421 protein-coding genes, 2 tRNA genes, 6 pseudogenes and 1 riboswitch (2 of these 430 running past the window's edge) are annotated in these 456301 nt (G+C 59.2%); of the genes and pseudogenes, 230 read left to right on the forward strand and 199 right to left on the reverse strand.

The genetic code is table 11. The annotated features are described in order from the left end of the window. The 7 genes from RHM62_RS01660 to RHM62_RS01690 form a co-directional block, all read right to left on the reverse strand. On the reverse strand, positions 1 to 442 hold the beginning of the coding sequence (locus RHM62_RS01660; protein WP_322123856.1) for a branched-chain amino acid ABC transporter permease. 521 nt of this gene lie to the left of the window's left edge; only the first 442 of its 963 coding nucleotides appear in the window; it begins with the start codon at positions 440 to 442; its stop codon lies off the left edge, out of view. A gap of 81 nt (positions 443 to 523) precedes the next feature. Continuing rightward, a complete protein-coding gene (locus RHM62_RS01665; protein WP_322123857.1) occupies positions 524 to 1408 on the reverse strand; it encodes a branched-chain amino acid ABC transporter permease in 885 nt (294 codons plus the stop codon). Between the two features lie 125 nt (positions 1409 to 1533). Next, positions 1534 to 2763: an ABC transporter substrate-binding protein gene (locus tag RHM62_RS01670; RefSeq protein ID WP_322123858.1), complete on the reverse strand. Its 1230-nt coding sequence runs from the start codon at positions 2761 to 2763 to the stop codon at positions 1534 to 1536. 45 nt (positions 2764 to 2808) lie between these two features. After that, a complete protein-coding gene (locus tag RHM62_RS01675) occupies positions 2809 to 3519 on the reverse strand; it encodes an ABC transporter ATP-binding protein (protein WP_322123859.1) in 711 nt (236 codons plus the stop codon). Further along, positions 3519 to 4289, reverse strand: coding sequence for an ABC transporter ATP-binding protein (locus RHM62_RS01680; protein ID WP_322123860.1), 771 nt, complete (start codon positions 4287 to 4289; stop codon positions 3519 to 3521). Before RHM62_RS01680 ends, RHM62_RS01675 begins: the two co-directional genes overlap by 1 nt. A gap of 193 nt (positions 4290 to 4482) precedes the next feature. Continuing rightward, positions 4483 to 6114, reverse strand: coding sequence for a GMC family oxidoreductase (locus RHM62_RS01685; RefSeq protein WP_322123861.1), 1632 nt, complete (start codon positions 6112 to 6114; stop codon positions 4483 to 4485). A gap of 16 nt (positions 6115 to 6130) precedes the next feature. Next, entirely contained in the window at positions 6131 to 7648 is a 1518-nt protein-coding gene (locus RHM62_RS01690) for a CoA-acylating methylmalonate-semialdehyde dehydrogenase (protein WP_322123862.1), read from the reverse strand. A gap of 106 nt (positions 7649 to 7754) precedes the next feature. Between RHM62_RS01690 and RHM62_RS01695 the strand changes: the two genes are divergently transcribed. Continuing rightward, the gene (locus tag RHM62_RS01695; protein ID WP_322125289.1) at positions 7755 to 8630 is read left to right on the forward strand and encodes a LysR family transcriptional regulator; all 876 of its coding nucleotides are present in this window, start codon (positions 7755 to 7757) and stop codon (positions 8628 to 8630) included. Between the two features lie 1320 nt (positions 8631 to 9950). On the opposite strand, the gene putA is transcribed toward RHM62_RS01695, so the two are convergent. Further along, positions 9951 to 13631, reverse strand: a complete 3681-nt coding sequence (gene putA / locus RHM62_RS01700; protein ID WP_322123863.1) for a trifunctional transcriptional regulator/proline dehydrogenase/L-glutamate gamma-semialdehyde dehydrogenase — start codon at positions 13629 to 13631, stop codon at positions 9951 to 9953. 190 nt (positions 13632 to 13821) lie between these two features. Here putA and RHM62_RS01705 point away from each other — a divergent pair, with 190 nt between their 5' ends. Continuing rightward, complete coding sequence (locus tag RHM62_RS01705; protein WP_009666118.1) at positions 13822 to 14280, forward strand: Lrp/AsnC ligand binding domain-containing protein; 459 nt, start codon at positions 13822 to 13824, stop codon at positions 14278 to 14280. 6 nt (positions 14281 to 14286) lie between these two features. Here the strand turns inward: RHM62_RS01705 and RHM62_RS01710 are convergent, their stop codons facing one another. After that, positions 14287 to 15237: a LysR family transcriptional regulator gene (locus RHM62_RS01710; RefSeq protein WP_322123864.1), complete on the reverse strand. Its 951-nt coding sequence runs from the start codon at positions 15235 to 15237 to the stop codon at positions 14287 to 14289. A 158-nt stretch (positions 15238 to 15395) separates the two neighbouring features. Between RHM62_RS01710 and RHM62_RS01715 the strand changes: the two genes are divergently transcribed. Further along, the gene (locus RHM62_RS01715; RefSeq protein ID WP_322123865.1) at positions 15396 to 15713 is read left to right on the forward strand and encodes a hypothetical protein; all 318 of its coding nucleotides are present in this window, start codon (positions 15396 to 15398) and stop codon (positions 15711 to 15713) included. A gap of 381 nt (positions 15714 to 16094) precedes the next feature. Here the strand turns inward: RHM62_RS01715 and RHM62_RS01720 are convergent, their stop codons facing one another. Continuing rightward, positions 16095 to 17951 (reverse strand): phosphoenolpyruvate carboxykinase (GTP), encoded by a 1857-nt coding sequence (locus RHM62_RS01720; RefSeq protein WP_322123866.1) that lies wholly within the window; start codon positions 17949 to 17951, stop codon positions 16095 to 16097. A gap of 291 nt (positions 17952 to 18242) precedes the next feature. On the opposite strand from RHM62_RS01720, the gene RHM62_RS01725 reads away from it, so the two are divergent. Beyond that, on the forward strand, positions 18243 to 19223 hold the full coding sequence (locus RHM62_RS01725) for a D-2-hydroxyacid dehydrogenase family protein (protein ID WP_322123867.1): 981 nt from the start codon (positions 18243 to 18245) through the stop codon (positions 19221 to 19223). Between the two features lie 3 nt (positions 19224 to 19226). Here RHM62_RS01725 and RHM62_RS01730 read toward each other — a convergent pair whose 3' ends face one another. Next, positions 19227 to 19988, reverse strand: a complete 762-nt coding sequence (locus RHM62_RS01730; protein WP_322123868.1) for an L-asparaginase — start codon at positions 19986 to 19988, stop codon at positions 19227 to 19229. Between the two features lie 319 nt (positions 19989 to 20307). Between RHM62_RS01730 and RHM62_RS01735 the strand changes: the two genes are divergently transcribed. The 5 genes from RHM62_RS01735 to RHM62_RS01755 all read left to right on the forward strand — a co-directional run bounded on the left by RHM62_RS01735 (position 20308) and on the right by RHM62_RS01755 (position 23727). Beyond that, on the forward strand, positions 20308 to 20838 hold the full coding sequence (locus tag RHM62_RS01735; RefSeq protein ID WP_322123869.1) for an Rrf2 family transcriptional regulator: 531 nt from the start codon (positions 20308 to 20310) through the stop codon (positions 20836 to 20838). A gap of 187 nt (positions 20839 to 21025) precedes the next feature. After that, entirely contained in the window at positions 21026 to 21526 is a 501-nt protein-coding gene (locus RHM62_RS01740) for a hypothetical protein (protein WP_322123870.1), read from the forward strand. 23 nt (positions 21527 to 21549) lie between these two features. Further along, positions 21550 to 22035, forward strand: a complete 486-nt coding sequence (locus tag RHM62_RS01745) for an asparaginase domain-containing protein (protein ID WP_322123871.1) — start codon at positions 21550 to 21552, stop codon at positions 22033 to 22035. 114 nt (positions 22036 to 22149) lie between these two features. Next, entirely contained in the window at positions 22150 to 23106 is a 957-nt protein-coding gene (locus RHM62_RS01750) for a CAP domain-containing protein (RefSeq protein ID WP_322123872.1), read from the forward strand. Between the two features lie 111 nt (positions 23107 to 23217). After that, positions 23218 to 23727 carry a hypothetical protein gene (locus RHM62_RS01755; RefSeq protein WP_322123873.1) on the forward strand — a complete coding sequence of 170 codons (510 nt, stop codon included), beginning with the start codon at positions 23218 to 23220 and terminating at the stop codon, positions 23725 to 23727. 16 nt (positions 23728 to 23743) lie between these two features. Here the strand turns inward: RHM62_RS01755 and mnmE are convergent, their stop codons facing one another. The 5 genes from mnmE to rpmH all read right to left on the reverse strand — a co-directional run bounded on the left by mnmE (position 23744) and on the right by rpmH (position 27733). After that, entirely contained in the window at positions 23744 to 25132 is a 1389-nt protein-coding gene (mnmE, locus tag RHM62_RS01760) for a tRNA uridine-5-carboxymethylaminomethyl(34) synthesis GTPase MnmE (RefSeq protein ID WP_322123874.1), read from the reverse strand. Between the two features lie 105 nt (positions 25133 to 25237). After that, positions 25238 to 26896, reverse strand: a complete 1659-nt coding sequence (gene yidC, locus RHM62_RS01765) for a membrane protein insertase YidC (RefSeq protein WP_322123875.1) — start codon at positions 26894 to 26896, stop codon at positions 25238 to 25240. Positions 26897 to 26927: 31 nt separating this feature from the next. After that, on the reverse strand, positions 26928 to 27191 hold the full coding sequence (gene yidD / locus RHM62_RS01770) for a membrane protein insertion efficiency factor YidD (protein WP_322123876.1): 264 nt from the start codon (positions 27189 to 27191) through the stop codon (positions 26928 to 26930). Then, a complete protein-coding gene (gene rnpA, locus RHM62_RS01775; RefSeq protein WP_322123877.1) occupies positions 27188 to 27592 on the reverse strand; it encodes a ribonuclease P protein component in 405 nt (134 codons plus the stop codon). Before rnpA ends, yidD begins: the two co-directional genes overlap by 4 nt. Before the next feature lie 6 nt (positions 27593 to 27598). Next, the gene (gene rpmH, locus RHM62_RS01780) at positions 27599 to 27733 is read right to left on the reverse strand and encodes a 50S ribosomal protein L34 (protein WP_009664891.1); all 135 of its coding nucleotides are present in this window, start codon (positions 27731 to 27733) and stop codon (positions 27599 to 27601) included. Positions 27734 to 28150: 417 nt separating this feature from the next. Between rpmH and dnaA the strand changes: the two genes are divergently transcribed. The 3 genes from dnaA to gyrB all read left to right on the forward strand — a co-directional run bounded on the left by dnaA (position 28151) and on the right by gyrB (position 33472). Next, complete coding sequence (gene dnaA / locus RHM62_RS01785) at positions 28151 to 29545, forward strand: chromosomal replication initiator protein DnaA (RefSeq protein WP_322123878.1); 1395 nt, start codon at positions 28151 to 28153, stop codon at positions 29543 to 29545. 214 nt (positions 29546 to 29759) lie between these two features. Beyond that, positions 29760 to 30866, forward strand: coding sequence for a DNA polymerase III subunit beta (gene dnaN / locus RHM62_RS01790; protein ID WP_322123879.1), 1107 nt, complete (start codon positions 29760 to 29762; stop codon positions 30864 to 30866). A 107-nt stretch (positions 30867 to 30973) separates the two neighbouring features. Beyond that, entirely contained in the window at positions 30974 to 33472 is a 2499-nt protein-coding gene (gyrB, locus tag RHM62_RS01795) for a DNA topoisomerase (ATP-hydrolyzing) subunit B (RefSeq protein WP_322123880.1), read from the forward strand. 87 nt (positions 33473 to 33559) lie between these two features. Here the strand turns inward: gyrB and RHM62_RS01800 are convergent, their stop codons facing one another. Both RHM62_RS01800 and maiA read right to left on the reverse strand, forming a co-directional pair. Next, positions 33560 to 36103, reverse strand: a complete 2544-nt coding sequence (locus tag RHM62_RS01800; protein ID WP_322125290.1) for an excinuclease ABC subunit UvrA — start codon at positions 36101 to 36103, stop codon at positions 33560 to 33562. Between the two features lie 100 nt (positions 36104 to 36203). Then, positions 36204 to 36866 (reverse strand): maleylacetoacetate isomerase, encoded by a 663-nt coding sequence (gene maiA / locus RHM62_RS01805; protein WP_322123881.1) that lies wholly within the window; start codon positions 36864 to 36866, stop codon positions 36204 to 36206. Positions 36867 to 37059: 193 nt separating this feature from the next. On the opposite strand from maiA, the gene RHM62_RS01810 reads away from it, so the two are divergent. Beyond that, positions 37060 to 38505, forward strand: a complete 1446-nt coding sequence (locus RHM62_RS01810; RefSeq protein ID WP_322123882.1) for a GGDEF domain-containing protein — start codon at positions 37060 to 37062, stop codon at positions 38503 to 38505. A gap of 43 nt (positions 38506 to 38548) precedes the next feature. Here the strand turns inward: RHM62_RS01810 and RHM62_RS01815 are convergent, their stop codons facing one another. From RHM62_RS01815 to RHM62_RS01825, 3 genes are all read right to left on the reverse strand, one after another. Continuing rightward, entirely contained in the window at positions 38549 to 40045 is a 1497-nt protein-coding gene (locus RHM62_RS01815; protein ID WP_322123883.1) for a cryptochrome/deoxyribodipyrimidine photo-lyase family protein, read from the reverse strand. A 48-nt stretch (positions 40046 to 40093) separates the two neighbouring features. Then, on the reverse strand, positions 40094 to 40420 hold the full coding sequence (locus tag RHM62_RS01820; RefSeq protein ID WP_322123884.1) for an HNH endonuclease signature motif containing protein: 327 nt from the start codon (positions 40418 to 40420) through the stop codon (positions 40094 to 40096). A gap of 144 nt (positions 40421 to 40564) precedes the next feature. After that, positions 40565 to 40948, reverse strand: coding sequence for a dihydroneopterin aldolase (locus RHM62_RS01825; protein WP_322123885.1), 384 nt, complete (start codon positions 40946 to 40948; stop codon positions 40565 to 40567). A gap of 178 nt (positions 40949 to 41126) precedes the next feature. Between RHM62_RS01825 and RHM62_RS01830 the strand changes: the two genes are divergently transcribed. Beyond that, positions 41127 to 41579: a DUF4149 domain-containing protein gene (locus RHM62_RS01830; protein ID WP_322123886.1), complete on the forward strand. Its 453-nt coding sequence runs from the start codon at positions 41127 to 41129 to the stop codon at positions 41577 to 41579. Between the two features lie 98 nt (positions 41580 to 41677). Continuing rightward, positions 41678 to 43666: an ATP-dependent helicase gene (locus RHM62_RS01835; protein WP_322123887.1), complete on the forward strand. Its 1989-nt coding sequence runs from the start codon at positions 41678 to 41680 to the stop codon at positions 43664 to 43666. Between the two features lie 14 nt (positions 43667 to 43680). On the opposite strand, the gene RHM62_RS01840 is transcribed toward RHM62_RS01835, so the two are convergent. Then, a complete protein-coding gene (locus tag RHM62_RS01840; RefSeq protein WP_322123888.1) occupies positions 43681 to 44673 on the reverse strand; it encodes an LLM class flavin-dependent oxidoreductase in 993 nt (330 codons plus the stop codon). A 118-nt stretch (positions 44674 to 44791) separates the two neighbouring features. On the opposite strand from RHM62_RS01840, the gene RHM62_RS01845 reads away from it, so the two are divergent. Next, the gene (locus tag RHM62_RS01845) at positions 44792 to 45220 is read left to right on the forward strand and encodes a hypothetical protein (RefSeq protein WP_322123889.1); all 429 of its coding nucleotides are present in this window, start codon (positions 44792 to 44794) and stop codon (positions 45218 to 45220) included. A gap of 2 nt (positions 45221 to 45222) precedes the next feature. Then, a complete protein-coding gene (locus tag RHM62_RS01850) occupies positions 45223 to 45885 on the forward strand; it encodes a ribonuclease HI family protein (RefSeq protein WP_322123890.1) in 663 nt (220 codons plus the stop codon). A gap of 51 nt (positions 45886 to 45936) precedes the next feature. On the opposite strand, the gene RHM62_RS01855 is transcribed toward RHM62_RS01850, so the two are convergent. Continuing rightward, entirely contained in the window at positions 45937 to 46485 is a 549-nt protein-coding gene (locus RHM62_RS01855; protein WP_322123891.1) for a glycine zipper 2TM domain-containing protein, read from the reverse strand. 218 nt (positions 46486 to 46703) lie between these two features. Between RHM62_RS01855 and RHM62_RS01860 the strand changes: the two genes are divergently transcribed. Continuing rightward, positions 46704 to 47684, forward strand: a complete 981-nt coding sequence (locus RHM62_RS01860; RefSeq protein WP_322123892.1) for a hypothetical protein — start codon at positions 46704 to 46706, stop codon at positions 47682 to 47684. On the opposite strand, the gene RHM62_RS01865 is transcribed toward RHM62_RS01860, so the two are convergent. Further along, a complete protein-coding gene (locus RHM62_RS01865) occupies positions 47681 to 48700 on the reverse strand; it encodes a transporter (protein ID WP_322123893.1) in 1020 nt (339 codons plus the stop codon). The two genes, RHM62_RS01860 and RHM62_RS01865, sit on opposite strands and share 4 nt — an antisense overlap. A gap of 244 nt (positions 48701 to 48944) precedes the next feature. Between RHM62_RS01865 and RHM62_RS01870 the strand changes: the two genes are divergently transcribed. From RHM62_RS01870 to RHM62_RS19015, 4 genes and pseudogenes are all read left to right on the forward strand, one after another. Next, positions 48945 to 49874: a beta/gamma crystallin-related protein gene (locus tag RHM62_RS01870; RefSeq protein ID WP_322123894.1), complete on the forward strand. Its 930-nt coding sequence runs from the start codon at positions 48945 to 48947 to the stop codon at positions 49872 to 49874. A gap of 27 nt (positions 49875 to 49901) precedes the next feature. Further along, positions 49902 to 50792 (forward strand): hypothetical protein, encoded by an 891-nt coding sequence (locus RHM62_RS01875; protein WP_416172283.1) that lies wholly within the window; start codon positions 49902 to 49904, stop codon positions 50790 to 50792. A gap of 126 nt (positions 50793 to 50918) precedes the next feature. Beyond that, positions 50919 to 51683: pseudogene (locus RHM62_RS19010) on the forward strand (MCP four helix bundle domain-containing protein); the annotation flags it as partial. Between the two features lie 72 nt (positions 51684 to 51755). Continuing rightward, positions 51756 to 52517, forward strand: a complete 762-nt coding sequence (locus RHM62_RS19015; protein WP_416172309.1) for a methyl-accepting chemotaxis protein — start codon at positions 51756 to 51758, stop codon at positions 52515 to 52517. Positions 52518 to 52528: 11 nt separating this feature from the next. On the opposite strand, the gene RHM62_RS01885 is transcribed toward RHM62_RS19015, so the two are convergent. The 8 genes from RHM62_RS01885 to RHM62_RS01920 all read right to left on the reverse strand — a co-directional run bounded on the left by RHM62_RS01885 (position 52529) and on the right by RHM62_RS01920 (position 60562). Then, positions 52529 to 53377 carry a C13 family peptidase gene (locus tag RHM62_RS01885; protein WP_322123897.1) on the reverse strand — a complete coding sequence of 283 codons (849 nt, stop codon included), beginning with the start codon at positions 53375 to 53377 and terminating at the stop codon, positions 52529 to 52531. 119 nt (positions 53378 to 53496) lie between these two features. After that, complete coding sequence (locus tag RHM62_RS01890) at positions 53497 to 53727, reverse strand: DUF6139 family protein (protein ID WP_322123898.1); 231 nt, start codon at positions 53725 to 53727, stop codon at positions 53497 to 53499. A 67-nt stretch (positions 53728 to 53794) separates the two neighbouring features. Then, complete coding sequence (locus tag RHM62_RS01895; protein WP_322123899.1) at positions 53795 to 54922, reverse strand: acyltransferase; 1128 nt, start codon at positions 54920 to 54922, stop codon at positions 53795 to 53797. Positions 54923 to 54979: 57 nt separating this feature from the next. Continuing rightward, complete coding sequence (locus tag RHM62_RS01900; RefSeq protein WP_322125291.1) at positions 54980 to 55855, reverse strand: YihY/virulence factor BrkB family protein; 876 nt, start codon at positions 55853 to 55855, stop codon at positions 54980 to 54982. Positions 55856 to 56043: 188 nt separating this feature from the next. Beyond that, positions 56044 to 56394 carry a hypothetical protein gene (locus RHM62_RS01905; protein ID WP_322123900.1) on the reverse strand — a complete coding sequence of 117 codons (351 nt, stop codon included), beginning with the start codon at positions 56392 to 56394 and terminating at the stop codon, positions 56044 to 56046. Between the two features lie 178 nt (positions 56395 to 56572). Next, on the reverse strand, positions 56573 to 57214 hold the full coding sequence (locus RHM62_RS01910) for a response regulator transcription factor (RefSeq protein ID WP_322123901.1): 642 nt from the start codon (positions 57212 to 57214) through the stop codon (positions 56573 to 56575). After that, positions 57204 to 58784, reverse strand: a complete 1581-nt coding sequence (locus RHM62_RS01915) for a PAS domain S-box protein (RefSeq protein WP_322123902.1) — start codon at positions 58782 to 58784, stop codon at positions 57204 to 57206. The genes RHM62_RS01910 and RHM62_RS01915 overlap by 11 nt, the downstream gene beginning before the upstream one ends. Before the next feature lie 200 nt (positions 58785 to 58984). Then, positions 58985 to 60562, reverse strand: a complete 1578-nt coding sequence (locus tag RHM62_RS01920; protein ID WP_322123903.1) for a methyl-accepting chemotaxis protein — start codon at positions 60560 to 60562, stop codon at positions 58985 to 58987. 154 nt (positions 60563 to 60716) lie between these two features. Between RHM62_RS01920 and RHM62_RS01925 the strand changes: the two genes are divergently transcribed. Then, positions 60717 to 61556 carry a thioesterase family protein gene (locus RHM62_RS01925; RefSeq protein ID WP_322123904.1) on the forward strand — a complete coding sequence of 280 codons (840 nt, stop codon included), beginning with the start codon at positions 60717 to 60719 and terminating at the stop codon, positions 61554 to 61556. A gap of 57 nt (positions 61557 to 61613) precedes the next feature. On the opposite strand, the gene RHM62_RS01930 is transcribed toward RHM62_RS01925, so the two are convergent. Then, positions 61614 to 62864, reverse strand: coding sequence for an Hsp70 family protein (locus RHM62_RS01930; RefSeq protein WP_322123905.1), 1251 nt, complete (start codon positions 62862 to 62864; stop codon positions 61614 to 61616). Between the two features lie 70 nt (positions 62865 to 62934). Then, complete coding sequence (locus RHM62_RS01935) at positions 62935 to 65115, reverse strand: ATP-binding protein (protein ID WP_322123906.1); 2181 nt, start codon at positions 65113 to 65115, stop codon at positions 62935 to 62937. Positions 65116 to 65256: 141 nt separating this feature from the next. On the opposite strand from RHM62_RS01935, the gene RHM62_RS01940 reads away from it, so the two are divergent. Next, the gene (locus RHM62_RS01940) at positions 65257 to 65841 is read left to right on the forward strand and encodes a DNA-3-methyladenine glycosylase I (RefSeq protein WP_322123907.1); all 585 of its coding nucleotides are present in this window, start codon (positions 65257 to 65259) and stop codon (positions 65839 to 65841) included. Further along, positions 65834 to 67498 (forward strand): FAD-dependent 5-carboxymethylaminomethyl-2-thiouridine(34) oxidoreductase MnmC, encoded by a 1665-nt coding sequence (gene mnmC, locus RHM62_RS01945; RefSeq protein WP_322123908.1) that lies wholly within the window; start codon positions 65834 to 65836, stop codon positions 67496 to 67498. Before RHM62_RS01940 ends, mnmC begins: the two co-directional genes overlap by 8 nt. A 74-nt stretch (positions 67499 to 67572) precedes the next feature. Here the strand turns inward: mnmC and phaP are convergent, their stop codons facing one another. Then, positions 67573 to 68133: a TIGR01841 family phasin gene (gene phaP, locus RHM62_RS01950; RefSeq protein WP_322123909.1), complete on the reverse strand. Its 561-nt coding sequence runs from the start codon at positions 68131 to 68133 to the stop codon at positions 67573 to 67575. 315 nt (positions 68134 to 68448) lie between these two features. On the opposite strand from phaP, the gene RHM62_RS01955 reads away from it, so the two are divergent. The 3 genes from RHM62_RS01955 (at position 68449) to RHM62_RS01965 (ending at position 72582) form a co-directional block, all read left to right on the forward strand. Next, a complete protein-coding gene (locus RHM62_RS01955) occupies positions 68449 to 70107 on the forward strand; it encodes a long-chain fatty acid--CoA ligase (protein WP_322123910.1) in 1659 nt (552 codons plus the stop codon). A 129-nt stretch (positions 70108 to 70236) separates the two neighbouring features. Beyond that, positions 70237 to 71742, forward strand: a complete 1506-nt coding sequence (locus RHM62_RS01960) for a B12-binding domain-containing radical SAM protein (RefSeq protein ID WP_322123911.1) — start codon at positions 70237 to 70239, stop codon at positions 71740 to 71742. A gap of 75 nt (positions 71743 to 71817) precedes the next feature. Further along, a complete protein-coding gene (locus RHM62_RS01965; RefSeq protein WP_322123912.1) occupies positions 71818 to 72582 on the forward strand; it encodes a class II glutamine amidotransferase in 765 nt (254 codons plus the stop codon). Between the two features lie 24 nt (positions 72583 to 72606). Here RHM62_RS01965 and metH read toward each other — a convergent pair whose 3' ends face one another. From metH to def, 3 genes are all read right to left on the reverse strand, one after another. Then, positions 72607 to 76365, reverse strand: coding sequence for a methionine synthase (gene metH, locus RHM62_RS01970; RefSeq protein ID WP_322123913.1), 3759 nt, complete (start codon positions 76363 to 76365; stop codon positions 72607 to 72609). 368 nt (positions 76366 to 76733) lie between these two features. Next, positions 76734 to 77705: a methionyl-tRNA formyltransferase gene (fmt, locus tag RHM62_RS01975; RefSeq protein ID WP_322123914.1), complete on the reverse strand. Its 972-nt coding sequence runs from the start codon at positions 77703 to 77705 to the stop codon at positions 76734 to 76736. A 31-nt stretch (positions 77706 to 77736) separates the two neighbouring features. Next, positions 77737 to 78270, reverse strand: a complete 534-nt coding sequence (def, locus tag RHM62_RS01980) for a peptide deformylase (RefSeq protein WP_322123915.1) — start codon at positions 78268 to 78270, stop codon at positions 77737 to 77739. Between the two features lie 172 nt (positions 78271 to 78442). Here def and RHM62_RS01985 point away from each other — a divergent pair, with 172 nt between their 5' ends. The 5 genes from RHM62_RS01985 (at position 78443) to RHM62_RS02005 (ending at position 84534) form a co-directional block, all read left to right on the forward strand. After that, the gene (locus RHM62_RS01985) at positions 78443 to 79516 is read left to right on the forward strand and encodes a LysM peptidoglycan-binding domain-containing protein (protein WP_322123916.1); all 1074 of its coding nucleotides are present in this window, start codon (positions 78443 to 78445) and stop codon (positions 79514 to 79516) included. 102 nt (positions 79517 to 79618) lie between these two features. Then, positions 79619 to 80638, forward strand: a complete 1020-nt coding sequence (gene dprA / locus RHM62_RS01990; RefSeq protein ID WP_322123917.1) for a DNA-processing protein DprA — start codon at positions 79619 to 79621, stop codon at positions 80636 to 80638. Between the two features lie 120 nt (positions 80639 to 80758). After that, positions 80759 to 81235, forward strand: coding sequence for a DUF494 family protein (locus tag RHM62_RS01995; RefSeq protein WP_009667727.1), 477 nt, complete (start codon positions 80759 to 80761; stop codon positions 81233 to 81235). A 207-nt stretch (positions 81236 to 81442) separates the two neighbouring features. Beyond that, positions 81443 to 84097 carry a DNA topoisomerase III gene (locus RHM62_RS02000; protein ID WP_322123918.1) on the forward strand — a complete coding sequence of 885 codons (2655 nt, stop codon included), beginning with the start codon at positions 81443 to 81445 and terminating at the stop codon, positions 84095 to 84097. A 92-nt stretch (positions 84098 to 84189) separates the two neighbouring features. Further along, positions 84190 to 84534: a DUF4870 domain-containing protein gene (locus RHM62_RS02005; protein ID WP_322123919.1), complete on the forward strand. Its 345-nt coding sequence runs from the start codon at positions 84190 to 84192 to the stop codon at positions 84532 to 84534. Between the two features lie 171 nt (positions 84535 to 84705). On the opposite strand, the gene RHM62_RS02010 is transcribed toward RHM62_RS02005, so the two are convergent. From RHM62_RS02010 to RHM62_RS02020, 3 genes are read right to left on the reverse strand one after another with little or no spacing between them, the layout of a single operon-like run. Then, positions 84706 to 87786, reverse strand: a complete 3081-nt coding sequence (locus RHM62_RS02010) for an efflux RND transporter permease subunit (RefSeq protein WP_322123920.1) — start codon at positions 87784 to 87786, stop codon at positions 84706 to 84708. Positions 87787 to 87824: 38 nt separating this feature from the next. Continuing rightward, on the reverse strand, positions 87825 to 88913 hold the full coding sequence (locus RHM62_RS02015; RefSeq protein WP_322123921.1) for an efflux RND transporter periplasmic adaptor subunit: 1089 nt from the start codon (positions 88911 to 88913) through the stop codon (positions 87825 to 87827). After that, positions 88910 to 90334 carry an efflux transporter outer membrane subunit gene (locus tag RHM62_RS02020; RefSeq protein ID WP_322123922.1) on the reverse strand — a complete coding sequence of 475 codons (1425 nt, stop codon included), beginning with the start codon at positions 90332 to 90334 and terminating at the stop codon, positions 88910 to 88912. Before RHM62_RS02020 ends, RHM62_RS02015 begins: the two co-directional genes overlap by 4 nt. Positions 90335 to 90487: 153 nt before the next feature. Between RHM62_RS02020 and RHM62_RS02025 the strand changes: the two genes are divergently transcribed. From RHM62_RS02025 to RHM62_RS02035, 3 genes are all read left to right on the forward strand, one after another. Next, the gene (locus RHM62_RS02025) at positions 90488 to 91441 is read left to right on the forward strand and encodes a DUF808 domain-containing protein (RefSeq protein ID WP_322123923.1); all 954 of its coding nucleotides are present in this window, start codon (positions 90488 to 90490) and stop codon (positions 91439 to 91441) included. A 113-nt stretch (positions 91442 to 91554) separates the two neighbouring features. Continuing rightward, positions 91555 to 93243: a methyl-accepting chemotaxis protein gene (locus tag RHM62_RS02030; RefSeq protein ID WP_322123924.1), complete on the forward strand. Its 1689-nt coding sequence runs from the start codon at positions 91555 to 91557 to the stop codon at positions 93241 to 93243. 250 nt (positions 93244 to 93493) lie between these two features. Beyond that, complete coding sequence (locus RHM62_RS02035) at positions 93494 to 93718, forward strand: hypothetical protein (RefSeq protein ID WP_322123925.1); 225 nt, start codon at positions 93494 to 93496, stop codon at positions 93716 to 93718. On the opposite strand, the gene RHM62_RS02040 is transcribed toward RHM62_RS02035, so the two are convergent. After that, positions 93719 to 94222 (reverse strand): methylated-DNA--[protein]-cysteine S-methyltransferase, encoded by a 504-nt coding sequence (locus tag RHM62_RS02040; RefSeq protein ID WP_322123926.1) that lies wholly within the window; start codon positions 94220 to 94222, stop codon positions 93719 to 93721. Positions 94223 to 94249: 27 nt separating this feature from the next. Then, a complete protein-coding gene (locus RHM62_RS02045) occupies positions 94250 to 95734 on the reverse strand; it encodes an AlkA N-terminal domain-containing protein (protein ID WP_322123927.1) in 1485 nt (494 codons plus the stop codon). A gap of 95 nt (positions 95735 to 95829) precedes the next feature. Between RHM62_RS02045 and RHM62_RS02050 the strand changes: the two genes are divergently transcribed. Beyond that, complete coding sequence (locus tag RHM62_RS02050; RefSeq protein ID WP_322123928.1) at positions 95830 to 96576, forward strand: MipA/OmpV family protein; 747 nt, start codon at positions 95830 to 95832, stop codon at positions 96574 to 96576. Here RHM62_RS02050 and RHM62_RS02055 read toward each other — a convergent pair. The 12 genes from RHM62_RS02055 to RHM62_RS02110 all read right to left on the reverse strand — a co-directional run bounded on the left by RHM62_RS02055 (position 96569) and on the right by RHM62_RS02110 (position 107540). Further along, positions 96569 to 97801 (reverse strand): beta-ketoacyl-[acyl-carrier-protein] synthase family protein, encoded by a 1233-nt coding sequence (locus RHM62_RS02055; RefSeq protein WP_322123929.1) that lies wholly within the window; start codon positions 97799 to 97801, stop codon positions 96569 to 96571. The genes RHM62_RS02050 and RHM62_RS02055 overlap by 8 nt on opposite strands. 7 nt (positions 97802 to 97808) lie before the next feature. Beyond that, the gene (locus RHM62_RS02060) at positions 97809 to 98078 is read right to left on the reverse strand and encodes a phosphopantetheine-binding protein (RefSeq protein WP_322123930.1); all 270 of its coding nucleotides are present in this window, start codon (positions 98076 to 98078) and stop codon (positions 97809 to 97811) included. After that, positions 98065 to 98919, reverse strand: coding sequence for an alpha/beta hydrolase (locus RHM62_RS02065; protein WP_322123931.1), 855 nt, complete (start codon positions 98917 to 98919; stop codon positions 98065 to 98067). The genes RHM62_RS02060 and RHM62_RS02065 overlap by 14 nt, the downstream gene beginning before the upstream one ends. Before the next feature lie 74 nt (positions 98920 to 98993). Then, entirely contained in the window at positions 98994 to 100646 is a 1653-nt protein-coding gene (locus tag RHM62_RS02070) for a SulP family inorganic anion transporter (RefSeq protein ID WP_322123932.1), read from the reverse strand. 18 nt (positions 100647 to 100664) lie between these two features. Beyond that, positions 100665 to 101825, reverse strand: a complete 1161-nt coding sequence (locus RHM62_RS02075; protein WP_322123933.1) for a D-alanyl-D-alanine carboxypeptidase family protein — start codon at positions 101823 to 101825, stop codon at positions 100665 to 100667. 100 nt (positions 101826 to 101925) lie between these two features. Next, a complete protein-coding gene (locus RHM62_RS02080; RefSeq protein WP_322123934.1) occupies positions 101926 to 102558 on the reverse strand; it encodes an alpha/beta hydrolase in 633 nt (210 codons plus the stop codon). Positions 102559 to 102572: 14 nt separating this feature from the next. After that, positions 102573 to 102890, reverse strand: a complete 318-nt coding sequence (locus tag RHM62_RS02085; RefSeq protein ID WP_009666012.1) for a (2Fe-2S) ferredoxin domain-containing protein — start codon at positions 102888 to 102890, stop codon at positions 102573 to 102575. 56 nt (positions 102891 to 102946) lie between these two features. Continuing rightward, the gene (locus RHM62_RS02090; protein ID WP_322123935.1) at positions 102947 to 104080 is read right to left on the reverse strand and encodes a VanZ family protein; all 1134 of its coding nucleotides are present in this window, start codon (positions 104078 to 104080) and stop codon (positions 102947 to 102949) included. Continuing rightward, a complete protein-coding gene (locus tag RHM62_RS02095; protein WP_322123936.1) occupies positions 104080 to 104667 on the reverse strand; it encodes an ABC-type transport auxiliary lipoprotein family protein in 588 nt (195 codons plus the stop codon). Before RHM62_RS02095 ends, RHM62_RS02090 begins: the two co-directional genes overlap by 1 nt. Before the next feature lie 40 nt (positions 104668 to 104707). Then, the gene (locus tag RHM62_RS02100) at positions 104708 to 105643 is read right to left on the reverse strand and encodes an MlaD family protein (protein WP_322123937.1); all 936 of its coding nucleotides are present in this window, start codon (positions 105641 to 105643) and stop codon (positions 104708 to 104710) included. Continuing rightward, positions 105643 to 106422: an ABC transporter ATP-binding protein gene (locus RHM62_RS02105; protein WP_322123938.1), complete on the reverse strand. Its 780-nt coding sequence runs from the start codon at positions 106420 to 106422 to the stop codon at positions 105643 to 105645. The genes RHM62_RS02100 and RHM62_RS02105 overlap by 1 nt, the downstream gene beginning before the upstream one ends. Beyond that, positions 106422 to 107540, reverse strand: a complete 1119-nt coding sequence (locus tag RHM62_RS02110; protein WP_322123939.1) for an ABC transporter permease — start codon at positions 107538 to 107540, stop codon at positions 106422 to 106424. Before RHM62_RS02110 ends, RHM62_RS02105 begins: the two co-directional genes overlap by 1 nt. A 57-nt stretch (positions 107541 to 107597) precedes the next feature. On the opposite strand from RHM62_RS02110, the gene RHM62_RS02115 reads away from it, so the two are divergent. Genes RHM62_RS02115 through RHM62_RS02125 form a run of 3 tightly spaced genes read left to right on the forward strand, consistent with a single transcriptional unit; the run spans position 107598 to position 109788 of the window. Then, positions 107598 to 108392 carry a biotin--[acetyl-CoA-carboxylase] ligase gene (locus tag RHM62_RS02115; protein ID WP_322123940.1) on the forward strand — a complete coding sequence of 265 codons (795 nt, stop codon included), beginning with the start codon at positions 107598 to 107600 and terminating at the stop codon, positions 108390 to 108392. A 2-nt stretch (positions 108393 to 108394) separates the two neighbouring features. Then, positions 108395 to 109135, forward strand: coding sequence for a type III pantothenate kinase (locus tag RHM62_RS02120; protein WP_322123941.1), 741 nt, complete (start codon positions 108395 to 108397; stop codon positions 109133 to 109135). Further along, positions 109129 to 109788 (forward strand): SPOR domain-containing protein, encoded by a 660-nt coding sequence (locus tag RHM62_RS02125; protein ID WP_322123942.1) that lies wholly within the window; start codon positions 109129 to 109131, stop codon positions 109786 to 109788. Before RHM62_RS02120 ends, RHM62_RS02125 begins: the two co-directional genes overlap by 7 nt. Here the strand turns inward: RHM62_RS02125 and RHM62_RS02130 are convergent, their stop codons facing one another. Beyond that, positions 109789 to 111984: a TonB-dependent receptor gene (locus RHM62_RS02130; RefSeq protein WP_322123943.1), complete on the reverse strand. Its 2196-nt coding sequence runs from the start codon at positions 111982 to 111984 to the stop codon at positions 109789 to 109791. Positions 111985 to 112114: 130 nt separating this feature from the next. On the opposite strand from RHM62_RS02130, the gene RHM62_RS02135 reads away from it, so the two are divergent. Beyond that, positions 112115 to 113263 carry a PepSY domain-containing protein gene (locus RHM62_RS02135; protein ID WP_322123944.1) on the forward strand — a complete coding sequence of 383 codons (1149 nt, stop codon included), beginning with the start codon at positions 112115 to 112117 and terminating at the stop codon, positions 113261 to 113263. Further along, entirely contained in the window at positions 113260 to 113427 is a 168-nt protein-coding gene (locus RHM62_RS02140; RefSeq protein WP_322123945.1) for a hypothetical protein, read from the forward strand. The genes RHM62_RS02135 and RHM62_RS02140 overlap by 4 nt, the downstream gene beginning before the upstream one ends. A 6-nt stretch (positions 113428 to 113433) precedes the next feature. Here RHM62_RS02140 and RHM62_RS02145 read toward each other — a convergent pair whose 3' ends face one another. The 3 genes from RHM62_RS02145 to RHM62_RS02155 are packed head-to-tail and all read right to left on the reverse strand — an operon-like array spanning position 113434 to position 114437. Then, complete coding sequence (locus RHM62_RS02145) at positions 113434 to 113622, reverse strand: cysteine-rich CWC family protein (RefSeq protein ID WP_322123946.1); 189 nt, start codon at positions 113620 to 113622, stop codon at positions 113434 to 113436. Then, complete coding sequence (locus RHM62_RS02150; protein ID WP_322123947.1) at positions 113619 to 113849, reverse strand: zf-HC2 domain-containing protein; 231 nt, start codon at positions 113847 to 113849, stop codon at positions 113619 to 113621. Before RHM62_RS02150 ends, RHM62_RS02145 begins: the two co-directional genes overlap by 4 nt. A gap of 9 nt (positions 113850 to 113858) precedes the next feature. Continuing rightward, positions 113859 to 114437, reverse strand: coding sequence for a sigma-70 family RNA polymerase sigma factor (locus RHM62_RS02155; protein WP_322123948.1), 579 nt, complete (start codon positions 114435 to 114437; stop codon positions 113859 to 113861). A 144-nt stretch (positions 114438 to 114581) separates the two neighbouring features. On the opposite strand from RHM62_RS02155, the gene argB reads away from it, so the two are divergent. Further along, a complete protein-coding gene (argB, locus tag RHM62_RS02160) occupies positions 114582 to 115484 on the forward strand; it encodes an acetylglutamate kinase (RefSeq protein WP_009666875.1) in 903 nt (300 codons plus the stop codon). Between the two features lie 43 nt (positions 115485 to 115527). On the opposite strand, the gene RHM62_RS02165 is transcribed toward argB, so the two are convergent. Further along, positions 115528 to 116232, reverse strand: a complete 705-nt coding sequence (locus RHM62_RS02165) for a DUF1045 domain-containing protein (RefSeq protein WP_322123949.1) — start codon at positions 116230 to 116232, stop codon at positions 115528 to 115530. A 97-nt stretch (positions 116233 to 116329) separates the two neighbouring features. On the opposite strand from RHM62_RS02165, the gene RHM62_RS02170 reads away from it, so the two are divergent. The 23 genes from RHM62_RS02170 (at position 116330) to RHM62_RS02280 (ending at position 143563) form a co-directional block, all read left to right on the forward strand. Further along, a complete protein-coding gene (locus RHM62_RS02170; protein WP_322123950.1) occupies positions 116330 to 117463 on the forward strand; it encodes an alpha-D-ribose 1-methylphosphonate 5-triphosphate diphosphatase in 1134 nt (377 codons plus the stop codon). A 288-nt stretch (positions 117464 to 117751) separates the two neighbouring features. Next, a complete protein-coding gene (locus RHM62_RS02175; protein WP_322123951.1) occupies positions 117752 to 118705 on the forward strand; it encodes a nitronate monooxygenase family protein in 954 nt (317 codons plus the stop codon). Between the two features lie 138 nt (positions 118706 to 118843). Next, complete coding sequence (locus RHM62_RS02180; RefSeq protein WP_322123952.1) at positions 118844 to 119515, forward strand: CAAX prenyl protease-related protein; 672 nt, start codon at positions 118844 to 118846, stop codon at positions 119513 to 119515. A 25-nt stretch (positions 119516 to 119540) separates the two neighbouring features. Further along, the gene (epsL, locus tag RHM62_RS02185) at positions 119541 to 120869 is read left to right on the forward strand and encodes an XrtB/PEP-CTERM-associated polysaccharide biosynthesis outer membrane protein EpsL (RefSeq protein ID WP_322123953.1); all 1329 of its coding nucleotides are present in this window, start codon (positions 119541 to 119543) and stop codon (positions 120867 to 120869) included. A gap of 13 nt (positions 120870 to 120882) precedes the next feature. Further along, entirely contained in the window at positions 120883 to 122265 is a 1383-nt protein-coding gene (locus tag RHM62_RS02190) for an undecaprenyl-phosphate glucose phosphotransferase (RefSeq protein WP_322123954.1), read from the forward strand. A 428-nt stretch (positions 122266 to 122693) separates the two neighbouring features. Next, positions 122694 to 123065, forward strand: a complete 372-nt coding sequence (locus tag RHM62_RS02195) for a hypothetical protein (RefSeq protein WP_322123955.1) — start codon at positions 122694 to 122696, stop codon at positions 123063 to 123065. Between the two features lie 163 nt (positions 123066 to 123228). Beyond that, entirely contained in the window at positions 123229 to 124188 is a 960-nt protein-coding gene (locus RHM62_RS02200; protein ID WP_322123956.1) for an EpsD family peptidyl-prolyl cis-trans isomerase, read from the forward strand. A 51-nt stretch (positions 124189 to 124239) separates the two neighbouring features. Then, positions 124240 to 125028: a polysaccharide export protein EpsE gene (gene epsE / locus RHM62_RS02205; protein ID WP_322123957.1), complete on the forward strand. Its 789-nt coding sequence runs from the start codon at positions 124240 to 124242 to the stop codon at positions 125026 to 125028. An 88-nt stretch (positions 125029 to 125116) separates the two neighbouring features. Continuing rightward, the gene (gene epsF, locus RHM62_RS02210; RefSeq protein ID WP_322123958.1) at positions 125117 to 126538 is read left to right on the forward strand and encodes a chain length determinant protein EpsF; all 1422 of its coding nucleotides are present in this window, start codon (positions 125117 to 125119) and stop codon (positions 126536 to 126538) included. A 64-nt stretch (positions 126539 to 126602) separates the two neighbouring features. Continuing rightward, positions 126603 to 127505: a chain length determinant protein tyrosine kinase EpsG gene (gene epsG / locus RHM62_RS02215; RefSeq protein WP_322123959.1), complete on the forward strand. Its 903-nt coding sequence runs from the start codon at positions 126603 to 126605 to the stop codon at positions 127503 to 127505. Between the two features lie 4 nt (positions 127506 to 127509). Continuing rightward, positions 127510 to 129144, forward strand: coding sequence for an exosortase B (gene xrtB / locus RHM62_RS02220; protein WP_322123960.1), 1635 nt, complete (start codon positions 127510 to 127512; stop codon positions 129142 to 129144). A 180-nt stretch (positions 129145 to 129324) separates the two neighbouring features. Continuing rightward, positions 129325 to 130791: a lipopolysaccharide biosynthesis protein gene (locus RHM62_RS02225; RefSeq protein WP_322123961.1), complete on the forward strand. Its 1467-nt coding sequence runs from the start codon at positions 129325 to 129327 to the stop codon at positions 130789 to 130791. A gap of 141 nt (positions 130792 to 130932) precedes the next feature. After that, the gene (locus RHM62_RS02230; RefSeq protein WP_322123962.1) at positions 130933 to 131883 is read left to right on the forward strand and encodes a glycosyltransferase family 2 protein; all 951 of its coding nucleotides are present in this window, start codon (positions 130933 to 130935) and stop codon (positions 131881 to 131883) included. A 71-nt stretch (positions 131884 to 131954) separates the two neighbouring features. Further along, the gene (locus tag RHM62_RS02235) at positions 131955 to 132842 is read left to right on the forward strand and encodes a polysaccharide pyruvyl transferase family protein (protein ID WP_322123963.1); all 888 of its coding nucleotides are present in this window, start codon (positions 131955 to 131957) and stop codon (positions 132840 to 132842) included. A 70-nt stretch (positions 132843 to 132912) separates the two neighbouring features. Then, positions 132913 to 133989, forward strand: coding sequence for a glycosyltransferase family A protein (locus RHM62_RS02240; protein WP_322123964.1), 1077 nt, complete (start codon positions 132913 to 132915; stop codon positions 133987 to 133989). A gap of 108 nt (positions 133990 to 134097) precedes the next feature. Continuing rightward, positions 134098 to 135471: an O-antigen ligase family protein gene (locus tag RHM62_RS02245; protein WP_322123965.1), complete on the forward strand. Its 1374-nt coding sequence runs from the start codon at positions 134098 to 134100 to the stop codon at positions 135469 to 135471. Between the two features lie 77 nt (positions 135472 to 135548). Further along, complete coding sequence (locus RHM62_RS02250) at positions 135549 to 136571, forward strand: acyltransferase (protein ID WP_322123966.1); 1023 nt, start codon at positions 135549 to 135551, stop codon at positions 136569 to 136571. Positions 136572 to 136631: 60 nt separating this feature from the next. Beyond that, entirely contained in the window at positions 136632 to 137855 is a 1224-nt protein-coding gene (locus tag RHM62_RS02255) for a glycosyltransferase (RefSeq protein WP_322123967.1), read from the forward strand. A gap of 46 nt (positions 137856 to 137901) precedes the next feature. Further along, positions 137902 to 139416, forward strand: a complete 1515-nt coding sequence (locus RHM62_RS02260; protein WP_322123968.1) for an Atrophin-1 multi-domain protein — start codon at positions 137902 to 137904, stop codon at positions 139414 to 139416. Positions 139417 to 139467: 51 nt separating this feature from the next. Beyond that, positions 139468 to 140001: a serine acetyltransferase gene (locus RHM62_RS02265; protein WP_322123969.1), complete on the forward strand. Its 534-nt coding sequence runs from the start codon at positions 139468 to 139470 to the stop codon at positions 139999 to 140001. Between the two features lie 27 nt (positions 140002 to 140028). Next, the gene (locus RHM62_RS02270; RefSeq protein ID WP_322123970.1) at positions 140029 to 141219 is read left to right on the forward strand and encodes a glycosyltransferase family 2 protein; all 1191 of its coding nucleotides are present in this window, start codon (positions 140029 to 140031) and stop codon (positions 141217 to 141219) included. An 81-nt stretch (positions 141220 to 141300) separates the two neighbouring features. Next, positions 141301 to 142026, forward strand: a complete 726-nt coding sequence (locus RHM62_RS02275; protein ID WP_322123971.1) for a WecB/TagA/CpsF family glycosyltransferase — start codon at positions 141301 to 141303, stop codon at positions 142024 to 142026. Between the two features lie 391 nt (positions 142027 to 142417). Beyond that, on the forward strand, positions 142418 to 143563 hold the full coding sequence (locus RHM62_RS02280; RefSeq protein WP_322123972.1) for an NDP-sugar synthase: 1146 nt from the start codon (positions 142418 to 142420) through the stop codon (positions 143561 to 143563). Positions 143564 to 144042: 479 nt separating this feature from the next. Here the strand turns inward: RHM62_RS02280 and RHM62_RS02285 are convergent, their stop codons facing one another. Continuing rightward, positions 144043 to 144429, reverse strand: coding sequence for a hypothetical protein (locus RHM62_RS02285; RefSeq protein WP_322123973.1), 387 nt, complete (start codon positions 144427 to 144429; stop codon positions 144043 to 144045). Positions 144430 to 145787: 1358 nt separating this feature from the next. Here RHM62_RS02285 and RHM62_RS02290 point away from each other — a divergent pair. From RHM62_RS02290 to RHM62_RS02305, 4 genes are all read left to right on the forward strand, one after another. Then, entirely contained in the window at positions 145788 to 146672 is an 885-nt protein-coding gene (locus RHM62_RS02290; RefSeq protein ID WP_322123974.1) for a beta-1,6-N-acetylglucosaminyltransferase, read from the forward strand. Positions 146673 to 146730: 58 nt separating this feature from the next. After that, complete coding sequence (locus RHM62_RS02295; protein ID WP_322123975.1) at positions 146731 to 147762, forward strand: acyltransferase; 1032 nt, start codon at positions 146731 to 146733, stop codon at positions 147760 to 147762. Between the two features lie 623 nt (positions 147763 to 148385). After that, a complete protein-coding gene (locus RHM62_RS02300) occupies positions 148386 to 148613 on the forward strand; it encodes a hypothetical protein (protein ID WP_322123976.1) in 228 nt (75 codons plus the stop codon). 295 nt (positions 148614 to 148908) lie between these two features. Then, positions 148909 to 149136 carry a hypothetical protein gene (locus tag RHM62_RS02305; RefSeq protein ID WP_322123977.1) on the forward strand — a complete coding sequence of 76 codons (228 nt, stop codon included), beginning with the start codon at positions 148909 to 148911 and terminating at the stop codon, positions 149134 to 149136. 245 nt (positions 149137 to 149381) lie between these two features. Here the strand turns inward: RHM62_RS02305 and RHM62_RS02310 are convergent, their stop codons facing one another. Beyond that, positions 149382 to 150668 (reverse strand): hypothetical protein, encoded by a 1287-nt coding sequence (locus tag RHM62_RS02310; protein ID WP_322123978.1) that lies wholly within the window; start codon positions 150666 to 150668, stop codon positions 149382 to 149384. 217 nt (positions 150669 to 150885) lie between these two features. After that, positions 150886 to 151238 (reverse strand): annotated as a pseudogene (locus RHM62_RS02315) (IS4 family transposase). Positions 151239 to 151280: 42 nt separating this feature from the next. Here RHM62_RS02315 and RHM62_RS02320 point away from each other — a divergent pair. After that, positions 151281 to 151451 (forward strand): annotated as a pseudogene (locus RHM62_RS02320) (IS5/IS1182 family transposase); the annotation flags it as partial. Positions 151452 to 151530: 79 nt separating this feature from the next. On the opposite strand, the gene RHM62_RS02325 reads toward RHM62_RS02320, so the two are convergent. Then, the gene (locus tag RHM62_RS02325) at positions 151531 to 151788 is read right to left on the reverse strand and encodes a hypothetical protein (RefSeq protein ID WP_322125454.1); all 258 of its coding nucleotides are present in this window, start codon (positions 151786 to 151788) and stop codon (positions 151531 to 151533) included. On the opposite strand from RHM62_RS02325, the gene RHM62_RS02330 reads away from it, so the two are divergent. From RHM62_RS02330 to RHM62_RS02350, 5 genes are all read left to right on the forward strand, one after another. Beyond that, a complete protein-coding gene (locus tag RHM62_RS02330; RefSeq protein WP_322125292.1) occupies positions 151672 to 152610 on the forward strand; it encodes a TIGR03790 family protein in 939 nt (312 codons plus the stop codon). The genes RHM62_RS02325 and RHM62_RS02330 overlap by 117 nt on opposite strands. Before the next feature lie 170 nt (positions 152611 to 152780). Continuing rightward, positions 152781 to 153386: a type IV toxin-antitoxin system AbiEi family antitoxin domain-containing protein gene (locus RHM62_RS02335; RefSeq protein WP_322125293.1), complete on the forward strand. Its 606-nt coding sequence runs from the start codon at positions 152781 to 152783 to the stop codon at positions 153384 to 153386. Then, positions 153383 to 154267, forward strand: a complete 885-nt coding sequence (locus RHM62_RS02340) for a nucleotidyl transferase AbiEii/AbiGii toxin family protein (RefSeq protein WP_322123980.1) — start codon at positions 153383 to 153385, stop codon at positions 154265 to 154267. The genes RHM62_RS02335 and RHM62_RS02340 overlap by 4 nt, the downstream gene beginning before the upstream one ends. A 237-nt stretch (positions 154268 to 154504) precedes the next feature. After that, positions 154505 to 154825: a helix-turn-helix transcriptional regulator gene (locus RHM62_RS02345; protein ID WP_322123981.1), complete on the forward strand. Its 321-nt coding sequence runs from the start codon at positions 154505 to 154507 to the stop codon at positions 154823 to 154825. Then, positions 154822 to 156072 carry a type II toxin-antitoxin system HipA family toxin gene (locus RHM62_RS02350; RefSeq protein WP_322123982.1) on the forward strand — a complete coding sequence of 417 codons (1251 nt, stop codon included), beginning with the start codon at positions 154822 to 154824 and terminating at the stop codon, positions 156070 to 156072. The genes RHM62_RS02345 and RHM62_RS02350 overlap by 4 nt, the downstream gene beginning before the upstream one ends. Positions 156073 to 156184: 112 nt before the next feature. Here the strand turns inward: RHM62_RS02350 and RHM62_RS02355 are convergent, their stop codons facing one another. Beyond that, positions 156185 to 157525 (reverse strand): Fic family protein, encoded by a 1341-nt coding sequence (locus tag RHM62_RS02355; RefSeq protein WP_322123983.1) that lies wholly within the window; start codon positions 157523 to 157525, stop codon positions 156185 to 156187. A 79-nt stretch (positions 157526 to 157604) separates the two neighbouring features. Continuing rightward, a complete protein-coding gene (locus RHM62_RS02360) occupies positions 157605 to 159020 on the reverse strand; it encodes a mannose-1-phosphate guanylyltransferase/mannose-6-phosphate isomerase (RefSeq protein WP_322123984.1) in 1416 nt (471 codons plus the stop codon). Positions 159021 to 159471: 451 nt separating this feature from the next. Here RHM62_RS02360 and RHM62_RS02365 point away from each other — a divergent pair, with 451 nt between their 5' ends. After that, entirely contained in the window at positions 159472 to 160494 is a 1023-nt protein-coding gene (locus RHM62_RS02365) for a glycoside hydrolase family 5 protein (protein WP_322123985.1), read from the forward strand. 80 nt (positions 160495 to 160574) lie between these two features. On the opposite strand, the gene RHM62_RS02370 is transcribed toward RHM62_RS02365, so the two are convergent. From RHM62_RS02370 to RHM62_RS02400, 7 genes are all read right to left on the reverse strand, one after another. After that, the gene (locus tag RHM62_RS02370) at positions 160575 to 161822 is read right to left on the reverse strand and encodes a phenylacetate--CoA ligase family protein (protein WP_322123986.1); all 1248 of its coding nucleotides are present in this window, start codon (positions 161820 to 161822) and stop codon (positions 160575 to 160577) included. Between the two features lie 133 nt (positions 161823 to 161955). Then, complete coding sequence (locus tag RHM62_RS02375) at positions 161956 to 162759, reverse strand: ABC transporter ATP-binding protein (RefSeq protein WP_322123987.1); 804 nt, start codon at positions 162757 to 162759, stop codon at positions 161956 to 161958. A gap of 73 nt (positions 162760 to 162832) precedes the next feature. Continuing rightward, positions 162833 to 164155, reverse strand: coding sequence for an ABC transporter substrate-binding protein (locus tag RHM62_RS02380; RefSeq protein ID WP_322123988.1), 1323 nt, complete (start codon positions 164153 to 164155; stop codon positions 162833 to 162835). A 66-nt stretch (positions 164156 to 164221) separates the two neighbouring features. After that, the gene (locus RHM62_RS02385) at positions 164222 to 165298 is read right to left on the reverse strand and encodes a branched-chain amino acid ABC transporter permease (RefSeq protein ID WP_322123989.1); all 1077 of its coding nucleotides are present in this window, start codon (positions 165296 to 165298) and stop codon (positions 164222 to 164224) included. 24 nt (positions 165299 to 165322) lie between these two features. Further along, positions 165323 to 166237, reverse strand: coding sequence for a branched-chain amino acid ABC transporter permease (locus tag RHM62_RS02390; RefSeq protein WP_322123990.1), 915 nt, complete (start codon positions 166235 to 166237; stop codon positions 165323 to 165325). Positions 166238 to 166246: 9 nt separating this feature from the next. After that, on the reverse strand, positions 166247 to 167035 hold the full coding sequence (locus RHM62_RS02395) for an ABC transporter ATP-binding protein (RefSeq protein ID WP_416172284.1): 789 nt from the start codon (positions 167033 to 167035) through the stop codon (positions 166247 to 166249). A gap of 10 nt (positions 167036 to 167045) precedes the next feature. Beyond that, the gene (locus RHM62_RS02400) at positions 167046 to 169019 is read right to left on the reverse strand and encodes an AMP-dependent synthetase/ligase (protein ID WP_322123992.1); all 1974 of its coding nucleotides are present in this window, start codon (positions 169017 to 169019) and stop codon (positions 167046 to 167048) included. A gap of 299 nt (positions 169020 to 169318) precedes the next feature. Here RHM62_RS02400 and RHM62_RS02405 point away from each other — a divergent pair, with 299 nt between their 5' ends. From RHM62_RS02405 to RHM62_RS02420, 4 genes are all read left to right on the forward strand, one after another. Next, entirely contained in the window at positions 169319 to 170005 is a 687-nt protein-coding gene (locus RHM62_RS02405) for a Crp/Fnr family transcriptional regulator (RefSeq protein ID WP_322123993.1), read from the forward strand. 115 nt (positions 170006 to 170120) lie between these two features. Beyond that, a complete protein-coding gene (locus tag RHM62_RS02410; RefSeq protein ID WP_322123994.1) occupies positions 170121 to 170462 on the forward strand; it encodes a DUF805 domain-containing protein in 342 nt (113 codons plus the stop codon). A gap of 21 nt (positions 170463 to 170483) precedes the next feature. Beyond that, positions 170484 to 171110 (forward strand): GGDEF domain-containing protein, encoded by a 627-nt coding sequence (locus tag RHM62_RS02415; RefSeq protein WP_322123995.1) that lies wholly within the window; start codon positions 170484 to 170486, stop codon positions 171108 to 171110. Beyond that, on the forward strand, positions 171103 to 171309 hold the full coding sequence (locus tag RHM62_RS02420) for a VF530 family protein (RefSeq protein WP_322123996.1): 207 nt from the start codon (positions 171103 to 171105) through the stop codon (positions 171307 to 171309). The genes RHM62_RS02415 and RHM62_RS02420 overlap by 8 nt, the downstream gene beginning before the upstream one ends. A 79-nt stretch (positions 171310 to 171388) precedes the next feature. Here RHM62_RS02420 and RHM62_RS02425 read toward each other — a convergent pair whose 3' ends face one another. Then, positions 171389 to 172303, reverse strand: coding sequence for a LysR family transcriptional regulator (locus RHM62_RS02425; protein ID WP_322123997.1), 915 nt, complete (start codon positions 172301 to 172303; stop codon positions 171389 to 171391). Between the two features lie 397 nt (positions 172304 to 172700). Between RHM62_RS02425 and RHM62_RS02430 the strand changes: the two genes are divergently transcribed. The 5 genes from RHM62_RS02430 (at position 172701) to RHM62_RS02450 (ending at position 177364) form a co-directional block, all read left to right on the forward strand. Next, on the forward strand, positions 172701 to 173327 hold the full coding sequence (locus RHM62_RS02430) for a hypothetical protein (RefSeq protein ID WP_322123998.1): 627 nt from the start codon (positions 172701 to 172703) through the stop codon (positions 173325 to 173327). 96 nt (positions 173328 to 173423) lie between these two features. Continuing rightward, positions 173424 to 174236, forward strand: a complete 813-nt coding sequence (locus RHM62_RS02435; protein ID WP_322123999.1) for a hypothetical protein — start codon at positions 173424 to 173426, stop codon at positions 174234 to 174236. A gap of 125 nt (positions 174237 to 174361) precedes the next feature. Continuing rightward, positions 174362 to 175084, forward strand: coding sequence for a C39 family peptidase (locus tag RHM62_RS02440; protein ID WP_322124000.1), 723 nt, complete (start codon positions 174362 to 174364; stop codon positions 175082 to 175084). A gap of 16 nt (positions 175085 to 175100) precedes the next feature. Beyond that, a complete protein-coding gene (locus RHM62_RS02445; RefSeq protein ID WP_322124001.1) occupies positions 175101 to 175889 on the forward strand; it encodes a hypothetical protein in 789 nt (262 codons plus the stop codon). Positions 175890 to 176020: 131 nt separating this feature from the next. After that, complete coding sequence (locus RHM62_RS02450) at positions 176021 to 177364, forward strand: transporter (protein ID WP_322124002.1); 1344 nt, start codon at positions 176021 to 176023, stop codon at positions 177362 to 177364. Between the two features lie 62 nt (positions 177365 to 177426). On the opposite strand, the gene RHM62_RS02455 is transcribed toward RHM62_RS02450, so the two are convergent. The 11 genes from RHM62_RS02455 to RHM62_RS02505 form a co-directional block, all read right to left on the reverse strand. After that, on the reverse strand, positions 177427 to 178836 hold the full coding sequence (locus RHM62_RS02455; RefSeq protein ID WP_322124003.1) for a sigma-54 dependent transcriptional regulator: 1410 nt from the start codon (positions 178834 to 178836) through the stop codon (positions 177427 to 177429). A gap of 254 nt (positions 178837 to 179090) precedes the next feature. Further along, positions 179091 to 179546: a hypothetical protein gene (locus RHM62_RS02460; protein ID WP_322124004.1), complete on the reverse strand. Its 456-nt coding sequence runs from the start codon at positions 179544 to 179546 to the stop codon at positions 179091 to 179093. Between the two features lie 93 nt (positions 179547 to 179639). Then, the gene (gene trmB / locus RHM62_RS02465; protein ID WP_322124005.1) at positions 179640 to 180230 is read right to left on the reverse strand and encodes an SAM-dependent methyltransferase; all 591 of its coding nucleotides are present in this window, start codon (positions 180228 to 180230) and stop codon (positions 179640 to 179642) included. 145 nt (positions 180231 to 180375) lie between these two features. Next, entirely contained in the window at positions 180376 to 180633 is a 258-nt protein-coding gene (locus RHM62_RS02470) for a DUF3567 domain-containing protein (RefSeq protein ID WP_322125294.1), read from the reverse strand. A 60-nt stretch (positions 180634 to 180693) separates the two neighbouring features. Then, entirely contained in the window at positions 180694 to 181080 is a 387-nt protein-coding gene (locus RHM62_RS02475; RefSeq protein WP_322124006.1) for a GTPase, read from the reverse strand. Then, positions 181077 to 181799, reverse strand: coding sequence for a response regulator (locus RHM62_RS02480; RefSeq protein WP_322124007.1), 723 nt, complete (start codon positions 181797 to 181799; stop codon positions 181077 to 181079). Before RHM62_RS02480 ends, RHM62_RS02475 begins: the two co-directional genes overlap by 4 nt. 16 nt (positions 181800 to 181815) lie before the next feature. After that, entirely contained in the window at positions 181816 to 184167 is a 2352-nt protein-coding gene (locus RHM62_RS02485) for a sensor histidine kinase (protein ID WP_322124008.1), read from the reverse strand. A gap of 2 nt (positions 184168 to 184169) precedes the next feature. Further along, on the reverse strand, positions 184170 to 184700 hold the full coding sequence (locus tag RHM62_RS02490; protein ID WP_322125295.1) for a DUF4390 domain-containing protein: 531 nt from the start codon (positions 184698 to 184700) through the stop codon (positions 184170 to 184172). 68 nt (positions 184701 to 184768) lie between these two features. After that, positions 184769 to 186082 carry a 16S rRNA (cytosine(967)-C(5))-methyltransferase RsmB gene (gene rsmB, locus RHM62_RS02495; protein ID WP_322124009.1) on the reverse strand — a complete coding sequence of 438 codons (1314 nt, stop codon included), beginning with the start codon at positions 186080 to 186082 and terminating at the stop codon, positions 184769 to 184771. 3 nt (positions 186083 to 186085) lie between these two features. After that, positions 186086 to 186724 carry a LysE family translocator gene (locus RHM62_RS02500; RefSeq protein ID WP_322124010.1) on the reverse strand — a complete coding sequence of 213 codons (639 nt, stop codon included), beginning with the start codon at positions 186722 to 186724 and terminating at the stop codon, positions 186086 to 186088. Between the two features lie 372 nt (positions 186725 to 187096). Then, on the reverse strand, positions 187097 to 187657 hold the full coding sequence (locus RHM62_RS02505; RefSeq protein WP_322124011.1) for an ATP-dependent Clp protease proteolytic subunit: 561 nt from the start codon (positions 187655 to 187657) through the stop codon (positions 187097 to 187099). Between the two features lie 144 nt (positions 187658 to 187801). Between RHM62_RS02505 and RHM62_RS02510 the strand changes: the two genes are divergently transcribed. Further along, positions 187802 to 188284 carry a GNAT family N-acetyltransferase gene (locus RHM62_RS02510; protein ID WP_322124012.1) on the forward strand — a complete coding sequence of 161 codons (483 nt, stop codon included), beginning with the start codon at positions 187802 to 187804 and terminating at the stop codon, positions 188282 to 188284. Positions 188285 to 188369: 85 nt separating this feature from the next. On the opposite strand, the gene RHM62_RS02515 is transcribed toward RHM62_RS02510, so the two are convergent. From RHM62_RS02515 to RHM62_RS02530, 4 genes are all read right to left on the reverse strand, one after another. Next, entirely contained in the window at positions 188370 to 188714 is a 345-nt protein-coding gene (locus RHM62_RS02515; protein ID WP_322124013.1) for a DUF1840 domain-containing protein, read from the reverse strand. Positions 188715 to 188834: 120 nt separating this feature from the next. Continuing rightward, positions 188835 to 189362, reverse strand: a complete 528-nt coding sequence (locus tag RHM62_RS02520) for a hypothetical protein (protein ID WP_322124014.1) — start codon at positions 189360 to 189362, stop codon at positions 188835 to 188837. Positions 189363 to 189452: 90 nt separating this feature from the next. Next, positions 189453 to 190976, reverse strand: coding sequence for a YifB family Mg chelatase-like AAA ATPase (locus RHM62_RS02525; RefSeq protein WP_322124015.1), 1524 nt, complete (start codon positions 190974 to 190976; stop codon positions 189453 to 189455). A gap of 153 nt (positions 190977 to 191129) precedes the next feature. After that, the gene (locus RHM62_RS02530) at positions 191130 to 191375 is read right to left on the reverse strand and encodes an accessory factor UbiK family protein (protein ID WP_322124016.1); all 246 of its coding nucleotides are present in this window, start codon (positions 191373 to 191375) and stop codon (positions 191130 to 191132) included. A 233-nt stretch (positions 191376 to 191608) separates the two neighbouring features. Between RHM62_RS02530 and RHM62_RS02535 the strand changes: the two genes are divergently transcribed. The 11 genes from RHM62_RS02535 to RHM62_RS02585 all read left to right on the forward strand — a co-directional run bounded on the left by RHM62_RS02535 (position 191609) and on the right by RHM62_RS02585 (position 202668). Next, complete coding sequence (locus RHM62_RS02535; RefSeq protein ID WP_322124017.1) at positions 191609 to 192340, forward strand: TorF family putative porin; 732 nt, start codon at positions 191609 to 191611, stop codon at positions 192338 to 192340. Positions 192341 to 192352: 12 nt separating this feature from the next. Further along, positions 192353 to 192691 carry a P-II family nitrogen regulator gene (locus tag RHM62_RS02540; RefSeq protein ID WP_009667189.1) on the forward strand — a complete coding sequence of 113 codons (339 nt, stop codon included), beginning with the start codon at positions 192353 to 192355 and terminating at the stop codon, positions 192689 to 192691. A gap of 10 nt (positions 192692 to 192701) precedes the next feature. Continuing rightward, a complete protein-coding gene (locus tag RHM62_RS02545) occupies positions 192702 to 194249 on the forward strand; it encodes an ammonium transporter (protein ID WP_322124018.1) in 1548 nt (515 codons plus the stop codon). 222 nt (positions 194250 to 194471) lie between these two features. Continuing rightward, entirely contained in the window at positions 194472 to 195770 is a 1299-nt protein-coding gene (gene gshA / locus RHM62_RS02550; RefSeq protein ID WP_322124019.1) for a glutamate--cysteine ligase, read from the forward strand. Next, positions 195770 to 196714 (forward strand): glutathione synthase, encoded by a 945-nt coding sequence (gene gshB, locus RHM62_RS02555; RefSeq protein WP_322124020.1) that lies wholly within the window; start codon positions 195770 to 195772, stop codon positions 196712 to 196714. Before gshA ends, gshB begins: the two co-directional genes overlap by 1 nt. Positions 196715 to 196760: 46 nt before the next feature. Further along, the gene (locus RHM62_RS02560) at positions 196761 to 197168 is read left to right on the forward strand and encodes a PTS fructose transporter subunit IIA (protein ID WP_322124021.1); all 408 of its coding nucleotides are present in this window, start codon (positions 196761 to 196763) and stop codon (positions 197166 to 197168) included. 60 nt (positions 197169 to 197228) lie between these two features. Next, on the forward strand, positions 197229 to 197498 hold the full coding sequence (locus RHM62_RS02565) for an HPr family phosphocarrier protein (protein WP_322124022.1): 270 nt from the start codon (positions 197229 to 197231) through the stop codon (positions 197496 to 197498). Positions 197499 to 197523: 25 nt separating this feature from the next. Beyond that, entirely contained in the window at positions 197524 to 199275 is a 1752-nt protein-coding gene (ptsP, locus tag RHM62_RS02570) for a phosphoenolpyruvate--protein phosphotransferase (RefSeq protein WP_322124023.1), read from the forward strand. Positions 199276 to 199670: 395 nt separating this feature from the next. Then, entirely contained in the window at positions 199671 to 200822 is a 1152-nt protein-coding gene (metX, locus tag RHM62_RS02575; RefSeq protein WP_322124024.1) for a homoserine O-succinyltransferase MetX, read from the forward strand. Continuing rightward, on the forward strand, positions 200819 to 201430 hold the full coding sequence (gene metW / locus RHM62_RS02580; RefSeq protein WP_322124025.1) for a methionine biosynthesis protein MetW: 612 nt from the start codon (positions 200819 to 200821) through the stop codon (positions 201428 to 201430). Before metX ends, metW begins: the two co-directional genes overlap by 4 nt. Beyond that, the gene (locus tag RHM62_RS02585; protein WP_322124026.1) at positions 201430 to 202668 is read left to right on the forward strand and encodes an AmpG family muropeptide MFS transporter; all 1239 of its coding nucleotides are present in this window, start codon (positions 201430 to 201432) and stop codon (positions 202666 to 202668) included. The genes metW and RHM62_RS02585 overlap by 1 nt, the downstream gene beginning before the upstream one ends. Here RHM62_RS02585 and RHM62_RS02590 read toward each other — a convergent pair. Further along, positions 202613 to 204286 carry a GMC family oxidoreductase gene (locus RHM62_RS02590; RefSeq protein ID WP_322124027.1) on the reverse strand — a complete coding sequence of 558 codons (1674 nt, stop codon included), beginning with the start codon at positions 204284 to 204286 and terminating at the stop codon, positions 202613 to 202615. The genes RHM62_RS02585 and RHM62_RS02590 overlap by 56 nt on opposite strands. Further along, positions 204283 to 205452 carry an alkane 1-monooxygenase gene (locus RHM62_RS02595; protein ID WP_322124028.1) on the reverse strand — a complete coding sequence of 390 codons (1170 nt, stop codon included), beginning with the start codon at positions 205450 to 205452 and terminating at the stop codon, positions 204283 to 204285. Before RHM62_RS02595 ends, RHM62_RS02590 begins: the two co-directional genes overlap by 4 nt. Before the next feature lie 123 nt (positions 205453 to 205575). On the opposite strand from RHM62_RS02595, the gene RHM62_RS02600 reads away from it, so the two are divergent. Next, positions 205576 to 206664: an AraC family transcriptional regulator gene (locus RHM62_RS02600; protein ID WP_322125296.1), complete on the forward strand. Its 1089-nt coding sequence runs from the start codon at positions 205576 to 205578 to the stop codon at positions 206662 to 206664. Positions 206665 to 206689: 25 nt separating this feature from the next. On the opposite strand, the gene RHM62_RS02605 is transcribed toward RHM62_RS02600, so the two are convergent. Both RHM62_RS02605 and RHM62_RS02610 read right to left on the reverse strand, forming a co-directional pair. Next, entirely contained in the window at positions 206690 to 207460 is a 771-nt protein-coding gene (locus RHM62_RS02605; RefSeq protein WP_322124029.1) for an exodeoxyribonuclease III, read from the reverse strand. 40 nt (positions 207461 to 207500) lie between these two features. Then, the gene (locus tag RHM62_RS02610; protein ID WP_322124030.1) at positions 207501 to 210941 is read right to left on the reverse strand and encodes a response regulator; all 3441 of its coding nucleotides are present in this window, start codon (positions 210939 to 210941) and stop codon (positions 207501 to 207503) included. A 349-nt stretch (positions 210942 to 211290) separates the two neighbouring features. On the opposite strand from RHM62_RS02610, the gene pyrE reads away from it, so the two are divergent. Together pyrE and RHM62_RS02620 are read left to right on the forward strand one after the other, a co-directional pair. Beyond that, positions 211291 to 211956 (forward strand): orotate phosphoribosyltransferase, encoded by a 666-nt coding sequence (gene pyrE / locus RHM62_RS02615; RefSeq protein ID WP_009666894.1) that lies wholly within the window; start codon positions 211291 to 211293, stop codon positions 211954 to 211956. 22 nt (positions 211957 to 211978) lie between these two features. Further along, complete coding sequence (locus tag RHM62_RS02620; RefSeq protein ID WP_322124031.1) at positions 211979 to 212599, forward strand: DUF4124 domain-containing protein; 621 nt, start codon at positions 211979 to 211981, stop codon at positions 212597 to 212599. 16 nt (positions 212600 to 212615) lie between these two features. Here RHM62_RS02620 and gatB read toward each other — a convergent pair whose 3' ends face one another. From gatB to gatC, 4 genes are read right to left on the reverse strand one after another with little or no spacing between them, the layout of a single operon-like run. Then, entirely contained in the window at positions 212616 to 214076 is a 1461-nt protein-coding gene (gatB, locus tag RHM62_RS02625) for an Asp-tRNA(Asn)/Glu-tRNA(Gln) amidotransferase subunit GatB (protein ID WP_322124032.1), read from the reverse strand. A gap of 26 nt (positions 214077 to 214102) precedes the next feature. Next, complete coding sequence (locus RHM62_RS02630) at positions 214103 to 214597, reverse strand: hypothetical protein (protein ID WP_322124033.1); 495 nt, start codon at positions 214595 to 214597, stop codon at positions 214103 to 214105. An 8-nt stretch (positions 214598 to 214605) separates the two neighbouring features. Beyond that, positions 214606 to 216063, reverse strand: coding sequence for an Asp-tRNA(Asn)/Glu-tRNA(Gln) amidotransferase subunit GatA (gene gatA / locus RHM62_RS02635; RefSeq protein ID WP_322124034.1), 1458 nt, complete (start codon positions 216061 to 216063; stop codon positions 214606 to 214608). Positions 216064 to 216072: 9 nt separating this feature from the next. After that, positions 216073 to 216387 carry an Asp-tRNA(Asn)/Glu-tRNA(Gln) amidotransferase subunit GatC gene (gene gatC / locus RHM62_RS02640; protein WP_322124035.1) on the reverse strand — a complete coding sequence of 105 codons (315 nt, stop codon included), beginning with the start codon at positions 216385 to 216387 and terminating at the stop codon, positions 216073 to 216075. Between the two features lie 263 nt (positions 216388 to 216650). Between gatC and RHM62_RS02645 the strand changes: the two genes are divergently transcribed. The 14 genes from RHM62_RS02645 to kdpE all read left to right on the forward strand — a co-directional run bounded on the left by RHM62_RS02645 (position 216651) and on the right by kdpE (position 237176). After that, on the forward strand, positions 216651 to 217694 hold the full coding sequence (locus RHM62_RS02645) for a rod shape-determining protein (protein ID WP_322124036.1): 1044 nt from the start codon (positions 216651 to 216653) through the stop codon (positions 217692 to 217694). Between the two features lie 87 nt (positions 217695 to 217781). Continuing rightward, positions 217782 to 218756, forward strand: coding sequence for a rod shape-determining protein MreC (mreC, locus tag RHM62_RS02650; RefSeq protein ID WP_322124037.1), 975 nt, complete (start codon positions 217782 to 217784; stop codon positions 218754 to 218756). Continuing rightward, positions 218753 to 219265: a rod shape-determining protein MreD gene (gene mreD, locus RHM62_RS02655; protein WP_322124038.1), complete on the forward strand. Its 513-nt coding sequence runs from the start codon at positions 218753 to 218755 to the stop codon at positions 219263 to 219265. Before mreC ends, mreD begins: the two co-directional genes overlap by 4 nt. Before the next feature lie 56 nt (positions 219266 to 219321). Beyond that, entirely contained in the window at positions 219322 to 221268 is a 1947-nt protein-coding gene (gene mrdA / locus RHM62_RS02660) for a penicillin-binding protein 2 (protein WP_322124039.1), read from the forward strand. Then, the gene (gene rodA, locus RHM62_RS02665; RefSeq protein ID WP_322124040.1) at positions 221261 to 222367 is read left to right on the forward strand and encodes a rod shape-determining protein RodA; all 1107 of its coding nucleotides are present in this window, start codon (positions 221261 to 221263) and stop codon (positions 222365 to 222367) included. The genes mrdA and rodA overlap by 8 nt, the downstream gene beginning before the upstream one ends. 9 nt (positions 222368 to 222376) lie before the next feature. Beyond that, positions 222377 to 223540, forward strand: a complete 1164-nt coding sequence (locus tag RHM62_RS02670; protein ID WP_322124041.1) for a septal ring lytic transglycosylase RlpA family protein — start codon at positions 222377 to 222379, stop codon at positions 223538 to 223540. 298 nt (positions 223541 to 223838) lie between these two features. Then, positions 223839 to 228362: an RHS repeat-associated core domain-containing protein gene (locus tag RHM62_RS02675; RefSeq protein ID WP_322124042.1), complete on the forward strand. Its 4524-nt coding sequence runs from the start codon at positions 223839 to 223841 to the stop codon at positions 228360 to 228362. Further along, positions 228359 to 228733: a hypothetical protein gene (locus RHM62_RS02680; RefSeq protein ID WP_322124043.1), complete on the forward strand. Its 375-nt coding sequence runs from the start codon at positions 228359 to 228361 to the stop codon at positions 228731 to 228733. The genes RHM62_RS02675 and RHM62_RS02680 overlap by 4 nt, the downstream gene beginning before the upstream one ends. Positions 228734 to 229206: 473 nt before the next feature. Then, positions 229207 to 229296 carry a potassium-transporting ATPase subunit F gene (locus tag RHM62_RS02685; RefSeq protein WP_139079512.1) on the forward strand — a complete coding sequence of 30 codons (90 nt, stop codon included), beginning with the start codon at positions 229207 to 229209 and terminating at the stop codon, positions 229294 to 229296. After that, positions 229297 to 231087, forward strand: a complete 1791-nt coding sequence (gene kdpA / locus RHM62_RS02690; RefSeq protein ID WP_322124044.1) for a potassium-transporting ATPase subunit KdpA — start codon at positions 229297 to 229299, stop codon at positions 231085 to 231087. A gap of 40 nt (positions 231088 to 231127) precedes the next feature. Continuing rightward, the gene (kdpB, locus tag RHM62_RS02695) at positions 231128 to 233194 is read left to right on the forward strand and encodes a potassium-transporting ATPase subunit KdpB (RefSeq protein WP_322124045.1); all 2067 of its coding nucleotides are present in this window, start codon (positions 231128 to 231130) and stop codon (positions 233192 to 233194) included. Positions 233195 to 233202: 8 nt separating this feature from the next. Further along, positions 233203 to 233775 (forward strand): potassium-transporting ATPase subunit KdpC, encoded by a 573-nt coding sequence (gene kdpC / locus RHM62_RS02700; RefSeq protein WP_322124046.1) that lies wholly within the window; start codon positions 233203 to 233205, stop codon positions 233773 to 233775. Positions 233776 to 233784: 9 nt separating this feature from the next. Next, entirely contained in the window at positions 233785 to 236490 is a 2706-nt protein-coding gene (gene kdpD, locus RHM62_RS02705) for a two-component system sensor histidine kinase KdpD (protein WP_322124047.1), read from the forward strand. Then, positions 236487 to 237176 carry a two-component system response regulator KdpE gene (gene kdpE / locus RHM62_RS02710; protein ID WP_009665704.1) on the forward strand — a complete coding sequence of 230 codons (690 nt, stop codon included), beginning with the start codon at positions 236487 to 236489 and terminating at the stop codon, positions 237174 to 237176. The genes kdpD and kdpE overlap by 4 nt, the downstream gene beginning before the upstream one ends. A 214-nt stretch (positions 237177 to 237390) precedes the next feature. Here kdpE and RHM62_RS02715 read toward each other — a convergent pair whose 3' ends face one another. From RHM62_RS02715 to rsmI, 3 genes are all read right to left on the reverse strand, one after another. Then, on the reverse strand, positions 237391 to 238407 hold the full coding sequence (locus RHM62_RS02715; protein WP_322124048.1) for a catalase family peroxidase: 1017 nt from the start codon (positions 238405 to 238407) through the stop codon (positions 237391 to 237393). A gap of 387 nt (positions 238408 to 238794) precedes the next feature. Further along, a complete protein-coding gene (locus tag RHM62_RS02720; RefSeq protein ID WP_322124049.1) occupies positions 238795 to 241674 on the reverse strand; it encodes an insulinase family protein in 2880 nt (959 codons plus the stop codon). Positions 241675 to 241833: 159 nt separating this feature from the next. Further along, positions 241834 to 242724: a 16S rRNA (cytidine(1402)-2'-O)-methyltransferase gene (gene rsmI / locus RHM62_RS02725; RefSeq protein ID WP_322124050.1), complete on the reverse strand. Its 891-nt coding sequence runs from the start codon at positions 242722 to 242724 to the stop codon at positions 241834 to 241836. A gap of 44 nt (positions 242725 to 242768) precedes the next feature. On the opposite strand from rsmI, the gene RHM62_RS02730 reads away from it, so the two are divergent. The 6 genes from RHM62_RS02730 to RHM62_RS02755 all read left to right on the forward strand — a co-directional run bounded on the left by RHM62_RS02730 (position 242769) and on the right by RHM62_RS02755 (position 246492). Then, entirely contained in the window at positions 242769 to 243947 is a 1179-nt protein-coding gene (locus RHM62_RS02730; RefSeq protein WP_322124051.1) for a penicillin-binding protein activator, read from the forward strand. Position 243948: 1 nt separating this feature from the next. Continuing rightward, positions 243949 to 244314 (forward strand): YraN family protein, encoded by a 366-nt coding sequence (locus tag RHM62_RS02735; RefSeq protein ID WP_322124052.1) that lies wholly within the window; start codon positions 243949 to 243951, stop codon positions 244312 to 244314. Positions 244315 to 244379: 65 nt separating this feature from the next. Then, positions 244380 to 244976: a phosphoheptose isomerase gene (locus RHM62_RS02740; protein ID WP_009665849.1), complete on the forward strand. Its 597-nt coding sequence runs from the start codon at positions 244380 to 244382 to the stop codon at positions 244974 to 244976. Next, complete coding sequence (locus tag RHM62_RS02745; protein WP_322124053.1) at positions 244969 to 245625, forward strand: BON domain-containing protein; 657 nt, start codon at positions 244969 to 244971, stop codon at positions 245623 to 245625. Before RHM62_RS02740 ends, RHM62_RS02745 begins: the two co-directional genes overlap by 8 nt. A gap of 80 nt (positions 245626 to 245705) precedes the next feature. Beyond that, a complete protein-coding gene (locus tag RHM62_RS02750) occupies positions 245706 to 246035 on the forward strand; it encodes a LemA family protein (protein ID WP_322124054.1) in 330 nt (109 codons plus the stop codon). Between the two features lie 22 nt (positions 246036 to 246057). Continuing rightward, positions 246058 to 246492 carry a DsrE family protein gene (locus tag RHM62_RS02755; protein ID WP_322124055.1) on the forward strand — a complete coding sequence of 145 codons (435 nt, stop codon included), beginning with the start codon at positions 246058 to 246060 and terminating at the stop codon, positions 246490 to 246492. 2 nt (positions 246493 to 246494) lie between these two features. On the opposite strand, the gene RHM62_RS02760 is transcribed toward RHM62_RS02755, so the two are convergent. The 3 genes from RHM62_RS02760 to RHM62_RS02770 are packed head-to-tail and all read right to left on the reverse strand — an operon-like array spanning position 246495 to position 252095. Next, positions 246495 to 247916, reverse strand: a complete 1422-nt coding sequence (locus tag RHM62_RS02760) for an efflux transporter outer membrane subunit (protein ID WP_322124056.1) — start codon at positions 247914 to 247916, stop codon at positions 246495 to 246497. After that, positions 247913 to 251008 carry a CusA/CzcA family heavy metal efflux RND transporter gene (locus RHM62_RS02765; protein ID WP_322124057.1) on the reverse strand — a complete coding sequence of 1032 codons (3096 nt, stop codon included), beginning with the start codon at positions 251006 to 251008 and terminating at the stop codon, positions 247913 to 247915. The genes RHM62_RS02760 and RHM62_RS02765 overlap by 4 nt, the downstream gene beginning before the upstream one ends. Then, positions 251001 to 252095 (reverse strand): efflux RND transporter periplasmic adaptor subunit, encoded by a 1095-nt coding sequence (locus tag RHM62_RS02770; RefSeq protein ID WP_322124058.1) that lies wholly within the window; start codon positions 252093 to 252095, stop codon positions 251001 to 251003. The genes RHM62_RS02765 and RHM62_RS02770 overlap by 8 nt, the downstream gene beginning before the upstream one ends. A gap of 242 nt (positions 252096 to 252337) precedes the next feature. Here RHM62_RS02770 and RHM62_RS02775 point away from each other — a divergent pair, with 242 nt between their 5' ends. The 3 genes from RHM62_RS02775 to RHM62_RS02785 are packed head-to-tail and all read left to right on the forward strand — an operon-like array spanning position 252338 to position 253786. Then, positions 252338 to 252865 carry a TlpA disulfide reductase family protein gene (locus RHM62_RS02775; RefSeq protein ID WP_322124059.1) on the forward strand — a complete coding sequence of 176 codons (528 nt, stop codon included), beginning with the start codon at positions 252338 to 252340 and terminating at the stop codon, positions 252863 to 252865. A gap of 40 nt (positions 252866 to 252905) precedes the next feature. Continuing rightward, complete coding sequence (locus tag RHM62_RS02780; RefSeq protein ID WP_322124060.1) at positions 252906 to 253226, forward strand: hypothetical protein; 321 nt, start codon at positions 252906 to 252908, stop codon at positions 253224 to 253226. After that, positions 253223 to 253786, forward strand: a complete 564-nt coding sequence (locus RHM62_RS02785) for a DUF6036 family nucleotidyltransferase (protein ID WP_322124061.1) — start codon at positions 253223 to 253225, stop codon at positions 253784 to 253786. The genes RHM62_RS02780 and RHM62_RS02785 overlap by 4 nt, the downstream gene beginning before the upstream one ends. 6 nt (positions 253787 to 253792) lie before the next feature. On the opposite strand, the gene lipA is transcribed toward RHM62_RS02785, so the two are convergent. From lipA to RHM62_RS02840, 11 genes are all read right to left on the reverse strand, one after another. Further along, positions 253793 to 254785, reverse strand: a complete 993-nt coding sequence (lipA, locus tag RHM62_RS02790; protein ID WP_322124062.1) for a lipoyl synthase — start codon at positions 254783 to 254785, stop codon at positions 253793 to 253795. Between the two features lie 17 nt (positions 254786 to 254802). Further along, the gene (gene lipB / locus RHM62_RS02795) at positions 254803 to 255474 is read right to left on the reverse strand and encodes a lipoyl(octanoyl) transferase LipB (RefSeq protein ID WP_322124063.1); all 672 of its coding nucleotides are present in this window, start codon (positions 255472 to 255474) and stop codon (positions 254803 to 254805) included. A gap of 84 nt (positions 255475 to 255558) precedes the next feature. Continuing rightward, complete coding sequence (locus tag RHM62_RS02800) at positions 255559 to 255912, reverse strand: hypothetical protein (RefSeq protein ID WP_322124064.1); 354 nt, start codon at positions 255910 to 255912, stop codon at positions 255559 to 255561. Positions 255913 to 255948: 36 nt separating this feature from the next. Beyond that, positions 255949 to 256158, reverse strand: a complete 210-nt coding sequence (locus tag RHM62_RS02805; protein WP_322124065.1) for a hypothetical protein — start codon at positions 256156 to 256158, stop codon at positions 255949 to 255951. Positions 256159 to 256176: 18 nt separating this feature from the next. Then, the gene (locus RHM62_RS02810) at positions 256177 to 256386 is read right to left on the reverse strand and encodes a hypothetical protein (protein WP_322124066.1); all 210 of its coding nucleotides are present in this window, start codon (positions 256384 to 256386) and stop codon (positions 256177 to 256179) included. 181 nt (positions 256387 to 256567) lie between these two features. Beyond that, complete coding sequence (locus RHM62_RS02815; protein ID WP_322124067.1) at positions 256568 to 257107, reverse strand: hypothetical protein; 540 nt, start codon at positions 257105 to 257107, stop codon at positions 256568 to 256570. 253 nt (positions 257108 to 257360) lie between these two features. After that, the gene (locus tag RHM62_RS02820) at positions 257361 to 258056 is read right to left on the reverse strand and encodes a sensor histidine kinase (protein WP_322124068.1); all 696 of its coding nucleotides are present in this window, start codon (positions 258054 to 258056) and stop codon (positions 257361 to 257363) included. 12 nt (positions 258057 to 258068) lie between these two features. Further along, the gene (locus tag RHM62_RS02825; protein ID WP_322124069.1) at positions 258069 to 259604 is read right to left on the reverse strand and encodes an ATP-binding protein; all 1536 of its coding nucleotides are present in this window, start codon (positions 259602 to 259604) and stop codon (positions 258069 to 258071) included. A 49-nt stretch (positions 259605 to 259653) separates the two neighbouring features. Continuing rightward, positions 259654 to 259788 (reverse strand): hypothetical protein, encoded by a 135-nt coding sequence (locus RHM62_RS02830; RefSeq protein ID WP_322124070.1) that lies wholly within the window; start codon positions 259786 to 259788, stop codon positions 259654 to 259656. 97 nt (positions 259789 to 259885) lie between these two features. After that, on the reverse strand, positions 259886 to 260164 hold the full coding sequence (locus RHM62_RS02835; RefSeq protein ID WP_322124071.1) for a DUF493 family protein: 279 nt from the start codon (positions 260162 to 260164) through the stop codon (positions 259886 to 259888). A gap of 32 nt (positions 260165 to 260196) precedes the next feature. Then, entirely contained in the window at positions 260197 to 261042 is an 846-nt protein-coding gene (locus RHM62_RS02840) for a D-amino acid aminotransferase (protein ID WP_322124072.1), read from the reverse strand. Positions 261043 to 261231: 189 nt separating this feature from the next. On the opposite strand from RHM62_RS02840, the gene RHM62_RS02845 reads away from it, so the two are divergent. From RHM62_RS02845 to RHM62_RS02870, 6 genes are all read left to right on the forward strand, one after another. After that, positions 261232 to 262407 carry a substrate-binding domain-containing protein gene (locus RHM62_RS02845; protein WP_322124073.1) on the forward strand — a complete coding sequence of 392 codons (1176 nt, stop codon included), beginning with the start codon at positions 261232 to 261234 and terminating at the stop codon, positions 262405 to 262407. 9 nt (positions 262408 to 262416) lie between these two features. Continuing rightward, a complete protein-coding gene (locus RHM62_RS02850; RefSeq protein ID WP_322124074.1) occupies positions 262417 to 263181 on the forward strand; it encodes an ABC transporter ATP-binding protein in 765 nt (254 codons plus the stop codon). Then, positions 263178 to 263921: an ABC transporter ATP-binding protein gene (locus RHM62_RS02855; protein ID WP_322124075.1), complete on the forward strand. Its 744-nt coding sequence runs from the start codon at positions 263178 to 263180 to the stop codon at positions 263919 to 263921. The genes RHM62_RS02850 and RHM62_RS02855 overlap by 4 nt, the downstream gene beginning before the upstream one ends. Next, positions 263918 to 264898, forward strand: coding sequence for a branched-chain amino acid ABC transporter permease (locus RHM62_RS02860; protein ID WP_322124076.1), 981 nt, complete (start codon positions 263918 to 263920; stop codon positions 264896 to 264898). The genes RHM62_RS02855 and RHM62_RS02860 overlap by 4 nt, the downstream gene beginning before the upstream one ends. Then, the gene (locus RHM62_RS02865) at positions 264895 to 265974 is read left to right on the forward strand and encodes a branched-chain amino acid ABC transporter permease (RefSeq protein ID WP_322124077.1); all 1080 of its coding nucleotides are present in this window, start codon (positions 264895 to 264897) and stop codon (positions 265972 to 265974) included. Before RHM62_RS02860 ends, RHM62_RS02865 begins: the two co-directional genes overlap by 4 nt. A gap of 127 nt (positions 265975 to 266101) precedes the next feature. After that, positions 266102 to 266338 carry an addiction module protein gene (locus RHM62_RS02870; RefSeq protein ID WP_322124078.1) on the forward strand — a complete coding sequence of 79 codons (237 nt, stop codon included), beginning with the start codon at positions 266102 to 266104 and terminating at the stop codon, positions 266336 to 266338. A gap of 718 nt (positions 266339 to 267056) precedes the next feature. Here RHM62_RS02870 and RHM62_RS02875 read toward each other — a convergent pair. From RHM62_RS02875 to RHM62_RS02890, 4 genes are all read right to left on the reverse strand, one after another. Then, a complete protein-coding gene (locus tag RHM62_RS02875) occupies positions 267057 to 267272 on the reverse strand; it encodes an antitoxin (protein ID WP_322124079.1) in 216 nt (71 codons plus the stop codon). A gap of 143 nt (positions 267273 to 267415) precedes the next feature. Beyond that, positions 267416 to 268303 carry an MBL fold metallo-hydrolase gene (locus RHM62_RS02880; protein WP_322125297.1) on the reverse strand — a complete coding sequence of 296 codons (888 nt, stop codon included), beginning with the start codon at positions 268301 to 268303 and terminating at the stop codon, positions 267416 to 267418. Between the two features lie 112 nt (positions 268304 to 268415). Then, the gene (locus tag RHM62_RS02885) at positions 268416 to 268637 is read right to left on the reverse strand and encodes a DUF1289 domain-containing protein (protein WP_322124080.1); all 222 of its coding nucleotides are present in this window, start codon (positions 268635 to 268637) and stop codon (positions 268416 to 268418) included. A 181-nt stretch (positions 268638 to 268818) separates the two neighbouring features. Continuing rightward, positions 268819 to 269163, reverse strand: coding sequence for a DUF2007 domain-containing protein (locus tag RHM62_RS02890; RefSeq protein WP_322124081.1), 345 nt, complete (start codon positions 269161 to 269163; stop codon positions 268819 to 268821). An 82-nt stretch (positions 269164 to 269245) separates the two neighbouring features. On the opposite strand from RHM62_RS02890, the gene RHM62_RS02895 reads away from it, so the two are divergent. The 6 genes from RHM62_RS02895 (at position 269246) to RHM62_RS02920 (ending at position 274022) form a co-directional block, all read left to right on the forward strand. After that, positions 269246 to 269440 (forward strand): hypothetical protein, encoded by a 195-nt coding sequence (locus RHM62_RS02895; RefSeq protein ID WP_322124082.1) that lies wholly within the window; start codon positions 269246 to 269248, stop codon positions 269438 to 269440. A gap of 108 nt (positions 269441 to 269548) precedes the next feature. Further along, positions 269549 to 270070: a TlpA disulfide reductase family protein gene (locus RHM62_RS02900; RefSeq protein ID WP_322124083.1), complete on the forward strand. Its 522-nt coding sequence runs from the start codon at positions 269549 to 269551 to the stop codon at positions 270068 to 270070. Then, positions 270067 to 270324: a DUF4266 domain-containing protein gene (locus RHM62_RS02905; protein ID WP_322124084.1), complete on the forward strand. Its 258-nt coding sequence runs from the start codon at positions 270067 to 270069 to the stop codon at positions 270322 to 270324. Before RHM62_RS02900 ends, RHM62_RS02905 begins: the two co-directional genes overlap by 4 nt. A gap of 14 nt (positions 270325 to 270338) precedes the next feature. Continuing rightward, the gene (locus tag RHM62_RS02910) at positions 270339 to 271523 is read left to right on the forward strand and encodes a DUF3570 domain-containing protein (protein WP_322124085.1); all 1185 of its coding nucleotides are present in this window, start codon (positions 270339 to 270341) and stop codon (positions 271521 to 271523) included. Between the two features lie 60 nt (positions 271524 to 271583). Beyond that, positions 271584 to 272492 carry an FAD:protein FMN transferase gene (locus RHM62_RS02915; protein WP_322124086.1) on the forward strand — a complete coding sequence of 303 codons (909 nt, stop codon included), beginning with the start codon at positions 271584 to 271586 and terminating at the stop codon, positions 272490 to 272492. Between the two features lie 216 nt (positions 272493 to 272708). Then, positions 272709 to 274022 (forward strand): cytochrome c, encoded by a 1314-nt coding sequence (locus RHM62_RS02920; RefSeq protein WP_322124087.1) that lies wholly within the window; start codon positions 272709 to 272711, stop codon positions 274020 to 274022. A 106-nt stretch (positions 274023 to 274128) separates the two neighbouring features. On the opposite strand, the gene RHM62_RS02925 is transcribed toward RHM62_RS02920, so the two are convergent. After that, on the reverse strand, positions 274129 to 275037 hold the full coding sequence (locus RHM62_RS02925; RefSeq protein WP_322124088.1) for a TraB/GumN family protein: 909 nt from the start codon (positions 275035 to 275037) through the stop codon (positions 274129 to 274131). A 21-nt stretch (positions 275038 to 275058) separates the two neighbouring features. Here RHM62_RS02925 and RHM62_RS02930 point away from each other — a divergent pair, with 21 nt between their 5' ends. Together RHM62_RS02930 and RHM62_RS02935 are read left to right on the forward strand one after the other, a co-directional pair. After that, positions 275059 to 275784: an HAD-IA family hydrolase gene (locus RHM62_RS02930; protein ID WP_322124089.1), complete on the forward strand. Its 726-nt coding sequence runs from the start codon at positions 275059 to 275061 to the stop codon at positions 275782 to 275784. Then, entirely contained in the window at positions 275774 to 277606 is a 1833-nt protein-coding gene (locus tag RHM62_RS02935) for a chorismate-binding protein (protein WP_322124090.1), read from the forward strand. The genes RHM62_RS02930 and RHM62_RS02935 overlap by 11 nt, the downstream gene beginning before the upstream one ends. Before the next feature lie 23 nt (positions 277607 to 277629). Here the strand turns inward: RHM62_RS02935 and RHM62_RS02940 are convergent, their stop codons facing one another. From RHM62_RS02940 to RHM62_RS02955, 4 genes are all read right to left on the reverse strand, one after another. Next, entirely contained in the window at positions 277630 to 278514 is an 885-nt protein-coding gene (locus RHM62_RS02940; protein WP_322124091.1) for a DMT family transporter, read from the reverse strand. A 136-nt stretch (positions 278515 to 278650) separates the two neighbouring features. Next, positions 278651 to 279052 (reverse strand): hypothetical protein, encoded by a 402-nt coding sequence (locus RHM62_RS02945; RefSeq protein WP_322124092.1) that lies wholly within the window; start codon positions 279050 to 279052, stop codon positions 278651 to 278653. A 218-nt stretch (positions 279053 to 279270) separates the two neighbouring features. After that, a complete protein-coding gene (locus tag RHM62_RS02950; RefSeq protein WP_322124093.1) occupies positions 279271 to 280182 on the reverse strand; it encodes a DMT family transporter in 912 nt (303 codons plus the stop codon). Then, on the reverse strand, positions 280179 to 281360 hold the full coding sequence (locus RHM62_RS02955) for a YbfB/YjiJ family MFS transporter (RefSeq protein ID WP_322124094.1): 1182 nt from the start codon (positions 281358 to 281360) through the stop codon (positions 280179 to 280181). Before RHM62_RS02955 ends, RHM62_RS02950 begins: the two co-directional genes overlap by 4 nt. A gap of 192 nt (positions 281361 to 281552) precedes the next feature. On the opposite strand from RHM62_RS02955, the gene RHM62_RS02960 reads away from it, so the two are divergent. The 7 genes from RHM62_RS02960 (at position 281553) to RHM62_RS02990 (ending at position 288502) form a co-directional block, all read left to right on the forward strand. Next, positions 281553 to 282095, forward strand: coding sequence for a DUF3455 domain-containing protein (locus RHM62_RS02960; RefSeq protein ID WP_322124095.1), 543 nt, complete (start codon positions 281553 to 281555; stop codon positions 282093 to 282095). Positions 282096 to 282241: 146 nt separating this feature from the next. Further along, the gene (locus RHM62_RS02965) at positions 282242 to 282802 is read left to right on the forward strand and encodes a sigma-70 family RNA polymerase sigma factor (protein ID WP_322124096.1); all 561 of its coding nucleotides are present in this window, start codon (positions 282242 to 282244) and stop codon (positions 282800 to 282802) included. Further along, entirely contained in the window at positions 282799 to 283488 is a 690-nt protein-coding gene (locus RHM62_RS02970) for an anti-sigma factor domain-containing protein (RefSeq protein ID WP_322124097.1), read from the forward strand. The genes RHM62_RS02965 and RHM62_RS02970 overlap by 4 nt, the downstream gene beginning before the upstream one ends. 153 nt (positions 283489 to 283641) lie before the next feature. Continuing rightward, positions 283642 to 284757 carry an ABC transporter substrate-binding protein gene (locus tag RHM62_RS02975; RefSeq protein ID WP_322125298.1) on the forward strand — a complete coding sequence of 372 codons (1116 nt, stop codon included), beginning with the start codon at positions 283642 to 283644 and terminating at the stop codon, positions 284755 to 284757. A 201-nt stretch (positions 284758 to 284958) separates the two neighbouring features. After that, positions 284959 to 285984 carry a branched-chain amino acid ABC transporter permease gene (locus tag RHM62_RS02980; protein ID WP_322124098.1) on the forward strand — a complete coding sequence of 342 codons (1026 nt, stop codon included), beginning with the start codon at positions 284959 to 284961 and terminating at the stop codon, positions 285982 to 285984. After that, entirely contained in the window at positions 285981 to 287744 is a 1764-nt protein-coding gene (locus RHM62_RS02985) for a branched-chain amino acid ABC transporter ATP-binding protein/permease (RefSeq protein ID WP_322124099.1), read from the forward strand. Before RHM62_RS02980 ends, RHM62_RS02985 begins: the two co-directional genes overlap by 4 nt. Beyond that, complete coding sequence (locus tag RHM62_RS02990; protein WP_322124100.1) at positions 287744 to 288502, forward strand: ABC transporter ATP-binding protein; 759 nt, start codon at positions 287744 to 287746, stop codon at positions 288500 to 288502. The genes RHM62_RS02985 and RHM62_RS02990 overlap by 1 nt, the downstream gene beginning before the upstream one ends. 13 nt (positions 288503 to 288515) lie before the next feature. On the opposite strand, the gene RHM62_RS02995 is transcribed toward RHM62_RS02990, so the two are convergent. From RHM62_RS02995 to gpmA, 8 genes are all read right to left on the reverse strand, one after another. Then, positions 288516 to 289781, reverse strand: a complete 1266-nt coding sequence (locus RHM62_RS02995) for a HAMP domain-containing sensor histidine kinase (RefSeq protein WP_322124101.1) — start codon at positions 289779 to 289781, stop codon at positions 288516 to 288518. Further along, on the reverse strand, positions 289774 to 290478 hold the full coding sequence (locus tag RHM62_RS03000) for a response regulator transcription factor (RefSeq protein ID WP_322124102.1): 705 nt from the start codon (positions 290476 to 290478) through the stop codon (positions 289774 to 289776). The genes RHM62_RS02995 and RHM62_RS03000 overlap by 8 nt, the downstream gene beginning before the upstream one ends. A gap of 27 nt (positions 290479 to 290505) precedes the next feature. Beyond that, a complete protein-coding gene (locus tag RHM62_RS03005; protein ID WP_322124103.1) occupies positions 290506 to 291060 on the reverse strand; it encodes a Spy/CpxP family protein refolding chaperone in 555 nt (184 codons plus the stop codon). 127 nt (positions 291061 to 291187) lie between these two features. After that, complete coding sequence (locus RHM62_RS03010; protein WP_322124104.1) at positions 291188 to 293911, reverse strand: pitrilysin family protein; 2724 nt, start codon at positions 293909 to 293911, stop codon at positions 291188 to 291190. A gap of 42 nt (positions 293912 to 293953) precedes the next feature. Further along, entirely contained in the window at positions 293954 to 294703 is a 750-nt protein-coding gene (locus RHM62_RS03015) for a molybdopterin-synthase adenylyltransferase MoeB (RefSeq protein WP_322124105.1), read from the reverse strand. Positions 294704 to 294769: 66 nt separating this feature from the next. Further along, the gene (locus tag RHM62_RS03020; RefSeq protein ID WP_322124106.1) at positions 294770 to 296263 is read right to left on the reverse strand and encodes a S41 family peptidase; all 1494 of its coding nucleotides are present in this window, start codon (positions 296261 to 296263) and stop codon (positions 294770 to 294772) included. 3 nt (positions 296264 to 296266) lie between these two features. Continuing rightward, entirely contained in the window at positions 296267 to 297613 is a 1347-nt protein-coding gene (locus RHM62_RS03025; RefSeq protein WP_322125299.1) for a murein hydrolase activator EnvC family protein, read from the reverse strand. Positions 297614 to 297654: 41 nt separating this feature from the next. Continuing rightward, entirely contained in the window at positions 297655 to 298401 is a 747-nt protein-coding gene (gpmA, locus tag RHM62_RS03030; RefSeq protein ID WP_322124107.1) for a 2,3-diphosphoglycerate-dependent phosphoglycerate mutase, read from the reverse strand. A gap of 107 nt (positions 298402 to 298508) precedes the next feature. On the opposite strand from gpmA, the gene RHM62_RS03035 reads away from it, so the two are divergent. The 18 genes from RHM62_RS03035 to RHM62_RS03120 all read left to right on the forward strand — a co-directional run bounded on the left by RHM62_RS03035 (position 298509) and on the right by RHM62_RS03120 (position 313444). Further along, the gene (locus RHM62_RS03035; RefSeq protein ID WP_322124108.1) at positions 298509 to 298910 is read left to right on the forward strand and encodes a rhodanese-like domain-containing protein; all 402 of its coding nucleotides are present in this window, start codon (positions 298509 to 298511) and stop codon (positions 298908 to 298910) included. A 14-nt stretch (positions 298911 to 298924) separates the two neighbouring features. Further along, positions 298925 to 299188 (forward strand): glutaredoxin 3, encoded by a 264-nt coding sequence (gene grxC, locus RHM62_RS03040; RefSeq protein ID WP_322124109.1) that lies wholly within the window; start codon positions 298925 to 298927, stop codon positions 299186 to 299188. 56 nt (positions 299189 to 299244) lie between these two features. Continuing rightward, the gene (secB, locus tag RHM62_RS03045) at positions 299245 to 299733 is read left to right on the forward strand and encodes a protein-export chaperone SecB (protein WP_009664367.1); all 489 of its coding nucleotides are present in this window, start codon (positions 299245 to 299247) and stop codon (positions 299731 to 299733) included. A 58-nt stretch (positions 299734 to 299791) separates the two neighbouring features. Next, entirely contained in the window at positions 299792 to 300241 is a 450-nt protein-coding gene (locus tag RHM62_RS03050) for an SH3 domain-containing protein (RefSeq protein ID WP_322124110.1), read from the forward strand. An 18-nt stretch (positions 300242 to 300259) separates the two neighbouring features. Beyond that, on the forward strand, positions 300260 to 301258 hold the full coding sequence (locus RHM62_RS03055) for an NAD(P)H-dependent glycerol-3-phosphate dehydrogenase (RefSeq protein ID WP_322124111.1): 999 nt from the start codon (positions 300260 to 300262) through the stop codon (positions 301256 to 301258). Between the two features lie 135 nt (positions 301259 to 301393). After that, entirely contained in the window at positions 301394 to 301969 is a 576-nt protein-coding gene (locus tag RHM62_RS03060; protein WP_322124112.1) for a PEP-CTERM sorting domain-containing protein, read from the forward strand. A gap of 266 nt (positions 301970 to 302235) precedes the next feature. Continuing rightward, positions 302236 to 302700 (forward strand): type II secretion system major pseudopilin GspG, encoded by a 465-nt coding sequence (gspG, locus tag RHM62_RS03065; RefSeq protein WP_322124113.1) that lies wholly within the window; start codon positions 302236 to 302238, stop codon positions 302698 to 302700. A 9-nt stretch (positions 302701 to 302709) separates the two neighbouring features. Continuing rightward, a complete protein-coding gene (locus RHM62_RS03070) occupies positions 302710 to 303195 on the forward strand; it encodes a GspH/FimT family pseudopilin (RefSeq protein WP_322124114.1) in 486 nt (161 codons plus the stop codon). Positions 303196 to 303201: 6 nt separating this feature from the next. Further along, positions 303202 to 303582 (forward strand): type II secretion system minor pseudopilin GspI, encoded by a 381-nt coding sequence (gene gspI, locus RHM62_RS03075; RefSeq protein WP_322124115.1) that lies wholly within the window; start codon positions 303202 to 303204, stop codon positions 303580 to 303582. Continuing rightward, positions 303575 to 304234 carry a PulJ/GspJ family protein gene (locus RHM62_RS03080; RefSeq protein ID WP_322124116.1) on the forward strand — a complete coding sequence of 220 codons (660 nt, stop codon included), beginning with the start codon at positions 303575 to 303577 and terminating at the stop codon, positions 304232 to 304234. The genes gspI and RHM62_RS03080 overlap by 8 nt, the downstream gene beginning before the upstream one ends. Next, on the forward strand, positions 304231 to 305244 hold the full coding sequence (gene gspK, locus RHM62_RS03085) for a type II secretion system minor pseudopilin GspK (RefSeq protein WP_322124117.1): 1014 nt from the start codon (positions 304231 to 304233) through the stop codon (positions 305242 to 305244). The genes RHM62_RS03080 and gspK overlap by 4 nt, the downstream gene beginning before the upstream one ends. 17 nt (positions 305245 to 305261) lie before the next feature. Further along, complete coding sequence (gene gspL, locus RHM62_RS03090; RefSeq protein ID WP_322124118.1) at positions 305262 to 306512, forward strand: type II secretion system protein GspL; 1251 nt, start codon at positions 305262 to 305264, stop codon at positions 306510 to 306512. Then, positions 306509 to 307054 (forward strand): type II secretion system protein GspM, encoded by a 546-nt coding sequence (gene gspM / locus RHM62_RS03095; RefSeq protein WP_322124119.1) that lies wholly within the window; start codon positions 306509 to 306511, stop codon positions 307052 to 307054. Before gspL ends, gspM begins: the two co-directional genes overlap by 4 nt. A 52-nt stretch (positions 307055 to 307106) precedes the next feature. Further along, complete coding sequence (locus tag RHM62_RS03100; protein ID WP_322124120.1) at positions 307107 to 307841, forward strand: type II secretion system protein N; 735 nt, start codon at positions 307107 to 307109, stop codon at positions 307839 to 307841. Between the two features lie 14 nt (positions 307842 to 307855). Next, positions 307856 to 310036 (forward strand): type II secretion system secretin GspD, encoded by a 2181-nt coding sequence (gene gspD, locus RHM62_RS03105; RefSeq protein ID WP_322124121.1) that lies wholly within the window; start codon positions 307856 to 307858, stop codon positions 310034 to 310036. Positions 310037 to 310056: 20 nt separating this feature from the next. Beyond that, the gene (gene gspE, locus RHM62_RS03110) at positions 310057 to 311481 is read left to right on the forward strand and encodes a type II secretion system ATPase GspE (protein WP_323581567.1); all 1425 of its coding nucleotides are present in this window, start codon (positions 310057 to 310059) and stop codon (positions 311479 to 311481) included. 3 nt (positions 311482 to 311484) lie between these two features. Continuing rightward, positions 311485 to 312705: a type II secretion system inner membrane protein GspF gene (gspF, locus tag RHM62_RS03115; RefSeq protein WP_322124122.1), complete on the forward strand. Its 1221-nt coding sequence runs from the start codon at positions 311485 to 311487 to the stop codon at positions 312703 to 312705. A 55-nt stretch (positions 312706 to 312760) separates the two neighbouring features. Further along, positions 312761 to 313444, forward strand: a complete 684-nt coding sequence (locus RHM62_RS03120) for a hypothetical protein (protein WP_322124123.1) — start codon at positions 312761 to 312763, stop codon at positions 313442 to 313444. Positions 313445 to 313462: 18 nt separating this feature from the next. On the opposite strand, the gene hslU is transcribed toward RHM62_RS03120, so the two are convergent. The 7 genes from hslU to RHM62_RS03155 all read right to left on the reverse strand — a co-directional run bounded on the left by hslU (position 313463) and on the right by RHM62_RS03155 (position 320636). Then, on the reverse strand, positions 313463 to 314803 hold the full coding sequence (gene hslU, locus RHM62_RS03125; protein ID WP_322125300.1) for an ATP-dependent protease ATPase subunit HslU: 1341 nt from the start codon (positions 314801 to 314803) through the stop codon (positions 313463 to 313465). A gap of 17 nt (positions 314804 to 314820) precedes the next feature. Further along, on the reverse strand, positions 314821 to 315357 hold the full coding sequence (gene hslV / locus RHM62_RS03130; protein WP_322124124.1) for an ATP-dependent protease subunit HslV: 537 nt from the start codon (positions 315355 to 315357) through the stop codon (positions 314821 to 314823). A gap of 114 nt (positions 315358 to 315471) precedes the next feature. Beyond that, on the reverse strand, positions 315472 to 316515 hold the full coding sequence (locus RHM62_RS03135) for an STAS domain-containing protein (RefSeq protein WP_322124125.1): 1044 nt from the start codon (positions 316513 to 316515) through the stop codon (positions 315472 to 315474). Between the two features lie 564 nt (positions 316516 to 317079). Further along, complete coding sequence (dksA, locus tag RHM62_RS03140) at positions 317080 to 317484, reverse strand: RNA polymerase-binding protein DksA (protein WP_322125301.1); 405 nt, start codon at positions 317482 to 317484, stop codon at positions 317080 to 317082. Positions 317485 to 317825: 341 nt separating this feature from the next. Continuing rightward, entirely contained in the window at positions 317826 to 318851 is a 1026-nt protein-coding gene (locus tag RHM62_RS03145; protein ID WP_322124126.1) for a GTP-binding protein, read from the reverse strand. A gap of 144 nt (positions 318852 to 318995) precedes the next feature. Continuing rightward, on the reverse strand, positions 318996 to 319952 hold the full coding sequence (locus RHM62_RS03150) for a tyrosine recombinase XerC (protein WP_322124127.1): 957 nt from the start codon (positions 319950 to 319952) through the stop codon (positions 318996 to 318998). 15 nt (positions 319953 to 319967) lie between these two features. Then, entirely contained in the window at positions 319968 to 320636 is a 669-nt protein-coding gene (locus RHM62_RS03155; protein WP_322124128.1) for a DUF484 family protein, read from the reverse strand. 382 nt (positions 320637 to 321018) lie between these two features. On the opposite strand from RHM62_RS03155, the gene RHM62_RS03160 reads away from it, so the two are divergent. Beyond that, the gene (locus RHM62_RS03160) at positions 321019 to 322587 is read left to right on the forward strand and encodes a hypothetical protein (RefSeq protein ID WP_322124129.1); all 1569 of its coding nucleotides are present in this window, start codon (positions 321019 to 321021) and stop codon (positions 322585 to 322587) included. A gap of 3 nt (positions 322588 to 322590) precedes the next feature. On the opposite strand, the gene dapF is transcribed toward RHM62_RS03160, so the two are convergent. The 3 genes from dapF to RHM62_RS03175 are packed head-to-tail and all read right to left on the reverse strand — an operon-like array spanning position 322591 to position 325215. Further along, on the reverse strand, positions 322591 to 323448 hold the full coding sequence (gene dapF, locus RHM62_RS03165; protein WP_322124130.1) for a diaminopimelate epimerase: 858 nt from the start codon (positions 323446 to 323448) through the stop codon (positions 322591 to 322593). Positions 323449 to 323455: 7 nt separating this feature from the next. Continuing rightward, positions 323456 to 324364: a lipid A biosynthesis acyltransferase gene (locus RHM62_RS03170; RefSeq protein ID WP_322124131.1), complete on the reverse strand. Its 909-nt coding sequence runs from the start codon at positions 324362 to 324364 to the stop codon at positions 323456 to 323458. Continuing rightward, the gene (locus tag RHM62_RS03175; RefSeq protein ID WP_322125302.1) at positions 324361 to 325215 is read right to left on the reverse strand and encodes a lysophospholipid acyltransferase family protein; all 855 of its coding nucleotides are present in this window, start codon (positions 325213 to 325215) and stop codon (positions 324361 to 324363) included. Before RHM62_RS03175 ends, RHM62_RS03170 begins: the two co-directional genes overlap by 4 nt. A gap of 180 nt (positions 325216 to 325395) precedes the next feature. Here RHM62_RS03175 and metK point away from each other — a divergent pair, with 180 nt between their 5' ends. From metK to RHM62_RS03210, 7 genes and pseudogenes are all read left to right on the forward strand, one after another. After that, on the forward strand, positions 325396 to 326559 hold the full coding sequence (gene metK / locus RHM62_RS03180; protein WP_322124132.1) for a methionine adenosyltransferase: 1164 nt from the start codon (positions 325396 to 325398) through the stop codon (positions 326557 to 326559). A gap of 76 nt (positions 326560 to 326635) precedes the next feature. Then, positions 326636 to 327202, forward strand: a pseudogene (locus tag RHM62_RS03185) (M14 family zinc carboxypeptidase); the annotation flags it as partial. A 365-nt stretch (positions 327203 to 327567) separates the two neighbouring features. Further along, a riboswitch (S-adenosyl-L-homocysteine riboswitch) is annotated at positions 327568 to 327654 on the forward strand. A gap of 26 nt (positions 327655 to 327680) precedes the next feature. After that, entirely contained in the window at positions 327681 to 329120 is a 1440-nt protein-coding gene (gene ahcY / locus RHM62_RS03190; protein WP_322124133.1) for an adenosylhomocysteinase, read from the forward strand. Between the two features lie 86 nt (positions 329121 to 329206). After that, positions 329207 to 329551: a phage holin family protein gene (locus tag RHM62_RS03195; RefSeq protein ID WP_322124134.1), complete on the forward strand. Its 345-nt coding sequence runs from the start codon at positions 329207 to 329209 to the stop codon at positions 329549 to 329551. Then, entirely contained in the window at positions 329548 to 330399 is an 852-nt protein-coding gene (metF, locus tag RHM62_RS03200) for a methylenetetrahydrofolate reductase [NAD(P)H] (protein WP_322124135.1), read from the forward strand. The genes RHM62_RS03195 and metF overlap by 4 nt, the downstream gene beginning before the upstream one ends. Positions 330400 to 330564: 165 nt before the next feature. After that, positions 330565 to 331368, forward strand: coding sequence for an alpha/beta hydrolase (locus RHM62_RS03205; protein ID WP_322124136.1), 804 nt, complete (start codon positions 330565 to 330567; stop codon positions 331366 to 331368). Continuing rightward, the gene (locus RHM62_RS03210) at positions 331369 to 333789 is read left to right on the forward strand and encodes a bifunctional diguanylate cyclase/phosphodiesterase (protein WP_322124137.1); all 2421 of its coding nucleotides are present in this window, start codon (positions 331369 to 331371) and stop codon (positions 333787 to 333789) included. On the opposite strand, the gene RHM62_RS03215 is transcribed toward RHM62_RS03210, so the two are convergent. Next, entirely contained in the window at positions 333786 to 334397 is a 612-nt protein-coding gene (locus RHM62_RS03215; RefSeq protein ID WP_322124138.1) for a 5-formyltetrahydrofolate cyclo-ligase, read from the reverse strand. The two genes, RHM62_RS03210 and RHM62_RS03215, sit on opposite strands and share 4 nt — an antisense overlap. A 34-nt stretch (positions 334398 to 334431) precedes the next feature. Here RHM62_RS03215 and RHM62_RS03220 point away from each other — a divergent pair, with 34 nt between their 5' ends. The 5 genes from RHM62_RS03220 to RHM62_RS03240 all read left to right on the forward strand — a co-directional run bounded on the left by RHM62_RS03220 (position 334432) and on the right by RHM62_RS03240 (position 340088). Continuing rightward, positions 334432 to 336384: a lytic transglycosylase domain-containing protein gene (locus tag RHM62_RS03220; RefSeq protein WP_322124139.1), complete on the forward strand. Its 1953-nt coding sequence runs from the start codon at positions 334432 to 334434 to the stop codon at positions 336382 to 336384. 43 nt (positions 336385 to 336427) lie between these two features. Beyond that, a complete protein-coding gene (locus RHM62_RS03225) occupies positions 336428 to 337399 on the forward strand; it encodes a complex I NDUFA9 subunit family protein (RefSeq protein ID WP_416172310.1) in 972 nt (323 codons plus the stop codon). A gap of 30 nt (positions 337400 to 337429) precedes the next feature. Further along, on the forward strand, positions 337430 to 338155 hold the full coding sequence (locus tag RHM62_RS03230; protein ID WP_322124141.1) for a glutathione S-transferase family protein: 726 nt from the start codon (positions 337430 to 337432) through the stop codon (positions 338153 to 338155). Further along, complete coding sequence (locus RHM62_RS03235; protein WP_322124142.1) at positions 338156 to 339322, forward strand: multifunctional CCA addition/repair protein; 1167 nt, start codon at positions 338156 to 338158, stop codon at positions 339320 to 339322. An 85-nt stretch (positions 339323 to 339407) separates the two neighbouring features. After that, complete coding sequence (locus tag RHM62_RS03240) at positions 339408 to 340088, forward strand: GNAT family N-acetyltransferase (protein ID WP_322124143.1); 681 nt, start codon at positions 339408 to 339410, stop codon at positions 340086 to 340088. Between the two features lie 18 nt (positions 340089 to 340106). Here RHM62_RS03240 and RHM62_RS03245 read toward each other — a convergent pair whose 3' ends face one another. After that, a complete protein-coding gene (locus RHM62_RS03245; protein WP_322124144.1) occupies positions 340107 to 340610 on the reverse strand; it encodes an Lrp/AsnC family transcriptional regulator in 504 nt (167 codons plus the stop codon). A 127-nt stretch (positions 340611 to 340737) separates the two neighbouring features. On the opposite strand from RHM62_RS03245, the gene hppD reads away from it, so the two are divergent. The 3 genes from hppD to RHM62_RS03260 all read left to right on the forward strand — a co-directional run bounded on the left by hppD (position 340738) and on the right by RHM62_RS03260 (position 346464). Next, on the forward strand, positions 340738 to 341844 hold the full coding sequence (hppD, locus tag RHM62_RS03250; RefSeq protein WP_322124145.1) for a 4-hydroxyphenylpyruvate dioxygenase: 1107 nt from the start codon (positions 340738 to 340740) through the stop codon (positions 341842 to 341844). 1 nt (position 341845) lies between these two features. After that, positions 341846 to 342730 (forward strand): phenylalanine 4-monooxygenase, encoded by an 885-nt coding sequence (gene phhA / locus RHM62_RS03255; protein ID WP_322124146.1) that lies wholly within the window; start codon positions 341846 to 341848, stop codon positions 342728 to 342730. Positions 342731 to 342843: 113 nt separating this feature from the next. Continuing rightward, positions 342844 to 346464: an indolepyruvate ferredoxin oxidoreductase family protein gene (locus RHM62_RS03260; RefSeq protein ID WP_322124147.1), complete on the forward strand. Its 3621-nt coding sequence runs from the start codon at positions 342844 to 342846 to the stop codon at positions 346462 to 346464. 150 nt (positions 346465 to 346614) lie between these two features. Here RHM62_RS03260 and queC read toward each other — a convergent pair whose 3' ends face one another. The 3 genes from queC to RHM62_RS03275 form a co-directional block, all read right to left on the reverse strand. Further along, entirely contained in the window at positions 346615 to 347328 is a 714-nt protein-coding gene (gene queC / locus RHM62_RS03265) for a 7-cyano-7-deazaguanine synthase QueC (RefSeq protein ID WP_322124148.1), read from the reverse strand. Positions 347329 to 347444: 116 nt separating this feature from the next. After that, complete coding sequence (locus RHM62_RS03270) at positions 347445 to 348209, reverse strand: DUF3108 domain-containing protein (protein ID WP_322124149.1); 765 nt, start codon at positions 348207 to 348209, stop codon at positions 347445 to 347447. 24 nt (positions 348210 to 348233) lie between these two features. Further along, on the reverse strand, positions 348234 to 349319 hold the full coding sequence (locus tag RHM62_RS03275; protein WP_322124150.1) for a DUF3108 domain-containing protein: 1086 nt from the start codon (positions 349317 to 349319) through the stop codon (positions 348234 to 348236). A gap of 100 nt (positions 349320 to 349419) precedes the next feature. Here RHM62_RS03275 and RHM62_RS03280 point away from each other — a divergent pair, with 100 nt between their 5' ends. Further along, positions 349420 to 350679: a branched-chain amino acid ABC transporter substrate-binding protein gene (locus tag RHM62_RS03280; RefSeq protein ID WP_322124151.1), complete on the forward strand. Its 1260-nt coding sequence runs from the start codon at positions 349420 to 349422 to the stop codon at positions 350677 to 350679. A 58-nt stretch (positions 350680 to 350737) separates the two neighbouring features. Next, positions 350738 to 351334, forward strand: coding sequence for a PhaM family polyhydroxyalkanoate granule multifunctional regulatory protein (locus tag RHM62_RS03285; RefSeq protein WP_322124152.1), 597 nt, complete (start codon positions 350738 to 350740; stop codon positions 351332 to 351334). A gap of 7 nt (positions 351335 to 351341) precedes the next feature. Here RHM62_RS03285 and RHM62_RS03290 read toward each other — a convergent pair whose 3' ends face one another. Then, a complete protein-coding gene (locus tag RHM62_RS03290; RefSeq protein WP_416172311.1) occupies positions 351342 to 352577 on the reverse strand; it encodes an MFS transporter in 1236 nt (411 codons plus the stop codon). Between the two features lie 345 nt (positions 352578 to 352922). Here RHM62_RS03290 and RHM62_RS03295 point away from each other — a divergent pair, with 345 nt between their 5' ends. Further along, entirely contained in the window at positions 352923 to 354905 is a 1983-nt protein-coding gene (locus tag RHM62_RS03295; protein WP_322124154.1) for a methyl-accepting chemotaxis protein, read from the forward strand. Here RHM62_RS03295 and RHM62_RS03300 read toward each other — a convergent pair. From RHM62_RS03300 to RHM62_RS03340, 9 genes are all read right to left on the reverse strand, one after another. Further along, a complete protein-coding gene (locus RHM62_RS03300; RefSeq protein ID WP_322124155.1) occupies positions 354883 to 355314 on the reverse strand; it encodes a nuclear transport factor 2 family protein in 432 nt (143 codons plus the stop codon). The two genes, RHM62_RS03295 and RHM62_RS03300, sit on opposite strands and share 23 nt — an antisense overlap. Then, positions 355311 to 356078, reverse strand: coding sequence for an SDR family NAD(P)-dependent oxidoreductase (locus tag RHM62_RS03305; RefSeq protein ID WP_322125303.1), 768 nt, complete (start codon positions 356076 to 356078; stop codon positions 355311 to 355313). The genes RHM62_RS03300 and RHM62_RS03305 overlap by 4 nt, the downstream gene beginning before the upstream one ends. Further along, positions 356078 to 356611, reverse strand: coding sequence for a DUF3833 domain-containing protein (locus tag RHM62_RS03310; protein WP_322124156.1), 534 nt, complete (start codon positions 356609 to 356611; stop codon positions 356078 to 356080). Before RHM62_RS03310 ends, RHM62_RS03305 begins: the two co-directional genes overlap by 1 nt. Before the next feature lie 24 nt (positions 356612 to 356635). Then, entirely contained in the window at positions 356636 to 357877 is a 1242-nt protein-coding gene (locus RHM62_RS03315) for an MFS transporter (RefSeq protein WP_322124157.1), read from the reverse strand. Continuing rightward, complete coding sequence (locus tag RHM62_RS03320) at positions 357877 to 358419, reverse strand: chalcone isomerase family protein (protein ID WP_322124158.1); 543 nt, start codon at positions 358417 to 358419, stop codon at positions 357877 to 357879. The genes RHM62_RS03315 and RHM62_RS03320 overlap by 1 nt, the downstream gene beginning before the upstream one ends. Continuing rightward, positions 358416 to 359642 (reverse strand): cyclopropane-fatty-acyl-phospholipid synthase family protein, encoded by a 1227-nt coding sequence (locus tag RHM62_RS03325; RefSeq protein ID WP_322124159.1) that lies wholly within the window; start codon positions 359640 to 359642, stop codon positions 358416 to 358418. Before RHM62_RS03325 ends, RHM62_RS03320 begins: the two co-directional genes overlap by 4 nt. Beyond that, positions 359639 to 360406 (reverse strand): DUF1365 domain-containing protein, encoded by a 768-nt coding sequence (locus RHM62_RS03330; RefSeq protein WP_322124160.1) that lies wholly within the window; start codon positions 360404 to 360406, stop codon positions 359639 to 359641. Before RHM62_RS03330 ends, RHM62_RS03325 begins: the two co-directional genes overlap by 4 nt. Position 360407: 1 nt before the next feature. Then, a complete protein-coding gene (locus RHM62_RS03335; RefSeq protein ID WP_322124161.1) occupies positions 360408 to 361703 on the reverse strand; it encodes an NAD(P)/FAD-dependent oxidoreductase in 1296 nt (431 codons plus the stop codon). Between the two features lie 91 nt (positions 361704 to 361794). Beyond that, positions 361795 to 362337 carry a glutathione peroxidase gene (locus RHM62_RS03340; RefSeq protein ID WP_322125304.1) on the reverse strand — a complete coding sequence of 181 codons (543 nt, stop codon included), beginning with the start codon at positions 362335 to 362337 and terminating at the stop codon, positions 361795 to 361797. 192 nt (positions 362338 to 362529) lie between these two features. Between RHM62_RS03340 and RHM62_RS03345 the strand changes: the two genes are divergently transcribed. From RHM62_RS03345 to rfaE2, 3 genes are all read left to right on the forward strand, one after another. After that, entirely contained in the window at positions 362530 to 364068 is a 1539-nt protein-coding gene (locus RHM62_RS03345) for a cryptochrome/photolyase family protein (RefSeq protein ID WP_322124162.1), read from the forward strand. A gap of 121 nt (positions 364069 to 364189) precedes the next feature. Next, positions 364190 to 365041: a ferritin-like domain-containing protein gene (locus RHM62_RS03350; RefSeq protein WP_322124163.1), complete on the forward strand. Its 852-nt coding sequence runs from the start codon at positions 364190 to 364192 to the stop codon at positions 365039 to 365041. 83 nt (positions 365042 to 365124) lie between these two features. Continuing rightward, on the forward strand, positions 365125 to 365613 hold the full coding sequence (rfaE2, locus tag RHM62_RS03355; protein WP_322124164.1) for a D-glycero-beta-D-manno-heptose 1-phosphate adenylyltransferase: 489 nt from the start codon (positions 365125 to 365127) through the stop codon (positions 365611 to 365613). A 5-nt stretch (positions 365614 to 365618) separates the two neighbouring features. On the opposite strand, the gene RHM62_RS03360 is transcribed toward rfaE2, so the two are convergent. The 4 genes and pseudogenes from RHM62_RS03360 to RHM62_RS19020 form a co-directional block, all read right to left on the reverse strand. Then, the gene (locus RHM62_RS03360) at positions 365619 to 366062 is read right to left on the reverse strand and encodes a copper chaperone PCu(A)C (protein WP_322124165.1); all 444 of its coding nucleotides are present in this window, start codon (positions 366060 to 366062) and stop codon (positions 365619 to 365621) included. Between the two features lie 29 nt (positions 366063 to 366091). After that, the gene (gene trmL, locus RHM62_RS03365) at positions 366092 to 366562 is read right to left on the reverse strand and encodes a tRNA (uridine(34)/cytosine(34)/5-carboxymethylaminomethyluridine(34)-2'-O)-methyltransferase TrmL (protein ID WP_322124166.1); all 471 of its coding nucleotides are present in this window, start codon (positions 366560 to 366562) and stop codon (positions 366092 to 366094) included. Between the two features lie 20 nt (positions 366563 to 366582). After that, positions 366583 to 367125 (reverse strand): ComF family protein, encoded by a 543-nt coding sequence (locus tag RHM62_RS03370; protein WP_416172312.1) that lies wholly within the window; start codon positions 367123 to 367125, stop codon positions 366583 to 366585. Positions 367126 to 367128: 3 nt separating this feature from the next. After that, positions 367129 to 367320 (reverse strand): annotated as a pseudogene (locus tag RHM62_RS19020) (double zinc ribbon domain-containing protein); the annotation flags it as partial. 67 nt (positions 367321 to 367387) lie between these two features. Between RHM62_RS19020 and RHM62_RS03375 the strand changes: the two are divergent. The 8 genes from RHM62_RS03375 (at position 367388) to RHM62_RS03410 (ending at position 373712) form a co-directional block, all read left to right on the forward strand. Continuing rightward, the gene (locus RHM62_RS03375) at positions 367388 to 368320 is read left to right on the forward strand and encodes a methyltransferase domain-containing protein (protein ID WP_322124168.1); all 933 of its coding nucleotides are present in this window, start codon (positions 367388 to 367390) and stop codon (positions 368318 to 368320) included. Between the two features lie 195 nt (positions 368321 to 368515). Beyond that, positions 368516 to 368965: a DUF2244 domain-containing protein gene (locus RHM62_RS03380; RefSeq protein ID WP_322124169.1), complete on the forward strand. Its 450-nt coding sequence runs from the start codon at positions 368516 to 368518 to the stop codon at positions 368963 to 368965. 87 nt (positions 368966 to 369052) lie between these two features. Further along, positions 369053 to 370225 (forward strand): cytochrome c oxidase subunit II, encoded by a 1173-nt coding sequence (gene coxB / locus RHM62_RS03385; protein WP_322124170.1) that lies wholly within the window; start codon positions 369053 to 369055, stop codon positions 370223 to 370225. Positions 370226 to 370244: 19 nt separating this feature from the next. After that, positions 370245 to 371852, forward strand: coding sequence for a cytochrome c oxidase subunit I (gene ctaD / locus RHM62_RS03390; RefSeq protein WP_322124171.1), 1608 nt, complete (start codon positions 370245 to 370247; stop codon positions 371850 to 371852). A gap of 38 nt (positions 371853 to 371890) precedes the next feature. Continuing rightward, positions 371891 to 371998 carry a cytochrome oxidase small assembly protein gene (locus tag RHM62_RS03395; protein WP_322124172.1) on the forward strand — a complete coding sequence of 36 codons (108 nt, stop codon included), beginning with the start codon at positions 371891 to 371893 and terminating at the stop codon, positions 371996 to 371998. A 1-nt stretch (position 371999) separates the two neighbouring features. After that, positions 372000 to 372590 carry a cytochrome c oxidase assembly protein gene (locus RHM62_RS03400; RefSeq protein WP_322124173.1) on the forward strand — a complete coding sequence of 197 codons (591 nt, stop codon included), beginning with the start codon at positions 372000 to 372002 and terminating at the stop codon, positions 372588 to 372590. A gap of 16 nt (positions 372591 to 372606) precedes the next feature. Continuing rightward, complete coding sequence (locus tag RHM62_RS03405) at positions 372607 to 372831, forward strand: DUF2970 domain-containing protein (protein ID WP_322125305.1); 225 nt, start codon at positions 372607 to 372609, stop codon at positions 372829 to 372831. A 20-nt stretch (positions 372832 to 372851) separates the two neighbouring features. Beyond that, positions 372852 to 373712 carry a cytochrome c oxidase subunit 3 gene (locus RHM62_RS03410; RefSeq protein ID WP_322124174.1) on the forward strand — a complete coding sequence of 287 codons (861 nt, stop codon included), beginning with the start codon at positions 372852 to 372854 and terminating at the stop codon, positions 373710 to 373712. 80 nt (positions 373713 to 373792) lie between these two features. On the opposite strand, the gene RHM62_RS03415 is transcribed toward RHM62_RS03410, so the two are convergent. After that, entirely contained in the window at positions 373793 to 373993 is a 201-nt protein-coding gene (locus RHM62_RS03415; protein ID WP_040722453.1) for a twin transmembrane helix small protein, read from the reverse strand. 8 nt (positions 373994 to 374001) lie between these two features. Between RHM62_RS03415 and RHM62_RS03420 the strand changes: the two genes are divergently transcribed. From RHM62_RS03420 to RHM62_RS03440, 5 genes are read left to right on the forward strand one after another with little or no spacing between them, the layout of a single operon-like run. After that, the gene (locus tag RHM62_RS03420; protein WP_322124175.1) at positions 374002 to 374808 is read left to right on the forward strand and encodes an SURF1 family protein; all 807 of its coding nucleotides are present in this window, start codon (positions 374002 to 374004) and stop codon (positions 374806 to 374808) included. Continuing rightward, positions 374795 to 375421, forward strand: a complete 627-nt coding sequence (locus RHM62_RS03425; protein ID WP_322124176.1) for a cytochrome C oxidase subunit I — start codon at positions 374795 to 374797, stop codon at positions 375419 to 375421. Before RHM62_RS03420 ends, RHM62_RS03425 begins: the two co-directional genes overlap by 14 nt. Positions 375422 to 375427: 6 nt before the next feature. After that, complete coding sequence (locus RHM62_RS03430) at positions 375428 to 376540, forward strand: COX15/CtaA family protein (protein ID WP_322124177.1); 1113 nt, start codon at positions 375428 to 375430, stop codon at positions 376538 to 376540. Between the two features lie 23 nt (positions 376541 to 376563). Beyond that, positions 376564 to 377451, forward strand: a complete 888-nt coding sequence (gene cyoE, locus RHM62_RS03435; RefSeq protein ID WP_322124178.1) for a heme o synthase — start codon at positions 376564 to 376566, stop codon at positions 377449 to 377451. A 5-nt stretch (positions 377452 to 377456) separates the two neighbouring features. Further along, complete coding sequence (locus tag RHM62_RS03440) at positions 377457 to 378080, forward strand: SCO family protein (protein ID WP_322124179.1); 624 nt, start codon at positions 377457 to 377459, stop codon at positions 378078 to 378080. A 46-nt stretch (positions 378081 to 378126) separates the two neighbouring features. On the opposite strand, the gene rpoH is transcribed toward RHM62_RS03440, so the two are convergent. The 4 genes from rpoH to ftsY form a co-directional block, all read right to left on the reverse strand. Beyond that, the gene (rpoH, locus tag RHM62_RS03445; protein WP_322124180.1) at positions 378127 to 379023 is read right to left on the reverse strand and encodes an RNA polymerase sigma factor RpoH; all 897 of its coding nucleotides are present in this window, start codon (positions 379021 to 379023) and stop codon (positions 378127 to 378129) included. Between the two features lie 221 nt (positions 379024 to 379244). Then, entirely contained in the window at positions 379245 to 380177 is a 933-nt protein-coding gene (locus RHM62_RS03450) for an ABC transporter permease (protein ID WP_322124181.1), read from the reverse strand. Further along, positions 380174 to 380848, reverse strand: a complete 675-nt coding sequence (locus RHM62_RS03455) for a cell division ATP-binding protein FtsE (RefSeq protein WP_322124182.1) — start codon at positions 380846 to 380848, stop codon at positions 380174 to 380176. Before RHM62_RS03455 ends, RHM62_RS03450 begins: the two co-directional genes overlap by 4 nt. 18 nt (positions 380849 to 380866) lie before the next feature. Then, positions 380867 to 381931, reverse strand: coding sequence for a signal recognition particle-docking protein FtsY (gene ftsY / locus RHM62_RS03460; protein WP_322125306.1), 1065 nt, complete (start codon positions 381929 to 381931; stop codon positions 380867 to 380869). A 202-nt stretch (positions 381932 to 382133) separates the two neighbouring features. On the opposite strand from ftsY, the gene rsmD reads away from it, so the two are divergent. Genes rsmD through RHM62_RS03475 form a run of 3 tightly spaced genes read left to right on the forward strand, consistent with a single transcriptional unit; the run spans position 382134 to position 383592 of the window. Further along, complete coding sequence (gene rsmD, locus RHM62_RS03465) at positions 382134 to 382796, forward strand: 16S rRNA (guanine(966)-N(2))-methyltransferase RsmD (protein ID WP_322124183.1); 663 nt, start codon at positions 382134 to 382136, stop codon at positions 382794 to 382796. 37 nt (positions 382797 to 382833) lie between these two features. After that, on the forward strand, positions 382834 to 383322 hold the full coding sequence (coaD, locus tag RHM62_RS03470; RefSeq protein WP_322124184.1) for a pantetheine-phosphate adenylyltransferase: 489 nt from the start codon (positions 382834 to 382836) through the stop codon (positions 383320 to 383322). 9 nt (positions 383323 to 383331) lie between these two features. Next, entirely contained in the window at positions 383332 to 383592 is a 261-nt protein-coding gene (locus RHM62_RS03475) for a YfhL family 4Fe-4S dicluster ferredoxin (RefSeq protein ID WP_322124185.1), read from the forward strand. Between the two features lie 9 nt (positions 383593 to 383601). On the opposite strand, the gene RHM62_RS03480 is transcribed toward RHM62_RS03475, so the two are convergent. Next, on the reverse strand, positions 383602 to 384696 hold the full coding sequence (locus tag RHM62_RS03480; RefSeq protein ID WP_322124186.1) for a sensor domain-containing diguanylate cyclase: 1095 nt from the start codon (positions 384694 to 384696) through the stop codon (positions 383602 to 383604). A 452-nt stretch (positions 384697 to 385148) separates the two neighbouring features. Here RHM62_RS03480 and RHM62_RS03485 point away from each other — a divergent pair, with 452 nt between their 5' ends. Then, a complete protein-coding gene (locus RHM62_RS03485; protein WP_322124187.1) occupies positions 385149 to 386051 on the forward strand; it encodes an HDOD domain-containing protein in 903 nt (300 codons plus the stop codon). Between the two features lie 50 nt (positions 386052 to 386101). Here the strand turns inward: RHM62_RS03485 and ychF are convergent, their stop codons facing one another. The 8 genes from ychF to RHM62_RS03525 all read right to left on the reverse strand — a co-directional run bounded on the left by ychF (position 386102) and on the right by RHM62_RS03525 (position 393297). Then, positions 386102 to 387193 (reverse strand): redox-regulated ATPase YchF, encoded by a 1092-nt coding sequence (gene ychF, locus RHM62_RS03490; RefSeq protein WP_322124188.1) that lies wholly within the window; start codon positions 387191 to 387193, stop codon positions 386102 to 386104. A gap of 126 nt (positions 387194 to 387319) precedes the next feature. After that, complete coding sequence (gene pth, locus RHM62_RS03495) at positions 387320 to 387910, reverse strand: aminoacyl-tRNA hydrolase (RefSeq protein WP_322124189.1); 591 nt, start codon at positions 387908 to 387910, stop codon at positions 387320 to 387322. A 110-nt stretch (positions 387911 to 388020) separates the two neighbouring features. Then, positions 388021 to 388659 carry a 50S ribosomal protein L25/general stress protein Ctc gene (locus RHM62_RS03500; protein WP_322124190.1) on the reverse strand — a complete coding sequence of 213 codons (639 nt, stop codon included), beginning with the start codon at positions 388657 to 388659 and terminating at the stop codon, positions 388021 to 388023. A gap of 165 nt (positions 388660 to 388824) precedes the next feature. After that, entirely contained in the window at positions 388825 to 389775 is a 951-nt protein-coding gene (locus RHM62_RS03505) for a ribose-phosphate pyrophosphokinase (RefSeq protein ID WP_322124191.1), read from the reverse strand. Between the two features lie 115 nt (positions 389776 to 389890). After that, positions 389891 to 389967 (reverse strand) — tRNA-Gln (locus RHM62_RS03510). Positions 389968 to 390044: 77 nt separating this feature from the next. Beyond that, positions 390045 to 390902: a 4-(cytidine 5'-diphospho)-2-C-methyl-D-erythritol kinase gene (gene ispE, locus RHM62_RS03515; protein WP_322124192.1), complete on the reverse strand. Its 858-nt coding sequence runs from the start codon at positions 390900 to 390902 to the stop codon at positions 390045 to 390047. Continuing rightward, entirely contained in the window at positions 390902 to 391447 is a 546-nt protein-coding gene (gene lolB, locus RHM62_RS03520) for a lipoprotein insertase outer membrane protein LolB (protein WP_322124193.1), read from the reverse strand. Before lolB ends, ispE begins: the two co-directional genes overlap by 1 nt. Before the next feature lie 59 nt (positions 391448 to 391506). Beyond that, complete coding sequence (locus tag RHM62_RS03525; RefSeq protein ID WP_322124194.1) at positions 391507 to 393297, reverse strand: tetratricopeptide repeat protein; 1791 nt, start codon at positions 393295 to 393297, stop codon at positions 391507 to 391509. Positions 393298 to 393429: 132 nt separating this feature from the next. Here RHM62_RS03525 and mutM point away from each other — a divergent pair, with 132 nt between their 5' ends. The 3 genes from mutM to mutY all read left to right on the forward strand — a co-directional run bounded on the left by mutM (position 393430) and on the right by mutY (position 397417). Then, entirely contained in the window at positions 393430 to 394251 is an 822-nt protein-coding gene (gene mutM, locus RHM62_RS03530) for a bifunctional DNA-formamidopyrimidine glycosylase/DNA-(apurinic or apyrimidinic site) lyase (protein WP_322124195.1), read from the forward strand. Between the two features lie 73 nt (positions 394252 to 394324). Continuing rightward, positions 394325 to 396262 carry a dynamin family protein gene (locus RHM62_RS03535; RefSeq protein WP_322124196.1) on the forward strand — a complete coding sequence of 646 codons (1938 nt, stop codon included), beginning with the start codon at positions 394325 to 394327 and terminating at the stop codon, positions 396260 to 396262. Next, entirely contained in the window at positions 396263 to 397417 is a 1155-nt protein-coding gene (gene mutY / locus RHM62_RS03540) for an A/G-specific adenine glycosylase (protein ID WP_322124197.1), read from the forward strand. Between the two features lie 151 nt (positions 397418 to 397568). Here the strand turns inward: mutY and RHM62_RS03545 are convergent, their stop codons facing one another. From RHM62_RS03545 to rapZ, 4 genes and pseudogenes are all read right to left on the reverse strand, one after another. Then, positions 397569 to 398528, reverse strand: a complete 960-nt coding sequence (locus RHM62_RS03545) for a TerC family protein (RefSeq protein WP_322124198.1) — start codon at positions 398526 to 398528, stop codon at positions 397569 to 397571. 223 nt (positions 398529 to 398751) lie between these two features. Continuing rightward, entirely contained in the window at positions 398752 to 399840 is a 1089-nt protein-coding gene (locus tag RHM62_RS03550) for a GGDEF domain-containing protein (RefSeq protein ID WP_322124199.1), read from the reverse strand. A 139-nt stretch (positions 399841 to 399979) separates the two neighbouring features. Then, positions 399980 to 400657 carry an LON peptidase substrate-binding domain-containing protein gene (locus RHM62_RS03555; protein ID WP_322125307.1) on the reverse strand — a complete coding sequence of 226 codons (678 nt, stop codon included), beginning with the start codon at positions 400655 to 400657 and terminating at the stop codon, positions 399980 to 399982. Next, positions 400620 to 401482: pseudogene (rapZ, locus tag RHM62_RS03560) on the reverse strand (RNase adapter RapZ). The gene RHM62_RS03555 and the pseudogene rapZ overlap by 38 nt, the downstream one beginning before the upstream one ends. A gap of 101 nt (positions 401483 to 401583) precedes the next feature. Here rapZ and dusB point away from each other — a divergent pair. From dusB to ruvB, 6 genes are all read left to right on the forward strand, one after another. Further along, entirely contained in the window at positions 401584 to 402630 is a 1047-nt protein-coding gene (gene dusB, locus RHM62_RS03565; protein WP_416172285.1) for a tRNA dihydrouridine synthase DusB, read from the forward strand. A 67-nt stretch (positions 402631 to 402697) separates the two neighbouring features. Then, positions 402698 to 402931 (forward strand): helix-turn-helix domain-containing protein, encoded by a 234-nt coding sequence (locus tag RHM62_RS03570; RefSeq protein ID WP_009665109.1) that lies wholly within the window; start codon positions 402698 to 402700, stop codon positions 402929 to 402931. A 101-nt stretch (positions 402932 to 403032) separates the two neighbouring features. Then, positions 403033 to 404598 (forward strand): bifunctional phosphoribosylaminoimidazolecarboxamide formyltransferase/IMP cyclohydrolase, encoded by a 1566-nt coding sequence (gene purH / locus RHM62_RS03575; RefSeq protein ID WP_322124200.1) that lies wholly within the window; start codon positions 403033 to 403035, stop codon positions 404596 to 404598. A 22-nt stretch (positions 404599 to 404620) separates the two neighbouring features. Beyond that, complete coding sequence (gene ruvC / locus RHM62_RS03580; RefSeq protein WP_322124201.1) at positions 404621 to 405160, forward strand: crossover junction endodeoxyribonuclease RuvC; 540 nt, start codon at positions 404621 to 404623, stop codon at positions 405158 to 405160. A 69-nt stretch (positions 405161 to 405229) separates the two neighbouring features. Continuing rightward, complete coding sequence (ruvA, locus tag RHM62_RS03585) at positions 405230 to 405808, forward strand: Holliday junction branch migration protein RuvA (RefSeq protein ID WP_322124202.1); 579 nt, start codon at positions 405230 to 405232, stop codon at positions 405806 to 405808. A 6-nt stretch (positions 405809 to 405814) separates the two neighbouring features. Continuing rightward, positions 405815 to 406870 (forward strand): Holliday junction branch migration DNA helicase RuvB, encoded by a 1056-nt coding sequence (gene ruvB, locus RHM62_RS03590; protein WP_322124203.1) that lies wholly within the window; start codon positions 405815 to 405817, stop codon positions 406868 to 406870. A gap of 4 nt (positions 406871 to 406874) precedes the next feature. Here ruvB and RHM62_RS03595 read toward each other — a convergent pair whose 3' ends face one another. From RHM62_RS03595 to RHM62_RS03605, 3 genes are read right to left on the reverse strand one after another with little or no spacing between them, the layout of a single operon-like run. Then, on the reverse strand, positions 406875 to 407693 hold the full coding sequence (locus RHM62_RS03595) for an alpha/beta fold hydrolase (protein WP_322124204.1): 819 nt from the start codon (positions 407691 to 407693) through the stop codon (positions 406875 to 406877). Between the two features lie 34 nt (positions 407694 to 407727). Beyond that, positions 407728 to 409257, reverse strand: a complete 1530-nt coding sequence (locus tag RHM62_RS03600; RefSeq protein WP_322124205.1) for an aldehyde dehydrogenase — start codon at positions 409255 to 409257, stop codon at positions 407728 to 407730. A 21-nt stretch (positions 409258 to 409278) separates the two neighbouring features. Then, the gene (locus RHM62_RS03605) at positions 409279 to 409959 is read right to left on the reverse strand and encodes a GntR family transcriptional regulator (RefSeq protein ID WP_322124206.1); all 681 of its coding nucleotides are present in this window, start codon (positions 409957 to 409959) and stop codon (positions 409279 to 409281) included. A 247-nt stretch (positions 409960 to 410206) separates the two neighbouring features. On the opposite strand from RHM62_RS03605, the gene RHM62_RS03610 reads away from it, so the two are divergent. From RHM62_RS03610 to RHM62_RS03640, 7 genes are all read left to right on the forward strand, one after another. Further along, positions 410207 to 411454, forward strand: a complete 1248-nt coding sequence (locus RHM62_RS03610; protein ID WP_322124207.1) for an ABC transporter substrate-binding protein — start codon at positions 410207 to 410209, stop codon at positions 411452 to 411454. Between the two features lie 2 nt (positions 411455 to 411456). Beyond that, positions 411457 to 412317, forward strand: a complete 861-nt coding sequence (locus RHM62_RS03615; RefSeq protein ID WP_322124208.1) for a branched-chain amino acid ABC transporter permease — start codon at positions 411457 to 411459, stop codon at positions 412315 to 412317. Next, positions 412314 to 413270, forward strand: coding sequence for a branched-chain amino acid ABC transporter permease (locus RHM62_RS03620; RefSeq protein WP_322124209.1), 957 nt, complete (start codon positions 412314 to 412316; stop codon positions 413268 to 413270). The genes RHM62_RS03615 and RHM62_RS03620 overlap by 4 nt, the downstream gene beginning before the upstream one ends. Next, positions 413267 to 414007, forward strand: coding sequence for an ABC transporter ATP-binding protein (locus RHM62_RS03625; RefSeq protein WP_322124210.1), 741 nt, complete (start codon positions 413267 to 413269; stop codon positions 414005 to 414007). Before RHM62_RS03620 ends, RHM62_RS03625 begins: the two co-directional genes overlap by 4 nt. After that, complete coding sequence (locus RHM62_RS03630; protein ID WP_322124211.1) at positions 413997 to 414713, forward strand: ABC transporter ATP-binding protein; 717 nt, start codon at positions 413997 to 413999, stop codon at positions 414711 to 414713. The genes RHM62_RS03625 and RHM62_RS03630 overlap by 11 nt, the downstream gene beginning before the upstream one ends. Positions 414714 to 414735: 22 nt before the next feature. Next, the gene (locus RHM62_RS03635; RefSeq protein WP_322124212.1) at positions 414736 to 415545 is read left to right on the forward strand and encodes an alpha/beta fold hydrolase; all 810 of its coding nucleotides are present in this window, start codon (positions 414736 to 414738) and stop codon (positions 415543 to 415545) included. A gap of 76 nt (positions 415546 to 415621) precedes the next feature. Then, complete coding sequence (locus RHM62_RS03640) at positions 415622 to 416464, forward strand: 4-oxalocrotonate decarboxylase (protein ID WP_322124213.1); 843 nt, start codon at positions 415622 to 415624, stop codon at positions 416462 to 416464. A gap of 10 nt (positions 416465 to 416474) precedes the next feature. On the opposite strand, the gene trmB (RHM62_RS03645) is transcribed toward RHM62_RS03640, so the two are convergent. Continuing rightward, positions 416475 to 417176 (reverse strand): tRNA (guanosine(46)-N7)-methyltransferase TrmB, encoded by a 702-nt coding sequence (trmB, locus tag RHM62_RS03645; RefSeq protein ID WP_322124214.1) that lies wholly within the window; start codon positions 417174 to 417176, stop codon positions 416475 to 416477. 78 nt (positions 417177 to 417254) lie between these two features. Beyond that, positions 417255 to 417328, reverse strand: a tRNA-Gly gene (locus tag RHM62_RS03650). A 205-nt stretch (positions 417329 to 417533) separates the two neighbouring features. Between RHM62_RS03650 and RHM62_RS03655 the strand changes: the two genes are divergently transcribed. From RHM62_RS03655 to RHM62_RS03675, 5 genes are all read left to right on the forward strand, one after another. Further along, on the forward strand, positions 417534 to 418583 hold the full coding sequence (locus RHM62_RS03655) for a DUF1566 domain-containing protein (protein ID WP_322124215.1): 1050 nt from the start codon (positions 417534 to 417536) through the stop codon (positions 418581 to 418583). A 319-nt stretch (positions 418584 to 418902) separates the two neighbouring features. Then, the gene (locus RHM62_RS03660) at positions 418903 to 420114 is read left to right on the forward strand and encodes a PHB depolymerase family esterase (RefSeq protein WP_322124216.1); all 1212 of its coding nucleotides are present in this window, start codon (positions 418903 to 418905) and stop codon (positions 420112 to 420114) included. Positions 420115 to 420351: 237 nt separating this feature from the next. Next, a complete protein-coding gene (locus tag RHM62_RS03665; protein WP_322124217.1) occupies positions 420352 to 421422 on the forward strand; it encodes a Stealth CR1 domain-containing protein in 1071 nt (356 codons plus the stop codon). Positions 421423 to 421509: 87 nt separating this feature from the next. Further along, positions 421510 to 423114, forward strand: a complete 1605-nt coding sequence (locus tag RHM62_RS03670; protein ID WP_322124218.1) for an AAA family ATPase — start codon at positions 421510 to 421512, stop codon at positions 423112 to 423114. Between the two features lie 4 nt (positions 423115 to 423118). After that, positions 423119 to 423760 carry a general secretion pathway protein GspB gene (locus tag RHM62_RS03675; protein ID WP_322124219.1) on the forward strand — a complete coding sequence of 214 codons (642 nt, stop codon included), beginning with the start codon at positions 423119 to 423121 and terminating at the stop codon, positions 423758 to 423760. A gap of 108 nt (positions 423761 to 423868) precedes the next feature. On the opposite strand, the gene RHM62_RS03680 is transcribed toward RHM62_RS03675, so the two are convergent. Continuing rightward, a complete protein-coding gene (locus tag RHM62_RS03680) occupies positions 423869 to 425506 on the reverse strand; it encodes an ankyrin repeat domain-containing protein (protein ID WP_322124220.1) in 1638 nt (545 codons plus the stop codon). 345 nt (positions 425507 to 425851) lie between these two features. Between RHM62_RS03680 and RHM62_RS03685 the strand changes: the two genes are divergently transcribed. Further along, positions 425852 to 426913 carry an ankyrin repeat domain-containing protein gene (locus RHM62_RS03685; RefSeq protein ID WP_322124221.1) on the forward strand — a complete coding sequence of 354 codons (1062 nt, stop codon included), beginning with the start codon at positions 425852 to 425854 and terminating at the stop codon, positions 426911 to 426913. Between the two features lie 45 nt (positions 426914 to 426958). On the opposite strand, the gene RHM62_RS03690 is transcribed toward RHM62_RS03685, so the two are convergent. Then, positions 426959 to 429484 carry a TonB-dependent receptor gene (locus tag RHM62_RS03690; RefSeq protein ID WP_322124222.1) on the reverse strand — a complete coding sequence of 842 codons (2526 nt, stop codon included), beginning with the start codon at positions 429482 to 429484 and terminating at the stop codon, positions 426959 to 426961. 271 nt (positions 429485 to 429755) lie between these two features. Here RHM62_RS03690 and RHM62_RS03695 point away from each other — a divergent pair, with 271 nt between their 5' ends. Beyond that, positions 429756 to 429923 (forward strand): hypothetical protein, encoded by a 168-nt coding sequence (locus RHM62_RS03695; RefSeq protein WP_322124223.1) that lies wholly within the window; start codon positions 429756 to 429758, stop codon positions 429921 to 429923. A gap of 131 nt (positions 429924 to 430054) precedes the next feature. Continuing rightward, entirely contained in the window at positions 430055 to 432604 is a 2550-nt protein-coding gene (locus tag RHM62_RS03700; protein WP_322124224.1) for an ankyrin repeat domain-containing protein, read from the forward strand. A gap of 58 nt (positions 432605 to 432662) precedes the next feature. Here the strand turns inward: RHM62_RS03700 and RHM62_RS03705 are convergent, their stop codons facing one another. Together RHM62_RS03705 and RHM62_RS03710 are read right to left on the reverse strand one after the other, a co-directional pair. Then, a complete protein-coding gene (locus tag RHM62_RS03705) occupies positions 432663 to 434975 on the reverse strand; it encodes a TonB-dependent receptor (protein WP_322124225.1) in 2313 nt (770 codons plus the stop codon). Between the two features lie 75 nt (positions 434976 to 435050). Beyond that, a complete protein-coding gene (locus tag RHM62_RS03710; RefSeq protein ID WP_322124226.1) occupies positions 435051 to 435446 on the reverse strand; it encodes a DUF2946 domain-containing protein in 396 nt (131 codons plus the stop codon). A gap of 157 nt (positions 435447 to 435603) precedes the next feature. Here RHM62_RS03710 and RHM62_RS03715 point away from each other — a divergent pair, with 157 nt between their 5' ends. Continuing rightward, a complete protein-coding gene (locus RHM62_RS03715; protein WP_322124227.1) occupies positions 435604 to 437685 on the forward strand; it encodes a TonB-dependent receptor in 2082 nt (693 codons plus the stop codon). A 188-nt stretch (positions 437686 to 437873) separates the two neighbouring features. Here RHM62_RS03715 and nikR read toward each other — a convergent pair whose 3' ends face one another. The 10 genes from nikR to RHM62_RS03765 form a co-directional block, all read right to left on the reverse strand. Continuing rightward, positions 437874 to 438323 carry a nickel-responsive transcriptional regulator NikR gene (gene nikR, locus RHM62_RS03720; RefSeq protein ID WP_322124228.1) on the reverse strand — a complete coding sequence of 150 codons (450 nt, stop codon included), beginning with the start codon at positions 438321 to 438323 and terminating at the stop codon, positions 437874 to 437876. A gap of 20 nt (positions 438324 to 438343) precedes the next feature. Next, positions 438344 to 438745, reverse strand: a complete 402-nt coding sequence (locus RHM62_RS03725; protein ID WP_322124229.1) for a DUF2721 domain-containing protein — start codon at positions 438743 to 438745, stop codon at positions 438344 to 438346. Beyond that, complete coding sequence (locus tag RHM62_RS03730) at positions 438742 to 439962, reverse strand: THUMP domain-containing class I SAM-dependent RNA methyltransferase (RefSeq protein WP_416172286.1); 1221 nt, start codon at positions 439960 to 439962, stop codon at positions 438742 to 438744. Before RHM62_RS03730 ends, RHM62_RS03725 begins: the two co-directional genes overlap by 4 nt. 63 nt (positions 439963 to 440025) lie before the next feature. Further along, the gene (locus tag RHM62_RS03735; RefSeq protein ID WP_322124230.1) at positions 440026 to 440628 is read right to left on the reverse strand and encodes a 2-hydroxychromene-2-carboxylate isomerase; all 603 of its coding nucleotides are present in this window, start codon (positions 440626 to 440628) and stop codon (positions 440026 to 440028) included. A gap of 13 nt (positions 440629 to 440641) precedes the next feature. Beyond that, complete coding sequence (locus RHM62_RS03740; RefSeq protein ID WP_322124231.1) at positions 440642 to 441064, reverse strand: CopD family protein; 423 nt, start codon at positions 441062 to 441064, stop codon at positions 440642 to 440644. Between the two features lie 36 nt (positions 441065 to 441100). Further along, positions 441101 to 442399, reverse strand: coding sequence for a glutamate-5-semialdehyde dehydrogenase (locus RHM62_RS03745; protein ID WP_322124232.1), 1299 nt, complete (start codon positions 442397 to 442399; stop codon positions 441101 to 441103). Positions 442400 to 442432: 33 nt separating this feature from the next. Beyond that, positions 442433 to 443452, reverse strand: a complete 1020-nt coding sequence (gene holA / locus RHM62_RS03750) for a DNA polymerase III subunit delta (RefSeq protein WP_322124233.1) — start codon at positions 443450 to 443452, stop codon at positions 442433 to 442435. An 8-nt stretch (positions 443453 to 443460) separates the two neighbouring features. Further along, positions 443461 to 443967 carry an LPS assembly lipoprotein LptE gene (lptE, locus tag RHM62_RS03755; RefSeq protein WP_322124234.1) on the reverse strand — a complete coding sequence of 169 codons (507 nt, stop codon included), beginning with the start codon at positions 443965 to 443967 and terminating at the stop codon, positions 443461 to 443463. Between the two features lie 20 nt (positions 443968 to 443987). After that, positions 443988 to 446639, reverse strand: coding sequence for a leucine--tRNA ligase (gene leuS / locus RHM62_RS03760; protein ID WP_322124235.1), 2652 nt, complete (start codon positions 446637 to 446639; stop codon positions 443988 to 443990). A gap of 36 nt (positions 446640 to 446675) precedes the next feature. Beyond that, on the reverse strand, positions 446676 to 450194 hold the full coding sequence (locus RHM62_RS03765) for a hypothetical protein (RefSeq protein ID WP_322124236.1): 3519 nt from the start codon (positions 450192 to 450194) through the stop codon (positions 446676 to 446678). Between the two features lie 179 nt (positions 450195 to 450373). On the opposite strand from RHM62_RS03765, the gene RHM62_RS03770 reads away from it, so the two are divergent. Further along, a complete protein-coding gene (locus tag RHM62_RS03770; protein WP_322124237.1) occupies positions 450374 to 451345 on the forward strand; it encodes a fatty acid desaturase family protein in 972 nt (323 codons plus the stop codon). Continuing rightward, positions 451335 to 452069 (forward strand): hypothetical protein, encoded by a 735-nt coding sequence (locus RHM62_RS03775; RefSeq protein WP_322124238.1) that lies wholly within the window; start codon positions 451335 to 451337, stop codon positions 452067 to 452069. Before RHM62_RS03770 ends, RHM62_RS03775 begins: the two co-directional genes overlap by 11 nt. 9 nt (positions 452070 to 452078) lie before the next feature. Here RHM62_RS03775 and RHM62_RS03780 read toward each other — a convergent pair whose 3' ends face one another. Next, positions 452079 to 453020, reverse strand: a complete 942-nt coding sequence (locus RHM62_RS03780) for a LysR family transcriptional regulator (RefSeq protein ID WP_322124239.1) — start codon at positions 453018 to 453020, stop codon at positions 452079 to 452081. A 132-nt stretch (positions 453021 to 453152) separates the two neighbouring features. Between RHM62_RS03780 and RHM62_RS03785 the strand changes: the two genes are divergently transcribed. Beyond that, the gene (locus tag RHM62_RS03785) at positions 453153 to 454352 is read left to right on the forward strand and encodes a urate hydroxylase PuuD (RefSeq protein ID WP_322124240.1); all 1200 of its coding nucleotides are present in this window, start codon (positions 453153 to 453155) and stop codon (positions 454350 to 454352) included. Positions 454353 to 454714: 362 nt separating this feature from the next. Here the strand turns inward: RHM62_RS03785 and RHM62_RS03790 are convergent, their stop codons facing one another. Continuing rightward, positions 454715 to 456301: the 3' portion of a hypothetical protein gene (locus RHM62_RS03790; protein ID WP_322124241.1), read on the reverse strand. The gene runs 543 nt beyond the window's last position; the window shows 1587 of its 2130 coding nt (coding positions 544-2130); its start codon lies off the right edge, out of view — the gene reads right to left on this strand; the stop codon is at positions 454715 to 454717.

Genomic DNA, 456301 nt, shown 5'->3' on the forward strand with positions numbered 1-456301 from the left:
TACTAAGATCAATAAAACCGAGCAACTTACCCCTCGGAACACCCTGCAATCCATCTTCGCCGCCAGTAAATTTAGCCTGAAGAAAGACGAAATACAGCATCTGGGCAAGCGCAAGCGTGATCATCGTAAAATAAATGCCCTGCCGACGTATCGCAAAACTTCCCATGAACAAACCAATCAAGGCCCCCGCCAACGTGCCCAGCAATATCCCAATTTCAGGCGGCAAACCCAGCGTTGCCATTGCATAACCGGCGACATAGCCAGCCCCGCCAAAAAAAGCAGCGTGACCAAATGAGAGCAACCCGGTGAAGCCGATCAGCAGGTTGAATGCACAAGCAAATAACACGAAACACAATACCTTCATCAAAAACACCGGATAAAGCCAAAACGGTGCTGCCAGCAAGGCAGCCAATACGATGGCGTAACCAATTTTCTTATTCATGCTTTAAAACTCCAATGCGGCAAGACCGGAGTCTTGACCGGATGATTCAGTAGTGGCGTTGAATGAGTCATCACAAATCGCCTATTTTTCTTTACCGAACAAGCCGGCAGGACGAATCATCAAAACGATCGCCATGATCACAAACACCACGGTGGCCGATGCTTCCGGATAAAACACGCGCGTCATCCCTTCGATAACACCCAGCGCCAACCCCGTCAGAATGGAGCCGAGTATTGATCCCATGCCACCGATCACCACCACCGCAAACACCACAATGATCAGATTCGATCCCATTAGCGGCGATACTTGAATCACCGGTGCCGCCAATACTCCTGCGAACGCGGCCAGCGCAACACCAAAACCGTAGGTCAGAGTCACCATTAGCGGAACATTGATACCAAAAGCTTCAACCAGTTTTGGATTTTCGGTGCCGGCACGCAAATTAGCTCCAAGCCGGGTTTTTTCGATCACGAACCAGGTTGCAAAGCAGACTACCAATGAAGCCACCACAATCCAGGCCCGGTAATTCGGCAGGATCATGAATCCCAGATCCGTCGCACCTGAAAGAGCCTCCGGTGTTGGATAGGATTGACCCGACACACCATAAATCGAACGCAGTACACCCTCTACAACGAGGGTGATGCCGAACGTCAGGAGCAGTCCGTATAAGTGGTCCAGCTTATACAACCAGCGCAGCATCGTTTTTTCAATCACGATTCCAAATAATCCGACCACCAACGGACCCACGATTAACATCGTCCAGTAGTTAAGACCGAAATACGTAAGTCCAATCCATGCAGAGAAGGCACCCAGCATATACAAGGCCCCATGCGCAAAATTGATCACATTCAGCAGACCAAAAATAACCGCCAATCCAAGCGACAACATGGCATAAAACGAACCATTGACGAGGCCAAGCAATAACTGGCTCATCATGGCTTGCAGGGGTACGCCGAAAATTTCCATGGCAAATTCAGTGAAAAGTCATCCGGGCATCCCCGGATGGAACTGCAAAAAAAAGGCGCGCGCAGAAAGATCAGGCGGCGCGCCGGGGCAGCGGACTTGATGACTTGTTGCTTATGCCAGCAAGATTATTTCCAGCTAGCGCACTTTGTTTCCGCTTTTGTCGTGAAGGCTTGATCTCCAGGAATCGTCTGTATGACCTTGTAATAATCCCACGGATACTTTGACTCGGTAGGCGATTTCACCTGCATCAGGTACATGTCATGGATCATGCTGCCGTCATCACGGATCATGCCGTTCTTGGCATACATGTCGTTGATCTTGGTTTTGCGCATCTGAGCCATCACCTTGTCGGTATCATCACTGCCTGTTGCCTTGACCGCATTTAGATAGGTCAGCGTTGCTGAATAATCGGCAGCTTGCAAGCTGGATGGCATCTTCTTCATTTTTTCGAAATAACGACGTGACCATTTGCGCGATTCATCGTTTTGATCCCAATACCAGCTATCCGTCAGATACATGCCCTGGGTCAGTTTTGGTGTCAGTGAATGTACGTCATTAATGAACATCAGCAGACCAGCCAGTTTCATGGTCTTGTTGACGCCGAATTCATTGGCGGCCTTAATCGCATTGACAGTGTCGCCGCCCGCATTGGCTAAGCCCAGGATTTGTGCCTTGGAAGCTTGCGCCTGCAACAGGAACGACGAAAAGTCAGAGGCGGACAAAGGATGACGAACCGAACCGGAAACGGTACCGCCGTTAGCTTTGACGACACTGGTAGTGTCATTTTCAAGTGATGCACCGAACGCATAGTCTGCTGTCAGGAAAAACCAGCTTTTCCCGCCCTGTTTGACCACGGCAGCCCCGGTACCCTTGGCAAGCGCCACGGTGTCATACGCGTAATGCAGCGTGTACGGTGTGCACTCTTCGTTCGTTAAACGTGCGGTACCCGCACCGATCGAAATGAAAGGCTTTTTCTTTTCAAGAGCTACTTTCGACATTGCCAGGTTGGTACCCGAGTTGGTGCCGCCGATCAGCATATCAACACCTTGCTGGTCGAACCACTCACGTGCCTTACTCGCAGCAATGTCAGCCTTGTTCTGGTGGTCAGCCGTGATCAGTTCGATTTTTTTGCCATTGAGCGTCCCACCGAAATCGGCGATTGCCATCTTGATGGCTTCCACTCCGCCCTGCCCGTCGATGTCCGAATAGAGGCCGGAGATGTCAGTAATAAAACCGATTTTCACGGTATCACCCGAAATCTGAGCCGATGCGCTACTTGCAAATACCAGCGCAAATGCCGCACTGATGGCAAGTGTCATTGTCTTTGGTGCAATTGATTTTAGTTTGGTATTCATGTCTCTCTCCAGGGATAGATAAGGCTTGCAGAACTATTTTCTCGTTTACACACCCAATAGCTCGTTGAGCACAGGCATCTTGGCCTCGAGCTCGGATGACGCTATTGTTTCAACGATTTGTCCATGCTCCACTACATAAAACCGATCCGCCAACGGTGCAGCAAACCGGAAATTCTGTTCGACCATGATGATGGTGTAGCCATTGGCCCGCAGTGTTGTGATCATGCGTGCCAGCGCTTGCACGATGACCGGTGCAAGGCCTTCCGAAATCTCATCAAGTAGCAACAACCGGGCGCCAGTACGCAAAATACGCGCGACAGCCAGCATTTGTTGCTCCCCGCCAGACAAGCGCGTGCCCTGACTAAAGCGACGTTCTTTCAGGTTCGGAAACATGTCGTAAATCTCTGCCACCGACATGCCCTTATCGGTACTGGATACAACCGGCGGCAACATCAAATTTTCTTCTGCTGTCAGCGATGAAAAAATCCCACGTTCCTCGGGACAGTAACCAACACCCAGATGCGCAATTTTGTGTGTTGGAAGATCGATGGATTCAACACCATTGATTTTGATCGACCCTTTGCGGGTCCCGGTCAATCCCATGATGGCTCGCAACGTTGTGCTGCGACCCGCACCATTACGACCGAGGAGCGTTACTACCTCGCCTTTTTCGACCGTGAAATTGACGTCATGCAAAATATGAGATTCACCATACCAGGCCTGCAGCCCGGAGATTTCAAGAGCATTGACCGACATCAGTGATTTCCTTCCAGCGCGCTGGTGGAGGTACCCATATAGGCTTCCATCACCTGCGGGTTATTTGATACTTCCTGATAAGTCCCTTCAGCCAACATCGCGCCCCGTTGCAACACCGAAATCCGGTCGCAAATACCAGAGACCACATTCATGTTGTGTTCAACCATCAAGATAGTCCTGCCAGCTGAGACTTTTTTGATCAGTGCAGTCACACGATCGACGTCTTCATGACCCATACCCTGGGTCGGCTCATCGAGCAGCATCATCTCAGGATCCATTGCCAGCGTGGTCGCGATTTCAAGTGCCCGCTTGCGGCCATATGGCAAATCAACGGTAATCGTATCGGCAAACTCCGCCAGATCAACTTCGGCCAGCAGAGCCATTGCACGATCGTTTAGCAAAGCCAAACTACGCTCGCTTTTCCAGAAATGAAAAGACGTTCCCAGCGTACGCTGCAAGCCGATACGGACGTTTTCCATCACCGAGAGATGCGGGAAAACTGCTGAAATCTGGAATGACCGAATGATGCCTTGCCGGGCGATTTGTGCCGGTTTTGATGCAGTGATGTCTTTGCCGTTAAAGAGAATGTGGCCCGATGTTGGCACCAAAAATTTCGTCAGCAAATTGAAGCACGTCGTCTTGCCTGCACCGTTAGGTCCGATCAGCGCATGAATGTGTCCGCGCTGAACGCGCAGGTTCACGGCGTCGACAGCGGTGAATCCCTTGAACTCTTTGGTCAAGTTTTTTGTTTCTAGGATGACTTCGGTCATCGTGTCTCCTGGTTGCTTGTTTTTTGTGCAGCCGCAAATTTTGATCGATAGTACAAGCGACAACGGGATCAAACAATACCGTACAACTACCACGCCAAATTGACTCGGTACGACACTGTTCTCCCACCCCGAATTCCACCGAGATCATAGCTTGTTCGCTATGCATACAACGCCAGAAAATCCCTTCTAGGTGTTATCCCTTATGCGCAGCGAGGATCAACATTGCAGCTCTTTCGGCAATCATCACCGTCGGAGAATTGGTGTTTCCAGACGTAATCGTCGGCATGATCGACGCATCGACGACCCGCAAACCAACTACCCCACGCACCCGTAACTGGCTATCCACCACTGCCAGCGGATCTAATGCGGAACCCATTTTGCATGTGCCAACCGGATGGAAAATAGTAGTACCAATATCGCCGGCAGCACGAATCAAGGCTTCTTCGGAAAGCAACTCCGGCCCTGGCTTGAGCTCGGTTGCTGCGTATTTTTTCAGAGATGGCGCGTTGATGATAGACCGCGTCAGGCGCTGCGCATCGGCAGCCACATGCCGGTCTTCGGCCGTGTGTAAATAATTCGGCGTGATTTTTGGTGCTTGTGTCGCTTCTGCAGAAGCAATCCGTACATGACCACGCGAAGTCGGCCGCAAGTTGCAAACACTTGCAGTAATAGCTGGAAACGCGTGTAAAGGCTCACCAAATTTTTCAAGCGAAAGGGGCTGCACGTGATACTGCAGGTTCGGCCTCGACAGGGACGGATCCGAACGTGCAAAGGCCCCTAGTTGCGACGGTGCCATCGACATCGGCCCCTTCTGAGTCAACACGTATTCAAGACCGATTTTCATTTTGCCGAACCAGCTATTGGCCATCGTGTTCAAGGTCTTGGTATTAACCACTTTGAACACCATCCGGATCTGCAAATGATCCTGCAGATTTTCACCAACACCAGGCAGATCGATGATTGGCGCAATGCCGTTTTCATGCAGCAGCGAAGACGGACCGATACCGGACAATTGCAGGATTTGCGGCGAACCGATTGCGCCGGCAGAGAGCACCGTTTCGCGAACGGATTCTGCTGTCCATGACTGATTGCCACCCGTGAACTCGACACCTGTACACCGGACTCCATCAGGCCCATGTTCCAGTTTCAGGCGTTGTACCTGGCAGCCGGTCATGATGTCGAGGTTGCCGCGATTACCTGCTGTTTTCAAGAACGCCTTCGCGGTGCTGACGCGTACACCGCGCCGCTGATTCACATCGAAATACGCTGATCCGTTGTTGTCGCCACGATTGAAATCATCGGTTTTCGGAATACCCACTTCGGCTGCCGCATCGCGAAACGCATCGAGTATTTCCCACGACAAGCGCTGTTTTTCAACCCGCCATTCGCCACCGGCACCGTGAAACTCGGTGACGCCGTCGTAATGGTCCTCACTCTTCTTGAAAAGTGGCAGCACATTCTCCCAACGCCATGCATCGTCACCACAAGAATTGGCCCAGCCATCGTAATCCTGCGACTGACCACGCATGTAAATCATGCCGTTGATAGAAGAAGAACCACCCAACACTTTACCGCGTGGATAACCAAGACTACGGCCATTCAAACCTGCCTCAGCCTCGGTTTTGTAAAGCCAATCGGTGCGGGGATTGTTGATGCAATACAGGTAGCCGACCGGGATGTGTATCCAGAGATAATCATCTTTGCCACCCGCCTCGAGCAGTAATACCCGTACCGTCTTGTCTTCCGATAACCGCTTCGCCAACACGCAACCGGCAGAGCCGGCCCCGATGATGATGTAATCGTACTTGCCTACTGATTGCGCCATGACCGATACCGCCCTTCTATTTCGCTACTGGCATCGTAAATTCGGCACCCTTGTCAATTGTCTCCGGCCAGCGCTGCATGATGGATTTGTAACGCGTATAAAAGCGGACGCCTTCTTCGCCGTAGGCATGCGTATCGCCAAACAACGAACGCTTCCAACCTCCAAAAGAATGCCAGGCCATTGGTACTGGAATGGGCACATTAATACCCACCATACCCACCTCGATCCGGCGCGAAAACTCGCGTGCCGTATTACCATCGGAAGTGAACAAGGCCACGCCATTACCAAATTCATGGCCATTGATCAACTCAACCGCGGCCGCAAAATCGGGTACGCGCACGATGCACAATACTGGGCCGAAGATCTCTTCGTTGTGAATCTTCATGCCTGGCTTGACATGGTCGAACAAAGTTCCACCAAGGAAAAAACCGTTTTCATGACCAGGCACTGTGAGGCCACGACCATCTACCAAAAGAGTCGCACCTTCATCGATACCGTCCTGGATGTAGCCTTCAATTTTTTCCTTGTGCACACCGGTGACAACCGGGCCCATTTCAGCGGCATCTTCCATTCCGTTCATGACCTTCAAGGATTTGACGCGAGGAATCAGCGCTTCAACCAACTTATCGGCTACCGCACCAACCGCAACGGCAACTGAAATCGCCATGCATCGTTCCCCAGCTGAGCCATAAGCCGCACCAATCAACGCATCTACTGCCAATTCCAGATTCGCATCCGGCATCACGACCAGGTGATTTTTAGCGCCACCGAGTGCCTGCACACGCAACGGATAAGTACCTTTGCGTTTCGCTCCCTCGGTATAAATGTATTCAGCAATCGGGGTTGATCCAACAAACGACACGGCTTTCACGTCGGGATGCTGCAACAGCGCATCAACCGCTACCTTGTCGCCTTGCACTACGTTAAAAACACCTTTTGGCAAACCGGCTTGCTGAAACAAATCAGCCAATAACATCGAGGCGGAGGGATCGCGTTCGGACGGCTTCAAGATAAATGTGTTGCCGGTCGCTATTGCCATCGGCGCCATCCACAAAGGCACCATCACTGGAAAATTGAACGGCGTTATCCCGACCGTGACGCCCAGCGGTTGACGCATTTGCCAGTTATCGATGCCACCGCCAATATTGTCTGAAAACTGTGTCTTGAGCAGTTGCGGCGCACCGCAGGCAAACTCGACAACCTCCAGACCGCGCGTCACTTCTCCCTTGGCGTCAGAAAAAACCTTCCCGTGCTCCCGCGTAATCGCAGCTGCCAGCGCATCGTGATTCTGTTCCATCAACTCCTTAAAGCGCATCAGGATGCGGGCTCGCTTCAAAGGTGCTGTTGCCGCCCATGCCGGCGCAGCCGCACTTGCCGCTGCAACCGCTTGATTGACTTCATCAACATTGGCCAGAACTACCTGTGCAGCAACCGCTCCGGTTGCCGGATTAAATACATCCTGGCGTCGTTCGCTAGTGGACTCGACGATGCTGCCATTGATGAAATGCTGGATAACAGGGACGGACGTGGTCATAACAAATCCTAGGGTTATTTAATGTGAACGCAAGGATATAGCCCGACGCAGGCAAAATCCAATGAGTTATCATCGTTTTCTCATAAGCATTCCTTATGGAGAACAGATGGATTTCACGCAATTACGCGCGTTTGTCACGATTGCACAAGAGGGCAATCTGACGCGTGCAGCGCAACATTTACACCTGACCCAACCCGCTGTCAGCCTGCAACTCAAGGCCCTGCAAAAAACACTTGGCGTCACCTTGTTCACTCGCTCGCCTGGTGGCATGCAGCTCACAGTAGATGGTGAAAAATTACTTCCGTTCGCAGAGCGTGTGTTGACCGGTATTGCTGAATTCCATCAGGGCGTGCGAGCGTTGCAATCCAGTATTTCAGGTCCGCTCGCCATAGGCACCATTCTTGATCCTGAATTTACACGGCTCGGTGCTTTCCTGAAAAAGCTAGTTGAAAACCATCCCCAACTGTCAACACAATTACGCCAGGGAATGTCGGGCAATGTGCTCCAACAAGTCAGGACAGGCATTCTCGATGCAGGGTATTACCTTGGCATCCCGCCCAAAGAATTTCATTCTCAAATACTCACTTCGTTCACCTACAACGTTGTTGCACCGCAAGGTTGGAAGGCACGTGTTGCCGGTAAAGATTGGGATGCACTGGCTACATTGCCGTGGATCTGGGCACCGCCAGAATCGGCACATCATCGCCTGCTGATCAAAAAATTCGCTGAATATAAAGTGCTACCAGAGCAAGTCGCCCTCGTAGATCAGGAATCCTCAATGCTTGATCTGGTCAAATCCGGCGTTGGCCTGTCTCTGGTGCGTGAGTCGATTGCATTGCATGAGGCGCATGTACACGACCTCGTGATAGCAGACACCGTCAGTTTATCTACTGAACTTACTTTTATTGCACTTCAGAGCCGTAAAACCGAGCCGGCAATTGCATCTGCTTTCGATCTGCTGGCAAATCTTTGGCGCAAATAATAGGTAGCGTCGCTGTCGACAGGCAATGCTCCTTAGTTGTTGTGGATAAACCTATGGATAAGCTGTGCAGCAAGTGTGAACAAGCGTAGACCTTATTCTGAAGCCGAAAGTTATCCAGAACTTGTCCTCCTACAAAAAGGCACTTGTGGAACAACTTATCTTTTTTCCAAGGTCTTGATCTTAAACTGGTTTACCGGCTTATCCACAGAAATGATGCTGCGTTAACTACTACTACTAAACAGATATATAGATCTATTAAAAGAACTCTTGAAAAGGGAAAAAAATTTTCAAAACTGCGCATCCGTAAAGAACTTCTTTTTGTGGATTTACAGGTAAGGGTCTGTCCATTGCATGGACAAGCACTGCATCAGCAGTGCCTAGGAGCTGTTTAACAAACGTACTGCTGGGGAGGGAGCAAAAGTGTGATTTAAAAGTAGCCTTGTGCCCATACAGTCGAAACAGACGCAAGTTGGACCTTGGTTGATAAACATCTTACTTTCAGTGATTTCAACGACTGAAACCCAGGTTGTAGACAGGTCTCTGGATAACCGGTGGATCAAGTGTGGATAACCAAGTCAAAAGCCCTTTTTCGTAAAGTTATCCAGAACTTGTTATGGATGAAAAAAGAGTTTTTCATCCCTGTTATCTTTTCTGTAAACACTTGATATGAAAGAGAAATACTTGCTTATCCACAGAAACACAGCCTTGTTAACTACTACTACTAAACAGATATATAAACCTTTAACTTAAAACAAAAAACCGTATTTTTGCAATTCGAAAAGAAGTATTTCTTAAAAAATGAGAGTAAAGCAACGCATCGTCCGAAAAATCATGCTCAGGACGACGCAGAGGTTCGCTACGCCACTTAGAAAGGCCATTGCACATGGGGGGCAGCAAAAACAGTTGGCGCTACGTCTGCGGCCTTCTGAAGACAATTTCAGCCGAGATAACTAAAGAAATTCCAAGTTATTTGTTAGCTATTTATCAGCACACTATTTTCAGCTGCCATCCGCAGTAAAAGATTCACCTTCGTACCCACTGAAACGGCTCCTGTATGAAATATCAGAATAATACAGTTGGTTGTTTTTAAAGAAAAATTTAACTAACTATTACTACTGATTTCCATCTGGAAAATTCGTGTTCGACTTGGGCCGTTTCATGCAGTGGCGCAATCCAGGGAATTTTGAAAAGTACGGACGGTGTGCAAAGAGCGGAGCGGCTGGCGCTCCGGATTGCATAAGCAGTTGTTACTGACCGGGGAGGATCAATCGATATGCATACCGTCCGAATAACGCCCCGAACGGTATTTTTATTTGAAAATTAAACTTCCAGCGTCATGAGACTGGCATTGCCACCAGCCGCCGTTGTGTTAGAACACATCGCACGTTCCGAAACCAGGCGCCACAACGGAACAGGCACTAGCCCTGACGTTTCGATCAACGAGACAAGTGCGCCATTCCTCTCTGCCAGAGCTACGCACATGTCTGCAACGAGCAAGGTTTCGATCAATGCAATCTGCAATGGCTGATCTTCATCAGTAACGTCCTTTATGGTTTTTATCCGCTGACGTACTTCCACTGGCAAGCCTGCTGGCAATCGTGCCGCCGTAGTTGCCAACATGACCGGCTTGTTTCCTGTCGCCAGGACCGCAGCCAGTTGATTAAGCAGAGCACCGACAGTGGTTGCTGCACAAAGTACCTCACCGCGAGCAGCAAATGACAGGGTATTGCGCTCGCCTGTCGGCCCAGGCAATACAAGCGTGCTACCAAGAAGGGTGCTTCGCAGGTAGTGCTCGCCTAATCCGGAAATAGTCTCATGCCCATGCGCGCTGGCCCATGCTAGTAACGCACGGAGTACAGGGGCATCCACTACGCCCGGATCGGTAACGATACCAGGAGCAGTAAGCTTGCTTTCGGATGAACGTTGCAAACGTTGCAGGTAAAGCGGACCACCTGCTTTCGGACCTGTACCGGATTTACCTTCTCCGCCAAACGGCTGCACACCGACTACAGCGCCGACGATGTTGCGATTGACATAGATATTTCCGGCGTGAATACGGTTGCTGACGAAGTCGATGGTTTCATCGATACGTGAATGGATACCGAAGGTCAGCCCATACCCGGTTGCATTGATGGCGTCCACCATCTGCGGCAAGTCAGCACGCTGATAGCGTAGTACGTGTAAGACAGGGCCGAAAACTTCATGGGTCAGTTCTAACAACGAATCGATCTCGATGATTGTCGGCGGCACGAATGTGCCGTGCTGTGCATTTTCCGGTAGTAGCAGCTGAAAAACCGAACGAGCCGATTTTTTCATGTGCTCGATATGCGCGAGCAAACCATCACGGGCTTCGATGTCGATGACTGGCCCGATATCTGTTGCGAGTCGATCCGGGTTGCCGACGACAAGTTCTCGCATGGCTCCTTTAAGCATAACAAGCGTCTTATCGGCAATTTCCTGTTGCAGGCACAGTACCCTGAGTGCCGAACAACGCTGACCGGCGCTGTCGAAAGCAGAGCTGATGACATCTTGTACAACTTGCTCCGTCAATGCACTTGAATCAACGATCATTGCATTTTGCCCACCTGTTTCTGCGATGAGCGCAACATCAGAGGATTCGGCTAGTGCACGTTTTGCCAGCGTGCGATTGATCAGTTGTGCAACGCTGGTCGAGCCAGTAAAAATAACGCCGCTGGTACGTGGGTCTGCCACTAGCTTAGCGCCGATTTTTTCACCTTGCCCTGGCAGAAATTGCAATGCACTGCGTGGTATACCGGCTTCATGCAGTAACTGTACTGCGCGATAGGCAATTAGCGGAGTTTGCTCGGCAGGTTTCGCCAGTACAACATTACCCGCGGCCAGCGCAGCGCTAATCTGACCGGTAAAAATCGCTAGCGGAAAATTCCAAGGACTGATGCAAGTTACCGCACCAAGCGCTGCGGCATTCGGGGTAGTCGTGACACGACTCGCGTAATACCGAAGAAAATCGACTGCTTCACGCACCTCTGCGATGGCGTTTGGTAACGATTTCCCTGCTTCACGGATAGCTAATGCCATCAGTTCCAGCTTGTGCGACTCGAATAGATCGGCAGCGCGGAAAAGAATGACAGATCGATCCGATGGCGAGACGTTTTGCCAGGTAGTTGCATACGCACAAGCAGCGTTCAGCGCGGAATCGGCATCAGCCTGGTTGGCCTCTATTACGGAACCGACCTGATCACGACGATCCGCAGGACTATTAACCGGCAATGATTTGTTGTCGCTGACGGCAACCTTCTCACCCAGCAGCGGCATTGCATGCCATTGCATTGGGCCGAAGCGGGCGAAAGCACTGTCCACGTCTGCCAGTTCTTGCTCGTTGCTCAGGTCGATACCGGACGAATTGGGACGTTCGTTGCCGAACATGGCACGGGGCAGAGCAATGCTAGCGTGAGGAATGCCTGCCAGCATCCGGGCGCCATCTACCGGATCAGCTATCAGTGTTTCTACCGCTACCTTGGCATCGACAATCTGATTGACGAAAGAAGAGTTCGCGCCGTTTTCTAGCAAGCGGCGTACTAGGTAAGCTAGTAATGTCTGATGCGATCCTACAGGAGCATAAATACGGCAGGGCTTGTCAAGGTTGTTCTTGCCGACAACTTGGTCATACAGAGTTTCGCCCATACCATGCAGGCACTGGAATTCGTAGTCGGATATACCGCGGCTTTTTGCTGATGTGTAGATTGCTGAAAGCGTATGGGCATTGTGCGTAGCAAATTGCGGATACAACACATCAGTTGCCCCAAGTAATTTTTCAGCGCATACCAGATAGGACACGTCTGTATAGACCTTGCGTGTGTAGACCGGATAACCGGGCATGCCATCGACTTGTGCCCGTTTGATTTCGGCATCCCAATACGCACCTTTGACAAGTCTCACCATCAATTTCCGGCCATTCGTGCGTGCCAGGTCAATCAAGAAATCAATCACAAAGGGACAGCGCTTCTGATAAGCCTGGACTACAAAGCCGATTCCGTCGTAGCCCGCCAATTCCGGATCACGAACGAGTGCTTCCATCAGGTCGAGCGAGAGCTCCAGTCGGTCGGCTTCTTCCGCATCAATGTTGAGACCGATATCGTAAGTCTTTGCCAGCAGTAACAGGCTTTGTAAACGAGGTAACAATTCGGTCATGACACGGTTGTGCTGGGCACGGGAATAGCGTGGATGCAAGGCGGACAACTTCACCGAAATTCCTGGTCCATTTCGTATTCTTCTTCCTGCTGATGCACGACCAATCGCATGAATGGCATTTTCATAGGACAACATGTATTTGTCTGCATCCTCTGCCGTCAAGGCAGCTTCGCCAAGCATGTCGTACGAATACAGATAACCACGCGCCTCGTTGCTACGGCTATTGGCCAAGGCGTCATCAATGGTTTGACCCGTTACGAATTGATTGCCCAGCATGCGCATCGCCAGATCGACGCCCTTGCGTATCAGTGGCTCACCACCTTTTGCAATTAGGCGGGTCAGTGCAGACCCCAAACCTTGTTCGCTGCTGCTACTGACGAGTTTTCCCGTAACCAGTAATCCCCAGGTGGCGGCATTGACGAACAGGGAAGGTGATACCCCGAGGTGTTTTCGCCAGTCGCCACGACTTAGCTTATCTGCAATTAAGCGGTCAGCAGTTTGATGATCCGGAATGCGCAATAAGGCTTCTGCCAGACACATCAGTGCAATTCCTTCATCCGAGGATAGTGAAAATTCATGCATTAGTGCATCAACTCCGGAAGCCCGCGTGCGTTTCTCCCGAACTGCAATGACAAGCTGTTTTGCCAGTACGGTAGTCTGTTCCTGCAATGCGGTATCCTTGCCCATCTGTTCTACTAGTGAGCTAACCGCCTGTTGTTCATCAAGCCGGTATGCAGCGGTGATCTTTTCACGTAATACCGAAGTGGGTGCATGTATTTCGGCATGTAATGCAGAGAATGCGGAATTAGTAAATATGGCGGAAGAGGGCATGGTTTCTCGATATTGCGGAATGTGTGAATGGGACGGCAGCGCTGCAGAATTTGACCAACTATCGCACGATGCCTGATATTTGATTGTATGTGCGAAAATCCTGCATTAATTCTGGTATTACTATCTACTATCAAAATTTTATATTTGGTGAGAAAATTTAGCCAAATAAAATTCTTACCCGAGATTTGCAATGCTAGACAAAATAAGCAAAAAAATACTTAACGAGCTGCAAAACGATGGTCGAATCAGCAATGTAGAGCTATCGGCGCGCGTCAACCTGTCACCGGCAGCTTGTCTCGAGCGAGTACGGAAATTGCAAGAAGGCGGTTATATCCTGGGGTACACGGCACAATTGAACCCGCAATTGCTGGATGTCTCGTTACTGGTTTTTATTGAAGTGGTCCTGGATAGGACAACGCCCGAAGTTTTCGATGCGTTCAAACGTAGCGTCCAGATTATTCCGGAGGTACTTGAGTGCCACATGGTGGCAGGCGGATTTGATTATCTGGTGAAGGCCAGAGTGTGCGACATGAATGCTTATCGGGAATTTCTTGGGAAGTCGTTGTTACAACTGAAAGGCGTTCGCGAAACGCATACCTACGCAGTGATGGAAGAAGTCAAAAATACGACCAAGCTGCCGATCCGTTAATTGGTACTAACGTCTTACAGTGTCTCGTAGAAACGATTCATCAGTAATCGTCGTCATATGTTCGCGCAGCCACTTGTGAGATGGACTGCGAGCATCGCGTTCGTGCCAAAGCATGTCGACTTGGACTTGCGGCAAATCAAACGGTAATTCTTTTGCTATCAGCTCGCCGGTCATACCGGTTGATGCAATCAGATGGCGGGGAATGACGGTGAGCAAGTCCGAATTTGCCACCACGCGCCCTGCGGTAAAAAAGTGATTGACGGTCAATAAAATACGACGCTCCCGGCCCAGATGTGTCAGGGTATCACTGACAATTCCGTGAGCCCGGCCTGAAAAACTCACGAGCAAATGATTTGCTGCGCAATACGAATCGAGCGTTAGTTCTTTCTTTGCCAGCGGATGTTGTTTGCGCATTACACAGGCATATTGTCCTGAATACAGTAATTCATGGCGAATTGGTGTGTCGGGTTCACCCGCCAGTTGTGCAACAACACCAGGAAAAAATCCAATTGCCAGGTCGATGTCTCCACGCAAAAGCATAGGCCGCGGCTCGCGTGTTGTCAGCGGGACCATCCTGACATTCACACGCGGGGCATCGCGTTCAATGGAACGAACCAAGGAAGGTAGCCATAGTGCTGCTGTCGCATCGGCCATTGCCATGCGAAAAGTTGCTTGCGTAGTTGATACGTCAAAGCTCTGCGGTGCCATGGCCGCTTCCAGATCAGACAGAGCTCGTCGAACTGCCGGCCACAGTTCATCTGCATGAGGCGTTGGCTTTACACCATGGGCAGTCCGGATCAGCAATTCATCTCCTACAGAATCGCGCAACCGCTTTAGGGCATTGGAAACCGCTGGTTGTGTCATGGCAAGACGATTCGCTGCGCGTGTGAGATTACGTTCACTCATCACGGCATCGAAAACGCGCAGCAAATTGAGATCAAGTGTGAGGAAGCTCATTGGTTCTGGCGGCCGGTAAAAAATGGAATTTAATAGCGCTATTGACTTGATTTCATTCACAAAAAGTATAACTGATATGTGATATCGGAATTGGATTAATAACAGCCGGATCTTCATACTGCAGCGCAACATATAAGACAAATTTATCAAGGTTCCCCATGTCCATACTGGCCATTGCATTTCCAGCTCAATCAGCTATCCCGGTCGCCCAGGCAGTCATCAGTTCAATTATTGTTGCTGCGCGGCCTTTACTTGGTATCGGTGCAGTCCTGACCTTATTCCTGATTTTTAAGCCTTTGTTGCTTGGTCTCGCTCGTGCAAGCCTTGTTGCACTGAAACCGCGCAAGTCACTTGAACAGCGCTCGATTCGTAGTCATTTACGTGGCATGTTAATTTTGAACCGGATGGCGCAAGATCTCGATATCTCGCAACCGAACATGGCATCAGAACTGCGCGCCGTGGCTTCACGCGACTGACTAGCGTTGCGATTTGATGTAGAAATATTGGAGAGATTGCTATGAAAATACCAACTTCGACACCGACGGTAGATCATTTCACTGTCCTGTCCCTGATACTGCATGGCAAAAAACAGGGGTTAACGTTGTCGGACAACATTTTGCCGAAAAGGGTTGTCGGTCTATCAATGGCTGACATTGCTGAGGTATCGGATCGGGTTTCTGTACATCGCGGTCTATCGATCAGACGTTTTTCGCACTGGTGCACCGATTGGTAATTTAGTGCCCCGTTCATCACGACGTTAAGACTTAAGCGTCACAAATGTACTCATCAGTGACGGATTTTCAGACCGGAAAGCGCAATCCAACCATCAGATTGCGCGTTGTCAAAAGCGACAAGAACTATATCATCAAGGTTTTTTCGAGCTTGTCCCGTACATCTACCAATTTTTGCGGCAAATGATGATGAAGTTTTTCGAATAACTCCGTGTGCAATTTTAATTCATCTTTCCAGGCCGCTACATCGATCGAGGTAATTTGATCGAATTGCTCAGGTGAGAAGTCAGTACCCTCCCAGTTCAGATCTGTATGGCGTGGTGTTGTCCCAAATAAATGCTCTACGCCGCCGGATTTTTGCTCTATCCGGTCCAGCATCCATTTCAGTACGCGCATATTATCCCCGAAGCCAGGCCATACAAACTTGCCCTCGCTATCGGTACGGAACCAATTAACGCAAAAGATACTTGGTAATGTAGCTCCCGTAGCAGCCAGTTTTTCGCCCATATCCAGCCAATGCTGGAAATAATCACTCATGTTGTAGCCAATGAACGGCAGCATCGCGAATGGATCGCGACGAACTATGCCCATCTGGCCTGTTGCCGCTGCAGTGGTCTCCGATCCCATTGTCGCAGCCATGTAGACGCCTTCGACCCAGTCACGAGCTTCGGTAACCAGCGGGACCGTTGTAGAACGTCGACCACCAAAAATAAACGCTGAAATAGGTACGCCAGCCGGGTCGTCCCATGCAGCGTCGATCACTGGATTTTGAATCGCTGCGACGGTAAAACGTGCATTGGGGTGGGCTGCTTTACGTCCGCTTTCCTGACTGATTTCAGGTGTCCAGTCTTTACCTTGCCAGTCGATCAGATGCGCAGGTGCTTGTTTGGTCAGGCCTTCCCACCAGACATCGCCATCATCGGTTAAAGCGACATTGGTAAAAATCGTATTGCTTGTCATTGACGCCATGCAATTAAAATTGGTTTTCTGGTTGGTCCCAGGAGCGACGCCAAAATAACCTGCTTCGGGATTGATTGCATACAGCCGTCCATCCGCACCTGGTTTAATCCAAGCAATGTCATCACCAATCGTAGTGACTTTCCACCCTTCAAATCCAACAGGTGGAATAAGCATGGCAAAGTTGGTTTTGCCGCAGGCGGAAGGGAATGCTGCAGCAACATAGTGTTTTTTTCCTGCCGGCGACTCGACGCCGAGGATTAGCATGTGCTCTGCCAACCATCCTTGCGCACGTCCCATGCTTGAGGCAATACGCAATGCGAAGCATTTTTTACCGAGCAAGGCATTGCCGCCGTAACCTGAACCATACGACCAAATTTCTCGGGTTTCGGGAAAATGTACAATATATTTGGTCGGATTACATGGCCACGCCACGCTCTTTTGGCCGGCCTGCAGCGGTGCGCCAACGCTGTGAACGCAAGGAACGAATTCACCATCGGTACCAAGAACTTCGTACACGGCTTTTCCCATGCGTGTCATTACGCGCATGTTGGCGGCAACGTAAGGGGAGTCGGATAATTCCACGCCAATGTGTGCAATCGGTGAACCCAGGGGGCCCATCGAAAAAGGAACGACGTAAAGGGTGCGCCCTTGCATGCATCCGTCGAAGAGTCCGTTGAGGGTCAATCGCATTTCGGCTGGTGGCTGCCAGTTGTTGGTCGGACCAGCTTCGGCTTCATGGGCAGAGCAAATGAAGGTGCGGTCTTCGACGCGTGCGACATCTCCAGGATCCGAACAGGCCAGATAGCTGTTCGGACGTTTCTCGGGGTTTAGTTTTTTCATGGTGCCGGAGGCGACCATCTCTGCACACAGACGGTCATACTCTTCTTGCGATCCATCGCACCAGACGATACGTGCCGGTTTGGTTAACGAAGCTACTTCGGTAACCCAGTTGATCAATTGCTGCTGTTTGACGTAAGACGGGGCGTTTATGCTGGCAACGCCACCCATAACGGGTTGATTCATGAAATGAAGCCTCCAATGCCGATAAAGAGATCTGTTCCCGAGGTGATCAATGAAATAATAACCGCACCTCGAAATCAGGAATTTGTAGTCATTTTTTTCCTGGATATATCGTTCCGGTACGGTATTCCGCCTGAGAAAATGACAGGAAATTGTACACCTGCGTTTTGCTTAGCCAGGTGATTCCCAACAAGAAGGTAGTAAAAAGAAGCTGATTTTTGTAGTGAAGTGCTTTGTCTCTTTCGTTGCGGTTATTTTGTTACGGTTCTCCCTTCCTATTTTTTAGCTTCCTCCATGAAAATTGCCATTCTTGATGATTATCAGGACAGAGTTCGTCATCTGTCCTGTTTTAGCCTGCTGGCCGGCCATGATGTCAAAATATTCAACCATTCCGCCCGCGGCATGGGGCAACTGGCAATTCGCCTTGCTAGCTTCGATGCATTGGTCCTTATTCGCGAACGGACCCGCTTGCCAGGGGCATTGCTCAATAAATTGCCGCGCCTTAAACTGATTTCGCAAACAGGTAAGGTGGGTGGCCATATCGATCTGGTTGCTGCTTTTGCAAATGGCGTCACCATCGTTGAAGGCACCGGTGATCCGACAGCACCTGCGGAATTGACCTGGGCATTAATCATGGCATCAATGCGCCGGATTCCTGATTACACGTCAAATTTACGAGATGGGTTGTGGCAAACGGTATCGACTGCGCCTGAGCAGAATTTGCTCGGCCGCGTGCTAAAAGGACAAACTCTGGCAATTTGGGGATATGGAAAAATTGGCCGGTTGGTGGCTGGTTTTGGCAAGGCATTCGGCATGCCTGTCCTCATATGGGGAAGCGACGCCAGCTGCGCATTGGCGCGTAGCGATGGGTTCGAGGCAGCAACGTCAAAAAAAGAATTTTTTGCGCGTGCCGATGTACTTTCTCTGCATTTGCGTTTGAGTGAAGCAACCTGCGGCTGCGTTACTGACATGGATCTTGCCGGCATGAAACGTTCGGCATTACTAGTCAATACCAGTCGTGCTGAGTTGCTGGCAACCGGCGCGTTGCAACAAGCACTCTCAGTTGGTTGTCCCGGGTACGTCGCGCTGGACGTTTTTGATATCGAGCCACTACCCTCGACATCCCCACTTTTGCAGTATTCCAATGTGCTGGCGACACCTCATCTGGGTTATGTCGAGGAGCGCAGCTACGAGTTATATTTCAGTGCTGCCTTTCAGAATATTGTTGATTTTGCCGCTGGCGTGCCACGCAACGTTCTGACGCTGCCTGCTTGAATATCAGTCAAGGGATGCAGCACTCGATGTCTTGAAGCGCAACACTTCACCAGAGTGACCATCCAAAACATTGCCGTGATTCCACAATTTAGCCCAGCCGGGTGGCCATGCCAATGGCGATCCATCATATGGTTGGATACCTGTACGTACCGCAATGATTGGTATACCCTCCGGTACAGGCCCGTCATCGCGGTTCCAGCTCAAACTAAATGAATAGTCAGGCAGCAGTAAATCACAGGCACGAGCGAACCAGTCCGTGTGGTCTTCGTCACGGCCGCGGGCCTGTGCCAAGCCCTGCGGATCAAAGCGTGTCAGTGCCTCGACAAGCTCGGTGGTACTGGCACCCGGAGCATCTCCCCAGCCCATGACTGGGTTGAAATTGTAATCGGCGCCAGATCCGTACCAGCCTTCGCGCCAGGGGCGTTGCATCCAGTTGCGCGGACCACAAAATAGTTGCCAGCGCCAATGCATACCGGATGGCTTAGGCCAGTTATACAAGTACAGGCGTTGGTATCCTGCGCGATGAAGTTCTTGCACCATGGCCATCAGGCGCGCTTGAGGCATGCGATCCGGGGGGGCGCGACGAAATAAAATAGGATCGCCATCGGCATGCTGAATCTCGTCGGACGACAGGTTTAAATCCAGCGTGCGGGCTTCGCTACCAAAACGAGCAGCGATCCATCCGGTTAGCAGGTTGACCGTGACAATGACACCATAACCGCGATGACGGTGAAAGATAACTGTACCGGGCGCAACAGGTTTCATGGTCGGTTTGTCTGGATTAAATGGACTTGGCGAATAGTTTAGCGGCAATTGTCTATTCGTTGCACGCGATGCACCAGTGCGAGGCGCAAAACCGGCGTTGGATATAAATCAGGGCGCTTTCGTGACAACGGATGACAAACAGCGACGCTGAGACGCTGAAATGCCGACTGAAAGCTGGCCTGTAACTTGCTAAAAGACTTTGTGTTTACCGCTTTATCGCGATGACATGAACTTAAACAAGAGCTAACCCTGCTCTGCGGCAACAGTTCCGATACCCGGGGCCAATGTGCCGGCGACCTGCCGGACTCAGGAGAATGTTTTGAAGACAGAAGATTTCATTTTGGGCGATAGCGCCCTACACCAGCGGCTGTGCGCGATTACCGAAATTCTTGGTAAGTTTGTCGCATGCGCACCGCGACAACTCAGTATCTGGCATCTTGCCGAGAGTACCGGCAAAAGCGAGCTTGACCTTGAAAATTTATGCGCAGGACTTACCCGCGCCGCCCTCCTCCAATCCAGCCCGAACGTTGCCGGTAGCTGGTCTCTGGCTTGCGCGCCTGATCAGGTGACTTTGGAAGACGTATTTCGTTGCGCTATGGCCGAACAGCCAGCAGTTGGCCAGCAAGTGCTGTCGGCATCTCAGCCGCTCCCCGGCCACCGGCCACAGCGCCAGCAACACGACGCTAATTTGTTGGTCATGCAGGCAGCAATGGCAATCAACCAGAGCGTTTTTCTCCACTTGCGCCAATTTTCGCTTGATCGCCTCAAAATCAGCTCTTCCGTCTCGTTTCCCGCACCGAGATCTTTCCGGCACATATCGCGTCGCTCAGCATCGGTCGCTAGAGTCTGACTATCTATGTGCCAATCGCATAAAGTGATGCTTACAAGGCATTGGCTTTGTAGTCTTGTGTTCGCCTACGATGAGCTCTTTTTGGGATAACAAGGCTTGTCAAATAACGATGCCACGTTCTTTTTTCCTGAAATACGAGGTGAGGAGGTGGTGCGTCGCGCTACCTTCGAGCAATCATGGAGAAGCAATGACAGCGGTGAATGATTTCATTTTTGGAAACGGAAACTTGCACGAACGATTTTGCGCTATTACCGAACTGCTGGAGAAGCTGGTCCGGGCCGCCCCAACTCCGCTGAGTCTGGCGCAAATGAAGCGCCATACCGGGCGTAGCGGTCGTGACATCAGTAAGCATTGCCTCGATCTTGTCCGTAACGGGCTGGTTATCGAAACATCCGATGGTCATTGGACGCTCGCGGGAGACCCTGCTGACTTGACGTTGGCAGACGTCTATCGTTGTGCTACGGCCAGACCTGAATGGCATTCCCGCGGCAGACGGATCGATCATCAGCCCAACTACGTCGTCGATTTGCTACTTATGCAGGCCGTGTTAGCGATCAACCAGAGCGTGCATCAGCATTTGCGGCAATTTTCACTTGATCGTCTCAAGCCAGCTGGCATTGTGCCTTTCCCACTTGGCCGGAGTCGATCACACGGACTGAATTACAATGGCCATTCCGACCTTGCTTGAACCGGTCACTCTGCCTGACTCCCATGACACTTCGTATCATTGCCAGTGGCGGTACTTTTGATAAGCATTACGATGAAATTACCGGCAAGTTGACCTTTGGTGCGGGTCATTTGGCCGCGGCGATTGCTCGAGCCCGTATCACCCTACCTGTTGCCCTGGAAGAGTTGCCTTTCCTTGATTCACTGGAGATGCAAGACTCCGACCGGCTGCGTATCCTGGCCTCGTGCCGCGCATCCTCACAGACCGCTATAGTGATTATTCATGGCACCGACACGATGCGCGAAACGGCGGCTGTTCTGGGTGCTGCCGGGTTGTTAAAAGTCATCGTTCTGACTGGCGCAATGATTCCCTATGAAATCGCCAATTCGGATGCACTGTTTAATTTTGGATTTGCCTGTGCCGTTGCTCAAGTATTGCCACCGGGCGTCTATGTCGCCATGAACGGGCAGTTTTTCAATTGGGATAAGGTACAGAAAAATCGCTCGGCAGGTGTTTTCGAGTCCGCTTGAGTGGGATACATACACCTGTCCCCGGCTGGTTAAAACTGTTTGTAATACTATGCCGGAATGCTCAAAATACGCTCGTCAGCGTATCCCGGAAACAGCGTACTCAGGAGAAACCCGATGACTCAATCACGACGTGTTGCCGCCTTTGCCGGCCCTCTTTTTCTATCTTTTCTTTTAGCAGCATGTGGCGGTGGCGGCAACAGCACACCAACCCCGGTGTCCAATGGCCAAACGTCGATACAACTGGCCGCAGAATCAGGAGCACCGACGCTCACCAACGACACGGCAACAGACGGGTATAACCGGTTTAATTTCCGTAGGCAACAAATGGGACTGTCCTTACTAAGCCGCAATGCCAATATTGACCTTGCAGCGCGCGGGCATTCCAACTATCAAAAGATCAACGATACGATTACTCACGTTCAGGTTAGCGGTAGACCCGGCTTTACCGGGGCAGACGTCGCAGATCGTCTTAAGGCTGCGAATTATGTTTTTACAACGACATCGAGCTATGCATTTGGTGAGGTCATTGCGGCAAGCGCCGATCTGTCAGGCGCGGCCAATGCCGAAGACTTGATTACCGCCATTTACCATCGATTTGTAATTTTCGAGCCAAAGTTCCGGGAAGCAGGTGCCGGATCGGCCGGATTTAGTGCGACGGGATATAACTTTCTGACGGTAAACTTTGCTGCCAACGGATTGGGTGCTGGTGTTGGTAAAGGACAGTTTGCCGTCTATCCATTCGCTAACCAGACCGGTATCGCAACCGTTTTTTACAGTGACCAGGAAGCGCCTGATCCCGTGCCAAATCAGAACGCCGTCGGCTATCCAGTGAGTATTCATGCAGATATTGATGCTGTCGTTAGTGTGCAGACTTTCACCATCAATGCTCGTGGTGGGCAGTTACTCGCCGTACGTTTGCTGACCAATGCCACTGATCCTGAAACCCCCAATTCTGCAGCAGCCATCATTCCGTTATCCGAGTTGGTGGCCGCAACCACCTACGATGTAAAATTTACTGGCACGATATCCGGCGTAGCTGCTACTCAGAACTGGTCGTTCACTACGCGTTAAAATTTACCTCGAGCAACTTCCGCTGTACATCGCCACAACTTATGGTTAGTATTTGATCGATACTAATTATGAAGTTGGCGGTAGCCGACCAGTTGCCGCGAGGAGATCCGAATGTCATCGATTGAACAAAATTCTTTCCAGCTTGCACTCATTCAATTTTGCGAACAGCGCGCCCAGATTGAAGTTCTCGGCCGGCATATCGGCGAAAACGTTCGCAAATTCTCACTCCTTCAGCAACAAGTTACCCAGGCAACCACGCACAAGGTTCGATCTCCGGGCAATGTTTTCGAACTGAGCGTCGTACGTTTGCGTGCGGACATGGGCTTGTTGGTAAGCGATACACAGCGACTGGCCAAGCTGGCCGGTGAGTTGCATATGGAATTCATCGAAGTTGCTGCACGCTATTTGACTGAAAGCCGATTGCGCATGGCACGTCTGATCAGCGCTCGCGAACAGCATGGTAAGTACTGTACCGAAGAGCTCGGCAAACGGATCGACGCGGCAGTTCTCAAGTGCAATCGAGAGATCGACCAGATCATGGGATTGATCGAACGCACCGGTTCTTCAGTGGCCCTGTTGACGGTCTCTACCGAGCAGTTTTCGGCACTGGCTACTGGTTGACGACCAACTATAGTTTCTACTTTCCTATACAAAACCGGCTGAAAATTACACCTAGCAAGTCATCCGGGGTAAATGCACCAGTGATGCTGCTGAGCTGTTCTTGTGCCAGCCGTAATTCTTCGGCGAACAGATCCAGCGCATGGTCGCTCAACGCTGCATGCTCGGCAGCTAATTGAAGATGCGTTTGCGCTGCTGCCAGCGCGACGAGATGACGTTCGCGCGCAAGGTACAGCGATTCGCCCGTTTGCTGCCAGCCAGCCAGCCGTAATAATTCTTCGCGTAGCAATTCCATGCCGAGCTGATTGGTGGCTGATAGATAAATATGCGTTGCGTCAACGAGGCGATCAATGGCGGGCTTGTGTCCCGACAAATCAATCTTGTTCCATACCCGCATGACCGGAATATTTGCGGGAAAGCGCGCAACGATGTTTTCATCAGCCAAAGTTGGTCCGCGACAGGCATCCAGCAAATGAATGATCACATCGGCTTGTGCCACCGCGGTCCAGGTGCGCTCGATACCGATACGTTCGACCTCGTCAATCGCTTCTGCCACATCACGAATGCCCGCTGTGTCGATGATGTTGAGCGGGATACCTTCGATCTGGATAGTCTCGGTCACCTTGTCGCGCGTGGTACCGGCAATGGGCGTGACGATTGCGATGTCCGCACCAGCCAGTGCATTGAGCAAGGATGACTTGCCAACATTGGGCTGTCCTGCAAGGACGATATTGAGTCCATCCCGCAGCAGGGCTCCCTGGGCAGATTGGCGAAATACTTTCTGCAAGGTATCGCGTATTACGGCCAGCTTGCCGCGGGCATCGGATTTTTCCAGAAAGTCGATTTCTTCTTCCGGAAAGTCGAGGGTGGCCTCGACCAGCATGCGCAGGTTGGTGACTTGCTCGACCAGGGTCCGGATGATTCCCGAAAAAACTCCCGACAAGGACTGCGAGGCCGAGCGTGCCGCCGCTTCGGTTGAGGCATCGATCAGGTCGGCTACCGCTTCGGCCTGCGCTAGGTCGAGTTTGTCGTTGAGGAATGCACGCTGCGTGAACTCGCCAGGCTGCGCTAGTCGGAGATCAATATTGCTGCCGGCTTGCAAGCATCGCGCCAGCAGCAGTTGCATGACGACCGGTCCGCCATGACCCTGCAATTCGAGTACGTCTTCACCCGTATAGGAATGCGGTGCTTTGAAATACAGCGCCAGGCCCTGATCGATGGTGCTGCCATCGGCATCGACAAAACGGGTGTAGGTGGCATGGCGCGGTTGCAACGTCTTGCCAGGCACCAGTGCGCAAATCTCAGCGGCAACGTTGCCAAGATTCTTACCGGATATCCGGACGACGCCGATACCGCCGCGTCCGGGTGCTGTGGCAATGGCAACAATGGGTAAGGAGTCTAGGTTCATGAACGGAGTTTAACTTTTACCAGAGGGAGGCCAGGAATAAAAAAGCCCGCGAAAAGATTCACGGGCTGTAGAAATAACGAATGCTGTTTAGCCGCAGCGACCTACTCAGGCTGAATTAGCCTGTTCCTCCGCCTTTTTGGTGATGACCCATTGCTGAGCGATCGATAACACGTTGTTCACTACCCAGTACAGTACGAGACCGGAGGGGAAAAAGAAGAACATGACGGAAAAGATGATCGGCATGAACATCATGATCTTGGCTTGCATCGGATCCGGCGGTTTCGGATTGAGCTTGGTCTGGACGAACATCGATACGGCCATCAGCACCGGCAAAATAAAATAAGGATCCGGTGAGGCCAAATCTTGAATCCAGCCGAGCCAGGGTGCGTTACGCATTTCGACGCTCGCCAGCAAGACCCAATACAGCGAAATGAAGACTGGAATCTGCACGACGATCGGCAGACAGCCACCGAGAGGATTGATTTTTTCAGTCTTGTACAAGGCCATCATGGCTTGATTCATTTTTTGCGGATCTGACTTGAAGCGCTCGCGGATGTCCGTCATTTTCGGCGTCACCATTTTCATTTTTGCCATGCTGCGATAGCTTGCAGCCGACAACGGGAAGAATGCCAATTTGATCAGCATCGTCAGGACAATGATAGTCCAGCCCCAATTGCCGAGGATTTTATGGATCTGCGTCATCAACCAGAAAATTGGCTTCGCAATGATAGTAAGCCAGCCATAGTCCTTGACCAGGTCAAGTCCAGGTGCAGTGCGTTCCAGCACTGCTGATTCCTGAGGTCCCGAATACAACAGCGTATCCAGCGAGGCGCTGGCACCTGGCGCAATCGATCCCAGTGACACGATGCTACCGACTGCATACAGGTTGGTCGCTACTTTCTTCGTGAAAATTTCGCGTTGTGTCGTTGGTGGCAAGATGATCGCCGAAACAAAATAATGCTGAATCAGTGCAATCCAGCCGTTGTCGGCTTTGCTCGCGTGTTCTTCGCTACCTTTTTCGATGTTCTCGAATTTTAGTTTCTGAAACTTGTCGGCGTCGGTGTAGACAGCAGGTCCGGTGAAGGTGCTGTAGAACGAGGACTCGCCTTCAGGCTTGCTGCCATCACGTACCAGTTGCAAGTAGACCGACGGCGTGACTGCTGTTGCACCGGTATTGGTGACGTCATGTTTCAGGTCGATGTGATAATCAGCGCGCTTGAATGTGTAGGTTTTCGTCAGCTTGACGCCACCCTGGTCGGCATCGAGTACCAACTGCAAGGTGCCACTGGCATCCATCGTTCGCCCGCCGGGACGAGCTACAAAAAGGGTTTTATGGCTAGGGAAGGCGCCGCCGATCAAGCCGGTTTCGGCCAGGTAAGTGCGGCTTGTGCTGTTGTCGAATAAGACGATGTTCTTTGTCTTGTCGATGGTGTCTTTGTGCTTGAGCAACTCAAGACGTTTCAATTCGCCACCTTGCGTATCGATATCCGCCTTGAAGATATCGGTAGTGATCGTGATGGTTTCGCCTTTGGTGGTGGCGGCTATATTCGCAGCGTCCACGCCGATAGCGGTACCTGGTGCGGTGGCTGGAGTTGGAAGCGCTGCCGAATTGGCATTGGCAGGACCGGTATCGGCGGGCTTTGCCTGCTCGCTGGTGCCCGGGAACAGCATGGGAGGCTTGCCATTGTGTTGCTGCCATTTATCCCAAAGCATCAACAGAGACAAGGAGAACACAACCCACAGCACGGTACGTCGAATATCCATAAGTGTTTTAAATAATTGAGTAGTCAGGAGTTCAGTGGTGGTGGCAGTCGCAGGAGGGTGTCGCAGCGGTACTCGCGGTGTCGCGTTGTGGTACCGGATCTAGCCCTCCCAGATGCCACGGATGGCATCTGGCCAAACGCTTGGCCGCGAGGATACCGCCTTTCAGTGCTCCGTGCTCGGTAATCGCCTGCGCGGCATAGTCCGAACAGCTCGGAAGAAAGCGGCAATTTTGTCCCAGAAAAGGACTGATGCCTAATTTATAGGCACGCAAGAGCAGGAGCAATATCGACTTCAAACGGTCCTCTTGGGCCGCTGCGATGCAAATAGCAGCAGTAGCTCTGCCCGCAACATAGCTTTCAAGGTCGTTGTGGTAGCAGGGCCCTTGCGAACATTGACGGGCTTCGAGAGCCGTACGATGCAATCGATTGGTGGCAGCTCCGCAATCCGGAACAATTCTCTGGTAATGCGCTTGACGGTATTGCGCGTGACGGCGCGTGGTGCCAATCGCTTGGCGGCCACGACGCCCAGGCGGGCGTGAGTCAGTGCATTGACGCGGGTGTACAGCACGAAATGGGCGCTGCGAAACACCGGCCGCAAACGAAAAACGGATGAAAATTCATCCGTTTTAACGATGCGCCGTTCGCGTGCAAAGTCCTGTGAACAGACGCTAATCACGCCAGCTATAAGCTGTTGCAACAGGTTTTAAGCTGCCAGGCGCTTACGGCCCTTGCTGCGACGTGCGTTAAGCACAGCGCGGCCGCCGCGGGTTGCCATGCGAGCGCGAAAGCCATGGGTACGCTTACGGCGAACGACGGAGGGTTGATAAGTACGTTTCATTGTGGTCTCGCTAATCAGCAGGAAAAAATCGGAGTATGAAAGCCGGAGCATTGCCCCGGTCCGGGGTTGTCTGCGGCCCGGTGCCCGAAAGCGCTTCAATCGTTCTTCACTCTGTCCCCAGAGGCGGATGAAGCTGCTAACGGCAACAGCATGGTACGCAGGCGGGTCGAACAGTGAACCCAGGATTAGACAGCACTTTTAGCTTGCTTGTCAATTACTTAGCGAGAATTCCTGATGCAGACTGAATGCTCGCCTCGCGCCGAAATAGTCCTTCCCGCCTGTGGATAACTCCCTCCGTCAAGGGTAGAATACGAATCGATATGGCCTTCCCTCCCAGGCTGCTGCAACCGGTCCGAGGGTAATGACCGCACTGTACGTTAGTGCCATCGCGCCTCCCCCCAATTCAATAGAAGATGCATGGATAATTTCTGGCAAACCTGCTCAGCTCAGCTGGAGCAGGAATTAACGCCGCAGCAATTTAGCGCCTGGATCAAACCGCTGGTGCCCCTCGATTACGAAGAGGGCCGGTTGCGCATCGCCGCGCCTAACCGGTTCAAGCTGGACTGGGTGAAAACGCAATTCGCCAATCGTATTACGGTACTGGCAGGTCAGTATTGGGAAGAGCCGATCGACGTGCAGTTTGTGCTCGACCCACGTCTTAATGCGCCACGCAAGCCGACCGCAGCAATGCCGGTGGCAGCGCGGGCCGAAAGTAACGGCATTAACGGAATGTCGGCGTCAATTGACGGATTGATCGATTTGCCGCCGGTCGACAGTGCGCCGCGCCGCGACCAGAGTCGCGTCAATACGGCGCTGACCTTTGACAGTTTCGTGACCGGCAAGGCGAACCAGCTTGCACGTGCCGCCGCCATTCAGGTCGCTGATAATCCGGGCGTCTCGTATAACCCGCTGTTCCTGTATGGCGGCGTCGGTCTCGGCAAAACCCATCTGGTACATGCGATCGGCAACCAGGTCATGGCAGACAATCCATCCGCCAAAATTCGCTACATTCATGCTGAACAATATGTCCGCGACGTTGTCACCGCGTACCAGCGCAAAGGTTTTGATGACTTCAAGCGCTATTACCATTCGCTCGATGTCCTGCTGATCGATGATATTCAATTCTTTGGCGGCAAGAGCCGCACCCAGGAAGAATTCTTTTATGCCTTCGAGGCGCTCATCGCAGCCAAGAAGCAGATCATCATCACCAGCGATACCTATCCGAAAGAAATCACCGGCATGGATGACCGTCTGATTTCGCGTTTTGATTCCGGCCTGACGGTGGCCGTGGAGCCGCCCGAGCTCGAAATGCGCGTGGCGATTCTGCTGAAAAAAGCGGCACAGGAAGGCGTTAATTTTTCTGATGACGTGGCGTTCTTCGTGGCCAAACACTTGCGCTCGAACGTGCGTGAACTGGAAGGCGCGTTGCGCAAAATCCTGGCGTTCTCGCGTTTCCATGGCAAGGACATCACGATCGAAGTCGTCAAGGATGCGCTGAAGGATTTGCTCTCGGTACAGAACCGTCAGATCTCGGTAGAAAACATCCAGAAGACGGTCGCGGACTTTTTCAATATCAAAGTCGCTGACATGTACTCGAAAAAGCGTCCGGCGAACATCGCCCGTCCGCGCCAGATTGCCATGTACCTGGCCAAGGAGTTGACGCAAAAAAGTCTGCCGGAAATTGGCGAGCTGTTTGGTGGTCGCGATCACACCACGGTCTTGCATGCGGTCCGCAAGATTGGTGCCGATCGCTCGAAGAGTCCCGAGTGCAACCACGAATTGCATGTGCTCGAACAAACGCTGAAAGGGTAAGCAGGCCTTGCTTGCGGTCCTGTGGATAACTCTCGCAAGGCTGGCGCCGGCTGGTCTTGCGAATCGTGCGGAGACGCGCATTTTGTCAGCAGTAAAACCTTTTCTGTCAAAATACGCGGCGAGGAAGACTGCAGTCTGATTCAAGGGGCCGGATCCAGTGGCAGGGTATTCACTGGCGCCATTTCCACCAACAATGATTACCAAGGATGACACCATGCAATTGGTTAAAACCAGCAGAGACACCTTACTCCGGCCACTGCAAATTGTGAGCGGTATTGTCGAGCGTCGGCACACATTGCCGATTCTGGCCAATATTCTCATACGCAAGGATGGCGACAAGGTCTCGTTTCTGTCGACGGACATCGAAGTCCAGATTACTACTCACATCACGGTCGACGGCGGCGAAGAGCTGGCCGCGACCACCGTGGCGGCGCGCAAGCTGCTCGATATTTTGCGCGCGCTGCCCGAGTCCGGCGATGTCTCGCTGACACTGGCCAACAAGCGCATGACGGTTCAGTCCGGTAAGTCGCGCTTTGCACTGCAAACACTGGCTGCCGACGAATTCCCGACTGTCACGCAAGCCGAGCATTACAGCGCGCAATTGAGCCTGCCGCAAAAGACGCTCAAGCACCTGTTCAACATGGTCCATTTTTCGATGGCCCAGCAAGATATCCGCTACTACCTCAACGGGTTGTTGCTGGTGGTCGATGGCAAGAACGTGATTGCAGTGGCCACTGACGGCCATCGACTGGCGTTTTGCCAGGTCGAGACCGAGCAGGAATTCACGCGCCAGGAAGTCATCATCCCGCGCAAGACCATCATCGAATTGCAGCGCTTGCTCGAAGACACCGACGAGCTGGTCCAGATCGACATCGCGCCCAATCAGGTCAAGCTGACCTTCGCCGATATCGAGCTGATTTCAAAACTGGTCGAAGGCAAATTCCCTGACTACACCCGCGTCGTGCCGAAGGGCTACAAGAACAATTTCACGCTGGGTCGCGACCAGTTGCTGCGCTCGCTGCAACGCGCCGCCATCATGACCAGCGACAAGTTCAAGGGCGTGCGCTGCATCGTCACACCCGGTAGCATGAAGGTCAGTTCGACCAACGCCGATCAGGAAGAGTCGGTCGAAGAGATCGAAATCGACTACGGTGGTGACAGCGTCGATATCGGTTTCAATGTCACGTACCTGCTCGATGTACTCAACAATCTCAAGTGCGACCAGGTCAACATCGCGCTGGGTGACGCCAATTCATCGGCGCTGATTACCATTCCCGAGAATGCGGATTTTAAGTACGTCGTGATGCCGATGCGAATTTGATTCGTCGTCCACGGGTCATTGCAAGGGACCTGATGGTCCCTTGCCGCTTTACAGAATGCGATTTATTTCAGCAGTCCCAGCAGTCAGTCACCGTTTAGAAGGTACCCATGTCCGCGATTCCTCAAGATACTCCAGGTCAGCCGCAGTCTAACCAGTATGGCGCATCATCGATCCAGATCCTCGAAGGACTGGAAGCCGTGCGCAAGCGGCCCGGTATGTACATTGGCGATACCTCCGACGGTACCGGCCTGCATCACCTGGTATTCGAAGTGCTCGACAACTCGATCGACGAGTCGCTCGCCGGCCATTGCACCGAGATCAATGTCACCATCCATTCCGATAATTCGATCTCGATTACCGACAACGGCCGTGGCATTCCGACCGGCATCAAGTGGGATGACAAGCACGAACCGAAACGCAGCGCCGCCGAAATCGTCATGACCGAACTGCATGCCGGCGGCAAATTCGACCAGAACTCGTACAAGGTCTCGGGCGGTCTGCATGGCGTCGGCGTGTCCTGCGTCAATGGCCTGTCGAAGCTGCTGAAGCTGACGGTACGGCGCGATGGCAAGGCGCACTACATGGAATTCGTGCGCGGCATTCCGCAAAATCGCATCATCGAGACCGTCGATGGCGTTCAGATTTCACCGATCAAGGTCACCGGCGACACCGACAAGCGCGGTACCGAAGTGCACTTCTGGGCCGACGAAGAAATCTTCAATCACATCGAATTCCATTACGACATCCTGGCCAAGCGCATCCGCGAACTGTCCTTCCTGAACAATGGCGTGCGCATCAAGCTGAGCGATCACCGCACCGGCAAGGAAGAAGAGTTCGCGTTCGAAGGCGGTACCCGCGGCTTCGTGGAGTACATCAACAAGAGCAAGACCGTGCTGCATCCGACCGTGTTTCAGGCCACCGGCGACAAGATGTCGGACCAGAACACCAACATCAGTGTCGACGTCTCGATGCAGTGGAACGATGCCTACAACGAACAAGTGCTCTGCTTCACCAACAACATTCCGCAACGTGACGGTGGCACCCATCTGACTGGCTTGCGTGCGGCGATGACGCGGGTCATCAACAAGTACATCGAAGAGCACGAATTCGCCAAGAAGGCCAAGGTCGAAGTCACCGGCGACGACATGCGCGAAGGCCTGACTTGCGTGCTGTCGGTCAAGGTGCCGGAGCCGAAGTTCAGCTCGCAGACCAAGGACAAACTGGTCTCGAGCGAAGTGCGCGGCCCGGTCGAAGAGATCGTCGCCAAGACCCTGTCGGACTATCTGCAAGAAAAACCGAACGACGCCAAGATCATCTGCGGCAAGATCGTCGAAGCCGCGCGCGCCCGTGAAGCGGCCCGCAAGGCACGCGAACTGACCCGCCGCAAAGGCATCATGGACGGCCTCGGCCTGTCGGCCAAACTGGCTGATTGCCAGGAAAAAGACCCGGCGCTGTGCGAGCTGTACATCGTCGAAGGAGACTCCGCCGGTGGCTCCGCCAAGCAGGGTCGCGACCGTAAATTCCAGGCCATCCTGCCCTTGCGCGGCAAGGTCCTCAACGTCGAAAAAGCCCGCTTCGAAAAGATGCTGTCGTCCGAGCAGATCACCACCCTGATCGCTACGCTGGGCACGTCCATCGGCCCCGATGAATTCAATCCGGACAAGCTGCGCTACCACCGCATCATCATCATGACTGACGCCGACGTCGATGGCGCCCACATCCGCACACTGCTGCTGACGCTGCTGTACCGGCAGATGCCGGCGCTGGTCGAGCGCGGCCATGTCTACATCGCGCAGCCGCCGCTCTACAAGGTCAAGCATGGCCGTGACGAGCGCTACCTGAAGGACGATATCGAAGAAGCCGCCTACATGATGCAGATCGCGCTCAATGACGCCGCGCTCATTCCGTACGAGCAAGCCGAGCCGATCAGCGGCGATGCACTGGCCGAGCTGGTCCGTCAGTACAACACCGCCAACGCCATCATCACCCGATTGGCACGCGCGATCGACAACGCCGCCCTGACCGCCATCATGACCGGCGTCACGCTGGACCTGAGCACGCTGGAAAATGCAGCGAGCAGTGCCGCGGCAATGCTCGCCACAATCAACGACCCCGCTGTCGAGATTCTGGTGCGTTCCGACGATCTGTCCGACAAGCATCAGCTGCGCGTCCAGCGCATGTACCACGGCAACGTAAAAGTCAGCGTCATCGATGCCGACTTTGTCAGCGGTCCGGACTACGCGGTCCTGGCCAATGCGGCTGCTACCTTCAAGGGTTTGCTCGGTGAAGGCGCGATGGTGCGACGTGGCACGGGCGAACGCATCAAGGAAATCCGCATCAACAATTTCCACCAGGTCATGGCCTGGCTACGCGAAGAAGCCGAGCGCGGTGTTTCGAAGCAGCGCTACAAAGGGCTGGGCGAGATGAATCCATCGCAGTTGTGGGAAACCACGATGGACCCTGCCGTGCGGCGTTTGCTGAAAGTGCAGATTGATGACGCGATTGCGGCCGACCAGATCTTTACGACGCTGATGGGTGACGATGTCGAACCGCGCCGGGCGTTCATCGAAGCCAATGCGCTGCAGGCGGGCAATATCGATACTTGATGGCTAGCTCGCATTGGCGGCGCCGCAGGTATTCGCAGAAGTCCGGTGAATACTTGCGGCGCCGTTTTACTTTGTGGACGGAAGCGATCAGGCCAGCGCCCGCGCCAGATACGGCGCGCTGCGGCTGTCCGTATGGCGCGCCACCTGATCCGGCGGCGCGCTGACCACAACGCGACCGCCCTTGTCGCCGGCGCCGGGACCGATGTCGATGACCCAATCGCTGGCGGCAACCACGCGCATGTCATGTTCGACCACGATCACGGTATTGCCCGAGGCGACCAGCGCATCGAGCTGCGCGATTAATTTATCGATGTCCGACGGATGCAGTCCCGTGGTCGGTTCATCGAGAATATAGAGCGTGTCGCCGCGCTGCGGCCGCTGCAATTCGGTGGCCAGTTTGACGCGTTGCGCTTCGCCGCCGGACAGTTCGGTGGCGGCCTGACCGAGTCGCAAATAACCCAGTCCGACCTCGCGCAAGACAGACAAGGGCCGCCGCAGCGGTGCTTCGTCAGCAAAAAATTCCCACGCGGCGTCGACCGTCATCGCCAGCACTTCGGCGACATTCTTGTCTCGGTAGCGGATGGCCAGCGTGTCGTCGTTATAGCGCGCGCCGTGACATGCCGGACAGGGGGCGTACACGCTAGGCAAAAACAATAATTCAACCATCACCTGACCCTCGCCGGCGCACGTCGCGCAACGCCCCTTGGCGACGTTGAACGAAAACCGGCCGGCATCATACCTGTGGCGACGCGCGTCATCGGTCATCGCAAAGAGCTTGCGCACGTAATCGAACAGGCCGGTATAGGTCGCCAGATTCGAGCGCGGCGTGCGGCCGATCGGTTTCTGATCGACTTGCACAAGACGCTTTATACCTTCCATACCAGCGACGATACGTCCGCCGGTCGGGATCACGGCGCGATGCTCCTGCGCGTCTGCATCCTCGTCCTCGGGTGCGATCTCGTGGCCCAGAGAGGTGCCGACCAGGTCCACTAGCGCCTGGCTCACCAGACTGGATTTGCCGGATCCGGAGACGCCGGTCACGCTGGTCAGCACGCCCAGCGGAAAGGCCGCATCGAGGTGCGCAAGATTATTGCGGGTCACGCCTTCGAGTCGCAGCCAGCGATCCGGCACACGCGGCGTGCGGCGTGTGCCGGCCGGTCCGGCAAACAGGTAACGCCGGGTTTGTGATGCCTCGACCTCTGCCAGCCCTGCCGGCGGACCGCTGTACAACACGAGTCCACCGTGCTCGCCGGCTCCCGGACCGACATCGACGATCCAGTCTGCCTGCCGGATGATATCCAGATCATGTTCGACCACGAACAGCGAATTGCCGGAGGCCTTGAGCCGCGCCAGCGTCGTCAGCAGCGCCTCGGTGTCGGCCGGATGCAAGCCGGCGGAAGGCTCGTCAAGCACATACACGACGCCGAACAGATTGGAGCGCACCTGCGTCGCCAGGCGCAAGCGCTGCAGCTCGCCAGGCGACAGCGTTGGTGTACTGCGTTCCAGGGTCAGATAGCCCAGTCCGAGATCCAGCAGGACGGCGAGCCGCTCGATCAGATCGGCGGCAATGCGCTGCGTGACGAGAATTTTTTCGGGATGTTCACGCTGCTGTCTGGCGTCGACCTTCGCAGTGCCATCGGCGAATGGCGCGAGGATGGCACCAAGACGGTTGAGCGGCAGCCGCGCGATAGCGGCGATATCGTACCCGGCGAAGGTGACCGACAGCGCTTCGCGGCGCAGCCGTTTGCCCCTGCACAGCGGGCAGTCGGCACTGAGCAGATACTGCGCCACCCGTTTTTTCATTAGCGCGCTGTTGGTCGAGGCGAAGGTCTGCAGCACGTATTTTTTTGCACTCGTGAAGGTCCCCTGATAGCTGGGCAGCGCCTTGCGCTTGAGCGCCGCGCGCACTTCGGCGGCACTGAAACCGGAATACACAGGCACGCTCGGTTGCTCGTCGGTGAACAGAATCCAGTCGCGGTCTTTTTTCGGCAAGTCACGCCACGGTGTATCGACGTCGTAGCCGAGCGTTACCAGGATCTCGCGCAGGTTCTGGCCATGCCAGGCCGAAGGCCAGGCGGCGATAGCGCGCTCGCGGATGGTCAGCCGGTCGTCCGGTACCAGCGAGCGTTCGGTCACGTCATAGACCCGGCCAAGGCCATGACATTCGGGGCAGGCGCCTTCCGGCGTATTGGCTGAAAACGATTCCGCGTACAGCAGCGGCTGGTCCGCCGGATAGTCACCGGCGCGCGAGTACAGCATGCGCAGCAGATTCGACAAGGTCGTCACGCTGCCCACCGACGAGCGGGTGGTCGGCGAGCCGCGCTGCTGCTGCAACGCCACCGCCGGCGGCAAACCGTCAATGTCATCGACGTCCGGCACGGCCATCTGATTGAACAAGCGCCGCGCATAGGGCGACACCGATTCCAGATAGCGCCGTTGCGCTTCCGCATACAGCGTGCCGAACGCCAGCGACGACTTGCCCGAGCCGGAAACGCCGGTGAACACCACCAGCGCATCGCGCGGGATATCGACATCGATATTTTTCAGATTGTGTTCACGCGCGCCGCGTACGCGGACGTTGCCGCTGCTCGTGAACTTGCGGTCCGGCTGGCGGGAAGATGGCTTGGGCATGGTGGCGAGGATCACGGAGCGATAAGCCGGCCGATGCTACGCAGCGCGCTACCACGGGTCTGTACGGCAACGAACAGACCCGCCCGGTACGCCGCGGAATTTACGCCGGCGCGCCGGCCTGACGGCGCGGGTCGGCCTTCGCAAACGCGTCAAGTGCTTCGCAACTCGCCATGATCCGGTCGACGGTCGGGATGTCGGCAACAGTGATCTTGAAGACGCGGGCGACGACAATGATGCTGGCCAGGCAGATGTCGGCGCTGGTCGGCGTATCGCCATGGCAGAACAGGCCGGTGCCGGCTTCCGATGCGAGGCGCTGTTCCAGTGCCTGCAAGCCCGTCGTGAACCAGTGAATTTGCCATGCACGCCAGGCGGCATCATCGAAGTCACGGGTACCGGTCAGATACTTTTTAACGCGCGGTGTGATCAGCGGATGGGTATCGCCGGCCAGCATCGCCGCCAGTGAGCGCACCCTTGCACGGGCATGCAATCCGGTCGGCAGCAAGGCCGGCAACGGCTGCAGTTCATCGAGGAATTCGAGGATCGCCAGCGATTGCGTCAGCGGTGCCTGACCGGCTTCGAGCAACGCCGGAATCGCACCCATCGGATTAATCTCCAGAAAGGCGGCGCTGCGCTGTTCGCCGCTATCGAGATTGATGATGCGCTCGTGGGCGCTCAGGCCTTTCAGGTTCAGCGCAACGCGCACCCGATAGGTGGCCGAGGTGCGCCAGAAGGCAAATAATTCGAATGCAGGTGCTTGGGACATGGCATCTCCGGTGGGTTGATAGTGAGGAACGGTATGATCGGTCTTCATGCACGCATTGATGCTGTAAAAAACAGGTATCGTGTACGTCATGTTCCGTGGGCGGGTGTCTACACTAACAGACCATGCAGGCCTCGCAAATTTTTCATCGTACAAATCCGCAGCCGACGCGCACCGATTGTTTTCACGGAGTTCAATGATGTCGCCGTATCGCAAAAGCTTTTTATGGTGCTTGTGCTTTTGCCTGATCCTGCCGATCGTGGAGGCGGTGGACCTGATCACGTCCTACCGTCAGGAAGAAAAATCTGCCCGGACACGGGTTTTCAATGCCAGCTTTCTGATCAGCGAATGGATTCAGGGCGCGATGGAAAACTCCGACTACGTGCTGCGCGACATCATCGGCCATGTGTCAGAGGAGGCATTGCGCTATCCCGATACCGATCCGGCGCGCCAGGCGCGCATCACCCGGCTCATCGAGGCCAAGCGAATAACCCTGCCCAACGCCGCCGGCGTCGGTCTGGTCGACCGGAACTGCATCGTCACGCATACCAATGCCCGGATCGGTGTCGATGCCAGTGGCCGCGAGTGGTGCAAGTCGCTGCAGGCCGATCCGCTGCGCGAGACCTTCGTATCGCATCTCTACCTGAACAAGGCCGGACGGCTGTCGGTCACGCAAGTACGGCGCTTTCCCGGTCCCGGTGCGGGTTTCCATGGTTCGGCGGGTGTCTCGGTAGACCTCAGCTTTTTTTCCGCAAGGATTGCGCAGATGGCACTCGGCGCCGGCGGCACCATCGTCATTGCCGATACCCGGCTCGGTTTGTTGGCGCGCAAACCCGCCAGACCCGACCTGCTCGGTACCACCATCGACCATCCGCAGACCAGGGCATTCGTCGCCTCGGACGCCACCTACGCGTCGTATCGTGACCGGTCGATGGTGGACGGCCGCAAGCGTCTGTACGGTGTGCGCAAGGTCGACGACCTGCCCTTCATCGTTATCGTCGGTGAAGCCGATAGCGACTGGCAGGCCAGCTGGCGGCAGCGCGCGCTGGGCGAAACGGTGGCGCTACTGCTGCTCTGGACCATGGCGATCCTAATGTTACGCAAGCACTGGGCGCTACTGCGGCATCAGGAGATGCTGTCGCACATGGCCAATACCGATACGCTGGCCGGCATCGCCAACCGGCGTCATTTCATGTCCCGCTTCCAGGTTGAGCTCAAGCACGCGCAGCGCCACGGCACCGGCCTGGCTGTGCTTATTCTCGACATCGATCACTTCAAGCAGATCAACGATAGCTACGGCCACGCCACTGGCGATCAGGCCATCCTCGCCTGCGCGCGGGCGTGCCAGGCGGTGTTGCGTAACATTGATTTTCTGAGCCGTTTTGGTGGTGATGAGTTTGCGATTTTGCTATCGGATACCAGCGTCGAGGGCGCTCGGGTGGCCGCCGAGCGCTTGCGCCAGGAAATCCTGCAATGCCGGATTGCCGGCAATACCGGTGTGCAGGTGACGATGACCGCCAGCATCGGACTGGCGATGCTCGATGCCGGCACTCCGGACGTCGAGGCAGCACTCGCCAAAGCCGATGCGGCGCTCTACCGGGCCAAGAGCCGGGGCCGCAATTGCATTGAGTTTGCTGCCTGAGCCACTACGTAAAAACAGCTTTCTATCGCGCCCCGGCAAACTTCTAGAAGAGCGCAACCTGGCTCGTCCCGGCCACCTTTTGCCCGTCCCGGCCGCGCACAGATTGCGGCCGCATGCCTGCCGCGATCTGTGCATCGCCAACCCGGGATCGCGCTTGCCGTGCCGCGTCGAGATGGTCCACCAGCGGTGCCGGATAATCGGTTCCAATGACTACTCCGCAGGTAGTCTGGACGGCCGGCGGCATGGTCCACGGTGTAAAAATATATGCATCCGGCACCGCCCGTAGCGCCGGCAACCAGCGCCGCACGAAGATCCCTTTGGGATCGAGTTCCTGCGCTTGTTTGACCGGGTTGTAAGCCAGCATGCTGCCGGCACCAGCCGTACCGGCATGAATCTGCATCTGGTTGTAGTGGATGGCCGGCTCGTAATCGACGAACTCCCGTGCCAGAAACAGCGCCGGTTCGCGCCAGTGCAGCCACAACTCGTTGACCGCGAAGGACAGCAGCATGCCGCGCATGCGCATATTGATCCAGCCGGTGTGATGCAGCATGTGCATTGCCGCATCCATCATTGGATATCCGGTCTCGCCATCCCGCCAGCGCGCAAAAAACACCGGATCGAACTCACCCTCGCGCAGTCCGTTCATGCCGGGATGGATATTGTCGAACTCCATCTGCGGCATCGATTCCATGTTCTGGAAATACCCCGCACGCCAGCGCAGACGGTCCGCGAAAAACCGCAGCGCGCTGATCAGTCGCTCCCGTTCGGCCTCGTTGACGGCAAGTTCCGGGGAGTCCACGCGCCGGTTCATCGCCAGCACAATTTCACGCATCGTGATCACTCCGTAGGCCAGGAACGGGCTGAGCCGGGAGCAGCCATGCTCGGCGGTGATCGGGCTGGAAATTGCGTACGGATAGCGGCTTATCTTGGTCCGCATGAATGCGGTTAGCAGGCCGATCGCTTCGGCGCGCCCGCCCTTCATGCGACCGGGCTTATCGTGGCCGGCGACCTGCAGTGGTGCGACGAACCCGGTCGGCATAGCGGGCAATTTTGCCGGAATGATATGGCGTGGCGGCTTGACCGGCTCGCTGCTTGAATAGGCGTCGAGCTCGGCGATCCAGTCACGTTTCGCACGCGCATCCTGACTGCGGATGACACCATTCTGCGGAGACTGCCGCCACGTCACGCCGTGTGCGCGGCACCATGCGGCCACTAGCTCGTCGCGTTGATACGATGCCCGGTTTCCCGTTTCCTGATGGCTGCGCAGCGTCGCAAAGGGCTGCTGTTGCCAGATCTGCTCCAGCAACCCGGGCGCCGATCCAGTCATTTCGACGAGCTCGCCGCCGCGCTCCTGCAATGCGGCATGCAGGCTATCAAGGCATTCCCGGATGAAGCCGGCATGGGCCGCTGAAAAGTCCGGTGCGAGGATGATCTCCGGTTCGTGCAGAAAGAGCGCCAATACCGGGCCGGCAGCCGCCGCATCGGCTAGCGGTGCGTGGTCGCGGATGCGCAGGTCGCGCTTGAACCAGACGATTTCCATTGCTTCATTTCTTTCATGATTTTTAGGCATGGCAGCAGGGGTGGGGCCTTATTTACTGCGCAGTCGGACGCTTTTCCGGCTCTTTTCAAAAAAATCATTGGGCTTGGTTTTCACCCACGTCAGAAAGCGGCTCATTGCATCTTGTTGCTTCAACTGCTCAACGGTAAAAAACTGCCGCGCCAGTTCCGTCTCGGTAAAGAGAGCGTGAATCTGGCGGTGACAGATGCGGTGTAAATCCACCGTCAGTGATCCGCCGTGCGATTTGGGGATAAGGTGATGGGCGTCCTTTTGATGGCGCGGGATCGGTCGCCCGCACAAGCTACAGACATCGTCGACTTTGCGTTGCTCCGGCAAGGTATCCAGCAGTGCCAACATTTTTTTCTTCTTGATTCGCCCGGTCACCGTACGCATCCTCAAATTAGCGGATTAAAAAACATTCGACATTCGATGAACGGGAGGCGCTGACCGCTGAACTGGCGTCGCCAGAAAATACACAGTGCTCCGTAGCCGTTAAACTATTTATCGCATCCCGGCCAAGGTCGTTGCATCCACCGACAGCCTCACGCCAAGCGAGCCTGATTCCTTGCGCACCGGGAATTTGCGCAAATAGAGCTCGACAGCTTCAACCCCTGCGCAAGCGGCACAGGCCTTGACAATCCGGGTCATGAGTCGCTCTTGCGTCTCGTAGTGGCCATCGCCGGCAAGACGGTCAATTTCTGCGATCAACGGGTCGTAATCGAATACGTAGTTCATACCATCTTCTGCAATCAGGACGTTTTTCGAACTGATCTGCAAGGACATGTCGAGCAGGTGTGTGTCCGGTCGGGTGTCATCGGGGCCGTATGTCCCGATGTCGGTATTGATTTTCAGATCGCGAAGTTCAATGCAAGCTTGATTTTTCATTCGTGTATTCCGTTATAGAAAGATATTTGGTCAAGCCGGGGCATCAGTTTAATTCTCTTTTTTAAACCAGGTTATCCAGCCCCGTATTGCCCTCAAGCGCGCAATTGTTGCTAGGGGTTATCATCGTCGCGTGAGTTTTTTCACTATTCCGTCGAGTGACAAATCATCTTCCGGTGGCTTGTCACCGCCGCTGCGCCTCAAGCGCCCATTACTCTTTTTGATGACAAGGTATTCCGGTATGACGCATTCGCTTGCCGTGTTGGCCACCGCTCTTTTGTTTGGCGGAATGACGCTCTACGCGTTTGGATTTGCTGCCCTGCTGTTTTCGGTGCTGCCAACGCAAACCGCAGGCGCAACGCTGCGGCGGGCTTTTCCGTGGTTCTACGTTTTTGTGATGGCTGCTGCGGCAGTGGCGGCGTTGGCCTGGTGGTCGCACGACATCACTGCGGCGATGGTGATGGCGGGTATTGCGCTGTCCACGCTTCCCGTGCGGCAGTTGTTGATGCCTGCAATCAATCGCGCTACGGATACGGGGCATCGGCAGCGTTTCAAGTGGCTGCATGGCTTGTCGGTGCTGGTCACCATAGCCCATATTGTCGCTGCAGGATGGGTGCTGGCCCGACTCGTTTGATGCGCGTTCAGTGGACTAGGGTTCCAGTCTCCCCGGGCAATCCCCGGGATAACTACGCGGCTCGACTACCATACTGTTTTTCGACCTGATCCTTGCCCATGTCCGTCACCCCGACCCCCGAACAAATCGCGATCATCGAATCGACCAGGCCGGTCACGATGATCGAAGCCGTCGCCGGTGCCGGCAAGACCACGGTACTGGCCTGCGTGCTCAAGCGCGCCTGCGAAAAAGGTATCGCGTCCCCGCAAGCGATCGCGCTGTGTTTTTCGCAGGGTGCCAAGGAAAGACTGGCGCAAAAATGCGTGGAAGAAGGCGCGCCGCGCGGGATCGTGATCCAGACCGTCGAAGAGTTCGCCCGTCAGCAGGTGCTGAACATGGCCGGTGCCAGCTACCTCGACATGCCGGTTTTTTACGATAGCAGCGAGCAGATCCGCCCGCATATCGTGGCCGCAGCCGAGGCGGTATGGCAGCGCTACGCCGACGCCGGTGTGCGCACCGATTTTGATTTTTCGTTTGATAGCAACGAGCGGGTCGAGGATTTCATCCGCCTGCTGGTGCGCTTGAAAGCCGGCCTCGTCACGCTGGAATTCGAAGCGCGCGACACCGATGAAATCGCCGGTTCGCTCGACGAATCGCCGGAGATCATCGCCATCTGCCAGGAAATCGAGCGCCAGCGCGGTGCCGGCACCGGCGAGTGCGCCTGGCAAAGTCCGTTCGACCATGCGACCGATCTGATCGGGCTGTTCCGGCGGCAGCCGGAGGCGATTGAGGTACTGCCGCGCTTCCGGATTTGCGTGGTCGATGAGTGGCATGACGTCAATGCGGCCGAGTTCGCGCTGGTGCAATTGCTGGCGCGTCACGCGCGCCTGGTGGTGGTCGGCGACCGCGACCAGATCATCAATGCCGACCGCGGTGCCGATCCGGCGCTGTCCTCGAACGGCTTTGATTTTGCGTTTCCCGGAGCAACCCGGCAGGCCATTACCCGCACGTTTCGTTTTGGCTCGTCGGTGTCAACGCTGGCCGCTGCGATGATGCGACGCGACTGCGTGTCGCAGCCGGGACTGAGCACCAAGGTCACGCACCTGCCCTATCAGGGCGGTCCGGAGAACGATTGCGCCGCCGCCGTCATCGCGACCATCACGGCCGCGCGGGAACGCAAGGTCGTCAAGCTGAGCGATTTTGCGATCGTCGTGCGCGATGCCGATCAAAGCATCGAGATTGAAAACCAGCTGATCGATGCCGGGATGCCATACCGCTGTTCGGGTTTCGACTCGTATCTGGTGCGTCCCGAAATATTGATGCTGCGCGGCTTGCTGCACATCGCGACCGGCAGCTACGTCACACTCGTCGGCGACAAGCCGACCTGCGAAAAACTGGTGCGCAGCCTGGGCCTGTATGCGTCAGCGCGGTTTGATTCGGATGTCGATTTTGCATCGTTGCTGGCCTTCGACGAACGGCTATCGCCGGAGCTGAAAAACGAACGGCGCTGGCAGGAAGCCCTGCGCATGATCACCGCCGAACCGGCTACGCTGGAATCGTTTTTCTCGGGCATCCTGTGCCGCGTGGCGTCGGTGGATTCGGCCAGCACCGGGCGCTGGAAAATCCGCTTTGCCGGGGTCGTCGAGACCTTGCGCACGATGGCCCGCACCGGCACAGCGGTGCAGTTGTTAATGACGGCGGCCCGTCAGCTGGATCTGGTGTCGGCTACCAGCCGGGTCTTTGTCAGTCGCGGTCGCGCAGAATCAGCGACGCGGTCTATCGATGCATTCATTCGTTTCGCCGGCAACCGGCCTGATCAGTCCGCCTTCGATTTTCTGGCCGAATTGGCCACCCGCCAGGCCAGCATCAGCAAGAAGCTCAATTACCTGAAGGGTCGCGCACAGCTGGATTTGACGACGGTGCAATATGCCAAGGGCAAGGAATGGCCGCAGGTACTGATTCCGTATCTCGAGCGCGGCCAGTTTCCGCGTACCGCCAATCTGGGCGAGGAGCGTCGTTTGCTGTACGTGGCAATGACGCGGGCGATGACCGCGCTGACCCTGTTCGAGCCAGCCGGCCAGCCCAGTACGCTACTGGTCAGGGCCTGACGCTACTGCTTCGTTCAGGCAGCTACCGGATGGTGCACGTCGGCCAGTATTTCGTACGAACGCAGGCGCGCATCGTGGTCGAAGATCTGCGACGTGATCATTAGTTCGTCGGCGCCGGTGCGCGCGATGAACGCTTCCAGTGCGGCAGCGACGGTGGCCGCGCCGCCGATGGCCGACGACGATAGCGTGTGGTCGAGCATCGCACGCGCATCCGGTGGCAACTGCGCGAGATAGCCCGGTACCGGTGGCTGCAGCAACGACGGCCGGCCGGTACGCAGATTGATGAAGGCCTGCTGCATCGAACTGGCCAGCAGGATGGCTTCGTCGTCGGTGTCGGCGGCGAACACATTAAAGCCCAGCATCACGTGCGGTTTTGCCAGTCGTGCCGATGGCTTGAAGCGGGCGCGGTAGATCTCGATGGCCTGCATCATCTGGGCCGGCGCGAAGTGCGAAGCAAACGCGTAGGGCAATCCGAATTCCGCCGCGACCTGTGCGCCGAAGGTACTGCTGCCGAGTATCCAGACCGGTACCGTCGAATCGTTGCCCGGCACCGCGCGCACGCCATGGCCGCTGTATGGCTCGAAGTAATCCATCAGCTCCAGCACATCGGACGGGAACTCGTCGGCGTCACTCGTCAGGTTGCGCCGTAATGCGCGCGCGCTAGCCTGGTCCGATCCGGGTGCGCGACCCAGGCCCAGATCGATGCGGCCGGGGAACAGCGCAGCGAGCGTGCCGAACTGTTCGGCAATGACCAGCGGCGAGTGATTCGGCAGCATGATGCCGCCGGCACCAACCCGGATCGTGCTGGTGCCAGCGGCCACATGGCTGATCACTACGGCTGTCGCGGCACTGGCAATGCCAGGCATGCCGTGGTGTTCGGCCAGCCAGTAGCGCTGGTATCCCAGCCGCTCGGCGTGCTGTGCGAGGCTGAGGGTGTTGCGGAAGGAAATAGCGGCCGTGCTGCCTTCGATAATCGGACAGAGGTCCAGGATGGATAACGGAATCATGGGGGCAATCGCAATGAATTGAATGAGTACATGGGTCCATGATGGGTTTGTTCAAGTCCATGCAAGACCGCGCCCGCCGGGATGGCCCGGCAGCGCTTCCTGGTGTAACCTGCGGGTCATGAACAATGACACCGATATCCAGCTCAGCGGTCCTTTCCCAGCAAAGGATTCTTCCGGCAACACGCGCGAGATCAGCATGATCCGCATTTTTGACGAGGGCTACGGCACCATCGACGTCTACGTCGACATGAAGCACAAGATGGGCGACGATCCGTTGCCCGAAGACACTGTCCTGATCCACAACATTACATTGCACTTGCAGAGCCTCGGTTACGTCGGTCCGGACTTGCTGGTCGGCGATGTTGCCTTGCAGGATGACAAGCTGATCGTGCTCGAAGCGCCGGAGGCATTCAATGCCTTTGCCGAAAGCCGCGGCTGGAAAGACCTCGCTGCCGAATTCGCCGAAGATGACGACGAGGTCGATACGGCCGCACCGGCGGCGACCGCTCAACTCGACGCGCTGATGCGCAAATTCAAAAGTACCTGACAGTGCCGGCAATAGCGCCGCCGGAGGCAAGCCAGTTGTGCGCAGTGGCGTATGCCGGCGAGCGGTCGCAGGCGCGCCGGCTGGCGCGCGACGGTTGCCTGACCGAGGCCGCCGCGCTGCAGCAGTTGCTGCAAGCCGTGGCACAGTCGCAGGATTTGGCGGGCCTGGTCGCCGCGCGTTTGCAGGTGCAGGCCAATGTTCAGGCGCGAAGCGCCGCACGCAAGCAGGAACAGGCACTGGCCTGGCAGCGCAAGCAAGCAGCCAGGATGCCAACCGGGGACGGCTGGACCGGCTGGTTCGACGGCTCTGCGTGGCCCAATCCGGGGCGTATCGGACTCGGTGCCCGGTTGACCGGCCCGCTCGGGGTGATTACTGATTTCAGCCTGCCGGGAGGTCACGGCGACAGCAACCAGGCCGAATACATGGCCTTGCTGGTCTTGCTCGAGGCGGCATTGGCTTCGCGGCCGGACCAGTTGCTGATTCATGGTGATAGCCGCATCGTCATCGACGACGTGACCGGCGTTCATCCCGTAGCCAGTCTTGAGGCTTATCGATGCCGTGCGTTGACGCTACTGGCGCAACTGGGCCCGGTGCGCTTTCACTGGATACCGCGGCGGCGCAACGCTGTCGCGGACGCTTTGTCCCTGCGCGGGCGGCAGACGTAAAAAAGCCTCGCAGTCAGCGAGGCTTTTTTCATTCCGTGCAGCTCAGGTCAATCAATAACCGTATTTTTGGCCGGCCATATTGCCGAGAAATCCGCCACCGACCGCACCGGCGACTGTCGCCAGCGTACGGCCACGTCCGCCACCGACCTGGTTACCGATCAGGCCGCCGACCACAGCGCCGGTGGCAATGCCGATCGGGCTATTGGCGGCCTGCACCGGCTGCTGATAGTTTGGCTGCTGATAAGCCGGCTGGCGATTGTCATTGCGGTAGTTGTTCTCGTTCTGAGCGTAGGTGGTTTGATGTGATGAAGTACGGCGCACGGTCGCTGCATGTTTATGGGCTGGCGGTGTGACCGGTTCGACCTGATAGGCGGCGGCAATCGGAGCCGATACCGGTTGCATGTACTGCAGGCCGGCCTGTGTTTGCACCAGTACCGGTGCCGGTGCCGGTGTCGTTTGCGCCAGCGGTGCGCCGCTGCTGTTTGAATTCGGTAGCATGCCGCTCAGAGCAGCAACGCCGAGCAGGCTGACCAGGGTCACCGAGACGGCAGCGCCGGCCAGCAGCGGGTGGATGCGTGAAGTTGTTTGGGTGGTTTCCATGGTGAGCTCCTGCGTTGCTTGTTAGGGAGACCTGAGCATAACCACATGCGTCCATCTTGAAACCCGTCAACTTGTATCCGTAGTGACGAGATGTAAGTGATCGCCATGCATGTGTTACCGTGCCCGCTCCCCCCAAAAAAACCGTTGCTTGTCCAATGCCCTTACCTTTGCGTTTTCTGTTGTTGACTGTCTTGCTTGGCCCGGGCCACGCGCGGGCGGTGCAAAGTGATATCGGTGCAACCCTGCCCGATCTGCCCTTGCCGCGTAGTTCTCAGGTGACCCGTTTCGATGCCAACCCCGGCGGTGTCACGCTTGGCTACGCCGATGCCGATCAGGGCTGGGGAGCGTTGGCAAGCCGTCCTTCCGGCACCGATACCGCACTGCAGCTGACTTATGGGTCCGTGCTCAGCGAAGGTCTTGGTGCCGGCGTGCACCTGCAAGTGCGACCGCGCCAGAGTGAAGTCGTCCTCAATGGCATCTATGATCCTGCCAGCGATTTGCGCCTGCATCTGGCGGTCGGCCAACTGCGCAGCAGTAATACCTATCAATTTGTCTTCGGCGACTATGCCAAGAGCGTGGCGCAAAGCAGTTATCTGATGGATGTACGCAAATACTGGGCACCGGGCTCCCTGCTGCGGGATTTTGGTGCCAGTGCCTATCAGGCCGGGACCCGTGAGCGCGGTGCCGAACAAACCATGGTGCACCCTGACGGTACCGGGCGGTTGGCAACCGGCATGCAACAAGGCTACATGCTCAATCTGAGTCTGGCACCCTCGCCGCGATCCAAGCTCGATTTCGGCCGTGGCATGGACAGTACCGAGTATGCGATGGCCGATGGTGCCGGCAATGGCTCCGGTAATGCCGTTCGTCAGGCCAGTTATACGCAATACCTCGACGATTGCCTGCAGGTGCGCGGCGGCTATCGTGGCAACGCGTGGAACGACGAAGTCCAGCTCGACATGACCCGCGGTAGCTGGCAGGTCGGACTGTCACGCCAGACTTTGCGCGATGGCGGTGATAGCACCGTCGCTGTCAAAATGGGTTATTCGATTCCGCTAGGCGTGAAACACAATGTCGCCAAATGTCGCTCCACCCCGCGCAACACGGCCGCGTTTGCGCCGGTGTTCAAGGCCGTCACGGCACGTCCCGACAAGCTGCCGTCGGCACCGATGGCGCAGGTCGACAGCTCCGTTCCCTAACGATCGCGCTGGGCCCGCAATGCCAGCCAGCCTGCCACAACCGTAATCGTCACGACAATGGCGACCACGACCCAAAAGCCCTGGTCGTGACCGGACAACGGGATCCCGCCGACATTCATGCCCAGCAAGCCGGTGATGATGTTGATCGGCAGCGCCAGCACCGTAACGATGGTCAGCACGAACAGACTGCGGTTATTGCCTTCGTTGACGCTGGCGGCGATCTCTTCCTGCAGCAGCTTGATGCGTTCCTGTATCGACATCAGATCGCTCAGCACAACCGAAAATTCTTCGGTCGATTGCCGCAGTTCCTGCCGGTCTTCATCGACGACCCAGCGCGGTGGCCGTTGCAGCAGGCGAAACAGCGCGGCCGGTTCCGGCGCCAGCAAGCGTTGCAAGCGCACCAGCACCCGACGCAGCACACCGAGTTTGGCGCGCCGTTGATTGAGCCGGCCAGCCAGCAGGTTGTCTTCGATTTCATCGACCTTGGCGACCGCATCGCGCACGATGCTGACCAGCACATCGGCCTGGTCGCGCAGCAAATGGATCAGCAGTTCCACCGTCGAGCGGATTGGTTCGCCGCCCTCGACCGCGCCGCGCAGGCGCTCGATCGATTTCAGTGGCGTGCGCCGTACGCTGATAACGACATGCTCGGACAGGCTGATCCAGACGGTCGAGGTGTCCGAAGGCTGGAAGGAAAAATTGTGCAGCACATCGTTGATCACCGCGATTAGCGTGTTTTCGGCCAGTTCGATGCGGGTCGAGCGCGAGCCTTCATGCAAGGCTTCATAGAATTCATCGACCACGCCGGTATGTTCGGCAATCCATTTTTCGCTTGCGGTGTTGCTCAAGTTGAAGTGCAGCCAGATGAATTGGTCGGAACCATGGGCGCGCATCGCCTGCAGCCAGTCGGCTGCCTGCGCCGAACTGATCGACACGGCGGCCTTGTCGGGTTCGAAGACGTAACCCCAGATCAGACCAGACTGATCGGAGCCGTAGGTGAGGCCGGGCTTGAGCATGCGGGTACTCCGTAAGATGAAGAAAATGAACCGTGCCGGCAAACCATCGCGGTTGCGCGCGGCGCATTGTCGGGGGTGGCCTGTTTGCCGTCAAGAGTGGCGGGCTTACCGGCTCGTGAGCACTTGGCAATGAGTGATGCAACATGTAAAAACCAGTCCGATGCATCGGATACGATCTTATTGTGTACCACCGCAACCGGATCAGCGTGATTCCGGCTCTTTCCTTTCCTCCCAAGGCTGCATCATGAAATCATCCCTGTCCTTTACCGTACTGCTGGTCCTGGCCGGTTTATCTTCCGGTGTTGCGCGCGCCGGGGAAATCAACCTATTCGAGCAGCGCGATTTCGGCGGACGCGCGGTGGCCCTGCGCGAGACGACACCCAGCCTGAGCCGCTTCGGTTTCAATGATCGGGCCTCCAGCATCGTGGTGCGTGGCGGGCGCTGGGAAGTTTGCAGCGATGATGATTTCAATGGCTTTTGTGCGGTCCTGGAACGCGGCGATTATCCGCGGCTCGATCCGCGCCTCAATGAGCGGATCTCCTCGGTACGTGAGGTTGGTCATCGCCGCCATGAAGACAATGACGAACGTCACGACGAGCGCTGGCAGCGTGGTTGGCAGCAGGATCGGCAGCAGGGCCAGCAGGACGACAGTGCCAGCGTGGTGCTGTTCTCGGAAGAGGGCCTGCGCGGTCGCAGTCTGCCGGTTGCCGGCGATGTCGGTACGCTGGTCGATGCCGGATTCAATGATGCGGCCGCGTCGATGGTGATCCGGCGTGGTGTCTGGGAGCTGTGTTCCGACCGCGATTTTCGTGGCCAGTGCCGGATACTCGGACCGGGCGAGTACCGCCGTCTCGAACCTGCGCTGTACCGGTCGATCACCTCGATGCGCATCGCGCAGCGGGATGTCCCCGGAGCCTATGTGCAGCGCGGCAGTGTCGAGCTGTACACCGCGCCCGATTTTGGCGGCAACCGGTACGTGCTGAACCAGGATCTCGACAACTTCAGCAATGGCGGCTTCAATGACCGGATTGCGTCGTTCGCAATTACGGGCGGTCAATGGGAAATGTGCGTCGACGCCGGGTTTCGCGGGCGCTGCGTGGTGTTCGGCCCGGGCCGGTATGCCAATCTCGGACAGCTATCGAACCAGCTGTCGTCGATGCGGCGGGTAGACTAAGCGGCTCGGACACAAACAGAAAAGAGGATGTTGTCGATGACGGGTTTATCTGGAATTAAAAAGTGGTGCGCGTTGCTGGTCTGTGGTGTGCTGACAGCGGCTGCCCATGCTGCACCCGACCTGGCGGAAAGCACCTTGCAGGCGAGGTACGCGCAACTGGCTCCGCGGCTGGCGGACAACCAGTTCAAGCGTCCGGTCGTACTCGATTCGATCGCAGCACCCAATGCCCTGAAGGGCGACATTTACGCGCTGGTTGATCATCCGTTTGGCGAGGTCAATAGCTTGCTCAACGGCCCGACACGCTGGTGCGACGTGCTGATCCTCCACCTCAATACCAAATATTGTCGTCCGACCACCGACGCCTCCGGAACCATCCTCCATGTCAGCGTCGGCAAAAAAACCGAGCAGACCCTCGATGAGTCCTATCAGGTCGATTTCGTCTACCGCAAGGGCGTGCATACGCCGACCTATTTCGATACCCGGCTCGATGCAAAAAACGGGCCGCTGGGCACCAGTAATTACCGCATCGTTCTGGAAGCCGTACCGGTGTCCGGCAACAAGACCTTCCTGCATCTGACGTACTCGTATGCATTCGGTTTCACCAGCAAGATGGCGATGCAGGCTTATCTGGCCACTGCCGGCAGCGACAAAGTAGGTTTCACCATCGAGGGCAAGCAGTCCGACGGGCAACCGGACTACATCGGCGGCATGCGCGGGGTAGTCGAGCGCAATACGATGCGCTATTACCTGGCGATCGCGGCTTACTTGAATGCGCCGGCGGCCGATCAGATCGACATCCGGTTACAGGCATGGTTTGCCGCCACCGAAGACTATCCGTTGCAGTTGCATGAAGTCGAACGTCGCGATTACCTGGCCATGAAATACCATGAAATTGCCCGCCAGAAAGCCCCTCAATAAACGGGAAGTAGTCCGTTTCGTCAAAAAGAGCCTGGCCCCGTCCGTCTCGTAATGCCATTGTCACAAACGCAGGTTACTGTGTGGTTCTTAAAAGCAACTTAGAGGGTGCTAAGCCGCTCTCCAGCCATGAAGAACTTCCAGCTAAATATTGCGACCCGCCTGATTCTGTCTTTTCTGGTGGTCCTGTTTGTGATGCTGGTCATCACGGCCGTGTCAGTGTGGCGTTTGCAGGCAGCCCATCAGATGACGGATTACCTGGTCAATCGCAAGCTCGCTAATCAGCTACAGGTGGCTGACTGGCTGGGGGCGTCCAGCCTCAACGGCGTGCGGGCCATCGCGATTGCCAAAAGCGATAGCCTGGAGCTGGAAGAGTATTTTGCGGCCAAAGTCACCGCTGGCGATGCGGACATCAAGGCGTTCTCCGCGGGCATGCAGCTCAGCGCCACGACGGCGGAAGAAAAAGCCGAGCTGGCAACGATAGACCGGCTCCAGGCCAGCTATCTGGCTACCCGTGACGAGGTATTCCAGCTCAAGGCCGTGGGTAAAACGCAGGACGTCGAACAGCAGGTCAAGGCGCGGATGGAACCCGCCCAGGCGGCGTTGCTGAAAGGAATACGCGAACTGCTTGATAGCCAGAAAACCCAGGCGCGCCAGATGGCTGCAGACAGCGACCAGCTGTATCAGAACAGCTTGCTGCTGCTCAATGGATTAGGCGCACTGGGAATCCTGATTGCCGCGCTGGCGGCCTGGCTGCTGATCCGTACGCTGGTGCTGCCGCTCCGGCATGCTGTCACCATCGCGGTCCGTGTTGCCAGCGGCGACCTCACGGTCGAGCCCGATAGCCGGCGTACCGATGAAATCGGCACCCTGCTCCAGTCCCTGCAGCAGATGACGGCGAGCCTTGCTGGCACAGTCGGCGACGTGCGTCGCGGCATCGTTGCCATCGACGCGACCGCGCAGCAGATGGCGCAGGAAAATAGCCATTTGTCGGATCGGACCGAGTCACAGGCGGGCGCATTGCAGGAGGCGGCCACGTCGATCGAGCAACTGGCGGCGGCAGTGCGGCAAAACGCCGCCAGTGCATTGCAGGCACGCACGCTGGCATCATCAGCGGCCGGTCATGCGTCGCGCGGCGGGCAGGAAATCGCGCAGTTGATGACAGCAATGACCAGCATCGTGGCTGGCTCGGGACGGATGGGCGACATCATCAGTGTGATTGATGGCATCGCGTTCCAGACCAATATCCTGGCGCTCAATGCGGCCGTCGAAGCTGCGCGTGCCGGCGATCACGGGCGCGGCTTCGCCGTGGTGGCTAGCGAAGTGCGGGCGCTGGCACAGCGCTCGGCTGCGGCGGCACGTGAAATCAAGGGATTGATTGCACTATCGGTCGAGGGGGCCACCATCGGCAGTCGCAATGTCCAGAGTGCCGGCCAGACCATCGCCGAGATCGTTGCGTCGTCGCAGCAAGTTGCCGGACTGATTAACCAGATCACTGATGCCAGCCATCAACAGCAGTTGGGTATCGAGCAGGTCAACCAGGCAGTGGCCGCGATCGATACCGCGACGCAGCAAAACGCCCTGCTGGTTCAGGAAGCGGTCGCGAACGCCGATGCACTGCGTCAGCAAAGCGAGCAGTTGCGTGAGGCAATTGGCTTCTTCAACGAGCCATCCTTGCAGGTCGAGCGGCCATTGCGGCCACGCTTGCCGGTACTCCTGGCCGGTTGAGGCATCGCGCGTCACCGCGGCGGCAACTGCGCCCGCCAGCGGGCCAGATAGGCCATGATGGCCGCCGGACTGGAGATTTGTGGATACGAGTGCGGGATGATTTCGCCTTTCGGCGCGGTCTGCCGATCACGTAATTCCCAGCTGGTAATGAGCTTATCGGAGAGCCGGAATGCTTCGTCGAACGAATCGCTTTTTGGCAGTGATTCCTTGAAAAAAGCGCGCCCGAAATACGTGAAATCATTATCGTCGGCGCAGCCAAACGAGCTACGGTCTTGACGCGCCGCCGTGATGATCAGCGTACGGTCATCCTTGAGCGGCGCAATGAACCCGCCGGCATAGCAGGCTGACACCACCACCACCTTCCAGCGAATCTGTTGTTGCTTGAGCAGCAGTGCCAGTTCGCTTGCCTGCAAACCCGGCAAATCCATCCCGAACTGGCCCAGCACAAGCTCATGGCTTGGCGTGCCGTGGCTGGTGAGGAACAGGAACAGGATGTCTTTTTGCCGGTCCATGCGGCCGGCGATCGATTGCAAGGCGGCACGCAGGCTGGTGCGGGTCGCCATCGGCAGCGTCGACACCGTATTGCGGCTGTTGATCAGCATGATCGAGCGGCCGCGTGTGCCGAAGTCACGATCGAATTGCTTGCGCACGAATTCGACTTCGCGCCGGAATACTTCCTGCGTGCCGTCGCCGGCAACGCCCAGAAAATACATGCCGATGCGCTGCGGGTCGGTGGGGGCCAGCGTCGCCAGCGCCTGGTCCAGCAGCGGGCGCTGCAGGTACAGTGCGGCCTCGACTTGCCGCTCGATCAGGGTTTGTTCGGCATCGCTTTGTGCAACAGCGGCTGCAGTCGTCGACAACAGCGAGGCGCATAAGAAAAATCGGAGGAAAAAAAGTGGCATTGCGCATTGGCCCGAAGGAATCTGGATGACTGAACCTTACCAGATCAATCGGGCGCAACGGTGTCGCAACTGGCGTGTCAGGCCAGCTTGTTCAGTCCTGTGATCGCATAGCCCTTGTTGTTGATCTGTTGCTCGGCTTCATCAATCGCATACGTCGAGTTGGCCTGCTGGTCGTTCAGCTCCATGCCTCGCGCGACATCGGCCCATTCGGTGTTGATGACTTCTTCCGGGATGACCTTGCCTTCAGGCACGGCGAGATAGGAGAGGTGGCCTTCAGGTTCTGCTCGTTGGTATAAATCGATGCGCATGGTGTGTCCTTGTTGACGTGGGTGTTCGAGTCTGACTCCCGTGACGACAAAAGGTTGCCTTTACTATTTACCGGATGGCCGGGGCAATACCGACACGACGCTGGCCAAACGCTGACAGCTGTCCAAGTGGCAGTTCAATCCACCGGTGAAACAAGGCACCTGCCAGCAAGCTGCCGATCCAGGCGGTCAGCATGCCCACGCCCTGCCAGAGCGGCGCGGCCGGAGCGAAGTGATAGAACCACGCATTGACCACCAGGCAGACCGGAAAATGAATCAGGAACACCGAATAGGACATCTTGCCCAACCGGTCGATCCAGTCCAAGCGGCGGTCCTGGTTCAAGGCAAGCCCAATGGCACTCCGGTTGATGACCACGAGCGCGCAGGCCAGTACGACAGCCAGCGCGATACGGCTGCGAAAATCCAGCATCAGCGCAATGACTGCCGGCAACAGGATTGCTCCTAGCAGCAGCCGCGCTGTCGCCGGCGAACGGCGCAGGTCACGTGCCCACCAGGCGATCGCGCCGAGTCCGTAGCTACCAAAAAAATACGGTGCCCAGTCATCCCAGGCAGCATCGCGATTGACGACTAGCAGCGACAGCGTCGCCAGCGCCACCACGAGTCCCGGCAACAGCCAGGGAGCCGGACGGCGTGCGGCCAGTCCGCCCGACATCCACAACAGTAGCGTCATCAGGGCGTATAGCTGGAAATCAATCGCCACGTACCACGCGCCTGCCGACAGCGAGGCATATCCCAGCACGCCATGCAGCAACAAGGCATGCGCGGCCAGCTGGCGGATGGTTGGCGGTGCCGAGATTGATGCATGTGTCATCCACAGACTGGCCAGCGCCGATGCCGCAACGGCCAGCAAGGTAGCCGCCAGGAACGGAGGCACCAGCTTCAGATAGCGTCGGCCGATGGTGTGCCACGGGCGCGCGATGCCGGGTGTGCCTGCCGGCGACAAGGACCGTGCCGCCAGAAATCCGCCGGTCACCAGAAACACCTGCACGGCGATGCGGGCATAGTCATCCAGCCAGGCGATCAGCGCCGGCGCAACCAGTTCGACCTGATCGGACATCGGGCCATAAAAGGCCAGGTGATGCAGCACGATCAGTTGCACCGCGACGATCTTCAACAGATCGACTGAGCGGAACTGGCGCGGTGACGTCACATTGTCAACGATCGGGGAGGGGCGCATGCGGGGTTTTCATTAATTGCCAAGGGCGCATGATAGCCGTTTGCAGCGGTCGCCGGTTTATGCAGTCGCAGCAGGCTCCGGCGTCGCGCGCAGCGAGCCCCAGGCATGGGCATATGCCCACGTGAATTCGGCACCCAGCAAAAAAATTTGTGCCGAGTAATACACCCAGACCAGCACGACGACTAGCGAACCGGCCGCCCCGAATGCCGAACTCACGCCGCTGGTGCCGATATACAGACCGATCAGATACTTGCCCAGCGTGAACATGACGGCAGTCACCACTGCGCCGACCAGCACATCGTGCCAGCCGATCTGCACGCGGGGTATCAGTTTGTAGATCAGTGCGAAGACAGCGGTGCTCATGCCAACGCCGAGGGTTATATCGATCAGATTCGCCAGGGTTTCCCACTGCGCAAACAGCGGGCCCCACCAGCGGCTAAGAGCGCTCAGCGCGGCACTGAGCACCAGCGAAATCATCAGCAGGAAACCGATGCCCAGAATCATCCCGAACGACAGCAGCCGTGTACGCAGGACATTGAGTACACCGCTGCGGACCTTGCGCGGGGGGGCGCGCCAGATACGGTTCAGGGCATCCTGCAGTTCGCCGAATACCGTGGTGGCACCAATGAGCAGCAGGACCAGTCCCAGCAAGGTTGCCGGGATGTTGTCGGCCGGCCTGCTGACGCTTTTCAGCAAACCCTCAATGGCGCGCGCACCGGCCTCGCCCATCATCCCTGACAGCTGGCCGGCGATTTCGCCGCGCACGGCATCGGCGCCAAAGACCAGTCCGGCCAGTGAAATGACGATCAGCAGCAACGGTGCAATCGAAAACATCGTGTAGTAGGCCAAGGCAGCACCCATGCTGGGCGCGTAATCATCCAGCCACGAAGTGAAGGTGACTTTCAGCAGCGGGCCGACATCACGCAGGCGCATCCGGGACGCCGCAGGCGGAGGAGGTAGTTTCATGGGCAGGCAAGGGCAGTGTCGGGCAGCTTGCCATGCTGTAATGATCCACACACTTCTGCTATAGGACGGCACCGCGTTGTCATGTAGGACAGCCGGTGGCCTCTACCCGGCGGGAAATTGCGCTGCTTTAAAAAGTCGTTTGTGCGAAGCCGGTATCAGCAGGCGTCTTCGAGTAATTTCAGTGCGCGCTCGGCGGTATCGCTCATCGCCCACAGATAATCGCTTTTGATCTGGTCGTTGTGATTACAGAAATTTTCCAGACCTTCGCCGCTGATGAGCATGGTTTGCGCATGCAGATGGCCGAGCAGCTTGCGTAATTCTTCGTGGAGCGCGGCATGTTGCTGCACCTGGACCATTTTGTTCATCGAGCGTCGGGCCGTACCAGGCAGATCGGTGTGGATCGTACCCGTATCGGACGAGGGGGGCAGCGACTTTTCCGTAGCGGTCTTGGCATCGATCTGGGTCAATACGGCATCGAGATGTTTTGCATTGTTGGGGGTAGTCATAACCGGCTCCTGGGGACTGTGATTGATCGTCGTATCGGTCTTCTTTCATACCGTGAGGACAGTATGGTTCGATGTCACCGAGTCAACAATCCATAAAACAGGGACAGTTTTTTACAGGAATATGCTAGGAGTTTGTCGGGGAATCGCTACAGGGCACCTGGACTATTGGTTACCATGTTCAGGCAATCAGCCCATGTTCGATGGCATAGCGCGATAGCGCGGTATTGCCTTTGAGGCCGGTCTTTTCAAGGATTCTGGAGCGGTAAGTTGTCACCGTACTGGCGCTCAGATGCAGTGCGGCGGCGATCTGCACCAGGCTGTCACCCGAAGCGAGCAACTTCATCACTTCGAGCTCGCGGTCCGACAGTGCTTCGTGCGGAAACCGCACGCCTTCACCCAGCAATTCCGCGAGGCGCTCGACCAGTGCCGGGCTGACATACTTGCGGCCCGCCGCGGCAGTGCGTACCGCATCGATAATGACGGCTGCAGAACTGTCTTTGGTCAGATAGCCGACGGCACCCTGGCGCAACGCGCGTACTGCATAGACTTCTTCGGAGTACATGCTGAACATCAGGACTGCCAGCCCGGGTTGTTCCTGGCGCAGTTGCTTGAGCAGTTCCAGCCCGTTCCTGCCGGGCAAGGCAATATCGACCAGTGCCACGTCGAATACCTGGGCAGCCACCAGTTTCATGGCGGCCTGGCCCGAGTCGGCTTCGCCGGTGACGATGATATCGGCGGTGGTCCCGAGCATCAGGCGCACGCCGCTGCGTACGACGGCATGGTCGTCGACCAGCATGACCCGGATGATGTCAGGTGGCATGAGTAACTCTTGATAAAGGCATCAGGACCGAGACCACGGTACCCGCGCCCGGTTTGCCCGAAATGTGCAGCGACCCGCCAAAATGCCCAATCCGTTCACGCATGCCCAGCAGTCCCCACGACTCTTGCTGGTGAATTTGCGTGGCGCTCACACCGATGCCGTTGTCGCGGATGTCGATGTGCAAGGCATTGCCGGTGCGCCGGATCTGCAGGCTGACCTGCGACGCCTGTGCATGCCGCTGCACGTTCGTCAGTGCCTCCTGCACGATGCGAAACAGAGCGATGCTGCGTTCTGCATCAAGATCGTTATCGATGATTTGCTCGTCGATCTGCAGGTTCAACAGCAGGCCGGCCCTTAGCGTGATGCGCTCGGCCACCCATTCGATCGCACTCCAGATACCCAGTTCGTCGAGCACGCTGGGCCGCAAGTCGGTGATGACCCGACGTACGGTACCGATTGCTTCATCTGCCAGCCGGTTTGCTTCCAGCAGAGACTCGACAGGCGGGTGGCCGGACCGGCTGACCTGGTCCATCGCCACCGCCTGGTACGCTTTGATCCCGGTCAGCAACGCACCCAGCTCGTCATGGATTTCGCGCGCAATGCGCTTGCGTTCGTTTTCCTTGATGTACTCCTGGTGCGCGCCCAGCTTGCGCAGGCTTTCCTGCGTCAGGCGCAAGACCTGCTCGGCTTCGCGATGCTCGGTGATATCGAGCCAGGAGCCGATCAGCCTGACCGGCTTGCCTGCCGCATCCAGCATTGTCCGGTTCCATGCCCGGATATGACGCACCGTGCCATCCTGGCGCAGGATGCGTTTTTCATATTTGTAGTCGCAGCGCTCACGCAGGCAGCGCGCGAATTCGGCTTCCGATTTTTGCCGGTCGTCGGGGTGAACGTAGTGGTGTGCCATGGCCATCGTCGGCACGACAGATTGCGGCAACTCTCCGCAGATCATGAAAATTTCATCGGAGCAGCGCATTTCTTTGCTGGCCATATCGAACGACCAGCTTCCCAGATGCGCCATGCCCTGGGCAATCGTGAGGATGGCGCGCGTATCAACGAGGGCGCTTTCGGCGCGTCGTCGTTCCGCGACTTCCTGATGCAACAAGGCGTTGGCCTGCACCAGCTCGGCGGTGCGCTCCAGTACCCGCTGTTCGAGTTCATCGCGACCGCTGCGCAGCATCTCTTCATTGAGTACCGCCTGCGTGACATCGCGCTGGGTCGAGGCATAAAAATGGTCGCCGCCCTCTGCATCGGATAAGGGATAAAGCCGGAGTTCGTTCCAGAACAGGCTGCCATCGCGGCGATAGTTGCGCATCAGCGTACAGATGGGTTCCCGCTTGCGAATGGCCGCGCGGATCAAGGCCTTGTTCGGTTGCTCGTTATCGTCGTTTTGCAGAAAACTGCAATTCCAGCCGAGTACTTCTTCCTGCGAATAGCCGGTCATCATCGAGAACGCCGGGTTTGAAAAAATAATCGGCGCGTTAGGCAAGCGCATGTCGCAAATCACGATGCCGTCCGTGGTATTGCTGATAATCGCTTCGGCGAACGGCAACTGAAGAACCTCAAACATACTGACCTTGTGGTTGGATTGACTGCGCGATGATGCCGGCAAATAGTGCGCCGGCAGGGGCCCCGGCGCATCGAATCCCGATGATTCCTGACGATCATGAGGTGTCAGCCGCCATCGGTAATGCCCGGAATGTTACTCACCATTAACGCAGGGAGTCTACCACCGGTTGCTTGGCAAGTTGACCAGAGTCACTTAGGCACTCAGGCACTCAGGCGCAAGACCGGCGGGCTGTCATCGGCCAGCCGGAAAATTGCCACGGCGCGGGTCAGTGCCACGGCCTGGTCCTGCAGGCTTTCGGCGGCAGCGGCGGCCTGTTCGACCAGGGCCGAATTTTGCTGGGTCATTTCATCCATCTGGGAGATGGCTTGGTTCACTTCGCTGATACCGGTGCTCTGTTCCTGGCTGGCTGCGGTGATCTCGGCCATGATGTCGGCCACATGTTTGACCGAGCTGACGATCTGGTGCATGGTCTGGCCGGCGTCATCAACGAGCTTGCTGCCGGCATCGACTTTACCGACGGTGTCGGCGATGAGGGTCTTGATTTCCCGCGCTGCGCCCGCCGAGCGTTGTGCCAGGCTGCGCACTTCCGACGCTACCACCGCAAACCCGCGACCCTGTTCGCCGGCACGGGCGGCTTCGACGGCGGCGTTCAGCGCCAGGATGTTGGTCTGGAATGCGATGCCATCGATGACGCCGATGATATCGACGATCTTGCGCGAGCTCTCCTTGATCGACGACATGGTCCCGACCACTTCGCCGACCACACCACCACCCTTGAGCGCCAGATCGGAAGCGGCGATCACGAGCTGGTTAGCCTGGCGTGCATTGTCGGCATTCTGGCGCACGGTCGCGGTCAGCTCTTCCATCGACGACGCGGTCTGTTCCAGCGAGCTGGCTTGCGACTCAGTCCGCGAGGACAGATCAGCATTACCGGAGGCGATTTCCCGCGTTGCCACGGCGATCGTGTCGGCACCATGGCGCAACTGCGTGATGGTGCTGATCAGGCTGTCATTCATGGTTTTCAGGGATTGCAGCAGCGCGCCGGTTTCATCACTGCTGCGCACGGTGATCTTTGCAGTCAGGTCGCCATCGGCCACCCGGCGTGCGATTTTTACGGCGGCGTGCAGCGGCAGCACGATGCTGCGCGTAATGACCACGCCGATACCCAATGTCAGGATCAGCGCCACCGCCGCCAGTGCCGACATCAGATTGCGTGCAATCAGATACGCCTGCGCCGAGTCCTGGCCGGACGCATCGACCCGCTGCAGCTGTTGCTTGATGATCGCGCCCAGGGCTGTCGTGTAGGCCTGTTGGGGTTGGCGGAAATCGCTCATCAGGAAGTCGGCTGCCTGCTCCTTTTTGTACTCGGCGATGGCCTTCATGAATTCGGCCTGGCCAAGCAGATATTTGTCGCGGGTCGTTGCTAGCGTGCCGAGCAACTGCTTGTCTTCCGGGCTGACCAGCAGCGCCGCAAGCTGGCGGGTATTGTCGGCGATGAGTTTGTTGGCACCGGTCACGATACCGGCTTCGATCTTGACCTTGCCCGGATCGAGCAGGAACAGCGTGTTGCGCATCGCCTGCTCGCCGCGATCAACGGCGCCCTGGATCTGGTAGGCCAGCAGCACGGTAGGTACCTGATCCCGTGTCAGGTGTTCGGTGGCTTTGTTCAGCACGCCGAGGCTGGTCAGACCGACCGCTGCAACGGCCAGCATAAGGACCAGTCCAGCGCCAAAACCGATCGACAAGCGGGTGCCGATGCGCAAATTGGATATCTTCATTGTGTTGTCTCCGAGCTTTTTTATGGTGAGTTTGCTTTCGCTCGGGACCGACTATAAACGAATTTTTGCCGTACTCAGTAGCAATCGGCTGCGTACGCCGGGCCATCGTCCGGCTATGATTGGCACCCTGTTAACAGTTGATGACGGAGTAACAATGTCCCAGCCGCACCTCGAGCACGCTACTTCGGTGCCGCATATTTTCGACCGCGCCATCGCTCTTCAGCCACAAGCCAACGGCACCTGGCACGGCCATACCAGCACCGATTACGCCAACATGATCGGTCCCTTCGGCGGCGTCACGGCCGCGACCGCCTTGCAGGCTTTGCTGATTCAGCCCGAACGGCTGGGCGATCCGGTGGCGCTGACGGTCAATTTTGCCGGTCCGGTGCGCGACGGCGGGTTCGAGGTGCGGGTGCGTTTGATGCGCAGCAGTCGCAGTACCCAGCACTGGTCGGTCGACATGGTTCAGGGCGACGATTGCGTGATCAATGCGATTGCGGTGTTTGCATTGCGCCGGCCGACCTGGTCGGCCACCGAAATCGTCATGCCGGAGGTAGTCGCGGCAGACACGCTGACGCCGGTTGGCGACATCATGGGAGTGCGCTGGCCGCAATGCTACGACATGCGCTTTGCCCGGGGTGGCTTGCGCGGTGTCGATGGGGCCGGCGACAACCCGGACAGCCTGACCCACTTGTGGATCAACGACAAGCCGCCGCGCCCGCTGGACTTTGCCTCGCTGACCGCAATCTGCGACGCCTTTTTTCCGCGCCTGTTTTCGCGTCGCGCGCAGATGGTACCGATCGGGACGGTGTCGCTGAATATCCATTTCCATGCTGATGCAGCGACACTCGCGCAGCAGGGCAGCGCGCCGGTGCTGGGCGTGGCGCAGGGACAAATCTTTAATCTGGGGTTTTCGGATCAGGTCGCACACGTCTGGAGTGCGCAAGGCCGGTTGCTGGCAACCAGTCAGCAGGCTGTCTGGTTCAAGGAATAAATCGGTCGCAATCAAATCGCGAGCAATTTGATTGCACGCGATTTGATTGTGACCGATCTAACCGAAGCGTCGCAACGCATCCAGTGCCAGCCCGGCACCGATGCTGCCAAACAGGTCGCCTTCGACCTGGCGGGCATCGGGCACCAGTCGGGCAATGCGCTGGCGCAGCGAGCCGACTCCGCTGGAACCCCCGGTAAAAAACACCGTATCGACAGCGCTGGCGTCGACCCCGGCGGTGCGCAGCAAGTCGGCCACGGTGCTCTCGACCGTGCCCATCAGGCGCGCGATCGACGCATCGAACGCATCGCGGGTGAGCGTCAGTTCTTCGCGCGGTGCCAGCCGGTCCAGATTCAGGATGACTGACTCGGCTTCCGACAACGCGATCTTGCCTTCCTCGACCTGGATGGCGAGCCAGTGGCCGCTGCGTTCGCGAATCACGTCGAGCAGGCGATCCAGCTTGGGACGCTCGCGCGCATCGCGATAAATGTCCTTGAGCTGCAGCCAGGTCTTCTGGGTGTAGGCCAGGTTGATGGTGTGCCAGGTCGCCAGGTTGAAGTAATAGCTCGAGGGCACTTCGCTGTCATTGTTGAGCCGGCTGCCCAGGCCGAGCAGCGGCATCACCGAGGTCAGACTGAGGTATTTGTCGAAGTCTGTACCGCCGATATGCACACCGCCCGAGGCCAGGATATCGCTGCGGCGATCGATCCGGCGGGCCCGTTGCGGCGACAGCCGGATCAGCGAAAAGTCCGAGGTGCCGCCGCCGATATCGGCCACCAGCACCACCTCTTCGCGGTCAATGCGCGACTCGTAGTCGAAGGCGGCAGCGATCGGTTCGAACTGGAACGCGACCTGGCGAAACCCGGCCGCGCCGGCGATATCGCTCAGCGTTTGTTCGGCCAGCTGATCTGCTTTAGCGTCACCATCGACGAAGAACACCGGGCGTCCGATGACCGCATGCTGGAACGACTGGCCGCTGGCGGTTTCGGCACGGCGCTTGAGTTCGCCGATGAACTGGCCCAGCAACATCCGGAACGGCAGGGCGCGTCCGAGCACTTCGGTCTGGCCATCGATGAGGCCGGTACCGAGCAGGCTTTTCAAGGAGCGCATCAGCCGGCCTTCGTACCCGGCCAGATAATTGGCCAGTGCGGCACGGCCATAGCTGACCTGCTCGTCTTCCGCATTGAAAAATACCGCCGAGGGCAGCGTCAGCTTGTCGTCTTCGAGCGCCAGCAGTGCGCGATGTCCGGGGCGGACCACGCCGACCGTGGAATTGGAGGTGCCAAAATCGACGCCACAAGCATTCGCCATGAACTTACTTTCATCAACCGGAAAAGGGCCGCAGATCATAGTCGAACGCAGACTGAAAGTCTTGCCCTAATTACGCTTGCAGCGCGCGCGCCAGCGCTTCCGGCTGAACCGGTTTTTGCAGCAGCACGGCACCGAGCGCCTCGACTTCCAGCCGCATGCCGGCCATCGCATCGCCGCTGATGACAATCGCGCGGATCGCCGGCCAGCGCGCCAGGGCAGCCTTGACGACGTCGGTGCCCGTGATGTTCGGCAAGCGGTGATCGCTGATGACGGCATTGAACTGCATCGCCGGATCCTGCAGCAAGATCATGGCCGCCTCGCCCGAGGCCACGCCGGTGACCCGGGCACCCCACTGGTGCAACAGGATGGTGGTCACTTCGGCGACCAGCGGATTATCTTCGACCAGCAGGATGCGTCCGGTGTAGTGCGCGTCGGTGCGGGCGACTGCCAGACTGCCGGTGGCGCCGGTCGGATACGGCAGGCTGACCGTGAAGATCGAGCCGGTCCCCGGAATTGATTGCAGCGTGACCGGATGCGCCAGCAATTCGCTCATGCGCCGCACGATCGCCAGGCCCAGGCCGAGTCCCTTGTTGCGGTCGCGCTCGGGGTTGTCGAGCTGGATGAAGTCGGTGAATACCACCTCCTGTTTGCCGGCCGCGATGCCGATGCCGGTATCGGCCACCACGACGAGGATGTGCTGGCCGTCGTCGTGGGCATGCACTTGCACGCTGCCTCCGGCAGGTGTGTATTTGATGGCGTTCGACACCAGATTCTTGACCATACGACCGAGCAGTTGGCCATCGCTCTGAGCGGTTAGCGTGGTCGACATGATCTGCAGGCGGACCTCTTTCTGGACAGCAAAACCGCGAAATTCTTCGCCCACTTCATCGAACAGCGCAGCCAGACTCACGGTGGCCAGAACCGGTTGTATCAACCCCGCATCGAGTTGCGAGACATCGAGCAGCGTGTTGAGCAAATTGGACAGGCTGTGCACCGAGCGGCCTATCCGTGCGATGTGCGGGGTGTCGGCGTCGGCCGGGTGCCGCGCCTGCATCACCGCCACGGCCATCGACAGGGCGTGCAGCGGCTGGCGCAAGTCATGGCTGGCGGCGGCCAGGAACTGGGTCTTCGAGCGGTTGGCCTGCAGGGCGGCATCGCGAGAACGGCGCAGCGCCTGTTCGTTACTGGCGCGGTCGGCTTCGCGCAACTGCAGCGAGGTAGCCATCGCATCAAAGGCGGTGGCCAGGCGCGCTATTTCGACCGGCGAGCGGCGCAATTTACTGCGCGCCGTATAGTCGCCGCTGCTCCAGCGCCGGGCGGCATCGAGCAGCGATTGTAGCGGTCGCTCGATGGCGAAGCGTGCGATCAGCCAGGCGATGCCGAAGGCCGCCAGTATGCCGATCACCGCTACCGTCAGCGCACGTGTCAGGGCGCGGTTGGCGGGCCCCATCGCTTCTGCGGCATCGATGCCGACCATCACGCCGATGCCCTCGGCCGACGAGGCGTTGGGCATGAAGCCAAAGAACCCCTCGGTCTGGCTGATCGGATCGCGGCTCATTAGCACCACCGGTTTCGCGGCCTCGAAAATGCGTTGCCATTGCGGCGGTACATGCGTCCCGGTTTGTGTGTGCTCCGGCAAGCGGATCAGGATGGCACCGGTCCGGTCGACCACTGTCAGCGTGTGTCCCGGCGAGAGCGGATTGCGGGCCAGATGCCTGGCCAGCCAGTCGACGCTGAGCGAGGCGAACACCACGCCTTGCGCGCGATCGAGCTGGTCGCGTGGTAACGGATAAGCGAAACCGAGTGCGCTTTTGCCGGTCTCCTTGCCAACCATCAGGTCGCCGACGGCGAACTTGCCGGTCTCCAGCGATCGCTTGAAGTGGGACCGGTCGGCATTGTTCAGCGACCGGGGCGAAAACGGTTTTGCGTAGCAGTACACGTCGCCGCGCGTATCCGAGACACCGATCGATAGCGAGCCGGGAAACTGCGCATTAAGGGTCGCGAGATAAGCATTGCAGCCGGCCGCTTCCGGGCGGATTTGCGTGCTGTTGGCGATGGCCAGCAGGAACTTATGCATGCCGGCGGCAATCTGTTCGAGTTCACTGGCGACCAGTTTGGCTTCCATTTGCACCGAGCGTTGCGCTTCGATGCGGCGCTCCTGGCGCAGCATCGTCTGGTTGTACACCTGGGTTGCCAGCACCGGAACGATGCCTGCCATCACCAGAAAAAAAAGCCGCATTCGAAGGGTCATTGCAGCCTGTTCCTGGGTCGGGGTGCCGCATATACGGCAAGCCACCATAATAGATTCCGGCAGGCTTGAAAAGAGTAGAGGTGATCGCTCGCGCAGGGTGATCGAAAGTAGAATCCGGATTTTTTGAAGGAGGCCGTACCGATGACGCTGCCCCGCTGTGCCTGGGTACCCCCCGGTAATCCCCTGTACGTCGCCTATCACGATGACGAATGGGGCGTGCCGTGCCATGACGAGCGACGCCTGTTTGAAATGCTCAACCTCGAAGGCGCGCAAGCCGGCTTGAGCTGGTCGACCATCCTCGGCAAGCGCGAGACTTACCGGCTGGCCTTCGATGACTGGGATGCACACCGGATCGCGCGCTACGATGCCGATAAGGTGGCGCAGTTGCTGGCCGATCCCGGCATCGTGCGCAACCGGCTCAAAGTCGCCGCCGCCATCACGAATGCCCGCGCCTATCTGCGCTTGTGCGACGAGGCGGGCGGGCTCGACGCTTATCTGTGGAGCTTCGTCGGCGGCGTGCCGGTGCAGGGCGGGATGGTGCCGGCACCGACCAGGACGGCGCTGTCGGACCGGATCTCGACAGACCTGCTCAAGCGCGGTTTCAAGTTTGTCGGAACGACGATTGTGTACGCGTATCTGCAGGGGATAGGTGTGGTCAACGACCATGCGCCGGATTGCTATTTGCATGCCGGTGGCGCGCCTGGCATATCCTCTTGCGATGCCTGAAATCCTTCCCCTCGTCGATGACCGCTGCGTTGTGCTCGATACCTGCTTTGGTACCGGTGAGGCCTTCCTGCGCCAGTGCCAGTCCTCGACGCGACCGCTGCATTACCTGGCCTTCCTCGCACAGCCGCTCACGGCGGACCAACTGGCTGGCCAGCCACATGCCTTGCGCGCGGCGTGGCCGGATTACGTGGCCGGTTTTCACCGCTTGCTGCTCGACGAAGGGCGCATCAGTCTGACGCTGATGATCGGCGACCTTGCTACCTGCCTGTCGCAATGCGTGGCGCAAGTCGATGCATTCCTGGTGGATCCGCTGGCCGCAGGCACGGTAGCGCGACGGTTGGCCCGGCTGGCCGCACCGCACGCAAGTCTGCACTTGTCGGCGGCGTCACCGGTGGCGGCACTCGAGCAGGCCGGCTTCCTGTTTTCGTCGCCCTTGCAGGCTACTTATCAGCCGCGCCGGCCGGCCGGCAAGACACCCGCCACGGCCCGGCGTCACGCCATCGTGCTCGGCGCCGGCCTGGCCGGTGCGGCGATCTGCGAACGGCTGGCAGCGCGTGGCTGGCGTCTGACGCTGCTGGAGCGTCACGCGGATGTCGCGCAGGAAGCCTCCGGCAATCTGGCCGGGATCGTGATGCCGGTCTTGTCGCAAGACGATAACCTGGCGTCCCGTCTGAGCCGCGCGGCCTATCTGTTTGCGGTAAGACGCTGGTCGGCGCTAGCGCAACCGCTGTTCGACGGCGAGCGCTGCGGCGTGCTGCAACTGGCACGCGATGCCGGTCACGCGGCGGCGCAGCAGCGCATCGCGTTACGCTGGCAGTATCCGGCCCGCTATGCGCGCTGGCTCGACAGCGCCGAGGCTGGCGATTTGCTCAATTGCGAGACGCCGCAAGGCGGCTGGCTATTTGCGCAAGGTGGCTGGGCCCATCCGGCGGGTGTGTGCCGCGCGCTGCTGGCGGCATGCGGTGAACAACTGACGGTGCGCTACCAGCAGGCAGTGACAAGCTTGCAGCGCGCCGGTGACGACTGGCAATTGATTGACGCCGACGGCGTTGTGCTGGCGCAGGCACCCACGGTGATTTTTGCCAATGGCAATGGCGCGACCGGTTTCGCGCAACTGGCCGGCTTACCGCTGCAGGCGGTACGCGGACAGGTCACGCATGTCAGTGCACCGGCCCCTTCTGCGCCGGCGCTGGTGGTTTGTCGCGAAGGGTATCTGACGCCGCCGGTGCAGGGTGTGCGCTGCGCCGGTGCGACTTACGACGTGGACGACGACCTGGCCTTGCGTTGGTCCGGCCAGCACGACAATCTGCAGCGGGTGCAGGCGATGCTGCCCGGCATATGGCCCGATGCATCCGGCTTTGCGCTGGCGGGCCGGGTCGGGTTTCGCTGCGTGGCGCCGGATCGTTTGCCGCTGGTGGGAGCGCTGCCGGTCACGACCGCCACCGGCCGTGTCGAACGCTTGCGCGACGTGCCGCGCTGGCCGGGATTGCATGGCTTGCTGGGTTACGCGTCGCGCGGTTTGATCTGGGCACCGCTGGCAGCAGAATTACTGGCGGCGCAGCTGGAAGGCGAACCCTTGCCACTCGAAAGCGATCTGGCCGATGCGCTCGATCCGGCACGATTCAGGTTGAAGGCCTTGCGTCAGTCATCCGGGTGATGGGCACGACAAACCGTGCGCTCAATGCAAAACGGACCGCGATGCGGTCCGTTTTTAGTTACTGCGGCAGAGAATTACTTCTTGGCGCGAGTCGCTTTTTCTGTAGCTTGTGTGAACTGCTCGGTTGCCGAATTAACGTTGGCTTCCATGGTTTGCACGGCTTGCTTGGTGGTTTTGGTCAGTTGCTCGTAACCGGCGTTGGCGTTGCTGATGACCGATTTGACCATCGCAACCATGTTCTCTGAGCCGGCTGGTGCGTTCTTGCTCACATCGTCAACCAGTGCCGATACTTTACGGCTGGTTTCGGCGATCTGGGCTTCGGCAGCGCGGGTCAGTTCAGCTTGTGCGCTGGAAGCGATGCTGGCGACGTGGCGGCTATAAGCCTGGGCTTTTTCGGCGCTTGGTTTGGCTTGTGATGTGGCCAGTGCGATGAATTCTTGCGGGTCTTTGGCAGTCATCAATTGCTTGGCGTTGCTGGTGTTTTCTTCCAGCGTGCTTTTAGCTGCTGCCAGGTTCAGTTCAACCAGCTTCTCGACACCTTCAAACGCTTTGCTGGTCATCGTCGTGATCAGGGCAAGTTGGGCTTCGAAGTTGGCTTTGGTTGCGGCGGAAAATTGTTCTTGGAATGAAAACATGTGAATCTCCTGAGGCTGTTGTGAATGGTGGATTCGTCTGCGGAGGAAACTAAAAAATTTGGTGCGCCGCAACAAGGGCTATTTTACGTAGCTAAAACCTGGTGTCAAGCTTTTATTGTGCGGCGCACCAAATTATTTTTTGCCACCAATTGCTCTTTTTGGAGGCCGACTCAGCAGCCCTCGCTCTGCATTCAGCCCGCCGCCGAACGGAACCGGTCATGTCCGATCAAGCTGAATTTCCGCCAGATATGCCCCTATAATCAAACGCGAGACAGACACATCCTTCGACCTACAAAAATCACACAAGGCGAATCCATGAACACGCTTCACTACGCCCATTGGCCTGAGGGCCTGCCGACCCACCTGACGGTTCCTGCCACCAGCGTCTACGTCAACCTGCAAATCAGCGCGCTGCGCTATCCCGACAAACCCGCGATCATTTACTACGATGCGATCCTCATCTACCGCCAATTGCACGATGCGGTACTGGCCCTGGCCGGCTATCTGCAAAATGAGTGCGGCGTGCAGCGCGGCGACCGCGTGCTGCTCGATATGCAGAATTCACCGCAGTGGGTGATTGCCTATTTTGCGATCCTGCGCGCCGATGCGATGGTGGTGCCGGTCAACCCGATGCTGATGACCGAAGAGCTGCGCCACTATGTCGAGGACAGCGGTGCCAGGGTGGTGCTGGCATCACAGGATATTTTTGCGCGGCTTGCCCCGCTAGTGGGCACCACCGGACTGACGAAGGCCATCGTCGCGACCTATTCCGATTATTTGCCGGCACACACTGACCTGGCCGTGCCGGACATGATTACTGCCGCCCGTGACGTGCCGCAGTCACCGGACGTGATCGTATGGCATCTGGCACTGGCTCAAGGCGGCACCTTGCGCGCGCATCTGGCCGGACCGGACGATCTGGCCTGCATGCCCTACACCTCCGGCACTACCGGCAAGCCAAAGGGCTGCGTGCATACCCACGCCTCGGTCATGTTCACGGCGGCCGGCGCGCCCCACTGGGCCACCGCGATGGTGCCGGACCAGGTCACGCTGGCGGTGCTGCCGTTCTTTCATGTCACCGGTATGCAAATCAGCATGAACGCCGTCATCGTCGGCGGTGGCACGCTGGTGATTTTGCCGCGCTGGGATCGTGATGTCGCCGGTCAGCTGATCACCCGCTACGGCGTCACGGTCTGGACCAATATCCCGACCATGGTGATTGACCTGCTATCGAATCCACGCCTGGCCGAATATGACCTGTCGGGCTTGCGCCGGATTTCCGGCGGTGGTGCCGCGATGCCGGCAGCGATCGCGCAAAAGCTGCTCGACCTGACCGGCCTGCATTTCATGGAAGGCTACGGCCTGTCCGAAACCATGGCCTCGACCCACACCAATCCGCCGCAACGCATGAAGCAGCAATGCCTCGGTATCCCGATCTTCAATGTCGATTCACGCATCGTCGACCCGACCACGCTGGCCGAAATGCCGCAAGGCGACGTCGGCGAAATTATCATCCACGGTCCGCAAGTCATGCAGGGTTACTGGAACGATCCACAGAAGACGGCCGACTCGTTCATCGAGCTCGACGGCAAACGCTTCCTGCGTACCGGCGACCTCGGCTACCAGGATGCCGAAGGCTTCTTCTTTTTTACGGACCGGCTCAAACGCATGATCAATGCCAGCGGCTACAAGGTCTGGCCGGCCGAAGTCGAATCGATGATGTACAAGCATCCCGCCATCGAAGAGTGCTGCATCATCGCCTCGCGTGACGCCTATCGCGGCGAAACCGTCAAGGCAGTCGTCGTGCGCAAGCCGGGCAGCGACGCCAGCGCCGACGACATCATGGCCTGGGCGCACGAAACGATGGCGGCCTACAAGGTGCCCAAGCTGATCGAATTCGTCAGCGTCCTGCCGAAGTCGGCGACCGGGAAGGTCATGTGGCGGTCGTTGCAGGAGAAGGAGTTGGCGGGTTAAATGGACCGGGACGTCTGATCTGCCATCCGCCGTGATGCGTAGGGTGCAATAACCGAAGGGCATTGCACCGGATGCACCTGATCCAGTCCGCGTAAAATGACGTTCGATTTCCCGCCGCGTAAAGCCCCCATGACCATCCTCCTCGCCACCCTCAACGCCCGCTACGCCCACGCCTCGCTCGGCCTGCGCTGCCTGCTCGCCAACATGGGTGCGCTGCAAGCCCGGACCGAATTGCGGGAATTCGTCATCGGCACCCGCAGCACCGACATCGTCGAAAAGCTGCTGGCGTCGAATCCACGCATCATCGGCTTCGGTGTCTACATCTGGAATGTCGACGAAACCACCCGCGTCGTCGCACTGCTCAAGCGCCTCGCGCCGCACGTCAAAATTATCCTCGGTGGTCCGGAAGTGTCGTACGAATCGGCCGAACAGGAGATCGTGCAACTGGCTGATTACCTGATCACCGGCTGGGGTGACGTGACCTTCCCGCTGCTGTGCGGCCAGATCCTGAACGGCCCGCAACCGCTGATGAAAGTCCATGCGGGCGTACAGGCCCCGCTGGCCGAATTGCCGATGCCGTATGACCTCTACAGCGCCGAAGATATCGCCCATCGCACGCTATATGTCGAAGCCTCGCGCGGCTGTCCGTTCAAGTGCGAGTTCTGCCTGTCGGCGCTCGACAAGACTGCCTGGCCGTTCGCGCTCGACGGCTTCATCGCCGAATTGGAGAAGCTGCATGCGCGCGGTGCGCGGCTGTTCAAGTTTGTCGACCGCACCTTCAACCTGAACATCAAGTCCAGCCTCAGGATCATGCAGTTCTTCCTCGACAAGCTCGCCGCCTATCCGGACGATCCGGTCTATGCTCACTTCGAAGTCGTACCCGATCATCTGCCTGATGCGCTCAAGGCCGGCATCATGCAATTCCCGCCGGGGACATTGCAGTTCGAGATCGGCATCCAGAGCTTTAACCCCGACGTGCAGGCGCTGGTGAGTCGCAAGCAGGACAACGCCAAGGCCGCAGAAAATATCCGCTGGTTGTGCGAGCACTCGAACGCGCATTTGCACGTTGACCTGATCGCCGGCTTGCCCGGTGAGGACGTTGCCAGTTTTGCGCGCGGCTTCGACCGGCTGGTTGCGCTGCAACCGCATGAAATCCAGTTCGGCATTCTCAAGCGCCTGCGCGGCACGCCGATCATCCGCCACACCGCCGAGTACGGCCTGATCTTCGACCCGGCCCCGCCGTACACCATTCTTGCCACCGACCGCATCAGCTTTGCCGACATGCAGCGGCTGGTTCGTTTCGCGCGTTTCTGGGACATGATCGCCAACTCGGGGCGCTTCGCCAATAGCCTGCCGATGCTGCTGGCCGGGTCGCCATTCGACAATTTCATGCTGCTGTCGGACTGGCTCTTTGCCCGGACAGACGCGACCCACCGGATCGCGCTGGAGCGTCTTGCGGTGCTGGTCGGGCAGTGGCTGGCCGAGCGCGGCATGGACGCCGATGCGGCCAGGGCGCTGGTCGCCAGCGACTACGCCGGGAAGGTGAATTTGCCGCGTCACGGCGCGCGCGTGAAGTCCGAACCCGTCGCTGAAAAGAGCGTGCCGCAACGCCAGGCACGGCACATGGCGGCGTAGTTTTTCCCGCAGCAGGGCGGCCGGTGCCGCCCGTGATACCGTTCCCTCCTTCGCCTTGACCTTCTGCCCGATCCCATGTGCCAACTGCTCGCAATGAACTGCAACGTCCCTACCGATATCGTGTTCAGCTTCACGGGTTTCGCCACGCGCGGCGGTGGCACCGACGAGCACAACGATGGTTGGGGTATTGCGTTTTTCGAGGGCCGCGGGGTGCGCCATTTTGTCGATTACCAGGCCGCGGTGGCGTCGCCGATCGCCGACCTGATCAAGCGCTGTCCGATCAAATCGACCAACGTGATCGCCCACATCCGCAAGGCCACGCAGGGCAGCATCGCGCTGGAAAACTGCCATCCATTCGTACGGGAGTTATGGGGACGCTACTGGGTTTTTGCGCACAATGGCGACTTGAAAGAATTTGCACCGGTACTTGATGGCGCGTTCCGGCCGGTCGGCAGCACCGATAGCGAACTGGCTTTTTGCTACTTGCTGCAGCAACTGCAGCGGCGCTTCGGCGACGCGTTGCCGGCCTTGCCGGAACTGCGTTCGGCGCTCGACGAACTCACCCGCGAGATCGCTGCACACGGCACCTTCAACATGATGCTGTCGCACGGTGAAGCGTTGTTCGCGCATTGCTCGACCCACCTGCATTATCTCATTCGCCAGTACCCGTTTGCGCAGGCACAGCTGTCGGACAACGATGTCAGCGTCGATTTTTCGCAAGTGACAACGCCGAACGACCGGGTCGCGATCATCGTCACCGCACCGCTGACGACCAATGAACACTGGACCCGTTTTGCCGCCGGCGAACTGAAGGTGTTCGTCGACGGCGAGCCTGTTTGATCAGGGCAGCGCTTAGGACAACGCTTAGGACAAGTTCGGTGCCAGCCAGCGTTCGACATCTTCACGACTCGCGCCGCGACGGGTGACCATATCCTTGACCTGATCCTCGCCGATCTTGCCGACGCTGAAGTACTTCGATTGCCGATGGCCGAAGTAGAAACCGGCTACCGACGCACCCGGAAACATCGCATGCGATTCAGTCACCTGCATGCCGATATCGCCACACTGCAGCAGCGTGAACATCTCTTGCTTGACCGTGTGTTCCGGGCAGGCCGGATAACCCGGCGCCGGCCGTATACCCAGATACTGTTCCTTGATCATCTCGCTATTGCTGAGTGTTTCATCCGGCGTCGTGCCCCACAAATCGGTACGCACGCGCTCATGCATTTGCTCAGCAAACGCTTCAGCCAGACGGTCAGCCATCGACTTCAACATGATCGATGAATAGTCGTCATGGGCATCTTCAAAACGCTTTTCGTATTTCTCGATGCCGATGCCGGTAGTGACCGCGAACAGGCCGATGTAGTCGGCGATGCCGGACGATTTCGGCGCAATGAAATCGGCCAGACACTGGTTCGGACGAGCCACACCATCGATGACCGGCTTGATGGTTTGCTGGCGGATACCGTAGTACGTGAAGGCGACTTCGGTGCGGGTTTCGTCGGTATAGATCTCGATGTCGTCGTCATTGATGCTGTTGGCCGGCATCAGCGCGACCACGCCGTTGGCGGTCAGCCAGCGACCATCGATGACCTTCTTGAGTAGCGCGAGACCTTCTTCGTAGACCTTGCTGGCGGTCTCGCCGACGACTTCGTCAGTGAGGATTGCCGGGAACGGACCGGCCAGATCCCAGGTCTGGAAGAACGGTGCCCAGTCGATGTAGTTGGCGAGTGTGGCAAGGTCGACATTCCTGAACTCGCGCCGGCCGATGAACTTCGGTTTGACGGGGGCATCATTGCCGGTAAATGGCACCACCATTTTGTTGGCACGCGCCTGTGCGATCGACAGCATCGGCACCACCTTGCGGTTGGCATGCTGCTCGCGGATACGTTCGTAATCGGTGGCGATGTCGGCGATGTACTGGTCGCGTTGCTCCGGTGTCAGCAGCGATTGCGCGACCGATACCGAGCGCGACGCATCGGCCACGTAGACCACCGGGCCTTCGTAGTTGTGCGCGATTTTCACGGCGGTGTGCGCGCGCGAGGTGGTCGCGCCGCCGATCAGCAACGGGATCTTCATCATCCGGAAATACGGATCACGCTGCATTTCTTTGGCGACGTAGGCCATCTCTTCGAGTGACGGCGTGATCAATCCGGACAGCCCGATGATGTCGGCGTTTTCGGCCTTCGCACGCGCCAGAATTTCCGAGCACGGCACCATCACGCCCATGTTGACGACTTCAAAGTTATTACATTGCAGGACCACCGAAACGATGTTCTTGCCGATGTCGTGCACGTCACCCTTGACGGTGGCAATCACGATCTTGCCCTTGGCCTTGGCGGCGATGCCGGTCTTTTTTTCTTCGAGCTGCTTTTCGATTTCGATGAACGGAATCAGGTGGGCGACGGCCTGCTTCATCACGCGTGCCGACTTGACTACCTGCGGCAGGAACATCTTGCCCTGGCCGAACAAGTCGCCAACGATGTTCATGCCGTCCATCAGCGGGCCTTCGATCACGTGGATAGGCCGGCCGCCGTTGACCAGCAACTGCTGGCGCGCTTCTTCGGTGTCTTCGACGATCCATTGCGTGATGCCGTGGACCAGCGCGTGCGCCAGCCGTTTTTGCACCGGCCCCTCGCGCCATTCGAGGTTCTGTTCTTCCTTCTTGTCACCGGCTTTCAGGGTGCCGGCAATCTCGATCATGCGTTCGGTGGCATCTTCACGGCGATTCAGCACGACGTCTTCGACGCGCTCGCGCAGCTCGGGCGACAGCTCACTGTAGACGCCCATCATGCCGGCGTTGACGATGCCCATCGTCATGCCGGCCTGGATCGCGTGGTACAGGAACACCGTGTGGATCGCTTCGCGTGCCGGGTCGTTGCCGCGGAAGCTGAAGCTGACGTTCGAGACACCGCCACTGATCTTGGCATGCGGTAGATTCTTGCGGATCCAGCGTGTCGCGTCGATGAAGTCAACCGCGTAATTATTGTGTTCCTCGATGCCGGTGGCGATCGCAAAAACGTTCGGGTCGAAGATGATGTCTTCGGGTGGGAAGCCGACTTTCGACACCAGCAGGTTGTAGGCGCGCTGGCAGATTTCGGTCTTGCGCGCGAGCGTATCGGCCTGGCCTTTTTCATCGAAGGCCATCACGATCACGGCCGCACCGTAGCTGCGGCACAGACGGGCCTGGCGCAGGAATTCATCCTCGCCTTCCTTCATCGAAATCGAGTTCACGATCGACTTGCCCTGCACGCACTTCAGGCCCGCTTCGATGACTGACCACTTCGACGAATCGATCATGATCGGTACGCGGGCGATGTCCGGCTCGGACGCCACCAGATGCAAAAAGCGCGTCATTGCAGCGACTGAATCGAGCATCGCTTCATCCATGTTGATATCGATGACTTGCGCGCCGTTTTCGACTTGCTGGCGGGCGACAGCGATGGCTTCATCGTATTGCTCGTTGAGAATCAGGCGCGAGAAGGCCTTCGAGCCGGTGACGTTGGTGCGCTCCCCGACGTTCACGAACAGTGAATCGTCATCGATGACGAAGGGCTCGAGACCTGAGATGCGCATTGCTTGCGGAATGACGGGAATCTGACGCGGCGCGATGCTGGCGACGGTTTGCGCAATCGCGCGGATATGGTCCGGCGTGGTGCCGCAGCAGCCGCCGGCGATGTTGACGAAACCGCTTTCCGCGAAGTCTTTCAGCAGCGCAGAAGTCACGTCCGGGGTCTCATCGAAGCCGGTATCGCTCATCGGGTTCGGCAAGCCGGCATTCGGGTAAATACAGACGAAGGTGTCGGCGATTTTCGACAGCTCTTCGGCATACGGACGCATCAGCGCCGCACCCAGTGCGCAGTTCAGGCCGATCGTCAGCGGTCGGGCATGGCGCACTGAATTCCAGAATGCCGGCACGGTCTGACCGGACAAAATACGGCCCGATGCATCGGTGACGGTACCCGAAATCATGATTGGCAAGCGCTTGCCGGATTCCTCGAAAAAAGTGTCGATGGCAAACAGCGCGGCCTTGCAATTGAGCGTATCGAAGATGGTTTCGACCAGCAGGATGTCGGAGCCGCCTTCGACCAGCGCACGGGTCTGATCCAGATAGGCTGCGACAAGCTGATCGAAGGTGACGTTGCGGGCCGCAGGGTCGTTGACATCCGGCGAAATTGAGGCGGTTTTTGGTGTCGGCCCGAGCGTGCCTGCGACGAAGCGCGGCTTGTCCGGGGTCGAGTACTTGTCGCAGGCCGCGCGGGCCAGACGCGCCGACGTGACATTCATCTCGTAGGCCAGATGCGCCATGTGATAGTCGTCCTGCGCGACGGTGGTCGCACCGAAGGTATTGGTCTCGATCATGTCGGCACCGGCATCGAGGTATTGCTCGTGGATTTCGCTGACGATCTGCGGCTGCGTCAGCGATAGCAATTCATTGTTGCCCTTGACGAAGAGTTCGCGGCCCGGCCCGGTGAAATCGGCGAAGCGCGGTCCGCGGTAATCCTCTTCGCTCAGCTTGTATTGCTGGATCATCGTGCCCATCGCGCCATCGAGGATCAGGATGCGGCGCGACATCAGGTCGCGCAAGAGTGTTTCGGTGGCGGAGAAAGCGTCGCGTTTCATGGTGTGCTCGATGAAAAAGGTGTCTGGAAATGCAAAACCCGGCTTGCAAAGCGGAGCCGGGTTTCTTTTGGGCCGCTTTAGCGGTATTTATTTGGGCCCGTGCCGTCGTTGCAGGGGCCTGGCGCCCGCAAGCTGGGTTTGACTTTGTGGATCAAATCGGCGCTGGAAAATTATACGTCAAAGCGTCGAATGCCGACTCCGGCCAAAAAAAAGCCCGCTAAAGAGGCGGGCTTGAATCCATATCAAAAAGATGAGACATGGAGGAGACAGGACGAGTATGGGGCGACACGCCGCAGCCCGCCAATTGTCTTTTGGCATAGCAGATATCGGATTGATGAATACCAGTGCAGATTGTGAGGGTGTGTCTGTCATCCTGCAGGAAAAACCTGCGCGCAAGTACCGGCGGCAATCGGAGACCCCTTGAGAAATTCCGATGCGGGCAAGCGCTTGCCACCGGGTTTTTGTAGCTCCGTCAGTCGCAGTGCGCTGCGACCGCAGGCAATCACCAATCCGGAGATGGCATCGGCGGCGATGATTTCGCCAGGCAAAGCCAGCTCCGAGCAAGCCACGACTTCAGCGCGCCAGATCTTGATGGCAACGCCGCCTATCAGGGCGCTGGCACCTGGTGCCGGATGGAAGGCGCGTATCTTGCGCGACAGCAGTTCGGCGGGTTGCGCAAAATCCAGTGCGGCTTCTTCCTTGCTGATCTTGGCGGCATAACAGGTGCCGCTATCGGGTTGCTTTGTGGCGAGCAGCGCGCCGCGTTCGAGCTGGCGTAGCGCGTCGACGATCAGTTTTCCACCGAGCGACGCAAGCCGGTCGTGCAAGCTGCCGGTCGTGTCGTCCGCATCGATCACTAGCCGCTCGACCAGCAGCATCGGTCCGGTATCGAGACCTTTATCCATTTGCATGATGGTGATGCCGGTCTCCGGGTCGCCGGCTTCGATGGCGCGGTGGATCGGCGCGGCGCCGCGCCAGCGTGGCAGCAGCGAAGCGTGGATATTCAGGCAGCCCGATGGCGGGATCGCCAGAACCGATGGCGGCAGGATCAGGCCATAGGCGGCGACGACCATCACGTCATGCGGCGTGGCACGCAACAGTGCATCGGCTTCGCTGGCGGCATCGGGATATTTGCCATCCAGCCGTAATGACACCGGTTGCGCTACCGGAATGCCGTGCGCCAGCGCAAATTGTTTCACCGCAGAGGCATGCAATTGCATGCCCCGTCCGGCCGGGCGATCGGGCTGCGTCAGCACCAGCGGGATGTCGAAGCCGGCAGCGTGGATTGCGGCCAGTGCGACGGCGGCAAATTCCGGCGTGCCGGCAAAGATGATTTTCATGAGGGCGATTTTTCCTGGCGGGTCGCCGTGATCAGCGATCGCTGTTACGTTTCTTGTCGCGATTGAGTTCGCGTTCTTCCTTGAGCATCTTCGCTTTGATCCGGTTGCGTTTGAGCGGCGACAGATACTCGACGAATACCTTACCTTTCAGGTGGTCCATCTCATGCTGGATGCAGACCGCCAGCAAGCCATCGGCGGTGATGTCGAAGACTTTACCGTCGACGTCGAGGGCGCGCACCTTGATACGGGCATGCCGCTCCACACCGTCATAGACGCCGGGTACCGACAGGCAACCTTCGTCATAGAGCTGCATTTCGGTGCTGGCCCAAGTGATTTCCGGGTTGATCAGCACGCGCAGTTCCGACTGATTATCGGAGATGTCGACAATGATCAATTGCTCATGCACGTCGACCTGCGACGAAGCCAAACCGACGCCGGGGGCGTCGTACATGGTTTCTGCCATATCGGCGACAAGCTGTTTCAGTCGAGTATCGAACACCGTCACTGGACGGGCAATCTTGTGCAGGCGCTGGTCGGGGTAACGCAATATATTTAGTAATGGCATACGGCTTTTGCGCAACAATGCGCTTAATGATGAACGTGTTTTATCTTGCTAGTTCAAGGATTTGTGGGCAGACTTTGATTCAATTTGGCAAGTTTTTCCACGCATTTCCTTGCGTATGTACTCTGTCGCAAGGCTGCCCATTCAGGCCACGCGCACACTCACCGGATCAACCATGAAAAAGTTTAGCACAGCCGTCCTCTGCTTCGCCTTTGCCGCAGCCTCGCTTTCCCTGGTCGCGTCGAGCGTGCAAGCAGCACCGGCACGCTGCGAATTCCTGGCCAATGCGCCCGACAGTCATCTGGTCGTCAAGGGCGATACGCTCTGGGATATCTCCGGAAAATTCCTGCAGCATCCGTGGTGCTGGCCGCAAGTGTGGGACATGAATCGTGACCAGATCCGTAATCCGCACTGGATTTATCCCGGACAAATTGTGTATTTCGACCGTATCAATGGCCGTTTGCGATTAGGCAAGCCGATGGGTGACATGTCGATCGACCGGGTATCACCGCGCATCCGTATCGAAGGACTTGGCCAGGAAGCGATCCCTGCGATCCCGTCGAATGTGATCGAGCCGTTCCTGTCGCAGCCGCTGATCATCGAAGAAAATGAATTGCAAGGCACGCCACGTATCGTCGCAACGCAGGAAGGCCACGTCTTCCTCGGTAAAAACGACAAGGCCTACGTGCGTGGTGACCTCAAGGCAGACACGTCGTTCCAGGTATTCCGGCCAGGCTTGCCACTGAAAGACCCCGAAACCGGAAAAATCATTGGTTACGAAGCCGCTTATCTCGGCAGCGTCAAGCTCGTGCAGGCTGACAAGAGCGGCGGCGATAGTGCCCATGTCTTTACAGTCGTGGCCGCCAAGGAAGAAATGGGCGTCGGCGACCGCTTGTTGCCGGTACCGCCTGCGCCTATCCTGAACTATGTGCCGCATCCACCGGAACAGTCCGTGAACGCGCGCATCGTTTCGATTTACGGCGGCGTCACCCATGCCGGTCAGAACCAGATTGTCACTATTAATCGTGGCAAGAGTGACGGTATCGATATTGGCACGGTGTTGCAGCTAAGCCGCTCCGGTGCAGTCATCATCGACAAGACCGAAGGCAAGAAGGAAAAGATCAAGCTACCCGATTCCGACTATGGCACCTTGTTCGTATTCCGCGTCTTTCACAACATCTCGTACGCGCTGATCATGCAGGTCAGCGATTCGGTACAGATCGGGGACGTGGCCAAATCACCGGAGTAAATCCTGCCATCGACTGCCGAACCCCTGATCGAACCGCTTGAAGTCGCTGCGTGGATACGGCTGGAGCAAACGCACGGCGTCGGCAATGTGACGGCGCGTCAATTGCTGACGCACTTCGGATTGCCGGACAATATCTTTGCTGCCGGTCAGGCGGCACTCAGTGCGCTGGTCGGCCTGCCACTGGCCCGTGCACTGACCGCACCGGTCCCTGTCCGTACTCAAGTCCTCATCGATTACACGCTGCTCTGGTTGCAGCATCCTCATCATTATTTTCTTACCCTGGCTGATCCGCGCTATCCGCAGAGCTTGCTGGATATCCCCGATCCGCCGATCACGCTGTATGTCAAAGGATGCATTGGGTTGCTGCAGATGCCATCCATCGCCATCGTTGGCAGTCGTAATGCCACGGCGCAAGGGGTGCTCAATGCGGAACGGTTTGCCGCGTCGCTCAGCCAAGCCGGCTTCCCGGTGGTGTCCGGGCTGGCGATGGGGATCGATGCGGCCGCGCACGCGGGGGCGCTGTTGCATGCAGGTTCAACCATTGCGGTGATCGGCACCGGGATCGACATCATTTATCCGGCGCGCAATCGGGCATTGGCGGCACGGATTGCAAAAGACGGTTGCGTGGTCAGCGAATACGCCCTCGGTACCGAAGCGCTCTCCGCTAATTTCCCGCGCCGCAACCGCTTGATCAGTGGTTTGTCGCGTGCCGTACTGGTCGTCGAAGCAGCAGCCCGGTCCGGATCGTTGATCACGGCCCGGGTCGCCGCCGAACAAGGTCGCGATGTCTTTGCAATTCCGGGTTCGATCCATGCACCCCTGTCGAAGGGTTGTCATTGGCTGATCAAGCAGGGTGCCAAGCTGGTCGAATCGGCACAGGACGTCCTCGAAGAAATCGCACCGGCCGCACCGACGCCGGGCGCGCACGATACCGCAGTCCGGGTCGTGCCGCCGGCATTGGACGCCCTGCTAGCGGCACTCGGTTTTGATCCGGTCGATAGCGATGGTCTGGTAGCGCGAACCGGGCTGGAGGTGGCCACACTGAGTGCGCAATTGCTGGAGCTGGAACTGCTCGGATGCCTGGAAGTACTGCCTGGCGGGAATTACCGGCGAGTCGGGTAGAATCCCGACTCGCCGGGCACGGGCACCTGCGCTGCATAGGGCGCAACTGCCTCCCGAAACCCTTTTCGCAAACGCTGCACGATGCTTGTGCCAGCGCGATCTAACCGCTACAGTGCATTCATGTTCGACGTCCTTGTCTACCTCTACGAAACCTATTACCGTCCGGATGCCTGCCCACCACCGGCTGCACTGGTCAAGAAACTGTCGGCAATCGGTTTCGATGACGACGAGATCACCAGCGCACTCGACTGGCTCACGGATCTCGCACAAACCACCACGACGCTGGCCGGACAGTACCCGCAGCAAGCCGCATTTTCATTTGGTACGCGCATTTACGTGCAACAGGAAATGGACGCGCTGGGAACGGCCGCCGTCGGTTTCATCCAGTTCCTCGAGGCCGCCAAGCTGCTCAATCCGGTCCAGCGCGAGATCGTTATCGAGCGGGCACTTGCCGTCAGCGGTACCCTGATCTCGCTCGACAAGCTGAAGGTCATCGTGCTGATGGTATTGTGGAGTCAAGGCAAGGAGCCTGACGGCTTGATGTTCGACGAACTCTTCCTCGATGATGACGAGCCCGAGCCAAGGCAATTACATTAACCGGCCACCTGCTGCGACACCGTCGTGTCGCCCTCTTCGTTGCGACGAACCCCGGTTGCGGCTTTTGCAGGAACCCGCTTATTATCACTTTCGGTTGCCCGCGGTCAGCAACCTGTTACCGCGTAAGATTGCGGAGACGGGCTGTATGATGCGGTCAACGACGCTAACCGCCACGGGGCGAACGCCCTTTTTCCGAGACCAGACTCCATGACTAAAACCCTCATCATCGCCGAGAAGCCTTCTGTCGCGAACGACATTGCGAAGACGCTCGGTGGCTTCACCAAGCACGATGAGTATTTTGAATCCGACGAATACGTATTGTCGTCCGCCGTCGGTCACCTGCTGGAAATCGCAGTGCCGGAAGAATTCGATATCAAGCGCGGCAAATGGAGCTTTGCCCATCTGCCGATGATTCCACCGTACTTTGCCCTGAACCCGATCGCCAAGACCGAAGCGCGCCTGAAAGTGCTGAACCGGCTGATCAAGCGCAAGGATGTCACTGCCCTGATCAATGCCTGCGATGCCGGGCGTGAAGGCGAACTGATCTTCCGGCTGATCGCCCAGAATGCCAAGGCCAAGCAACCGATCAAGCGGCTCTGGCTGCAATCAATGACGCCCGGTGCGATCCGCGAAGCCTTCACCAATTTGCGCGACGATGCCGAGATGCTGCCGCTGGCCGATGCCGCACGCTGCCGCAGCGAAGCCGACTGGCTGATCGGCATCAACGGCACCCGTGCAATGACGGCCTTCAACTCGAAGGAAGGTGGTTTTTACCTGACCACGGTCGGTCGGGTCCAGACCCCGACGCTGTCGATCGTCGTGCTGCGCGAAGAGAAAATCAAGAAGTTCGTGGCCCGGGATTTCTGGGAAGTACGGGCCGATTTCGTCTGCGCTGCCGGTGTCTACGAAGGCCGCTGGCTCGATACCAAATTCAAGAAGGACGAGACCGATCCCGAGAAGCGCGCCGAGCGTCTCTGGAGCAAGGCAGCCGCCGAATCGATCGTCGCCGCCTGTCGTTCCAAGCAGGGCAATGTCACCGAAGAATCCAAACCGACCACCTCGATGGCACCCGGCCTGTTCGACCTGACCAGCCTGCAGCGTGAAGCCAATGCACGCTTCGGTTTCTCGGCCAAGAACACGCTCGGTCTGGCGCAGGCGCTGTACGAAAAGCACAAGGTGCTGACTTATCCGCGGACCGACTCGCGCCATCTGCCGGAAGACTACATCAGCACCGTCAAGGAAACGCTGGAGACGATTTCCGAGAACAACAACTATTACCAGTTTGCTGCGCAGATCCTCAATGGCAATTGGGTCAAGCCGAACAAGCGCATCTTCGACAACACCAAGATCAGCGATCACTTCGCGATCATCCCGACCACGCAAGCGCCTAAGAACTTGTCCGAGCCGGAGCAGAAGCTCTATGACCTCGTCACGCGCCGCTTCCTCGCGATCTTTTTTCCGGCCGCCGAATTCCAGGTCACGACGCGCTTTACCGAAGTCTCCGGGCATCAGTTCAAGACCGAAGGCAAGGTCATGGTCAACCCGGGCTGGCTGGCCGTGTACGGCAAGGACGTGGTCGATCCAAAAGCCGCCGATGGCGACGGTACGCTGGTCGCCGTGGCCAAGGGCGAAAAAGTCCAGACCGACACGATTGCCGCCAACGGCCTGGTCACCAAGCCGCCCGCCCGCTACACCGAAGCCACGCTGTTGTCGGCGATGGAAGGTGCCGGCAAGCTGATCGACGATGAAGAATTGCGCGATGCGATGGCCGGCAAGGGCCTCGGCACGCCAGCCACCCGCGCTGCGACGATCGAAGGCTTGATCAACGAGCGTTACCTGCTGCGCGAAGGCCGGGAAATGATCCCGACGGCCAAGGCGTTCCAGCTGATGACGCTGTTGCGCGGTCTCGGCGTGAACGAACTGACTGCGCCGGAACTGACCGGTGAATGGGAATACAAGCTCTCGCAAATGGAGCGCGGCAAGATCAGTCGCGAGGAGTTCATGCGCGAGATCGCGCAAATGACGCAGATCATTGTCAAGCGCGCCAAGGAATACGACAACGTCACCATTCCCGGCGACTACACGACCCTGAAAACGCCATGCCCGAATTGCGGCAGCGTGGTCAAGGAAAACTATCGTCGCTTCGCCTGCACCAAGTGCGAATTCTCGATGAGCAAGACGCCGGGCAGTCGCCAGTTCGAAATCCCCGAAGTCGAGGAACTGCTGACCAACCGCACCATCGGACCGCTGCAGGGATTTCGCTCCAAGATGGGCCGGCCGTTCGCCGCCATCCTGAAAATCTCGCGCGACGAAGAGATCAAGAACTGCAAGCTCGAATTCGATTTCGGCCAGAACGATGAAGAAGGCGAGAACGGCGAGGGTGTCGATTTCACCGGCCAGACCGCGCTCGGTCCATGTCCGAAATGCGGCAACGGCGTGTTCGAACTGGGCCTGGCCTACGTCTGCGAAAAGAGCGTGGCCAAGCCGAAGGAATGCGATTTCCGCAGCGGTCGCATCATCCTGCAGCAGGAGATCCTGCCGGAGCAGATGGTCAAATTGCTCAACGAAGGCAAGACCGACCTGATGCCGGGTTTCGTGTCGCAACGCACACGCCGGCCGTTCAAGGCCTTCCTGGTCAAGGGCAAGGATGGCAAAGTCAGCTTCGAGTTCGAAGAGCGCAAAGCCAAGGCGCCGGCCAAGGGCAAGGCTGCTGCGGTTGAAGCTGACGAGGGCGATGCGCCCGAGGCAACCAAAGTCGTGAAGCTGGCCGCCAAACCGGCAGCCAAAAAAGCAGCGCCGAAAAAGGTCGCCGCCAAGAAGCCCGCAGTGCGCAAACCGGCAGTAAAAAAAGCCAGTGCATGATTGGCTTGCATCAGGAGTCGCTGCTTATTTTTTAAGCAGGCTCCTGATGCCATGCTATCGTCTCGTCAAGCCTACTTTTTGAAGGAACACTGATGAACGAGATCACTCAAAGCTTGCCCGAAAAAGACGATTGCAATTTCGCGATGCTGGCGCATCTGCTGGGGATTTTTACCGGTTTCATCGGTGCGCTGCTGATCTGGCTGCTCAAGAAAGACAGCTCGGCATACATTGCGCAAGAGTCCGCCGAAGCCCTCAACTTCCAGCTTACCGTGATGATCGGTTACGTGATTTGCGGGGTACTGACGCTGGTCCTGATCGGCTTGCTGGCGTTCCCGCTGCTGTACGTTGTCAACATCGTGTTCTGCATTCTCGGGGCGGTGGCGGCGTCCAAGGGGACCGGCTACCGGTATCCGTTTGTGCTGCGGCTGATCAAGTAATGATCCTGCGGTGCAATGCCCTTCGGTTATTGCACCCTACGATTTGCCGGACGCCGACGATTGGTGGCGGCCGCAACAGATCAAGGTCAACATCCACGTCCATTCGTAGGGTGCAATAACCGCAGGGCATTGCACCAAATGCCCCGCTCGCGCTCGTCAATCCCAATCCGGTTAGCGCGGGGTAGACCCTCTCCGCCACTTCCGCCTTAGCCAAGCCGGCAACTTCTCCAGATCATCGATATACGTAAACACCGCCGGCACCACCAGCAGGCTGAGCAAGGTCGACGTGATCAGTCCGCCGATGACCGCAATGGCCATCGGCGAACGGAAGCTCGGATCGGCACCCCAGCCCAGCGCCAGCGGCATCATGCCGGCACCCATCGCGATTGTCGTCATGATGATGGGCCGGCTGCGCTTGTGGCAGGCATCGACCAGTGCATCGAAGCGATTCATGCCGGCCTGGCGCGCGAGGATCGCGTAATCGACCAGCAGGATGGAATTTTTCGTGACGATTCCCATCAGCATGATCAGGCCGATCATCGATGGCATCGACAAGGCCCGGCCGGTGACGAGCAGCGCGACGAAGGCCCCGCCTATCGATAGCGGCAGCGCGGCGAGAATCGTCACCGGTTGCATGAAGTCCTTGAACAGCAGCACCAGCACGCCGTAAATGCACAGCACGCCAATGGCCATCGCCAGACCAAAACTGGCGAACAGTGCTTTCATTTCCTGTGCATCGCCGAGTTCGGCGATCTTCACCGAGGGGGGCAAATTGCGCAGCGACGGCAGCGCCCGCGCCTCCTTGTTCACATCGCCAAGGGTACGGCTACCAAGCTCGATATTGAGCGTCACGTTGCGGCTGCGGTTGAGCCGGTCGATTTGCGCCGGCCCGCTTTCCATCGTGATGCTGGCGACCGTACCGAGCATGACCGGACCGTTCTTGCCGGGCACCGTCAGACGGGCGATGGCATCGAGGTCGGCGCGTACGGCATCCGGCAGCTTGACCCGGATTGGTACCTGCCGTTCCGGCAGATTGAGCTTGGTCAGATTGGTGTCGTAGTCGCCGGCAGTGGCTACCCGCACCGTTTCACCGATGCTGGCAGCGGTCACGCCCAGATCCGCGGCGCGCGCGAAATCAGGCCGCACGATGATTTCCGGGCGCACCAGCGAGGCGGTCGAATTGACGTTACCGATACCTTGCAGCGTGCGCAGTTCGCGCGTCACCTTCTGCGCTGATTCCGACAGCGTGACCGGATTTTCGCTCTGCAAGACCAGCTGCATCTTGACCCCGCTATCGGGCGGACCCACCGTGAAGCGCGCACCGGGGATGACGGCAATGCGCTGGCGCAGCGCGCCTTCGAGCTGGGCCATGCTCTCCTTGCGGTCGGTGCGATGCACGGTGGTCAGCGTCAGCACCGTACGACGCGCTTCGGCCGACGCACCCGGGGCAAAGGCGTCGCCGCTGGAGCCTCCGCCGACCGAACTGAATACGCCGGTGATGCCCTTGACCTGCATCGCCAGTACGCGGGCGCGTTCGGCGACGACGGCAGTTTCCTGCAAGGTGCTACCCGGTGCCAGCTCGATATTGATCTGGGTCTGGCCACGGTCGGCGGCCGGGACAAAGCCGGTCGGCAGCAGCGGCACCAGCGCAATCGAGGCAATGAAAAAAATCCCCGCACCGATGCCGGTCAGGATGCGGTGACGCAGGCACCACTGCATCGTGGTCATGTACCGGCGCATCAGCCAGCCATCTTTTTGTTCGGTCTCGCTGGTGGGCTTGAGAATGTAGGCGGCCATCATTGGTGTGAGCAGGCGGGCCACCATCAGCGAAGCGATGATCGCCAGTACGGCGGTCCAGCCGAACTGCTTGAAGAATAGTCCCGGTATGCCTGCCATGAAGGCGGTCGGCAGGAACACCGCGACCAGGGCGAAGGTAGTCGCAATGACCGCCATGCCGATTTCATCGGCGGCTTCCAGCGCTGCCTGCATCGGCGACTTGCCCATGCGCAGATGGCGCGAAATGTTTTCGATTTCGACGATTGCATCGTCGACCAGCACGCCGACCACCAGCGCCAGCGATAGCAGTGTCACGGTATTGAGCGTGTAGCCGAAATACTTCAGGCCGAGGAAGGTCGGGATCACCGACAGCGGCAAGGCCGCCGCGGCCACCAGCGTGGCGCGCCAGTCGCGCAGAAACCACCACACCACCAGCACTGCCAGCAACGCGCCTTCGTACAGCAGCTCCATCGAGCCGTCGAAGTTTTCCTGGACCGGGCGGGCGTTGTCGATTACCTGTTTGAGCAAAATCGTGGGATGCGCTGCCTGCAGTTCGGCGACCGCCTTACGCGCCTCACGCGCAATGTCGAGTTCGCTGGCACCCTTGGTGCGGAAAATTTCAAACCCGACCACGCGCTGCCCATCCTGCGTCGCCAGCGAGCGCGGTTCGGCCACGGTATCGATGACGCGGGCCACTTGATCGAGCCGGATATGCCGGCCATCAGTCAGCGGGATATCCAGCTGCGCCAGCCCGGCCGCGCTCTGCACGGTCGCGATGGTCCGTACCGACTGCTCGGCACCGCTGACATCGCCACGTCCGCCCGGCGCTTCCTGTTGCACCAGTCGCAAGCGGCGCGAGACTTCCACTGCGGTCACTTTTAGCGCCGCCATACGCGCGGCATCGAGCTCCACCCGCACTTCGCGGTTGACGCCACCGACGCGCTTGACGGCACCGACGCCGCGAATACTGAGCATGCGTTTCGAGACCGTGTTGTCGACGAACCAGCTCAGTTCCTGCTGGTCCAGCGCCGAGCCCGCCGCAGCCGATGCGACAAAGGTCAGCACCACGCGGCCGGCTGTCGAAGCCTTCGTCACCGATGGATCGCGCAGCTCGCTGGGCAGGTCGGCGCGGATCCGCGCCACCGCATCACGGACATCATTGACGGCTTCGGCCAGCGGCTTTTCGAGCACGAACTCGACCGTCACAGTGACCGCACCATCGAGCACCTTGGTATAGATATTCTTGATGCCTTGCAGCGTTGCCACCGAGTCTTCGATCTTGCGGGCGACTTCGGTTTCGAGCTGGGCCGGTGCCGCGCCCGGCAGCGACGCGCTGACCGTCACGATGGGCAGTTCGATATCCGGGAAATCCTGCACGGCGCTGTCGCGAAACGACAGCACGCCGGCCAAAGTCAGCAACACGAACAGCATGATCGCGGGGATCGGGTTCTTGATCGAGAAAGCGGAAAAATTCACGCGGTGTCCTTGGTGGCTATCGGGGTGCTATCGGGGTGCTATCGGGGTACGGCGGCGCTGACCTGGCGCACCAGATCGCCGTCATTGAGGAAACCGGCACCGGTGATTACCAGCGCCATCTCCGGCGTGACGCCATCGAGCAATTCGATGCGTTCGGCCAGCCGCCTGCCGGGTGTCACCTTGAGCTGACTCACATGCTGGTCGGCATTGAGCCGGAACACGTAGCTGAAGCCGTCGCGCACCACCACCGCCTGTTGCGGCACGGTCAGCGCGGTCGAGTTGCCGAGCGCGAAATCCCCGCGTGCAAACATGCCGGCCCGGGCCGGTGCGGTCTTGCCGGTGGCTGCTTGCAGGTCGACGTAAACCAGCGCGGTGCGCGTCTGCACATCGACGGTCGGGGCGATCATGCGGACTTTGCCGGTCAGCGTGCTGCCGTTGGCCGCTACTACGCTGACCGCCATGCCGGGACGAATGCGACCGAGTTCAGCGGCGATGACTTCGGCACGCCACTCGAGCCGGCCCTGACGAATCATCCGGAACAATTCGGACCCGGCCGGCACCACCGAACCGACGGTGGCGGTGCGTGCCGAGATGATGCCGCTGTCCGGTGCCACCAGACGGGTATGGCGCAGCCGCACTTGCTGGACGTCCAGCGTGGCCTTGGCCGATGCGACACGGGCCCTGGCCGTCTGTTCCGTTGTCAAATACTGGTTGATCTGCTGGGCACTGAGGGCACCGGTGTCCTGCAGCGTGCGGGCGCGGGCCGCATTGCCGCTGGCATCGGCAGCACTGGCTTCGGCTTCCATCAGACTGGCGCGCGCCTGCGCGACATCGGCATTGATTGATTCATCGGAAAAGCGCGCCAGCAGCTGGCCGGCCTGCACCGTGTCGCCGATATTGACCTTCACCTCGACCAGGCGCAAGCCGTTCGATTCGCTGCCGATGACAGCCTCCTGCCAGGCGGCGATATTGCCGTTGGCCGACAGACGCACCGGCAGGCTGGCGCTGGTCGCCCGGGCGGTGGTCACGCTGAGTGCCGGCGTGGGGCCGGTGGCCGGTTTGTCGGCGGCGAGGGCGCTGGCGCTACACAGCAGCGCCAGCAAAAACAGGGGCAGGCGAATCGTCATGTCGGGTCTTTCGGTGTGTCTGTTGAATCGATGGAGGCGTTATTCGACGCATCGGGTGCGCGCCAGCCGCCACCGGCGGCGCGATACAGCGCGATCCATGCGGCATTGCGTTGCTGCTGCAGCGATACCTGGCTCAGTTCGGCGGCCAGGCGCAGGCGTCGCGCATCTTCGAGTTCGACCAGGCTGGCCAGGCCGCTGCGGTAGCGGCTCTCGGTACCATTGAACGACAGGCGGTAACCATCGACTGCGCGCACGGCATCATCGCTGCGGCGCGCCGTGCTATCGAGATTGACCAGCGCTTCTTCGACCTCGCGCACGGCCTGTCGCACCCGCGCCCGATACAGCACGACCGCTTCGTCGTAACTGGCGCTGGCTGCGTCAATGTTGGCCACGCGTGTGCCGGCATCAAACAGCGGCAGCGACACCGCCAGCGGACCGATGGCCCAGGTCGGGGCTTCGGTGGTTACGCCCACCGCACGAAACGCGCCGGCACCGACCGAGCCGCCCAGCGTCAGGCGCGGATAGCGTTGCGCCTGAGCGTTACCGACCGCGGCACTGGCGGCGGCGACTTCGCGCTCGGCATTGAAGACATCGGGACGCTGGCGCAGCGTCGCGGCCGGCAAACTGGTGATGACGATCGGTGTGAACAGCGCAGCCGGTGTGACCTCGCCCAGTTGCTGGCGCAAGTCCGGTTCGGTCATTGCCGTCAGTGCCACCAGCGTCTTGATGCCGATGTCGCACTGGGCCTGCTGTTGCGTGACGCGGCCGCTGGCTTCGGCGGCGCTGGCGCGCGCCAGTGCGGCCGTGGCCGGCGCGGTGAAGCCGGCCGTGGCACTGAGCTGCGACAAGCGCGCGGTTTCCGTGCGCGAGGCAGCGTCGGCGCGGGTGACGTCCAGCAAGCGCTGGCAGGCACGCAGGCCGTAATACTGATTGGCGATGTCGGCCGCGACCGATACCCGCGCGTCATGCCAGCCGGCTTGCGCACCAGCGAGTCTGGCCCGCGCGCCGTCCTGCGCAAACCGGCGTGCGCCGAAGACGTCGATTTCCCACGATGCTTGCAGCGCACCTTGAACCGTCGTGCTCAGCGGAATGCCGGGCTGGGCGCTGTTGCGGCTGCCGCTGGCGGTGGCATTGAGTGCCGGTACCAGGGCAGCCGATGCGCTCACTTGCACCGCGCGCGCCTGGCTGATGCGGGCGGCGGCCGAGGCTACGCTCGGGCTGACTGCCTGGCCGGCATCGATCAGCTGCACCAGCAGCGGATCGCCTTGCTGCTGCCACCAGCGGGTCAGGTCGGTGAGGCTGCCCTGATGCGGCAAGGGCGCACTCCAGCCGGGGGCGACGCCGGCATCGACACGCGCAGGTGGTGGCGCGATTGCGCAGCCGCCGAGCCAGAGCAAGGCGCACAGTTTGAATGGATTCATCGGTTCTTCGTGGAAGTGACAGCGGGCCGGAAAATATTCCGACGCCAATTACACCACAGAATTCCGCTGCAAGATTTGTCGCCGGCCGGCAGTTTGCGGCGCGCTTCGCCTACACTGCAGGCCTGCTATTTTTCACTTTCGAAGGAGGCCATTGTGGCCGCAACCAGTCTGTTTGCCCTGATCGACGATATCGCCTCCATCCTCGACGATGTCGCCCTGATGACCAAGGTCGCCGCCAAAAAATCCGCCGGCGTGCTCGGTGACGACCTGGCCCTGAATGCCGAGCAGGTCTCCGGGGTCCGGGCCGAGCGCGAGTTGCCGGTGGTGTGGGCGGTCGCCAAGGGATCGTTGCGCAACAAGCTGATCCTGGTGCCGGCCGCGCTGGCCATCAGCGCGCTGGCACCCTGGGCGGTGACGCCGCTGCTGATGCTGGGCGGGGCTTATCTGTGTTTTGAAGGCATCGAAAAGCTGGCACATACCTGGCTGCACGATGATGCCGGCGCGGCGGCCGGGCAGGCGCGCGTGCTCGACGCTTTAGCCAAGCCCGAAGTCGATCTGGTCGCGCTGGAAAAAAGCAAGATCCAGGGCGCGATCCGCACCGACTTTGTCCTGTCCGCCGAAATCATTGTCATCACGCTGGGGACCGTGGCCGGCGCGCCTTTCCTGTCGCAATTGACGGTACTGGCTGGCATCGCCGTGGTTCTGACGATTGCCGTCTATGGCATCGTCGCCGGCATCGTCAAGCTCGATGATGGCGGCCTGCTGCTCACGCGCAAGAGCGGCAGCGGACTGGTGGCGCAATGGCAGCGCCGTACCGGCAGGCTGATCCTGCGGGCCGCGCCGGTGATGATGAAATCGCTGTCAGTGATCGGTACCGTCGCGATGTTTCTGGTGGGTGGTGGCATTCTCACGCATGGCATGCCGGGTGCGCACCACCTCATCGAACAACTGCTGGCGACAGTGGCTGGCGTGCCGCTGCTGGGACCGGTGGCGGCTGTTGCCGGTGCGACGCTGCTTGATGGATTGGCTGGCATGGCGGCCGGGGTGGTCGTGCTGGCGCTGGTGACACTAGGCAAACGCGTGATCGGAAAACGTGCCGGTAGATAAAAAAAAGAACCAGTAAAAATGAAAACCGCGGCGATCAATCGACGATAATGCCCCTACTTGCAGTCGGGAATTATGTCGGGGCAATCCCGGTACGGTATTTCAGGAGAAACTATATGTTCAACAAGCTCAGCATCAAGTCGCGACTGATCTTTGTCATTGCCTTTTTGTGTGTGCAACTGATCGTCGGTGCACTGATCGGCATCATCAGTCTCGGCTTTGCCAATGAATCAACCAGGACGATTTACCAGGACCGGCTGGTCGCGATGGGGCGACTCGATCAAGTGGTCCGGTTGCAGATACAGAACCAGTTGCTGCTGACCCGTGCCGTTGCCGGCGAAGCGGCAATCGCGGGCAAGCTGCTTGAAGAGGTTGACAGCAATATCAAGCGCATCACGGCATCCTGGAACGATTACCTCGCGACCAAGCTGACCCCCGAAGAAAAAAGACTCGCCGACGAGTTCGTTGTGCGCCGCAAGCAATTCGTCGATGAAGGATTGCGGCCGGCTATCACGGCCTTGCGCGCACAAAACATTGAGCTGGCCCATACCGTGGTGTCCGGCCCGATGCTGCAGCTATCGGTTCCTGTCCAGGCCGGTATCGATGCGCTGCTCAAGCTGCAGCTCGATGTCGCCAAGAGCGAATACGACCAATCGATGGCGACTTACCACCTGGTACGCAACAGCTGTATCGCCGGTGTGCTGTTCGGGCTGGTGCTGGCGCTCCTGATCGGGATCTGGCTGGTGCGCGCCATCACCCGGCCACTCAATGCAGCGGTGCAGATCGCCGATGGCATTGCCGCCGGCAACCTCACGCAACGTATCGATGTGCAATCGGGCGACGAAACCGGCCGTCTGACGCAGTCCCTGAAAGACATGAACGAGAGCCTGATAGGTATCGTCAGCCAGGTGCGCAAGGGTACCGATACGATCGCTTCGGCATCAAGCCAGATCGCCAGCGGCAACATGGACCTGTCGTCGCGCACCGAAGAGCAAGCCAGCTCGCTGGAACAGACCGCCGCGTCGATGGAGCAATTGACCGCCACCGTCAAGCAGAACGCCGAACATGCACGGCAGGCCAATGACCTGGCGCAATCGGCGGCTGACGTCGCCGGCAAGGGCGGTGCCGTGGTGGCACAGGTGGTCGATACGATGGGCTCGATCAATGCCTCGTCCCAGAAAATTTCCGACATCATCGGCGTCATCGATGGCATCGCTTTCCAGACCAATATCCTCGCGCTCAATGCAGCGGTCGAAGCCGCCCGCGCAGGCGAACAGGGCCGCGGTTTTGCGGTCGTGGCATCGGAAGTGCGCAGTCTGGCGCAGCGCAGTGCTGCCGCCGCCCGCGAGATCAAGGTCCTGATCGGTAACTCGGTCGAGCAGGTCGAAGTCGGTGCCCGGCTGGTCGACCAGGCGGGAGCCACGATGGGCGAGATTGTCGACAGCGTGCAGCGCGTGACGACGATCATGCGCGAGATCACGCTGGCCAGCAGCGAGCAGACCACCGGTATCGAACAAATTAACCAGGCCATCACCCAGATGGACGAGGTCACGCAGCAAAATGCCGCGCTGGTGGAGCAGGCCGCCGCAGCGGCAGAAGCGTTGCAGGATCAGGCGGCGCACCTGGCGCAAGTTGTCGGCGTCTTCAAGCTCGACGGTGCCGCACCGGTCCGTGCCGCAACGCCGGTGGTGGCCGCACGCATAGTGAAAGCCCGTCCTGCCGCGCGGGTCGCCTTGCCGAAACCGGCGCGCGCAACCGCGCTCGCCAGCCGGCCGGCAGCACAGAACGAGTGGGAAGAGTTCTAATCCCTGTTTGCAGGCGCATGCCGGTGCCCGGTTGTTGTGAGGACCGGCATCCGCCTGAAAGAGTCCCGACTTAGCTTATTTTTCTGCTAGCCATCCCCCTATCACCACCATTCCTGATCTGCGTCAGACCACCCGCAATGCCAGCCGTCCGTCCGGAACTTCATATCGGCGCGTTTCTCTACCCTGCGCACTTTCGTGTCTTTCTTGCCGGCCCACGTCGGGTCATCACTTTTATCGATCAGGAGCTTTCATGACCAAACACCTCGTTCCCTTTGCCTGCCTGCTGTTGCTTGCCGCCTGCCAGTCGATGTCGCCATCCGAGACCAAGCCGCTGACGCCATCGGCGGGCGTGTCCCCGCCTGCGATGGACAGCAGTCCCGTCACGCCGTCGATGACACCGGAACCCATTGCGCCCGGAGGCGTGACGATGCCACCGGATGTGGGCACCGCCGGGCCGATGGTCGGGCCGAAATAATCAGCACGGGAAGTCGCTGCGCCGGCTTTCCAGATCCAGCAGAAATTGCTTGCGATCCAGTCCGCCGGCATAGCCGGACAGCGCGCCATGCCGGCCGAGCACGCGGTGACACGGCACCACGATCGACACCGGATTGCGGCCGATTGCGGTGCCGACCGCGCGCACAGCAGCCGGCCGTCCGAGGCGTTCGGCTTGCTTGCCATAGCTCGACGTGATGCCGTAACCGATGCTCCCGAGCATTTGCCAGACGCTGCGCTGAAAGACGGTGCCGGTCAGGTCCAGCGGCAAATCAAACATCGTGCGTGCTCCTGCAAAATAGTCGTCGAGTTGTTGCGCGGCCGCGCGTAAGTGGGCCTGCGCCGGATCATGCTGCCAGTCCCCGGTACCCTGAAAATACCGGTGCTGCTCGAAATACACGCCACACAGTCCGTGTGCGGTGGCGGCCAGCACCAGTTCGCCGAGCGGGCTCGGATGGTGCAGATACGACGTGGTGGGTACGGACATCGGGTGCTCCTTGCGGGGTGTGGTTGGTCAGCTATCAGCATCGTCGCGCAAGCTTTGCCACAGTCGCAGCGCAGCATAAGCACGCCATGGTGCCCAGTCTCCGGCACGCACCAGCAATTGCGCTTCGGTCAGTCGTTGTGGCGCGGCGGCTTTTTGCAGACCGAGATCACCAGCCGGAAACGCATCCGGAAAGCGCAGCGCCCGCAACGCGATGTATTGGGCAGTCCATTCGCCAATGCCGTGCACCGAGCGCAGTGCGCTGATCGTTGGCGCCAGCGCCTGCCCGGGCGGTATCGCCAGCCCGCCTTGCACGGCAAATTGGGCCACTGCACGGATGGTCGCGGCGCGGCTGCGTGGCATACCGAGTCCGGCGATGGCCTCGACCGGTGTCGCTGCCAGCAGGTCGGCGGACGGAAAATGGCGCTGGATGGACGCAAACGGCGTCGCCGCGAGTGCACCGAAACGCGCCACCAGCCGGCCCGACAAGGTGGTCGCACCAGCCACGCTGATCTGCTGGCCGAGCACCGCACGCACCGCCAGTTCGAACACATCAAAGCACCCCGGCACACGCAAGCCCGGCAGTCGGGTGATCTGTGCGGCCAGCAGCGGATCCTGCGCCAGATGCCGGTCGATGAGGGTCGGGTTGGCATCAAGGTCGAACTGACTGCGTACCCGCGCCAGCAATGGCATCAGGACGTCGGCCAGCGCGGGGGCAATTTCCAGCTGCAGCTGGTTTTTTAGCGGCAGATGGGTCACGCGCAGCCAGCCGCTGGCACCATCGAGCTGCACGCTGCGCAGATAAGCACCGGCATCGACGGTTTCCAGACCCGGCATGCTCCGGCCAGCCAGATAGGTCAGCATCGTCGTCCATGCCAGCGGTGGCCGGTAAGCCAGTCGCAAGACCAGCGCATCGCCATCGCGATGCTCACCCGCGCTACGCCGGATCGCGCCGGGCGCAATACCGTAGCGCGCCGCGAACAGCGCATTAAAACGCCGCACGCTGCCAAAGCCGGCTGCATGCGCCAGTGCGGTCATCGGCAAGGTCGTTTCTTGCAGTAGCTTCTTGGCAAACAGCAGACGCTGCGTCTGCGCCAGCCCGACAGGCGTCACGCCAAAGTGCTGTAGCAGTACGCGGCGCAACTGGCGCGACGACAAGCCGACGGTCGCGGCCAGCGCCTCGATGCCGCTGCCTTCGTCGTGATGATTGAGGGCGCCGGCGGCAATGCGCTGCCAGACCGCATAGGCCAGATTCTGCTGCAGCGCATACGGTGCCAGCTCAGGCCGGCAGCGCAGGCAGGGCCGAAACCCGGCCTGTTCCGCTGCCGCTGCGCTGCTAAAAAACCGGCACATCTCTGCGCGTGGCGTGCGTGCCGGACAGACCGGCCGGCAGTAAATGCCGGTGCTGCTGACACCGGTAAAAAAGATACCGTCAAAACGGGCATCGCGCGCGGTCAGAGCGCGGTAGCAATGGGCATCGGCTGGCGTGGTGGTGTCGTCGAAGTCGGGTGTCATGGAATCGTTATACGCGTCACCGGCGCACCGTGTCTGGCCGTTTTCGGCCACGCAAGCGCAACGGCAAGTCTTCCGGCAGATGCTACGATGCCGCCATGAAAAATTTCCTCCTCCTTGCCATGGCGACCCTGCTCGCCAGCACCATAGCCCATGCGCAGACAGTATTGCCGCCGCACCTGAGCGGCGATGTCGGCGCTGCCGTCTACGCGACTACCGCCAACGTCCGCGGTGCCAGCCACCGGCCGTCATTGCTGCCTTACGTGTATGCCGATTATCAGCGCCTGTTTGCGCGCACCGATACCTTCGGCGTGAAAACCATTGCCCTCGGCGCCGGTTATCTGGAGCTGGTCGGCCGGGTCAGTCAGGAAGGTTACAAGGCCGACAGCGCGGCATTGCGCGGCTTGCGCGACCGCAGCACGCCGGTTCCGCTGGGCATAGGAACCTATCAGGAAACGCCCTATGGCGGCTTCTTTGTCTACGCGATGCATGACGTCAGCTCGGGTGGTTCGCTGCTCGAAGCGACGTATGCCGCCGAGTTTTCTTTCGCCGGTTTTAAAATTTACCCGCAAGTAGGTATCGAGCGGCGCAGTGCCGCGTACGTGCAGCATTTGTATGGCGTTGATGCGGCAGAATCGGCGCGCAGCAGGATAGCGTCGTATCGTGCCGGAGCCTCGACGGTGCCGGTCGCCGGCCTGGCAGCCGAATTGTCGCTGGGCGGGCCGTGGCACCTGCTGGTGCAGGCACGCCGATCGTGGCTGGATGCGGCAATCCGCGACAGTCCGCTGGTGTCCACGGGCACGCAGACCAACGGCTTTGTTGCCGTGACCTACGCGTTCAAATAAACGGAATCGCGATCAGTGCCGCATTGCTGCCGCCAAACGCAAACGAGTTCGACATGACCGCCCGCAGCGACTGTTGTGCGCGGCCTTGCAGTGCGACGTAATCGAGGTCGCACGCCGGGTCCGGTTGCGCCAGGAACGCCGTCGGCGGCACGGCCTGCTGGCGCAATGCCTGCACGGCCAGCACGAATTCGAGCGCCCCGGCCGCGCCCAGCGTGTGGCCATGCACGGCCTTGGTCGAACTGACCATCAGCGTAGCGGCATGCGCGCCAAAGACATCCCGTATCGATTGGGTTTCGGCCAGGTCGCCCGCCAGCGTGCCGGCACCGTGGGCATTGATATAGTCGATCCGGTCGGGTGTCAGGCCGGCTTCGCGCAAGGCCATGCGCATCGCACGGGCCTGGCCGGCCGGATCCGGCTTGGTCATGTGGGTGGCATCATTGCTGGCACCGTAACCGGCCAGTTCGGCCAGGATGGTGGCACCGCGCTGCTGCGCCGAATCGAGCGATTCGAGCATCAAGGCCGCGCCGCCCTCGCCCAGAATCAGGCCGCTGCGGTCCAGCGAAAAGGGCTTGCAGCTGCGTTCCGGATGGGCCGCATCGGTCGTGCCCAGCACATGCAGGGCTTCCCAGGCGCGCCAGACGCCGAGCGTCAACATCGCTTCCGAGCCGCCTGCCAGTGCGCGTTCGGCATAGCCGTGGCGGATATGGCGGAAGGCTTCGCCGATGGCTTGGGCCGACGACACGCAGGCACTGCTGTAGGTATTGACGCTGCCGCCAAAACCGGCGCGCAAGGCGATTTGTGCGGCCGAGGCGTTGTTCATGCTGGCCACGACGGACATCGGCCGGACCCGGTTTTTTTGATCGATGAACAGGTCGGCGTAGCCATTGTCGATGGTTTGCGCACCGCCCATGCCGGTGCCCCAGAACACGCCGCTGGCTTGCTGCGCGACGGGATCATGCTCCATTCCGGCTTGTTGCAGTGCTTCGCTGGCGGCAGCCCAGGCCAGCAAGGCGACCCGGTCGAACAAAGGCAATTCGGCCTTGCGGATCAGCTCCGGCAAGGCAAAGCCGATTTGCGCGGCGCAACCGGTGATGCGATAGGGCCCGGCACTGATGTCGACCGGTGCTATGCCGGAGCGCCCGGCGAAAGCCGCGCTGAAGTTGGTGTCGGCTCCTGTGCCTAGCGCCGAGATGGCACCGATGCCGGTGATGACGACGCGTTTCATGGCCGGCTCAGGCGGCGGGTTTGTTGTTGAGGTAACGGTCGATGTTATCGACGATATCCTGGACCACGACCAGGCTCGGGCGCTCATCGCCCAGCGTGATATCGAACTTGTCTTCGAGGTCGAAGATCAGTTCGGCGACGGTCAGCGAATCGACGCCCAGCGTGGCCAGTTCGGTATCGGGCAGGATGGTGGCGGCATCGATTTCGAGCTGCGCTGCGAGCATGGCGACAACAGTGTCATAAGACGTAGCGGGTTGGGACTGGTCAGGCGTACTCATGTTGATCTCTAGGGATGGTCGGAATGGCGTGATGGGCGGGACGCACTGATTGGTCGAAGAATGTCACCGTCTCAGTTGCCACACGTTCTTTTTCATTGTCCAGCGTGATGATGTGATAGCTGTCGTGCAGGATGATTTTTTTAGTGATGGCGGAGGCGATGCTGCGTTCGACCAGGTCGGCACTTTTCGGTGTCGCCACGTCATCTTCTTCGGCATGGATGATCAGGGTCGGACAGCGCACCTTGCCGAGATCTTTCTTCACATGCTTGATGAGCCGGTCGGCCTGGAAGATGCCTTCGGCCGACAGGCGCGAGGCACCGGCAGCAGAGGAGGTCGTCACTTCCATCTCGCGCGCAATCCACTTCTGCAGTTTCGGATTCTTGATCCCGAACGGGAAGCGCTCCTTGTACGAATACAGATAGCGCACCGGCGTGTAATACGCCAGCGGCAACAGGAAACGATAGAACGGGATACTCCAGCCGTCATAGGCCAGCGTCGTGGCCAGTACCGACAGCGCCGCGACGTCATCGGGTCGCTCGCTGGCCAGTCGCAACGCCAGCACCGCGCCTATGCACAAGCCGACGACCGAGACCGACGCATGGGTCCGTTTGAGCAAGTCGAAGCGTTGCTGTACTTCCTCGAACCAGCGTTCGTAGCGGGTGGTGTCGTAGGACATGTCCTGGCCGCTGGCATAGCCGTATCCTGGAATCAGCGGAATATGGACCGTATAGCCGGCGCGCTGCAGGCGCTTGCCGACGAACAGCATTTCAAGCGGATTGCCAAGCAAGCCGTGCAGTGCCAGCACGGCATGATCGCCGCCGGGTAACTCGATGGTACGCATGGAAGGGTCTGGATTTTAGAGTGTGTGAATGTACGGAATCGGACATTTTGGAGGGTGGAGTATATCCCGTTTTGTCAACCGGGTTCGAGCAGGTCCGGGTACAACTGCCAGGCGACACGGACGGCATCGTCGACACTGAGGTCGCACAGCGCGGCGGCGCTCAAGCCGGCGATGTCGGCCCGCTGCAGGACATGTTGTGCCGGCGCTTTCAGGCGGGCAAATAGCAGGTGCTTGTGGCGCACCAGCAGCGCGCGGTGGAAGTCACCGAGCGCTTCGACGGTCGAACTGTCGAGGTCGGGCGAAGCTTCCAGACTGAGGATCAGGGTCGTGGTGTGCGGGCCGGCTTCCATCAGCGCGTGACGCACTTGCGACAGGATGCGCTCGGCGTTGGCAAAAAACAGCGCCGTGTCGGGACGCAAAATCAGGATGCCGGGTATCGCACGCGCGTCGGGATGCACGCTGCGGCTGACAAAATCATGGCCATCGGCCAGTCGCGCCAGCACCGTCACCGATGACTCCGACAGCCGGCGCAGCAGCATCAGCAGGCTGACCGCGATGGCCGCGAGCAAGCCATCGACGACCCCCAGCAGCAGCACTGCCAGCACCGCCGCGATGATCAGCAGGCGATCCCGGTGCAGCAAAAAATACGGCTTGAACATCGCTACCCGCAGGGTGTGACCGACCGCGTAGATCACGATGGCGGCCAGCACCGGTTGCGGCGTCAGCGCAATCAGTGGCAGGCACAGCAGCACCACCGCCAGCAACGCCAGCGCGGCGACCGCGCCGGCCAGCCGCGACACCGCGCCACCGGCTTCGTTGGCGGCGGTTGCCGAATAGCCGGCACCGACCGGCATGCCCTGAAACAGCCCCGATACCAGGTTGGCCGCGCCCAGGGCCAGCAGGTCGCGGTTCGGTACCACGTGGTCGCCGTGCTTCATGGCAAAGGTGCGAATCGCACTGGTCGATTCGGCATACAGGATCAGCACCATCGCCACACCCAGTTCGGCCAGCCGCAACCAGTCCGAATACGGCAATGCCGGCAGCGACGGCGCCTGCAGTTGCAAGCGGATCGGGCCGACCAGCGCGATGCCGTAGCCGGCCAGCGGCAACCACTGGCCGGCAGCGATGCCGAGCACGATGACCAGCAGGCCGCCGGGCACGCGCGGCAGGCGCGCAAAGCCGGACAGTAACAGCACGGTCAGCAGGGCCAGCAGCGCGGCCGGACCATTCCAGTCGGCGTGCCGGCTGGCCAGATCAGCGATCATGCGGAAGATATCGGTGTGATGCAGCGGCGCGCCCAGGACTGCCGCGACTTGCTTGAAGAGGATGACGATGGCCAGCCCGAAAGCAAAGCCGCGCAGGACCGGCTTGGCGATGAAGTCGGACACGCTGCCGATGCGGGCCAGTCCGGCGATCAGGAAAAACAGCCCGGTCAGCACAACCAGCCCGAATCCCATTGTCAGCCGCAGCGCCGGATCGGTGCCGGCGGTGCCGGCCGCCGCCGCTGCCAGCACCGCCGCCGAGGACGACGTGGCCGACACAATCGCAAAGCGGCTGGTGCCGATCAGGCCATAGCAGACCAGACCGGCAAACAGGGCGATGACACCGGCCTGCGGAGGCAAGCCGGCAATGCCGGCATAGGCGACGGCTTCGGGTAACAGCAAGCCGGCCAGTGAGAGGCCGGCAATGACATCAGGCCACGACAGGCGCAAGGGCGGGGTACGCACGTGCGCCGGGCGCGAAGATTACTGGATCCAGAGCCGGATCGAATCCCAGGCGCGGCCGAAGATACCGGCTTCGTTGACGTTTTCCAGCGCGAGGATAGGGAATTCGGCGATCGACTTACCATCGACCATCATCTTCATCATCCCGACCTTGCTGTTGGCGGCAATCGGCGCGACCAGCGGATCCTTGCGTTCGAGCACCGGCTTCATTTTGGCAGCGACACCCTTGGCAACCGTGACATAGATATCCTGCGTGAAGCCGATTTTGATGGTTTTCTCGGAACCCTTCCAGACGGGCGGGGTTTCTACGGGCTGGCCTTTGCCATACAGCTTGATCGTATCGAAGTTCTGGAAGCCCCAGTTCAGTAGCTTCTGGCTTTCCTGGGTACGTGACTGGTCTGAATTGGCACCCAGCACGACCGAGATCAGGCGACGTTCGCCACTGCCGTTGGGCCGTTTGGCCGAGGCGATGATGCAATAGCCGGCCGCTTCGGTATGGCCGGTTTTCATGCCATCGACGCTCGGGTCCAGCCACAGCAGGCGGTTGCGGTTGGGTTGCGTGATCTTGTTGTACGTGAAGCTCTTGACCGAATCGATCTTGTAGAACTCGGGGTAATCGGTGATCACCGCCGCGGCCAGTTTGGACAGGTCCTGTGCGGTCGAATAATTGTTCTGGCTTGGCAAGCCGTGCGGGTTGCCGAACTGGGTATTGGTCAGGCCCATGCGCTTGGCTTCGCGGTTCATCAGCACCACGAAGGCTTCTTCGGTACCGGCCACGGCTTCGGCCAGGGCGACGGCGGCGTCATTGCCGGACTGGATCATCAGGCCATGCAGCAAATCGTCGACCGACACCGGCGTGGCCGGATCGATGAACATTTTCGAGCTGCTCGGATCGACCTTCCAGGCGCGCACCGACACGTTGACCATCTGCGCGAGTGCGAGGCGCTTTTCCTTGATCGCCTGGAACGTGACATAGGCAGTCATGATCTTGGTCAGCGAGGCGGGCTCGATGCGCATGGTCGGGTCTTGCGAGGCCAGCACCTGGCCACTGGTGGTGTCGAGCAGCAGCCAGGATTTGGCCGCGACGATGGGTGCCGGCATGGTCTGCGCGTAAGCCGGTTGTACGAAAGCGGAAGAAAGCGATATGACAGTAGCGGCGAGGGCCGCGATAAAGATTTTCATGAGGGTCAATGGTAAGCGCCGTGCCGGCAAGGCCATGGCGTGGTGGAACAAAAGGCGAGAAGCCGGACAAAAAAACGATGCACGAATTATAACGCCCGGCTCAGCGGTGCCATGCTTCGACCACGGCATTCTTGATATGTTGCAATTTGCGATGAAAAAAATGATCGGCCCCGGGAACCACCCGCACGACGATGTCTTGCGGGCGTAGCCAGTCCAGCACGGCCGTCAGCGCAATGGTCTCATCGAGTTCGCCATGGATCAGGATGGTGTCTTCCGGCACCGGCGGCATCGCCCATTTGCCGGCGGCGGCACCGACCAGGATCAGCCGTTCGGCCGGGGTGTCCTGCGCGATCAGGCGCTGCTGCAATTGCGCCTGCACGAAGGTGCCAAATGAAAATCCGGCCAGCGCCACCGGCAAGCCCGGCAATTGCTGCTGCATGTGCGCCAGCAGCAGCGCCATGTCATCGGTCTCGCCGCGCCCTTCGTCGTGCAGGCCGGTCGAGCCGCCGACTCCGCGAAAATTCATCCGCACGGCGGCATAGCCGATGCTGACAAACGCCCGCGCCAGCGTCTGCGCGACCTTGTTGTCCATCGTGCCGCCGTACAGCGGATGCGGATGCGCCACCAGCGCGATGCCGCGCGGACTGCCGTCGTCGGGGTCCGGCAGGTCGAGCGCACATTCGAGCGCGCCGGCCGCACCGGTAATGAAAAATTGCTGGGTGTGGGCATTCATGGCGACAGTCCGGATCAGATTTTCAGGCGTTCGACAATCTGGCCGCCGATCAGGTGGGTATCGATGATGTCGTCAATGTCGTCCTTGTCGATGTAGGTGTACCAGGTGCCTTGCGGATAGATCACCATGACCGGACCTTCTTCGCAGCGGTCCAGGCAACCGGACTGATTGATGCGGATTTTGCCCTGGCCGTTCAGGTCGAGGGCTTTCAGACGGCTCTTGGCATGCTTCTGGGCGGCCTGTGCGCCGCGTTCGCCGCAGCACGGCCGGCCATCCTCACGCTTGTTCATGCAAATGAAAACGTGCTGCTCAAAATACGGTGTGTTGTCCATGATCGCTCGCAAAAAAGGTGGGAGGGAGGCAGTACAGGTGGCGACTGATGGCGGCATCATACTTTAGCCTTGCTGCGATGCACCGGATGCAGCAGGAACCATAGCGCAAAAAACGGCCACAGCAGCGACAGGAATTGCGCCGCGCCGTTGAAGCTGAGGAACTTGCCTTGCACCCAGCTCTGCAGCGTCACCACAAAGTACGGATTCGGCGGAATCAGGTTCACCGCCAGCAAGCTGATCAGTAGCATCAGTACCGCCGAGCGCCGTTGCACCAGTCGCGACGTGAAGTGCAGGCCGGCCAGCATCAGCAAGCTCAGCAGCAGGCCGCCGCGCGCGCCCGGCGTGAGCCAGACGAAGGCGTTTTCAGGCGCAAACAGCAGCGCACTGGCCATCGACTTGGCCGCCAGCGCCAGCACGATGGTCAGCAGCATCAGCGTCCACAGCGGCGCTTTCTTGCGCAGCAGGCACAACAGCGTGAGTACCGCTCCGGTCATGCCGAAGGCGGTAATGATGGTTTCGCACAGCCAGAATTGTTCGGCGCTCAGGCGCAGGCCCGGCCACATCAGGGTAAACAAGTCGATCGGGCTGCCGGCCAGATCGGTCAGTGCCTCGGACAACAATGGGGTCAGCTGACCCTGGCCAAACAGATAGCCTTGCGGATAAATTTGCGCCAGCGGCCACGCACAGACCACCAGCAAGCCGCGGCTGGCTTCATGCGAAAACCAGCGCTGACGCACTTGCAGCAAGCGACTCTGCTGCAGGAAAAAACTGCTGCTGACCAGTCCCATCGCGCCGCCGATCACCGCCCCCGCGACATTGGTCAACAAGTCCAGATTGGACGGGACCCGCGTCGGCAGGAAGGTCTGGACCGCTTCCATCGTGCCCGACCACAGCACGCCGGCCAGCAGCACCAGCGCCAGCACCAGCGCCCCGCGCAGCAGCGGATACAGCGCAAACACCAGCAGCATGCCGAACGGGATATAGGCGATCACATTGGTCGCGACGTCGAACACAGTCCAGTAATGCGGCAGCGGTGAGCGCACAAAACCGAGCGGTGGCAAGCCATTGCTTTGCCAGCCGGTGAACGGATACCAGCTGGCATAGACAATCAGCAGCGCGTAGCCGAGCAGGGCCAGGCGCGCGAAGGCCGAGCCGGTTGCGGGAGCGGGAAGAGGTATCGCTGCCGTCATTATTTCTGCGGTGGCAGGGTGCCGAGCCAGTCGATCACGTCGGTGATCAGCGCATCGCTGGCACCGGCCAGCGCCCGCGCCCCGCCGGCGGCATCGGCACTGGCTGCAGGACGTTGCTGCGTGAAGCTTTTTTGCGCCACCAGCAGGCGCTCATTGAACACCGCCACGCGCACCGTCAGCTGTCCGGTACTGCTGGCTGGCGTCGTGAAGACCTGCACGAATTCATCGACCGCAACGCGCAGCAGCGGCACATTGCGCGCACCATCCGAGGCGGCCAGCACCGCGCTGCCGGCGCGGGCGAGCCGCGCTTTCAGGCGCTGCTCGATCAATTGCGCCGGGGCCATGGTCCAGCGGCTGTCGGCAAACTGCTGCGGCTGCTGGCTGTTGGCATAGTCCAGCCGGTACAGCATGCGCGGATTGTCGAGGAAGGGTGACGAGGTCGCGCTGGCAATGCTGACGGCCGGCAGCACCCGGGCGACCTGGCTGGCGGCAGGCAGCGGGCCGAGGTCGAACTGCGTTGGCGCTGCAGCGGGTGTGGCGCAGCCGGCGAGCAGCAGCAGGCACGCGACGAGCAAGGTGGTTTTCATGGCGTTCCCGTCAAGGTGGCAAAGATAAAAAAAGGCGGCATCAGCGCACCGGCGCAACAAAGCCGGCTTCGCCCGGGCCGGGTGCCGCCGGGGCGGGACCGAACAGGATACTTTGCGGACGGTTGTTGAAGGTGTCGAGTGTCCGGTTGACCGCGTGCAGCGTCGAGTTTGCCTCGTCACCGAGCGGCAGAATCTTGAGCTCGATGCGGCCGGCCACCGATCCGAGCTGGTCGACTGTCGTTGCCAGCCGGTCCAGCGTACCGTCCGGTGCTTGCAGGCGCGTCGTGATGCCGGAAAAATTGCTGACCAGCTTGCCGGTATCGTCCGACAAGCGCTGGACCGAGGCCAGCGTGTCGCTGGCTTGCGTCGTCAGTGCCGGCAGGCGCGACAGCGTTGGTTCGAGCCGGGCCGGAATCGATTCGAGGGCGATGGCGGCTTTGCTGATATCGCTGAACGCGCCCAGCATCACGGCCTGATTATCGGGTGTCAGCAACCGATTGAGTCGCAGCGTCAGCGCTTCGGTCTGCTGGAGAATGACCAGGCCGCGCGTCTGCAGGTTATCGAACAGGCTGGGGCGCATCTCGATGCGGGCCGGTTTATCTTTCGAGCTGGTCAGCTTGACCGGCTTGCTGCCATCGTCATCAAGCTGCACGTACGCAATCCCGGTGACGCCCTGATAGCCGAGCACGCCATAGGTCGATTGCGTCATCGGCGTGCCCGGCCGGACGCTGATGTGGACCAGTATCTGGCCCGGCACGTTCGGGTCGAAAATGATCTCGTCGACCTTGCCGACATCAAGCCCGCGATAGCGCACGTCGGCTTGCGGATTGAGGCCGGGAACCGATAACTTGGTCGCCATTTCGAAGGGCACCCGCTCGATCCGGTCGCGGTTGAACCACATCGCCAGCAGGATGCCGGCCACCAGCAGGGCCAGCGTAAAAATACCGGCCATCAGGGCATGCGATTTATTTTCCATCAGCTTCTTTCCTTGTCCAGGACCTGTAGCGCGCGACGTCCGCGACCGCCCAGGAAAAATTGTTCGATGAACGGATGCGGCACCGCAATGACTTCCTGCGCCGTGCCAACCGCGATCAGATGTTTGTCGGCCAGCACCGCAATCCGCGTCGCCAGTGCCAGCAGCGTATCGAGGTCATGCGTGACCATCACCACGGTCAGTTGCATCGCCTCGCGCAATGAGGCGATCAGCGCAACGAAGCTGTCCGACAGGCTCGGGTCGAGGCCGGCAGTCGGCTCGTCGAGAAACAGCAGTTCCGGCTCCAGCGCCAGCGCCCGTGCCAGCGCAACCCGCTTGACCATGCCGCCCGACAGGTCCGATGGCATCTTGCACGCGTCGGCCGGGGTCAGTCCGACCATCTGTAATTTCAGCAGTACCGCATCGCGGATCAGGTCTTCCGGCAGCGTGCGCAATTCGCGCATCGGTTGCGCCACATTGTCGAAGGTCGTCAGCGCCGAGAACAGCGCACCGTGCTGGAACAGCATGCCCCAGCGTTGCCGCAACTGCTGCAGCTGCGCGTTGTCGGCTTGCTGCAGATCGGTGCCAAACACCTTCACGGTACCCGCAGCGGGGCGATCGAGTCCCAGCATTTGCCGCAGCAGCGTGGTCTTGCCGGAGCCGGAACCGCCGACCAGCGCAATGATTTCTCCCGGCCCGACCTGCAGGTCGAGGTGGTCATGGACCACCGTATTGCCATAGGCGGTACGCAGTGCGTTGATGTCGATTACCGGCGCGGCCATCAGAAACCGACCCCGCTAAAGACAATCGCAAACACCGCATCAGCCAGGATCACCACTGTGATGGCGGTGACCACCGAACTGGTGGTGCCGGCCCCGAGGCTCTCGGTATTGGCCTTGATACGGAAGCCGAAGTGGCAGGCCACCAGCGCGATCAGCCCGCCGAAAACGACGCCCTTGCCGATGCCGATCCAGTAGTTCGCCAGCGGCACCGCATCGGGCAGCTTGTGCAAAAAATAGCGCGGCGACAGGCCCAGCTCGAGGTTAGCGGCCACCATACCACCGAGTAGCGCCATCGCATCGGTCCAGATCACCAGTAGCGGCATCGCGATGGCCAGCGCCAGCACCTTCGGCATGATCAACCGGAAGCCGTGCGGCAAGCCCATCACCAGCATCGCATCGAGCTCTTCATTGACCCGCATCACGCCCAGCTGTGCAGTGATCGATGAGCCCGAACGACCGGCCACCAGGATCGCCGCCAGCAAGGGGCCGAGCTCGCGGATGATGCTCATGCCGAGAATATTGACCAGATAGATGTCACCGCCAAATGAATGCAACTGCTGCGCCGACAGATACGACAGCACGACACCGATCAGCATGCCGACCAGCGCAGTAATGCCCAGCGCCTGATAGCCGGTGCGATAAATGTTCGAGGAGATTTCTTTCCACGGACCACGCCGCGGGTTCAGGGCAAAGCGGCGCAGATCGAACATCAGCTGGCCGAGCAGGCCGACGACGTCGACCAGATGTCCGGTCAGCGATTGCGTGCGCGCGCCCAGCCGGATCAGCTGTTTCCAGCGTGGCTTCTGCACCTCGGGCAGCGTCAGCGGGCCAGCCTGTTCCAGCCGCTGGAAAAACTCATCCTGCCGGCCGGTCAGCACCAGGCCGGGCGGGCGGGTCTTGCCCCAGACATTCCAGAGCCATTGCGCACCGATGTGATCGATGGCGGTGATCTGCGTCAGGTCCCAGCCGGTAGGCTTGGTCAGTCGGGCCAGTGCGGCGTCGAGCTGCCCGATCACGCCGGCATCTGCCAGCGCATGGACTTGCCACGTGCCGGAGGCGACGATGACCGAGAGATGGGCGGGATCGACCGCGAGCGCCGGAGGGGCAGGTTTTTGCATGGGGGCCAGTGTAAGGGAGATCACCAGCAGCGTCACGGCAGCCGCTACAATGCCCCCATGAAATTGCTCCATTCCCCCGCCCGTATTGCCGCCGCGCTGCGCACCGCCGTGCCCGGCCTGACCATCGACGCCGTGGCCGAGACCGGCTCGACCAACGCCGACTTGCTGGCCCGGCTGGACCAGCTGCACGGTCCGGTATTTTTGGTGGCCGACCAGCAAACGGCCGGCCGTGGTCGCGCCGGGCGCACCTGGCATTCCGAACGTGGCGCCTCGCTGACGTTCTCGCTGGCGTGGCCGGTGCGGGTGCCCTTGCAGGCGTTGGTCGGTTTGCCGCTGGCCATTGGCGTGGCACTGGCCGACGTGTTGGCCGGACACGGGATTGCCGCGCAACTGAAATGGCCCAATGACCTGCTGGCCGATGGCAGCAAGCTCGCCGGTATCCTGATCGAAACCGCCGTCGACCGGCAAGCCGGTGCGCGCTTGTGGGCGGTCATCGGCATCGGTATCAACCTGTCGGAAAACGCCGCACTGGCCGCGCGCATCGGCCAGCCGGTGGCCGCACTGGCGGACGCCGGCGCGATCGACCGCGACCTGCTGCTGGCCGATTTGCTGGGCCACCTTTGCCTGACCTTGCAGGAATTCGAGGAATACGGTTTTGCGGTTTTTGCCGAACGCTGGAATGCCCTGCACACGCATCGCGGCCAGCCGGTCAGCATCATCGACCGTGGCCAGACCGTGTGTGAAGGCGTTGCCGTTGGCGTCGATGCGCAAGGCCGGCTGTTACTCGATACCGCGCAAGGCCGGCGCACCGTGGTGGCCGGCGATGTCTCGCTGCGCGCCGTGGAAGCCTGACCATGCTGTTGCTGATCGATGCCGGCAATACGCGGATCAAATGGGCGCTGGCCGACCCGCAGCAGCCGGCGGCATGGCAGGCCTCGGGCGCGGTGCCGCACGCCGGACTGGCCGCACTCGCATCGACCTGGCGTCCTGCCGGTGTGACCGCGGCGATCGTGGCCAACGTCGCCGGTGCCGCGCTGCAGGCGCAACTGGCCGCGCTGCTGCACGATGCACTGAGCGTGACGCCGCAGTGGTTCGTGTCGCGCGCCGAATGCGCCGGCCTGCGCAACGGCTATCGCGAACCGGCGCAGCTTGGCTGTGATCGCTTCGCTGCGATGATCGGTGCGCGGTCCCGCTATCCGGCGCAAGCCCTGCTGGTCGTCAGTTGCGGTACCGCGACCACCATCGATGCGGTCAGCGCGGAAGGCGACTTCATCGGCGGAATGATCCTGCCTGGCCTTGATTTGATGCTCACGGCACTGGCGCGCCACACCGCGCAATTGCCGCAGGTGGAACACGACGCCGTCACCCCGGCGCTGTTTGCGGACCGCACCGATGGCGCCATCTTCAGCGGTTGCCTGGCGGCGCAGGCCGGTGCGATCGAACGGGCGCTGGCCGCGCATGCTGGTGCACGCTGCGTCATGTCGGGCGGAGCCGCGCCGCGTGTCACTGCGGCGCTATCGGTGCCAACGGTATTGATCGATCACCTTGTGCTGCACGGTTTGCACGCCGCCTACTTCGCGACTCCCTCATGCTGAAATTCCTGTTGTGCTTCCTGCTCGTGGCCAATGCGGGTCTGTTTGCGCTGCAGCGCGGCTATCTTGATGCCTTCCTGCCGGACCAGCCCGATCCGCAGCGCCTGCAGCTGCAGCGTGATCCGGAGCGACTGCGCTTGCTGTCATTCGAAGCAGCCACGGCACCGGTGGCCGTCGCTGCGCCGGTCACGCTGGCTTGCATCGAACTGGGCGACTTCAGCGAGCCCGAAGCGGTTCACTTTGAAGCGGCGCTAGGTGCGCTCGACATCCGTAGCACGCCGGTGCGTCGCCGTCTTGCCGAGGAGCCCGCCAGCCAGATCGTGTTCATTCCGTCGCAAGGCGACAAGGAAGGTGCTGATCGTAAATCGGCCGAACTGCGTCGCCTTGGCGTGAAGGATTTTTATGTAGTGCAAACGGCCGGCGAGCGGCACTTCGGGATTTCGCTGGGGGTGTTCCGGAGCCGGGGCGCTGCCGATGCACGGCTGGCGGAATTGACGAGGCAGGGCGTGCGCAGCGCCCGCATCGGCGCGTTTGGCGTCGCCGCCAGCCGCTTTGCAATGCAGTTGCATGACCTCGATGACGCCGGCGTCACGGCGGCCATCGAACTCGCCGCAACGGTAGCAAAAGTCGCACGGCGCGAGTGCGCCGCGCGTTGATCAGAAGTCGATCGAGGCCGACAGCACGACCGTGCGCGGTGCACCAAGTACCAGATAGCCGGCACCCGGATAACCGCCTGCCGACGCCCAGTAATTCTTGTCGGTGAGGTTGTCGACCCGTGCCCGCAAGGTCAGTGCGCGTTCGCCGAACAGCGTCACGTAGCGCGCGCCGACACCGACCCGCGTCCACGACGGCAGCTCCTGCGTATTGGCACCATCGGCATATTGCGACGAAGTGACCACGGTACGACCGGTCAGCGTCAGGCCCCTGGCACCCGGCACATCCCACTCCGCGCCCAGATTGAATTGCTGACGCGGCACGCCGATGGCGTCCTTGCCGTCGTGGATGCCGTCGACAGTACTGACTTGCTTCGCATCGAGGACGGTCAGTCCGCCCAGCACACGCACGCCACGCACCGGCGTGCCGAATACCGACAGCTCCAGTCCGCGATTGCGCTGCTCGCCAAACACGCCGAAGACATTGTTGCGGACATACGCCGACGGTTGTGCCGTGGTGAACACGGCAGCACTCATGCCGACAGTGCCGGCGTCGTACTTGATGCCGATTTCTTTTTGTTTCGACTTGTACGGCGCAAATGTCTGGCCCAGGTTTGTCACGCCGTTACCGCTGGCGACCGCGCCTTGCTGCAAGCCTTCGATGTAGTTGGCATAGACCGACACATCCTTCATCGGCTTGATGACCAGACCCGCCATCGGCGTCACCATGCTCTGGTCATAGCGCGAGGTTTCGGCTGCGCTGGTGTAGTCGTAGCTGACATCCTTGATGGTCTGGTTGCGCGCGCCTATGGTCAGCAGCACGCGATCATTGGCGAAGGACATCGTGTCGGCCAGCGCATAACTCGACAGATTGCTCTTGCGCGTCGTCAGCGGTGCTGCCAGGTTGCCGCCGGTAAAAAACGTCGCGGCAGGCGCAGCGGCATCGACCGGCGTGTAGATGTTGCTGGCCAGCGGGTTGATATAAAAATCACTGAGTGCATACGCATTGCGCGAATCCAGGCTGAAGCCGGACAGCGTCGCGCTCAGGCTATGGCTGACCGGGCCGGTCTGCACGGTGCCGCGCACGCCGATTTCACCGGTGCGTACGGTGTCGCGGCGCTGATTGTCGAAGCGGTACAGCGACGCCGCACCCGTGCTCCGGCTGACCGTCAGCGGCGTGAGCACATTGCCTTCGTTACCGGAACGCGCACCCAGCGCCGCCCACGCCACGACATCCTTGGACAAGTCAACTTCGCCGCGCACGGTGCCGAAGGTATCGCGCTCGTTGGAGTAGGTCCACGGCTGGGCAAAATTACGCGATGCATCCGGCGCTGGCGGCAGTGCAATGCCGCCGGCCAGCGTCACGCTGGGGCGCGGCGCGGTCAGCTTGTGTTCCTGAAAACCGGCATCGGCTGACAGGCGCACATTGGCGGTCCGGTAATCCAGTCCGACCGACAGCACGCTTAACGAGCGCTGTTCGCGGTCGACGGCGGTATCGCCATCACGACGCACGGCATTAATCCGGATGCCCATGGCATTTTCCGGACCGAAACGGCGGCCGATATCGGTTGCCAGATAAGCCTGGCCACCCGATTCGATACCTGCCGTGATTTGCGTCAATGGCGCATTGCCGGCCCGCTTCGGCAACAGGTTGATCGATCCGCCGACCCCGCCACCGCCCGGTGCAGCGCCATTCAAAAAGGTATTCGCCCCGCGAAATACCTCGACCCGCTCCAGCAATTCTGCTGCCACGAACTGGCGTGGCAGCAATCCGAACAAGCCGTTATAGGCAATGTCATCGGAGCTCACGGCAAAGCCGCGAATCATGTATAGCTCCTGATAATTGCCGAAGCCGCGTGCCACGCGGACCGATGGATCGTTTTGCAGCACGTCGGCGACGCTGTGCGATTGCTGGTCCTGGATCAGCGCTTGCGTGTAGTTGGTGCTATTGAACGGCGCGTCCATCAGGTCGGTATTGCCCAGCAAGCCAAGTCGGCCACCGCGCGCCACCTGGCCGCCGGGATAAGCCACCGGCAAGCCCGCCGCCGATGCATCGGCCGAGGCGCTCACCGTGATGCTTTGCAAAACCTGTGGCGCGGCAGTTGCGATGGTAGTGGCGGTTTGTGCCTGTGCCGTAGTGTTGACGAGCAATAAAACAGCTAGTGCGAGGGGGGAAAGCGTGAAATCGAGGGGATTCATGAAGGTAATTTCTAGAAGGAAAGAGGATCGGGCCAATCATATCGACCTAAGGCGTCGTTGGCTAGTCAATGCGAGTGATTTGCATTAAGATCTTCCTTGTTGGCATTTTCTGCCCTTTGCAAAGACCCCGATGCCTCCTGTCACACTGCGCCGCTGGGCCTGGATCCACAAATGGAGCAGCCTGGTCTGCACCGTCTTCATGCTGTTGTTGTGCCTGACCGGCCTGCCGCTGATTTTTCACCACGAGATTGATGGCTTGCTCGGTAATGTCGTCGAGGCACCGTCGATGCCAGCCGCCACGCCACTTGCTGATGTCGACCAGGTACTGGCTGCGGCCAAGGCGCTGTATCCCGGCAAGATCGTCCAGTACATGTCGCGCGAGATCGACGAAGCGCGGATCTGGAATGTCACGCTGGGCGATTTCATCAACGACCCGAACTTTAATTCGATCGCCGTCGATGCCCGTACCGCTAAGGTCCTGGCCGAACCGAAATTCGAAGGCAGCTTCGTTTATGTGATGTTCCGGCTGCACGTCGACCTGTTTGCCGGCTTGCCGGGCATGCTGTTCCTGGGATTCATGGGCTTGTTGCTGATCGTCGCGATCATTTCAGGGGTCGTGCTGTATGCGCCGTTCATGCGCAAGCTGGCGTTCGGCACGGTGCGCCGCGAGCGCACGCCGCGCACCCGCTGGCTCGATACCCATAATCTGCTGGGGGCCGCGACGCTGGTCTGGGCGCTGGTCGTTGGCGCAACCGGCATGATCAATACCTGGGCCGACCTGGTGCTCAAGTATTGGCAGTCGGACCAGATGGCGCAGATGGTCGCGCCTTACAAGGATTTGCCGGTGCCCACCCAGCTGGCGTCGATGCAGCAATCGATGCAGGCCGCGCAGGCGCTGCACCCCGACATGGATTTCGGTTTCATTGCGTGGCCGGGCACGCCGTTCAGCAGTCCGCATCACTACGGGATTTTCATGCGCGGCCGCGATGCGCTGACAGCGCGGCTATACCAGCCGGTACTGGTCGATGCGCAAACCGCGCAAGTGACCGACAGCCGCAGCTTGCCCTGGTATCTGACCGGCCTGCTGATTTCGCAGCCGCTGCATTTCGGCGATTACGGCGGCATGGGCATGAAAATACTCTGGGCTCTGCTTGACGTGGCGACCATCGTTGTTCTGGGCAGCGGTGTCTATCTGTGGCTCAGGCGCGGCGGGCGGGGCCGGAGCGTGACCGGTTTGCCGGCACTGGCGGCACCGGTGCGCAGCGATGCGCTGCCATGACGCGCGCCCTGATCCGCTTGTGGTCCTGGCCGGTGTCGCTGGGCTTGCTGACCATGGCTGGCCTGGTCATCGCGCTGGTGGGCGACGGTTGGTGGGACAGCTTGTCGACGCTGGCGCTGGCGGTCCCGGTCGTAGTCGGGGGCTGGTATGCGCTGCGCCGATGAGGTCGATCAGGGTATTGCTGGCGGGAGTGTTTGCTCCAGCAACTCGCGCAGGCAGGCCGGACAAAAGCAGCTGGCATCGCTGCCGGCCGGCAGCGCCGGCAAGCTCGGTAATAACGTACACCAGCACGGACCGGAGGTCGCCGGATCGACCATGCCGCAGCCGAATTCGGCACCGCAGCGCAGGCAGCGACTCATTCGGCATCCGGCTTGGCCGGGGCGGGCGGCGTCCCCGGCGTATCGGCCGGGATCTCGAACTTGTGCATGGCCCGGCGTAAAAAACCGATCTGCGTATTGAAGGTCGTGCAGGCATCGCAGATAGCCAGGTGCACGCGCACACGGATTTTTTCGAGGATGGACAAGTCGCGGTCCTGGCCTTCCGAGACGAGGCGATGGACTTCACGGCAAGTGGGTTTGAGGCTCATGGCGATTCCTTAGCGAGCGTGGCTGGCGGGCAGATTGCCGAACCAGTGCAGTTCCAGGCATGCGCGCAGACGCAATCGTGCGCGATACAACATGACCCAGGCGTTAGACGTGGTGATCGCCAGTTCCTGACAAATTTCATCGGTGTCGAGCTCCAGCCACTCGCGCATCAGGAAGACCCGCGCGGTGTTGGGCGGCAGTTTTTCCAGGCAGAGTTCCATCACCCGGAAAAAATCCTTCTGTTCCAGCGCGGCGTCGGGATTGCCCCACGGACGCGGTTTGTCGATGGCATGGCCATTGGCGGCGAACAGTGCATCGATCACGTCATCCTCGCTCTGGTCCTCGGTGACAAGAAATTGCCGGGTGCGTCCCGCTGCCCGCAGCGCATCAATGATCTTGAATTTCAGGATGCCGGTGACATAGGTGCGTAGCGTTGACTGGCCGGCAAACCGGTCGGGTTTTTCCAGGACAGCGATCAGCGCTTCCTGCACGACATCGTCGGCCAGTGTGCTGTCACGCAGTTGCAAGATGGCAAATCGCAGCAGGGCCGGTCGCAGTGTTTCAAGTTCCCGGTGCAGTGTTGTGGTCATGGTGAGCGCCTTGTCGTGATGCGGAGATCGCCTGTTGGCGCTTGTACGAAAGGCTAACGGAACGCGTCGCTAAAAACAAGAAATTGCCTGCGAGCCCGGAAACGTTTCGCTGTAAAATCGTCGCAATTCATTTTTGGAATTGCCATGTCCGAACTCCTTCCCGACCTGTTCTCGGTCTCGCCGCAAATCAAGGCTGAAATTCTGGCCGAAGCCCTGCCCTACATCCGCAAGTTCCATGGCAAGACCATCGTCGTCAAATACGGCGGCAATGCAATGACCGAAGAGCGTCTCAAGCACGGTTTTGCACGCGACGTGATCTTGCTCAAACTGGTTGGCATGAATCCGGTCGTGGTCCACGGCGGTGGTCCGCAAATCGATAACGCGCTCAAAAAAATCGGCAAGCAGGGCACCTTCATCCGCGGCATGCGCATCACCGACGAAGAAACCATGGAAGTCGTTGAATGGGTGCTAGGCGGCGAAGTCCAGCAAGACATCGTGATGCTGATCAATCACTACGGCGGCCAGGCAGTCGGGCTGACCGGCAAGGATGGCGGCCTGATCCGCGCCCGCAAAATGAAGATGCCGGACAGCGAAAACCCGGGGCAATTCCTGGATCTGGGTTTCGTTGGCGAGATCGATGCGATCAACCCGGCGGTGGTCAAGGCGCTGCAGGATGATGCTTTTATCCCGATCATTTCGCCGATCGGTTTTGGCGAAGACGGCCAGGCCTACAACATCAACGCCGACCTCGTCGCCGGCAAGATTGCCGAAATCCTGAAAGCCGAAAAGCTGATCATGATGACCAATATCCCGGGCGTGATGGACAAGAGCGGCAACCTTGTCACCGACCTGTCGGCACGCGAGATCGATGAAATGTTCGCCGATGGCACGATCTCCGGCGGCATGCTGCCGAAGATTTCGTCGGCGCTGGATGCTGCCAAATCGGGCGTCAATACGGTCCACATCATTGATGGCCGCATCGAGCATTCGTTACTGCTGGAAGTGCTGACCGAGCAGGCATTCGGGACGATGATCCGCTCGCATTAAGTTTGGCGGTGTGCGTGGACACGGTACCTCCGTGCTCACGCCATCACCCCGGCGACCCGCCAAATCCATAGCGCGCCATCAGTTCGAACGGCGCACCGTTTTCCCTTTCCCGAAAAATCGCGATCCCGTCAATGACCAGCGGTGTCGCCATCGCCTCTGCAAATGCGGCACTGGCTTCCCCCGCCATGGTTTGCGCGACCGTCGGTGCCACGCCCGTCAGGCTATCGCTCAATGTCATGTGAAAACGGAATTCCTCGCCGGTGTACGGATAGCCCCACTGCTGCAGCAAGGCTTGCTGGCGCGATGTCAGCGGCGCGCTCAGCCGGCGCGCCAGTTCGTCCGGGGTCAGCGGGGCACGCAACGCATCGAAATGGACGACGCAGCGTTGCGCCAGCGCGCTGATCTCCGGCACCGCAGCGTCCGCCTGCAGTGCCAGAAAATTTCCCAGCAGCCGCACCGCCGGCAGCGGCACGGTCAGCACCGCCTGCTGCGCGGCAAACCGCTGCGCGCTCGCCTGCAAGCGCGCTTCGTCGCAGCCATCCGCCAGCCGGAACGGCGCTTTCAGCGTTGTATGAAAACCATAGCGACGCGCGTTCCCGCGCAATGGCGTCGTGGCATCGAGGCCATCAAGCTGGTGTTCCGGATCGCGGCCCAGCCAGCGGCAACCGGCCTGCCACCACGGCGAGTTGCTTGCAGGCGCGAAATAAATGGCATAGCGGGAGAGTGCGGCGGCAGGGGGCAGTGACATCGTCAGCAGTCATAAAATGAATCGGTCAGTGATCGTAGCCGAAGACATCCGCCGCGATCGTGCTACCGTCCACCGGTCCTCAACGAATTCATCACCCATGACCCTGATCCGCAACGCTATCCTGATCACTGCGACGCAAGAACTTCCGGGCGCGCTCGCCTTTACCGGCCAGCACATCAGCGCGCTGCAACCCGGAAATAGCGGCCACGAAGGACATGACTGGCACGGCGATCTGCTGTTGCCCGGGCTGGTCGAGCTGCATACCGACAACCTCGAAAAGCATCTGATGCCGCGCCCGAAAGTGGCCTGGCCGGTCATTCCCGCGATCATTGCCCACGATGCCCAGATTGCCGCCGCCGGTATCACGACCGTCTTCGACGCGATTGCCGTCGGCGATATCGATCCCGACAGCATGCGCATGCAAACCCTGCCGGGCTGCATCGCCGGCTTGCATCAGGCGCAGCAGGCCGGCATTCTCCGCGCCGACCACTTTCTGCATCTGCGTCTGGAGTTGGCGTCGCAAGATTTGCTGGAACTGTTCGAGCCGCTGGTCGACGAGCCGCTGCTGCGGATGGTCTCGCTGATGGACCACACGCCAGGCCAACGCCAGTGGAGTGACTTCGATCACTACCGCACCTTCATCACCGGCAAGCGCGGCTGGAGCGATCAGAAAGTCACCGAGATGCTCGACGGCATGCTGGAGCGCCAGGTCCGTTACGCCGATGCCAACCGTCGCGCGGTGGTGTCGCGGTGCCGCGCCCGCGCGATACCAGTGCCGCTCGCATCGCATGACGACACGACCATCGCCCACGTGACCGAAGGCCATGACGATGGCGTGACGATGTCGGAATTTCCGACTACGCTGGTCGCGGCGCGCGCGGCACGGGAACATGGACTGGGCATCATCATGGGCGCGCCAAACCGGGTGCGCGGCGGTTCGCACTCCGGCAACATTGCCGCCTCTGAGCTGGCACGGGCCGGCTTGCTGGATGTGCTGTCGTCGGACTACGTGCCGGCCAGCCTGCTGCACGCGGCATTTCTGTTGCAGAACGACGGACTGCGTTTGCCGCAAGCGATTGCGACGGTCTCGCGCAATCCGGCGCGACTGGCCGGCCTGGATGATCGCGGCGAAATTGCCGTCGGGCTGCGGGCAGATTTTTTGCGGGTGCGGGTGGTGGACGGGATACCGGTGGTGCTGGAGACGTGGAAGGCGGGGGCGCGCATTGCGTAGCCAAATGCCGTCATCTAACCGGTTGATTTTGTTCGTGTTCCGGTACGTTTTGAAAAAACCGTAAAAAATACCGAAAGCCAGTCCATGTCAGAGTGAACCGACCGTGCCGTGCGTGAATACCTGCCGCAGTGGGCCACAAGCGGAGGCGTTTCAGAAAGCGGCGCTCTGGTCACAAAAATCTAGACTCTTCAATCTAGCACGACCGTACTTTTTTAAACTGTTTCCAGCCTATAATCGTCTACCGCGTTTCCCGCGCCCGCTTTCCCACCCCTTATCCGTGAGGTTGTCATGGCACTGCCCGTTGCGTTGCAAAACCTGAGTCTGCCGGTCATCGGTTCGCCGTTATTCATCGCCAGTGGTCCGGCGCTCGTCACTGCGCAGTGCAAGGCCGGCATCGTCGGTTCGTTTCCGGCGCTCAATGCCCGCCCGGCAGCGCTGCTCGATACCTGGCTGACCGACATCAAGGCCGATCTTGCCGCCTACAAGCTGGCCAATCCGCAAGCGCTGGTCGGCCCGGTCGCCGTCAACCAGATCGTTCACCAATCCAATGACCGCCTCGCCCAGGACGTCGAGATGTGCGTCAAGCACCAGATCCCGATCATCATCTCCAGCCTGCGCGCGCCGCCAAAAGAAATGATGGACGCCATCCACAGCTACGGCGGCATCGTGCTGCATGACGTGATTTCGATCCGCCATGCGCAGAAGGCCCTTGAAGCCGGCGTCGATGGCCTGATCCTGGTTGCCGCCGGTGCCGGTGGCCATGCCGGAGCGCTGTCGCCATTCGCGCTGGTCGGCGAAGTGCGCAAGTTTTTCAGCGGCCCGATTGCGTTGTCCGGATCGATCGCCACCGGCGACGCCGTGCTGGCAGCGCAAGCGATGGGAGCTGACTTTGCCTACATCGGTTCGCGCTGGCTTGCCACCAAAGAGTCGAACGTCGATGACGCCTATCGTCAGGCCATCGTCGAATCCAGCGCTGCCGACATCGTCTACACCAACCTGTTCACCGGCGTGCACGGCAATTACCTGAAAAAATCCATCGTCGCCGCCGGCCTTGACCCCGACAACCTGCCGGTCGCTGACAAGACCGCCATGAATTTCGGCTCCACCAGTGCCAAGGCATGGCGCGATATATGGGGTGCCGGCCAGGGCGTTGGCCTGATGGACGACGTGCTGACAGTCGCCGAGATGGTCGCGCGCCTGAAAGCTGAATACGACGCGGCGCGGGCACGCCTCAAACTGTAAATCTGTGCAGATCTGTCGACCAATAGGTATCTTGCAAAAGTAGTTACTTTGCTGCAGCATGGCGCTCCGACGAACCTCTCGCCAGCGCCATGCCTAGTTCGCCACTCTTGCGCTTCAATCCGCTGACCAGCACCACCGATGCCTGACCGGTCGTCGCTGGCGCGTATTGCCCCGTTCGCCACCTACATTGTGTTCATTGCGATTGCCGACCTGCTCACGCGGCTGGGTTTTTCCGCGATGGAGTTGCGCTGGCTGTATCCGCTTAAAATTTCTGTGGTCGTCGCCCTGCTCTGGTACTGGCGGCGCGAGTACGTCGAGATGGCATGGCCACCCGTGGCAGGTGCACGTCACTGGCTCATTGCGGTGGCCGTCGGTGTCGCCGTCTTCGTGGCGTGGATTAATCTCGGGTCAAGCTGGATGATGGTGGCCGCGCCCACTGCCGGCTACCAGCCACTCGGGCCGGATGGCCAGATGGAATGGGGGCTGATCGCCATCCGCCTGGCCGGTGCCGCGCTGGTCGTGCCGGTCATGGAAGAATTGTTCTGGCGCGCTTTCCTGCTGCGCTGGCTGTCCCGGCCCGACTTCCTGCAGGTCGATCCCGCATCGGTTGGCCTGAAAGCGTTTGCCATCACCGCCGTCCTGTTTGCTGTCGAGCACAACCTGTGGCTGGCGGGACTTGTTGCCGGAATTGCTTATAACTTGCTGTATGTGCGCAGCCGAACGCTCTGGTCACCGATACTCGCGCATGGTGTGACCAATGGGATACTAGGAGCGTGGGTTATTGCGAGCGGGCGTTGGGAATATTGGTAACAAGATCACTTTACTGAAGACTGGTTTGGATCACAGCGTAAAATGCGCCAGCCATGACAATACGTCATTCTTCTGTTTGCTAACAACGATGCCGCTTGCCGCTGATCAGCGAGGCGGTGGATTTCCGGAAATCAAAATTATGCTTCGAATCCAATCGCCTGCCTTGATTCCCCTGCCGTTGCTGGCACCGTTGACGATGGTTGTTTGTGCTTTGTTTAGCGGGAGTGCGCTGGCTGGACCCGGAGACGTATTTACGCCCTATGTCGGCATAGTGGTTTCTCATGATGACAACCTGTTTCGTTTAAGCGGTCCGGAAGAGGCTTTGCTGCGTTTGGGAACCAGTAGCTTGTCGGATACTTACCGTCGTCTCAATGTGGGCTTGGCGATCGATAAGCAGATCAGCCAGCAACGGATCACTGCCAATCTTGGATTGAACCGGACTGCTTACAACCGCTTTACCCAGCTCGATAACGACGGCAAGGATTTACAGGTCAATCTGAACTGGCATCTGGGCACGCATGTGGAGGGCAATATCGGAACCACTTACGTGGAGTCGTTGACACCATTTTCCGATTTGCGGGCCACGACGGAACGTAATCTCCGGACGCAAAAGCGGTTGTTTGCAGATGGGGCTTGGCGCTTCCATCCGAGCTGGCAGGTGCGCGGGAGCGTTGCCCAGGACAAGTTAAATTATGCGCTAGCGTCGCAGCGCGGTTTTAACCGCGACCTCAATACTGAAGTGGTCGGTATTGACTACCTGAGCCCCACCAAGAGTTCCGTCGGTATTCAGGCCGGCCATTCGTCCGCATCCTACTTGAGTTCAATTAACAATTACTCCCAAAACGAGCTCAAGGGAAAGATCGACTGGTACGCAACTGGCAAGAGCCGTTTGCAATTCCTCGGTGGATACGTTGAGCGCAAGCATGATGGTGCCCCCGAACGCGATTACAGCGGAACTAATGCCCGGGTGGTTGCGACGCATGCGCTGACCGGAAAAATAGGACTCACCGCGAACGTATATCGTGAAATTGGTTCGATCGATGACCTGATCAACAGTTACTCCCTCAACAACGGTGTCAGTCTTGAAGCGGCATGGGAAATCAGCCCCAAGACCCGGCTGGCTGCCCAGTTGCTCAATGAGCGTCGCAGCTACGCACCGAACGCCGCCCTGGTAGGCCAAGGTGGCGCAGATCGCGAAGATACGTATCGACGAGCATCATTGATAGGCAACTATGCGGCAACCCGCAAATGGAGCCTCCTGTTGATTGCCTATCGGGACCAGCAAACGTCCAACCAGACCTTCGGTAACTATCGCGCAACGGGACTGTCACTCAACTCCCGTTACGATTTCTGACGACAGCTAGTCGATGACCATCAACAACACGCCGCTAGTCTCGTTCTTCAAGCGACTGCTGGACCCGTTCATCATTCTCAGCCTGCTGTACGGATTGACGCTGCTGCACCAGGAAGCTTTCACCGGGTATTACCTGGTATTGGCCATCATCGCTTTCTTTGTGTCCTCCTATGTCTACGAACAGATCGACCTGTATCGCACCTGGCGCAGCGGCCGCTTGCTGGCCTACGCGCGCGGCATCCTGATCGGCTGGATCATCATCGTCGCGATGCTGCTGTTCATTGGCCATGTCACGGGGCTGAGTTACCGCTTCTCTGAACAGGTCATCCTGATCTGGTTTGCTGTCACGCCGCTGGCGCTGCTGGCCAGTCACCTGACCTTGCGCCGTATCGCCTCGAACTTGCGGAATGACGGAGAAGTGCGCTCGGTCGTCATCGTCGGTGCCAATCCGCCCGGACTCAAGCTGGCCAGCCGCATCGCCGAGTATCCCGACCTGTTCATGGCCGTCCATGGTTTCTTTGATGACCGCAGTGCCCAGCGCCACGAAGGCAGCAACGACCTCAAGATGCTCGGCAAGATGGCCGATATTGCTGACTACGTCAGACGCCACGCCATCCAGATGATCTTCATCAGCCAGCCGATGTCGGCCCAGCCGCGTATCCGCAAGCTCATCGATGAATTGCAGGACACCACGGCGTCGATTTATTTTTTACCGGACATTTATGTCTTCGACCTGATGCAGGCGCGCTTCGACAATGTCGGCGGCGTGCCCGTTGTCGCCATTTGCGAGACACCGTTCACCGGGTTCAATAGCGTCGTCAAACGGACCAGCGATGTGGTGCTGGCCACGATGATCCAGATACTGCTGACACCGGTCATGATCGGCATCGCCATCGCCATCAAAGTTACTTCGCCGGGACCGGTGATTTTCAAGCAGCTCCGCTACGGTCTGAATGGCGAAGAAATCATCATCTACAAATTCCGCTCGATGAAGATCCACGACCCCGGTGCGGTCGTTGTCCAGGCCCAGAAAAACGACTCCCGCCTGACACCGATAGGCGGCTTCCTGCGGCGCAGTTCGCTCGACGAATTGCCGCAATTTATCAACGTGCTGCAAGGCCGGATGAGTATCGTCGGCCCGCGCCCGCATGCAGTCGCCCACAACGAGCTGTATCGCAAACAGATCAAGGGCTACATGCTGCGCCACAAGGTCAAGCCCGGCATCACCGGCTGGGCGCAGGTCAACGGCATGCGCGGCGAAACCGACACCCTTGACAAGATGGAAGCCCGCATCGAACTCGACCTTGACTACCTGCGCAGCTGGTCGCTGGCACTCGACTTCTGGATCATCTTCCGCACCATCAAGGTCGTGCTCAAACGCGATAACGCTTACTAGTCCATTCGCGCGGGCACAAAAACCCGTGCCACCCCACAAAATCACCAGTTCCGCAGGGTGCGCACAGCCCCACCGTGCCCGCGCAAGCGCCCCGCTGGCACCCGCCAAGCCCACCGCCCCACCGGCACAGCTCAGCCCCAACGAACAAAATAAAACATGCTGCATCGCATCAGTATCTTTCGGTAAATTGTTATAAATTGTTATATTGATATCTCATAATTGACATGCTCAATATGCTTGTGTAAAGTCAAAAATCTTAAATTTCATGCAGTTATAAGCGCCAATTGTTTAACAATCTCTCCGTTATCCTCAATAAGTGCAGTGCAGCAAAAATTGTTTAAATCAGCAAGCCAGCTCAACAGCGACCAAGCTCAGTCGTCATTCACCCCAGCTGGCAAGCGCGCAGTACCCAATAAAAGGCCTGCCAAATGAACAAATTACAGCTACTCTTAGCAGCACTCATCCTCGGGATCGCAGGCATCGCCAGCGCCGCTGTCCCGATTATCAAAATCAGCACAACAGAAAGCGCGCCATCAGCCTCTTTCAGTGAAAAAAAACAGCCGGCAGACATTGCCGCCAACAACATCATTCCCGGTTCATTCAATGCGTTATCCGGGAACCAGCTGGCAGAAATAATCGGAAACAACCTGTCGGTCATCAAACTGACGTACCGACAAACTGTCGCCAAGGTCCCGTCTCTGCCACTGCCGGAAACCGGTTTGTTGTTACTCATCGTGTTGGGTTTCGTTGTGATGCAATCAGGACGACGTAGAAACGCGACAGGAATCATCAAACTGTAATTGGAGCAGGCAGAAGCAAACGCTTTTTTTGGCAAGGTAGCGAAGTTACCCAGTACAAGGAAGACGTTTACTTTATGTGCCGAATGCAGCGAGCGACGAATATAATGATGTCGATTTAACAAATATCACTTTGATTTTTCACAAGCCTAAGCGGTCCTAAAAAATGAATAAATCGAATTTGACCTACAGCGCAATGGTACTGATGTTGACCCTGGGCTTGTCCGCCTGCGGTGGCGACAAGAAAAAAGAAGCCAGCCAGTCGCTGGTGCGCGTCAACGGTGAAGAAATCACCGTGCTGCAACTCAACGAAGAGTTGGGCCGCACCCCGCCACAACCCACGCCGGCGGCGCAAGAAGCCGCCCGCAAGCAAGTCCTCGAAGCCTTGGTTGACCGACAGCTGTTACTCAACGAAGCCACGACCAACAAGCTCGAACGCGATCCTAAAGTCATGCAATCCATCGAGCGCGCCAAGGCACAGATCCTTGCGCAAGCCTACCTCCAGGGACGCGTCGCCAAAATCGCAAAGCCAACCAAATCTGAAATCGACGATTACTTCGCCAAGCACCCCGAATTTTTTACTCAACGCAAGTCGTTTGACATGAATCAGCTGGTCATTGCCACCAAAGACTTCAGTGACCCGTTGCGCGCCATAATCGACAACGCAAAGTCACTCGATGATGTGGCTGTCTGGCTCGATGGCAACAAGATCCAGTACGGCCGCAACCAGATGACCCGCACCACTGCCGACCTGCCGCCACCACTGGTGACCAAGCTGCAAGGCATGAAAAAAGGTCAGCTCTTCGTCATTAAGGAAAACGATCGTAGCCTGCTGGTCGGTCTCAATGACGTCAAGGACAGCCCAGTCAATGCCGAAGCCGCAGCACCGCAAATCGAGCAATTCCTGCGTAACCAGAAAAGTCAGGAAGCGGCCAAGGATGAACTGGCCCGGCTGCGATCGATCGCCAAGCTGGAATATTTGAACAAGGCCGACGGCGAGAAAGACAAGGCAGTTGCTGCCGGGGCACCAGTCGCCGCGCCAGCAAAAAGCACGGCAACCGCAACCGCAACCGACAGCGCATCAAACGCCGACAACATGGCGCGTGGCGTAGCCGGACTCAAGTAACCCAGTTGGTCTGCACACCACGCAGACCAGCATGACATCGCAAGGTATTCCATGAAAAAAATCGCACTCTGGCTGATGGCACTCACGATGGCGTTTAACGTCAATACCGTTGTTGCCGCCGATGTTCTGCTTGGCCCTGGCGACGTGATCAAAGTCTCCGTCTTTGGCAATCCTGACCTCAGTCTGGAAACCCGCGTCAGTCAAACCGGCAGCATCAGCTTTCCGCTAATCGGCGAAGTCGCCATCGGCGGCCTGGCCGCCTCCGAAGCCGAAAAGAAAATCGCCAGCATGCTCGAAACCGGTGGATTCCTGCGCAAGCCGCAGGTCAACTTGCTGGTAACTGTCCTGCAAAGCCAGCAAGTCTCGGTGCTAGGCCAGGTCACTCGTCCCGGACGTTACCCGATCGACGGCACCCGCACACTCACTGACATCCTGGCATTGGCCGGCGGTGTTGGTCCCGATGGTGGCGATATCGTCACGATAGTGCGTACCCGTGATGGCCAAACCACCAAGGAAGCGATCGACCTGGTCGAGATGATGCGTTCCGGCGACTTCAACAAAAACCTCGAGCTGACCAGCAACGATGTTGTCTACGTCGAGCGTGCCCCCCGTTTTTACATCTACGGTGAAGTGCAGCGTGCCGGCTTCTTCCGCCTCGAGCGCGATATGACCGTACTGCAAGCCTTGTCGGCAGGCGGCGGACTTAGCCCGCGCGGTACCGAACGGGGAATCCGGATCAAGCGACGTGATGCCGATGGAAAGCTCTCGGAGATCAGCGCCAAGATGGACGATCTGCTGAAAGTCGACGATGTGGTCTTCGTGAAAGAAAGTATGTTCTGAGGCGCGCAATGAAAACCAAAGCGGGCATCCCGACCCGCAAATAATGCATCGTGTTGCTAAGCATCGAAGTCCATTTGGAAAGTGAATCATGAATTTAAGCCAGTTGCTGTTTGCCCTGCGCGCCCGCTACAAACTGATCCTGCTGACGCTGGTGTTGACCGTAACGGCAACGGTTGTGGTCAGTCTGTTGCTACCAAAGACCTATTTGGCCAGCACCGCGCTGGTCGTCAATTACAAGGGTGTCGATCAGGTTACTGGCCTGTCATTGCTCACACAGATGCAGGCCGGCTATGTCGCCACCCAAGTGGACATCATCAAGAGCAAAAGCGTCGCCTTCAAAGTCATCGATGAATTGCGACTGGCAGACAGTCCCGCAGTACAACAGCAGTTCCTTGATGCAACAAATGGCGTCGGCACCATTCGAGACTGGCTCGCCAATCTGCTGCTAGCCAACGTCGATGTCATCCCCTCGCGCGAAAGCAGCGTACTCACTATTGTCTTCAAAGGAAGCGAGCCGCAATTCGTCTCCGCCGTCGCCAACGCCTTTGCCAAGGCGTATATGCAACTGACGGTGCAGCTGAAGACAGAGCCTGCGCAGCAAGCCTCCGGATACATCAATACCCAGATCAAAGAATTGCGGGACCGGTACGAGCAGTCGCAAAACCGCTTGTCCGACTATCAGCAAAAGAACAATATTTTTAGCGCAGACAACCGTCTCGATGTAGAAACCGCGCGCCTCAACGAACTATCGTCACAGCTCGTTCAGGTGCAAGGACTCGCAATGGAAGCGGTCTCGCGCCAGCGTCAGGCAACCGGTAATGCCGGCGAATCTCCTGATGTACAAAACAACCCGTTGATCCAGGGTCTCAAATCGTCGCTGGCCGTTGCCGAAGCAAAGTTCAGCGAAATCTCCAAGCGGCTCGCTGAAAACCACCCGCAATATATTTCTGCCAAAGCAGAAATCGACAAGATGCGTGCAACCCTCAACGAACAAGTGATGACAGCCTCGGCCAGTGTCGCTACCAGTGCCCGGATCTACCAGCAACGCGAAGCAGAACTCCGCTCGGCACTGACCACCCAAAAGACCAAGGTTATGGCACTCAATGGTGCCCGCGATGAGTTCAACATCCTCACCAACGAGACCGAAAACACCCGTCGTGCGTACGAAGCTGCTTCCCAGCGCTTCAACCAGACCAGCCTGGAAAGTCAGTCCAAGCAAGCGGACATTGCAGTACTCACAGCAGCCACAGCGCCAGGATCACCAGCGGGACCACGTATCTTGGTTAACACCGTGTTGTCATTCGTGGTCGGCCTACTGCTAGGCGTTGGTGCAGCACTTGGCATGGAGTTCCTGGACCAGCGTATCCGGTCGGCATCGCAGTTATCAGAAACCTTCGGTCTGCCAGTACTCGGCATCATCGAAAAATCCCGTGCGATTTCTCAGAAGCGTTCGTACAAGCCCTTGCGCCACCCGGGTGATGGCTTTCCGATGACGACAGGCAGAACATGACCTGCACCGAATTCGTTAGCACAATGCGCCGTATCAGCACAACGATCACCACGGAGTACCAGTCATGAACCAGAATCCCCCTCTGCAGCCAGGCGTCATTACCGAGTTTCGCAACAAGTCGCAGGCCGTTGTGCCGGACCGTTCGATCGGCTCCATTCTCGTCAATGTCGGCCGCTTGACAGCGCTCGATGCTGAAAAAATCATGCGTTACCAGCGCGAATGCAACGTCCGTTTTGGTGACGCCGCGATCGAACTGGGCCTGTTGAAGCCAGCCGATATCGACTTTGCCCTGTCACGTCAGTTCGAATACGCTTATCTGTTACCCGGACAAAGCAAAATCAGCGAAGACGTCGTCGCTGCCTACGAGCCATTTACCAATCGTGTCGAAGCCCTGCGCGCACTGCGCAACCAGCTCATTGCTCGCTGGTTCCAGACCGGACCTGAACGCCGTGCACTAGCTATTACCAGCGCCGAACGCGAAGACGGCAGAAGTTTCCTGACATCCAACCTCGCGGTGGTCTTTTCGCAGCAAGGCCAGCGCACATTGCTGATCGATGCAGACATGCGCAATCCGCGTCAGCATCAATTGTTCAATCTCGAAAACCGGGTCGGCCTGTCATCCATCCTGTCCAGCCGCAATGGTATCGAGTCAATACAGAACGTCCCTGAACTCGAAAACCTGTCCGTGCTGACAGCTGGTGCACCACCACCCAACCCGCTTGAACTGCTCGGTCGTCCGCTCTTCAGCGAAATGCTGCAGGAACTGGCAAGCCAGTTCGATGTAATCCTCATCGACACCCCGGCCGGTGACGAATTTGCCGATGCGCAGACCATCGCCGCACGAGCCGGTGCCGCCATCGTCGTCACTCGCCAAAACGTCAGTCATGTGAGCAAGGTCGGCGACCTCATTGGCCGCCTGTCCGAAACACGCATCCAGCTCGTCGGTACCGTACTGAACAATTTCTGACGCCATGGCCACCACACTGAGCCAGCCAATCGCGGTCAATCGCGCGCAGTTCCTGCCATGGATCTTGATCCTTGTTGGCTTATGTGCAGTGTATGGGCCAACGTTCTATGACCTGTTTCACGGCGCCTGGAGTACCGAGAAGAACGCCCAGGGCCCGATCGTCATGGGCGTCTCGTTCTACTTCCTGTATTACCGCGTAAAGCAGTTGCTTGAGCGTGGCTTGTTCGATCGATCACCTGCGCCGGTCGTCGGCAGCCTGATGCTGGGTTTCGGGTTGCTCTGCTACGCTGTGGGTCGTTCGCAAAGCGTGCTGTTGCTGGAAGTCGGTTCGCTGGTTGTTGTGCTGTCAGGCATGGTGGTGACGTTCTACGGCGTACGTACCTGGTCACGGATGTGGTTCGCTTTCTTTTTCATGCTATTCATGATTCCGTTGCCCGCATCGGTGGTGGACGCGGTAACGCAACCTCTGAAAATTGGCGTTTCCTATGCGACCGAACACCTGCTGTATTGGGCTGGCTATCCGATCGCCCGCAGCGGTGTGATTCTAACCATCGGTCAGTATCAGTTGCTGGTTGCCGATGCCTGTGCAGGATTGAACTCCCTGTTTGTCCTGGAAGCGCTCGGTCTGCTGTACATGAACCTCGTACGTCATTCGTCGGTTGTGCGCAACGTAGTGCTGGCTACCCTGATCGTACCGATATCGTTCGCGGCCAATACCATCCGGATTATCTTCCTCGCACTAATTACCTATTATTTTGGCGACGCTGCCGGACAGGGCTTTGTCCATGGATTCTCCGGCATCGTCCTGTTCCTCAGCGCGTTGTTACTGATCATTAGTGTCGATGGCGTAATCAGCCGGCTCGTGCGCGACAAGGCGGTAACGCCAACTTTACCGGTTGGTCTTAGTTGTGCATCGAAGTCAGTTAGGCTCAAGGCCTGGCGAGCTGTTAGGGCGGTCACTAGCAAAGCATCGCTGGCTATCATGCTGGCCATGTTCGTGGCTGTCGGTGCCACTTATGCACTGACGCCGGTGATGGGCAAGTCCAAGGCGATGGCACCACTGGCGACCAGTGTGCCGACGCAATTTGGAGAATGGACAGAAATCAAATCATTGATTGTTCAAGCAGATTTGACTGCGATGGAGGACGGGAAAAAAAGCATAGATCAGCCCTATGACGATGTACTAACGCGCACTTACGTCAACAAAGCGGGCGATCAGGTGATGTTGGCTTTGGCCTATGCCAAAGAGCAACGGCAAGATGTGAAGATTCACCTGCCGGAAGTGTGTTACCCAGCGCAGGGATACCAGGTATTGTCAAATATTCCGACATCGTTGGCGGTGCTTCCGGACGGCGGCTCCGTTCCCGGAAAACGATTGCTAACCACAGGGAACGGCCGAACCGAGGCTGTGAGCTATTGGGTACGGATTGGAGACGCCTATCCCAGAGGTGGATTGGCTACACGTTTGAAAATTTTCAGAGATGGCATTGGTGGCAACGTGACTGATGGAATGCTGGTTCGGGCGTCGATGTTGATAAACGATGCCAAGGATTCAGAAAGAGCATATAAAATCCAAGAAGATTTTTTAAAAGAAATTGTGGCGGCCGTAAATTCGAACAGTAATGTCTTGATTAATTGAGTGACAATTAATTAATAAAATCTATGTTATTGAATTATAAATACGTAAAACTACTCAAAGAAATCGGTGGCTAAGTTTAAATGCGGGCAAGTAATTTTACATTATTTGTCCTGATGCACTCATTCAACATTAGATCATTTTGTCCTTCATGCCAACCCCCGTGCTAAATAGAAATACCCTATGAAAGATGAACTGGAAAAAGGTGTTGCCTGGCTCGCCGCTTCAAAAATACTAGTAAATATATTAGCGCTTTTCAGTACTTTACTACTCGCTCGATATCTTAGTCCGGATGATTTCGGCGTTGCGTCATTAGCTTTTTCAATACTTGCGATCATTGGCGCTTTAACTGAACTGACTCTCGGTTCCGCTCTGATTCACCATGCAAATCCCACTGATGATCATTTCCATACGGCATGGACTCTGAACTTATGCAGGGCGATGATAGTTGGACTAATACTGGCTATTGCTGCACCAATAGCGGCTGCTATTTATAAAGAGCCCCGGTTGATTAATATTATGCTTGTGCTTGGCGCTTCGGTTGCAATGTCAGGATTTAATAATCCGAAGACGATCTTATTTTTAAGAAATCTCGTTTTCTGGCAAGATTTTTTAATTAGCGTGTCACAGAAACTGGCAGGTTTCATTGCAGGTGCTTTGATTGCAATCATTTACCAAAGTTATTGGGCATTAGTAGTCGGAATGCTGGCTTCTCAAATTGTCGGAATTATAGTGTCTTATGTTGTTATTCCTTTCAAACCTAAATTTATATTCCGATATACAAAAGAGCTTTTATCTTTTTCGGTATGGTTAATGCTGGGGCAAGTAATTAATACTTTGAACTCAAAGCTAGATTTTCTTTTGATCGGTGGGGTGCTGGGCAGACCCGCTCTCGGTTATTACACAGTTGGCGATAACCTTGCGTCAATGCCGTCTAGGGAAATGATAGCTCCACTTCAATTTACGCTTTTCCCGGGCTTTGCAAAAATCAAAGACGATTTAGATAGGCTAAAACAAGCCTACAAATCTGCTCAAGGATTGATTTCTGCCCTTGCACTGCCAGTTGGCTTCGGCTTCGCCTTGATTGCTCACCCCCTTGTGTTGCTATGGATGGGAAGCAAGTGGCTGCCTTCGGTGATTGTTATCCAAATTCTGTGCTGTATCTTTGCGATTCAAACACTGAGCTCATCGGTTCACCCGTTAGCTATGGCAAAAGGTCAGACGAAGCTGTTATTTCGAAGGGATGTATTGAATTTAGCGATACGTTTACCGATGATTTTAATCGGCATGTATTTCTGGGGGCTGCTGGGGATTATTTATGCAAGGGCCATTTCCGGGTTAATTGCTATGTATATCAACATGAGATTTGTTCGCAATATGATTGGAATAGGGGTTGTCGAACAATTAGGATTTAGTATGCGGTCAGCCGTTAGCGTCATAATAATGGTCCTTGGTGTCCTGTATATCGAATATTTAATAGGTCAAGATGGAACATCAACTGGATTATTCTTAAAGTTGATCGCCTTTATAGCTGTTGGTGCTTTCTTGTATATATCAACACATTTGATGCTTTGGAGGATGGCAGACAAACCCCACGGTCCGGAAGTTGAAATACTAAGAATTATTAATAAAATATTAAAGAAAATTTAACGATAAAACCATTATTCAAAATGTATCAAGGATTTTTTAGATTTCAGTTCGTTTATTATCTGGTACTTAAAAATTCGAATTGGAATTTCTGTGTACCAAAATTCAATATACCAATAATAAAATTATTCCGGAAATATTTATATGAAAAAAATATCGGTGATCATACCTGTTTTTAATGGCGCTCAATTTATTGCTGAGACTGTCAGGTCGGTTCTTAGGCAAACATATAAAGATTACGAATTAATTATTGTCAATGATGGTTCGGCTGATGGCACTCTCGAAAAGCTGAAAGAATTTGGGATGGCGGTAAATATAATTTCCATTCCGAATGGAGGTGTATCAAATGCTCGAAATACAGGTATTAAAGCCAGTTGTGGGGAGTACATTGCATTTTTGGATGCAGATGATTTATGGGAAGAAAATAAATTAGAGCGGCAAATGAAAGTTTTTGAGCAATACCCTGATGTAGGGTTTTGCTGTTGCAATTATGTTCAGGAAAATAATGGAGTCAACCATTTCGATTTATTTTCAGACGACCATGCATTGATTATTGATGCGCCTATGAGCGAAAGCTCTGTCGTCACACTAATAAATTCTAATTTCGTTGGTACTTGTTCTAATGTAATAATTAGGAAAAGCGTTTTGAGTCAGACCGGGCTGTTTAATACTGCACTAAAGCAGGCTGAAGACTATGATTTATGGCTTCGATGCTCTTTGGTGACAAATTTTTTCGTTATGTCAGACGTTTTAATAATTAAAATAAATCACGAAACCAATTTAACAAATAATCAGTTGGAAACATGGCAATGCCACGAAAAAGTACTGATGATGAGGTTGTCAGAAAAAATATATGTGGGCCGAAAATCTCTAATTACCTTAACGAATAAAAAATTATCGGAAGCGCAATATTATATTGGAGACATGTTTTTTAATAAAAGTGAATACCTAAATTGCTTAAAATACTATATTTCGGCTTTGCGCTCAAATAAAGAATTAAAAAACTATATTATTTTCTTGAGTTATATTTTGAAGAAAGCAAGTCGCTTGATTCTTGAGTTTTCGAAAGTTCGTGTTCGATACCGTGAGAATTAACAATTTTTTAAATTGTGAAGTCATTTTAAGTTGTAAAAGTAGAGTGGATGCAAAACGTGGAGTAATGCGAAGTGAAATTATATTACTATAAAGGTACAAAGCCGAATTTTGGTGATGATCTAAATTTGTCAATGTGGCCTCAGTTATTGCCTAATATATGGAATGATAACAGCGAGACAATTTTTTTGGGGATCGGCTCGATTCTTTTTAATTCATTTCCTGCGGAATCTAAAAAAATTGTTTTTGGGGCAGGCTATGGCGGTTATACCCCTCTGCCGAAAATTGATGAGAAATGGAAAGTGTATTTTGTTCGTGGAAAGTTGACGGCTAATTTACTAGGTATCGATCCTGCACTTGCTATTGGAGATTCAGCAATCTTGCTGCGGTCATGTATCAAACAACGCCCAGCCAAGTGTCACAAAGTTTCATTCATGCCGCATTGGGAAAGTACCGATGATGGAGCATGGGAGCAAGTCTGCAAGCTCGCTTCTATCAATTATATTGATCCGAAAAAACCAGTTGATTACGTGTTAGATCAGATCCTTAAGTCAGAAGTGCTGATTACTGAAGCCATGCATGGCGCAATAGCGGCTGATGCACTAAGAGTACCTTGGATCGCTGTTACGCCGATACAAAAACGCCATCAAATGAAATGGCACGACTGGGCTTCTGCGCTAGATTTGAAGTTGCACCCGCAGCACCTGGTACCTTCAACAATGGTAGAAACAGCAATAGAAATCGGTGGTGCCCAAGAATATATCGTTAGTCACATCAGAGCAAATAGAGGAAAGATAAATAAGATTTTTCCGGGATATTTTTTAGAAAAAGCAGCAGCGCGACTCAGGGTAATTAGTCAGAGTCCTCAAAGTCTTAGTCATGATCAGATTATTGAAACAGCACATTCGAAGATGTTGGAAAATATCGAGATTCTTATGGCTGACTTAAAGATAAATAAATGAATATGGCCGAAAGATCAATTTAATTTTTAATTGCAGTTTCGGATTTAAAATTATTTAAAGGAATTTTTAATTGGCCAAAATAGATGTTTTGCTACCAGTACGTAATGGTTTGGAGTTTCTCGCAGAGTCACTTGATAGTGTCTGTAATCAGAGCTTTAAAGACTGGCGTCTTATTATTCTGGATCACGGCTCAACTGACGGTAGTCGAGAATTAGCGCAAGTGTATCAGGAGCGAGATCCTCGTATCGTGGTACATAGTTTTCCGAAGGCTAATGGCTTGGCCGATTTGCTCAATATGGGCATGGACCTTGCAGACTGCGAATATCTGATGAGACACGATGCAGACGATATCTGTTACCCGGAACGAATGGCAATAACATTAGCTGCTTTCAGTCGTGAGCCTGAGTGTATTGTGATTGGTGGTCAGTCGGATGTCATCAACGGTGCGGGTGAAAATATTGGTGAAAACTGTATGCCGGTCGGGAGAAACCGCGTAGCGGCGGCTAGTCTTTTCAGGAATCCGATCAGTCATCCCACAGCGATGCTGAGATTCTCCGAGTCGCAGAAGCTTGGGGTACGTTATGGTGTGGATTTTTTGAATGTGTTGCCTTCCGAGAAGAGCCTCGAAGTAAAAACGCTAGCAGAGGACTATTTTCTATTTGGTCAACTAGCAATTCTAGGAAAATGCACGAATCTGTCTGATAAGCTAATCAAGTATCGTTGGCACGGCAATAATATTAGCTCCACAAAATACGACGAACAATTAATCGTTGCTTTGCAAGTATCACGGTTTCTAATGAGATGTTTTAGCCAAATTCATAATTCGCCCTGGGTTGATCCCGCTCCTTTTTGTAATCATGGCGGGATTTTATTTGATGTTAATAAAAGCAAGAATTTTGATGAGAAATATCTCCAGATTGAAAAAATTCTTCGGGCAGGATTTGGTGATTCCGATGGATTGACACGTGAATTGACTTTTCGCGGCGTTATTTCTTCAAGGCGTGAATGGGAACTACTCTGGCGCTATAACAAATTCCGTTCGCAGGTAGTCACAGAAACCGGTGAGTGGAATGCAATCAGGTCGTGGCTTATTCGGCACTTTCCCGGGAAGGCCCGTAAGTCAGTAGTCTCGGATGATTTTTTTTAGCAAGTCTTGCTATGGCGAAAGACGGAGTTGAAAAATATTCGCTGTAAATCTGGTTAATGAATTTCAAAGTATCGCCAGTCAATATATTATTATATTTCAATAAAAATTATGCATAAATTCTTTGATTGGATAATTAATCCTAATTCGATAGCTGTCGCTGTCGTAGCATTAATGGCTGTAATGGTTGGTTCAGCCATGCCCATTTACGTTGGATTAATGGGAGCGAAAATATCAAATCTTTTGATACCTCCGATATTGCTAATTTTCGTGATCTGTCTTGCGTTAGACAGAAAAAAAATTATTATTGCTGTGATTCTTTTCCGGTCAGCAGGTGATGTATTTCTTGAAACAACAAAAACTTCATTTGGTGGTGTATCGATTGGAATAGGAGCGATTATTAATTTGGTAGTATTGTTGATTGCATTCTTGCTGGTGGTCGAGAAACCGAAATTATTCCCCAAAAAGCTAGCACTATTTTGGTTGCCTTTCCTATTGATGGCACTATTTTCCGTTGCAAATGCGCCGGTTAAAATTGAAGCGATACGTTTCTATTTGACTTTTCTTTCATATTTTGCAATCTTCATTATTGCGATTTACTTAGTCAGAACGCCGCAAGACTTTAATAAATTGATTCGGCTTGTAGTGTGGTCATCTGTTCTTCCTGCGTTGTACGCTTTGGTAGATATTGGTCTTCACATGAGGGGTGGCGCATTTCGCTTGCAAGGCACGTTCTCGCACCCAAATATTCTTGCATTTTATTTGGTTCTCGTCATTACCTTGTCATTGTACCTGCTGAAGACGCGTTTATTCCCATTGAAAACATTAGGCCGTCTAAGTGTCACGCTAAATATGATAATTATGATTGGGATGCTTTTGCTGACTCAAACGAGAAGTGCATGGGTTGCTTGTTTCCTGATTTTCTTCATGTACGCGTTATTTTTTGAAAGGAAATATTTTTTATATTTACTAATTACGCCTATTTTTGTCTTGTTAATTCCTTCGGTCCGTGATCGTCTTGTTAATCTCGACAGTAGCAATGAAGTCTATCAATATGCTGAGTTAAATTCATTTTCATGGCGTATTTCGTTATGGGAGTCGGCACTGGGTTGGATGGAAACCTTGAAATACTTAGCCGGGTATGGGCTTGAGTCGTTTAAATTTCATTCCAGGACTTTCTTTTTGAAAGCTGGAGCTACAAATTGGGGTGCGCACAATATTTACGTACAACTGTTCTTTGAAATGGGAATCCTTGGATTATTAGCTTTTCTGTCATTATTTGCGAATATTTCTAATTATCTCAGGCGTATTATAAAAATAGAGCCATTAGCATTTTTCATTTTGTTGTCGCTTATTGCTGAATATCTCGTGGTTGCTTTTTCTGATAATACCCTGGCTTATCTCGTCTTTAATTGGTACATGTGGGTCGCTATTGGGGCAGGTTGTTCTGTAATCATGCTTCAATCTGAAGAGAATAATGGCTAAAACGATAATTAATAAGACATTGATTAATTCATCTGCATATTGATTGTTTAACATTGCATAAAAGAGATCGGTTATTTATGCCGTTGCAAAAGACAAATGAAGTGACCGATCAGCCTCCGGGTGGAGCGGAGCACCTCGCTGTCCTTGATGGTTGGCGTGGTTTGAGTATATTAATGGTTCTGGCAGCACATTTACTCCCGTTGGGACCTAACTATTGGAAGTTCAATGACGCAGCCGGAATATTCGGTATGGTTTTGTTTTTTATACTTTCAGGATTTTTGATTACGTCGTTTCTGATTAGGAATCAGAATATTCCGAGTTTTTTGATACGACGTTTTTTTCGAGTCATTCCTCTCGCCTGGTTATATCTCTTTATTTCCCTCGTTTTATCTCACGCGTCGTTTGCTGGTTGGTACACGCATTTTTTATTTTATGCAAACATGCCGCCAAAAGATCTGCTGCCGCTCACTGATCACATGTGGAGTTTATGTGTCGAAGTGCAGTTTTACATTGGCGTTGCGCTGCTGGTCGGTTTATTCAAGAAGCGAGGTCTGTATATTTTGCCGGTATTGTGTATTTTCTTTACCGGAGTTCGTGTCTGGGATGGCGTTCATGCGGCGAGTATTACGTATTACCGGATCGACGAAATCTTGGCCGGATGTACACTCGCCCTGCTCTACCATAGTCAGTTAATACGTAAGATACAACCTGACCTTGATTCGAAATTTCAATGTTGTGTGCTAGTGCTGCTTATTTGCTCCTGTTCCCCGTATAGCGGGTGGTTCAATTATTTCAGGCCCTATCTCGCTGCTATTTTAATAGGTTCTACTATTTTAAAACCCGATACGTCTTTGGTGAAATTTTTAAATAACAAGTGGTTATTCTATCTCGCTAGGATTTCATTTTCCTTGTATGTCATTCACCCGATTCTGGCCCATTCCTGGCTCGGTAGTGGCGATGTCATTGTTAAATATATGAAGCGGCCTTTGCTCTTTTTGGTGTTGTTCATGCTTGCGATGCTGTCTACCAAATATTTCGAGAGCTGGTTTATTGAATACGGACGAAAATTATCGAACAAATTCAAAGCTTCGGGCCTATAGCTAATGACGCTAGCGGTCGAGGGCGTCTTTAAAGTTATCCAATAACTAAAAATGTAAATAATGAAAATAACTTATTTAATTAATCAATATCCGAAGGTTAGTCATAGTTTCATTCGGCGTGAAATATTGGCACTAGAAAAACAGGATTTCGAAGTACAGCGAATCGCCGTACGCGGTTGGGATGGAGAGCTCGTTGATGAGGAAGACATTCAGGAACGCATTCGTACTCGCTATATTCTCCAAGTTGGATTCATGAAGTTGCTTTTGGCAACGCTAGCCACTTTCTTCGCTGCACCGCGTCTTTTTTTCCAGGTATTACGGCTGGCGATCAAAATGGGCTTGCGTGCGGAGCGGCCGTTGCCTATCCATTTGATTTATCTGGCCGAAGCCTGTTGCATGGTGCCTTGGATGCGGCAGGCCGGGTCGCAACATATCCATGCCCACTTTGGCACCAACTCTGCAGAAGTCGCCATGTTCGCCTCGATGCTTAGCGGTATCCCTTACAGCATTACGATTCACGGGTCTGAGGAGTTCGACAAGCCTGAGTTCCTGTGGCTTAACGAAAAGATAAGCCGTTCGGCTTTTGTTGCGGGTATCAGTTCGTTTGGACGTAGTCAGATTTATCGTTGGGCAAGTTACGCTGATTGGCCGAAGGTGGCGGTCGTTCACTGTGGCATTGAACCGGCGTTTCACGCGGGACCGCCCGTACTGGTCACTTCGTTGAATCGGATTGTCTGTGTGGGGCGTCTTTGCGAGCAAAAGGGACAGTTGTTGCTGATCAATGCAGTAAACCAGTTAGTAATAAAAGGTATCGACGTTGAGTTGGTCCTGGCCGGCGACGGCGAAATGCGTGCGCCTATCGAAGCGTTAATCGCGGAGTATGGCTTGCAAGCGCGGGTCCGTATCACAGGTTGGATTAGTGGCGAGGTTGTGCGTGAAGAATTGCTTGCTTCACGCGGAATGGTCTTGCCGAGTTTTGCAGAAGGATTGCCGGTTGTGGTGATGGAGGCGATGGCCTTGCGTCGTCCGGTACTTTCCACTTATATCGCCGGTATTCCCGAGTTGGTCGTGCCAGGCGAGACCGGATGGTTGTTTACAGCTGGTGACGTCGATGCGCTCGTCAAAGCGCTGGAAGATTTTTTAGCGACGCCAATTGTTACATTGCAACAAATGGGGGAGACTGCTCATTATCGGGTGATCGAGAGACATTCGATTGATACCGAGGCAGCAAAGCTGGCCAAGCTCTTTCGCGCCGCACCTCTTTCTCTCAGGGGCAAAGTTTAAATGCCTCCCACAACATCACCAGCTAGTCAACAGACAGGCGGACTCCATGATTTCTACCCAAAATTATTTCCCAGCGCGGGATGCGTTATCGCAGAGAGGCAGCGGCGACTTTCTGCCTAGGGCTGCGTTACGCGGCCTGGCTTGTGCATTGTTAAGTGGGCTAATCCCGCCGGCTGTATTTGCGGCGACGGTCTCACCCGTGCCAGTGAAGGTGGCTGCTACCGCAAGTGCGTTCAATCCGCAGTGGGAATCCTATCTGACACCATTCAGTGCCGCTTCCCTCTGGAACGCGCGTCCGGTTGAGCCCGTGTTTGGTGATTTCGTGATTCCAAAGTCAAGCTATTTTCCCTCTATTGCCAGTGGGCCCTGGTCTACCGGGATGTTCCTTGCGAAGGATGGCGATGCTCCGATGGTCGTGAAAGGCATTCCTGGTCTGCCCGGAGTGTGGGATCCGGACGCAGAGATACACAGACCGGAAGTCGCGGTTCCAAGATGGCCTGCGGACACAGTAGGTGCGGCGGAAGCGGATGGACATGCAGATATCTATGATCCTGTCTTGCGCGTGATTCATTCATTCTGGCAGCTAAAAAAGGTTAATGGGCAGTGGGTTGCAGCGCAGTATGCCTGGGCTCGCATTGAAGGGCGCGGGTGGGGTGATCCTGCTCATTATTTCCAGGGGTCTCGTGCAGCGGGCGTTCCTACTTCGGCGGGCTTGATGCGCAAGCACGAGATCAATGATGGTGAACCCGTCTATCACCACGCACTGGCGATGTCGTTGACCTTCAATGCGCTGGCGGCAAATCCTAACTTCATTTATCCGGCCACGTCGGGTGACAATGTCGTACAAACACCAAATACCGGCATGATTCCTGAGGGGGCATTGATGATGTTGCCGCCTTCGTACGACACGTCAAAAATCGCGAGTCCGGCACTACGCAAGGTTGCGGATACGCTGAAGTTGCATGGCGCCTATGTCGTTGACCGGAATTACGGCACACCGTTTGCCATCTATGTCGAGAACGGCGCAGATTTCAAAATGAGTAACAACAGTTGGGACAATGCCGTGGCGGCGGAACTCGATCGCATCCGCGCCGAGTTGCGGCAGGTGATATCTGCAAAAAGCTGGTTGGATGGTAACAACCAGACCGTGGTGCCGGAGAAAGTGTTCAACCGGCTGTCGATGCGGGGACCTTGGCAGGCCCAGACTGGGCCGTTGCTCGGCGCGTTCGATACATTGGCTCAAGCCGTTGTATTCCCGACCACATCAACGCGTGTTACCCAGGTTAATTACTCCGGTCGTGGCCTGAACAAGATTTCCTGGTCTACGCCACAAGTCGGATCGATACAGCGCCTTACGGCGAGCGCAAAAGGCGGCGCCAAGTTGCGCCTGACCGTACATGACAAATCCGGTACGAAGCTGTTTGACAGCGGCGAGCTCGGTGCCGGCGAAAGCGCGCAATTTCCATGGCCAGGTGGCGATTCACGTTTCATTTTGTACGCAATCAGTGGGGTCGGACAGTCTTCGCTTGTCAGGGGGGATCTGGTCGATGGTGGTACTTGATTTCGTGACCAAAACAGGGCGTCGGCCTTCCAGTGGAAAAGAGGTTTATCGATGGCAGTTGATACACACTGGTTAGCCGACCTCGAGCGCTACGCTATGCGCCGTCCTTTCCTCAAGGAACAATCGATCTGGGCAGTCTGGGCTTATCGGCTCGGCCGACGCATTGATGGTCGTCCTGATGGGATAGCCAGAAAAATTTGTTTGGCCTTGTACTGGCCGCTGTTCCGGTTTATTGAAACCCTGGTTGGTATTAGTCTTCCCAAAAGTGCTGACATCGGACCTGGTCTTAGAATCTGGCATTTCGGCGGGATATTTCTTCATCCGGCGGTCATTATTGGAGCGAACTGCACGTTGCGCCAAGGCGTAACGATCGGCAACCGCCATGAAGGAGGTCCGGTACCCATTATCGGCAGCAATGTCGAGTTCGGTGCCTACGCGCAAGTGTTTGGTGACGTACGCATTGGTGATAACTGCCGCATCGGCGCCATGTCCGTCGTCCTGTGCGACGTTCCCGATGGAGCTACCGCCGTGGGGGCACCCGCACGCATTATTTTTCAACACGATAACCCTGCTCCGGCAGAGTAACTGTCGATAGAGTTTTAGGACCAATCAATGAGTTTTTTAGTTGCCACGCTGTTATTCATCGCGCTTGTGATCATTTCGATACCCGTTTTGCTGCTCTTGCTCCAGGCGATGGTGGCATTTTTCCCCTTGCGGAAGGGAGATCCTGCCACGGGTCGACGACCTACTCTCACCGTTCTGGTGCCAGCACATAATGAATCGAGCGGCGTGATTGCCACTATATCTAGCTTGTTGCCACAGCTCCGCGATGGAGATCGCCTCATCGTTGTTGCAGACAATTGTAGCGACGATACGGCCGCGATTGCCCTCAAAGCCGGTGCCAAAGTGCTCATACGTACGGACTTGTTGCGGCGCGGCAAAGGGTACGCACTTGATTTCGGCGTGCGTGCGCTGGCGGAAGCTCCTCCCGAGGTGGTCATCATCATCGATGCTGACTGTATAGCCGGTACTGGGCTTATCGATCGGATTGCACGTCTATCGTTTCATACGGGACGACCTATCCAGGCTCTGTCGCTGATGCGCGCACTTGAAAATAGTGGTCCGATGAAGAAAATCGCCGAGTTTGCCTGGCTAGTGAAGAACCTCGTGCGCCCGCTGGGTTATCACCGGCTGGGTTTGCCCTGCCAGCTGATGGGAACCGGCATGGCATTTTCATGGGACACGATCAGCACTGCATCGCTGGCGAACGGCAACCTCGTTGAAGACTTAAAGCTAGGAATGGATCTCGCAAAGGCAGGCAATCCTCCACTGTTTTGCCCTGAAGTGCTGGTATCAAGCACTTTTCCGATGAGCGAGTCGGGTACGCAAACCCAGCGCACGCGCTGGGAGCACGGGCATATCAGCATGATACTGACCGAAGCCCGGCCGCTCCTGTTTGGCGGGCTGCGTCAGCGTAATGCAGGAATGATTGCCCTTGGTCTGGACCTATGTGTTCCACCACTGGCGTTGCTTACCTTGATGGTATTGGTATTGTTTGCAGTCAGTGGACTGTTCGCCGTCGTAACGGGGAACCTGGTCCCGGTGCTATTTGCCTGTCTGGTGATGGGGCTGATGGTGACCGCCGTCATGTTGTCTTGGTGGCGCTATGGCCGAGAGAGACTCAGTGCTGCAAATTTGGCGATGGCTGTCTTCTACGTTTTCTGGAAAATTCCCTTGTACCTGAAGTTTTTTGTTAGCCGTCAAGTGGACTGGGTACGTTCGAAACGCGATGGCGAGTTATGAATAGTTACAGCGTAAGCGCGAAAAACTAAGCCATCGGATGCTTTATCGCTGCAGGTATCAAACAGGTAGGAGAAAGCCGAGATGGACAACCAACCGATCTACCATATCAGTCAATTCCCGGTCTTAAGCACCACACGCGATCAACTTGCCGACCACTTGCTGGAACGGATCGTTAATCACAGTAAAACGGTGCTTTTTTTCGCTAATACCAACTTCATCGTCAAGTGTCGCTTCGTACTTAAGTCACTTCCGGACGACAAGATCGTACTGGTCAATGATGGTATTGGGATGGATATAGCCGCCAAACTGGTACTCAAGTCCCGTTTTGCGGACAATCTGAATGGTACTGACTTCACACCATTTTTATTTGACAAGGCCAAAGTGCCACTGCGCGTGTTTTTGCTGGGTGGTCGCCCTGAAGTCACCAAGCGGGCGGCAGTCCATGCGGAGCAGGTGCTCGGACAGAATGTAGTGGGTTTCTGCGATGGCTATGCGGGCATGCGTAATACACCGGATTTGGTGCAAAAAATCAATGCAGTGAAGGCACAGGTTGTACTTGTCGCCATGGGAAATCCGATGCAGGAACAATGGATACTTGATCACCGTGCTTCACTGGATGCCAATCTACTGATGGGAATAGGCGCCTTGTTTGATTTCTGGTCTGGTCACAAGAAGCGTGCACCGGCAGTGGTAAAGCGGTTGCGTCTGGAATGGCTTTATCGCCTGTATCTGGAACCGCGTCGGCTTTTGCGGCGCTATACGTGGGACATTCTTATTTTTTTGAGGCAGTGTTTTAAATTTCGTTGATACGTATAGTCCGAATTAAATTAAGAGATAACTTATTAGGCAAGGTTTTCACTCGAAACATGGATGCCGAAAAAATAGATATTAATGAATTTATTGGTTTTATTCATTCCATGCGAAATAACGAGTAAATATATATTTTTGAAAAAAATAAGTGAAGATAGTAGATTATTATGTGTGGTACCTAACTATTGCAAGATCGCAAATATGTTATGTTCTTCAAATTGAATTTATTTAGAAATAACCTCGATTTCAAAATTCTATTTCAATTGTAAAGTTCTGTATCTTTAGACTATAAATTACCATACATATACACAAATTTGCAATATGAAAATAGAATTTTTTTGTGAATTTTTTAAAATCAGTATTATCTTAATTAGATGAAGAGAGCTAAATGAAAGCAATGATCCTCGCTGCAGGCAAAGGTACACGAGTCCAGCCACTAACCTATGAACTTCCCAAGCCGATGATTCCCATTCTCGGCAAGCCAGTCATGGAGTATCTGGTTGATCATCTTGTGAAATTTGGTGTCACTGAAATCATGGTTAACGTCAGTTACTTACATCAGAAAATAGAAAATTATTTCGGTGAAGGTCAGCGATTCGGTGCACAGATCGGTTATTCGTTTGAAGGCTATATTAATGACGAACGCGTAGTCAGTCCGAAACCGATTGGTTCGGCCGGTGGAATGAAGAAGATCCAGGAGTTTGGTGGCTTCTTTGACGAAACCACGATTGTCATTTGTGGTGATGCGATTATCGACCTGGATATCAAGTCAGCTTTGTTCGAGCATCGCCGCAAAGGTGCGATGGCCAGTGTGATTACCAAGGAAGTCCCGAACGACAAATCGTCAGAGTACGGCATGGTTGTTACCGATGATCAAGGCCGCGTGCTGTCGTTTCAGGAAAAACCAAAACCGGAAGATGCGCTATCGAACTTGGCTAGTACCGGCATTTATATCCTGGAGCCTGAGGTCTTGAAGTTAATTCCTTCCGACCAAATGTTCGATATCGGCTCGGAATTGTTCCCTTTATTAGTAGCGAAAGGCGTTCCTTTTTTCGCGCAAAAGCGCTTTTTTAATTGGATCGACATTGGTAACGTAAAAGACTTCTGGGCAGTGCTGCAAAACGTGCTCAGCGGTAGCGTTGCGCATATGACAATGCCTGGTACGCAAATTGCCGATGGTATTTGGGTTGGCCTCAATACCCGTATTGATTGGGAAGGCACCACGATCACCGGGCCGGTATATATTGGTTCCGGTACCAGAATCGAGGCAGGCAGCACGATCGTTGGTCCAACATGGATCGGTTATGGTAGCCATATCTGTGCAGGTGCAGAGGTGGTGCGTAGCGTATTGTTCGAATACACCCGGGTAACACCCAATACCGAGATGACTGAAATGGTCGTCTGCAAGGATTATTGCGTTGATCGACAGGGTACGATGATGCATGTATCGGATTGCCCAACCAATAGTTGGCGTGATGCGCGAGATCGTCGTACGGTTCCTCGCGACAACGAAGAGCAGGAATCTGATGCGTAATTATCGTTGGTAGTGGAAAACGGAGTTTGTAACCGGCAAGGGATTCATTTATTCAATGAATCAGCGAGACGTTCTTGGAATCAGTGACGAGCGATAGCGCTTTCGCGCTATCGAGATAACGCCTTTGTTATTACGTATAATGCATTTGCATATTGTTTGTAGTATTCGGTCATATTTTGCGGGCACATAATTCTGATACTGTCTTTCGGGAAGCGCACTAGTTAAGTGCACTGGGTTATGTAATTTATTCGCCACTGCAATTTATACCAGATGTCTATCTTGAAAGTGGGGGCGGCGAACATTGAGTTGCACTTGTTATTAGGACGACGAACGGCCAAAGTCTCGTTATTTATAATTTATTACGTCACTTAAGATTAGATGCGTGAGTGATCTCTCGGTAGAAATGATGCATCTTATATGCTCAGGACATTTCGATTATATTTTCTGAAATAGTTGAATGTCTTCACCTTTCGGTCGTTTCAAGATTTTCGATTGGTAAGGTTGACTACCATTATTTCGAAGAAACTTAAAACAGCGTCGAAATTTTCTTCAGCTACCCAGTCGGAAATAGAGTTATAGTATATTTTCGCTCCTTCCTCGTCCATCAAAATCATTTCGTCAAGCATGGTGAGCATGTATTCATTTATCTCAGGTTGAAACGTAATCCAGAAATTTTTAAAATAATTGATGTCGTTGGAGTTCTTGCATATCTTTAAACTGGCAGCCATCAAGGCGGAATTTTCAAGAACAGGCTTCCCAATAAATAGTACTTTCACCTGGGAAAGGTGTTTTTCGATAAAGATGACTTGTTCAATTGATGGATTCCAAATAGGCATAATCTGCAATTTTATAAAGTTGGTAGACACTTAATGTTACCATGAATAAAATAAGTTATTTTTAATAAGATATATTTTTGTTCTAGTGACTGGTTACGGATCGTACTATTTGATTTTACGGTAGTATTCAGATGTTAATTTCGTCTTTCGCAACATCTAGTGCACCTTGCGACAGTGGCACTGCTTCGTTTCGGTTTTTCTTTTATACACCTGCTGTCACCATATTTTGATCTGACATTCGAAGGGAGACGTTATTGATCGCGTTTTCTTTGTGACCGTTGTTTGATGCGGTAAAACAGGAGCTCTTTTTCCCAATACGTTTTTAATTTGTTTCGTTCCATTCTGCGTTCCGTGCTTCAACGGGAGAGGGTTGGTACGATTTGGTGGTGCAAGGTTCTTTTGTGATAATTTGCGCGGCTGAAGCCACCTACCTGCACGCGTTGGCTTTGCCTGTGTACCGACTTGGTTTAGGGACAAGGGATTTGATATTGGATCCCTCCTCTTGCTGCAGAATTCCCCACTGATTGTCCATGCTTGTTGATTTGTTTGCGGATCGGAAAGTAGGCGATCATCTTCCACGTTCGCATCGAGGATGAACTGCGTGGTGCTGAAATGGATTTGGACCGTGGCTAATCAGCCTCAATTGTTTCTTTTAAGTAGCGGCGTAGGATTATTAGTCTTGCGAAGCTAAAAAATGCGAAGCGTACTTGCCAAGACAATCTCTTCACTATTTGCGATAACCGTAAAATCATAACGATATTTTTCTAATTAAATGATGATTTTTATCAATGGAGTCATCTCTTTAGCATAAATTAGTGAGCTTTAAAGAGTCAATATATTTATATAGTAATAATAAAATTGACATCTTACCGATTAAAAATAACTAATAAATTTTAGTCAGTCTTTTGATATCTACTCAGTCGAAAAAATTTGTTTTTGTTCGGAAGCCGGGAAAATGATGCAGTTGGTCTCTCGCAGAAATGTAGATTTTTAGCATGATTATCACAACAAGATGAATCGGTGCGTGCGATGATGGCATCAAATAGATGTTAAGTATTTGTGGGGAAAGGTTCGTATTTAAAGTTTAGTTAATCAATTTCAAATCTATCGATCGATGTTGTAAAATTTCAGGCTGAAATTCTCTTGTTGAAATACTATGGGATCAATTTTCAGCATTTCCGTCAGTGATTCATAGGAAGTAAAAAATTAATATCCAATTTCATATAGCCTTTTTCAAATAAAGCAGGCTTTAGGTTAGATTGAAATTTGGCGTAATAAGTTTATAAAATTATTAAATAATTCGTAACTTTTAAGCTAATATTTTTATTGGTTTCAGGGGTAAAAAATCTCACGTACCAATTAATAAATAAGAAGAGTTTCCCCCCCCTATGAAAATAGCCTACCTGATTGCTGCGCACAATAATCCAATCCATTTGAAGCGTCTTATAGTCGCTTTATCGTCAGAATCAGTGAGTTTTTTTATACATATTGATAAAAAATCAAGTATTGATGTTTTTTTAAAATTGAAGGATGATAATGTTCATTTTACGAATGAAAGAATTCCTGTCTATTGGGGCGACTTTTCTCAGGTCGACGCTTCATTGATAATGTTACAGACTGCATTATCAGATAAAAATAATTTCGATCGTTACGTTTTGCTGAGCGGGGTCGATTATCCGATTAAATCTACTTCGTACATTGAAAAATATTTCCGAGAGCATCCTGACAGAGAGTTTATTACACTTGTTTCAATGCCATCCGAGTCGCACAAAAAGTCAATATCAAGACTTACTACTTTTGTTATTCGACCGGGTGGTAACACCATTGTCCGGTTCACAAAGAAAGTATTAAAAAAAGTCGGTTTTCGGTTACCTGACCGTGACTACAAGACTGCATTTGCGAATTTTCAGCCTTATGGCGGTTCCTCGTGGTGGGCTTTTTCACGCGACGCTTCTGAATATATCGTTGGCTTCGTTGCCAAGGAGCAGCTTTTGGTGGATTTCTTCAAGAATACGGTATGTCCTGATGAACAATTTTTTCACACGATTCTGGGGAACTCACCCTATATGAAAAATGCGGTCAAGAACGTGACCTATGACGATTGGAGTGCAAGTGGAGCAAGTCCAGAAATTATTAACGAGCGACACCTTCACACCTTCAAGGAACAGGCTCTGAATAAATCAAACGAAGGCATTCTTTTTGCAAGAAAATTCGATGAAAAATCTTCGGAAATATTAATCAGGATTGATAACGAAATTAGAAGTGAAAATTAACTAAGTTTGTATAAAAAAACCCCTTAGCTTGTCAAGTTTTTATTTTCTAGAGGCCAATGTGCGCCGCATTGAGAGTGTTGAAATCTTCAGATTAATCGCAATTACAGCAGTAATCGCAATTCATGTCCAACCCTTTCAAGGGTTTTCTTTTGAGAATGGCAGTGATAGACACCTTTTTATCATCATCAATCAATTGGCTCGATTCGCAGTACCTTTCTTCTTTGTTGTTTCGGGATATTTCTGGGGGATAAAGATAAGAAATGCGGTTTCATCTGAGGATATTAGCTATCCAATGATGAAAAAGATTTTCATGATTTTTGTGTTTTGGTCAATTATTTATGTGCTGCCATATAATATTTTTAGTATCTCGGAAATTGGTTGGTATAAATTATTGACTAGTTCATATTGGAAAATTAGGGATATCTATGAACATCCTGTTCGCTCTTTAATGGAAGGATCGAAAGTTTATTTATGGTTTTTTGTAGCTTTACTTTATTCTGTTGGGATATCTCAAATTTTTTTAAAATATAAATTAGAAGGTTGGTTGATTTTTTTCGCGATTGCGTTATATCTTTTCGGTGTTTTCGCAAAAGCATATAGCGAGACATCGTTTGGAATTCGTATTCAGTTCGATACAAGGAATGGGCCTTTCTTTGGAACTATTTTCTTTGTAACTGGATATTTTCTTTCGCGCTACAATCCAACCAATCGATGGTTTATTTTAGGAATAGGATGTTTTTTGTTTGGCACTGTTCTTCATTTTATCGAATTGTATGTGATTTCTAGAATATATGGTGGTTATTTGGTTCAGGATTTTTGTTTAGGTACGTATTTTATGGGTGTCGGCGTAGCAATCGCTGCACTGTCTAATTGTAGCTTTTTACGAAATAGGGTTTTACAAATCATAGGGAAATTTACCCTTGGGATTTATGCAAGTCACTTTCTCTTTATTGAAATGCTTGGTCCGATACGCCACTTGTATAATTCGGCATTTTGGGAAATTGCCTTCGTATCTATTGTCCTTACACTTTCGATTGTCTTTGTCATTACTCTTTCTAAAATAAATACGTTTAGGTCATTTGTCCAATAATCCTTTTTCGCAGTTATTTTATTTGAACTTTGTGCGCAGGAATACTATGACTGCGCAATAGTAAGTTGCTCATGAAAATGACCTTAAGTGATTTATTATTTTGTCCATAAAATGAAATATCAGTATGGCGGTTTGATTCTAGGCTTGATTATTTAGTCAGTCCTGAATAATCAATACACCCTAGGTGCCATGCCGCTTATCGCTGTTAAAGATTTTTGCCGGGAAGCCAGGAAACCGGACTACATCCACCCAGTTTCCTGCAAATAATGTCGAAGTTGTCATGCCAAAATAAAGTCACGTTTTTCGGCATAGCAAAATCACCAGCCATCCCTACGCGAACAGATTGGTTAGGACCATCGCTTGGTGATGAGTGCTAGCTTGATTGACCGGCAAGCCATTGATTTGGTCGCTTGTGTGTCGTTTTCTGCAGGACTCAGTCGATCATTATTGCGATCCCGGCTGATTACTGGATTGCTGTACCTGCAGCATGCGTTTGGCTTGTCGGTCCAGCAGTTTGTAGCTGTCTGTGTCGAGAACCCGTACTGGCAGGTTTTTACAAGTTAAACCCATCTGCAAATCGCACCGCCGATTGATCACTTAGCCTGCCGCGCTTGCGCTAGCGAATGGGTGAGGCCGGCGTCGAAGAACAACTTGCCCAAGGCATTGAGGTGGCAAAAAAGGCACGCATGGTAACTAGCGCCAGCATCAGGCAAGTCATCGTTGATACGACCGTGATGGAGAAAGTGATTACCTATCCAACAGACAGCGCGCTGCTCGAACACAGCCAACAACCTCAGTTGAAAGCGGCGCAACGGTGTGGCTTGACGCTGCGCCAGAATTGCAACCGCTAACGCCACGATTAGCGCGTCATTCTAGTTGGTACGCGCAAGTTGGTCAGCTCAAGCGTATGCGCGGTGCGGTACTCATCTTGCGCTCTCGTCTCGGACGTGTGCATCGCGACATCGCACGGCAGCAGGACTAGGTGCCACTTTTCCAGCGGGGTCATGTAGACGAGCTGCTGGGTGAGCCGGTCGTGTGCTGGCGCAGCAACCGAAGTACAAGAACAAGCTGGACGCCCACCATGTTCCCGAGGTCGCGTGTATTTCGAAAGGGAAATCCCGATAGCCCTACAAGCTCGGTGGCAAGGTGTCGATCATTACGACGCTCAAGGAAGGTCTCGTGGTCGGTGCCAAGTTAATCCCGGACAATCCTTACGATCGTTATACGCTTCACGAGGCGCTAGAGCATGCAGGAATCCCCGCCGATGCTAAACCGGAAAACGTCTTAGTCGAATGGGGCCATCGGGGTACCGGTATTGCCGTTGTGCCGGCCTGGATGTCCGGTCAGCTACGCAGTGTCACCCGCTGTCTGTAAGCGAAGTTCAAGCGCCGGAGTGCGATTGAACCGTACATCGGCCTCATGGTAGCCGTCGGCAAGTTGAGGCGCAATTGGTTTAAAGGATCGCTGGACGATGCGATTCAGGCAGTGCTGTGTGGTGCCGGTCATAACATCCGGCTGATCTTCAATAAATTGAAATTGAAATAGGATAATGTTAAAACGTCGGCATGTTCAAAAAGGAAATTATTCATGACCGACTAATTAGCGAGTCCAAAACTCACCTATTTTTTTCTAAATCTATAAATTTTTGTTTTTATTTTCTTTAAAACCATAATTTTAAAATAGGCAAAAAATCCAATGCTCGTTAAAATATGAGTAGCATAAAATTTTTCTACTCCTTCAATCATCTTATTTGATAATAAAAATGCAACTATTTTGGCTCTTACCGGTACAGCGAATCCATGTTTTTTCATTGCCAATTTAATTTCAATGGACAATGAAGCACTACTTGTCAACACGTTGCATATAAATATAAAGCGCATACTCCTGTATTTATCGATTTCAAAAACATCGCTATATTCAGCCAGTTTTCCGACTATCTCCAATGATAGCTGGGTTCGCAGACACTTCCAGCATGTTGAACAATTAATCTTGGCTGCATTCTGAGGTGCTACGCATACATCCAACGATTTTTGTGCGATAAGACAGTCTGCAATTATTTCAGTCTTTCGAAACCGAGTATATTGCCCACCACTTGAAATACACTCTGTAGTTTCTGTAGAAAAAAGATTTAGCGTAACTGCATCTGCATATCCCATGTCATGAGTTCCCCTTACAGAGCCGTCAGTATAATGCACTGCAGACGAATATAGATATTTACTGCAACCTTTTTGGAGCAGCAAGGCAACAGAAACATTGCGTATTGTATGCGTGAGTTGAAAATCCATTTTTAGAACCAAATCTAAATTGGAATTTATCCAAAACATAGGTAAATCTAGTTTTGTTGCCACGTGTTCCAGGCGTGCAAAGCGTTCCTTGAAAACATCTTGATCACGAATACTTTGCCCATGAGACCCAACATTATTTAATAGAAGTGTCGTTACCCGGTACTCCACGGGAATATTACTTTCCAAATGTTCATTTACTGTACAGAACGAATCGACACCAGCTGAAAAGCCAGTGAAAACTTCGACCCCACCCCAATTGGTCCTGATAAGTCGATCCACTGAAATATCTACCTGACTACATTCTGGTATTAAATTTCTAATGATTTCCATTAAGTAAAAATTAACATTATAAAATAATTTACTCGAAATTGAGCCATTTACGTGCACATCAAATTTGTTTTTCATTGCATAAATTAATATGGCAACGAGGAATGCATCACTGGTTTCATTCGAAATCCAATGTGCGTATTCTGACTTTACCTCATACCAAAGCTGCTCTTTGCCCAAAGGAAATTCTATGTTCGAGGATATTCTTGTTAGTCCATCACCAATAGACATCACCGGAGGATGAATAATCAGTAGCCCATTATTTTTAATTTCAATTTTATTATTTATAAGCATAAATGTTATTATTGGTTATTTTTATTGATTAAGTTAAATTTATTGACATTTTCAAAGCCGCAATTTTCACTTTAAGAAGAAATGCATGAATCATAGATTTATTTAAAAACAATCGACTGTTAAAATATATTCATGAGTCTTCTTTATTTAGTTTTTATCTTTAACAAGTATGAAATATTAAGTCCGGAATTTTTTACCATGCACGGATTAGTGCAATTTATAGCATACAATCCTCACCGCTCTTGTAAGACCGTATTCCAGTAGCAAAGTCCATGACCCGCTGCAGTTTAATCGAAAGCGTTTTCACGCCCGGTTCGCCATCACCTTTGCGCCCCAGCAACACACCGAAATGGCGACCAGGCGGATCACCGTATTTAACGGCGGCGTGTCTCGCAGAATCGGTTTGCGCGCCACGATGTAGGCAGCTTGCCACTCCTCGCGATCAAAGACGGTCTCGCACTCCATCTCCGGACCTGTTCGTCCCAAACGCATCAGCCGCTGAATACTCCAGGCGATGATCGTGAACAATGCCAATGCCAACTCAAGGCGCTCGATGGTCGCCAGCAGCATCTCTTATTGATCACCTGGGACCAACATTACAAGTCGCCAGCTCGCAGTGAGCTGCATTCGTTTGCCGTTATTCCACAACGATAGGTCGTGGAGCGTTCCTTTGCCTGGCTTGAGAAGTGTCGGCGTCCGTGGCAAGACTGTGAACGCAAGCTGACGACAAGCTTGCAATTCGTTCATCTGGCGTTTCTTGCATTATTGTTCAGAAGATTCTGATCAGGTTGTGAATAGCCTCCGATGTGGTACTCGCGCAGTGCCAATTTGTTGCTGGACCGTGTTTCTGCTCGCAAAATGTTTATCGGCCGCTATACTCGCCGCAATAATTCGCTTCCTGTTTGCAGATATGTTCATCGCCTTTCACTTCGTTAGTACAGCTATTTTGATGTTTCTCGTCACTACAAGCCATGCCGCGGAAATCGTACCGTTGCCGAAACCTTTGCAGCTCCAGGCCCACCAGTTCGCCGTCATCATTAACGACACCGATCCCCTTAGCGTGGAAGTCGGCGAGTACTACCGTATAGCGCGTCAAATCCCTGCCGAGAACATGATCCATGTACGCATTCCCGATGCGCCGCGTAATTTGTCGCGGGCGGCTTTCGCCAGGCTTAAACGGGACATCGACGCGCAGCTGACGCCATCGATGCAAGCCATGCTGATGGTGTGGACGGCGCCGTATGGGGTCGAGTGCAATTCGATCACGTCTGCGATGACGCTCGGCTTTGATGCGCAACAGTGTGTCAAGACGTGTGCGCCCGGCAAGACCAGCCCGTACTACAACGCGCTCACGCGTCAGCCTTTTACCGAGTTCGGGATTCGTCCGTCGATGCTGCTGCCAACCGAGTCATTCGAGCAGGCCAAAGCCCTGATCGATCGTGGTGTACAGAGCGGTTTTCGGGTCTATCCGTCGACGGCCTACTACCTGATCACGGCCGACCAGGCGCGCAATAGCCGCGCGGTGTATTTCCCGCGCAGCGGGGCAATTCCGCAGAAAAAGCTGGTGATCAAGACCTTGCGCCAGGACAGCCTCGTCGATGCGGCCGATGTGATGATTTACCAGACCGGTGCGGTATCGGTGCCGCATCTGGAGACGCTGCGTTTCCAGGCAGGGGCGCTGGCTGACCACCTGACATCTGCCGGTGGGGACTTGCTGGGCAAGAGCCAGATGAGCAGCTTGCGCTGGCTGGATGCGGGCGCGACGGCCAGCTATGGCAGCGTGTCGGAGCCGTGCAATTACTGGCAGAAGTTTCCGAATTCGAGCGTGTTGCTCAAGCATTATCTGGCCGGCGAAACGGCGATCGAGGCGTACTGGAAAAGCGTGGCGTGGCCGGCGCAAGGGGTGTTTATCGGCGAACCGTTGGCGGCGCCGTATCGGTAAATTCGTACTCGCGACATAGGGGGGCGCGCCAGTGTGAACTGAGTGCTCTTGAGTGCGCGCATTTCAGTTTGACGTTCCCGTTCCCCGAGGTAGCAAGCTGGAATTCGGAGACTACATTTATTCGTTACTTATTTGTATTCGACGAATAAACGGAACATACTTTGCAGACCATGCGCCTTGAAACCCCTACCCAACGTGTCCTTGACCTGCTGCAGCGGAAAGGAATAGTGCGCCCCAGCGATCTCGTTGATATCGGGGTTCCGCGGATGGTTCTGACACGCATGGTGGTACGTGGCCAACTGGAGAAAACGGGTCGCGGCCTGTACCGGTTGCCTGGCTGGCAAGGCTCCGAGCATAAGAGCCTGGTCGCTGTCGCCACCAAAGTTCCACAGGCGGTATTTTGTCTGCTGAGCGCCCTGCAGTTCCATGAATTGTCTACCCAACTACCGTGGCAAGTGTGGATCGCCATGCCGCGTGGCAGTCACGTCCCCAAGATCGACTATCCGCCGGTCAAGATGGTCCAGTTTTCCGGCGAGGCCTATTCGGAAGGCATCGAGGTCCATGAGCGTGATCAGGTGCAGTTACGGGTTTACTGTGTTGCCAAGACCATTGCCGATTGCTTCAAGCACCGCAACAAGATAGGACTCGACGTGGCGCTGGAGGCACTCAGGGATGCGCGATCACAAAAGAAGGCCAGTGCTGACGACCTCTGGCGCTACGCCAGGATATGCCGTGTCGCAAACGTGATGCGGCCCTACCTTGAGGTGATTGGATGAAGAAAGACCTTGCAGCATTGGTACGAGCACGGCTGTTGAGTGTTGCCAAGGCTCAGGGTGTTGATTTCAATCAGATCCTGGTGCGCTTTGCGCTTGGGCGCATGCTGTACCGCCTCAGTCTATCCAAACATGCCGATCAATTCTTGCTCAAGGGCCCGTTGCTGTTCACGCTCTGGTATGACATGCCGCATCGGCCGACGCGTGACGCGGATTTGCTCGGGTTCGGACCGAGCGACCTCGAATCGATTGCGGCGACATTCCGTGATATCGCGGATGTCGCGGTTGAGGATGGCATCGTCTTCGACCCTGAATCCGTGAGCATTTCGGAAATCCGTAAAGATGCCGGCTATGCAGGTGCCAGGGTGCTGATGACGGGCGACGTTGCCAAGGCACGATGCAAAACGCAGATCGATATCGGTTTTGGCGATGCAGTCACTCCCGGCCCGGTTTTTGCGGTCTATCCGCTGTTGCTTGACGATTTTCCCGCTCCTCGACTGCGAACTTACCCTGTCTACACGGTCATTTCGGAAAAACTTCACGCGATTGCCTTGCTCGGTATGACGAATAGTCGAATGAAGGATTATCTCGATATCTGGGTGTTGCTGGAGCGCGAAGACCTTGATGCCGACACGCTGGCTAAGGCGATCGCTGCAACCTTTGGCCGTCGAGGAATGCCGATTCCGGTTTCACTGCCCATTGGTCTGACAGTCGAGTTTGCTGCCGACCCGTCCCGGCAGACCATGTGGCTGGCTTTTCTCAAGAAGAACCGACTTGCGATGACGCCCCTACTCGACGTGGTCGCGATGCTCCGAACGAAGTTGGCGCCGGCGCTCACTCAGGCTGCGGCATGCTTGATAGAAAACAGTCGTCATGAAGAGTGAGGAACGGAGGGACTTGGCAAACATTTCTGGTTCGCGCGCGTGGGCACATACGGGCGTGCCCACAAAATCAGCAGGTTTGTCGGTGATCCGGTGGCGGCACTCAGGGATGCGCGATCACAAAAGAAGGCCAGTGCTGACGGCCTCTGGTGTTACACCAGGATTTAGGACGGAAGTCGGGAATACATCAGGTAGAATTATTCTCATTAAGTGCTTTCCACAAAGCTATCAGGAAGAAATATGCTTGATTTAGCGCTAGCCCTTCCACACGAAATTTGTCTCGAACTTGGCGCGCGTGCCCGTACCCGCCGACTCTCGCTGAATGTGAGCGTTGACGAGATGGCGCAACGCATTGGTCTTTCCAATAAGACGCTGGGTAACTTCGAGCGCACCGGGCGCTGCACGCTGGAGACCTTTGTCCGGATACTCGAATCGCTCAACGCTACTGCGGACCTCCAATCGGTGCTGGTTACACAAAATCGCACGATCGAGGATATGCGGGCGAAAGAGGCGCTTGTGGGACGCCAGCGGGCTTATCGGCTATCCGGTCGTACCAAATGAAAGAGCTGACGGTCATGTACCGGGCTTTTGGCGCATCGGTTGTGCTGGGCCGTTTGGCGGATGCCGGTGGCGAGGTGCTGTTTCAATACTCCTCCGCAGCGATTGCGCTTGGACTTGAGTTGTCGCCAATCCGCTTGCCCTTGCGCGTAGCGGCTTATCCCGACCAGCAACAGCACTACATGAATTTGCAACGGGTGCCTGGCTTGGTGTCCGATTCGCTGCCGGATAGCTGGGGTTTTGGCTTGATGAACCGGCGCATGAAAGCGCTCGGGATTGATCTGTCCACCGTGTCGACGCTGGATCGACTTGCTTATCTTGGCGAAAACACCATGGGTGCACTGACCTATGTGCCCTGCACTGACAAGGCGACCGATGGCGCGGACCTGAGCTTGCTCGCCTTGGCGAACGAAGTGCAGGCCTTGTTGATCGACAACAGCCATGCGGTGCTGGCAGAGATGGCCCGTGCGGGCGGATCGCCCGGTGGCGCACGACCAAAGGCGTTAGTCTATCTCGACCCTGTCAGCGGCCAGATGAGCACGCGCGCAGGCAGCGTTGCCGGTGCCGAGTCATGGCTGATCAAGTTTCCGGCATCGGACGATGCATCGGATGCCTGTGCGCTGGAGGCGTTGTACGCGCAAGTCGCGGACCTGAGCGAGATGGGGATGACGGCAACCCGCTTTTTCGACATTGGAACAGGATTGACGGCCTTCGGTACCAGGCGCTTTGATCGCGAAGGCGGGCAGCGTGTTCATGTCCATTCGCTGGCGGGATTGCTGCACGCGAATTTTCAGATTCCGTCGGTGAGTTATGACGATTTTTTCAGGGCAACGCGGCGCCTCACGCGTGACCAGCGCGCGCTGAAAAAAGCGGTGCAGCGTTGTGTGTTCAATGTGCTGATGAACAATCGCGACGACCATGCCAAGAACATCGCTTTCCTGCTCGATCGGGACCGTCAATGGCGGTTGGCGCCGCCCTTTGACCTGACGTTTTGCCCGGGATATCGGGGCGAACATTTCATGGATATTGCCGGTGAGGGAAAAGCGCCAACCCGGGCGCACATTGTCGTTGCTGCGCAGGGAGCAGGATTGGCCGCGAAAGACACGGAGACAATCATTGATGCCGTGCTCGCGCGTATCACCGACAAGGTATTCCGGACGCTGGCAAAAGAATTGCCGGTACGTGCCGCGACGGTGAACGCCGTGGCCAACATGATCGAGGAAAATCGAAAGCGGCTGACGGGAGGGTAAGCCAGCTGGGACGTTCACTCAAACGGGAGCTTGTTGGCCTGCTTTTCATCACGCGTGCGCATTGGAAACCGGGCGGAATTGGCAGGCTTTTTCGGTTCGCTGTAGCGGCCATCTACATGGGCCGCTCATCTCTGATCCACTCTTCCGTCTTGCCGATCGGCAGCCGGTACCGCGCGCAGTTCCACGGTTCAAGATGCTGCAACTCCTGCACCAGCATCAATCTGAAAAGGTGTTCATCGATTTCATTGAGTGACTGCGCAGCGACCGCTTGCGACAGTGGGCTGCGCGAGCCAACTACCTGCCGGATCGCCTCGCCGAGATGTTCACGGAATCGCGCGCGATCCGGATCGGGTGCTCCCATGGCATTGATAATGGCACGATATTTGTCAATCGCGCGGCGGTAGGTCCAGTCAAACAGTTCAATGGCCAGCGTGACATCCAATCGCTCATACACCCCCAGCATGGCGACAGCGTAGTCGTTGGCATCGACATCGAGAAAAGATAGTGGCGCACAGTTCGCCAGCATCAGTGGCAGGTTTGCGCACAACCGGCTGGTCCTCTTGTTGCCATCCTCGAACGGCTGCAAATACGCAATATTCACCCACAGAAAAAATGCCGCTTCCAGCGGATTGTTGATTTGCCGGGCTTTGCTGACGATTTGCTCCAGCATCTCTTCCAGCAAGGAAGGAACCTGGGTGGGGACATACACCGAACCGGTGATGTTGACCACCGTCTTGCGGATGGCACCCAGGGAACGCGGATTCTCCAGCAAACCCTGCATGAGCAGACTTTGCACGTTGCGCACTACCGCGATCGTGATGCCGTATTCGGGTGCGGCGTCGACGATGAACTCGATGGTGTCTTTATGATTGAGCAACATTGTTGCATCCAGATCATCGTTTGCAGAGCGTCCCCGGATAAACAGTTCACGTGTATCGAGCAGGCTGATGCGGTTGCCTTCAAGGCGTGATGAATACCATGACAAATCAATCAATAATTGCTCCCGGACTTTACGTGCGTAGGTCCCGGCCGGCTGCTGTCCTTTAACGCGCCCTTTGGTGTGCAAATTATCGGCGAGCTGGTGCGGCAGGAGCGACGATTGGTTGGGTACATAACGATCGACGAAGTGCCGCTGGTACGACACCGGCAGGCGACTACCGAGCGGCGCGTCGAGTTGGGCTCTCAGCGTCGTGGCGTCAACGCTCCAGGGACGTGTTGTCATCGTGGCGGCCGCGGAGGGCGACGGCATAGGGAGACGGTAGGTCGTACCGCGCCCGGCACCCGCACGGACGATCTCTCCCGATGCAGTCATTTTTGCCAGATGACGATTGATGGTGGAGCGGCTTGCCGCGATCAAGCGGGTGATGTCATCCGCCCCCGCCGGACCGAGGTCGCTTGCGGTGCGACTGGCCAGATAGTCCCGTATTGCCAGTGGGAGATCGCGCTTTGCCATAGTTGTCCTGTCATTATTCGATTGCTTTGACAGGATAACGACAAGCTAAATCAAACGGCAATGCTCTCTGCGAGTAACGTCACGCCCGCCCGTAATTATCCTGAAACCGCACGATATCGTCCTCGCCCAGATAGCCGCCACTCTGCACCTCGATCATCACCAGATTCAATCTGCCCGGGTTTTCCAGGCGGTGGCGGTGGCCGGCGGGGATGTAGGTCGATTCATTGGTGTTGACCAGGAATTCCTTCTCGCCATTGACGACCTTGGCCATGCCATTGACAACGATCCAGTGCTCGCTACGGTGGTAGTGCATCTGCAGGCTGAGGCTGGCGCCGGGCTTGACTTCGATACGCTTGATCTTGAAGCCGTTGCCTTCTTCCAGCACGGTGTAGGTGCCCCACGGACGATGCGCGGTGCGATGCATCTTGTGGGCTTCGTGGCCCTTGGCTTTCAGGCCGGCGTAGATGTGCTTGACGTCTTGCGCGCAGGATTTGTCGGCGATGAGGACGGCGTCGGGCGTGTCGATGATGATCAGGTTGTCGATGCCGACCGTGCCGATCACGCGGTCGCTGGTCTGGATCGTGCAGTTGCTGGTGTTATGCAGCATCACGTCGCCCTGGGTGCGGTTGCCATCGGCGTCGGCCGCCGACAAGTCGCCCAGCGCCGTCCATGAACCGATATCGCTCCAGCCAATGCTGCACGGAATGACGGCCACGTCGGTCGATTTTTCCATGACGGCGTAGTCGATCGACAGGTCGGGAATGCTGCGGAAGGACTCGGCGTCCAGGTCGAGCTGGGTGAAGTTCTTGCCTTCGGCCAGGCGGGATTGGTCGGTGCACGCCTTGGTGGCAGCGAGAATGTCGGGGCAATGTTTTGCCATCTCGGCGAGCATCGTGCCGGCTGCAAAACAGAAGATGCCGGAATTCCACAGAAAGCGGCCCGAAGCCAGGTATTCCTGCGCCTTGTCGAGCGATGGCTTTTCGACGAAGCGGATGACCGTGTTGCCATCGGCTTCGATGTAGCCATAGCCGGTTTCCGGCGACTCCGGCTCGATGCCGAAGGTGACCAGTTTGCCTGCAGCGGCCAGCTTGGTGGCGGCGAGCACGGCGTCTTCGAAGGCTGGCTGATCAGCGATCAGATGATCGGCGGCGAGCACCAGCATGATGGCGCTGGCACCGTATTTTTTTTCTACCTGCAGGGCCGCGGCGGCAATTGCGGCGGCGGTATTGCGGCCGAACGGTTCGAGGATGAACGAGGCCGGCAGTTTGGCGGCATTGACTTCGCCATATTCGTCTTCGGTCTTGAAGAGCAATTCGCGGTTCGTGACGGTGAGGATTTCGGTGACATCAGGCAATTGTGCACCACGCAGAAAGGCTTTTTGCAGCAGGCTCTGGCCATCGGCGAGGCGGATGAACGGCTTAGGATGCATCTCGCGCGAGACCGGCCAGAGACGGGAACCGGCGCCGCCGCAGAGGATGGTGGGGATTAGTTGCATCAGGGTTCCTTGGAGATGATTGGTTTTCAACCGGAGGTCTGCTCCGGTCAGAAGCATTTCAAGAAGTCGAATAGCGTACTCGATAGTTGGCGAAAGTGTACCACTGCGCTTGTCGCTTTCAGGCAGAGATCACGGCACATGCGGCGTCGATATCGCGATAAATGGTCATGACATTTTTGGAGTGCCATTCACTTACGGTTCGGTTTCCGGCTCTCTGAAAATTAGGGTCAGAGTCGAATATTTCCAATCGGCACTGTTTAAATTAACTCTGACCCTATTTTCTCCGAGTCAATCGCAATCGTGTCGTAAATAAAGCTCTATTTGAGATACTTTGTAACAATTGCTCAAGAGAAATTAAAAGCCGTTAGTATTGTCGTGTGGAAACCAAATTACCGAGTTAAAAATGCGACGCACAAATGGCAACCCCCCCCCGGTGTCACAGCAAATTTCAATGACCCGTCTCGCATCGATCTGCCTATTGGGACTGTCATTCGTTGCTACGGCTGCTACGTCGGCACCGGTACCCGTCAAACTGAAGGGCGTCAATATTTCTGGTGGCGAATATAACGGCGGCAATACCTCCGGCCGTCTGAATTACCAATATACCTACCCCAGTAATGCAGAGATTGATTACTACGCCGGCAAGGGTATGACCGTTATCCGGATGCCGTTTTCCGGAGCGCGTATCCAGCCAGTCAATAATGCGGCACTCAGCGTTAGCGAAATCGCGAACTTGCAAAAAGTCATCACGTATAGCGCCAGCAAAGGCGTCACCGTCATCCTCGATCCGCACGATTACGGTCGGAAATACGACTCGGTCAGTGGCACGATGAAGCTGATTGGTGTTCCGGGCGGCTTGCCTTCGGCGAATTTTGCTGATTTCTGGAAGCGACTGGCGATCGCGTTTAAGTCACAGCCTAACGTGATCTTTGCGTTAATGAACGAGCCGAATCAGCAGACGCCGGCGCAATGGAAAGCCGTTGCCACCGACGCGGTCACTGCGATTCGTTCTACCGGAGCGACACAGAAGATATTGATTCCGGGATCATCGTGGTCTGGCGCGCATAGCTGGGTGTCCAGCGGTAACGCGGCTGTCTGGCAAGGATTCACCGAACCGCGCAATAATTTTGCGTTCGAAGTACATCAATACCTCGACAGCAATAATTCGGGAACAAGTGATATCTGCGTTCTCGGTAAAGGCAAGGACGTACTCAGTAGCGCCACGCTATGGGCCCGCGCCAACAACTACAAGCTATTCCTGGCCGAAGCCGGGTGGTCACAACAAGCGACATGCCTGAGCGAAGGTGCGGCGATGATGAATTACACTTCGGCGAACGCCGACGTCTGGGCCGGTTGGACCTACTGGTCCGGTGGCAGTTGGTGGCCGCAGACATACATGTACCTGCTCAAGCCAGCGAACCTTGCAAGTCCAGTGGACAAACCGCAAATGGGAGCACTGCTGAACAATCTTTAAAAAATTAGGGTCAGAGTCGAATATTCCCAAGCGGCATCAATTAAATTGACTCTGACCCTATTTGCTTTCCATGTCGTGTGTCACTCATACCGCCGTGCATCCTCGATCACCTTGCCATCATTGGCCAGCGTCCCCGGTGCTACCAGCAACACCTCCCCACGCAACTTCGTCACCTCCCGGATCGCCTCGACGATCGCCGCCGACAAAGCCGCATCGGTCGTCGCCACTTCGCAATGCAAGGTCATCAAATCATTCGCCATCTCGCCCGAGACCACTAGTCGCGCCTTCCCCACCGCCGGGAAACGCCGCACGATTTCGGCGACTTGCGACGGGTGGACGAACATCGCGCGGACCTTGGTGGTCTGGTCGGCGCGGCCCATCCAGCCCTTGATGCGCAGGTTGGTGCGACCGCACGGCGAGGTGCCTTCGAGTACCGCCGACAGGTCGCCGGTGGCGAAACGGATCAGCGGGTAATCGGGGTTGAACGACGTGACGACGACTTCGCCGACTTCGCCGGGCGCGACCGGGTCGCCGGTGCCGGGACGGACGATTTCGAGCAGGATGTCTTCGTCGACGATCATGCCGGGATTGACGCGGTCGGCGGTCTCGGTTTCATAGGCGATATTGCCGATGTCGGCCGAGGCGTACATCTGCAGCACGTGCGGCACGCCGTTGTCCTGCAGCCAGCTGCGTAGTAATGGCGGCAGGGCTTCGGCGCTGACCAGCGCGCGTTGCGTGGCGCTGATGTCGGCACCCATGTCGCGGGCTTTTTCGATGATGAGCTTGAGGAACGAGGGTGTACCGACATACGCCGCCGGCTTCAGTTCGGCCATCGCCTGGACCTGCATTTCGGTCTGGCCGCTGCCGGCCGGGATGACGACGCAACCGAGCTTGGCGGCCGCGCCCTCGACCATGAAGGCGGCCGGCGTGAAGTGGTACGAGAAGCAGTTTTGCAGCAAGTCGCCACTGCGCAACCCCAGCGCATGCAGCCCGCGCGCAAAGCGCCACCAGTCATCGCTGCGTCCTTCCGGATCGAAGATCGGCCCGGGCGACATGAAGATGCGACGCAAGCCATCCGGTGCGGTAGAGGTCAGTCCGCCGAATGGCGGCGTGCCGGATTGCAGGCTGTGCAGATCGGATTTGCGGGTGATCGGAAGCTGTGCGAGTGCTGCACGCGACGTGATGCCGGACGCCTCGACTTCACCGAGAATGCGCGCCCAGCCGCTGGCGGTTTGCGCGCGGGCGATCAGGTGCGGCAGGCGCGTCATCAGGTCCGCTTCGCGCTGGGCCGGGGAGCGGGTTTCGAGGTGGTCGAGGGCGTCGGACATGGGAAAGTTTCCGGTGGTATTCAGTAAAAAAATCAATTAGGGTCAGAGTCGAATATTACTTTTGGGCGACAATTAAATTGACTCTGACCCTATTTATGTTCTGTATTGGCGGGCAACGCCGCTTCTACATCGATTACGCCAGCCACCGCTTGCGCCGCCGGTAAAACTTCATGTCCTTGAAGCTCTTGCGCCCCGCGCCCGAGACGCCGAGGTAGAACTCCTTGACGTCTTCGTTGCTGGCCAGGTCCGACGCGGCGCCTTCCATCACAACCCGCCCGCTTTCCAGGATGTAGCCGAAATCCGCATAGCGTAGCGCCACTGAGGTGTTCTGCTCAGCCAGCAGGAACGAGACGTTCTCGCGGCTATTCAGGTCTTTGACGATTTCGAAGATTTCTTCGACGATCTGCGGTGCGAGGCCCATCGATGGCTCGTCGAGCAGGATCATCGACGGCTTGGCCATCATCGCGCGGCCGATTGCGGTCATTTGCTGTTCGCCGCCGGAGGTGTAGCCGGCCTGCGATTTGCGCCGGATCTTCAGGCGCGGGAAATAGGTGTAGATTTTTTCGAGTTCATGGCGCGTTTCGGCGCCGCTGATGTTGCGTGTGTAGGCACCGGTCAGCAGGTTGTCTTCGATCGACAGGTGGGCGAAACAGTGGCGCCCTTCCATGACCTGGATCACGCCGCGCTTGACCAGTTCGTTCGGGGTCAGTTTGTCGACGCGTTCGTCCTTGTATTCGATGCTGCCTTTGGTGACATCGCCGCGTTCGGCGGCGAGCAGGTTCGAGATGGCTTTCAGGGTGGTGCTTTTGCCGGCGCCATTGGCACCGAGCAGGGCGACGATCTTGCCCTGCGGGACTTCCAGAGAAACGCCTTTCAGGACCAGGATCACGTGGTCGTAAATGACTTCGATATTGTTGATGCGCAGTCCTGCGGACATGATTTCTCCTTTGGTAACCGCGTGGTGCGGGTCCGGTTGGGCGACCAGGATGAGGTCGTGGCCGCCCACGGGTTTACTTCATGCACGCAGGCGTGATGTTTTTCTCTTTGGCGTACTTGGCGGCATTGGCCTTGAACAGCGGATGGATCAGGGCTTTGTTGCCTTCGATCCAGTCCGAAATCAGGACCCATTTGGCGCCATCCCATTGCTGGATCTTGACCTTGCCGGACCCTTCGTGGTTATCGCAGCTGGTCTTGATTTCAGGCAGCAGGCCGGTCGCGCCCAGCGTACTCAGGCGGGCATTGGTGATGTTCAGGTTTTCCAGGCCCCAGCGCATTTGCTCGCCGGAGATGACCTTGCCTTTGCCGTATTTGCCTTGCGCGGTACGGATCGCTTCGACGGTAGCAATGGCGACAGACACGCCGCGGTTGTACAGGATCGTGCCAACCTTGGTCTGGTCCTGCATGTTGCCCTTGCCGGCGGCGTAGACGACTTTTTCGATGTCGGTGATGACCGGCACATTTTTACCGGTGACGTTCCAGGTCGCGCTCATGTAACCCTTGGCGGCTTCACCGGCCGGCACCGTGTCTTCTTCCGAACCGGCCCACCAGGAACCGATCATTTTTTCACGCGAGTAGCCGACTTTTTGCGCCGCCTTGATCGCCGTCTGGTTCATGACGCCCCAGCCCCAGAAAATCACGTAGTCGGGATTTTCCTGGCGGATGCGCAGCCATTGCGCGCCCTGCTCGTTGCCCGGATGGGCGACCGGGATCTGGATCAGTGCAAACTTACCGATCAGGCTTTCGGCTTCGAGCGCACCGATCGGCTCCTTGCCATAGGCCGAGTCGTGATACAGGTAGGCGATTTTTTTGCCAGCCAGCGAGCCGCCGTTCTTGGTGGTCAGGTACTTGACGATGGCCGAGGCCTGCATCTGGTACGTCGTCACCAGCGGGAATGCCCACGGGAACACCGAGCCATCGACTGCATCGGTACGGCCGTAGCCGACCATCATCAGCGGTACCTTGTCTTCGGCGGTCTTGTCGATCAGCGCGTACGAAATACCGGTCGCCATCACGTTGTAGGCGGTGCCTTTGGTGATCGGATTCTTGTTCTTGAGGCGCTCGTAGCACTCGACGCCCTTGGCGTTGTTGTACTCGGTTTCACACTCTTCCCAGGACAGCTTGACGCCATTGACGCCGCCTTCTTTCATATTGACGTAGTTCAGATAATCGACATAGCCGCCGTAGAACGACTGGCCGTTTGCGCCGTACGGGCCGACGCGGTAACTCGGGATCGCAATGAACTGGTCATTGGCTTGCGCCACGGCTGGCGTCAGCGGCGCGAGCAGTGTCGCGACGGTAGCTGCGGCGAACAGGATATTTCTCAACTTGGTCATGCTGTCTCCTTCATTTGGATGAGGTACTTTTTTGGGTGCTGCGGTAAAACGTTGCTGCGGTCAGGATCAATGCGGGAACGGCCACAGGCGCAACTTCTCCTTGGTGATCGCCCACATGCGCGCCAGGCCATGCGGTTCGACAATCAGGAAGAAAATAATCAACGCGCCAAACATCATCATCTGGATATGCGACACCGCCGAACCGGACAACGGCAAGTGCAGCAACGCTGCCAGCGGCGGCAAAAAGTTATCCAGGAAAATCGGGAACAGCAGGATGAAGGCCGAGCCGAGGAAGGCCCCCAGGATGCTGCCGACACCGCCGATGATGATCATGAACAGGATGCGGAACGACAGGTCCAGCGAAAAGCCATCCGGCTCGACCGACCCGAGGTAGCAGAACGCGTACAGCGCACCGGCCACGCCGCAATAGAACGAGCTGACCGCAAAGGCCACGAGCTTGGTCTTCATCAGCGGAATGCCGATCACTTCGGCGGCCACATCCATGTCGCGCACCGCCATCCATGCCCGGCCGGTACCGCTGCGCACCAGGTTCTTGGCGATCAGCGCCATGACGGTGACGATGGCCAGCACGAAGATGTATTTCTTCATCGGCGTGTTGATCGCGTAGCCGAACATTTCCAGTTTCTGGGCACTGATGACGCCGGATGAACTGTCATTCGAGAACCATGAAAACTTGGTCAGCACCCAGATCACGAAAAACTGCGCTGCCAGCGTCGCAACGGCCAGATAGAAGCCCTTGATGCGCAGCGATGGCAGGCCGAACAGCACGCCGACGGCTGCCGCACACAAGCCGGCGAGGATGAAGGACACGAGGATCGGGATGCCTTCGATGCGCAGCTGGAAGTTGTACGCCGCATAGGCACCGACAGCCATGAAGGCCGCCGAACCCAGCGACAGCTGGCCGGCGTAGCCGGTCAGGATATTGAGGCCCAGTGCTGCCAATGCCAGTACCAGGAACGGAATCAGAATCGCGGAAAACCAGTACTCGGAACCGAGCAGCGGAATCCCGACAAAGGCAATCGCCAGCACGATGGCCATGCCGATGCGGTCCTGGCGTAACGGAAAAATCTGGCTGTCGGCCACGTAGCTGGTTTTGAATTGGCCGGCTTCACGATAGAACATGGGTGTCTCCTGAATGTGTGAGTGCTAAACGCGGTCGATGTGCTTTTCGCCGAACAGGCCGGACGGCCGTACCAGCAAGAACAGCAACGCGAACACATACGGAAACCAGCCTTCGATGCCACCGAAATTGCCACCGAAGGCGTCCTGCATGACCGGCGGAATATAGATCTCGGCCAGCTTTTCGGACGCGCCGATGATCAGCCCGCCGACGATCGCGCCGGGCACCGACGTGAAGCCGCCCAGGATCAGCACCGGCAAGGCCTTGAGTGCCGTCATCGTCAGCGCGAACTGCACGCCATTGCGCGAGCCCCACAGCAAACCGGCCGCCAGCGCGACGAAACCCGCCACGCCCCAGACGATGGCCCAGATATGCTGCAGCGGAATGCCCAGTGACAGCGCGGCCTGATGGTCGTCAGCGACCGCGCGCAAGGCCCGGCCGATCTTGGTCTTCTGGAAAAACAGCGCCAGCAAGGTCACCAGCACGATGACCATGCCGGAAGCGAACAGGTCGAACTTCGAGATGCCGATGCCGTAGTTGTCCATGATCGACTGGATTGGTTCGTCGACGATACCGAGATTGATCGGCCGCACTTCGCTACCGAACAGCAGCGGCCCGAGGCCTTCGAGGAAAAACGTCAGGCCGATGGTCGCCATGAACAGCGTGATCGGCGGCTGGTTGACCAGCTTGCGCAACACGAAGCGTTCGGTCGACAGCCCGACGATGATCATCACCACGAACGCACCGATGATCGCTGCCCACATCGGCAAGCCCTTGTCCATCAGTCCGACCACCGCCAGCGCGGCGAAATACACCATCGCGCCCTGGGCAAAGTTGAAGACACCGGAGGCCTTGTAGATCAGCACGAAACCGAGTGCGACCAGCGAATACATCAGGCCGGTCAGCATGCCGCTGAGCAGGACTTCAAAGAAAAATTTCATGTGATCCTCTTAATGCGATGTGCCGAGATAGGCCTTGATGACATCCGGATTGGCCATCACTTCGGCCGGCGTGCCGTCACCGATTTTCTTGCCGTAATCGAGCACCACGACGCGGTCCGAGATATCCATCACGACGCCCATGTCATGTTCGATCAGCACGATGGTGGTGCCGAACTGGTCGTTCACGTCGAGCACGAAGCGGCACATGTCCTGTTTTTCTTCGACGTTCATGCCGGCCATCGGCTCATCAAGTAGCAGCAGACTCGGCTCGGCCGCCAGCGCGCGCGCCAGCTCGACGCGTTTCTGCAAGCCGTACGGCAAACGCCCGACCGGCGTCTTGCGGATGTGCTGGATTTCGAGGAAGTCGATGACTTCTTCAACCCGCTTGCGGTGTTCGATTTCTTCGGTGCGGGCCGGTCCCCACCACAGCGCATGGGCAAACAGACCCGACTTCATGCGCGTGTTGCGACCGGTCATGATGTTGTCGAGGACCGTCATGCCCTTGAACAGCGCGATGTTCTGGAAGGTCCGGGCGATGCCCTGGTGCGCCACGCGGGTCGGGTTCATCGCATGGCGCTTTTCGCCATGGAAGGTGATGTCGCCGTGCTGCGGGTGATATACGCCATTGATGACATTGAGCATCGAGCTCTTGCCCGCACCGTTGGGGCCGATGATGGCGCGGATTTCGTGTTCCTTGACGTCGAAGGAAATGTCGGTCAGCGCTTTCACGCCGCCGAACGCCAGCGAAATATTCTGCAGGCTCAGGATCACGTCGCCGGTTTGTCGTTGAGTACTCATGAAGTTCCGATCAGGCTGCGCGCGGGAGAGCGGCGACAATTTTTGCGCTGCGAATTTGCAGGTCGGCGGCGACCATGCCCTTGCGGCCATCTTCGAACTTGACCTGGGTTTCGATGTATTGCGAGGTCTTGTCCGAGTACAGCGCGTCGATCAGCACCGCGTATTTTTCGGCAATGAAACCGCGCCGGACCTTGCGGGTGCGGGTCAGTTCGTCGTCATCCGGATCGAGTTCCTTGTGCAGGATCATGAAGCGATGGACTTGTGAGCCGGCCAGCAGCGGGTCGTGCACCAGGTCGGCATTGACCTTGGCGATGCATTCGGCGATCAGGTCATTGACCGCCGGCAGCGCAGCCAGGTCGGTGTAGCCGCTGTAGGCCAGGCCGCGTCGTTCGGCCCAGTTGCCCACCGCTGCCATGTCGATGTTGATGAAGGCATTGCACTGCGTGCGCTGGTCGCCGAAAGCCACGGCTTCCTTGATGTACGGGAAGAACTTCAGTTTGTTCTCGATGTACTTCGGCGCGAACATCGCGCCATCGGCCATCTTGCCGACATCCTTGGCGCGGTCGATGATCTTCAGGTGGCCATCGGCATCGAAGAAGCCGGCGTCGCCAGTGAGGAAAAAGCCATCGGCATCGATCGCTTCGGCGGTCGCATCGGGGCGCTTGAAGTAGCCGGTCATCAGGCCGCGCGAACGCACCAGTACTTCGCCGCTGTCGCTGAGCTTGATCTCGACGCCCTTCATCGGCTTGCCGACCGTGTCGAGCTTGACGTCGCCGGAACGCTGCATGCAGACCGACACGCAGGTTTCGGTCATGCCATACAGCTGCTTGAGGTTGATGCCGAGCGAACGATAGAAGTCGAACAGGTCGGGCCCGATCGCTTCGCCGCCGGTGTAGGCCACGCGCAGGCGCGACAGGCCCAGCACGTTTTTCAGCGGACCATAAATGAGCAGTTCGCCGAACGCGTATTCGAGCCGGTCGAGCAGGCTGACGCTGCCTTTGCCATCAAGGATAGGAATGCCGACACGCCGTGCCACGGCCATGAAATGATGGAATAGCTTGCGCTTGATCCAGCTGGCGTCTTCGATGCGGATCATCACTTGCGTGAGGATGTTTTCATAGACGCGCGGCGGACCGAAATAATAGGTCGGGCCGATTTCGCGCAGGTCGGTCATAACCGTCTCCGGCGACTCCGGGCAGTTCAGGCACAGGCCCGTCAGATGCGCTTGCCCATACGAGTACAAAAAGTCGCCGACCCACGCCAGCGGCAGATAACAGAGCACGTCATCGGCTTCGGTTAGCTGGTCGAACTCGACCAGGTTGGTAGCGGTGGCGATCATCGCTGCATGCGAATGGCAGACGCCCTTCGGCTTGCCGGTGGTGCCCGAGGTGTACAGGATGATGGCGGTGTCGTCGGGCTGGCCGAGATTGACTTCGCGCATGAAAAAATCGGGATGGGCGAGGTCGTACTTGCGGCCGATTTCCTGCAGCTTGGCGTAGCTGTCGAGCTCGGGCTGGGCGTAATGGCGCAGGCCGCGTTCGTCATCGACGATGATGTGATGGATCCGGTCGGCCATTGCCGGCTGGGTCTGCTTGATCTCGAAGAGCTTGTCGACCTGCTCCTGGTCTTCGACCACGGCGAAGTCGATCTCGGCATCCTGCAGCACGTAGGCCATGTCGGCCGCCGGCGCATCCTGATACAGCGGCACCGGCACGCCGCCCAGGCATTGGACTGCCGACATCGCCCAGTACAGACGCGGCCGGTTGTCGCCGATGATGGCCAGATTCATGCCGCGCTTGAAGCCGATCGCCGCCAGCCCGCAGGCCAGCGCACGGACTTCGGCGGCGACTTGCGACCAGCTTGTGGCTTGCCAGATACCGAGGTCTTTTTCGCGGAAGGCGGCCTTGTGCGGCCGTTGCTGCGCGTGTTGCAAGAGCAGGTGCGGGAACGTCGTTCCCGTCGCCTTGGTTGTTGTCTCCACCATGGTCCTCTTATATTGGGTGCTGCTTGCCGGACTGTGTCCGGCGCGGTGGCACTGCTCTCTGGCAGTGCTCGACGGGTAGTGTGGTCGTTGAAACTGACGCGACTCTTACTGTGATTTTTTCTATTTCAGTGATGGGCAATTCGATTGCGCACGATCAAATCGCGCCTGCACCACCGGTACGTCTACAATGACAACGTCCGGCTTTTGTTTGATAGATAGTAGTTGCTCGTCTCGCTGCAGGTTGTCACCGGCACGACAATCAAGGATTTATTTCATCACTTTCGTTGGCGCACTGCACCATGACCCCAGTTCCTTCCAGCATCGCGCAATTCCTCGATCAGACCTTTTGGGCACCGTCGCTGACCCAGGCGCAGCGCGAGCGTGTTGCCTGCGAAATGAGCGAGCGCGTGGTGCCGGCCGGCGGGTATGCCTGCCGCAAGGCGGAACCCGTCGATCACTGGATCGGCGTGATGTCGGGCCTGCTGAAAATGAGCAGCGTCTCGCCCGAAGGCAAGATCGTCACCTTCACCGGCATGGGGCCGGGCGGCTGGTTTGGCGAAGGCTCGGTGCTGAAAACCGAAGTGCGCCGCTACGATGTGGTGGCGCTGCGCGAAAGCCGGCTGGCGTATATGCCGCGCGCGACCTTCACGTGGCTGCTCGACACCAGTATTTCGTTTAACCGTTTTTTGCTGCTGCAATTGAACGAGCGTCTCGGCCTGTTTATTTCGCTGGTCGAATATGACCGCATGCTCGACCCGGATACGCGCGTGGCACGGTGCCTGGCGGCGCTGTTCAATCCATACCTGAATCCGCACAATGGCTTGCAACTACAGATCTCGCAGGAAGAAATCGGCTACCTCTGCGGCACCTCGCGCCAGCGTGCCAACCAGGCCTTGCAGGTGCTCGAAAGAGATGGCTTGCTGAGTGTGGATTACGGTGGCATCACGATACTGAACCTGGCCGGCTTGCGACTTTTCGGCAGTTGATGGCCGACGCCAGGCGCGTGGCCACCATTGAACCGGGTGTTTCCATCACGGAAACGCTGTGGCATATTGTCCGTTGCATTGCCCTCTTCTCCCCTGACCAACCCGGAACGCTGCAATGACTTTTACCGATGCAATCAAGACCTGTTTTTCGAAATACGCCGACTTCAACGACCGCGCGTCGCGCGAAGAGTACTGGTACTTCGCCTTGTTCACGTTGCTCGGCAGTCTCGTGCTGACGATGATCGACAACACCGCCAGTGGTGTGTTTTCGCTGGTCACGCTGGTGCCGTCGATTGCTGCTGCGAGCCGTCGCCTGCACGATACCAACCGCAGCGGCTGGCTGCAGCTGTTGTGGCTGGTACCGCTGATTGGCTGGATCGTGGTGGTGGTGTTCCTGGTGCAGCAGGCAAAAGAACCCAATCAGTTCGGGGTGTCCCCGGACCATTCGTTGTCGTGACATTAAACGGAGCTTGTTACCATGAACATTGAGCCGGATGCTGCTACCGAAATCGCCCTGCTGCGCCAGCAGCTCGCCGTCAGTGAAGAAGAACTGCGCACCTTGCGTGCCGGGATCACGTCACTGATCCGGCATGATGCGCTGACCGGCGTGATGAACCGCCGCACGCTGCTTGAAACGCTGGATGGCGAACTGCAACGTTCGCGCCGGACCGGCCAGCCGTTCTGTTTCGCCATCGTCGATCTCGATCACTTCCGTCGCATCAATGAACAATACGGTATGGCCGCCGGTGACCGCGTGCTCAAGGCCGTGTCGGACACCGCCCAGAAATTATTGCGCGGCATGGACCGTTTCGGCCGGCTCGGCGGCGAAGAATTCGGCATCGTGATGCCGGCCACCTGGCTCGATAGCGCGGCCACGGCAATGACGCGCCTGCGCACGGCGGTCGCCGCCTGCGACTGGGCCGGCATGACTGACGGCACCGTCGTCACGTTTTCGGCCGGCCTGACGACCAATGCGCCGGCCGACACGGCCGGCCACCTGCTGCAACGCGCCGAATCGGCCCTGCTGCAAGCCAAGCTCGATGGCCGTAATTGCACGGTCGTCGTGGAAGAACCCTTACCTACTATGACGGACCCTGATGACTGATCCCTTGCATGGCATGACCCTCGAAGCAATGCTCACCGCGCTGGTGGCGCAACACGGCTGGGAGGGATTGGCGCAGCGCATCGATGTGCGTTGCTTCAAAAGTGATCCGAGCATCAAGTCCAGCCTGACTTTTTTGCGCCGCACGCCATGGGCGCGGGCGGAAGTGGAAGCACTTTTTTTGCGTCTTGCCCCGCTCTGAAGCGCACTGATGACCCTGTCGTTGCAACGATGATACGGTTCCCGACAGACCTGGTGGTCGGGTTATCCAGAGCGCTGGTTCAGACTGCTTGCCACGGGTCCGCTTCCGGTTCCGGAAAAGTGCTGCTGATGAAGTCGATGAAAGAGCGCACTTTGGCGGACAGCTGGCGGCGACTCGGATAGACCATCGTGACTGCCAGCTTGCCCAGATGATGCTGCGGCAGCAGGCGCACCAGCCGGCCCGAACTCAGGTCATCCCCGAGCGTGAAGGACGAGCGGATGACAATGCCCATGCCGGCCAGCGCGCACTGGCGCAACAGGTTGCCATCGTTCGACACCAGCTTGCTGGTAATCGGGACATCGACGCTGCGCTTGTTGATGATGAGGCTCCAGTGATGCCGCAATTGTTCGTACGCAAAATTGAGGCAGACATGCTGCGAGATATCTTCCGGCTCCAGCGGTGCACCGTGCAGCCGGATGTAATCGGGCGAGGCACACAGGATGATGTCCGACAGGCCGAGCTGGCGCGCAATCATGCTGGCATCGAACTTCTGCAGTTCAATAAACATGCCGATGTCGAAACCTTCTTCGACCAGATCGACCGTGTGGTCCGACAGCGTGACATCGAGTTTTACCTCCGGAAATAGCAGCGCATAGCGGGGTAACAACTGCGCCAGTTGCAACTGGCCAAAACCAAGGTGCGAGTAAATCCGTAACGTGCCGGCCGGCTTGTTCGACTGCGACGACGCCATCGCATCGGCATCGTCGATATCCTGCAGGATCTGCTTGGTGCGTTCCAGATAGATCAGGCCGGTCTCGGTCAGCGACAAGCGGCGCGTCGTGCGATTGAGCAAGCGTACGCCCAGATGTTTTTCGAGGTCTGCGACGTGGCGGGTTACCACCGCATTCGACATGTCCAGGGCCAGGCCGGCACCGGCAAAACTGCCTTGCTCGACCACCTTGGCAAAGACGCGCATCGATTGCAAGCGATCCATCGGACATCCTGATTGTGTGTTCGGGCGGCCATTATTCCACTGTTCCGGTGCGGGGTGATCTATCAGTTTCGATACATTTCAGGACAGCTTATCCGGGGCGCGTTCGTGCCTCTGTTGCGGGTGTCGCTGAGAGTGTCCGCGTCACTGATGTCTCGCCAATCCCTCTTCCTGTTCCCACTTATCTGTATCAAACCTGAAACCAAGCAGGACCGTTTGAGGGATTTTTTGTCGCCTTTCGGGCGACAAAACTAGCTGCCAAGCGGTGTGGCACGTCGCTTGCGATGTTAGCCCCGATGCGACCGGGACGTGGATGAAAATTCCGGTAGTGGTCGCCGCATTGAGGTGGCATCAGAGGCACTTTTCTGCCAATTTTTTTTACCGTTCCAGGAGGGCTGAAATGTTGCAGATTTCATTGAAGACCATGCTGGCGGTCCTTGGTGCGGCTGTGCTGTCCGTACCGGTTGGCGCGCAGCACGTGTCGTCGGGCTTGCTGCCGTCGTCGCTTAGCGTGATTTCGGATACGGCACTGTCCAACGCAACAGGCCACGTCGGATTCAATTCAAGCGCCGGTCAGGGTAACGCGCAGTCCAACGCGACTGCCTTGGGTTTCGGCGGTAGCGGCGTCATCAGTGGTGCCGATCTGGTCAGCGACCATCAAGGTGCGGTAGCCGTCAACGGCGTGCGGGGTAATGAGGACGTGGTCATTCGTGGTGATGCTTTCCGGGCAGCGCGTGGCGTGATCTCCGTCAATCAATCCAGTGGCAGTGGCAATGCGCAAACCAACATGGTCTTGCTTGGTATCAGCGGCATATCGGAAATCGCGATCGATCAACTGGTGCAGGTCAGTGCTGTTGCGCCGGCTGATTCTGCCGGGCCCGAAGCCAGACCGGCGGTGCGTCGCGCCGAGATTGCCGACTCAGCGTTCGCCGGTTCGCGCGGCATTGTTCAGGTCAACCAATCGGCGGGATTGGGCAATCGTACCGCCAACGTGTTCGCACTCAACGTCAGTTCCGTAGTGCCGTAGCCGGGGAATGGCACGGAGTTTTTGCAGGTGGAAGTGGGCAGTGCCGTTCAGTACGTCGACCGACGTATTTTTATTCATATTCTTAAGGAGGACTTCATGAAACCAACTAAATTCGTTCTTGCTGCGGCACTGGCTGCTGCCTTTGCTGCGCCTGCCATGGCCGGTGAAGTGACGGGCGTTACCGCGTCCCTGATCGCCAACGGCACCGTCATCGGCAATGCGATTGGCGTGTCGGGCCGCATCGGTGTTGCGGGTGACATCAATGTGCTATCGGAGTCGGGTGCCGTGCTGGATACCGAGCAATTTTCTACCGTTACCGTGACACCGGCCATCGTCACCCCACCCGCCGGTGTCGGCTCGACGGGCGGCACAACAGGTGTGGTGGCTGATCCCAACACTGCCACCATCGACGGTACGGCCGGGAACAATGCGCAGGGCAATATCGCCATCAACGTTGCTGCGGGTAATGGCAATGGACAGAGCAATTCTGTCGCGTTGTCGGCCGTCGATGCACAGCGGGTATTTGCCTCGGCGCAAACCTTCGCTGAACAGCGGTCCAACAACACCATTACGGTCGCTCCGCTCCAGGTAAATTCTGCTTATCTGGTGGATGCATTGTCCGGCGCAAGCGGCAATATCAGCGCGAACGTTGCGGGTGGCGACGGAAACCTGCAACAAAACCAGCTGGCTGCTTCGGTTAATTCGAATGGCACGCTGGCCAAGGCAACGGGCTCGAATCTGCAGGACATTCGTGGCACCGTCATTCTCGGCGCTGGTGGCATCAACACGGCCACATTGGGTGGGGCTGCACTGTCTGGCGCCCAAGGAAATATTGGTGCCAATATCGCGGCGGGTATCAGCAACGTGCAACGTAACAGTCTGTCGATCGCAGCCGCTTCCGGACTCTGATCGTATTTCGGGCGCTGGCTTTGAGGAAGGTTTTACTCCTCCGGTCAGCGCCGGCTTGATGGATGGTTGCTTTCCTGTGCATGCCGTTTCTGCTGGCGGTAGCAAGGTCTACGAGGGGATAGGTGATGGATAAGCGCCTCTGGTCTGTTGCTGTCGTGATGCTGGCAAATTGTGTCGGGCACGGGCCGTTGCATGCGCAGCAGAGTGGCGCTCTTGTCGGCTCGCACCAGGAAATTGGCAATGTCGTGCCGGGGCTTTCTACGCAGAGGCTGGCCATACGGTCGTTGCGCGACTTGCGTTTCAAAGGGCTGGTTCAGCAACAGCAGGATTTCAGTTGCGGTGCCGCTGCGTTGGCGACATTGCTGCAGCAAGTCTACGGACGACCGATCAGCGAGGCCGACGTGATTGCCGACATGCTGAGAAATACCGATCCGGAGTTGGCGAAATCCCAGGGATTTTCGCTGCTTGACATGAAGAGCTACGTAGAACGTATCGGGTTACGCGGACGTGGCTATGTGGTTGATCGCACAAGCTTGCGGGCGGTCAAGATCCCGGTAATCGCGCTACAGAATAATGGCGGTTACAAACATTTTGTGATCATCAAGAAAGTAGTTGGCGACACGATATTCATCGCCGATCCCGCGCTGGGTCACCGGCAAATGGTGCTGGATGATTTTGTCAGCGGCTGGAACAACATCGTATTTGCCGTCGTCGGGGACGGGCTCCGGGCGGACAACGCACTGATTGCCTCCGCTCAGCCGCTAGCGCCATTGCAGAGGGCGGGCATCGTGACGCAAACATTGCCGCAGCAACGTCAGTTCGGTTTGCTGGGCATCGATACTTTTTAATGTGAAGGGAAATCGTATGCAATCAAAGCAATTGCGCCGCACCTTGGCAGCGTTCGCGATAGTCGCCGCCCCGCTGCCCGTGACGACGCATGCGACACCGATGGCGGTGTGTACCAGTGACGGTTTGTGCGGCCGGGCACAGGCCATGGAAGCACAACACCTGGCCGGAGTCACCGGAAAATTCAGCCTTGGTGGCGAGGTAGTGGGTATGAATTTGCAGATGGCTTCTTCCTGGCAGGCAGCCAACGGCCAACATCTGAATGGCAAGGCCAGTCTTGCCCTGGCCTTGCCGGGTGCGAACGGTGCGGTCGAGCCGCAAGCGAGCATACAGACGCAAGCAAGCGTGAGCGAGCCGACGTCGTCATCGCTGCCCGGTACCGGCCTGGTCAGCAGTGGAAAGGGGCTCAACAGCATTGCCGGAGCTACGCAACTGGTGCAGGTTGCCGGCGACAATAATGGCGCGTCCAACCTGACTACGATCGATGTGAGCCCGCGCGCGATTGTCTTGCCTGGCGGAGCCAACACCCCCCGCGCCGAATCGATCGCGGCCAATGGTGCGAAAGTGACCGTCGATTTTGCCAATAACGGCATTGCACTGGCACTGAACGTACCGGGTGCGGGATCCGCGCAACAACGCCTCAATACCCTCAATGCAAACAATATTTTGCAAAGCATACAGATCGCCGCGGATCGCCAGCAGGTGATGAATCAGCTTCAATTGCAGTTGCAGGTGCGTCCGCAAACTGCTGCCGTATTGGCGGCCGAGGGATTCGGTCAATCCCTGAACATGCTGCGTGGTCGTTGATCTCTCTGCTGTGGATTGTCGATGTCCTGCCCTGCTGCTCAGGCGGGGCATTTTTATAGTCGAGTTGACCGACGCGGGTGAGGTCTTGGCTTGAATTGCCCCGTAAAACTTTTTCCCGGAATCTGGAATTTATGAAACGACATTACCGCAGATGTTTTCCTGCCCTGTCCCTGGCGGCTTCGCTCGCGCTGTTGCCACTTTGCGCATGGAGCGCTGATCACGACGAGGCCGGCACCATCGTGACGGGCACTTCACCCGAATCGCACTTCAGCCGTCAGGAAGAAGCGATCCGGCGCTTGCAGCAACGCGTGGATTACCTGGAGCAACGTGCACTGGCAAGCCCCGATCTGAAAACCGTCGTCGGGCGTGGTCCTGCAGGGACCGCAAGCGCGACTTCTGCAGGCACGCCGGAGCAGCCTGTCGATGCGCGTATCAGTGCCAACCCGCCGCTGGCGCCGGCGACACAGACGACACAAGCGACACAGGCGGGTGGCAATGCCGCCGGCGGCTCCGCTGGTACGGTGCAGGGTACGGCGATTACCAGCACCCAGGGAATTCCATTGTTCGACAACCGATTTTCGTTTGAGCAAGGACTGACCTACACCCACTACGACAAACGTAGCCTGGTACTGAGTGGTTTCCTGGCGCTGGACGCGATCCTGCTCGGCAAGGTTAATTTGCAGCAGATCCGAACGGATCAATTCCAATATGACCTCACCGGTCGCTGGAATTTGTCAGAGCGTCTGAGTGCAGATTTCAATGTGCCGGTTGTCTATCGGAATTCGACCTATATTTCGCCGGGCGCGGGAAGCGCCGCCTCCGCCTTCAGCGATGGTTCGAATCATTCCGGGTCGGTCGGGGATATTAATGCGGGGGTGTATTTCCAGATGCCTAAAGGTGCCACGTCTGACATCGACTGGATTGTCAGTGCTCGCATGAAAGCGCCTACGGGGCGTGCGCCATTTGGCATCAAGTTGGTCGAAAATACGGACCCGAACAATAACAACTTGCTGATTCCAACACGTCAGCCTACGGGCAACGGAATATGGGCAACGACGCTGGGCTTGTCGCTCCTGAAAGTTACCGATCCGATGGTGTTGTTCGCCAATCTTGGCTACACCTATAACTTCAAGCGCAGCTTTGCCGATCTGTCGAGTTCGTTGACAACGGTTACACCGGGGGAGGCCAAGATCGGGAATGCCTGGTCACTCGGTGCGGGTTTCGCTCTTGCATTGAACGATAAAACATCGGCCAGTTTTTCATACGCGCAGTTACTACAGCAGGTGTCGCGCTTGCGTGCCGACGGTGGTGATTGGGTGCGTCAGGTTGGTAGTGATTCAAATTCTGCGAGCTTCAATGCCGGCTTGACGCATCAGTTGACGCCGCGGCTGTCGATGGTCGGAACGCTATCGATGGGGCTCACACCGGATGCCCCGAATTTTTCGGTCGGGATCAAATTCCCCTATACGTTCTGATCAGACCGTGAAAAATGAGTGACGGGTTTGTGCCTGTGCTTGCTATGTAGCGTCTTGCCGCATTAATTCACTATGTACCCATCAGTATCCGGACACTCAGGCTCCGGGGTGCTGATTGCCGATACGAGTTGCAGGAACTGGGTGTCCGGTTGAGCTTGTGCTTCAAAAAATGAAGGCTTCAAGCGATATTTATCGATTAACCGGTACAAGGTGACCCGCGACACGCCCAGCAACTGTGCCGCCACGGAAACCTGGTTGCGTGCCTGGGAAAGTGCGCGCTCGATCATGCGCCGGTCAGCTTCCGCACGGGCATCTTCGAGTGACATCAGCATCGTCGATGGCGACGCCGGATCGAAGCCGAGATCCTCGGGTTGAATAAACCGGCCATCTGCCATGACAACCGCACGCTGGACGCGGTTCACCAGTTCGCGGACGTTGCCCGGCCAATTGTGGTGCAGCAGGGTGTGCAAGGCGGCTTTGGAAAAGCCACGCAGGCTTTTGTTGTGACGACTGGCGAAGCGCGTGAAGTAGTGACGTGCCAGTTCTTCGATGTCTTCCAGGCGATCAGCAAGTCGGGGCGTGGTGATGCACACCACATTGATGCGGTAATACAGGTCTTCGCGGAATCGACCGCGGGCGACCGCATCGGCCAGATCGATGTGCGTCGCCGCGATGATCCTCACGTCAATTGTCAATGTCTGGTTTCCGCCGATGCGCTCGATGGTTTTTTCTTGGAGGAAGCGAAGCAGGTTGACCTGCATCTCCATCGGCAGATCGCCGATTTCATCGAGGAACAGTGTTCCGCCTTGTGCCGCCTCGATGCGTCCGATCCGGCGCTGGATGGCACCGGTGAAGGCGCCTTTTTCGTAACCGAATAATTCGGACTGGAATAATTGTGGAGGGATTGCGCCGCAGTTGACCGCAACAAAGGGAGCATGCCGCCGCGTTGATTGACGATGTATCGATTGCGCGGCCAGCTCTTTGCCGGTGCCGGACTGGCCATCGATCATGACGGGGGCATCGGTACGCGCCACCCGCTTAATCTGATGAAACAAGCGTTGCATCGGCGGTGTTCTTCCCAACATTGGACTGTGTTTTTCGCCGGCAATACTTGACTCCGGCCAGATATTGCGCGGTTGCGTGCGTACAAAAGCCATGCCGCGAGCATGTCGCAACACCAGAATGATGTGTTCGATGGGAGCCGGCAAGGCGATGAAGTTAAACAGATAGTCAGCAACCAGATTACGTACCGCCGGTAGCCCCACCAGATCATGGGCGATCAGGCCAACCCAGGTGATGCCGCTGTGGGCCAGCATCGGTTCGAAAGCACTCAGCCGTTGCAGCCACATGAGGTCTGCCACCAGCACGACCCCGACTGTGCAACCAGTACGGCCTGCTTGTTCGGCGGTATGGCATTCATGTAGCACCATGCCGACATGACGCATCGTGTTGACCACGGGATATTCTGACAAGGGATGTCCGGGTGGCTGAAGCAGCACCACGGCTTGATTGCGCCGGAATGACGTCGCGTCATGAAGCATGCTGTGTTACCCGCTCTGTGCTGGATGGTGTTCTGACAGTACTCGAATGATCTGGCTGAAGCGTATCGCTTGAGTACCCCGGATAGGTGACGTCATACGTCTTGGCACCTCTGCCAAGATTATCAAGTCACTCCCTGCAGGGTTTGTGGCAGGTCAAAATCACGTGGTAACCGGTTGGATCGATGTCACGCCAGTTGCAGTTGTTGTACCAGTTGCGTGGCGCGCTGCATCCCTTCTGCATTCAGGGCTAGCGTGGGCTCACCGCTATGGCTGAACAGGGTGGTTTCGCGCCGCAATACCGCTGAAAAATTATTGGTGTCGTGACAATGCATCTGTTTGACGATGTCGCGGATACGCCACAAAGGGGTCTGCCGGATTCCCTGCAGCAAGTCGGAGTAACCGATTAGCAGGGCAGCATTGACAGTTTTGTGGGCCATATTGCTTCCGGGGATATCCGTCAGCTGGGCAAAGTCGATGGCCGGATTGCAGCGCGCCACTGGCAGTGATGCGCTTGTGGTGATGTCGAATTCCGGCTGCGCGTAGCGCGCCAGTTCAATTTGTACGAAAGCGGCGGTTCCTTCGATGCGAATGCTTCCTTGCGGCGTCTGTACGACAGCATGGCAGATTGATTGCGTCATCATTGTTCCTTCACGGTATGGACTTGTCGCCATTAGACGCCGTGGATGTGTCGGCGATTTCTCCGTTTGATGAGTCAATGTGTCTGCCACCTCCCGTTATTTCCGGATGCCCCCAACGACGGGTGACCCTATCTGTGCATGGCAGCGCCAGAGCGGATGGCCTGACGCGAGGTATTTGATTTCAAATGGCGTGATGGGTGCGGGGGGCGCATAGGGTTCGACGTTCACGTCGGTCACCCCAAGCTGGCGCAAGGCAAGCGCAAATTCTTCGACATAGACCGGCCAGTTGCTGCGGCACTCGATCATGCCGCCTAATGCGACCGCGGCAGGGAAGGCCGGGTGCCCGTGCCAGCGCCGTCCGAGGTGGCCGATTTTAGGCCAGGGATTCGGGTAGAGCAGGTAGTGCCTCGATAGTGGTATGCCGGCGTCGCCCATCAGCCGCCAGAAGTCTGCCAGCTCGGCGCGCAGCAACAGGGCATTGGGTGGCGGCGGGCCCGGCCATTGGGTTTTCCGGTCGATCCGGTCCGCCGATTGATCGACACCGACGACGAAACTGTCCGGTGATTGTGCTGCCAGATGATACGTTGACAGGCCAACTCCACACCCGGCATCGAGGATCAGCGCCGGCTCTCCCGCGCTGCGCCACTGCTGCACGAACAGGTCGAAAGCGGCCCGATTGTAGGGCATGACAGGTTTCAGGTAAGGCGAAGCGAGGTGCCGTGCGATCAGATACGGCAGGTGCGTGTGGGCTTCGGTCTGGGGGCTGGTAACGGGGCGGGAATTGGCATGCATGCGCGGAGTATACCCGCGGCATGCACGCGGCGGCCGGTCGTCAGTGCATGATCACAGGGTTGTGCATCACTTCATCGTAACCGGCGAGAAAGGCGTCGAATTGTTCGGCGTTGGGATTGCTGGCGATGAGTTTTTCGACATTCCCGCGGAAGGCTTCGGCCAGTGAGCCGGCGATGAATATCTCCCGCTTGCCTGGCTTGTCCATGATTTCATATCCGCCGGAGCGCAGCGCTTCCAGCGCGGTGTCTGCGCCGAATTCCACGACGCTGTACTGGTCACTGTTATAGATCAGATTCATCATGTTTCCTTGGTCGGTTGAATGCAGATTGCATCCTTCCCGATTGCAGGTTGGGCTGCTTCACGCAAAATCAATGGCAACGCAGCGCAGGTCGGTATTGAGTTGCAGGTAGGTATCGTAGGGCGTGTTGGTCAGGAACTGCCTGGTTTGTTCCAGGTGTGCCGTACTCGCGAGGCTGATGAACAGATAATCCGGTGGGTGGCGCAGCATCCGGTTGAGCGTGACGCGCATGGTCAGGTTGCCGATGCAGCACGGACAACCTGGCGCGATGCGGGCAATTAAACAGTCCTTGTCAGACTGCATACCGGCAAGTGCACTGGCGCTGTCCGGCATGCCTTCAAGGATCACGGCGATCCGGCTACGCAACGGTAGCGCGGCCATGGCCTTGGCGATGACGCTCTCCCGTTGCAAGCTATTTGCTCCGCTGACCAGCGTGGTCAGGGTCATCCGCCGCGCCTGACCAGTTTGCTTGGCTCGACACCAAGCTGTTTGAGCTTGCGGTAAAGATGGGTACGTTCTAGGCCGGTCCTTTCTGCCACCCGCGTCATGCTGCCACCCTCCCGTACCAGATGATGCTCGAAATACGCTCTTTCGAAGGCATCGCGAGCTTCACGCAGCGGTAACTCGAAAGAGACCGTGAACCCCTGCGAGACCGGCGCGGCAACGATGTCGGCGGCCAGTGCGGAAAGTACCGGCGAGATCTGCACGGTGCTGGCAATGTGGTGGGAATGCGAATTCGCCGAAGCCTCGCTGGACAGGGTTGTCGGACGTGCCTGGAAACTCGGCGGCCGTACCGGTTCCTTGCCACGGGATAAGCCTTGCTGAACGGCTTTCAGGAGTTTTTGCAAGGCGATCGGTTTTTCAAGGAAATTCATGGCACCGATGCGTGTTGCCTCGACCGCTGTATCGATCGTCGCATGACCGGACATCATGATCACCGGCATGGTCAGCAAGCCATCGCGTTGCCACTCTTTGAGCAGAGTGACGCCATCGGTGTCCGGCATCCAGATATCGAGTAGCACCAGATCAGGTGCGCCGTTTGCGCGCGCATCCCGCGCTTGCTGGGCATTTTCGGCAGTCAGGATGACGTGGCCTTCGTCGCTCAGTATTTCTGAAAGCAATTCACGGATGCCCATCTCGTCATCTACTACTAGTATATTTGCCATGTGCCGATCTCCCTTTTTAAACGGTTTTTATCCCTGAGTCCTTATTTGGGGCGGATCCGATATCTACTTCCGGTTGCTCTCCCGGAGCCAACTTTAACAGCAAAATTAGCACTTTTGCACCGTTTGATTCAATTCGATTAAGAATATCGATGCGCCCGCCGTGTTCATCGACGATTTTTTTTACCATGGCCAGTCCCAGGCCCGTTCCTCGCGGCTTCGATGTCACGTACGGCTCGAAGGCGCGCTTGAGAATTTTTGCTGAAAATCCAGGCCCGTTGTCACTGATCGCAAAACGGACCGCCTGGCAAGTCTTGCCGTTCGCGCTCTGATAGTGCACTACCTCGGTAAGCACATCGATACATGGCGCCGCACTCTCGGCAGAGCGGTCCACTACGGCGTCCTGCGCATTTTGCAGCAGGTTATGAATCACCTGACGCAACTGGGTCGCGTCGCCCATGACCATCGGCAAACCCGGTGCCAGTAAGGCATTGATGATCGCGCGTTCGTCGCCGCCGGTATAAAGATGCAGGACTTCCTCGACGAGCGCATTGAGGTTGAGTGGCGAGAGTACTGCCGGTGGCGTTTTGGCGTAGTCGCGGAAGTCATCGACCATCCGCTTCATGGCCGTTACCTGATTGACAATCGTCGCGGTACTTTTGTTCAACATGGCGGCATCTTGGGGCAGCAATTTGTCCTCAAGTTTCATTTGCAGCCGCTCGGCCGACAGCTGGATCGGTGTCAACGGGTTCTTGATTTCGTGTGCGAGACGTCGTGCAACTTCGCCCCAGGCAATCGAACGCTGTGCCGAAATGACTTCCGAAATGTTATCGAATACGACGACATAACCGCTGCCGCGCGCGACCGGGAGGCGCGAACCACGCGCCAGCAGCGTGATGTCATCGTCACGGCTGGCATCACCGCTGTTCCTTGGCACCTCGATCTGCTGTTGCCAGTGCAGGCCGGCATTGCCATTGTCGGCACCGGCTGATTGGGCACTCTGGGTCGAAAACGCATTGCGGACGGCATCGGCAAACGGCTCGAGTCCAGCGATCATCGCCAGTGGCTGGTTCAGATACGGTTCGACCTCGTGTTGCAGGATCCGCGCGACGGACTCATTACACGTGACCAGGCAAAATGTGTCGTCCAGCACCATCACGCCGGCCGACATGTTGGCCAGCACGGATTCCAGATAGGCCTTCGCATTTTCGAGCTCGATACGGTTGATTTCAACAGCGGCACGGGCATCGAACAATTGCCGCGTCATCGTGTTGAAGGACTGCGTCAGCGTCCCGAGTTCGTCCGAGGTCGCCACGATTGGTCGCGGCGACAGATCGCCTTCCGCCACGGCTTTAGTTCCTTCGGCCAGTAGCAGCAGGGGTTCCGCCAGATCGCTGGCGATCAGGAACGCGCTGACGATGGCGGCAAAGATGGCCAGCAAGAGCGTCAGTGTCAGTGTCACGATGTAAATTTTGCGCAAGCCGGAACGACTCAATGAGCGCTCCTGATATTCGCTGTAGGCCGCCCGCAGCGCCTCCGCATTCGTGGCCAGCGAGGACGGTACAGGCTGAATCAATTGCAGAAAACGCGCCTCGGATTGCAGCGACAGCGCGTTGCGTCCGGACGGGACTTCGACCACGACGCGCAGGCGCAGGTTATTGATCGCATCGGCCGCCGGCGGCGTGGTGCGCGCTGCCGTGGCATCGATTTCGCGGGGTTCGGGCTGACCTTCCATGCCGGTGTAACCGCGCGAAAGCCGGGCCTGACGCAACATGTTGGCATTCGGGATGTCCGGCACGATGGTGCTGAGCTGACCGCCATCAGTGGCGATCACACGGCCGCTGGCCGTGACGATGATGGCTTCCTGGGTACTGCTCTGTTCACGCCAGCGAGCCAGTTGCCGCATCTGGCCGCTATCGGGCAAGTCCGACAACTCGATCGCGAGGTTATGCGCTTTGGTGCTCAGGTCGCTGAGCGAGGAATCCAGTGCTGCGCGGCCAAGATTGAGTCCGGATTCGAGCGCAGCTTCCACCCGGACATCAAACCAGGATTCGATTGAGCGGGACACGAACTGCACCGACACCGTATAGATCAACAGTCCGGGCAGGATGCCGATCACGGCGAACAGCAACACCAGACGGGCCATCAAACGCGAACCGAACAGGCCGCGCTTGTAGCGGGCATACAAGCGCGCCAGCAACAAGGTCACCAGTGCCAGCAGCGCTACCGTAACCAGAACGTTAAGACCGAGCAACCAGGGATAGTGCTGGTCGAAAGAAGCCGAATTATCCGACGCCGAGGCCAGCAGGAACAGCAGGATCGCGACGATCGCTCCGCCCACCACCAACGCATATCGCAATGCCCGTTGCACGACTATTCAGCCTTGTAGAGAAAAGTTTTCCAGTCTGACGACAAGCGCCAGTCGGCGTTGTTGATGGCATTGACCTGAAAAGGTTTAGCCAGCTGGGCGACATCCAGTCGCATGCGTACCGCCACGGAATAAACGGCATCGGTCTTTAGTGCATTGCGATCCGCCACCAGCCAGCGGCTGGGTCGGCGGATCAGTGACAGCGCGTCGTCCAGCGTGCTGAAACTCTGCTGTAACCGGCCAAGGATCGCGGCGTGGTATTGCCGTGTCAGGACGTTATAGGACAAGCGGATGGTTTGAGATTCGGTAATGGCTTTTTCGTCGAACCAGTACCAGCGCGGACGCGTCAGTTCGATTTCCGTCGTGAAATACAGTGGCAGGCCGTGGGTAATGGCGTCTTCCAGGCCGCGATTGAGTTCGAACGCGAAGGTCGCCGATAGTTTGACGCCCTCGTCGGTCGACTCGAGATGGGCCTGCGTGATATCGACGCCTTCGGCGTGCGCCACGGGTCCCAGCAAGAGCAGCAACGCCATCATCCAGCCGCGCAGTAGCGTCACCACGGTAACCCGGTACGCTGGCATGGCCACGGCATCATTGGCTCGCATCAGCCCGCCGGCTTCCTGAATAGGGCATAAAACAAACCATCATGGTCTTCATTGGAGGTTGCTATTGGCAATAATTGCCCAGGGGCAGGAAGTCGTTCGGCCTGGTTGCGCACGGCAAATGCGGCAGCTTGCGCCTCGGATTCCTGTGGCCACAGCGAGCAGGTCACGAAGAGCAATTTACCATCGGGTGCCAGCATGCGCCAAAGATTGTCGAGTATGCGCGACGACAGGGCCGCAAGTTGCGCAGTGTCCGCTTTGCGCCGCAACCAGCGAATATCCGGATGACGTCGCAAGATGCCGGACGCCGTGCAGGGCACATCGGCCAGAATACGGTCGAAGAGTTTGCCGTCCCACCAGTCGGTGGCAGCGGCGTCGCCGGCGACCAGGCGCGCTGACAATTGCAGCCGCTGCAGGTTTTCTTCGATGCGTTTGAGGCGGCGCGGGTCGGAATCCAGTGCGATCAGGTCGAGCTGTGCGCGCTCCAGCAAATGGCCGGTCTTGCCGCCTGGCGCTGCGCAGGCGTCCAGCACGCGCATGCCGTCGCGCGCCTCCAGCAACGGTGCCGCGAGTTGAGCTGCTGCATCTTGCACCGACACCAGTCCTTCCATGAATCCGGGGATCTGCAGGACCGGCACCGGTCGTTCCAGCCGGATCGCATCGGGACCCACCTGACGGGCGACGATCTGTTGCTCTGCCAGCAAGGCCAGATACGCTTCCGGTGTCGTGCGACGCTGGTTGACGCGCAAGATCAGTGGCGGCGCTGCATTACCGGCATCGAGAATGGCCTGCCAGTGCTGCGGATACGCATTGCGCATTGTATCGATCCACCAGCCGGGATAATTCCATTCGGCCACCGGTTGTTTCAGCACTTCGGCCAGCAAGGTCGCATGCTCGCGCAGGAAGCGGCGCAACACGGCATTGACCATGCCTTTCGCGTGCGCCATGGCCGGATCTGCACTGGCGGCTTCCACTGCCTGGTTCACAACCGTAAAAACCTCGTACGGTGCGGGCAGATCGGACTCGTCGCGATCGATCAGTGTCAGCGCGCAGCACAGCAAGCCGTGCAGCGCAGCCGGTTCCGGTGCCCGCGAAGTCAACAGGGTCACCAGCGCGTCGGCACGTCCGAGACCACGCATGGCACGGTAAGCAATGTCCTGGATCGCGCCGCGTGCCTGGCCGGACGTGTCGGCATAACCCTGCACGCGTGTCAGAGCCTGCGGCAAAGCCGTACCTCCGCGCACAAGTGCAACGGCATGAGCGGCGCTGCGCAGGCTGAATGCCAGTGAATCGGGTTTCAAAACAAGTGTGGCCATGGTTTAGCTCCGGGCAAAGGCAATGCGCGCACCAAGTGCAATGAAGGCGGCGCCGACGCAGCGTTCCAGCCAGAGCCTGGCACGCTGGCTGGAACCAGCCCGTCGTGCCAGCGTTCCGGAAACCAATGCAGTGCCGCAATTCCAGCCGGTCGACATCAGTACGAACACCACGCCAAGTATGAGAAAGGAAAGTGTCTTGCCCGTGGCATTCGGATTAACGAATTGGGGGAAAAAGGACAGGAAAAACAGTACAACCTTAGGATTGAGGAGGTTGGTGACCAGCGCCTGCCAGAAAATAACGCGCAGCGGACGGGCTGTGCTGGTTTTTGCTGGTACGCCTTCGACCGTGGCCCGCGTGAGCAGCATACGCAATCCGAGGTACATCAGATAGATGCCGCCAGCTAGCTTGATCAAGGTGAACGCCGTTGCCGAAGTTGCCAGCAGCGCACTCAAGCCGAGTGCCGCCGCGACCGCATGCACGCAGCATCCTGCAGAAATGCCCAGTGCGGATGTCAATCCTGCCGCACGCCCTTGCGCCACGCTGCGCCCGACGATAAAGGCAGTGTCGGGGCCGGGTGTGGCGTTGAGCAGGAGGACGGCCATCACGAAATAGCCAAAGTCGGTAACGCCGGGAATGCTCATCGAAGGTTCTTGCCAGTAGCATTTGCGGAAAACGGTGATTGTAGCGGTGCCTGTCGGCTTGCGCGTACGCCGGGGCATTTTTATGGCATTTAAACTGCGCCCCGGCCAAGTCGCCGGCGTATCGACCTATTTTTTTGCCGCCACTAAATTCTTGGTCGCAGGTATTTTTTAACTAATTGCAAAAAGACGGAAATAACGATGAAATAGTTGTGGTGCGACGCACAAATAATGTGGCATACTCGGGGCGTCTCCTCCATAACTCCTCCAAGAGTATGGATTTCAGCCCGCTCCTAGAGCGGGTTTTTTTTGCACATGCAGCATTGTTATTGCCGTGCAGCAATTTTATCTTGCTGAGCGGCACTGCCGGCCTGATCAGATATTAAAAACCAGGCTACCCCTTGGCGGTGAAAAATCACCCAGACGCTCAATGAGCAAGGTGTCCAGGGCATCTTGCGGATTCAGGTGCAGATCCGAGTGGGCATGTACGTCCCACATCCGTTGTGTCAGATGAATGTGCCGGCGCAGGATCGCCTCAGTGCGACGATCGTCTGCCATCAGGCCCTCCGCGATGATCTGGAGTGCCTCCGGGCGGGCACCGACGGCTGCCGTCGCATGGGATTTGTGGATCATGAAGCGCGCGGTATCGCTGGCGATCCGGCGTTGACCTGCCAGAAATACGGTGACGGCAATCGAGGCAACCGCACCGCCGTTGTACATCACCAGCTCCAGCGGGGCATTACGCAATGTGTTGTAGAGGCAAATGCCGTCGCTGACGTAACCGCCGTTCGACTGCAGCAGGATGTGGGCAGTACCGATACCGTCGGCTGTCATTTTCCCGAGGGCGTCAAAAACCCGCCTGACCATGTCGCTGTTGATATCGCCGGCCAGGGTGAAGTAGCCATCGCCACGGTGTGTGTGTTTATTGTCAATCATGCCGTTTCCTGCAAGCGGATGTCATGCCCCGATATTCTCTGAAGGTAGTGGTGACGAGTGTGTGTTGCCGCACACAGGAGGGCTAATCAGGAGGCCGCTGCGCGTGTATGCTCAAGAACGTTTTTCTGAAGAAAGAAGATAGGCATGTTGACTGATATCCGACGAGCAACCCACAGCGACCATGCTGCAATTTGCTGCCTGGCAGAAGAAATCAACTCGCAGCACTACGCCCATAGTCCCCATGTTTTTTCTGCTCCGCCCGGCATCGAACGCGATGCGGACTTCTGGCGTGTCGCGATTGACGATGGCGAGGGCATCTTGCTACTGGCGGTGCGGGAACAGCGGGTGGTGGGGTTGCTGCGCGCCCGGATGTTGTTGCCTGCAGAAACACCGTTCCTGCGGTCACGGGCGGTCTGCCATATTGGCACTGTCGTTGTGACGGCCTCCCTGCAGGGGCAAGGGATTGGCAAGCTGTTGCTCGACGAAAACGAGCGGTGGGCGAGGGGCAAGGCTGCCGAAGAAATCCGGCTGGAAGTGTTTGATGCCAACGGTGCAGCGATCGGCTTCTATGACGCAGCGGGTTTCGGCATGCAGTCGCACATCATGACCAAGGCGCTGGTGCCATGATAAAAATCTGACCAGGCTGGCCGGGCGCGCAGTGCAGCCGGGCCATCCTGTCCGACGTGAGCGTTACGGAGTGTGAAGCCAGGCGTCAAACTCCCCACAAAATATCGTTTTTGCCAGCATGGGCCGCGCGCAGCATTTCCATCAACGGATAGGCGCGTGCCGAAAAGGTGACTGCCGTTGTCGGCTCGTGCCCATTGTCGTCACCATCATCGCCATGATGCGCACGCACATCATGTTCGAGTTCATCAGAGGCTGGATGCAGGCGGCTGGCTGCGACCTGTGCTTCGAGAACAGCCAGCGCATGGCCGGTTTCTTCGGCAGTGATAACACCGCGTGCGACATCTTTATGCAGCAGGTCGAGCAGGCGGCGCGCGTGCACCTGATACATGGTGACTTCGCCTGCGGCTTTGGATTTGAAAGTAACGAGCATGGCGTATTCCCTGTTTTTGATGTTAGTGAGGCCGACATCTGGCTGACGCAGTGTAGCGTTACTGTGGCGACGACGCTGTGTGCCGGGTCGCTTATTGATTTGTTTTCGGTTCGCAGGATCTCATGGCAGCTTAAAGGACGTCATGAAAGTGTCGACCTGTTCACGGGCAATGGCTTTTTCAGGGCCGGTAACGATGACCTGATAGGCCCGTTTGTTATTGCTGACGAAGCGCGCGATGAGCAGGCGTGGCGCGCCTCCGGTTGGCGCTCCGCGGGCTTCCAGGTCGATGGTGCTTCCCGCAGATTTTTCGCGCAGGACGGTGCCGCTGATATTCCTGACCATTGCGGTTTTCATTGCCAGCAGCGCTATTTTTGCCGCACTGTCATCGGCCAGTTCGACGCTGCCGACCGCGTACGTGACGTTATCGATTTCGGCAGCCATCATGCTCATGGATACCTTGACACCATCAAGATCAATCTGCCGCGTCAGCGTTGCAGGCTTGGCCGGCATCAGTATCGAAAATGCCCCATCGCTACCACGGACTTCCCGCCAGTCATGGCTGGGCGTGCAGCCCGCCATCAGCGTCAGCAGAGTCATCAGCAAGAGGGTGGCGACGTATTTCACGGAGTTCGGGTGGAGGATTTTCATGGCGAGCATGGTAACAGGGCCGCACGCCGGCATGGAGGAGTTGGACCCTGCCCGGTATGCGTCCGGTAAAAGCGGCATGGTCAGCGCGGGTCATTGCTCGCGCAAGCCGCGGCGGTACTGGATGGCCTCGCCGACATGTTGGGACCCGATCTGAACGGCTCCAGCAAGATCGGCAATCGTGCGTGCAACCTTGAGCACGCGATGGTAAGAGCGTGCTGACCAGTTCAGTCGCAGCATCGCCGCATGCAACAGCTCGGCAGCGGCTGTCTCGGGCTGGCAGTGGAGATCGACTTCGCTCGTTGACAGCAAATTATTGGTCTTGCCCGCCCTCAGGTGTTGGCGGTCGAAGGCACCCTTGACACGGAGCGCAATGACGGCCGAGGCCTCGCCACCTGCGGCCTTCAGCAGGTCTGCATGCGGCAGCGCGGCGACAACGATTTGCATATCGATGCGGTCAAGCAGCGGCCCGGAAATCCGGCTTTGATAGCGTGCAACATTGTCTGGCGTGCAGCGGCACTGGCCGGAAGGGTGGCCGGTATAGCCGCAAGGACAGGGATTCATTGCGGCGATGAGCTGAAAACGTGCCGGAAAGTCGGCTTGTCGCGCGGCCCGTGAAATCGTAATGCGGCCTGATTCCAGCGGCTCGCGCAAGACCTCGAGGACGCGGCGATCAAATTCCGGTAATTCGTCGAGGAACAGGACGCCACGATGGGCCAGCGAAATCTCGCCCGGACGGGGCGTGCCGCCGCCGCCCACCAGTGCCACGCCAGACGCCGTGTGATGCGGCGAGCGGAACGGTCGTACTTTCCAGCGGGTAGCCGTGAATCCGCCAGACAGTGATTGCACGGCGGCCGATTCAAGTGCTTCGTCGTCGGTCATCGGTGGCAGGATGCCGGCGAAACGCGCGGCCAGCATCGATTTGCCGGTGCCGGGCGGGCCAATCAGTAGGGCGCTGTGATTTCCTGCTGCGGCAATTTCGAGCCCGCGCTTGGCCTGCAACTGTCCTTTGACATCGGCAAAATCAGGATAGACATCGAGAACCGGTTCCGCCTTGCAATGGTGACGGGCTAGCCGGCTATTGCCGTCGGCGGCCGCGAAGTGCGCGCAGACTTCCAGCAGCGAGTTGGCCGGATAGATCAGGGCATCCTTGACCAGCGCGGCTTCATCGGCGCTGGCGCGCGGCAGGATGAATCCGCGTCGCGCGCGGCCCGGATCGTCGCCGCGATGCATTGCAAAGGTCATCGCGAGGGCCCCGCGTACCGGTCGCAGTTCGCCGGACAAAGACAGTTCGCCTGCAAACTCGTAATCATCCAGTTCACCCGCCGGCATCTGTCCGGATGCGGCCAGGATACCGAGTGCAATCGGCAAGTCAAACCGGCCTGATTCCTTGGGCAGGTCAGCGGGGGCGAGATTGACGGTGATGCGTCGGGCCGGGAATTCGAAGCGGGCGTTTTGGAGTGCGGCGCGAACCCGATCCCGCGATTCCTTGACCTCGGTTTCCGGTAATCCGACGATCATGAAGCCCGGCAAGCCGTTGGCAAGATGGACTTCCACGGTTACCTGGGGGGCTTGCATGCCGGCCAGGGCACGGCTTTTGAGTACGGCAAGGCTCATGGGGGGATCGCATTCTTGCTGGAACAGCGGTTCGGATCGATGTGATCGCGAGCAAGTTTGCAATAAGGAATGACGACGAATATTGATCTGCAGCAGACGCAGGCCGGATAGCGCGGAGTGCGCCACCCGGATCGAATAATGATGTCGGCTTATTTACGCCGGCTTGTTCAATTGTGTTTCGAGTGCCGTCACCTGAAGTTCAAGCGCCTCGAGGCGGGTACGTGTTTTTTCCAGCACCTGGGCCTGGATATCGAACTCCTCGCGGGTGACCAGGTCGAGTTTCGAAAATCCCTGGGACATCATTGCCTTGACATTCTTTTCGATGTCCTTGGCCGGCGAATTCTCAATGGCCTGGCTAATCTTGTTTTGCATATCAGTAAAAAAATTGCTCTTGTCCATGTTGTTACCTTTCCGGGTAGTAAGGCACCGTAAATGTGCGTCCATCGGTGGCGCGCCATAAATTGGTGCAGTTGAATCAAAAGCCGCGCTATTGTTGCCGTGGCAGACAATGGTTATTTACCTAAAAGACACTTTTTCATGTCAAAAAAGGGTGGCACGAGTCCTGCTAATGTAGATCGAAACCCAAAGTCGCACCGTCTTTTTTATCCATAAACTTCAAGCAGGGAAACAAAATGAAAAAACTACTTCTCGTTACGGCCATCGCAGCCACCTTTATGGGTAATTTTGCTCATGCAGAAGACGCCAAACCTGACAACGAGCTGAGCTTCAACGCTTCCTTGTCATCGGATTACCGCTATCGCGGCATTTCGCAATCGCGCCTGAAGCCAGCCATCTCGGCCGGGGCGGATTTCGTCAACAACCCGACTGGTTTCTATGTGGGTACATGGGCCTCATCCATCAAGTGGATCAAGGACGCCGGCGGCAAGGGCGACATCGAACTCGATATTTATGGCGGCAAGCGCGGTGAAATCATCAAAGACGTGTCGTATGACGTCGGCGTACTGACCTATGTCTACCCATCGAACAAGCTCAACCCTAGCGCCAACACAACTGAGATCTACGGTCAGGTCGGCTACGGTCCGGGCTATGTCAAGTACTCGCATTCGGTCACCGACCTGTTCGGTTTCGCTAACAGCAAAAATAGCGGCTACCTCGATATCGGCGCCAACATCGACGTCGCCGAAGGCACCGTACTGAACCTGCATGTCGGTCACCAGTCGGTCAAGAACAATTCGGGCTTCAGTTATACCGACTACAAGGTCGGCGTGACGAAAGACTTCGGCTTCCTCAGCGGCAGCCTGGCAGTAATCGGTACCGATGCCAAAACGGGCGCTTACTCGACTCCTTCGGGCAAAGACAACGGCAAAACAGCACTCGTCGTTGCCATCAGCAAAACTTTCTAATCGAGGCCAGTCATGAAACTGATTACCGCCATCATCAAACCGTTCAAGCTTGACGAGGTCCGCGAGGCTTTGTCCGCCATCGGCGTTCAAGGCATTACCGTGACCGAAGTCAAGGGTTTCGGTCGTCAGAAGGGGCACACCGAGCTGTATCGCGGTGCCGAATACGTCGTTGATTTCCTGCCGAAGACAAAAATCGAAGCCGCCGTGGATGACGCCATCGTCGACCGCGCAATCGAGGCAATCGAAACCGCTGCCCGCACCGGCAAGATCGGTGACGGCAAAATTTTTGTCTACGATCTGCAGCATGTCGTGCGTATCCGTACCGGTGAAACCGGCAAAGAAGCCCTTTAAGGAGTTATTCATGAAAAAACAGTTTGCAAGCTTCCTGGCTGCCGGCGCGCTCTTGCTGGCCGTCGGCTTCGCACCTGCCGCCGTGGCTGCCGATGAAGTAGCCCCGGCCAAGGTCGAAGCGGCCGTTGTCGCGGCTCCTGCCGCTGACGCACCTGCTCCGGTTGCTGCCACCGCTGCTGCTCCCGCCGCCGGTGAATTGGCCGTGCCGGCAGCACCTGCTGCCGCTGCACCAGTGCCAAACAAAGGTGATACGGCATGGATGATGGTCGCTACCTGCCTCGTCATCCTGATGACGATCCCCGGCCTGGCGCTGTTCTACGGTGGCCTCGTGCGCTCGAAGAACATGTTGTCGATCCTGATGCAAGTCTTCACGATCTTCGCGGTCATCATTGTCCTGTGGTGCATCTATGGCTATTCGCTGGCCTTTACCGAGGGCGGTGCCTTCATTGGTAAATTCGATCGTCTGTTCCTTAACGGAATCTTTGATCCGGTCAAGGGCACCTTCGCTACTGCCGCTACCTTCAGCAAGGGCGTCGTGATTCCCGAGTTTATCTTCGTGGTGTTTCAGGCAACCTTCGCTGCGATTACCTGCGGCCTGATCATTGGTGCCTTCGCTGAGCGCGCCAAGTTCGCTGCGGTGCTGATGTTCATCGTGATCTGGTTCACCTTCTCGTACCTGCCGGTTGCGCACATGGTCTGGTTCTGGCCTGGTCCGGATGGCATCAAGGACGCTGCTTCGCTGGCTTCCGAGTCGGCCAAGGCCGGCTGGTTGTGGCAAAAAGGTGCGCTCGACTTTGCGGGCGGTACCGTGGTGCATATCAACGCCGCTGTTGCTGGTCTGGTCGGTGCGTACGTGATTGGCAAGCGGGTTGGCTACGGCAAGGAATCGATGGCGCCGCATTCGCTGACGATGACCATGATCGGGGCCTCGCTGTTGTGGGTGGGCTGGTTCGGTTTCAACGCCGGTTCAGCACTCGAAGCCAATGACATTGCCGTGCTGGCCTTCGTCAACACGTTGCTGGCAACAGCTGCTGCGGCAGCCTCGTGGATCTTTGCCGAATGGCTGACCAAAGGCAAACCATCGATGCTCGGTGGAGCGTCCGGTGCGGTTGCCGGCCTGGTCGCCATTACGCCAGCCTGCGGTTTTGTCGGCCCGATGGGTGCCCTGGCAATCGGTTTGTTGTCCGGCGTGATCTGCCTGTGGGGTGTCAGTGGTCTCAAGCGCCTGCTGGGTGCCGATGATTCACTCGATGTATTTGGTGTCCATGGTGTCGGCGGTATCCTCGGTGCCTTGCTCACCGGCGTGTTTGCTGCGCCATCGCTTGGCGGTCAAGGTATTTATGACTACGTCGCCAACAAGATGTCGCCGGATTACTCGATCGCCAGTCAGGTCTGGATTCAGGCACAAGGCGTGATCACCACAGTGATCTGGTCGGCAGTGGTATCGCTGATCGCCTACAAGCTGGTCGACATGATCATCGGCATGCGGGTCGTGGAAGAAGATGAGCGCGAAGGTCTGGATATCTCCAGCCACGGCGAGTCGGCTTACCACTCCTGATCCACTATTGCAGTCCATGTCGTCTGCCCGCCTGGTGCTGGCAGACGACAAAAAAGCGCTTCCCGTGAAGCGCTTTTTTTCGTACCCGGGTTTAAAAAAGTGGTTTTGTCCTGACCTGTGTTCAGGGCGGGTTTCCGGCTCTCGCAAGCCCCGCACGACGATAACCGTTAGAATCTGCTCCATCTTGCAGGCGCACCCTGCACCGCTCAGTCAAAGGCATAAATGGTTCCGCATCTCGTCACGGCCCTGAATGGCCCGCTTCTCGATCTCGAAAAGAAAATTCTCAACAACACGCCGGCTATCGAACGCTGGTTCCGCCTCGAATGGCAAGAGCACACCCCGCCATTTTATTGTTCGGTCGATTTGCGCAATGCCGGCTTCAAGCTGGCCCCGGTCGATACCAATTTGTATCCGGGTGGTTTCAACAACCTCGCACCGGAAATGCTGCCGCTGGCCGTCCAGGCAGCGATGGCTGCGATCGAGAAATACTGCCCCGATGCCAGGAACCTGCTGCTGATCCCGGAAGGCAATACCCGCAATTCGTTCTACCTGCAAAACATCGCCCGCCTGATGCAGATTTTCCGCCAGACCGGCCTGAATGTGCGTCTCGGCTCGTTTTCACCCGACATCACGGGCCCGACGCCGATCGACCTGCCCGATGGCACCACGTTGACGCTGGAACCGCTGGAGCGTTCAGCCAACGGTCGCCGTCTTGGTCTGAAGAACTTCGATCCGTGCACGATACTGCTCAACAATGACCTGTCGGCGGGTATCCCGGAAATTTTCGACAACCTCAATGAACAGACCCTGCTGCCGCCGCTGCATGCGGGCTGGGCCGTGCGTCGCAAGAGCAATCATTTTTCGGCCTACGACGATGTCGTCAAGAAGTTCGCCAAGATGAATGACATCGACCCGTGGATGCTCAACCCATACTTTGCCAAATGCGGCCAGGTCGATTTCAATGATCATTCCGGTGAAGATGCACTAATTGTCCAGGTCGACGCGCTGCTGACCAAGATCCGCAAGAAGTACCGCGAATACGGCATCAAGGAAACCCCGTTCGTGATCATCAAGGCCGATGCCGGCACCTATGGCATGGGCATCATGACGGTCAAGGAAGGCAGTGAAGTGCGCAGCATGGATCGCAAGCAGCGCAGCCGGATGGCCGTGGTCAAGGATGGCCTCGAAGTCACCGACGTGATCCTGCAGGAAGGCGTGCATACCTTCGAGCGGATCAACGACTCGGTGGCCGAGCCGGTGGTCATGATGATCGACCGCTACGTCGTCGGTGGTTATTACCGTGTGCATGCCGACCGCGACATCAATGAAAATCTCAATGCTCCCGGCGCGCATTTTGTCCCGCTCGCGTTTGCGCAGCAGCACTCGTTGCCGGACATGCATGCCAAGCCCGGTACGGCGGCGCCGAATCGTTTTTATCTGTACGGCGTGGTAGCGCGGCTGGCCTTGCTGGCCGCCTCGATCGAACTCGAAAAAACCGATCCCAACCCGGAAGTCTACTAATGAAAATTGCCTTCATTGCCGATCCGCTGGACGGCTTCAAGACGTACAAGGATTCGACCTACGCGATGATGGCCGAGGCCGTATCGCGGGGGCATCAGATCTACGCCTTCGAGGCGCGCGAGATGGCTGTCACCGGCGGTGCCGTCACCGCCAACGTGGCACAACTGACGCTGACCGGCGAGCCGCTCGACTGGTACCGCGCCACGCCGCGCGAAGCCCGCTCGCTGGTCGATTTTGACGTTGTCGTGATGCGCAAGGATCCGCCGTTCGACATGGAATATGTCTACGCCACGTACCTGCTGCAGCTGGCCGAAAGCCAGGGCGCGCGCGTCGTCAACAAGCCGGCCGCAATCCGCGACCACAATGAAAAACTGGCCATCCTGCAGTTTCCGCAATACACCACACCGACGCTGGTGACCAGCGACGAGCAGCGTCTGCGCGCGTTCCATGCCGAGCATCGTGATGTTATTTTCAAGCCGCTCGATGGCATGGGCGGCACTGGTGTATTCCGCATCAAGGATGACGCCATGAACCTCGGCGTGATCATCGAAACGCTGACCGCCAACGGCCACCAGACCATCATGGCGCAGCGCTACATCCCCGAGATCGTCAAGGGTGACAAACGTATCCTGCTCATTGATGGCGTCGCGGTACCGCACAGCCTGGCGCGGATTCCGCAGGGCACCGAAATCCGTGGCAACCTGGCTGCCGGCGGTGTCGGCGTGGCCCAGCCTTTGTCAGAGCGTGACCTGGAAATCGCCAATGGCATCGGCCCGATACTGGCAGCGCGCGGACTGTTGCTGGTAGGATTGGACGTCATTGGCGGGTGTATGACGGAAATTAACGTCACCAGCCCGACCTGTTTTCAGGAAATCCGGCAGCAAACCGGATTCAATGTGGCGGGCATGTTTGTCGATGCGCTGGAAAAAGGCAGTCAGGCGTAATCGACCGGCAGGCGACCAATCTTTTGATGGGCTCTTGGAATAATTTATGGTTGGTATTCTTTTGTTGACGCATGCGCCGCTCGGACAAGCTTTCATCGATGCGGCCTCGCATGTTTTCCGCGCGCGTCCCGAGCGGCTCGAAGCGGTCGATGTCTGCGCCGACCAGGACCCGTGCGAAGTCAAGCGTCTGGCCAAGGTGGTCATCGAGCGTCTCGACGCCGGCGATGGCGTGCTCGTGATCACCGATGTGATGGGAGGCACGCCTTCCAACTGCACGTTGCCATTGCACGATCCGGGGCGCGTCGAAGTCATTGCCGGTATCAGCCTGCCGATGCTGTTGCGGGCCCTGACCTACCGTCACGACACGCTCGATGTCGTCGTCGAGATGGCGCTGGCAGGCGGGCAGAGCGGTGTGGTCCGGGTCGATAACCGGGTCCGGCTGTCGCCGAACTGACAGCCCTGTCGATATTTTCTTGCGATACTTTTTTACTGACTCCTCCGACAAGACCTGACCATGATCCAGCAAGAACTTGAAATCATTAACAAGCTGGGCCTGCATGCACGCGCCTCGGCCAAGCTGACCCAGCTGGCCGCAAAATTCCAGAGCGAGGTCTGGCTGACGCGCAACAAGCGCCGTGTCAATGCCAAGTCGATCATGGGCGTCATGATGCTGGCCGCCGGCAAGGGCACCAAGGTCTTGCTGGAAACCGACGGCTCCGACGAACAAGCCTGTTTCACCGCATTGCAGGAGCTGATCGACAACAAGTTCGGCGAAGGCGAATAACCCTCACACTGAAGACGGACCCCCGATGGCCTCTTTTACGCTCCACGGCATTTCAGTCTCGCGCGGCATCGCGATCGGGCGCGCGCATCTGCTCACGCCGGCGACGCTCGACGTCAAGCATTACCTGATCGAGCAAGACCAGATGGAAGCCGAAGTCGCCCGTCTGAAAGACGCCATCCGGACCGTGCATGGCGAACTGCAATCGATCTGGCGCGACCTGCCCAAGGATGCGCCGGCCGAGCTGGCCGCCTTCATCGATGTGCACGTGCTGATCCTGTCGGACCCGATGCTCTCGGAAGTGCCGCTCAATATTATTCGCAAGCGCTACTACAACGCCGAATGGGCGCTGGTCACGCAGATCGACGAACTGTCGGCGCAGTTCGATGAAGTCGAAGACCCGTATCTGCGCGAACGCAAGGCCGATATCCAGCAGGTCGGCGAACGCATCCTGAAAGTGCTGACCGGGACCGCCACGACCATCCCGACACCGTCCGGCAGCGAAGAAAAAATCTCCCACATGATTGTCGTCGCGCATGATATTTCGCCGGCCGACATGATGCAGTTCCGCGACCGTTCGTTTGCCGGATTCGTCACCGATGTCGGTGGTCAGAACTCGCATACCGCCATCGTCGCGCGCAGCCTCGACATCCCGGCCGCAGTCGGCATGTTCAACGCCTCGGCCCTGATCGACCAGGACGACTGGGTCATCATCGATGGCGATGCCGGCGTCGTCATTGTCGACCCGTCGCCGCAAGTGCTCGAGCAATACCGCGAACGCCAGGCGCGCCTGATCCGCGAGCGCAAAAAACTCAGTAAGCTCAAGAAGACCCCGGCCATCACCATCGACGGCACCGAGATTCATTTGATGGCCAATATCGAGCTGCCCGACGATTGCGCCGCCGCGCTCGATGCCGGCGCCAACGGCGTCGGCCTGTTCCGCTCCGAATTCCTGTTCATGGGACGCACCGGCTACAACAACAAGCTGCCTACCGAGGACGAGCAATTCGAGTCCTATCGCAAGGCCGTGGTGGCGATGAAAGGCCGGCCGGTGACGATCCGCACGCTCGACATCGGTGCCGACAAACCGCTCGACACGGCCGAGCAGACCGCGCTCAATCCGGCCCTTGGCTTGCGCGCGATCCGCTTTTGCCTGGCCGAGCCGCAAATGTTTTTGATCCAGTTGCGCGCCATCCTGCGTGCCTCGGCCTTCGGCAAGGTGCGCCTGCTGGTGCCGATGCTCTCGCATGCGTTCGAGATCGACCAGACGCTAGTGATGATCGAACAAGCCAAGGCCCAGCTGCGCACGGCCAACAAAAGATTCGACGAAGCCATCGAAGTCGGCGCCATGATCGAGATCCCGGCTGCCGCGCTGACGCTGCCGCTGTTCGTCAAGCGCCTCGATTTTTTGTCGATCGGCACCAACGACCTGATCCAGTACACGCTGGCGATCGACCGCGTCGACCACGAAGTCGCGCATCTGTACAACCCGCTGCATCCGGCCATCCTGTACCTGCTCTCGAACACGATTGCCATCGGTGCCAAGCACGGCGTGCCGGTCGCCGTCTGTGGCGAAATGGCCGGCGATACCCATCTGACCCGGCTGTTGCTTGGCATGGGACTGCGCGAGTTTTCGATGCATCCGTCGCAGCTGCTGCCGGTCAAGCAGGAAGTGCTCAACAGCGACTTGCGCCTGCTGGTGCCGCAGACCAAAAAAATATTGCGTGCCATTGAACCGCGTGCCATTACCGAGGGCGTGGAACGGCTGGCGGCGTTGTAGTCAAGGCGGTGCCATGAAATCGTAGGCCGGGCACAGCCTTACCGTTCCCACGCGTGCGCCTCACCGAACCGTTGTGATGTGCTCGCGTGGGCACGAAATCCCCGTGCCCACGCGACCGATGCGTGGTGAGCGACGCACATTTCCGGCGCTCATGGCGGGGCGTTTGACGCGCTCCGGCGACTTGGTTATTCTGTGCCCTTGGCGCCGATTTGAGATCAGCTTGCGGGCGCGTAAAAAATACGGCTAAAGCGCGCTTGCATCCCAAGCCCACCCTTAGCCCGAATCGCCTATCGGGCTTTTTTATTGCGCCGCAGTCTCTCTGTTCCACGCTCGCCCCGTTCACTGTCCTGCAAGGAGTTTCCCGGCGGCTGCTCCGGCAACCGCGCGCTGTCATCATGAAATCCCTCGGAATCGTCACCCCGCAATCGATGCATTTCCCGACCCCGCTGCCGCTGCAAAGCGGCGCGTCGCTGGCCGGTTATGCGCTGACCTATGAAACCTACGGCACGCTCAACGCGGCGCGCTCCAACGCAGTGCTGGTCTGCCATGCGCTGAACGCCTCGCACCATGTCGCCGGCCTGCATGCCGATGCCAACGGCGAGCCGGTCAGCCCGGGCTGGTGGGACAACATGGTCGGTCCCGGCAAGCCGGTTGATACTGATCGCTTCTTCGTCATCGGCGTCAACAACCTCGGCTCGTGCTTCGGTTCAACCGGGCCGATGCACGCTGATCCTGCCACCGGCAAACCCTACGGCGCGAGTTTCCCGGTCGTTACCGTCGAAGATTGGGTACAGGCGCAAGCCCGGCTGGCCGATGCGCTCGGCATCGTGCAATTTGCCGCCGTCATGGGCGGCTCGCTGGGTGGCATGCAGGCGCTGGCCTGGAGCCTGCTGTTTCCGCAGCGCTTGCGCCATTGCGTGGTGGTGGCCTCGACCCCCAAATTGTCAGCCCAGAATATCGCCTTCAATGACGTTGCCCGCCAGGCCATCCTGACCGATCCGGATTTCCACGGCGGTGATTTTTATGCACATGGCGTGGTGCCGAAAAACGGCCTGCGGGTGGCGCGCATGGTCGGCCACATCACCTATCTGTCGGATGACGACATGGCCGAAAAATTCGGCCGCGACCTGCGCTCCGGCGAATATCAGTTCGGCTTCGGCGTCGATTTCGAAATCGAATCCTACCTGCGCTACCAGGGCGACAAGTTCGCCCAGTACTTCGACGCCAACACCTATCTGCTGATCACGAAAGCACTCGATTATTTCGATCCGGCGCGCGCCTATGGCGGCGACCTGACCAAGGCGCTGGCCAAGACCACGGCCGAATTCCTGCTGGTATCTTTTCAGACCGACTGGCGCTTTGCCCCTGAACGCAGCCGCGAGATGGTGCAGGCGCTGGTCAACAATCGTCGCCGCGTTACCTATGCCGAAATCGATGCGCCGCATGGCCACGATGCCTTCCTGCAGGACGACGCGCGCTACATGAACGTGGTCCGTGCCTATTACCAGAACGTGTGGAATGCACTTCAGTCCGAAAGCTGCGCATGAATTTCAATGAACTCAGCGCCCTGCGTCCCGACCTCGCCTTCATCGCCCATTGGGTGCGTGCCGACACCGAAGTACTCGACCTCGGTTGCGGCGATGGCGTCATGCTCGACTACCTGCAAACTGACAAGCAGTGCCACGGCTACGGCGTCGAAATCGATGACGACAAGATCCCCGATTGCATCGCACGCGGTGTCTCGGTGATCCAGCAGGACATGGAAGCCGGCCTGGCGATGTTCGCCGACAGCGCCTTCGACACGGTGCTGTGCCTGTCTGCCTTGCAGATGATGAAGAACGTCGAAGGCGTGCTGACCGATATTGCCCGGGTCGGTCGCGAAGCGATCGTCTCGTTTCCGAACTTTGCTTACTGGCCGCATCGTCTGGCCTTGTTGCGCGGGCGCATGCCGGTCTCGAAAAGTCTGCCTTACGAGTGGTACGACACGCCCAACCTGCGCTGCGCGACGATCAAGGATTTCGAAGAATTGGCCAATCAGGTCGGCCTCGATGTGCTCGAATGCGTCTCGCTGCACGATGGCCGTCCGGTGCGTTTCCTGCCGAACTGGCGCGGTAATCTGGCGGTGTTTCGCCTCAAGAAAACCGGTAGCGCTTGATGACGGCTATCCACGTGGGTTGGCGCGAGTACATGAACCGCCGCATGCTGGCGATCCTGGTGTTCGGCTTCAGTTCCGGCCTGCCGCTGTTCATCCTGCTGTATTTGCTGCAAGCCTGGCTGGCCACCTCCGGCCTGAACGTCAAGGCGCTCGGTTTGTTCGCGCTGGTGATGTTTCCGTACACCTGGAAATTTCTCTGGTCGCCGCTGATGGACCGCTACCAGTTCGGTTCGCTCGGACGCCGGCGCGGCTGGATGGCGCTCACGCAGGCAGCGCTGTTTCTGGCCATCGGCACGATGGGCATGCTCGATCCGCTGACGCAGATTTCGCTGGTAGCGGCGATGGCCAGCCTGGTCGCGTTTCTGTCGGCCAGTCAGGACATCGTGGTCGATGCCTACCGGCGCGAAGTCCTGCCCGACAACCAGCAGGGACTCGGCGCGGCGGTCTACGTCAATGCCTACAAGGTCGCCAGCATGGTGCCGGGTGCGCTGTCGCTGATACTCGCTGACCGGATGCCGTGGGAACCGGTGTTCTGGATTACCGCCTCGTTCATGCTGCCTGGCCTGCTGTGCACGCTGCTGGTCAAGGAACCGGCGCAGTACGGCGCGCCGCCGAAGAACCTGGCGCAAGCAGTGACGCTGCCGTTTCGCGAGTTCATTGCGCGCGATGGCTGGCGTCATGCGTTGTGGATTCTGGCCTTCATTTTTCTATTCAAGCTGGGCGACAGCATGGCCACTGCGCTGTCGACCAAGTTCTATCTCGACCTCGGTTTCAGCATGACCCAGATCGGCGTCATCGCCAAAACTACCGGCCTGTGGGCCAGCCTGGCCGGCGGCATCGTCGGCGGTATCTGGATGCTCAAGCTCGGCATCAATCGCGGGCTGTGGGTGTTCGGTGCGATCCAGGCGGTGGCCGTGCTCGGCTTTGCGTGGCTGGCCTATGTCGGGCCCGATCCGCTGGTACTCGGCACCGTGATCGCGTTTGAAGCCTTCGGCAGCACCGGGCTCGGCTCGGCCGCGTTCGTCGCCTTCCTCTCGCGCGCCACCGACCCGCGCTACACCGCCACCCAGTACGCGCTGTTCTCCAGCCTGGCAGCGGTGCCGCGTACCTTCATCAATGCCTCGGCCGGCTACATCGTGGCCGAGACCGGCTGGTTCCTGTTCTTCTTCGTGTGCTTCGCGCTCACGATACCGGGGATGCTACTGTTGCCGAAGATTGCGCCGTGGTCGCAGAAGTAGGGCTCGCCGCAGCCAGGATCATGTCGGCCGCTTTCTCGGCAATCATGAAGGTCGGTGCGTTGGTATTGCCGCCGATCAGGCGCGGCATCACCGACGCATCGACCACGCGCAACTGCCGCAGACCATGAACCCGTAGCTGCGGGTCCACCACGGCCAGCGCATCAACGCCCATCTTGCAGGTGCCGACCGGATGGTAAATCGTGTCTGAATGCGTGCGCACGTATTGCTCCAGTTCGGCCTCGGTGCGGACGTGCTCGGTGTATAGCTCCTTGGCACGATAGCTCGCCAGCGCCGGCGCATTGAGGATCTTGCGCATGGTCCGGGTGCCGGCCAGCAGCAGTTGCAGGTCGCGCTCGTCCGACAGGAATTGCGGATCGATGCCCGGTGGCGCCAGCGGATCGCTACTGTTGAGGAAAACCGTCCCGCGCGAGGCCGGTCGCACCACGCAGACGTGGCACGAAAAGCCGTAGCCCAGATGCAGTTTGCGGGCATGGTCATCGACTATCGAAATACAAAAATGCAATTGCAGGTCCGGCCGTGACACCCCGGGCGACGATTTGAAAAATGCACCGCCTTCGGCGAACGGCGTGGCCATCATGCCGGTGCCATCGCGTCGCCATTGCCGGTACGCGCTGATCTGGGTCGCCAGCGCGCCCAGGCCGATACCGAACATGTCCGTGTCTTTCGAGCGGAACGACATCACGCAATCCAGATGATCCTGCAGATTCTTCCCGACGCCCTCCAGCACTTGCACCGGCGCGATGCCGTGCTTCGCCAGTTCTGCCTGCGGGCCGACGCCGGACAGCATCAGCAATTGCGGCGAATTGAACGCGCCACCACTGAGCACCACTTCGCGGCTGGCCCGCACCTGTTGGACCTTGCCATCCTGCTGGTATTCGATACCGATGGCGCGCGTGCCATCGAACAGGATGCGGTGCGCATGCGCTCGCGTCAGGACCGTCAGGTTGGGGCGGTCCATGACCGGATGCAGGTACGCGGCAGCCGCCGAGCAGCGCTGGCCATTGCGCTCGCCCTGATGGAATTGCGTGACCTGATACAGGAATGCGCCCTCTTGCACCGGGCCGTTGTAGTCGGGATTCGGCGCGATGCCGTTTTCGGCGCAGGCGTCCACGAAGGCCTGTGATACGGGGCGTGGACTCTGCTGTTCGGCCACCTGCAACGGCCCGCTATCGCCGCGCAAGGCACTCGCGCCGCGCTGGTTGTTTTCTGATTTCTTGAAGTACGGCAGCACCTCGGCATACGACCAGCCGTCACAGCCGAGACTGGCCCATTCGTCGTAATCGGCGGCATTGCCGCGCACGTATAGCATCGCATTGATCGCCGACGAACCGCCAAGCGCCTTGCCGCGCGGCTGATAACCTTTGCGCCCGGCCAGACCGGCTTGCGGCACCGTGTCGAAAGCCCAGTTATTGATCTTCACCGGCTTGCCCGGCATCATCGCGACCACGCCGGCAGGCAGGCGGATCAGCAGGTCGCGGCCGTCGCCGCCGGCTTCGAGCAGGCAGACGCGGTAGTTGCCGTCGGCACTCAGGCGCGCGGCCAGCACGCAGCCGGCGGTACCGCCACCGACGATGACGAAATCGAAGTTGGTATTCATGCCTGCTCCTTTGCCACCAGCCCATGGCGCGCCATCAGCCGCTCGCGCTGACCCGGTGCAAAGTTGATCCGGTCCGGATCGCGATCGACTGCGGCGACCAGCCGCCGATCCATCACCGCAAACCACAGCGGCGGGAAATACGCGACCGTGAACATACCAAAATAACCGTTCGGCAGCTGCGGCGCCGCATCGAAATGCCGCAGCGACTGGAAGCGTCGCAGCGGATGGGCATGGTGGTCGGAATGGCGTTGCAGATGGAAGGTGGCCCAGTTCGAAAAGACATGGTTGCTGTTCCACGAATGCTGCGGTTTGCAGGTCTCGACCCGGCCGTTTGACCTGACCTGGCGCAGCAGGCCGTAGTGCTCGATGTAGTTGGCCGAGGTCAGCTGGAAGTTCGACCACAGCGCCGCCGGCAGCAGGAACAGCAGCACCTGCGGACCCAGCCACAGACACAGCGCGCCCCACAGCGCAAATGTGATCAGGGCCGGCTGCAGGATCGCATTGTGCAGCGACCAGAACGGCAGGCCGTCGGCATGCAGGCGGGCTTTTTCGAGCGTCCATGCACGGCTGAACGCACCCGGCATTTCGCGCAGTACGAAGCGCCAGATCGACTCGCCCATCCGCGATGAGGCCGGATCATTTGGCGTGGCGACATCGCGGTGGTGGCCGCGATTGTGTTCGACCGTGAAATGGCCGTAGAAGGTCGGTGTCAGGATCAATCGCGCCAGCCACTGCTCGAGCGGGGCGCGCTTGTGGCCGATCTCGTGACCGAGGTTGATGCAGAAGCCGCCGACGCCGCCGGTCGACAGGATCAGCCCGAGCTGCGCCTGCCACGACAGCACCACGCTCTGGCTGAACCAGGCCGCGTAAATGAAGGCACCCCACAGCAGCGGCACCAGCGCAAACGTGACGCGCCGGTAGTACGGATCGGCGTCCAGCGCCGGCACCGCCGATTCGGGCGGATTGCTGGTGTCGGTGCCCATCGCCAGATCGATCAGCGGCGCGATGCCATACGTAAAAAAAACCGGCAGCCACAGCATCAGCGTCACCGGATGCCACTGCCATAGCAGCGGGCCGGTGGCGATCGACATCGGGATCAGCAGCGAGAGCATCCAGGCAAAGCGTTTGTGGTCGACATACGGCACCACGGGGGCGGAAGTTGACATGCGGGTTGTCTCCATGATTGTTGGAATACGCGGTAGTCTGTGCTACCGATCTGTTCCAGTGTGCAATGTTTTCGATGCGCCCGCCACCGACGCCGATGCCACGACATCGTCTTATTGCGACACGTGCCGATGGCGCTGTACGGCTGGTCGAACAACCCATTTTTTGATCACACGATGCCTGCAGAGACTGCCTTGCTCCAATCGACCACACTGACTGCCCCGATTTATGCGCGCCAGTTGCGCATGCTGCTGCAGCAAGGCGCGGTCGATGGCGACCGCGTGCTGGCTGCCGCGCAGCTGGACTGGGCCACGCTGCTGACCGACGACAGTCGTCTGCCGCAGGACACCGTGACACGGCTGGTCATGGCGGCGATGGCGGCTACCGGCAAGCCCTGGCTGGGACTCGATCTGGCCGCCAGCCTGCCGGTGACGGCCCACGGACCACTTGGCATCGCAGCGGTCACGGCGCGCGACATCGGCAGTTTGCTGGCCGTGCTGGCGCGCTACGGTAGCTTGCGCAACGAGGCGTTTTCGTGGGAGTGGCGGGTCACGCCGCAAGGCGCAGTGCTGGGGGCCACCGAGCAAGCCGACTGGGGCGATGCGCGTGGCTTCGTGCTCGACCTGATGGCCGGTGCAGTGCTGCATCTGATCGGCGCGGCGACCGGCCAGTTGCCGGCCGGCTTGCGTGTCGACATGCCGATGGCACGACCGCCGTGGGCCGCGCAATACGGCCGCTACCAGCCGGTCGAGTTCCGCTTCGGCCAACCGGCACTGGCGTTGCATGTCGCTCCGGACGCACGCGCTTTACCGTGCCTCGGAGCCGATCGACATGCGCATGCGATGGCCTGTGGCGAGTGCGATGACGCGCTGGCAGAACAGGCCGGTCGCAGTATCGCGCAGCGTGTCGCCGCCCTGCTGGCGGCAGCACCGGCGGGCCGCTATCCGCAACTGGTAGAAGTAGCCGCCGCCGTCAGCCTGACCCCGCGCACGCTGATGCGCCGCCTGCGCGCCGACGGCGTCACATTCCAGCAATTGCTGGATACGGCGCGTCAGTCCCGCACGCTCTGGCTGCTGCAACACACCCACTGCAGCGTCGAAGACATCGCCGCCCAGCTCGGTTATGCCGACACGTCCAATTTCAGCAGGACGGTACGGCGCTGGTTTGGCGCGACACCGCTGGTGCTGCGCCAACGCGACGGGCGGGATGGCTGAGGTAGCTTGTACTGATGCGGCGACCCTATGCGTCGTATTCGATCGTTAGCGGCGCATGGTCGGAAAACCGCTCGTCCTTGTAGATCGCCACCGCCTTCGCGGTCGCGGCGATGCCGGGTGTGGCGATCTGGTAATCGATGCGCCATCCGACATTGTTGGCCCAGGCCTGACCACGGTTGCTCCACCAGGTGTATTGCTCAGCACGTTCATCGACGCGACGGAAGACATCAACCAGCGCAACCTCGTCGAACAGGCGTGACAGCCAGGCCCGTTCCTCGGGCAGGAAGCCGGAATTTTTCTTGTTGCCCTTCCAGTTTTTCAGGTCGATTTCCTGGTGCGCGATATTCCAGTCGCCGCAGATGACGACTTCGCGACCGCTGGCTTTCAGCGCAGCCAGATGCGGCAGGAAGACGTCCATGAAACGGAATTTGGCCAGCTGGCGTTCCTCGCCCGACGAGCCCGACGGGCAGTACACCGAGACGATACTCAGATTGCCGAAGTCGCATTGGACGTAGCGTCCCTCGGCATCGAATTCGGGCGTGCCGAAGCCGGTAATGACCTGGTCCGGCAAGCGCTTGCTGTAGATGCCGGTGCCCGAATAGCCCTTCTTTTCAGCGTAGTGAAAATGGCCGTGGTAGCCCTCCGGTGCCAGCATTTCCGGCGACATGTCGGCCGCCTGGGCCTTGAGTTCCTGGACACAGATGAAGTCGGCATCCTGTTTGGCTATCCAGGCAAAGAAGCCTTTTTTGCTGGCCGAACGGATGCCATTGAGATTGGCGGCGATGATTTTCAGCATGGTGGTCGTGGTCTGGTGAACGATGCAGAAGGATACCCGATCAGTTCGTGAGCAGACTGGTGCGCTGGCTGATGACCTGCTGCAAGTGCTGCATCGCGACCTGTAATTCGTCGAGCAGGACGCCGCCGGTACCGGTATCGCCATCGAGCAGTACGACCTCGATGGCACTGGCGATCCGGGCCAGTTGTTCTGCACCCAGAATACGTGCCGTACCTGCCAGCCCGTGTGCCAGCGCCGCCGCACCGGCGCAATCGGAATCCATCAGCAGGCTACTGGCCTGCCGCACGTCATCGCTGCAGCTCAGCATGAATTGCTGCAACAGCGCGTCGAACTTCGGGGCATTGCCGCCGAAGGAGCGCAAGGCGCGGTCGATGTTCAGGATGGCCAGCACAGCGGTGTCCTTTGTATCCTCTGCGGCGGTCGCCGCCTGCATGGCAAATTGAGCGGGATGCCGGATCAGACGGTCCAGCATCGCCAGCAAGTCATCAATATCGAGTGGCTTGGTAAGCACGCCTGACAGGCCTGCCTGGCGAAAAGATTCGCGCTCCTGACGTCGTGCTGATGCGGTCAGAGCGAGGATAGGTAAGGTCGCCATACCGGGCTGGGCACGGATAAGCCGCGTGGCTTCGTAGCCGTCCATGACCGGCATTTGGATGTCCATCAGCACGGCAGTGAAGTGTGATGTGCGCTGCGTCGCCGCCACTGCATCCTGTCCGTTCGATGCCAGTTCCACGCTGGCACCGGCACCGGTCAGGGTTTGCTCGATCACGATCTGGTTGATCACGTTGTCCTCCGCCACCAGAAAATGCATTCCCGTCAGACGACAATCATCGGCCGTTGCCGCCAGTGCCGGTAGCAAGGTGCCAAGCTCGCTCAGGCAAGTCTGCCGGACTATTTCGAGCAAGGTCGCCGGCAACAACGGCTTGGCCGCGAGGCGATCGATGAACAGATCGGCGCTGGCAACGGCGGCCTGCTCCAGCATGCCCATCGGCGTCATTAGTATGGTTGCGGGCAACAGGAGTCTGTCGATCGCACTGGCGCGCCGTAAGAAGTCCACCCCATCCATGCCGGGCATCTGCCAGTCCAGCAGCATCACATCATGGTCTTCGCTGCAGGCGGCACTGCGCTGTAATTCGGCCAGTCCGCTGGCGGCGCTGTCGCACGTCGTGACCTGCCAGCCGGCAGCGATGCAGGGACGTGCCAGCAGGTCGCGCGCTACCGGATGGTCATCGATAATCAGGACCCGCAGGCCGGCGATCGGTCGCGCGACGGGGCCAGACGGCGTGCCACGCTCGAGTTCCACGCAGAAGCAGAAGGTGCTGCCCCGGCCGGGCTGGCTGTCGACGCTGATGGTGCCGTGCATCAGGTCAGCGAGCCGCCGGGTGATGGCCAGTCCGAGTCCGGAGCCGCCGTAACGGCGCGTCGTCGACGTATCGGCTTGCGTGAATTGCTCGAAAATAGTGTCGAGCTGGGCCGCCGGGATACCGACACCGCTATCGCGGAACATGAACTTCAGTGCGACCAGGCCGCCACTGCGCGGCTCGCACCGCAGTTGCACGACGATGCTGCCGGCATCGGTAAATTTGACCGCATTGCTGGCCAGGTTCAACAAGACTTGCTGGAGTCGCAAACTGTCGCCAAGCACGATGTCGGGCATGTCGGGATCGATGTCAAAGCAGGCTTCGACCGGCTTGTCACCCAGTCCGATACCGATCACCGTGGCCGTCGTGCGCAGGATGGCGTTGAGCGAAAACGGCTGGTGTTCGAGTTGCAGCTTGCCTGCTTCGATGCGCGAAAAATCCAGGATGTCGTCGATCATTGTCTGCAGCGCTTCGGCCGACAGCAGAATCTTGTCGGCATGATCGCGCTGGCGCGGACTGATGGGCGCTGCGCCCAGCAGCCGGGTCAGGCCGATGACCGCATGCAGTGGCGTGCGCAGTTCATGACTCATGGTGGCGAGGAAATCGCTCTTGGCGCGGTTGGCGGATTCGGCAGCGTCGCGCGCCTGTTCGAGTTCGATGGTGCGCGAGGTCACCAGTGCTTCCAGATCATTGCGGTAGCGGTCGAGTTCGTTTTGTGCCCGCTTGCGCTCGGAGATGTCCTGGACGGTGCCGCGCAATCCGACAATCCGGTGGCGTGAGTCGCGGATCGCCTCGCAGCAGTAATGCGCCCAGAACGTGTCGCCGGTGTGACGCCGCGCCGGTATTTCCAGATCGCACAGTTCGCCCGTGGTGGCGGTGCGGTAGAGCGCCTGTTCCAGGGTGTCCCACACCTCCGGGGCGAACATCGTGTGTTTTTGCGCCGCGAACGCGGGTATCGTCGACCGGCCGAACATCCGGCAGATTTCCGCCGAGGCCCGCACCATCTCGCTACCGAGGGTCCAGTCCCAGCTACCCATGCGGCTCAGGCGTTGCGCTGTCACCAGTTCGATGTCGCGCTCCCGCAGCACGCGCTGGCGTGTGGCCAGCAACCGTGCGGTGCCGGCCATCGCCAGCGCGACATCATCGGCTTCGCGGAAGTACACCGGCGAGATTTGCACGCGCTCACCGGCCTCCAACGCAATAGCCGGCGCCGTCAATGCCTTGACCGACCGCGCAATCCGGTTGCCCATGAACCAGGCCAGTCCCATACCGCTACCAAACATCAGCAGCAAAACCAGTCCGAACTGCGAAATGCGTTGCCGCAAATGGTCTTTGAGAATCACGCGCGGTATGCCGACCACCACATGCCAGCCTGACACGGGTGCCGCGGTAACCACGTTACGCATGACGGTACCGTCGCGTCGCGTAATGTCGAACATATCGCCGCGGCCCTCGACGGTGGCTTTCCATAGCGCGGGGCTGACTTTTTCGCCGTCCATGATTCCGCCTAGCGTGCGTGCGACGAGGGTGCCGTCACCGTCAAAGATGCCTGCCTCCCAGTTCTCCGGCAGCGACTGGCGTCGCAGGATGGCATCGAATTTATGGGTGAACATGCCGACACCAAGGTCGTAGCCGACTTCGCCATCCACGATGATCGGTACGTCGACACTGGCGAGCGCACGTCGACTGAGCGCGCCGACATAGAGCCCGGATATCACCGGCTGCGCCGTGGCGAATATCTGCTCTACCAGGGCCGGATTGGCATGGCGCGGCAACGCCGTGCCATAGGGCTGCTGCGTGTTGAGCAGTTGCTGACCGCTCCTGTCGCTGAGAACCGCGTGCGAGCCGACATCCGATTTTTGCAGCAGGTCGGCAAACTGCCGATGGAGGGCCGGGAAATCGCGACTGGCGAAGTGACCGGAGCTCGCCAGGGCCAGCGCAACGTTGCGGACATCCACCAGCTCATTGTCCAGCACCAGCGCCAGTGTTTTTGCCATCCTGAGCGTTTCGCGCTCAAGTTCCTGTTGCTCCTGGTGGTACTGATGACGAATCAATGTGGTCACGCCGATGATGCCGGGCAGCAGGACCGTGAGCACCAGTAACAGCAGCAGCGTGCGCACGGAGTAGCGCGGGCGCCGGCGCAATGGTGCCGGAACAGTGTTGCTTGGCGTCGGGTCAGGCGGGATGTTGATGGAGTACCTTTTTACGGGACGGTGGGGGACGTAATTTTATGTGTCCATCGAATGTTGTCTAATGGTTTCACATTGCATGATGTCATAAGTTGCTGCGATCAACGCCTTGCCGTGACCGGTTTCCTGAAATTCCTCCGTACCCGGCCAGGTTTTTCGGGCACACCTCTTGCTGATGTGTGCAGAATTCTGTGGATATCGCATTAAAATGTCCGCTCGGCATCAGGTACTGCCAAAATTCGTCAGCACCGCCCATTCCGGTACGCCTCAAGGAAAACAATTGAACAATTTACGTCAGCAATTCATTGCCTTCGCCGTCGACAGCGGCGTCCTGCGCTTCGGCGAATTCATCACCAAGGCCGGGCGCACGTCGCCGTATTTTTTTAATGCGGGCGCCTTCAACGACGGTGCCACGCTCGGCACGCTGGCGCAGTTCTATGCGCAGTCGCTGCTCGATGCCGGGGTGGAATTCGACATGCTGTTCGGCCCTGCCTACAAGGGCATCACGCTGGCATCGGCCACCGCCGTGGCGCTGGCCGGCAAAAATCGTAACGTACCGTTCGCCTTCAACCGCAAGGAAGCCAAGGACCATGGCGAAGGCGGCACCATCGTCGGAGCCGCCTTGAAGGGACGTGTCGTGATCATCGACGACGTCATTTCGGCCGGCACCTCGGTGCGCGAATCGGTCGACCTGATCCGCGCGGCCGGAGCTACGCCCTGTGCGGTACTGATCGCGCTGGACCGGATGGAGCGCTCAGGTAAGGATGACGCGCTGTCGGCTGGATCAGCGGTGCAGGAAGTGAGTCAGCTGTATGGTATTCCGGTCATCTCTATCGGTAACCTTGCCGACTTGCTGGAATATCTCGGGCGCGCCGATGGCAACGCCGAACTGCAGCGCTACCGGCCGGCGATCAGCGCCTACCGCGAACGCTATGGCGTGGCCTGACGCCAGCTAATCTGCTGATCCGATGCCTGCCCTCACGCGCACCTTGCTAATGCTGGTTCTGGCCACCGTGCCGGGATTGGTCGGCGCGCAAATTTATGTCTGCAAGGACAGCGCGGGGCGCACCATGACCGCAGACCGACCCATCCCCGAATGTGCGACCCGTGCGATGCGCGAACTGGGTAACAACGGCGTGGTACTGCGCGAGATACCGGCACCACTGACGGTCGCGCAACGCGAACAGCTGCAGCGCGACAAGGACAAGCTGAAGGCCGAGAACGATGCCCGGCTCGAATTGCGCCGGCGTGATGCGGCGATCCTCGAACGCTTTCGCAGCGAAGCCGAAATCGAGGCGGCGCGCAAGCGGGCCGTCGCCGACGTCAATGAAAAAATGCGCCAGGAACGCAATGCGCTGGCGCAAGCCGACAAGGAATTAAAAGAGGCGCAGGCCGAAGCGACGCTGGCAACGAAAAAAAATGTCGTGCCGGTTCGCCTGGCGCGCAAAGTCGAGCAGGCACAGGGCATGGTCAAGGCCGGACAGGAGTTGATGCAGTCGCACCAGCTCGAATTACTGAAGGTCGATACCTGGTTTGACGACACCTTGCAGCGCTACCGCGAACTGACCGGCGTCAGTCCGGCGCGCTAGCGCCGGAATACGCTGGTCAGCTTGCCAGTTTCTGTTTCAGCAGCTCGGTCAGCTGGGCCGGATTGGCCTTGCCGCGCGAGGCTTTCATGGCCTGTCCGATCAGCGCATTGAAGGCTTTCTCTTTGCCGGCGCGAAATTCCTCGACCGACTTCGGATTGGCCGCCAGTACTTCCGCGATGATCGCTTCGAGCGCACCGCTATCGGAAATCTGCTTCAGTCCCATCGAGTCGATCAGCTGATCAGCCAGCAAAGGTTCGACCGACTTCGCTTCCCACATCGCCGCAAAAATTTCCTTGGCAATCTTGTTCGAGATCGTGCCGTCAGCAATGCGCTGCAGCAGCAGCGCAAGCTGGGCCGGACCGACCGGTGCCTGGTCCGCGTCGATACCATCGCGGTTGACTGCCGACGCCAGATCGCCCATCAGCCAGTTGGCCACTTGCTTGGCCAGGTCCTTGCCGGTCAGCGTGGCCACGGCTTCGAAATATAGCGCCATGGCTTTCGATTGCGTTAGCACCGCAGCATCGTAATCGGTCAGGCCGAAATCGCTGGTGAAGCGCGCGCGCATTACACCGGGCAGCTCGGGCATCGCTGCCTTGACCTGCGCAATCCAGTCGGCACCGATGATCAGCGGCGGCAAATCCGGATCCGGAAAATAGCGGTAATCCTGCGCGTCTTCCTTGCTGCGCATCGAGCGGGTTTCCTTGCGGTCGGGATCGTAGAGCCGGGTTTCCTGCACCACGCGGCCACCGTCTTCGATCAGTTCGATCTGGCGTCGTACTTCGTAGTTAATCGCTTCTTCGAGGAAGCGAAACGAGTTCAGGTTCTTGACCTCGCAACGGGTGCCGTACTGTTCCTGGCCGACCGGCCGCACCGAGACATTGGCGTCGCAGCGAAACGAGCCTTCCTGCATGTTGCCGTCGCAAATGTCGAGCCACATCACCAGCGAATGCAGCGCCTTGGCATAGGCGACTGCTTCGGCGGCACTGCGCATGTCGGGCTCGGTGACGATCTCGAGCAGCGGCGTACCGGCGCGGTTGAGGTCGATGCCGGTCATGCCCTGATAGTCTTCATGCAGCGACTTGCCGGCGTCTTCTTCCAGATGCGCGCGGGTCAGCTGCACGGTGCGCAGTTCGGTCTTGCCATCGCGTTCGAAGGCAAACGACACGCGTCCGCCCTGCACGACAGGAATCTCGAACTGGCTGATCTGGTAACCCTTGGGTAGGTCCGGATAAAAATAATTCTTGCGCGCGAATACCGAGCTGGACGCGATCACTGCGTCGACCGCCAGGCCGAACTGGATAGCCCGTTCGACGGCGCGCTTGTTCATTACCGGCAGCGCACCCGGCAAGGCCAGATCCACCAGGGACGCCTGCGTGTTCGGCTCGGCGCCGAAACGGATCGCCGAGCCGCTGAAAATTTTGGACTGGGTGGTCAGCTGTGTATGCGTTTCCAACCCGATGACGACTTCCCATTGCATGATGATTCCTTGTTTTTATGTGCTGTCTATTGGTGATCGTAGCGGCAGGTGCCGCTGTCGAGATCAATCACGATGTCAGAAAAATTGATGCGCGAACCGCACAGCGCCGGACAGGTCGGTTTGACATGCACCGTGTTGCCGTCGCGCTCGAGCCGGATCGTGCAATTGAGGCCGCGCTCGAAGTTGTAGCCGCGCTTGAGGCGCGCTGCGCCACCATCCTTCAAGGCCACCCGCCATGATGCCGTCGAGCCGTCGCCGCGTACTTCGGCCTGCAAGCCGTCGTCGTCGTCGATGTTGCAGTCGTAGCCATGGGTCGAGCGAAAAATCGCCGACTCCCACCGGAACATCTTCACGACAGCACCGTCCATATGAATCTCGCCCGTATCGGCGTACGTGATCGGATCGCCGCCATCGTCAGCCCGCTGACTGCAGGCGAAGCGGGTATCGAGCGTTTGCGCGCCTGCCGCGGCTGCACAAAAAAGCAGCATGGGTGCGATGGCATGGGCAATGATCCGGCGCATGGCTAGCCTCAGTCTTCCGGTTGCATCAGGTGCCAGCCGGTCGCTTGCTGGTACTGGTGGGCGATATTGAGCAGCTTCGCTTCCTCGAAATAATTGCCGATCAATTGCAGGCCGACCGGGCGCTTGCCGTTGACCTCGCCCCGGCCAAATCCGCATGGCACCGACATACCCGGCAAGCCGGCCAGGCTGGTCGACAGCGTGTAGATATCGGCCAGGTAATTGGCCACAGGATCATCGGCTTTGTCGCCGAGGTTCCAGGCCACCGTCGGCGAGACCGGTCCCATGATGACGTCGCAGCTTGTGAACGCGTGCTGGAAATCCTGCGCGATCAGGCGGCGGATTTTTTGCGCTTTCAGGTAGTACGCATCGAAGTAACCATGCGACAGCACATACGCGCCGACCAGGATGCGCAGCTTGACTTCTTCGCCGAATCCTTCGGCGCGGGTGCGCTTGTACATCTCTGTCAGGTCACTGTAGTTTTCGGCGCGATGGCCGTAGCGCACGCCATCGAAACGGCTCAGGTTGGACGAGGCTTCAGCCGGTGCAATCACGTAATACGCCGGGATCGACAGCTCGGTGTTGGGCAGCGAAATATCGACCAGCGTGGCGCCGAGCTTCACGTATTCGGCTAGCGCCGTACGGACCGCCTGTTCGACATCGGCGGCCAGGCCGGTACCGAAATATTCGCGCGGCACGCCGATGCGCAAGCCGCGCAAGTCCTTGCCGAGATCGCGTGAATAGTCTTCATCAGGACGCTGCAGGCTGGTCGAATCGCGCGCATCGAAACCGGCCATCGCCGACAGCAGCAGCGCGCAATCCTCGGCGCTTTGCGCCATCGGGCCACCCTGATCGAGCGACGAGGCAAACGCAATCATGCCGAAGCGCGAGACGCGGCCGTAGGTCGGCTTGATGCCGGTCACGCCGCACATTGCTGCCGGCTGGCGGATCGAGCCACCGGTATCGGTACCGGTTGCGGCCGGTGCCAGTCGTGCTGCAATCGCTGCGGCCGAGCCGCCCGACGATCCGCCCGGAATCGCGCTCTTGTCCCACGGATTTTTGACCGGGCCAAAGAACGAATTCTGGTTCGACGAGCCCATCGCAAATTCATCGCAGTTGAGCTTGCCCAGCGTGACCATGCCGGCATTGCCGAGGCGTTCGACCACGGTGGCGTCGAACGGGCTGGTGTAATTGGCCAGCATCTTCGAGCCGGCCGTCGCGCGCCAGTTGCGCGTGACAAAAATATCCTTGTGCGCAACCGGAATGCCGGTCAGCGGGGTGTGGTCTTCAGAGGCCAGTCGCAGGTCGGCCGCGGCTGCTTGTTGCAGTGTCAGTTCCGGATCGACGTGCAGGAAGGCATTGAGCTCGCTGCCGCCGATGCGTGCCAGGAAGTGCTGTGCCAGTTCGGTGGCCGAAACCTGCTTCGATTGCAGCAGCGCCGACAATTGCTTGAGTGATTTGGTATGCATGGGGAATCTTTAATCGAGGACTTTGGGCACCAGGTACAAGCCGTCCTGAGTGGCCGGCGCAGGTTTCTGGTAATCGTCGCGGTGGTTGGTTTCGGTCACCACGTCGTCGCGCAAGCGCAGCGCCAGGTCGTCCGGCAGTGCGCTGTCGAGCGCAAAAATCGGATGGCTCAGCGGCATGACGCCGGTGGTATCGACAGCCTGCATCTGCTCGACCAGCGCAAAAATTTCATTGAGCTTGACGAGCGACTTTTCGGCTTGCGCGTCGGTCAGTTCGAGTTGGGCCAGATTGGCCAGGATGGTGACATTCGAGAGGGTAAGCGACATGGCGGGGAATCACGCAGCGAGCGCGCCGGAAAATGGTTCGGGAAGCACCAAAACGCGATCAAAGTGCCATTCGTAGCGGATAAAAACTCCGCATCGGGACAGCATTCTGGCGGGTTTATAGAGGCAGTTTTGCCTGAATTATAAGGTAGAATGCGGGGCGTCCACCTGGATGGCGCCGAATCTCAGGCAGCCTCGGGTAGCGACTAAACATCACTCAACCTCATATCGAAACCGCGCACACCCGCTGCGCATCAGGACAATACATGTTTGGATTTCTCCGCAGTTACTTTTCGAATGACCTGGCGATTGACCTGGGCACCGCCAACACCCTCATTTATGTACGCGGCCAGGGCATCGTTCTTGACGAGCCATCGGTCGTTGCCATCCGCCAGCAGGGCGGCCCGAACGGCAAGAAAACCATCCAGGCCGTCGGCCGCGAAGCCAAGCAAATGCTCGGTAAAGTGCCAGGCAACATCGAAGCCATCCGTCCAATGAAAGACGGCGTCATCGCCGACTTCACCGTCACCGAGCAAATGCTCAAGCAATTTATCCGCATGGTGCACGACTCGAAGCTGTTCAAACCCTCTCCGCGCATCATCATCTGCGTGCCGTGCGGCTCGACCCAGGTTGAGCGCCGCGCGATCCGCGAGTCGGCGCTTGGCGCCGGCGCCTCGCAGGTATTCCTGATCGAAGAGCCGATGGCCGCCGCCATCGGTGCCGGCCTGCCGGTCTCCGAAGCGACCGGTTCGATGGTCGTCGATATCGGCGGCGGTACCACTGAAGTCGGCATCATTTCGCTGGGCGGCATGGTCTACAAGGGATCGGTGCGGGTCGGTGGTGACAAGTTCGACGAGGCTATCGTCAACTACATCCGCCGCAACTACGGCATGCTGATCGGCGAGCAAACCGCCGAAGCCATCAAGAAAGAAATCGGTTCGGCTTTCCCGGGTTCCGAAGTGCGCGAAATGGAAGTCAAGGGCCGCAACCTGTCCGAAGGCATCCCGCGCTCGTTCACGATCTCAAGCAATGAAATCCTCGAGGCGCTGACTGATCCGCTCAACAACATCGTCTCGGCGGTCAAGAATGCACTCGAGCAGACCCCGCCGGAACTCGGTGCCGACATCGCCGAAAAAGGCATGATGCTGACCGGCGGCGGTGCGCTGCTGCGTGACCTCGATCGCCTGCTGATGGAAGAAACCGGCCTGCCGGTCATCGTCGCCGAAGACCCGCTGACTTGCGTCGTGCGCGGCTCCGGCATGGCGCTCGAACGGATGGACAAGCTCGGTTCGATTTTCTCGTACGAGTAAGTCGTTCGCCGTTCGCATTCACCTCGTCGCCACCGGCGGCACCGATGCAGCAAACAGCAAGTAGCCAGGATACCTAGCAAGCATTAAATGGAATACAGCCCACCGCCACTGTTCAAGCAAGGTGCTTCGGCACGCGTCAAAGTGGTGTTTTTCTCGATCATTGCGATTGCCCTGCTGGTGGTCGATTCGCACATGCAGTCGCTCGCCCTGATCCGGCAAGTTGTCGGTACCGCACTGTACCCGGTGCAGATGGCGGCCTTGCTGCCGCGCGATGCGCTCTATAGCGTCAGCGGCTATTTTGTTTCGCTGGCCTCGGTCGAGCGCGAGAACAAGGCCTTGCGCCTCGAGCAGGCCGCCAACGCGCAGACCCTGCAGCGCGCCCAGCAACTGTTTTCCGAAAACGCCCAGTTGCGCAAGCTGCTCGGCACCAGCGAGCAATTGCCGGTCAAGTCCGTCATGAGCGAAATCCTCTACGATGCCCGCGATGTCTTCACCCGCAAGATCGTGCTCGACCGTGGTTCGCGCCACGATGTCGTGCTCGGCCAGCCGGTCATCGACGATACCGGCGTGGTCGGCCAGATCACGCGGGTTTTTCCACTGACCTCCGAAGCCACGCTGCTGACCGACAAGGATGAAGCCATTCCGGTGCAGGTCGTACGCAACGGCTTGCGCAGCGTGGCCTACGGGCGCGGCCAGAGCGGCTTGCTGGATTTGCGCTTCATGCCGGCCAACGCCGATATCCGCAAGGGCGACATCCTGGTCACTTCCGGTATCGATGGCGTCTATCCGGGCGGCCTGTCGGTAGCCACCGTGGTGCAGGTCGAGAACAAGTCCGGTGACACCTTCGCCAGCATCGTCTGCCAGCCCCTGGCCGGGATCGATCGCCACAAGCAATTGCTGATTTTGCTGAAGCAGCCGATGGACGCGCCGCGACCGCCACCGGGCGACGCGAAGGACAAAAAAGCAGTCGGCGGCAAGACGCGCTTGCGCGGTCCGGTCAAGGAACTGCCCGCCGTACCGACGCCATTGCCCGCTACGACTGTCCGGAGATTGCTTCAGTGAACCAGCCCCATTACATCCTGCTGCCGGTCAGTCCGGTGTTCATCATCGCCAGCCTGGCCTGCGCGTTTCTGCTTAACCTGCTGCCGTGGGGCGGGCTGGTCGGCGTGCCGGATTTTGTCGCGCTGGTGTTGATTTTCTGGAGCATTCACCAGCCGCGCAAGGTCGGTATCGGCGTGGCGTTTTGCATGGGCTTGCTGATGGATGTGCACAACGCGTCGCTGCTCGGTGAAAACGCGCTGGTCTACACGCTGCTGTCCTACCTGGCGATCATGATCCACCGGCGCGTGCTGTGGTTTCCGGTGCGTACCCAGGCCTTGCACATCCTGCCGCTGCTGCTCGCCACGCAAGTCGTGCAACTGGTGATCCGGTTGCTGGCGTCGGGCAAATATCCGGGCTGGCTGTTTTTCATGGAGTCACTGATTTCAGTGGTGCTCTGGCCGCTGGTGACCTGGTTGCTGCTGGCACCGCAACGACGTGCGATCAACCGCGACGACACGCGACCGATCTGATGATCTGACCCTTTGCGCTTTTTCCTTTTTATTGCGTTCCACCTACCCGAGCGGGCATGACTGAATTCAAGAACACCGAACGCGAACTGCATTTTTTCCGGATCCGGGTCACGGTGGCGGGATTTTTTGCGTTCTTCTGCTTTTGCCTGCTGGCGTCCCGGTTTGTGTGGTTGCAGGTCTACCGGCACGACCACTACGCGGCGCAGGCCGAAGACAACCGGATCTCGGTGGTGCCGGTGGTGCCGAACCGCGGCCTGATCCTGGACCGCAATGGCGTGGTCCTGGCGCGCAATTTTTCGGCTTACACGCTCGAAATCACGCCATCCAAACTCACCGTCAGTCTGGACGAAACCGTCGACCAGCTGGCCGAGCTGGTCGAGATTACGGCCAAGGATCGCAAGCGTTTTCGCAAGCTGCTGGAAGACAGTCGCAACTTCGAAAGTTCGCCGATCCGCACCCGCCTGACCGAAGAAGAAGTCGCGCGCTTCACGGTGCAGCGCTACCGTTTTCCGGGTGTCGAAATCCAGGCCCGGTTGTTTCGGCAGTATCCGCTGGGAGCCGTCGCCTCGCACGTGACCGGCTACCTCGGGCGCATCAGCGCGCGCGATGCCGCAGCGATCGACGAGCTCGATGACAGTGCCAATTACAACGGCACCGACCATATCGGCAAGGAAGGCCTGGAGAAAAGCTACGAGCGGCAATTGCATGGCATCACCGGCTACGAAGAAGTCGAAGTCTCCGCCGGTGGCCGGGCGGTGCGCACGCTCTCGCGCACGCCGGCCAGTCCCGGCAACAACCTGATCCTGTCGATCGACATCGAATTGCAAAAGGTCGTCGAAGAAGCTTTCGGCGATCACCGTGGTGCGCTGGTGGCGATCGAGCCATCGACCGGCGACATCCTGGCCTACGTGTCGATGCCGACCTTCGACCCGAACCTGTTCGTCGAAGGCATCGACCAGCAAAGCTGGGAGCAACTCAATACCTCGCTGGAGCGGCCGCTGCTGAACCGGCCGTTGTCGGGCACCTATCCGCCCGGCTCGACTTACAAGCCATTCATGGCGCTGGCCGCACTGGAGCTGGGCAAGCGCAAGCCGGAAGACACGATTTCGGACCCCGGCTATTTCATACTCGGCAACCACCGTTTCCGCGATGACAAGGAAGGTGGCCATGGCATGGTCGACATGCGCCGGTCTATCGTCGCGTCGTGCGATACCTACTACTACCTGCTGGCCAACGACCTCGGGGTCGATGCGATCCATGACTTCATGAAGCCGTTCGGTTTCGGTGAGCTGACCGGTATCGACCTCGAGCACGAGCGCAAAGGCTTGCTGCCATCCACGTCCTGGAAGCGCACTGCGTACCGCAAGCGCGAACAGCAGAAATGGTATGCCGGCGAAACCATTTCGCTGGGCATCGGCCAGGGCTACAACGCCTTCACGCCACTGCAAATGGCGCATGCGATTGCGACGCTGGCCAATAACGGTGTTGTCATGAAACCGCATCTGGTGAAGATCATCGAGAACGGCATTACGCGCGAACGCACCGTCACCGTGCCGAAGGAAAGCTACCGGATTGCGCTTAAGCAGGCCAACATCGACATCGTCAAGAACGCCATGGTCGGCGTCACCAGCGAAGCCGGCGGCACTTCGTACCGTGTCTTCGGCAAGGCCGGGTATGTGTCTGCCGGCAAGACCGGCACGGCGCAGGTGATCGCGATCAAGAAAAATGAAAAGTACGACGCCAAGAAGATCGACGAACTGCATCATGACCATTCGCTGTACTCCGCCTTTGCACCGGCCGACAAGCCGCGCATTGCGATTGCGATCATCGTCGAGAATGGCGGTTTCGGCGCCGAGACCGCCGCCCCTATCGTCAAGAAGGCATTGGATTTTTATCTGCTCGGCAAGCGTCCGGGAGATAAGGAAACGCCGGCAGTGCCGCTGACCGTCAGTGTGGCCGACACCCGCGGCAACAAGGATCAAGGACATATCCACCATGATTGAAAGACGTCCGCTCTGGCCGCGCATCAAACCCCTGCTGACCGTATTCGACGGCCCGCTGGCACTGATTATTTTCCTGATCGTGTCGGTCGGGCTGGTCACGCTGTATTCGGCCGGCATCGACTTTCCCGGCCGCGTCGAAGACCAGCTGCGCAATATCCTGATCGCCTTCATCGTGATGTGGATCGCCGCCACGGTGCCGCCGCAGACGCTGATGCGCTTTGCCGTACCGATCTACAGTTTCGGCATTGCGCTGCTGATCGCGGTGGCGGTGTTCGGCCTGGTCAAGAAAGGCGCACGGCGCTGGATTAACCTCGGCATCGTGATTCAGCCCTCCGAGATCATGAAGATCGCGATGCCGCTGATGCTGGCCTGGTTTTTTCAGAAGCGCGAAGGCATGATCCGCTGGACCGAATTCCTGGTTGCGGCGGTACTGCTGGCGATTCCGGTGGCATTGATCGCGCGCCAGCCCGACCTCGGTACCGCATTGCTGGTGCTGGCCGCCGGTTTCTATGTGATCTTCCTGGCGGGGCTATCGTGGAAAGTCATGGCCGGGCTGTTCGTCACGGTCGCTGCCAGCTTGCCGGTGCTCTGGACCGTGCTGCATGATTACCAGCGTCAGCGCGTGATGATGCTGATCGATCCCACCTCGGATCCGCTCGGCAAGGGCTTCCATATCATCCAGTCGACCATCGCGGTCGGCTCCGGCGGACTGTTCGGCAAGGGCTGGCTCAAGGGTACGCAGGCGCATCTGGAATTCATTCCGGAGCGCACCACTGACTTCATTTTTGCGGTCTACTCCGAAGAATTCGGCTTGGTCGGCAACGGCGTTCTGCTGATCTTGTACATGCTGCTGGTCAGTCGCGGGCTGGTCATTGCGGCCAACGCACCGACCGTATTTACCCGCCTGCTGGCCGGTGCGATCACGATGATTTTCTTCACTTATGCCTTCGTCAACATGGGAATGGTCAGTGGTATCCTGCCGGTAGTCGGGGTGCCGCTACCTTTCATGAGTTACGGCGGCACCGCACTAGTCACGCTCGGCCTTGGCGCCGGCATCCTGATGAGCATCCAGCGGCATCGCACGCTGGTACAAAGTTAAGGAATATCCATGCACGAACACCCCCGATTATCCTGGCCGGGACGTCTGCTGGCAGGCGCTATTGCTGTCGTGCTGGCCGCTTGCGGCAGTGTCCCTTTGGCACCACCGGCACCGCCTGCTGCCAAGCGCGAGGTCGTGCCGCCGACGGTCAAGCGGGCACCGGCAATGCCGGCGGCCGGTTCCGGACGTGGTGGCTACTACCTCGACGATGGTCCCGGCGACAACCCGCCCGACAACCTGCTGGCCATCCCCGATGCCGAGCCCAAGATCGAAGCGAACTTCGCCCGCAACAACCGCCCGTATGTGGTCTTCGGCGAGACCTATACTCCGATGGACGTCGATGCCCCGCTCAAGCAGCGCGGTGTCGCCAGCTGGTACGGTAAAAAATTCCACGGTCAGAAAACCTCGTCGGGCGAGCTCTACGACATGTACAAGATGACCGGCGCGCATCCGACGCTGCCGCTGCCGTCGTATGTGCGCGTTACCAATTTGAGCAACGGCCGGCAAATTATTGTCCGCATCAATGACCGCGGCCCCTTCCATTCGAGCCGCATCATGGACCTGTCGTACACCGCCGCACTGAAGCTCGGTTACCTCGGCAAGGGCAGCAGTGAAATCGAAATCGAACGCCTGATGCCGGACGAGATTGCGCGCATGGAAAAAGACCGTCTCGGCGAACGTGCCGTGCCGCTCGACGAGACCGCCAGAGTCCGCAGGCCGCAGCCGATGCCATTGCTCGCTGCGCTGGAATCGACCTCGAACCCGTCACCGGCCGCGGCTGCTGCAGCGGTACCGCTGGAGGGCGCCATGATTCCACCCGCCATGACTTCAGGCAGCGCATTGACGATCGACATGCCTGCGCCGCCACCGCCGGCCACCCCGGCACCGTCCACGCCAGTGCCCGCTCCGGCTCCGGCCGTGACTCCGGCAGCGACGGCCGGCGCACCCGGATTCTATTTGCAGCTGGGCGCGTTTTCGCAGGCACCCAATGCCGAAGCAGCGCGCATGCGGGCGCAGCGTGAGGTGCCCGATGCGCCATCGGCCGAAGTCGTGCAGAGCGGTGCGGTGTATCGCCTCTACAGCGGACCCTTCACCAGCCGCACCGATGCGACCAGCGCGGCGCAAAAAATCCAGGATGCCGGCGGACTCAAGCCGTTCATCGTGCAGCGGTAAGTTTGACGGCAGGGTGCAATGCCCTGCAGTCAATGCCTGACTTCGCACTCGTTACCGGCTTCAGCGCCATCGCTGACAGCGCCGCAGCGGGTGCTCCCCCGACTCTGAGGATGAGCGCCATCGATTGTCGGCATGGGCGATCTGTCATGGAATGTTGTTTGCCAGCTTGCGTCAATCCGTCCATTGGCGATATGACGGTCGCCTGGCCAGTTACACCGGTAGCATTCAAAAACCGATAGTCGGCGCTGCCTGCGATCGGCATACCCTGCGCCTGCTGGCACGACAAACGTTCAATTCCATGACACCTTCAAGCTCCCGTCGCGGTTTCGCCCTGACCGCCATGACGTCGATTTTTCTCCCGCTGATTGCGCTGCTGTTGGCCCTGCCGGCCCATGCCCAGACCCCACCCCTCCAAAGCAAACCGGCGTGCACCGCCCCCGCCGCCGGCAATCCCGGCAACGCCTGCGCCGGCAACCCGATCAATCTGATCACCGGTAACAAGTACCAGCGCGATACCGATATGGCCGCTTTTCCCGGCGTGCTCGGCCTTGAAATCGTCCGCCATTACAACAGCGTTTTTAGCGTACCCGCCGTCCCCAATGGCCTGGTCGGCCGCGGCTGGCGCTTGTCGTATGAAGTCGAACTGGTCGCCGTCGGCAACACACTGCAGCTGATCGAAGCCGACGGTCACCGGATCATCTTCAACCGTAATCCGCTGAATCGCGCATTGTGCAGCACCGCCGATCCGGCCAACGGCACCCTCGACATACTGCGCAGTACGCGCGGCGACGAATACGCCTGGCAACGCACCGACGGTCAGGTCTGGCGCTTCAACGCCCAGCGCAAGCTCGAACAAATCGTCGCGCCGACCGGCGAATTCGTCAGCCTGATTTACGACAACGCGGGCTTGCTGATGCAGGTCACCGATCCACAGGGCCGGCAACTGCACCTGATCTATCCGGACCGCAAAACCGCGCGTAGCGGCACCAGTTTTAATGGCGTGCGCGCCATCGACAGCCCGGCCGGACGGTTCGACTACGACTACGGCAGCACCGCGCCGGCCGGTGCCGGCATCGCACCGTCGTCGCTGCTGGCCAATCTGATCCGGGTACGCCTGCCGACCAAGGCCGAACGCCAGTACCACTACGAAGATCCGCTGCATCCGACGCTGCTGACCGGCATCAGCCTGCGTGAAGGGGCAACCACCGCCCAGCGTATTTCCACGTTTGGCTATCAGGCCGATGGCAAGGCGATCCTGTCGACCCATGCCGACGGCGTCGACAAAGTCACGCTGTCTTATCAGCCTGGCGGCGTCACGGTACTGACTAACAGCCTCGGCCAGGTCACCACTTACCGCCACGCCGACATCGCCCGCGAGAATCGCCTGCTCGAAGCCCGTGGTCCCGGTTGCGCGTTGTGCAGTGCCAGCAACCTGCGCTACAGCTACGACACGCGCGGGCGCGAAGTCACGCGCACCCGGCTCGATGACCACGGCAATCCCGTCGAGACCATCCTCACCGAACGCGATGACATCGGCCGGCCGCTGATGATCAGCCAGCAGCGCTATCAGGATGGCAAGCCCGGTGCGGCGCAATGGCAACTGCGTTATGAATATGCCGCCAGCGCCAGCGCGGGTCCGACGCTGATCGCCCGTCCGAGTGTGGTGCCAGGCAAGGACAACCTGACCCGCATCACCTACAACGCCGTCGGGCAAGCCCTCACGCTGACCGAAAGCGGCTGGTCGCCGGCCACCGCCACCCCCATCGAACGCACAACCCGCTACCGCTACACCCGCATCAACGGCCGCAGCCTGCTGGCAGAAATCGACGGCCCGCTGCCGAACGGTCGGACCGGCACGCCGGCGGATTCGGACATCACCCGGTTTCGTCACGATGGTCGCGGCGATTATCTGGTCGAAGTCGTCGCACCGGGCAATCAGGTCACGCGCGTCATCGGGCGCGACCTGTCCGGTCGTCCGCAAAAAATCGTCACCGCTACCGGCAACGTGCTCGGGGTTGACTACGATCCGGCCGGCCATGCCACCCGCGTCACCAGCGCCGGTAGTAGCGAATTTTTCAGCTGCAACGCCCTCGGCCAGTTGTCCGGCGTGGTCCGCGCGAGCGGCCAGCGACTGGCGATGCGCTACGGTCCCGATGGCCGCATTGCCGAGTTGTCGGACGCGCAGGGCAACCGCATCCGCCTGCAGCGCGATACCGAAGGCACGCTGACCGCGCGCAGTCTGCTCAATCCCGATGGCAGCATCGCGCAGCAAACCAGCTTGTCGCTGCTTGATATCGATACCGACCGCAAGACCGATGCCGTACCCGAGATCCTCTTTGCCGTCGGTGATGCCGTCACGCGTTTTCAGTACGAACAAGAGAGCCGGCTGGCGCGCATCACCGATGCCCGCAAGCACCAGACCGGCCAGTTGCACGATGACTTTGGTCGCCTGGTCCGGGTCGACAGTCCCGATGGCGGCGTCACCGTGCTGGCTTACGATGCCGCCGACCATCTGGTCAGCAAGACCAGCGGGCAGGGCAGCACCGTGCTGTACCGCCACGACATCGCCGGTCGCCTGACCGGCCAGAGCACCCGCGAAGGCGAGACCCGCATCGTCTACGGCCAGCAGGGACGGCCGGTGCGGATCAGCTATCCGGCCGGTGAAGAACACTTCAGCTACGACCAGGCCGCGCGCCTGACCAGCCATGTCCGCCTGATCGACGGCCAGCGCATCACGACGCGCACCGCCTACGACAGCCGCGGCCAGCTCAGCAAAAAAATCCTGCCCGACGGCCAGATCCTGCATTACCGCTACCACGGTGCGGTCCACCCGAAAGCCGGTTTGCTCGCTGCCATCACGCGCGAAGATCTGTTCGGCAATACCGTCCTGCTCGACGGCCTCAACGACGCCGCCGACGGCTATGCAAACCAGCACTTCCAGCTGGCCAACGGCGTCGGCTACCAGCGCCAGCTCGATCAGCGCGGCCACATCACACGCCTCGGCAGCACCGGCTACTGGGAAGAAAACCACCAGCGCGACGCCATCGGCCAGCTCACGCAACGCAACACGACGACTCCGACCGGCCTGAAAAACACCCGCTACAACTACGACGATGCCGGCCGCATGACCGCCATCCTGCAAGCCGGTGGCGATCATAGCTACCGCTACGACCCGACCGGTAACTTGCTGGCCGACCAGCGCGGCCAGCTATCCACCGGCTACACCATCGACCCGGCCAGCAACCGGATTACTTCCGCACAGGCCGGTGACCGGCGCATCAACTACGCCTACAACGCCGCCGGCAGCGTCACCCGCATCGGCGACACCGCCTATGCGTGGGACAGCCAGCAACGCCTGATCCGCGTCAGCCAACGCGACCAGCCGGTCGCCGATTACGCCTACAACGCCTTCGGCGAGCGCATCAAAAAAATCAGCTACGCCGGCAACCAGAGCAAGGTCACCTACTACTTCTACGACGGCAGCGAGCTCGTCGCCGAAGCGCACGCCAGCGCCAAAGACGGGGGTAACGCCAGCATCACGCGCCAGTACGTCTGGCTCAATGACCAGGGCGGCAGCCGTCCCATCGCGATGCTCCAGGCCCGCGACAGCGGCATCAAGTCCATCGCCGCCAAAACCCTAGCCAGCATCCCGACCGACACTACGCGCGCTGCTGGCCAGGCCAGCCGCAACGACGTCTTCGCCCTGATCGCTGACCACACCGGCGCGCCTCGGGCGCTGGTCGATGAACGCAAACAAGTGGTCTGGCGCGCCAGCGTCACCGGCTTTGGCGAACTACTCCCCGACGCCAGCAACCTGATGACCCTCAACCTGCGCGGCTCGCACCAGTACTACGATGCCGAAACGCAGCTGCACTACAACCACCATCGCTACCTCGACCCGCGTAGTGGCCGCTACCTGAGTACCGACCCGAGCGGAGTCGCCGGCGGGCTGAACCTGTATGCATTCGCCGCGAATAATCCGATCGCCAACATTGATCCGCTCGGATTACAGGCCAAGCCGGCGGGGGACATCTCTGATTGGGATATGCAGCGGCGGGTTGAGTACGTGCTTTTGCGGGCGGGTGGGCAGATACCGGGCGTGATTGGGGACGCGCTGCGGGAGTTGGTGAGTCCGGCTTCGCTGGCGACGACGGCGGTGGTGTTTGGGATATGGGCAGGGTCGCAAGCCTTCCCGCCCGTCGGCCTGGTTGTCGATACAGGTCTGGTCGCAGCTGGCGTCCTGATTGCCGGCACCGGTGGCCTAATTGCCATCGCGGAAATAATCAAGGCTGGGGTATTAACCGGGAGCGCAAAATGTGAAGCGGATTTGCAAAACGCGGGCGACGTGCTGGCCAGTGGTCTGGTCGATGCGTTGGCGGCAGGCGCCGGATTGGCGGGGAGTGTGCAGGCGAGTAGTACCCAGGCTCTGCGGGTAGAGAAATTGCAGAGAATAATAAGTGGACTTTTTAAGCAATCTGGAGTTGTGACAAACGGCGTTGGAGAAGCTTACAACATTGCCAATGCGTCGAAGTTGGCTGAGCAATTAAGAATGGCATCCGCGAGATCGCCCTTTACGACCACGGGTACGTTGACACAAGACGCGATTAACGCGGCAAAAGTGGTACCTGGACTAGAAGCTGGTATGTTGAGAAATCCCGCTATTCCAGAAGGTTTCGGAAAATATACAACTAGTACTTTCAGCAGCCCTTCAGGAGATTTCCAAGTACATTTTTATAAGAACCCAACGACCAATGAGGTGTTTTACGGCTTCGATTACAAAGTAATTTTTAATAATATGTCTGGGATACTTAAAAAACCATGAAAGTTAAATGCACACGATTATTAGACGCTGACGGGCGAGAGGTTGAATCTTCGTCCTGGTTAAAACTTGGTTGTATTTACCACGTCGTGTCGATTTTTACGGACAAGAGTGGCAATCGTCGCTACGGCATTATTAATCGCCACCCTTTGGGGGAGTGGCCGCAGTTGGGTAGTCATCAAGCAGAATGTTTTGAAATTGTTAGTGATATCGTGCCATCTAATTGGCAAAAAATGGCTTATCGAGGGAGTATCGATATCTCCCCAGCCGCATGGCAAGCCCCTGGCTTTTTGGAAGCGTTCTATGACCACGATCCAGTCACCTATCCTATCTATGAACGGGAACGGGACATTATTCTGAGCGAAGACCCCTGACCGGAATTACAAGTGACGTATTCAGCGCGTAGGGTGCAATAACCGAAGGGCATTGCACCGTCTGCATGCGGTGCAATGCCCTTCGGTTATTGCACCCTACTTGCTTTGTGCCCACGCGAGAGCCCCGAAAATGCTCGCCAATTCCAACCGTTTGTCGGTTCATTCGCGTGGGCACGACACACCCGTGCCTTCCCTACGTGCTGTTGACTTACAAAAGAAAAACCAAGCTCCGCGTCCCGCAACAATTCGACCAACCAGCAAATCCGACCAATCCCGCCAGCCCGATTTTTACGCAATCTTTACACCCCCCACCCCGCTCTTTACAACGTTTTTAGCCCGTCACGCCTACGCTGTTCCTTGTCAAATTCATTCAAGGAACATCGCATGGACATCCTCTGTATCGCCGCCATCCTGGCGTTGTGGCTGGTCACCGTGGCCGCTGCTGCCGGTTGTGCCCGGCTCGGGGCGCGCACGTGAACCCGTTCTACTGGCTGGGCGCGAGCGCTGCCGCCATTCTGCTGGCGATGCTGGTCTATGCATTGCTCAATGCGGAGGACCTGTAAATGTCTACGCAATCTCTCACCCTGTTATTGGTGTTTTTGGCGATCCTGCTGGCGCTGTCGTATCCGCTCGGCCTGTATCTGGCACGTGTCGGTGATGGCACGCGGCTCTGGCTGGCGCGCGTCGAATCTGTCGTCTATCGACTTGCCGGCACCGACGCTGCAACCGGCATGGGCTGGAAAGCCTATGCGCTGGCGCTGCTGGCCTTCAATGCGCTCGGCACGCTGTTCGTCTACGCGGTACAGCGCCTGCAAAGCGTGCTGCCGCTGAACCCGGCTGGCTTCGCTAACGTCGCCCCGGATTCGGCTTTCAATACCGCCGTGAGCTTTGTTACCAATACCAACTGGCAAGGCTATGCCGGCGAATCGACGATGAGCAACTTCACGCAAATGGTCGCGCTGACCGGGCAGAATTTTTTCTCGGCAGCGACCGGCATGGCAGTCGCCTTTGCCTTGATCCGTGGCTTCATGCAGCGCTCGGCGCAATCGATCGGTAACTTCTGGGTCGACCTCACGCGCTCGGTCTTGTACGTGCTGTTGCCGCTGTCGCTGCTGCTGGCGGTGGCGCTGATGAGCCAGGGCGTGATCCAGGATTTTTCAGCCAACAAGAGCGTCACGCTGCTTGATCCGCTGACCTACATCGAGGCGGAAGTCGGTACCGATGGCCAGCCGATCAAGGATGCCCAGGGCGTCGCACTGACGCAAACGCTGGTGGCCCATAGCCAGACCCTGCCGATGGGACCGGTCGCGTCACAGGAAGCCATCAAGATGATAGGCACCAACGGCGGCGGCTTCTTCAATGCCAACTCGGCCCATCCGTTTGAAAACCCGACACCCATATCGAACTTGCTACAGATGCTGGCGATATTCCTGATTCCGGCCGCGTTCTGCTTTGCGTTCGGCCGGCTGGTTGGCGACATGCGTCAGGGCTGGGCGCTGCTGTCAGCGATGACGCTGATCTTCGTCGCACTGACCTGCGTGGTGCTGGTGGCCGAGCAGCAAATCCATCCGGGACTGCAGGCGTTGCATGTCGATCAGGCCCTCGGTGCGCTGCAATCCGGCGGCAACATGGAAGGCAAGGAAACCCGCTTCGGCATCAGTGCTTCGGCGCTGTTTGCGGCGATCACAACGGCGGCGTCATGCGGCGCAGTCAATGCGATGCATGACTCGTTCACCGCGCTGGGCGGGCTGGTGCCGCTGGCATTCATGCAGCTTGGCGAAGTGGTGTTTGGCGGTGTCGGCACCGGCCTGTACGGGATGCTGGTGTTCGCCATCATGGCGGTCTTCATTGCCGGCCTGATGATAGGCCGCACGCCCGAATATCTCGGCAAGAAGATCCAGGCCTACGAGATGAAAATGACCGCGCTGACCATCCTCGTGACGCCGCTGCTGGTGCTGGGCGGGACCGCGATTGCGGTGATGCTCGAGCCCGGCCGGGCCGGCATCGCCAACCCCGGCGCGCATGGCTTTTCCGAAATCCTGTACGCGTTCACATCGGCCGCCAACAACAACGGCAGCGCCTTTGCCGGGCTGTCGGCCAACACGCCGTTCTACAACTTTATGCTGGCGGTGGCGATGTGGGGCGGGCGCTTCGGCATGATCGTGCCGATCCTGGCGATTGCCGGATCGCTCGCGGCGAAGAAGCGGCTTGATGTGACCAGCGGCACGATGCCGACCCACGGCCCGCTGTTCGTGGCGTTGCTGGTTGGCGTGGTGGTGCTGATCGGTGTGCTCAATTACGTGCCGGCGCTGGCGCTCGGGCCGGTGGTCGAACATCTGCAATTCCAACAATGAATATTGACCAATCCATGTTGACCAAAACGAAAGGTCCGTCATGTCACGCACCAGCCTGACCCTGTTCGACCGCGCCCTGTTCGGCCCCGCCGTACTGGACGCATTCAAGAAGCTCGACCCGCGCGTGCAATGGCGCAGCCCGGTCATGTTCGTGGTCTTTGTCGGTAGCGCCATCACGACGCTATTGTGGTTGCAGGCGCTGGTTGGCACCGGCGAAGCACCGGCCGGATTCATCGGCGCGATCGCGTTGTGGCTGTGGTTCACGGTGCTGTTCGCGAACTTCGCCGAAGCGCTGGCTGAAGGCCGCAGCAAGGCGCAAGCCGCGTCGCTGCGGGCACTGAAGCAAACCGTGCCGGCCAAGAAAATGACGGCGCCCAACTACGGCAGCAGCTGGACCGAAGTCAACGCCACCATCTTGCGCAAGGGTGACATCGTGCTGGTCGAAGCCGGCGATATCGTGCCGGTCGATGGCGAGGCCATCGAAGGCGTGGCCTCGGTCGACGAGAGCGCCATCACCGGCGAATCGGCCCCCGTAATCCGCGAATCGGGCGGTGATTTCTCCGCCGTCACCGGCGGTACTCGCGTGCTGTCCGACTGGCTCGTGGTGCGCGTCGCCGTGAACCCCGGCGAAGCCTTCATCGACCGCATGATCGCGATGGTCGAAGGTGCCAAGCGCCAGAAGACGCCCAACGAAATCGCGCTGACCATCCTGCTGGTGGCGCTGACCATCGTGTTCCTGCTGGTGACGGTGACGCTGCTGCCGTTCTCGCTGTTCAGTGTCGGTGCGGCCAATGCCGGCACGCCGGTGACGATCACGGTATTGATCGCCTTGCTGGTCTGCCTGATCCCGACCACGATAGGCGGTTTGCTGTCGGCCATCGGCGTGGCCGGCATGAGCCGGATGATGCAGGCCAACGTGATCGCCACCTCGGGCCGTGCGGTCGAAGCCGCTGGTGACGTCGACGTGCTGTTGCTCGACAAGACCGGCACGATCACGCTCGGCAATCGCCAGGCCTCGGCTTTTTTTGCCGCACCGGGCGTGACCGAAGAACAGCTGGCCGATGCCGCGCAACTGGCCTCGCTGGCCGATGAAACACCCGAAGGCCGCAGCATCGTCACGCTGGCGCGGCAGCGCTTCAGCTTTACCGAGCGCGACCTCGCCGCACTCGCCGGCAGCGCCGTGCCGTTCACCGCGCAAACCCGGATGAGCGGCATCGACCTCGGGCCACGCGCACTGCGCAAAGGCGCGGTCGATGCGCAGAAAAAATATGTCGCGTCGCTCAACAAGGTCTTTCCGGCCGAGGTCGCACGCGATGTCGACACGGTTTCGCGACGCGGCAGCACGCCGCTGGTGGTGGTCGATGACGGCCGCGTGATGGGCGTGGTCGAACTGAAGGATATTGTGAAGGGCGGCATCAAGGAACGCTTCGCCGAACTGCGCCGCATGGGCATCAAGACCGTGATGATCACCGGCGACAACCAGCTCACTGCAGCAGCGATTGCCGCCGAAGCCGGAGTCGATGATTTTCTGGCGGAAGCCACGCCCGAAGACAAGCTCAAGCTGATCCGCGATTACCAGAACGAAGGCCGGCTGGTGGCGATGACCGGCGACGGTACCAACGATGCGCCGGCACTGGCGCAGGCCGATGTCGCGGTGGCGATGAACTCCGGCACGCAGGCCGCGAAAGAAGCCGGCAACATGGTCGACCTCGATTCGAATCCGACCAAGCTGCTGGAGATCGTCGAGATCGGCAAGCAGATGCTGATGACGCGCGGCGCGTTGTCGACGTTCTCGATCTCGAACGATATCGCCAAGTATTTTGCGATCATCCCGGCCGCGTTCGTGGGCACCTATCCGCAACTGAAAGCGCTCGACGTGATGCACCTGAGCAGTCCGTCATCCGCCATTTTGTCGGCGGTGATTTTCAATGCGCTGATCATCGTCGTGCTCATTCCGCTGGCGCTCAAGGGCGTCAAATACCGCGCTGTCGGTGCAGCCCTGCTGCTGCGTCGCAACCTGCTCATTTACGGACTCGGCGGCATCATCGTGCCGTTCGCCGGGATCAAGCTGATTGATCTCGTGCTGTCTGCCTTATCGATTATTTAGGAGCCCTCATGAAAACTATCCTACGTCCCGCGCTGGTCCTGTTTGCCCTGTTGACGGTGCTGTGCTGCGCGCTGTATCCGGCCGCCGTGACTGGCATCGGTCGCGCTGTTTTTCCCGACCAGATCGCCGGCAGCCTCGTGCTGCGCGATGGCCAGCCGGTCGGCTCGTCACTGATCGGGCAGGCCTTCACGTCCCCGAAATACTTCTGGGGCCGGCCATCGGCCACCGCGCCGATGGCCAATAACGGACTGGCCTCCGGCGGCTCGAACCAGGGGCCGAATAATCCGGCGCTGCTCGATGCGGTGAAGTCACGCATCGCGGCCTTGCACGCAGCCGATCCCGACAACACGCAAGCGGTGCCGGTTGATCTGGTGACGGCCTCGGGTAGCGGTCTTGACCCCGAGATCAGCCTGGCCGCCGCGGCCTATCAGTTGCCGCGCATTGCGCGTGAAAGAAAGCTGTCAGACGCGACCGTGCAGACACTGATCGACCGCCACAGCAGCACGCGCGTGCTCGGTTTTCTGGGCGAGCCACGCGTCAATGTGCTGGCGCTGAACATGGCGCTCGACGCTGCACGGTAAGATGCCGGCATGACTGTTCCGAAGACCCCCAACCGCCCCGATCCCGATGAATTACTGCGCCAGCTGCAGCAGGATGAACACGTCGCCGGTCGCGGTAAGCTGAAGATTTTTTTCGGTGCCTCGGCCGGTGTCGGCAAGACTTACGCGATGCTGCTGGCGGCGCAGGAGGCGCAGCGCAATGACATCGATGTGCTGGTCGGGCTGGTCGAAACGCATGGCCGGCGCGAGACGCTGGCGCTGCTCGATGGCTTGCCGCAGTTGCCACTGAAAGCGATCGTTTACCGCGAGCGCACGCTGCAGGAATTCGACCTCGATGCAGCCCTTGCACGCAAGCCCGCATTGATCCTCGTCGACGAACTCGCGCATGCCAACGCACCCGGCTCGCGCCATCCGCGCCGCTGGCAGGACATCGACGAATTGCTCGCCGCCGGTATCGATGTGTTCACCACGGTCAATGTCCAGCATCTCGAAAGCCTCAATGATGTGGTCGGCGGCATCACCGGCGTGCGCGTCGCCGAGACCGTGCCTGACACCGTGTTCGATCAGGCCGATGCGGTGGTGCTGGTCGACCTGCCGCCCGACGAATTGCTGCGTCGCCTCAAGCAAGGCAAGGTGTATTTGCCGCAGCAGGCCGAGCGCGCCGCGCAGAGTTTTTTCCGCAAAGGCAACCTGATTGCCTTGCGCGAACTGGCCTTGCGCCGCACCGCCGATCGCGTTGATGCCGACGTGCGCGCCTACCGCGATGCGCAGTCGATCCGGCGTGTCTGGGAAACCCGCGACACGCTGCTGGCCTGCATCGGCCCGCGTCCCGGTGCCGAAAAAATTGTCCGTGCCGCTGCCCGTCTGGCGGACCGCCTCAATGCCGACTGGCATGCGGTCTATGTCGAGACGCGCCAGCTGCAACGGCTGCGCGAGAGCGAACGCCAGCGCATCCTGAAAGTGCTGGCGCTGGCGCAGGAACTCGGTGCGCAAGCCACCACGATCCCCGGCGAGGATGTGGCGGCCGCGCTGCTCGACTACGCGCGCACCCACAACACGTCGCGCGTCGTGATCGGGCGCGCCGGCGGCCGGCGCTGGTGGCGCTCGTCGGTGGCACAGTCGCTGGCGCAGCAAGCCTTCGACCTCGACGTGATCCAGATCGCGCGCGACGGTGCCGATGCGCCGCTCGGCAGCAAGGCCTGGATGGCCGCCGGTGCACAGGCGCTGGCCGATGATCCGGTGCGGCCGTGGCCGTATGTCTGGGCGATGCTGGCCAGTGTCGCCACGACCGGACTGGCGGCGTTGCTGTTTCCGTATTTCGAGCTGGCCAATATCGTTATGGTGTTCCTGCTGTCGGTGATGGGTGTGGCGCTGTATTGCGGTCGCGGGCCGGCGGCGCTGGCGGCGGTAGTCAACGTGCTGGTGTTTGATTTTTTCTTTGTACAGCCGCGCTTTTCATTCGCGGTCTCGGATGCGCAATACCTGCTGACCTTTGCCGTGATGCTGGCGGTGGGCCTGATCACCGGCCAGCTGACGGCGCGCCTGCGTTATCAGTTGCGGGTCGCCGAACAGCGCGAACGCCGCGCCCGCGCGCTCTACGAAATGGCGCGCGACTTGTCCGGCGCGCTGACCACCGAGCACGTCATCGAACTGTCGAACCGCAGCCTCGCCGCCGGCTTCAATGCAGCCACGACGGTGCTGCTGCCGGACCAGCACGAGCGTCTGCAATTGTCTTCCGAACCGGAAGCGCAGCGCCTCGCAGTGCTCGATGTGGCGATGGCGCAGTGGGCCTTTGATCATGGCCAGCCGGCCGGTGCCGGCACCGATACGCTGCCATCGAGTGCGCGTCTGTATCTGCCGCTGAAAGCGCCGATGCGTACGCGCGGCGTGCTGGCCATCCTGCCGAAAGTGCCGCGCTGGCTAATGGTGCCGGAACAGCGCCGCCAGCTCGATACCTTTGCGTCGCTGGTCGCCATTGCGCTGGAGCGTGTGCATTACGCCGATGTCGCGCGCAGCGCGCTGGTGCAGATGGAATCCGAGCGCTTGCGTAATTCGCTGCTGTCGGCGCTGTCGCATGACTTGCGCACACCGCTGACGGCGCTGGTCGGATTGGCCGAAGCGCTGGTGCGCTCGTCGCTGGCCGGGGCACCCGCCGCGCTGGCCACCGCGTTGCATCGCGAAAGCCTGCGCATGAGTACGCTGGTGGTCAACCTGCTGGATATGGCGCGGCTGGAAGCCGGTGCGGTGCAGCTGCGGCTGGAATGGCAATCGCTGGAAGAAGTGGTCGGCACTGCGCTGGCGGCCTGCGGCAATACGCTCGCGCAGCACCACATCGTCACCGATCTGCCGGCGAGTCTGCCGCTGGTGCGCTTCGATGCAGTGCTCATCGAGCGGGTGCTGTGCAACCTGATCGAGAACGCGCTCAAGTACACGCCGCCCGGTTCGACGATCCGGATCTCGGCGCTACCGGCCGGTAACAAGATCTGCCTGACGGTGGCCGACAACGGGCCGGGATTTCCGGCCGGTCAGATCGGTGCGCTGTTCGACAAGTTTGCACGCGGCGTCAATGAGTCGGCGATCCCCGGCGTCGGCCTCGGCCTGGCGATTTGCCGCGCCATCGTCGACGCCCACGGCGGCAGCATCGACGGCGCCACCAATGCCGACGGTGGTGCCAGCTTCATCATCACGCTGCCGGCCGGCGTGCCGCCGGCGGTCGAGCTTGAAAGCCAGTCATGAACGCAGGACAGCATCATGTCGTCGTGGTCGAGGATGACCCGCAAATCCGCCGCTTCGTGCGCCTCGCGCTTGAAGCCGAACAGCATGCGGTATTTGATGCCGACACGCTGCAGCGCGGCCTGATCGAGATCGCCACCCGCAAGCCGGACCTGGTCATCCTCGATCTCGGTTTGCCCGACGGCGACGGCACCACGCTGATTCGCGAACTGCGTACCTGGTCGACTATCCCGGTCATCGTGCTATCGGCCCGCACCGATGAAACGCAAAAGATCGCCGCGCTGGATGCCGGTGCCGATGACTACCTGACCAAGCCGTTCGGCGTCGGCGAATTGCTGGCGCGCGTGCGCGTCGCTTTGCGGCGTGGCGCGCGTGGTGCCGACGCCGAGCCGGTCATGCGTTTTGGGAATGTGGAAGTCGATCTGGGTTTGCGCAGCATCAGCAAGGCCGGCGTGCCGGTGCATCTGACGCCGATCGAATACCGCCTGCTCGCGCATCTGCTGGCACATGCCGGCAAGGTGCTGACGCAGCAGCAGATCCTGAAAGCGGTGTGGGGTCCATCCCATGTCGAGCGACCGCACTACCTGCGGATCTACATGGGACACCTGCGCCAAAAGCTGGAAGACGATCCGGCCCGGCCGCAGTTTTTGATGACCGAGACCGGGGTGGGGTATCGGGTGCTGGTGTGAGCTTGGCAGAGTGCGACGTTTGAAAATATAGGGAGCTTTTGCAAGTTTATGCAAATTGCATAACTTCGAATAATTTTGCTAACTCTGGATCAACGTAGGGTGCAATAACCGAAGGGCATTGCACCGCATGCACTGCCAAGGAATGTTAGCGCTGAGGCGGGGAGCCCCCGGCGACACGGCTTTCACCGTGCCGCTGTGCGGCTTGCCAGCGCGATTACTTCCCGGTCAACCGGCGAATCACGCTGACGCTGTAGGCAATCGGGCGTGACAGCAAGACCGGGTCGGCTGACGGGGCGATGCCATCGGTCAGCAGTAGCGGATTGAAGGCCAGCGTCTTTTCGGCGGCGGCACTATCCGGCGACATCTTGTCGAGACTCAGGATGCCCAGTTCGACTTGCGGACGGCTGTCCGGCCAGACCATGGTGCCATCGTTGATCGGGTCATCCTTGCCGGCGAGCTGGGCGCTGATGCGGAACTGCACCGGACCTTTGGCAATGCGCTGCGGCAGTTCGTCCATCAAGTAATTCGGGGCCGCCTTGGCAACTTCGGCATCGCTCAACGCCTGCACCCCGGCCAGCGGCGTGATTTGATAACGGGCGTATTGGGAAATGCCTTTGGCATTGGTGAACTGGAAGGCATTGACGCCGTAGAACGCCAGCGTGGCAAAGCTGACCGGCGCGGGTTTCGGTGCCTTGACAAATTTCATGGCGGCGGGATGGGTGGCCAGGAATTGCTCGACCGGAGTCGGCTTTGGTGAATCCGGCTTGGTCGCGGCGACCGAGTTCAGAAAGCTCAGGAAGTCTTCCGGCGTGGCCACCGGGAAGCCGTTGAACGAGATGCTGACGATGTCGGTCAGGCCGCCTTCAGGCAACTGGAAACGGATTGCAATGCCGTGCGGGCTGGCGTTCGGCGACGCATCCGGCATGGTTGGCACGCCGGTCGGGTTCGAGAAACGCACAGTCACCGGCACCGGCTTGGCAAAATGCACCGCCTTGCTCAGTGATGGCGCTTCGGCACTCGGCGTAAAGGTGCCGGTCAGGACTATGCCCTTGGCATGGTTGGCGCGATAGCCGGGATACGGACCCTTGGCCAGGACGGTCATCGTGTCGACCAGTTGTTCGTGCACGTTTTTTTCATCGGCAGCCTGGGCTGGTGCCGCGAAGGCGAAGGTGCCGGCGAGCAGGGCAAGAAGCGGGGTGCTGGTTTTCGGCAAGCGAGCGAATGTGGTCATCGAGGAGATCTCCGTTTGAGTTCTTGTAAATAAGTTTTGTAAATAAGTTGTACGCAATTAAATTGCGTGCACGCATACTGTCACAAGTCACGGATTTTGGCTGGAGTTGACTCTTCGGGAAGGGGTGGGGACGAGCATAGCTGTCCTCCGGGCGCGAAAAGATGAGGCGAGGTCCGTCGGTATTGACGGCTGCTGCCGGTGCATACGGTGCAATGCCCTGCGGTTATTGCACCCTACGTTGCTACCGCTTGTCGAAGGCGTCCGGCTTGTGCGCCTTCGACAAGCTCAGGGCGAACGGTAAATAGGGACGGCAGCGGTGCAATGCCCTGCGGTTATTGCACCGAACTACGCGAATAAGCACCGGCCTCATCGCGAACGCACGCCCCGTCAGGCCGCCAGCGCTACCAGATCCAGCACCGTCAACCCCGCCAATTCCTGCGTCGTATTGCCGGCAAACGCGGCGCGGTTAGGCACGCCGTCCTTCAGCCAATGCTGCACCGCCACCTTGACCTGCGCTGCGGTACAGCCGAGCACGCCACTACGGAATTGCAAGCGGATTGCGGCTGTCACGCCACGCTGTTGCAGGTTCCACGCAGTGAGCGCTTCGGCGTACGGGGCGTGCGGTTTATCGAGTCCCTTGATCACGCAGATGATGGCTTCCTCGATGGTTTCCTGCGAGTAGTCGCTGGCCAGCAACTGGTCGATCGCGCGACTGAAATCGGCATAGGTGCCGGCCAGGCGCGGATCGCGGTAGGAGCTCATCGTGAACACGCCGGCATTGGCACCGTAGCTGGCATAGCCACCGTAGGCACCGCCCTGCTCGCGCAAGGCCTGATGCAGGATCTGGTGCGACAGCAGTTCGGCGGCCACCGCCAGCGCGGCGGCATCGGCATGGCCGACGCCCGGCGCGTTCCAGGCGATCACGCAGTGGTTGATCTGGCTGGTCGCATGCAGCGCGACGTTGCCCACCGATGGCGTGGTCAGGCTGGCCAGGTCCGGCGTGGTCACCGGTGTGGCGACCGGCAGCGTGAGCAGCTTGGCCAGTGCGGCGCCGTCCTGTTCGATGCCGGCGCACAGGATGGTCGGCGTGCTGGCGATGATGCGCTGATGCAGCGCGTGCAAACGCGTGGCGATTTCGGCGAGTCCTTGCGGTGTCTTGGCGAGTTGCTGCAGCGTCCGGTAGAACGGCAGGGCCGCGGCGCCGCCGGTGAGATCGGCAAAGCGGCGTAGCGGCGACAACGGTGCGGTCGCGGCCAGCGACGCATAGTGGCTGCCGGCTTCGGCCAGACTGGTCAGCTTGTCCTGCACCAGGCTTTCAATCAGGAAGGCCATCCGTTCGGCTTCATCGAAACGCGGCTGGCCTATCGAGGTCGACAGCACGGTGGCGATGGCGGCCTGTTCTTCGCGCAGGCCGCTGGCCGAGAACGACAGCTCGACGTGCAGCTTGCCATCCGGTTGCGGGATCGCTTCGAGGCCGGCATGGAACGATGGCACCAGACGCTGACGCCAGGCGCTGGCTTCCTCGAAATCGCGTTCGCCGACGCCCAGCTCGCTGATCACGTCGGTGTACAGCTGCAGCCAGGCCCAGTTGCTGTCGGCCAGTGCCGAGACGTCGTACAGCACGTTGGCATAGCTGATGCCGTTCGAGGCAATCGAAAAACTGATCGCACCATCGACCGCCGCCGGAATCGGCAAGGCCGGACGCGGCAGCGCGCTGACATCGCCGGGCAAAATGCGCGGCAGCAGTTCGGAGTTCGCAGGCAATTGCTGGTGCTTCTCGAGCGCGGCCGAATCGGCGCGGATGCGCGTGCGGTCCTCGTCCGACAAGGTCGTTAGTAGCGTGGCGAGGCGGGCCTCTTCGGTGGCCTTGCGGGCAATGAAAAAGTCGGCATCGGGAATCACGCGCGTGGTCAGCCGGGTCGGCGAGTCGATCAGCGATTGCACCAGTTCCTTGAAGAAGGCCGGGTCCTGGATTTGCTGTTCGAGGGTCGCGAGGATGGCATCGTTATCGAGTGCATTGAGCACGTCGCCGCCATACATTGCCATCGGCAACGCATGCAGCAGGCGCGACAAACCGTAGGGCGTCTGGCCGCTGCTGATTTTGCGCTGGCTGTACTTGATGTCGCGTAGCGCGGCTTGCAGCACCGAAGTCGGGATGCCCTCGGCGGCGGTTTTTTCGAGCGCAGCCCAGATCCGTTCACGGGCCAGTTCGACCTGTGCTTCGGTCAAGCCTTCCATGCCGAGGTGGAACACCATCTGGCGCGCGCCGGCATCGCGGCCGTTCATGCTCGATGGCCGGCCGTAACCGGCCGACTCCATCGCCTTGATCAGCGGGGCCGACGAGTCGCCCAGCAAGCCGGCCGACAGCAGGTGCAGGCGGTAATACGCTTGCTGGTCGATCGCCTCGCCCATCAGCCAGGCGAACTGGATGCCGAACTCGTCATCGCGGGCTTCCTGCGATGGAATGCGCACGGTGTTTTCCTGCGGCGCGTTCCAGGCTGGTGCCAGTTCCGGCAAGCGGCGCGGTGTGCCGCCGTCGGTCAGCTTTGACAGCACGCGTTCGCTGATCTGCTGCTGGATTTCAGCGGCATCGATGCGGCCGGTGGTCATGAAGATTGCTTGCGACGGATGGTAATGCGTGGCGTGGAATTCTTTGAGCATCGCGTGCGTCAGCTCGGGAATGACCAGCGGATCACCGCCGGATTCGACCTGGTAGGTGGTGCCCTTGAACAGCGTGCCGGCGATGCCGGCGTCGAGCGCGCGCATCGGGCTGTTGAACGCGCCTTTCATTTCATTGAAGACCACGCCCTGATACGTCAGCGCAGTCTTGTCGCCTTCGCCGTCGAGGCCGTAGCGCCAGCCTTCCTGCAGAAAATTGAGGTAGTCGAGATTCGGGAAAAACGCTGCATCGAGGTAGACATCGAGCAGGTTGAAGAAATCTTTCTTGTCAGTGCTGGCAAACGGATACACGGTGCGGTCGGCGTAGGTCATCGCATTCATGAAGGTGGCCGTCGAACGGCGCAGCATCGAGAAGAATGGATTGCGTACCGGATAGCGCGCCGAACCGCACAGCGCCAGATGCTCGAGGATGTGGGCGCGGCCATCGCTGACCTGCGGTACGGTCGGAAAGGCGACCAGGAACACCAGTTCCGGCTGTTCGGTTTCCATGTGGATATGCAGGACGCCGGAGCCGGGTTCGATGTATTGCTCGACGGTCGCTTGCAGGACGGGAATGGTGTGGCTGCTCAGTTTTACAAATTGGGTCATGGATGTTTTCCTGGTGGGCGCTTCGGTGGGTGTCGCCCGGTGTCACTGCCTGGCTGGTGCGATTTGTTAATGACCCATCTTACCTGCCGTGAGGAAAAAAAACTTTGAGGGCGGCAACGGCTGTCGTGAAAGTGCGCCGCCATCGCCTGCCTGGAGACCTCATTCGCCCTTGATCACCAGCGCCCGCTCATACAACGCATTCTTCCTTTGCCCGGTCAGCTGCGCCGCCAGTGCCGCTGCCTGCTTGACCGAGCACTCGGCCAGAAGAATGCGCAGCACGCGGTCGGCTTCGACTTCGTCGGCGGCAATCGCGCTCGGTGCGCCGTCGAGCAGCACCACGTACTCGCCCTTTTCGCGGTGCGGATCGGCTTTCAGCCAGGCCGCGGCATCGGACAGATTGCAGCGATGGATTTCTTCGAACAGCTTGGTCAGTTCGCGCGCAAAGACGATCTGGCGGGTCGGTTCGAACGCGGCGGCCAGCGCATCGACGGCGTCGACGATGCGGTGCGGCGCTTCGTAGAACACCAGCGTCGCAGCAATCCCGCGCAGTGTGCCGAGCACGGTGTCGCGCTGCTTGCCCTTGGCCGGCAGGAAGCCGACAAAATAGAATTGCGCATCCTGCAAGCCGCTGGCCGATAGCGCCGTGATGACGGCCGACGGACCCGGCAGCGGCAGCACGCGCAAGCCGGCCGCACGTACCGCGTCGACGATACGAGCACCGGGATCCGAGATCGCCGGGGTGCCGGCATCCGACACCAGTGCGATGCGCTGGCCGGCTTGCAGGCGGGCGATCAGCTTGTCGGCCACTTCGCGTTCGTTGTGCTGGTGCGCCGCAATCAGGGTTTTTGACAGGCCGTAGCGGGTCATCAGTTGCGCGGTATTACGGGTGTCTTCGCAGGCCACCGCGTCGGCCAGTCCGAGCAGGTGCAGCGCGCGCACGCTGATATCGCCGATGTTGCCGATCGGCGTGGCGACCACGTACAAAGTGGACAGCGGGTACATCTGCTGCGACACTTCTTCGAGCAATGGAAAAGTTACGGATGCAGTCATCGGAAAAGGATCATGGAATGAGGTGGACTATCAAGTGGACAACGATGTGGCTAACTAATTGGCTCAATAAGTGGCTTACACCACAGGCCGGCATCGCCGTGCTGGTCGGATTGTGCGCGACCGCGGGCGCAAATACAACCGCTGCCGCCGGCTTGTCCGGGACCGTGCCGGCGACCGGTGAACTGGCTGTTCCGGCACCGCCACCACCTCCTCCACGTATTGCGCTGCTGCTGCCGCTGCGTTCCGAATCACTGGGCCAGGCGGCCGAAGCCGTGCGCGAGGGATTCATGGCCGCTTACGAGCGTGACCGCAACGGTGCCACGCTGACGGTCTACACCACCGGTGACAGCACCAGCGACATGCTGGCGACCTATGCCGAGGCGGCGCTGGCCAATGACATCGTGGTCGGCCCCTTGTCGCGCACCGACGTGACCACGCTGGTCCAGAACGAGGCGATCCGCCGGCCGACGATTGCGCTGACCCAACCCGATATCGATGGCCCCGTACCAAGCCAGCTGCTGGCCATCGGCCTGTCGCTCGAAGATGAAGCGCGCCAGGCCGCCAATTGGGCCGGGGCCGGAAAAAAAGACGCGCATGCGCTGGTACTCACGGGCAGCGCCGCCTGGCAGCGCCGTGCCGGCAAGGCGTATGCGGCGCAGTGGCAGCAACTTGGTATGCAGGCGCAAGTGCTGGAATTGCCTTATACCGGCGCGTATCTCGGCGCTGCCAGCCTGGCCGCACTCAGAAAACAGCTGCAAGCCGAGAAACCGGCGCTGATCCTGCTGGCGCTCGATGCGGCACAGACGCGCCAGGTGCGGGCGATGGTCGGTGCCGACATGCCGATGTATGGCGTGTCGCAACTCAATCCGTTTGTGCTGCAGGAGCACGCCAGCGGCGACGCGTGGCCTGATCTTGATGGCACCCGTCTGCTTGACTTGCCGTGGATGATAGAGCCGGCACATCCGGCGGTAATGATTTATCCGCGCCCGTTGCCGCTGCCGGATCAGCCGCGCAATGCTGACCTTGAACGCCTGTATGCGCTGGGCATCGATGCCTGGCGGGTCGCCAACGAAGTCGGCGCACGTCGCACCCGCTTCGTACTCGATGGCGTCAGCGGCAAGCTGACAGTGAACTTCGGTGCCGGCACGACCAGCTTCCGGCGCGCATCGCTGCAAGCGGTGTATCGCGGAGGTGTCGTGGTGCCCCTGGTGCCGGCCTACTGAGATGGCGCTGTTTCGTACCAGCAGTACCGCTCGTCAGCGCAGCGGTGATGACGGCGAAGACCTGGCGCTGGCGCACCTGCAGCAGCAGGGTTTGCGGCTGGTCGAACGCAATTTTCTGTGCAAGGGCGGCGAACTCGATCTGGTCATGCAGGCCGGTGCCACACTGGTCTTTGTTGAGGTACGCCGGCGTGCTACAGCGGGCTTTGGCGGCGCGGTCGCCAGCATCACGCCCAGCAAGCAACGTCGTCTGGTGGTGGCCGCACAACGCTACCTGCAGCGCTACCGTGATCCGCCAGCCTGCCGCTTCGATGTGGTGGCAATCGACGGCACGGTGATAACATGGCTGCAAAATGCCTTCGACTCTTGATCGTTCCCCTGCCGTCCCGCTGTTTTTTTAGCGGCGCGCCCTGACCTCCACCACAAGCCCACACCATGATGAACCAACGCATCCTCGACCATTTCCGCGAAAGTGCCGACCTGAAAATGCAAGCCGCCGAAGAACTCGCGCTGCCGATTTCGCAAGCGGTGGAACTGATGTTTACGGCACTGTCCAACGGTAACAAGATTCTGGCCTGCGGCAATGGCGGCTCGGCCGCCGACTGCCAGCATTTTGCCGCCGAACTGGTTGGCCGTTTCGAACGCGAGCGCCTGCCGCTGCCGGCGCTGGCGCTGACCACCGATACCTCGATCATCACGGCGGTCGGCAATGATTACAACTTCAATGAAATTTTCAGCAAGCAGATCCAGGCCTTCGGGCAGTCCGGCGATGTGCTGCTGGCACTGACCACGTCGGGCAATTCGGGCAACGTGCTTGCCGCGATCGAGGTTGCCCTCGACCGCGACATGCGCATCGTCGCACTGACCGGCAAGGGCGGCGGCGCCATCGGCGGCATGCTCACCGATGCCGATGTTCACATCTGCGTGCCGCATGACCGCACCGCCCGGATACAGGAAGTCCATTTATTAACGATTCATTGTTTGTGCGACGGCATCGACGTCGCACTTTTCGGAGGAGATGCAAATGATTGATTGGGCACGTCGGACCTGGCCACGCGCCAGCCGCCCGCTGGCGACCGTGTTGTTATGCGGTGTCGTCGCAACCGGCCTGCAGGGCTGTATCGAAATGGCCATCGGCACGGCCGTGATGGGCACCATTGCCGCCACGGACCGTCGCACGCTGGGCGCACAAACCGAAGACAAGGCCATCGCCGTCAAGGCAGAAACCCGCCTGCCGCAAGTCTTCGGCGACTCCGCGCACATTAATATCGCCAGCTTCAATCGGCGCGTGCTGCTCACCGGTGAAGTCCGCGACGAACGCACCAAGGCCGAGGCCGAACGCGAAGTCACCGCGATCCAGGCCGTCAAGTCGGTCGTCAACGAACTGGTCATCGCGGCACCGTCCAGCTTTGGTGATCGTGCCAATGACATACTGCTGACCAGCAAGGTCAAAGCCTCGTTCGTCGATACCAAAGACCTCTATGCGAATTCGATTAAGGTCGTCACCGAGCGCAGCGTGGTGTATCTGATGGGGCGTGTCACGCAACGCGAAGGCAACCTTGCCACCGAAGTGGCGCGCGGCGTCAATGGCGTGCGAAAAGTCGTCAAGGTGTTCGAACTGATCGACGACGAAGAATTGCGTCAGCTGACCAATACCACCGGTACGGCAGCCGAGAAATAAACCGACCTCGCTGCTCCCTGTGCTGTCCCTGTTGCAAGCCGTCCGTCATCACGATGGGCGGCTTTTTTCTCGGAAAAATCATGACTGCTGTGACTGTCTTGTGGGGAGTGCCGTTGCTGGTTCTGTTCTGGGCCATTGGTGCGACGACGCGGTTGCTGCGCTTGCGCAAGCAGGTGCAAAAACGGTCAGGACAAATTGCCGTGCAGCGCGAGCGCCAGATGGCCGACGCGGTATCGACCCAGCCGCTGGAAGACGTCGCCACGCTCGCGCAGCGGGTGCACTTTGCACGGCAGGCCTATAACGACAGTGTGCGGCACTACAATGCGGCGTTGGGCCAGTTTCCCGGTTCGCTGTTGGCGCGCCTGTTCGGTTTCAGAATGGCCGACCTGTTGCCGCAGGATGCGGACTGATTATTTTTGAAGGAGCATGGCAATGCGACGTCGATGCTTGATGGCTGCCCTGTCGCTGGCAGCCGTGATGACAACGGGTGCCGTGACGGCCCATGCCGACGAACCGGTCAAGGTGGTCTATCACCTCAGCGACGGTGCGGCCCAGGCCGCCCGCGCACTGGCCAATATCCGCAACCACCTGCGCGCCGCGCCCGATACCGGCATCGTAGTGGTGGCGCTCGGCGATGGCATCAAGCTATTGCTGAAAGGCGCGACCGATCCGGCCGGGGCACGCTTCGAACCGGCAGTGGCGGCACTGGCGCAGCAGGGCGTGCAATTCCGCATCTGCGGCAACACGCTGGCCGCGCACGATATCGTGCCGACGCAGGTCATTGCGGTCGCTATCGTGGTGCCATCAGGCGTTGCCGAAGTCGCCCGGTTGCAGTCGCGCGAAGGCTATGCCTACCTGCGGCCCTGAGTTCAGTGCGGCGCGTCGTTCGACCAGCCGCCGCCCAGCGCCTGGCACAGCGCGACCACATCGGCCAGCCGGCTGGCGCGCGCCTGGATCTGTATCAGCCTGGCTTGCTGATAAGCCTGCTCGCCCACCAGCAACGACAGCGCACTGACATCGCCCAGCGCGAGCTGGTTGCGCAGGATGGCCAGGCTGCGTGCGGCAGCCTGTTCCGCCCGGTCGGCGGCATGCCCGGCGGCCTCATCGTAGCGGATCGCCTGCAAGGCATCGGCGACATTCTGGAAGGCATTGATCACGCTGATGCGATATTGTGCGGCGGCCTGTTCATAGGCGGCTTGTGCCGCTGCCTGCCGATGTTGCAGCGTGCCAGCGTCGAACAGCGGTTGCGTAAGGCTGCCTGCCAGCGACCAGAATCCGGTGCCAGCCTTGAACAGGTCGGCTAGCCGGCTGGCCGACGAGCCGTAGGCGTTGACGCCCAGCGTGATGTTCGGCAAGCGGTTGGCGATCGCTACACCGACGGCGGCACTGGCGGCGTGTAGCTGCTCTTCGGCGGCGCGTACATCGGGGCGTTGCTCGACCAGCGTCGATGGCAGCGTCAGCGGCAGGCTGGCCGGCAATTGCAGGCTGTCCAGCGTGAACTGCTGGGCGATACCATCACTGGCGTAGCGTCCGGCCAATGCGGTGAGCAGGTTGCGTTGTATTGCCAGCTGTTTGTCGAGCGGCGGCAGGCTTGCTTCGGCGATGGCCAGTAGCGCCTCCTGTGCCGCCGCATCGGCCCGGCCAAGCTGGCCGAGTTGCACTTGTCGCTGCACCATCGCTGTCACGGTTGTCTGGCTGTCGATGATCTCGCGGGTCGCTGCCAGCTGGCCGCGCAGCGCCGCTTCCTGGATCGCGGCGTTGGCGACATTGCTGGTCAGCGTCAGATAGGTTGCTGCCAGCATGAAGCGCTGCTGGCTGGCTTGCGCCTGCAGTGATTCGACCTGGCGACGATTGCCGCCGAACAGGTCGGGCGTGTACGACACCGTCACCTGTGCGGTGTGCAAGTTGTAGATCGACGCCGCCGAGGCTGCCGGGCTGGCCAGCGTGCCGGCGATTTTTTGTCGGGTCGGCGAGAATCCCGCCTCGACCAGCGGCAGCGCCGCGCTTTGCTGGGTCGCGACATTTTCCTGCGCGATGCGCAATGCCGCCTGCGCCGCCTCGATGGTCGGGTTGTGCCGCAGGCTCGACGCGACCAGCGCATCGAGCGGGGCCGAGCCGAACAGTGTCCACCATTGCACCGGCAAATCGCTGCCGTGCCTGTCCAGCGAAGCGGCAAACGACTCGCCTTCAGGCAGGTAAGACTGCGGCAGCACGGTGGCCGGACGCACGTAGTCCGGTCCGGCGGCACAACCGCCTAGCGTTGCCAGCAGGGTGAGCAAGAGGAGTTTCATGATGCGCTCCCGGCTGGCCGGCCCCAGGCCTTGCCGTCGACGTAGCGCTCCATCACGAAGTACAGCGTCGGCAAAATGAACAGCGTCAGCAAGGTCGAGATGACCAGCCCGCCGACCACCACGGTGGCCAGCCCGCGTTGCACGTCGGTGCCGACGCCGGTCGCCAGCGCCGCTGGCAGCATGCCGAACGACGCCACGGTAGCCGTCATCAGCACCGGTCGCAAACGCTCGGTCGCACCGCCGACCACGCTGTCGATCAGGCTCGCACCGGTGTCGCGCACGCGGCGCACGTTGGCCACCATGATGATGCCGTTCTGGACCGACACGCCGAACAGCGCAATGAAGCCGACTGCAGTGGCGACATTGAGGGTTTCGCCGGTCGCATGGACCGCGATCAGCCCGCCCAGCGTGGCCATGGGCACCACGCCGAGGATCAGCAATGCCAGACGCACCTGGCCGAACTGGAAGTACAGCAGCATCGCCATCAGCATCAGCACCACACCGAGGATGACGATCAGGCGGGCTTGTGCGCGCTGCTGGTTTTCAAACTGGCCGGCCCATTCGAGACGTACCGTCTTCTTGTCGAATTTCACTTCCGCATCGATGCGTCGCTGCGCCTCATCCAGATACGAGGTCAGGTCGCGGCCGCGGTTGTCGATCCGCACCGTAATCTGCCGTTCGCTGGCTTCATGCGAAATCGTGCTTTCGCCGCTGTGCAGCGTGATGCCGGCGACTTGCGACAGCGCCACCTTGGCACCCGAAGCGCTATTGAGAAACAGGTTGCCCATTGCTTGCGGACTGCCCTTGCTGTCCTTCGGGAAGCGCACCGTCAGGTTGTAGACGCGGTCGCCGACATACACCGGCATGACCGGCGCGCCGCCGATACCTGTCTGGATCAGCGCGGCGATATCGGCGACATTGATGCCGTAGCGGGCGGCCGCTTCGCGGTCGACCTGCACCACCATCTGCGGTATCGGCGGTTCCTGGAACAGGCTGGCCGAGGCGGTGCCGCGCACGGTGCCGAGCAGCGCGACGATCTGGTTGCCGATGCGCCGGCTTTCGTGCAGATCCTTGCCGTAGACACGCAGCACCAGTGGGCTGTGGGCGCCGCCGATGGCATCGTTGACACCGTCGATGATGGGCTGGCTGATGCCGATGCTGAAGCCCGGCATGGTCGCAAAGCGTGCATTGAGGCGCTCGACCAGCGCCGCCTTGGTGACGCCGGCTGGCCACTGGTCGTACGGTTTCAGGCCGACCGGCACTTCGATATGCGACGGCGTCCACGGATCAGTGCCGTCGTCGTTACGGCCGAGCTGGGTCACCACGGTCGAGATTTCCGGAAATTCGCGCAGTGTGCGGCGCAGCTCGCTGGCCATCTCGCTGGATTTTTCGAGCGATAGCCCGGCCGGCAGTTGCACCTGCAACCACAGCGCCCCTTCATCGAGTTCCGGCAAAAATTCGCGCCCGGCACTGGCCCCCAGCAGCAGCACGGCCACCAGCGCGGCGATGCTGATGCCATACGCGATCCACGGCCGCTCCAGCAAACCGGCCAGCAGGACGCGGTAGCGCCCGGTCAGCCAGACCAGCGGACGGTTATGGAAAATCTTGCGTGGCTTGCGCAGCGCTACATAGGCCAGGCCCGGGATCAGCATCAGCGCGCACAGCAGCGCGCCGAGCAGCGCGTACGAGACGGTATAAGCCATTGGCGTAAAGAGCTTGCCTTCGGCGCGCTGGAACGCGAACAACGGCAGGTAGGCCGCGACGATGATCAGCGTCGCAAAAAAGATCGGCCGTGCCACTTGCCGGGTGGCGTCGAGGATATCGAATTCGGTCAGCTCGCGTTCCGGTGCTTCCTCGCGCCGGCGCAGGATCGCTTCCATCACGACGATGGCCCCATCGACGATGATGCCGAAGTCGATCGCCCCCAATGAAAACAGGTTGGCCGGCATGTGCGTCGCGCTCATGATGATGAATACCGTGACCAGCGCCATCGGGATGGCCACTGCCGCGACAACGGCGCTGCGCGGACTGCCGAGGAACAGGATCAGTACCAGGCAGACCAGGCCGATGCCTTCGAGTACCGTGTGGGTCACCTTGTGGACCGTCAGCTTGACCAGATCATCGCGGTCGATGTACGGCACGATGCGCACATCCAGCAGGGCCAGCTTTTTCTGCAATTGTTCAACCTTGGCATGCACGCCTTCGAGCACGCGTGACGGGTTTTCGTATTTCAGCATCAGTACGATGCCTTCGATGGTATCGGGATTGCTGTCCTTGCCGAGGATGCCCTCGCGCTCCTGATGACCGAATTGCAGTTTGCCGAGGTCGCGGATGAAGACCGGCACGCCGCCGCTCTGGGTGACTGCGATGCTGCCGAGGTCGGCCAGTGTATGGATTTGTCCGATGCCGCGTACCACGTAGCTTTGCTCGCCACGGGCGATGCGGCCGCCGCCGGCGTTGGCGCTGTTGTTGTTGATTGCCGCGACGACATCGCTGAGTGCCAGGCCGTAACGCTGTAATTGTGCCGGCGCGAGTTCGAGCTGGAATTCGCGCGTGTAGCCACCAAAATTATTCACGTCGGCGATTCCGGCGACTTGCTTGAAGGCCGGGATCACGGTCCATTTCTGGAGCTCGGACAATTCGGCCAGGTTCTTGCTGTCGGACTCCAGCGTATAGCGGTAAATTTCGCCATTCGGGCTCGAAACCGGACCGAGCGTGGCCTGAATACCCGGCGGTAGCGTGACCTGACCGATGCGCTCGATGACACGCTGGCGCGCAAAATAATCCTCGGTACCATCCTGGAACACCAGCGTGATCAGCGACAGCGCAAAGGTGCTGCTCGAGCGCATCGTGACGACGCCGGGTGTATTGCCAAGCGCACGCTCGAGGGGGGTGGTGATCTGCTGTTCGATTTCTTCGGCAGCCAATCCCGGCACCTGCGTCGAAATCTGTACCGTCACATCGCTGATGTCGGGATAGGCTTCGACTGCCATCCGGGTCCATGAGACATAGCCGAACACGGTAATCAGCAGCGCCACGACCCAGACCATCCGGCGCCGGCGAAAACACAGCGCAATCAGCTGATCAATCATTGAGCAGCACTCCGCCGCGTACTACCACGCGTTCGCCGGCACGCACGCCCGACAGAACCTGGACGGTCTCGCCGTCTTCGCTGCCCAGCGTCACCACACGGCGCGCGAAGGTCCACGGTGCCGTCTCGACGAATACGCTGACGCTGTCGTTGTTCATCAGCAGGGCCGACGCCGGCAGTACCAGGCGGGTTGAGGGCGCGCTGCTGACCTGCACGGTAGCGAACATGCCGGGCTTGAACTTGCCATCCGGATTGGGCAGCGTGATGCGCGCCTTGATGCGGCGTGTATCGGGTTCGACCACTGCGCTGACATAGCTGATGACGCCGCGCACGGCCAGCGCCGGATACGCCGGCAAGCGGATTTCGGCAGCCTGGCCACGACCGATCGTGCCGATCTGGTGTTCCGGTACGGCAGCGGTCACGAGCACGCGCTCGAGATTGGCAATGGTCATCAGGCTGGCGGTGGTGTCGTTGATGTAGGCTCCGGCGGCATTGCTGACCGCGATGATGGTGCCGGAGACTGGCGCGGTGATACGCAGCGCGTGGTGTTTGTCGGTACTGCCGAGCGCAGCCAGGCGGGTGGTGGCGCGCCTGGCTTCGGCCTGCGCTTGCATGTCGTTGCTGCGGGCTTGCTCGAGATCCTTGCCGGCATTGCCACCGGCGGCGTTGACGGCTTCGGCACGCTCGAGTGCACGCCGGGTCAATGCGCGGGCATCGGTGGCCTTGTCGAGGTCGGCCACGGCTTGGGTCAGGTCCGGCGCCTGCAGCAATGCCAGCAACTGGCCTTGCCGCACCACGTCGCCGAGCCGGACCGGGACCGTGACCAGACGTCCGCTCAGTGGCGGCAAAATAGCGACGGTCAGTGCCGGGTCAGCTTCGATGGTCGCCGGCAGAATCAGCAGCGGGGTGGTGGTGGCGCTGCCGACTGCGCTGACCAGCAAGCGGCTGCGCAGCGGCGAACCGGTCGGTACGCTGATCTGTTCTCCGCTGCGCGCCAGCATTGGCGCAGCGTTCACGGACAGGGACACCAGCAACGCGAACGCAGCAGCAATGACGGGACGATGGCGCTGGTGGTGGTTAGTCGACATGGACTGCTCCCGGAAGGATGTTTTTTGAGAGCAGCCTGTCTTGCGTCGGGCCAAATCTGATTAACCGGCATGATGGGCCAGCGATCTGACAGGACCGTGACATCCGGGGCGGTGCGTGTTGCAGCAGCCCGCATCTTGGGCGGCGATAGGGTGCCGGTCAAGTAAAAATGCCGTAAAAATAGTCGCTTCGGCAGGCGTGCCTATAATGGCCCATTCAGTTCAACCCGATCGGCAGGTCTGCCATGCAAGCATCTACCCCTTCCACCTCGCGCAAAAGCCTCTACTTGAAGTTGCTGGGCGTTGCAGTGGTCCTCGTTCTCGGCGTCGTCGGCACCCTGTCGATGTCATCGACCAAGTCCGCACCGGACGTCACCTTCACCGATTTGCAGGGCAAGCAAATCGCCTTGTCCAGCCTGCGCGGCAAAGTCGTGATGGTCAATTTCTGGGCGACCAGCTGTGTTACCTGCGTCAAGGAAATGCCGCAAATGGTCGAGACTTACGAGCGCTACAACGCCCGCGGCCTGGACTTCGTTGCGGTCGCGATGAGCTACGATCCACCGAACTACGTGCTCAATTTCACCGAGACCCGCAAGCTGCCGTTCACGGTCGCGCTCGACCCGCAGGACAAACTGGCCAAGGCCTTCGGCGACGTCAAACTGACGCCGACCACTTTCCTGATTGACAAGCAAGGCAAGATCATCAAGCGCTATGTGGGCGAGCCGGATTTTGCGGCTTTGCATCAGTTGCTGGAGACGGCGCTGGCGGGGTAGGAACGGTGTTCGCTTTGAGCTAGGATACTGAGGACATCAAGTGATGCCGGATAACGGGGAAATCATGACTAGCCGTGCAACAGAAGCGCTGTTCTTGAAGCGATGCCTCACCGTGGCACAAACCGGCGGCGATGCCCTTTCTGCAGACGAAGCCAACCTTTTTCGGCTAGCGGCGCAATTGTTGCGCACCAATTACCCGGGCGCTTCTGCCGCGCTCGCACAGTCCGACGCCCGCTATGCCAGCAGCCATCCTGCTGTTGGCCGCCCCAGTTTTTCGGTAATGCTCGCAAGTGGATTGGTCAGGGATCTGCCGCGCTTGCGCAGCATGCTGGAGCAATTGCTTTCGAGGCCGGCAACGTGACCGGGCGTATCCACTTTCATACGGAAACGGACCTGGCCTTTGCATTGATAAGACTGGTCAGGGAGTTGCAAGCCCGCTTGCAGCTTCAAAAGCCGATACAAATGTTTATCGCCGGCGGGATGGCCGCGCATCTTTATACGGCCAGTCGTGTCACTTGTGACGTCGATGCCGAATTTTCCCACCGCTTTGTCTTGCCATCGGATTTGCTGGTAGAAACCGAGTCTGGCCAGATGCTCTACATCGACACCAACTACAACAGCACTTTCGCGCTCATGCACGAAGATTATCTTGAGGACGCCATCCGGCTACCGGTCAGTTCCGATCTGGTCGAGGTATTTGTATTGTCACCGGTCGATTTGATTGTCAGCAAAATCGCCCGGCTTTCCGGTCCCGATTTATCCGATATCGAAAGCATCATCCGAACACAGCTGGTGAGTGCCGACGAAATCGAACAACGTGCCACCGAAGCGCTGGGTGGTTACGTCGGCAATATGCGTAACGTTGAACTCAATCTTGTCGATGTTCTGGCACTGGCTCGCCGCTGTCAGCAAAACGCGTAGCGCAGACTACACCCGCGCATTCATCGTCACACCCGCCCCCAGCGCCTGCTCGTCCGCATGATACGAACTGCGCACCATCGCGCCGACCGCCGCATGCACGAAGCCCATCTTATAGGCCTCGGCTTCGAACATTTTGAAGACATCCGGATGCACGTAACGTCGCACCGGCAAATGGTCTCCGCTCGGTGACAGGTACTGGCCGATGGTCAGCATGTCGACGTTGTGGGCGCGCAGGTCGCGCATGACTTGCAGGATTTCTTCGTCGGTTTCGCCGAGGCCGACCATGATGCCGGACTTGGTTGGCGTATTCGGATGCAGGTCCTTGAAGCGCTTGAGCAGGTTCAGCGAGTACGCGTAGTCGGAACCCGGACGCGCTTCCTTGTACAGCCGCGGTGCGGTTTCGAGGTTGTGGTTCATCACGTCCGGCGGTGCCAGATTGAGGATTTCAAGTGCCCGGTCCATACGGCCGCGGAAGTCCGGCACCAGGATTTCGATGCGCGTCGAGGGCGACAGTGCGCGGATGCGGCGTATGCATTCGGCGAAGTGACCGGCGCCACCGTCGCGCAAATCATCGCGGTCGACCGAGGTGATGACGACGTAATTGAGGCGCAGGGCGGCGATGGTTTTAGCCAGGTTTTCGGGTTCGTCGGCATCGAGCGGGTCGGGACGGCCATGGCCGACATCGCAGAACGGGCAGCGCCGGGTGCACTTGTCGCCCATGATCATGAAGGTTGCTGTGCCCTTGCCGAAACATTCGCCGATGTTCGGGCAACTGGCTTCTTCGCAAACGGTGACGAGCTTGTTGGCGCGCAGGATGTCCTTGATTTCAAAGAAGCGGCTCGATGGCAGCGCCGATTTGACACGGATCCAGTCGGGTTTCGGCAGGCGTTCGGCCTGGACGATCTTGATTGGAATGCGGGCCGTCTTGCCGGCGCCTTTTTGCTTGTCGAGCGGATTGTAGTAAAGCGGTGTCGCCAGTTCGGTCGGATCGTTTGCCATGATGTCTGGCTCCTGCGTCAAGCCGCTGCAGGAGCGCGTCCTTTCAGTTGATGTATCAGTTGTCCAGCCAGCGCCGCCTGGAGTTGTTCGACCGTCGCATTACTGCCGAGGCTGCGCATGTCGATTGTTTGCAGTCCGGCGTAACCGCACGGGTTGATCCATGAAAACGGCGTCAGGTCCATCGCCACGTTCAGCGATACGCCGTGATAAGTGCAGCCATTGACGCGTACTTTCAAGCCAAGCGCCGCAATTTTGGCACCTTCGGACGGGCCGTCGGCAAGGTAGATGCCGGGGGCGCCCGGCTTGCGCTGGCCGTGCAGATTATACGCGGCCAGGGTATCGATGACTGCCTGCTCGATGCCATGCACGAATTCACGCGCGAGCAGGCGGCGGTCGCTGCGCTGGCGGCGCAGGTCGATCAACAGGTACACGATGACCTGGCCCGGTGCGTGATACGTGACTTCGCCACCGCGGTCGGTTTGCACGACGGCAATACCGTGGGCATCGAGCACGTGAGACGGATCGGCACCCAGTCCCAGCGTGAAGACCGGGTCATGCGTGACCAGCCAGAGCTGGTCCGCACTGTCGGCAGTGCGGGTGTCGGTATAGGCGCGCATCGCGCGCAAGGTGGTGTCGTAGTCTTCGTGACCGCGCTGGACAACAACGGGAGTGACAGGGGAATTCGGCATCGGCTCAGTGTAACGAAAAAAAGCACCACCGGATTTGTCCGGGAGTGCTTGCTGTCTGGTCGGCGCGCTAACGCGCCGGCACCATCAGTGGCGCTTGCTGAGCAGGTGACTGAGCACGTAGCCGATACCGGCGGCGATCGCCAGTGCGGTGACGGGTTTCTGGCGTACATAGGTGCGGCAATCTTCGACCAGACGTTCTTGTGCATCCATCAGCTGTTCGCTGCGATGCGCGACGGTGTCGGCTGTCGAGCTGGCGACGTTCATCAGCTTTTCGACCGCCTGATGGGCACCGGCTGTGAACCGGTCGACCGCAGGATGGGCGATCTCGGCAGCCTTGCTGATGGCATCCTGGGTAGCGTTGCCGGCCTGGTTGATACCGCGATTAGCAGCAGCGGCGCTCTTGGCGATATCGGTGTTGATGTTTTCAGTGGAGTTCATGAGTTTGTCCTTGAAAAATGAAGAATTGACCGGCCTTCAGCGTGCGTCGGCTTGCAGCGCCGTGTCGACCGGTGGGGCGGGTGGCGGGGGCATCAGGTTGCCGCCTTCGCCTTCCCAGGTGGTCAGCTGTTTTCTGCTCAGTCTGGCATCACGCCGGACGGCATCTTTATGGGATTTGGCGACGATATAGGCGAGGCCCCAGCCGACGAATCCCAATGTAATGGCGAGTGTTCGATTTGAGATCATGGTTCTCCAGGCTGCCCGTCAGGCAATAAGTTGAGGACGGACCTGTTGGCGTTTTGTGCAGCGTTTGATGATGTTCTGCGCATCGCCAATCAGGCTCTGAGACGTGCCATGCATTTGTCGGCTGACGCCGGTCTGCTGCCACCGCTTGTTACCGGTCAGCTGCCCTGTTTTTTCGAGCAGGAAGCCGGCGCAAAAATTGACCGGTCCGATAAGCTGATGTGCATTCATGATCGACGCTCCGGTGACGCCCTTGCAGTGGCAGACCTCGTCGGTCCGATCGGGTCACCCAATCGGAACCGATTCATCATCGTAGCGTTTTGACAGATATCGACCTATAGGACAGTGACTGATCGTGTTGTAGGAAAAAGAGAAAATTGACAACTTTCAGGTAGTCTCGCCGCGCTGCGCTTCACAAGTAAACGTGCTCGCCTTTCCTGGCTTTCCATTCCTGCTCGAAGTGGAGGGCATCTTCCTCGCTGCGTACAGTGACGCCCATCAGAATGCCGCCATCGCGGATGCCGGCCTCGTAATGCTTGACCCGCTCTTCGGGAATGCCCCAGCCGATCAGCGCACCGACCAGCCCGCCGGTGACACTGCCGGCACCGGCGCCGGCAATGGCGGCGGCGATCGGACCGGCAACCACTAGTCCTATTCCGGGCAGGACCAGCGTCGTGCCGATGGCGGCGATGGCTGCGGCAATGGCACCCAGCGTGCCGCCGATTGCACCGCCGATGCCGGCTCCTTCGGCGGCCTTGCTGCCGAGTTCGGTGATCACTTCGCTGCCTTCGGGGAAGTGGCGCAGGCGGGTCGCGTCGGACATGACGACGTTTACATCGTCCCGGTGATAGCCGCGTTCGGCCACGCTGATGTAGGCCTGTTCCGCGCTGTCGCGGTCATGGAACAAGCCGGTGACGATGCGGGAAGATTGCTTGTCGTTGTGCAGAGCCATGGAGGATCCTTTCGTCGAATGCTAGAGGTACAACGCCCAGTAGTAGAGCTGGTGCGGGAAAAAATTTTCGGTGCACAGGAAGACCATCGCCGGTGTCACGGCCAGTGGCACGCTGGCGGTCTAGCCGATATCGCGTAACAGCATGATGGTCTCCGGAGGGTTGTGGCGGGTGATGCGTGTAGTGTAGGTAAGCGTAGTCCGGCTTGCCATCGGACAGCCACTCAATCTCGTGTAGGAGAAGCCGCCGGCGAGCTTACGTTGACAGCGCCAGCACGACGCTGATGCGGCAACCCTGTTGCGGCGCGCTGTGCAGGTCAAGCCGGGCCGGCAGCCGCGCCGCGCGGGCGCGCATCAGGCGCAAGCCGTGGCTGCGTCGCCAATCGAGTCCGGCCAGGTCGAAGCCGCAGCCATTGTCGTCGATGGTCAGGCGGCACTGCCGGCCGTCATTGTTCAGCGTGACGTCGATCTGGCAGGGGCCGGCATGACGCTCGATATTGGCCAACGCTTCCTGCAGCAGCCGGAGCAAGCCGCGCAGGGTGGCCAGCGACAAGTCCGGTTCGGCACCGCTGACGGCGAGCGCACACACAATGCCGGTGCGCTTGCCGAATTCATCCAGGTAGTCGGCCAGCATCGCCTGCAGGCCAAGCGACTCCAGCGCGATCGGGCGCAACTGATGCTGGATGCGGCGCGCCGTTTGCGTGATGCCACCCAGCAGCACATTGCTCCTGACCCACTGCTCGGGAAGTCGCGGATCGCCGCTGGCGCGGGTGTGCCGTTCGATCAGCGCCAGTCGCATGGTCAGTGCGGTGAGTGACGAGCCGAGCTGGTCATGGACTTCGGCGGCCAGCACATCGCGCTGGCGTTGCTGGTCATCATCGAGCCAGCCCACCAGTTCCTGCAGGTCGGCCAGCTGCTGCCGCAGGGCGGTGACGGTATCGGGGGAGGTCATACGTGTAGCGGATCAGTAAGCGGCCGCTTGCGTGGCCACGAATTCGAGCAGCATGTCGGCATCCAGCGGCTTGACCAGATGATGGTCGAAGCCGGCCATCTGCGAACGCTGTTTGTCGTTGGCGTTGCCGTAGCCGGTGGCAGCTACCAGGATGACCTTGCGCTGGCCGGTGATCTCGCGCAGCGCCGGCGCCAGCTGGTAGCCGTTCATGCCGGGCAAACCGATATCGGACAGGATCAGTTGCGGTTCAAATTGTGCTGCCAGCGCGAGTGCCCCCGCGCTATTGCTGGCGGTACGCACGTCGTACTCCATCAATTCCAGCAAGGCGGCCATCGATTCGTTGGCGTCTTCGTTATCGTCGATCAGCAGGATGCGGAAGCCTTGCCGGGGTGCGGTGCTTGATGCCATGGTTGTTTCCTTTGTTGTGCGACCCGGAGGTGCGTCGGCGCAGGGCAGGCGCAGCGTGAAGCAGCTGCCGGCACCGATGCCGCCGCTGTGCACGGCGATACTGCCGCCATGTAGCGCCATGATCTGTTGTGTGATGGTCAGTCCGACACCCAGTCCGCTGCCGGTGCGCGCCAGCGTGTCGTCGGCCTGCGTGAACAGATCGAACAAACGTAACTGGAAAGCAGTGCTGATGCCTTGGCCGTTGTCGCTGACACGGATGCAGACACAGCCGCCGGTGCGAAAGCAGTCGATGGTGATGGTGCCGCCGGCGGGCGTAAATTTTGCTGCATTGTTCAGCACATTCGATAGCGCCTGTACCAGTCTGGTCAGGTCGCCCTGCACGGTCAGCACTGGAATTTCCCGCAGATCGAGCTGATGCCCGGCGGCACCGATCGCCGGCAGGCTGACGTCGATCGCGTCGGCGATCAGTGTCTGCAGCGGGAGGGCGGTGGTGGTCAGGACGATCTTGCCATGCTGGTAGCGCGAGACATCCAGCAAGTCGTCGACCAGCTGGCACAAATGGCCGACCTGGCGTTCGACGATCGCGTGGCTGCTGGCAATACGCGGATCGCTGATACCGATGTGGCGCATCAGTGCCAGCGAACTGATAATCGGTGCCAGCGGATTGCGCAATTCATGCGACAGCATTGCCACGAATTCATTACCGCGTTGAGTGTTCTGCGCGTCCTGCCGGTCGGTCATGTCGTGGCAGATCGCCAGCGTGGTGAGTGCGCCGGAGCCCTCCTGACCGGGTACTCGCAGCAGCGTGGTATTGAGCGTGCGCAGACCCTGATGGCGGGTGCGGACCTGCAACTCGCCCTCCCACTTGTCGTCCCGTTCGAGGGCGGGCTCGATATCGGCCCGGTCGGCGCCGGCATTGCATAGCAAGGCAAGGATCGGCGTGGTCGCCAGTTCGCTGCTGCGGTAACCGAAAAAGCGTTCCGCTGCCGGATTCAGATCGACAATACGCGCGTTGGCATCGGCTACGATGACGGGATCCGGCAGTGCCTCGAATAGCCGCAGCGCGGCAGCAGTTCTGGATGGCGCGGCATGAGCCGCGCGGGGGGGATTGGTCGTACCAGCGTGCGTCTGGCGGAGCATGGTCTTCCATTCACAAAAAGGGTGCCGGCAGCGCAGTCCGCTTATGCCATTAATGCATGAACAGGTAAATTGCGATCAGGACGATGGCAGGAACGCCGAGTAGCCAGCCAAGCAAATATTTGCCCACGATGTCCTCCGATGCGCCTGCCAGGAATGAGGCGATGCAATAAAGCGTAACAGTCATTGCCAGGGTCACCTATAAGACAGCGACTGAAACCGGTGTAGGAAAGCGTGAGGAGATCGCGCAGGAGGTCCGGCCAGCCGGACGCATCACCGGCTGCTCAGAGCACCATCTTGACCATCGGGTGGGAACTGAGCGCACGGTACAGGTCATCGAGTTGCTCGCGACTGGTGGCGCGCACCGTCACGGTCAGACCGAGATAATTGCCCTTTGCTGACGGCCGCTGTTCCAGTTTGTGATGGCCGAACTCCGGATCGAACTGCATGACGACCTCGACGATAGTCGCGGCAAAATGTTCATGCATCGCCCCCATCACCTTGATCGGGAAATCGCTGGGGTACTCGATCAGGCTGGCAGGAGTTTCCGGAGTTGTGCTCATGGTGTGGCTTTCGACGAATGGATCAGGCGGGGTCAGGCCGCCTTGGCTTGCTGGTAGGCGGCGTACAGTGTCGCATAGATGGGGCCGGGCACGCCCTTTCCAACCGGCTTGCCATCGATCGTGGATACCGCCAGGACTTCCTTGGTGGCCGAGGTCAGCAGCACTTCATCGGCAGCGAAGACTTCCTCGCGCGTGATGCGGCGGGCGAGGAAGGTAAGGCCGCCGGCGGCGCACAGCTCCTCGATCAGGCCGTAGCGGATGCCCTCGAGGATCAGGTTGTCTTTCGGCGGACCCATGACTTCGCCATCCTTGACAATCCAGACATTCGATGACGACGCTTCGGTCAAAAAGCCATCCCGGAACTGGATCGATTCGACCGCATCGTTCTCGACCGCGTTCTGCGCGGCCAGCACATTGCCAAGCAGCGAAATCGATTTGATCTCGCAACGCAGCCAGCGCTTGTCTTCCATCGATACGCAAGCCACGCCGTCCTTGCGCGCTGCAGCAGACGGCAGCACGATCGGATTGGTCATGATGAACACCGTCGGCGTGATGTCTTTCGGGAAGGCGTGGGCGCGCTTGGCCACACCACGCGTGATATGCAGATACACCATCTGGTCGTCGGCAGGATGGGCGCTGATGACTTGTCCGATCAGTGCCATCCACTCGTCTCTGGTGTGCGGATTGGTGATGCCGATCGATGCCAGGCTGCGGAACAGCCGTGCCATGTGATGTTCTGCACGGAACAGCTTGCGCTGATAAATCGGGATCACTTCGTAGATGCCGTCGCCAAAAATAAAGCCACGGTCAAGCACTGGAATTTTGGCTTCGGATAGCGGCGTCATCGCGCCATTCAGATAGACGAGGGGATCATGCATGGCAGACTTTCGTTAAAACAGGAGGTCTTCATTCTTGCACGGCAGGTCGTGCTTGCTCATGCAAAATCGGCATCGGGACGCTACTGATACCGCGCTGCAGCAAGGAAAATGATGGTATTTCTACTAGTTGGACAAAGCGCCGACATCAGGTAGTCTTCACCGCATTCACCCATCAGAGGATTGAAAAACATGAGACTTCACCTGCTTGCTGCCGCAGCCCTGCTGTGCGCCGCCATCGTTCCAGCGTCCGCCAAGGACATCCGCATTGCCCACGTCTACGACAAGACCGGCCCGCTCGAAGCCTACGCCAAACAGACCCAGGTCGGCTTGCAGATGGGCCTCGATTACGCCACCGGCGGCACCATGACCGTCAACGGCAACAAGCTCGTGCTGATCGAAAAAGACACGCAGGGCAAACCCGACGTCGCCAAGTCCCAGCTCGCGGCAGCCTATGCCGATGACAAGGCCGACATCGCGGTCGGGCCGACCGGTTCCGGCGTCGCGCTGGCGATGCTGCCGGTGGCCGAGGAATACAAAAAAATCCTGCTGGTCGAACCCGCTGTGGCGGATGCGATTACCGGCGACAAATGGAATCGCTACATCTTCCGCACCGGCCGCAACTCATCGCAGGATGCGATCTCGAATGCGGTTGCGCTCGACAAGGCGGGCGTAACGATTGCCACGCTGGCACAGGATTACGCGTTCGGCCGCGATGGCGTGAAAGCCTTCCGCGAGACGCTCAAGAACGCCAAAATCGTGCACGAGGAATACCTGCCCACCAGCACCACCGACTTCACCGCCGGCGCGCAGCGTTTGTTCGATGCACTCAAAGACAAGCCCGGCCGCAAGATCATCTTCATCATCTGGGCCGGTGCCGGCAATCCGTTTAAGATCGCCGACCTCGATCCGAAACGCTACGGCATCGAGATTGCCACCGGTGGCAACATTCTGCCGGCGATGGTGGCCTACAAGAACTTCCCCGGCATGGAAGGCGCGACCTATTACTACTTCGGCATCCCGAAAAATCCGGTCAATAACTGGCTGGTCGCCGAGCATTACAAGCGCTACAAAACCCCGCCGGATTTCTTCACCGCCGGTGGCATGTCGGCCGGTATCGCACTGGTCGAGGCACTGAAAAAAACCAAGGGTGATACCGCAACCGAAAAGCTGATCACGGCGATGGAAGGCATGAGTTTCGAGACGCCCAAGGGCAAGATGACCTTCCGCGCTGAAGACCATCAGGCATTGCAATCGATGTATCACTTCAAGATCAAGGTCGACCCGGCCTTCCCGTGGGGCGTGCCGGAACTGGTGCACGAGATCGGTATCGACGAGATGAAACTGCCAATCCGTAACAAGCGCTAAATCAGCGCAATGACGTCCCTGGAAACCCGCGACCTGACGATCCGCTTCGGCGGCCATGTCGCGGTCAATGCGGTCTCGTGCGCGTTCGAACCCGGCACACTGACGGCCATTGTCGGCCCGAACGGTGCCGGCAAGACTACCTACTTCAACCTGATTTCGGGTCAGCTCAAAGCGAGCTCCGGGCAAGTGCTGCTGCACGGGCGCGACCTGTCGGCGCTGTCGGCACCGGCGCGCACGCATGCCGGACTGGGTCGCGCGTTCCAGCTGACCAGCCTGTTCCCGAATCTGAGCGTGCTCGAAAATATCCGGCTGGCGCTGCAATCACGCCAGCGTCTTGGACTCGATCTGTGGCATGTCTGGTCGCATCACACTGCACTGACAGAACGTGCCGAACAGGTGCTTGAGAGCGTCGCGCTGACCGCCCGGCGCGACCAGCCGGCGGCCGCATTGCCGCATGGCGACCAGCGCAAGCTCGAGGTCGGCATGCTGATGGCGCTCGACCCGTCGGTGTATCTGTTCGATGAGCCGACCGCCGGCATGAGCGTTGATGAAGTGCCGGTAATCCTCGATCTGATCAGGCGCTTGAAGGAACAGCCGGGCAAGACCATCCTGCTGGTCGAGCACAAGATGGATGTGGTGCGCGAACTGGCCGACCGCATCATCGTGCTGCACAACGGCGCGCTGGTGGCCGATGGCGAGCCGGACGCGGTGATCGCCTCGCCGGTAGTGCAGCAGGCGTATCTGGGACTGGCACCGGTCGGGGAGGACGCATGAACCTGCTGACGCTGACCGACGTCCACACCCATATCGGCGCGTACCACATCCTGCATGGCGTCGACCTCGACATTCCGCGTGGCGGACTGACGATGCTGCTGGGTCGCAATGGCGCCGGCAAGAGCACCACGCTGCGTACCATCATGGGTTTGTGGCAAGCCTCGCAAGGCAGCATCACGTTCGATGGCCAGCCCATCACCGCGCTGGCCACGCCCGATATCGCCCGCCTCGGGATTGCCTACGTGCCCGAAAACATGGGTATCTTTGCTGACCTGAGCGTGCGCGACAATCTGCTGCTGGCGGCGCGCGATGCCCGCACCGTCGAAGCCATTGACCGCACAAGACTGGACTGGATTTTCGCGCTGTTCCCGGCCATCAAGACCTTTTGGCTGCATCCGGCCGGCAAATTGTCGGGCGGGCAAAAGCAGATGCTGGCCGTGGCGCGCGCGATGATAGAACCGCGTCGCCTGATCCTGATCGACGAACCCAGCAAGGGTCTCGCGCCGGCCATGATCGCCAACATGATCACGGCCTTTCGCGAACTCAAGCAGACCGATACCACCATCCTGCTGGTCGAGCAGAACTTCAATTTTGCCAAGCAGCTCGGCGACACCGTGGCGGTGATGGATAACGGGCGCATCGTGCATCGCGGGACGATGGCGGCGTTGGCTGACGATGAACCATTGCAGGCGCGCTTGCTGGGCCTGTCGCTCGCACCCGGTACCGGAGAACCACGATGATTGATCGACCCGCCCTGATTCCGTTGTTGCTGGTGCCGCTGCTGGCATTGGTGGCGCTACCGCTGGTCGGCTCGCCGTCGACCTGGATCACGCTGACTGCCGCCGGCCTCGCGATGGGGATGATCATCTTCATCATCGCTTCCGGCCTGACGCTGATTTTCGGCTTGATGGATGTGCTCAATTTCGGTCACGGTGTCTTCATCGCGCTCGGCGCGTTTGTGGCCGTGTCGGTGCTGGGCGCGCTGCCGGCGTGGGTGACGGCAGATGACCTCGGCCTGAATTTGTCGGCACTCGCACTGGCGATGATTGCCGCCATGCTGGCTGCCGGCGCAGTGGGTTTCGTGTTCGAGCGCGTCATCGTGCGGCGCGTGTATGGCCAGCATCTGAAGCAGATCCTGATCACGATGGGCGGCATGGTTGTCGGCGAAGAATTGATCAAGGTCATCTGGGGCGCGCAGCAAATCGCCTTGCCGCTGCCGGCCGCGCTGCGCGGTGCACTGATTGTCGGTGACGCGGCCATCGAAAAATACCGCGTGCTGGCAATGGTGGTCGGGTTGGTGGTGTTCGGCGTGATGATGCTGGTGCTCAATCGCACCAAGCTCGGCCTGCTGATCCGCGCCGGCGTGCAGGATCGCGAGATGGTCGAGAGCCTCGGTTACCGCATCCGCCAACTGTTCGTCGGCGTCTTCGTGGTCGGTTCGGCCCTGGCCGGACTGGGCGGCGTGATGTGGGGGCTATACCAGCAAAACGTGATTCCGCAGATGGGCGCGCAGGTCAATGTACTGATCTTCATCGTCATCATCATCGGCGGACTGGGCTCGACCGGCGGCTGTTTTCTGGGCGCGCTGCTGGTCGGGTTACTGGCCAATTACACCGGCTTCCTGGTGCCCAAGGTCGCGCTGTTTTCGAATATTTTGCTGATGGGTGCGATCCTGTTGTGGCGTCCGCGCGGGCTGTTTCCGGTGACCTCGCGATGATCGCCCGCCTGCTGTCCGGTGACTTGCCACGCAGCCGGCTGCTGACGGCCTTGTTGCTGCTGATCGTGCTCGGGCTGGCGTGTGCGCCGTTCATTTTCCCGGGCGCGAAAGCGCTCAACGTGGCCGCCAAGATCCTGATCTTCATCGTGCTGGTGGCCAGCTACGATCTGCTGCTGGGATACACCGGCATCGTCTCGTTTGCCCACACAATGTTCTTCGGTATCGGCGCGTATGGCGTGGCGATTGCCAGCACGCGCATGGGCCCGGGCTGGCTCGCGCTCGGGGTCGGCATAGTCGCGGCGCTGCTGCTGTCGCTGGTGCTGTCCTTGCTGATCGGGCTGTTCTCGTTGCGGGTACGGGCGATTTTTTACGCGATGATCACGCTCGCCGTGGCCGCTGCTTTCCAGACACTGGCCTCGCAATTGTCCGAACTGACCGGCGGCGAAGACGGCCTCAGTTTCAAGTTGCCCGAGATACTGACGCCGGCTTTCCGGTTCAGCGAATCGACGCTGTTCGGTGTCACGCCCGATGGACGATTACTGACGTATTACCTGCTGTTCGCCAGCACGGTGGTGCTGTTTCTGATGCTGCTGCGCATCGTCAATTCGCCGTTCGGCCGCGTGCTGCAGGCGATCCGCGAAAACGATTTCCGGGCCGAAGCGATCGGTTACCGCATCGTAGTTTTCCGGACGCTATCGAACGTGCTGGCAGCCCTGTTCGCAACGCTGGCCGGGGCGCTGCTGGCGATCTGGCTGCGCTACAACGGCGCCGATACCTCGCTGTCATTCGAGATCATGATCGACATCCTGCTCATCGTCGTCATCGGCGGCATGGGCACGCTGTACGGCGCGGTGTGCGGCGCGACGCTGTTTATCCTGGCGCAAAGCTATCTGCAGGATTTGATGGGCATGGCCGCGCGCGCGACCGGGAGCGTGCCGCTGCTATCGGCCTTGCTGTCGCCGGATCGCTGGCTGCTGTGGCTGGGGATATTATTCATCTTGTCGGTATATTTTTTTCCGAGCGGGATTGTGGGGCGCTTGCGCGAGGGTAGAGGGGCAGTATCGTCTTCACACTGAACGAACCAGTGCCATTGCGCCGCTAGCGATGTTCAATGACCACCGCACGGGGTATCGCCGTTTGGACAGGATGGTCTTTGCTATGGCAAGTTGCAGTCTTCAAAGTGAATGACATCGGAGCTGCGCCATGCATGCCAATCTTGAAATGCTTGAATCGGAAGTCCTGAAACTGGCTCCGTCCGAGCGCTCTCACCTTCTGCAACGACTCATAGCCAGCCTTGATCCCATCGATGACGACCCGACGATCGACGCCGCATGGGAGCTTGAGGCTGACCGGCGCGAAGCCGAAACGGCCGCGGGGACAGTCGTCGCGGTGAGTTCCGATGAGGCTTTGCAGCGTCTTCGATCAAGGCTCGGTCGTTAATCACACGTTGGCAGGACGCTGAGCATGGCCAGCGTGATCGTGCCGTCAACCCTTCTGGTCGAAGTAAAACCTCTTATCGAATAAGCGCGACTGTCTGTCGCACACGTCGCCAACATCACATTGACTTTGCTTTGCCGGGATATCGGTTGGTGCATGCAACGAGAATTGCTTCGGGATGGCAGGTCGGAATACGGGGAGCATATTGTGTCGACGTTGTCGACACAATTGGTTGTGCTCGATGGCATGGGCATCGTCGGCAACCGGATTCATTCGATTCATGAGTAGGTCGATCCGGACAGCGTAGCACCGTGTCCATACCTGACAATGCGCTTGCTGGAAGTGATGGGGAAGAACGAGATGAAGTAGCGGTGGAGGTGTGGTACCCCCGGGTGCACGTCACTCGACAATGGGCACCAGCCTGGCCATCACTTCTTCGAGGATGTCAGGCGGCTGCGTATCGACCTTCCTGCCGTGACGCGCCTGCAAGTCCAGCACACAAGGTTGATCGCAACGTATTAGCCCGGTCGTCTTGATGCCTGAAATCGGAACGCCAAAACCAATCCGGCGCGCGAATCGCCGCCTGTCGTTACCGGTAACACGACAGGCAGCTTCGTGACCTTGTTGAATTCTTCGGGGGAGTCGATCAATACGGGGCGATGGCCTCGTTATCTCCGGCCTCCCGTAGGATCAAGTTGAACGAGGTAAATATCACCTCGCTTCACAATTCGCGGCCCACCGCAGGTGCCGCGACCCACTCATCGTCTGCGATTGAATGCGGCTGGGAATAGTCGGACCCGGCCAGTAACTCGGCGAATGTGTAGCGCTTGCGGATTTGGGGATGCACGATCAGGTGACCACCGTCCACTTCGACATCCACAGTCGATCCGGAATGCAGGTGCAGCAAGCCATGGATAGCTGGTGGGACAGCCAGCATGTGGCGCCGCCGACATTGCGTAATACGGTCGATGACATCGTGAACTCCTTCCTTCAAGTCATATGAAATACAAGACCTAAATGCTTGATTCCAGCGTCAACCAGCACCTTGTTCCACATCAAATTTTGATGCCGGTATGCTCATCATCCCTGATTCACCAGCCACGCTCCCCGCACTTCCGCCGCCCCCACCCGCACCAGTTGCGCCGTCGCCCACTGCGCCAGCTCCTCCATCGGCCATTGCAAAAATCGCCGATTCGATTCCTGCACCAGCGGCATCCCGCCCATCACGATCGCCACCTGATCAAGCGCCAGTTGCTGTCGTTCCAGCAGCAAAAATTTCAGCAAGACCTTGATCGCATTTTGCGCATTGCGCACCGGATCGGCGGCGAGGTAGTCGAGTCGTGAAAATGCCGTGGCGAGCGCCTTGCCGATATCAGCGAACGGCGCGCCGTGCCCCGGTATCACCAGCCGCACATCAAGCGTGGCAATCAGTTCCAGCGTCGCGCGCGCCTCGGGAAAACCCGATTCGCCATCGAGTTCCGGAAAGATCACGCCGAAGCCGTTTTCCCACAACGCATCGGCAGAAATCAGCAGACCTTCGGCCGGGCAATACAAGATGAGCGAATGCGGATCATGGCCTGGTGCAGCTAGCGCCTGCCAGTCCATATCGCCCAGCCGGAGTGTCTCGCCGGCGGTCAGCGTGGCATCAAAATCGAAGCGTGCACATTGCTGGCCGGTGGCAATGAAACTGAGCGCGTCTTCATCCCAGTCGCGCACCTTGCCGGCTTCGCTGGCCGGAATCACAGTGCGGCAGCCGTAGTGCTGCTGCAGCAGCGCGTTGCCGCCGCAATGGTCCGAGTGCAGATGGGTATTGACCAGCAAGTCGAGCGGGCGACCCTGCAGCGCGTGCTGCACCAGGGCCAGTGTCTGCGGCGCATGGGTCAGGTAGCCGCTGTCGACCAGCGCGGTTTGCGTACCGGTGAACAGGATATTGTTCGACGAGAGCCAGCCGCGCTCGAAGACCTGCATCGTCGGAGGTAGCGGCGCAGCCATGGTCGCCGTCAGCGGCGCGGTCACGATCGCCGTCAGCGGCGAGGTCACGATCGCCGTCAGCGGCGAGGTCACGATCGCCGTCAGCGGCTCAGTCATCGAACAGGGCGTCGCGACGCTCATTGATGGCGCGCCAGATGGTACGCCGGGCGCTCTCGCTGGCGCTGCCCCAGGCGACGATTTCGTTGATGTCGCGCTGGCAGCCTTCGCACAGGCCGCTGCGCGCGTCCATCTGGCACACACTGATACAGGGTGACGGTGCCGCGCTGCCGGTATCTTGCGGGTCGAACAGGATCAGTTGGCCCGACATCATCGGCTACCGGCAAGGTGGTGCGCAGCCGGGATCGGGCAGGAAGGTGAACGTAAAGCAGTGCAGGGCGGGAGGTCGGGATGCATGGGATGGTCGTTAGTGGCAATGCCTCGATTATGCACGGATGCGGCACCGGTATTGCAGCACGGCCATGGATCTTGCAAACAGGCGGCTTGCGCGGTCCTCAATCCTGCAGCACAACGCGCCATGCGGAGTGGTAATACGCCGCCGTGCACAGCACACCTGCAATAAAACCGGCCGCCAGCAGACCCCATGACGGCGCCGGCACGACCGCCGGTGCGGCCGCTGCTGATGGCGGCTGGGCCGCATCCCATTGCGCGATCAGTTCTTGCGCGGCACCGAAATCCTGTTCCGCCACCATCACCCGGATCATGCCCGACGCCGGCAATTCGCCGATCGCGCCCTGCAGGTATTCGCCATCGATACGGCCGTGCAAGTGCTGCTGTTCGAGCAGGTGCACGATCATGTGCGCTTCGATGAGGCTGGCAGCCTGGTACAGGATTTTCATGGGCGTGGTCGCAATCAGGAAAGGGACTGGTCATCTTAACCGTTGGCTGCCTGCCCGGTTCTCCGGCAAGGAAACCGGCTGCTTGCGGCCGACACTTGTTCTGGCGCAGCGCCGCCGGTCCACCCGCCAGGTCACTGGTGACGAGTCGTCCGATGTCTTGCCCGGCGCGCTCGGCAAGAACGCCATCCCGCAAGAATGCCAAGGTACTGCCGGGATTTTTTTTGACGATGATGGCAGGCTGGCCACCGCGCCATCGGCGCTGGCATCGTGTTTGTAGGTGTTTTTTTGCTATTTTCCTGGTTTGTCCCTCGACTTGACACAGCTTAAAGTCGGTTAAAAAAAGCTGGCCACAATAACGTTTCCAATCCCTTCCAGGCAGAACAGGATGAACAAACGATTTCCACATGCCGCGTTGTTGATGTCGACAATGATGCTGGCCCTGACAATCCACTTGCCGGTGCAGGCGGCCGAAGTCGGGCATCCTGCGCCGCATTTTGAATTGCCCGGTCGCGCCGGTGCCATCCGCCTTGATGCCTACAAGGGCAAGGTTGTTTATCTGGATTTCTGGGCATCGTGGTGCGGCCCGTGCAAGCAGTCGTTCCCGTGGATGAACACGATGCAGGAACGCTATCGCGAGCAGGGATTACGCGTCGTTGCCATCAATGTCGACCAGAAGAACGACGACGCCAACAGCTTCCTCAAGGACAACCGGGCCAGCTTTGACATCGCCTTCGATCCGGCCGGAAAAACCCCGCTGGTCTACGACAACAAGGGCATGCCCGGCTCGGTGCTGATCGGACCGGATGGCAAGATATTGCTGGTCCACCGCGGTTTCAGGCAGCAGGAACGGGCCGGGCTGGAGCACCAGATTCAGCTCGCGCTGGCAGCTGCCGGGAATGCCAGATGACGTATGCATCGCGGCAGCGACCGGGCGCGACGGCGGCGCTGGTCGTGCTGGCCGGACTCATCGCGCCGGTCTTGCTGGGCGGCTGCAACAATCTTGCTCAGGTCCATCCCTGGGAGAAAGGCAAGCTGGCCAAGGCGGTCATGCGCTTCGACGACAACCCGCTCGAACAGCGTTTCGACCAGCATATCTACAGCAGCAAGGAAGGGGCCAGTGGCGGCTACAGTGTTGGCGGTGGCGGCTGTGGCTGTAATTAAAAGAGGCCAGCTACATGGAGAATAATCGTCCTCTGCAGACAAGCCGGCGCGCCTCGGGCGTGCTGCTCGCCGCGCTGATGCTGCCCGGCCTGGCAGCGCTGGCAGTGCTGCTACCCGCGATCGCCACCGCAGAGAGCGCCCCCGAAAAATCGACGATCGCCATCCAATACGGCACCTACGAAGATCGCCAGCCCGGCTTTGAGCGCGTGACCGTCCACGCTCCCCAGCTGTATGTACAAATACCCGTGGCAAACGATTGGGCGATCGCCGGGTCGTGGGTCGGCGACAGCGTCTCCGGTGCGTCGCCACGGTGGCATACCGAACGCTCCAGCGCCAGCCGCATGAGCGGTTACCGCAAGGCCGGTGACATCAAGGTCACCCGCTATCTGCCGCGCGCTGCGCTTTCCGCCAGCCTTGCGTATTCCGACGAGCACGACTACACCTCGCGCGCACTGGGCCTCGAAGCACGCTGGTCCGGTGACGACAATAATCGCACCTGGACCGTCGGTTACGGTCGCACGCTCGACAAGATCGATAACACCGGCAGCGGCCTCAATACCGCGATCGACCAGCACCGGCGCACCCATGAACTGATGGCCGGTATCACGCAGGTGCTGACCCCATTCGACATCGTCCAGCTCAACCTGACCCGCAGCATGGGCAGCGGTTATTACAACGATCCCTACAAGACGGTTGATCAGCGTCCGGATCACCGCAATGCGTGGATAGCCGTGCTGCGCTGGAACCATTACCTCGGCCAGGCCGACGCCGCATTGCGCAGCAACTATCGCTATTACACCGACACCTTCGGCATCGGCTCACACACGGTCGGTATCAATTGGGCGCAGCCGCTGGGACGCTGGACCGTCACGCCCGGGGTGCGATACACGACGCAGCGTGCTGCCGGTTTTTACCTTGATCCGGTGCTGGATGCGCAGGGCCGCTACGACACCGGTGCAACGCTCGCCAGTGCCGCCGGCATCACCGGCAACAAATCGTTCGACACGCGTCTTGGCAGCTTCGGCGCGGCCACGCTATCGGCCAGGGTCGGCTATGCGATCGCACCGGAGACCGTCATCAGTGTCAAGTTCGAGCAGTACCGGCAGAGCGCGGGCCTGCGTCTTGGCGGCGGCGGCAGTCCCGACATCGCCCCGCTGCAGGCGCGCTTCCTGCAAGTGGGTCTGACGCACCAGTTTTAGCGTCGCGGACGGGATTGCACGATGGCTTGCTGGCACAGCTTACGGTTTGAGTTCACGGCGATGGCGAGTCCCTGCAGCATCGCCATCGATGGCACCGACGAAGGCCGGATGCGCCGTGCGGCGGCCGGCGCGATTGCCGAAGTGCGGCGCATCGAACACAAGTATTCGCGCTTTCGCGACGATAGCATCATTAGCCGGATCAATCGCGCTGCCGGCGGGAAGCCGGTCGACATTGATGCAGAAACCAGCAGCTTGCTCGACTTTGCCGGACAACTCTGGAGTCTCAGTGATGGCTTGTTCGACATCACGTCAGGGGTGCTGCAGCAGGCGTGGGATTTTCGCCAGGGCTGCCTGCCGGAGGCGGCGTCATTGCAACGGCTGGTGGCGCTGGTCGGCTGGCAGCACGTCGAGCGCGATGGCCGGCAAGTGCGCCTGGCCATGCCGGGCATGACGCTGGATGTGGGCGGGTTTGGCAAGGAGTACGCGGCAGACCGCGCCGCGGCGCACCTGCTGGCCAGTGGCATCGGGCAGGCGCTGGTCAATCTTGGCGGCGACCTGCATGCGTTGGGGCCGGAGGCATCGGAGCGCGGCGTGCCGGCACACCGCGGACGACCGTGGCAAGTCGACATACAGCATCCGCGCATGCCGGCGGGTACGGCACCGGCGCCGCTGGCCAGTCTGTCGCTGACGCGCGGCGGGCTGGCCACCAGCGGTGATTACGAGCGGTTTTTTGTGCATGACGGCCGGCGCTATTGCCACCTGCTCGATCCGCGTACCGGCTGGCCGGTATCGCACTGGCAATCGGTCAGCGTCCTGACGGCCAGCACGACCGCCGCCGGCGCACTGGCCACCATCGCGATGCTCAAGCAGGAAGACGCACTCGCCTGGCTGGCACGGCAGGGCGCGCGTTACCTGGCGGTCGGGCCGGACGGTAGCCTCAGTCGCGATCCGGTGACGACCGGTGCCTGACAGCGCTGCGGCCGCACCGGGATCAACGGCGGACCGCGCGGACAAGCGGTGCGTCAGCAGCACACAGGAGGACGGTTTTCGCGTGCCATGCCGCACTGATCGGCGGCCTGGCTTTTGTGTAGTAGCGGTACCGCCGGCGATGTCGGGGGCAGCAAGATGGTCCGGATTCGACGTCCATGGCTTCTCGTAGCAGCATCACAAATCGGAGTTTTTATCATGCAGATACCTTTGCGAAGCAGCACTCTGGCGGCGCTTGCCGCTGCCGTACTTTCCGTTGCCGGCTGCGGCGGCGACCAGGCAATGACCACCGCATCACTGCGCACCACCGTGATGGATGGACTGGTCAGCAATGCGCTGGTCTGCGTCGACAGCAATAGTAACGGCGTGTGTGATCCCGCCGAAATTCAGGGACGCACGGATGCCAACGGCAAACTGACCTTGTCCGGACCCACACTGGCACTGGCCCGCGCAAAACTGGTCGCGATGGTCGGTACCGATGCCATCGATGCCGATACCGGTCCCGTCAAAACCGCGTACACCTTGCTGGCACCGGCCGGCAGGTCCGACGTCATCAGTCCGCTGACGACGCTGGTACAAACCAGGATGGCGATGGATAACGTCTCCATAGATGTCGCCGAAGCCTGGGTCAAGTCGCAAACCGGTCTGGCCGTGTCGGCATTCGATGATTTCATTGCCAAACGCGGGACCAGCCTGGAGCACAAGAAAGCCAGCGTCATGGCGCGTCTGCTGGTGGTCAGCAATCAGCAATCGCTGACGGCGACCACAAGCCCATCGACCGGGCGCACGGTCCCCGGTACTGAGCCCCGCACTGAGCCCCGCACTGAGCCCGACGATGACAGTGAAAAATGCACGTTGCCTGCGGCGGCTCTCGCCACTGGGACCGGCGACCGTGCCCGGGAAGAAGTGATCCGTCGCGACCTTGCCAACCGCTTGCCTGAAATTGTCAGTGCCTGGAAAACCGTGTTCGTCCAGGAGTGCGCGAAAGGCGACCTGGCAAAAAGCTGTGAGGATTTCATCCGGCGCATTGCGCACGTCGTTTCCAGTTGCAAGCCCCTGCCTGCAGCGGCTGCGGTACCGGCTTCCATACCCGCCGTCGTGACCACGCCCGCACCAGCCATCCCGCCGGTGGCCGCGGCGATGACACCGGCTGCTGCCGTGATTGCGCCGGCAGTGCCGGTGGTTCCGGTAACGCCACCAGCGCCACCAGCGCCAGCACCCGCAGCCACGCCGCCGGTAGTAACACCGGCACCGCCACCGCCACCGCCACCGCCACCGCCACCGGCAGCTTCAGCCCTGTCCGGCAAAGCCTTGTACGGAACCAATTGCGCCGGTTGTCACGGTGCGTCGCCGGCGGCTAATATCAACCGGATATTGAAGGCCGCTAACGCACCGGGTGTGATTACCGGGGCGATCAACAACAATACCGGTGGCATGGGCTTCCTGAAGGGCAGCATCACGACGCAAAATGCGGCCGATCTTGCCGCCTATCTGGCAGCGCCCGGCACCTGACCTGTGCTGACAGGCGCGCTGTAGCCGGAGTGCAGCTGGACTTCGTCCCGGCGCGCCTGTTCCGGAAAGTCACTCCGCCTTCAGGAGCGGCATAAAAATCAACGCATCAGTAGATTTTTTCTACCCGATACCCGCGCCGTGCCAGCAATGCCGGCACGCCTTCCGGTCCGGTCAGATGCAGCAAACCGATTGCCACGAACTGCTTTTTACCGCGCTGTCCCAGCCGCGCGATCGCAGCGGCCAGTAGCGGATTGCGCTGCGCCAGCAAGACCTCTTGCGTAAAGCGCGCTGTCACGGTCGGCTCGGCCAGTTCTTCTGCGGTCAAGCGTTCCAGCGTTGCTCCATCGGCGCGTCCCCAGGCCGCCATCATCGTCGCCGCTTGCTGTACGGTTTTGCCGTCGAGCAGTGACGCCAGACACTCACGCAGATACTGCTCCTGCTGCGCCGTATCGAGCGTATCGAACAGGCCGAACTGATACTCGGCGCTCTCTAGCGCCAGCACCGGTTTGTCCGGCACCTGTGCCTGCAGATGCAGCTCGATGCCCTGTTCGCGCGCATAGCCGTGGCGTTCCAGCGTGAGTGCCAGCAACAGGTTGGCAATGGCCCACGGCTTCATGCCGGCGACGGCCCCCGGTGCCAGGTTCAGCCGGTCCAGCACTTGCTGTAATTGCCGCTGCGTATCGGCCGAAACGACCTGCCCGATGGTCTGTGGCGAACCCAGCATGCCGTGCCGCAAGAACGCTGCGCGCAAGGCGGACTGATCGGCCGGATCAAGCTCAAACACCAGCTGATCGGCCCCGGCGAGGGCGCGCATGACAATCGGTTCGAGCGGATAGAATGACGCCTGTCCGACATGCACGGTGCCAAACAGCCAGACAGTCTGACCATGCTGCGTGGCGCGGTACAAGGTGCCGCGCGACGGGATGGCCGATGCGGGATTGGCGGTCGCCGGTCGCGCCAGCGCGTGACTACAGGCAAGCAACACCAACGAGATAACTATCAAGGCAAGACGCATGCACGCTTTCAGAAAAAAATCATGGGGATAACCTGGCTGTTCGACCTCGACAACACCTTGCACGATGCGTCGCATGCGATCTTCCCGGCCATCAACGTCAACATGAACCGGGTGATCGCGCAGGTGCTGTCGGATGCCGGCGCGCCGGCCACGCCGGCCGATGTCGATGCGGCCCGGATCGCCTATTGGCAGCGCTACGGCGCGACGCTGCTCGGGATGGTCAAGCATCACCAGATGCACCCCGACACCTTCCTGCACGAAGCCCACCTGTTCGATGACTTGGCGTCGATGATACGCGCCGAACGTGGTCTGGCCGGATTGCTGCGCCGCCTGCCGGGACGCAAGATCCTGCTGACCAACGCGCCCAAGCGCTATTCGCAGGACGTGATGCGCCATCTCGGCCTGCAGCGCCATTTTGCCCGCCACGTGGCGATCGAATCGATGCGCGTGCATGGCCAGCTGCGGCCCAAGCCATCGCGGCCGATGCTGCGCAAACTGCTGGCGCGCGAAGGCTTGCAGGCCAGCCGTTGCGTGCTGGTCGAAGACACCCCGATGAACCTGAAAGCAGCCCGCGTGCTCGGTATCCGCACGGTGCTGGTGACCCAGTACCTGCCTGTCGCGCACCGGTCCGGGCCATCGACCTTCGTCAAGCGTCCGGCCGGCATCGACGTCAAGGTGCGCTCCGTCAAACGGCTGGCCGGACACCTGCACCGCTTGCGCTCACGGATTGCCGACCATGACGACTGACCACGTTGACAGTGTTTTTGCATTGCTCGATGACAGCAGTGCCAGCGCCACCGAACCGCGCTCGCGGCTCTACACCGGCTGGCTGCGCACCCTGTCGTGCGAGACGCCCGAAGAGTTGCCGGCATTGCTGGCCGGATTGCAGCAAGCGGGCCAGCATGCAGTGCTGCTGATGACCTACGAACTGGGTGCCGCGATGCACGGCGTGGCACCCCGCGCCGGCACCGGCGCGCTGGCCCAAGTGCTGCTGTTTGCGCGGTGTCAGCAGTTGTCCGCTGCCGCCGCACATGACTGGCTGCAAGCCCGCGCCGGCAGCGCACCGGCCGGCGTCGCCGGTCTGCACGACAGCATCGATGATGCGACCTTCACGCAGCACCTTGCGCGCATCCGCAGCTACATCGCCGCCGGCGATACCTACCAGGTCAATTACACCTACCGCGTGCGCTTCGATGCCTTCGGTACGCTGGCCGCGTTGTATCTGCGCCTGCGCGCGCGCCAGCCGGTGCCGTATGGCGCGCTGGTGGCGCTGCCGGATGGCACGGCCTTGCTGTCGCTGTCGCCCGAGCTGTTTGTCCGGCATGTCGATGGCGCCTTGCTGGCGCAACCGATGAAGGGCACCGCACCGGCCACCGGCGTCCCGCTGCAGGATGCGGTCAGCGCCACCCGGCTGGCCGCCGACCCGAAGAACCGCGCCGAAAATCTGATGATCGTCGATCTGCTGCGCAATGACCTCAGCCGCATCGCCGCGCTCGGATCGGTCGCCGTGCCGCAGCTCTTCGAGGTCACGCGCTTTTCCGGCGTGTTGCAAATGACCTCGACCATCACCGCCCGCCTGCATCCCGATGCCACGCTCGATCAGGTGGTCGACGCGATCTATCCGTGCGGCTCGATCACCGGTGCGCCGAAGTTGCGCACGATGCAGATCATCCGCGAACTCGAACCTGATGCCCGCGGTATCTACACCGGCGCGATCGGCTGGTTCGATGCAGCGCAGACCGGGCAAGGCATCGGTAACTTTTGCCTGTCGGTGCCGATCCGCACGCTGGTGCTGCAGGCGCCGGACGTCAGCGGCGTGCGCCGTGGCGAAATGGGCATCGGTGCCGGCATCGTCTTCGACAGTGTCGCCGCCGACGAGCACGCCGAATGCGCGCTGAAGGCCCGCTTCCTGACTGCGATGCCGAATGACTTCGCGCTATTTGAAACGATGGCGGTCACGCGCGATGGCGGCTGTGCATTGCTGGCGCGGCACCTGCGCCGCTTGATGGCATCGGCCGCGTATTTCGGCTTTGTCTGGAACGAGGAGGCGGTGCGCGCGAGCGTCCTGCAAACCTGCGCCGCACTGCCCGACAACCAGCCGCACCGTCTGCGCCTGGCGCTGGACTGGCATGGTCACTGCATCGTCACGACCGGCGTGCTGCAGCCCTGGCCGGGTGTCGCGCGGCTGCTGCTGGCAGCGCAGCCGACCGCCTCGGCCGACCTGTTCCTGCGGCACAAGACCACGCAGCGCGCGCAGTACGACGCCGCCTGGCGCGCGGCCGAAGCGCAGGGCGCGTTCGACATGCTGTTCTGTAACGAGCGCGGCGAAGTCACCGAAGGCGCGCGCAGCAATGTGTTCGCACAGATCGACGGCCGCTGGGTCACGCCACCGCTGTCGGCCGGCGTGCTGCCGGGCGTAATGCGCGCGCAATTGCTGGACGATCCGCAGTGGGATGCCAGTGAACGCACGCTGACGCTGGCCGATTTGCAGCAGGCCGACCGGCTGGTGTTGTGCAATGCGTTGCGCGGGGTCTTGCCGGCGATGCTGGTTGATCCGACTCTGGAATGATGCGGATCGGTGTCGTTGTCTTGTTACCGCGATTTGACCGGGGCTGAGTTGCCCTGCCCGAACGTCACCAGCCAGGTCGCCAGCACCACCAGCGCACAGCCGGCCAGCGTGGTCTGGTTGATCACTTCATCGAGGAACAGCGCGCCCCACAGCAACGCAAACAGCGGGATCAGGAACGTCACCGTCATGCTGCGCGTCGGGCCGATATCGGCCAGCAGCCGGAAGTACAGGAAGTACGCCACCGCGCTGCACAGCACCGCCAGCACCACGACCAGCATCAGGATGTGCAGCGTCGGTTCGCCGCGCAACGGCGACAGCGGCACCACCGGGATCAGCACCAGCGCTGCGCCGAGCTGCGAGCCGGTTGCCATCAGCCCCGGCGGGATGCCGGCGGCGCGCAGTTTCGAATACGCCCCCGAGCAGGCATAGCAGATCGCCGCCAGCGCACAGGCCGACGCCGCCAGCAACACTTGCGGCGAAAACGTCACCGGCCCGAGTCGCACCAGCAGCGCCACGCCCGAAATCCCGATCAGCAAACCGATGGCCTTGCGCAGAGTCATGGTCTCGCCCAGCACGGCGATGCCGACCAGCGCGCCCCACAGCGGCGTGGTCGCATTGACGATCGCCGAATAGCCGGACGGCAGCGTCAGCGCCGCATACGCATACAGCGCCGCCGGCAGCGCCGAATTGACGCCGCCGATGAGCAGATACTGGCGCCAGTTAGCCTTGAACTGCATGGATTGCCGGGTCGCCAGCATGAAGGCCAGCATCACCAGTCCGGCGATACCGACGCGCAGTTCCGCCGTCCACAGCGGCCCCAGTACGGGGGCGATGACGCGCATGAACAGGAACGACGCGCCCCAGATAGCGGCGAGGGAGAGCAAACGGATCAGATCGATGGGACGCATGGAGTACTCGGCAAAGGGGAGGGCGGGGACGCAGTGACGGCGAACAGTCGCGGCAGGATAGCCGATCAGCGTGTAGCGTGCCGATTCGGCGTGGTCTCGTCGACAAGCTCCCTTCGACAAGTTCAGGGCGAACGGTTTATGGTGCATCAACCTCAAAACCCAAAACCCAAAACCCAAAACCCAAAACCCAAAACCCAAAACCCAAAACCCAAAACCCAAAACCCAAAACCCAAAACCAGACCACCGTCGTATTCCAACCATTACGCTCGCGCAAAGCGAGCCCGACCGTCGCCCAAATACCAAGGCTGTGTTTGGTGTTGAATTCCGCATAAAAGACTGCTGCCGAAATCAGGGTGCCAAAAGTGGATAAGAAGGCCGCACTGTCTGAGCGAAGCGAGTTTGCGGCCTTCCCACTTTTGGCACTCTGATTTCGGGAACCCGAAGGGCAGCGGTCTGCGGTCGCCTTTTTCTTGGTTACCTTCTTTTTGGCGAAGCAAAAAGAAGTGACCGGCTGCCGGGCCGCCCCCGGCTTGGTCATGACGGGGCACCGGCATTTTTAGCACCCGACGGCCATACCGCGCAGTTGGGTGCATCGTCGACAAGCTCAGGGCGAACGGTTTGTGGGGCACCAACCTTAAAACCCAAAACCCAAAACCCAAAACCCAAAACCCAAAACCCAAAACCCAAAACCCAAAACCCAAAACCCAAATCCCAAATCCCAACGCATTGGCTACGAGCCCGCCACCAGCCCGGAGCTCACGTTTCAACCTTCAGCGCGTCTTCCGGCACCGCCTGCGACGCCGACAGCACCAGCCCCATCGCCATCAGCACGATGGCTGCACCGGCCAGCGTCGCCATACCGACTGGTTCACCGAGAAACAGATACCCCCACAGCATGCTAAACAGCGGAATCAAAAACGCCACCGACATCGCCCGGGTCGGTCCGATGCGCACGATCAGCGGAATGAACAGCGCCTGCGCCACGCCCGACGACAGCAGCGCCAGGCTGGTCACGCTGAGGATGGTGCGGGTCGATGGCCACACCGGTGGCAGCACGAACGGCAACAAGGGCAGCATCACCAGCGCACCCAGTACCATCGAACCGGTGGCCATGCCGATCGGATGGATGTGATGACCATCGGCGCTGTACCCGGTCTTGCGCACGATGATGCTGGACACCGCATAACAGGCCGCCGCGAACAGGCAGGCTGCCGCCGCCAGCAGCACCCGGGCATCGAGCACCAGCGCACCGGCCCCGACCAGCACCGCCACGCCGGCAATGCCCAGCGCCAGTCCGGCCAGCTTTTGCACCGAAAGGCGCTCGGACAGCCAGAGCACCGAAAACAGCGCACCGAATAGCGGGCTGGTCGAATTGAGTACCGCCGAGTAGGCCGCCGGCAAATACTGCGACGCGTACGAAAAACACGAGAACGGAATCACCGCCGCGAACACCGCCACCAGAAAATACGGCCGCAGATTGCGCCGCCATTGCATCGGCACACGGATCAGTCGCGCATACGCCAGCATCGCCACGCCGGCCAGCGAGACCCGCAGCAGCGCGGTCATTAGCGGGCCGATTTCGGGCACCGCAATGCGCAGGAAAATGAACGAGCAACCCCACAGCGCCGCCAGAAAAACCAGCTTGAAGACATCCGTCGGCGTCATCATGTGAGCGCCCGTTGGCGTGATGCCAGCAGCGCGGCGACCAGTAGCGCCAGCGCCGAAAACACCAACCCGCGCTGCAGGCCGCCGGGGCCGTCGGCGATCCAGCCGACCACGCCGGGACCGACGATCTGGCCGAACGCAAACACACTCGTGAAGGCGCCGATGCCACCCGACCAGGCCGCCATCGGCGCGTTATGCCGCACCAGCGCGGTCGATGACGCCACCACCGACAGGAACACGCCGCCAAACAGCAGGCCCGAACCGAACACCAGCAGCGGTTGCGCAGTCAGTGCCGGCAGCAACGTGGCGATCGCCAGCAAGCCATTGAGCAGCGCCATCGCCCGTCCGCCGCGACTGCGGTCGAGCAGGCCGGCCCAGATGCGCGAGGACGCCATCACCGCCAGCCCGAGTCCGGTATAGAACAGCGTGATCAGCGACGCCGACATGCCCTGCTCGCGCAGCAGCGCCACGACGAAGGTCATGTAGCCGATGTAACCGACCCCGAACATGAAATAGCCGGCCAGGCCGAAGCGCAACGGTCGCCAGTCGAAGCGGTCATGCACGCTGGCCGGCGCTGACTTGCCATCGATGCTGCGCACCGGCAGCGCCATCACGGCAGTGGCCAGCAAACACATTGCGCCCAGCGCCAGCCAGGCCCATTGCCAGGCGTGCACGCTGCCGTGCGCCAGCGATGCGGTGGCCGGCACCAGCAAGGCTGACAGCACGATGCCAAAGCCGGTGCCGCCGTAATAGATACCGATCAGCAGACCGGCCCGTTGCGGATGCAGCGATCCCAGTCGCGCCGCCAGCACGCCACCGGTGACGAAGATCAGCGCACTGGCAATCCCGGCCAGCAATCGTTGCACCAGCAGGATAGTGGCATCGGTCACCAGTCCCGATCCGAGCAGGAATAAGGCTGTGAGCAAGGCACCGGCCAGCAGCACGGTCTGCGCGCCAAAGCGTCGCATCAGCGCCGGCGTGGCCAGCGCACCGATCAGGTAACCGAGGGCATTGGCGGTGTTCATCGCGCCGGCCAGCAGGTAGGACCAATCGAGGTCGGCGCGCATCGGCGGCAGCAGCAGCGCATAAGAAAAGCGCGACATGCCCAGCGAGACAGCAGCACCGAGCGACAGGGCAAAGGCAATCGCCAGCGGGTGGGTGTGAGCGCGGTCGTTAGGCATCGGAGAAAAAAGGGGACGACAGGGAAGAGGCCGAGTGTAAGGGTTTTCCGATGCGACGTTGCCATTCGGGGCGCGGCAGAGAAATGAATAATATTTTTGCGTTGCTGCATCCGGTCCGGAAAGCCCTGCGTAGTGAAGGGTAAGACGCCGCACTGTGCGCCTTTCAAACCTTAACCCCTCTTGGAGAATTTCATGACCCGTCCACTGATCGCCATTGCCGCCGTTTCCCTTGTTACCCTGTTGTCCGCCTGTTCGACGATGGGCCCGATGTCGATGGCCACGCCGGATGCGCCGGCTGCCGTGACCGTCCCGGCCGGCAACAAGGTGGCGATGATGGCCGTCGGTGCCGGTGACCTGAACTACGAATGCCGCGCCAAGGCCGACATGCCGGGCGCGTTTGCCTGGGTCTTCACCGGTCCTGACGCGCTGCTGCTCGACAAGAACAAGGCCACCGTCGGCAAATACTACGGTGGCCCGACCTGGGAATCGAAAGATGGCAGCAAGGTCAGCGGCAAACAGCTCGCCGTGTCACCGGGCGTCGCCGGCGCGATCCCGCTGCAACTGGTCCAGGCCAGCCCGGCCATGGGTAGCGGTGCCATGACCGGCGTGACCTACATCCAGCGCCTCAATACCACTGGCGGCGTGGCACCGGCCGATGTCTGCAACCAGGCTGCTGCAGGTAGCAAGAAGCTGGTCAAGTACCAGGCGGATTATTACTTTTACAAAGCCATCTGATGGTGACCGGCACAGGATATTTGCGTAATTGAAAGTAGCGATCATCACCGTTATTGTTGGGGCCTTTCCCCTTTCGCGGATTTCCCTGTGCAGACGACTATTGCGGCGACGATGGACGGTATCGCGGCTTCCGGAGGAGGCGCGCGATGCTGACCGCAGACGCCGGTTTTGACTACGAGGCGCAGCTATTTGCCTGCGCTGCTGGCGACGAAAGTGCGTTGCGCCGCTTGTATGACCGCGAGGCGCGCTGGCTGCTCGGCGTGGCGCTGCGCATCGTGGTGCGGCGCGAGCTAGCCGATGAAGTGGTGCACGACGCCTTTCTGCGTATCTGGCAAAAGTCGGGCACGTATAGCCCGGCGCTCGGCTCGGCACGCGGCTGGATTTATAGCGTGGTGCGTCATCGTGCGCTCGACGTGGTGCGTCAGTTGCGCCGCGATCCGGCGCTGCCGGGGGCTGACGACGCGGTACTCGACGACGTCGCTGACGAAGCCGACGATCCGCTGCAAAGTCTCAGCCGCGGGCGCGACAACAGCGCACTGCACCTGTGCCTGCAACAACTCGACGATGACAAGCGGGCCTGCATTTTGCTGGCCTATCTCGACGGCTTTTCGCAAACCCAGATCGCCAGTTCGCTGGCGCGGCCACTGGGTACCATCAAGGCATGGACCCGGCGCGGCTTGCTGGCTTTAAAGGATTGCCTCTCATGAATTTTCAGGACCCCGAACAAGTCAATTTGCTGGCCGGCGAATATGTACTGGGCGTGCTGCCGCTGGCGCAGCAAGCCGCGTTCGAGCAGGAATTGCTGCACAACCGCGCGCTGGTGGTGGCGGTCGGTTACTGGCGCGATCGCCTGCTGGAAATGGCACCACCACCGGTGCCGGTCGAGCCGGCAGCCAGTCTCTGGCAGCGCATCGAACGCAGCTTGCCCGGCCGGGCCGGAGCGCCCGGCCGCGGCTGGTGGAACAGCCTGTCGTTCTGGCGCTTCAGCGGTGCCCTCGGCGTGCTTGCTTCTGCCGTACTGGTCATGAAGCTGGTGGCAGTGGTACCGCAAGCAGCCAGCGCACCGCAATTTCTGGCCGTCCTGCAGGCCCCTGCGACCGGCACCAACTGGCTGGTCGAAGTCGATGATCGCGTCGTGCGTTTGCGACCGCTGTCACCGACTGCGGTGGTGGCCGGCAAGTCCGTGCAATTCTGGACCAAGCCGGTCGGTGCGGCCGGCCCGACCTCGCTTGGCCTGGTACGGACTGACCGGCCGACCGAGATCGCGCGGAGCCTGTTGCCGGGCATGAGTCCGAACCAGTTGTTCGAAGTGACGCTGGAGCCGCAAGACGGATCGCCGTTGCCGCGACCGACCGGGCCCATCCTCGCTGTGGGACGCGCCATCCTGCTTTAGGGGGCGTGTCAGGGAGTGTTCTTGTCCGTGCCGCATCGAACCGCTACACTCTGGCGCTGCGGTCCGGCCACGGATCAGCAACACAAATAAAACCGGAGACCCCACCCCATGCGCTTCCTCTTCCCCGTTGGCAGATTGCTTGTCCCTTCCCTGATGGCGCTGGCCTGTAGCGGCAACGCGATCGGCCAGATCAAGATCGGCGTGACCGTCTCGGCCACCGGCCCGGCCGCCTCGCTCGGCATCCCGGAAAAAAACACCTTCGCGCTGCTGCCCAAAATCATCGCCGGCAAGACGGTCGAGTACATCGTCCTCGATGATGCGACCGACACCACCACCGCCGTCAAGAACACCCGCAAGCTGCTCACCGAAGACAAGGTCGACCTGATCATCGGCTCGACCACGACGCCCAATTCGCTGGCGATGATCGAACTGGTGGCCGATGCCGGCACGCCGATGATCTCGATGGCCGCGTCGGCCTCGATCGTCGAGCCGGTCGAAGGCAAGCGCACCTGGGTCTTTAAGACGCCGCAAAACGATTCGCACATGTCGACCGCGATCACTGCGCGGATGGCCGAAGCCGGCATCAAGTCGGTCGCTTTCATCGGCTTTAGCGACGCCTACGGCGAAGGCTGGTATCGCGAATTCAGCAAGCTGGCCGAACTGCGCCACATCAAGGTGACAGCCAACGAACGCTTTGCCCGCGCCGACACCTCGGTGACCGGCCAGATCCTGAAAATCCTCGCCACCAATCCCGATGCCGTGCTGATCGCCGGTGCCGGCACGCCGGCGGCGCTGCCACAGAAGACCTTGAAGGAACGCGGCTACAAGGGCGTGATCTACCAGACCCACGGCGTGGCCAACAATGACTTCCTGCGCGTCTGCGGCAAGGACTGCGAAGGCACTTTGCTGCCATCGGGCCCGTTGCTGGTGGCCGAGCAATTGCCCGTCTCGAACCCGGTACGCGCGTCGGCGCTGACCTACAAGGCCGCTTACGAAAAAGCTTACGGCGCGGGCACCGTCTCGACCTTTGGCGGACATGCGTGGGATGCCGGTTTGCTGATGGCGGCGGCGGTGCCGGAAGCGCTCAAGCAGGGCCAGCCGGGCACCAAAGAATTCCGCAAGGGCTTGCGTGATGCGATTGAAAACACCCGCAACCTGGCCGGTGCGCATGGGATTTTTAATATGAGTCCGATTGATCATCTGGGTTTTGACCAGCGTGCGCGGGTGATGGTGAAGATTGTGGATGGGAAGTGGAAGCTGGTGGAGTAGGCGCTGTTGTAGTGCATTTGGTGCAATGCCCTGCGGTTATTGCACCCTACTGACCGATTGGCCGTTTCACAAACCGTTCGCCCTGAGCTTGTCGAAGGCGCACTGTCTTGCGCGCCTTCGACAGCACGTAGGGTGTAATAACCGCAGGGCATTGCACCGAACCACCACGTCGTCGCATTCAATTGAAGGAACACCCCCCGCATGGATTTTTCAATCGCCGCCATCCTGGCCCAGGATGGCATCACCAGCGGCGCGATCTACGCGTTGCTGGCGCTCGCGCTGGTGTTGGTGTTCTCGGTCACGCGCGTGATCTTCATTCCGCAGGGCGAGTTCGTGGCCTTCGGCGCACTGACGCTCGCTGCCATGCAATCCGATAAATTCCCGCACTCGGCGACGCTGCTGGTCGGGCTGGGCGTGGCGGTGTTCTTGCAGGAAGTGGTCATTTCGCTGCGCCGTGCACCGCTGGCTTTCGTCAAGTTTGTCGCCTTGCCGCTGGCGCTGTACGGGGTGACCCGCCAGTTCGGCAATGCGCAATTGCCGATGCTGCTGCAGGTCGCGCTGACGCTGGCGCTGGTGATTCCGATGGGGCCGATGATTTACCGTCTCGCATTCCAGCCACTGGCCGAAGCCAGCACACTGGTGCTGCTGATCGTTGCGGTCAGCGTGCACTTCGCGCTGCTCGGGACCGGGCTGGTGCTGTTCGGTGCCGAAGGCTCGCGTACCACGCCGTTCTCGGACGCGCGCTTTGAATTCGGTGCGCTGCAGGTGTCGGGCCAGAGCCTGGTGATCCTCGCGACCTCGGCGCTGCTGATCGGTGCGCTATACCTGTATTTTGAACGCACGCTGTCCGGCAAGGCCTTACGCGCGACGGCTGTCAACCGGCTGGGCGCACAACTGGTCGGCATCGGTACCACGCAGGCCGGACGCACTGCGTTCACGCTGGCAGCCGGCCTCGGTGCGTTGTGCGGCGTGCTGATCGCGCCACTGACCACGATCTATTACGACAGCGGATTTTTGATCGGCCTGAAGGGTTTCGTCGGCGCGATCATCGGTGGCCTCGGCAGTTATCCGGTCGCTGCGGCCGGTGCGCTGCTGGTCGGCTTGCTGGAAGCCTATTCGTCGTTCTGGGCCAGCGCCTTCAAGGAAGTGATCGTCTTCACGCTGATCATTCCGGTGCTGCTGTGGCGTTCGCTGCGCAGCAAGCATGTCGACGAGGGCGAGCAATGATGCGCCGCCTGCCCGTGCTGCTGTTCGTGATTTTTCTGGCGCTGCTGCCGGTGCTGCCGACGCCGGAATTCTGGATCACGCTGGCCAATTACATCGGCCTGTACGCCATCGTCGCGCTCGGACTGGTGCTGCTGACCGGGATAGGCGGGATGACCTCGTTCGGCCAGGCGGCCTTCGTCGGACTGGGCGCGTATGCCACCGCGTATCTGACCACGCACTTCGGGCTGTCGCCGTGGCTCGGGTTGCTGGCCGGATTGGGCATCACGGCGCTGGCAGCGTTTGCACTCGGTGCGATCACGATGCGCTTGTCCGGCCATTACCTGCCGCTCGGCACGATCGCATGGGGCCTGTCACTGTTCTACCTGTTCGGCAATCTGGAATTTCTGGGTAAGTACGATGGCCTCAACGGTATCCCGGCCATCGACCTGTTCGGCCTGACGCTGCAATCGGGGCGGGCGATTTTTTACCTGATCTGGGCCGTCGTGATCGTCGCGTTGCTGGCCTTGCAGAACCTGCTGGATTCACGCTCCGGTCGCGCCATGCGCGCGCTCAACGGCAGTGCGCTGATGGCCGAGGCGATGGGCGTCAATACGACCTGGATGAAGATCGTCTGCTTCGTCATTGCCGCGCTGCTGGCGTGCATTTCCGGCTGGCTGTATGCGCACATGCAGCGCGCGGTGAACCCGACGCCGTTCGGTCTGAACGCCGGCATCGAATACCTGTTCATGGCGGTCGTCGGCGGTGCCGGTCATGTCTGGGGCGCGCTGCTCGGCTCGGCTTTGCTGACCATCTTGAAGGACCAGTTGCAATCGATCCTGCCGAAGCTACTGGGCAGTAACGGCAACTTCGAAATGATCGTATTCGGCGTGATGATGGTGCTGTTGTTGCAGCGCGCCCGCAGCGGACTGTGGCCTTTGCTGCGTAGCTGGCTGCCGGAAAGTGCCGGCGTGCAGGTGCCGGTCACTGCCGCGCCGCTGCCGCAGCGCACCCGCCCCGCCGCCGGTGCGGTGCTGCTGCAAGTGCAGCAAGCGCGCAAACAATTCGGTGGGCTGGTGGCGGTCAACGACATGGAGTTCGTCGTCCACGGCGGCGAGATCCTTGGCCTGATCGGACCGAACGGTGCCGGCAAATCGACGATGTTCAACCTCGTCACCGGCGTGTTGCCGCTGACGGCGGGTCAGATCCTGTTCGATGGCCAGCGCATCGACGGATTGCCGTCGCGCGAGATCGTGCGGCGCGGCATCGGCCGCACCTTCCAGCATGTGCGGCTGCTGCCGGCGATGTCGGTGCTGGAAAACGTCGCGCTAGGCGCGCATCTGCGCGGTCAAGCCGGTGTGCTCGCCAGCATCTTGCGGGCCGATCGCAAGGAGGAACAACGCCTGCTGTTCGAGGCCGCGCGCCAGCTCGATCGCGTCGGTCTTGGTCATCTGGCGCAAGTCGAAGCGGGCAGCCTGGCGCTGGGTCAGCAACGTATTCTGGAGATCGCCCGCGCCCTGTGCTGCGACCCGACCTTGCTGCTGCTGGACGAACCCGCTGCCGGTTTGCGTTACCAGGAAAAAGGCGCGCTGGCGGAATTGCTGCGCAAACTGAAAGCCGAAGGCCTGAGCATTTTGCTGGTCGAACATGACATGGATTTCGTGATGAACCTGACCGACCGGCTGGTGGTGATGGAGTTCGGTACCCGCATCGCCGAGGGCGTGCCGGCGCAGGTGCAAGCCGATCCTGCCGTGCTGGAAGCTTATCTGGGAGGGATCGACTGATGGAGATGTCGAAAAGCGTGCCAATACTTGAAGTCGACAATTTGCACGTCGGCTACGGCAAGGTCGAGGCGCTGCATGGTGCGACTTTGCGCGTCGATGCCGGCCGGATTGCGACCGTGATCGGACCGAATGGCGCGGGCAAGTCGACGCTGTTGAATGCGCTGGCCGGCGCGTTGCCGGGCACGGGCAGCCAGCACGGCAGCGTGCGGTTTCTGGGGCAGGACATGCAGCGCGTGGCGATCGAGGAACGGGTCGCGCGCGGCATGTGCCTGGTGCCGGAAAAGCGCGAACTGTTTGCCACGATGAGCGTCGAGGATAACCTTCTACTGGGCAGTTACCGGCGCTACCGTGCCAATGAAAAAAATTACGCCGACCAGTTGCCGCTGGTCTTTGACTTGTTCCCGCGCCTGCTGGAACGACGCCGCCAGGAAGCCGGCACCTTGTCGGGTGGCGAGCGGCAAATGCTGGCGCTCGGTCGCGCGCTGATGGCCAAGCCGCAATTGCTGATGCTGGACGAACCCAGCCTTGGCCTTGCACCGCTGATCGTCAAGGAAATTTTCCAGATCATCGTGCGACTGAAGCAAACCGGCGTGGCGATTTTGCTGGTCGAGCAGAATGCCCGCGCCGCCTTGCAGGTGGCCGACCAGGCTTACGTGCTGGAGACCGGCGAGATCGTGCTGGAAGGGCCGGCAGCACAACTGGCGACCGATCCGAAAGTGGTTGAGACCTATCTGGGGCTGGCTAAAAAGCGCGATTAATTGTCCGGTGCAGTCAATCCTGCGGCAGCGTCACCACGAAGCAGCTGCCGCCGCCGGCGCGCGGCAGGCATGCCACGCCGCCACCGTGATGGCGGGCGATTTGCCGCACCAGGCTCAGTCCGAGGCCGATGCCGCCATCGCGTTCGCGTCCGCCCGGCAAGCGGTAAAACGCGGCGAAGATGTTGTCGCGTTCGGCTTCCGGCACGCCGGGGCCGCGATCGCAGATGCTCAAGTGGATGGCCCCATCGAGATGGCGCAGCGTCACGTCGACCGGACTGTCGCCGCCATAACGACGGGCATTGTCGAGCAGATTGCGCACTAGCCGGCGCAACAGGATCGGGTCGCCGGCCAGCGTGATGTCGGCACTGGCCAGTTGCGCGCCGGCGCGGCGGGCTTCGTCGGCCACCAGCGCGGTGAGGTCGACCGCCACGCGCAGCGGTGCTTGCCCGCTGGTTGCATCGAGCCGGCTGGCCAGCAGGATTTCACCGATCAGCTGGTCGAGTTCAGCGATGTCGCGTGTCATTTCTTCGCGCAGGGCCGGAGCGGCCCCGGCGGGTAGCAATTCAACCGCCATGCGCAACCGTGCCAGAGGCGAACGCAATTCGTGCGAGGCGTTGGCCAGCAGGCTGCGCTGCGCTTGCACCAGCGTTTCGATGTGGGCCGCCGAGCGATTGAAACTACCGGCCAGGCGCGCGACTTCATCATCGCCTTCGACCGCCACGCGCGTCGACAGCTGTCCGGCACCCAGCGCCTCGACGCTGCGTTGCAGGCGCTCAAGCCGGCGCGTCAGGCGGCGCACCACCGGGAATGCCGCCAGTCCGACCGCCAGTGCAATCAGCGCCAGCGCGGCGATCAGTCCGGGCATCGGCAGGTGCCGGCGCGACGCGTGCTTGCGGGCGCCGACCAGCCAGCGGCCATCGTCGAGTTTCAGGGCAAATACCGGTGGCCTGCCACCGAGCCAGCCGCTGCCGGTTTGCGCCGGATCGAGCGGCGGCAAGGCCTCGCCGACTTGGGCCAGCTTGCGACGTTCGGTCGAATACAGCGTCAGGTCGGCGCGCGGACGCCAGCGCGCCAGGCCCGCCTGCTGCTCGGCAGCCGTGGCACTGGCCGGTGGCAAGGCTGCGCTGGCGATGCCGGCAAAGGCCTCGAGGTTGGCACCGGTGCGGGCGTTTTCGGGGCTGAGTTGCCAAGCTGCCGCAAACAGCGCGGCGGTCAGGCCGAGTGCCAGCAGTAGCGCCAGATAGATGCGCACATACAGATGCCGGGTCAGGCTAAACATCCTGCACCCGCGCAAACAGATAGCCGCTGCCGCGCACGGTGAGTATGCGCCTGGGCTGCTTCGGATCGTCTTCGATGGCCAGTCGAATGCGCCCGATATGCACATCGATAGAACGGTCGAAGGCATCGATAGGCACGCCGCTGACGGCGTCCATCAGCTGTTCGCGCGAGAGCACGCGACCGGCCCGGGTTGCCATCGCGGCGAGCAGGTCGAACTGGTAGGCAGTGAGGACGCAATCATGGCCGTCGAGTCGCACGATGCGACCGTCTAGGTCGATGGCGAGGCGACCGAACTGCAGCACGCTGTGCCCGGACGCCAGCGGCGGACGACGCAAAATGGCGCGCAGGCGGGCCAGCAATTCGCGCGGCTCGAAGGGTTTCGGCAGATAGTCGTCAGCGCCCAGTTCGAGGCCGACCACGCGATCCATCGGGTCGCCCTTGGCGGTCAGCATCAGGATAGGCAGGTTGCCCACGGGTGCCGGTTGCTGGCGGATCCGGCGGCAGACATCAAGGCCGTCGGCATCCGGCAGCATCAGGTCCAGCAGCACCGCCGAATAGGCTTCGGCGGTGCGTAATTGGTTCATCGCGGCCTGCGCGGTTTCGACGTGATCGACCGCGTAGCCGTTCTGGTTCAGGTAGGTGACGACCATCGCCCCGAGACGGTGGTCGTCATCGATCATCAGCAGGCGCTGTGCCATCTCAGCAGGCTCCGGCTGTGCGGGTCATTACTTCCTGCCGGCGGTGTCGTGGTCGCCCCGGTGACCGCGATGATGTTGACCGCGCTTGGCGAAATGTTCCGCCAGGCGCACGCGCTGGGCCGGAGTCAGCACTTCCGAGATGTCGGCCAGCGCGGTGGTCATGCGCTTGGAAGACTGGTCGTTAAGCTGCACTTCGGTGGCACGAATCTGTTCGAGGGCGGCGCGATCGATGGTCGGCTGCGCCAGCAGTTTCATGCCTTGCTGGTGGGCTTCGCGACGCTGTTTGCGCAGTGGCATCAGATCGCTGGCGGCGGTCTTGGCGATCGCGCTGACCTTGGCTTTCTGTTCCGGCGTGCCGTCCGGCAGCAAGCGTTCAATCATCTTGTCGATGCGCTTGGCCGACATCTCCGGCGTCATGTCGCCACGCAGTTGGTGATAGCCGCCACGTGCGTCCTTGCTCTCGCCGGCGGCCTGGCTCAGGCCGGTCCAGGAACCGGCGGCGATGACCATGGCGGCAGCTGCAGCGATGGTCCAGCGCCGACCGGGGCGGGATGATGCGGTGGTGATGGCTTGCTTGTTCATGGTGAATCCTTCCAGTGTGGTGAGTGCAAACACGGACTCGGTTTGCATGAACACACTGTAGCCAGCCGATGTAGCGCTGGCGTGTGCGGCAGGTAAAGATAGGTAAAGCGGTTTTGCAACGCGCCCGCTATTTTTGCGCTGCCTTGATCTTCGCCTGGTCACCGGCCATCACCACGGTCAGCTGCGCCGGATCGATGGCTTTGCGGAACGCGGCGGTGACTTGTGCGGCAGTCAGCGTGCTGATCCTGGCTTCGAACTGCTTGCTCCATTCGTAGGTCCGGCCAAGAAACAGATACGTGGTCCAGCCGGCGGCGACGCTGCCATCTTGCGCCCGCGTCTGCACGCGTTGCTGCAGCAGGCCGGACTTGGCGCGCGCGACTTCGGCATCGCTAAAGCCTTCCTTGATGGCGCGCGCCAGCTCGTCTTTGACGGCGGCATCGACTTTGGCCAGGTTCTGCGGCGCGGCGATCGCGCTGATCGTGAAGCCACCGGCACGGTCGATCGAACCGGCGCTGACTGACGAGCCGCCGCCATACGACAAGCCATCCTTCTGGCGCAACCGTTCCATGAGGCGCGAGTTCAGGCCGGCACCGCCACCGAAGACGTAGTCGGCAATTGCCAGCGCCGGATAATCGGCATCGTCATCGCGCAAGTCGAGGTTCAGGCGGGCCGTGTAAAAGCCGTTTTCCTTGTCCGGCGTATCGATGTCCCGGCGCAGCGGCATCACGGCAAAATTGCGCTGCGACAGGCGCGTGTAGGGTGCGCCGCTAGTCCAGTTACCGAATGCATCGCCGATGACCTTGGTGATGGCGGTCGCATCGAAATCACCGACTACCGAGATCTCGGCTTGCGAGATGCCATAAAACTTCTTGTGGTATGCCTTGACCTGCTCGAGCGTGACGGCCTTGAGTCCGGCAATCTGTTCATCGATGCTCTGGAACGCGCGCCAGTCGCCTTTCGGATACTGGTTGAAATGTTGCGACATCACTTGCCCGGCCAGCACTTGCGGTTCATTGCGGCGCGCTTCGATACCGACCAGACTCTGGCTGCGCAACTGTTCGAATTGGTCGGCCGGGAAGCTGGCGTCCTTGAGCACATGCGCGACCAGCGCCAGTGCTGCCGGCAAATGTTCACGCGTGGTCTGGAAGTTGAACAGGTTGCCGCTGAACTTGAGCTTGTCGAATTCGTCAGCCAGTTGTTCGCGCGTGTATTTGCTGGTGCCGCGCATGAGCATGCCGCTGACCATGGTCGCCGCGGCCTGCTGGCCGAACAGGCTTTGCTCGTTGCCCCAATGCAGACTCATCGAGGTGGCCACGGTGGCGCCGCGCGTGGTCTTCGGTAATAGCGCGAGCTGGATTCCACCGGATGTGGATAGCGTGGTGCGCTTGCCGATGTTGTCCTGGCTCGGCTCGAAAGCTTCGCCGGCGCCGCTGTCGGTCTTGCCGACATAGCCTTGCATGACGCTGTCAGGCAGTGGCGCGGTCGGGATCTCGGCACGTTGCGGCGCGTCTTCCGGCAGGAACATGCCGGTGGTGCGGTTGTCGCGCTTGAAGTAGCGGCCGGCGGCCGCGGCGACATCAGCGCTGGTGATCTTTGCCATCTGGTCGCGGTTCTTGAACAGCAAGCGCCAGTCGCCCAATGCGATCGCTTCGGACAGGCCGACGCCGACTTTCTGGTGATCGTTGAGCATTTTTTCGATCTGGTTGGCGTTGTCGCGCTTGACCCGCTCCATCTCGTCGGCAGTCGGCGGGTTCTTGCTGAAGTCCTCGATCGCGGCAGTCATCGCGGCGCGGACCGGTTCGATCGGATCGTCTTTCTTGACGACGGCACCGAGCAGTTGCAGGCCGGGTGCCACGCCGCTGACCGCGTAGTTGAATACTTGCGAGGCCTTGCCGGTTTCGACCAGCAGCTTGTGCAGACGACCATTCGGTGTGTCGCCGAGGATGTCGGCAGCGAAGGACAGCGCATCGCTGTCGGGATGCAGTGCACCCGGCATCTTGTAGCCGACGCCGACGATCTGGATATCGCCCTTGCGACGCACCGTGTAACTACGGTCGCCGTCCTGCGTCGGTTCGACGGTCCAGAACACCGGCAAGGTACGCGCCGGTTTTGGAATCGCACCGAAGGATTTGCTGATCCATCCCAGCGTTTTTTCGACATCGAATTTGCCGGCCACCAGCAGCACCGCGTTATCGGGCTGGTAGTAGGTGCGGTAGAAGGCCTGCAGATTGTCGATCCTGACGTTCTCGATATCGCTGCGGTTGCCGATCGTCGAATTGCCGTAGTTATGCCAGTCGAATGCCACGCTCTGCATGCGCTTGAGCATGACGCTGAACGGCGAATTCTCGCCGCTTTCGAATTCATTGCGGACTACGGTCATTTCGGAATCCAGGTCTTTTTTGGCGATGAAGGAATTGACCATGCGGTCGGCTTCCATCTCCAGCGCCCACTTCAGGTTGTCGTCGCTGGCCTGGAAAAATTCGTAATAGTTGGTGCGGTCGAGCGAGGTCGTACCGTTCATTTGCATGCCGCGCTGATTGAATTGCTGGACCACGCTGGGGTTCTTCGGTGCGCCCTTGAACATCATGTGTTCGAGTAAATGCGCCATGCCGGTTTCGCCGTAATTTTCATGCCGCGAACCGACCAGATACGTCACGTTGACGGTGACGGTCGGCTTGGTCACGTCCGGGAACAGCAGGACTTTCAGGCCGTTCTTCAAACGGTATTCGGTGATGCCTTCGATGCTGGTGATGCGGGTCACGCCAGCCGGCAGGGACGCGGCAATGGCCGTGTGCGAAAACAGCGCCAGCAGGAACAGCGCGCAGATGAATCGGTGCCAGCGTTGCAGCATGATGATTGCCTCAGTGTGGATGAATCGGGAGTACTAAAAACGTCAGGGGTGGCCGCAGACGCTGCAGCCAGCATCGCGACGCAATTTAATGGTGTTCCATTCCATGGTGCGTGCGTCCAGCATCTGCAGGCGACCGGTCAGCGAGGTGCCGATGCCGACGATGAGCTTGAGCGCTTCGGCAGCCTGCATGCTGCCGATGATGCCGACCAGCGGCGCGAACACGCCCATCGTCGCACAGTTGATGTCGTCGAAGCTTTGCTGCGGCGGGAACAGGCAGGCATAGCAGGGCGAGGCCGGGTCGCGCGCATCAAACACGCTGACCTGGCCATCGAAGCGGGTTGCCGCGCCCGACACCAGCGGCACCTTGTGGGCGACGCAAGCGCGGTTGATCGCGTGGCGGGTGACAAAATTATCGGTGCAGTCGAGCACCACCGTAGCGGTGCGGACCAGTGCATCAAGGCGCGCGTCGTCGAGCCGCTCGTCGAGCGCGACAATGACGATGTCAGGATTGATGGCCGCCAACGTCAGTCTGGCCGAGGCTACCTTGGGCTGGCCGATGCGGTCCGTCGTATGCACGATTTGCCGCTGCAAATTGGTCAGGTCGACCGTGTCGGGATCGGCCAGCGTGATCGTCCCGGTACCGGCTGACGCCAGATACAGCGCGGCCGGCGAACCAAGGCCGCCGGCGCCGATGATCAGCGCATGCGCGGCAGAAATTTTTTGCTGGCCATCGATGTCGATCTCGTCGAGCAGGATGTGACGCGAATAGCGTAGCAGCTGGTGGTCGTTCATTAGTCGGTCGGACTCCTGTAAAAAGAAAAGGCCGCATCGCTGCGGCCTTTTGTCAGCACGCAGCAATTACTTGTTGCTGCTGCCTTTCTTGTCTTCCTTCGGCTCGTCTTTTTTAAGGGTGTCTTTTTCCGGTTCTTTCTCGCCATCCTTGCGGACTTCCGGCTTCACCTTCGACAGTTGCACCGGCAGGCCCTTGAGCTGGTTCAGTGCCTGAGCCAGCTGGAAGTCTTCCTTGCTGCCGAACTCGAGCGGCTTGCGTTTCTTGTCGAGGGCTGCGGCGCGACGTGCTTCTTCAGCCTCATCGAAGGCCGGCTTGACGGCTTCGACGGCTGCCTTGTCGTTGCCATTGCTGAGATGTTTCTGCAAGTCCGACTCGTGCAGGCGGAAGCTGTTGAGACCATCGCCATCGGCATATTCATCGACCATCAAATCAGGCACGATACCCTTGGCCTGAATTGAACGGCCGTTCGGCGTGTAGTAACGCGCAGTGGTCAGCTTCACGGCGGTATCAGCCGAGAGCTGCCGGATGGTCTGGACCGAGCCCTTGCCAAAACTTTGCGTACCCATGATGGTGGCGCGCTTGTAGTCTTGCAGCGCACCGGCGACGATCTCGGAGGCCGATGCCGAACCGGCATTGATTAGCACGACCATCGGGACTTTCTTGACGGCGTCGGGCAGTTTGGCCAGCGAATCGCCAAGACCGCGCGCACCATAAAACTCACGGCGGGCGTAAAACGTCTGTTTGGAATCGGCCAGCTGGCCATTGGTCGTGACGATGACCGCATCCTTTGGCAGGAAGGCCGCCGACACGCCGATCGCGCCGGGCAGCACCCCGCCCGGATCATTGCGCAAGTCGAGCACCAGACCCTTGATATTGGGATCCTGGGTGTACAGCGCGGTAATTTTTTTGGCCATGTCATCGACCGTCGGTTCCTGGAACTGGGCCACGCGCACCCATGCGTAACCGGGCTCGACCATTTTGGATTTGACGCTCTGGACGCGGATTTCCTGGCGGACGATGGTGACGATGATCGGCTTGTCTTCATCCTTGCGGGCGATCGTCAACGTGATCTTGCTGTTCGGTTCGCCGCGCATTTTCTTGACGGCCTCGTCGAGCGACAATCCTTTGGTCGGCGTACTGTCGAGACGGGTAATCAGGTCGCCTGCTTTCAGGCCGGCGCGGTAGGCCGGTGAATCTTCGATTGGCGAGATGACTTTGACGAAACCATCTTCAATACCGACTTCGATGCCGAGCCCGACAAACTTGCCCTGCGTGCCTTCGCGCAGTTCTTTAAAGGCTTTTTTGTCCAGGTAGGCCGAGTGCGGATCAAGCGAAGCGACCATGCCGGAAATGGCTTCGGTCAGTAATTTTTTGTCGTCGACATTCTCGACGTAATCCGATTTGATCAGGCCAAACACATCGGCAAGTTGTCGCAACTCGTCGATCGGCAGTGGCGCGCCGACATTTTTTTGCGCCATGGCGTCGAATTGCATTGATCCTGCGATGCCGGCCATCACGCCTAATCCGATCAAGCCGATATTCTTGAGTTTAATGCTCATGTTTCACCTGGTAGTTACCCATCCTAGTGGGTCGAACGCACGGCCTTGATGCCGCATTTCAAAGTATAAGCCGGATTGTTCATTGCCGCCGCTGTTGCCCGCCGTGGCAATGGGGTCGCCACTTTTGACCGCATCGCCGGGTCGTTTCAGGACCGACTGGTTGTTGCCATAAATGGTCATGTACTGGCCGCCATGGTCGACGATGATCAGGTTGCCAAAGCCGCGCAGCCAGTCGGCAAAGACGACTTTTCCTTCGGCGATGGCACGGATCTCGGTGCCTTCGGCAGCGCGGATAAATAGACCTTTCGAGTCTGGCCCCTCGCCGCGTGATGCGCCGAAGCGGGTCACGATATCGCCCTTGAGCGGCAGCCGCAACTTGCCTCGCAGACCACTAAAATTAGTGCCCGCATTCTGGCCTTCGACGCCGGCTTCCGGGCGAAGTTCATTGCGCAAAGCAATTTTTTTGGGGGGCTCGTCATCGTCGATCGCATCCGGATTGCTCGCGCTTGCCTTCGTGGATGGCCGCGCGGGCTTCTTGTCTTGCAGCGCCTGTTTGCGCGCTTGTTCGGCTTGCGCGTCGGCCAGTTGTTTCTGGCGGCGTTGTTCGGCGGCAGCAGCGTCGGCCTTGCGCTGCGCTTCGATCAGCTCATCGAGCTTGCTGACCAGGCCGCTGAGGCGCTGGTCGTCACGTTTCAGGTCACTGGCTTGCTTGCGTTGCGATGCCAGCTTGGTCGACAGCGATGCCAGTAGCGTCGCGCGGCCTGCTTTTTCATTTTCCAGCGCGGTGCGCTGGTCGCGGGCTTCGACGACAATCTCGGCCAGCGCGCGGTGGGCTTCTTCGGCCTCGGCCTTGTTGTGCTCGATGGCCTGCAGGTTGCCGCGCAGCGTGCTGATCAGGGCGGCCTGGGCTTGCGAGACGTAACCGAGGTATTCGAGGTCGCGATTGATCCGGTTCGGGTTATCACCGGAGAGCAGCAGCTTGATGCGGCTGTCATTGCCGGCCACGTATTGGCCGCGTAGCAAACGCGATAACTGCGCCTGCTGGTCATCGACCAGCTTGGTCAGGCGGGTTTGTTCCTCCGATAATTGTGCCAGCCGGCGCTCGGTTCCGGCTTGCTCCGCATCGAGTTCATGCAGCGCGCGGTTGGCCTCCGAAATCGCCCGGGCAGACTTGCCCAACGCTTCAGTGGCCTTGTCGGATTCGGCTTCGGTCTGGTTGATCGTGCCCTGCAGCGTGCCGAGCTGTCGTTGCAGTTCGGTGCGCTGGGCTTGTGCAGCTTCCTTTTGCCGGCTGCGTTCGCTGGCCGTAGCCACACTGACCACTGCCAGGCAGGCAGCCGTCAGCGTCATCCGGAGTAACAGGGTTTTGAAAGAAGGCATCGGCCGGCGCGTCAGCGCGCCTTGCCCTGGTTGGCGACTGCATGCAAGGCCGCTTCGATGGCGGCCGTATCACCGAGGTAGTAGCTGCGGATCGGCTTCAGGTCGGCATCCAGTTCGTATACGAGCGGCTGGCCATTGGGGACGTTCAGACCGACAATGTCGTTGTCGCTGATGCCATCGAGCGATTTGATCAGTGCACGCAAGCTGTTGCCATGGGCCGAGATCAGGATCTGTTTGCCGGCGCGGATGGCCGGCGCGATGGTGTCTTCCCAGGCCGGCATGACGCGCTCGACGGTGTCTTTCAGGCATTCGGTGAGCGGGATTTGCGCAGGCTGCAGTCCGGCGTAACGCGGATCCTGATACGATGCACGCGGATCGGACGCTGCCAGTGGCAGTGGCGGGGTGTCGTAACTGCGCCGCCAGACCAGCACTTGCTCGTCGCCGTATTGCGCTGCGGTTTCGGATTTATTCAAGCCTTGCAACGCGCCGTAATGACGTTCGTTGAGGCGCCAGTCGTGTTCGATCGGGATCCACATCAGGTCCATTTCGTCGAGCGTCAGCCAGAGCGTGCGGATGGCGCGTTTGAGCACCGAGGTGTAAGCCAGGTCAAAGCTGAAGCCGGCCTCGCGCAGCAGTTTGCCGGCTTGGGTAGCTTCGGCGCGGCCCTTTTCGGTCAGGTCGACGTCGGTCCATCCGGTAAAGCGATTGTCGAGATTCCAGGTGGATTCACCGTGGCGCATCAATACGATTTTGTACATGGCAGGTAGGCAGTAGAGGGGAAATTGGAAGTGCATGGCAACGATTCGGATTCGTCGTGTCGCTTCTATTTTATAATGCGGCGATTGTTTTAAACCATTGGACCCTTGTGAAATTCTTGATCGATAACATCTTCCTTATAGCGCTGGTCGTCATTTCCGGCGGCGCACTGCTGTTTCCCTTGCTGCAGCAACGCGGCACCAAGGTCACGACACTGCAAGCGACCCAGATCATCAATCAGGGCAAGACGCTGATTCTGGATGTCAGTGATGCAGCCGACTTTGCCAAGGGCCACCTGCGCGAAGCAAAAAATATTCCCCTGAAAGATCTGACTACGCGCCTCGTCGAAATCGACAAGTTCAAGGCCAGGACGGTCATCGTCGTGTGCCCGAACGGCGTGCAGTCCTCGAAAGCGACAGCGCGTCTCAAGAGCGCCGGTTTCAATGATGTCCACAGTCTGAGCGGTGGACTCGCGTCTTGGCAGACCCAGGGTCTGCCGACCGTGAAATAACAGGAGTCACCACAATGACCGCACATGTTTTGATGTATAGCACCGGCGTTTGCCCTTATTGCACGATGGCCGAACGACTGCTCAAATCCAAAGGCGTCGAGGAAATCGAAAAAGTGCGTATCGACCTCGATATGGCACAGCGCGACGTGATGATGCAAAAAACCGGTCGCCGTACGGTGCCGCAGATTTACATCGGCGACACCCACGTCGGCGGCTTCGACGACCTGGCCGCGCTTGAGCGTCTCGGTACGCTCGACGCCTTGCTGCAGGGCACCTGATCTTTACCGGCCGACGGCACGTGCCGCGGTCCCTTCAACCCAACTGAAAGTGCTTCATGGCTGACGAAATCCTGCAACCGATATTCCAGATCCAGCGCGTCTATCTGAAAGACCTGTCGCTCGAACAACCTAATTCCCCGGCGATTTTCCTGGAGCAGGAAGCGCCGACCATGGAAGTGGCCGTCGACGTCGGTGCCGAGCCACTGGCCGAAGGGATTTTCGAGTCGACCGTGACCATTACCGTCACCGCCAAGATCGGCGACAAAGTGGCTTTTCTGGTCGAAGGCAAGCAAGCCGGCATTTTTGAAGCCCGCAACATCCCGCAAGACCAGCTTGATCCGCTGCTTGGCATCGGCTGTCCGAATATCGTGTACCCGTATTTGCGCGCCAACATCGCCGATGCAATTACCCGTGCCGGTTTCCCGCCAGTCCATTTGGCCGAAATCAATTTTGAAGTGTTTTACCAGCAGCGCCTGCAGGCCTTGGCCGAACAGCAAAATGCCGCCAATCTGGTGATGCCGGACGGTGCGGCAACCACCCACTGATGCTGCGACCGGTATGCCACAGGCATGCCGGTTGCGCATTTCCCTTCGGAGTTGCGCAATGAAATCTGTTCGCTTGCATGGTGCCGCGGCACTGCTCTCGCTAAGCGCTTTCGGCCATGCCTACGCACTGGACTACCAATCAATTGGCGCTGCTCCGGCAGTGCTGTACGACGCGCCGTCGCAGCGTGGACGAAAAGTATTCGTCGCACCGCGCAACATGCCCGTCGAAGTCATTCTGACCTATGGCGAGTGGAGCAAGGTGCGCGATGCCTCGGGCGACTTGTCGTGGGTCGAATCCAAGCAACTCGATGCAAAGCGCCACGTGATCACCAGGGCCGCCGGCATCCGCGTGCGCACCGCCGCCGATGAGATGGCACCGGTGATTTTCAGCGTCGACAAGAGCGTGATACTGGAAATGGCCGAACCGTCTACAGCGGGTTGGGTCAAGGTCCGTCATCGCGATGGCCAGGGCGGTTTCGTCAAGTCGACCGATGTCTGGGGTGAGTAAATTGGGTCTGTCGCTGCGATGAACATCACGTTACTGGGCGCGGGTGCCTGGGGCACCGCGCTGGCCATGTCGCTGGCCGATCGGCACAATGTCCTGTTGTGGGGGCGCGATGCCGCCATGATGCAAGCCATCTCGGATCGGCACGAGAATGCCGCCTACCTCCCCGGCATCGCCTTGCCGCACTCGTTGCTTCTTACCGCTGATTTTGATGCCGCCATCGGCCATTGTGCCGACCATGATGGACTACTGATCGTGGCGTCATCGGTCGCCGGCTTACGACCGATTGCGCAACGACTTCCCGGGCGACCGCTGCCCAACCTGGTGTGGTTGTGCAAGGGTTTTGAAGAAGGTACCGGCCTGTTGCCGCACCAGATTGTGCAGCAGGTATTGGGCGATGACTTGCTGACCGGTGCCTTCTCGGGTCCCTCGTTTGCGATGGAAGTGGCACTTGGACTGCCGGGTGCGCTGGTCATCGCCTCGGCAAGCGCGACGTTGCGCGACACGGTGGTACAGGCGGTCCATGGGCCTCAGTTACGTATTTATGGCACCGATGATGTCGTCGGTGTCGAGGTCGGCGGGGCTGTTAAAAATATCCTGGCCATTGCTACCGGTATCGTCGATGGCATGGCGCTGGGGCTCAATGCCCGCGCGGCATTGATCACCCGCGGTCTGGCCGAAATCACGCGACTCGGTGTGGCGCTCGGCGGGCGCGCGGAAACCTTCATGGGACTGGCGGGTATTGGTGATCTGATCCTGACCTGTACCGGGGATCTGTCGCGCAATCGCAAGGTTGGTCTCGGACTGGCACAAGGCAAAACCCTTGATACGATCGTGCGCGAACTGGGGCATGTCGCAGAAGGCGTGCGGTGCGCGCGGGCCGTGCGTACGCTGGCAGCGAACCTGCAGATCGAGATGCCGATTACCGACGCGGTCGCTGGTGTGTTGTTCGACGGCAATGCGCCGAGCGAGACGGTAGCACTGCTACTGGCGCGGGAAGCGCGCAGTGAATCGGTTTAAATTCCGCGTTGCAATGGAATCGCTGCGTTTAAGTTAAATTGTGTCAAATTAATCGCAAGAGCGTGGTTTTTTACTATCAAATTTTCAAACCCGAGTTATTCTGACGGCATGTTTTATTGATAACTGAAAGATGCCATGAAAAAACTTATCTTGGGACTCGCGCTGGCTGCTTTCAGCCTGATGGCGCAGGCTGCAAATCTGGTGGCCAACGGCGGCTTCGACAGCGGACTGACCAACTGGGCGCAAAGTACCTTGCCTCCGGGCGAATCCGAAACACGTGAGGTTACCGATTTTGGATTCGGTGACTTTTTCTACTCCAACGGTAACACCGTCCCAAGCTCGATATCACAGTCAATTCAGACCGTCGCCGGCACTTTTTATGACCTGAGTTTTCAGCTGCGCGGTTTATCAAAGGACTCAACGCCGGTCATCAGCAATTCAAGCGTCATGTTTGGCGATTCAACTTACGTCCAGAGTACGTTCGACAGCGCTGCGCTCGCCGGGACATTCACTCCCTTTACCTATAAATATCTTGCTGGTCCGGGTACCAGCACGCTGCTGACCTTCACGTCAAGCAGCGACAATAGCTTCGTTCACCTCGACAATGTATCCGTTCAGGTCAGCGCGGTACCAGAGCCTGAAACCTACGCAATGATGTTGCTCGGTCTTGGCCTGATCGGTTATACGATGCAGCGCCGACGCAAGGCCTGACGCTGTTGGCCGGACCTGAAAACCTCGAGTCATCGGGGTTTTTTTTCGCCTGCAACATCTGTTGTTGCGGTCTGTGCGTACAAGGTCAGGTGCACGGCGGTGCGGCAGTCGGCAAGGGTGCGGCACTTTTCACGCATTCGGCACTCATATCGCTGGTATCGTTGCGCAAACCCTGCCTGGCGCGGCAACGCTGGCCAGTTTTGAGGCGGTGCCGTTTGCCTTTCCCTTATACTCAAGCCGATTCCATCATCCAACTCTTCATTCCTATGACTACTGTCTTTCCTGTTGCTCGCCGTCGTACTCTTCGCGCCGCTGTTGCACGCGGGTTCACCCTGATCGAAATCATGGTCGTCGTCGTTATTATGGGCATTCTCGCCGCGCTGGTGGTGCCCAAGCTGATGGGGCGTACCGACGACGCCCGCGTCACTGCCGCCCGCCAGGATATTGCCACCGTGATGCAGGCGCTGAAGCTCTACAAACTCGATAACCAGCGCTACCCGACCACCGAGCAAGGCTTGTCCGCACTGGTGATCAAGCCGACCAGCGGCCCCGACGCACGTGGCTGGAAAACCGGTGGCTACATCGACAAGCTGCCAAAAGACCCATGGGGCAATCCCTACCAGTACCTGTCACCCGGCATCAAGGGCGAAGTCGACGTATTGTCGTTTGGTGCCGATGGCCAGAGCGGCGGGACCGGTAATGATGCCGATATCGGTTCCTGGGATCTGTAACCCATCCCCATGCCGAGCTCCAGCCGTTTCGTCCGTCGCCCGTCGCGTGGTTTTACGCTGCTGGAATTGCTGGTCGTCATGGTCATTGCCGGCGTGATGCTGGGTGTCGTGTCGTTCAATGCGATGCCCAGCGCGCGCCAGGTTCTGGAAACCGACGCCAGGCGTATCGCCTTGCTGCTGCAACTGGCCCGCGACGAAGCGATCGTACGCAACAGTCCGGTGGCGTTCGAAGCCGATGCCGGGCGCTATCGTTTCCTGGTGCGCACCAACAACGTCTGGCAGCCGATCGAAAAAGACGATCTGCTGCGCGAGAGGGCTTTCCAGCGTGCGCCGTTGACCTTGCTGATCAATCCGCCGCTGGCACCTGTCAGCGGTCCGATGCGTATCGTGTTCGGCCGTGAACCGGTCGACAAGCCGTTCGTTTTGACGTTGGCGACCGATGAGGCACGGGTAGATATCCGTGCCGACGGTATCGGCCACTTCGTGGTGGAGTGACGGCGCATGTATCCATACCGTTCCCGTTCCTGCTCCACTGGTTTTACGCTGCTTGAAGTACTGGTCGCACTGGTCATCGTCGGCACGGCGCTCGGTGCCAGCTTGCGCGCGGTCGGCAGCCTGACCCAGAACAGCAACGACTTGCGCGCTGCCATGATGGCGACCTGGTCGGCAGAAAACCGGCTCACTGAAATCCGCCTCGCTCGCAGCTATCCAGCGTTGGGTAAAACGGCGTTCGAATGTCCGCAGGCAGAAATGCGACTGGTCTGCGAGCAGGAAGTGCTGTCGACACCAAACGTCAATTTTCGCCGGGTCGAAGTCAGTGTCTACGATGCCCGTTCGCCGACCCGGCGCATCATCAAACTCAATCAGCTTGTCAGTGTTTAAGCATTCGCACCCGACCCGGCACCGGCAGCGTGGCTTCACGCTGGTCGAACTGCTGGTCGCCATCACCATCCTGGGTGTCATCGCCGTGCTCGGCTGGCGTGGCCTCGACAGCATCGTACGCGCCCGTGTCGCGCTGACCAGCGACCTCGAACAAACGCGCGGCATGCAACTGGCGTTTGCCCAGATGCAAAGCGATTGCGGCCTGATTGCCGATGCCGTGGTGCTTGGCGACCGGCCCAATTTGCTGTCGGACCAGGGGCGCTTGCTGCTGGTGCGCAAGGTCTATGCAGAAAACCAGCCGACCCGGTTGCAAGTCATCGCTTATCGCTTGCGCCAGGGCGCGCTGATGCGCAGCGAATCCGCTGCCACCCGTGACCTCGATCAGCTCGATCAGTTCTGGCAAGCCGCCAGCGCCGACACCGATAGCGGCAGCAGCGTGACCCTCAAGACCGGCGTCGATGCGATGACCATCAAGTCGTGGGACGGCAATGCCTGGAACATGGTGCAGCCGGCTGCCGCGGCAACCAACGTCGTCACGACCGTGCCTGGCGCAGTAGCGCCGCCGGCCATCATGAAGGGCTTGCAGGTCACCTTGCAGCTCAATGAACAGCAAGTCCTGCTGGTCAAGGCCTTCCTGCTGGGGGCCGTATGAAAAATACCTGCCGTCTGCAGCGGCAACGCGGCGTTGCCGTGATCACCGCACTGTTGCTGACCACGCTTGCCGTCACCATCGTGGCCAGTCTGTTCTGGCAGCAGCAAGTGCAGGTGCGCTCGATCGAAAACCAGCGCACCCAGTTACAAAAGCAATGGATTTTACGCGGCGCGCTCGACTGGTCGCGCCTGATCCTGCGCTCGGATACCAATCAGGTCGATTACCTCGGCGATCCGTGGGCGATCCCGCTGGAAGAAGTCCGCCTCGACGAATTTGTCGAAAATGGCAAGCAGGATGCCGACGCCAGCAGTGCCATGCTGTCCGGCTACATCGTCGATGCGCAATCGCGCCTGAATGTGAATGCGCTGGTCCGCAATGGCGGCGCGCTCAGCCCGCCCGATGTGACGGCTTTTGCGAAATTGCTCAACAGCCTGCGGATTCCCTCGGCCAATGCACTGACCAATGCGACAGTGAGTTACCTGTTGACGGCTCGCCAGCCGCAAACCACGGTGGTGCCCACCAGCGGATCAACCACCACCACGCCGGGCAGCACGACCAGCACCAACAACACTTCGCAGTCCCAAGCCGTCGCGCACATGATGCCGCTGACCCAGCTCGACGACTTGCTGGCGATACCGGGTTTTACCGAAGAGACGCTGCTCAAGCTCAAGGACTACGTGATTGTCCTGCCGTTTAGCGATAGCAAGATCAATGTCAATACGGCCACTGCCGAAGTCTTGTCTGCTGTGATTCCGGGACTGGGGCTGTCCGATGCTGCCACGCTGGTGGCCAGTCGCGAGCGAGCCTATTTCAAGGATGCGGCAGATTTCACTAATCGGCTACCCGCAACCAACGCGGCGCGCGCAACCAGCGCGGTGTCGCTCGATGTCAAAACCGAGTACTTCCTTGTCAACGGCAAAGTGAAGCTCAATAATGCGGTACTGGAAATCCAGTCGCTGGTGCAGCGGCGCGGGTCGGTAGTCACGGTCCTCTGGACCCGAGAAACCTAAAAAGCGAACGGAACCTCTTGAGCACACTCTACATTCGCCTGTTATCGAAAGCCGCCGCCGACTGCCTCGACGAGCCCGGTCAGCTGGGCTGCGCGTTTGCGCTGGTCGCCGACGGCGGCAGCATCGAGCGCGAAGGCGCCGCCGTGCTGGCCGATCTGCGCCCCGTCATTGCCCAGTCCCAGCGTGTGACGCTGTTGCTGGCCGCCAGTGACGTGACCTTGTTGCGCATCCGTGTGCCACCGTTGTCGGCGGCAAGGCTGCGCACCGCGCTACCCAACATGCTCGAAGAAAAACTGATGACCGATCCGGCCGAATGCGTCATCGTCGCCGGCGGCACTGCAGATGGCTTACGCACCGTCGCGGTCGTGCAGCGCGCCTGGCTGGAACGGCTGGTGCACCTTTTTACCGGGCTCGGTGCCCGGCACCTCAGCGCATTGCCAGCGCAGTTGTGCGTTCCGCATCAGGCGGGTGTCGTATCTGCCGTGATTGTCGAACATGCCGCTGACCTGGAACTGGTGATCCGGCTCAATGAGCAGGACGGTCTTGGGATTGCCGTCTTGCCCGATCAGGCCGCCAGCGCGTTGCAGGAAACTTTGCAAACGCTGTGCGCGGTGGTGCCGCAAGCGCCGATCGCCTTGTATCTCACGCCATCCAGCGTGCCGGCTTGCCAGGCTTTGCTGGAGGACGGCCAGCATGAGCGCATCACGCTCTTTGCCGACAACTGGTTGCGCTGGGTCACGGCTGCCCGCGGCGTCACGCTGAACCTGATGAACGGACTGGGTGTGGCCGGGGGCAGCGGCCTGAACTGGCAGCCATGGCGCTGGGCCATCGGCCTGGCTGCGGTCGCTTTGCTGGTCAACGTGACCGCGCTCAATGTCGAGTGGTTACGCATGAAGCGCGAAGCCAACGGGCTGCAAGGCAGCATGATCCAGACCTACAAGACCGCCTATCCGAAAGAGACCGCCATCATCGATCCGGTCGTCCAGATGCGCCAGAAAATCGCCGCTGGCCAGCGCGCCTCCGGCCAGGCGGCGCCGGATGATTTCACCAGCCTGCTGGCTGCGTTCAGCGAGGCCTGGAACAGCGTCATGCAAGGCAATCAGTCGCTGGTGATTGCCGGCATCGAATACCACGACCGTGGTTTGCTGATCAAGCTCAAGCCCGACGCGCAGCCACCGCTGGACCAGATCAAGGCGGCGCTGACGCAGCGTCAGCTCAGCCTGTCGCAACAAAATGCCGGTGTCTGGCAGATCAGGAGCAGTAAATGAGCAACGCAAGCATGTCGGCCAATTTGCGCGCCAGTATCCGCAGCGCACGCGATTCGGCGGCCGCTTTCTGGAACGACCGCAGTGCGCAGGAGCGTAAGCAATTGCTGGTTATCGGTAGCGTGATCCTGCTGGCCTTGGTGTACCTGCTGCTGATCGATCCGGCCTTGTCGGGCCGCGCCCAATTGCGCAAGAGCCTCCCGGAGTTGCGCCAGAAAGCCGCCGTGATGCAGCAACTGGCGCGTGATGCGGTAGCGCTGTCGTCCATCGTCGCGCCACCGCCGCCGGTGCTCTCGAAGGAAGGCATGGAAACCTCGCTCGCCACGCGCGGTCTGAAGTCGCAAAGTGTTGTCGTGACCGATGACGTGGTGCGCATCCAGCTGTCATCGGTATCGTTTGCGGCGCTGGTCGACTGGCTCGGCGAGGTGCAAAAAACCGTCCGGCTGTCAGTCATCGACACCAGCATCACCGCCCAATCGGCCAGCGATACGGTCAATGCCACGCTGACCTTGCGCCAGCAGAAGAGCGAGAGCCGCAGTGAGTGAGCAGCCGCGGCGCTGGCCGCGTGTCGTACTATGGTTGCTCGCGGCAATGTTGATGGTGATCCTCACGGTGCTGGTATTTTGTCCGGTCAGCTGGATGGCGCTACTGCTCGAAAAACAGACTGCCGGTCGCCTGACGCTGGGCGATCCGCAAGGTTCACTGTGGCGCGGCTCTGCTTTTATCGGCGGGGCAGCGGGTAATAACGAACCGGTGACGGCGTTGTTGCCGGGCCGGTTTTCATGGCAGTTATCGCCGCTGGTACTGGTAGGACGGGTTGACCTGACGCTGGAGAATCCGGCGGCACTGACCAGTCCGGTACAGGTCACCGGCAGCTGGAACGCCTGGACCGTCAGTCCGGCCGTGCTGACCTTGCCGGCAGAGCGACTCGCCGGTCTGGGCGCGCCGCTCAACACGGTGCAACCCTCCGGCGTGATGCAGCTATCGTGGGGGCCACTGGAACTGGCGCGCAATGGTCCGCAAGTCGAACTGACCGGTAGCACGACGCTGAACTTGCGTGATGTTGCCTCGCGGATGTCGCCGGTGCGACCGTTGGGCAGTTACACCGTACAGATGGACTGGCAAGGCAGCAAAGCCAGTCTGCAACTGAAGACCCGGCGCGGACCACTGCTGCTTTCTGGCGATGGTTCACTTACCAACGGCCGATTGCAGTTTTCAGGCATCGCAGAAGCTGAAGCCGGCCACCAGGACAAGCTGTCCAATCTACTCAATTTGCTGGGTCGGCACCGTCGAGACGGTGATCGCGACGTTATCGCGTTAGAGTTCAAATAATGGAAAATACCCTCGTGCACACATACCACTCCGCTCCCCCTATCCTGCCAAGATGGCGCCGGATCAGCGCCGCCGTCCTGCTTTTGTGCGCAGTGGCCGGTATCCCCCAACCGCTGCTGGCCGCCGATCCGCCTGCCGGCTCTGCCGTGATGAACTTCGTTGGTGCCGATATCGAGTCGGTGATCAAGGCGGTCGGGCAGTACACCAGCATGACCTTTATTATCGATCCGCGCGTCAAGGGCACCATCAGTCTGGTATCCGAAAAGCCGGTGACGAAGGCACAAGCCTTCAGCCTGCTGACGTCGGCGCTGCGCTTGCAGGGCTATGCGGTGGTGATCGGCGAGGATTTCGCCAAGGTCGTACCGGAAGCCGATGCCAAACTGCAGGCCGGTCCGTCGCAGGGACTCAGCGTCAAGGGCGACCAGATTGCAACGCAGATATTCCGGCTCAATTACGAATCGGCAGCCAATCTGGTGACGGTACTGCGGCCGCTGATTTCGCCGAACAATACGATCAATGCCAACCCCGGCAACAACTCCCTGGTGATCACCGATTACGCCGACAACCTGCGTCGCCTCGGCAAGATCGTCGCCGCGCTTGATGCGCCGGCCAGTGGCGATGTCGATATCGTGCCGATCCGTTATGCGATCGCCAGCGACCTCGCGCAAATCGTCTCGCGCCTGCTCGACGCCGGCACCACGCCGGGTGTCGCCGATGGTGGCAAGGTTAGTGTGCTCGCCGACAGCCGCACTAACTCGCTGATCATTCGCGCACCGTCGCAGGGGCGCGCCAATCTGGCCAAATCGCTCATTGCCCGTCTCGATCAGCCAACTGCGCAACCGGGCAACGTGCATGTGGTCTACCTGCGCAATGCCGATGCAACCAAGCTCGCGCAAACCTTGCGCTCGGTGATGACCAACGACACGTCGGTGCAGCAGCAATCGCAATCGCAGCAGCAGTCACAACAGCAGCAAGGGTTCGGCCAGAGCCAGGGCCAGGGCCAGGGTGGCAGCACGACCGGTAGCAGCCTGCAGCCACTGCAACAAAGCAATTCACTGTCGAACCAGCCATCTTCCGGCGGTAGCGGTGGCGGTGCCGCTGGTTTCATCCAGGCGGACGCCACCACCAACACGCTGATCATCACCGCCAGCGAAGCGGTCTATCGCAATTTGCGCGTCGTCATCGACCAGCTCGATGTGCGTCGCGCACAGGTCTACATCGAATCGCTGATCGTCGAAGTCTCGGCCAAGAAAGCTGCCGAGTTCGGGATTCAGTGGCTCGGGCTGAGCGGTAATTCGACCAGCAACTACCGGGTCGGTGCCGCCAGCACGTTTTCGACCGATAACATCGCCGGTCTTGCTGCTGCCTCCAAGGCGGGGACGGTTCCTGCGGTCGGTGCCGGCCTGACCCTGGGTGTTTTCCGCCAGATTAACGGCGCGCTCGGCCTGGGCGCATTGGCCCGGGCACTCGAATCGGACGATGGCACCAACATTCTGTCGATGCCGAACCTGATTACGCTGGACAACGAAGAAGCCCGCATCATCGTCGGCCAGAATGTCCCGTTCATTACCGGGCAGTACACGACCCAGGCATCGGGCGGCGGCAGCGGCGTCAATCCGTTCCAGACCGTCGAGCGCAAGGACGTCGGTTTGCAGCTGCGCGTGCGGCCACAGATTTCCGAGGGCGGCACGGTAAAGATGGCGATTTATCAGGAAACCTCGGCCGTGCAGAGTTCCACCAACACCGCCGGCATCATCACCAGCAAGCGCTCGATTGATACCAATGTGCTGGTCGATGATGGCCAGATCGTGGTGCTAGGCGGACTGATCGAAGACACGCTTGAAGATGGCAACGAGCGCGTGCCGGGTCTCGGCGATTTGCCGGTGGTCGGCAACCTGTTCAAGTACCAGAAACGCAATCGCACCAAGACCAACCTGATGGTGTTCCTGCGCCCGACCATCATCCGCAGCAACGAGCAAAGCCTGAGTCTGTCGGGCGACCGCTACGACCTGATGCGCAAGGTCCAGCAGCAATCCCAGCCGGCCGAGTCGGCCGTATTGCCGAACATGATGACGCCGACCTTGCCGCTGATGGACAACGGCTTGCCGGGTGGCGGCAATCTGGTGCGGCCGATTGCGCCGGCACAGGGTTTGCCACCGAAGGTGACGCCTGATCCGGCACCGATCCAGAACTAACCCGAGTCCAACGAGCAGCCATGATAGATGCACGACTTTTGCCTTACGCTTTTGCCCGCGACTTTGCGTTGCTGGCCCATCGCCAGTCGCCCGATAGTGCCGTCGAGGTCTGGGTGTCTGATGCCACCCAGGCCACGGCGGTGGCCGAGGTCAGCCGGCGCTTTGGCCGCATCAAGTTGCGCACGATGCCGCACGGCGAACTCGAGGACGCGATTGCCCGGGCCTATGCCGGTTCCGGTGGCGACGCCGCACAAGTGATCGATGAGTACGAGTCCGACCTCGATCTCAACAAGCTGATGCTGGACATGCCCGCAGTCGAAGACTTGCTCGAATCAGCCGACGATGCGCCGGTGATCCGGATGATCAATGCGCTGCTGACACAGGCGCTGCGCGAAGGCGCATCCGATATTCATATCGAGCCCTTCGAGCAGATTTCAGTGGTGCGCTTTCGTATCGACGGCACGCTGCGCGATGTCGTGCGTCCCAAGAAAGCCATCCATGCTTCGCTGATTTCGCGCATCAAGATCATGGCCCAGCTCGATATTGCCGAAAAGCGTTTGCCGCAGGATGGCCGGATCACGCTGCGGGTGGGCGGCAAGCCGGTCGACGTGCGCGTCTCGACCTTGCCGACCGGTCATGGCGAACGCGCGGTATTGCGCTTGCTGGACAAGGAAGCCGGCCGCCTTGACCTCGAACATCTGGGCATGAGCGACGCGGTGATGCCGCAGTTCGACGCGCTGATCAGCCAGCCGCACGGCATCGTGCTAGTGACCGGTCCGACCGGTTCCGGCAAAACCACCACGCTGTATGCGGCGCTGTCGATGCTCAATGTCTCGACCACCAACATCCTGACGGTCGAAGACCCGATCGAGTACGAACTGGCCGGAGTGGGCCAGACCCAGGTCAATCAGCGTATCGACATGACGTTTGCCAAGGCGCTACGGGCGATCCTGCGGCAGGATCCGGACGTCATCATGATCGGCGAAATCCGTGATCTTGAAACCGCGCAGATCGCGGTGCAGGCATCGCTCACGGGGCATCTGGTGCTGGCGACCTTGCATACCAATGATTCGGCGGCGGCCGTGACGCGCTTGCTCGATATGGGAATCGAACCTTTCCTGCTGTCGTCATCGCTGCTGGGCGTGGTCGCGCAACGGCTGGTGCGCAAGCTGTGCACCGAATGCCGTGTGTTCGATGGCACTTACTGGCAGGCGGCGGGTTGCGATAAATGCGGCCAGACCGGATATCAGGGGCGGGTCGGTGTCTACGAACTGTTGCGCACCACCGAAGCAATCCGGGCCCAGATCCACAACCAGGCTTCCGAAGCCGACATCCGTAATGCGGCCCAGCGCGATGGCATGCGCACCATGCGCGAAGATGGCGAGCGCTGGCTCGCCAACGGCGTCACCACGCAGGCAGAATTGCTGCGCGTCACCAAGGATTAACGCGTGCCGGCATTTCGCTACGAAGCTGTCGACGACGACGGCAAAACCAAAAAAGGCGTGCTCAACGCCGATAGTGCCCGTGCGGCCAGAGCCGATCTGCGCAGCCAGGGCATGACGCCGATTACGGTCGGGGCAATTGCATCGCAGGTCGATGCCTCCGGCCAGACCAAGGCGCGCAGCTTTGGCGATAAATTGTCGACCAATGAACTGGCCTTGTTCACGCGTCAGCTGGCCAGCCTGCTTGAAGCCAGCTTGCCGTTGGAGCAAGCGTTTTCGGCCTTGCTGGAGCAAGCCGAACGGACGTATTTGCGCGACCTGATCGCTTCGATCCGCTCGGAAGTCATGGGCGGATCGTCACTGTCGGATGCGCTGTCCCATCATCCGCGCGACTTCGCCGACATCTACCGCGCGCTGGTCGCCTCCGGCGAGCAGATCGGCCAACTGGCCAAGGTGCTGTCACGGCTGGCCGATTACATCGAGCGCCGCAATGCGCTGGTCCAGAAGGTCAAGCTGGCTTTTACCTATCCGGCCATTGTCACCGTGGTGGCGTTCGCCATCGTGATTTTTCTATTGACTTATGTGGTGCCGCAGATCGTCTCGGTATTCGCCAATACCAAGCAGAAATTGCCGCTACTGACGGTGCTGATGCTGGCGGTGTCGGACTTCGTGCGCAACTATGGCTGGATGGTGCTCGTCGTAGCGATCGCATTTGGTTTCGCCTGGCGCACGGCACTGAAAAATCCCGAGATCAAGCTGCGCTGGCATACCTGGCTGCTGACGGCGCCGCTGTACGGCAAGTTCGAGCGCAGCCTCAACACTGCCCGGTTTGCCAGCACGCTGGCAATCACCACAGGTTCCGGCGTACCGATCCTGCGCGCCTTGCAGACCAGTCGGGATACGCTGTCGAATGTCGCGATGCGATTGCAGGTCGAAGAGGCCGCCAACAGCGTGCGCGAAGGTGTCGGGCTGGCGCGCGCGTTGTCGGCACACAAGCACTTTCCGCCGATGCTGATCCACATGATCCGTGCAGGCGAAATCACCGGTGAATTGCCGGCGATGCTGGAGCGCGCATCGAACGCTCAGGAGCAGGATCTGGAACGACGCGCCCTCACTATTGCCGGCCTGCTGGAACCGGCGCTGATCCTGGCGATGGGCGTGGTAGTTCTGCTGATTGTGCTGGCGGTACTGATGCCTATTATTGAAATTAACCAGCTGGTGAGGTAATGATGACGACTCGAACAACTCCCGTAGGCAGTTGGCTGCATCTGGAAGGAATCGCATGAAGCGCATGCCGCTAGTCGCCAGTTTTTTCCTGTTCATGGCACTGTGCGCGTCCGCTACGTACTGGACGCTGCAATTCATGAAGCCGCCGCAACGACCGATGGTCGCCGTGGCACAAACCAATCAGGGAGATGCGTCGCTGGAAGTAGCCGCCGGCCTGTTCGGCGGACGTGCTGCGAAGGTGGCACTGGCCAGTAATTTCCAGCTCAAAGGCGTGGTGGTTGCCGGCAATGCCAGCGAGAGCGTCGCCATCCTGGTCGCTGATGGCAAACCGCCGCTGGCCAGTCGTGTCGACAGCGAGGTCATTCCCGGAGTCGTCGTCAAGGAAGTCCATCCCCGCTACGTGCTGCTTTCCGAAGGCGGTATCGTCAAGCGGGTCGAGTTGCAGGAAAGCGGCAAGACGTCGATGCAGCAGGTGAACCTGTCCACCGTGCCACCGCCGTTGATGATGCAGCCGATCGCCCAGCAACCGCCGGCACGGGCTGCGCCAGCGATGCCGGCAACCCTGGTGACGCCGACCGACCAGCAAGCATTGCCTGTCATGCCGCCACCGCAAGTAGAGCAGGAAACCGACACGCCACCGAATGTCCCGCCCGGCATGTCACCGAATGCCGGTGGTAGCGTGCCGAATCAGGGTAACGGCGCGATGCGCGCCCGGCCCGAGCCGGGTCGCCCCAATTAGGTCATCATCCCGTGCCAACTACAGCACGTAGCGCGACAAGTCCTCGTTGACCGCCAGCGCACCCAGGCGCTCGTCGACGTACGGTGCCGTGATATTGACGGTCTCGCCATTGCGCTCTGTCGCGTTGAACGACATGTCTTCGAGTAATTTTTCCATCACCGTGTACAGGCGGCGTGCGCCGATGTTTTCGGTTTTTTCATTGACCGAATAGGCAATCTCGGCGAGCCGGCGTATGCCGTCGTCACTGAAGGTGATGGTCATGTTCTCGGTTGCCAGCAAGGCTTGATATTGTCGGGTCAGGCAGGCATCGGTGCCGGTCAGAATGCGCTCGAAGTCGGCGATCGACAGGGACTCAAGCTCGACCCGGATCGGAAAACGTCCCTGCAATTCCGGTATCAGGTCGGACGGTTTTGCCAGATGAAACGCGCCCGATGCAATGAACAGAATATGGTCCGTGCGGATCATGCCGTACTTGGTATTGACTGTGGTGCCTTCGACCAGCGGTAGCAGATCGCGCTGCACGCCGGCCCGCGAGACTTCGGCACCGCCGGTTTCGGAGCGGCTGGCGATTTTGTCGATTTCATCGAGGAACACGATACCGTTCTGTTCGACATTGGTGATGGCCTTTTGCTTGAGCTCGTCTTCATTGAGCAGCTTGCCGGCTTCTTCTTCGACCAGCAACTTGAGCGCTTCCTTGACCTTGACCTTGCGCTTTTTTTTGCGATTGTTGCTGACGCCGGAGAACATCGTCTTGATCTGTTCGGTCATTTCTTCCATGCCGGGCGGCGCCATGATATCCATCTGCGGTCCACTATCGTTGACCTCGATTTCGATCTCGTGCTCGTCGAGTGAACCTTCGCGCAAGCGTTTGCGAAAGGTCTGTCGGGTCGTGCTGCCGGCCGCCGGTGTACCGTCGCTCGCTATCGGCTGGATGCCGAAGTCGCGTGCGGGCGGCACCAGGATATCGATGATCCGGTCTTCGGCCGCATCGCCGGCACGCTCACGTACCTTGCGCATTTCGGATTCGCGGGTCTGCTTGATGCCGATGTCGATCAGGTCGCGGATGATGGTGTCGACGTCGCGTCCGACATAGCCGACTTCGGTAAATTTGGTGGCTTCGATCTTGATGAACGGGGCATCAGCCAGGCGTGCGAGGCGACGCGCAATTTCGGTTTTGCCTACGCCGGTCGGTCCGATCATCAGGATGTTTTTCGGCGTAATTTCGTGGCGCAGCGGTTCGCCTACTTGCTGCCGGCGCCAGCGGTTACGCAGCGCGATAGCGACAGCACGCTTGGCGTTGGCCTGGCCAACCACGTGCTTATCGAGTTCGGTCACGATTTCTTGTGGAGTCATATTCATCAGCGTATGGGTCGGTGTCATTCCAGCGTCTCGATCGTATGGGAAAGATTGGTATAGATACACAGTTCGCCGGCAATCGTCAGCGATTTCCGGACAATTTCGGCGGGCGACAATTCGGTATTTTCTTGCAATGCCTTGGCCGCGGATTGGGCAAACGCACCGCCCGAGCCGATCGCACCGATGCCATCCTCCGGCTCCAGCACGTCGCCGTTGCCGGTGATGACCAGCGTGGTTTCATGGTCGGCGACCAGCAGCATCGCTTCGAGGCGGCGCAACATGCGGTCGGTGCGCCAATTCTTGGCTAGTTCGACCGAGGCCCGCATCAGGTTGCCCTGGTATTTTTCAAGTTTGGCTTCGAACAGTTCGATCAGCGTGAATGCGTCGGCTGTGCCACCGGCGAATCCTGCCAGGACCTTGCCGTTATAGAGCTTGCGCACTTTGCGCGCAGTACCCTTCATGACGATATTGCCGAGCGTGACCTGACCGTCCCCGCCGAGTGCTACGAGCTTGCCGCGTCGTACCGACAGGATGGTCGTGCCGTGAAATTGTTCCATGTCACCCTTTCAAAAGTCGTCTGCAGTGACCGGTTGCTGATGAACCAGATCACGGCGCTAGACAAAGAAATGGGGTTGGGATGGTCGATTGCAAGCCGGAGTCGGCCGCGGTGGTTATTCTTTGCGCGGAATGATGCGGGCGATTTCGCGCAAGCCCATGACATTGAACAATGCGGTGACCAATTGATTGACGTTATGCAATTCGATGATGCGGTCGTTTTTTACCAGCGGTGCGAGGCAACTCAGCAACTGGCCTGCTGCACTGAAATCGACCCGGGCGAGATGCTTGCAATCGATGATGGCAGGATTGTGCCGGGCGGCATACAGGGTAATTTCATTGATCAGATCAGACTTGCCATCGACCAGAGTGGGCATCAGAAAGACATTTTCCGGTATCCGGGCCGGATTAGCGGGCGCGACGGGCAAGGCGGGCGGAGCAATAAAGGCCGGTGGCGAGACTTCGAACAGCACACAGTAATCGATACTGGTGTCTTCGAAATCCTGTTGCCGGTTCTGCAACTGCAGTAGTTCCAGTAGTAACAGCCAGGCTGCTTCGGTGTCTTCGCGCAGACCTGTTTCACAGAGCGCACGCACCCGGTCTGATAGTTCGCTGGCATGGATCAGTGCGACGGAATTACCTGCCTGTTGCAATTGCTTCAGGGTTTCAAGCAACATCGTGCAACCCTCGCGGGTGATGGTGCCGACGCTGGTGAAGTCGAGTTGCAGGATGGAATTGCTGGTGCTCAGCTTACGGACACGGTCGAGTTGCTTCAGGATGGACGCATCCAGATCTCCGGACAGGGCGAAGATGGCGCTGAAGGGCAGCATGGTAGTACTCGACACAGGCTCGTCCTGTGTCGAAGCCATCCAGGTCGGTGGTGAGCGTTCGAATTTGCTGGCGTAATCTGCAGCAAGCTTTTCGAAGACGGCCTGCCGGCCGGTAATTTGGTACAAATCGAACAGCATGGCCCAGACCGTGCGGGACGCTTCGCCGATCTGGTCGTCTTCGATGGCGTCTAGCAGCATACTTTCAACGATCTCGTTTTGATCATTAGCAAAGAGAATTGCGGCTTCGTCGATAATCGGCGCGGTTTCGGATAAGGCTAGTTCTATTTTGTGTAAGCCCACGTCTCCGCCCAGCAGGAAATCGGTCGACATGACTAGGCCCGGCAGGGTGTCGGGGAATTGCTCCGCTGTGGCTCGCTCAGAATGCTTGCGGTCGCCCGCCTGGCTGGATCCGCCAGGCTTCGCTGGGGTCTGCGTGGGTACGCTGCGTGCTGCCGGCGCGATCCCTGGCGGGCGTGTCAGCTCATACGACATTTCAGTTTCGATGGCGTCGATTTTCAGTGCAGTTTTGCGTGCGGCGTCGCGTTGCACGCCTTGGGAGCTGGCAATACGTTCGGCTGAAATGGCGGAATCTACCGGTACAACGCGATCGTTTCTCTGTCGACGGGGCGCGTCAATTTCCGAGATCGGAGAAACATCTCGTCGATTTTTTTTGCCTAGAAATGAAAAAAACCCCACGGCATTCCTGAAAGTTTGACTGGTTGTGGCGAGCTATAAAAGTACGCACTTGAGTATTGAGCAGTCTGCTTTTGTCCGGCATGACGTCTCCCTTACTGCGCGCCTCTTCCTTGTGTTGTTGTAGCTACATGTCCTTACGGCCCTTCCGGCATTGACTGATGCATTTGCCGGAACGGGGATGCTTCAGGCGTTAATGACTTAATCGCCGTACAACTTTTGCTTCAATTCGCGCCGCTGCTGGGCTTCCAGCGATAGCGTCGCTGTTGGTCTGGCCAGCAGCCGCGGGATACCGATTGGTTCACCGGTTTCTTCGCACCAGCCATATTCGCCGCTATCGATGATGCCGATAGATTGCTGTACTTTTTTCAGTAGTTTGCGTTCACGGTCACGCGTCCGTAATTCCAGTGCATGTTCTTCTTCGATAGTTGCACGGTCGGCAGGATCCGGTACCAGCACGGTTTCACGCAGATGCTCTGTGGTTTCGCCAGCATTTTTCAGGAGGTCTTTTTCGAGTTGCTGCAAACGGGCTTTGAAAAACGCCAGCTGCGCTTCGTTCATGTAGTCTTTCTCGCCCATCTTGAGCAATTGCTCTTCGGTCAGCAAGGCACCGTCGGAGGACGCGGAAGAAGTTGTTTTGGTTGTCTTGGTTGCCACTTCGGTTACTTTCGAGACTGCAGTTCGTTGGATATTACCCTCAAATCCGCCGCTGGCATTGTTGATGCGCAGAGGTATGCCGGATCGGGGTGCTTTGGCTCTGAAGCGCTCTGTTACAACTAACTGGAAGATCAGGACGATGCAGCATATGGACGGGAAAATATCATGGCACTAAATTCATGATTTTTTGTCCGGTTATTACCGCTCACATCACCTCTGGCCGGCCTCTGTAGCATCTGATACGGACTCGAATGCCGACAGCTATTTCTGGCGCGACTGTCTTATGGAGTTTATACCAAACACTGTTCCAGTCCGTGAATAAAAATTTCTTCCGGTAAGTTTTTGCCGATAAAAACCAGCTTGCTTTCCCGTTTTTCTGTCTCTCCCCAGCGTGCGCCGACATCGCTCCCCATGATTTGATGTACGCCCTGAAACAACACCTTCCGGTCCGCGCCATCCATCACCAGCACGCCCTTGTAGCGCAACATGCGTGGACCATAGACCTGCACGATGCCGCCAAGGAAGTCGTCGAGTCGTGCCGTATCGAAAGCGCGCAAGCTTTTGAAGACGAAGGCCTTGATGTCGTCGGTGTGGCCCGGGTGATGGTGGTCGTGTCCTGCATGGTCGTCACAATCGTGGTCGTGGTTATGATCTTCTTCCTGACTCAGGAACGCCGGATCGATATCAAGCTTGTCGTTAAGGTTAAAGCCGCGGATATCGAGAATGTCGGCGATCGGGGTGAGTCCGAAGGCGCTGTTGCCAATGGCCGCGCGCGGATTGATTCGACGGATACGTGCGGTCAATTGCTGCATCGCGTCTTCAGTGACGAGATCGCTTTTTGAAATCAGGATGCGGTCGGCAAAGCCGATCTGGCGTTGTGCTTCCTCGTGCTCGTCGAGCTGTCCCATCGCGTGCTTGGCATCAACGACCGTGATCACGGCGTCGAGCACGTACTGGCTGGCAACGGCATCATCAATAAAGAAAGTTTGTGCGACCGGACCGGGATTGGCCAGTCCGGTTGTTTCGATGACCAGCCGGTCGAATTGCAGTTCGCCCGCATCGCGACGTGCGGCCAGTGCGGTCAGGCCGACAATCAAGTCACCGCGCACCGTGCAACAAATGCAGCCGTTGTTCATCTCGATGATCTGTTCGGAGCTGTCCTGAACCAGAATCTCATTGTCGATATTTTCCGGGCCGAATTCGTTTTCAATGACGGCAATACGAAAGCCATGCGGCTCTTGCAGGATGCGATTGAGCAGCGTGGTTTTGCCGGCACCAAGAAACCCGGTCAGGATGGTCGTAGGAATAAGAGCCATGAATTAGTTCTGTGCGCGGCGGCATTGGATGGATATGGGCTTTGATATGGAGCCATTCTTAAAATTTCCAATGGTCGATCCGCGCATTCTTGTGAGCTTCGGCATCACCGGAGCAATCGGGGTGTCGGGATCGCCGATATGACGTCAGGATTTTTTCCTGGCACGGGGATGGGCGGCATCATAAACCTGCGCCAGCCGCTGGAAATCCAGTGCCGTATAAATTTGTGTTGAGGTAATTGAGGCATGTCCCAGCATCTCCTGGACGGCTCGCAAATCGCCGGAGGACTGCAAGACATGCGACGCAAACGAGTGGCGCAACACGTGCGGATGCACGTTGACCGGGATACCGACACGCGTGGCGTGCGCTTTCAGGCGCAGCTGGATTAGTCTGACCGAGATCCGGGCGCCGCGGGTATTCAGGAACAGTGCATCAGGGTCTGCGTTCGATACCGACGGCCGTATGGCGAGCCAGCTTTCTATGGCTAACAGCGCGGCGCGCCCGACCGGAACGCTGCGCATCTTGTTACCCTTGCCGGTCACAACGACTTCCGCGCCTGCAAGATCGATCCACCCGACGGATTGATAGTCGACATTCCTTGTATGGCGCACGTCCAGTCCTGCCAGTTCGGATACCCGCAAGCCACTCGAATACAGCAACTCGAACATTGCGTGATCGCAACTGCGTTGCACCGCTTGCTCGATATTAAGCGTCGTGTCTGCAGAAACCAGACGCACTGCATCATCGGTGGACAGTGCTTTTGGCAGCGGCGTACCGCGTCGGGGGGCCTTCACGCCGTCGACCGGATTGACACGCACTACATCCTGTTCGGCGAGCCAGCTAAAGAATCCGCGCCAGGCGGACAGTTTGCGGGCGATCGAGCGCGGATCGAGACCCCGCGCATGCAATTGCGACGCGAACCGGCGTACCTGCTGTTGCGTGAGATCTGTCAACGTCGGCCCGGGTACCAGTGTTGCCGCCATAGCCAAGAGTTCTGCCAGGTCCCATCGGTAATGACTGATAGTCAATGGTGCCAGATGCCGCAGATTTTTCAGCGCATCCAGGTAGGTAATGATCTGCTTTTCCGACGTGGCGTTATCCATTCCGAATGCGCGATCTTATTCAAGAAGACAGGTCAGTGCCGCGCTGGAAGTGTTGCCGATCTGCACCAGAAAGTCGGTTGCCATGTCTGCCGTAAAACGCTGTGGATCTGCGGAGCCGAGCACCAGCATGCCAAATACCCCCGACGCGGCACCGGATTGCAATGGCAACATCGCAATCGACTGAACGGCAGGGAGTTCATCGAACCAGCTCGCCGCTTCATAGGCGTCATTCCTGCCGCAGAACGGCACATGCAGGCTATTGGCAAACAGACGGGCGTCCTCCGATACCGGCGCGGCAAACCAAGTGTGGGAAAAGTCGGGCGCGGCTTGCCAGATACGTAGCGCTGCGTGTGGTACCGAGAAGTTGGTCTTCAGTCCGTCAATCAGCACATGTGGCAAGTCCACATCGTTGCGTGCCAGCAGCAAGGCGCGCGTCCATTGCTGGAACTTCTCGGCAATCGCGTGATTTTCCTGCGCGAGGCGCGTCAGTTCGGCGAGCCGCATCTCCATGGTTTTGACTTTTTGCCGGAGCACTTCCATTTGCCGTTCCTGCAACGACAGCGTGCGCCCGCCCAATGCACTGCTCAATTTGATTTTTCCCAGCAGTTCGGCGTGTTCTTCAAAAAACTGAGGCGTCTGTTCAAGGTATTCGGCGATGGCGCCTGCGTCCAGTTTGGATGTCATGGGATAGCGTTCTTATGAAAATCTCGCGGCGCCTCTACTCGTCGCGTCGAGCGGAAGGGCGCTTGCAAAAAGGTAGCTGAATTTTAACCGACAACCGCTGACCAAACTTGTGAGTTGATTTAATGCAATGAGTGCAGCACTACTGCGTGCTTGCCCGTCTTGGAGTTGCCGCTGTTGGATCCTTTGACAGAAACAAGATTGATAGGGCCGGAGCCTCGTCGTTACGCACGATTGGTCCTGTCAAATAGCCACATTAATTGTAATCAAATGAAACGGTAGGCGTGGTATTTCAGACAACATTGATTTTAATCACAGTCATTGGTCTGTTCGTGATGAATGCTCGTAACTAGGAATATAAATTCACCACAACCAAAAGTAAAAAATGGCAAATCGGGAAGAGTTACTGGTCATACGGGCCGCACGTGCCGGTCAGGCACCTGCGCAACTGGCGCTCGGTAAGCGGTATTTATTCGGCGGCGCAGGCTTGCCAAAAAGTATTGCTACCGCGCTGTATTGGCTGGATCGTGCAGCACATCAGCAGCAAGACGAAGCCTGGCTACTAATTGGTAGTCATATCCCGTTCGAGGCAGCCTCCCGCGCGGCGCAACCATCTTCACTGTGCGTTTGGTACGAGCGAGCCTTCGATTCGGGGGTTCTGCAGGCCGGACTTGTACTAGCCAAACTGGTACTCGCGCAAGCAGGCGATTGCACCAGTGATATTTTGCGCCGGAAAGCGTGGATGGCACTGGAAGCGGTGGCGCATGCCGGTTTCGGTGAGGCGCAGTGGCTCATGGCACAGTTGATCGGTCATGCCAACGGCTGCGACGGCACTGACCTGCGGGCACTTTCCAGTCATTCATTCCATTCATCAATCCTGAAAATGCCCGCCAGCGACACAGCAAAAAAATCAGTGCTGGAATGGACTGTGCGGGCCGCGGGTGGCGGTGTCACCCGAGCGCAACATGCACTCGCTGAACATGCGTGGCAAGCTGGAAATCATGATGATTTTTTGCAATGGGCATTGCCATTGGCGAGGCAGGCAGTGGCGCGGCGGCAGTCACGACACATGACGGACTCGCCGGAAGAACCAGTGATTGACGATACGTCATTGTTGGCCCGTTGTTCTGAAGTCCTCATGGCGCGAGGGAATGTAGATGCTGCTGAACTGGAGCGCTTTCTTGAAGTCGCTGCTAGCGGCGGGGATAGGCAGTCTTGCCTTGCGCTCGGACTATGGTTTGGCCGGATGGACGGCAACGGGACCCGGTTGACAGAAGTACGCGGTCTGGCAAATTACAAGAAGGCCTTGCGCTGGCTGGTTGCCGCTGGAGAGCAGGGGCTCGCGGAGGCGTGGTACGCAACATCCCGGATTTATTTGAAGCCCGAGTTTTCACAACGCAATTTGCTTGACTCCTATTACTACGTCCAGAAGGCTGCAGAGGCTGGTCACACAGTCGCCCAACTAGAGCTCGGCATAGCCGCATGGCGCGGTCGGCGCAACGATCAATCCAAGGACGTGGAAGCGGCTTTCTGGCTTCAAAAAGCGGCAGCACAAAGCAATCAGGAAGCACAGCAGCTGCTGGGGAAAATTGCCGATGTAGCGGAGCCAACGTTTTGGGCAGAAAGCGCGAGAAAAAAACTGGTGCACGACAGGAATCGCTCGGCACCGTTTTTGGTTGCGCGCCTGGAGCTCGCGGCAGTTTTCGGGCTGTCACGCGCCGAGGCATTGTTGCTCAATGTGAATGCCGCCGATTGCGGACATTGTTTGCTCATCGATATCCGGGACGCCCATCCCCGCAGCAAGCGACGCTTGATACTGATCCAATCGAGCGAACAGCGGCAGGTACTAGGGCGCATCGTGAGGCTATTCGAAGATGTCGACTGCAGTCTCAAAGGTCCCGAGGGAAATTACCGCCAGCGACTGTATCGACTTAGGATGCTGGCACCGGAGTAGTTCTTAGTCCGGTAACGTTATCTCGCCTTCGAAGACAGTAACTGCCGGTCCGCTTAGCATCACATGGGATGCGCCGCCTTCCCAGGCGATCGACAACTGGCCGCCCAGTGTTTCTACCCGCACCGGCGTATCGAGCTGTCCTCTGCGGATGCCTGCCACTGCTGCAGCGCAGGCACCCGTGCCACACGCCAGCGTTTCTCCTGCTCCCCGTTCAAAGACACGTAACCGGATCGCGTGCCGGTCGAGAATTTGCATGAAGCCGGCATTGATGCGATTGGGAAACCGGACATGGTGTTCGATGGCAGGGCCATCGAGTGCGAGGTCCGCCGTATCGACAGACTCAACGACCTGTACGGCATGCGGATTGCCCATCGATAGAACTGACATCATGATGGTGCGCTCATTGATTTGCAGCGGCCAGAGTGTTTCATCTGCATCCGCGATGCCCACGAGTCCGGTCGTATCGAATGGGACGCGTGCGGGGATGAACACCGGCGCGCCCATATCGACCGTAATGCTGCCGTCAGCCTCCAGCCTTGGCACGATAACGCCATTCATCGTGGCAACGCGGAGCACGGATTTTGCCGTTAATTTTTTTTCGGTCACGAACCGGACGAATGCCCGTGCACCGTTGCCACATTGCTCGACTTCACCGCCGTCGGCATTGAAAATCCGATATCTGAAATCGATATCGGTATTCTCGGAGGCTTCAACAACCAGGATTTGATCAGCACCGATACCGAAGCGGCGATCCGCCAGTTGCCGCCACTGCGCCGGTGTCAGCTTGATTGTCTGGTTGATCGCATCGATGACGATGAAGTCGTTGCCGGCGCCGTGCATTTTGGTAAATTTGATTTTCATTAGACGATTATAAGCTGGCCGGATCGGGCGTAATGGTGGGTGCGCCGGCATCCTCGTAGACGCTTGCCACACCAGACGGTCGGGTTTTAAAGCGTTTGTGCGTCCAGAAATATTCATCCGGAGTCTCGCGAACGCGCTCCTCAATGAAAGCATTCATCTTGCGGGTGGCGGCGATCATGTCATCGCCCGGATAGTTTTCCCAAGCAGGGTAAAACGTGACTTTCCAGCCGCGATAGTTCGGCAGGAATGTCGCAATCACCGGAATAACTTTTGCCCCGGTAGAGGCGGCAATGCGGGCTGGTGCGGTCAGCGTCGCAGCAGGTGTGCCAAAGAACGGGACGAACTCGGCGTCCCTTGCGCCAAAATCCATGTCTGGAAGCATGAAAAAAGGCAGGTGCTCGCGCATCGCCCTCAACACGGGCTTGATGCCTTCTCCGCGTGAAAACAGCTTGATCGGTCGAAATCGCGAACGGCCCTTACGTAGCGCGTCATCGAATACCTTGTTTTGCTGCCGTGTGTAAATCGAACATAGCGGCGACTCCAACAGGACGGCGACACCGGCCACATCGAGGCAGACGAAATGCGGACAAAGCAGAATGACAGGGCCGGCCGCGATCTGTTCGTGCGGAACGCCAGGTTCGACAACGATCAGTCTTTTCAGCCGTGCCTCGGAAGCCCACCAGAGCAGGCTGCGTTCCAGCACGGCACGCGCGTATCCCTGAAAATGTTTGAGGGCAATTCGATGGCGTTGCGGTTCAGTCAGTTCAGGCAGGCACAAGCGCAGATTGATCAGTGTGATGTGACGTCGCGATTTGACCGTGACAAACAGCAGAGTGCCGACGGCCGCGCCGAGTCGACCTAGTATTGGCAGCGGTAGCCAGTGCAGCAACCACATCAATCCCAACAATAACTTCATAGTCCGGTCTCCGGTGCGTCAGCAGGGAGGACGCCTTCCGGTGTCTTGTAGCGGTTGTAACTCCAGAGGTATTGGGCCGGCGAACGCGCGATCAGTTGCTCCATTGCCGTATTGATGGCCTGGGCCTGCTGCTGCGGGTCGTCGTCGAGGAATCCTTCGAAGGTCGAGAAACGAATCACGTAGCCTCGCCCTTGCGGCAAGCGTTCCGCGTAGGACAGCAGCAGTGGGGCACCCGTCATCTTGTGCAGTTTTGCGGGCAGCGTCATCGTGTACGCTTTCCTGCCGAAAAAATCCGCCCAGACGCCTTCGCCGTTTTGCGGCACCTGGTCGGGCAGCAGGCCGATGGCGCCGCCTGCCTTGAGTGCTTTAAGCAGCGTCCGTACGCCGCGTAAATTCGCCGGTGCAAGGATCAGGTTATGGCGTTGTCGCGCGCCTTCGATCAGGGGCTTCAGCATGCTCTTGCGTGGCGGTCGATACAGTGCCGTCAACGGCAGCCGGGCGGCGATCGCCTGGGCGATGATTTCAAAGCAGCCGAGGTGGGGAGTCAGGAAGATCACGCCGCGTCCCTGGTCCAGGGCAGCTTGCGCAATATGCCAGTTTTCTATGGTCGCTTTCGCGAGCACTTTGTCTTGCGGAGCGCACCAGATAAACGGCAGTTCGACAATATTTTTACCGGATTCGCGAATGGCTGCAGGCAAGTGTTCCGCATAGCCGGCGCGTTGAAGGTTGCCATTGAGCCGTGTCCTGTAGCCAGCGGAAAAGCGGTACACGAGCTGTCCCGTCAGCGCGCCAAGTGCCTGTAGCACCGACAACGGAAGATGGGAGAGCAAACGAAAAAAAGTAACCAGTATCAATGAGGGGAGTCCGGTGATTTTGCTGATTGATGCCAAGGGGCGTAAAATACCACGGACGTATTATCCGCCGGGTTAATAGACAACTTGCGAGGCGGCCTATAAATTTTGCTAAAGCGTCGCAGGCTCATTCGATTGGCCGCGACATGGTCACCGAAACTGCAATTACAGGAGCCTGCCATGGCACATGAATACCTCTTTACTTCCGAATCCGTATCGGAAGGCCATCCGGACAAAGTCGCCGATCAAATTTCCGATGCGATTCTGGATGCGATCCTCGAAGTCGACCCACAAGCACGCGTTGCCGCCGAAACCCTCTGCAATACCGGACTTGTAGTCCTCGCGGGTGAAATTACTACCCACGCCAACATCAATTACATCGACGTCGCGCGCGCCACCCTCAAGCGGATTGGTTATGACAATGCCGACTACGGCATCGACTACAAAAGCTGTGCGGTGATGGTCTGTTATGACAAACAGTCGCTCGATATCAAGCAAGGTGTTGACGAAGGTACGGGTACCGATCTTGACCAGGGTGCCGGTGACCAGGGTCTGATGTTCGGTTACGCGTGCGACGAAACGCCGGAACTGATGCCTGCTGCAATCTATTACGCTCACCGCATCGTCGAACGCCAGTCGCAATTACGCAAGGATGGCCGCTTGCCGTGGCTGCGTCCGGATGCCAAATCACAAGTCACGCTGCGCTATGTCGATGGCAAGCCGGTCGGTATTGATACCGTCGTCTTGTCGACCCAGCATGCGCCGGAGATGCAGCACAAGGACATCGAAGAAGCCGTCATCGAGATGATCATCAAACCAGTCGTGCCGCAGGAATGGCTGGACGGCACGCGCTATCTGGTCAATCCGACCGGCCGTTTTGTCATTGGCGGTCCGCAAGGTGATTGCGGTCTGACGGGTCGCAAAATCATCGTCGATACCTACGGCGGAGCGGCTCCGCATGGCGGCGGTGCATTTTCGGGCAAGGACCCGACTAAAGTGGATCGCTCTGCTGCTTATGCCGGGCGCTATGTGGCTAAAAATATCGTTGCCGCCGGCCTGGCATCGCGTTGCCAGATCCAGGTGTCGTATGCCATCGGTATCGCCAAACCGACGTCGGTGATGGTGACCACGTTTGGAACGGGCAAAATTAGCGACGAAAAGCTGGCTGAACTGGTCCGGGAGCACTTCGACCTGCGTCCGAAAGGCATCGTGCAGATGCTCGATCTGTTACGGCCGATCTATCTGAAGACGGCAGCCTACGGCCACTTTGGCCGGGAAGAGCCGGAATTCAGCTGGGAGCGGACCGATCGTGCGGCGGCGCTGCGCGCCTCGGCGGGTTTCTAGGCATGGGGTCAGGGGCGATGTGGGGGCGTCCGTGCGCAAAGTAGCATGCCAGCGGATCGGGCTTGCAGGCATGTTGATGTGCTTCGTTGCCCTGTCGTCTGCTGCTTCTGTTTCTTCGTCTGTTGCTAGCCAGGCGACCTGGTGCAAACGGCTGGCTGCACGGTTGCCGGAAGTATCAGCGTCTGCGTGTCAGGCCAGCAACCTGCAACCCTCGGGTGGTGTCTCCACCAACGGTTTTCCTATCCTGTCGCGGCAAATTGCGTCCCCTGACCGGGATGGCCGCAAGCCATTGCGGGTCATGTTGCTAGGAGGAATACACGGTGACGAATTGACGGCCTCGTCGGTCGTGTTCAAGTGGCTGCAGCAGGCGCAGATACCGTTGGCCCGTGATTTTGCCTGGTATGTGGTGCCGGTACTCAATCCGGATGGTTTGCTGGCCGCCAAGCCCAGTCGTGTCAACGCCCGCGGTGTTGACCTCAATCGCAATTTCCCGACACCGGGCTGGCAAGAGGAGGCACCACGGTATTGGTCCAAGGCCACTGCCAGCGATCCGCGCCGCTTTCCTGGAAAAGGGCCCTTGTCCGAACCGGAAACCCGCTGGCTGAAGGCCGAAATTGATCGCTTCAAGCCCAATGTCATCGTCTCGGTGCATGCCCCGTTCGGGGTACTCGACTTCGACGGTCCCGCACCGGTGCCGGAGCGATTCGGCCGGCTGCAATTCAACCGGGTGGGCGTCTATCCGGGTTCGCTGGGCAATTACAGCGGCTTGCACCGGAATATTCCTGTCATCACGATCGAATTGCCGAATGCCCAGGCGATGCCCCCTGCAAAAGAGGTCGATCGCATCTGGGTGGATATGCTGACCTGGATCACGCTGAATGTGCACCGCCCCAAAGAGCCGATATCAGCCCCGAAAGCCGGCACGCGGGTCGCAACGGGTGCAGACAAAGCGCCAAGTAGAAATTTATTCCGAGCAACGAAACATTTTTTTAACTACGTTATAATCCGGTCTCCAAGGAGCGTTGCAGCCGGACTTGCGTCAGCAAGCCGGGTCAGGCTTGGAGGCACCATCCCCAGCAACTGCGCTCACGTTTCTTTTTTTCTAACGAAAGGAGGGCGTGATGAACGCCGCAGTTTTAAACTCTCAAGTCTCCGCATTCAAGGATTATTTCGTCGCCGACCTCAGTCTTGCTGAGTGGGGCCGCAAGGAAATCCGCATCGCCGAAACCGAAATGCCCGGCCTGATGGCCATCCGCAAGGAATTTGCGGCTGCACAGCCACTCAAGGGTGCACGCATTACCGGTTCCATCCACATGACCATCCAGACCGCTGTGTTGATCCAGACGCTGGAAGCGCTCGGTGCGCAGGTGCGCTGGGCCTCATGCAACATCTATTCGACGCAGGATCATGCCGCCGCCGCCATCGCTGCCGATGGCACGCCGGTATTTGCGTTCAAGGGCGAATCGCTCGACGAATACTGGGAATTCACCCACCGTATTTTCGAGTGGCCAGCCAACGCTGATGGCGAACAGCATGCCAACATGATTCTCGATGACGGTGGCGATGCTACTTTGCTGCTGCATCTGGGCACCCGTGCCGAGCAAGATGCGTCAGTGCTGGACAACCCGACCTCGGAAGAAGAAGTCTGCCTGTATGCATCGATCAAGAAACGTCTGGCCTCGCATCAAGGCTGGTATTCGACGCGTCTGGCGCAAGTCAAGGGCGTGACCGAAGAAACTACGACCGGTGTTCACCGGTTGTACCAGATGTTCAAGGATGGCAAGTTGGCATTCCCGGCAATCAACGTCAATGATTCCGTCACCAAAGCGAAGTTCGACAACCTGTACGGTTGCCGTGAATCGCTGGTCGATGGCATCAAGCGCGCTACCGATGTGATGATCGCCGGCAAGGTCGCCGTGGTGGCCGGCTACGGTGATGTGGGCAAGGGTTCGGCGCAGGCATTGCGGGCGTTGTCGGCCCAGGTCTGGGTCACTGAAATCGATCCGATCTGCGCATTGCAGGCCGCGATGGAAGGGTATCGCGTCGTCACGATGGACTATGCGGCAGAGCATGCCGACATCTTCGTCACGGCGACCGGTAACTATCACGTGATCACGCACGAGCACATGGCAAAAATGAAGGACCAGGCCATCGTCTGCAACATCGGCCACTTCGACAATGAAATCGAAGTCGCTGCCTTGAAGCAGTACACCTGGGAAAACATCAAGCCGCAGGTCGATCACGTGATCTTCCCGAACGGCAAGCGCATCATCCTGCTGGCCGAAGGTCGTCTGGTCAATCTGGGTTGCGGCACCGGTCATCCGTCCTACGTGATGAGTTCGTCGTTCGCCAACCAGGTCATTGCGCAGATGGAGCTGTTTTGCAATACTGATCAGTACCCGGTCGGTGTCTACACCTTGCCCAAGCATCTCGACGAAAAAGTCGCCCGCTTGCAGTTGCAGAAACTGAATGCCCAACTGACCGAACTGACGCTCGAGCAAGCCAACTACATCGGCGTGCAACAGGTCGGTCCGTACAAGCCGGAACAATACCGCTACTGATCCATCCCGGCTTCGTGCCAACTACCGCTTCGAGACGGCCTTCCGGCCGGAGCGAAGCGGTTTTTTCACTTCAACACGGAATTTTCATGCGCCTGCTCATTACCTGGTTCATCAACGCTGCTGCGTTGTTCGCGCTGCCCTATCTGATGCATTCGGTCAGTGTCGACAGCATCGGCACTGCCTTGATCGCTGCGCTGGTGCTGGGTCTGGTCAATACCCTGATCCGCCCGCTGCTGCTGCTGCTGACCTTGCCGGTGACTTTTCTTACTCTCGGTCTGTTCATCTTCGTCATCAATGGTCTGATGTTCTGGGGTGTCGCACAGATAATTGGTGGTTTCCATGTTGCAGGTTTTGGCTCGGCCATTCTGGCTGCGGTTGTCTACAGCATCATTTCGTGGGCCTTGTCTTCTTTGATACTTGATAAAAAATGACCTCTCCTGATTTCAGCATCGAATTTTTCCCGCCCAAGACTGCCGAGGGTACCGATAAGCTGCGTGCGACGCGTGCCCGGATGGCGGTCCTCAACCCGAAGTATTTTTCGGTGACGTTTGGCGCCGGCGGCAGTACCCAGCAAGGCACGCTCGATACCGTGCTCGACATTCGCAGTGAAGGCCATCAGGCGGCGCCACATATTTCCTGCCTGGGCAGTTCGCGCGCGCGCCTGCGTGACATCCTGGCGGAATACCGGTCCCACGGCATCCAGCGGCTGGTCGCGCTGCGGGGTGATTTGCCCAGCGGGTACGGTGCGATGGATGCAGCCTCCGGCGAATTCCGCTTTGCCAACGAGCTGGTTGAATTCATCCGCGCCGAATCCGGCGACTGGTTTCATGTCGAAGTGGGTGCCTACCCGGAAATGCATCCCCAGGCGCGCTCGCCCTCGGATGACATGCAGCATTTCGTGCGCAAGGTGCAAGCCGGTGCCGATGCGGCAATCACTCAGTATTTCTACAATGCCGATGCGTACTTCCGTTTCGTTGACAGTGCCCGCAAGCACGGCGTGCAAGTGCCGATTGTCGCCGGCGTGATGCCGATTACAAATTACACGCAGCTGATGCGGTTCTCGGATATGTGCGGTGCCGAGATCCCGCGCTGGATACGGCTGGCGCTGGCCAGTTACGGCGACGACAGCGAATCGATCCGTGCATTCGGTCTCGATGTTGTCACGGCCATGTGCGAGCGCTTGCTGGCAGGCGGCGCGCCCGGCCTGCATTTTTATTCGCTCAACCAGGCGGGGCCAACGATGGCGATTTGCCAGCGACTTGATGCTTCACTGGTCTGATTGTTCCGGTTGGTAACAAAAACTGCAAACTAAAAGTAATGATATGAATTGAGTTTCGATGGTTGCGCTTGGCGTAACAGGTCGCTACCCTAGATCTGCTGCCAGCGCTTCCGACTCCGGAGGCCGCGGCGGGTGTGGTCATCGACCCGCCGGTAAAGGGCCTTCATGTCTATCATCAGTAGAAATAATGTCCGGATCAGTGGACACGGACAGCAGCCGATCATCTTTGCGCATGGCTTTGGTTGCGACCAGGTCATGTGGCGCTTTGTCAGTCCGGCCTTCGAACCGGATTATCAGGTCGTGCTGTTCGATTACGTCGGTGCCGGCCACTCCGATCCCGATGCGTATGACCCGCAACGCTATGCCACGCTGGATGGGTACGCGCTCGACCTGGTTGATATTTGCGAAGCACTTGACCTCAATGACGTGATCCTCGTCGGGCACTCGGTCAGCAGCATGATTTGCCTGCTCGCAGCGAAAGCGATGCCCGGGCGGATTGCCCGGCTGGTCATGATTTGCCCGTCGCCACGCTACCTCAATGATCCACCCGATTACCACGGCGGTTTCGAGCGGGCCGATATCGAAGGGCTGATCGACATGATGGAACGCAACCAGACCGGCTGGACCAGCCAGCTGTCGGTCATGGTGGCCGGCAATCCTGATCGTCCCGAACTGGCCGATGAACTGGATGCCAATTTTTGTGCAATGGATCCGCTGATCGCGCGTCGCTTTGCCGCAGCAACGTTCCTGGCCGATAACCGCAGCGATCTGGCCGATGTGCGCCAGCCTGTCGGGATCCTGCAATGCAGCCACGATATCATCGCGCCTGTAGCCGTTGGCGAGTACATGCATCGCCAGCTTCCGGGCAGTATTTTGGAGCGAATAAACGCGTTCGGGCATTGTCCCCAGCTCAGTCATCCGCAAGAAACCATTGCGATGATCCGTGATTACCTGCAGCGTGCCGCCTGAGTGGAGCAGCTCGCTGACATCACGAACACGCTGGATGGATTTGATATCCAGCGGGCACCGTGCGGCGTGTTCCTGTTCGATGAGTCGCTCCTGCTGCGTTCCGGTAACCAGACGCTGGCCGACATGCTGGGCGTCGACAGGAATGCCCTGGTGGGCATGCCGCTAGACCAGTTATGGTCGCCCGCCATGCGGCTGGGATTCCACATACGCGTCATGGCGCTGTTACACCTGCAAGGCTATGTTGAAGAAATCGCCTTGATCATGCGCGCTGCCGACGGCAGCGAGATCCCGGTGCTGCTCAATGCCGTGCGCCGGCTGCATGGCGGAATCGGCATCACGGAGTGTGTGGTCATCCGGATGCGGGAGCGCAAGCGTCTCGAAGACGAGTTGTTCCGCGTGAAAAAAGCCACCGAGCAAATGCCGGGTGCGATTTACCAGTTTGTCCTTGATGCTGATGGCAGGTCGCGTTTTCCGTATGCCAGCGAAGGCATCCGGGAGCTGTACGAAGTCAGTCCGATGCAGCTGCGGCGGGATGCCGGTCTGGTGTTTCAGCGTATTCATCCGGATGATCTCGACGAGGTTAATCACAGTGTCCGGATATCGGCGCTAGCGCTCAGTCCCTGGAATCAGCAATACCGCGTCAACTTGCCGCGGCAAGGGCTGCGCTGGCTGGAGGGCCGTGCCATTCCCGAGGCGCGTGCCGATGACAGCGTACTGTGGCATGGTTATCTGGTCGATATCACTGAGCGCAAGGCACTGGAAATCGTGCAGGCCATCGAGCATGAACGTACTCGCGTCACCCTGCGCTCGATCGGGGATGCGGTGATTACGACGGACCGGTTTGGCCTGGTCGAGTATCTCAACCCGGTGGCCGAGTCACTGACGGGCTGGGGTTGCATTGAAGCGATCGGCCTGCCGGTCGATCAGGTGTTTTGTATCGTGCATCAGCACAGCCGTGCGGTAGCCGGTAACCCGGTTGCGCGCTGCCTGGCAGAGGGCGCGATCACGGGTGCCACACCCGATGCGCTCCTGATTGCCCGGCAGGGTGCCGAATACGCCGTCGAAGACTCCGCAGCGCCGATATTTGGCGCGGACCGGCTGGTCAGCGGCGCGGTGATGGTATTTCGCGATGTGACGCCTCAGCGCAAGTTGCATCAGGAAGCCGAGCACCGTTCCCGTCACGATCATCTGACCGGTCTGCCGAACCGGCGCGAATTCGAGCACTTGCTGGAGCAGCTGTTTGTGTCCGCCCGTACCGAAGACGTCGAGCACGCACTCTGTTTTATTGATCTTGATCGCTTCAAGGCAGTCAACGACAGTTGTGGTCATGCTGCCGGAGACGTGCTGCTGAAAAAAGTAGCGGATCTGCTGCGGCAGTGCGTACGTGCCACCGACAAGGTGGCGCGGTTGGGCGGGGATGAATTCGCCGTGCTGCTGCAAAAGTGCGATCTGACAACCGCACGGCGGATCGCGCAGGACATCTGTGATCGCATGGCCGCTATGCGCTTTCTGTTCGATGGCAAGCAATTCGATGTCGGCGCCAGCATTGGCGTGGTCTTGCTCGATGGCAGTTGGAGCAGTATCAGCCAAGCGCAGCAGGCCGCTGACCAGGCCTGTTTTGCGGCCAAGGCAGCAGGACGGGGGCAGGTCCATATTGGCGCCGGATCCGGCCAGCCGGGAGCTGCACCAGAGGCACCAATGCCGTGGAGCATCGTGCTGCAACAGGCGCTCGATAACGATCGCTTTGTGCTGTTTGCCCAGCCGGTCGTGGCGCTCGGTGAAGGCGGCGGCCGGCATGTTGAAGTCCTGTTGCGCCTGAAAGATGACAGCGACGGACTGATACTCCCGGGTGCTTATTTGCCGGCGGCAGAACGTTGCGGCCTCGCCGTGCGTATCGACCGGTGGGTGCTGGCACAGACCTGCCAGTGGCTTGGCAGTGCGTCAGGACAGGCTGTCGAGAGCGTGGCGATCAATATTTCCGGTGCTTCGGTCGTCGATCCCGCCTTTCATCAGTTCGTCGGCGAGACACTGAACCGCATGCCGGTCGCCAAGCTGTTTTTCGAGATTTCCGAATCGGTGGCAATTGAGCATCCGATCCAGTCGCAGGTCTTTTTTGAGGTGATGCATCGCATCGGCGCGCAGGTTGGTCTGGATGATGTCGGCCGCGGCCTGACGTCGATGGCGTATCTCAAGCGCCTGCAGGTGGATTATCTGAAGATCGATGGCCAGATCGTTACTAGCATGGCCACCGATGCGGTCAATGGCGCGATGGTGCGCAGCATCAACGAAATTGGCCATTTGCTGGGCATACGCACGGTCGCCGAAGGAGTCGAGAGTGAGGCTGTCCTGCAGATGCTGCGCGTGATGGGCGTCGATTATGCGCAGGGCTATCACAGCGGCAAGCCGAAGCCGATTGGCTAAGCGCTGTCGTCGATCCCGTTTTCGGTGATCAGCGCCTGCAGCCGGATATCGTGCGGCGCGGCAGCAAATTCGGTCCTTGCACAATCGAAGGCAATGCCGATGGCCGGGACTGACCGCAGCAGCGCCAGCGTGCGGTCATACATGCCGCCGCCGTAACCGAGCCGGTAGCGCTGCGCACTGATTCCCACGCACGGGATCAGGATGGCATCCGGCATCAGCAGGCGTTGCGGTGCAGCCGGAACCGGTACGCCGAAGGTATCCGGGGTCATTGGCTGCCCGGGTGTCCACGCCGCGAACGTCAGCGGCGTTGCGGGCCCGGATACGATAGGCAAGGCCAGTTGCACGCCGCGCATGACCAGTTGCCGGTAGGCTGCGGCCAGATCCGGTTCGCCGCGGATCGGCCAGTACACGGCCAGCGTCGCTGTGCCACTGCCGGCCTGCCAATCCAGCAGGTGCCGGCCGATGGACTCGCAGGCAGCATCGCGCGTAGCGCCCGTCAGCGCCTTGCGCAAGCCCAGCAACTGCCGGCGCAGGACCGTTTTATCCCGTGTAAGGTCCGCGCCGGAGCAGCTGCCCCCCCATGCTATGCTTGGATCCGTTCGTTTCATGGCAAGTCAAATTCGTCAGTGAGGTTGCAGAGGTATGTTTCAATTGAAATGGATCACCGGCGTGGTGTTCGCCGTGGCGTCAATCACGCTCATTGCTCCGGTAGCACAGGCCAAAAGCCGCGTGGCCAGTTTTGTCAACGATGACGATATTTTTATGGCACTGCGCGATGCCGCCCGCAAGGACGATGCTGCCAAAGCCGCCGAGCTGGCCGACCGCCTGCCTGATTATGCCATCCCTTCCTACGTCGATTATTACCGCCTGAAGCCACGCCTGCAGCAGGCGTCCTCGTCGGAAATCCGCGAATACCTGCGCCGCTACAACGGCAGTGCGATCGCCGACCGTTTGCGCAATGACTGGTTGCTGATCCTTGGCCAGCGACGTGATTTCGTCACGTTTGACGAACAATACCCGCTGTTCGCCCTCGACGATGACCTGCAACTGAAATGTTATTCATTGCTGTCGCGCGCGACCCGTGGCGAGCAGGTGGCGGTGGCTGCACGGGCCTTGCTGGTGTCGCCCAAGGATTACGGCGAAGCCTGTTCGACGCTCATCACCACGCTAGCAGGGGCCGGGCAGTTCACCCCCGATGATCTGTGGTGGCAGTTACGCGCGGCCGGTGAAACCAGTCAGGTCAGCGCGGCCCGCCGCCTGGCTCCATTGTTGTCGGCAAGCGATGCCCAGATCGTCCAGTCCATCGAAAAAGCACCACTGGTCCTAGCACGCGGCGTCGGCAATTCGGCGCTGACGCATCAGTTATTCATCGTTGCGCTGGGCCGCGTGTCACGGACCAGTCCCGAGCAGGCGGCCAGCGCCTTGAGCAACGTCGAGTCACAACTGAGCCCGGGCGAGCGTGCGCTGGGCTGGTCGCAGATTGCCTTGCAGGCTTCGCTCAAGCTGATGCCGGAAGCCACCACGCTCTACTGGAGCCGCACCGATGGCGCGCCATTGACCAGCGATGGCTACCAGTGGCGCGCGCGCATGGCTTTGCGCAATGGTGACTGGACACTGATCCGCCGCGCCATCGAGGCGATGCCCCCCGACTTGCGTGACGACGGCACCTGGATTTACTGGCGTGCCCGTGCGCTGGGTGCCAGCGGTGATGTCACCGAGGCGCAGAAGCTCTTCAAGTCAATTGCCGACCAGACCAACTTCTATGGCCAGCTGGCGCTCGAAGACCTGGGCCAGAAAATCAGTATCCCGATCCCTGGCGCACCCTTGACCGCACAGGAAATCGCACCGCTGGCAGCCAACCCGGGCCTGCGCCGTGCGCTCAAATTCTTCGACATGAACTTACGCTTTGAAGCGGTGCGCGAGTGGAACTGGGAATTGCGCAGCCTGAGCGAGCGCGAACATCTGGCCGCCGCCGAATTCGCGCGCCAGAACAACGTGCTCGACCGGATGGTCAACACCTCCGACCGGACCAGGTCGGAACGCGATTTCAACCAGCGCTTCCCGTCGCCATTTCGCGATTTCATGGTCACCAGTACCAACGCGCTGGGTCTGGACATGGCCTGGGTCTATGGATTGATCCGGCAGGAGTCGCGCTTCATCATGAATGCCCGCTCGCATGTTGGTGCCTCGGGGCTGATGCAATTGATGCCGGCAACGGCGCGCTATGTCGCCAAAAAAATCGGCATGACCAGCTTCGATCCGGACCAGGTCAATGAGGTCAGCACCAATATTGCACTGGGTACCAACTACCTCAACATGGTACTGGGCGATCTCGACGGATCGCAGGCCATGGCCACCGCTGCCTATAATGCCGGCCCGGGCCGCCCGCGCAGCTGGCGATCCTCGCTGACACGCCAGGTCGAAGGTGCGGTATTCGCCGAATCGATCCCGTTCGCCGAAACGCGGGGCTACGTCAAAAACGTGCTATCCAACGCGACGTATTATGCGGCCCTGTTCGACGGCAAACCGCAATCGCTGAAAGCCCGGCTCGGCATGATCGCCCCCAAGGGTTTCGTGGCTTCCGAGCTGCCTTGACAAACATTTTTGATTCTCTGAAAACGGACAAACTGTCATGACCATGCACCACTGCAACGTCCTGGTACTCGGCGGCACCGGCTTCGTCGGTTCGCACCTGGTAGCCCAGCTGGTCGCCCAGGGCCGACACGTTATCGTGCCGACCCGGCGTGCGATCCGCGCGCGCCATCTGGCCGTGCTGCCGACTGTCGAAATCGTCGAAACCGACATTCACCAGGAACAGGCGCTGGCCCGGCTGATGGGGCGCACTGATGCCGTCATCAATCTGGTGGGCATCCTGCATTCGCGTCCCGTTAATGGTGGCGCAGCCAGCTACGGGCCTGATTTCGCGCGGGCCCATGTCGAGTTGCCTATCCGTATCGTCGCCGCGTGCGGCGTGGCCGGCGTCAAACGCTCCCTGCACATGAGTGCGCTGGGGACCGATCGCAATGCGCCATCAATGTACTTGCGCTCGAAGGCCGCCGGCGAAGATGCCGCACTGTCGCATCCTGCAGTGGCCACGACGGTATTCCGGCCATCGGTGGTGTTCGGCGAAGACGACGCCTTCCTCAACATGTTTGCCGCGATGCAGCGCTGGTTTCCGGTCATTCCGCTCGGCGGTGCCGATGCGCGCTTCCAGCCTATTTATGTCGAAGATGTGGCGCAGGCCTTTGTCAATGCCCTCGACAACCAGCACACGGTTGGTAAGGTCTATGAACTTGGTGGTCCCGAAGTGTTCACCTTGCGCGAGCTGGTGCAGCTGGCCGGACGCGCGTCCGGTCATCCGCGTCCGGTGATCGGCTTGCCGCCGGCACTGGCGCGCCTGCAGGCGCTGGTGCTCGAATTCGCCCCGGGCGGTCCGGTCATGAGCCGCGATAATCTCGACTCCATGAAAGCCGACAACGTCACGCGCGGACCGATTTCGCCGGAGCTTGGCGTGACACCGCAGGCGCTCGAAGCCATCGCGGCGCGCTATCTCGGCGAGGCCGGCGCGCGCAGTCGTTTCGACCAGTACCGTGTGCGCGCCAAGCGCTGATTCCTCTCTTCTCACCAACCCGGACCTCGCATGCAAGCTACCGAACTCGATCCTACGTTGTCACAAACCCTGGCCGACGCCGGCAGGATGCCGCTCAAGCTGGTCATTGCCAACAAGCGCTACTCGTCATGGTCGATGCGGCCATGGCTGGTACTGAAAGCCTTCGGCATCGCCTTCGAAGAAGCCTGCATCGGTCTGGGTCGCCCCGATACCTCGCTGCAGATTTCACATTACTCGGCAGCCGGCCGGGTGCCGGTGCTGCTGGCCGGCGACATCGCGGTCTGGGATTCGCTGGCGATCTGCGAATACCTGGCCGAACAGTTCCCCGAAAAAGCGATGTGGCCAACCGACGTTGCAGCGCGTGCGATGGCGCGTTCCATCTGCGCCGAAATGCATGGCGGCTTCACCGGCTTGCGTTCGTCAATGTGGATGAACATCGGAGCGAGTTTTCCCGGCAAAGGCCGCACGCCGGAGGCGCAGTCGGATATCGGCCGCATCAGCGAAATCTGGGAAACCTGCCTGACGCAGTCCGGCCATCATCAATTCCTGTTCGGGGCGTTCTCGATTGCCGACGCCTACTACGCGCCGGTCGTGATGCGCCTGCAGATCTACGGCGTCTCGATGGCACCGGCCTTGCAGGCTTACGCCGACCGTGTCGCGGCCCATCCGGCAGTCGCGCAATGGATCGCCGAGGCCCTGCTCGAAACCGATCGCGTCGACAAATACGAGACCTACCCGGACCTGCCGGCTGCCTGAATGCAGATCTATACCGTTGGCGGTGCGGTGCGCGACGCTTTGCTCGGGTTGCCGGTCAAGGACCGGGATTACGTGGTCGTTGGTGCCACGCCCGAGGCCATGGTGGCGCTCGGCTACACGCCGGTCGGCAAGGATTTTCCGGTCTTCCTGCACCCGAAAACGCACGAAGAATACGCACTGGCGCGCACCGAGCGCAAGACCGCGCCCGGCTATCGGGGTTTCGTCTTCCACGCCGCCGGCGATGTCACGCTGGAACAAGACCTGGTGCGGCGCGACCTGACCATCAATGCGATCGCGCAGGCCGTTGATGGCACGCTGGTCGACCCGTACGGCGGACGTGCCGACCTCGCCGCCAAACTGTTTCGTCATGTCTCCGCTGCCTTTGCCGAAGACCCGGTACGCATCCTGCGCGTGGCCCGGTTTGCCGCCCGCTTCACCGGATTTTCGGTCGCACCCGACACCAACCTGCTGATGCAGAACATGGTCGCCACGGGCGAAGTCGATGCACTGGTGCCCGAGCGGGTCTGGCAGGAACTGGCGCGCGGATTGATGGAGCAGCAACCATCCCGGATGTTAGACGTGCTGCGCGATTGCGGCGCACTGGCGCGCTTGCTGCCGGAGTTGGATGCGGGGGGGGCGTTGATGCCGCTGCTCGATCAGGCGGCGCAGCAGGGGGTTGCATTACCGCTGCGGGTTGCCGTGCTGCTGCATGATCCGGCAGGCGACGCAGCCGCGCGGAAACAACGCGTAGACGCCATCGCCATTCGCCTGAAAATGCCGGTGGAATGCCGCGACCTGGCTGTGATGGTGACGCGGGATTACCACGCTGTTGCCGGTGCGCTGGCATTGTCCGCCGAAGCCATCGTGAGCTTGATAGAGCGCAGCGACGGCTTGCGCAAACCGCAGCGGTTTGCCGACATGGTGATGGCGGTGCGCTGCCTCGTAGCTGTCAACGACGCGCGTTCCGCAGACGATTTTCCGCAAGCGGCGTTTCTCGCCGATGCGCTGGAAGCGGCCCGCGGCGTGCCTGCCGGCGTGATCGCTGCCGGCCTTGGCGCGCAGTCGCAAGCCATTGCACAGGCCGTTCGGATTGCGCGCGTCGCGGCAGTGGCACGTCGCTTGGAGGCGGGTGGCCCGATCGGCGCTGCATCGCAACGCAATAACTGAGACAGTTCAAGCCGCTCGGTAAAACATGGCCTACAATGCGTTGGTGCACTGCACCACAGCCCGCGCATTTTTTACAGGAACCCCCATGAACCCATCGGTAATTTTTGCTTCCGATCATCCTTTCGCTGGCACTCATCCTGACGTCCAGCTGACCGTTCGTGTCAAAGAGTTGTCCGAGCGCGACCGCCGTCGCATGCTGATGCACTTCCTGGCGCTGGCCGACAGTGATCGCTTGCTGCGCTTCGGCACGACACTGCCCGACGAACTCATTACCCGCTATGTCCAGAAACTTGATTTTGTCCGCGACACCGTGTTTGGCGTCTACGACAACAACCTGAGGCTCATTGGCGTCGGTCATCTGGGTTTTGCGCCGCGCGACGCACTGCCAGCAGGGGCCGATGCCACCACCAAGGAGCGCGTTGCCGAGTTTGGCCTGTCGGTTTCCGAATCGGCACGCGGCATGGGCGTCGGGACTAAATTGTTCGAGCGTGCGGCGATCCACTGCCGCAACGCCGATGTTGACACGCTGTACATGCACTGTCTGTCGTCGAACCGGACCATGATCCGGATCGCCCACAAGGCCGGCATGCAAATACGTCGTTCGTACGGCGAAGCTGACGCCTACTTGAAGTTGCTACCGGCGAATGTCTCGAGCGTCATGCTCGAAGCCGTGCAGGAGCAGGTTGCCCAGTTCGACTATGCGTATAAAGCGAACAACCGGGCCGCGATCAAATGGTTCAACAATTACCTTCCGGGATTCAAGTAAGGCTTTGCAGAGTGTCCGTCAGCGCAGCGGCAGCGCCGTCGTATCCTTGATGCGCTGCAATGCAAAGCTCGATTTGGCATCCAGTACCGCCGGATGGCGCAGCAGCGTTTCCATCATGAAGCGCGAAAAATGTTCCATGTCTTCGACATGGACCCGCAACAGATAATCCATCTCGCCGGTCATCGCATAGCAGGCCGCCACTTCAGGCCAGTGCGCCACCGATTCGGCGAAATCGCTGCGCGGCGAGCGGGCACCGGACGGCGCGGTGGCCATCGCGGCATCGCTATTCCTGCCGAGTCGCACATTGACATACGCGAGCAGGCCGAGGCCGATTTTTTCGGGGGCCAGCAGTGCCACATATTGCCGGATCACGCCGGCTTCTTCGAGTCGGCGGATACGTCGCAAGCACGGCGAAGGCGACAAATTGACCCGTTCTGCCACCTCCTGATTCGATAGCCGGCCATCGTTCTGCAGGATCGCCAGGATCTTGCGGTCAGTCTTGTCCAGCGCAATTGACGCCATAAATCACCTCGATATCCAATATGCCGGCAATTTTATTGCGGACAGCCCGCGCCCGGTAAATTCATTCGCAATTTTCTGCCGTCGGGCTCGACCTATACTGAGGGACAAATTACAGTCAGGAGACAGCATGCAATTCCAACCTTGGGACAACCCGATGGGCACCGACGGTTTCGAGTTCATCGAGTACGCGGCACCGGACCCGAAAGCGCTAGGCGCACTGTTCGAACAAATGGGCTTCAGCGCGATCGCCCGCCACCGTCACAAGGATGTGACGCTGTACCGGCAGGGCGAGATCAACTTCATCATCAACGGCGAGCAGGATTCATTTGCGCAGCGCTTTGCGCGCCAGCACGGTCCGTCGATCTGCGCGATTGCCTTTCGCGTCGACGATGCCGCCTACGCCTACAAGCGCGCGCTCGAACTCGGTGCCTGGGGTTTCGATAACCGCACCGGTCCGATGGAACTCAATATCCCCGCCATCAAGGGCATCGGCGATTCGCTGATCTACTTCGTCGATCGCTGGCGTGGCAAGACCGATGGCGTCATCGGCGACATCAGCATCTATGACGTCGACTTCGTCGCCATCCCCGGTGCGGTTGCCAATCCGGTCGGCAATGGCCTGACCTACATCGATCACCTGACTCACAACGTCCATCGCGGCCGCATGAAAGAGTGGGCCGAATTTTACGAAAACCTGTTCGGTTTCCGCGAGGTCCGCTACTTCGATATCGAAGGCAAGCACACCGGCCTGAAATCAAAAGCGATGACCTCGCCGTGCGGCAAGATCCGCATCCCGATCAATGAGTCGTCAGACGACAAATCGCAGATTGCCGAATACCTCGACCTGTATCGCGGCGAAGGCATCCAGCACATTGCGCTCGGTACCGACGACATCTACGGCACCGTCGAGCAGATGGAAACGCAGCAAGTCCAGTTCCAGAAAACCATCGCCACCTACTACGACCTGATCGACCGGCGCTTGCCCGGTCATGGCGAAAACCTGGTCGAACTGCGTCGCCTCAATATCCTCGTCGATGGCACCAGCAGCGCGACCGAGCGCGAATTGCTGCTACAGATTTTTACCCAGACCGTGATCGGGCCGATCTTCTTCGAGATCATCCAGCGCAAGGGTGACCAGGGTTTCGGCGAAGGCAATTTCCGCGCGCTGTTCGAGTCGATCGAGCTCGACCAGATCCGTCGTGGTGTATTGAATGTTGATAGTGCAGGGAGCTGATATGGGTGCCATCGAACGGGCAATCGGGCAGGAAGAATTTTTCAAGACACTGGATGACAAGTCTGATGGCGGCAAATTGCGCGGTGATTATTCCCGTGCCGACGCGCAGTACGTCGTGGCCCAGCAGTGGGATGCTTACACCGAAGCACAGCATGAATTATGGCGCCGGCTCTACGACCGGCAAGTGCGCCTGCTGCCGGGACGGGCTTGCGATGTCTTCATCGACAGCTTGAAAAAAATGGATGCCGCCGACAGTATTCCGGACTTCGTGCGGACCTCGGCGCAGCTGATGGCGGCGACCGGATGGACGCTCGTGGCGGTGCCGGGACTGGTGCCGGACTTCACGTTTTTCGAGCATCTGGCGAACCGGCGTTTTCCGGTCACGGTCTGGCTGCGCGAACCGGAAGAGTTCGATTACATCGCCGAGCCGGATGTGTTCCATGACTTTTTTGGCCACGTGCCGCTGCTGTTCAATCCGGTCTTTGCCGACCATTTGCAGGAATACGGCAAGGGCGGACTGAAGGCGATGCCGCTCGATGGCCTGACCAATCTGGGACGCCTGTACTGGTACACGGTCGAGTTCGGCCTGATCCGTACCGATGCCGGTCTGCGTGCGTACGGTGCCGGCATTTTGTCCTCGGGCGGCGAAATCGAACACTGCCTGAGCAGCCCGCAACCACGTCGGATCCGCTTCGATGCCGAGCGCGTCATGCGCACCGGCTACAAGATCGATTCGTATCAGGAAACCTATTTTGTCATCGACAGTTTCGAGCAATTATTTGCCGATACGGCACCGGATTTCACGCCGATTTATGCGCGCCTGAAAGACGTCGAAGCACTGCCTGCCGATACCCTGCTGGCCGGGGAGGTCGATCAAACTGTGTAACACCGTTGGCCCCGTGTAGAATAAAAAACCGACTGACGGTCCACAAGACCCGAAGAAGTCCAGACCGCGACACGATCGCATCCAAGAACATAATTTTTGGTACGGAGACAAGCATGAATGCACCCCTGAAGCCCGAGCAGTCGTTGGCACCGGTCACTACGACCACGCCAACGCCGATCTCGCTGGACGACAAATACACGCTGGATCGCGGCCGCGCGTTTATCACCGGCACGCAGGCGATGATCCGGCTGCCGATGCTGCAGCGCCAGCGCGACGTGCGCGCCGGCCTCAATACCGCCGGCTTCATCACCGGCTATCGCGGGTCCCCGCTGGGTAGCGTCGACATGACCGCTGCCAAAGCCAAAAAGTACCTGGACGCCAATCACATCAAATTCCACCCCGGCATGAACGAAGACCTGGCCGCGACCAGTGTCTGGGGTACGCAGCAAGTCAACCTGTTTCCCGGTGCGCAATACGATGGCGTGTTCGGTCTGTGGTACGGCAAAGGCCCCGGCGTAGACCGCTGCGGCGATGTCTTCAAGCATGCCAACATGGCTGGTACCTCCAAACATGGCGGCGTGCTGGTGCTGGCCGGCGACGACCATGCCGCCAAATCCTCGACCACCGCGCATCAAAGCGAACACATCCTGAAAGCCTGCGGCATCCCGGTGCTGTATCCGTCGTCGGTGCAGGAATATCTCGACTACGGCTTGCATGGCTGGGCCATGAGCCGCTTCACCGGTTTGTGGGTCTCGCTCAAATGCGTGACCGATATCGTCGAATCGGGCGCCTCGGTCGACCTCGATCCGGACCGCGTGCAGATCGTGCTGCCGACCGACCTGGCTTTGCCTGCCGATGGCCTGAACATCCGCTGGCCCGATGCCGTGCTGGATCAGGAAGCGCGGATGAACAACTTCAAGTGGTACGCGGCGCTGGCCTATGCGCGCGTCAATAAGCTCAATAAAATCATCTGGGACAGCCCGCACGCGCGGATCGGCATCATCACGGCCGGCAAGTCCTACCTCGATACACGCCAGGCGCTGGCTGACCTCGGCATCGACGAAACCATCGCCCGCGACATCGGCATCCGCCTGTTCAAGGTCGGCATGACCTGGCCGCTGGAAGCGCAGGGTGTGCGCGAATTCGCGCAGGGCCTCGAAGAAATCCTGGTGGTCGAAGAAAAGCGCCAGATCCTCGAATACCAGGTCAAGGAAGAGCTGTACAACTGGCGCGATGATGTCCGTCCGCGCGTGGTCGGCAAGTTCGACGACACCGGTGAATGGAGTAACTCGCCCGGCATGGGCCACGGCGACTGGTTGCTGCCGGCGACTTATGAACTCAATCCGGCGCAGATCGCGCGCGCGATTGCGTCCCGCATCAGCAAGTACTTCGCCGGCCATCCGGTCGCGCAGCGGGTGCAGGAACGCATCGCTTATCTCGAAGCCAAGGAAGCCGTGCTGAAGGTCAGCGCCAAACCCGATCCGGCCAAGGATCGTATCCCGCATTTCTGCTCCGGTTGCCCGCACAACACCTCCACCAAGGTGCCTGAAGGCAGTCGCGCGCTGGCCGGCATCGGCTGCCATTACATGGTGCTGTGGATGGACCGCGAGACATCGACTTTCACCCACATGGGTGCCGAAGGCACGACCTGGATCGGCCATGCGCCGTTCACCAGCGAACAGCACGTGTTCACCAATCTTGGCGATGGCACCTACTTCCATTCCGGCTTGCTGGCGATCCGTGCTTCGGTCGCAGCCAAGGTCAACATGACCTACAAGATTCTGTACAACGATGCAGTCGCGATGACCGGCGGCCAGACCGTCGATGGCCCGATCGACCCCGGCATGATCTCGCGCCAGATCGCCGCCGAAGGTGTCGGCCCGATCATCGTCGTCACCGACGAGCCCGACAAATACCCGTCCGGTTACGCCTGGGCCGACGGCGTGACCGTCCGCCATCGCAGCGAACTCGATGCGGTACAGCGCGAACTGCGCGAGTGCAAGGGCATCTCGGCGATGATTTACGACCAGACCTGCGCCTCCGAAAAACGCCGCCGCCGGAAGCGCAACGAGTACCCGGACCCGGCCAAGCGCGCTGTCATCAACGAAGCCGTTTGTGAAGGCTGCGGCGATTGCAGCGTGCAATCGAATTGCCTGTCGGTCGAGCCGCTGGAAACCGAATTCGGTCGCAAGCGCCAGATCAACCAGTCCTCGTGCAACAAGGATTTTTCGTGCGTCACCGGCTTCTGCCCGAGCTTCGTTACGGTCGAAGGCGGCCAGTTGAGGAAGCCGAAAAAAGTCACCGTCTCGAAAGACCCGGCGAGTGTTCCTGCGATGGTCCTGCCGCAGCCGATCCTGCCGACCACGGTCACGCCGTATGGCATTCTGGTCGCCGGCATCGGTGGCACCGGTGTCGTCACGGTCGGCCAGATCCTGGCGATGGCGGCGCACATCGAAGGCAAGGGTTGCTCGGTACTCGACATGAGCGGACTGGCGCAAAAGGGCGGGCCGGTGATGTCGCATGTGCGGCTGGCCGACCATCCCGACGACATCCATTCGACCCGCGTTGGCACCGGTGCCTCGGACCTCGTGATCGGTTGCGACGTCATCGTTGCCGCCAGCCGTGATGCCTTGTCGCGGATGGGCGAAGGACGCACCTACGCGGTCATCAATTCGACCAGCACGCCGACCGCGGCTTTCGTCAAGAACCCCGACTGGCAATATCCGGGCGACGCCGCCGAAGCGCAATTGCGCGCCGCCTGCGGGAATGACCGGGTTGACTTTGTTGATGCCGGCAAGATCGCCACCGCACTGATGGGCGACACGATCGCGACCAACATGTTCATGCTCGGCTATGCGTGGCAAAAAGGGCAGGTGCCATTGAGTGAAGCGGCGCTGATGCAGGCCATCACGCTCAATGGCGTGTCAGTCGACTTCAACAAGCAGTCGTTTGTCTGGGGTCGCACTGCCGCGCATGATCTGGCGGCGGTCGAAAAAATCACCCGCAGCGGTGGCACCAGCGACACGTCTGCACAAGTCATCGAATTCAAGCGCGCGCCGAATCTCGACGACCTGATCACGACGCGGGTCGCGTTTCTGACTGCCTACCAGGATGCCGGCTATGCGCAGCAGTATCGTGATTTTGTCGAGCAGGTGCGCGGTGCCGAGCAGCGCATCGCCGTGTCCGGCAAGCCATTGCGCCTGACCGAAGCGGTGGCAAAATACCTGTTCAAGCTGATGGCCTACAAGGACGAGTACGAAGTCGCGCGGCTCTACACCAACACCGTCTTCGCCAGCAAAATTGATGGCCTGTTCGAAGGCGACTACAAGATCAAATTCCACCTCGCGCCACCACTGTTTTCAAAGAAGGATGCGCAGGGTCATTTGATCAAGCAGGAATTCGGGCCGTGGATGATGAAGGCCTTCGGCGTGCTGGCGAAGTTCAAGGGTTTGCGCGGCACGACCTTCGACCTGTTTGGCTACACCGAAGAGCGCAAGACCGAGCGCGGCCTGATCGTGGCCTACCGCCAGACCATCGCAGCGCTGTTGCCGACACTGGCAACGGAGAACTTGTCCGTGGTGGTGGCCATCGCCAGCATTCCCGAAGAAATCCGTGGTTACGGCCATGTGAAGGAGCGGCATCTGGCGGCGGCGAAACTGAAGGAGGCGGGGTTGCTGGCCAGCCTGAATGCGCCGGTGATCACGACGCTGGCCAGGGGTAGTCAGACTGCCTGAAGGCGTACGGACTGACTCTCTGAAGGCGCTCGGCTTGACATCCGTTCGTCCTGAGCTTGTCGAAGGCGCACCGACCAATACGCCTTCGACAAGCTCAGGACGAACGGATATCAGTAGTTTTTCAGACCAAACGGACGGGAGTAGTTTTGCCTAAGCCTTGCTTTCCCGTTGCCGGTATCCCGCATAACCGTTGGCGCGCAGTGCGCATGCCGGACAGGTGCCGCAACCGTAGCCCCAGTCATGCAAGGTGCCACGCTCGCCCAGATAGCAGGTGTGGGTGCCGGTGCGGATCAGGTCGACCAGCGGCGCGCCGCCCAGCGACGCCGCCAGCGCCCAGGTGTCGGCTTTGTCGATCCACATCAGCGGCGTTTCCAGTTTCAGGCGCGTCGCCATGCCGAGGTTGAGCGTGACCTGCAAGGCCTTCATCGTATCGTCACGGCAATCCGGATAACCGGAAAAATCCGTTTCGCACATACCGCCGACCAGCACGTCCAGACCGCGCCGGTAGGCCAGCGTCGCCGCCACCATCATGAACAGCAAATTGCGGCCGGGCACGAAGGTGTTTGGCAGACCGTTCTCAAGCATCGCGATTTCGACATTGCTGGTCAGTGCGGTATCTGAAATTTTGCCGATCAGCGACAGGTCGATCACATGGTCCTCACCGAGCTTGCTGTCCCATCCGGACGATTGCGTGCGCAGGCTGGCCAGCACGCCCGGCCTGACCGTCATCTCGATGGCATGGCGCTGGCCGTAATCGAAGCCGATGGTTTCGACCCGGGCATAACGTTGCAATGCCCAGGCCACGCAGGTGGTGGAATCCTGGCCGCCGCTGAAAAGGACGAGGGCGCCGGTGGGGAGAGTCATGGGAGGTCCTTGTTGCGGTTGAGGGGGGAGCCTTGTCTATGCCCTGATGATGCAGCGCGGATAGTACGGGGGGCGATTATAAGTCGTGCGGTCATCGGTCGCGCCGGCGCTCCGGACTAGCTGCCCGCCTTGCCGATTTTTTCCAGCGATTGCTCGATGAAGTCGCCATCCGACTCCGAGAAGCGCAATTTCACCGGATACCATTCCAGCCCCGGTGCGAGCCAGATATCAAGCTGCTGCTCTTTTGAGTCCGGTGGCGGTGCGCGCATCACATGCACGGTACGCTGTTGGCCCAGTGCGGTGGCGAGCGATTCTTCCTTGACGACCTTGAAAATCCACGGCTCGGCATCACGCGGGCCGGCGACAAAAAATTCCCACGACGAATCGACCTTGAACGCGGCCGCATTGGCACGCGCCACCGCGATCAGTTGCCAGATCGCGCTATTGCGATCCTGCTCGCCACCGAGCAACGGAAAAGTCGCGGCAGCCGGAGCGAAACTGATTACCTTGCCGGCACGGTCGAAGGTGGTCGTGGTCGGGTCCTTGCGCCAGCGTTTTTCGGTGAACGTGGCCGGTGCCAGGCCGAAGGCATCGATGCTGCCGTCGCTGGTGGCTTCGACGATCTTGCCGACTAGCGGCGAGCGGGTTTCGGTGCTGACGCTGTATTTGCCGGGCGTGGTGCGCCACTTGACCTGCGCTTCGCCGCTGAGCGACAGGCCGCTCTGGCGGGCGCGGATTGCGTAGGTCAGATCGGCCGATGGTGGCAGCGTGAACTGGCGTTTGGGGGCGGCATGCTGGGCGCTGGCCGACAGGCTGGCGCACAGAAGCACGGTGGTGGCGAGAAGGTGTCGCAGCGGGTGTCGCAGCGGAAATGCGGTCATGAAAACTCCGTTCAACAAAAAGGGTTAGCGCTCGGCCAGCGGCGTGATCGATGACATCGTCATATCGAGATAATCGCCGTTGGTTTCGGTCTGGCGCAGCCGCACCGGATACCAGTCGCGCGAGGGTGCCAGCCAGAATTCGACCCGGGGTTCGTAGGAGCCGGATCGGGGTTGGCGCAGGAAATGCCAAGTGGCGAGCTGTTCGCCACCCAGCGCGAGGGTTTCTTCGCCGAGCGCCCGGATCTGCCAGGTTTCGGCATCACGCACGCCGGCCACGAAGATATCGAGTTCGGTGCCGGCAGCGATCTGGGCTGCATCGCCGCGTCCGATCGCGGCCAGTTGCCACACGATGCTGGCGCGGTCCTGTTCGCCGCCGGTGCGCGGATAGGTCGCGGTCGACGACGAAAAACTAATGAGCTTGGCAGCTTGCTGGAAGTGGGTATTCGTTTCGGCTTTACGGAAGCGTTTTTCGCTGTACTTCAGCGGCGCGACGCCTTGCGCATCGAGGCTGCCCTCGCTCTGGAAACGCAATACCGTGAAGAACAGTACGCCGGCTTCGCCATTGATCAGGTAATTATCGCCACTGCGCCGCCAGCCGATTTTGCCGCTGCCGTAGACGATCCTACCGTCGCGTAGTGCCTGGACAGCGTAGTTCACTTCGGCCGATGGTGGCGGCGCGGTCTTGAAGGTGCGGGCGGCGGGGGCTTCCGGTACGGGTTCGGCAAGCGGTGGCGCGGGTGGTGGCAAGACTGCTTCCGGCGTGGCGATGGCGACCGGCGCGTTATCGACCGGTGCCGGCATCGCGGGCACCCCGGCTACCTCCGTCACCTCAGTCACAATCTCCGGCGCTGCGATCACCGGAACCCGCAGCTTGCGCGGTGCGGGAGGCACCGGCACCGGCAATGGCGGCGGCGGTGGCTGCGGGCGCGCCAGTTCGGCTTGCAGCTGTATCGTCAGCACCTGCCCGTCGTGCGGACGCAGCAGTGGCGGTTTGGCGCGCGTGCTGAGCCAGTCGAAGGCCAGCAGATGCAGCAGCAGTGCCACCAGCGTCACTGTGACGGGGCGTCGCCAGCGCTGCAGCTGCTTCTCGAAGGTGGACGGATTTGTCATGGGGGCAGTGTAAACGTTGCAGCGCACACCCGGCTTGCGGCGTAACACCCTGAATCATCCCGACGCGTAAAATGCGTTCTTTTTTGAATGGGATACGCCGATGCGATCGCCAATACGACACCTGCTGCTGGCCGCCTGCCTGCTTGGCTTCGGGCTCACCACGCAGGCAGCACTGCCGCCTATCCGGATCGCGATGATCGAAGGCATGTCCGGCCCCTTCGCCAATGCCGGCGACGCCGTGCAGCGCAACGTGCAACTGGCCATCGAGGTCGTCAATGCCCGCGGTGGTGTGCGACAGAAGGACGGTCGCCACTTGCTGGAACTGAGCGTGTTCGATAACAAGCAAACCATCGATGAATCGCTGACCGCCTTGCGCCACGTGACCGACCGGCATATTCCGTTTGTCCTGCAGGGCAACAGCTCTGCGGTCGCGGCCGGCCTCATCGAGGCGATCAACAAGCACAACGATCGCAGTCCCGACAACCGCCTGCTGTTCCTGAATTATTCGGCAGTCGACCCGGTCCTGACCAATGAAAAATGCAGCTTCTGGCATTTCCGTTTCGATGCCAATGCCGACATGCGCATGCAGGCGCTCACCGATGTGATCGAGGGTGACAGCCGCGCTAGCAAGGTCTACCTGATCGGCCAGGATTACAGTTTCGGTCACCAGGTCGCCACCGCTGCGCGCAGCATGCTGGGGGCCAAGCGCCCCGATATCCGCATCGTCGGTGACGAGTTTCATCCGATCGGCAAGGTCAAGGATTTTTCGCCGTATGCCGCGAAAATCCGGGCCAGTGGGGCCGACACCGTCATCACCGGCAACTGGGGCAATGACCTCACGCTGCTGGTCAAGGCGGCGCGTGAGTCGGGCCTGAACCTGAAGTTCTACACGTTCTATGGCAATGGCCTCGGTGCCCCGGCCGCCATCGGTGACGCCGGCGTCGGGCGCGTTCGCGCGGTCGCCGAATGGCATCCGAATGTCGGCGGCGCGGCCAGCGATGCGTTTTACCAATCGTTCCGGCAACGCTATCCGCAAGCGCAGGATGATTACGTGCACCTGCGCATGCGCGTGATGATAGAGATGCTGGTCAGCGCCATCGAACAGGCCGGCAGCACGGAGGCCGCACGCGTTGCCAGAGCGCTTGAAGGCGCGCGCTTCGCCAATGGGTTTCATGACGCCACGATGCGCGCGACTGATCACCAGCTGCTCCAGCCGCTGTATGTCTCGGTGATGCAAAAGCAGGGCGAGGGCGGCGTGCGCTTCGATAACGAAGGCAGCGGTTACGGCTTCAGGACCGAGCGCTATTTGCCGATGCCGGCGACCGCGCAGCCTAGCACCTGCAAGATGACGCGCTATTGAATTGCGTGGCCGGGGCGGGGCGTTCTCTGCTAATCTCGACGCTCACTCTTGGGGACATATGATGATGAAATCTTCGATGCCGAACATGCCCGGCGCAGGCGCAATGACCGACACGCTGGAATTCATGCAAAAACTGTGGGGCGGTGTGACTTTGCCGGGCGCCAGCATGCCGGGCATGGTCATGCCGACCTTGTCGCTGGAAGAAATCAACAAGCAGATCACCGATCTGAAAGCGGTCGAAAGCTGGCTGACGCTGAACATGAACATGCTGGGTGGGACCATCAAGGCGCTGGAAGTGCAGAGCGCGACGATCTCCACGCTGCAATCGATGAGCGCCAATTTCAGCGCGGCGATGAAGCCGGCCGAACCGGACGCGCCGGCACAGCCATCGCCTTACGAAGCGTTTTTCAAGGCGACTGCGCCAGCACCTGCAACAGCACCTGCGCCCGAAGCACCGGCCGCTGCGCCGCCGATGGCCAATCCGAACGCCTGGTGGAACATGTTGCAGGAACAGTTTCAGCAAGCGGTAGCCAACGCGATTCCGCCGGAACCGGTGGCTCCTCCCAAGACGGCCAGTGCGGCCAAACCGGCCGCAGCAGCCAAGCCCCGGAACGTAAAAAAAGCCGCCGCACCGGCCAGGCCGGGCAAGGCCTGAGTCGTTATCAGGGGGCGGGTGGCGCAGCTGCCACTCGCAGCATCGGCGCCACCAGCAGCGCCAGCAACGTGCAGCCGACTGCCAGATAACCGACCACATTGAAGTGCAGGATTTCGCCGGTCGGTGCGCGCGTGATGATCAATCCGGCGACTAGCGACGCCAGTCCGGCAAACGCCATCTGCACCGATGACACCAGGCTCATGAAGGTGCCGCGTATCTGCTGCGGCGCAATCGCACTGACCATCGCCATCGCCGGCACCATCCGTCCCGGCACCAGCACAAAGAAAATCGTCGAATTGATCAGCACCAGCCACCACGCGATCGGTACCAGGTGCGTCGTGATCAGCATCGGCACCAGCGACGCCAGCGCCACGCGGCGGAAAATGGCCGGCTTGCCGTACTTGTCGGCCAGACGGCCGATTGCCTGCGACGTGAAAAAAGTCGCGGCGCCACCGCACAGATAGACCAGCGTGATGAACGATTCGGGCAAGCCGACATTGGTCGTCATGTACAGCGCGATGTACGGAATGACCGTGAAGCCGCCCAGCATCATCAGTGCGATAAACAGAAACCCCTTCAGGTGTTCCGGATGCTTGGCCACCAGAAAAATCTGCTGGAAGATGTTGCCCTGGCGTGTGTGTCGCATATGCCCGGTCAGGCTGGGCAGCAAGCGATAGCCGATCACGAAAATCACCATCGATAGCGCGACGATAAAGAAAAACGGCGCACGCCAGCCCAGTGACGGGATGTGATTTGCCAGCACCAGTCCGAGCGGCACGCCGGCCACCGTCGAGAGCGAAAACGCCGCCATCACGGTGCCCATTGCCTTGCCGCGCCGCTCGAACGGGATCACGTCAGCCACCATGGTTTGCACCATCGCACCGAGGATGCCGCCAAACGCGCCGGCCAGCGCGCGCGCCACCAGTAATTGCGGAAAGGTCTGCGCCAGCCCGCAGCACAGCGTCGCCAGCATGAACAGCACGTACAGCGCCAGCGTCAGCTTGCGCCGGTCGAAGCGTTCGATATAGGTCGCTGCCAGCAAGCCCGAGATCGCTGCCGTGAACGTGTACGACGACAGCAGCAGGCCGAACTGATGGGTATCGATCTGCAGCACCCGGATCAGTTGCGGACCGAGCGGCATCATGATCATGAAGTCGAGGATGTGCGTGAACTGGATGCCGGCCAGCGTCAGCAGGACCAGCCATTCTTTGCGGGGAGTCAGTCGGGTCGGGGGTGTAGTCACGGTGTAGTGCGGATCATCGGAAGAGTTAGGACGGCATGGTAGCAGCATGGCCCGGATGGCGAGGGGCGACATAAATAAATTTCCTGAGCTCAATAGAAGTCGCTTACTCTTGCGTACGAATTAAAACCGCCAGTAGACATTAGCGGGTGACTTTTATCTGTGCTTGTTTTGATAGGGCCGGTCTTGACCTACCGCCGGCAAAGACAACAACTGGCGGGTGTTGGTGTGTGATGGTGCGGATAGGTCTGGCAACGGCAAACGCTGATGCAGGATGTGGCCGTTTTGATGGATGGCAAGGCGGGTGCCGGCACGACTTCCGGCATCGGCGAGTGGAAGAGGTTTCAAATGCAATCGCATCGAGATACACCGCTGCAAGTGTCGAATGGTAATGCCGGGTTCGGCAATTTCTTCAAGTATCACGGCTGGCTGTCACCGGGCGTGCGCCTGTTCCGCAGTATCCGTTTTCAGGCCAAGGCGCTGTGGATTGCGCTGGCGTTTATCGCGCCGCTGCTGATGACCTTGTTCTACCTGTGGTCAGCTGCCAATGAACAGATCATGTTTGCGCGTTCCGAGCGTCAGGGACTGACTTACATACATCCACTGGACGATCTGATCAAGGCGGCCCAGGTTCGTCGACGGGTAGCGTCCGGCAATGCGCCGCAACTGGCGCAGCAGCAAGCTGATGTCAGCGCCGCCTTCGACAAAGTCCAGGCGCGCCAGACCGAACTGGGCAAGGATTTCGGTACCGAAAAACCATTCGAGCTGTTGCTCAAGGCGCATCAGGCGCTACTCCAAACGCCGCTGGCAGCCAATCCCGATGCGACCTTCAAGCTGCATTCCGAGTACGTCGCGCTGGCACTGGACCTGGTGGCGCGTGTGGCCGATGGCTCGCAACTGAGTCTGGATCCGGACCTCGACACCTATCACATGATGAACATCGCCGTGCTGCGCGGGCCGATGCAGTATGAAAACACCGCGCAATTGCGCGGCATTGGCAGTCTTGTCCTCAAAGACAAGGAACTGACACCGTTACGACGCGATTTGATGAGCCAGCGCAGTGCGGTCCAGGACTATCTCGAGCGGGATGTCAACGCATCTTACAAGGCCGGTATCGCCATTTTTCCGGATGTTGCCCGCAGCATGGACATGCAAGCGACCGACGCCGCGTCGGCGGCGTTCCGGGCGGCGATCACGCAACAGATCCTGGGCGCGGTACTGACCGGCGATGCGGCTACCTATCTCGCGCTCGGTAATGCCGCTGTCGACAAGCAGATCGCGCTGGTCTCGCAAGTCATGACGCGGCTCGATAGCCAGTTGCAGGCCCGCATCGTGCGCTTGCAGGCAGCGCTGATGACCCAGTTCGGCATCTGCCTGTTTTTTGTGTTGCTGGCCGCTTACCTGATGCTGGCGTTTTACAAGGTGATGATGGGCGGCTTGCAGGAAGTCGCCGGTCATCTGCAGGAAATCACCAAAGGCAATCTGACCACTGCACCGAAACCATGGGGCAGCGATGAAGCGGCCCAGCTGATGTACACGATGGGCGAGATGCAAACCAGCTTGCGGCGTATTGTCGGCGCTGTGCTCGATGGCTCGGTGCAGGTGCAGACTGCCAGCGACGAGATCGCTGCTGCCGCCAATGACCTGTCGGGCCGGGCCGAGCAGGCTGCTGCCAGCCTGGAGGAAACTGCCTCGAGCATGGAACAGATTTCATCGACCGTGAAGCAGACGTCCAGCACGGTGGCCGGTGCGATGGTCATCGTGCAGGCCAATGCGGTGTCGGCTACGCGCGGCGGTGTCGTGATCAATCAGGTGGCGGCCACGATGGAAGGCATCCGGGTGTCGTCGAACAAGATCGGCGAGATTATCGGCGTCATTGACGGCATCGCTTTTCAGACCAACATCCTCGCGCTCAATGCCGCTGTCGAAGCGGCGCGGGCAGGTGAAGAGGGACGTGGATTTGCGGTGGTGGCGACCGAGGTGCGGGCGCTGGCCGGCCGTTCGGCAGCGGCGGCACGGGAAATCAAGACGCTGATCTCTGAGAGCATTTTGCAGGTCCAAAGCGGTAATCAGGTGGTGGTCGAAGCTGGTACGACCATCCATGAAATCGTCGTCAATGCCAACAAGATCGCGGTGATGATGCAAGAGATGACGACCTCAACCAAAGAGCAAAGCAGCGGAGTAAGCCAGGTCGAAATCGCGATCCATGAACTTGATCGCACGACCCAGCAAAATGCGGCCTTGTCGGAAGAGGCGGCAGCAGCGTCGACGACGTTGTCCGCGCAGGCACAGCGGCTGGCCGACGAAATCAGTTTTTTCCGGCTCGCTTGAGCCAGCGCATCAGACTGCCCAGCACGGGCAGTTTTTCATACAGTTCTTCGGCCGCATCCCAGTAATCGCGATGCAGGCAAACCTGGCCGGCGGCATCGAAGCGCACGTGGGTCGCGCCGCGTATGCATTGTTCGTCGCGCGAAAAGCGCTTCATGCGGAAATGAAAATCCCAGGTCAGAAAAGCCTGGTCGCCCTGCAGCAATTGCGTTGTCACGACAAAGCGCGGCGCATCGACCTGCGCAAACATGTGGCGGAAGATGTGCGCAATCGCGGGCCTGCCGATGACTTCATTGAACGGGTCCTTAAAGAAGGCGTCGGCGCTGTAGATCGTGTCGATGCGGGCGGCGCTGTCGAGCGTCAGCGTCTCGAAAAAATCGACCAGGTCGCGCAAGCCGTCCTGATGGTTCATAAGCCGGTCACCTTGTGGATCAGCGCAAAATACCAGCGGTACGGCAGCAGCCGCGCCAGCCGGATCCAATTGGTAAACCGCTTCGGAAAATGAATATGAAAGTCGCCCGCTTCAAGGCCGGCGACCAGTTCGGTGGCGGCTTGCGTGGCCGTGATCAGCGCCGGCATCTTGAAGTCATTGACGGCCGTCATCGGCGTATCGACGAAGCCCGGATTGATCTGGTACACCGCCACGCCGCGCGGCTGCAGATCGAGGTACAGCGACTCGGTCAGGTTGATCAGCGCCGCCTTGGTCGGACCGTAGATCAGCGCTTTCGGCAAGCCGCCAAAGCCGGCCACCGAGGCGACGATGCCGATGCCGCCACTACCCTGTACCAGCAAGCCGGGCAGCACCGCATCGAGGCAATTGAAGACGCCGCGCAGGTTCAGGTCGATCAGCTGATTGACCTTGGCCAGGTCCAGGCTGTCGGCCCGCATTTCGTTGTAGCCGCCGGCGACGATCAGGACCAGATCAATCCCTTGCCAGGCGGCCAGCACCTGCTCGCGCGCGGCCAGCACGGTGGCGTGGTCGGTAATGTCGAGCGTCGCGACCAGCGCGTTGGCATGGCCATCGGCGAGTTCTTGCAAGGGTTCGGCACGCCGCGCGGATAGCGCCACGCGCGCGCCCCTGGCCAGCAACTGCCGCGCCGTTTCGGCGCCGATGCCGGTCGAGGCACCAATGACCCAGACGCGCCGGCCGGACCAGTCGCGGATCGCCGGATTCATCATGGGCGCTTCGTGAACGACAGCGTCACGTCACCGACATGGAAACCGAACTTGCTCATTGCGGCGCGGTTGAGCATGACGCGCTCATCCATCAGGTACATCCAGTCTTCCATGGTCACGTTGATGACTTTGCCGTCGACCGGCAAGGCCAGCACGTATTTCCAGCGCAGCGCATTGCCGGAGACCACGCCTTCGGCCACGCCGACCACATCGGCAGCGGTGCCGGTGTAGGTGCCGGGGCCGGTTTTGGTTAAGGTCCAGATGCGTTTTTCTTTGGTGCCGTCGGAGTAGGTGAAGCTCTCGTCGAGTGTGCCGACATCGCCTTTCCAGCTACCGACCATGACCACGCCAAAGCGCTTGATGACTTCGCCGGAGCGATCCTGGAACATACCTTGCGCGTCCAGCGTGCCATTGAAATACTGCTGCAGGTCTAGCGTGGGTTTTTGGTCTGCGTAGCGCGATGGTTCGACAGTGCCGCAACCGGCGATCAGGACAGCACAGCACAGGGCCAACAGGGGTTTGAACATTTTCATGGGATTCCTTTAAATTGTGCGCAATCAAATAGTGCGCAATGGAGCGCGCCAGAGCAGTGCCGCCGCGGATAACTTGAGCAGGCATGGCACTACTGCGTAGGCAATGCTGAGTGCCTGTCCGCCCGCTTGGCTTTGCAGGCCGGGCACATACCCCAGCCATTCCAGCAAGGGTAGCGAGACGCCTGCTGCCAGCGCCAGATTCATTTTGGTGGCCCAGCTCCATGAGCCGAAATACACGCCTTCGCGTTTGCCGCTATCGCCGGCCTGATGGATGACGGCGGCCAGCAAGGCCGGCGGCAAGGCCAGGTCAGCGCCCAGCGTCAGGCCGGACAGCACGCAGATAATGCCGAAGGCGATGGCGTCGCCGGCACCGAGTCCGAAGGCCCAGATGAAACCGGCCACCGCCAGCAGCATCGAGAGCATCCAGGCGCGCGCTTCACCAAGCCGTTTTGCCAGCGCGACCCAGAGCGGCATCGAGGCCGCGGCAGCGACAAAATACAGCACCAGAAATAGCCCGGCCTGCTGGCCCAGTCGCAAGCGGTCGCTGGCAAAAAACAGGAATAGCGTGGCCGGGATGGCGGCTGCGATGCCATTGACGACGAACACCGCAAACAGCCAGCGGAACAGCTTGCTACGAAACGGCACCAGCAATTCCGACCAGCCGCCATGACTGCGCAGCGTGCGTTCCGGTAGCGGTGCGGCGCGCGTCAGCAGCAGGACCGAACCGGCCAGCACGACCAGAAAAGCAGCGGTGAGCCACCAGGACGGACCGAGCGCCGGCAAGGCCGCGGCGATGATCACGCCGATCAGCCCGCAGCCTTCGCGCGTGGCGGTCAGGCGCGAGCGCTGGTCCGGTGCCTGCGTGAGCGCCGCGCCCCAGCTCTGATGACTGATGGTGGCCAGACTGAAGCCGACATACACCACCAGCAGCGCGACCATGAACCACATCAGCGGCGCGCCCGCGGCCAGTTCCGGCGGATGAAATAGCGCGACGAATCCGGCGGCCAGCAACGGCACGGCCAGCAGCACGAAACGGCGGTAACCATCGGCGCGGCGCGTGCCATCGATCCACAAGCCCAGCACCGGATCGAGGAAGGCATCAAACAGACGCGCCAGCAGCAGCGCCGTGCCGATCAGCGTCAGCGATAGGCCGAAGCGTTCGGCATACAACTGCGGCACATACACATAGACCGGCAACGCGACCATCGCCAGCGGCATGCCGAACAGGCCGTAGGCGAACAGCGCGGCGCGGTCCAGCCGTGCCATCAGCGGGCTGCCGCGTTCATCAGCAAGGACTCGCGCAATTTGCCGGCGCTGGTTTTCGGGTCCAGCCAGATGGCAAAGAAAGCGCGCGCAAAGACCGGATCGGCGATCTCGCCGAGCAGTTTGCCATCGAGGTAAAAGCGTGCGCCCAGCGTCGGCAACAACACGCCGGTGAGGCGGGTGCCGTCGTTCACATCAGGGAACAGCGCCGTCATGCGCGCCAGCCAGTCGGCTTGCTGGGCGGGAGTGCCGAGGCCGAGTTTGCTGATCTCGTCGGCGCTGGACTCGGCGATTTTTTTGCCATTGAGCGAACGCGAATAGGTCAGTTCCAGTGCGAGCGGCGCATCGGGCGCGACGCCTTTGGCACCGACCCATAATTGCGCGTCATAGATCGACAGGCCGAACCAGCGGAAGGTGCCTTGTCCGGACAGCCGGGCAGCCGGCACGTCGGCTTCGATGAAGGCCGGTGCCGACCAGGCCGGCAGCGCCATCGCCAAGCTCAGCAGTAGCGCGGAGAAGAGAACGCCCAACCGGCGCGCGATCATGGTTTTTCGAGCGTGAATTGCGCGACGTCGATGCTGCCGGCGCGGAAACCGGCTTCGCAATACGCCAGATAAAATTCCCAGGTACGCAGGAAGCGGTCATCAAAACCTTGCGCCCGTACCTTCGGCAATTGCTCCTTGAAAGCGCTGCGCCACTCGTCGAGCGTGCGGGCGTAATCGAGGCCGAACTTGAACTCGTTGACCACGCGCAGGCCGTATTGTTCGGCATATTGCTTGAAGACCGCTGGCGACGGCAGCATCCCGCCCGGGAAGATGTATTGCTGGATGAAGTCGGTGCCCTTGCGATAGCGCTCGAACAGGGCGTCGTCGATGACGATGGTCTGGATGCAGGCGCGCCCGCCGGACTTCAGGTTACGTGCAATGCATTCGAAGTAGCTCGGCCAGTAGCTCTCGCCGACCGCTTCGAACATCTCGATGGAAGCGATGCCGTCGAACTGGCCGCTGGTGTCGCGGTAGTCCTGCAGCAGCAGTTCGACCTGATCGACCACGCCGGCATCGGCCAGGCGCTGGCGCGCAAAGTTCAGCTGTTCGGTCGAGAGCGTCAGGCCGGTCACATGGGCGCCGGCATCGCGCGCGGCGATCTCGGCAAAGCCACCCCAGCCGCAGCCGATTTCGAGGATGCGGGCGTCGCTGCCGACTTGCAGTTCGCTGAGGATGCGCCGGTACTTGGCATGCTGGCCATCCTGCAGATTGTCGATATGGCCGTTTGAAAACAGCGCGCTCGAATAGGTCATCGACGGGTCCAGCCAGAGCTGGTAAAAATCGTTGCCGATGTCATAGTGCGCGTGGATATTCTTGCGGCTGCCCGAGCGCGAATTGCGGTTGAACAGGTGCTTGACGCGATACAGCAGGCTGCCCCACCAGGTGCCATAAATCACCGATTCGACTGCATGCCGGTTGCGCGTGAACAGCTCGACCAAGGCCGGCAGGTTGTCGGTGGTCCAGTGCCCATCGATGAAGGTTTCGGCAAAGCCGATGTCGCCGGATTTCAGTGCGGCGCTGCAGACTTCCCAGTTGTTGAGCTTCATCGTCACCGGCGCGGAAGTGTCGCCGAAGCGCGCGCTCTGGCCGTCCGGAAATTCCATCACGATTGCGCCCTGGTCGATCTTGCGCAGCAGTTGCAGCACGAACTGTACTTGGGACGGAAAGGCTTCGGTCGACAGGTGCTCGGCGTGGACAGGAAGTTTGGCGGTCGTGGTGTTCATCGGCTCAACTTTTTGGTCGGTGGTGTGGGTTTGCTATAAAACGGAACGCGCTTGAAAAACAGTTTCAGCGCTTGCCAGTGGATGCGCACGATCACGCCGAACGTCATCAGCGGATAGCTGAAGAAGCCGCGTAGCACGCTGCGGTTATTCAATGCGGTGGCGGAACCGGCGACGCTGGTCAGCAGCAGCGGGCCGCTGGCATCGTCGTGATCGATACGGGCAATGGTGTGCTCGCCCTGCTGCACGAAGCGAAAGCGATAGGTGCCCGAAGTCGCGCAAAACGGCGAGACATGGAATACCTTGCGGGCGGTGATTTCCTCGCCCAATGTCATCGCCGCACCGCTGTCGAGCAGGTAGCAATGCTTCTCGCCGAAGGTGTTGCTGACCTCGCAGAGAATCGCGCGCAAGGCGCCATCGGGACGGTGGCAAAACCAGAACGAGACCGGATTGAAGACATAGCCGAGCACGCGCGGAAAAGTCTGCAGCCAGATTTCGCCGCTGGCATCGGTGATGCCTTCGCTGCGCAGCAAGTTGTCTATCCACGGCAGCAGCGCCTGCTGGCCATCGCCGTGATCGCGGTCATGGAACGACAGCAGGTTGAAGCGGTTGCGCGAAAACAGGCGCGGTCCGAAATCGCCGGCACCGAGCGTGCGCAGCGGCAGTCGCAGGAAATACACGCCATAGCTGAAGGCATTGGTGGCCGGCCGCAAACGGCTGTGGGCAACCTTGCCGAAGCAGAGCCGGGGCGTGGCGACCGTGGTCATCTCAGGCCGCCACACGCAGCGACTGCTGCCGTTCCAGCATCGCGATGGCTTGCGCGACGGCGAGGCCGGATTTCAGGCCGTCTTCATGAAAACCGTAGCCGGTCCAGGAACCGGCAAACCAGGTATTGCGCACGCCTTGCAGCGATGGCAAACGGCCTTGTGCGCGGATCGCGGCGGCATCGAAAAGAGGATGCGCGTAGTCGTATTCGGCAATCACCTTGGCCGGATCCGGCGCGTCGATCGGGTTCAGCGAGACGATCACCGGCGTCGTGAATGGCAGCGGCTGCAACTGGTTGATCAGGTAATGCACGCAGACCTTCGGTGTCTGGCTGTTCTGGCTCTGGTAATTCCAGGCGGACCAGGTCTTGCGGCTGGCCGGCAGGCAACTGGCATCGGTGTGCAGCACGGCGCGGTTCGGCTCGTAGCGCACGGCCGACAGCACGGCTTGCTCGGCCTTGCTGGCGTCGGCCAGCAAGGCCAGGCTCTGGTCGCTGTGGCTGGCCAGTACGACGTGCTCGAACTGGTGTTCACCGTCGTCGGTGCGCAGCGTGATGCGGGTATCTGTGCCATGCGGTGTGCGGAGGATTTGGCGCACCGGCGTGTGCAGTGCGGTGCTGCCGATTTTGGCTAATAGTTTGTCGACATACTGGCGCGCGCCGCCGCGCACGGTTTGCCATTGCGGCCGGCCATTGACTTGCAACAGACCGTGGTTATGGCAAAAGCGCACGAAGGTCGACAGCGGAAACGCCAGCATCTGCTCGGTCGGACAGGACCAGATGCAGCCGGCCATCGGCAGCAAATACCAGGCGCGGAATTGTTCGGTGTACTTATTCTTGACCAGGAATTCGCCGAGCGAAATGCCGGACGCGAGATCATCGCCGGCCAATGCCATCGCGGTGGTTTCGCGGTTGAAGCGCAGGATGTCGCGCAGCATGCCAATGAAGCGCGGACTGAACAGGTTGCGGCGCTGGGCGAACACGGCATCGAGATTGCCGCCGGCCCATTCGAGCGTGCGTTTGCCCAGCGGCAGCTTGACCGAGAACGACATGTCGGTGCCGACGGTCTCGACATCGAGCTCCTTGAACAACGCTACGAGGTTCGGATAGGTCTTGTGATTGAACACCAGGAAGCCGGTATCAACGCCGTGGGTATGACCATCGAGGGTCACATCGACGGTATGCGTGTGGCCGCCAAAATAGTCATTGGCTTCGAATAGCGTGACGTCATGGCCGGCTTCGGACAGACGATAAGCACAGGACAAGCCGGAAATCCCGGCACCTACAACTGCAATCTTCATGCAACGTCTCCTGCCCGAACAATATTTAAAATATGCAACAGCCCTGCACACTACTACGTACGCACGGTCCAATCGGATTCACGACGGACAGTCAAATGGATTGGTTCAATGCTTTCTCGATGGCAGTCACCAGCGCCGGATTGCCGGGCTCGATTTCGCTGGGAAAACTGGTGATGACCTTTCCGCTGCGATCGATCAGATATTTATGGAAATTCCATTGCGGTGTTTTGCCGGTCGATTTGGACAGCGTCGCATACAGCGCGTTGGCATTCGGACCGGAGACCACCGCTTTCGAGAACATCGGGAATTTCACGCCATAAGTATTGAAGCAAAAGTCGGCGATTTCCTTGCTCGAGCCCGGCTCCTGTTTGCCGAAATCATTGGATGGGAAGCCGAGTACGACCAGGCCGCGTGCCTGGTACTTGGCGTAAAGCGCTTCGAGTCCCTGATACTGCGTGGTGAAGCCGCAGTAGCTGGCGGTGTTGACGACCAGCGTGACCTTGCCGGCGTACTGGCAAAGGTTTTGCGGGACTTCGTCTTGCAGGCGTTTAAATTGCTGCTGCAGTACTACCGGACAGGCAGCCGGCGTGGCAGGCTGGGACTGTGCGTGTGCTGCCGGCAGCAAGCCGGTCATGACGAGGGCAAACAGGAACACGGAGAGGAGACTTTGGCGCGGCTTCATGATGGCAGACTCGCTGGTATTATTCTGGGCTGGTTAGTCTAACTGATTTTTCGGCCCCTGCCGCTGCGGTCCGGGAAACTCCCGGCGTTGACGTTTTGAAAGGCAATTCCCGATGTTCAGCTCTCTGTTTTTGGTGGTGATGCGATGATGCGCCGGCTGGTTCTGGTGCTGGGAGATCAGCTCTCGATGGACAATCCGGCGCTGGCGGATTTCGATCCGCAGCGCGATGTGGTGGTGATGATCGAGGCGGCCAGCGAAGGTATGGCGGTCTGGTCGCACAAGGCGCGCATCACGCTGTTCCTGTCGGCGATGCGGCATTTTGCGCTGGTGCTGGGTGAGCGTGGCTGGCCTTTCATTTACCTGAAGCTCGATGACCCGCTGCCGGGTGATTTTGCCGCCCGCCTCGGCGCGGTGCTGGCCGAACATCAGCCGCTGGCGCTGTATGTGGCGGACCCGGGCGAATGGCGCATGCAGCAACTACTGGAGCAGGTGTGCGCGAGTTCGGCGACGCCGTTGCGCGTCATCGACGACACCCATTTCTTGTGCAGCCGCAGCGAATTTGCGACCTGGGCCAAGGGCAAGAAAGAATTGCGCATGGAGTTCTTTTACCGGGTGATGCGCAAGAAGCACCAGGTTCTGATGAACGGCGAGCAACCCGAAGGCGGCGAGTGGAATTACGATGCCGAGAACCGCAGTGCCTTTCCGAAACGCACCGGCCCCGGCGTGATTCCGCCGCCGGCGCGCTTCGTGCCGGATGCGATCACGCAGGAAGTCATCGCGTTGGTCGAGACGGAGTTCACCGATCATCCAGGCAGCACCGACCATTTCATCTGGCCGGTCGACCGGGCCCAGGCCTTGCAGGCGCTGGACGCATTCATTGCAACGCGGCTGGCGGGATTCGGGACGTATCAGGATGCGATGTGGACCGACACGCCGTTCGGCTGGCACGCGCTGCTCTCGAGCAGCCTGAACCTGCATTTGCTGTCGCCGGCTGAAGTTGTAGCCGCTGCCGAAGCTGCCTATCGCAACGGTGCGGTGCCGCTGGCCAGCGCCGAAGGCTTCATCCGGCAGATACTCGGCTGGCGCGAATTCATTCGCGGTGTGTACTGGCTCGACATGCCCGGCATGAAGCAGGCCAATCATTACGATCATCAGCGTGCGCTGCCGGGTTTTTATTGGACCGGCAACACCGGTATGGCCTGCATGAAGGACGCGATCGGCCAGACGCTGGAGCATGGTTATGCCCACCATATCCAGCGCTTGATGGTGACCGGCAATTTCGCCTTGCTGGCCGAGTTGTCGCCGCAGCAGGTCAGTGACTGGTATCTGGCGGTGTATGTCGATGCGGTCGAGTGGGTCGAGTTGCCGAACGTGGCGGGTATGGCACTGCATGCGCTGGGCAACCGCTTCACCAGCAAGCCGTACATTTCCAGCGGTGCGTACATCAAACGCCAAAGCAATTATTGCAGTGGCTGCCGGTATGATCCGGCCGAGCGCCTCGGCGAGCGGGCCTGTCCGTTTACGACTCTGTACTGGAATTTCATCGACAAGCACGAGGCAACGCTGGTGGGTAATCCGCGCACAGCGCTGATGGCGAAAAACATTACGCGTCTGTCGGCCGATGAACGTGCCGGTATTCGTTTGCTGGCAGCGAGCATGCTGGAGCGGCTCGACACTTTGTAAGATCGCAGCGCCGGTAAGTAAAGGTAGTCCGCAAGGACTTCCGGTAGGAGTGGCGCTACGTTTGCCGCAGAAGCATTTGTTGGTAAAATCAGGTAGTTATCTCATCTTTATGAAGGCACTTATGCTGTATCCAGAATTGTTTAAATCGCTTGAGCAAGTCCGCTGGAACATGGATACCGATGTTCCCTGGGATAAGTTCGATGCGTCCAAGCTCACCGACGAGCAGGCCCAGACGATCCGCATGAATGCGATCACCGAATGGTCGGCACTGCCCGCTACCGAAATGTTCTTGCGTGACAATCGTGGCGACAGTGATTTTTCCGCCTTCATGTCGGTGTGGTTCTTTGAAGAGCAAAAGCATTCGCTGGTCTTGATGGAATACCTGCGTCGCTTCCGTCCCGAGTTCGTCCCGACCGAAGCCGAACTGGACAATGTCCGTTTTGAATTCGATCCGGCACCGCCACTCGAAACCCTGATGATGCATTTCTGCGGCGAGATCCGGCTCAATCACTGGTACCGCTGCGCCTCTGACTGGCACACCGAACCCGTCATCAAGCAAATCTACAAGATGATCAGCCAGGATGAAGCGCGTCACGGCGGCGCCTATCTGCGCTACATGAAAAAAGCGCTGGGGGTTTCCGGCGATTCGGCACGCGCCGCATTTGCTAAGATCGGCGTGTTGATGGCTTCGGCCCGTCGCACTGAAAAGCCCTTGCATCCGACTAATTTGCACGTGAACCAGTCGTTGTTTCCGAACGATACGGTGCAGTCGCGCTTGCCGGACCCGGACTGGCTGGAGCACTGGCTCGATGGCCAGATCAGGTTCGATGGCGAGTGGGAAAAGAAGGTGGTCGAGCGCATCCTCCACAACATGTCGCTGTTGTTCGAGCGCAGCTTTGCGACGGTGCAGGAGCTCAATCGCTATCGCAAGGAAATCGTTAACCGGATGGCATTGCCTGTCGCCGCTGTTTAACCTGCATCTGAGCAATTCGTGATGTAATCGAGGGCCGCAAGATTTTTCTTGCGGCTTTTTTTTCCCCTGACAGGAGACCTGCCATGTCTGATTTCGAGCACAAGATTTGCCGGCGTACCGAACTCGCTTCGCGCATTGCGCATCTGGCCCAGCCGGTCGTGATGACCAATGGAGTCTTCGATATCCTGCATCGCGGTCATGTCACTTATCTGGCCCAGGCCCGCGCGCTGGGTGCCTCGCTGGTGGTGGCGGTCAATACCGATGCCTCGGTCAAACGGCTGGGCAAGGGCAGCGACCGGCCGCTCAATCATTGCCCCGACCGGATGGCCGTGATTGCCGCGCTTGAATCCGTGAGCCTGGTGGTGGCGTTCGATGAAGACACGGCGCTGGAAGTGATCAGGGAAGCGCATCCGGGCATCTATGCCAAAGGCGGCGACTACGACATGGACGAGATCCCCGAAGGCCAGGAAGTGCTGGCCTACGGCGGCAAGGCGATCGCAATCGACTTCAAGCATGATCGCTCGACCACGCAGCTGTTGTCTAAGGTCAGGCAGGCTCCGGAAGAGCTGTAGGCGGCTCAGTGCGCCGCTGTTAGTGCGCCGACGTCGACCAGTGCATCGACGGTACCGGCTTTCTCGAAGGTCAGGCGCAGCGGTACTGGCATTCCTGCCACCAGAGGCTGTTTGAGGCCGGTCAGCATCACGTGATAACCATCGCCGGCCGCCATCGTCAGCGTGCTGTTTGCGGCGATCGCGATCCCGGATACTTCCCGCATTTTCATGACATTACCGGTCATGGACATCGTGTGCAGCTCGGCCGCTGCGGCGACCGGAGTCGCAATGCGCAACAGCTTATCGGCGCTTGCGCTGCTATTGCGGATGGTCAGGTAGACGGCGGCAGAGGGCTGGCCCGGTGCCGATGCACGTGCAACGGCACGGCTGACCTCAATGGCCGCTCCGGCGGCAAAGGCGCTAGCGGCGATGCCGGTTGCGGCGAAAAAAATCAGGGTAGTCAGGCGCATGGGATTCCTTGGATGTGGGGGGGCAGTCATTACGCGCCACCGGCATAGCCATTCTGGCGCCATGCTTCGTAGACGACGACAGCGACCGTGTTTGACAGGTTCAGGCTGCGATTGTCGGGCCGCATCGGCAGGCGGATGCGCTGGCCGGGCGGGAATGATTCACGTAATGCCGGGTCCAGGCCTTTGGTTTCCGAGCCGAACACGAAGACATCGCCGGGCTGGAACCGGCCGGTCGCAAAAGGCGTCGAGCCATGCGTGGTGAGCGCGAACATGCGTTGCGGATCGGGCTGCACGGCGGCGATAAATTGGCTCCAGTCCGGATGGACTTGCATCGTCGCGTAATCGTGATAATCGAGGCCGGCACGGCGCATCTTGGCATCGTCAAGCGGAAATCCCAGCGGTTCGATCAGGTGCAGTTGCGCGCCGGTGTTGGCGCACAGGCGGATGATATTGCCGGTGTTAGGCGGGATTTCCGGCTCGACCAGTACGACATGAAACATGGAATCCTTGGAATGAAAAATTAAGCGGGCGACGTGCGCGCGAACACCAGGTTGGTGACACGGCGCGCGCCGTAGCGCTTCAGTGTCGCTGCCACTTCGTGCAGCGTCGCGCCGGTGGTCATGACGTCGTCGACCACGCCGACATGCCGGCCATCTACGCTCGCCATCGCCAACGCTGGCACGACGAAGGCCGCGTGCATGTTCTTGTGTCGTTGTCGCGCCGGCATGGCCGCCTGCGCTTCGGTCTCGCGCACCCTGACCAGCAACTGCGGCGAAAGCGGAAGTGTAAGCGAACGCGCCAGCGGCCGGGCGATTTCAAGGGCCTGATTGTAGCCGCGTTCGACCAGTCTTTGCGGTCCGAGCGGCACCGGCGCGATCAGATCGGGCCAGTCGCGGCGGTCGGGTACGGCAGCGCACAGGGCGTCGTTGAGCAAGTCGCCGAATAGTCGTGCCAGCGGCAATGCGGCACCAAATTTCAGGGCCCGCACGAGCTGGTCTACCGGTGCCTGGTAGTCCGTGGCGACGATAGTGGCATCGAAGGCGGGCGGATTGCGCAGACACATGCCGCAGAGCGTGCCGATGGTGCCCGGAAGCGCACAGCATTGGCAGCGAGAGGGGGTGTGCCGAAAGAATTGCAAGCGGCATGGCGCGCACAAAACGCCCGGGGCCGCAACTCCGCACAACGCGCAATCGGACGGCAGCAGGGTGGACAAACGCGTCTGGCAGGATGCCAACCAACGGCTGAAACGTCGTGTCATGGCGGCAAAAAATCGAACGGACGTGTAGACTTCGTGGAAAGAAATCCACGTCGACAAGGGCCTTTTTGTGACATCAGACTCCTACTCCCCCCCTAAAACGCAGAGTGCACCGATCGATCCCGCGCGGGTCCGGCGCTTGTTTGCCCGTCCGCAGCGATTGACCGAATCGGCGTTCCTGCGCCGCGAGATTGCTGCGCGCATGCAGGAACGGTTGGCGCTGGTCAGGCTGACGCCGACGCATGTGCTCGATGCGGGATGCGGCGACGGTGCCGACTTGTTGCCGCTGCAAAAGCGCTATCCCGCAGCGCAGGTACTTGGCATCGATGCCGCCGCAGCGATGGTGCAACAAGCGCGAGCGGCCCAGGATGCGGCGTCGTCGGCACTGAACAAGCTGATGGCCCAATGGTTGCCCGTTCGCCCTGCGGGGGCTGCAATATTGTGCGGCGATTTTGCCCGGTTGCCGGTCGGTCCGCAGTCGCTCGATCTGATCTGGTCCAATCTCGCACTGCACTGGCATGCATCGCCGGATCAGGTGTTTGCAGAATGGCGGCGGGTGCTGCGGGTCGATGGATTGTTGATGTTTTCGTGTTTTGGACCGGATACGTTCAAGCAGTTGCGCAGCGCCTTCGCCGCCGTCGATCCGAGCCCGCATATCCTGCCTTTCGTGGATATGCACGACTTCGGTGACATGCTGATCGAGGCCGGCTTCTCGACGCCGGTGATGGACATGGAGACGATTACCGTCACCTACCGGTCGATCGACAAGCTGCTGGCGGAGGTGCAGGCGCTCGGCGGCAACCCGCTGACAACGCGTCGGGATAGCCTGACCGGCCGTCAGCGCTGGCAGCAAATGAAAAATCAGCTGGAGCAACTGCGTGCGCCCGATGGGACCATTGCGCTGACCTTTGAGGTGATTTACGGCCATGCATTCCGGCCTGCGCCCAAAACCACCTCGCGCGGTGAAGCTATTGTACGGCTGGATTTTCCGCCGCGGCGGTAGAAAAGCCGGGCAGGCGGGCTGGCCGGAACGACCGTCTTTGCCGCATCCGGAGCGCGCGGGAGACGGCGGATATGGCGGGCATGCAGGGTGTGGAAAGGCGGTTATTCCGCTTGATATGGAGGCGAATTCCGACATATACTTCGTCGGTTTTTTGCCGTGTGTGTTGAGTGCAATCATAAATTCGGGGTTGGTGCCATGGCACAGCAAGAGTGGACGCTGAAACGAAACTGCTCGATATCGCCGCGACAGCTGGCCAGGTTTTACGCCAGCCTGTGTTTTGTGTCGCTGCTGTTGGCGAGTATTTTTACATTAGGCGGTGCGTGGCTGGTAATGGTGTTCTCGGTTGTCGAATTATCTGCAGTGGGTGCTGCGTTTTTGTATTACGCACGCCATGCCTGCGACCGGGAAAACATCTGGCTGTCCGGCAGTTGCGTGATAGTCGAGCTGATCGACGCGGATCGCTCACGGCAATTTTGCTTCGATATCGGCACGCTACGAATCGAAGCGCCCGGTCAGCATGGTGCATTAATACGAATCAGGTCAGGCACCACCCAGATAGAAGTTGGGCGCTATTTGCCGTATTACAAGCGCCGTGAGTTCGCTTCGGAATTAAGGCAGTCGCTGGCACGAATAAGTTGCAGTTAAGGCCGGCCTGCAGTGAAGACAGTTGACATCGTTCAGGTTGTGAACGTCCGCAAGACAGAATTATTAAAATGGGTTGTTGAGGAAAACATGAAACAAGTGAAGCGCCTTCAATCGATGATGTTTGCAGCCACCCTGGCGGCGAGCGGCCTGGTCAGGGCAGCGGAAGTTCAGGATATTCCTGGCGGCCCGGCTGTTCGCCAGCTCAATCTCCACCCTGGTGTCACCAAGATCGCCGAACAAATCTATTCGTTGCATACCTTTATGCTGATCATCTGCCTGGCGATCTTTGTGGCAGTTTTTGGCGTGATGTTTTATTCCATCCTCAAGCACCGCAAGTCGCTCGGCCACAAGTCGGCCACCTTCCATGAGAGCACCGCCGTTGAAATCGCCTGGACCATCGTGCCGTTCGTGATCGTCATCGCGATGGCGTTGCCGGCAACCCGCACCGTGGTCGCGATGAAAGATACCTCGAACGCCGACATTACGATCAAGGCGACCGGGATGCAGTGGAAATGGGGTTACGACTATCTCAAGGGCGAAGGCGAAGGCATTGCTTTCCTGTCGAACCTGTCGACACCGCGCAGCCAGATTGGCGCACCGGGTGTTGCTCCTACTGAACCACGCGGTAACAACTACCTGCTCGAAGTCGACAACGAAATGGTTGTTCCAGTCGGCCGCAAGATTCGCATCATCACCACTGCAAACGACGTAATCCACGCCTGGGGCATGCCAATGCTGGGCGTCCAGCAGGATGCGATCCCCGGCTTTGTCCGTGATGCCTGGTTCAAGGCGGAGCAAACCGGTACTTTCCGCGGGCAATGCGATAAATTGTGCGGTGCCGAACATGCGTTCATGCCGATCGTCGTCAGGGCGGTTTCCGATGCCGATTACAAGATCTGGGTCGATGGCAAGAAAAAAGAAATGGCGTCCCTCGCCGATGATCCGAACAAGGTCTATACCGTCGACGAACTCAAGCAGCGCGGTGAAAAAGTCTACAACACCAATTGCGTGGCTTGCCATCAGGCGACCGGCAAAGGCGTGCCCGGAGCGTTTCCTGCACTGGACGGTTCACTCGTTGTCAATGGAGTGAAAGCCGATCAGATTCATCTTTTGTTGAACGGCAAAAACGCCATGCCGGCCTGGAAATCGCTGTCCGATACGGACATCGCTGCAGTAATTACCTATACCCGTAACAGCTGGTCGAACAAAGCTGCCGAAAATATTGTCCAGCCAGCCGAAATTCTGGCTGCGCGCAAGTAACCGACTCCAGGAGATTGAGATGAGCACGACAACAATCGATCACGCACACGATCACGCGCATGGCGATGATCACGGCCACGACGACCACCCGCACGGCTGGCGTCGCTGGTTGTACGCGACCAACCACAAGGATATCGGTAGTCTGTATCTGTGGTTCTCTTTCATCATGTTCTTGTCCGGCGGCGTCATGGCCCTGGTCATTCGTGCCGAGTTGTTTCAGCCTGGCCTGCAACTTGTGCGACCGGAATTGTTCAACCAGATGACCACGATGCACGGTCTGGTGATGGTGTTCGGCGCGATCATGCCGGCCTTCGTCGGCTTCGCCAACTGGATGATTCCATTGCAGATCGGCGCCGCCGACATGGCATTTGCGCGGATGAATAACTTCAGCTTCTGGCTGCTGCCGGTTGCCGCGCTGTTGCTGATGGGTTCGTTCTTCGTCCCCGGTGGTGCAGTCGCCGCTGGCTGGACGCTTTACGCACCGCTGTCGACCCAGATGGGGCCGGGCATGGACATGGCGATTTTTGCGATCCATATCATGGGCGCGTCGTCGATCATGGGTTCGATCAACATCATCACCACCATCCTGAACATGCGTACTCCAGGCATGACCCTGATGAAGATGCCGATGTTCTGCTGGACCTGGCTGATCACCGCTTACCTGCTGATCGCCGTGATGCCAGTGCTGGCCGGTGCGATTACGATGACGCTGACCGACCGCCATTTCGGCACCTCGTTCTTCAATGCCGCCGGTGGTGGTGATCCAGTCATGTATCAACACATCTTCTGGTTCTTCGGTCATCCCGAGGTGTACATCATGATTTTGCCGGCCTTCGGCATCATCTCGCAGATCATTCCAACCTTCGCCCGCAAGCAGTTGTTCGGCTATGCATCAATGGTGTATGCCACCGCATCCATCGCGATCCTGTCGTTCATGGTGTGGGCGCATCACATGTTCACATCCGGCATGCCGGTCACAGGTCAGCTGTTCTTCATGTACGCCACGATGCTTATCGCCGTACCGACCGGCGTGAAGATTTTTAACTGGATTGCCACGATGTGGCGCGGTTCGATGTCGTTCGAGACACCGATGCTGTTTGCGATCGGCTTCATTTTCGTGTTCACGCTGGGTGGTTTCACCGGCCTGATTCTGGCCGTGACACCGATCGACATTGCTGTCCATGACACGTACTACGTGGTTGCCCACTTCCACTACGTACTGGTGGCCGGTTCGCTGTTCGCCTTGTTTGCCGGATTCTACTACTGGGGCCCAAAGTGGACGGGCTACATGTACAAGGAATCGCGTGGCAAGTTCCACTTCTGGGCCTCGCTGATTACCTTTAACATCACGTTCTTCCCGATGCACTTCCTGGGTCTGGCCGGCATGCCGCGCCGTATCGCTGACTACCCGGCGCAGTTCACCGATTTCAATATGCTGGCCTCGATAGGGGCTGCAGGTTTCGCGGCTTCGCAACTGTACTTCTTGTTCATGGTCATATTGCCGTCGATCCGTGGTGGTGAAAAAGCCCTGGCCAAGCCATGGGACGGTGCAGAAGGTCTGGAATGGACAGTGCCAAGTCCGGCACCGTTCCATACATTTGAAGTTGCCCCGGTTTTCAAAGGCTGATGACAAGGCGGGTTTCGGCCCGCCTTTGAACGATATTTATGGCTACTCCAAACAAACCAAGTAATTTGCGCACTGCGCTAGTCCTTGCCTCGATCGCCGTCATGTTTTTCGCCGGTGTCGTGGTCAAGCACGTCTGGTTCGGTTGACGTGACGACGCCGGAACCAATCGAGACAGAAGAGAGCTATAAGCGCTACGCAAAAAAAATCAACGGCGTGATGATGGGCAAGTTGCTGGTCATCGCAGTGCTGATGTTCGGTTTCGGTTACGGACTCGTCCCGTTGTATAAAAAGATATGCGAGTTGACCGGTTCAAATGTACTGAGCACGCAGGAATCGAGTGCCGCGTCGGCGGTGCGCAATACCCAGATTGATACCTCTCGGTATGTGACGGTTGAGTTCGATGCCAATGCACAAGGTCCATGGCGTTTCCGCCCTACGGTAAATAGCGTACGCGTGCATCCGGGTGAGATGGCCAATGTGGTCTATGAAGTAGTGAACAAGGAGAGTCGTGCAATCAATGCGCAGGCTATCCCGAGTTACGCGCCGCAAGAAGCGGCGGGCTACTTCAAGAAGCTCGAATGTTTTTGCTTCAAGCAGCAGACGCTAGGTCCAAACGAGGCACGGCAAATGCCGGTGGCTTTTTATGTGGATCCGGATTTGCCGAAAAACGTAACGACAATCACCTTGTCCTATACGTTTTTTGAGGTGGGCTTGCCAGGCAAGACGGCAAGCAATTAGGAAGGTGGTCGCAGCAATGCAGGAACAGAACAAAGCAGCAAAGCGGAAGATCTCGTTTTTCGCCACGATGAGGACCGTATTCTGGTCTTTTTTCGGAGTCGGGAAAGGCAAGAAATCAGTCAGTGATGTCGAGAATCTCAACCCGGTTCACGTCGTCATCGCCGGCATACTTGGTGCCCTGATCCTGATCACGGTGCTGATTGTCATCGTCAAAATAGTGCTGTCAAAAGTCGTAATTTAAATTTGGTTCAGGAGATGTGAATGAGTGCTCAACAAGCTGGCGCGTCAAGTTATTTCATACCGGGTCCTTCAGCGTGGCCCGTGATGGCAGGTGCCGCGTTGCTGGTGACCATGCTCGGAGCTTCCGGCTGGGTCAACGGTACTTCGTGGGGCATGCCGGTCAACATGATCGGATTGCTCGCTGTACTGGTCGTGCTGTACAAGTGGTTTGGTGATGCGATCGCCGAATCCGAAGGCGGCAAGTATAGTGCGCGTATCGATGTGTCGTACCGCTGGAGCATGGCTTGGTTCATCTTCTCGGAAGTGATGTTTTTTGCCGGTTTCTTTGGCGCCTTGTTCTATGCGCGTAGCATTTCGATGCCGTGGTTGTCGGACCTGGATCACAAGGTGCTCTGGCCTGACTTTGCCGGTCACTGGGGCAACACCGGTCCCGCTGGTACCGTCGAGGCGTTCAGCACGATGGGGCCGTTCCCGATCCCGTCCATCAACACCGCGCTGCTGCTGACCTCCGGGGTGACACTGACGTTGTCGCATCACGCGATACGCCTCGGTCACCGGATGCAAACGGCAGCGTGGTTGTTCGCCACAATTATGCTGGGCGCGATCTTCATGGGTTTTCAGGTGTATGAGTACATGCATGCTTACTCGGAACTGAACCTGAAATTAACCTCCGGCATTTACGGTTCGACCTTCTTCATGCTGACCGGTTTTCACGGTTTTCACGTGACGCTGGGTGCCATCATGCTATCGGTGATTCTGTATCGCGTGCTCAAGGGACATTTCACGGCAGAGCAACATTTCGGTTTTGAAGGTGCCGCCTGGTACTGGCATTTTGTCGACGTCGTCTGGCTCGGTCTGTATGTCGTGGTGTACTGGCTGTAGGGCGATCGCCGGGGTCTTCCGGCCATAAAAAAGCCGCACTTCGGTGCGGCTTTTTTTACGGATGGCGAGTCCGGCAAAGGTCAGTGAATTCCGGTAGGCTGTATCCAGCCCATCTTGTACGACACCAGCAGCATGACGAACATGGCGATCGAGAATCCGACACGCATCGCCAGCGCGTAGACAGTGCGGTTGGTCTTGCCCTTGTCTTTCATCAGGAATACGAATGCCGAGCCGAGGCTGCCGATGATGAGAATGAAACCGATGGCGATAAGAATTTTCATGGGGCGTAATGTGCCGTTCCGGTACCCGCTTCCGACTGCGCAAAAACGCATGCGGAACACCAAACATAGGCCTGTGTAAAAAGTTTATTGTAATGCGAATCCGATTCCACTTCCGCCTCATTCCCTTCATTGCTGCTGCCTTTCTTGTGCTGCTGGGCATTTTCCTCGCGCAATGGCAGACCCGTCGGGCAGCTGAAAAACAGCAGATCGAAACACAGTTGACGGCCCGTGCGTTGGCACCGGTACTGGCCCTCGGGACGGCACCGGTACAAGCCGATGCGCTGGAATATCGTCGGGTCAGCGTGCGCGGCGAGTTTGTCAGTCAATGGCCGGTGTATCTGGACAATCGCCCGCAAGGTGGCAGACCCGGCTTGTATGTCGTGATGCCGTTCAGGATTGCCGGCGGCACAAACCATGTTCTGGTCGAGCGTGGCTGGATCGCACTCAACACGGCGAACCGGACAACGATGTTGCCCTATCAAACGCCGGTTGGCGAGATCGAGATCAGTGGTACTGTGCGTCGCCACGCCGGGCGTGTCATGCAATTAGGCCGTGCCGCCGAACTGAAGCCGGGTGCGCTGTTGCAGAACCTCGAGATCGTTGATTTTTCCAAAGCCTCGGGTTTGGCCATGCAACCGGTCTTGATTGAACAGGCCACTACGCCAGGTGCAGCGACAGACGGGCTGGTGCGCGACTGGCCCACTCCTTCAAGTGGTATCGACATGCATCGTGGCTATGCCTTCCAGTGGTATGCACTGGCCGTGATGGCTTTTCTCTTTTTTGTAGTGACAGGATTCCGACGTGAACCAGACTGACCAAACTACCCCCGCAAACGCACCGTCAACCGATCGCCAGGCATCGGGGCGCTGGAAACTGTTTGCCATCCTCGGCGTTTGCGCTTTCCCGCTGATCGCCTCGTACGTCACGTATTACGTGATTAAACCGCAGGCGCGCACCAACTACGGCGACTTCATCGATTACACGGTTCATCCGATTCCCGCCGACCTGAATACCACGACACTCGATGGCGCGCCAAAGGGGTTAAAAGACCTCGAAGGTAAATGGCTCATGCTGACCGTCGACGGCGGCGCTTGTGCTGAAGCCTGCAGCAAGAAGCTGTATGACATCCGCCAGTTGCGGGTGGCGCAGGGTCGCGAGCGGGATCGTCTCGAACGGGTCTGGCTGATTACCGATAAGGTTCCGCTGGAAACCCAGATCATCCGGGAGTTTGATGGCACGCAAATGTTGCGCGCTCAGGCTGATGCCGTCGCCAAATGGCTGCCGGCCGAAACGGGTACCACGGTCGCCGACCACATTTACCTGGTCGATCCGCTCGGCCGGTTAATGATGCGCTTTCCAAAAGATCGTGATCCTAATCTGATCAAGAAAGATCTCGGTAAGTTACTCAAAGCTTCCAGTATTGGATAACGCGCGATGCTGATTCAACTAGCCATAATGGGTGTGCTGGCAGCGCTGTTGCCGCTGTCTATCGTCTGGGTATCTGCGGATGCTGACAAGTACCGAAAGCTGTCCTGGGTCACCTTGTTCCTGACTTTCGACCTGATCATCTTTGGTGCCTTCACGCGGTTGACCGATTCCGGGCTGGGTTGTCCGGACTGGCCTGGTTGCTACGGCCATGCCAATCCGCTGCAGGCACATGCAATGATCAGCGCCGCACAGAGCGCGATGCCGGAAGGTCCGGTCACAGTGTTCAAGGCCTGGGTCGAAATGATCCATCGATATCTGGCCATGGGTGTCGGCGTCCTCATTGTGTCGCTGATGGTTATCGCATGGATCCGCTGGCTCAAGTCGGCGCGCAGCGACGTGCGTTTTGCGCCTACCATGCCGACCCTGCTGTTTCTGTTCGTTTGCCTGCAAGGCGCGTTTGGCGCGTTCACGGTGACGATGAAACTGCAGCCGATTATTGTGACCGGACACTTGCTGCTGGGGCTTGGGCTGTTGTCGATGCTGACCTGGCTCAACGCGCGCCAACGTCCCCATCCGCCCGTTGCCGCACAAGCTGCCAGCCTGCGTGGTCCTGCGCTGGTCGCCTCCGGATTGCTGCTGGTGCAACTGGCACTTGGTGGATGGGTAAGCACGAATTATGCGGCGCTGGCTTGTTCAGATTTCCCGCTGTGCCATGGCCTCTGGTGGCCGCAAATGGATTTTGAAAACGGCTTCGCGCTGTGGCGCAAACTCGGCATGACTGCCGATGGCGAGTACCTGCCGTTCCCGGCATTGACGGCAATCCACTTCGTCCATCGTGGCTTTGCCTTCGTGCTGTTCGCCGTGCTTGGGTGGGTTGCCTGGCGCGCTTCCCGGATAGACGGCTTACGAGTGATCGGGCGCGCGGTATTGGGGGCCTTGTTCTTGCAGCTCTGTACCGGTCTCGCGACCGTGTATTTCAGCTGGCCGCTCGCCATCGCCGTCATGCATAATGCGGGCGCCGCATTGTTGGTGCTGTTAGTCACCATGCTAAACTACAAGACCCGGCTGGCACACGACCACGCGCCTGCTTTCGCCACACGCACGCCGCCGGCGTCCTGACTAATTCCGCTGACTTTTCCTGAATGACCACGCTGACCTCTTCTACGCCGAATCGCTTTGCCCAGTACTGGGCGCTGACCAAACCACGCGTGACACAACTCGCCGTGTTTTGCGCCGTCATCGGCATGTTCCTCGCGACGCCTGACCTGCCTGACTGGCGGGTAGCGTTGCCTGCGACGATAGGGATCTGGTTGCTGGCTGGCGCGGCCTTCGCCGTCAATTGCCTGGTTGAACGCGAGATCGATGCACGCATGGCACGGACCGCCCGGCGCCCGATGGCGCGCGGTGATATCACGGTGCCGCAAACGCTGGTGTTTTCGGGTGTGATTGGTGGCGTCGGTACAGGTGTGCTGTACTACTTCGTCAATCCGCTGACGATGTGGCTGACTTTCGCGACCTTCATCGGTTACGCGATCATTTACACGATTATCCTGAAGCCGGCGACGCCGCAAAACATCGTCATCGGCGGACTGGCTGGAGCGATGCCGCCAGCCCTTGGTTGGGCTGCTATCGCCAATGATGTGCCGATGCAGGCTTGGATTCTGGTACTGATCATCTTCATCTGGACTCCGCCGCATTTCTGGTCGTTAGCGTTGTACCGGCGCGATGATTATGCCAAGTCGGGTTTGCCGATGCTGCCGATCACGCATGGCATGGTGTTCACGCAGTTCCATATCTGGTTGTACACCATTGCATTGGTAGCAACCACTTTCCTGCCCTATGCAGTGAACATGAGCGGGCTGATTTATCTGGTTTCGGTGATTTTGCTGGACATCGTCTTTATGTGGCACGCATGGCAGGTCTACAAACACTACACTGACCAGGTGTCCCGCAAGATGTTTGCCTATTCGATCCTGTACCTCGGACTGCTGTTTGCCGCGCTGCTGGTCGACCATTACTACAAGATATAACTCCCATGCGCCTGATTCCAAGTCTCCTGCTACTACTCTCGCTGACTGCCCTTGCCGGATGCGAGCAAAAGCAATCTGCCAGCGGCGACATGAAGTTTTCGCCGGTGAACAGCCAATTCAAGAATACCGATGTGACCGGGTTGCAATACGCCAGGGATTTTGCCTTGACCGACCATAACGGCAAGGCGCGCACGCTGGCCGATTTCAAGGGCAAGGCTGTGCTGGTCTTCTTCGGCTATACGCAATGTCCCGATGTCTGTCCAACCACGATGGCAGAAATGGCGACCGTCATGAAAGAACTCGGGCCCCAGGCCGACAAGGTTCAGGTGCTGTTCGTGACGCTCGATCCGGAACGCGATACGCAGGCTCTGCTGTCGCAATACGTCCCTGCGTTCGATGCGCGCTTCCTGGGCCTGTATGGTGATAATGCGGCGACGGTCGCGGTCGCAAAGGAATTCAAAATTTTCTATCAGAAGGTGGCGGGCAAATCTGCCGATAGCTACACCATCGACCACACTGCCGGCAGTTACGTATTCGATCCACAGGGCAGGGTGCGACTCTTCGTCAAGCACGGTCAGGGCGCAGCACCAATTGCACACGATCTCAAGTTATTGCTGGATCAGTCATAAAAAAAGGGCGCTCCGAAAAGCGCCCTTTTTATTTGTCCGGCCAAGCTTACGCAAAAGCAGCCAGCGAACCCTTCATCTTCTTCAGGGCAACTGCTTCGATCTGCCGAATACGTTCGGCTGACACGCCGAACTCTTTGGCCAGTTCATGCAGCGTGGCGCCCGAGCCGTCGTCATTGGCGAGCCATCGCGCTTCGACAATCCGGCGTGAGCGCTCGTCGAGCTTGTTCAATGCCTGCGACAGTCCATCGCTTTGCAGGCGATCGTATTGCTGCGCTTCCAGCACGCTGGTCGGCTCGTTACGATCCGAAGACAGATAGGCGATAGGCGCGAACTTGTCGTCCTCGTCATCTGTCGGGGCTTCGAGGGCAATATCGCGACCGGATAAACGCGTTTCCATTTCGATGACTTCTTCGCGCTTGACGTTCAATGTCTGCGCCAGTGCCTCGACCTGCGCCGGTGTCATTGAATCCAGCCCTGTCTTGTGGCTGCGCAAATTGAAGAACAGTTTGCGCTGTGCTTTGGTCGTGGCGACCTTCACCAGACGCCAGTTCTTCAGGATGTACTCGTGCATTTCGGCTTTGATCCAGTGCATTGCATACGACACCAGTCGCACACCTTGATCGGGATCGAATCGTTTGACGGCTTTCATCAAGCCGATATTGCCTTCCTGAATAAGGTCGGCGTGTGGCAAACCGTAACCCAGATAGCCACGGGCGATCGAGACGACCAGGCGCAAGTGCGACAAGACCATGCCCTGCGCAGCACCCAGATCGTTCTGGTCGCGCAGGCGGCGTGCGAGGGACATTTCTTCTTCGTGCGTGAGCATCGGCAAGCGATTGACTGCCGAGATATAGGAATCGATATTGCCGAGAGTGCCGGTAAAACCGAGGGCCAGGGCGTTGCCCGGCGCGACAGATGCGGTTTCAGGTGCGGTTGTTTTCATTATTTCTCCTTGCTTCCTTATTAGGAACAGACCAGTTATCGAGACAAACCGGCCGCTGACAGAGGGCATCTTAGCACTCTGGCAGGATGAGTGCTAATGACGATAGTGTGAGTTCCGGATAGTGTCAGGCTATGGTGTTGCGTCAGGCGGTATTCATTGCATGCATGTATTGGAGCCAAATAGCGCACCGAAGTTGCAACCCGATTGTTATCGAATTGTTGTCAACTTGTTGCAGATGCAGCCAAGTGCCGTGACACCGACAAGACCGCACCAGCAACGCCCAGCAGCGCGCCAAGCCCGAGTAACAGCATCGTGGCGAGTGGATCCAGCGCAACGAGCGTGAACTCGGATGCATAGAGTCGGGCAAACTCGGCAACCGCGGCATTGACCGGCCGCAGGATAAGTGCCACAGCCACCATCGCCAGGCCGGCAGCACAAAGTCCGAGTAAGGCTCCGGTGTAATAGAAGGGCCGATAGATGAAGGTATCGGTGGCACCGACCAGTTGCGATACGGCGATCTCTTCGCGTTGCGTCAGTACCTGCAAGCGAATCGTGTTGAATACGACGGTCACGACGACGATACCCAGCGTGCCGGCCAGTATGACGAGCACCACGCCGAGCAAGTGGACCAGTGCTGCCAGGCGTTTGATCCAGGCCGAGTCGACCTGCACGTGCTTGATACCGGCTAGTGCCTGCAGGCTGGCAGCAATCGCATCGACTGCTCCGGCGTCGGCGGCATTGTCAAAGCGCGGCAGCTTGATCAGGTAGCCGTCCGGCAGCGGATTCGTGCCCAGAATATCTAGTGTTTCCGATAAGCCCGATTGCTGCTTGAGCATGTCGAGCGCTTTCTCGCGCGGTAGGAATTCGACTTTGCCCGGATGCTTGCTGTCTTGCAGGACCCGCCGGATATCCTTGCCAAGCGCAAGCGCGTCATTGCGCGTGACGGCCATATCGATAAAGACGCTGATCTCCGGTTCGACGACCAGCTGCCCTGATAGAGGACGCAGATTTTCCAGTACCGTCAGGCCGGTCAGCGGCAGGGCAAAGGCGATCGCAATGACGACGGCATTGATCAGGAAACTGGCCGGCGCACCGAGCGCGTTCCGGAAGGCCTGGCGCAACGCAAAGCCGTGCTGTCTCAACCAGATGTTCATGCGGTGGTCCTTGCTGGCCAACTGTCGACCAGCTGTCCTTGTTTCAGATAAATCACCCGGGCGGCAGTGCCCAGAATTTGTTCGTCATGCGACGAGATGACGCAGGTAACACCGGCACCATGGAACGACTTCAGCGCATCAAGCACCAGATTGGCGCTGTCGCGGTCAAGGTTGGCGGTGGGCTCGTCGGCCAGAATGATCTGCGGCCGGTTGACGATGGCACGGGCAATCGTGACGCGTTGCTGTTCGCCGCCCGACAGTGACAGCGGTGCCACCTGTGCCTTGTCGAGCAGACCGACGCGCTCCAGCGCCGCACTGGCGCGTCGTCCGGCATCGGCGCGCGTGGCACCACAGACCAGCAAGGGCATCATCACGTTGGCCAGTACGGTTCGGTCCTGCAGCAGGCGTTGCTGTTGCAGGATCAAGCCCAGATTACGTCGCAAATACGGCAGGCCGGAACGATTGAGCTTGCCGATGTCCTGGCCATGCACGCTGACCGTGCCGCTGCTGGGTCGCTCGATGGCGGCGATCAGTTTGAGCAGCGTGGACTTGCCTGCGCCGGACGGGCCGGCCAGGAAGACCATCTCGCCATCCGCGATGTCGAGCGTGACGTTGGACAGGGCGACAGCGTCGCCGGCATAGCGTTTGGAGACCTGATGGAATGCGATCATGGGAGCGTAGGGCAGGCCTTAGTCGGTGGCTTCGCCCAGCAGGGCGGTGACGAATTCGTCGGCGTTGAACGGTTGCAAATCTTCGATCTGTTCGCCGACTCCAATAAAATAAACCGGTATCGGCCGGGTCCGGGCAATGGCAGCCAGTACGCCGCCCTTGGCCGTGCCATCGAGCTTGGTGACGACCAGTCCCGTCAAGCCGAGTGCGTCATCGAAGGCCTTGACTTGCATCAGCGCGTTCTGGCCGGTATTACCATCGATGACCAGCAGGATTTCATGCGGTGCGCTTGGCATCGCCTTGGCGATCACGCGCTTGATCTTCTTGAGCTCTTCCATCAGATGCAGCTGCGTCGGCAACCGGCCGGCGGTATCTATCATCACCACATTGGTCTTCTTTGCCATGGCCGAATGCACCGCATCGAAGGCTACCGCTGCCGGATCGCCGGATTCCTGCGCGATCACCGCGACATTATTGCGCTCGCCCCAGATCGTCAATTGCTCGCGTGCTGCCGCGCGGAAGGTATCGCCGGCAGCCAGCAACACGGACTGTTGATTGGCTTGCAGGTGCTTGGCAAGTTTGCCGATGGTGGTGGTTTTACCGGCGCCGTTGACGCCGGTAATCATTATCACCAGCGGCTGGTGGCGGCCCAGTTCCAGCGGTTTTTGCAGCGGGCTGAGCAAGCCGATCAACAGCTTGCGCAGCGCCGATTTGACTTGCGCAGCTTCGGTCAGTTTCTCGTCCTTGACGCGGCGCTTGAGTTCGGACAACAGGAAGTGCGTCGCGTCGACGCCTGCATCGGCCATCAGCAGGGCTGCTTCGAGTTCTTCGTACAGATCGTCGTCGATGCGCGCACCGACGAACAGTGTGGTCAGGTTGGCCGATGTTTTTGACAAGCCTGATTTCAGGCGGGCCAGCCAGGATCGTTTGACCTCAATTGGTGGTGCCGGCGTTTCTTCCGGCGGGGGCGGAGCGACGACTTCCGTGACGGGCACCGCTGCCGGGAGTGCAGCATCTGATAACGCTACCGTGACGGCTGCGTGCGCGGGTTCGGTCTTTGGTTTTTTTTTGAAGAAGCTGAACATCGGCATGTAGTTGGAGGCTTCGCAGGGCGGCTGCGCACGGAAATCTGGAGCTGCTGGCATTCTAGCAGAGCAAGGCGGTGCCAATTCCGTGCGGTGGCGGCCGTATCGATGAATTTACGTGCTTAAACTGGCTATACTCCGGTGCGATTCGCGCCCGCTGTGCCAAAACCTGGATGGCGGGATAATTATTTACCTTCGATCCATGACCATGCCCAAACAGCCTAGCAAGAAACCTGCTCCCAAACCGCGTCCGGCTCTGGCCCATCAGGTCCGTATTATCGGTGGCGACTGGAAGCGCACTCCGCTGCCGGTGGTGGAATCGGCCGGATTGCGGCCAACCCCGGACCGGGTACGCGAAACGGTGTTCAACTGGATAACGCACCTGATTGATGGGCACTGGTCCGGTATCACCTGTCTCGACCTGTTCGCCGGCACCGGCGCACTCGGGCTGGAAGCCGCCAGCCGTGGTGCGGCACGGGTGACGCTGGTGGAAGAAAGCCCGGCCGTGGTGCGCCAGCTCGAGGCCACACGCGATAAATTGAACGCCAGCCAGGTCAGTATCGTGCGCGGTGATGCGCGCGCCGTAGTGCAAGGTCTGCAGCGACGCCTGACCGGCCCGGCTGATCGCTACAACCTGATTTTCCTGGATCCGCCATTCCATGCCGACTGGCTACCGGCCATGTTACCGCTGTGCGCCGCGCTGCTGGACGAACGCGGCTTCATTTATATCGAATCGGAAAAGTCGATTGATGGTGCTGCATTGCCCGAATGGCTGCAGGGCTGGGAAGTCGTGCGCGCCGATCAGGCAGGGATGGTGTTCTTCCATTTGTTGCAACGCCAGAATTCGCACGCAATTGATGCATAATGCGGTTTCCAAACTAGTGACACTCCAGGGAGCAACGATGGTCACAGCAATCTATCCGGGTACGTTCGATCCACTCACGCGGGGGCATGAAGACCTGGTACGTCGGGCGTCGGGCTTGTTCGGCAAGCTCATCGTCGGCGTTGCCGACAGCAAGAACAAGAAGCCGTTCTTCGATCTCGAAGAACGGCTGACGATCGCCAATGAAGTGCTCGGACATTATCCGAACGTGGTGGTCGAAAGCTTTTCCGGCCTGCTCAAGGATTTTGTGCGCCGGCATGATGCCCGCGTTATCGTGCGTGGCTTGCGGGCGGTATCGGACTTCGAATATGAATTCCAGATGGCCGGCATGAACCGCTATCTGCTGCCGGAAGTCGAGACCCTGTTCCTGACACCATCCGACCAGTATCAATTCATCTCCGGCACTATCGTGCGCGAAATCGCCCTGCTGGGCGGGGATGTCTCGAAGTTTGTCTTTCCTTCGGTCGAAAAATGGCTCAAGGAAAAAATCGCTGCCGGTCAGGAGTGACGTAAAACCATGGCACTCCTGATCACCGACGAATGCATCAACTGCGACGTGTGCGAACCGGAGTGCCCGAACGACGCGATTTTCCTGGGCCCGGAAATCTACCAGATCGATCCGGGCAAATGTACCGAATGCGTCGGCCACTTCAACGAACCGCAATGCCAGCAAGTATGTCCGGTCAGTTGTATTCCGTTCGACCCCGCATGGCGCGAGAGCAAGGATGAATTGCTGCTCAAGTTCGATCTCCTGCAACGCAAGAAAAATTCTGCCTGACCACGTCTGTTACGACGCCCCGATCACGCGGTTGCGGCCGCTTTGCTTGGCGCGATACAGTGCTTCGTCGGCCCTGGCAACCAACTGCAGCGCAGTTTTTTCAATCGGATGATCACGATCGGCGGCACTCAATTGCGCCACGCCTATCGAGACAGTCGCCGTCAGCGCGCTTCCGTCAGAGAGCACGATGGGCTGGCCCGCCATGCTGGCGCGGATGCGCTCGGCGACTACCAGCGCATGCGACAAACCCGCATCGATCAGCAAGACCACAAATTCTTCGCCGCCAAACCGTCCCAGCGCGTCACTTAGTCGCAATTCCGCCTTGATTCGTAGTGCTACTTGCTGCAGCACTTCATCGCCGCCCTGGTGGCCCGCACTGTCGTTGATTTTCTTGAAGTGATCGATGTCGATATACATGCATGACAAGGGGAATTCCTGACGCCGGGTGCGGCCGATTTCTTCCTGTAACCGGCGCTCCAGATAGCGCCGGTTGTTCACGCCGGTCAGTGAGTCGGTCAGGCCAATGCGTTTGAGGCGTTCATTGTTGATGACGTTCTCAAGACAGATCGCGATGATGCATCCAAGGTGTTCGATGAAATCGCTCGCCATGCCGCTGGCAAAGCGACCTTCGTGCAGACTGCCAAGGCTAAGGCAGCCGATCAGGCGTCCCTGACGCAGCAGGGGGACCACCGCGACACTGGCCGGCGTTAATACTTGTTTCGGGAAAATCACGCCATGCCGCGCCGAACTGAACCGTCCCAATACCGGATGGGTCATTGGTGCCAGCGTCAGGCCGAGTTCGGCTTCACGGTCGATGAACAGCAGGTTAGGGAATTCTGCCTGGTCAAGAGCCAGCTCGACCATGATGCGGCGGATATCGTATTCGGTGTCGATCAGGCACAAGGTCACGACATCGAGCTGGGAAGATTCCGAGAGAGTGTCGAAGATGCTTTCGATCAGTTCGCGCAAGCTGTTAGCCGCGATGAATTTCAAGTCGAAGGCCTGGTGGCGACGCATGATTTTCTGGTTGCGCTGCGCTTGCTCGAGCAGCAATACAAGCCTGTCACGCAATTGGATATTTTCAGTGACCAGCTTGTTCGTCATTCGGGTAATTTCCGATCAGGCAAAAGAGGCAGTTCAACTAGCAATGCCATTATGTTATCAGGCAACCATCAGCATATTGCCTGAAACCATTGGCTATGGATAACAGTAACTTGTTCAATGCCGTGAGAGCGACGCTGCGCTCCGATGCTGCAACCCGCGAAATGCCCCCACTGAACGAGCGTCCCGACCTGCCCGCGCAGTAGGCGGCAGCAGGACATTCGACACGTCGAGGCCAGACATGCAGGTATCATCAGAGGGATTTTTTTCCCTGCGTCCGGACGCCTCGCTGCTCTGGCTGCGTCAATAGAAAGATTTCTATGCTCGCATGGCTACGCAGTTTGTTGAGTGCCCGAAAGTTGCCAGTCTCCGTGACAAGCGAGACTGACGATGATGGTGCTGTGTGCATTGTCGACACTCCTGTTCGTGATGACGATACACACCGGATTTCATGGATGCAGCGCAACGAAGTCTCGGCGGATTTCACCCGTTTGCTGTTCGTTACCCGCGACGACAGCGCGATTTTTGTCACGCCGGCCGAAGTAGCCGTTCTTGCAGAGCTCGGTCGCCTTCTTGCCTCGGCACATGCCGGCAGCAGCCTCGTGCGTCGTTTGCCGGGGGTCCTTCCACAGTTGCTACAAAGCCTGCGCTCTGACAGTTTCTCGGGGGCGGCGCTGGCACGGATGATTTCTCATGATGTTGTGTTGGTGGCGGAGGTGTTGCGGCTGGCGAGCACAGCAACCCATGGTGCCAGCACAATGACCAGCATTGAGCATGCGGTGCTGGTGCTGGGTCAGAACGGCTTGCGGCAACTCATTAGCGGTGTCGCGTTCAAGCCCATCATCGACCTCAAATCCGGACATTACACGCGGCGCATTGCGCCTCGTCTCTGGCAGCAGTCGGAGCAATGTGCATTGGCTTGCCGCCTGCTTGCTGAGCATGAAGACGTGGTGCCGTTCGAGGCGTTTCTTGCCGGCCTGATCCAGTATGTCGGGTTGATCGCTTCATTGCGGGTGCTGGAACAAGTTGCCGAAGGCGACGCCACGCTCGGTTCGGCCAGCTTTTGCAATGCCTTGATCGCGCATGCACGCGTCCTGTCGTGCAGCATCGCGACGGAATGGCAATTCCCGCCGGCGATCATCGTTGCCATCGAAGAGCAGGGCAGCAAGCACGACTTAATGCGCATGTCGCCGCTGGGACGGGTCCTGTCGAGCGCTGATTACCTGAGCAAGGTGTGTGTGTTGGGGCATCATCAACGGCTGCGTCCGGACGCCATCAGTGACTTGTCAGAAATCGCTCTGGGCTGCCTGCAGCAGCTCCGTGCTGCCGACCAACCGCCGGAAGCATACTGCGAATAAAAAAAATCCCGCACGGTCGCGGGATTTTTTTTGGCCGGACAGCCTGCTATCTACACATTGAACAGGAAGTTCAGTACGTCGCCATCCTTGACCACGTACTCCTTGCCTTCCGCGCGCATCTTGCCGGCATCCTTCGCGCCGGCTTCGCCCTTGAACGCGATGAAGTCGTCGTAGGCAATCGTCTGCGCGCGAATGAAGCCGCGCTCGAAATCGGTATGAATCACGCCGGCAGCCTGGGGGGCGGTGTCGCCGACATGGATAGTCCAGGCGCGGACTTCCTTGACGCCGGCAGTGAAGTAGGTCTGCAAGCCGAGCAAGGTGTAGGCAGAACGGATCAGACGATCCAGGCCGGGTTCGGTCATGCCCATGTCGGCCAGGAATTCGGCTTTGTCGGCGTCTTCGAGGTCAGAGATTTCGGATTCGATGGCCGCGCAAATCGCCACGACCGGCGCGTTCTGTTTCTTTGCGTATTCGGTCAACTGGTCCAGTAGCGGATTGTTCGTGAAGCCGGTGTCGGACACATTGCCAACATACATCGCCGGTTTGGCGGTGATCAGGCACAGTGGCTTGATCAGGGCCATTTCTTCGGCATCCAGACCCATCGCCCGCACGGGCAGCGCCAGGTCGAGTTGCGGCATGATGCGCTCGAGAATGACGACCAGCTTGGCTGCGTCCTTGTCGCCGGAGCGGGCTTTCTTGCTTTCGCGATGGATGGCTTTCTCGACGGCGGCCATGTCGGCCAGCGCCAGTTCGGTCTGGATGACTTCGATGTCGTCAAGCGGGTTGATGCGACCGGCGACGTGGATCACGTTGTCATCTTCGAAGCAGCGCACAACATTGACGATCGCGTCGGTTTCGCGGATGTGCGCGAGGAACTGGTTGCCCAAGCCTTCGCCTTTGGAGGCACCGGCGACCAGGCCGGCGATATCGACAAATTCGACCGTCGTTGGCACCGCGCGCTGCGGCTTGACGATCTCGGACAGGGCAACCATACGGGGGTCAGGCACTTCGACCATGCCGACATTGGGTTCGATCGTACAGAACGGATAATTCTCAGCCGGGATGCCGGCCTTAGTCAGCGCATTGAAGAGGGTGGATTTGCCGACGTTCGGGAGGCCGACGATGCCGCATTTGAGACTCATGATGTGTGCTTTGCTGGAAAGAAAATTTAAGACGCTATTTTACCGTAGCGGCGGGCTTGGACTGCGCAAATGCGCGGGTGCTGCCGGATCAGCATGCATTGCCGGCAAAAATCGGCAGGGTCCGGATTAGCCCTTGGCCGTATGCAGCCGCATTGTTGCAGCATCAAACTTGCCGTCGCAGAGCATCGGGATAATGTCGATGCTCTGCGCGATGGCTTCATCGAGCAGGGGTTGTTCTTCCTTGCGCGGACGATGCAGCACGTAGTCGGCAACCGGCTGTTGTGACCCTTGCGTGCGCGGGTGGCCGATGCCGAGGCGCAAACGCCAGTAATCCTGCGAGCCGAGTGCCGCCGTGATGTCCTTGAGGCCGTTATGGCCGCCGGACGAGCCGCCTTTTTTCAGACGTGCGGCACCAGGCAGCAAGTCGAGTTCGTCATGCACGACCAAAACTTCGTCGACGGCAATCTTGTAAAACCTGGCCAGCGCACCGACTGACTGGCCGGAGCGATTCATGAAGGTTTGCGGTTCGAGCAACCAGACTTCGTGGTGCGCGATGCCGGCTTTTGCAGCAAGCGCATTGAAACGGGTCTCGCGCACCAGCTTGCACCGGGCGATACCGTTGGCGAGGTTGTCGACCAGCCAGAAGCCGGCGTTGTGACGGGTTTGTTCGTATTCCGGTCCGGGGTTGCCGAGACCGACGATCAGTCGTATGGCCATGATGGAATTGACTATTCAAAAAGCGATTATCGCGGATTCCGCATGAAAAAAGCCCGTCGCGAAGGACGGGCTTTTCGGTGGTCCGGCTAAAACGCCGGTCCGGATGACAATTACTTCTTGTCGGCAGGTGCGTTAGCAGTAGCTTGCGCGGCTGCAGCAGCGGCATCAGCAGCTTCTTCAACACGACCGGCAGGAATCGAGGCAGCAGCAATCGTCGGATTGTCGTCGCCACCGTGAATGACGGCGGTGACGCCTGCAGGCAATTGCAGGTCGGCCAGGTGGATCGAAGAACCGATTTCCAGCGCGCCGAGGTCGACGGTCAGGAATTCCGGCAGGTCAGCTGGCAAACAGGTGACTTCCAGCTCGCTGACGACGTGGCTGATGATGCCGGACGACAGCTTGACTGCTGGCGATGCATCGCCGTTGATGAAGTGCAGTGGCACCTTGACGTGGATTTTTTGCGAAGCATCGACGCGCTGGAAGTCAGCATGCAAGACGAGTTGCTTGTAGGCGTGGACCTGGAAATCACGCAGCAGGACTTTTTCAACTTTGCCGTCGATTTCGAGGTCGAGAATCGACGAGTGGAAGGTCTCTTTCTTCAGCGCGTGGTAGAGCGCGTTGTGGTCGAGGCTGATGTTCACGGGAACGCCGCTACCACCGTAGACGATACCTGGGGTCTGGCCTGCAATACGCTGGCGGCGGCTCGCTCCGGTCCCCAGTGCTGTGCGTGCGAATGCGATAACTTTCATGTGTTGCTCCAAATGTTGCAAGGCATTGCCTTGCGATAAAAATCCCCCGCGACCAGGGGATCCGAAAACGGATGCGGCTGGCGCATCCGGGGTTTGATGACGCCGCGTACTGCTGCGGACATCACCGGCCTTCGCATTGCTGCAAAGGGTTCAGCGTTCTTAAACTTATTCGGCAAACAGCGACATCACCGAGTCACCGGTACTGATGCGGCGGAAGGTCTCTGCCAGCAAGGCGGCGCAGCTGAGCTGGCGGATCTTGCTGCAGGCCCGTGCTGCCTCTGACAGCGGAATGGTATCGACCACGACCAGTTCGTCGAGCGTCGATGCATTGATGCGCTCGATGGCGGGGCCGGACAGGACCGGATGCGTACAGTAGGCGATGACTTTCTTGGCGCCGCGATCTTTCAGGACTTCGGCGGCCTTCACTAGCGTGCCGGCGGTATCGACCATGTCATCCATGATCACGCAGTTGCGGCCTTCGACTTCACCGATGATGTTCATTACTTCGGAGACGTTGGCCTTCGGACGGCGCTTGTCGATGATGGCCAGGTCGCAGTTGAGACGCTTGGCCAGTGCCCGGGCGCGCACCACGCCACCAACGTCCGGCGAGACCACCAGCAGGTCATCGTAGTTTTTGGCAACCAGGTCGCTGAGCAGGATGGGTGATGCGTAAATATTGTCGACAGGGATATCGAAGAAGCCCTGAATCTGATCGGCATGCAAGTCCATGATCAGCACGCGTTCGACGCCGACTTCCTGCAGCATGTTGGCCACGACTTTTGCCGAGATCGCCACGCGCGCCGAGCGCGGACGGCGGTCCTGACGGGCATAACCAAAATACGGGATGGCAGCGGTGATGCGACCGGCGGAGGCGCGCTTGAGCGCATCGACCATCAGCATCAATTCCATCAGGCTGTCGTTGGTGGGCGCGCAGGTCGATTGCAGGACGAAGACATCCTTGCCGCGCACATTTTCATTGATTTCGACGACAATTTCGCCATCGGAAAACTTGGAGACAACCGCTTTGCCCAATTCGATACCGAGGTGTTTCACAACGCCAAGCGCTAGATCCGGATTTGCGTTGCCGGTAAAAACCATCAGGTTATCGAGTGCCATTGTGGGGTGTCCTGGAGAGCGGTCGTTAAAATTAAAAAACCGCCCTGGCCCGACGTTTCAGTCATGCGTTGGCGGCTTGCATTTTTGCTTGGTAATGCTTACTCGACTAAATCAATGGCAGGGGAAGAAGGATTCGAACCTTCGAATGCTGGAATCAAAATCCAGTGCCTTAACCGGCTTGGCGATTCCCCTACGCAACTTTGCTAATGCCGCTGCATTGTCGCGGCGAACCGCGTTTGATGCAACGTCAAAAAAATCTTTTGTCCTGATTACTGCAATTGCGCTAGCGGATGCTGGTTTAGCGATTTGGCTATCCATGCTGACCAGCGTTTCGGCAGTTTTTCAAGTACCGCTGTCGCTTCGGCTTTCGTCGTGAAAGCACGAAATACACAGGCACCTGAACCGGTCATTCTCGCTACTTCCGATCCGCCCAGCCATTTAATGGCCTCGGCAACCGGCGGGAATAATGCCGTCGCCACTGCTTGAAGATCATTTCGTCCGAAGCCAATCAGAGCTCCGGAAAAGTCCAGCATTCTGACGGGTTTAGAATTTCTTGTCAATTCCGAAGACGCAAATATTACCGGCGTCGGTATGGAGACCCCGGGTTCGAGGACCAGGAACCAGCATTCGGGAGTATCCAGAGTGATCAGCTGTTCGCCGATGCCTTCGGCAAACGCGTTGCTGCCAAACAGAAAAAATGGCACATCGGCACCTAGCTGCAGGCCGAGTTGCTGCATTGCTGTCCGTGTCATGCCGGTTTGCCACAGATGGTTCAGCGCCATCATTGTGGTGGCTGCATCGGAGGACCCGCCACCCAGTCCGCCGCCCATCGGCAGCCGCTTTTCGATGGCGATATCGGCACCATAGCGGCTGCCGGTGGCCTGTTGCAGCAGGCGTGCTGCGCGCACGATCAGGTCGCTGTCGTGTGGAATGCCCACCATTTCTGTCGTACGCCTGATTACGCCATCATCGCGCACGTCAAAGTGCAGCAAATCACTCCGATCGATCAACTGAAAAGCACTTTGTAGCAGGTGATAGCCATCGGCGCGACGGCCCGTTACATGCAGGAATAGATTGAGCTTGGCGGGGGCAGGGCAATCGCGCAGTGTGCGTAGCTTGAGCAGCATCAGACCGGCTGCCAGCTGTCGATGATGATCCTGATCGTCACATTGCCGGCGGCGCTGGTGCTGCGTGAGAGATCAATGCGTTTGGGACGGGCAGGTTTGGCGACCTCGCTTGCCTCCCAGCTGGCATATTGCAGCGTCCAGCCATCGCCAGTCAGGATGGGATTGCTGTTGGCTGGCGAAGCGTTCACGCTGCGGCCGTTGGCATCTTTCGCGTGACCTTGCAGCCAGTCGCGCAAGCCGGCTACCGGCAAGGGCCAGCCAAGTGCATCGGCCGCCAGCGCGTCCGGATCGGCAGCGCTGCGCGCGGGTTGGCCCGATTGCGTGAGGATCGCTTCGGTGGGCGTGATGGCGATGGTGGCGATGGTCTGTCCGAGCGGCGACATCAGCGTCACCAGCGTCCGGTCGGCACGTTGCGACCAGCTGAAGCTGCCGTGCAGGGCTTCCTCGTTGCCATCGCGTTGATAGCGGACCGACAGGCGTCCGCCGAGGTCAATGGCTGTCACCGCCTGGACGGACGACATGGACGCCGTTGGCAGTGTTGCCATGTTCGCGCAGCCGGCTAGCAATACGGAGATCAAGACGCCAGCGCGAGCCAATGCCTTAATCAAAGTTTGACCTGCAGGCGCGTGAGTGTGTTTTTCAGCGAGTCGTTCTTCGGATCCTTGCTGCGGGCATCGCGCCAGAATCGCTGGGCATCTATTTTCTCACCGCGCACCCACAACACTTCTCCGAGATGTACCGCGATCTCGGCGTCCTGGCGCAGCGCGTAGGCACGCCTGAGCAAGGTTTCCGCTTCCGGCAGCTTGCCCATCCGGTACTGGACCCAGCCCATGCTGTCCATGATGAACGGGTCGTCCGGTGCCAGTGTCAGGGCTTGTTCGATCAGCTTGAATGCTTCAGGCAATCGCACGTTGCGCTCTGCCAGCGAGTAGCCCAGCGCGTTGTAGGCGTGCTGGTTGGTCGGTGCCAGCTTGATGACCTTGCGCAGAGCGGCTTCCATCCTGTCGACCCGGTTCAGTTTTTCTGCAGCCATCGCATAGTCGTACAGCACATCGATGTTTTCGGGGAAGCGCAGTGCACCGGTTTCAAGGACCAGATAGGCCTGCTGTTGCAAGTCCGAATCACGCAGGACCTGCGCATCGGTCTGGATGACCAGTATTTGTTCGCGCTCGCTGGTGCCGGAAGTCTCCGCAAGCAGTTGACGCGCACTGGTCAGTTCGCCGCGTTGTCCCATGAGCTGGGCACGCTTGATCTGCGCACCGAAATACGCGTCACCAGCCTCGATACGCGCCAGGTAAGCAAGCGCAGCATCGATGTCCTTGCGTTCTTCGGCGATCTGCGAGAGCACCAGCAAAGCCTGCGCCGGATCCCGATTTTCTTCAGGATGTGCGGCCAGCACGTTCAGGTAGGTAGTGAGGTATTGCTCGGCGCTTTTCAGGTCGGTCGTCTGGGTGCCGAGGATGCCGAGTGCAAATAGCGTGGTCAGGTCTTCCGGTTGGCCCTTGAGCAGGGTTTCGAATTCCTTGCGTGCCTGGTCGTACAGAGTCTGTTCGATTAGCAATCGGCCGTAAGCAATGCGGATTTCACGGCTATCGGGATGCGAGGATAAATACGTTTGCAGCGACTGCGCGGCTTCTTTTTTGTCAGGGATGACTTGCGCCAGCGTTAGCGCGGCGATTTCCGAATCCGGTTTGGCTTTCAGCGCCAGCATGGCCTCACTGCGGGCCCGCACCGGATCATTGTTGTTGAACGCGGCCTGGGCCAGCGCGATATGGGTTTCTGCCAGATCCGGATAGGGCGCGACCAGATTTTCCATGACCTCGAAGGCTTCCTTCTTGTCCTTGGCGCGCAGCAGCAGGCGCTGGACTTGCAGGATCAGAAGGGGGCGGCTTACCGGCCGTACATCGCGCAAGCGCAGCTCGAACACTTCCCGGAATTCGCTCAGGTCGTCGCCGAGCAGGATCATACCGACATAGTACTGAGTCGCTTCATCGGATTTTGGTGCCAGAGCGCGCCAGAACCGTACCGCGACCATCGCTTCTTCCGGCTGCTTGGCAGCGATGGCTATTTCTGCTGCGCGCCTTGCTGCGCGGGGATCGCGGGTTTGTTGTGCCACCGAAATCATGTTGATGTACGCCGGTTGCCAGTCACCGCGCTGGAAGGCGATTTCAGCAGAGAGCAGCTTGAACATCAGTTCTTCAGTCAGTTCGACGACAGGCAATCCATCGCCGGCATATTTTTCAGTGCTGATAGATGGTTCCTCGGGCACATTCGCAATCGCGCTCGTTGCAGGCGTCCCGATTGTCGCCGCATTGGCCGAGCTGATGGGGCCTGGCAAGCCGGCGCAAGCCGATAACAAAGTCGACAGGGTTACAATGGCGAGGGCGGTTTTCAAGGGTTGATCCTGACTGTTCAAACGATTTTCCATTTTACGCGCAACCTGTTGCTTTCGCGTGTCACCGCAGACCGGCGAGTGGCGCCCGACTTGTATCCGTCTTTGTCCTGCCACCTGGAGTGTGCGTCTGTCATGCCCGAATTACCGGAAGTCGAAGTAACCCGCATGGGAATAGCCCCCCACCTCGATGGTCGAACCGTTGCTGATGTCGTGCTGCGACGAAGCGGATTGCGTTGGCCGTTTCCGGATGATCTTGCAATGACGCTGGTCGGGCGCCCGGTGCGTTCGACCGGACGGCGCGGCAAATACCTGCTGATCGGTTTCGATCATGGCACCTTGCTGATTCACCTGGGCATGTCGGGGCACCTGCGCATCCTGCCATTGTCGACCCCACCGGAAAAGCACGATCATTTCGACCTGGTGGTCGGTGAGCAGTTGATGCGTCTGACCGACCCCCGCCGCTTCGGTGCAGTGCTGTGGCACGCGCAACAGGACGGACCGCTGGAACATCATGTGCTGTTGCGCGGACTGGGCATTGAGCCTCTGGGAGCAACACTGCTGGCACAAACGCTGTTTCATCAAACGCGTGGTCGCAGCGCCGCCATCAAGCAAGTCCTGCTGGCGGGTGATGTCGTGGTTGGTGTCGGCAACATCTATGCGTCCGAGAGTTTGTTCCGGGCGCGCATCAATCCGAAGACTCCTGCCGGCCGCATCGCGCTGGCGCGCTACGAACGGTTGGCTAGCGAGATCCAGGACACGCTGTCGGCAGCCATCGCGCAAGGCGGTAGTACTTTGCGCGATTTTGTTGGCGCAAATGGACAGTCGGGCTATTTCCAGCAAAGCTACTTCGTCTATGATCGAACGGGCGATCCGTGCCGCGTATGCGGGATGGCTGTGCGCCAGATCAAACAGGGCCAGCGCTCAACCTTTTATTGTGTGCATTGCCAGAAGTAGTAGTCAGCCAGTGACGATTTTTTCAGTCCCAGTCCCTGTCCGTGAGTGTGATGAAGCCCCTTGAGGAGACAGCGTGAGTAATCTGGTCCGGAAATTCGAACAGTACGGTGGCTGGCGCGATGACGTCCTGGCCGCGCTGGCCGCCTACCGTAAGCATGTCGAGGCGGCGCAATTGATGGATCCCGCCAGCGAGCAGCGCATCGAACAGATGGCAGTGCGGTTGTCGACCGACAAGCTGACCATTGCCTTCGTCGCCGAGTTCTCGCGCGGCAAATCCGAGCTGATCAATGCGATCTTTTTTGCCGGCTACGGCCAGCGCATCCTGCCGTCGTCGGCCGGCCGCACCACGATGTGTCCGACCGAGCTGCTCTACGACGAAACCTTTCCGCCGTCGATCCGGCTGCTGCCCATCGAAACGCGTGCCCAGGGCCTGTCGACTACCGACCTGAAATCGGAATGCCAGGTCTGGACGGTGCTTCCGTTGAATCTGTCGTCCGGCGATGGCATGCAGGAAGCGTTCCGGCAAGTCAGTCTGACCAAGCGCGTGACGGTCGCGCAGGCGCGCAGCTATGGCTTGTATGACGAAGATGATCCGGATAGCGCGCTGTCCGTCGATGCCGATGGCCTGGTCGAGGTGTCACGCTGGCGCCATGCGATCGTCAACTTCCCCCACCCGTTGTTGCAGCAGGGTCTGGTGATCATCGACACGCCGGGGCTCAATGCCATCGGGACCGAACCCGAGCTCACGCTGAACCTGATTCCAAACGCCCATGCAGTGCTGTTCATTCTGGCCGCCGACACCGGCGTGACCAAGAGCGATATCACGATCTGGCGCGACCACATTGGTGCCGGCGCAGGCCGCATGGTGGTACTCAACAAGATCGACAGCATGTGGGATGAATTGCGCTCTGCCGATGAAGTTGAGCAACAGATCAGCCAGCAGGTCAGCAGCGCAGCCCACTTGCTGGGCTTGCAGGAAAATCAGATATTCCCGGTCTCGGCGCAAAAGGGCCTGGTGGGCAAGATCAACCATGATCTCGCATTGCTGTCCCGTAGCCGCATGCCATTGCTCGAGAACGCGTTATCACAGCAGTTGATTCCGGCGCGCCAGCACATTATCCGTAGTCAGCTGGATGGCAACATCGACGAGCTGGCGACGGCCAAGCGAACCCAGTTGCTCACGCGTACCCGCAATGTCGTCGAGCAATTGCTCGAACTGAAAAGCCTGCGCGGCAAGAACCAGAACATTATCGATCACATGATGAAGCGCATCGATATCGAGAAGCGCGAATTCGATAACAGCCTCATCAAGCTGCAGGGCACCCGGGCCGTCTTTACGCGCCTGTCGAACGAAGTCTTCACCAGCCTTGGCATGGATATCCTGAAGCAGGACATCCGGCTGACGCGGCAGGCGATGGAGGGCAGTATTTTTTCTTCCGGCTTTCGCGAAGCGGTACGGCGCTTTTTCGAGCAGGTCCAGAACAATCTGACCCTGTCGTCGTTGAAGACCGATGAAATCGCCGCGATGATGACGGTGATGTACCGTAAATTCTCCACCGAGCACGGACTGGCACTATCGACTCCGATGCCGTTTTCGCTCGACAAATACGTGAAAGAAATCCGCATGACCGAAGCGATTTACCAGCGCCAGTTTGGCGCTGCCGCCATCATGACCACCCGCACCGGGGTGCTGATGCAAAAGTTTTTTGATTCAATTGCCTCGCGCGTCAAGCAAAGTTTTTTGCAAGCCAACCATGATGTAGAAGCCTGGCTGAAAGTCATCATGGCCCCGCTCGAAGGGCAGATACGTGAACACAAGGCACAACTGAAGCGCCGGCGCCAGGCTATCGAGCGCATCCATCTTGCGACCGATAGTCTGGAAGAAAAAGTGACGGCGTTCGAGCAGATGGAAGCTGAATTGTCGACCGATTACCAGCGTCTGCTTGCACTCGAAAACACCCTCAGAGCGGCCGTCCGGGCCGAGCTGTCCGCGCTGGAAATGGCGCACTGAATGCAGCCATCGACCAGCAATACCCTTGCCGCCGGCACCTACGCCGATCCCGATTTTTCCCGCGCCGTCATTGATTGGCAGCAATCTCATGGCCGCCATGCGCTGCCATGGCAAAACACCCGTGATGCCTATCGCATATGGCTTTCCGAGATCATGTTGCAGCAGACTCAGGTCACGGCGGTCATTCCGTATTATCAAAAATTCCTACTCAGTTTTCCGGATGTCGCTGCGCTGGCCGGAGCGACATCGGAGCAAGTGATGTCGCACTGGAGCGGACTCGGCTACTACACCAGGGCGCGCAATTTGCATCAGTGTGCCAAGCGGGTCGTGGCCGAACACGGTGGTCTGTTTCCTGCCGATCCCGGGTTGCTGGCCGATTTGCCTGGCATTGGACGCTCTACGGCGGCGGCGATTTCGGCATTTGCCTATGGCACGCGGGCCGCTATTCTCGACGGCAACGTGAAACGGGTTTTCACCCGCGTCTTTGGTGTCGATGGCTACCCGGGCAGCAAGCCGGTCGAAGACCAGTTATGGCGGCGCGCGGTCGATCTGTTGCCGCAAGTGGGTATCGAACGTTACACGCAGGGCTTGATGGATCTGGGTGCCACGCTGTGCACGCGCAGCCGGCCTGATTGCGCGCGCTGTCCGCTGGCGGCACGTTGCGTCGCGCTGGCGACCGATCGGGTGCATCTGCTGCCGGTTCGCAAGCCCAAAAAAGCCGTGCCGCAACGCCAGACGTCGATGCTGGTCGTCATCGATCAGGGGCAGGTACTGCTCGAGCAGCGTCCGGATAGCGGTATCTGGGGCGGCTTGCTGTCGCTGCCGGAACTTGAGGCGCTGGCACCGGCCGACCTTGACGACGAAGCCGACGGTGCAACTTTCGGGCAATTGCTGACGCAGGCACTGGCACCGTTTGGCGTACCGGCATCGTGTGCACGACTGACGCCGTTTTCGCATGTTTTTACCCATTTCAAGCTGCAGATATCGCCGTATGAAGTACGCCTGTCACGCCGGCTTGACCGGGCCGGTCAGGATAGCCATGTCTGGTATCCAGTCGAGCGACTGGCCGACGCACCGCTGCCGGCACCGGTCAAGAAGCTGTTGCTTGAATTGTTACGCACAGAAGACCTGTTCGCACCGGAACGAGCAGCCTAGCACTTGATCGTGGTTTGCTTGGCAGCCGGCAATCCGGCAAATATCACGGCAGCCGGCACATGCCTGATAAACGCCGCGACGGCGCAATCAGGACAATTCCGAAAATCGATCTCCCGGCTGTGGCGACGACTTTCCTGGCGCTGGGGGAGGCTTACTCTTTCGGAGGCTTCGGAGCGATGCGCACACTCAACAGCATCGTCAAGGCCAGAATGCCCACCACTACGCCCAGAGAAAATACCACCGGAATTTTGACCACATCGATCAGGCACATCTTGGTACCAATGAACACCAGAATCACCGCCAGGCCATAGTTCAATAAATGAAACTTGTTGGCAACAGCGGCCAGCAGGAAGTACATGGCGCGCAAACCCAATATGGCAAATACATTGCTGGTCAGCACAATAAACGGGTCACTGGTGATGGCGAAAATGGCGGGAATGGAATCTACCGCAAAGATGACATCGGTAAGTGCAATCAGGCAGATCACCATGAACAGCGGTGTGGCAATTTTCTTGCCGTTTTCCACCGTCCAGAAGCGCTCACCATCGTAGTTTTTACTTACGGGTAACAGCTTGCGCAGTAGTTTCAATGCGGGATTGTCGTTCAGGTCAGGCTCTTTGCCAGCGGCCCACCACATTTTCACCCCCGTGAGGATCAGGAATGCACCGAACACATACAAAATCCAGTGGAACTCCGCCAGCAACCAGCCTCCCACCAGAATCATGATGGTGCGCAACACGATGGCACCAAGGATACCTATCATCAGCACCCGTTTCTGGAAATGAGTGGGTACGGCAAAGTAGGTGAAAATCATCAGGAAGACAAAGATGTTGTCCACCGCCAGCGACTTTTCGATCAGGTAGCCAGTCAGAAATTCCAGCGATCGGGCGTTCGCGATGTCAACCGATCCTGTCGCATCTTTGACCGCCCACCAGAACAGACCGTTGAATAAAAAGCTGAGCGCAATCCAGACCAGCGACCAATTCAATGCTTCTTTGACGCCAATGTCGTGCGAGCCTTGCTTCTTGAGGACGACAAAGTCAACGAACAGCGACATCAGCACGATGCCGCCGAAAGTGGCCCACAGCCAGAGGGGGGCGATTGTTTGCATATGGAATTTCCAGGTTGGTGATCAATACCCCATTACAAGAGGGTTTTTTGCGCTGCGTACGAACGCTTCATTGCGCTCACCGGAGTTTAGCCGGATATCATCATGTTTAATCTGACAAATCGATCGAAATAGTCAGTAAAAAAGGAAGTGTTTCGACGCATTTCCCTGCTTTCCGATGCTTTGTAAGACTTTGCCAATGATTCGGCAGAAGCTGACTAGGTTGTCAGCAGTCATCGATCCATTCAACCCTGTTACGGCCACGTTCTTTGGCGCGGTACAAGGCCGTATCGGCGCGTTCGATTAGTGCTGTGACGGTCTCGGCGGGACGGTACTGGGCGACGCCGATGGACAGCGAGATTGCATGCGGCGGCAGTACGCCCTGTAAATCCAGGAAGTGCGCGTAAACGCGTAAACGCTCGGCGTGCATCACTGCGCCCTTCAGGTCGGTATCCGGCAGGATCTGCATGAACTCGTCACCGCCGTAGCGGCCGATTACATCGCTGTCGCGGATACTGTCGCGGGCGACATGGGCGAACTCGCGCAGGATGACGTCGCCGACAAGATGGCCGTGCCGGTCGTTGATATCCTTGAAATGGTCCACATCGATCAGGCACAGGCAAAACGGAATACCTTGCTGATCGGCACGGGCGATGGCAGCAACCAATTCGGCCTGCAAGTGGCGACGGTTGTACAAGCCGGTCAATTCGTCGCGGATGGCTTTTTCTTCAAATTGCTGTAATTGCCGGCGGGTTGCCTGCAGCGCGGCGCGCAGTTTGCGGACTTGGGTGCCAACGCTCACCATCAGCGGCAAGGTCAGCGTCACGATCAGCCATTGCAGCAGGTCCATGCGCAATGCATCGTTGTATCCGGCCGGAAAATTACGCGTCAGAATCATTGCCAGATAAGCACTCATGCTGCCGATCGCCAGTACCGCCAGCCTTGCCGGGCCAAGCCGGAAAGTGCCGTACGAAAACGCCACCAACATGAACGGCCCCAGCACGATTTGCGCATTGCGGTCCAGGTAAGACACAGTCAGCATCGTGATCACCGAGGCGGTGATTTGCGCGGAGGTCAGGCTGGGTTCCCGAAAGCGCGTGTTGACCCGGAACCGGAACAGGATATAGAACAGCACCAGAAAGCCGGTCATGAGCCCGGCGCCAGCCAGAAACGCAAGGGGGCTGACCAGTCCTTGCTCGAAAAATACGAAAATAGTCAGCAGATATAACAGCGAGGCAATGCTGGTCTGGGAGATCGGTGTGATCCGGGTCGACCGGGTGGCCGGTCCGGAGAGCGTGCGAGGGAGGGATGGCATCGTCGGCGTGATGGTTGAGCAGCGAGTTTGCAGCTTATCCGGACGAATGTTCACCGGTACATTCTGGTCTTGCCACTGCGCAGTACGAGTACGGCGACATCATCTTGCTCCTCTTTGGCAACGCCCGTTACCTGCCAATTTATCCCTGCAGTATTTGTTGCTGCTTAAGGCAAGCCTGAATCAGCGTCAGCCGCATTGCCGGATCATTCAGTTCCAGCAATTGCTGCTGGGTTTTCAAGGCCAAAGGCAGGATTTCGCTCCAGCGATTGGCTACCCAGCCTGCCTCGTCGAGACGCAAGGGCAACGCGAATGGATAGTCTTGCGCATTGTTGCGACCGACGCGCTGATCGAAATCATCGGTAATCGCTTTCAGCGCTTCGCCACAGTCGATCTGTTCGGGTAGTAACTCCACGACAGGATCGGCGTCCAGATAGTCGACACGGGCTTCAAGCCTCTGGTCAGCCAGCACGCGGGTTTCGCGGACCCGAAAACGCAGGCCGCCGCGCGTGCTAATCATCAGCAAGCCGCCAACCTCCATATCCCAGTTGAAAATGGCCGCCGAGCAGCCGACTGGCTCCGGTTGCGCCACTTGTCCGGTTTCGTTGCCCTCGCGGATCGCCACGACGCCAAAGGGCCTGTCCAGACGCATGCATTCGCGCACCATATCGATGTAACGGGTTTCAAAAATGCGCAGCGGCAGAATGCCGTCCGGGAACAGCACGGTTTGCAATGGGAACAGCGGCAGCCATTCGGTGTGGCTGGTATCGATCGAGGTCATGTCAGTCCATTTCGCGGTGGCGCAGCACCACCCGTTCATTGGCGCGGAAATACGCGGCAAGATGTTCAACAATATAGACGGAGCGATGTTGCCCCCCGTGCAGCCGATGGCGACAGTCAGGTAGCTGCGGTTATCCGCCTTAAACGAGGGCAGCCACTTTTCGACGAAGTGCCGGATGTCGGTCATCAGTTCGGCAGCTTCCGGCAGCGCATCAAGGAAATCGATGACCGGCTGATCGCGCCCGTTGAGCGCACGCAGCGCGGCGTCGTAGTGCGGGTTGGGCAGCACGCGTACATCGAACACCAGGTCGGCATCGAGTGGCACACCAAATTTGAAGGCAAAGGATTCGAACAGTAGCGTCAGCGGCGTACGATCGGTTTCGACCAGTTCCTTGATCCAGCTGCGCAGCTTGTTGGCGGACACGCCGGAGGTATCGATGACATGGCCGATGCCTTCGATCGTGACCAGCATTTCGCGCTCGCGCAGGATGCATTCGGTCAGCGTCGGACGATCATCGGGAGATTGGTCGGCCCGCAGCCGGTGCGACAGCGGGTGGCTGCGGCGGGTTTCGGAAAAGCGCGCAATCAGTGATTCGGTTTTGGCACTCAGGAACAGAACCTTGACGTCATGCCCTTCGTCTTTCAGGCGGCGGATATCTGCCGGCAGGCCGGCAAGCGAATCGGCACTGCGTGCGTCCATCGCTACGGCCAGGGTTTCTCCGTGGTCTTGCATGCGTGTCGCGACCAGCGCACGCAACAGCGTAGGCGGCAGGTTGTCGACACAGAAGTAGCCCGCGTCTTCGAGAGCGTTAAGGCCGACGGATTTGCCGGATCCTGAGATGCCGGTGATGAGAATAATGCGCATGGCGAAGATGGTACCGCAAGCCGTGCCGCGCGGCAGGCACCCCGGACATCCCTCTCGCCAAAGGCACAGAATCCCCGTTCGTCCGGCGCGAACCGGATAAAATGGTGGATTCCCCTCTTCTGTCTGCCTGCGTGAAACTCGGTCCCTATCAACTAGCCAACAATGTGTTCGTCGCCCCGATGGCAGGCGTGACCGATCGCCCTTTCCGGCAACTCTGCAAGCAGCTTGGTGCCGGCTATGCGGTGTCCGAGATGGCCGCTTCCAATCCGCGCCTCTGGCAAACCGAAAAAACCTCTCGTCGCATCAACCATGACGGCGAAATGGCGCCGCGCGCGGTCCAGATCGCCGGTGCCGATCCGGCCATGCTGGCCGATTGTGCGCGCTTCAACGTCGAGCGTGGCGCGCAGGTCATCGATATCAACATGGGTTGTCCGGTCAAGAAAGTCTGCAACAGCTGGTGTGGTTCGGCCTTGCTGCAGGATGAGCGACTGGTCGGCCGGATTCTTGATGCAGTGGTAGCCGCGGTCGACGTGCCGGTGACGCTCAAGTTCCGCACCGGCTGGGATCGGCAACACAAGAATGCATTGAACATTGCACGGCTGGCACAATCGGCCGGCATCGCGATGCTGACACTGCACGGCCGCACCCGTGCTGACGGCTACAACGGCGCAGCCGAATACGAAACGATTGCCGCGGTCAAGGCCGCCGTCACTATTCCGGTGGTGGCCAACGGCGATATCACCACGCCCGAAAAAGCCCGTCACGTGCTCGCCGTCACCGGTGCCGACGCGATCATGATCGGTCGGGCGGCGCAGGGCAGGCCGTGGATTTTTCGTGAAGTCGTACATTTTCTCAAAACCGGCACCCATCTGGACGCGCCGCTGGTCAGCGAAGTCGCGCTACTGATGGACGAGCACCTGCGCGCGCACTATGCGTTTTATGGTGATTATCTCGGTGTACGCACTGCGCGCAAGCATATCGGCTGGTATGTCCGGGACCTGGCCGGCGGCGAAGATTTTCGCCAGCGCATGAACCTTCTGGAAGACTGTGAGCAGCAACTTGCTGCTGTAAACGATTTTTTTGAATCGCAAATTCGCTACGGCGAGCGGTTACAATACGTTCCCTTGTTGCAAAAGATGGCCGCTTGACGGCACCCGAACCAAGAACAAAAATGCGCTGCAACAAGCGCACCAACCAGTCAACCTACTGCACAGTATGAGCAAAGAAAGCATCCAGGAAGTCGTCAAAAAAAGCTTGGAAAAATATTTCCGGGACCTGGGCGAACAGCACCCGACTAACGTCTACGATATGGTTGTCGTGACCGTTGAAAAACCGATCCTCGAAGTGGTGATGGCACGTGCTGCCGGCAATCAGTCGCTGGCCGCCGAAATGCTGGGAATTAACCGCAATACCCTGCGCAAGAAACTGCAACTGCACAGCCTGCTGTAGTTCAGGCTACTGCAGGTAATCTTGATTTAGTAACGCCGGCGCGCCGCATTAGCCCGCCGATGCCCTTCACCGAATTTCTTCATTTTCCACTATCTCTCATCATGATCAAACAAGCCCTGATTTCCGTTTCCGACAAGACCGGCATCCTCGAATTCGCGCGCGCGTTGTCTGCGATGGGCGTGAACCTGCTGTCGACCGGCGGTACCGCCAAATTGCTGGCCGAGAATGGCCTGAAAGTCACTGAAGTGGCCGATTACACCGGCTTCCCGGAAATGCTGGATGGCCGGGTCAAGACCTTGCATCCGAAGGTACACGGCGGCATTCTGGCGCGGCGCGACTTTCCCGAGCACCGTGCAGCGCTCGCCGAGCACGATATTCCGGTCATCGACATGGTGGTGGTCAACCTGTACCCGTTCCAGCAAACCGTCGCCAAGCTCGAGTGCACGCTCGAAGACGCGATCGAGAACATCGACATCGGCGGACCGGCGATGCTGCGCTCGGCGGCCAAGAACCACAAGGATGTCGTCGTGATCTGCGAGTCGCATGACTATGCGCAGGTACTTGCCGAACTGCAGTCCGGTGACGGCGAAGTGAGCTACGAAACCAAGTTCGCGCTGGCCAAGAAAGTCTTTGCCCACACCGCGCAATACGATGGCTCGATCACCAACTATTTCACGTCGCTCGGCGCTGACAAAGTCCACGCCACCCGCAGCGCATTCCCGTCCACGCTGAACCTGCACTTCGAAAAAGTGCAAGAGATGCGCTATGGCGAAAACCCGCATCAGGCCGCCGCGTTCTATCGCGACACCCGTCCGGTCGAGGGCGCGCTGGCTAATTACACCCAGCTGCAAGGCAAGGAACTGTCGTACAACAATATCGCCGATGCAGATGCCGCCTGGGAATGCGTGAAGACCTTCACCGAGACCGCCTGCGTCATCATCAAGCATGCCAATCCGTGCGGCGTCGGTACCGGCGGCAGCCCGCTCGAAGCCTATAGCAAGGCCTTGCAGACCGACCCGACTTCGGCTTTCGGCGGCATCATCGCCTTCAATTATCCGGTCGATGGCAATGCCGCCGAAGCGGTTGCCAAGCAATTCGTTGAAGTCGTCATCGCGCCATCGTTCAGCGATCAGGCCCGGCAGATTTTTTCGGCCAAGCAGAATGTGCGCTTGCTCGAAATCCCGTTTGGTGTGGGCAGCAATGCGCACGACTTCAAACGCGTTGGCGGTGGCTTGCTGGTGCAGTCGCCGGATGTCCGCAATCTGGAGCTGGCCGAAATCCGCATCGTCAGCAAGCAGCAACCGACGCCGCAACAATTGCAGGATTTGATGTTCGCGTGGCGCGTGGCCAAGTTCGTCAAGTCGAACGCGATCGTGTTCTGCGCCAACGGCATGACGCTCGGCGTCGGTGCCGGCCAGATGAGCCGGGTCGATTCGGCCCGCATCGCTTCGATCAAGGCGCAACATGCCGGCTTGTCGCTGGTTGGTTCGGCGGTCGCGTCGGATGCTTTCTTCCCGTTTCGCGATGGCCTCGATGTCGTTGTTGCCGCCGGTGCCACTTCGGTGATCCAACCGGGTGGTTCGATGCGCGATCAGGAAGTCATCGACGCTGCCGACGAGCAGGGCGTCGTGATGCTGCTGACCGGCGTGCGTCATTTCCGTCATTGAACCGGCTGCACGAACTGCGGTCGTGAGAATCCTTGGCATTGATCCCGGACTGCGCATCACCGGTTTCGGTGTCATCGAAAAGCACGGTCACAAATTGACCTACATCGCCTCCGGCACCATCAAGACGCTAGATATCGATTTACCGGCCCGGCTGAAAACCATCCTGGCCGGCGTCACTGAAGTGGTTGCTACCTATCGCCCGGATTGTTCGGCGATCGAAAAAGTCTTCGTCAACGTCAATCCCCAATCCACGCTATTGCTCGGCCAGGCCCGCGGCGCGGCGATCTGCGCGCTGGTCAGCGCCGACCTGCCGGTGGCCGAATACACCGCGTTGCAAGTCAAGCAAGCGGTAGTCGGGCAGGGCAAAGCGCAAAAGGAGCAGGTGCAGGACATGGTCCAGCGACTGCTGATGTTGTCGGGCAAGCCGACCGCGGATGCGGCCGACGCGCTCGGGGTGGCGATCTGTCATGCGCATAACAGTGATGTGCTGGCGATTCTGGGCGGGCTGGCTCCGGGGCTGGCGAAGAAGGGATTGCGGGTGCGCAAGGGGCGGCTGGTTTAACCGTCTTGCGTGAATCATGAGCCTCGCACCTGTATCATTCCCCTACCCTTAATTACCTCCCCAATACCCATGATCGGTCGCCTCTCCGGAACGCTCCTCGAAAAGAACCCGCCGCAATTGCTGGTCGATTGCCACGGCGTCGGCTATGAAGTCGGTGTCTCGATGAGCACCTTTTACAACCTGCCGGCACTGGGCGAAAAAATCGTCCTGCTAACCCAGCAGATCGTGCGCGAGGATGCGCACCTGCTGTTCGGTTTCGGCACGGCCGAAGAGCGCAATGTTTTTCGCCAGCTGATCAAGATTGCCGGCGTCGGTCCGCGCATGGCGCTGGCGATTTTGTCCGGCATGTCGGTGTCCGAACTGGCGCAGGCGATCACGTTGCAAGAGACCGGTCGCCTGACCAAGGTGCCCGGTGTCGGCAAGAAAACCGCCGAGCGCCTGCTGCTCGAACTCAAGGGCAAGCTCGGTGCTGACCTCGGTATCGTCGGTGGCGTGGCGCTGCCCGATGGCAGCGGCGATATCCTCAACGCGCTGCTGGCGCTCGGCTATTCCGACAAGGAAGCACTGCTGGCGATGAAGCAGGTGCCGGCCGGTAGCGGTGTGTCCGATGGCATCAAGCTGGCGCTCAAGGCGCTGTCTAAAGGGTAATCAAGTATGAGCATACAGACCGATAACTTCACCGAGCAACGCATCACCGCGCCGACCCCGGCGTCGCCCAACGAAGAAGCGATCGAGCGCGCATTACGGCCGAAGCAGCTCGACGAATACGTCGGCCAGGAAAAAATCCGCGACCAGCTCAGCATTTTCATCACCGCCGCCAAGCAGCGCCGCGAAGCGCTCGACCACACCTTGCTGTTCGGTCCGCCGGGCTTGGGCAAGACCACGCTGGCGCACATCATCGCGCGCGAGATGGGCGTCAACCTGCGCCAGACCTCCGGTCCGGTGCTCGAGCGGGCCGGCGATCTGGCGGCATTGCTGACCAACCTCGAAGCCAACGACGTGTTGTTCATCGACGAGATTCATCGGCTCTCGCCGGTGGTCGAAGAGATCCTGTACCCGGCGCTGGAGGACTACCAGATCGACATCATGATCGGCGAAGGTCCGGCCGCGCGCTCGGTGCGACTGGACTTGCAACCGTTCACGCTGGTCGGTGCCACCACGCGCGCCGGCATGCTGACCAATCCGCTGCGCGACCGTTTCGGCATCGTCGCGCGGCTGGAGTTTTATACCGCGACCGAACTGGCCCGCATCGTCACCCGCAGCGCGTCGCTGCTCCATGCGCCCATCGATCCCGAAGGCGCGTTCGAGATCGCCAAGCGCAGTCGCGGTACGCCACGGATTGCCAACCGGCTGTTGCGGCGGGTGCGTGATTATGCCGAGGTCAAATCCAATGGCGACATCACCAAGGCCACGGCCGATGCCGCACTGGTGATGCTCGATGTCGATCCGGTCGGGTTTGATCTGATGGACCGCAAGCTGCTTGAAGCCGTGTTGTTCAAGTTCAGCGGTGGCCCGGTCGGGCTCGACAACCTCGCGGCCGCGATCGGTGAAGAACGCGAAACCATCGAGGATGTGCTCGAACCCTATCTGATCCAGCAAGGCTATTTGCAGCGCACGCCGCGCGGCCGGATTGCGACGCCGCTGGCCTACACCCATTTCGGTGTAGCCGCGCCGCGCACCGGACCGAACGGCGAACTCTGGGGGCAGTAAGCCCTTAGGGTTGGACGATGAATTCCGCGATCGCCGCCATGAACTGTTCCGGCTGCTGCAACTGCGGCACATGCGCGCAACCGGGCAGAATCGCCAGCGTCGCTTGTGGCAAGCCCGCCGCCAGCTCCATCGACATCGGTGGTGGCGTGGCCTCGTCCTGCTCACCGACCAGCACCAGTGCCGGCACCGTGACCGAAGCCAGGTCGGCGCGCAGATCGAGCGTCGACAAGGCCGCGCACGCATCGTGGAAAGTCTGCGGATCGACTGCCAGGAAGCGTTCGCGTCGCTGTGCAATCAGCGCCGGATTAGCGGCCTGAAAATCCAGCGAAAACAAGCGACGCATCGCCACATCGGCAATGGCTGCCAAACCATGGGCTGCCGCACCTGCCGACATGCCCTTGAAAGCGGCCCGGCCTGCTTCCGAAAACGCCGCACCGCAGTCCGCCAGCACCAGCTTGCCGGCCAGATCCGGATGACGGATGGCGGTGAGCAACGCCACAAATCCACCATAGCCATTGCCCAGAAAGATAGGCGCTTGCGTGTAGTTGAATTCCCGGATCGCCGCTGCCAGTCGGTCGGCGACGGCTTCCAGCCCGCCATCGACACGGTCGGAATTGCCGAAGCCGGGCAGGTCGAGGATGACGACCCGATGGGTCGCTGCCAGCAAGCGGGCTAGCGGATCAAAACTGGAACCGTCGGCCAGCAGCGAATGAAACAGGATGATGGGCGCGCCGGCGCCACCGATGCGGGCACCGACCTTGTGTTCGCCAACTTTGACGAGAACCGCAATTTGACCGAATTCCGTGCCGGATGTTGTCTTCATGGTGACCTTTCCTGTCGGGTGGGAGGGATGAAATTCAATTCAGACGCGGCTGCGCGGCCGTGTCCTTGTACCAATCGAACGGCGTGTCATCGAGTCGCACCATCACGCTTTTAGTCTCGAAATGCTGGTCGAAGGATTCGGTGCCGCATTCACGACCGATGCCGGAATCCTTGACGCCGCCCCATGGCGAGGCCGGATCGAGCCGGTGATGGTCATTGATCCAGACGATGCCGCATTTCAGGCGCGCCGCCACGCGATGGGCGCGCGTAATGTCATTGGTGCGGATTGCACCGGCCAGTCCGAACGGTGAGTTGTTGGCCAGCGCGATGCCTTCGGCTTCGGTACTGAATTTGGTGACCGAGACGAATGGCCCGAATACTTCTTCCTGAAAAATCCGCATGTCGGCAGTCACATCGGCAAACACGGTCGGTTCGACAAAAAAGCCGTTGGCCAATGCCGGATCGGCCGGGATGCGGCCACCGGCAACCAGGCGTGCGCCGTCTTCTTCCAGGCCGATGCGGATGTAGTTCAGCACCCGTTGCTGCTGGCGTGCCGAGACTACCGGTCCGAGCTGCACCATCGGGTCGATCGGGTTGCCGATGCGAATCGCCTTCGCCTTGGCGGCGAGTTTCTCGACGAATTCGTCATAGACTTTTTCCTGCACGATCTGGCGGCTACCGCAAATACAGGTCTGGCCGGCACCGATGAACGCACCGAACGCGGCGTAGTTGACGGCCTGGTCGACATCGAAATCATCAAACACCAGCACCGGTGTCTTGCCGCCCAGTTCCAGCGTCTGGTGCGCGAAGTTCGCGCCGGCCAGTGCGCCGGTAATGCGGCCGGCTTCGGTGCCGCCGGTGAGTACCCATTTGGCCAGGCCGCGATGTTCCGACAGCGCCTTGCCGCTGGTCGGGCCGAGGCCGGTGATGACATTGAACACACCTGGTGGTAAGCCGGCTTCGACGAACATCGCCGCCAGTCGCAGCGTGGTCAGCGGCGTGTACTCGGATGGCTTGACGACGGTCGTGCAACCGGAGGCCAGCGTCGGCGCCAGGCTTTTCATCATGATCATCAGCGGATGGTTGAACGGGGTCGAATTACCGACCACGCCGATGGGCGTGCGCAGCGTGTAATTGAGGTAATTGCCATCGACCGGGATGACCGAGTCGCGCCGCGCAATCGCCAGCCCGGCGTTATAGCGCAGGAAGTCCGGCAGGCGCGAGACCTGGGCCCGGGTTTCGTTGAGCGAGCGGCCATTGTTCAAGGTTTCGAGATGGTAGATCTCTTCGAGATTGGCTTCGAACACATCGGCCAGCTTGTTGACCAGTTTGGCGCGGGTGCGGTTCGACATCGCGCTCCATTCCGCACTCTCGAACGCGCTCGCGGCGCTCTGCACCGCACGGTCGACATCGGCATCGCTGGCATGGCTGATTTGCGCGAGCAGCACGCCGGTGGCCGGATTGATCACGTCGAGCAGGTCGGGACGGGTGGCGGCCACTGCGCGACCGTCGATGAACAGGCCGTGGACGGGCACGCCGTTGCTGGTATTCAAAACGCTGGACATCTGACTTCCCCTTGATTGAAATTAACTAACGATGGCAAACCTCGAAATGGCGTCATTGACGCGTTTTGCGGCTGCAGAAACATGCTGTTCGGCGACGCGCTCGGCGCGCTTGGTCTTGCGCTGCTGAAGCGCATCAATGAGCTGGCAATGCTCATCGACCAGCGACTCCGGATTGCCTTTTTTGACATTGCTGACACTGACGCGCACGGCGCGTTCCATCTGGTCGATCAGGTCGATCAGATGGTTTTGCATGCGCAGGTTGCCGCCCAGCGCCGCCAGCGTGTGATGGAAGCTGCGGTTGTAGCCGACGAAGCCATCGCTCCACTGCGCAGCATCGAATTGGCGGAACGGCTCCAGCGTCTGCAGTTGCGCATCGCTGGCATTGCGCACGATGCGCTCCATGCAGGCGCGCTCGAGCGCCACGCGCAGATGGAACATGTCCTGCACGTCGGTGACCGAAATCGGCGCAACCCGGTAACCCTGGCGCGGCGTTGAAATCACCAGGCCTTCGCGTTCCAGTCGCATCAGCGCATCGCGCACCGGCGACTTGCTGACCTGGAAGCGCGCGGCCAGTTCGGCTTCGCGGATTTCTGCACCCGGCGGCAATGTGCAGCTCAGGATGTCGGCGCGCAGTTGCGCGTAGGCTGACTCGCGCAAGAGCGGTGTGCCGGTAGTCTGGAGAGGGCTGGATAGCGTGATCATAGTCAGGATTTGAAATATCAGTAAATGTGTTTTCTGGATTATGTGATACATCACGAAAAAGCGCAAACCCGATCAATTGCGCGCTGCACCATCGTAAAATTGGCAGCTGGCTGCGGATATTCAGGTATAAAAAATAATAAACAAGCGTCTTTTTTTATTTGGTAATATATTAAAGAGAGGCTAAAGCAGCGCAAAAAAGAAGCCCAGTCAAAGAATATTTGATAGAAAAAAATTAAGGAGACATGTCATGCTGAACAAAATCCTGACCCTCGCTGCAGTGACGACCGCAGTCACTGCCCTTTTCACTGGTCCGGCGCAGGCCGCCGCAGGAGACCCGATCCGGGTTGGTTTCCTGACCGTCAAATCCGGCGCGCTGGCGGCCGGCGGCAAGCAGATGGAAGATGGCTTGCAGCTGTTCCTGAAAGAGCACAACAACATGATCGCCGGCCGCAAGGTCGAACTGTTTGTCGCCGATAGCGCCGGTCAGCCGGCGATCACCAAGACCAAGATGCAGGAGCTGGTCGAAAAAAATAACGTGCAGGTGATCATCGGCCCGCTCGCCGCGTTCGAGGCGCTGGCCGTCGATGATTACATCCGCAAGGCGCAAATCCCGGTGATCTCGCCGTCGGCCGCCGCCGAAGACCTGACCCAGCGCAAGCCCAATCCATGGTTTGTACGCGCGGTCGGCACCTCGGCCCAGCCGACCCAGCCCTTCGGCGAATACGCGGCACGCGAACTGAAGTACAAGCGCATTGCGATCATCGGTGACGACTTTTCATTCGGGCATGAAAGCGTGGCCGGCTTCCAGCGCACCTTCGAAGAAAACGGCGGCAAGGTCGTCCAGAAACTCTGGTCGCCATTGAACGTGGCCGACTACGGCACCTACATCGGCCAGATCAATCCGAAGGTCGATGCCGTCTTCATCAGTTTTGCCGGCGGCAACGGCCTGAAATTCATCAAGCAGTACAACGAGTACGGCCTCAAGGGCAAGATCCCGCTGCTGGCCTCGATGACCGCGGTCGACGAAGGCATCCTGAAATCGATGGGCGACGAAGCGCTTGGCGTGATCTCGGCCGGCTGGTACACCGCCACCATCGACAATGCGGCCAACAAGCATTTCGTGCAGGGCATGAATCGCGAATACAAACAGGATCCGGGCTACTACGCACTGGGTGCGTACAGTGCCGCGCTAATCCTTGAACAGGCCCTGAAAACCGTCAAAGGCAACATCGAAGACAAGCCGGCTTTCATGGCGGCCTTGCGTAATGTTGAAGTGCCGAACGATCCGCGTGGCGTGTTCAAGCTCGATGCGCTGGGCAATCCGATCATGAATGTCTATATCCGCAAGGTCGAGCGCAAGGACGGCAAGCTGGTCAACAGCATCATCAAGACCTATCCCGATGTCTCGCAATTCTGGACCTACAACCGCAAGGATTTCCTGGCCACGCCGGTGTATTCACGTGACAACCCTGTCGCTGCCAACCTGGAAAAATAAGCGTGTCATTCTGGCTGATCCAAAGTCTCAATAGCCTGGCGCTGGGCGGCGTCCTGTTCACGCTGGCGGCCGGCTTTTCGCTGATCTTCGGGCTGATGCGCATTGCCAATCTGTCGCACGGTGCGTACTTCATGCTCGGGGCGTATGTCGGCCTGAGCGTGATCACGCATGGCCACGGATTTTTCGTGGCATTGCTGGCAGCCGGTCTGGCTGTCGGTGCGCTGGGCGCGGTGGTCGAACGGTTGATATTGCGCCGGCTCGCCGGGAACAGCCTTGGCCAGGTGCTGGCCACGCTGGGCATTGCCTTCATCATTGCCGACTTCAGTTTGTGGGTCTGGGGCGGCGATCCGCAGCCGGTCGATGCGCCGGCTTTTCTGGCTGGTTCGACGCAACTGTTCGGACTGGTGTTTCCGTTGTACCGCGTCGGCGTGGTCGGCTTTGCGATCCTGCTGGCGATCAGCCTGTGGCTGCTGCTCGACAAGACCCGGCTCGGCATGATGATCCGCGCCAGCGTCGATGACATGCAGATGGCACGCGGCATCGGTATTGCGGCCTCGCGCCTGTTCACCATCGTGTTTTGCCTCGGCACCGCGCTGGCCGGCATAGGCGGCGTGATTGCCGCACCGATCCTGTCGGTCTATCCGGGCATGGATAGCGACATGCTGCCGCTGGCGCTGGTGGTGGTGATACTCGGTGGTCTCGGCAGTCTGGCCGGTGCCTTCATCGGCAGCTTCGTGATCGGCTTTATTTACAGTTTTGGCCAGGCGCTGTTTCCGGACCTGGCCTACATCATCCTGTTCCTGCCGATGGTGGTGATCCTGGCGCTGCGTCCGCGTGGTTTGTTCGGAAGGATTGCGGCATGAAATATTGGACTATGAAACGCGCCTTGCTCATCGTCTTCATCGCGCTGCTGGCGATCCTGCCGTGGCTGACCGGCAGCGACTATTACACCAACCTCGCCAGCCAGGTATTGATCGCTGCGCTGTTTGCACTGAGCCTGAATTTGCTGGTCGGCTATGCCGGACTGACCTCGCTGGGCCATGCCGGTTTTCTGGGGCTGGCGGCGTATTCGAGCGCTTGGCTGATGCTCAATTTGCAGTGGGACCATGCGTCTGCTGGAGCGGCGGCACTGGCCGGATCGACCGTGGTGGCGGCGCTGTTCGGACTTATTGCGCTGCGCGCCAGCGGTATCAGTTTCCTGATGATCACGCTGGCGCTGGGCCAGATCCTGTGGGGCATCGCCTATCGCTGGGCCGGCGTCACCGGTGGCGACAATGGGCTGTCCGGTATCAGCCGGCCGCATCCGTTCGGCCTCGATCTCGGACCGGCCAGCCATTTTTATTACTTCACGCTGCTGGTGTTTTTGCTGGTCTGGCTACTCATTGCGTTGTGGGTGCGCTCGCCATTCGGCGCCAGCATCCGCGGTACGCGTGACCAGCCGCGCCGCATGAGCGCACTCGGATTCAATGTCTGGCTGATCCGCTGGATCACGTTCACGGTCAGCGGGTTTTTCGGTGCGGTGGCCGGCCTGATGTATGTGTATTACCAGCAGTTCATCAGCCCGCACAGCCTGGCGCTGGCCAACTCGGCCGAGATGCTGCTGATGGTGATTGCCGGCGGACCGGCAACGCTGGCCGGGCCGGTAGTCGGTGCCGCGCTGGTGGTGCTGCTGAAAAACATCGCCAGCGGTTATATCGATCGCTGGATCATGCTGCTGGGCTTCGTATTCCTGTTCATCGTGCTGTTCGTACCAAACGGCATCGTGCCGGGTATCGCCAAACTCCGGCAACAGTGTCGCAATAAGGAGCGCTCATGAATCCGGTGCTGGAACTATCCGGCCTGAGCAAGGCGTTCGGCGGCTTGCAGGTCACGCGCGGGGTCGACTTGCGGGTCGAACAGGGCGAGCGGCATTTGCTGATCGGTCCGAACGGTGCCGGCAAGACCACGCTGTTCAACCTGATCGCCGGCGATTTTCTGGCCGACAGCGGCCGCATCAGCTTGCTCGGCAGCGATGTCACGCGGATGCCGACCGCGCGCCGCGCGCAGCACGGCCTGGCGCGCACCTATCAAATCGTCACGCTGTTCGGCAAGGACACGCTGCTGCACAACGTGATGCTGGCGCTGCTGGGCAAATCGGTGCGGCGCTGGCGTCATTGGGGCAGTCTGTCTGAAGAGCGGACCATGACGGCGCGGGCACATGCAGTGCTCGACGCGGTCGGTCTGGGCCACAAGGCGCTGTTGCCGCTTCAGCAAACTTCGTATGGCGAAAAACGCCGGCTCGAAATTGCGATGGCGCTGGCGCAGGAGCCGCAAGTGCTGCTGCTCGATGAACCGCTGGCCGGCCTGTCGGCCGAAGAACGCGACACCATCCGGCACTTGCTGGGACAGATCGATCGCAAGATCACCATCATCATGATCGAGCACGACATGGAAGTGGCACTGGCCTTCGCCGACCGGATCACGCTGCTGCATTACGGCGAAGTGATCCTGGCCGGCACCCGCGAGCAAGTCGTCAATGATCCACGCACGCGGGAGATCTATCTTGGCCACTAACGTGCTCGAACTCGACAAGCTCAACGCGTTCTATGCCGACAGCCATGTGCTGCACGATGTGTCGCTGGCACTCGCACCCGGCAAGGTGCTGGCACTGCTGGGTCGCAACGGTGCCGGCAAGTCGACCTGCATCAGTGCGATTGCCGGCTTCGTGCCGCCACGCTCGGGGCGGGTGCTGCTCGATGGCGTCGATCTGGCCCGCTGCACACCGGAGCAGATCAGCCGCGCCGGCATCGGCCTGGTGCCGCAGGGCCGGCGCATTTTCGGCAGCCTGACCGTGCGCGAAAACCTGTTGGTAGCCTCGCGCAAGAACACGCCCCCCGGCCGGCGTTGCTGGAGCAGCAACGACGTCAACGCGATGTTCCCGCGCCTGCGCGAGCGCCAGCACCAGCTCGCCGCCAGCCTGTCCGGTGGCGAGCAGCAAATGCTGGCGATAGGTCGCGCGCTGATGACCAATCCGTCGGTGCTGCTGATGGATGAACCGTCCGAAGGACTGGCACCGCAGATCGTGCGCGAAGTCGGCGAAGTGCTCGAACAGCTCAAGAGCCAGATCGCTATTCTGCTGGTCGAGCAGAATCTCGGACTGGCCATGAAAGTCGCCGACGAGGTGGTGCTGCTCAACACCGGACGCGTCGTCTTTGCCGGCAGCAGTGCCGAATTCCGGCAGCAGCAGGCGCAACTGCAATCCCACCTCGGTATCACCTGACAAATAAGCTGAAAAGGCACCCATGGACTTCGAACTGAAACTGGCCACTGTCGGCAATTACACGCTGCGCTACGTCGATGAAGGCAGCGGTCCGGCTGTGGTGCTGATCCACGGACTGGCCGGCGATTACAGCGCGTGGCTGGCGCAGATTGCCGTGTTGCGGGAGTCGTACCGGGTCATTGCGTTCGACAATCGCGGTGCCGGGCAAAGCACGCAGGTCGACGAGCCGGTCAGTACCGCCGATCTGGCGCGCGACACGCTTGGATTGATGGACCACTTGCAGATCGCCAGTGCCCACGTGGTCGGCCGCTCGATGGGCGGGGCGGTGGCGCAGCAGATGGCGTTGCTGGCACCGGCGCGGGTGCTGTCGATGGTGTTGTGCGCGTCGTTTGCGCGGCTCGATCCGCTCGGACGGCGGGTTTTGCTGAACATGCGTGATGCGCTCGAATGGCGCATGAGCTGGGCCGACCATGCGCGCCATTCGGTACAAAACTTCGTCTCGGCGGATTTTTTCAACAGCCAGCCTGAACGGGTCGCGGCCATCGAGCGGCTGATCGGCGGAGAAACCCGCTTGCCGGCCTGCTATGTGCGCCAGAACACGGCCTGCCAGGAGCACGATACGCTGCCTGACCTGGCGCGCATCCACCAGCCGGTGCTGGTGATGGCGGGTGCCAGCGATCCGATTTGCTCGCTGACTGCCACCGGCTGGCTGCGTGATGGCCTGCCAAATGCCCGGATAGAAATTTTCGACAATGCCAGTCATTTCTTTTTGATGGAACAACCCGGGCGGTTTCAGCAATTGTTGTCAGTCTGGCTAGGACAAAATGCCTGATCACGGCGCTTGTGTAATGCCCTTCGGTAGCTGAGAATAGCTCTGCCAATTTCTCTCTTACCTACGCGAGCCCGCAATGCTGATGTCCACAATCTCCAATCGCTTCGCCCACCAGTTGCTTGATGCGCGTGCCGGCTCGGCACTGCTGCCGCGCCTGTCGCAGGATACCGAACTGTCGATGGCCGATGGCTATGAAGTCGCCAAGCGCATCCTCGATATCCGCATCGCCGAAGGCGAACAGCCTGTCGGCCGCAAGATCGGTTTCAACAACCGCAAGGTCTGGAGCAAATTCCGTAACGGCAAGGCAGTCGATGCGCCCATCTGGGCCACCATGTATGACTCGACGGTGCGTTATGCCACCGATAACCGGGCGTTCCAGAGTCTGACCGGCGCGGTGCAACCCCGCCTCGAACCCGAAATCGTCTTCAAACTGCGCAAGGCCCCCACAAAAAATGCCACGCTGGCCGAGCTGGCCGGATGCATCGAATGGATGGCACATGGTTTTGAAATCGTCGTCTGTCCGTTCGCTGACTGGCAGTTCGAGCCAGTCGATGCGGTAGCCGCTTTCGGGCTGCATGGTTCGCTGATCATCGGTGAGCCGCACATGTTGTCGGAAGCGTCGCGCCGCAATCTGGCCCAGGTGCTGACTGATTCCAGCGTGTCCTTGTCATCCGATTCCGGCCAGGGATTTTCATTGCGCGGCGCCGGCTTTGGTGCCGACGTGCTGGACAGCCCGGTCCATGCGCTGATGCACTTGCATAAGCTGTTGCAGACACAAACCGACTTTGCGCCGCTGGCAGCAGGTGAAATCATCACTACCGGCACCTGGACAGAAGCGTATCCGGTCGCTGCCGGCGAAACCTGGACCACGGCATTTTCCGGTGTCAGCCTGCCTGGCCTGACAGTCGCGTTCGTCTGATCGAAACGCGTCAGACCTTGGTAAATACCAGGTCCCAGACGCCGTGGCCGAGCTTCAGGCCGCGGTTCTCGAACTTGGTTACCGGCCGGTAGTCCGGGCGCGCTGCATAGCCCTCGGCGGTATTGACCAGCGTCGGCTCGGCACCCAGCACCTCGAGCATCTGTTCGGCATATTCCTGCCAGTCAGTCGCGCAATGCAGATAGCCGCCCGGTGCAATCCGCGAGGCCAGCAAAGCCACCAGCGGTGACTGCAACAGGCGGCGCTTGTTATGCCGCGCCTTGTGCCACGGGTCCGGAAAAAATACATGGGCACCGGCCAGCGATAGTGGCGCGATCATGTGCGTGAGCACTTCGACCGCGTCATGCTGGATCAGGCGCAGGTTGGCCAGTTCCTGTTCGCCGATCAGTTTGAGCAAACTGCCCACGCCCGGGGTATGCACTTCCACTCCAATGAAATTTTTCTCGGGCATCAGCGCGGCAATCTTTGCGCTGGTCTCGCCCATGCCAAATCCGATTTCAAAAATCACCGGCGCGACGCGACCGAAGGTGTGCGCCAGGTTGAGCGCTGCCTTGTCATAGGGAATGCAAAATTGCGGACCGAGTGTTTCGATGGCGCGGGCCTGGGCGGTCGACAGCCGGCCGGCACGGGTAACGAAACTGCGGATGCGGTGCTCGGTGGGATCGTAGAACATGGGTTTGCGCGTGTCGGTCATGCTGGACTGCCTGTCGGTCGAGAAAGAGGGATGCCAATAAAAAAGGCACCGTGGAGCGGGTGCCTGATGCGTTCGGTCTGGAGCGGGTGAAGGGAATCGAACCCTCGTCGTAAGCTTGGGAAGCTTCTGCTCTACCATTGAGCTACACCCGCGAAGGGTAACATTCTACGCAGGTTTTGCGCTGGTTGAAAGCTCTCTGCCGCTGCAGGTGTGATGGAAAATGAGATGGCTGCTGCCTTTAAACGGTGATGCTGGCTCGCTAGGCCGGGGCCAGCTTTTCTGTATGCTATTAGTTTCTTATCTGCAATATAATGCGTTTGCAAGAATTGATAACTACTTATCCCGTAATCGGAAAATATGAAAAACACAAAGCTTTTCACGCTGGCCTTTATTGGTTTAATCACTCTTTCAAATTCCTTATTCGCAGCAGAAGTAAATGATGCTAACTTCAAATTATTTGTTGAAAAAAATAAAACCCAACTAATAAGGAAGTCACTAGAGTTTCAAGCAGTCGTTTTTGATGACTATAAAGGCGGGTCTTACCGGATCAGAAAAGAACTTCTTCCGAAAGAGTTTATAGGTGGAGAAATGCATTGTGGCAAGCTGGATATCAATAATGATTTGACCGCTTTTATACAGATTGCATATGGACAAAAAACTGTGCAAAAAGGGAAAGTAGTACTCGTTTCGTCATCTGAATGGGAAATCGTAGATGATTCGGAAGCCTACGAGACAGGTGGAAAGCCGACATTCATTGTTCATGCAGAACACTGCGCGGTGCGTAGTGCATCATCAAATCCAGCAATGGCAAAGAGCCCTGCAGAAGTAAGCCAAAAGGCATCAACACAGTTTGTGAGTCCGGCACCTGGTTCGCTGGTATCGGGACGGTATTTGATATCAGCGGATGGTGAAGAAGTGACGGACGCGAAAACTGATTTGGTATGGCGTAGATGTCCCGAGGGACTCAAATCCCGCATGGAAAGCTGTCTTAACGTCGAAGTTATTGACTTCGTGGGCGTTGGCAAAAAGGTGAATTGCCCTGACGGATTCACCATTTTCTTTAGCTATGGATGTCAACGTCCGTTGCTGCAGCCTGTTACCTACTCACGTATCGAAGCATTGGATCGCGCAAAAAACCTCGCTTCGGTAAATGGAAAAGGTTGGCGCATACCGACATCGAAGGAGTATTTCAGTTTATTTATTTCAGACAGCGTGCGTGCCCCATTCTTGAACTGGCACGTCGATCAAAGGGTGTTCCCAGATAATCCAAGAGTTAATTTCATTACTTCAGAGATTAATAGCTCACAGCAGCCCGTCTTTATTGGTTTTGATACCATCGGCGCGATTCGGGGGGGAAATTACCCGATGAATGAAAAGGGCAGATTGCGGCTGGTTCGATCTAACTGATGAAGAATTAAGCTGGAATGTACTGGAAGTGCTGACTTATTTTGCTGTTCGACGCCAAGAGCCGGTGCATCGCCAGCATGGCTTGGGGTGTCTGTTTTATTTATGCCACCGCAGTTTCTGCTCTACCCCCGGGTTACACCTGCGAAGGCCGGAATGTATTTGGATTCCGGCCGGATTTGTGGCCCCGCTGCATGCCGGAGTCGGATTGGCATGCCCGCTGCGGACCTTGCCTTGACAAGGCCCTCCACAGGACTACGATGGCTTTCGCTGCACGGCGCAGCAATACAAAAATCGTAGTCATCAAACCTATGGAGACACCATGCCGTCCTTGATCCAGTTTTCCGGTCGCCTGCTCGCCGCGACCGTTGCCGTTACCTGTACCTCGCTGGCCTGTGCCGCGGTGGTGCTGCCGCGCTACAACGTCAGCGTGGCCGATGTCTCGGTCTCCGGGCTGTCTTCCGGCGGCTACATGGCGGCGCAATTGCATTTTGCGTATTCGAAAACCATCCGCAAGGGGGCCGGCATCATTGCCGGCGGCCCGGTCTACTGCTCGCAAGGCAATGTCTATATCGCCACAGGACCTTGCATGACCGATAGCGGCTCGCGCAATTTGCCGTACCTGATATCGACCGTCAACACCTGGTCGGGCAATGGCTACATCGACCCGACCGCCAATCTCGCGGCATCGAAGGTCTACCTGTTCTCCGGCACCATCGATTCGACCGTGAAGCAAGCGGTGATGAATGACCTCAAATCGATGTACGGCAATTATGTCGGTAGCGCCAATATCGTCTACAAGAACACCATCGCCGCCGAGCATGCGATGCCGACCGACTACAACGGTAATCCGTGCAGCGTGAACGCCTCGCCCTACATCAACAATTGCAATGTCGATGCCGCCGGCGACTTGCTCAAATGGATACACGGTGCGCTCAACGCCAAGAACACCGGCACGCTGGGTGGCAGCTTCATCAACTTCGACCAGCAAGGCTTCTGGGGCAATGCGGATCCGACCACGCACGGCATGGCCAATGAGGGCTGGGCTTACGTGCCGGCCAACTGCGCGGCAGGACAGCCGTGCAAACTGCATGTCGCGCTGCACGGCTGCAAGCAGAATGTCGCCACGGTGGGCACGCAGTATTACAAAAATGCCGGCTACAACCGCTGGGCTGATACCAACAACATGATCGTCCTTTACCCGCAAGCCAGTCCGACGTCGGCCAATCCGAACGGGTGCTGGGACTGGTACGGCTACGACGACGTGAATTTTCCGGGCAAGAGCGGTGGCCAGATGGTGGCGATCAAGACGATGATCGATCGCATCGCCAGTGGCAATACGGCAGCGCCCTTCACTTGCGCGCACTGGTATGGCAGCAACTATGCCCATGTCTCCGCTGGTCGTGCCTATGCGTCCGGCGGGAATGCCTATGCCGTCAATTCGAACCAGTATCTGGGCTACTACTCTGTCTATGCGTACACCGATGTGCGCAATACGTCGAGCGGGTATTACGCCTACGGCAGTTGCACCTGACCGATTGGTTTGATCAAGCGGCGCGCCAGCCGATTCTGAACGCGCCACTTGCCCTGTTTGCCGTCGATATCGTCGTCGCTCCCACGATGTGTCATATCGGCGTACCATACGGTCCCCGCGTCCCACCCGCAAAGGCAGGCGAGACGTGACAAGCAGGCGTCAGCGGCGATCCCTTTGTCCTCCCGGGCCAATTCACACTGACTTCGACAGGTTCATTTTCCGGGTACACATTCGTCCATGACAGACGCACATTCCATCGACATCGTCTACCTATGGGTGGACGGCAATGATCCTGCCTGGCGGCGCAAACGCCATCGCGCCGCCGAAAAACTCAGTTCCCGCCATCGCGATGCAATCGCCGTCTACGGCAATGTCGAAGGACGTTTTCGCGACAATGACGAGTTGCGCTACAGCCTGCGTGCGCTGGAGCGTTTTTTTCCGCAGCACGGTCATGTCTACATCGTTACCGATGGCCAGAGCCCGCCCTGGCTGCGGCCGTCGGCGCGGGTCACGATTATCGACCATGCGTCACTGATCCCGGCGGCGTCGCTGCCGACCTTCGATTCCGGCAATATCGAGTCCTACATCCATCGCATTCCGAACCTGTCCGAACGCTTCATTTATCTCAATGACGATGTATTTTTCGGGGCACCCGTGCAAGTCAGCGACTGGTTCGACGCCGACGGCATCTGTGTCGCCTGGTCCGACGAACCGGCCGTGAGCGACGAGCCGCTGCGCCCGGATGCCACCTCGCTCGATAATGCCTGTCGCCTGTCGCATCAGTGGCTGGCGGCGCGGGACATCGGGGCGTACCGGCATACTTTCCGCACTTTCGCACATTCGCCCCGGCCGATGCTGCGTTCGATGATGGTGGCGCTCGAAGAAGCCGCGCCGGACCTGTTCGCGATGGTCCGCTCGACCACGTTCCGCACCTGGGACAAGCCGACCATCGTGTCGGATTTCGTGATGCGCTGGGCGCTGGCACACGGACTGGCGACCGTGCGCGACTACACGCATCTGTATATCTCGACCGGCGAGGCCGACAGGCCGGAGCAGATCGAGCAGCTGGTCGCACAAGCCGGCGCGATTGATTTTTTCTGCATCAACGACACCACCGATGATGCGCAACCGCACGATCCCCGGCTGGCCCGGGTGCGCGCCGCGCTGGAGCAGATTTTTCCGCACGCTTCGCGCTTCGAGCGCGCTTCGGTCGCCGGCGCTTTGCAGCGCTGGCACCAGCGTGTCGATCCGGCCGGGCGGTACGTCCGTGAGCCATCGACGATCACTGGCGAGGCAGAAATCGTCTGAGACCGACTCGCCGGTTCCTGATGCGCCGCGACCTCAGTTGCGGTGCTGACGGGCCGGACCGCAGCGGCTTTGTGCTAGCCTTCGGCCATGTACCAGCAATTCTTCCAGCTCAACCAGACCCCCTTCTCGATCGCCCCTGATCCGCGCTATCTGTTCATGAGCGAGCGGCACCGCGAGGCGCTCGCGCATCTGCTGTTCGGCCTCAAGGGCGGTGGCGGCTTCGTGTTGCTGACCGGCGAAATCGGTGCGGGCAAGACCACTGTCTGCCGCTTGTTCCTCGAGCAGATTCCTGCCCGCTGCAACGTCGCCTATCTGTTTAATCCCAAACAGACGGTGACCGAATTGCTGCAGTCGATCTGCGACGAATTCGGTATTCCGGTCGCGGCACGTGCCGATGCCGCCGCGACGGTCAAGGATTACATCGATCCGCTCAATGCCTTTTTGCTGCGCACCCATGCGGTCAAACAGAACAACATCCTGATCATTGACGAAGCGCAAAACCTGTCAGCCGACGTGCTGGAGCAGTTGCGCCTGCTGACCAACCTCGAAACCAACGAACGCAAGCTGTTGCAGATCATCCTGATCGGCCAGCCCGAGCTGCGCACGATGCTGGAACGGCCCGAGCTGGAGCAGTTGGCGCAGCGGGTCATTGCCCGTTTCCATCTGGCGGCGTTGTCGCAGGCCGAAACCGCGCAATACATCGCGCACCGGCTGGCCGTCGCCGGCGGGCGCGACGAGCCCTTGTTCAGTACGCGTGCGCTGGGCCGGATTCATCAGCGCGCGCGCGGCATTCCGCGCCGCATCAACCTGTTGTGTGACCGGGCACTGCTGGGCGCGTATGCCGCCGGCAGGCATCAGGTCGATGTCGCCACCGTCGATGCGGCAGCGCGCGAAGTGTTCGGGCGTGACACCGTGATGGCGTCCGCCAATACGCTGCGCTGGCGTTCCGCAGTGGTCGGCGGCGTCGCCGGTGCGGTGCTGGTGGGCGCGACGCTGCTGGGCTACAACCGGTTTGGCGTCGAGCCGGTCAAGGCGGCGACGAGTCCGGTGCCCCGGGTTACGGTCGCTCCTGTCGCCGTGCCTGCGAGCGTGCCCCGGGTCGTCAGCAGTGCGGCGCGTGACTTACCGGTGACCTACCAGCGTTTGGCGCAACTTTGGCAACTGAAGGTCTCCGGCGACGATGCCTGCAAGGCGCTGCAAAAAGAAAATGTCTACTGCTTCAACGGGCGCGGCCTGACCGACCTGCGCCAGCTCGACCGACCCGCGATCCTGACCCTGCAGGATGACGAGGGCAGGGACTATTACGCAGTGCTGACTGGCTTGACCGACACAAGCGCCAGCCTGCAGATTGACAGCATCGCCGACACGGTGAGCCTGGCGGCGCTGACACGGCGCTGGAATGGCGATTTCAGTACGCTCTGGCGCGGTCCGGCCGGTTTTCGCAGTCCGGTTTCATCGGGAGCGCAGGGGACGGTGAGTGACTGGCTGGCGGCGCAATTGGCAGTGGTCGATGGCTCACCGGCACCGCCAGCCGGCAAGCCCGTTGACGAAGCGCGGGTGCGGCGTTTTCAGCTGATGCAAGGCCTGAAACCCGATGGCATCGCCGGTCCGCAAACCCTGATGCGGCTGGCCAGTGCGGCGGGACAGGCCGGGCCGCGCTTGCATACTCCCGCTGTCGCTGCAAGGAAATAAGCCGATGTCCATGATTCTCGATGCGCTCAAGAAAGCCGATGCCGAACGCCAGCTCGGCGAACTGCCGGGGCTGCATACGCCTGGCTGGACGGGGCCGGCACCGGCCCGCCGCGCCGCATTATGGCGACGCGGCTCGACCTGGTTTGTACTGGCGGTACTGGTGCCCGGATTGGTTTCGCTGTTCTGGCTGAATCGGCGCGAGGTACCACCGGTCCGGCTCTCGATGCCTGTGCCTGCCCTGACTGCGGTACCGGCAGTTGCGCCCATGGCTGCCAGTGACGTTGCGCTGCCGCCGCCGCTGCCGAAAGAGATTCCGAAGGAGTCACCCAAGGACGTGCCCAAGGCACGCCGCGAGCCGGCAACCGCATCACCTGAACGCAATGCCAGCGCTGCGTTCATGCCGCTCGCGCCCTCTGCCGCAGTGCTAACCCTGGCTGCACTGCCGGCCAACCTGCAGCGCGAGTTGCCGACGCTGACCATTGGCGGATCAATGTATTCCGATAATCCCGCCGAGCGCATGCTGCTGATCGATAAACGGCTGTTGCATGAGGGCGATGAAGTCGCGCCGGGGCTGGTGCTCGATAGCATCCTGCCGAAGGGCGCGATCCTGCGCTACAAGGGTGTCAGGTTTCAGTTGATGCAGTAATCTGCGCGACGGACCCGGTGCAGCACCAGATTGATACCGGCGGTAGCGCAGATGTCAATTGTCGCGCGCAGGTCGTAAAGAGGCGGACGTGCATGCGCGACATGCAGCTCACCGGTTCGGGTGGACGTTCTCGCTCTCGCCACCTTCGTCCATATACTCCTGCAGTAACTCTTCGACGGCCGTGTGGTGGTGTGACCGGGCCACGTCCAGCGCAGTCAAGTCGTTATCCATCCTTAAGGCCGGGTCGATATCGGGCATACGCAGCAAATGCGTCGTGGCATCGACACTGCCGATCAGTGCGGCAAAATGCAGCGCAGTGGCGCCGGTTTCCATCGGATGATTAATTTGCGCAGACCCGTGATTGGTCAGTATCGCCAGGCTACGCGGACTGAAGTGGGCGGCTATGTGCAATGGCGTGACGCCGCCCTCGGCCTCGGCATTGATGTTGATCGAGGGCACGCTCATCAGGACCTGCACCACGCGCACATCGTCACGATGCACGGCTGCGTGCAGCACGGTTTGCCCATCTTGTGTGACCGGCGCATTGATGTCGATATCCGGATGCAAAAGCATGTCGACCAAAATGGTGAGATTGCCCTTCCTGCTAGCGACCGACAACGCCGTATTGCCCTGATTATCGGCAAGATTGACATCGATGCCCGGGACGGCCAGCAGTTTCGTTACCGCCGGGCTCCTGGTGTTGCCGACCGCCAGCAGCAGGGCGCTGCGCTGCGTGCTATTGACCGCATTGATGTCGATACCCGGTCTCGCAAGCAGCGAGTCGATGAGGTTGTCCTGGCTGAAGGTGCAGGCCAGCATCAGCGGCGTCATGTGTTCGTCAGTACGCCCGTTGAGCAACTGCGGCGCAGCATCAAGCAATAGTTCGCCGATGTCGGCGTGCCCCGCGCGCGCGGCCATGTGCAAGGTGCTGAGCCCGCCGGTACTCAACACATGCAAGTCGATGCCAGGCGCATTGATCAGCCTCTGGCAAATGGCAGGCCGGCCGTTCATGGCGGCGATATGCAGTGGCGTAACCCTTCTTGCGATGGCATCCATGCGACCGTTGACGAGAATGCCGGGACGGCGCAACAAGGCATCTACGACCTGGGGATGATTCTTTATCACCGCCAGATGCAGGGCGCTGGCGTCCTGGTGCGTGATCGCGTTGATATCGGTCTGTGGTACGCGTAGCAGCACTTCGGTTTTTTCGACATCGCCTGCCAAGGCCACCATGTGCAAGGCGGAGGAGCTTGAATTGCCATCTTTTCTGGCATTGATATCGATGCCGGTCGCGCTGACGAGCATGGTCAGGGTGGCGAGGTCACCCGTGAGAGCCGCGGCGTGCAAGGCAGTAAAGCCGCTTGTGGTGCGCGCGTTGATGTCCAGAGCCGGGTGGGCCAGCAGCAGGTGTATCGCGCGGTGTTTGCTGTGTTTGGTCGCCGTCATCAGCGGCGTTGTGCCGTTCGGGAGTGCCACGTTCGGGTCGCCGGTTTCAAGGTGGCGCCGCAGCTCCGCATAATTTCTATCCCGGATCAGTTTGAATATCATTGGTTCGGCTCCGGCTTCCAGTTCGGCAGGAGGGCTGGTTAGCGGCACCGGGACGCCTGCGCTTGCGCTGGCACGCCGGTACCAACGCAAGGCCGGCAAAGAGGGCTCGCCACGGCGCGACAGCGGGCGCGTCGGTGCTGCCGGGCCGGGCCCGGCCAAGGGTGACGGTTCAGCCGCATCAGAAGGGGCGGTTGCCATAGCCTGTGCCGAACGCGGGCTGCTTGGCGGGGAGGGGGGAATATTCATAGAGGTACGGGTTGAAAAAATTTCTGTTGGTTTTAAATGTGGGCCAGACGGATACCTGAGAAGGGCGGGTTTCTGCGGATACCGTTGATGAAATAGAAAGCGCAAGAAGCTGCCCGGTGGGTGTCGGCCAGCGCGCGGCGGTTCCATCGTTGCAACGCGGGCTGAGCTAGCAAGCGACAGTGCGCCGGCTTGATGCGATGGAACCAAACGGCAGAGCCCGTAACTCAACGGACAACTCTCCCGGTGCAGCTCGCCATGTGGCGGTCACAGTCACCTCCTCAACCGGAACCCTCACCCATGAATATCAACCCTGCCAGTCCACTTCAGAGTCAGTCAGCAAGTGTTCAGCCGGCTGAATCGATCGCGACGAGTCCGTCGTTTGGTGCGCCTCCGCATCCGCCTGCACACGCGTCTGCCGCGCAGTCAGGCACCCTGTCATCAACTGGCGACGCCTCTGCCCGGCGTCTGCGTGCGGCCTTGCCCGCTCTGGTCGAGGCACATTTGCCGCTGCATGAGGCCATTACGTGTGGTGATTATCGGGCGGTGATCGATTATCTTGATGCCGGGGTGGACCCCGGTCAGACCAATGCCAATGGCGTCACGCCGCTGATGCTTGCTGTTCTTGCAGGTGACCATGACATCATCGAAAAATTACTCGACTATGGCGCTGACACCCGTAGCAGGGACGGCAGTGGCAATACCGTCCTGCACCTGGCAGTCACCCGGGGCGATCTTGCGACGCTGGCCGTTCTCATCGAGACGGCTGGTCCGGATCTCGACATCAATGCCACAGCCAGGCGCAACATGACGCCTCTTCATCTGGCGACTCAGGCCGGCGACCGTGAAAAAATCGACGTGCTGGTCGGTAGCGGCAGAGTACGGCCGAACCTGCGCAATTTTGACGGCAAGGCTGCCTTACATACGGCGGCTGAAGCGGGTGCGGTCAACCTGGTGGAAACACTGATGCAAGTGCCGGGCATTGACCTGAACTGCCGGAGCGTTACCGGATCGACGCCGCTGATGCACGCCGCAGCGGGCAATACACAAAATCATTACAACGCAGTACATACGTTGCTGATGGCACCGCAGATCAACGTCAATCTGCGCGATGAACGCGGACATTCGGCCCTGCATCAAGCGGTATATTGCAACGACGTCGCGACGACGGTCGAGTTGCTGACCCACCCAGGCATCGAGCCGGAGGCGGCTTACCCGATGCTGGTCTCGCCCGGACTTATCCGCGACGAAGTTTTGCCCGCTTACCGGGCTGCCCGTGGGGTGCCGGTCAGCGTGACGGATGCCGAATTCCTGGAGATCGAACGGGTGCGCCGCGATGCCGCCCGGATTGCGCAGCAGTAGCGTGGCGGCCCGGAACGAAATCCAGCGCCCGAGCCGGTCTGTGTTCTAACCTCCCGCTGTCTTGTCAAACGCATAGCGCACACCGACCCAAAACAGGCGCGGTGCACCGGGCGCATAAAATGTCGAATGCTGGGACGGATAGCCATCGGCGGCCGATCCACCGAGCGGGCGTGCGACAAAATTGCCGCTGCCATCGAAGCCGGTCGCCCCCAGTTGCGCCGCGCTGTTGTAGCGCGTGTCGAACACATTGTTGATCTGGCCTATCAGTTGCAGTTGCGGCGTCACCGCATAGTTGGCACCGAGGTTGAAGATCGCATAACCGGCGCTGCGGCCCTGTCCGAGGTAGGTCACGCCGTCGGGCTGGTGGCCGCTATTTTCATTGCCGCGTGCCAGCGCCCCGGCCATTGCCACCATGTTGCTGTTGATATTGAAGCCAGGCGTGACCGCGTAATCGGCTGACAATTTCAGCAGTTGGCGCGGGATCAGCGGGATGCGGTCGCCGGGGCGGATCGTGATGACGCCATCGAATCCGGGCGTGCCGGCGGCAGCCGTGTCATTGCTACTGTTGCTGCTGCCATTGACGATCTCGCTGCTCTGGTAGGTCGCATCAAGCAGCGTGTATTGCGCGCCGAGCGTCATCTTGCCGAGCTTGCCGCTCAAGCCCAGTTCGAGTCCCTTGCGCTGCGTCTTGCCGAAGTTCTTGAAGTAGCCGTAGCCGGCCTGGTTGTCGGCGACGAACAGGATGTCATTGCGGTTTTCGGCATGGAATACGCCCGCATTCCATTGCAGGTTGCCGGCCACGGTGCCGCGCAAACCGGCTTCGGCGGTGCGGGTGACAACCTGATTCAATGGCGGATCGCCGGCCATCGCGTTGGGCAATTTGCACGGCTGCTCCGGATTGGCGCAACCGAGCTCAATCGCCGTCGGCGCACGGCTGCTCTCATTGAGCCCCGCATACATATTCAGCGTCTTGGTCGGGCTCCAGGTCAGGCCGATGGCCGGATTGAAGCGCGCAAACTTGTGGTTGCCGCTCAGGGAAGCCGGATCGCCATCGGCATGCAGCGCATCACGATTGCGCACCGTGGTCGTGTTGTAACGGCCGGACAAGGTCAGGTGCAACTGGTCCCGCATCGAGATCGTATCGCTGGCAAACACGCTCCAGGTGCGGATCCGGCCGGACAGGTCGACGCGGGTGTCGTAGGGCTCACCATCGACGGTGCCGCCGCTGACACCATCGCCGAACGCATTGACGCCGGTGATGCTGTGGTCGGCATTGATGTAACCGAGTTGTGACGATTGCGAAAACTGCACGCGGCTGGCGTCATAGCCGGCACCGGCGACGAACTGGTTGCGCTGGCCGGCCAGCGTGCCGAGCCAGGTCAGCTGGCCGGAGGCGCCGTAGTTTTGCTGCGCGCTACGGCTGCGGTTGATCAGGCCATTGCATTTTTCGGCCGGCTCGTCGTTTTGCAGGCTTTGCGCAATACAGGTCCAGTACGGAAACGGCGTGTTGGCGCTGGTCGCACCACTGGCCGGAAAACCGCTGTAGCCGGCTGCGGTCAGCGCGGCCCGATCGGCAGCGGACGGTTGCACGACAGACTGGTCCATCGCGCCTTCGTTGATATCGCCGTTGTACGTGGAGGTGCGCAGGTCGCGGTAATACACATTGCCGGAAAACTGCAGCGCCTCATTGAAGCTATGGCTGCCAGCGAGATTGACCAGCGTTGAGCGGTTTTGCGTGATGTCGGGACTGGTGTAGACGCTGCTGCGGTCGGCGGCGAGCAAGCGCTGTTCCTGCAGGCCGTTGCCGTTTAACTGATTGTCGGCATGCGACAGCGTCAGCTTCAGGTCGGTGTCGGCATTGCGCCAGCCCAGCTTGCTGAAAAACTGCTTCACATCCGATGGCGAAGTGGCACGCCAGCCATCCTCGTGAAACAGGTTGGCATTAACGTACCAGCTCAGATCCTTGTCATTGACGCCGCCGTGTTCGAATTCCATCGCCCGCCGCTTGTTGCTGCCGGCCGTAACCTGCAGGTCGGTGCCCGGATCGCTGCGGCCATCCTTGGTCTGCACCGAGATCGCGCCACCCAGTGTATTGAGCCCGAACAGCGGATTCGAGCCCGGCATCAGCGTCATCGATGCAATCGCGCCGCGCGGAATCAAATCCCAGCTGACCACGTCGCCAAATGGCTGGTTCATTCGCACCCCATCCATGTAGACCGACATGCCTTGCGGCGTGCCCAGCAACGGCGAGGCCGTATAGCCGCGATAACTGACATCCATCTGGAACGGGTTGCCCTGCATCTCATTGACATGCACGCTGCCGAGGTGGCGGTTCATGAAGTCGGCGAGGTCGAGCGCGCCGCTGGCGGCGATGTCACCCTTGCGGGCCACTTGCACAGGGGCCGCGATTTCATTGCGTAGCTGGCCTACGCCTGGCAGCGGCGTGATGCCGACAATTTCCACTGCGGGCAGGGGGGTCTGGTTCTGCTGCGCAAAGGCGCTCGAACCCAGCGCGGCAGAGAGCGCCAGAGCGCCACGGGTGAGCCTGCAGAATGGAACGAAATGAGGCATGAAGTCTCCAGAGGAATGGGGCACGGTCTATTGCCGATATGCACGGCAGTATAGTCGGTCGACCCTTACCCCGGAGGCGACATCCTCACGCCAAACCCGGGCACATTTCCCGCCGCGTATCAACCCTGCCCCGGCTGGCCCGAAATCTGCAGCGCAGGAGCATGACTCGAATCAGAAACCGACGATGGTTATCAGGCGTCGACTGGTTGGCAACCCGGCGCTTTGCTACTGGTGTTGCTGCTGCTGACCAACCTGATGTCGTTGCGCAAGGATGTGCGCGCTGAGAAGTCGCGGCCTCGTCGCCGGCAAGCGCGTGTTCTCGCCAGTGATTGCGCACGTACTGGCCGACCCAGCCAACGCGATCCGGAAAAAACGGGCCGCCGAAAACGACGTCCAGCTGATGTATCCGGCAGCCCGACACGGGCTGGTGCGGCTCTGATGAATGGAACTATGGAACCCTGAGACGGAACCTTTTTTCCTGCGGCGTTACTGAAGGGGGCAACACGAACCGGCCCCTCTTCCTGCAGGACGGATTGATGATTACCGACCTTAATATCGACGCATAACTTCATGAACCTGAATCCAGCCGGCGGCAATCTACCGCCAAATGTTCCGCCAAATGTTCCGCCAAATTTGCCACCGAATTTGCCAGCAATTCGGCCACCGAATCAACCGGCAACTTCACCTTCCACATCGCCTCGCGCCGTCATCCCCGCAGGCGCTGCCGTCTCCGGACAGCAAGAGGACGGCGCCAGCAGTTCGCGCAAGCGGCCGGGCCCGCCGCTACAAGCCGCACATCGCAGCCTGTCATTTTCCAGTGCCGATCCGGACCGGCGCGATGGCAACGGACTGACGGCGCTGCACCGCGCGATTGCCAACGGCAACCGCAACATGGTCAGGAACGTGCTGCGGATGCATGCCAACCCCAATCTTCCATTACAGAACAGCATCACTCCGCTGATGCTGGCGGTAACGCTCGCCAACCGCGATGCCGTGGAAGAGCTGCTCACGGCCCGCGGGCTGCAGCGCGACACCAGGGACAGCAGAGGCCGTACCGCCTTGCATTACGCAGCCCAAACCGGTGGTGCCGCGATTATCGGCCTGTTGCTTGGCGCCGGCATCGATGGCCTTGCGGTCAGGCCTGACGGTATTTCGGCGCTACATATCGCTGCGCATGGCGGTCATGCGGAGGCCGTGGCGGTACTGATGGACGGTACCCCGGGTCAGTGGGACAAGCAGGCGGATAACGGGTATGCGGCACTACACCTGGCTGCCGTCAACGGGCATGCCAACGTTATCGCGGTGATGGCCGGACGCCCCGGAATCGACATCAATCAGACGACTTCCTTCGGTTACACCGCGCTGCAGCTGGCGACCGTCAAAGGATGGGTGCCGGTGAGCGCAGCGATACTCGGTGTGCAAGGCGTGGACGTCAATGCCGGCAACGTCCACAGCAGGACGGCACTCCAGATTGCCGCCGACCTCGGCTATGGCGACCTCGTCACCCTGCTCGTTGCCACTGCCGGTATTGATGTCAACAAAATGCCCGACGGGTACAGTGCGCCGTTGCATCTTGCCGCCAAAGGTGGCCACACGGCAGTACTGCAACAGTTACTGGCGGCACCGGGTATCGATGTCAATCTGGCGGACCACTCCGGCTTGACGGCCTTGGTGCTTTGTTCCGCGCACGCTGGCCTTATCCCAAAGGTAGACGCCGCGCTCATGCTGCTCGATCATCCCGATACGGATCCGGGCGGCGCGGTTCTGCTGTTGTCGTCGCCGCGCGTGGTGGATTATTTGCGGCACAAGGCGGGTGCATCGCCGGCACTGTCGGACCTGAATTTTAAATTGCAGGAACTGGTGCGCTGGACGCAGTGGGTGCCGCGCCATGGCTCCCCGAACCGCTTCCTCACCAGCATGATCCATGCCCGGCTCGGCGACCTGCTCTACAGCACGCGCAATGACCGGCCACGTCCACCGGACGGTGCGCGCCGCGATCTTGGGCTCAAGGATGGTCCGTTCCATCTGGCGCTGGCACTGGAACAGTCACTGCAATTTCACGATGGCTACAACAAGCAGGCGCGCGAGTACGCAAGACGGCTATTGGATATGGCACCGCCGGAGCCTGGCGTCGTGCCGCCACAACCGGATCATTATCACCACCAGTTTCTGATTGGCGGCATCGCCTATCCCCGTAGCGAGATCGACGACATGGCGAACGCGCGCGGCAACTACGCGCTGCATGGCGTGATGAACCATATCGTGCAGGAGGGTTGGCAGGCCAACGTGCATTTGCCCGGATTTTTGCTGCGTGGTCGCGCTATCCTGATGCATCTGCAGGCGCGCGATATCGCCCATCTGACACTGGCAGATGCGGTTGCCCGCATCCAGGACAGTATCGCGGCATCGGTCAACGATGCGAGCGCCAGCGAGCGCATGGAAACAGCACTGTCGTACATCCGATCCTCGCAGGAAGACCCGACGGCTCGGCTATCCGATGCAGGCAAACTAGCCATGGACAACTGGGTCGCCGCCCAGCCCGAACCGGGTCGCACCGCGGTAGCACAGGTCTGGCGCGCACGGCTGATGTCCTTCGGCCTGGCGCAGATCCTGTCGCAACGTGGCGAGGTCAATGAAGAGGGATTGACAACCACGGCACCGGAAACCTTGCGTTTGCTGCAGTCGTATATCCGGACGCAGTCGCATTCGGGCGACCCGGCGCAGCAATCCTGTGCCGGGCAATTGCAGAGCGCCGTACTGGAACGCCTGCATGATATCGGCAATGAACCCCGGGTCTGTAATACCGGTTGCGTGCAGCGCCTGCTCGACGCGCCGGCCGGCATCGACGAGTCGCTGATGGCACGCGAACCGCATGACCGTGCCATCTTCAACGAAATCATGCGTATCGGCGGGATCGTCCACCTCGCCTTTGATGACCAGTTCAAGGAAGGCGAGCAAGGTATCGTCCATGAGAGTGACCAGAAAAATTACGATGTACTCTCCGATATCGTGCGCAAGGACATCCTGCGCGCAACCGCTATCGACGATCTGGTCAGACGGCGTGGCTGGCGCCAATCGCACGTCGAGGCGCAACTTAGTAAGGTACTCGACGCGTTGTAAATCGCAGCAATAGCGTGCATGCCAGTGCGGCCCGGCAATGCAGCCGCGATACCAGACATCACAGGTTGAACGCTAATTCCGCGCTGTAGCTGCGCTGCGGATACGGATGGAAATTCCAGTACTGGGTGTTGTTCAGGTTGTCGATCCCGAACGAGGCCGTCCAGTGTTTCGCCAGTTGGTAGCGCATCCGCAGATCGGTGGTGAAGTACTTGCTCGAGCCCTGATACGCAAAGCCATTGGTGTCTTCATTGTTGAGCGTCGAAAACTGCTTGCCGCTGTAGCGTGCACCCAGCGTGGCGGTCCACTTCGGATCGATGCGGTAGCTGGCCAGCGCGGTGGCGCGCCAGACCGGCACGCGCGGTTGGACCTTGCCGATGGTGTCGCCGGCCACCCGCACGAAGCCGCTGTTTTCCTTGATGCGGGAATCGGCATAGGTGACGCTGCCCGACAGGTCCAGTCCGCGCAACGCGACATCGACGCCGCTGACCGCGAGCTCGACGCCATTGGTTTGCATCCGCGTGACATTCTGCACGCGGCTGATGTTGCTGTTGGCGGCGGCATCAAACGTGGTTTGCGCATACAGCGCGTCGTGCACGTTCTCGGTAAAGAAGGTCATCCGCAGCAAGCCGCTGGCGAGTTCCTTTTCGGCCGTCAGTTCGCTGGTCCAGGATTTCTCCGGTTTCAGGTTCGGGTCGTTGATGTATGTCGAATTGGTGGTCGCTGTCGCGCCATACAGTTCGGCCACGGTCGGCATCCGCACCGCGCGTCCGGTCGAGGCTTTCAGGACCGTATCGTCGGACCACCGATACGACAGCGCGGCTTTCGGCGAGAAGAAATTTTCGGTGCGATTGCCATAGCGGGTATTGGCCGTGCTGGTGGCCGAATAGCGGGTAAAGCCATCGGACGCAGTCCAGTTCTCGGCACGCAGCCCGAGCACTGCCTGCCATTGCGGCGTCAGCGCCCAGCGGTCCTGCGCATACAGGCTGCGCAATTGCGCCTTGCCGCCGACCTCGTTGTTCAACGAGCCGGCCGCATCGTTGCGCCAGTCGCCGGCAATGTTCGACTTCAGCACATGCAGCTTGTAGTTCTCTTGCTGGTAACCGAAGTCGACGATGTGCGCGCCACCGATGCCGGCCGGACGCCAACTACCCTTGAGTGCCAGCGTATTCCAGCCGGTACCATCCTGATCCTGGATGGTGCCGGCGCCGCCCGACAGCGCTGCCGGTAGTGCGACAGTGGCCGCGCGCAACTGGTCCTTCTGATAGCTGACCAGGCTGGCGGCGGCTTCCCAATCCCATGTGCCTCTGGTGTTCGACTTGACCGACAGGCCATGCATCACATGTTCGATCGCTTCATTGCTCAGGTTGAAATCGGTCGGCGTCAGCGCATAGCCCTTGCCATTGATGCTGACCGGGCCGGAGGTCACGACTGCGCCGGTCGCGATGTTGCGCAGGTAGCTGTCGGGCCGGCCTTCTGAACTGTTCTGCCAGTAGCCCAGCGTGTAGCTGGCGCGCAGTGTCGGCGACAGGTCGTAGGCCAGCTTGACCTTCGCATGGTCCTGGATCGTGTGGTACCCGGTCGCCGTGCCGAGGAGTAGCCACGGCGTACCGGTGCGGTCCAGTCCCGGCACCGCGCCGGTCACGGCGACCGCATTGGCGGCCGGCGCGCTGGTGCTGATCGCGCGGGTCGGGAAGGTCAGCGGCTGGCCGTGGCTGTCGGTGCGGTTGACATTGAGCCACCACGACCAGTCGCCGGACTTGTTGCCCAGCGACGCGCTGGTCTGGTAACCGTTGTACGTGGCATTGGTACTGTACAAGTCCAGCGGTTGCGAAAAATAAGCGGCCTTCACATGGGCTTCGAACTGCTTCGGCATACGCGTCACGTAATCGACTACGGCACCGACCGAGTTGCCCGGATAGGCCGCCGAAAACGGTCCGTACATCACGTCGGCGCGGTCAATTTCTTCCGGCGTGACCAGGCCCCAGCGCGGCGCGTAGGTCGCGCCATTGCCAAGGTAATTCGACAGCAGGATACCGTCGGCATACACCGCCGAACGCGCGCTGTTGCCGGTGCCGGACGCGCGGCTCGACAGCACTGCGTGGTTGTAGTCACCGATGTAGCGCTTGCGTACCAGCAGGCTTGGAAAATACTTCAGCGCGTCTTCGCTGTCGGTGGCATTGACGGTGATCTCGATCTGCTGGCCGGTGATGCCCTCCATCGTGGTCGGGATCTGCGAGGGCAGCGAGCTCGGTTGCGGGCTGGTGACGGTGACGGTGCCAAGGCTGCGGGTGGGTGCCTGCGACAGAGTTTGTGCGAATACGGCAGGCGCACAGATGGCGCTAGCCAGCAAGGCTAAGGGAGTCAGTTGCATGAGGCTTCTTCTTAATCGAAATGAGGACGCGCCAGCTCCGGCGCGATGGCGCGGGCTGGCAGGAATCAGGGACGATCAGGAAAAAGCGGGTGGCGCGCGCGACTGCGCGGCAGCCCACAGGAATAGCGGACGGGGCGACTGGTAGAACAGGGCAGGGAAGGTGGGAGTGTGCGCAATCACCGGTATGGCGAACGTCGCCATGGGCGGTGGCATGCCGAGCGCACCGGCATGGGCCAGGCAGAACGGGCAGTGATCCATCTGCATGGCCGGTTTGGCCGGAGCTGGCTGGCCGGGATTGTCGCTGGCCGCGACTTTGACGACCTTGATGCTGCTGGCCGAACAGATTTCCATCCAGGTGTCGCTGCTGCCGCGGGCCGCAGCCAGTGCATGCGACACCGTCGGTGCCAATGCCGCCATCAGGATCGCCAGGCAGGCAATCCAGGCAGAGGCGCGGCGCAGGGAAGAAGTCATGTTCATCGGGCCGGATTCTAGCATCGGGTTTCGTCTCCAAAACTGCGTCCGCGCAAATAATTGAATCCGAATCCCTGTTACGGTCGAATCTTGTATGATCAAAAAAAATTTCCTCATACGAACTTCCTGTTGCAGGTCAATGTCAAAGGCTTTTCCCATGCGTCTCCTGTCGTCCCGTTGCTTGCCATCATTACGCCATACCCTGCTTGCCACTGCTGTTGTCGGCACTCTCGTTGCCGGTAGCGCTCTGGCCCAGCAGGAACCCGCCACGCAGTCGGTCTTGGTCGAGGCTTCGCGACTGACCCAGATCGGCATCGCCGAATCGGCCAGCGCCGGCACCATCACGCAAAAACAGCTTGAGGCGCGCACTGTCTATCGTGCCGGCGAACTGCTGGAAGCGACGCCCGGCCTGATCGTCAGCCAGCATAGTGGTGAGGGCAAGGCCAACCAGTTTTACTTGCGCGGTTTTAATCTCGACCATGGCACTGACTTGCGCACCACGGTCGATGGCATGCTGGTCAACCAGCGCAGCCATGCACACGGGCAGGGCTGGAGCGATCTCAATTTCATGATCCCCGAACTGGCCACGCGGCTCGACTATCGCAAGGGGCCGTATTACGCCGAAGAGGGCGACTTTTCGGCTGCCGGTGCGGTCAGCGTGCGTTATGCCGACACGCTGCCGCAAGGCATCGCCAATGTTGGCATCGGCAGCAACGGGTTTCGCCGCACGCTGCTGGCCGATTCGCCGGTGCTCGGTGATGGTCGCTTGCTGTATGCGCTGGAATTGTTCCACAACGATGGTCCGTTCCTGATCGGCGACGATTACCGCAAGGTCAATGGCGTGCTGCGTTATAGCGCCGGCACCGCCGACGACGGCTTTCATGTCAGTGCGATGGCCTATCACGGCAGCTGGCATTCGACCGACCAGATCCCGCTGCGCGGTGTCACCGATGGCAGCATCAACCGTTTTGCCGGCATCGATCCGACCGATGGCGGCAGTGCCCACCGCTACAGCCTGTCCGGCGAATGGCACCGCGCGACCGACGACACGACCACCAGCATCAGCGCCTACCTGATCCACAACCGGCTCGACCTGTTTTCCAACTTCACGTACTTCCTCGATGATCCGGTCAATGGCGACCAGTTTGCCCAGCCCGACCGCCGCGTCACGACCGGTATCAATGTCAGCCAGGCCTGGCGCACGACGCTGTTCGGTCACGAATCCGAAAACAAGATCGGCCTGCAACTGCAGAACGACAATATCTTCAACGGCCTCTACAGCACCGTCGCGCGGCAGACCCTTTCGACCACACGGGATGACCACATCGTCGAAAGCAGCGCTGGCCTGTTCATCGAAAACACCACCCGCTGGACCGACACTTTCCGCACCGTCGCCGGCTTGCGTTCGGACTTTTTCCGCTTCGATGTCAACAGCAAATTCAATGCGGCCAACTCCGGCACGGCCAGCGACAGCAAGCTCAGTCCGAAGCTCAGCCTGATCTTCGGACCGTGGACGAAGACCGAGTATTACGTGAACGCCGGTGGCGGTTTTCATAGCAACGATGCGCGCGGCAGCACCATCACGGTCGATCCGAAGACCGGCGCGGCGGCCAACAAGGTGCCACCGCTGGTGCGCTCGAACGGCATCGAAGTCGGCGTGCGCAGCGAAATCATCCCGGGTCTGCAAAGTTCGCTGTCGCTCTACCGGCTTGATTTTGACTCCGAGCTGACCTTCGCCGGCGACGCCGGCACCACCGAAGCAGGCCGCGCCAGCCGGCGCACCGGCTTCGAATTCTCAAACTATTACAAGCCCACCAAGTGGCTGACGATTGATGCCGATGTCGCGTTTGCGCGCGCGCGCTTCCGCGATGCAGACGTGATCGGCGCGCGCATTCCGGGCGCGATCGAAGGAGTGGCGTCGCTGGCGCTGGCGGTCGATAACCTGGGTCCGTATTTTGGCGCGCTGCAGTTACGTTACTTCGGACCGCGACCACTGATCGAAGACAACTCGGTACGCTCGCGCAGCACGGCCACGCTCAACGGCCGGATCGGTTACCAGCTCGGCCGCAACACGAAGATCGAGTTTGAAGGGTTTAATCTGACCGACCGGCGTGATTCGGCGATCGATTATTACTACGCGTCGCGCTTGCCGGGCGAAGCGGCGGCGGGAGTCAACGACATTCACTTTCATCCGATAGAGTCGAGGTCGTTTCGGGTTAGCTTGAATACGCTGTTTTGATCGATGCGGGTGTGTTCGGTGCAATGCCCTTCGGTTATTGCACCCTACGGTTTGTGGGTGGCGAACCCCGAACCCTGAACCCCGAGCACCATCAATAATCCCAGCAGAAAGTAGGGTGCAATAACCGCAGGGCATTGCACCGGATGCTCAGATCACCGTCGCCAATCCCGGTGTCTTGTACCGGTTGATCACGTCCCAGGCAATAAATGCACATGCCGGCTGCGCGACGGCTGCTCGACCTGCACCGGCACGATGTGAATATTCCCGTGACGCACACCACTCTGCGCAACCAGGCTGTCGGCAAACGCACTGACGGCCTTGTACTTGCCGCGCAGGACCAGGGTTTCGAGGCAGTTGTCGTGATCCAGATGGACATGCGTGGTGGTCACGCACAGGTCGTGATGGTCATGCTGGGCAGCAGTCAGCCGGCTGGCCAGATCGCGTTCGTGATGGTTGTAGATGTAACTGACAGTTGCCACGCAATGCAGCGCGGTGTACGTCATCTTGCGTTCGGTTTCGATGTGATGGCGCAGCAGATCGCGGAACGCTTCGGAGCGGTTTTCATAACCGCGCCGTTCGATCAGCTGGTCGAACTGTCCGGCAATCGAGTCATCGAGCGAAATGGTGATGCGGCGCATGGGAGCCTCGTAAAATGCGGTTAGAGATGCCGCTTCAGGTTCTGCTCGATGTCTTCGAGTTCGATCTCGATGGCCTTCGTGCTGATTGCAATTTCCCACAGCGAGAACACCAGTGACAGCACCAGCAGCAGCAAGCTCAGACCGAATACATATTGCGCCGGCAGGATCATGTCGACGAAGACCAGCAGCATCGATACCGAACACAGGATAAAGCTCGTCACGCCAAAGCTCTGCATGCGCCGGATCAGCGTGATGCGGATGCGCAGGTTGGCGATCTGGCGGATCACGACGTCTTCGCGCTTGTCCTTGTACTGGACATGCAGGTGCCGGATCAGCTGCGCGAGCACCACGAAGCGATTGGTATAGGCCAGCAACAGCAACGAGATCGCCGGAAATAATAGCGCCGGCGTGGTCAGGTTCATGCCGCGTCATCCTTCGGCTTGGCTTCTTCGCGGCGGTTGTAGCCCTGGACCATGTCGAAGCGGAACAGCCGGCATTCGAGCGCGCCATTGAAGAACGGCGTCTTGCGCGCTTCCTTCAGGCGCAACAAACGCGGCACCTTCAGGTCAGCCGTAAAGAGGAACACTTTCCAGCCGGGGAAGCGCTGCTTGAGCGTGGTACCGAAGGCATCGAAGAAGGTCTTTGCCGTTTCATCTTCAGGAATCGCAGCGTCACCGCGCAGCTCGATCCGCTCGCCGTACGGCGGGTTGGTCAGCAGGATGCCGGGCACGTCGGACGGTGGCTTGATTTCCTGCGCCTCGATCTGCTTGAGCGGGATCTCGAACGGGATGCCGGCCTGATGCAAATTGGCGCGCGTCATCGCGATCGCATCGCCCGAAATATCGCTGCCGAAAATGGTCGGTTCGGCCGGCAGCGGATTGGCCTTGATGGCGGCCTTAATTGCTTTCCATTCTTCCGACAGGAAGCCGTGGAATTTTTCAAACGCAAAGCTGCGCCGCGCACCGGACGGGATACCGGTCAGCATTTGCGCGGCTTCGGCGAGGATGGTGCCGGAGCCGCACATCGGATCGAACAGCACCATGCCCGGTTTCCAGCCGGCGACGCGCAACAGGCCCGCGGCGAGGTTTTCACGCAGCGGTGCATCGCCGGTATCGAGCCGCCAGCCGCGCTTGAACAAGGCTTCGCCGGAGGTGTCGAGATAAATAGTCACGTTGCGGGCATCGAGGAAACCGACGATGCGCATGTCGGGTTCCTTGGTATCGACCGAGGGCCGCTCATTGAACTGTTCGCGGAAGCGGTCGCAGATCGCATCCTTGATTTTGAGGGTCGTGAATTCGAGACTGCGTAGCGGCGACTTGATCGCCGTGATGTCGATGCGGATCGTGCGATGCACGCTGAACCAGTCTTCCCACGGCTGCGCCAGTGCCAGGTCGTAGACATCGTTTTCATTGAGGTAGCTGGCGTGCGCCATGCGCATCAGCACGCGCGACGCAATGCGCGAATGCAGGTTGACCTGGTACGCATCGATCAGTTCGCCCGAGCAATGCACGCCGCCGGGGACTTGATTGTGGACTTTCAGGGTCGGACTGCGCAGTGAAATCTCGCCGAGTTCTTCGGCCAGTGCAGCTTCCATGCCGCGCGGGCAGGGACAAAAATACGAGTGCGATGCTTGTGCCATAGGGGTACCTGTTATCCGTGGTGAAGGTGTTCGGCACGCCGCCTGGCGTGCCGGTTTGCTGCATTATTTTGTTAGTGCGCGATCGACGAAGTCGAGCCGGTCCTGGCCCCAGTAGCCTTCGCCATCGACGACAAACCACGGCGCGCCGAACACGCCGGCCGCAATCGCCGCGTCGGTGTGGCGCTCGTATTCTGCTTGTACCGAAGGCGTCTCGGACGACTTCAGCAATTGCTTGCCATCGAGGTCCATCAGGCAGGCCAGACCCACCAGCGTGTCGCCATCGGCGATATTTTTTTCATCGACCCAGACTGCCTGCATGATCGCGCCGGTCAGTGCCAGTGCGGTGTCCGTGCCGTGCGCGAGCTGGCAGGCGATGATCAGTTTTGCTGCGGTATCGCTGGGTACCGGAAAGTATTTCGGCTGCAAGTTGAGCGGCAGTTGCAAAAAGCTGCTCCAGCGTTTCAGTTCGGCCAGCCGGTAGGCCTGGCGTTGCGGTGCGCGCTGCGCCAGCGGCAAGCCGCCGGTGACGCTGAAGACCTTGCCGATATCACAGGGCCGCAGCTCGACGCGGGCACCGTGCGCCTTGGCCAGTGCGACAAAGCGCGCATGGCCCAGATAGGCGAACGGGGATTGCGGCGCAAAAAAGTATTCGCAGGTCTTGGGCATGGCAGCTCCGTCTTCAGAAAGGTTTGACGATCACCAGTGCGACGATCACCAGCAACAGCACGACCGGGACTTCATTGAACCAGCGATAGAACACGTGGCCACGCTTGTTGACGCCACGCTCGAATTTTTTCAGCATCGAGCCGCAGGCGTGGTGATAGCCGATCGCCAGAATCACGAACAGCAGCTTGGCATGCATCCAGCCATTGCCCGGTCCCATGCCGATGCGGTAATACATCCACAGCACCAAGCCCAGCACCAGCGCCGGGATCATCAGGATCGTCGTGAAGCGGTACAGCTTGCGCGCCATCATCAGCAAGCGCTCGGTGGTCGCGACATCTTTCACGTCGGCCAGATTGACAAAAATCCGCGGCAGATAGAACAGCCCGGCGAACCAGGAAGTGATGAAGACGATGTGCAGCGTTTTAATCCAGAGCATGGTGTTTCCTTGAGGGTAATTGAGCGCAGGAGTGCGTTATTGCCGTATTTCGCCGTGGCCGAACACCACGTATTTCAATGAGGTCAGTCCTTCCAGCCCGACCGGGCCGCGCGCATGCAGTTTATCGTTCGAGATGCCGATTTCGGCACCCAGTCCGTATTCGAAACCATCGGCAAAACGGGTCGACGCATTGACCATCACCGAGGCCGAATCGACTTCACGCAGGAAGCGCATCGTGCGGCTGTAGTCTTCGGTGACGATGGCATCGGTGTGTTGCGATGAATACGTATTGATGTGGTCGATCGCTTCGTCCAGGCCGGCGACGATCTTGACTGCCAGGATCGGTGCCAGATATTCGGTGCGCCAGTCAGCCTCGGTGGCTTCGGTCAGATGCGGATAACCGGTGCCGGCGAGGATGGCTTGCGCATGCGCGTCGGCCCGCAATTCGACCTGCTGGCCGGCATAGCGTTCAGCCAGCAAGGGCAGCACGTGCGCGGCAATGCCGCTGGCCACCAGCAGAGTTTCCATCGTGTTACAGGTGCCGTAGCGGTGGCACTTGGCATTGAAGGCGATGTCGACCGCTTTGGTCAGGTCGGCCTTGTCGTCAATGTAGACGTGGCAGATGCCATCGAGGTGCTTGATCATCGGCACCGTGGCTTCGCGCATCAGCCGTTCGATCAGGCCCTTGCCGCCGCGCGGCACGATGACGTCGATGTACTCGGGCAGCGTAATCATTGCGCCGACGGCAGCGCGGTCGGTGGTGTCGACGACCTGCACCGCTTCGGCCGGCAAGCCGGCACCGGCCAGTCCTTCGGCGACCAGGATGGCGAGCGCGCGGTTGCAATGGATGGCTTCCGAGCCGCCGCGCAGGATGGTCGCGTTGCCGCTCTTGATACACAGCCCGGCGGCGTCGATGGTGACGTTCGGACGGGCTTCGTAGATGATGCCGATGACGCCCAGCGGCACGCGCATCTGGCCGACCTGGATGCCGCTCGGACGGAATTTCATGTTCGAGATTTCACCGATCGGGTCGGGCAGCGCAGCGACCTGTTCGAGTCCTTCGGCCATGCCGGCGATCGACTTGGGCGACAGCGCGAGGCGGTCCAGCATCGCCGCATCCATGCCGCTGGCGGCAGCGGCCTGCAGGTCGCGCTGGTTGGCGGCGGTCAGCGCAGCGGCTTCGCGCCGGATCGCTGCGGCGATCAGCAGCAGTGCCTGATTGCGCGTGGAGGTCGAGGCTTTGGCCATCGCGCGCGAGGCGCTGCGGGCGTTCTTGCCGAGCGCAATGATGGTGTCGGCGATGCTGGTGGCGATGTTGCTGGTGGTGTTCGTCATGTCAGTTCCCGATGCATTCAATAAGGTGGCGGATCAGCGCGGGCGGGCGACGCCAAGCGCCAGTTGCCGCATCGCGTCCCAGGCATCGCCGGCCAGCGCCGGTGCGCGCAGTCCCTTGACCAGCCGGTCGAGTTGCGCGGCCTGCTGGATGGCAGCTTCCAGCGTGGCCATCGACAGGCGCCGCAAGGCCGGCTCCATCAGTTTTTCGCGCGGGCCCCAGATGCGGTACTGCTTGAGCAACTGGCCGACCGGCTGCCCCTGTTCCATCGCGGTCTTGATCTTGAGTAGCGTGCGGATTTCTTCGGCGACGGCCCACAAGACCAATGGCAGCGCTTCGCCTTCGCCCTGCAAGCCGTCGAGCATGCGCACCAGCCGCGCGACATCGCCGGCCAGCATCGCTTCATTGAGCTTGAAGACATCGTAGCGCGCGACATTGAGCACCGCGTCGTGGACCTGGTCGAAGCTGAGCTGGCCGTCGCCATGCAGCAGGCCGAGCTTCTGGATTTCCTGATGCGCCGCCAGCAGATTGCCTTCGACCCGCCCGGCCATGAAGTCCAGGGCATCGCGTCCGGCGCTCTGCCCTTGCGCAGCCAGCCGCGTGCTGATCCAGCCCGGTAACTGGTTGCGCTCGATAAGCGGGATGTCGATGTACACCGCGCTTTGCTGCAAGGTGCCGACCCAGGCCGCTTTCGCGGTGGCCCAGTCGAGCTTGGGCAAGGTGATCAGCGTGACATTGTCCGGGTTCGGACTGGCTGCGTACTGCTGCAAAGCCTGGCCGCCTTCCTTGCCCGGCTTGCCGGTGGGCAGGCGCAGTTCGATCAGCTTGCGGTCGCCGAACAGCGATTGCTCATTGTTCGCGGCGACCAGTTCGCCCCACTTGAAACTGCGGTCGACCTGCAGCACGTCGCGCTCGGACAACCCTTGCGCGCGCGCGGCCTTGCGGATCTTGTCGGCCGCTTCGAGCGCCAGCAAATGCTCGTCGCTGCTGATGACGTACAACGGCGCCAGCGGCTTGCCGAGGTGGGCATCGAGGGCGTCGGCGCGCAGTTGCATGGTGCGGATCAGTCCTGCTTCAGGGCCGACAGGCGGCGCAGGATTTGCTGGACCAGATCGCTTTGCATGTCACGGTACAGCAAGCCTTCTTCGGCTTCCTTGGCCAGCACCGCGGACTCATTGAAGCTGATGTCGCGCTTGAGGATGATATCGGTCGGTGGCAGCAATTGCTTGCCCGCGTTGTCGCGGACCTTGAAGCGGAACTTGTAATACAGCGTGTACTCGCGCACCCGGCCGGCGCTATTGAGCGACAGGATGACTTTTTCGCGGGTCTCGGACAGCACGTCGAGGGTGGCGTCGGCGACCTTTGAATCGGTGATCACGGTGGTGCCGTAGGCGCGGATATAGCGCCGCAGTTCGGCGCCCAGCGGCGAGGTGTCGGCAAAACCGATCACCATCGTCTTGAATGGCAGCAGCGCGCTGCCGTCCGAGCCGCGCAGCTTGAAGCCGCAGGCCGATAGCGCCAGCAGGGCAGCCGAGGTGGCACTGTAGGTGAGGAAGGTGCGTCGGTTCATGAGCTGCTTGTCCTTCGCGGTCAGACCACGATGTTGATCAGTTTGCCGGGCACGACGATGATTTTTTTCGGCGGCCCTTCGAGGAATTTCTGCACGTGCTCGTTGGCCAGTGCAGCCGCTTCGATGCTGGCCTTGTCCGCGCCTTTGGCGACAGTAATGCTGCCACGTAGCTTGCCATTGACCTGGATCATCATCTCGATATCGGCTTGTTCCAGCGCGACCGGATCGACTTGCGGCCAGGCCGCATCGAGCAGGTCACCATGAACGGCGGCATAACCGAGCTGCTGCCACAACGTGAACGTGATGTGCGGCGCGATCGGATAGAGCACGCGCAGGAAGATCGAAAAGCCTTCGGTGATGACCGCGTCGGACGCCTTCGAGTCATCGAGCCTGGCGGCTTCGAGCGTGTTGAGCATCTTCATGCAGGCCGAGACCACCGTGTTGTACTGGATGCGCTTGATGTCGTGATCGGCCTGCTGCAGGATCTTGTGGACTTCGCGGCGCAAGGTGCGCTGCGGGTCGCCGAGGTCAGCTACGACCAGCTTCAGTGCGGCGGATTTTTCGATGCGGCCGACTTGCGCAAACCCGAACGCCCAGACCCGGCGCAGGAAACGGTTGGCACCTTCGACGCCGGTGCCGGACCATTCCAGCGTTTGCTCCGGTGGCGACGCAAACATCGTGAACAGGCGCGCGGTGTCGGCACCGTAGAGGTCGATCTGCGCTTGCGGATCGATGCCGTTGTTCTTCGACTTCGACATCTTTTCGGTGCCACCGATGTTGACCGCAGCACCATCTGACTTCAGTGTCGCGGCCAGTGGCCGGCCCTTGTCGTCGAGCGTCAGTGCCACGTCTTCCGGATTGAACCAGGTCTTCTTGCCGGCGGCGTCTTCGCGGAAATAGGTTTCGTTGAGCACCATGCCCTGCGTGAGCAGGTTGGTGAAGGGCTCGTCGAATGTGATCAGGCCGAAGTCACGCATGACCTTGGTCCAGAAGCGCGCATACAGCAGGTGCATGACGGCGTGCTCGATGCCGCCGATGTACTGGTCCATCGGCATCCAGTAATCGTTGCGCGCATCGACCATCGATTCGGTGCTGCCCGGCGAGCAATAGCGCATGTAGTACCACGACGAATCGACGAAGGTATCCATCGTGTCGGTTTCGCGCCGCGCCGGTTTGCCGCAGGTCGGGCAATCGACGTGCAGGAATTTTTCATGCTTGTTGAGCGGATTGCCGGTGCCGTCCGGCACGCAATCTTCGGGCAGGACTACCGGCAAATCTTTCTCCGGCACCGGCACTGCGCCGCAGCTGTCGCAATGGATGATCGGGATCGGCGTGCCCCAGTAACGCTGGCGCGAGATGCCCCAGTCGCGCAGCCGGTAGGTGATTTTCTTTTCACCGAGGCCGAGGTCGGCGACGACTTTGGCGACCGCGTCCACCGCTTCGGCAAAGCCCATGCCATCAAAACGGCCGGAGTTGATGCAGCGGCCGTTTTCCTTGTCGGCGTACCAGTCATGCCATTGCATGTCGTTGAAGACCTTGCCCTCGACGGCGATGACCTGCTCGATCGGCAGCACGTATTTCTGGGCGAACGCAAAGTCGCGTTCGTCATGCGCCGGCACGCCCATCACGGCGCCATCGCCGTAGGTCATCAGCACGTAGTTGCCGACCCAGACGTCGATCTGGCGACCGGTGATCGGGTGCGACACGACCAGTCCGGTCGGCATGCCTTTCTTTTCCATCGTCGCCATGTCCGCTTCGATGACGCTGCCGAGCTTGCACTCGGCATTGAAGGCGGCCAGTTCGGGATTGTTGCGGGCGGCAAAAGTTGCCAGCGGATGTTCCGGTGCGACCGCGCAGAACGTCACGCCCTTGATCGTGTCGGGACGGGTCGTGAAGACCCACAGCTTGCCGTCATCGATCAGCGTCTCGCCATCGGCGATCGTGTGCGTGAACGCAAAGCGCACGCCGGTCGACTTGCCGATCCAGTTGGCCTGCATCGTACGCACGCGCTCGGGCCAGCCGGGCAATTTGTTATCGACGTGGTCGAGCAATTCTTCGGCGTAGTCGGTGATGCGGGCGTAGTACATCGGGATTTCGCGCTTTTCGATGAGCGCGCCGGAACGCCAGCCGCGCCCATCGACGACCTGCTCGTTGGCCAGCACGGTCTGGTCGATCGGGTCCCAGTTGACGGTACCGGTCTTCTTGTAGACGATGCCTTTTTCGAGCATCTTCAGGAACATCCACTGGTTCCATTTGTAGTAGTCCGGCTTGCAGGCGGTCATCTCGCGCGACCAGTCGATCGCCAGGCCCATCGCCTGCATCTGCTGTTTCATGTGCGCGATGTTGGCGTAGGTCCATTGCGCCGGCGGCACGTTGTTGGCCATCGCGGCGTTTTCGGCGGGCATGCCGAACGCATCCCAGCCCATCGGCATCAGCACGTTGTAGCCGTTCATGCGCAGGTGGCGATACATCACGTCGTTGATCGTGTAATTGCGCACATGGCCCATGTGCAGCTTGCCCGACGGATAGGGCAGCATCGAGCAGGCGTAGAATTTTTTCTTGTCGTTACCGTGCTGGTCCTGAGCGTGTTCGACGGCCTTGTAGGCGTCGGTCGCTTGCCAGTGGTCCTGTGCTGATTTTTCGATCTCGGCGTGGTTGTATTTGTCTTGCATGACGGGCGCGGCCAATAGGAGGAAAAGGAGCGCTGATTATACTTGGCTCGTCGCGGCCCGCGCCTCCTGATCCGCTATCCGCGCCAGCAGCGCCGCGCGCAATTGGTCCTTCTGCTTCGCCGTATGGATATAACCGGGCCCGCGACGCAGGCGATTGGCCGCAATCTCGGCGTCGAGCGCAGCGTCCAGCGTCTCGCGCGTGACCGCGCCGCTGTCGATCGCCGTACCCAGCACGCGATAGGTAATGAGCGTGGCGTTGCGACCGATGCCGGCAAAACTGAGGATCATCTTGTCGGCCTTGGCCGGGTTGGCCGGTTGCGCCAGCAGGGCGTTGTGCTCGTCGAGCAGTGCGCTGGCACGCTCAATCATGTCTACACGCAGCAGGCGACCTGAAAATCTGAGTCCGGCCTGGGTGATCGGCACCTGGACTTCCTGCGGCGGTGTCGACCAGGTGTCCTCGGCGACCAGTTTGTGGCGCAGGAAATCGCTATCGCCGCCGCCGCCGATGGGATCAAAACTGATCACACGATAACGCCCACCGATCACCCGGCCCTCAGGCTGGCCCAACTGTTCGAGCAGCATCTTGATGACCGGCGTCTCGCGACTGTCTTCGGGTTGGTAATGCGCCTTGCGCGAGACGAACTGGAAGATGCCCTGTCCCGACGCCAGTCCCTGCAACAGGAAATCATCGACGCTGTCGGCGGGCGGCGACTGGCCCGCAGCATAGGCCGCCTCGCTGCGCAACTGCTGCGCAATCTTGTGCGCATGAATCGGGTGCGGCGCCTGGTCCTTTGCGCCGGCTTGCACCATGACGACGTGCGCATTTTCCCGGCAGCGCAAGCCTGAGGCATTTACCGGAACTTCCTTCGGATCAAACGTGGTCGGTTGCAAGCGGGCGCGGATGTCGGCGACGGACTCGGCGGCGCTGTTGAGCGTCGCCCGGGTCCGGTTGAGGCGACGCTGCGCAAACGCCTGCACCGGCAAGCCAGCAATTGACATTGCCGCTTGCCGTCCGATGATGACCCATTGGTGGCGTATATGGCGTATCCGCTGTCCGAGCGGATTTTTCTTGTATTGCACGCGATGGAAGGCCGTGGTCGGCTTCAGGTTGATGCGCAGTTCTTCGATCTCCTGCGGTGCCGGCGCTGCGGCGCTGGTCGACGGTCCGGCGGCGTTCGGGGTCGGATGCTGCAGGGTCAGCCGCAACCCGCGCGGCACCACGTCGACTTTCCCGAGATCGTCCATCAGCCCCTTCAGGGCAAGCTTCACGGCCTCATCATTCGCCTGCAACACGTTGCCTTTCAGGGCCAGCTGCAGGTGGTGCTCGGGTGCCGGTTCCTCCAGCTCGGTCTCTTCCAATAATGGTTGCATATCGCACTGCGGGAACGCCGCGCGGTTACCGGCACTCTGGTGCGCGCCCGGTTGTGCGCCGGCCTGCGACACGGAGATCAGCTTGTAGTCATTCACTTTCTGGGTCGGATAAGCCTTGGTGACTTTCCCGACATTGACCACCACATCCGCCATCGGCACCCCGATGTTGAGTGCAATGCCGATAGCTGCCGAGCCAATATTGGCGTGCGTGTAACGCTCACTTTCCCCCGCGGTCAGCTCTTTCGATAGCCGGATTGCCTCGACCTGTTCTTCGGCACTGCCGCAAAACAGCTGGTGTACGTCCGGATCGGTGATGGCCTCGATGCGCTCGCGCGCGCGGTCCCGGTTGACGCTGTCGGCGCTGGCACCGGGTGCCAGCTTCAAGTCCTGCAGCGCCAGTTCGAGGTGGAACAGGTCCAGCAGGCGATCGCACAAATCCTGCTTTTGCGTTTCGATGGCGCGCTTGCTCTGGTCGGTTTGTCCGGCCCGGCCATGACCGGTGCCGGATGTCTCGCCGTGCCGTAGCGCCAGCAAGCGCTTGTACGATTGCGCGACCTTGCCTTTGAGGAGCCGGCTGGCCGCACCCATGCGGATCTGCATCGGAGTTTTCCAGGCGGCGACGAGCTCCTTGATGGCAAAGTCTTCGCGATGCCTCTCACGAAACTGGTTGTCATGGTCGGTCAATTGCTGCTGGTGCTCTGCCGGAGCGAGCTTGTTCTGCGCGGCGTTGGCGTCGATCGCTTTGGTGTCTTTCAGGTGGCGGGAATAATCGGTCCAGTTGCTGGCCAGGTCCGGGCCTGCGGAAGCCGGCTCTGCGGACGCGATCGTGGTGAGCTTGTCCTGCAATCGCGCGAGGGCGGCTTTGCGAATTTTTTTCCGGCCAGCCGCGCGGGTGAAACGCGGCACCTTGCGTTCTTCCAGATAGTCGGCGTACGCCGCGCCGCGTTGCCGTGTGCTGTCGGTATTTTCGCCACCGAGTACTTCCAGCATCTTGACGAGGGCAACGATGGCGCGCCGGGCTTTTTCTTCGCCATCCCGCGCCGGGCCGGTGCTGAGCTGATAGCCGAGATACATCACCACCGTCAGCGCAGTCGCCGCACCGATCAAGCCACCGGTGACCACCGCATCGATGAACAGCGGCGTCATGATCCCGATCATTGCCGCGGCCAGCACGGCGGCAGTACCCGTGTAGCTGGTCAGCAGATAGCGCAGGTTGCCGATGAATTCGATCTTCGCGCTTTCGGACGAGGCTTTGTAAGCCTCCTTCACCGATAGCTGGTGGCAGATCCGGGCGAAGGCGAGCTCCAGTTGTTGCCGGGTCTCCAGGCGTGCTTTGATCATGCCGCCATCCCGGGCCCGGTCGAGTGCCTGCATCGCGTCATGCATTTCCTGCAGGCTCTTGTTCACCGCTTTCATTTTCAAGGTGCGCATGACGCCCAGCGACGCCTTCAGCATGTTGGGCGCGCGCTTGGCGGCGGGCGCCGCATCGGCTCGGCCGAGCGGCATCACGTCTTCGGTACAGGCATTGCGAAAGCGACGCGGTCCCGAGGCAACCACCGCCGCCGAGGTCCCCGTTTGCGTCAGCAGCCGGGTACCGACCAGCGCCAGCCTGGTCACCGGATCGGGCGCCAGCACGATCGCCACGCTGAGCGCATTGCTGATCGTCGCGCCGACCGTTGCGTGCTGACGATGCAAGCCACCGGTGCCGGCCAGCTTGAAACTCTCCAGTACTGCCTGCGGATCTTTTTCACCGACAGCGTCGAGAAAGGCCTCGATGCCTGCCTGGTAGTAATCGCCCGTCGTTGCCGTTGCCGGCAGCAAGCGCTGGTCCGGATGGATGGTGGCGAGATTTTTCCGCTCGTATTCGAGCGCCTTCATGCGTGACAGCGCGACATGCGACACCGTGGTCACGTTGTGTCCGGCCTGGGCATCGACCCAGCCCTTGCAAATCTCGCGAGCGGCTGTCGGCCAGTCGGCATCGAATTGGCGCGCCGGCGTACCGGGGACGTTGTCGGTGTGGAAGAGCTGGTTGAATCGGGTGCGTATCGCGTTATTGGACGGCGGTGCAGGGTGCTTGCCCGCCTGGCTGCCCGCGGGAGAGGCCGGCGGCGGCGTGCCGGCCGGCGGTGATAGAGGGAGTGGCGCGACGGCCGATGCGGCACCGGTCGGTGAGATTGTAGTCATCTGAATTGTCACTTACGGAAAAACTGGCGGAGGCCAAATCGGCGTTCCATGGGTAACCGGATAGCGGGTGTAGTTCCGTTTGCACAACAACTGAATAAGTTTGTCGATGTCATTTTATAGAAATAATTTATCCGTAAATTGGCGATAAATTATTTTTGAATTAATGATTGGAGCTGCCGATGTCAACCTGTCCCTCCCTTGTCCCTTCCGGAAAAATACGCCTCCAGCGTGACCTCCTGAAAGCGCTGGCCAGACCCGCGCCGGGTCGGTTACTGCTGCAAACTTGCCTCGAATGGGTCTGCATCATTGCGCTGATGGTGCTGGCCAGCCGGACGTCGTATCCGCTAGTCAGCCTGGTCTGCATGCTGCTGATCGCGACCCGCCAGCATGCGCTGCTGGCCCTGATGCACGAGTACGCACACCACCAGCTCAGCCGCAAGCACGGCTGGTTCAATGACCTGATCGGTGATGTCTTCACCGCGTTCCCGTTCTTCATTACGGTCCATGGCTTTCGCCGCAATCACCTGCTGCATCACAAGCATGCATGGACCGAACACGATCCGAACTATGTCGCGTCATCGAAAAAACGGCGCTACCAGTTCCCCAAAACCCGTGCGCAAGTCTGGCTTGAAATCGTTAAGCACAGTATCGGCTGGTACACGCTGCAAGACCTGAAGAACTACACGGTCGACGCCGGCATGGCCATCGGCCTGCCGCGCAGTACCGCGATCGGCCGCTTCGTGTTTGCGCTGTTGCTGTTTGCGGCGGTCGCGTATTTCGACCTGTGGCGGCCGGTGCTGCTGTACTGGCTCGTGCCGCTGGCGACCTTCTTGATGGGCATCCTGTATGTGCGCGATCTGGGCGAGCATTTCGGCTTGCCGGGTGCCGGTTTCGACAGTGCCCGCACGATGCTGGTCGGCTGGCCGGAGCGCTTGCTGATTGCGCAGAACGGGGTCAATTTTCATGCGGATCACCATCTGTTTCCGTCGGTGCCGTTCTTCCGGCTGGGGCGCTTGCATCGTGCGTTGATGCTCGACCCGGACTTCCGCGCGCAGGCCGTGGTTACGCGTGGTTACCTGACCGGCCTGATCGATGAAATCTCGGCCCGCCGTACGCTGGCCAGTCCGCGCGGAGTTGATCATGTTTGCTGACCTGTTGCGCCGCGTTCGCGCCAGTCGATGGCAAACGCGTTATCTGACGCTCGATGACATCCCCGCGTTGCTGGCGCTGGAATATGACAAGTGGGAACCGAACCAGGCCGCTTCCGAAGACATGCTGCGCCAGCGTATCAACGCCTACCCGCAACTGTGCATCGGCAGCTTCTGCCCGCAGACCGGCAGGGCGCTGGCGTCGCTGTTCATGCGACCGGTCAATCCGGCGATTTTTACCGGTCCGACGCGCTGGGAACTGACCGCCAACCTGCCCGGTGACAGCGCGCCGCACCGGCACACGCGCAGCCTGTTCGGCATCAGCCTGAGCAGCAACAACGCGGCGGCGACCGACGCGATCTTCCGGTTCTTTTATCCGCGAGCATTGAAGGCTGGCTGGCGTGATGTCTACCTGGGGTCGCCGATGCCGGGATTCCGCCGCGCCCGCGAGCTGGAGCCGGATCTGTCGGCCTGGGAGTACGTCCACCGCAACAAGAAATTCCATGCCGGCGAACCGGCCGATCCGCAACTGTCGTACTACTACGGCAAGGGTTTCCGGCAGATCGTCTCGATCCAGCAAGACTACTTTCCGCATCCGCCGTCGCTGGATTTTGGCGTGATCCTGCGCCGCGTGATTCCGTTGTCGCAGCCGGCCAGGTTGTGGCGGCTCACACCATTTCCGGTGATCGCGTCGATGTCGGCGATGCTGTTCGAGCTGGTGCGGTGACGGGCTGGCTTAGCGCGGCGTCAGCGACTTTGCCGCCGCGCTGATCAGGTCACGCAGCCACTTGTGTTCATTGGACTGGTGCACCCGGTCATGCCAGAGCTGGTAGTAGCGCATCTTCGGAAACTTCACCGGTACCGTGAAGCGCTTCAGCGGCAAGGTCTTTTCATAGAAGCGCAAGAACTGCTCGCCGGTGGTCAGCACCAGGTCCGTCTGCGTCAGCATGTACGGAATCAGCCCGAAGAATGCCGATTGCACGGTGACGTTGCGCTTCATGTTTTGCTTGGCCAGATACCCTTCGATGACGCCGTTGTAGCCGGCCAGTGTTTGCGCCGGGGCGACGTGCGGCAGGCTCAGGTAATCCTCGACCGTCATCTCGTCCGGACCGGTGCGCTTGGCATACGCGCATTCGCTGTGCATGAAGCAGGCGATGGTGTCCTCGAACAGTTTCGACAGGTGCAAATGCGCCGGCGGCTCGCCCCAGTTGGCAATGACCAGATCCAGATCGCCATCCGACAGCAGGCGGATGTAATCGATCTCCGGACCGAGGCCGTGGATTACCAGTTTGCTCTTCGGTGATTCGCGTCGCAGGCTAGAGACCACATTCGGCAGGAACTGGCTGTCCAGATAATCGGGTGCGGCGATGTGGAAGGTACGGCCCTCGTCTTGTGCCACGAACGGCACCTTGCGCACGAACAGGCGTTCGGTTTCAACCAGGATGCGCTTGGCCGGTTTCAGCAGGCTTTCACCATGCTGCGTCGGCACCATGCCGCGTGCGCCGCGTACCAGTAGCGGATCACCGGTGAGTTCGCGCAACTTGCGCAGCGAGGCCGAAATCGACGGTTGCGGCTGGTTCAGCTTGAGCGCCACGCGCGAGACACTTTTCTCGGACAACAGCATGTACAGGATGCGGATCAGGTGGATATCGAGATGATCGGGAAGTACGCCGGACATGGAATGCCTCATATGACAATGGATATGTGAAATATACGGGATGTGGCATGAGTTGGGCAGCCTTTGCGCTTATCGTCAACGAGTCAGTCATCGTCGCGCGCGGGCGCACTACCGACTATTCCAAGAGGACTCATGGACGCATTTTTACTTACGTATGGCATCGACTGGCTCAACTTGCTGGTGCGCTGGCTGCATCTGGTTACCGGCATTGCGTGGATAGGCGCGTCGTTCTACTTCGTCTGGCTCGACAATTCGATCCGTCCGCCACTGCCCGGTTCGGAGCTGGCCAAACGCGGTGTCTCCGGTGAATTGTGGGCGGTGCATGGCGGCGGCTTTTACAACCCGCAAAAATATCTGGTGGCACCGGCGACCCTGCCGCCGACCTTGCACTGGTTCAAGTGGGAAGCCTACTGGACCTGGATCTCGGGATTCGCGCTGCTGACCATCGTCTATTACTTCAATGCGTCGGCGATGATGATAGACCGCTCGGTGGCCGACCTCGCGGTCTGGCAGGCGATTGCGATTGGTCTCGGCACCTTGCTGGCCGGCTGGACAGTCTATGACTTGCTGTGCCGTTCGCCACTGGGCAAGCGCGATGGCTTGCTGGGCATTGTCCTGTACGTGCTCATCGTGGTTGCCGCTTACGTGCTATCGACGCTCCTCAGCGGACGTGCCGCCTACATCCATGTCGGCGCAATGCTGGGTACCATCATGGTCGGCAACGTGCTGATGGTGATCATGCCGGGCCAGCGCAAGATGGTCGCGGCGATGCAGGCCGGACAAGTGCCCGAGGCCATCCACGGTCAGCGCGCCAAGCAGCGCAGCGTGCACAACAATTACTTCACGCTGCCGGTGCTATTCATCATGATCAGCAATCACTACGCAATGACCTACAGCCATGCCTACAACTGGCTGGTGCTGGCGGCGATAATGGCGGCCGGCGTGCTGATCCGGCATTTTTTTAATCTGCGCCACAAGGGTCGTATTGTCTGGGGCTATCCGGTTGCCGGCGTGGCTATCCTGCTGGCCGTGGCCATCGCGATTGCGCCTAAGCCGGTCGCGCGTACCGGAGCGGTGGTTGACTTCAAGCAGGTGCAAGCCATCATCGATCAGCGCTGCGTCGCGTGCCATGCGGCACAGCCAACCCAGCCGGGTTTCGCGGCTGCGCCGCTCGGTGTACAGCTACACACGGCAGCACTGATCCATCAGCATGCGGCAGGGATCTACCAGCAAGTCGTGCAACTCAAGGCGATGCCGATCGGGAACCTGACCGGGATTACCGACGACGAGCGGGCCTTGATCGGGAAGTGGTACGCCGCCGGTGCGCCCTAAGCGGTCGCGTCATAGGTCGTAGGGTGCAATAACCGCAGGGCATTGCACCAAATGCACCGTTTGCGGTTGATGAAACTGCCTGTGCTCCACCCCCGGCTTGGTCGTGGCGGAGTACATGCAATTTCATCAACCGCCAGTGGTTCATTCGGTGCAATGCCCTTCGGTTATTGCACCCTACGATACTGATTTCAGAGCCTGCTAACCGGGACAGTAACTGCCGACGCGCGACGCATCGCTCTCTGTAACCCGCATTCCGTAATTCGTAATCCGGTCCTGATTTTCCGGCGATGTTCTGATCGCTGGTTCAGTTATGACGGGATGCAGAATGCAGGGATCGATGAGGCGCTTCAAATGGTTATGATTTACCCGATTTTTTTCGATATCCATGATTTAACTGAGTTGATAAAACCGGGTTGCTTTGCTCTTCGTGCCGCAACCTCAGCCTGTGCACTAGCAATAGCCTCGTCGGTCCAAACACCACCACGCTTGATTAGCGTTTCTTGAACGTCGCGGTCTATTGCTTCATTTTCTTTTTTTTGCTTTTTAAGTTGGCTATCAGTGTGTTCGCGTTCTTTATCGTTCCTAAGTCCGACAATGCGTTGAAAGTGGCTGCCTTGCCGGAGAATCACGCGATATTTCACGGGTGACAATCCTTTCGGATCAAATTCCGGATCGAAACAATTTTCGAGTCTGGCAATGACCTGCTCTCGTATCTGGTCGGGAGTAGTTCCTAATAAATCGATCTTTTCCACAGAAGTTTTGCCCTCGCTCGGATAGGTCTTGATGTAAGGGTTTTCTGCGACTGCGTCCACAACAATAACCGTTACACCCTCATTCCCCTTTACTTTAGGCCACTGCGCGATTTCATCGTCTCCAGCATAGACACCGGGTCGTCGCTGAAAATCGGCGTACCTTTCATTGCTTACCATTTTGTCTTCAGGTATTTCAAACCATGTCTGCTTGCTGCGATCCAACTCGTGAATAATTTGGCTGCAGTTGTACTCCAGCCTTTTGGGCGTATTGTCAGGTTCATTTTTCCGTACATCCGCAACCTTGTTTCGAACAGCAACTACTTCGTCGTAGGGTAGCTGGCAGAAACCATTATGGAGATCACCTTCCAATGCATGAAACAAACAATTGCCATCACCCGGCGTGTCTTGCAACTGAAACAAGTTTTCAAGTGCAGCTGCAACAACTTCTTTTGATGCCGCTAGAGCAGTTGGCGCTGTTGCCGGTCTGGCTTCATCAACTGGCGTTATCCAGTGCGATACCGACGGATTAACAGGTTCGCTTGCCGCACTACGGCTTTGTCGACCAACGTCAGAGTCCTTCAGCTGAGTTTTACGTTCCAAATCCTCCTTCAATGTCGATGCCAACTCACGGACCTGTTCTTCCGAGTGCACAAATTGTGGGCCACGGGCAGCGCGACCCTCCATGATTAATTTTTCCAGCGCCGCTTCGAGTTCTTCGGGATTGTTGATCGGCCCATTTTCAATGCGGTCGTACATTTCACGATAAGCGATTAATGTCGCATTTCGCCCGATACCGGCATGGCTGACGACCATCGTGCATTTGTGCTCTGGGCCTGCCTGCTTGTGTAATTCGTCCATCAACTCGCTTGCCTGGCGAATGTCTGTTGCGGCCACCACCTTGTTGTCGAATGCAACTTGCGCTTGGGTCAGGATAATGCGAACCCGGGGGTGTGGATTGCCAACGCCTTTGGTATCTTCGACCTCAAGGGCATAGTGTTTATCGCTGTGCTCGACAGAGCCGTCCGAATAGGTGGTTTCCAATGGACCAAAATTTTTCAGCGTGTAGCGCCTTCCTATGAGCAGGTCTTTTCCTCCGGGTTGGTTAATTTTTTCAGTCAGCTGACCAATAATTGACCGCTTGCTGATGTAGCCGGCTTCCCCGGTTTTCGAAGGCGAGACAAACTGGAATATGCCCAA

It is taken from the genome of Actimicrobium sp. CCC2.4 (assembly GCF_034347385.1).
GTDB lineage: Bacteria > Pseudomonadota > Gammaproteobacteria > Burkholderiales > Burkholderiaceae_D > Actimicrobium.

What these genes read in the sequence shown, in the direction of transcription:
- RHM62_RS01665 (WP_322123857.1), bottom strand. Translation starts at nt 1,408, where the DNA reads ATGGAAATTTTCGGCGTACCCCTGCAAGCCATGATGAGCCAGTTATTG.
- RHM62_RS01670 (WP_322123858.1), bottom strand. Translation starts at nt 2,763, where the DNA reads ATGAATACCAAACTAAAATCAATTGCACCAAAGACAATGACACTTGCC.
- RHM62_RS01675 (WP_322123859.1), bottom strand. Translation starts at nt 3,519, where the DNA reads ATGTCGGTCAATGCTCTTGAAATCTCCGGGCTGCAGGCCTGGTATGGT.
- RHM62_RS01680 (WP_322123860.1), bottom strand. Translation starts at nt 4,289, where the DNA reads ATGACCGAAGTCATCCTAGAAACAAAAAACTTGACCAAAGAGTTCAAG.
- RHM62_RS01685 (WP_322123861.1), bottom strand. Translation starts at nt 6,114, where the DNA reads ATGGCGCAATCAGTAGGCAAGTACGATTACATCATCATCGGGGCCGGC.
- RHM62_RS01690 (WP_322123862.1), bottom strand. Translation starts at nt 7,648, where the DNA reads ATGACCACGTCCGTCCCTGTTATCCAGCATTTCATCAATGGCAGCATC.
- RHM62_RS01695 (WP_322125289.1), top strand. Translation starts at nt 7,755, where the DNA reads ATGGATTTCACGCAATTACGCGCGTTTGTCACGATTGCACAAGAGGGC.
- putA (WP_322123863.1), bottom strand. Translation starts at nt 13,631, where the DNA reads ATGCCCTCTTCCGCCATATTTACTAATTCCGCATTCTCTGCATTACAT.
- RHM62_RS01705 (WP_009666118.1), top strand. Translation starts at nt 13,822, where the DNA reads ATGCTAGACAAAATAAGCAAAAAAATACTTAACGAGCTGCAAAACGAT.
- RHM62_RS01710 (WP_322123864.1), bottom strand. Translation starts at nt 15,237, where the DNA reads ATGAGCTTCCTCACACTTGATCTCAATTTGCTGCGCGTTTTCGATGCC.
- RHM62_RS01715 (WP_322123865.1), top strand. Translation starts at nt 15,396, where the DNA reads ATGTCCATACTGGCCATTGCATTTCCAGCTCAATCAGCTATCCCGGTC.
- RHM62_RS01720 (WP_322123866.1), bottom strand. Translation starts at nt 17,951, where the DNA reads ATGAATCAACCCGTTATGGGTGGCGTTGCCAGCATAAACGCCCCGTCT.
- RHM62_RS01725 (WP_322123867.1), top strand. Translation starts at nt 18,243, where the DNA reads ATGAAAATTGCCATTCTTGATGATTATCAGGACAGAGTTCGTCATCTG.
- RHM62_RS01730 (WP_322123868.1), bottom strand. Translation starts at nt 19,988, where the DNA reads ATGAAACCTGTTGCGCCCGGTACAGTTATCTTTCACCGTCATCGCGGT.
- RHM62_RS01740 (WP_322123870.1), top strand. Translation starts at nt 21,026, where the DNA reads ATGACAGCGGTGAATGATTTCATTTTTGGAAACGGAAACTTGCACGAA.
- RHM62_RS01745 (WP_322123871.1), top strand. Translation starts at nt 21,550, where the DNA reads ATGACACTTCGTATCATTGCCAGTGGCGGTACTTTTGATAAGCATTAC.
- RHM62_RS01750 (WP_322123872.1), top strand. Translation starts at nt 22,150, where the DNA reads ATGACTCAATCACGACGTGTTGCCGCCTTTGCCGGCCCTCTTTTTCTA.
- RHM62_RS01755 (WP_322123873.1), top strand. Translation starts at nt 23,218, where the DNA reads ATGTCATCGATTGAACAAAATTCTTTCCAGCTTGCACTCATTCAATTT.
- mnmE (WP_322123874.1), bottom strand. Translation starts at nt 25,132, where the DNA reads ATGAACCTAGACTCCTTACCCATTGTTGCCATTGCCACAGCACCCGGA.
- yidC (WP_322123875.1), bottom strand. Translation starts at nt 26,896, where the DNA reads ATGGATATTCGACGTACCGTGCTGTGGGTTGTGTTCTCCTTGTCTCTG.
- rpmH (WP_009664891.1), bottom strand. Translation starts at nt 27,733, where the DNA reads ATGAAACGTACTTATCAACCCTCCGTCGTTCGCCGTAAGCGTACCCAT.
- dnaA (WP_322123878.1), top strand. Translation starts at nt 28,151, where the DNA reads ATGGATAATTTCTGGCAAACCTGCTCAGCTCAGCTGGAGCAGGAATTA.
- dnaN (WP_322123879.1), top strand. Translation starts at nt 29,760, where the DNA reads ATGCAATTGGTTAAAACCAGCAGAGACACCTTACTCCGGCCACTGCAA.
- gyrB (WP_322123880.1), top strand. Translation starts at nt 30,974, where the DNA reads ATGTCCGCGATTCCTCAAGATACTCCAGGTCAGCCGCAGTCTAACCAG.
- RHM62_RS01800 (WP_322125290.1), bottom strand. Translation starts at nt 36,103, where the DNA reads ATGCCCAAGCCATCTTCCCGCCAGCCGGACCGCAAGTTCACGAGCAGC.
- maiA (WP_322123881.1), bottom strand. Translation starts at nt 36,866, where the DNA reads ATGTCCCAAGCACCTGCATTCGAATTATTTGCCTTCTGGCGCACCTCG.
- RHM62_RS01810 (WP_322123882.1), top strand. Translation starts at nt 37,060, where the DNA reads ATGATGTCGCCGTATCGCAAAAGCTTTTTATGGTGCTTGTGCTTTTGC.
- RHM62_RS01815 (WP_322123883.1), bottom strand. Translation starts at nt 40,045, where the DNA reads ATGGAAATCGTCTGGTTCAAGCGCGACCTGCGCATCCGCGACCACGCA.
- RHM62_RS01820 (WP_322123884.1), bottom strand. Translation starts at nt 40,420, where the DNA reads ATGTTGGCACTGCTGGATACCTTGCCGGAGCAACGCAAAGTCGACGAT.
- RHM62_RS01825 (WP_322123885.1), bottom strand. Translation starts at nt 40,948, where the DNA reads ATGAAAAATCAAGCTTGCATTGAACTTCGCGATCTGAAAATCAATACC.
- RHM62_RS01835 (WP_322123887.1), top strand. Translation starts at nt 41,678, where the DNA reads ATGTCCGTCACCCCGACCCCCGAACAAATCGCGATCATCGAATCGACC.
- RHM62_RS01840 (WP_322123888.1), bottom strand. Translation starts at nt 44,673, where the DNA reads ATGATTCCGTTATCCATCCTGGACCTCTGTCCGATTATCGAAGGCAGC.
- RHM62_RS01845 (WP_322123889.1), top strand. Translation starts at nt 44,792, where the DNA reads ATGAACAATGACACCGATATCCAGCTCAGCGGTCCTTTCCCAGCAAAG.
- RHM62_RS01855 (WP_322123891.1), bottom strand. Translation starts at nt 46,485, where the DNA reads ATGGAAACCACCCAAACAACTTCACGCATCCACCCGCTGCTGGCCGGC.
- RHM62_RS01865 (WP_322123893.1), bottom strand. Translation starts at nt 48,700, where the DNA reads ATGCTCAAGCCCGGCCTCACCTACGGCTCCGATCAGTCTGGTCTGATC.
- RHM62_RS01870 (WP_322123894.1), top strand. Translation starts at nt 48,945, where the DNA reads ATGAAATCATCCCTGTCCTTTACCGTACTGCTGGTCCTGGCCGGTTTA.
- RHM62_RS01875 (WP_416172283.1), top strand. Translation starts at nt 49,902, where the DNA reads ATGTTGTCGATGACGGGTTTATCTGGAATTAAAAAGTGGTGCGCGTTG.
- RHM62_RS19015 (WP_416172309.1), top strand. Translation starts at nt 51,756, where the DNA reads ATGGCGCAGGAAAATAGCCATTTGTCGGATCGGACCGAGTCACAGGCG.
- RHM62_RS01890 (WP_322123898.1), bottom strand. Translation starts at nt 53,727, where the DNA reads ATGCGCATCGATTTATACCAACGAGCAGAACCTGAAGGCCACCTCTCC.
- RHM62_RS01895 (WP_322123899.1), bottom strand. Translation starts at nt 54,922, where the DNA reads ATGCGCCCCTCCCCGATCGTTGACAATGTGACGTCACCGCGCCAGTTC.
- RHM62_RS01900 (WP_322125291.1), bottom strand. Translation starts at nt 55,855, where the DNA reads ATGCGCCTGCGTGATGTCGGCCCGCTGCTGAAAGTCACCTTCACTTCG.
- RHM62_RS01905 (WP_322123900.1), bottom strand. Translation starts at nt 56,394, where the DNA reads ATGACTACCCCCAACAATGCAAAACATCTCGATGCCGTATTGACCCAG.
- RHM62_RS01910 (WP_322123901.1), bottom strand. Translation starts at nt 57,214, where the DNA reads ATGCCACCTGACATCATCCGGGTCATGCTGGTCGACGACCATGCCGTC.
- RHM62_RS01915 (WP_322123902.1), bottom strand. Translation starts at nt 58,784, where the DNA reads ATGTTTGAGGTTCTTCAGTTGCCGTTCGCCGAAGCGATTATCAGCAAT.
- RHM62_RS01920 (WP_322123903.1), bottom strand. Translation starts at nt 60,562, where the DNA reads ATGAAGATATCCAATTTGCGCATCGGCACCCGCTTGTCGATCGGTTTT.
- RHM62_RS01925 (WP_322123904.1), top strand. Translation starts at nt 60,717, where the DNA reads ATGTCCCAGCCGCACCTCGAGCACGCTACTTCGGTGCCGCATATTTTC.
- RHM62_RS01930 (WP_322123905.1), bottom strand. Translation starts at nt 62,864, where the DNA reads ATGGCGAATGCTTGTGGCGTCGATTTTGGCACCTCCAATTCCACGGTC.
- RHM62_RS01935 (WP_322123906.1), bottom strand. Translation starts at nt 65,115, where the DNA reads ATGACCCTTCGAATGCGGCTTTTTTTTCTGGTGATGGCAGGCATCGTT.
- RHM62_RS01940 (WP_322123907.1), top strand. Translation starts at nt 65,257, where the DNA reads ATGACGCTGCCCCGCTGTGCCTGGGTACCCCCCGGTAATCCCCTGTAC.
- mnmC (WP_322123908.1), top strand. Translation starts at nt 65,834, where the DNA reads ATGCCTGAAATCCTTCCCCTCGTCGATGACCGCTGCGTTGTGCTCGAT.
- phaP (WP_322123909.1), bottom strand. Translation starts at nt 68,133, where the DNA reads ATGTTTTCATTCCAAGAACAATTTTCCGCCGCAACCAAAGCCAACTTC.
- RHM62_RS01955 (WP_322123910.1), top strand. Translation starts at nt 68,449, where the DNA reads ATGAACACGCTTCACTACGCCCATTGGCCTGAGGGCCTGCCGACCCAC.
- RHM62_RS01960 (WP_322123911.1), top strand. Translation starts at nt 70,237, where the DNA reads ATGACCATCCTCCTCGCCACCCTCAACGCCCGCTACGCCCACGCCTCG.
- RHM62_RS01965 (WP_322123912.1), top strand. Translation starts at nt 71,818, where the DNA reads ATGTGCCAACTGCTCGCAATGAACTGCAACGTCCCTACCGATATCGTG.
- metH (WP_322123913.1), bottom strand. Translation starts at nt 76,365, where the DNA reads ATGAAACGCGACGCTTTCTCCGCCACCGAAACACTCTTGCGCGACCTG.
- fmt (WP_322123914.1), bottom strand. Translation starts at nt 77,705, where the DNA reads ATGAAAATCATCTTTGCCGGCACGCCGGAATTTGCCGCCGTCGCACTG.
- def (WP_322123915.1), bottom strand. Translation starts at nt 78,270, where the DNA reads ATGCCATTACTAAATATATTGCGTTACCCCGACCAGCGCCTGCACAAG.
- RHM62_RS01985 (WP_322123916.1), top strand. Translation starts at nt 78,443, where the DNA reads ATGAAAAAGTTTAGCACAGCCGTCCTCTGCTTCGCCTTTGCCGCAGCC.
- RHM62_RS01995 (WP_009667727.1), top strand. Translation starts at nt 80,759, where the DNA reads ATGTTCGACGTCCTTGTCTACCTCTACGAAACCTATTACCGTCCGGAT.
- RHM62_RS02000 (WP_322123918.1), top strand. Translation starts at nt 81,443, where the DNA reads ATGACTAAAACCCTCATCATCGCCGAGAAGCCTTCTGTCGCGAACGAC.
- RHM62_RS02005 (WP_322123919.1), top strand. Translation starts at nt 84,190, where the DNA reads ATGAACGAGATCACTCAAAGCTTGCCCGAAAAAGACGATTGCAATTTC.
- RHM62_RS02015 (WP_322123921.1), bottom strand. Translation starts at nt 88,913, where the DNA reads ATGACGATTCGCCTGCCCCTGTTTTTGCTGGCGCTGCTGTGTAGCGCC.
- RHM62_RS02020 (WP_322123922.1), bottom strand. Translation starts at nt 90,334, where the DNA reads ATGAATCCATTCAAACTGTGCGCCTTGCTCTGGCTCGGCGGCTGCGCA.
- RHM62_RS02030 (WP_322123924.1), top strand. Translation starts at nt 91,555, where the DNA reads ATGTTCAACAAGCTCAGCATCAAGTCGCGACTGATCTTTGTCATTGCC.
- RHM62_RS02035 (WP_322123925.1), top strand. Translation starts at nt 93,494, where the DNA reads ATGACCAAACACCTCGTTCCCTTTGCCTGCCTGCTGTTGCTTGCCGCC.
- RHM62_RS02040 (WP_322123926.1), bottom strand. Translation starts at nt 94,222, where the DNA reads ATGTCCGTACCCACCACGTCGTATCTGCACCATCCGAGCCCGCTCGGC.
- RHM62_RS02045 (WP_322123927.1), bottom strand. Translation starts at nt 95,734, where the DNA reads ATGACACCCGACTTCGACGACACCACCACGCCAGCCGATGCCCATTGC.
- RHM62_RS02050 (WP_322123928.1), top strand. Translation starts at nt 95,830, where the DNA reads ATGAAAAATTTCCTCCTCCTTGCCATGGCGACCCTGCTCGCCAGCACC.
- RHM62_RS02055 (WP_322123929.1), bottom strand. Translation starts at nt 97,801, where the DNA reads ATGAAACGCGTCGTCATCACCGGCATCGGTGCCATCTCGGCGCTAGGC.
- RHM62_RS02060 (WP_322123930.1), bottom strand. Translation starts at nt 98,078, where the DNA reads ATGAGTACGCCTGACCAGTCCCAACCCGCTACGTCTTATGACACTGTT.
- RHM62_RS02065 (WP_322123931.1), bottom strand. Translation starts at nt 98,919, where the DNA reads ATGCGTACCATCGAGTTACCCGGCGGCGATCATGCCGTGCTGGCACTG.
- RHM62_RS02075 (WP_322123933.1), bottom strand. Translation starts at nt 101,825, where the DNA reads ATGAAAATCTTTATCGCGGCCCTCGCCGCTACTGTCATATCGCTTTCT.
- RHM62_RS02080 (WP_322123934.1), bottom strand. Translation starts at nt 102,558, where the DNA reads ATGAATGCCCACACCCAGCAATTTTTCATTACCGGTGCGGCCGGCGCG.
- RHM62_RS02085 (WP_009666012.1), bottom strand. Translation starts at nt 102,890, where the DNA reads ATGGACAACACACCGTATTTTGAGCAGCACGTTTTCATTTGCATGAAC.
- RHM62_RS02090 (WP_322123935.1), bottom strand. Translation starts at nt 104,080, where the DNA reads ATGACGGCAGCGATACCTCTTCCCGCTCCCGCAACCGGCTCGGCCTTC.
- RHM62_RS02095 (WP_322123936.1), bottom strand. Translation starts at nt 104,667, where the DNA reads ATGAAAACCACCTTGCTCGTCGCGTGCCTGCTGCTGCTCGCCGGCTGC.
- RHM62_RS02100 (WP_322123937.1), bottom strand. Translation starts at nt 105,643, where the DNA reads ATGGAAAATAAATCGCATGCCCTGATGGCCGGTATTTTTACGCTGGCC.
- RHM62_RS02105 (WP_322123938.1), bottom strand. Translation starts at nt 106,422, where the DNA reads ATGGCCGCGCCGGTAATCGACATCAACGCACTGCGTACCGCCTATGGC.
- RHM62_RS02110 (WP_322123939.1), bottom strand. Translation starts at nt 107,540, where the DNA reads ATGCAAAAACCTGCCCCTCCGGCGCTCGCGGTCGATCCCGCCCATCTC.
- RHM62_RS02115 (WP_322123940.1), top strand. Translation starts at nt 107,598, where the DNA reads ATGAAATTGCTCCATTCCCCCGCCCGTATTGCCGCCGCGCTGCGCACC.
- RHM62_RS02120 (WP_322123941.1), top strand. Translation starts at nt 108,395, where the DNA reads ATGCTGTTGCTGATCGATGCCGGCAATACGCGGATCAAATGGGCGCTG.
- RHM62_RS02125 (WP_322123942.1), top strand. Translation starts at nt 109,129, where the DNA reads ATGCTGAAATTCCTGTTGTGCTTCCTGCTCGTGGCCAATGCGGGTCTG.
- RHM62_RS02130 (WP_322123943.1), bottom strand. Translation starts at nt 111,984, where the DNA reads ATGAATCCCCTCGATTTCACGCTTTCCCCCCTCGCACTAGCTGTTTTA.
- RHM62_RS02135 (WP_322123944.1), top strand. Translation starts at nt 112,115, where the DNA reads ATGCCTCCTGTCACACTGCGCCGCTGGGCCTGGATCCACAAATGGAGC.
- RHM62_RS02140 (WP_322123945.1), top strand. Translation starts at nt 113,260, where the DNA reads ATGACGCGCGCCCTGATCCGCTTGTGGTCCTGGCCGGTGTCGCTGGGC.
- RHM62_RS02145 (WP_322123946.1), bottom strand. Translation starts at nt 113,622, where the DNA reads ATGAGTCGCTGCCTGCGCTGCGGTGCCGAATTCGGCTGCGGCATGGTC.
- RHM62_RS02150 (WP_322123947.1), bottom strand. Translation starts at nt 113,849, where the DNA reads ATGAGCCTCAAACCCACTTGCCGTGAAGTCCATCGCCTCGTCTCGGAA.
- RHM62_RS02155 (WP_322123948.1), bottom strand. Translation starts at nt 114,437, where the DNA reads ATGACCACAACACTGCACCGGGAACTTGAAACACTGCGACCGGCCCTG.
- argB (WP_009666875.1), top strand. Translation starts at nt 114,582, where the DNA reads ATGTCCGAACTCCTTCCCGACCTGTTCTCGGTCTCGCCGCAAATCAAG.
- RHM62_RS02165 (WP_322123949.1), bottom strand. Translation starts at nt 116,232, where the DNA reads ATGTCACTGCCCCCTGCCGCCGCACTCTCCCGCTATGCCATTTATTTC.
- RHM62_RS02170 (WP_322123950.1), top strand. Translation starts at nt 116,330, where the DNA reads ATGACCCTGATCCGCAACGCTATCCTGATCACTGCGACGCAAGAACTT.
- RHM62_RS02175 (WP_322123951.1), top strand. Translation starts at nt 117,752, where the DNA reads ATGGCACTGCCCGTTGCGTTGCAAAACCTGAGTCTGCCGGTCATCGGT.
- RHM62_RS02180 (WP_322123952.1), top strand. Translation starts at nt 118,844, where the DNA reads ATGCCTGACCGGTCGTCGCTGGCGCGTATTGCCCCGTTCGCCACCTAC.
- RHM62_RS02190 (WP_322123954.1), top strand. Translation starts at nt 120,883, where the DNA reads ATGACCATCAACAACACGCCGCTAGTCTCGTTCTTCAAGCGACTGCTG.
- RHM62_RS02195 (WP_322123955.1), top strand. Translation starts at nt 122,694, where the DNA reads ATGAACAAATTACAGCTACTCTTAGCAGCACTCATCCTCGGGATCGCA.
- RHM62_RS02200 (WP_322123956.1), top strand. Translation starts at nt 123,229, where the DNA reads ATGAATAAATCGAATTTGACCTACAGCGCAATGGTACTGATGTTGACC.
- epsE (WP_322123957.1), top strand. Translation starts at nt 124,240, where the DNA reads ATGAAAAAAATCGCACTCTGGCTGATGGCACTCACGATGGCGTTTAAC.
- epsF (WP_322123958.1), top strand. Translation starts at nt 125,117, where the DNA reads ATGAATTTAAGCCAGTTGCTGTTTGCCCTGCGCGCCCGCTACAAACTG.
- epsG (WP_322123959.1), top strand. Translation starts at nt 126,603, where the DNA reads ATGAACCAGAATCCCCCTCTGCAGCCAGGCGTCATTACCGAGTTTCGC.
- xrtB (WP_322123960.1), top strand. Translation starts at nt 127,510, where the DNA reads ATGGCCACCACACTGAGCCAGCCAATCGCGGTCAATCGCGCGCAGTTC.
- RHM62_RS02225 (WP_322123961.1), top strand. Translation starts at nt 129,325, where the DNA reads ATGAAAGATGAACTGGAAAAAGGTGTTGCCTGGCTCGCCGCTTCAAAA.
- RHM62_RS02230 (WP_322123962.1), top strand. Translation starts at nt 130,933, where the DNA reads ATGAAAAAAATATCGGTGATCATACCTGTTTTTAATGGCGCTCAATTT.
- RHM62_RS02245 (WP_322123965.1), top strand. Translation starts at nt 134,098, where the DNA reads ATGCATAAATTCTTTGATTGGATAATTAATCCTAATTCGATAGCTGTC.
- RHM62_RS02250 (WP_322123966.1), top strand. Translation starts at nt 135,549, where the DNA reads ATGCCGTTGCAAAAGACAAATGAAGTGACCGATCAGCCTCCGGGTGGA.
- RHM62_RS02255 (WP_322123967.1), top strand. Translation starts at nt 136,632, where the DNA reads ATGAAAATAACTTATTTAATTAATCAATATCCGAAGGTTAGTCATAGT.
- RHM62_RS02260 (WP_322123968.1), top strand. Translation starts at nt 137,902, where the DNA reads ATGATTTCTACCCAAAATTATTTCCCAGCGCGGGATGCGTTATCGCAG.
- RHM62_RS02265 (WP_322123969.1), top strand. Translation starts at nt 139,468, where the DNA reads ATGGCAGTTGATACACACTGGTTAGCCGACCTCGAGCGCTACGCTATG.
- RHM62_RS02270 (WP_322123970.1), top strand. Translation starts at nt 140,029, where the DNA reads ATGAGTTTTTTAGTTGCCACGCTGTTATTCATCGCGCTTGTGATCATT.
- RHM62_RS02275 (WP_322123971.1), top strand. Translation starts at nt 141,301, where the DNA reads ATGGACAACCAACCGATCTACCATATCAGTCAATTCCCGGTCTTAAGC.
- RHM62_RS02280 (WP_322123972.1), top strand. Translation starts at nt 142,418, where the DNA reads ATGAAAGCAATGATCCTCGCTGCAGGCAAAGGTACACGAGTCCAGCCA.
- RHM62_RS02290 (WP_322123974.1), top strand. Translation starts at nt 145,788, where the DNA reads ATGAAAATAGCCTACCTGATTGCTGCGCACAATAATCCAATCCATTTG.
- RHM62_RS02300 (WP_322123976.1), top strand. Translation starts at nt 148,386, where the DNA reads ATGGGTGAGGCCGGCGTCGAAGAACAACTTGCCCAAGGCATTGAGGTG.
- RHM62_RS02310 (WP_322123978.1), bottom strand. Translation starts at nt 150,668, where the DNA reads ATGCTTATAAATAATAAAATTGAAATTAAAAATAATGGGCTACTGATT.
- RHM62_RS02325 (WP_322125454.1), bottom strand. Translation starts at nt 151,788, where the DNA reads ATGGATCATGTTCTCGGCAGGGATTTGACGCGCTATACGGTAGTACTC.
- RHM62_RS02335 (WP_322125293.1), top strand. Translation starts at nt 152,781, where the DNA reads ATGCGCCTTGAAACCCCTACCCAACGTGTCCTTGACCTGCTGCAGCGG.
- RHM62_RS02340 (WP_322123980.1), top strand. Translation starts at nt 153,383, where the DNA reads ATGAAGAAAGACCTTGCAGCATTGGTACGAGCACGGCTGTTGAGTGTT.
- RHM62_RS02345 (WP_322123981.1), top strand. Translation starts at nt 154,505, where the DNA reads ATGCTTGATTTAGCGCTAGCCCTTCCACACGAAATTTGTCTCGAACTT.
- RHM62_RS02350 (WP_322123982.1), top strand. Translation starts at nt 154,822, where the DNA reads ATGAAAGAGCTGACGGTCATGTACCGGGCTTTTGGCGCATCGGTTGTG.
- RHM62_RS02355 (WP_322123983.1), bottom strand. Translation starts at nt 157,525, where the DNA reads ATGGCAAAGCGCGATCTCCCACTGGCAATACGGGACTATCTGGCCAGT.
- RHM62_RS02360 (WP_322123984.1), bottom strand. Translation starts at nt 159,020, where the DNA reads ATGCAACTAATCCCCACCATCCTCTGCGGCGGCGCCGGTTCCCGTCTC.
- RHM62_RS02365 (WP_322123985.1), top strand. Translation starts at nt 159,472, where the DNA reads ATGACCCGTCTCGCATCGATCTGCCTATTGGGACTGTCATTCGTTGCT.
- RHM62_RS02370 (WP_322123986.1), bottom strand. Translation starts at nt 161,822, where the DNA reads ATGTCCGACGCCCTCGACCACCTCGAAACCCGCTCCCCGGCCCAGCGC.
- RHM62_RS02375 (WP_322123987.1), bottom strand. Translation starts at nt 162,759, where the DNA reads ATGTCCGCAGGACTGCGCATCAACAATATCGAAGTCATTTACGACCAC.
- RHM62_RS02380 (WP_322123988.1), bottom strand. Translation starts at nt 164,155, where the DNA reads ATGACCAAGTTGAGAAATATCCTGTTCGCCGCAGCTACCGTCGCGACA.
- RHM62_RS02385 (WP_322123989.1), bottom strand. Translation starts at nt 165,298, where the DNA reads ATGTTCTATCGTGAAGCCGGCCAATTCAAAACCAGCTACGTGGCCGAC.
- RHM62_RS02390 (WP_322123990.1), bottom strand. Translation starts at nt 166,237, where the DNA reads ATGAAATTTTTCTTTGAAGTCCTGCTCAGCGGCATGCTGACCGGCCTG.
- RHM62_RS02395 (WP_416172284.1), bottom strand. Translation starts at nt 167,035, where the DNA reads ATGAGTACTCAACGACAAACCGGCGACGTGATCCTGAGCCTGCAGAAT.
- RHM62_RS02400 (WP_322123992.1), bottom strand. Translation starts at nt 169,019, where the DNA reads ATGGTGGAGACAACAACCAAGGCGACGGGAACGACGTTCCCGCACCTG.
- RHM62_RS02405 (WP_322123993.1), top strand. Translation starts at nt 169,319, where the DNA reads ATGACCCCAGTTCCTTCCAGCATCGCGCAATTCCTCGATCAGACCTTT.
- RHM62_RS02410 (WP_322123994.1), top strand. Translation starts at nt 170,121, where the DNA reads ATGACTTTTACCGATGCAATCAAGACCTGTTTTTCGAAATACGCCGAC.
- RHM62_RS02415 (WP_322123995.1), top strand. Translation starts at nt 170,484, where the DNA reads ATGAACATTGAGCCGGATGCTGCTACCGAAATCGCCCTGCTGCGCCAG.
- RHM62_RS02420 (WP_322123996.1), top strand. Translation starts at nt 171,103, where the DNA reads ATGACTGATCCCTTGCATGGCATGACCCTCGAAGCAATGCTCACCGCG.
- RHM62_RS02425 (WP_322123997.1), bottom strand. Translation starts at nt 172,303, where the DNA reads ATGGATCGCTTGCAATCGATGCGCGTCTTTGCCAAGGTGGTCGAGCAA.
- RHM62_RS02430 (WP_322123998.1), top strand. Translation starts at nt 172,701, where the DNA reads ATGTTGCAGATTTCATTGAAGACCATGCTGGCGGTCCTTGGTGCGGCT.
- RHM62_RS02435 (WP_322123999.1), top strand. Translation starts at nt 173,424, where the DNA reads ATGAAACCAACTAAATTCGTTCTTGCTGCGGCACTGGCTGCTGCCTTT.
- RHM62_RS02440 (WP_322124000.1), top strand. Translation starts at nt 174,362, where the DNA reads ATGGATAAGCGCCTCTGGTCTGTTGCTGTCGTGATGCTGGCAAATTGT.
- RHM62_RS02445 (WP_322124001.1), top strand. Translation starts at nt 175,101, where the DNA reads ATGCAATCAAAGCAATTGCGCCGCACCTTGGCAGCGTTCGCGATAGTC.
- RHM62_RS02450 (WP_322124002.1), top strand. Translation starts at nt 176,021, where the DNA reads ATGAAACGACATTACCGCAGATGTTTTCCTGCCCTGTCCCTGGCGGCT.
- RHM62_RS02460 (WP_322124004.1), bottom strand. Translation starts at nt 179,546, where the DNA reads ATGATGACGCAATCAATCTGCCATGCTGTCGTACAGACGCCGCAAGGA.
- trmB (WP_322124005.1), bottom strand. Translation starts at nt 180,230, where the DNA reads ATGCCCTACAATCGGGCCGCTTTCGACCTGTTCGTGCAGCAGTGGCGC.
- RHM62_RS02470 (WP_322125294.1), bottom strand. Translation starts at nt 180,633, where the DNA reads ATGAATCTGATCTATAACAGTGACCAGTACAGCGTCGTGGAATTCGGC.
- RHM62_RS02475 (WP_322124006.1), bottom strand. Translation starts at nt 181,080, where the DNA reads ATGACCCTGACCACGCTGGTCAGCGGAGCAAATAGCTTGCAACGGGAG.
- RHM62_RS02480 (WP_322124007.1), bottom strand. Translation starts at nt 181,799, where the DNA reads ATGGCAAATATACTAGTAGTAGATGACGAGATGGGCATCCGTGAATTG.
- RHM62_RS02490 (WP_322125295.1), bottom strand. Translation starts at nt 184,700, where the DNA reads ATGATGGCGTTGCTGCTCTTGCTGGGACCCGTGGCGCACGCCGAAGGC.
- rsmB (WP_322124009.1), bottom strand. Translation starts at nt 186,082, where the DNA reads ATGGCCACACTTGTTTTGAAACCCGATTCACTGGCATTCAGCCTGCGC.
- RHM62_RS02500 (WP_322124010.1), bottom strand. Translation starts at nt 186,724, where the DNA reads ATGAGCATTCCCGGCGTTACCGACTTTGGCTATTTCGTGATGGCCGTC.
- RHM62_RS02505 (WP_322124011.1), bottom strand. Translation starts at nt 187,657, where the DNA reads ATGATTGACAATAAACACACACACCGTGGCGATGGCTACTTCACCCTG.
- RHM62_RS02510 (WP_322124012.1), top strand. Translation starts at nt 187,802, where the DNA reads ATGTTGACTGATATCCGACGAGCAACCCACAGCGACCATGCTGCAATT.
- RHM62_RS02515 (WP_322124013.1), bottom strand. Translation starts at nt 188,714, where the DNA reads ATGCTCGTTACTTTCAAATCCAAAGCCGCAGGCGAAGTCACCATGTAT.
- RHM62_RS02520 (WP_322124014.1), bottom strand. Translation starts at nt 189,362, where the DNA reads ATGAAAATCCTCCACCCGAACTCCGTGAAATACGTCGCCACCCTCTTG.
- RHM62_RS02525 (WP_322124015.1), bottom strand. Translation starts at nt 190,976, where the DNA reads ATGAGCCTTGCCGTACTCAAAAGCCGTGCCCTGGCCGGCATGCAAGCC.
- RHM62_RS02530 (WP_322124016.1), bottom strand. Translation starts at nt 191,375, where the DNA reads ATGGACAAGAGCAATTTTTTTACTGATATGCAAAACAAGATTAGCCAG.
- RHM62_RS02535 (WP_322124017.1), top strand. Translation starts at nt 191,609, where the DNA reads ATGAAAAAACTACTTCTCGTTACGGCCATCGCAGCCACCTTTATGGGT.
- RHM62_RS02540 (WP_009667189.1), top strand. Translation starts at nt 192,353, where the DNA reads ATGAAACTGATTACCGCCATCATCAAACCGTTCAAGCTTGACGAGGTC.
- RHM62_RS02545 (WP_322124018.1), top strand. Translation starts at nt 192,702, where the DNA reads ATGAAAAAACAGTTTGCAAGCTTCCTGGCTGCCGGCGCGCTCTTGCTG.
- gshA (WP_322124019.1), top strand. Translation starts at nt 194,472, where the DNA reads ATGGTTCCGCATCTCGTCACGGCCCTGAATGGCCCGCTTCTCGATCTC.
- gshB (WP_322124020.1), top strand. Translation starts at nt 195,770, where the DNA reads ATGAAAATTGCCTTCATTGCCGATCCGCTGGACGGCTTCAAGACGTAC.
- RHM62_RS02560 (WP_322124021.1), top strand. Translation starts at nt 196,761, where the DNA reads ATGGTTGGTATTCTTTTGTTGACGCATGCGCCGCTCGGACAAGCTTTC.
- RHM62_RS02565 (WP_322124022.1), top strand. Translation starts at nt 197,229, where the DNA reads ATGATCCAGCAAGAACTTGAAATCATTAACAAGCTGGGCCTGCATGCA.
- ptsP (WP_322124023.1), top strand. Translation starts at nt 197,524, where the DNA reads ATGGCCTCTTTTACGCTCCACGGCATTTCAGTCTCGCGCGGCATCGCG.
- metX (WP_322124024.1), top strand. Translation starts at nt 199,671, where the DNA reads ATGAAATCCCTCGGAATCGTCACCCCGCAATCGATGCATTTCCCGACC.
- metW (WP_322124025.1), top strand. Translation starts at nt 200,819, where the DNA reads ATGAATTTCAATGAACTCAGCGCCCTGCGTCCCGACCTCGCCTTCATC.
- RHM62_RS02585 (WP_322124026.1), top strand. Translation starts at nt 201,430, where the DNA reads ATGACGGCTATCCACGTGGGTTGGCGCGAGTACATGAACCGCCGCATG.
- RHM62_RS02590 (WP_322124027.1), bottom strand. Translation starts at nt 204,286, where the DNA reads ATGAATACCAACTTCGATTTCGTCATCGTCGGTGGCGGTACCGCCGGC.
- RHM62_RS02595 (WP_322124028.1), bottom strand. Translation starts at nt 205,452, where the DNA reads ATGTCAACTTCCGCCCCCGTGGTGCCGTATGTCGACCACAAACGCTTT.
- RHM62_RS02605 (WP_322124029.1), bottom strand. Translation starts at nt 207,460, where the DNA reads ATGCTGAAAATCATCGCCGCCAATCTCAATGGCATCCGTTCGGCCAGC.
- RHM62_RS02620 (WP_322124031.1), top strand. Translation starts at nt 211,979, where the DNA reads ATGCCTGCCCTCACGCGCACCTTGCTAATGCTGGTTCTGGCCACCGTG.
- gatB (WP_322124032.1), bottom strand. Translation starts at nt 214,076, where the DNA reads ATGCAATGGGAAGTCGTCATCGGGTTGGAAACGCATACACAGCTGACC.
- RHM62_RS02630 (WP_322124033.1), bottom strand. Translation starts at nt 214,597, where the DNA reads ATGCGCCGGATCATTGCCCATGCCATCGCACCCATGCTGCTTTTTTGT.
- gatA (WP_322124034.1), bottom strand. Translation starts at nt 216,063, where the DNA reads ATGCATACCAAATCACTCAAGCAATTGTCGGCGCTGCTGCAATCGAAG.
- gatC (WP_322124035.1), bottom strand. Translation starts at nt 216,387, where the DNA reads ATGTCGCTTACCCTCTCGAATGTCACCATCCTGGCCAATCTGGCCCAA.
- RHM62_RS02645 (WP_322124036.1), top strand. Translation starts at nt 216,651, where the DNA reads ATGTTTGGATTTCTCCGCAGTTACTTTTCGAATGACCTGGCGATTGAC.
- mreC (WP_322124037.1), top strand. Translation starts at nt 217,782, where the DNA reads ATGGAATACAGCCCACCGCCACTGTTCAAGCAAGGTGCTTCGGCACGC.
- mrdA (WP_322124039.1), top strand. Translation starts at nt 219,322, where the DNA reads ATGACTGAATTCAAGAACACCGAACGCGAACTGCATTTTTTCCGGATC.
- rodA (WP_322124040.1), top strand. Translation starts at nt 221,261, where the DNA reads ATGATTGAAAGACGTCCGCTCTGGCCGCGCATCAAACCCCTGCTGACC.
- RHM62_RS02670 (WP_322124041.1), top strand. Translation starts at nt 222,377, where the DNA reads ATGCACGAACACCCCCGATTATCCTGGCCGGGACGTCTGCTGGCAGGC.
- RHM62_RS02675 (WP_322124042.1), top strand. Translation starts at nt 223,839, where the DNA reads ATGACACCTTCAAGCTCCCGTCGCGGTTTCGCCCTGACCGCCATGACG.
- RHM62_RS02680 (WP_322124043.1), top strand. Translation starts at nt 228,359, where the DNA reads ATGAAAGTTAAATGCACACGATTATTAGACGCTGACGGGCGAGAGGTT.
- kdpA (WP_322124044.1), top strand. Translation starts at nt 229,297, where the DNA reads ATGTCTACGCAATCTCTCACCCTGTTATTGGTGTTTTTGGCGATCCTG.
- kdpB (WP_322124045.1), top strand. Translation starts at nt 231,128, where the DNA reads ATGTCACGCACCAGCCTGACCCTGTTCGACCGCGCCCTGTTCGGCCCC.
- kdpC (WP_322124046.1), top strand. Translation starts at nt 233,203, where the DNA reads ATGAAAACTATCCTACGTCCCGCGCTGGTCCTGTTTGCCCTGTTGACG.
- kdpD (WP_322124047.1), top strand. Translation starts at nt 233,785, where the DNA reads ATGACTGTTCCGAAGACCCCCAACCGCCCCGATCCCGATGAATTACTG.
- kdpE (WP_009665704.1), top strand. Translation starts at nt 236,487, where the DNA reads ATGAACGCAGGACAGCATCATGTCGTCGTGGTCGAGGATGACCCGCAA.
- RHM62_RS02715 (WP_322124048.1), bottom strand. Translation starts at nt 238,407, where the DNA reads ATGACCACATTCGCTCGCTTGCCGAAAACCAGCACCCCGCTTCTTGCC.
- RHM62_RS02720 (WP_322124049.1), bottom strand. Translation starts at nt 241,674, where the DNA reads ATGACCCAATTTGTAAAACTGAGCAGCCACACCATTCCCGTCCTGCAA.
- rsmI (WP_322124050.1), bottom strand. Translation starts at nt 242,724, where the DNA reads ATGACTGCATCCGTAACTTTTCCATTGCTCGAAGAAGTGTCGCAGCAG.
- RHM62_RS02730 (WP_322124051.1), top strand. Translation starts at nt 242,769, where the DNA reads ATGTGGCTAACTAATTGGCTCAATAAGTGGCTTACACCACAGGCCGGC.
- RHM62_RS02735 (WP_322124052.1), top strand. Translation starts at nt 243,949, where the DNA reads ATGGCGCTGTTTCGTACCAGCAGTACCGCTCGTCAGCGCAGCGGTGAT.
- RHM62_RS02740 (WP_009665849.1), top strand. Translation starts at nt 244,380, where the DNA reads ATGATGAACCAACGCATCCTCGACCATTTCCGCGAAAGTGCCGACCTG.
- RHM62_RS02745 (WP_322124053.1), top strand. Translation starts at nt 244,969, where the DNA reads ATGATTGATTGGGCACGTCGGACCTGGCCACGCGCCAGCCGCCCGCTG.
- RHM62_RS02750 (WP_322124054.1), top strand. Translation starts at nt 245,706, where the DNA reads ATGACTGCTGTGACTGTCTTGTGGGGAGTGCCGTTGCTGGTTCTGTTC.
- RHM62_RS02755 (WP_322124055.1), top strand. Translation starts at nt 246,058, where the DNA reads ATGCGACGTCGATGCTTGATGGCTGCCCTGTCGCTGGCAGCCGTGATG.
- RHM62_RS02760 (WP_322124056.1), bottom strand. Translation starts at nt 247,916, where the DNA reads ATGAAACTCCTCTTGCTCACCCTGCTGGCAACGCTAGGCGGTTGTGCC.
- RHM62_RS02765 (WP_322124057.1), bottom strand. Translation starts at nt 251,008, where the DNA reads ATGATTGATCAGCTGATTGCGCTGTGTTTTCGCCGGCGCCGGATGGTC.
- RHM62_RS02770 (WP_322124058.1), bottom strand. Translation starts at nt 252,095, where the DNA reads ATGTCGACTAACCACCACCAGCGCCATCGTCCCGTCATTGCTGCTGCG.
- RHM62_RS02775 (WP_322124059.1), top strand. Translation starts at nt 252,338, where the DNA reads ATGCAAGCATCTACCCCTTCCACCTCGCGCAAAAGCCTCTACTTGAAG.
- lipA (WP_322124062.1), bottom strand. Translation starts at nt 254,785, where the DNA reads ATGGCAAACGATCCGACCGAACTGGCGACACCGCTTTACTACAATCCG.
- lipB (WP_322124063.1), bottom strand. Translation starts at nt 255,474, where the DNA reads ATGCCGAATTCCCCTGTCACTCCCGTTGTTGTCCAGCGCGGTCACGAA.
- RHM62_RS02800 (WP_322124064.1), bottom strand. Translation starts at nt 255,912, where the DNA reads ATGAACTCCACTGAAAACATCAACACCGATATCGCCAAGAGCGCCGCT.
- RHM62_RS02805 (WP_322124065.1), bottom strand. Translation starts at nt 256,158, where the DNA reads ATGATCTCAAATCGAACACTCGCCATTACATTGGGATTCGTCGGCTGG.
- RHM62_RS02810 (WP_322124066.1), bottom strand. Translation starts at nt 256,386, where the DNA reads ATGAATGCACATCAGCTTATCGGACCGGTCAATTTTTGCGCCGGCTTC.
- RHM62_RS02815 (WP_322124067.1), bottom strand. Translation starts at nt 257,107, where the DNA reads ATGGCTCTGCACAACGACAAGCAATCTTCCCGCATCGTCACCGGCTTG.
- RHM62_RS02820 (WP_322124068.1), bottom strand. Translation starts at nt 258,056, where the DNA reads ATGACCTCCCCCGATACCGTCACCGCCCTGCGGCAGCAGCTGGCCGAC.
- RHM62_RS02825 (WP_322124069.1), bottom strand. Translation starts at nt 259,604, where the DNA reads ATGCTCCGCCAGACGCACGCTGGTACGACCAATCCCCCCCGCGCGGCT.
- RHM62_RS02830 (WP_322124070.1), bottom strand. Translation starts at nt 259,788, where the DNA reads ATGACTGTTACGCTTTATTGCATCGCCTCATTCCTGGCAGGCGCATCG.
- RHM62_RS02835 (WP_322124071.1), bottom strand. Translation starts at nt 260,164, where the DNA reads ATGAGCACAACTCCGGAAACTCCTGCCAGCCTGATCGAGTACCCCAGC.
- RHM62_RS02840 (WP_322124072.1), bottom strand. Translation starts at nt 261,042, where the DNA reads ATGCATGATCCCCTCGTCTATCTGAATGGCGCGATGACGCCGCTATCC.
- RHM62_RS02845 (WP_322124073.1), top strand. Translation starts at nt 261,232, where the DNA reads ATGAGACTTCACCTGCTTGCTGCCGCAGCCCTGCTGTGCGCCGCCATC.
- RHM62_RS02850 (WP_322124074.1), top strand. Translation starts at nt 262,417, where the DNA reads ATGACGTCCCTGGAAACCCGCGACCTGACGATCCGCTTCGGCGGCCAT.
- RHM62_RS02855 (WP_322124075.1), top strand. Translation starts at nt 263,178, where the DNA reads ATGAACCTGCTGACGCTGACCGACGTCCACACCCATATCGGCGCGTAC.
- RHM62_RS02860 (WP_322124076.1), top strand. Translation starts at nt 263,918, where the DNA reads ATGATTGATCGACCCGCCCTGATTCCGTTGTTGCTGGTGCCGCTGCTG.
- RHM62_RS02865 (WP_322124077.1), top strand. Translation starts at nt 264,895, where the DNA reads ATGATCGCCCGCCTGCTGTCCGGTGACTTGCCACGCAGCCGGCTGCTG.
- RHM62_RS02870 (WP_322124078.1), top strand. Translation starts at nt 266,102, where the DNA reads ATGCATGCCAATCTTGAAATGCTTGAATCGGAAGTCCTGAAACTGGCT.
- RHM62_RS02875 (WP_322124079.1), bottom strand. Translation starts at nt 267,272, where the DNA reads ATGCTGGCTGTCCCACCAGCTATCCATGGCTTGCTGCACCTGCATTCC.
- RHM62_RS02880 (WP_322125297.1), bottom strand. Translation starts at nt 268,303, where the DNA reads ATGCAGGTCTTCGAGCGCGGCTGGCTCTCGTCGAACAATATCCTGTTC.
- RHM62_RS02885 (WP_322124080.1), bottom strand. Translation starts at nt 268,637, where the DNA reads ATGATGTCGGGCCAACTGATCCTGTTCGACCCGCAAGATACCGGCAGC.
- RHM62_RS02890 (WP_322124081.1), bottom strand. Translation starts at nt 269,163, where the DNA reads ATGAAAATCCTGTACCAGGCTGCCAGCCTCATCGAAGCGCACATGATC.
- RHM62_RS02900 (WP_322124083.1), top strand. Translation starts at nt 269,549, where the DNA reads ATGAACAAACGATTTCCACATGCCGCGTTGTTGATGTCGACAATGATG.
- RHM62_RS02905 (WP_322124084.1), top strand. Translation starts at nt 270,067, where the DNA reads ATGACGTATGCATCGCGGCAGCGACCGGGCGCGACGGCGGCGCTGGTC.
- RHM62_RS02910 (WP_322124085.1), top strand. Translation starts at nt 270,339, where the DNA reads ATGGAGAATAATCGTCCTCTGCAGACAAGCCGGCGCGCCTCGGGCGTG.
- RHM62_RS02915 (WP_322124086.1), top strand. Translation starts at nt 271,584, where the DNA reads ATGGCGAGTCCCTGCAGCATCGCCATCGATGGCACCGACGAAGGCCGG.
- RHM62_RS02920 (WP_322124087.1), top strand. Translation starts at nt 272,709, where the DNA reads ATGCAGATACCTTTGCGAAGCAGCACTCTGGCGGCGCTTGCCGCTGCC.
- RHM62_RS02925 (WP_322124088.1), bottom strand. Translation starts at nt 275,037, where the DNA reads ATGCGTCTTGCCTTGATAGTTATCTCGTTGGTGTTGCTTGCCTGTAGT.
- RHM62_RS02930 (WP_322124089.1), top strand. Translation starts at nt 275,059, where the DNA reads ATGGGGATAACCTGGCTGTTCGACCTCGACAACACCTTGCACGATGCG.
- RHM62_RS02935 (WP_322124090.1), top strand. Translation starts at nt 275,774, where the DNA reads ATGACGACTGACCACGTTGACAGTGTTTTTGCATTGCTCGATGACAGC.
- RHM62_RS02940 (WP_322124091.1), bottom strand. Translation starts at nt 278,514, where the DNA reads ATGCGTCCCATCGATCTGATCCGTTTGCTCTCCCTCGCCGCTATCTGG.
- RHM62_RS02945 (WP_322124092.1), bottom strand. Translation starts at nt 279,052, where the DNA reads ATGACCAAGCCGGGGGCGGCCCGGCAGCCGGTCACTTCTTTTTGCTTC.
- RHM62_RS02950 (WP_322124093.1), bottom strand. Translation starts at nt 280,182, where the DNA reads ATGATGACGCCGACGGATGTCTTCAAGCTGGTTTTTCTGGCGGCGCTG.
- RHM62_RS02955 (WP_322124094.1), bottom strand. Translation starts at nt 281,360, where the DNA reads ATGCCTAACGACCGCGCTCACACCCACCCGCTGGCGATTGCCTTTGCC.
- RHM62_RS02960 (WP_322124095.1), top strand. Translation starts at nt 281,553, where the DNA reads ATGACCCGTCCACTGATCGCCATTGCCGCCGTTTCCCTTGTTACCCTG.
- RHM62_RS02965 (WP_322124096.1), top strand. Translation starts at nt 282,242, where the DNA reads ATGCTGACCGCAGACGCCGGTTTTGACTACGAGGCGCAGCTATTTGCC.
- RHM62_RS02970 (WP_322124097.1), top strand. Translation starts at nt 282,799, where the DNA reads ATGAATTTTCAGGACCCCGAACAAGTCAATTTGCTGGCCGGCGAATAT.
- RHM62_RS02975 (WP_322125298.1), top strand. Translation starts at nt 283,642, where the DNA reads ATGGCGCTGGCCTGTAGCGGCAACGCGATCGGCCAGATCAAGATCGGC.
- RHM62_RS02980 (WP_322124098.1), top strand. Translation starts at nt 284,959, where the DNA reads ATGGATTTTTCAATCGCCGCCATCCTGGCCCAGGATGGCATCACCAGC.
- RHM62_RS02985 (WP_322124099.1), top strand. Translation starts at nt 285,981, where the DNA reads ATGATGCGCCGCCTGCCCGTGCTGCTGTTCGTGATTTTTCTGGCGCTG.
- RHM62_RS02990 (WP_322124100.1), top strand. Translation starts at nt 287,744, where the DNA reads ATGGAGATGTCGAAAAGCGTGCCAATACTTGAAGTCGACAATTTGCAC.
- RHM62_RS02995 (WP_322124101.1), bottom strand. Translation starts at nt 289,781, where the DNA reads ATGTTTAGCCTGACCCGGCATCTGTATGTGCGCATCTATCTGGCGCTA.
- RHM62_RS03000 (WP_322124102.1), bottom strand. Translation starts at nt 290,478, where the DNA reads ATGGCACAGCGCCTGCTGATGATCGATGACGACCACCGTCTCGGGGCG.
- RHM62_RS03005 (WP_322124103.1), bottom strand. Translation starts at nt 291,060, where the DNA reads ATGAACAAGCAAGCCATCACCACCGCATCATCCCGCCCCGGTCGGCGC.
- RHM62_RS03010 (WP_322124104.1), bottom strand. Translation starts at nt 293,911, where the DNA reads ATGCTGCAACGCTGGCACCGATTCATCTGCGCGCTGTTCCTGCTGGCG.
- RHM62_RS03015 (WP_322124105.1), bottom strand. Translation starts at nt 294,703, where the DNA reads ATGAACGACCACCAGCTGCTACGCTATTCGCGTCACATCCTGCTCGAC.
- RHM62_RS03020 (WP_322124106.1), bottom strand. Translation starts at nt 296,263, where the DNA reads ATGAGCATTAAACTCAAGAATATCGGCTTGATCGGATTAGGCGTGATG.
- RHM62_RS03025 (WP_322125299.1), bottom strand. Translation starts at nt 297,613, where the DNA reads ATGACGCTGACGGCTGCCTGCCTGGCAGTGGTCAGTGTGGCTACGGCC.
- gpmA (WP_322124107.1), bottom strand. Translation starts at nt 298,401, where the DNA reads ATGTACAAAATCGTATTGATGCGCCACGGTGAATCCACCTGGAATCTC.
- grxC (WP_322124109.1), top strand. Translation starts at nt 298,925, where the DNA reads ATGACCGCACATGTTTTGATGTATAGCACCGGCGTTTGCCCTTATTGC.
- secB (WP_009664367.1), top strand. Translation starts at nt 299,245, where the DNA reads ATGGCTGACGAAATCCTGCAACCGATATTCCAGATCCAGCGCGTCTAT.
- RHM62_RS03050 (WP_322124110.1), top strand. Translation starts at nt 299,792, where the DNA reads ATGAAATCTGTTCGCTTGCATGGTGCCGCGGCACTGCTCTCGCTAAGC.
- RHM62_RS03055 (WP_322124111.1), top strand. Translation starts at nt 300,260, where the DNA reads ATGAACATCACGTTACTGGGCGCGGGTGCCTGGGGCACCGCGCTGGCC.
- RHM62_RS03060 (WP_322124112.1), top strand. Translation starts at nt 301,394, where the DNA reads ATGAAAAAACTTATCTTGGGACTCGCGCTGGCTGCTTTCAGCCTGATG.
- gspG (WP_322124113.1), top strand. Translation starts at nt 302,236, where the DNA reads ATGACTACTGTCTTTCCTGTTGCTCGCCGTCGTACTCTTCGCGCCGCT.
- RHM62_RS03070 (WP_322124114.1), top strand. Translation starts at nt 302,710, where the DNA reads ATGCCGAGCTCCAGCCGTTTCGTCCGTCGCCCGTCGCGTGGTTTTACG.
- gspI (WP_322124115.1), top strand. Translation starts at nt 303,202, where the DNA reads ATGTATCCATACCGTTCCCGTTCCTGCTCCACTGGTTTTACGCTGCTT.
- gspK (WP_322124117.1), top strand. Translation starts at nt 304,231, where the DNA reads ATGAAAAATACCTGCCGTCTGCAGCGGCAACGCGGCGTTGCCGTGATC.
- gspM (WP_322124119.1), top strand. Translation starts at nt 306,509, where the DNA reads ATGAGCAACGCAAGCATGTCGGCCAATTTGCGCGCCAGTATCCGCAGC.
- RHM62_RS03100 (WP_322124120.1), top strand. Translation starts at nt 307,107, where the DNA reads ATGGTGATCCTCACGGTGCTGGTATTTTGTCCGGTCAGCTGGATGGCG.
- gspE (WP_323581567.1), top strand. Translation starts at nt 310,057, where the DNA reads ATGATAGATGCACGACTTTTGCCTTACGCTTTTGCCCGCGACTTTGCG.
- RHM62_RS03120 (WP_322124123.1), top strand. Translation starts at nt 312,761, where the DNA reads ATGAAGCGCATGCCGCTAGTCGCCAGTTTTTTCCTGTTCATGGCACTG.
- hslU (WP_322125300.1), bottom strand. Translation starts at nt 314,803, where the DNA reads ATGAATATGACTCCACAAGAAATCGTGACCGAACTCGATAAGCACGTG.
- hslV (WP_322124124.1), bottom strand. Translation starts at nt 315,357, where the DNA reads ATGGAACAATTTCACGGCACGACCATCCTGTCGGTACGACGCGGCAAG.
- RHM62_RS03135 (WP_322124125.1), bottom strand. Translation starts at nt 316,515, where the DNA reads ATGTCGACCGATTTCCTGCTGGGCGGAGACGTGGGCTTACACAAAATA.
- RHM62_RS03145 (WP_322124126.1), bottom strand. Translation starts at nt 318,851, where the DNA reads ATGGCTCTTATTCCTACGACCATCCTGACCGGGTTTCTTGGTGCCGGC.
- RHM62_RS03150 (WP_322124127.1), bottom strand. Translation starts at nt 319,952, where the DNA reads ATGGATAACGCCACGTCGGAAAAGCAGATCATTACCTACCTGGATGCG.
- RHM62_RS03155 (WP_322124128.1), bottom strand. Translation starts at nt 320,636, where the DNA reads ATGACATCCAAACTGGACGCAGGCGCCATCGCCGAATACCTTGAACAG.
- RHM62_RS03160 (WP_322124129.1), top strand. Translation starts at nt 321,019, where the DNA reads ATGGCAAATCGGGAAGAGTTACTGGTCATACGGGCCGCACGTGCCGGT.
- dapF (WP_322124130.1), bottom strand. Translation starts at nt 323,448, where the DNA reads ATGAAAATCAAATTTACCAAAATGCACGGCGCCGGCAACGACTTCATC.
- RHM62_RS03170 (WP_322124131.1), bottom strand. Translation starts at nt 324,364, where the DNA reads ATGAAGTTATTGTTGGGATTGATGTGGTTGCTGCACTGGCTACCGCTG.
- metK (WP_322124132.1), top strand. Translation starts at nt 325,396, where the DNA reads ATGGCACATGAATACCTCTTTACTTCCGAATCCGTATCGGAAGGCCAT.
- ahcY (WP_322124133.1), top strand. Translation starts at nt 327,681, where the DNA reads ATGAACGCCGCAGTTTTAAACTCTCAAGTCTCCGCATTCAAGGATTAT.
- RHM62_RS03195 (WP_322124134.1), top strand. Translation starts at nt 329,207, where the DNA reads ATGCGCCTGCTCATTACCTGGTTCATCAACGCTGCTGCGTTGTTCGCG.
- metF (WP_322124135.1), top strand. Translation starts at nt 329,548, where the DNA reads ATGACCTCTCCTGATTTCAGCATCGAATTTTTCCCGCCCAAGACTGCC.
- RHM62_RS03205 (WP_322124136.1), top strand. Translation starts at nt 330,565, where the DNA reads ATGTCTATCATCAGTAGAAATAATGTCCGGATCAGTGGACACGGACAG.
- RHM62_RS03215 (WP_322124138.1), bottom strand. Translation starts at nt 334,397, where the DNA reads ATGAAACGAACGGATCCAAGCATAGCATGGGGGGGCAGCTGCTCCGGC.
- RHM62_RS03220 (WP_322124139.1), top strand. Translation starts at nt 334,432, where the DNA reads ATGTTTCAATTGAAATGGATCACCGGCGTGGTGTTCGCCGTGGCGTCA.
- RHM62_RS03225 (WP_416172310.1), top strand. Translation starts at nt 336,428, where the DNA reads ATGCACCACTGCAACGTCCTGGTACTCGGCGGCACCGGCTTCGTCGGT.
- RHM62_RS03230 (WP_322124141.1), top strand. Translation starts at nt 337,430, where the DNA reads ATGCAAGCTACCGAACTCGATCCTACGTTGTCACAAACCCTGGCCGAC.
- RHM62_RS03235 (WP_322124142.1), top strand. Translation starts at nt 338,156, where the DNA reads ATGCAGATCTATACCGTTGGCGGTGCGGTGCGCGACGCTTTGCTCGGG.
- RHM62_RS03240 (WP_322124143.1), top strand. Translation starts at nt 339,408, where the DNA reads ATGAACCCATCGGTAATTTTTGCTTCCGATCATCCTTTCGCTGGCACT.
- RHM62_RS03245 (WP_322124144.1), bottom strand. Translation starts at nt 340,610, where the DNA reads ATGGCGTCAATTGCGCTGGACAAGACTGACCGCAAGATCCTGGCGATC.
- hppD (WP_322124145.1), top strand. Translation starts at nt 340,738, where the DNA reads ATGCAATTCCAACCTTGGGACAACCCGATGGGCACCGACGGTTTCGAG.
- phhA (WP_322124146.1), top strand. Translation starts at nt 341,846, where the DNA reads ATGGGTGCCATCGAACGGGCAATCGGGCAGGAAGAATTTTTCAAGACA.
- RHM62_RS03260 (WP_322124147.1), top strand. Translation starts at nt 342,844, where the DNA reads ATGAATGCACCCCTGAAGCCCGAGCAGTCGTTGGCACCGGTCACTACG.
- queC (WP_322124148.1), bottom strand. Translation starts at nt 347,328, where the DNA reads ATGACTCTCCCCACCGGCGCCCTCGTCCTTTTCAGCGGCGGCCAGGAT.
- RHM62_RS03270 (WP_322124149.1), bottom strand. Translation starts at nt 348,209, where the DNA reads ATGACCGCATTTCCGCTGCGACACCCGCTGCGACACCTTCTCGCCACC.
- RHM62_RS03275 (WP_322124150.1), bottom strand. Translation starts at nt 349,319, where the DNA reads ATGACAAATCCGTCCACCTTCGAGAAGCAGCTGCAGCGCTGGCGACGC.
- RHM62_RS03280 (WP_322124151.1), top strand. Translation starts at nt 349,420, where the DNA reads ATGCGATCGCCAATACGACACCTGCTGCTGGCCGCCTGCCTGCTTGGC.
- RHM62_RS03285 (WP_322124152.1), top strand. Translation starts at nt 350,738, where the DNA reads ATGATGATGAAATCTTCGATGCCGAACATGCCCGGCGCAGGCGCAATG.
- RHM62_RS03295 (WP_322124154.1), top strand. Translation starts at nt 352,923, where the DNA reads ATGCAATCGCATCGAGATACACCGCTGCAAGTGTCGAATGGTAATGCC.
- RHM62_RS03300 (WP_322124155.1), bottom strand. Translation starts at nt 355,314, where the DNA reads ATGAACCATCAGGACGGCTTGCGCGACCTGGTCGATTTTTTCGAGACG.
- RHM62_RS03305 (WP_322125303.1), bottom strand. Translation starts at nt 356,078, where the DNA reads ATGAATCCGGCGATCCGCGACTGGTCCGGCCGGCGCGTCTGGGTCATT.
- RHM62_RS03310 (WP_322124156.1), bottom strand. Translation starts at nt 356,611, where the DNA reads ATGAAAATGTTCAAACCCCTGTTGGCCCTGTGCTGTGCTGTCCTGATC.
- RHM62_RS03315 (WP_322124157.1), bottom strand. Translation starts at nt 357,877, where the DNA reads ATGGCACGGCTGGACCGCGCCGCGCTGTTCGCCTACGGCCTGTTCGGC.
- RHM62_RS03320 (WP_322124158.1), bottom strand. Translation starts at nt 358,419, where the DNA reads ATGATCGCGCGCCGGTTGGGCGTTCTCTTCTCCGCGCTACTGCTGAGC.
- RHM62_RS03325 (WP_322124159.1), bottom strand. Translation starts at nt 359,642, where the DNA reads ATGAACACCACGACCGCCAAACTTCCTGTCCACGCCGAGCACCTGTCG.
- RHM62_RS03330 (WP_322124160.1), bottom strand. Translation starts at nt 360,406, where the DNA reads ATGACCACGGTCGCCACGCCCCGGCTCTGCTTCGGCAAGGTTGCCCAC.
- RHM62_RS03335 (WP_322124161.1), bottom strand. Translation starts at nt 361,703, where the DNA reads ATGAAGATTGCAGTTGTAGGTGCCGGGATTTCCGGCTTGTCCTGTGCT.
- RHM62_RS03340 (WP_322125304.1), bottom strand. Translation starts at nt 362,337, where the DNA reads ATGACCGGCTTGCTGCCGGCAGCACACGCACAGTCCCAGCCTGCCACG.
- RHM62_RS03345 (WP_322124162.1), top strand. Translation starts at nt 362,530, where the DNA reads ATGATGCGCCGGCTGGTTCTGGTGCTGGGAGATCAGCTCTCGATGGAC.
- RHM62_RS03350 (WP_322124163.1), top strand. Translation starts at nt 364,190, where the DNA reads ATGCTGTATCCAGAATTGTTTAAATCGCTTGAGCAAGTCCGCTGGAAC.
- rfaE2 (WP_322124164.1), top strand. Translation starts at nt 365,125, where the DNA reads ATGTCTGATTTCGAGCACAAGATTTGCCGGCGTACCGAACTCGCTTCG.
- RHM62_RS03360 (WP_322124165.1), bottom strand. Translation starts at nt 366,062, where the DNA reads ATGCGCCTGACTACCCTGATTTTTTTCGCCGCAACCGGCATCGCCGCT.
- trmL (WP_322124166.1), bottom strand. Translation starts at nt 366,562, where the DNA reads ATGTTTCATGTCGTACTGGTCGAGCCGGAAATCCCGCCTAACACCGGC.
- RHM62_RS03370 (WP_416172312.1), bottom strand. Translation starts at nt 367,125, where the DNA reads ATGTGTCTGCGCAATCCGCCCGCCTTCGATGCCACTATCGTCGCCACG.
- RHM62_RS03380 (WP_322124169.1), top strand. Translation starts at nt 368,516, where the DNA reads ATGGCACAGCAAGAGTGGACGCTGAAACGAAACTGCTCGATATCGCCG.
- coxB (WP_322124170.1), top strand. Translation starts at nt 369,053, where the DNA reads ATGAAACAAGTGAAGCGCCTTCAATCGATGATGTTTGCAGCCACCCTG.
- ctaD (WP_322124171.1), top strand. Translation starts at nt 370,245, where the DNA reads ATGAGCACGACAACAATCGATCACGCACACGATCACGCGCATGGCGAT.
- RHM62_RS03395 (WP_322124172.1), top strand. Translation starts at nt 371,891, where the DNA reads ATGGCTACTCCAAACAAACCAAGTAATTTGCGCACTGCGCTAGTCCTT.
- RHM62_RS03405 (WP_322125305.1), top strand. Translation starts at nt 372,607, where the DNA reads ATGCAGGAACAGAACAAAGCAGCAAAGCGGAAGATCTCGTTTTTCGCC.
- RHM62_RS03410 (WP_322124174.1), top strand. Translation starts at nt 372,852, where the DNA reads ATGAGTGCTCAACAAGCTGGCGCGTCAAGTTATTTCATACCGGGTCCT.
- RHM62_RS03415 (WP_040722453.1), bottom strand. Translation starts at nt 373,993, where the DNA reads ATGAAAATTCTTATCGCCATCGGTTTCATTCTCATCATCGGCAGCCTC.
- RHM62_RS03420 (WP_322124175.1), top strand. Translation starts at nt 374,002, where the DNA reads ATGTGCCGTTCCGGTACCCGCTTCCGACTGCGCAAAAACGCATGCGGA.
- RHM62_RS03430 (WP_322124177.1), top strand. Translation starts at nt 375,428, where the DNA reads ATGCTGATTCAACTAGCCATAATGGGTGTGCTGGCAGCGCTGTTGCCG.
- cyoE (WP_322124178.1), top strand. Translation starts at nt 376,564, where the DNA reads ATGACCACGCTGACCTCTTCTACGCCGAATCGCTTTGCCCAGTACTGG.
- RHM62_RS03440 (WP_322124179.1), top strand. Translation starts at nt 377,457, where the DNA reads ATGCGCCTGATTCCAAGTCTCCTGCTACTACTCTCGCTGACTGCCCTT.
- rpoH (WP_322124180.1), bottom strand. Translation starts at nt 379,023, where the DNA reads ATGAAAACAACCGCACCTGAAACCGCATCTGTCGCGCCGGGCAACGCC.
- RHM62_RS03450 (WP_322124181.1), bottom strand. Translation starts at nt 380,177, where the DNA reads ATGAACATCTGGTTGAGACAGCACGGCTTTGCGTTGCGCCAGGCCTTC.
- RHM62_RS03455 (WP_322124182.1), bottom strand. Translation starts at nt 380,848, where the DNA reads ATGATCGCATTCCATCAGGTCTCCAAACGCTATGCCGGCGACGCTGTC.
- ftsY (WP_322125306.1), bottom strand. Translation starts at nt 381,931, where the DNA reads ATGTTCAGCTTCTTCAAAAAAAAACCAAAGACCGAACCCGCGCACGCA.
- rsmD (WP_322124183.1), top strand. Translation starts at nt 382,134, where the DNA reads ATGACCATGCCCAAACAGCCTAGCAAGAAACCTGCTCCCAAACCGCGT.
- coaD (WP_322124184.1), top strand. Translation starts at nt 382,834, where the DNA reads ATGGTCACAGCAATCTATCCGGGTACGTTCGATCCACTCACGCGGGGG.
- RHM62_RS03475 (WP_322124185.1), top strand. Translation starts at nt 383,332, where the DNA reads ATGGCACTCCTGATCACCGACGAATGCATCAACTGCGACGTGTGCGAA.
- RHM62_RS03480 (WP_322124186.1), bottom strand. Translation starts at nt 384,696, where the DNA reads ATGACGAACAAGCTGGTCACTGAAAATATCCAATTGCGTGACAGGCTT.
- RHM62_RS03485 (WP_322124187.1), top strand. Translation starts at nt 385,149, where the DNA reads ATGCAGCGCAACGAAGTCTCGGCGGATTTCACCCGTTTGCTGTTCGTT.
- ychF (WP_322124188.1), bottom strand. Translation starts at nt 387,193, where the DNA reads ATGAGTCTCAAATGCGGCATCGTCGGCCTCCCGAACGTCGGCAAATCC.
- pth (WP_322124189.1), bottom strand. Translation starts at nt 387,910, where the DNA reads ATGGCCATACGACTGATCGTCGGTCTCGGCAACCCCGGACCGGAATAC.
- RHM62_RS03500 (WP_322124190.1), bottom strand. Translation starts at nt 388,659, where the DNA reads ATGAAAGTTATCGCATTCGCACGCACAGCACTGGGGACCGGAGCGAGC.
- RHM62_RS03505 (WP_322124191.1), bottom strand. Translation starts at nt 389,775, where the DNA reads ATGGCACTCGATAACCTGATGGTTTTTACCGGCAACGCAAATCCGGAT.
- ispE (WP_322124192.1), bottom strand. Translation starts at nt 390,902, where the DNA reads ATGCTGCTCAAGCTACGCACACTGCGCGATTGCCCTGCCCCCGCCAAG.
- lolB (WP_322124193.1), bottom strand. Translation starts at nt 391,447, where the DNA reads ATGGCAACACTGCCAACGGCGTCCATGTCGTCCGTCCAGGCGGTGACA.
- mutM (WP_322124195.1), top strand. Translation starts at nt 393,430, where the DNA reads ATGCCCGAATTACCGGAAGTCGAAGTAACCCGCATGGGAATAGCCCCC.
- mutY (WP_322124197.1), top strand. Translation starts at nt 396,263, where the DNA reads ATGCAGCCATCGACCAGCAATACCCTTGCCGCCGGCACCTACGCCGAT.
- RHM62_RS03545 (WP_322124198.1), bottom strand. Translation starts at nt 398,528, where the DNA reads ATGCAAACAATCGCCCCCCTCTGGCTGTGGGCCACTTTCGGCGGCATC.
- RHM62_RS03550 (WP_322124199.1), bottom strand. Translation starts at nt 399,840, where the DNA reads ATGCCATCCCTCCCTCGCACGCTCTCCGGACCGGCCACCCGGTCGACC.
- RHM62_RS03555 (WP_322125307.1), bottom strand. Translation starts at nt 400,657, where the DNA reads ATGAACGGGTGGTGCTGCGCCACCGCGAAATGGACTGACATGACCTCG.
- dusB (WP_416172285.1), top strand. Translation starts at nt 401,584, where the DNA reads ATGGTGGATTCCCCTCTTCTGTCTGCCTGCGTGAAACTCGGTCCCTAT.
- RHM62_RS03570 (WP_009665109.1), top strand. Translation starts at nt 402,698, where the DNA reads ATGAGCAAAGAAAGCATCCAGGAAGTCGTCAAAAAAAGCTTGGAAAAA.
- purH (WP_322124200.1), top strand. Translation starts at nt 403,033, where the DNA reads ATGATCAAACAAGCCCTGATTTCCGTTTCCGACAAGACCGGCATCCTC.
- ruvA (WP_322124202.1), top strand. Translation starts at nt 405,230, where the DNA reads ATGATCGGTCGCCTCTCCGGAACGCTCCTCGAAAAGAACCCGCCGCAA.
- ruvB (WP_322124203.1), top strand. Translation starts at nt 405,815, where the DNA reads ATGAGCATACAGACCGATAACTTCACCGAGCAACGCATCACCGCGCCG.
- RHM62_RS03595 (WP_322124204.1), bottom strand. Translation starts at nt 407,693, where the DNA reads ATGAAGACAACATCCGGCACGGAATTCGGTCAAATTGCGGTTCTCGTC.
- RHM62_RS03600 (WP_322124205.1), bottom strand. Translation starts at nt 409,257, where the DNA reads ATGTCCAGCGTTTTGAATACCAGCAACGGCGTGCCCGTCCACGGCCTG.
- RHM62_RS03605 (WP_322124206.1), bottom strand. Translation starts at nt 409,959, where the DNA reads ATGATCACGCTATCCAGCCCTCTCCAGACTACCGGCACACCGCTCTTG.
- RHM62_RS03610 (WP_322124207.1), top strand. Translation starts at nt 410,207, where the DNA reads ATGCTGAACAAAATCCTGACCCTCGCTGCAGTGACGACCGCAGTCACT.
- RHM62_RS03620 (WP_322124209.1), top strand. Translation starts at nt 412,314, where the DNA reads ATGAAATATTGGACTATGAAACGCGCCTTGCTCATCGTCTTCATCGCG.
- RHM62_RS03625 (WP_322124210.1), top strand. Translation starts at nt 413,267, where the DNA reads ATGAATCCGGTGCTGGAACTATCCGGCCTGAGCAAGGCGTTCGGCGGC.
- RHM62_RS03635 (WP_322124212.1), top strand. Translation starts at nt 414,736, where the DNA reads ATGGACTTCGAACTGAAACTGGCCACTGTCGGCAATTACACGCTGCGC.
- RHM62_RS03640 (WP_322124213.1), top strand. Translation starts at nt 415,622, where the DNA reads ATGCTGATGTCCACAATCTCCAATCGCTTCGCCCACCAGTTGCTTGAT.
- trmB (WP_322124214.1), bottom strand. Translation starts at nt 417,176, where the DNA reads ATGACCGACACGCGCAAACCCATGTTCTACGATCCCACCGAGCACCGC.
- RHM62_RS03655 (WP_322124215.1), top strand. Translation starts at nt 417,534, where the DNA reads ATGAAAAACACAAAGCTTTTCACGCTGGCCTTTATTGGTTTAATCACT.
- RHM62_RS03660 (WP_322124216.1), top strand. Translation starts at nt 418,903, where the DNA reads ATGCCGTCCTTGATCCAGTTTTCCGGTCGCCTGCTCGCCGCGACCGTT.
- RHM62_RS03665 (WP_322124217.1), top strand. Translation starts at nt 420,352, where the DNA reads ATGACAGACGCACATTCCATCGACATCGTCTACCTATGGGTGGACGGC.
- RHM62_RS03670 (WP_322124218.1), top strand. Translation starts at nt 421,510, where the DNA reads ATGTACCAGCAATTCTTCCAGCTCAACCAGACCCCCTTCTCGATCGCC.
- RHM62_RS03675 (WP_322124219.1), top strand. Translation starts at nt 423,119, where the DNA reads ATGTCCATGATTCTCGATGCGCTCAAGAAAGCCGATGCCGAACGCCAG.
- RHM62_RS03680 (WP_322124220.1), bottom strand. Translation starts at nt 425,506, where the DNA reads ATGGCAACCGCCCCTTCTGATGCGGCTGAACCGTCACCCTTGGCCGGG.
- RHM62_RS03685 (WP_322124221.1), top strand. Translation starts at nt 425,852, where the DNA reads ATGAATATCAACCCTGCCAGTCCACTTCAGAGTCAGTCAGCAAGTGTT.
- RHM62_RS03690 (WP_322124222.1), bottom strand. Translation starts at nt 429,484, where the DNA reads ATGCCTCATTTCGTTCCATTCTGCAGGCTCACCCGTGGCGCTCTGGCG.
- RHM62_RS03695 (WP_322124223.1), top strand. Translation starts at nt 429,756, where the DNA reads ATGTGCGCGCTGAGAAGTCGCGGCCTCGTCGCCGGCAAGCGCGTGTTC.
- RHM62_RS03700 (WP_322124224.1), top strand. Translation starts at nt 430,055, where the DNA reads ATGAACCTGAATCCAGCCGGCGGCAATCTACCGCCAAATGTTCCGCCA.
- RHM62_RS03705 (WP_322124225.1), bottom strand. Translation starts at nt 434,975, where the DNA reads ATGCAACTGACTCCCTTAGCCTTGCTGGCTAGCGCCATCTGTGCGCCT.
- RHM62_RS03710 (WP_322124226.1), bottom strand. Translation starts at nt 435,446, where the DNA reads ATGACTTCTTCCCTGCGCCGCGCCTCTGCCTGGATTGCCTGCCTGGCG.
- RHM62_RS03715 (WP_322124227.1), top strand. Translation starts at nt 435,604, where the DNA reads ATGCGTCTCCTGTCGTCCCGTTGCTTGCCATCATTACGCCATACCCTG.
- nikR (WP_322124228.1), bottom strand. Translation starts at nt 438,323, where the DNA reads ATGCGCCGCATCACCATTTCGCTCGATGACTCGATTGCCGGACAGTTC.
- RHM62_RS03725 (WP_322124229.1), bottom strand. Translation starts at nt 438,745, where the DNA reads ATGAACCTGACCACGCCGGCGCTATTATTTCCGGCGATCTCGTTGCTG.
- RHM62_RS03730 (WP_416172286.1), bottom strand. Translation starts at nt 439,962, where the DNA reads ATGGCACAAGCATCGCACTCGTATTTTTGTCCCTGCCCGCGCGGCATG.
- RHM62_RS03735 (WP_322124230.1), bottom strand. Translation starts at nt 440,628, where the DNA reads ATGCCCAAGACCTGCGAATACTTTTTTGCGCCGCAATCCCCGTTCGCC.
- RHM62_RS03740 (WP_322124231.1), bottom strand. Translation starts at nt 441,064, where the DNA reads ATGCTCTGGATTAAAACGCTGCACATCGTCTTCATCACTTCCTGGTTC.
- RHM62_RS03745 (WP_322124232.1), bottom strand. Translation starts at nt 442,399, where the DNA reads ATGACGAACACCACCAGCAACATCGCCACCAGCATCGCCGACACCATC.
- holA (WP_322124233.1), bottom strand. Translation starts at nt 443,452, where the DNA reads ATGCAACTGCGCGCCGACGCCCTCGATGCCCACCTCGGCAAGCCGCTG.
- lptE (WP_322124234.1), bottom strand. Translation starts at nt 443,967, where the DNA reads ATGAACCGACGCACCTTCCTCACCTACAGTGCCACCTCGGCTGCCCTG.
- leuS (WP_322124235.1), bottom strand. Translation starts at nt 446,639, where the DNA reads ATGCAAGACAAATACAACCACGCCGAGATCGAAAAATCAGCACAGGAC.
- RHM62_RS03765 (WP_322124236.1), bottom strand. Translation starts at nt 450,194, where the DNA reads ATGACTACAATCTCACCGACCGGTGCCGCATCGGCCGTCGCGCCACTC.
- RHM62_RS03770 (WP_322124237.1), top strand. Translation starts at nt 450,374, where the DNA reads ATGTCAACCTGTCCCTCCCTTGTCCCTTCCGGAAAAATACGCCTCCAG.
- RHM62_RS03775 (WP_322124238.1), top strand. Translation starts at nt 451,335, where the DNA reads ATGTTTGCTGACCTGTTGCGCCGCGTTCGCGCCAGTCGATGGCAAACG.
- RHM62_RS03780 (WP_322124239.1), bottom strand. Translation starts at nt 453,020, where the DNA reads ATGTCCGGCGTACTTCCCGATCATCTCGATATCCACCTGATCCGCATC.
- RHM62_RS03785 (WP_322124240.1), top strand. Translation starts at nt 453,153, where the DNA reads ATGGACGCATTTTTACTTACGTATGGCATCGACTGGCTCAACTTGCTG.